The sequence below is a fragment of the Pseudomonas sp. FP2338 genome (genome assembly GCF_030687515.1).
GTDB classification, from domain to species: Bacteria; Pseudomonadota; Gammaproteobacteria; order Pseudomonadales; family Pseudomonadaceae; genus Aquipseudomonas; species Aquipseudomonas salomonii.
In genome coordinates this window covers 527,805-989,177 of record NZ_CP117436.1, presented here as the reverse complement: position 1 = coordinate 989,177, position 461,373 = coordinate 527,805, and the positions used below count along the sequence as shown (strand labels likewise).

The window sequence follows — 461,373 nt, the reverse complement described above, 5'->3', positions numbered from 1 at the left end:
AAAACATGGACTTCGCCATCGCCGACAGCACGCGCAAGGCCAGCGAAGACGCATTGCTTAAAGACGCCGTTGCCGCCTTCAAGGCGCGCGCGCAACTGGCCACCGATGCACTGGGCGGCAAGGGCTACAAGATCGTCAACCTGAACTTCAACACCAATGGCTACCCGATGCCTTACGCCCGCAATGGCGGGATGATGATGAAAGCGGCCATGGCGGATTCGGCGCCAACGCCAGAAGTAGAAGCCGGCACCAGCCAGGTCAACATGAGCGCTGATGGGGTGATTGAAGTACAGATGCAGTGACCCCTACCTGACAACCCTGAACGGCGGTAACCTCGGTGACCGCCGTTTTCGTTTGGGCAGCCTTTATATGCCTGCCACTTCAGGGGTCTCCATGGAAAGAATCACCTTAAAACCGTTGCTCCTTGCCGCCGGCCTCCTGGCCTTGATGCCGACCGCTCAGGCGGCGACTACCCTGGTCTACTGCTCCGAAGCCAGCCCCGCCGGTTTCGACCCCAGCCAGTACACCAGCGGCACCGACTTCGATGCCTCCGCCGAAACCGTGTTCAACCGCCTGACCCAGTTCAAGCGTGGCGGCACCGAGGTTGAGCCGGGCCTGGCGACGAGCTGGGATGTGTCCAAGGACGGCCTGACCTACACCTTCCACTTGCGTGATGGCGTCAAATTCCACACCACCGATTACTTCACGCCTACCCGCGACTTCAACGCGGATGACGTCCTATTCACGTTCAATCGCCTACTGGATGCCGACAGTCCGTTTCGCAAGGCTTACCCGTCCGAGTCGCCCTACTTCACCGACATGGGTTTGAACACCACGATCAAAAGTGTCGAAAAACTCGACGAGCACACCGTGCAGTTCAACCTGAACAACGTCGACGCCTCGTTCGTGCAGAACCTGGCCATGAGCTTCGCCTCGGTGCAATCGGCCGAATACGCCGCCCAGCTTTTAAAAGAAGGCAAGGCCGAGCAGATCAACCAGAAACCCGTGGGCACCGGGCCGTTTGTGTTCAAGCGCTACCAGAAAGACTCGCAGATTCGCTACGCGGCCAATAAGCAGTATTGGAAACCGGAGGATGTGAAGCTCGACAACCTGGTGTTCGCCATCACCCCGGACGCCGCCGCGCGCCTGCAGAAACTCAAGGCCGGTGAATGCCAGGTCAGCGGTTACCCGCGCCCGTCCGACATTGAAATAATGAAACAAGACCCCAACCTGCGCGTGCTGCAACAGGCCGGTTTCAATTTGGGTTTCCTGGCCTACAACGTGACGCATCCACCGCTGGACCAGCTCAAGGTGCGCCAGGCGCTGGACATGGCCATCGATAAGCCGGCAATTATCAAGGCTGTTTACCAAAGCGCCGGACAATTGGCGCAGAACGCCCTGCCTCCGGCGCAGTGGTCTTATGACCCCACCATCAAGGATGCGCCCTACGATCCGACCAAGGCCCGGGCGCTACTAAAAGAAGCAGGGGTTGCACCAGGTACCACCATCAACTTGTGGGCGATGACCGTGCAGCGCGCTTCCAATCCCAACGCGCGAATGTCGGCGCAAATGATTCAACAGGATTGGGAAAAAATCGGTATTAAAGCCAACATCGTCAGCTATGAGTGGGGCGAATACATCAAGCGCGCCAAAAATGGCGAGCATGACGCGATGATTTATGGCTGGACCGGCGACAATGGCGACCCGGATAACTGGCTCGGCGTGCTCTACAGTTGTGCCGCAGTCAAAGGCAGCAACTACGCCAAATGGTGTAACCCGGCCTACGACAAACTGGTGCAGCAGGCCAAGGTCAGCAACGACCGCGAGCAACGCATCAAGTGGTATCAACAGGCACAGAAAATCCTTAAGGAACAAGTGCCTATAACGCCTATTGCAAACTCGACGGTTTTCCAGCCACTTCGAAAGGAAGTAAAGGACTTCAAGATCAGTCCTTTTGGTCTGACGCCGTTTTATGGTGTCAGTCTAGATAAGTAACAGCTACGCCCCAACCGAGTGCGCTAGACCGCTCGGTTGGGCATTTTTGGTGCGCGCCATGCACCGAAAAAACCCTCTATATATATGCATTTATGTACAAACTTTCATAAATGCGACATTCCTGTACGTTCGTACCACAGTTTGCCTCTTGCAACGGTTCAGCATCTTGCAATGGGTATGGCCCCTGCATAAGTATCCGCAGGCCGACTCACGAGGTCGCCCTCACCACCAAAAATGACAACAAATCATGAGGCCAACATGCTTAAACACGCAGTCCTTCCGCTTTTAGTGAGTGCTGGCCTTATGGCCGCTGCTCCTTTCGCCCATGCGGCGAGTAACCTGGTGTTCTGCTCCGAAGGGAGCCCGGCCGGTTTCGACCCAGGCCAGTACACCGCCGGAACAGACTTCGATGCCTCGGCCGAAACCATGTTCAACCGTCTGACCCAGTTCGAACGCGGCGGCACCGCTGTGATTCCTGGGCTGGCCACCAGCTGGGACGTGGCCCCGGATGGCCTGACGTACACCTTCCACCTGCGTGATGGCGTGAAATTCCACACCACTTCGTACTTCAAGCCGACCCGTACCTTCAATGCCGATGACGTTCTGTTCACGTTCAACCGCATGATCAACAAGGACGATCCGTTCCGTAAAGCCTACCCCACCGAGTTCCCGTACTTCACGGACATGGGGATGGACACCAACATCAAGAACATCGAGAAAGTCGATGACCACACCGTCAAGTTCACCCTTGGCACTGTGGACGCCGCTTTCATCCAGAACCTGGCGATGAGTTTCGCCTCCATCCAGTCGGCCGAATACGCCGCTCAACTGTTGAAGGAAGGCAAGCCCGCGGACATCAACCAGAAGCCAATCGGCACTGGCCCGTTCGTGTTCAAGAGTTATCAGAAAGATTCGAACATTCGTTACACCGGCAACAAGGACTACTGGAAACCTGAGGATGTGAAGATCGATAACCTGATCTTCGCCATCACCACCGACCCGTCGGTGCGCATCCAGAAGCTCAAGAAAAACGAATGCCAGATCACCTTGTTCCCACGTCCGGCCGACCTCAAGGCGCTGGGCGAAGACAAGGACCTGAAACTGCCGCACCAGGCCGGTTTCAACCTGGGCTACATCGCTTACAACGTCATGCCGGTGATCAAGGGGCAGACCGCCGCCAACCCACTGGCCGACCTGCGTGTACGTGAAGCGTTGGACATGTCGGTGAACAAGCAGCAGATCATCGACTCCGTGTATCAGGGCGCAGGCCAACTGGCCGTCAACGCCATGCCGCCGACCCAGTGGTCCTACGACACCACCATCAAGGATACGAAGTTCGACCCAGCCAAGGCCAAGGAACTGCTCAAGGAAGCCGGCATTAAAGAAGGCACCGAGATCACCCTGTGGGCCATGCCGGTTCAACGGCCGTATAACCCGAACGCCAAGCTGATGGCCGAGATGCTGCAGAACGACTGGAAACAGATCGGCCTGAAGGTCAACATCGTCAGCTACGAGTGGGGCGAGTACCTCAAGCGCTCCAAAGGCGGCGAGAACCAGGCCATGATCATTGGCTGGAGCGGCGACAATGGTGACCCGGACAACTGGCTGAACGTGCTGTTCGGCTGCGACTCGCTGGCCGGTAACAACTTCTCCAAATGGTGCGACAAGAAATTCGACGGCATCGTCAAAGAAGCCAAAGCCACATCGGATGTCGCCAAACGCACCGAGCTGTACAAGCAGGCGCAACATATCCTCAAAGATGCAGTCCCGATGACACCTATCGCGCACTCGACGGTGTATCAACCCATGCGCAACACCGTGCAGGACTTCAAGATCAGCCCGTTTGGCTTGAACTCCTTCTACGGCGTTAGTGTAAGCGGCAAGTAAGACTCAGTAGCGGCGACGTTTCATAACGTCGCCGTTATTGCATCCGCCTAGACCATAGGAAACAGACCACAACCGCAACATTGCCGTCCTACAGCAATGAACTGCGACTTGTGCATCCGTTACCTACAAGGTCAATCCGTTTTGGCGCATTTACTGCAAGCTCCGCGACCCATAACGTCGTAGGACAGCAGAAGCTCCAATCCAGGAAAGGCACTTGCTGCGTGTGGGATCAGTGATGTCCACCAAGCCTGACGCTTGGGTGATTGCTCGCTGATGACAACAACAAACAAGGATCGGGATCGTCATGCGCCATACCACTGTTCTATCCGCAATTTTTGGCACCAGCCTGCTGGCTGTGGCCACGATGGGCCAAGCCGCCGAAAAGAAGAGCCTGGTGTTCTGCTCTGAAGGCAGCCCGGCCGGGTTCGACACCGCGCAGTACACCACCGCCACCGACAACGACGCGGCGGAACCTTTGTACAACCGCCTGGTTGAATTCGAAAAAGGTGCGACTGACGTGGTGCCTGGGCTGGCAACCAAGTGGGATATTTCCGAAGACGGCCTGACTTACACCTTTCACCTGCGTGAAGGGGTGAAGTTCCACAGCAACAAGGAATTCAAGCCGACGCGCGACTTCAATGCCGACGATGTGCTGTTCACCTTCAACCGCATGCTTGACCCTGAGTACCCGTTTCGCAAGGCCTACCCCACCGAGTTTCCGTACTTCAACGGGATGAGCCTGAACAAGAACATCGCCAAGGTCGAGAAGACCGGCCCTTACACCGTGGTGATGACCCTGAACACGGTCGACGCCGCGTTTGTACAGAACATCGCGATGAGCTTTGCCTCGATCCTGTCGGCCGAGTACGCCGAACAGTTGCTGAAAGAGGGCAAACCCAGCGACATCAACCAGAAGCCGATCGGCACTGGGCCCTTTGTATTCCAGCGCTACCAGAAAGACTCGCAGATCCGTTATGTGGGCAACAAACAGTACTGGGACCCAAGTCGCGTCAAGCTGGACCAACTGATTTTTGCCATCAACACCGACGCCTCGGTGCGGGTGCAGAAGCTCAAGGCCGGCGAGTGCCAGATCACCCTGCATCCGCGCCCCGCTGACGTCGACGCGCTCAAGGCCGACCCGAACCTGCAACTGCTGACCAAGCCGGGGTTCAACCTCGGCTACATCGCCTACAACGTGCGCCACAAACCCTTCGACCAGCTCGAAGTGCGCCAGGCACTGGATATGGCGGTGAACAAGCAGAGCATTCTGAATGCCGTGTACCAGGGCGCGGGCCAGCTGGCGGTCAACGCCATGCCGCCGACCCAGTGGTCCTACGACGACAGCATCAAGGACGCCGCCTACAACCCGGAAAAAGCCAAGCAACTGCTCAAGGCCGCCGGCGTTAAAGAAGGCACCGAGATCACTCTGTGGGCCATGCCGGTGCAGCGCCCGTACAACCCCAACGCCAAGCTGATGGCCGAGATGCTGCAAAGTGATTGGGCCAAGATCGGCCTCAAGGTCAAGATCGTCAGCTATGAATGGGGCGAATACATCAAGCGCACCAAAAACGGTGAGCACGATATCAGCCTGATCGGCTGGACCGGCGACAACGGTGACCCGGACAACTGGCTGGGCACCCTCTACAGCTGCGACGCCATCGGCGGGAACAACTACTCCATGTGGTGTGACCCGGCGTACGACAAGCTGATCAAGCAAGCCAAGGTCGTGACCGACCGCGAACAAAGGACTGTTCTGTACAAACAGGCGCAGCAATTGCTTAAACAGCAAGTGCCGATCACGCCCGTCGCCCACTCGACGGTCAACCAGCCGTTAAGCGCCAAAGTCGAAGGTTTCAAAGTCAGTCCCTTCGGCCGCAACGTGTTTTCGGGCGTCAGTCTCAACCCATAAGAAAATAACCGGATGGTGCGGAGCCAAATCGGCTCCGTAGCAAACGTGCAGCCTTTTGTTGGGATTTATCCTACGGCAAACGTTTGCACTAGCTTGAACGAGTTACACACCCAATAGCCGGTTCACCTAAAAAGACCGGCATTAAAAAGAGAACCAAAGGAGCTTCACCCATGAAACTGAGCAGCAAAGCGCTTCTGGCCCTGGCCATCAGCAGCATCACGGCAACCGCATTTGCGGAAACCCAGAGCCAGGACTTCGTCCCCACCACATTGGCCGGCACCAGCGCCCAAAGCGAGGCCAAGGGCTTTGTCGACGGCGCAAGCCTGGGCGGTACCACCCGTAACTGGTTCTCCAACGAACAGAAGTTCCGTGGCGGCAAGTTCACCTACCAGAAGCACGGCGAAGCGCGCACTGACGCTTACCGTACCAACTGGGTACAGGGCACCATCCTCAACCTGAGCTCGGGCTTTACCCAAGGCACCGTGGGCGTCGCTACCGAAGTCGCGGCCTACAACGCTATCGTGCTGGACCGCAGCAAGCGCGACATCAAGGGTGGTTCCAACCGTACCCTGGCCGACTCCGACGGCGATGCAGTCGATCAGTGGAGCAAACTGGGCCTGGCCAACGTGAAGTTCCGTGTGTCGAACACCACCTTGACCGCCGGTCGCCAGAACTTCAGCAGCGGCATCGTCGACACCATCGGCAACCGTGCACTGCCATCGAGCTTCGAAGGTTTCGCCCTGAACAGCGAAGAATTCAGCAACCTGTCGTTCCAGGGCGCTTACTTCGACCGCGTATCGCCACGTACCGAACAGAGCCTGTCGAAATTCCGCAGTGAATACGGTAATGGCCAGGAAGCGGATCACGTCTACACCGCCGGTGTGAACTACCAGCCGTTCAAGAGCCTGAAAACCAGCTTCTTCGGCGCTCAAGTCAAAGACTTCTGGAACCAGTACTACTTCGGCGCTACCCACGAACTGGGTGATGCTCAGACCCTGGCTCTGACCACCGGCCTGAACTACTACAAGACCGTGGACGAAGGCAAAAAGTTGATGGGCAAGATCGACAACGACACTTACTCGCTGTCGCTGGGCCTGACTCACCAGGCTCACAGCCTGACCTTCTCGTACCAGGAAGTGAACGGTAACGAGTACTTCGACTACCTGCACGAAACCAACGGCATCTACCTGGCCAACTCCCTGACGTCCGACTTTAACGGCCCGAACGAGAAATCGTTCCAGATCGCTTACGGCATCAACATGGCCGAATACGGCGTGCCGGGCCTGAAGTTCAACATCTACTCGGCTCGCGGCTGGGGCATCGACGGCACTCACTACACCGGCGACGGCGGCGTGAAAGGCTTCGCTTACAACGGCATCCAGACCCAGGACGGCGAGAAACACCAGGAATACGGTGTCGGCACCTCGTACGCCATTCAGAGCGGCGCACTCAAGGCCACCACCATCCGTGGTACCTACGTGACTCACCGTGCCAGCGCCAACCAGGCTGACGGCAACATCCGTGAGTTCCGCCTGGTCACCACCATCCCGTTCAACATTCTTTAATTAGCGCCAGGTAGACGGCGGGCTCATCACGAGCCCGCCGTCTACGCTTGTCTGGTTTAATCGATTGCAGAGGGCTCTGAATGAAAATGCTCCCGCTACAAGCTGCCATTGCCGCTGCGCTGTTGAGCGTTGCGATCGGCGTTTCGGCCAAACCGCTGGTGGTCTGCACCGAAGCCAGCCCGGAAGGTTTTGACCCGGTGCTGTACACCACCGCGGTAACCGCTGACGCCGCCGCTGAAACCATGTTCAACCGCCTGGTGGACTTCAAGCCCGGCACCACCGAAGTTGTACCGGCACTGGCCAAGGCCCTGCCGGAAATCAGCGCCGACGGCCTGACCTACACCTTCCACCTGCGTGACGATGTAAAGTTCCACACCACCGACTACTTCAAACCCACGCGCAACATGAACGCCGACGACGTGCTTTGGAGCTTTCAGCGCCAGCTGGACCCGAATCACCCTTGGCACAAAAAGTCCCTTGTGGGTTACCCGTATTTCGAAAGCATGGGCTTCAAGGAACTGCTCAAGAGCGTAGAGAAGACCGACGATCACACCGTCGTCTTTACCCTGACCCGTCCTGAAGCACCGTTTTTGGCCGACCTGGCCATGGCGTTTTCCTCGATTCACTCCGCCGAATACGCCGACCAGTTGCTCAAGTCCGGCAAGACCGATGACCTGAACGCCAAGCCCATCGGCACCGGCCCGTTCGTCTTCACCCGTTACGCCAAAGACGCCCAGGTGCGTTTCAAGGCCAACCCGGACTACTTCCGTGGCAAACCGCCATCTGACCCGTTGATCCTGGCGATCACCACCGACAACAATGTGCGCCTGCAGAAGCTCAAGGCCAACGAGTGCCAGATCGCGCTGTATCCGAAACCGGATGACGTGCCGAGCGTGAAGGCTGACCCGAACCTGAAGGTTGCGGAGTTGGCGGCGATGACCACCGCCTACACTGCGCTGAACACCACCCACAAGTACATGAGCGACGCCCGCGTACGCCACGCGATCAACATCGCGTTCGACAAAAAAGGCTACAACGAGTCCCTGTACGGCAAAGGCAACGCCATCGACGCCACCGGCCCGTACCCGCCAACCCTGCTGGGTTTCAGCGACAAGCTGAAAAACCCAACCCGTGACCTCGACAAGGCCCGCGCCCTGCTCAAGGAAGCCGGCGTACCGGAAGGCACCGAGTTCACCCTGTTCACCCGTAACGGCGGCGGCCCGACCAACCCGAACCCGATGCTCGGCGCCCAGCGCATGCAGGCGGATCTGGCGCAGATCGGCCTGAAGGTGAACATCAAAGTGATGGAATGGGGCGAGATGCTCAAGCGCGCCAAAAACGGCGAGCACGACATGGTTTCCGCCGGTTGGGCAGGGGATAACGGGGACCCGGATAACTTCCTCACACCAAACCTGAGTTGCGATGCGGCGAAAAACGGCGAAAACTACGCCCGCTGGTGTAACAAAGAGTTTCAAGACTTGATCGACAAGGCGCGCGCCATCGCTGAACCCGGCCAGCGCGCTGCACTCTATGAACAAGCCATGGATGTCTTCGAAAAAGACCAACCGTGGATTCCCATGGCTTACCCGAAAATGTTCACCGCCATGCGCAAAAACGTCGAAGGCTTTACCCAAAGCCCTCTGACCACAAATAACTTCGCCACCACCCAGGTGAAGTAAATAAGAGAAGACGCTCGGCACCGTCGACATTGACGGTGCCGAACCTGCCTAACCGGCTGATTGAGGTACACAACAAGATGTTTAGTTTTATTGCCCGCCGATTGGGGTTACTGATCCCCACGTTTTTCGGCATCACGTTGCTGACGTTTGCGTTGATTCGCATGATTCCCGGCGACCCCGTAGAAGTCATGATGGGCGAACGCCGTGTCGACCCCGAGATGCACGCACAGGCAATGGAACGCCTTGGCCTGAACAAGCCGCTCTATGCGCAATACTTTGACTATGTAGGCAAGCTCGCCCACGGCGACCTCGGCGAATCACTGCGCACACGCACCAGCGTGTGGACCGAATTCACCGCCCTCTTCCCTGCGACCCTGGAACTGTCCATGGCCGCCCTGTTGTTCGCCGGTATCCTGGGCCTGTTGGCCGGGGTGATCGCGGCCCTTAAACGAGGATCCCTGTTCGACCATGGGGTGATGGGCATCTCCCTCGCGGGATATTCGATGCCGATCTTCTGGTGGGGCCTGATCCTGATCATGTTCTTCTCGGTGAGCCTGGGCTGGACCCCGGTTTCCGGGCGTATCGACCTGCTCTACGACATCGAGCCGCGCACCGGCTTCATGCTGATCGACACCCTGCTGGCTGACGAGCCGGACGCATTCTGGGATGCCCTGCACCACCTGATCCTGCCCGCTATCGTGCTCGGCACCATCCCGCTGGCGGTGATTGCGCGGATGACCCGTTCGTCGATGCTCGAAGTGCTGCGCGAAGACTACATCCGTACCGCCAAGGCCAAAGGCCTGTCGCCGGCGCGCGTGGTATTCGTGCACGGCCTGCGTAACGCGTTGATTCCGGTGCTTACCGTCGTCGGCTTGCAAGTCGGCACCCTGCTGGCCGGTGCGGTACTGACCGAAACCATCTTCTCGTGGCCCGGCATCGGCAAATGGCTGATCGAAGCCATTGGCGCGCGGGACTACCCGGTGGTGCAAAACGGCATCCTGTTGATCGCCTGCCTGGTGATCCTGGTGAACTTCGTGGTGGATATCCTCTACGGCTTCGCCAACCCACGCATCCGTCACCAGCGCTGAGATCATGACCATGACCACACCTACTCAAGTGTCAGCAGTCGATCAAAGCCTGCTGTACCCGTCCCCGTACAAAGAATTCTGGCAAGCCTTCTCCAAGAACAAAGGCGCGGTTGCCGGCCTGCTGTTCATGTTGCTGGTGGTGTTTTGCGCGCTGTTTGCCCCGTGGGTGGCGCCGCATAACCCGAGCGAGCAATACCGCGACTTCCTGCTCACCCCGCCAGCCTGGCTGGAAGGTGGGCAGATGCAGTTCCTGCTGGGCACCGATGAGCTGGGCCGTGACCTGCTCTCGCGCCTGATCCAGGGTTCGCGCCTGTCGTTGCTGATCGGTTTGTCGTCGGTGGTGATGTCGCTGATCCCGGGCATCCTGCTGGGTCTGTTCGCCGGGTTCTTCCCGCGCCTGCTTGGCCCAACCATCATGCGCTTGATGGACATCATGCTGGCCCTGCCGTCGCTGCTGCTGGCTGTAGCCATTGTCGCGATCCTCGGCCCTGGCCTGATCAACACCGTGATCGCCATCGCTATCGTGTCGCTGCCGTCTTATGTGCGCTTGACCCGCGCGGCGGTGATGGGCGAACTGAACCGTGACTACGTGACCGCCGCCCGCCTCGCCGGCGCCGGCCTGCCACGCCTGATGTTCATCACTGTGCTGCCCAACTGCATGGCGCCGCTGATCGTACAGGCCACCTTGAGCTTCTCTTCGGCGATCCTCGATGCCGCGGCCCTGGGCTTCCTGGGCCTTGGCGTACAACCGCCAACCCCTGAGTGGGGCACCATGCTGGCTTCGGCCCGTGACTACATCGAACGCGCCTGGTGGGTCGTGAGCCTGCCTGGTTTGACCATTTTGCTCAGCGTGCTGGCAATCAACTTGATGGGTGACGGCCTGCGCGATGCGCTGGACCCGAAACTCAAGAACGCCGCCTGAGGAGATTCCCATGTCACTGTTAGAAATCAAGAATCTCAACGTGCGCTTCGGCGACAAGACCGCCGTACCGGTGGTCGATGGCCTCGACATCTCGGTCGACAAAGGCGAAGTACTGGCGATCGTTGGCGAGTCGGGCTCGGGTAAATCCGTGACCATGATGGCGTTGATGGGCCTGATTGAGCACCCCGGTATCGTTACTGCCGACGCGCTGAACTTTGACGGCAAGGACATGCTCAAGCTGAGCAACCGCCAGCGCCGCCAGATCGTCGGCAAAGACCTGGCGATGGTGTTCCAGGACCCGATGACCGCGCTGAACCCCAGCTACACCGTGGGTTTCCAGATCGAAGAAGTGCTGCGCCTGCACCTGAAAATGTCCGGCAAGCAAGCGCGCAAGCGCGCCATCGAACTGCTCGAAAAAGTAGAAATCCCAGGCGCTGCCAGCCGTATGGATGCCTACCCGCATCAACTGTCCGGTGGTATGAGCCAGCGTGTGGCAATCGCCATGGCAATTGCCGGCGAGCCGAAACTGCTGATCGCCGATGAGCCGACCACGGCACTGGACGTGACCATCCAGGCGCAAATCATGGAGCTGCTGCTGGCCCTGCAAAAAGAGCAGAACATGGGCCTGGTGCTGATCACTCACGACCTCGCGGTCGTGGCTGAAACCGCCCAGCGCGTGTGCGTGATGTACGCAGGCCAAGCCGTGGAAGTCGGCCAGGTGCCGCAACTGTTCGACATTCCGGCACACCCGTACAGCGAAGCACTGCTCAAGGCAATTCCCGAGCACAGCCTGGGCGCCACGCGCCTGGCCACGCTGCCGGGTATCGTGCCCGGTCGTTATGACCGCCCGCAGGGTTGCCTGCTGTCGCCGCGCTGCCCGTACGTGCAGGAATCCTGCCGCGCCCAGCGCCCCGGCCTTGACCCGAAAAGCAACAGCCTCGCGCGCTGCTTCTACCCCTTGAACCAGGAGGTGGCGTAATGGCCGTCGTTCTTACCGCCCGCGACCTCACCCGTCACTACGAAGTGTCCCGTGGCCTGTTCAAGGGCCATGCACTGGTACGCGCGCTCAATGGTGTGTCGTTTGAACTGGAAGCCGGCAAGACCCTCGCCGTGGTAGGCGAATCGGGTTGCGGCAAATCCACCCTGGCCCGCGCGCTGACGCTGATTGAAGAGCCGTCTTCGGGCTCCTTGAAAATCGCCGGCCAGGAAGTGGCCGGCGCCGACAAGGCCCAGCGCAAGCAATTGCGCAAAGACGTGCAGATGGTGTTCCAGAGCCCGTACGCCTCGCTGAACCCGCGCCAGAAGGTCGGTGATCAACTCGGCGAGCCGCTGCTGATCAACACCAACCTGTCCGCCGCCGAACGCCGCGAGAAAGTGCAGGCAATGATGAAGCAAGTGGGCCTGCGCCCTGAGCATTATCAGCGCTACCCGCACATGTTCTCCGGCGGTCAGCGCCAGCGCATCGCCCTGGCGCGCGCCATGATGCTGCAACCCAAAGTGCTGGTGGCGGATGAGCCGACCTCGGCGCTGGACGTGTCGATCCAGGCCCAGGTACTCAACCTGTTCATGGATTTGCAGCAGGAATTCAACACCGCCTACGTGTTCATCTCCCACAACCTGGCGGTGGTGCAACATGTCGCCGACGACGTGATGGTGATGTACCTCGGCCGCCCGGTGGAAGTCGGCCCCAAGGAAGACATCTACGCCCGTCCGCTGCACCCGTACACCCAGGCGCTGCTGTCGGCCACCCCGACCATCCACCCGGACCCGAACAAGCCGAAGATCAAAATCGTCGGCGAACTGCCCAACCCGCTGAACCCGCCGCCTGGCTGCGCGTTCCACAAGCGCTGCCCCTACGCGACCGCGCGGTGCAGCAGCGAAGAGCCGCAGTTGCGTGCGTTGGATAACCGTCAGGTGGCTTGCCACTACGCGGAGCAGTTTGTGGCTTGAACCAGCAATAAAAATGCCCCGGTTGTTCACTCCGGGGCATTACATGCGTTCTACAGCCCTTCCCATCAGGTTGCGCATCAGCCTGGCGGGAGGGGCTTTCTTTTTCCGGGCTCCCAACAACGGGTTTTGTTAATAACTCCCGTTGAGTATTCGAAAGCAATCTAACGACCTGTGAGTTCTCACAGTAGTCAGCCACGCCTATTTACACTTTCATGGGCTTACACACTTTATCCAATGGACGGGTTAGCGCTCATGACAACCTTTACTGTGTTTTTCTGTGGCACCGGCTCAACCAAATTCGATGACAGCAACGCCAACTACTGGAACGGCGAACTCATTTCCACCCTCGCGCAAAACACTTCAAGCCTCAGTAAAGAGTTTGCCGAATGGATCGTTATCGACGGGCCCGGCAGCGGCAACCTGCAAGCCGATGAAATGTTCACGGCGTCGGCGAACCATTTACAGCTAACGGGAACGGCCTTGGGTTCCGGCTGGGAGGAAAATGTGACTCACGCCCTCAACATCATGAAGGGCACCTTCACATGGCAGCGGATAAAACTGACCGAAGAGAACTACAACCAACTACAGAAAGCGGGCGTGCCCATTGAAGAAGTCAAAGCCACGGGCAGCTGGTATTGGCGCACGTATGATTACGGCACGCGCAAAGTGACCCAACAGCAGTTGCAAGAGCAGATCATCAAGACCTTTCGAAAAGACGGCATCATTCCTACCCAAGTCAATCTGGTCGGTTGGAGCCGTGGCGGGATCAGTTGCCATATGCTGGCCAATGCCATGCGCAATGACAGCGCATTAAAAAATGTGCCCGTCAACATCTTTGCAGTTGACCCAGTTCCGGGGTTGTTGAACTTCCAGGACAGCCGGGTAAAGCTCGGCAGCAACGTCAAAGAGTATGTAGCCTTTTACGCAAGGGATGAGCGATCACTGGGCTTCGCGTGTGTTGTTCCTGAGTTTGATACAGCGACCAAGGTGCATATTTACCCATTGCCAGGCCGTCACGCGACCTTAGTGGGCAATGCTGCTGCGGATGGAAACCAAGGCGCGAAGGTCTATGCAGAACCCGGTCAGATCGTTCGTCACTTTGCAGAAACATGCCTGACACGCTGGGGTGTTCGTTTGGAAAAGAAACTCAACCTGACCGCAGACCCGATAAATGACCTTCTCACAAAGATGAAAAATGACCAGAGCGCTTATGTAACGATGCGTCGGACGGTTTACACCACACCGACTCAAATAGCAGGTGAGCGCAGCATTACCAAGGGCAGTAAAGAAATCAACTTCACGGCAGCAAGCAGTGCCAGCTATGCCCCAGAACCTGGGCTTGCAACAGAACACATTCCCAACAACGACTATTTCAAAGACATCGGCTGAACTGCAGCCCTCCCCGCCAAATGACGCGCCGTTCAGCGGGAAGGGCTTTTTCAGAATGCCTTACGTATCGCTATCGCCTTCGGTGTCATCATCATCTGGCGGCGCTTGTTGGTCATCATCATCCTTGGAACCGCCCTGGTCTTCATCACCAGGCTCTGCCTCGCTCTTGGCCAACTGCAAACCACCCACCTGCGCCGTCTTCGCCGCCACATAGCCTGGGGCCTGGCTCTGCACGGCCGTACTGGCCCACGCCGATGAAGCGCCCAGCGATAACATCACCAACACTTTCAGCAACAGCACCAAACGTTGAAAGATAGTCATGGTCGATTTCCGTCCAGTCAGTGAAACACGTGCGCCAGTGTTCGACCGGCGCTGTGAATGAAGCTAGTTCCGTTCTCGGGTTTATGCCAATAAGGCCTCAGGTATCGCCGTCATCGTAGGTTTCGCTGTCCTCACCTTCGTTGTAGGGGTTTTCTTGATCTTCCTTGGGGGCCGGCTGAGCCTGGGGCTGCCAGCTGCCGGAGTTAACTTCCTTCTGCTTTTTCTTGGTGACCGGGCCAGTGTCTTTCCACTGTGGCGTGCCGGTATCCGCCAGCGCCGCGGTGCCGGCCAGGCCCAAAGCCGCCAGCAGCATCAGCTGGACGGCACGCTGAGTTATACGCAAGGTCGTCTCCTGATCCGTCGGTGAATGGGTGAAGTATTTGAATACGCTAGTCCGGATGCGGGCTTCGCGCCAATGCCACTGACAGATGAAGATCAACGGTGGGAGCTGGCTTGCCTGCGATCGCGGTGGGTCCGCTATTGATAGGCTTACTGATAGACCGCCATCGCAGGCAAGCCAGCTCCCACATCAGGTCGGCAGCGCGCCCACAAAAAAGGGCGAAGCCATGACAGCTTCGCCCTTTGGTGTACCGCGCGGACCTTAGTGGTGCTCGCGCGTCGCCCGGAATTTCACATCCGGCCAACGCTCTTCCATCAGCGCCAGGTTGACCCGAGTCGGCGCCAGGTAGGTCAGGTGACCACCACCGTCGATCGCCAGGTTTTCCACGGCTTTGTTGGAGAACTCTTCCAACTTCTTCTTATCGCTGCAATCGATCCAGCGCGCGGAGTACACGGTGATTGGCTCGTAGGAGCATTCGACCTTGTATTCCTCTTTCAAGCGGCTGGCGACCACATCGAACTGCAGCACACCGACGGCGCCGAGGATGATGTCGTTGCTGCGCTCGGGGAAGAACACCTGGGTGGCGCCCTCTTCCGCCAGCTGCTGCAAGCCTTGGCGCAGTTGCTTGGACTTGAGCGGGTCACGCAGGCGTACGCGGCGGAACAGTTCCGGGGCGAAGTGCGGAATACCGGTGAAGCCCAGGGCTTCGCCTTCGGTGAAGGTGTCGCCAATCTGGATGGTGCCGTGGTTGTGCAAACCGATGATGTCGCCGGCAAACGCCTCTTCCAGCTGCTCACGCTCGGAAGAGAAGAACGTCAGGGCGTCGCCGATGCGCACGTCCTTGCCGGTGCGCACGTGGCGCATCTTCATGCCTTTTTCGTATTTGCCCGAGCAGATACGCATAAAGGCGATACGGTCGCGGTGTTTGGGGTCCATGTTCGCCTGGATCTTGAACACGAAGCCGGTGAATTTCTCTTCAACCGGCTCCACGGTGCGCTCGTTGGCAACCCGGGCCAGAGGCTTGGGCGCCCAATCCACCACGGCATCGAGCACGTGGTCGACACCGAAGTTGCCCAGGGCGGTACCGAAGAACACTGGCGTCAGCTGGCCGTCGAGGAATTCCTGCTGGTTGAATTCGTGGCAGGCGCCCTGCACCAATTCCAGCTGGTCGACGAAGCGGTCGTACTCGTCCCCCAGGTGGGCGCGGGCTTCGTCCGAGTCGAGTTTCTCGATGATCTTGGTTTCGGTGCGTTCGTGACCGTGGCCGGCGGTATAGACAATGATGTAGTCATCAGCCAGGTGGTACACGCCCTTGAAGTCGCGGTAGCAACCAATCGGCCAGGTGATCGGCGCGGCCTTGATCTTCAGGACTGCTTCAACTTCATCCAGCAACTCGATCGGGTCGCGGATGTCGCGGTCGAGTTTGTTGATGAAGCTGACGATGGGCGTGTCACGCAGGCGGCACACGTCCATCAGCGCGATGGTACGTGGCTCAACGCCTTTACCGCCGTCGAGGACCATCAAGGCCGAGTCCACCGCGGTCAGGGTGCGGTAGGTGTCTTCGGAGAAGTCTTCGTGGCCGGGGGTGTCGAGCAGGTTGACCATGTGGTCGCGATATGGGAACTGCATGACCGACGTGGTAATGGAAATACCCCGTTGCTTCTCCATCTCCATCCAGTCGGATGTCGCATGGCGGTCGGATTTGCGGGATTTCACCGTGCCGGCCACAGCGATTGCCTTGCCCATCAGCAACAGCTTCTCGGTGATGGTGGTTTTACCGGCATCGGGGTGGGAAATAATGGCGAAAGTGCGGCGTTTCGCGACTTCGGCGGCCTGGTGGGTCATGGGAAATCGCCTGGCAGGTGAGTCAAAAAAGGGCGGCGAGTATAGCGCAAACCCAGGGAGCCAGACCACCGTTCACCCGATTGGGGGTGGCTAAATGGTGCCAAGTGTGGAACCTTTTAAAAGGTAGAGACGTCCACTCCCCTGCTACCGCACTCGGAACAGGGGCTGAAAAATCAGCAAGTTAGCCTGACGAGGCTGCGCTCATGGCTCGATCGCATACCGCGTTGCCGGTATCGGCGAGCTGCATTTCGCGACCATATTTGCCGACAGCCAGGAATGGCATTGCCGCTCGGAAATGTGTTCGCCGACAAAAGAAAAAAAGGAGTCCGCCTGTGGCTATTCGCTATGGCAAAGGGCTGATAGGAGGTGCGGTTGTCGTCGCACTCCTGGCCCTGCTGGTCCACTGGATCGGCATCAACACGATCGAACTGTACCGCGACGATTTGTTGTTTTACCTGCAAGCACACCTGATCCTCGTTCTAGTCTCCATGCTGGCCGCCCTTGTTGTGGGCATCCCCGCCGGTATCCTGCTCAGCCGACCGAACATGGTCGGGCGCGCAGAACGTTTCATGCAGATCTTCAACATCGGCAACACCGTCCCTCCCCTGGCCGTACTGGCCATCGCCCTCGGCGTCCTCGGCATCGGCAGTGGCCCGGCCATCTTCGCGTTGTTCCTCGCCTCGTTGCTGCCCATCGTGCGCAACACCTACGAAGGCCTCAAAAACGTTCAAGGCTCGCTCAAAGAAGCCGCCACCGGCATCGGCATGACACCGCGCCAGGTGCTGTTTCGCGTGGAGTTGCCCAACGCAGTGCCGATCATCATCGGCGGCGTGCGCGTAGCCCTGGCGATCAACGTCGGCACCGCACCGCTGGCGTTCCTGATTGGCGCCAACAGCCTGGGCAGCCTGATTTTCCCCGGCATCGCCCTGAACAATCAGCCGCAATTGCTGCTCGGCGCCGCGTGCACCGCGTTGCTGGCATTGCTGCTCGACGGTCTGGTGACCATGGCCAGCCGCCTCTGGCTGGAACGCGGAGTGCGTGCGTCTTAAGGCTTGGCAAAGGAAATCACATGAAAAAACTGACCTTGATATTGAGCTGCGTCCTGCTGTTTGCAGGGTTTGCGCAAGCCGCCGAAAAACCGGTAATTCGCATCGGCGCCCGGGTGTTCACCGAACAGACCCTGCTCGCCGAAATCACTTCCCAATACCTGCGCACCAAGGGTTACGACACCCGCGTGACCGGCGGCCTGGGCAGTAACCTGGCGCGCAGTGCCCAGGAAAGCGGGCAGCTGGATTTGATCTGGGAGTACACCGGCGTGTCGCTGGTGGCCTACAACCATGTGGACGAGAAGCTCGACAGCGAACAGTCCTACGCTCGGGTGAAAGAACTCGACGCGAAAAAAGGCCTGGTCTGGCTCTCTCCGTCGCACTTCAGCAATACCTACGCCCTGGCACTGCCTGAAAAGGTGGCCAAGGAACATCCTGAGATCAACAGCATCAGCGACCTTACCCAAGCCATGGCGCAACACACCAAGGAAAACCGCCTGGTGGCCCTGGACACCGAGTTCGCCAACCGCTCCGACGGCCTGGCCGGCATGGTCAAGCTGTACGACATGAACCTCACGCGCAAAAACACTCGGCAGATGGACGCCGGCCTGGTCTACACCGCGCTGCGTAATGGCCAGGTGTTTGCGGGCTTGGTCTACACCACCGACGGTCGCCTGAATGCCTTCAAATTGAAGCTGCTGGAAGACGACAAGCACTACTTCCCGGACTACACCGCCGCGCCGGTGGTGCGTCAGGTTTATCTCGACGCCCACCCGCAATTGGCCGCCGACCTGAAACCACTGGCCGCGTTGTTCGACGACGAAACCATGCGCCAGCTGAACGCGCGGGTCGACGTCGACCATGAAAGCCCATCCGCCGTGGCCGCAGATTTTCTGCGCCAGCATCCCATCAGCCAATAAGAGGAGAAGACATGGAATTTTTAAACGCCTTTTCCCATCTTGATTGGGCCCAGGTACTGCACCTGACCTGGCAGCACATCACCCTGGTCGGCATTGCCGTCATCCTGGCAATCGTCGTGGGTGTGCCCCTCGGCGTGCTGATGACGCGCTTCCCGACCCTGGCCGGCCCACTGCAAGCCAGCGCCACGGTGCTGCTGACCGTGCCGTCCATCGCACTGTTCGGCCTGCTGCTGCCGTTCTACTCCAAGTTCGGCCAGGGCCTGGGGCCGATGCCGGCGATTACCGCGGTGTTCCTCTACTCCCTGCTGCCGATCATGCGTAACACCTACCTGGCACTGACCGGCGTTGAGCCGGGCATTCGCGAAGCCGCCAAAGGCATCGGCATGACCTTCGGCCAGCGCCTGCGCATGGTCGAACTGCCGATCGCCGTGCCGGTGATCCTCGCCGGTGTGCGCACCGCTGTGGTGATGAACATTGGCGTCATGACCATCGCCGCCACCATCGGCGCCGGTGGCCTGGGTGTACTTATTCTGGCTTCCATCAGCCGCAGCGACATGTCGATGCTGATCGTTGGCGCCGTACTGGTCAGTCTCCTGGCCATCTTCGCCGACCTGCTTCTGCAATGGCTGCAACGCTCGCTGACTCCAAAAGGACTGCTCAAATGATCGAACTTCAAAACCTGACCAAGACTTTTCAAAGCAACGGCAAAACCGTATCCGCCGTGAACGACGTAAGCCTGACCGTCAACGAAGGCGAGATTTGCGTATTCCTCGGCCCGTCGGGCTGCGGCAAGAGCACCACGTTGAAAATGATCAACCGCTTGATCAAGCCCACTTCGGGCAAGATTTTGATCAATGGCGAAGACACCACCGACCTCGACGAAGTGACCCTGCGCCGCAACATCGGCTATGTGATCCAGCAGATCGGCCTGTTCCCGAACATGACCATCGAAGAAAATATCGTGGTGGTGCCCAAGCTGCTGGGCTGGGACAAGCAGAAGTGCCATGACCGCGCCCGCGAATTGATGAGCATGATCAAGCTCGAACCCAAGCAGTACCTGCATCGCTACCCACGCGAATTGTCGGGCGGCCAGCAGCAGCGCATCGGTGTGATCCGCGCCCTGGCGGCGGATGCGCCGTTGCTGCTGATGGACGAACCGTTCGGCGCGGTCGACCCGATCAACCGCGAAATGATCCAGAACGAGTTCTTCGAGATGCAACGGGCGCTGAACAAGACCGTGATCATGGTCAGCCACGACATCGACGAAGCCATCAAGCTGGGCGACAAGATTGCGATCTTCCGCGCCGGCAAGTTGCTGCAGATCGACCACCCGGACACGCTGCTGGCACACCCGGCTGACGAGTTCGTGAGCAACTTTGTCGGCCAGGACAGCACCCTCAAGCGCCTGCTCCTGGTGAAAGCCGAAGACGCGGCGGACAACGCCCCGTCGGTAAGCCCGGAAACCCCGGTGGCCGAAGCGCTGGAGTTGATGGACGAGACGGACCGCCGTTATGTGGTGGTCACCTGCGCCGAGAACAAGGCACTGGGGTATGTACGACGCCGCGACCTGCACCGTCAGACCGGTACGTGCGGCCAGTACCTGCGCGAGTTCAACGCCACGGCGGCGTATGACGAGCATTTGCGCATCCTGCTGTCGCGTATGTACGAGTTCAACCGTTCGTGGTTGCCGGTGATGGATGCTGAGCGGGTGTTCCTCGGTGAAGTGACCCAGGAGTCGATCGCCGAGTACCTGAGTTCCGGTAAGTCGCGTGGGGGCAAGACCAGCATCGTTTCGCCGGCTGAGACTGCGCTGGCCTGATAGACCGCTATCGCAGGCAAGCCAGCTCCCACAGGGGAGTGCATTCCAACAGGTGAATGCAATTCAACTGTGGGAGCTGGCTTGCCTGCGATGAAGGCACCACAAATCCTCCTGATTTGCCCCATCCGGGGAACATCAATCCGTCACACCGGTCGGTTACATAAGTAGCTGCACGCGGCCGCGCGACGAACGCGTGCAAAAACGCGACATTTTTAGTTGATCCCACGCCCGTCAAGCCCTAAAGTTCGCGCCGAACGTCCATGCTGGAAACGATCCATCCGGCTCAAGTACTGACGACGAGACAGCAAGGCCAAGGGAAGCGGTTGATCCCATGGCCTTTTTGCTTTCGGCGACATGCCTTGGGAAGTAGGCGAACCAAAGTGGGGATACGGAGGACGTTCATTTGCACCCATTGATCAATTTAGTTTGCCCTTAGGAGTCTCCCAGCATGTCGATCAACGTCGAAGATTATTTCGCGCGCGCCACGTTTGACAAAATGAAGGCGTTCGCCGACAAGCAAGAAACCCCGTTCGTGGTGATCGACACCGCGATGATCAGCCAGGCCTACGATGACCTGCGCGCCGGTTTCGAATTCGCCAAAGTCTATTACGCGGTCAAGGCCAACCCGGCCGTCGAGATCATCGACCTGTTGAAAGACAAGGGTTCGAGCTTCGACATCGCGTCTATCTACGAGCTGGATAAAGTGATGGACCGTGGCGTCAGCCCGGACCGTATCAGCTACGGCAACACCATCAAGAAATCCAAGGACATCCGCTACTTCTTTGATAAAGGCGTGCGTCTGTTCTCCACCGACTCCGAAGCCGACCTGCGCAACATCGCCAAGGCCGCGCCGGGTTCGAAAGTGTATGTGCGTATCCTCACCGAAGGCTCGACCACGGCCGACTGGCCGTTGTCGCGCAAATTCGGCTGCCAGACCGACATGGCCATGGACCTGCTGATCCTCGCCCGTGACCTGGGCCTGGTGCCTTACGGCATCTCCTTCCACGTCGGCTCGCAACAGCGCGACATCAGCGTGTGGGACGCGGCCATCGCCAAGGTCAAAGTGATCTTCGAACGCCTGAAGGAAGAAGACGGCATTCATCTCAAGCTGATCAATATGGGCGGTGGCTTCCCGGCCAACTACATCACCCGCACCAACAGCCTGGAAACCTACGCCGAAGAAATCATCCGCTTCCTCAAGGAAGATTTCGGCGACGACCTGCCGGAAATCATCCTGGAGCCAGGCCGTTCGTTGATCGCCAACGCCGGTATCCTGGTCAGTGAAGTGGTACTGGTTGCACGTAAATCGCGCACCGCCGTCGAGCGTTGGGTGTACACGGATGTGGGCAAGTTCTCCGGCCTGATCGAAACCATGGACGAAGCCATCAAGTTCCCGATCTGGACCGAGAAGAAAGGCGAGATGGAAGAAGTGGTCATCGCCGGCCCGACCTGCGACAGCGCCGATATCATGTACGAAAACTACAAGTACGGCCTGCCGCTGAACCTGGCGATTGGTGATCGTTTGTACTGGTTGTCGACCGGTGCGTACACCACCAGCTACAGCGCGGTGGAATTCAACGGCTTTCCGCCGCTGAAGTCTTACTACGTGTAAGAACGCTGCACACAAAAAAACCCATGACATGTCATGGGTTTTTTTATGGGTGTCTACATTTCAACGATCTTCGCACACGTGCCATAAGCGCAAAATATAGAGTGTTGATTCTTGAATTTCGTAGCGCATTTCGTAATGACCCACCAACAGTCGTCTTACGTCCCGCGGTTCAAATTCTTCAACTCGTTCGCCTATGCGCGGGTTACTCAACAAGCTCAAAGGTGCTTGGGAAAGTGACTGCACTGTGCGCGCCGCCGCCATGCGGTTTACAACGGCCAGGAAGTCGAAAAGTCGAGCCAGATCTGTAAGGCCTTACTGGTCCACTTCAACTCCATCAGCGAGGTACCGGCAGCGGCGTATCAGTGCTTAAACTATCCGCCCAGGCTTGAACCGCTTGCTGGTCAATTACCCGACCGGCATCGACATCGGCCATGGCCTCTCGTGTCAGCCGACTGCGTTCTTCCTCCATATCGACCCAATCAGCGAGCGCTTGCTTAACGATCCAACCACGCGAACGATCCATCCGTGCCGCCATCTGATCGACTTTTTGCGCCAAGGCCGTGGGGACGTGAGCGGTCAGTACTTTAGTGTCGGCGCCCATAAATCCTCTCTTCGCAGCAGTGCGAAACATATGATTAAATCTGAATCAGCTTCATTCATAGTGATTTAGAGTGGGGCAGCAACTGCTAACCCATGCCGCTCATCGTTTAATTGAGCCACTCGCAGCGCGAAATCCTTAGCCAAAGACTTGATTTGCGGCTGCGCTGCATTTAACAGCGCCTTGTGCGCCGTGCGCAAAAACTTGAGATTCCCTCCAGCCAGCGCCTTGCGCAACCAACCCAACGCCTCATCGACCTGTCCTCTGTCGGCCAACACCGCCGCATAACTGAACTGCCCACGAAAATCCCCGCCTTCGGCTGAACGGCGATACCACGCCACGGCCGCGTCCAGATCCTGAGGGCAATACTGCCCGTCTTCCAGATACCGCCCCAGCAGGTTCATCGACTTGGCATGGCCCTGTTCTGCCGCCAGCCGGTAAAACGCCAGCGCTTGCGGCCGGTCTTCAACAACACCTCGGCCGGTGGCCAGCAGATTCGCGTAGTTGTACTGGCCCCAATCCAGCCCAGCGTCTGCCGCCAGACAATAATTGCGCGCCGCCGCTGCTTCATCGACGGCGCAACCCCAGCCATGCTCCAGGCAACGCCCGACCATATTGCGCGCCATCGTATGCCCGGCATGGGCCGCGATCTGGAACCAGCGCAGTGCCAACGCTTCATCGCGTGCAATGCCGCGCCCTTCCAGCAGGATTTGCCCGAGCAACGCTTGAGCGTCGACCACGCCTTCCTTGGCCGCCATCAAAATCGCCTGGGCGGCGCGCACCGGGGAGTCGTCGAGCATGCTTTGCAGTTGCTCGACGTTGAGCACTTCTTCGCGGCGCAATAAAAAACCCATGCCTACACCTCAACCCAGCGGCGCAGCAGGTTGTGGTAGGTGCCGGTGAGCTGGATCAGCGCCGGGTGGTCGGGGACGTCACGGGTCAATTGCTGGATAGCGCCGTCCATTTCGAACAGCAACGTGCGCTGGCTGTCTTCGCGCACCAGGCTTTGGGTCCAGAAGAACGAGGCGTAGCGCGCGCCACGGGTCACGGCGTTGACTTTGTGCAGGCTGGAACCGGGGTACAAGACCATATCGCCCGCCGGCAGTTTTACCCGTTGCAGGCCGAAGGTGTCCTGAATCTCCAGCTCGCCGCCGTCGTATTCCTGCGGGTCGCTGAAGAACAGCGTGGACGACAAATCCGTGCGCACCCGCTCATGACTGCCGCGCGCCTGGCGCACGGCGTTGTCGATATGGAAGTCAAAACTGCCACCGGCCGTGTAGCAGTTGAGCAACGGCGGGAAGACTTTGTGCGGTAATGCCGCCGACATAAACAACGGGTTGTTCCACAAACGCTCGAGCATCGCCGCGCCGATTTCCTTGGCCAGCGGGTGGCCTTCGGGCAACTGCAGGTTGTGCTTGGCCTTGGCGGATTGGTGCCCGGCGGTGATTTTACCGTCGGCCCACTCAGTGTTTTCCAGGGCTTGGCGAATGCGCAGCACCTCCTCGCGAGAGAACAGGCCGGGAATATGCAGCAACATGAGGCAATACCTGAAAACAGAGAGGCGCTAATGGTATTGATTCTTATCTGCTCTGTAAAACGCGGTGGACGAATGAGTGGGTAAAAACCGTAAGGCAAAAGTGTAAAGAATGTAAATTCAGTGCGAATAGTAATGTATCGCAATTGATAGAAAGTCTTGTTGACCCTATATTCCGCGGCCTCACCTCCTTGGGGAAAGGACTTGTTATGTCGCGCACTACGCTAAAAACACCTGCCAGTTCACCGCGCATGCTGGCTTCGGCCATCGGCGTTGCACTCAGTGCCAGCTCTGCCGCCCATCTGGCGCAAGCGGCCGAAAGCACCGAACCAAAAGGCGAGCGCAACAGCATCTCCCTCGGCGCCACCAGCATTACCGGCCAGGAACAGGACAACACCTCCTATCAGGTCGAAAAAGCCTCGTCGCAAAAGTACACCGCGCCGCTGGTGGACACCCCGCGCTCGGTCACCGTGGTGCCGCAGCAAGTGCTCAAAGACACCGCCGCCACCTCGCTGCAGGATGCCTTGCGCACCGTACCGGGCATCACCTTTGGTGCTGGTGAAGGCGGCAACCCCCAGGGCGATCGCCCGTTCATCCGTGGTTTTGACGCCCAGGGCGACACCTATCTGGATGGCGTGCGCGACACCGGTGGCCAGAGCCGCGAGATCTTCGACATCGAATCGATCGAAGTCAGCAAAGGCCCCAACTCCTCGTTCGGCGGTCGTGGCTCGGCCGGTGGCAGCATCAACCTGGTGAGCAAGACGCCACAAGCGCGTGACTTCACCAACGGCGGCTTTACCTACGGCTCCGACCAGACCCGCCGCTACGTGCTTGACGTGAACCGTCAGTTCCTCGACAACGCCGCGTTCCGTTTGAACCTGATGAGCCACGAACAGAATGTGGCCGGCCGCGACACCATCAACTACGACCGCTGGGGCGTGGCACCGTCGCTGACCTTCGGCCTGGGCACACCGACCCGCGTCAACTTCAGCTACTACCACATGGAAAGCAACGACCTCCCGGACTCGGGCATTCCGTATGGCTACAGCTCGCCGACCGCCACTGCCCACGGGCATGACAAACCCACCGACGGCGGCGACAGCAACAACTTCTACGGTTTGAAAGACCGCGATTTCCGTAAGACCCGCGCCGACATCAGCACGTTCTCCATCGAGCACGACCTGAACGACAACATGACGCTGAAAAACACCCTGCGCCATGGCAGCACCGGCCAGGATTACGTACTCACTCAGCCGGATGACAGCCAGCGCAACGTCAGCCGTTTCGGCACCGTGTGGCGCCGCGCCAACTCCCGCGTGTCGACCACCGACACCACCACCAACCAGACCGATCTGTTCGGCAACTTCCAACTGGCGGGCATGAAGCACTCGTACTCCACCGGCCTGGAATTCACCGGTGAAGAAACCCGCGTCAGCGGCTACACCGTCAGCCCGAACAGCAACCCGACCTGCACCGTGGCCAAAGGCAGCCTGGGCGGCCAGTGCACCTCGTTGAGCAACCCGACACCGGATGACGCCTGGACCGGCAGCGTAGCCCGCAACTACATGGGCACCAACACCAAGGCCACCAGCCGCGCCGCCTATGTGTTCGACACCATCGAGCTGGACCCCAAATGGCTGCTGAACGTCGGCGTGCGTTACGACACGTTTGATACAGAAGCCAACACCAACGCCGCTGCTGGCCGCAGCAAGCTCAAGGACGACAGCCAATTCTTCAACTGGCAGGCGGGTCTGGTCTGGAAGCCGCTGGAAAACGGCAGCATCTACACCTCCTACGCCACCTCGGCGCAGCCGGTCGGCGGCCTGGTGGGTGAAGGGCAAGAAACCAATGGTTTCGTCACCGGCATCAACACCAGCGACCTGAAACCCGAAGAAACCGTTAACTATGAGCTGGGCACCAAGTGGGACCTGTTCCACAACCGCCTGTCGTTGACGGCAGCAGTGTTCCGTACCGAGAAGAAAAACACGCGAATCCTGGTGGACTCCAACACCTTCGAAAACGGCGGCGAATCCCGCGTCGATGGCCTGGAACTGTCGGCCAGCGGCAAGCTCACCGACCAATGGCAGGTGTTTGCCGGCTACAGCTACCTGAAAAGCGAACTGGTCGACCCAGGCAAAATCGGCAACCGTCAAAACGTAGTGTCTGCCGGCTCCAACAAAGGCAACCAAATGCCTAACACGCCGAAAAACACCTTCAGCCTGTGGACCACTTACGACATCACGCCAAAACTGACCATCGGCGGCGGCGCGTTCTACGTCGATCAGGTGTACGGCGACCCGGCCAACACCGTCTACGTACCGGCGTACACCCGCTACGACGCGATGGCCAGCTACAAGCTGACCAAGAACGTCGACCTGCAATTGAACGTGCAGAACCTGACCGACAAGACCTACTACGACAAGGCCTATGCGGCGCACTTCGCCAACCAGGCCGCCGGGCGTACGGCGCTGTTGACCACCAGTTTCCACTTCTAAACCCGGTCAACGTTCAGCCAGAAGCCCCACGCATCGGATGCGTGGGGCTTTTGCGTGTAAAACAGAATATTTCTCGTTAGCCCACGGCATAATGCGCGCCGTGGCAACGACATCCAGATGAGCGAGGCGGTCCGACGTGTTGAAAAAAACCCTGTTCCAATTGCACTGGTTCTTCGGCATCACTGCCGGGCTGGTGCTGGCGTTGATGGGGATGACCGGGGCTGCCGTCTCGTTTCAGGATGAAATCCTGCGGGCGCTGAACCCCACAGTCTTGAAGGTCGAAAAACGCGAAGCCGGTGTGCTGCCGCCTGCCGAACTGGTGCGCAAACTTGAGGCCACCGAAGGCAAGACCGTGTCGATGCTGTGGGTGGAAAGCGACAGCGGCAACGCTGCGCGCGTGTTCTTCACCGCCCCGCCGGGCGAACGGCGTGGCCAGATGCGCTACTTCGACCCCTACACCGGCGACTACATGGGCGACGCCTTCGGCCAGGATGTGCTCGGCTTTATCTTGCAGCTGCACCGCTTCCTGGCCATGGGCGAAACCGGGCGTAACATCACCGGCGCCTGCACCCTGCTCCTGGTGTTCTTCTGCCTCTCGGGCCTGTACCTGCGCTGGCCGCGCCAGGTGGCAAACTGGCGCGCCTGGCTGACGCTGGACTGGCGCAAAAAAGGCCGCAGTTTCAATTGGGACCTGCACTCGGTATTCGGCACCTGGTGCCTGCTGTTCTACCTGTTCTCGGCGCTCACCGGCCTGTACTGGTCCTACGACTGGTACAGCCAGGGCCTGAACAAACTGCTGTCCGACGCGCCGCAAAACGAGCGCCTGCGCAAACGTGGCCCGCCGCCCGAAGGCCCGGCACTGGTGGCCAACTATGACGCCCTATGGAGCAGCATCTACGCCAACGCCGGCCCCGGCTTGAGTGCCTACAACATTCGCATGCCGGCCGTCGCCGGGCAGCCGGCCATCGTGTATTACCTGCTCAACTCATCGCCCCACGACCGCGCGCTGAACCAGATCAACCTGGACCCGGCCACCGGCGAGGTCAAATCCCACGACCAATACGCCAGCAAGACGCTCAAGTCCCAATTGCTCACCAGCATCTACGCACTGCACACCGGCAGCTATTTCGGTTGGACCGGGCGGATTATCCTCACCCTCAGCTCGCTGATGATGCCGTTGTTCTTTATTACCGGCTGGTTGCTGTACCTGGATCGTCGCCGCAAAAAACGCCAGGTGCGCGACGCCCGTAAAGGCCTCGGCGCCAACCACAGCGACGCGCCGGCCTGGCTGATCGGCTTTGCCAGCCAGAGCGGTTTCGCCGAACAGTTGGCCTGGCAAACCGCCGGGCAATTGCAGGCCGCCGGTTTGCCGGTGAAGGTGCAGCCGCTGGGCAGCGTCAGTCAGGACGACTTGAGCCAATCGCAGCACGCGCTGTTCGTGGTCAGCACCTTCGGCGATGGCGAAGCGCCCGACAGCGCCCGGGGGTTTGAGCGCAACGTACTGGGCCAGGACTTGTCGCTCAAAGGCCTGAACTACTCGGTGCTGGCCCTGGGTGATCGCCAATATGAACACTTCTGCGGCTTTGCCCGGCGCCTGCATTTCTGGCTGACCCACCAAGGTGGCACGCCGTTGTTCGCGCCGGTGGAAGTCGACAGCGGCGACAGCGAAGCACTGCTGATATGGCAACAGCAACTGGGCCAACTCACCGGCCACGCACCGGCAGCGGCCTGGCAGGCGCCTCAGTTTGAAAACTGGAGCCTTAGCCATCGCACCCTGCTCAACCGTGACAGCGTAGGCTCAGACATCTACCTGCTGGGCCTCACACCGCCTGCGCCGCAAAGCTGGCTGGCCGGTGACCTGGTGGAAGTGCTGCCGCGCAATTGCCCGTGGGCCATCGAGCATTTCCTCGCCGGCCTGGGCCTGGTCGGCAGCGATGGTGTGTTGATCGACGGCCTGGCGCAAACCCTCAACCAGGCTTTGGCCACCCGCCAACTGCCGGACAACCGCGCGCACCTGGTCGGCCTGCACGCACAAGCGCTGGTCAACGCACTGGTGCCCTTGGGCATGCGCGAATACTCCATCGCCTCGATCGCCAGCGATGGCGTGCTGGAGCTGATCGTACGCCAGGAACGCCACCCCGACGGCAGCCTGGGCCTGGGCTCTGGCTGGCTGACCGAATACGCCGCCATCGGCTCCGGCATCAGCCTGCGCCTGCGCCGCAACAGTGGCTTCCACTTGCCCGAAGCGCCGGTGCCGCTGATCCTGCTGGGCAACGGCACCGGCCTGGCCGGCCTGCGCAGCTTGCTTAAAGCGCGTATTGCCGGTGGCCAACAGCGCAACTGGCTGCTGTTCGGCGAACGCAATATTGCCCACGACTACCTGTGCCAGGACGAGCTGCAAGGCTGGCTGGCCAGCGGTGACCTGGCCCTGCTGGACCTGGCGTTTTCCCGCGACCAGGCAGAGAAAATCTACGTACAGCACCGCCTTCGCGAATCGGCAGACGTATTGCGTAGATGGCTGGCCGAAGGCGCCGCGATTTATGTATGCGGCAGCTTGCAGGGCATGGCCACGGGTGTGGATCAGGTGCTGCACGAGGTGCTGGGCAGCGAAGCGGTGGAGCGCTTGATTGAGCAAGGCCGCTATCGTCGGGATGTGTACTAAGCCCTCATAAACACCGAGGAGCAAATGTGGGAGCTGGCTTGCCTGCGATGCAGGCACCTCGGTGTATCAGTGACACCAGGGTGATGCCATCGCAGGCAAGCCAGCTCCCACCGTTTTAAGTGTATTGCAGGTCAGACTGGCTGCAGCTTTTGCTCGAACACCGAGACCCCATCCAAGTCGCGCAGGATCACGGTCAACTCCGCCGTCTGCCCATCAATCTGCACCTCACCAAAAAACTGAAAACCGGCAAACGGCGAGGTGTTCTGCGCAGGCGGTGCCTTCTGGAACACCACCTGCGGCCCGAAGGTTTTGTCCAACTGATTAGGCCCGAAGCTCCCCGCATTCAGCGGCCCCGCCACAAACTCCCAGAACGGCTCGAAATCCTGAAACGCCGCACGGTCCGGGTGGTAATGATGCGCCGCGCAGTAATGCACATCCGCCGTCAGCCACACATGGTTGCGCACCTGCTGCGCGCGCAAGAAGCCTAACAGTTCGGCAATCTCCAACTCACGACCCTGGGCCGGGCCTGGGTCGCCGTTGGCGATGGCTTCCCAACGTGGCACGCCGGGGCTGACTTCACCGTCAGGCACGCCGAGGCCGATAGGCATGTCGGCGGCGATGACTTTCCACTGCGCCTGGGAAGCCTTGAGTTCGCGCTTGAGCCAGTCCAGTTGCTCACGGCCCATAAAAGGTTTTTCGCCGCCCAGGTTGTCGTCGTTAGGCCCGCGATAGCTGCGCATGTCCAGCACAAACACATCCAGCAACGGCCCGTAGCTGAGCTTGCGATAGATGCGCCCACCACCATCGGCGCTCTGGCGGCGCATCGGCGAATATTCCAGCCAGGCCTGGCGTGCGCGGCCGACCAAGGTGTTGATGTCCCTGGTCTGGTAACGCTCATCGAGCACCTTGCTCGGCGACCAGTTGTTGATCACTTCGTGGTCGTCCCACTGCCAGATCTGCGGCACTTCAGCATTGAAGCGGCGCACGTTTTCATCCAGCAGGTTGTAGCGGTAATTGCCGCGATATTCGTCGAGGGTTTCGGCGACTTTGCTTTTGGCTTCGGTGGTGATGTTGCGCCAGATGCGCCCGTCTTCAACGGTCAGCTGCGCCGGCACCGGACCGTCGGCGTAGATGGTGTCGCCGCTGTGGATAAAAAAGTCCGGCAGGCGCAGGCGCATGGCTTCATAAATGCGCATGCCGCCGATGTCCGGGTTGATACCAAAACCTTGGCCGACAGTGTCGCCGCTCCACACAAAACGGATATCTCGACGCTGCTGCGGCACGCTGCGCAAGTGGCCGAACCACGGCTCGCTGGCGACGCCGGTCTGGGCATCTTCAAAGTGCACACGGTAGAAAATCGCCTGATCGACCGGCAGCCCGGTGAGTTCGACGCGGGCGGTAAAGTCGGTGCGGCTGTCGGCCAGCGGCGAAATGAATTTGCGCGGGTTGCTGAACACGCTGCGGGTGTCCCACTCCACCACCATCTTCGCCGGGCGGTCGCTGCGGCTCCAGATCATCGCGCGGTCGCCCAGCAAGTCGCCGGACTGCACGCCATCGGTGAGTTGCGGGCGGTCTTTGACCGAGGCGATCACCGCCGGCGCCAGCCCCGGCAGCAACAGCCCGGCGCCAACGGCTTGCATCACACGGCGACGGCCGAGATCGAAGTGGCTCATGCAGGTGCCCTCTTGAGTATCAAAAGGGCAACTTAAACACGGGAGCATGAAGCGGATGTGACACCGACCGTAAGAACACAGGAGATCAAAGGTGGGAGCTGGCTTGCCTGCGATGGCTTACTGTCAGTCACCCTTTCAGTGACTGATGTACCGCTATCGCAGGCAAGCCAGCTCCCACATTTTGAACAGCGTCAGGCCTTGGCTGAGCTGACCGCCATCTCCGCCGCCTCCGGGCGTTTGATCAGCGCATACACCAGCCCGGTCACCAAGCTGCCCGCCACAATCGCCAGCAAATACAGGAGCGCATGGTTCATCGCATTCGGAATCACCAACACAAACAAACCGCCATGGGGCGCGGCGAGTTTGCAGCCGAAATACATCGACAGCGCGCCGGTCAAGGCGCCACCGGCGATGCTGGCCGGGATCACCCGCAGCGGGTCTTTGGCGGCAAATGGAATCGCGCCTTCAGAGATAAAGCACAGGCCCAGGATCATCGCGGCCTTGCCCGCCTCGCGTTCGGTCTGGGCGAACTTGCGCCGCGCCAGGAAGGTGGCGATGCCCATGCCAATCGGCGGCACCATGCCAGCGGCCATGGTCGCCGCCATCGGCGCACCGCTGGACGCAGCCAGCAGGCCGACCGAAAACGCATACGCTGCCTTGTTGATCGGCCCGCCCAAATCCACACACATCATGCCGCCCAACAAAATGCCCAGCAACACCGCATTGGTGGTGCCCATGGTGCTGAGAAAATCCGTCAGCCCCGTGAGCAACCGCGCCACCGGCGGGCCGACCAGGTAAATCATCGCCAGGCCCGTGAACAGGCTCGCCAGCAGCGGGATAATCAGGATCGGCTTGAGCGCCTCCAGGCTTTGCGGCAACTGCACCGCGCGGGTGATCAGTTTGACGCAGTAACCCGCAAGAAAACCGGCAAGGATGCCGCCGATAAACCCGGCGCCCAAGGTGCCCGCCAGTAAACCGCCGATCATGCCCGGCGCGAGGCCCGGACGGTCGGCAATCGAATAAGCGATATAGCCCGCCAGCAACGGCACCATCAGCATAAAGGCCTGGTCGCCGACGGTTTTGAGGGCGGCGGCCAAGGTGCCTTTTTCTTCAAAAGCATGGATGCCGAACACAAACGACAAAGCGATCAACAGGCCGCCCGCCACCACCATCGGCAACATGAACGACACGCCGGTGAGCAGGTGTTTGTACACGCCGGTTTTTTCTTTTTTGGCGACCGCACCGCTGCCGGCGTTTTCTACCGCGCCTTCGGCCAGCGCCTTGTTGAGCGTGGCCTCGGACTGCTTGAGGGCGATGCCGGTGCCGCAGCGGTAAATTTTCTTGCCGGCGAAACGCTCGGTGGCGACTTCGATATCCGCCGCCAGCAACACCACATCGGCATCGGCGATGGCCTGCGCGCTCAACGGCGTGCGTGCGCCCACCGAACCCTGGGTCTCGACCTGCAAGTCATAACCCAACCGCTTGGCCGTTTGCTGCAAGGCTTCGGCGGCCATGAAGGTGTGGGCCACGCCGGTCGGGCAGGCGGTGATCGCGACGATACGCGGGGCATTCTTCGCTGCCACCGGGGCTTGGCTGGCGACGTACTCCTGGGCCTCTTCGGCGCCACGGCGCAGCACCGCGTCGACATCCGCCAGTGCCTGGGCCGGGGTGCTCTGGAATACACGCTTGCCGACAAACCGCTGCATATCCACCGGTGTGCTGCTGACCAGCAACACCCACTCGGCCGCATCGATTGTGGCTTGGGACAACTGGCGCTCAGGGCGCTGCACATCCACGACTTCGGTGCTGGTGCTCCAGCCCTGGCGCTGCGCGGCGGCGTCCAACAAGCGGGCGCACAGCACACTGGTGACCATGCCGTTCGGGCAGGCGGTAACAATGGCTAACTTCATCACAAACCCTCTTATTGTTCTGTCAGCGTGCGCACACGGACGCCGCTTTCGAGGCGCGCCAACTGCGCGTCATCGCTGATGCCAAAACCGATCTGGGTGACCGCCATGGCGGCAATCGCCGTGGCCCGGCGCAAGGTGACTTCCGGCAGATCACAGCTGAGCAAACCGTGCAGCATCCCGGCCAGCAACGAATCGCCTGCACCCACGGTGCTGGCGACGCTGACCTTGGGCGGCGTGGCCTGCAGCGCGGTGCCTGGGCTGAACCAGTTCACACCGTCGGCGCCGTGGGAGACCACCACATGCTCCACGCCTTGAGCATGCAAACGCTCGGCGGCCTGGGCCTGTTGTGCGATGGCGTCGGTGGCGCAATCGAGGGCTTCGGCGAGTTCTTCGGTGTTGGGTTTGATCAACCACGGGCCGGCCTTGATGCCTGCGCGCAAGGCTTCGCCGCTGGTATCGAGGGCGACTTTCAAACCAAGGTCTTTCAACGCGTGTATCAGTTCCTGAAACCACTGTGCGCTGACGCCACGCGGCAAACTGCCGGCGACCACCACCGCATCGAATTCAGGGCCGATGATCGCGACCATTTTGAGCAGTTGTTTTTGCGCCTGCTCACTCACCAACGGCCCCGGCGCATTGATGTCGGTGACCCGACCATCCTGCTCGGCAATCTTGATGTTGCTACGGGTTTCGCCCGGCACGCGGATGAACGCGTCGCCGAACCCGCGGCTGGCGATCAGTGCCTCGAAAGCCTCAGGGTTCGAAGAGCCGAGAAAACCGCCCACGCTCACGTCATGCCCGAGGTCCGCCAGCACTTGGGCGACATTCACGCCCTTGCCGGCAGCATGGGTCAGCAGGGTTTCGCTGCGGTTGACGGCACCCGGTTCCAGGTGTGCCAGACGTACGGTAAGGTCCAACGCCGGGTTCAGCGTCAGGGTCAGAATCTTCGCCATTTACACGGCCTCCACTAGGGCTCGTACTTCGGCGGGCGAGCCCACCACAAGCGCTTTTTGCGCCAGGCCCTGGGCCTCGCTCAGACTGAATTCACGCACCCGCGCCTTCACTTCGGGAATGCTGCGGGCCGACACACTCAACTCATCCACACCCAGGCCGACCAGCACCGGCACCGCCAGCGGGTCCGCCGCCAGTTCGCCGCACACCCCCACCCATTTGCCATGGGCATGGGCGGCGCGCACGGTGATGTCGATCAGTTGCAACACGGCCGGGTGCAGGCCATCGGCCTGGGCCGACAGGGTTGGGTGGCCACGGTCGATGGCCAGGGTGTACTGGGTGAGGTCGTTGGTGCCGACGCTGAAAAAGTCGACTTCCTTGGCGAGTACCGGCGCGAGCAAGGCGGCGGACGGTACTTCGATCATGATGCCCAGTTGCAGGTCGGCCACCGGGATTTCCAGGCGCAGGCGCTCGGTCATATCGCGGGCGGCACGCCATTCATCGACGCTGCCGACCATGGGAAACATGATGCGCAGCGGGCGGTTGTCCGCCGAGCGCAACAGCGCACGCAATTGCGCCTCCATAATCTGCGGGCGCTGCAAGGTCAGGCGAATGCCGCGCACACCGAGGAAGGGGTTTTCTTCCTCGGCAATCGGCCAATACGGCAGCGGTTTGTCGCCGCCCACATCCAGGGTGCGCACCACCAGCGGGCGACCGCCAAGGCCGTCGAGCACACGGCGGTATTCGGCTTCCTGGGTGGCTTCATCCGGTGCTTGCGGGTGGGCCATAAAAATCAGTTCGGTGCGCAACAGCCCGATGCCTTCGGCGCCCTGCTCCACCGCCGCCGCAACGCCGGCGCTTTCACCGATATTGGCGAACACTTCCACGGCATGGCCGTCGCGGGTCATGGCCGGTTCGTGACGCTGGGCCGAGGCCGCTTGCAGGCGCTGTTCGCGGGTATCGCGTTCGACCGTGGCGCGTTGCAGCGTGGCCGCGTCGGGGTCGACATGCAATCGACCGCGCTGGCCGTCGAGCAATAGCTGTGTGCCAGCGGCCAGCAACAACACCGCCGCGCCGGCGCCTACCAACGCGGGGATGCCCAAGGCACGCGCAACAATCGCACTGTGGGCCGTGGCGCCGCCACGGGCGGTGAGGATGCCGGCGACGCGGGTTGGGTCCAGGCGCGCAACGTCAGAGGGGCCGACTTCATCCATCACCAGGATGTAAGGTTCACTCGGCTCCTGGGCGGTTTCAAGGCCGCACAATTGCGCCAGCACCCGGCGGCCAATATCACGCAGGTCGGCGGCGCGCTCGGCGAGCAAGGCATCCTGCAACGACTCTTGCTGCTTGGCGGCGGCTTCGATCACGCTCATCCAGGCCGCTTGCGCGCTCTCGCCTTGCTTGAGGCGCGTGTCGACTTCGTCGGTCAGCTCCGGGTCGTCGAGCATCTCCTGGTGGGTGATGAAAATCTCGCGGATCGCCTTGGATTGGCTGCGCTCGATCAAGCCTTGGATATCAGCGCGCACATCGGTGAGCGCGGCGTGCAGGCGCTGGCGCTCAATGGCTGCAGACTCGCCACGCAGCGGGTAATCGAAAACCTGTTGGGTCTGGATATGCGCCGGGCCAATGGCAATGCCAGGCGCGGCGGCGATAGCCTGGACCTGGCTGCCGGACACGGGCGCGCTGATCGCGGGTTCAATATCAAGAGGCGCTGGCTGTGCACTGACGGTCGGCAGCGGCTCGACTTCTTCGCCAAGCCCTTGCTCCACCGCTGCCAACAGCGCGGGCAATGCATCACCGGCAATCGCAGGTTCGGCGACAAACTCCAGCACCTGGCCGCGACGGGCGCCGAGGCTCAGCAACTTGCTCAGGCTTTTTACCGACACCGCGCCCACCGGGCCGTCGACGATGCGCACGCGGATATCGCCGTCAAAACTTTTCGCCAACTGCGCGAGGATCTTCGCCGGCCGTGCATGCAAACCATGGGCATTGGCCAGGGTGATGCGCGCACTCGGCCAGTCCGGTGGCAACTCGCCGCCAAGCACTTCAAGCACTGCACGGCTGCTGGTAGCACGGCCTAATTCCTGGCCGCGCCCTTCAATCAACAAGGCACACAGGCGTTCGAGCAATGTCTGATGGGCTTCCCCAAGGCTGGCCAGGCAGAACAGGCCATTGAGGGGTTGGCCGAGGTAACGCATCGGTTTGTCCGGCGTCACGAACGCAAGGCCAGGGCGTTTCACCGTCTGCTCACTGTGCAGCCACCACAGGCCATCGCCCAACGGCAGCGCATCGACTTGCTGCAAGACGGCGGCGAAACCATTACTCACACAGTCGGCCTGACGCAACAGGCGTGCGCCGCGCCAGACCAGCTCTTCAAAATCGTCGGCCGACACGCCCAGGCTGATCATCTGCGCGTCCAGCGCCAGTTCCTGCGGTGCGCCTTGCAGCAGTTTCAGCAAGGCTTCGGCCGAGCCGGCACGCCGCAGCGCCTGGCCCAGGTCGGTTTCACCGAGGGCGCGGGTGAGCAGTTGCAGCAGGCGCAGGTGTTCATCGGATTTGGCCGCGATGCCAATCGCCAGGTAGACGATCTGGCCGTCGCCCCAATCCACCCCTTCGGGGAATTGCAGAAGGCGCACGCCCGTGGAAAACACTTGGTCGCGGGTTTGCGGCGTACCGTGGGGGATGGCGATACCCTGGCCGAGAAAGGTCGAGCCTTGGGCTTCACGGGCTTGCAAGCCGCTCAGATAACCCTCGGCGACCAGGCCGTCGGCCACCAGTTTGTCCGCGAGCAGGTGCAAGACAGCAGATTTATCCACAGCCACCTGGCCCATGGAAATCTGCTCTACAGTGAGCTCAAGCATGCCGTTCTCCTAGTTAGTGCAATGTGGGCACTAGGTATTGTTTTGAATAAATCAGCGCAGGCGCGTTCAAAAATAGCTGACTGAGTGGTCAATTGGCAGTAGCCACTCAGCGGCGAACATCGTAAAAATACGCTTGCTGAAACGTTTAATCTAGAATTTATGGCAGATTATGCGCTAATTATGCAAGCTTGAAGGACCACTCGGCACTTGAGCTCAGACAATAGTCGTGTGCAGGAATCGGTTACGATTGGACAAAATGTCGGGGCAAGCTCTAAAAAACAAGGAAATCCCGGTTTGAAACTCAGTGATATTGCACGTCTGGCCGGTGTGTCCGTTACCACCGCCAGCTATGTCATCAACGGCAAAGCCGAACAGCAACGCATCAGCAACGCCACCGTCGAGCGGGTGCGTGCCGTGGTCGAAGCCCATGGCTTTACGCCCAACCCTCAGGCCGCCGGGCTGCGCAGTCGGCACACGCGCACCTTGGGCTTTATCTTGCCCGACCTGGAAAACCCCAGCTACGCGCGCATTGCCAAACTGCTGGAACAAGGCGCGCGGGCGCGCGGCTACCAACTGCTGATCGCCAGCTCCGATGATGAAGCCGACAGCGAACGCCAACTGCTGCAACTGTTCCGCGCGCGGCGCTGCGATGCGCTGTTCGTGGCCAGTTGCTTGCCGGCCAGCGATGACAGCTACCGGGAGCTGCAAGCCAAGGGCCTGCCGGTGATCGCCATTGACCGGGTGATGGAACCCGGGCACTTCTGCTCGGTGGTCAGCGACGACCGCCAGGCCTGCCAGCAACTCACCAGCAGCCTGTTGCAGCCGCTGCCCAAGCAGATCGCGCTGATTGGTGCGCACCCGGAACTGAGCATCAGCCAGGAACGCGCCGCGGGTTTCCATGAAGCCTTGCGCGATTTCAAGGGCGAGGTGCTGATCGAACAAGGTGAAGCCTTCAGCCGTGACTGTGGCCGCCAGTTGATGGAAGAACTCCTGCAACGCCTGGGGCATTTGCCTGACGCGCTGGTGACTACGTCCTACGTGCTGCTGCAAGGTGTGTTCGATGCGCTGCATGACTTCCCGCTCAAATCCCGGCCGTTGCGCCTGGGCACGTTCGGCGACACCCAACTGCTCGACTTCCTGCCCTTGCCGGTCAACGCCATGGCCCAGCAACATCAACTGATCGCCGACACCGCCCTGCGCCTGGCCCTGGCGGCCATCGAAGAAGAACAGTACGAGCCCGGCGTGCATGCCATCGGCCGAACCTTCAAGCAGCGCATTCACGAGGCTTGAGCGTGGAGCTGATCGACACTCACACCCACCTGGACTTCCCGGATTTCGACATGGATCGCCGGGAAGTCCTCGCCCACAGCCGTCAACTCGGCGTGCAGCGCATGGTGGTGTTGGGTGTGTATCAGCAGAACTGGCAACGGCTGTGGGATCTGGTCCAGGACGATGAAGGCTTGTTCGCCGCCTTCGGCCTGCACCCGGTGTATCTGGATGAGCATCGCCCCGCCGACCTGATCGAGTTGGGTGATTGGCTGACCCGCCTGCACGGCCATCGGCAACTGTGCGCCGTCGGTGAGATCGGCCTGGATTACTTCCTCCAAGAACTGGACCGCGAACGCCAGCAAAGCCTGTTTGAAGCGCAGTTGAAACTGGCCGTGGATTTCCAGCTCCCGGCGCTGCTGCACGTACGCCGCAGCCACGCGGCGGTGATTGCCACCCTCAAACGCATCCGCCTGCCACGGGGCGGCATTATTCATGCGTTTGCCGGCAGCGTTGAAGAAGCCCGCGAGTACATCAAACTCGGTTTCAAACTGGGCCTGGGCGGCGCGGCCACCTGGCCCCAGGCGCTGCGCATGCACAAGGTGCTGACCCAGCTGCCGCTTGAGGCGCTGGTGCTGGAAACTGATGCGCCGGACATGGCGCCGGCCATGTACCCCGGCCGGCGCAACAGCCCGCAACACTTGCCGGACATCTGCAACGCCTTGGCCGAACGCATGGGCATTAGCCCTTCAGTGCTGGCCGAAACGAGCACACGCAACGCGTACGAGCTCTTCAACTGGTAGCCCATTGACCGCCTGCAGTTCCAAGGTCAGCCGCTGCCGGTGGCGCACGTAACGCAGCATCAGAAAGTGGATCAGCACCACCAGCAATGAAACGTTGATCTGCCCGACCATGCTGATCAGGCCTAGCCACTCGGCCACCATCGCCACGATCAGCACCACGCTGGTCAATACCATCAAGCTTGGGTGCACCATGGCCCAGTGGTCCAGGGATTTGAACTGGCGCAGTTGCCTGGGGCAGTTCAATTCCAGGACCCACTGACAATACGGGCAATCAAACGGCTCACGGATGGCAATGGCGTTCAATTGCCAGGGCTTGAGTTCGAAGGTGATGTCGCAATGGGCGCAGTGCCCTTTGATGCCGATAACCGCCGTCATCGCGTAGCCTCCCGAGACCCCTGAGTGGGTGAAACAAATTCTCACCCAATCACGGCCTCAAAACAGGCACAGCGCAAAATCAGGACAGGCACCACAAACTAGCGAGCCTATTCCTACGCGCAGGTCTTACACACGAAACGCCCCGATCAAGTGCTTCAGCTCAATGACCTGCAATGACAGCTGCCGGCTGGCGGCCTCGGTCTGCTGCGTGCCCTGGGCCGCATGTTCGCCGGCTCGATTGATTTCGACGATGTTCTGATCGATATCGTGCGCGACGGCGGTTTGCTGCTCGACGGCGGCGGCGATCTGCTGGTTCTGGTCGACGATCATGCCCACGGCGCCAAGGATATTTTCCAGGGCCTGCTGGACCTTTTCCGACTGAGCCACGGTGCCGTTTGCCATGGTATGGCTGGTGCCCATGGCCTTCACCGCCGCGCCTACACCGCTGTGCAAACGGCTGATCATCTGTTCGATTTCTTCAGTGGAGTGCTGGGTACGTCGGGCCAGGGTGCGCACCTCATCGGCCACCACCGCAAAACCACGCCCTTGCTCACCGGCACGCGCCGCCTCGATCGCCGCATTGAGCGCCAGCAGGTTGGTTTGTTCGGCGATGCTTTTGATCACTTCCAATACGCTGCTGATGGACTGGCTGTCAGTGGCCAACTGGTTGATCACCCGCACCGATTCATCAATCTCCGAGGCCAGGCGCGCAATGCTGCCTTGCTGGGATTGCACCAGGCCACGGCCGGTGACGGTTTCGTCGTTGACGCTTTGGGCGCTGTTGACCGCCGCCGCCGCGCTGCGTGCCACTTCCTGGGCGGTGGAAGACATCTGGTTCATCGCCGTCGCCACCTGTTCAATCTGGCTGCGCTGGCCGGACACCGCCTGATTGCTTTGCGAAGACACGGTCTGCACCTGGCCGGCTTGCAGCTCGACCTGGCTGACGGTGTGCCCCACGCGTTCGATCAAGTCGTGGATCTTGGCCACAGTGCCGTTGAACACTTGGCCCAGGTCGCCCAGTTCATCGCGACTGTGGGCCTCAAACGTGACGGTCATGTCACCGGCCGCCACCTTGTCCATCATCGTGCCCAGGCGGCGCAAGGTGGTGCGCGTGGAGGCGTAGAAGCCTGCATACAAATAGAAGATCAGCAGGAACACCGCCACCAGGGCACACACCAGCACAACCATGTGTGTGCGGTTTTGCGCCAGGCGCTGCTGCAGTTGCTGCTCAAGAAACGTCAGGGTGGCGTCATTGAGCTGGTAGGTCTGGGCCATCAGTCGGCTGACATCGTCGTAGAAACCTTGCCACGGCGCGTCGAGGGTTTGCGCCATGACAACCTGCTCTTCAAACAACTCGCTGCCTTGCTTGAGGCTGGCACTGCTGGCCTGGGCCAAGCTGTCGAGCGCCGTGTGCGCGGCGGTACTGGCGCCCAGGGCATCCTGCAGCTTCAGGGCGTATTCAGCCTGAAGTTTTTCCAACTGTTGCAACAGTTCGTCAAAGCGCGTGCTGGAGGATGAATTGAGAAAGCCCTGGCCCAAGGAGTACGCGCCCATGGCCCGCCCCTCGCCGAGGGTCTGGGAGACTTGCGCGGTGACGCTGGTGAGCAGCTCACTGAGCTGGCGCAAATCACTCTGGGGGTCGCGGCTCAACCCGGATTGGCTGGCAATGATCTGGCTGAGCATCTGAGCCTTGTTGAGTAATTTGCCGATCAGCGCGCTTTTGCTCAGCAGCGAGGTTTCCTGTTGCTGGGCCTTGAAGGCGGCGATTAACTCGTCGCGTTTGCCCTCGAAGGCGCTGGCTTGCTCGGGGTCGGCGGTCATGGCGTTGAGGCTTTGCAGACGGCTCAGCACGCCCTGCTCCAGGGCACTGATCTTGCCTTCAAGATCGCCAGCCTTACCTGATTGCCCCAGCACCGCGTTGATCTGCACCTGATTGTTCAGGGTCTCCAGGTCGCGTCGCAGGGTCAGGCTGCTGCCGAGCAAATCGAGGCTTTGCAGTTCGATACGGGTGCCCTGGAATTGCGACCAGGAGTCGCGCACCAGAAAATAGTTGGTCGCCAGCATCGGCAGCAGGAACAGCACGCTGATCAGGCTGAACTTCATGCCAAAACTCAGGCGGTTCATCAGGGCGACAGCGGGATAGAGCAAGCGCTTCACGGGTGAGCTCCCTTTCTTATTTTTATTGAGGCGCAGGGCGGCGGCAGATAGCCACTATTTGGCGCTCTGACTGTATAGCTCAATTTGAAAGGGAGTTTTGTAACGTAAGGTTAACGGCTTGGAAAATCACCACAGACTTGTGTGGGAGCTGGCTTGTGTGGGAGCCGGGCTTGCCCGCGATACAGGCACCGCGGCTTTTCAGTCATGCCGAGGTGATGCTATCGCTGGCAAGCCAGCTCCCACATTTGACCGAGTAGAGTCTGAACGATGCGGTCTGCTGTTGCTGTTGCCCTGGCCCTTACATCCTTTTCGATGACGAAGTCAGCGGTCTTTTGATCTACGCTTTTGATCTTGATCTGAAATCGCCCCGTCAAACACGATGGCCGGAATCTGACAGTGATTTGGGGGGTAAACCGGCAGGGATGCCGGTTTAGCCGCGCTGGGCCAAGGATGGCCCATCGCGGCGGCCCCCCAAATCACTGGCGGATTGCGGGCATGCCGAGCCATAGCGAGGCACCGAGTGTTGGGGCGAAGACCTTTTGCTTACTTTTGGGTCTTTCCAAAAGTGAGCCGCCGTAAGGGCGGAACCCTAAGCCGCCGTTACCGCAGCAACGGATATGTACACCACCAACAACCCGCCATCGCAGGCAAGCCAGCTCCCACATTTGACCGTACAAAGCTAAGGCAACACCGTCCAGATCGCGAACCAGGCATACCACAGCACGGCGGCCCGCAGCAGCAGCTCCCACAGCCGATCCAAACTGTTGATGCCATCGGCCCCCACCACCGGTGGTGGAATTTCAGCCGCCACCAGGCCGACTTTTTCCATCAGTTGCGCGGCGCTGATGTCCCAGCTCAACAGCTCATGCAGCATCACCCGGCTGACCGCGACAAAATTACCCACCAGGGCAAAGCTCGCCGCCAGCAGACGCACCGGCAGCCAATCAAATGCGTGACGCAATTGCCCGGCGCGCTCGGCGACCAACGGGTTCTGGCTGTTCTCGCTGGCCAATGCCAACAAGCGATAAGCCAGGGCCGCGACCGGGCCGAGCAGGAAATACCAGAAAATCACCGCAAAAAAGCTTTGGTAGGCCTGCCATAGCAAATGGCCTTGAACCCGCTCCAGCAGTTGCTCGCCACTGTCGGCGGCCACCTTCAGGTCGCGCTCGGCCACGTGCTCGGCAGCCTGCAGGTCACCGCGCCGCCAGGCGTCGCGAAACGGCCCAAGCTCGCCCAGCAGATCGCCGCGCCCCAGACTGTAGATGACCACCAGCAAATGCACCGGCAACGCCAACAGACCATAAGCCACGGGCTCCAGCACCAACAGCAACAACCCCAGCAAGGCCACCGGCAACAACACCAGCAGTACCAGGATCAGCCAAGGCTGCTTGCCCATGCGCGGGCTCGTTTCCAGCTTGGCCAGTTCGCGCAGCCATCCGCCATCACGTTGCAACCGCCGACGCAGGGCCGAGAACTTCTCGATCCACACTGCCAGCACCAATACCAGGAAACTCATCGTGCGTGTCCTCCATCCTGCAGGGCGCTGCGAAAGCGCGTCCAATCAAAAGCCGGGCCCGGATCGGTCTTGCGTCCCGGTGCGATATCACTGTGACCACACATACGCTGCGGGGTAATACCTGGGTAGGCCGCCAACAGCTGTCGTGTCAGGTCGAGCAGCGACGCATATTGCGCATCGGTAAACGGCAGCTCGTCCGTGCCTTCCAGTTCGATCCCGAGGGAGAAGTCATTGCACACTTCACGCCCCTCGAAGCTGGAAATACCAGCATGCCAGGCACGGTCCAGGCACGACACAAATTGTGTCACCGCACCGTCACGTTCAATCAGAAAATGCGCAGACACACGTAGGTCGACAATACCTTCAAAGTAAGGATGTTCCGTGGCATCCAGGCGATTCTGGAAAAACTCATGCACCTTGCCAGTGGCAAACTGCCCAGGTGGCAGGCTGATGTTATGCACCACCAACAGTGAGATCTCGCCGGCGGGGCGCTCGTTGAAGTTAGGCGACGGGCAATGACGGATGCCCTTACACCAACCGCTGGTGGGGTCCAACTGCATACGGGTTCCTTGAATAAGTCGAGGTGTTACCAGTATGCCGCGTTCAGCCCTGCGGTTGCGATCACTTGCCGCGATTGAGTTGGCGCAGCGTGCCAATCACCGAAGCCAGCGCGCGGTCGAACAGCAGCCCCTCGTCAAGGTTGCGCAGCGTGCCCTGCTTGAGGGCCATGGCCAATTGGCCGGCACTTTTATCGAAGACTTTGAGCCCCGTGCGGCTGACAAAAATATAGCGATTGGTCGGTGCCATGATGGCCTTCAGCTTGCAACGCAGCCGGTTGCCATCGTCTTGCTGGAACTCGAACCAGTTGCCAATGCGCAACTGCTGGGCCTTGAGCAACGCCGGATCATCACTGGGCAGGCTCGGGGTGAGGTCAGGCACGTCGCTACTGAGCGAAAACGGTTCACGCACTTCGATCAGTGTGTCCAGGCGCTCGCCTTCGAACGACTGCAGGTGCATGGCCTGCAAACGTACAAAAAATTCGCGGGTGCTGAAGGGGTCGAACGCTGCACTGGTCAACCCATCACGCAAGGCTTTGAGCAGGCCGGGCAGTTGCTCGAGCAAGTGCCGCCCGGCCTCGGTGTCTTTTTGCAGGCTGACGCTCCAGATCAATTCATCCAGGGTGCGCACGGCCGCCTGCCATTGCACTGACTGCTCGCCCTGCTTGAGGCTGGCCAGCAACAACACCTGGCTCCAGGCCTGCTGAACAAATTGCACCACGGCCTGGGGCAACACGCGGCCCACCAGTCGTCGATTGAGCACCTCGGCCACCCGCTGGCGTGCAGCGTCTGTGCGCACCCGGCCTTCTTCGGCCTCACAGGTATGCTGTTCGAGCAATTCGCTGCGCTGGCGCTCGTCTGCGGTAAAGGCGCTGAACTGCGCCAGCACCTGAGGAAAAATCCCCAGGTCTTCGACGAACTCATTCAACAGCCGCTGCACCACCTGCTCGGTGCGCAGGTACAGGTTGTCACGCTGATAGTCATCGCGCGGGCTCCATGTCATGGCCGCGCTGGCGATTTCATTGAGCAAGCGGCGCGCCGGGTGGCTGGGGCGACTGAAAAAACTCTTGTCCAGCACCGCCACTTTCAACAGCGGAATCTGCAAACGTGCGATCAAGGCCTTGAATACGTCAGGCACGCTGTGATCCGTGAGGATGAACTCGAACAACAGCGCGACCAGGTTGATCACATCCTCATCGGCGTCTTCCACCACACGGGATTTGCCGCTCTTGACGCTCACGCGGGTCAATAGCTGCTCAAGCTGGTTACGCAGGTCGAAGTCGTCTTCGGCCTCGGGCTCCGGCACATATTGCTGCAGATGGGAGAGCAGGCGCAGCAAATCGCGGGTGGCGATGGGCTGGGGTTCGGCGCTGGCTTCCAGGGTGGGCGCGACGCTGCCACGCACGGCAGCGAGCAACTTCTGCAACGCGGCGAAGGCTTGCTGGCCGTTTTCATCCATGGGCTGGTCGACAATCGGGAGGTTGCCTTCAGGCTGCTGTTCACGCGCCGCACACCCACCGGGGCGGCGCGACGGCACGGCCTTGAGCTGCGGCAAAACGCCAGTGGCGACCAACAGTTGGTTGGCCTCGGCGTACAGCTGATCGGCGTCACTGAGCACATACTTTTCGAACAGCTTGAGCATGATCAGCTTGACGCGAATCTCCACCCCCAGGCTGCGCCCCGCACGCAGGAAGAACTCGCACAGCAGTGCCGGGCCCAGCGGGTTATCGCGCTCATCCAGGGGGTTGCCGAGCAACGCACCCAGGCGCGCGGTCAATTGCCCCAGCGCCAGGCCATCGCGATGGCGCACCCGGCCGAGCATGGCCTCCAGCGCGACGGCTTTTTCCAGCTCATCACTGGACGTACCCGGCGCCGCCTCATAGGACACCACCGGTACCAGGTGAAACTCACCGCGCTCGGCCTGGCCCAGGTCGATAAATGCGGCGAACAATTGCTCCATGAACACGCGCTCGAAATTCTTGCGCTTGAGGCGCAGGTCACGCATGGCTTCAAAGAAAATATGGTGGTCAACGTTGCTGCGAGCCTTGTCGGCCATTTCAAACAAGGTGTCGTCAGCGTTATCGAACAGCTCCTGCAAACCTTGCTGCAACTGCTGTGCAGCCTTGTCGCGAACCTGCAGCAACACCACCGGCAGGCGCGCGAGCGGCGATGGCGTGGCCTGTGCCCGATTGATGGGCACCACCTTTCCGTCAATGTGCATCCTGGCCTCCTGAAACGGCGGTGTTGAGTTGGGGAAAAATCGGCTACAGGCCCCATCGGGCGGTAAACACCGGTTATCTCCAGGACGTCAAAGCTATGACGCCAATCGCAAGGCGCGAGATTATCTTGCAAATGGGGGCTGTTGCGCCAGTGAACTCTGCCAATGCGCTGTAAATGAGTGGCGAGTATGGGTTCGGCGGCGCGCTGCCCCTATAATCGAGGCACTTTGTTTGTGGAGCCTGTTATGCCGAATCTCCGTCTTGCCGACCTCACCGCCGAAATCGAAGCCAACGTGCGCCGCGCACTGCTGGAAGACATCGGCAGCGGCGACATCACTGCGCAACTGATCCCGGCCGAACGCCTGGCCAAGGCCACCATCATTACCCGCGATGCGGCCGTTATCGCCGGCACTGCCTGGGTGGACGCGGTGTTCCGCCAGCTCGACCCACGGGTTGCAGTGCACTGGCAGGTGGCCGACGGTGAGCGTGTGAGCCCCAATCAAGTGCTGTTCCACCTCGAAGGCCCGGCACGCTCACTGCTGAGCGGCGAAAGGTGTGCGCTGAATTTTCTGCAGATGTTGTCAGGCGTCGCCACGCGCGCGCAGTACTTGGCGGACTTTGTCGCCAGCACTCAGGTCAAGTTGCTGGACACCCGCAAAACCCTGCCGGGCCTGCGCCTGGCGCAGAAGTACGCCGTGACGTGCGGCGGTTGCCACAACCATCGCATCGGGTTGTATGACGCGTTCCTGATCAAGGAAAACCATATCGCCGCCTGTGGTGGGATTGCCGAGGCGATTACCGCCGCCCACAAGATCGCGCCGGGCAAGCCGGTGGAAATCGAAGTGGAAAGCCTGGAGGAGCTGCGTGAAGCACTGGCGGCGGGCGCCGATATCATCATGCTCGACGAATTGAGCCTGGATGACATGCGTGAGGCCGTGCGCCTGAATGCCGGCAAGGCCAAGCTGGAAGCCAGCGGCGGGATCAATGAAACCACCTTGCTGCCTATCGCGCAGACCGGGGTGGATTACATTTCCATCGGTGCAATGACCAAGGATTTGAAGGCGGTGGATTTGTCGATGCGCCTGAGCATCTGAGCAAGCAACATCCGAAGAAAAGGAGCGAGGTTGCTCGCTCCTTCAATTTCGCGCTCAGATCGCGAGATTATTCATCCCGCAATACTCGTTCCAGTCAACGCCCAGTACCTCGGCGGCCTCCTTGTGCAAGGCCAGGCGCGCCGCTTCGAACTCTTGCGGCGTCGAGGTGTACTTGAGGCTCAGTTCCCATGGCTGCAGGCCCTGTGCCTCGGCCTCATCCTCGAATGCCCACTGGATCTGGTCCTTTTGATCATCGGCGCTCAGGTCCTTGATCTCGTCGAGCAGTTCCGGGGATTCCGCGACGTATTTTTTGAGGGCTGCTTCGTGTCGCTGTTCCTGGGTCATTTCTTGTGTGGTCATGTTGTTCTCTTAGATCATGGAATGGGGATGCATCTGGGTCATCAAGGTTGCGCAGATACAAAAGAGTGGGCACGAATGCCGCCTCGTCTGGCCTTCAGAACCATTCTGGGATCATCTGAAAACGTTGCCTTTGAAACAGTGTCGCCGTTGAAACAGTGTTGCCTTGTGCCCGAGACAGGAGTCGAACCTGCGACCTTCGCGTTACGAGTGCGCTGCTCTACCAACTGAGCTACACGGGCGGTGGGCTAAAGCTAGCACCGCATTGGGCAGGCGGCAACAAACTCGCTGACCGCCCGGCAGGCATTACGCCCCGTCGGCGCCGCAACCCTTGGCGGCGTACTGCGCCTCGACTGTGGTGGCACAGGCCCAACCCTGAGTGGCGCTGCGCGTCAAGGTGATGGTCTTGCCCAGTACCGGCGCCGGCGCGTCGAGGATTTCGCAGGTGATGGAACCGGCGCCCGTGGCCACATCACCGGCTACGGTGATCGTGCAATTGGCGGTCGGGCTGGTGCCACCGACCAGCGCCAGGGTCGGCACGGTGCCCTGGTTAAGGGTGTCTTCAAAACCCGCCTTCAACGCCGCAATTTCAGCCAGCCCCGCCGTGAACTTGGCCTTGGCCTGGTGCTTGGTGTACATGGGCAGACCGATGGTGGCCAAAATGCCGATGATTGCCACGACGATCAACAACTCGATCAAGGTAAAGCCTTTCTGACGCATCACATTCACTCTCCAGAATAAAAACCTTATCAAGGCGCGTCCTGCGCCCCGCAGTGTGCAGCGGCGCCAGTGTACTCATCCGTGAGCGCCCAATTGTGGGTAAGACGCACATTCTGACATTTTATCGTGCGCCAACGAGCGGTCCGAATCCGTCACCTGACTAAGCTATAAATCTACGACGACCTGTGTGCGGACCTGTGCCATGAATGACGCTTCAACGATGTACGCCTGGGAAGGCACCAACCGCAAAGGCCGCCGGGTGGCCGGGCAAACCACCGGGCATAACCTGGCACTGATCAAGGCGCAACTGCGCCAGCAGGGAATTTGCCCAGGCCGCGTGCGCAAAAAGTCTTCGCACCTGGCACCTTTTGCAGCACCGATAAAACCCGCCGATATCGCGCTGTTCACGCGCCAATTGGCGACCCTGTTAAAGGCCGGCATTGCGCTGCTGCAGGCGTTCGACATCATCTGCGAAGGCTTCGAAAACCGGCAGATGCGCACCCTGATAAAAGCCTTGAAACAGGAGATTTCCGCCGGTAATAGCCTGGCGGCAGCGCTGCGCAAACAGCCGCGTCACTTTGATGATTTGTATTGCAATCTGGTTGCCGCAGGCGAACAGGCAGGCGCCCTGGAAACATTGCTCGAACGGGTGGCGATTCACCTGGAGAAAAGCCAGCAGCTCAAGGCGCGAATCAAAAAAGCCATGACCTACCCTATCGCCGTGATCGTCGTCGCCTGCCTGGTCAGTGCAGTTTTGCTTATCCACGTGGTGCCGCAGTTCCAGAACCTCTTCGCCGGGGTAAACGGCCAACTGCCAGGCTTTACCTTACTGGTGATTGCGCTGTCCAACTTCCTGCAGCACGCCTGGTGGATGCTTGCCTTGGGGCTGGGAATGGCAATAGCCGCGCTGCGCCATGCCTACCGGGCTTACCCGGGGTTTCGTGACGGGCTGGATGCCGCTTTATTGAGCGCGCCCCTGGCGGGCACACTGCTGAGGCGCTCAGCCATCGCCCGCTACGCCCGTACACTGTCAACCACCTTTGCCGCGGGCGTGCCATTGGTGCAGGCTCTGGACTCCGTGGCAGGCGCGGCAGGCAATGGATTGTTCAGAAAGGCGATCGAACATATGCGACACGATGTATCCACAGGTGTGCCGTTGAACCAGTCCATGGCCCACAGCGGGCTGTTCCCCGGTATGGCCATCCAGATGACGGCCATCGGTGAAGAGTCGGGCACCCTGGACCTCATGCTGGAAAAAGTCGCCAATCACTATGAAGCCGATGTGGAGAACCTGGTCGATAACCTCACCAGCCTGATGGAGCCGCTGATCATGGTGGTGCTGGGGGGCATTGTCGGCGCATTGGTGATTGCCATGTACCTGCCGGTGTTCCAGTTGGGGTCGGCGTTTTGAGCCTGCTGCTGAGTGAACACCCCTGGGTCTTTGTCGGGATGGCGTGGGTGCTCGGCCTGATCGTCGGCAGCTTTCTCAACGTGCTGGTGTGGCGCCTGCCGAAGATGCTCGTGCGCGAATGGCGCGCCCAGGCCCAGGAAATACTCGGTCTGCCAGCCGATCCTGTCGGCCCGGCCTACAACCTGATGCATCCCAACTCGTGCTGTGCGCATTGCAGCCAGCCGATTCGCCCCTGGGAAAATATCCCGGTACTCAGTTACCTGATGCTCAAAGGCCGCTGCGCCCGCTGCAGCGAATCGATCAGCGCCCGCTACCCCTTCACCGAACTGGCCTGTGCGCTGCTCTCGGCCATAGTCGCCTGGCATTTTGGCTTCGGCTGGCAAGCAGGCGCAGTGATGCTGCTGAGTTGGGGGTTGCTGGCCATGAGCCTGATCGACGTCGATCATCAACTGCTGCCGGATGTGCTGGTGTTGCCACTGCTGTGGCTGGGGCTGATCCTCAACAGCGGCGGCTTGTTAGCGACGTTGCCCGATGCGCTATGGGGTGCAGTCATAGGCTACATAAGTCTGTGGATGGTGTTCTGGGTGTTCAAAGTGATCACCGGCAAGGACGGCATGGGTTATGGCGACTTCAAGCTACTGGCCCTGCTCGGTGCCTGGGGTGGCTGGCAGATCCTGCCGATGACGCTGCTGATAGCGTCGTTGCTGGGCGTGTTCGCGGGCCTTATCCTGATGCGTTTGCGTAAGTCCCAGGCATCGGTGCAGATGCCATTTGGCCCGTGCCTGGCAATTGCCGGCTGGATTGCATTGCTCTGGGGTGGTCAAATAACCGACTTCTATTTGCAGTCTGTCGGTTTCAGATGACCACTTGTGTCGCAACACCCTGGATTCTAGGCCTCACCGGCGGCATCGGCAGCGGTAAAAGCGCGGCCGCCCAACACTTTATCGACCTGGGCATTGACCTGGTCGATGCCGACCATGCCGCACGTTGGGTGGTCGAACCCGGCCGGCCGGCACTCGCACGCATTGCCGAGCATTTTGGTGCGGGCGTGTTGCAGCCGGACGGCCAGTTGGACCGCGCCGCCCTGCGCAAGCTGATCTTTGAAGTCCCCGAAGAACGGCGCTGGCTGGAAGCCCTGCTGCACCCGTTGATCGGCGAAGAAATTCGCAGCCATCTGGCGCGTGCGCAATTGCCTTACGCGATCCTGGTCTCGCCGCTGCTGATCGAGTCCGGCCAGTACAGCATGACCCAGCGCATCCTGGTGATCGATGTGCCGCAATCACTGCAGATTCAGCGTACCCTGCAGCGCGACGGCATCAGCGAACAGCAGGTGCAGGCGATCCTCAAGGCCCAGTCCAGCCGTGAAGACCGCCTGAACCATGCCGATGACGTGCTGGTCAACGACAAGGACCTCGCCTGGCTGCACAGCGAGGTCGAGCGACTGCACCACTTTTACCTTACTTTGCGTGGAGGCCGATCATGAGCCAACCCTTGACCGTCGACTGCCCAACCTGCGGCGCACCCGTGGAATGGAAAACAGACAACCTCAACCGGCCGTTCTGCTCGGACCGTTGCAAACTCATCGACCTCGGCGCCTGGGCCGCGGAAGAACACAAGATTCCGGTGAGCCCGGATGCCGAGGACGAGCTGTTCTCTGAAGACTTGCCGCCGCGTCACTAAGGCCGCATAAAGGCGTACTCCTGCTGGTCGTCGAGGTTCTCTGCAAGGTATTGCAACTCGTCGGCCAGGTCTTCAAAGCTGCGCACACCCTTGCTCTGCTGCACCACCGCACTGAGCATCGCGCGCAGCGTGAGGCCTGGGTCAAAACCGATTTCCTGTGCCGCGTCCTGGCTTCTGCGCAACTCTTGCCGCGCCCATTCGTACACACTCATAGTCCATGCCCTGCTCAGTAAAATTTCGCAGAGCATGGGCCTGCGCGGCCGCCTGGGATTTGATCTGGATCAACGCCGCGAATCGTCGTCCTTCCACGGCGCCGACAGGTAGCGCGTGCGGTTGAAGGTCTCCAGCCATTCCGGGCAGAACACCACCAGGGCGCTAATGACCATGCCGTTGATAAACGCCTCGGGGAAGATGATCAGCCACAGGTAACCGACGAAGTCCTCCAGCCACTCCGGCATGGCAAAACGGCCGTCAAACCACAACAGCCCCAACGCCGCCAGCAGGCACAGCAGTGCCGATAGCGCTGCAGCGAAAAAACCGGAGCAGAAGATATACACAAAGGGGTTTCGCGGTTGCGCCCGCTCAACCAGCAGCGCGCAGGTCTCGGTGACCAGCACCGGCAAGCCGATCAGCAGCAGGCCATTGACCCCGACCGCCGCCAGGTCCTGGCGCCCCAGCAGCACCAAGCCCAATTGCGCGGCCAACCCGCCGACGATTGCCAGGGGCCAATCCAGCAGCAGGGTCACGGCAGTCATGCCGATAAAGTGGTAAGACACGCCCGTGTCGAAATCCCGCCGTACCAGCCAGAGCATAAACAGCGCAAACACAGTGCCGAAGAGCAGATGCTGGCGCCGCCGGTCGGCAAACAACTCGACCCACGGTGCGCGCAGGGTCGCCCACATGACCAATGGCGCGTACAACAGCCAGCCGATGACGAGCGTTTCCGGCGCCAACACTGCAGTGCTGATCACGAGCGTAATGCCTTTGCAAAAAACCTCACCACACACCTCGTCCATGGAGTTGCTGTTGAGTGGCCAGTCTACACCGGCGTTTCAAAGCAAGACTTCCTGTGGTCATCAATTGGACGCTAAGCTGCAAATATGGATGACTCAGATTATTTGCGCCTGCTCACCGTAGCGGCCGAACAAGCCAACGCGTTCTTGTCCAATGCCCGCAAATGGGAGCGTGAGCGTTGGGTCTGCCAGCGTCTGCTGCAAGGTCTCAACGTGCCCTACCGTGCCGAAGAATTTCACCCCGCCGGGCAAGAGCCGCCGGACGTGTTGTTTCGCGACGCCAGTTTCGAAGTGTTTTTCGTGCTGGATGAAGGTCGGCGCCTGAACGACGAATGGCGCGATGAGTTGCAGCGCCGGCGCAGTGCGTTTTCCTTGAGCCAGTTGGTGCGGCGCGAAGCCAAGCCACGGCGTATCCCCGCGCACGAGTTCCTGTTGCGCCTGGCGCCGACGTTGCGCAAAAAAGCACATAACTACAAAGAACGCGGCATGGACCTGGGCGAGCTGGACCTGATTGCCTTCACCAGCCTCAAACGCGAAGTGCTGGACCTCAACAGCCATTTCCCACCGCCTACCGAATACCTGCGCCAGGGCTGGCGCTCGCTGTCGCTGGTAGGCCCGACCTTTGCGCGCGTGCTGTTTGCCCACCCGGACGCACCCGACTTCTTGCGCAACAACCTGGGGCGCAGCATAGTATTCGACGTGGGCATCAGCTTGTGACGCGGGCACCGGCTACGCTTGTGGCAAGCCCGCCAACCTCCTGACTGTAACGTGGCGCCCTTTTGCAACGTCTACCTGACGAGGCCTTTATGACCAGCCGCCTGAACCCCGATGACCAACAGCATGTCGAAGAGTACCTGCAACTCTCCCAAAACCGAGTCGAGCGCAAGCCTTTCCGGCCGTGGCTGCTCCTGGGTGTGGTGCTGCTGGTGGTGATCGGGCTCGGTCTGCTGAGCCGCCTTTTGAGTTACCTGACGCTATGAGCTGCGTGGCGCTCGCGAGGGTAACTGCTCCGATTTCTTTTAGCCTTGCGAGATATCCCCATGACCCATCGTATTATTATCGTCGGCGGCGGCGCCGGCGGTCTGGAGTTGGCTACCCGCCTGGGTAAGACTCTGGGCAAGCGCGGCACCGCCAACGTCACGCTGGTGGACGCCAACCTCACCCATATCTGGAAACCGCTGCTGCACGAAGTGGCCGCCGGTTCGCTGAATTCTTCGGAAGACGAGCTCAATTATGTCGCCCAGGCCAAATGGAACCACTTCGAGTTCCAACTGGGGCGCATGAGCGGGCTTGACCGCGAACAGAAAAAAATCCAACTGGCCGCCACCCTCGATGAAGAAGGCCGTGAGCTGGTGCCCGCACGCGTACTGAGTTATGACAGCCTGGTGATCGCGGTCGGCAGCACCACCAACGATTTCGGCACCGAGGGCGCGGCGCAGCACTGCCTGTTCCTCGACACCCGCAAACAGGCCGAGCGCTTCCATCAACAATTACTCAACCACTATCTGCGCGCCCACGCAGGCCAGACCGATGTGGAAGAGAACATCAGCGTCGCCATCGTCGGCGCTGGCGCGACCGGCGTCGAGTTGGCCGCCGAGCTGCATAACGCCGCCCATGAACTGGCCGCCTATGGCCTGGACCGCATCAAACCGGAAAACATGCACATCACCCTGATCGAAGCCGGCCCACGGGTACTGCCCGCGCTGCCGGAACGGATCGGCGGGCCTGTGCACAAAACCCTGGAAAAGCTTGGGGTGACGGTACTCACCAACTCGGCGGTCAGCGAAGTGACGGCGGACGCCCTGATCACCAGCAGTGGCCAGGTCATTCCAGCGAGCCTGAAGGTGTGGGCTGCGGGTATCCGCGCACCGGCCTTCCTCAAGGACATTGACGGGCTGGAAACCAACCGCATCAATCAATTGCGGGTGCTGCCGACCCTGCAAACCACTCGCGACGAAAATATCTTCGCCTTTGGCGACTGCGCCGCCTGCCCACAACCGGGCACCGACCGCAATGTGCCGCCACGCGCCCAGGCCGCTCACCAGCAGGCTTCACTGTTGGCCAAGTCGCTGAAACTGCGGATCGAAGGCAAGGACCTGCCATCCTACAAGTACACCGACTACGGTTCGCTGATTTCGCTGTCGCGTTTTTCGGCAGTGGGTAACTTGATGGGCAACCTGACGGGCAGCGTGATGCTCGAAGGCTGGCTGGCGCGGATGTTCTATGTGTCGCTGTACCGCATGCACCAGATGGCGCTGTACGGGTTCTTTCGCACGGCGATGCTGATGCTGGGCAGCAAGATTGGGCGTGGGACTGAGCCGCGGCTCAAACTCCATTAACAGCACAAACTAATGTGGGAGCGGGCTTGCCCGCGATGGCGATCGATCAGCACAAGATGCACAGGCTGATACACCGCTATCGCAGGCAAGCCAGCTCCCACATTTTTTTGCGTAATATTTAAGATTTTCGCGCACAAAAAAAATCCCCGTATCTTTCGATACGAGGATTTTTAATATGGTCGGGGTAAGGGGATTCGAACTCCTGACATCCTGCTCCCAAAGCAGGCGCGCTACCGGACTGCGCTATACCCCGGTAAAAAAAAGGCGACCTTTCAGTCGCCTTCTTCGATCAGTGCTTTTGGCCTCTGATCTTAAGATTCGATTCCAGCGTTAACTGGTCTCAAAAATGGTGGGTCGTGTGGGATTCGAACCTACGACCAATTGGTTAAAAGCCAACTGCTCTACCAACTGAGCTAACGACCCAAAAATGGTCGGGGTAAGGGGATTCGAACTCCTGACATCCTGCTCCCAAAGCAGGCGCGCTACCGGACTGCGCTATACCCCGGTTTTGAAATTGGCTCCGTGACCAGGACTCGAACCTGGGACCCAATGATTAACAGTCATTTGCTCTACCGACTGAGCTATCACGGAACTACATATTTCAAATGTACAACTTCTACTGCTTTACAACCTTCTCTTCGGCCTGTCCGTATCGCTACGTTCACGTCTCTGAGGCGCGCTATTCTACAATCTTAAAAACCCCTGTCAACCCTTTAAATTGCTTTTAAGACAATGATTTGCGCTTGTTTCTGATTTCTTCTTGGGGAGAAGAAACCCGTGGGCTGACGTTGCTGCGGGGCGCACTTTACAAGCCTTTGCCTTACAGTTCAACGCCCTATCGAAAAAAAAGGCCCCGCAATGCGGGGCCTCCTCTTATCGCCCTGCCGGCCGGGCTTAGTGGAAGACGATTTCGTCGTTTTCCACAGTGGCCGCCACGCTGGTCCCCGGCATGAAGCTGCCCGACAGGATCAACTGCGCCAACGGGTTCTCGATCCAGCGCTGAATCGCACGTTTCAGAGGCCGTGCGCCATACACCGGGTCGTAGCCCACCGCGATCAGCTTGTCCAACGCCTCGCTGCTCAGCTCCAGGTCAAGCTCGCGCTCGGCCAGACGGCTACGCAGGCGGCCCAACTGGATCTCGGTAATACCCGCGATCTGATCCCGCGCCAGAGGCTCAAAGATCACCACTTCATCGACCCGGTTGATGAATTCCGGGCGGAAGTGCGAGGTCAGCGCGTCCATCACCGCCGCGCGCTGGGCCTCGCGATCACCGACCAGCTCCTGGATCTGCGCCGAGCCCAGGTTGGAGGTCATCACGATCACCGTATTGCGGAAGTCCACCGTACGCCCGTGGCTGTCCGTCAACCGGCCATCTTCCAGCACCTGCAGCAAGATGTTGAACACATCCGGGTGGGCCTTCTCGACCTCATCCAGCAGGATCACCGAGTAAGGCTTGCGCCGCACGGCTTCGGTCAGGTAACCGCCTTCTTCATAGCCCACATAGCCTGGTGGAGCACCGATCAAGCGCGCCACCGAATGTTTCTCCATGAATTCGGACATATCGATGCGCACCATGGCCTCTTCAGTATCAAAGAGGAATTCGGCCAATGCCTTGCACAGCTCGGTCTTACCCACGCCGGTTGGGCCGAGGAACATGAACGAGCCGCTCGGACGGTTCGGGTCGGACAAACCCGCCCGCGAACGCCGTACCGCGTTGGAGACCGCCACCACGGCCTCTTCCTGGCCAATCACACGCTGGTGCAGCAGGCTTTCCATCTTCAGCAGCTTGTCGCGCTCGCCTTCAAGCATTTTCGACACAGGAATGCCGGTCCACTTGGAAACCACCTCAGCAATTTCTTCCTCGGTCACCTTGCTGCGCAGCAGCTGGTTCTCGGGCTTGCCGTGCTGGTCGACCATTTGCAGGCTGCGCTCCAGGTCCGGGATCACCCCGTACTGCAACTCGGCCATGCGGTTCAGGTCGCCTTTACGACGTGCCGCTTCCAGCTCCTGGCGGGACTGCTCGATCTTTTGCTGGATCTGCGCAGAACCCTGCACTTCGGCTTTTTCCGAGGTCCAGATTTCTTCGAGGTCCGCATACTCGCGCTCCAGGCGCAGGATTTCTTCCTGAAGTTTTTCCAGGCGTTTCTTGGCTGCGTCGTCCTCTTCTTTCTTAAGCGCCTGGGATTCAACTTTCAGTTGAATCAGACGCCGATCCAGACGATCGAGCACTTCCGGCTTGGAGTCGATCTCCATGCGAATGCGGCTGGCCGCTTCGTCGATCAGGTCGATGGCCTTGTCCGGCAACTGACGATCGGTGATATAGCGATGGCTCAGTTTGGCCGCCGCAATGATCGCGCCGTCAGTGATCGCCACCTTGTGGTGCACCTCATACCGCTCTTTGAGGCCACGCAGGATGGCGATGGTGTCTTCTTCGCTGGGTTCTTCCACCAGTACTTTCTGGAAGCGCCGCTCAAGGGCCGCATCCTTTTCAATGTACTGGCGGTATTCATTGAGCGTGGTCGCACCCACGCAATGCAGCTCACCGCGCGCCAACGCCGGCTTGAGCATGTTGCCGGCATCCATCGAGCCTTCGCCTTTGCCGGCGCCGACCATGGTGTGCAGCTCGTCGATAAACAGAATGATCTGCCCTTCCTGCTTCGACAGTTCATTAAGCAGGGACTTCAGGCGCTCTTCGAACTCGCCACGGAACTTGGCACCGGCGATCAGCGACCCCATGTCCAGGGACAGCAGGCGCTTGCCTTTAAGGCCGTCAGGCACTTCACCATTGATGATGCGCTGGGCCAGGCCTTCGGCAATCGCGGTCTTACCCACGCCAGGCTCACCGATCAATACCGGGTTGTTCTTGGTGCGACGTTGCAGGACCTGGATGGTGCGCCGAATTTCGTCGTCACGGCCAATCACCGGGTCCAGCTTGCCTTCTTCGGCGCGCTTGGTCAGGTCGACGGTATATTTGTCCAGGGCCTGGCGCGACTCCTCATGGTTGGGGTCATTCACCGCCTCGCCGCCACGCAGGTTATTAATGGCGTTTTCCAGGGCTTTTTTGCTCACGCCCTGGCCCAGCAACAATTTGCCAAGCTTGCTGTTGTCGTCCATCGCGGCGAGCAGCACCAGTTCGCTGGAGATGAACTGGTCACCTTTCTGCTGGGCCAGACGATCGGCCTGGTTAAGCAGGCGCGCCAGATCCTGCGACATATTCACGTCGCCGGTAGGGTTTTGGATTTTCGGCAGTTGGTCGAGCTCTTTGCTCAACTCTTTGCGCAGGCTGTTGACGTCAAAGCCCACCTGCATCAACAAGGGTTTGATAGAACCACCCTGCTGTTCGAGAAGCGCCTGCATCAAGTGCGCAGGCTCAATCGCCGGGTGGTCGAGGCCGACCGCCAGGGATTGGGAGTCCGAGAGTGCCAACTGTAATTTGCTGGTTAAACGATCAATACGCATTAGTCACCTTCCTTTTGAGCAGGCCGGAGCTAGAAATACACATCCTGAATGAAGAAACCTGCCAGATACCCTTATAGATGGGGTGGATTCTGCAAGATTCAAGCAGCTGATCGCTGATGTGGATCAGCATTGATCCAAGTCAGGAGAGTCTAGCGTTCAAGCCAGATAAGGGAGGCGAACCGACCGGTGCGCGGGCTGCGCCGGTAGGAAAAGAAGCGTGGGTCGGTGACGGTGCATAAACCGCCACCATATACAGCAGTGACACCACGCGCAGCCAGGCGCAGGCGCGCCAGCTGGTAGATATCGGCCATGTACTTGCCGGGGTTATGGCTGGGTACAAAGGCCTCGGCCGTGGCTGGCAGTTGCTGCATGAAGGCTTCACGCACTTCGGGGCCGACTTCAAAGGCTTGCGGGCCAATGGCTGGGCCCAGCCAGACGAGTACTTCGTCGGGTTCGGCATTCAAGCTTTCGAAGGCAGTTTCCAATACACCGGCCGCCAGCCCGCGCCAACCGGCATGGGCAGCCGCCACGCGGGTACCGGCGCGGTTGCAGAACAACGCGGGCAGGCAATCGGCGGTCATTGAGGTGCAGGCGACGCCGGGCGTGCTGGTCCAACTGGCATCGGCTTCAGCGATACGCGAAGGTTCAGCCTCCACCACGGTTATCCCATGAACCTGGCGTAACCAGGCAGGCTGGATAGAGAAAGCATCGGTGAGGCGGCGGCGATTCTCAAGGACAGCCTCGAGACTGTCCTCAACATGATCACCCAGGTTAAGGCTGTCGAACGGCGCCAGACTGACGCCGCCCGCACGGGTGGTGACGCAAGCTTTGACTCCCGACGGCGCGGGCCAGTCAGGAATCAGCCAGCCATTCACCCGACAAACGCCTCGCGATCCTGCTTGAGCAACGACAACAACCAGACCAGATCGTCCGGCAGAGGCGATTCCCAGCTCATCCGCTTACCGCTCGTCGGATGATCCAGTTCCAGGAAACGTGCATGCAGTGCCTGGCGCGGGAAGGTTTTCAGCGATTCAACCATGGTCTGGCTGGCCGCTGGAGGAATACGGAAGCGACCACCGTAGGCCGGATCTCCGACCAACGGGAAGTTGATGTGCGCCATATGCACGCGAATCTGGTGCGTGCGGCCGGTTTCCAGCTTCACCCGCACATGCGTGTGGGAGCGGAAACGTTCGAGCACACGGTAGTGGCTGACGGCCGGCTTGCCGCCTTCCATCACCGCCATACGCTGGCGCTGCTGGCCGTGCCGGCCGATCGGGGCGTTGATCTTGCCACCCGCCACCACCACGCCGATCACGATGCATTCGTAGATCCGGCTGACACTGCGGGCCTGCAATTGTGTGACCAACTGCGTCTGCGCCTGAATGGTCTTGGCCACCACCATCAAGCCGGTGGTGTCCTTGTCCAGGCGGTGCACGATGCCGCAGCGCGGCACGTTGACGATGTCCGGCACGTGGTGCAACAAGGCATTAAGCAAAGTGCCATCAGCGTGCCCGACCGCCGGGTGAACCACCAGGCCTGCAGGTTTGTTGATGACCAGGATGTCATCGTCTTCATAGACGATATCCAGCTCGATGTCTTGGGCGACCCATTCTCCCTGGGCTTCCTGCTCGGCAGTCAGCTCAAGAATCGCACCGCCATGGACTATGTCTCGCGGGCGGATAACCGCTCCATCCACAGTCAGGCGGCCGTCTTTGATCCAGGCGGAAAGGCGCGAGCGCGAGTGCTCAGCGAATAATTGTGCGGCGACTTGATCGAGGCGTTGGCCGCCCAATTCGGACGGCACCTCTGCGCGAAGTTCAATTTTATCGGACATGCTCAGACTAGGCGTGGCACAGCCTTTGGTTTCGGCTGCGCGCTTGTGGTTAAATACGGCGTCTTTTGCCCCGAGGCTTTCAACGGGGCGCTCATCATAACAGGACGGCCCCGCCCAAGACAGCGGCCGTCATAGGGACGCAAGCCGCCATGCAAGTGAAACACCTGCTGCTGATCGCCATCCTCGCCATGACTGCTGCTTGCTCGTCAACAAAGGAAGTCGTCGACGAAAACCTGAGCGAAGTCGAGCTGTATCAATTAGCTCAAAAAGACTTGGACAATAATAGCTACACCAGTGCCACAGCCAAGCTGAAGGCCCTGGAGTCGCGCTATCCGTTCGGGCGCTACGCCGACCAGGCACAGCTTGAGCTGATCTACGCCAACTACAAGAACGCGGAGCCGGAAGCTGCCAAGTCCGCCGCCGAGCGTTTTATCCGGCTTCACCCGCAGCACCCGAACGTGGACTACGCCTACTACATGAAGGGCCTGACCTCGTTCGACCAGGACGTTGGCCTGCTGGCGCGCTTCCTGCCGCTGGATATGACCAAGCGTGACCCTGGCGCTGCCCGCGACTCCTTCAACGAGTTCGCCCAGCTCACCAGCCGCTACCCCAACAGCCGCTACTCGCCGGACGCCAAGCAGCGCATGATTTACCTGCGCAACCTGCTGGCGTCCTACGAGATTCACGTGGCCGACTACTACCTGACCCGTCAGGCGTATGTAGCTGCCGCCAACCGTGGCCGTTATGTAGTTGAGAACTTCCAGGAAACCCCATCCGTGGGTGATGGCCTGGCGGTCATGACCCAGGCTTACCAGGCATTGCACCTGGATGCATTGGCAACCACCAGTCTGGAAACCCTGAAGCTCAACTACCCGGATTCCCCCAATCTGCAAGACGGCCAGTTCGTGCCTCGTGTTGCGCAAGCGGACAACCGTTCGTGGCTGAGCAAATACACCCTGGGCCTGATCAGTTCCCGTCCACCGCTGCCGCCGGGCGAAACCCGCGCCAACCAGGACGTGATGAAGCAGTTCCAGGACGCCAAGGAAGCCATTCCTTCGGAGCTCAAGCCGCATGACGCCAATGGCGACGTGATCGAAGAAGAAGCACCGCAGGCCCTGGGCAACAATGAAGACCGTTCGTGGTTCAGCTACATGACCTTCGGCGTGTTCGACTGATTGCACACAGCGTCATCAAGAAGGAGCCTCTCGAGGCTCCTTTTTTGTGGGCGCCTTGTTATTGCACTGTGCGCTTGCCACGCGCTTGGCTAAACTGGCGCATTCCCTGTCGAGAAACTGCCCATCATGCTTCGTCTACTGTTCTGGATTGCCGTCATTGCTGCCGCGGTATGGTTCTGGCGCAAATTCAAAAGCCCGGCGGCTAAACAGCAACGCTCCGCCGAGCCGGGCGCGGCCTTGATGGTGCGCTGCGCCCACTGCGGCGTGCACCTGCCACAGGACCGCGCACTCAGTTCAGGGCAGGCGTGGTACTGCACCCAGACGCACCTGGAACAAGGGCCGAAGTCTATCCAGCGTTGATCCGACCGACGGGCGCATACGGCGCCGGGTCGATGATCGGGGTATGGCCCAGCAGCAAGTCAGCAAACAGTTGGCAGGATGCCGGCGCGAGCACCAGCCCATTGCGATAATGCCCGCAGTTGAGCCAAAGCCCTTTGAAACCGGGTACTTCACCGATGTACGGGATACCTTCCGGTGAACCAGGGCGCAAACCGGCCCAGTGGCCTACGACCTCGGCGTCTGCCAGCGCGGGAATCAATTCCACCGCCGACGCCTTCAGGCTTTCCAGGGCCGAGTCGGTCGGGGTCTTGTCGAACCCTTCGTGCTCCAGCGTGCTGCCGATCAGAATGTGCCCGTCACGCCGTGGGATCGCATAACGCCCCTTGGCCAGCACCATGCACGACAAAAAATCCGACGCGCATTTATACAAAATCATTTGGCCTTTGACCGGCTCCACCGGCAGCGACAGGCCCAGCTTGCCGAGTATTTCGCCGCTCCAGGCACCCGCCGCCAGCACCACTTGGTCGCCCAGGATCGGCCCCGCCGGGGTGTTCACACCCACAACGTCGCCACCTTCAATAACGAACCCCTCCACTTCGCACTGCTCATGAAGGGTCACGCCCGGTAACGCCAACAGCGCGGCCTTGAGGGATTTGACCAGACGCGGGTTACGTACGTTGGCCACGTCGGCCATGTAGATCGCCTGGGAATACCCACCACCCAGCACCGGCACGGCATCGTGGGCGGCCGACACATCTACCTTGCTCAACGGCCGGCCTTCGCGGGCAGCCCAGGCCAACGCCTGGGCTTCATCTTCCAGGTCCAGCCAGTAAAGGCCTGTGGTGTGAACCTCTGGATCAACCCCGGTGGCCGCAAACAGTCGCTGTGCCAACTGCGGGTAAAAATCCTGCGACCAATGGGCCAGTGCGGTGACCGCCGGGCTGTAGCGCCATGGGTACAGCGGCGAAACGATACCGCCACCCGCCCAGGAGGACTCCTGCCCCAGCCTGGAGCGCTCCAGCAGCACCACGGACTGCCCCTCGGAGGCGAGGTTGAACGCGGTCAACAAGCCGATAACACCGCCACCGACAATCACCACTTGCTGTTGCTTAGCCATCATTTGATCCAGCCGATAAAAAGGAAAAAGCGCACCCGGCGCCCATTCATCCAGCACTCTCATCATTGTCCCCAGCACGCATGGCGCGACATTTCAGGTATCGCGCCCGGGTTGCTGCGCACGCCGGTGCTGGACAAGCTGAACTCACCGCAAGGGTCATTCGCCATGATGGCGCCCACTGCAGGCGAGGCGACCAGGGTAAATGCCTCGGGGCTCAACGCAGTGCTGATTCTATAGTGATCATTGCCGGCACTGGCGCCGCCTGCATCAATAAAAGTGCCGTGGCGCGTGTAAAAACGCTCGAGGTGCTGCGCCTGCTCAGTCAGCAGTGCAACGATCTGCGCGCGGTAGGCTTTTTTCACCTGCCCGGTATACGCGGGGTAAGCAATCCCGGCCAAAAACGCGATGATGGCGACCGTGCCCAGTAACTCGATCAGGGTAAAACCTTGGCAATCCTTGCCCATTGATATGCTCCTTACTATTGAAGTTGTCGCCATAGAACTCTATGAACGTTCAGGCCTCCCTCTGCCTGTGCATAGACCGCCTCCAGCACCGTGCGCACCTGGCCACTGCTCCCAACTGCGGTCACGCGGTACAACGCGGCCGGTGTTCCGGCAGGCAAACCCGCCAGCTCCACGCCCATCCCCAGGGATTGCACGCCATACAGGCCGCCTTTCAGGGCAACCCAAGTGACAGCCGAAACAGGGTGTGTGCCAGCCGCTACGACCCACGCCGACTCCACCGGCGGCGCACAGGTGCTGATTGCCCGACACACCGGCAGTGTCGCGCCAGCCCGTCGGATCACCGACTCACCCAACCGCAGGCCACTTTCGGCGCTTTGGAATGACTGGTTTCGATGCCAAACGCTGCCGGTAATCTTTTGTTGGGACACCGCCCCTTGCATCGATGCCAGGCCGATCAGTGACAGCACCAGCAGAAACACCAGGCTGATCAGCAACACCATGCCGGTTTGCCGCGCAAAAACACCGTGATGATTGAACATGCGCCCTACCCCAGCCGGTTTCGCAAGGCTGCTACCACGCTGTAGGCCTGATCTTTCACACGCCCGGTCGGGTCTTGCAGCGTCATGCGCAGGCGTACGCTGCGGATCAGCGATTCATCCGTCGGGCGGGCGTCATAGCGCGCTACCTGAGGTGAACCTGGTTTGCCTGCCACGCCGAAACTGATGTCGAAGGCCTGCACGTTGTCCAACAGCACCGCCTTGGCCGGCGCCGCAGGGGTACTGACCTTCAGTTGCCCAGTTTCGAAGGTGTAGGTGAGTTGGCGCAGCGCAAAGCGGAGCTGCCCCGGCATCGGTGGCGGTGAATTCCCCGCGTAGGCCTGGGCCGTGCCGAGGCAATCAGAGAGCACCGTCCAGTCTGGCGTGCCGCCCTCGCCTGCAACCTGGGCGGTGACCAGCGTCAGCGACCAGGCGCTGCCTGCAGAATCCCAGCCGAGAGGTCGATCAAAGGCTGGCGGTGCGTTGTCGATAGAGGCTGTCGCCAGGCAGCCGAACATGCCTGTCTGGCGGATATCCTGGATCATCCTGCCCAGCACAAACCGCGCATCATCCTGCAGCACCATGGCGGCCTGTTGGCTGGCGTGAGTCGCGCGAGCGCTGATCGCCACCTGGCTGACACCCAGTACCAGCAGCAACCCGACCGCCAGTGCGAGCAACAACTCCACCAGGCTGAAACCACGCACAGAGCGTCTCATTGAAGCGCCTGCGGTTCGCCGGCAATGCGGCTTGTTAGGGTGAAGGTTTCCCGCGCCCCACGAGTATTTGCCCCACGGGAGTCATCCCAACTGATGCTCACGGTTACCTCGCCACCGCTGATCACCACCGAGCCTTTGGCGTCGCCGCCGCCGAAGCCGATGATATTGGCTTCGAAGTCATGCAGGTCCAGGTCCCGCACGCTGGCCGTCGAGGTACTGGCGGGAGCGCTTTGCATGAGTGCCCATGCGTAGTCGGCGCCGGCGTTGGCGCGGATTCGATCGAGCATATCGTAGGCAATGAAACTGGCCTGGCTGGTCATCCTTGCACTGTCGGTGTACTTGAGTGCATTGAGCTGGGTCACTGCGGCGCCCAGCAACCCGACGGCGAGAATCAACACCGCCACCAGCACTTCGATCAAGGTCATGCCGGTTTGCTGTCGAGGCAGTGCGCAGGGGAAAAGTTTGTTCGGGCAGGCAAGCATTACCGTCGTCATCCGTGTCGAAGGCCAAAAAAAAGCAGCGCAGCACTGCTGTACGAGCCAAGACTAGCGCCGGTTTTTACCCCGCGCCGCAATCGGAACAAAGGGAAATACTTTGGACATAAAGGCCATCATCCAACCCCGCCGCCGGGCGCTATACCTAGGTCTCCAACCCCATTTTCACCCTTGCCCATGGAGGGACAGACTATGCAACAACGCGGTTTCACCCTGATCGAACTTCTGTTCGGCCTGTTACTGGGTGGCATCCTGGTGACCGTGGCAGTGCCCGCCTTCAAGGATTTGCTTGCGTCGCAGCAGCAACGCAGCGCGGCACACTCGCTTGCCGAAGGCCTGCGGTTGGCGCGCACTGAGGCAATCACCCGCAATCGCGCAGTGATCATTCAGGCGCTGGAGAACGATTGGAGCCGAGGATGGCAAGTCATCGTGGATACAAGCGGGCGCGGTGAGCCGGGTACCGACAACCCGATACTGCTGGAACGGCAGGGCAATGGGCGCGTGATGGTGGCGGGCAATGGGCCAGTCAAGAACCAGGTACGCTTCAGCGGGCTGGGTGAGCCGGTGTTTGCGGGGGGTGGCTTCCGTGCCGGTACGGTGCACATCTGCGGCACCGACCCGGTACAGAGCCGCTATCAAGTGGTGCTGGCGCCCAGCGGGCGCATCAGCCTGCGCAGTGAGGCCACCGAGCAGGCGCTGTGCGGCCCCGGCACCGTGGCACTCAGAGCAGCGAGCGAACCCGCAGCTCTTTGGGCATCGAGAACGTGATGTTCTCTTCGCGACCGGCCAATTCATCCGCGCCGGTAGCACCCCAGGCCTGCAATTGCTGGATCACGCCACGCACCAAAACTTCTGGAGCCGAAGCACCCGCGGTGATGCCGATGCGCTCAACGCCATCGAACCAGCTGCGCTGCATGTCTTCGGCGCCGTCGATCAGGTAGGCCGGCGTGGCCATGCGTTCCGCCAGTTCGCGCAAGCGGTTGGAGTTGGAACTGTTGGGGCTGCCCACCACCAGGACCACATCGCACTCGTCGGCCAATTGCTTGACCGCGTCCTGGCGGTTTTGCGTGGCGTAGCAGATGTCGTCCTTGCGTGGGCCGCCAATCGCCGGGAAGCGTGTGCGCAGGGCATCGATCACACGGCTGGTGTCGTCCATCGACAGCGTGGTTTGGGTCACGAAGGCCAGGCGATCCGGGTTTTGAACCTGCAACTCGGCGACGTCTTTTTCGTCTTCCACCAGGTAGATAGCACCGCCATTGCTGGCGTCGTACTGGCCCATAGTGCCTTCGACTTCCGGGTGACCGGCGTGGCCGATCAGGATGCATTCACGGCCGTCGCGGCTGTAGCGCGCGACTTCGATATGGACTTTGGTCACCAGCGGGCAAGTGGCGTCGAACACCTTGAGGCCACGGCCGGCCGCTTCGGTGCGCACTGCCTGGGACACGCCGTGGGCACTGAAGATGACGATAACGTCGTCCGGCACCTGGTCGAGTTCTTCGACAAAGATAGCCCCGCGTGCGCGCAGGTCTTCAACCACGAATTTGTTGTGGACGACTTCATGGCGCACGTAAATCGGCGGCCCGAACACTTCCAAGGCGCGATTGACGATTTCGATCGCCCGGTCCACACCGGCGCAGAAGCCACGGGGGTTGGCGAGTTTGATTTGCATGCTGTGCCTCGTGTCTTGCAGGGCAAGAAATTGGATCAACTCAACTCTACAGGAGTGAGCCCCTGTGGGAGCCGGGCTTGCCCGCGATGCAGACGACCGGGTGTATCAGGTACACCGAGGTGATGCTATCGCAGGCAAGCCAGCTCCCACACAAGCCGGCCCCATAAGCGCCGGTTTCGTCAGTCAGAGCGCTTTAACGTCGATGATTTCAACGTCAAACGTCAAGGTTTTACCGGCCAACGGGTGGTTGAAGTCGATGGTCACTTGCGCGTCATCGAAGGTTTTAACCACGCCGGGCAGCTCGGTGTTCGCCGCATCGTTGAAGATCACCAACAGGCCTTCCGACAGGTCCATGTCCTGGAACTGCGAGCGCGGAATGATCTGCACGTTTTGCGGGTTGGGCTGGCCAAAGGCGTTTTCCGGCAGGATCTGCAGGGTGCGCTTGTCGCCGGCCTTGAAACCGAACAGTGCCGCTTCAAAACCCGGCAGCAGGTTGCCGTCACCGACCTTGAAAGTCGCCGGGGCTTTGTCGAACGTACTGTCGACCGTGTCGCCATTCTCCAGGCGCAATGCGAAATGCAAAGTGACTTCCGTGTTCTGGCCGATGCGTTGCTCAGCCAATACCTGATCAGTCATTGACGGTCTCTCCGGTTTTCTTGCTTTTGAACATATCCAACGCCAGCATGATTGCACCGACGGTGATGGCGCTGTCGGCAAAGTTGAACGCCGGGAAATACCAGCGGTTCTGCCAATGCACCAGAATAAAGTCGATCACATGGCCCAGGGCAATGCGGTCGTACAGGTTGCCCAGCGCGCCGCCCAGCACCAGGGCCAGGGCGATTGCCAGCCAGGTGTCATCGCGGCCCAGGCGCTTGAGCCAGACCACGAGCACCGCACTGACCACCACGGCGATCAGGGCAAACAGCCAGCGCTGCCAGCCGCCGCTGTCAGCCAGGAAGCTGAAGGCGGCGCCGGTGTTGTAGGCCAGGGTCCAGCTGAAGTAGTCAGGAATGACCACGATTTGCTGGAACATCTGCAGGGTGCCTTCGAAATGAGCCTTGCTGACCTGGTCAATGACCAGAACCAGCACGCTCAGCACGAGCCAACCCAGACGTCCGAAACGGCTGGATTCAGGCATGCTTTCACTAGGCATAGTGGCGAACCTCGCCAGCACCGCTGATGTTGTCCACGCAACGACCGCAGATTTCCGGATGCTCCGGGTTCACGCCGACGTCTTCACGGCAGTGCCAGCAACGGGCGCACTTGGGGAAGGCCGACTTGACCACTTTGAGCTTGAGGCCCGGTACTTCGGTGGCCACTGCGTCCGCAGGGGCCTGGGCAAACGGTGCCAGGCTTGCAGTCGAGGTGATCAGCACGAAGCGCAGTTCGTTGCTCAGCTTGGCCAGGTCGGCGGTCAGGCCTTCCTCGGCAAACAGGGTGACTTCGGCTTGCAGGTTGCCGCCGACGGCCTTGGCCGCGCGCTGAACTTCCAACTCCTTGTTCACCGCAACCTTGACGGCCATTACGCCTTCCCAGTACTCGCGGCCCAGTTCGAAGTTGGCCGGCAATTCGGTCAGGCCTTCGTACCAGGTGTTGAGCATCACCGACTCGTTACGCTCGCCCGGCAGGTATTCCCACAGTTCGTCGGCGGTGAAGGCCAGGATCGGTGCGATCCAGCGCACCAGCGCTTCAGAGATGTGGTACAGCGCGGTCTGCGCCGAGCGGCGCGCCTTGCTGTTGGCGCCGGTGGTGTACTGGCGGTCCTTGATGATATCGAGGTAGAAACCACCCAGCTCCTGCACGCAGAAGTTGTGGATCTTGGAGTACACGTTCCAGAAGCGGTATTCGCCGTAGTGTTCCTGCAACTCGCGCTGCAGCAACAGGGTACGGTCCACGGCCCAACGGTCCAGGGCGAGCATGTCCTCGGCCGGCAGGATGTCGGTGGCCGGGTTGAAACCGGTCAGGTTCGACAGCAGGAAGCGTGCGGTATTACGGATGCGGCGGTAGGCATCGGCGCTGCGGGCCAGGATCTGGTCCGACACGGCAATTTCGCCTGAGTAATCGGTCGACGCGACCCACAGACGCATGATGTCGGCGCCCAGGGTATCGTTGATCTTTTTCGGCTCGATCACGTTTTTCAGCGACTTGGACATCTTGCGGCCCGTCTCGTCGACGGTGAAGCCGTGGGTCAGCAGTTCGCGGTAGGGCGCATGGTTGTCGATGGCGCAGCCGGTCAACAGCGAGGAGTGGAACCAGCCACGGTGTTGGTCCGAGCCTTCCAGGTACAGGTCGGCACGCGGGCCGGTGGCGTGGCCCATCGGGTGCGAACCGCGCAGCACGTGCCAGTGGGTGGTACCCGAGTCGAACCACACGTCGAGGGTGTCGCTGATCTTGTCGTACAGCGGCGCCTCGTCGCCCAACAGCTCGGCAGCGTCCAGCTTGAACCAGGCTTCGATGCCTTCCTGTTCAACGCGCAGCGCCACTGCTTCCATCAGCTCGACGGTGCGTGGGTGCAGCTCGCCGCTTTCCTTGTTCAGGAAGAACGGGATCGGCACGCCCCAGTTACGCTGGCGGGAGATGCACCAGTCCGGGCGGTTGGCGATCATCGAGTGCAGGCGCGCCTGGCCCCAGGCCGGGACGAACTTGGTGTCTTCGATGGCTTTGAGCGAGCGCACACGCAGGGTGTCGCCGCTGGTCGGCTCTTTGTCCATGCCGATAAACCACTGCGCGGTGGCGCGGTAGATCAGCGGGGTCTTGTGACGCCAGCAGTGCATGTAGCTGTGCTTGATCGTTTCGGTGTGCAACAGCGAACCGACTTCGCGCAGCTTGTCGATGATTGGCTCGTTGGCCTTGAAGATGAACTGGCCGCCGAAGAACTCCAGCGACGGCGCGTACACGCCATTGCTCTGCACCGGGTTGAGGATGTCGTCGTTGACCATGCCGTAGGCTTTGCAGGTCACGAAGTCGTCCACGCCGTAGGCTGGCGCGGAGTGAACCACACCAGTGCCCGAACCCAGTTCCACGTAGTCAGCCAGGTAAACCGGCGACAGGCGGTCGTAGAACGGGTGACGGAAGTTGATCAGCTCCAGCGCGGTGCCGGTGGTGGTGGCGATGACCGAACCTTGCAGCTCGTAGCGCGCCAGGCAGGCCTCGACCATTTCTTCAGCCAGCACCAGCAGGCGATCACCGACGTCCACCAGGGCGTAGGTGAATTCCGGGTGCACGTTAAGCGCCTGGTTGGCCGGGATGGTCCACGGGGTAGTGGTCCAGATCACGATCGCTGCAGGCTTTGGCAGGCTCGACAGGCCAAAGGCTTGGGCCAGCTTGGCGTCGTCGGCGATCGGGAAGGCCACGTCGATGGTCGAGGACTTCTTGTCTTCGTACTCGACTTCCGCTTCTGCCAGGGCAGAACCGCAGTCGAAGCACCAGTTCACGGGCTTGAGGCCCTTGAACACGAAACCGCCTTTGACGATCTCGGCCAAGGCACGGATTTCACCGGCCTCGTTCTTGAAGTTCATGGTCTTGTACGGGTTGTCCCACTCGCCCAGCACGCCCAGGCGGATGAATTCGGACTTTTGCCCTTCGATCTGCTCGGTGGCGTAGGCACGGCACAGTTCGCGGGTTTTATCCGCGCCCAGGTTCTTGCCGTAGGTCACTTCGACTTTGTGCTCGATCGGCAGGCCGTGGCAGTCCCAGCCCGGAACATAAGGCGCGTCGAAACCCGAAAGAGTTTTCGAACGCAGGATCATGTCCTTGAGAATTTTGTTCAGCGCATGACCGATGTGAATCGTGCCGTTGGCATAAGGAGGGCCGTCGTGCAGGACGAACTTCGGACGATCCTTGCCAATTTCGCGCAACTTTCCGTACAGGCCAATACTGTCCCAGCGCTGCAGGATCTGCGGTTCGCGCTGTGGCAGGCCGGCCTTCATTGGGAAGGCGGTGTCCGGAAGGTTTAGCGTGGCTTTATAGTCGGTCATTTAAGGCTCTTCGGTTAGCGATGGGCGCTAGGTGCGGCTAGTGCACGGGCGGCGGCGACATCCGCATTGATCGCCGTTTTCAACGCCTCAAGGGAGGCGAAACGCTGCTCTTCACGCAGCTTCTGGTGGAAAACCACCGTTAAACGCCGGTCATACAAATCACCGGCAAAATCCAAAAGGTGAACTTCCAGGTGGGCCTTGCCATCACCTGCAACCGTGGGCCTGACGCCTATGTTGGCGACTCCCGGCCACGATTGGCCGTCGATGTCGACACTCACCAGGTAAACCCCGGTGAGTGGCACACGACGACGCTTGAGTTGCACGTTGGCGGTTGGCGTGCCCAGTTGGCGCGCCAGCTTCTGGCCGTGCAATACCCGCCCGGCAATGCGGAACGGGCGACCGAGCAAACGCTCGGCCAAGGCGAAGTCGGCAGCCGCCAGGGCGTTACGCACCTGGGTGCTGCTCACGCGCAGGCCGTCCAGTTCGACGGTTTGCGCGGCTTCGACGGTAAAACCTTGATTCACACCGGCGTGTTGCAGGAAGTCGAAATCGCCGACGCGGTCGCAGCCGAAACGGAAGTCGTCGCCGACCTCCAGGTGCTGCACGCCCAGGCCATCCACCAGGATGCGGTCGACGAACTCGGCGGCGCTGAGGCTTTGCAAGCGCTGGTTGAAAGCCAGGCACAGCACACGGTCAACGCCCTCTTCAGCCAGCAGTTGCAGCTTGTCGCGCAGGCGGGCCAAGCGGGCCGGCGCCGTCTCGGGGGTAAAGTATTCCCGCGGCTGTGGCTCAAAAATCACCACGCAGCTGGGCACGCCCAACTCGACCGCACGTTCACGCAGCCGGCCCAGGATAGCCTGGTGGCCACGGTGAACACCGTCAAAGTTGCCAATAGTGGCGACGCAGCCCCGATGCTCGGGGCGCAGGTTGTGGAGACCTCGAACCAGCTGCATAACGCGCTTCTTGCTCATAAAGTGGTCGATTATAACCACACCCGGCCCCGGACGACAGGCAACAGCGCAGGCCAAATGGATCGAATCGATAAAACAACCGTTTTATCACGGCAAAGTCTCTAGCCGAGCGACTTTCGATTGAAATCACGCAGGCGGAAACCTTGCAGCAGCAACATCCCGAAGTACACCACTACCCCCGCCACCACCAGAACACCCAGGCGCATGAAGCGTTCGAGCATATGGCCTTGATCCCAGGCGGGCATGACGTGCATCAGGCCCAGCAACACCGCCGACATCATCGCCACCGCCACCAGCAGCTTGAGGGCAAACAGGCCCCAGCCCGGCTGCGGCTGATACATCTGCTGCTTGCGCAGTTGATAAAACAGCAGGCCCGCGTTGATGCAGGCACCCGCGCTGATGGCCAGGGCGAGGCCGGCATGGGCCAATGGGCCGATAAACACCACGTTGAGCAGTTGCGTGACGACCAGGGTGAAGATTGCGATCTTGACCGGCGTGCGGATGTTTTGCTGGGCGTAGAAGCCCGGCGCCAGCACTTTGATCACGATGATGCCGAGCAGGCCGACGGAGTAGGCGACCAACGCGCGCTGGGTCATCGACGCATCAAACGCGCTGAACTGGCCGTATTGGAACAGCGACACGGTCAACGGCTCAGCCAGAATGCCCAGGGCCAGGGAACATGGCAACACCAGCATAAAGCACAGGCGCAGGCCCCAGTCGAGGATGCGCGAGTACTCCTGGCGGTCCTTGCTGGCATAGGTGCGCGACAGCGTCGGCAGCAAGATTGTGCCCAAGGCCACACCCAGTACGCCGGACGGCAACTCCATCAAGCGATCGGCGTAGTACATCCAGGAGACCGAACCGGACACCAGCAAGGATGCGAACGCGGTGTTGATGATCAGGGAAATCTGGCTCACCGACACGCCCAGGATTGCCGGCAGCATATTGCGCATCACACGCCATACGCCAGTGTCCTTGAGGTTCAGGCGCGGCAGCACCAGCATGCCGATTTTTTTCAGGTGCGGCAGTTGGTACAGCAGCTGCGCCAGGCCGCCGGCCAGTACCGCCCAGCCCAGGGCCATAACAGGCGGGTCGAAGTACGGCGTCAGGAACAGCGCAAAAATAATCATGCTGACGTTCAGCAATGTCGGCACGAAGGCCGGTACCGAGAAACGGTTCCAAGTATTGAGGATCGCTCCGGCCAGGGATGACAGCGAGATCAGCAATATATAAGGAAAGGTCACGCGCAGCAGGTCAGTGGTCAGCGCGAATTTTTCCGGGGTATTGGCAAAACCGGGGGCCGTGGCCCAGATCACCCAGGGCGCGGCGAGCATGCCGACGAGGGTTACCAGCATCAGTACCAGGGTCAGCAGGCCCGAGACATAGGCAATAAAGGTACGGGTCGCTTCTTCGCCCTGCTGGGTTTTGTATTCGGCCAGGATCGGCACGAACGCCTGGGAGAATGCGCCCTCGGCGAAGATCCGCCGCAGCAGGTTGGGCAGTTTAAAGGCAATAAAGAACGCATCCGTGGCCATGCTGGCGCCGAAAATGCGCGCCAGCAGGGTGTCACGCACAAACCCCAAAACCCGGGAGATCATCGTGATAGAGCTGACGGCAGCCAACGATTTGAGCAGATTCATTGAAAGAGTTTGCGCCTTTAGATAAAGAGCAGGCGAACAAAGCGCCCACTTATGCGATACTGCGCGCCTGCAACAGCACAGAGCCAAAGCTCGCGAGTTTACAGGTCAAGCGCCGGAAATAAATCACCCGCCTCTTCAGATCGACCACTCAGCAGTTCGCATCAGCCGCCCTTGACAACCCATCAAGTCATCGGCATGATTCGCGGCCTATTTTGTTTGCTATTTCCTAAAAAGTCTTTCGAGGAGCTCGACGGTGGCCAACACACCTTCCGCCAAAAAACGTGCAAAACAGGCTGAGAAGCGTCGCAGCCACAACGCCAGCCTGCGTTCCATGGTTCGTACCTACATCAAGAATGTAGTTAAAGCCATCGACACCAAAGACGCTGAAAAAGCTCAAGCTGCTTACGTTCTGGCTGTGCCTGTTATCGACCGTATGGCCGATAAAGGCATCATCCACAAGAACAAAGCCGCTCGTCATAAGAGCCGCCTGAATGGCCACATCAAGGCTCTGAACGTCGCTGCAGCAGCCTAAGTGGTAACAACTGCCACGTAACTCAGGTTGCGTAACAGTTAAGAAATGCCCCGTACCGAAAGGTCCGGGGCATTTTTGTTTGTGCTCCAATCACAATGGAAGCCTTATGTGGCGAGGGAGCTTGCTCCCGCTGGGTCGCGTAGCGGCCCCTGCTCTTTGCTTTAAAAGCATGGGACTGCTACGCAGTCCAACGGGAGCAAGCTCCCTCGCCACAGGAAACCCGGCAATTCGACGGGACACATTTTCAGGCGCAAAAAAACGCCCCGAACCAGTCGGGGCGTTTTTGCTACCTATTGATCAAACCACAATCAATGGTGATGACCGCCTTCACCGTGGACGTGGCCGTGGGCCACTTCTTCCTGGGAAGCGTCGCGGATGGCAACGATCTTCACTTGGAAGTTCAGGCGCTGGCCAGCCAGAGGGTGGTTGCCGTCGACAGTCACGTCGTCGCCGTCCAGATCACGGATGGTGACGATCTGCATCTGGCCGTCCGGGGCGGAAGCGTGGAACTGCATGCCCACTTCCAGCTCATCAACACCTTCGAACATGCTGCGGCTCAGGGTGCTGACCAGTTCGGCGGAGTATTCGCCGTAGGCATCTTCAGGTTCTACGGCGACAGTCAGTTCGTCACCGACGTTCTTGCCTTCCAGAGCCTTCTCCAGGCCCGGGATGATGTTACCTGCGCCTTGCAGGTAGACCAGCGGCGCGCCGCCGGCGGAGCTGTCGATGACCTCACCAGCGTCGTTGGTCAGGGTATAGTCGATGGAGACAGCCTTGTTAGCGGCGATCGTCATGGGGCGAGACCTTTTGCATAAGAATGAAGAACGGACAAGTCTAAACAAGGATTTGCCCGAAAGCGAACAGAACCCGGACAGACGGAGCCGATCAACGGCATCCTTCATCATCGGCTTCCATCAGGACGGCGACGGCCACTGGGTGGCCGAGCTGTCCTGCGGCCACACCCAGCACCTGCGCCACCAGCCGCCATGGCAGTCGCGCGCCTGGGTACTGGATGCTGCGCAACGCCTTGAAAAAATAGGCCAACCCTTTACGTGCGGCTGGTGTGCGCAAGCGCCTGAATAACGATAACCTTGGTGCCTGATTCCCGGTAGGCGCTCAGCCATAGAGCGCCACCGAAGCCATGCACCTCCAGAGAATTCGCATGCAGACTTTTTTTATCGCGCCCACCGATTTTGGTGTGGGTCTGACCTCCATCAGCCTTGGGCTGGTGCGTACCCTTGAGCGGGCCGGGCTGAAAGTCGGCTTCTTCAAACCGATTGCCCAGCCACATCCCGGCGACACCGGCCCCGAGCGCTCCACCGAACTGGTGGCGCGCACCCACGGCCTGAAGCCACCACAACCCTTGGGCCTGGCCCATGTGGAGCGCATGCTCGGCGACGGCCAACTCGACGAGTTGCTCGAAGAAATCATCACCCTGTACCAGCAGGCCGCCGTGGGCAAGGACGTGCTGATCGTCGAAGGCATGGTGCCGACCCGCAGCGCCAGCTATGCGGCGCGGGTCAACCTGCACCTGGCCAAGAGCCTGGACGCCGAGGTGATCCTGGTGTCGGCGCCGGAGAACGAAGTGCTCACCGAGCTCTCGGGCCGTGTGGAATTGCAGGCCCAACTGTTCGGCGGCCCCAAAGACCCGAAAGTGCTGGGCGTGATCCTCAACAAGGTGCGCACCGACGAAAGCATGGAAGCCTTCTCGGCGCGCCTCAAGGAGCACTCGCCCCTGTTGCGCAGCGGCGATTTCCGCCTGCTCGGCTGCATCCCTTACCAGCCCGAACTCAACGCCCCGCGCACCCGCGACGTGGCCGACCTGATGGGCGCACAGATCCTCAACGCCGGCGACTACGAAACCCGGCGCATGACCAAGATCATCATTTGCGCGCGTACCATGCGTAATACCGTGGAGCTGCTCAAGCCGGGCGTGCTGGTGGTAACGCCGGGCGACCGTGACGACATCATCCTCGCCGTCAGCCTGGCCGCAATCAACGGCGTGCCCCTGGCCGGTTTGTTGCTGACCAGCGACACCCTGCCCGACCCGCGCATCATGGATTTGTGCCGTGGCGCCTTCCAGGCCGGGCTGCCGGTGTTGTCGGTAAGCACCGGCTCATACGACACGGCCAACCAGCTCAATAGCCTGAACAAGGAAATCCCGATCGATGACCGCGAGCGCGCCGAGATCATCACCGATTTCGTCGCCAGCCACCTCGATGCGCGCTGGCTGCACCAACGCTGCGGCACGCCACGGGAAATGCGCCTGTCGCCGGCGGTGTTCCGCTATCAATTGATCCAGCGCGCCCAGGCCGCCAACAAACGCATCGTGTTGCCCGAGGGCAGCGAGCCGTTGACCGTGCAGGCCGCCGCCATCTGCCAGGCCCGCGGCATTGCGCGTTGCGTGCTGCTGGCCAAACCTGCCGATGTGGAAGCCGTCGCCCGCGCCCACGGCATCGAACTGCCTGAAGGCCTGGAGATTCTCGACCCGGACCTGATTCGCCAACGCTACGTCGAGCCAATGGTCGCACTGCGCAAGAGCAAGAGCCTCAACGCGCCGATGGCCGAGCAACAATTGGAAGACACGGTGGTGATCGCCACCATGATGCTCGCACTGGACGAAGTGGACGGCCTGGTCTCCGGGGTGATTCACTCCACCGCCAACACCATCCGCCCTGCCCTGCAGCTGATCAAAACGGCGCCGGGCTGCACCTTGGTGTCGTCGGTGTTCTTCATGCTGTTCCCCGAGCAGGTGCTGGTGTACGGCGACTGCGTGATGAACCCGCACCCCAGCGCCGTGGAGCTGGCGGAAATCGCCCTGCAAAGCGCCGACTCCGCCGCCGCCTTCGGCATCACGCCACGGGTGGCGATGATCAGCTATTCCAGCGGTGATTCGGCCAGCGGCGAAGAAGTCGAAAAAGTCCGCGAAGCCACCCTGCTCGCCCACGAACAGCAAAGCTCGCTGCTGATCGACGGCCCATTGCAGTACGATGCCGCCGCCAATGAAACCGTGGCAAGGCAGTTGGCGCCCAACAGCCAGGTCGCCGGCAAGGCCACGGTGTTTGTGTTCCCGGACCTGAACACCGGCAACACCACGCACAAGGCCGTGCAACGCAGCGCCGATTGCGTGAGCCTGGGGCCGATGTTGCAAGGCCTGCGCAAACCGGTGAACGACTTGCCACGCGGTGCACAAGTGGACGACATCGTGTACACCATCGCCCTGACGGCGATCCAAGCCGCCAACCGACCTATGGATATCTAAATGCTGGATTTTCTACCTGCCGCCGTGCGCGGGGTAATTGCTTCGCTGTTGCTGGCGCTGAACACGATCCTGCTGTGTTCGTTCCTGTTTATCGTCGCGCTGTTCAAGGCGCTGCCATTCGCCAAACGCTTCAGCGAATGGCTGATGAACCATACGCACGAAGCCTGGGTGACGAATAACAAGGGTTGGATGAACCTGGTACGCCGCACCCGCTGGCACCTGACCGGCCTTGAAGGCCTGGACTACCAGCACTCGTATCTGGTGACCAGCAACCACCAGAGCTGGGTCGACATCATGGTGTTGCAATACGTACTCAATCGGCGCATTCGCCCGCTGAAGTTCTTCCTCAAACAAGAACTGATCTGGGTGCCGGTGATCGGTCTGGCCTGGTGGGCGCTGGGCTTCCCGTTCATGAAGCGCTACACCAAGGCGTACCTGGAGAAGCACCCGGAGAAGAAAGGCAAAGACCTGGAAACCACGCGTAAGACCTGTGCGAAGTTTCGCGACAACCCGGTGGGTATTTTCAACTTTGCCGAGGGCACGCGGTTTACGCCGGGCAAGCATGCACAACAGAAATCGCCGTTCCGTTACCTGCTCAAGCCCAAGGCCGGTGGCATTGCGTTTGTGCTGGATGCCATGGGCGAGCAGCTTAAGTCATTGGTGAACGTGACCATCCACTACCCGGCCGAACGCCCAGGGTATTGGGATTTGTTGTGCGGGAATGTGAAGGACGTGGTGGTGCACTTTGAAGAAGTGCAGATTCCGGCCGGATTTATCGGCAAAAATTATGAGCAGGATGGGGAGTACCGGCTGGCGTTCCAGGGGTGGATCAACCAGTTGTGGGAAGACAAGGATGCGCTGCTGGATAAGCTGCACACGGAATACCCAGGCCGCCACTGACCGACCTGTGAATGCAATCTAATGTGGGAGCTGGCTTGCCAGCTCCCACAGTGACCGCGCCAGACCTTGAGAAAGTAAAAAGCCCGCCACCGAATCATCGGTGGCGGGCTTTTTTGTGGCGGCGAGGTTTAGATTGCGCCGCGCTGACGCAACAGCTCGAGCACTTGCTTGACGCTGTCTTCCAGCGACGTGGCCTGGGTGTCGATCACCAAGTCGGCATTCAACGGCACGTCGTACGGGAAGGACTCGCCAGGGATGTTATCCCCACCCGCTGCGTACAGGCCCTGCGGATCACGCTCGGCGCACACCAGCGGCGAGGCTTGCACGTAAACGGTGAGCAAGCGGTCGCTGCCGATCAACGCCTTGGCCTGTTCACGGCCTTCGGCATCCGGGGCAACAAACGCGGCCAGGGTCAGCAGGCCGGCTTCGTTGAACTGGCGCGCCACGTGAGCGGCACGGCGCCAGTTTTCAGTACGCCCGGCGCGGTCCTGCGGCAAGCCCTTGTTCAGGTCGTGGCGCAGGTTCTGGCCATCCAGTACGAACACCGCACGGCCCATGTCGAACAGCTTGCGCTCAACCGCATAGGCCAAAGTGCTTTTGCCGGCGCCGGACAAGCCGCTGAACAACACGGTGGCCGGTTGCTGGCCGAAGCGCAGGGCGCGTTCTTCGGTGGCTACATGGGCGAGGTTGCCGTGTTGCGCAGTGCCACCATGGCCCACCGGCGGCGCGATGATCATGCCCGCAGCCACGGTGCCGTTGGTCAAACGGTCGATGACGATAAACGCACCGGTAGTGCGGTTGCTGTCATAGCCGTCCAACGCAATGGCGGCGTCGAGGCTGACCTTGACCCGGCCAATCTCGTTCAATTGCAGCGAACTTGCCGGGCCTTCGGCCAGGGTGTTCACGTCCACGCGGTGCACGATGCTGGTGATCGAACCCGGCACGTAGCTGGTGGCGCGCTTGATGTCGTATTTCTTGCCCGGCAGCATCGGCTCTTCGGCCATCCACACCAGCATGGCGTCGAAAGCGTCGGTGACTTGCGGCACGTTGTCGGCATGCACCAGCAGGTCGCCACGGGAGATATCGATCTCGTCTTCCATGGTCAGGGTCACGGCCTGGCCTGGGCCTGCGTGTTCCAGCTCACCTTCGAAGGTGACGATGGATTTGACGCGGCTGCTCTTGCCCGACGGCAGCACCACGACTTCATCGCCCTTGTGCACGATGCCGCTGGCCAGGGTGCCGGCGAAACCACGGAAGTTCAGGTTCGGACGGTTGACGTACTGCACCGGGAAACGCAGGTCGGTGTAGTTGCGGTCGTTGGCGATCTCGACGGTTTCGAGAATCTCCATCAGCGACTGGCCGGTGTACCAGGGCGAACGCTCGCTCTTGTTCACCACGTTGTCGCCTTTGAGCGCCGACATCGGCACAAAGGCCATGGTGCTCGGCTTGAACGCAATGCCTTCGGCGAACTTCAGGTAATCGGCCTTGATCGACTCGAACACGCTTTGGTCGAAGCCATTGATGTCCATCTTGTTGACGGCAATCACGATGTGCTTGATGCCCAGCAACGAGGCGATATAGCTGTGGCGGCGGGTCTGGGTCTGCACGCCGTAGCGGGCGTCGATCAGAATGATCGCCAGGTCACAGGTGGACGCACCGGTGGCCATGTTGCGGGTGTACTGCTCATGGCCGGGGGTGTCGGCGATGATGAATTTGCGCTTGGCGGTGGAGAAGTAGCGGTAGGCAACATCAATGGTGATGCCCTGCTCACGCTCGGCCTGCAGGCCGTCGACCAGCAAGGCCAGGTCGATATCATCGCCGGTGGTGCCGGATTTTTTCGAATCACGGGTGATGGCTTCCAGGTGATCTTCGTAGATCATCTTGGAGTCGTGCAGCAGGCGCCCGATCAGGGTGCTCTTGCCGTCGTCGACGTTGCCGCAGGTCAGGAAGCGCAACATCTCTTTGCGCTCGTGCTGGCCCAGGTAGGCGAGGATGTCCTCGCTGATCAAATCAGATGCGTGCGACATGACAGCCCCTTAGAAATAGCCTTGACGTTTTTTATCTTCCATGGAGCCTGCGCCATCGTGGTCGATGACCCGGCCCTGGCGCTCGGAAGTTCGCGTCAGGAGCATTTCCTGAATGATGTCCGTCAGCGTCTCGGCTTCGGACTCCACCGCGCCCGTCAACGGGTAGCAGCCAAGGGTACGGAAACGTACTTTCTTTTTGACGATTCGGGCTTTGTCTTCGTCGGACAAGTGCTCGAGGATGCGGTCGTCGTCGATCATGATCAACGTGCCGTTCTTCTCGATCACATCGCGTTCGGCGGCGAAGTACAGCGGCACAATCGGGATGCCTTCGAGGTAGATGTACTGCCAGATGTCCAGCTCGGTCCAGTTGGACAGCGGGAACACACGGATCGACTCACCCTTGTTGACGTTGCCGTTGTAGACGTTCCACAGCTCCGGGCGCTGGTTCTTCGGGTCCCAGCGGTGTTTGCTGTCGCGGAACGAGTACACGCGCTCTTTGGCGCGGGACTTCTCTTCATCGCGGCGGGCACCGCCGAAGGCTGCGTCGAAACCATGCTTGTCCAAGGCCTGCTTGAGGCCTTCGGTCTTCATGATGTCGGTGTGCTTGGCGCTGCCGTGGGTGAACGGGTTGATGTTCTGCGCCACGCCATCCGGGTTGATGTGGGTGATCAGGTCCAGGCCCAGCTCTTCGACCATTTTGTCGCGGAACTTGTACATCTCCTGGAATTTCCAGCGGGTGTCGACGTGCATCACCGGGAACGGCAATTTGCCCGGGAAGAAGGCCTTGCGCGCCAGATGCAGCATCACGGCGGAGTCTTTACCGATCGAGTAGAGCATCACCGGGTTGTCGAACTCGGCGGCGACCTCGCGGATGATGTGGATGCTTTCCGCCTCCAGCTGTTTCAGATGCGTCAGTTTGTCGACCATGGCTACTCACGGAAAAACGATCTTATGGACGGCCAGCGGGCCGTGTTCGAGCGGGGCATGCTAGCACAGCACCTTCTTCTATTCAGGGAGCCAGCTAGATCGAAACGGTATATGAATATGCCCCCCAGTTTGGCTGTAGGAGCAGGCTTGTGGGAGCTGGCTCCCACATTTGATCATTGGTGTTCTTTAGATTGGGTTCGGGCAATCGATGAATAAATGTTCCAGAGCGAAACGCCGCGCCAGGTAATCACCCAACGCCTGCACACCATAACGCTCGGTGGCGTGATGGCCCGCAGCAATAAAGCTGATGTCGTTTTCCCGCGCACTGTGGAAGGTTTGCTCGGACGCTTCGCCACTCAAGTACAGGTCGACGCCGGCGGCAATCGCATCGTCGATGTAACCTTGCCCGCCGCCGGTGCACCAACCCACCCGGCGGATCATCTCGCTGCCTTCGATCAGCAGCGGCTCGCGCCCCATCACGTCCTGCACGCGGCGGGCGAAATCACGCGGCGACAAGGGTTCGGCGAGGGAGCCGACCAGGCCGACGATTTTCGGGTTGTTCGGGTCCAGCGGGCCTTCGACGGTGATGTCCAACTGACGGGCGAGTTGCACGTTGTTGCCCACTTCCGGGTGCAGGTCCAGCGGCAGGTGGTAGGCCAGCAGGCTGATGTCGTGATTGAGCAGGGTTTTCAGGCGCCGCTGCTTCATGCCGGTGATGCAGGGGTTTTCGCCCTTCCAGAAATAACCGTGGTGCACCAGCACCAGGTCGGCCTGGGCTTCGACGGCGGCGTCCAGTAACGCCTGGCTGGCCGTGACGCCGCTGACGATGCGCATCACCTGCGGGCGCCCCTCTACCTGCAGGCCATTGGGGCAATAATCGGCAATTTTTGCGCTGCCAAGGTAGCGGTCAGCTTCCTCGACCAGGGTGCTAAGGGGGACAGCCATAAAAGACTCCTAAATATCCCGTTCCGAGGCGCTCGCAGCCTCGTATAATGCGCGACATTATGGGCGCTCTCCCGCCCCCTGCAACCTGTCAGGACTTACTTGATGCTCAAGGCACTGCGTTTTTTTGGATGGCCATTGTTGGCTGGCGTGCTGATCGCGATGCTGATTATTCAGCGTTATCCCCAATGGGTGGGCTTACCCAGCCTTGATGTGAACCTGCAACAGGCCCCGCAAACCAGCTCCGTGGTGCAAGGCCCGGTCACCTACGCAGATGCCGTGGTCATCGCCGCGCCCGCCGTGGTCAACCTGTACACCACCAAAGTCATCAACAAACCGGCGCACCCGCTGTTTGAAGACCCGCAATTTCGCCGCTATTTCGGCGACAACGGCCCCAAGCAACGCCGCATGGAATCGAGCCTGGGTTCGGGTGTGATCATGAGCCCGGAAGGCTACATCCTCACCAACAACCACGTGACCACGGGCGCTGACCAGATTGTCGTGGCCCTGCGCGACGGCCGTGAAACCCTGGCCCGTGTGGTCGGCAGCGACCCGGAAACCGACCTCGCCGTACTGAAAATCGATTTGAAAAGCCTGCCCTCCATCACTATCGGCCGCTCCGAAGGGCTGCGCGTGGGCGACGTGGCATTGGCCATCGGCAACCCGTTCGGGGTTGGCCAGACCGTGACCATGGGCATTATCAGCGCCACCGGGCGCAACCAGTTGGGGCTTAACAGCTACGAAGACTTTATCCAGACCGACGCGGCCATCAACCCCGGCAACTCAGGCGGCGCGCTGGTGGATGCCAATGGCAACCTGACCGGCATCAACACCGCGATCTTCTCCAAGTCCGGCGGCTCGCAGGGCATCGGCTTTGCGATCCCGGTGAAGCTGGCGATGGAGGTGATGAAGGCGATCATTGAACACGGCCAGGTGATTCGCGGCTGGATGGGCATTGAAGTACAGCCCTTGACCAAGGAACTGGCCGAGTCGTTCGGCCTGACCGGTCGCCCAGGCATCGTGGTCGCCGGGATTTTCCGCGATGGCCCGGCGCAAAAAGCCGGCCTGCAGTTGGGCGATGTGATTTTGAGCATCGACGGCGAACCCGCCGGTGATGGCCGCAAATCGATGAACCAGGTGGCGCGGATCAAGCCGACCGACAAGGTGGTCATCCAGGTGATGCGCAACGGCAAAGAGCTCAAGCTGGTGGCGGAAATCGGCCTGCGGCCACCGCCGGCGCCGGTCAAAGAAGAGGAATAACGGCTGTGGGAGCCCGTGTGCGGGCTCCTGTAACCTAATGTTTCTAAAGAAATCCATTCTCATTAGTCATGTTATATTGTTTCAATATCGCTATTGGAACGCTCTATCATGCCGTCTCGAAGATTTGCCCCCCTGGCTGGCCTGGCCATGGGCTTGTTGCTCGACCCCGCCTACGCCGAAAACAACAGCGTCGAACTGGACACCATCAGCGTCACCAGCGATGCCTATGAATCCGCCACAGGCCCGGTGACAGGCTACCGCGCCACCCGCTCCGCCAGCGCGACTAAAACGGACACGGCCCTGCGCGATATCCCACAATCAATCAGCGTAATTCCTGCCTCGGTGCTCAAAGACCTGGGCAGTACCAACGTGGAGCGCGCCCTGGAATTTGCCGGCGGCGTGTCCAAACAGAACAACTTCGGCGGCCTTACGCTTTACGAATACAGCGTGCGCGGCTTCACCACGTCGGAGTTTTACCAGGACGGTTTCAGCGCCAACCGTGGCTACCCGAGCACACCGGACGCGGCCAATATCGAGCGCATCGAAGTACTCAAAGGCCCCGCCGCCAGCTTATATGGGCGTGGCGATCCAGGCGGCACCGTGAACATTGTCACCAAGAAGCCGCAGCCCGAAGCCTTTACCACCGTGCAAACCAGCGCCGGCAGTTGGGACCGCTACCGCACTGCGCTGGATGTGAACACCCCGCTGGATGACGAAGGCCGCGTGCTGTCGCGGGTCAACCTGGCAGTGGAAGACAACCACAGCTTCCGCGACCACGTCGACGCCCAGCGCGTGTTCGTCGCACCGTCTTTCAGCTGGCAATTGGACCCGGACACCCGCCTGCTGGTGGAAAGCGAATTTGTGCGCCACAGCTCCACCTTCGACCGTGGCATCGTCGCGCCGCATGGCATGTCGCGCTCGACCTTCCTGGGCGAACCCAACGATGGCAACATCCGCAACCACAACAACCGCCTGCAAGCTGCCCTGGAACATCACCTCAACGACGCCTGGCAACTGCGCCTGGCCAGCCACTATAAACAAGGCAGCCTGTGGGGCGATGCTTCGGAAAGTCGCGCACTGAATGCCGACGGCCACACCGTCAATCGCCGTTACCGCGAACGCTCCACGGGTTGGCACGACAGCATCACCCAGCTTGAACTGCGCGGCCTGTTCGATATCGGCAGTTGGCAGCATGAGTTGCTGATCGGCACCGAATACGAGGACTACCGCAAGAAGGAGCGCGTCACCGCGATCGGCGGCAGCCTCTACCCCATCGACATCTACACCCCCGTCTACGGCCAGCCCAAACCCAACGGCGAACGCTCCGGCACTGACTTCTACGAGCAGGTCAAAAGCCAGGCGTTGAACCTGCAAGACCAGATCATCTTCACCGACCGCCTGCGTGGCATGGTCGGCGCACGTTTTGAGCATTTCGAGCAAAGCACCGACGACTTCACCCGCAACCACGCCAAGAGCCGTCAGACCCACGACGCCCTCACCAAGCGCGCCGGCTTGCTCTACCAACTGACGCCGCAAATCGGCGTGTTTGCCAACGCCTCCACCTCGTTCAAGCCTAACAATGGCCTGGACGCCGGCGGCAAATCCTTCAAGCCGGAAGAAGGCGTGGGCTATGAAGTGGGCATCAAGAGCGAGCTGTTCGACGACCGCCTGAGCACCACCCTCGCCGCCTTCCATATCGACAAAGAAAACGTGCTGGCGCTGGACCCGGCCACTGACACCAACCGCGCCGTGGGCAAGGCGCGCAGCCAGGGTTTTGACCTGCAACTGACCGGGCAACTGACGGACGCGGTACGCGTGATCGGCGCCTTTGCCTACATCGATGCGCAGGTGACCAAAGGCGACAAGGCCATCCCCACCGGCAGCCGGATTCTCGGCGTGGCCAAACGCAGCGGCAGCCTGCTGGGCGTGTATGAGTTTCAGGACGGCGCACTGCGCGGCTCAGACCTGGGCGCGGCGTTTACCTACGTCGGCGATCGCTCCGGCGAGGCCGGCGGTAGCTTCGAGCTGCCGGCGTATCACACCGTCGACCTGCTGGCCCATTACAAGGCCAGTGACAAGGTCACCGTGGGCCTGAACCTCAATAACTTATTTGACGAAAAATACTACGAGCGCTCCTACAGCAATTACTGGGTAATGCCCGGTGAGCCGCGCAACTTCACCGTCAGCCTGACCCTCAACCTGTAACAGGACGTCAACATGCAAGCCTTCAAATCCCTGGCCGTCATCGGCCTGCTGTTTGCCAGCCAAGTCTCAGCCCACGGCCTGTGGACCGAACAGCGGCGCGGCAATATCGAAGTGATCTACGGCCACGGTGCCGAGGACAACGCGTTCAAGGCACAGAAAATCAGCGGTGCCTGGGCGTATGACGCGGGCGGCAAGATGATCCCGGTGACCGTAGAGCGCCTGCCCGACCACGCACGCCTCAAGCCGCTCAAATCACCGGCCGTGATGGCCGTGGCCCTGGACAACGGCATGTGGTCGCAGACGCCAGACAAAAAGTGGGTCAACCAGGGCCGCAGCCAAGTGCCGGGGGCGATTCAATCGACCCAGACCTTCAAATACAGCCTGGCGATTTACCAGCCGGGGGCGAAGCTGCCCAAGCTGGATCAGATCAAGCTGCTGATCCTGCCGGAAGTCGACCCGCTGACCGTAGGGCCAGGCAAATCGCTGCCGGTGCGGGTGCTGCTGGACGGCAAGCCTGCGGCGGGTATCAAACTGGTAGGTGATTATCGCAATGCGCCGAACACCTTGAGCACCGAGACCGATAAGGATGGCCGCGCCCAGGTACTGGTGCGTAATGAAGGGTTGAATGTGATTGCTGCGCAGGTTGAAGTGCCGCTGAAGGACAATGCGGATGTGGCGACACGTGGGCTGTTTACGTCGCTGACCTTCCTCGGTGAACCGCACCACGAGTAAACACCGAAAACTCGAAGTGGGCACCATCAATGTGGGAGCGGGCTTGCTCGCGAAGGCGGAGTGTCAGTCACCGGATGTATTGACTGATCCACCACATTCGCGAGCAAGCCCGCTCCCACATTTAGTCTGTTTGGCTTGATTAGAGTGACACTGGCGCCCGCTCGCACAGCGTATTGAGCGCCACCGCCCACTGCGGGTCATCGTTCAAGCACGGCACCAACACCAACTCCTCGCCCCCTGCCTCGCGGAACTGCTCCAGCCCGCGATCGCCAATCTCCTCCAGGGTCTCGATGCAGTCGGCGACAAACGCCGGGCACATCACCAGCAGCTTTTTCACGCCTTGCCGGGCCAAGGCTTCCAGGCGGGCCTCGGTGTAGGGTTCGATCCACTTGGCGCGGCCCAGCCGTGACTGGAACGCCACCGACCATTTGCCCTCCGGCAATCCCATGCGCGCGGCAAAGTCGCGCGCCACGCTGAAGCACTGGGCGCGGTAGCAGGTGGCAAGCACCTCGGGCGAAGCGTTCTTGCAGCAGTCAGCATCCTTGAAGCAATGCTGGCCTGTGGGGTCGAGTTTTTTCAGATGGCGCTCAGGCAACCCATGGAAGCTCAGCAACAAATGATCGAATTCCTGCGCCACGTACGGCCGGGCGCTGGCGACCAAGGCGTCGAGGTATTCCGGCTGATCGTAGAACGGCTGCAAGATAGAAAACTGCACGTTGAGCTTCTTGTCGCGGACCACACGCTTGGCTTCTTCGATCACCGTGGTCACGGTGCTGTCAGCGAACTGCGGATACAACGGCGCCAGGGTGACTTTTTGAATGCCTTGAGCCGCGAGCCGCGTGAGGGTGGTTTCAAGCGACGGCTCGCCGTAGCGCATCGCCAACTCCACCGGGCCGTGGGTCCACTGCTGGGTCATTTGCGCTTGCAAGCGACGGCTCAAGACCACAAGCGGCGAACCCTCTTCCCACCAGATCGAGGCGTAGGCATGCGCCGATTGCTCAGGGCGCTTGATCAGGATCAGCGACACCAGCAAGCGCCGCACCGGCCACGGCAGGTCGATCACGTAAGGGTCCATCAGGAACTGATTGAGGTAGCTGCGCACATCGGCCACCGAAGTGGATGCCGGTGAACCCAGATTGACCAGTAACAACGCGTGATCCGTCATGCAACATCCTATGGCTAGAGGCGGCTGGATAAATCTTCCAGGGCCGCGTGCAACTCAGTGAACTGAAAAGTGAAACCGGCGGCCAGCAACCGTTCGGGGACGGCCTTCTGTCCGCCCAGCAGCAACCCGGACAACTCGCCCAGGCCGACCTTCAAGGCAAACGCCGGCATCGGCATGAACGCCGGGCGGTGCAGCACCTGGCCCAGGGTTTTGGCGAACTCGCGATTACGTACCGGGTGTGGCGCGCAGGCATTATAAGGACCGCTGGCATCGCCGTTGTGCAGAAGAAAATCAATCAGGGCGATTTGATCTTTGATATGGACCCACGGCATCCACTGCCGACCATTGCCGATCGGCCCGCCCAGCCCCAGTTTGAATGGCAGCAGCAGCCGCGACAAAAAGCCGCCCTTGGCCGACAACACCAGGCCCGTGCGCACCAGCACTACGCGGGTGCCGAAGGCTTCGGCGCGCAACGCGGTTTCTTCCCAGGCGATGCACAGCTGGCTGGGGAAATCGTCTTGCACCGGGCCGCTGGCTTCGGTCAGTTCGCGCTCGCCGCCGTCGCCGTACCAGCCCACTGCAGAGCCGGAAATCAACACCGCCGGCTTTTGCGCCAGGCCTTGCATCCAAGCCAGCAAGGTTTCGGTGTGGCTGATGCGGCTGCTCCACAGCAATGCCTTGCGCTTTTTGGTCCACGGGCGATCGGCAATCGGCGCGCCGGCCAAGTTGACCACCGCATCCACCGTGCCGATCACGTCCTGCAAGCGGCCAACACCGAGCACCTCGGCACCGCACCATTTGGCCACGGTATCCGGCTCGCGGCTCCACACCGTCAGGCGATGCCCCTGGGCCAGCCAGTGCAGGCAGAGTTGACGACCGATCAAGCCCGTACCGCCGGTCAGCAAAATATGCATGGGTTTCTCCTCATGTAACGTTTGCCGCCCATCGCTAGTCTATTTTAAAAGCAGGGATCTTTTGTAAGTGGGCGTTACGTTGGTGTCAGAGGCCAATTCAAGCCTCACCCTTAACCCCTCACCCTTAACAATAGGTCACGCCGTTAGAACAGGTACGCCAAAACTTATACCAAAAAACAATATTGTACAGCTATGGGTGTCGGCGTAGTCTGTACCCAAAGGTAAAACGAGGCCCCCCATGACTGTTCCCATCGCGATCATCGGCACCGGCATCGCCGGTCTCTCCGCCGCCCGAGCGTTACGAGACGCGGGGCACGTTGTACAACTCTTCGATAAAAGCCGTGGCAGTGGCGGCCGCATGTCCAGCAAGCGCAGCGATGCCGGTGCCTTGGACATGGGCGCGCAATACTTCACGGCCCGCGACCGGCGCTTCGTCAACGAAGTGCAGCGCTGGCAAAGCAACGGCTGGGCCGAACAGTGGAAACCGCAGCTGTACAACTTCAAGTCCGGCCAGCTTACGCCCTCCCCCGACGAGCAGATCCGCTGGGTCGGCACGCCGCGCATGAGCGCCATTACCCGCGCGCTGCTTGATGACTTGCCGGTGGAGTTCGGCTGCCGCATCACCGAAGTGTTCCAAGGCAAACAGCACTGGAACCTGCTGGACGCAGACGGTGGCAATCATGGCCCGTTCAGCCACGTGGTGATTGCCACGCCGGCGCCCCAGGCCACCACCTTGCTGGCTGCCGCGCCCAAACTTGCAAGTGCCGCTGCCGGGGTGAAAATGGACCCGACCTGGGCCGTCGCCCTCGCCTTCGACACGCCGCTGGATACGCCAATGCAAGGCTGCTTTGTGCAAGACAGCCCGCTCGACTGGCTGGCGCGCAACCGTAGCAAGCCCGGGCGCGACGCCACCCTCGACACCTGGGTGCTGCACGCCACCAGCGCCTGGAGCAAGGCCAACCTCGACCTGCCCAAAGAGGCGGTGATCGAACACCTGCACGGCGCCTTCGCCGAACTGCTGCACAGCGCCATGCCCGCGCCGTCCTTCAGCCTGGCCCATCGCTGGCTCTACGCCAGGCCGTCGGAACGGCATGAATTCGGTGTGTTGGCTGACGCCGACCTGGGCTTGTACGTGTGTGGTGACTGGTGCCTGTCGGGGCGGGTCGAAGGCGCGTGGCTCAGCGGCCAGGAAGCCGCACGCCGCCTGATCGAACACCTGCAATGAACCGTCTCAACCCGACGAAATTGCTGTTGTCGAAGTGGACAGCAGCACGCCCGCGCAACAAGGAAAAACACTTTCTGGTCACCGAGCTGTTTCGTGATGACGAAGGCACCGTGCTCGAAATCGAACTGCAAGCGGTCATGACCCGCCGCGCCGAACGCCTCCCGTGGCAAACCCTGCAAAATGCCGAAGACTGGCGCATGGGCTGGAAATAGCGGGCGCCGAAAAAAACCTATACAAATAATTTGACTTGTACAGCATCAAACCTATGATGAGATTTAGTTGTACAGAATTACAAATCTGTACAGGAATTTCGCAGAGGGTTGAGCATGTCCAACAGCGCAAAACCGAAGATCGCTATCAGTGCCTGCCTGCTCGGCGAGAACGTGCGCTTCAACGGCGGACACAAACAATCCCTGCTGTGCAGCCAAACCCTCGCCGACTATTTCGACTTCGTGCCGTTGTGCCCCGAAGTGGCGATTGGCCTGGGCATCCCCCGCGAACCGATTCGCCTGGTGGGCGACCCCGCCCACCCGCAGGCCGTCGGCACCGTGCACCGTGAACTCAATGTGACGCAGCCACTGGACGATTACGGCCAGCAGATGGCGGTGGAACACACTGACCTGTGCGGCTACATCTTCATGCAGAAGTCGCCGTCGTGCGGGCTGGAGCGGGTCAAGGTCTACCGCGACAATGGCACGCCCGTCGATGGCGGCGGACGCGGCATTTATGCCCAGGCGTTTTGCGCACGCCACCCCAACCTGCCGGTGGAAGAAGACGGCAGGCTGAATGACCCGGTGCTGCGCGAGAACTTCCTCACCCGCGTGTTCGTGTACGCCAGCTGGCAACACTTGCTGGCCGAGGGCCTCACCCGCCACCGCCTGCTGGCGTTCCACGCGCGCTACAAATACCTGCTGATGGCCCACAGCCCCGCGCATTACAAAAGCCTTGGCCACCTGCTGGGCAGCATGGGCAAGGGCATCAACCTGGATGAACTGGCCGCCTGCTATTTCAGCGAGTTGATGACCGGCCTGAAAAAATGCGCCACCCGCGGCACCCACACCAATGTGCTGCAACACATCAGCGGCTACCTCAAGCAGGCCATCAGCGCCGATGACAAGCAGGAAATGCAAACCGTCATCGGCCAATACCGCACCGGCATCGTGCCGCTGGTAGTGCCGCTGACCTTGCTCAAACATCACTTTCGCCAACACCCGGACCGCTACATCGCGCAGCAGGCTTACCTGCAGCCGCACCCGGAAAACCTCAGCCTGCGTAATGCGATCTAGACCATGACACCTGCCCTGCAAGACGACCCTGTGGAAGACATCGCCCAAGCCATCGAAGACGGCTGGTTGCCGATTCGCGAAGTGGCGCGCCAGACCGGCGTCAACGCCGTCACCCTGCGCGCCTGGGAGCGCCGCTATGGCTTGATCGTGCCCCAGCGCACACCCAAGGGCCATCGGCTGTTCAGCGCCGAACATGTGCAACGCATCCACACCATTCTGACCTGGCTCAACCGTGGCGTGCCGGTCAGCCAGGTCAAAGGTTTGATCGATTCCGCCCAGGCCAGCCCCGACAGCGTCGAAAATGAATGGCATGTGCTGCGTCATAAACTGCTCAGCGCAATCAGCGAATTGGCCGAACGCCGGGTCGACGACCTGTTCAACCAGGCCATGGCGCTGTACCCGCCGCGCACCTTGTGTGAGCAATTGATGCTGCCGCTGCTTACCGCGCTGGAGCAACGCTGGCAGGGCCAGTTCGGCGCACAAATGGAGCGGGTGTTTTTTCTGTCCTGGCTGCGCAGCAAGTTCGGCGCGCGCATTTACCACAACAACCGCCAGCTCCAGGGCGCGCCGCTGTTGCTGGTCAACCAGTCCGACGTGCCGCTGGAGCCGCACCTATGGCTCAGCGCCTGGCTGGCCAGCAGTGCCGACTGCCCCGTGGAGGTTTTTGATTGGCCTCTGCCAACCGGCGAACTGGCCTTGGCGGTGGAACACCTGCAACCGCGTGCGGTGCTGCTGTATTCAAGCAAGGCCCTCCACCTGTCGGCACTCGGCAAACTTTTAGGCGGCATCAATTGCCCAATATTGATTGCCGGACCAACGGTATGCATCCACCAGGACGAGTTAGCCGTATTAACCCGTGAGACTTCTGAATTGTTCGTGGCCGAAGACCCACTGTCGGCCCACCAGTTATTGATCCAGCGTGGAATTGTCTAAATGCATTTGATCTGGCTGCGCACCGACTTGCGCCTGCACGACAACACCGCCCTCGCCGCCGCCTGCCAGCGCGGCCCGGTTGTCGCCGTGTACCTGATCACGCCGCAGCAATGGCTGGCCCATGATGATGCGCCGTGCAAAGTCGATTTCTGGCTGCGCAACCTCAAGCACTTGAGCCGGGCCCTTGGCGAACTGAACATTCCCTTGCTGATTCGCACCGCCGCCACCTGGGACCAGGCGCCCGCCGTACTGGGCAAACTGTGCCGGGAACTGTCGGTGGACTCGGTGCACGTCAACGAGGAATACGGCATTCATGAGAGCCGTCGTGATGTGGCCGTGGCCAAGGCGCTGGAGGCTGACGGTGTAACGTTCCACAGTTACCTCGACCAGTTGTTTTTTCAACCTGGCAGCGTGCTGACCAAAACCGGCACTTACTTCCAGGTGTTCAGTCAGTTCCGCAAGGTCTGCTACAGCCGCCTGCACAGCGCCTTGCCGCGCCTGGTGGCCACGCCGCAACAACAGACACCACTGGATGTGCACAGCGACGTTATCCCGGATCAGGTCGAAGGTTTCGCAATACCCAGCGACACCTTGCGCGCCCTCTGGCCGGCGGGTGAAGAGGAAGCCCGGCGTCGCCTTGACGCCTTCGCCGACCAACAGATCAGCTACTACAAAGACGAACGCGACTTCCCGGCCAAACCCGGCACCAGCCAGCTCTCGGCCTACCTCGCCGCCGGTGTGGTTTCGCCACGCCAGTGCCTGCACGCCGCCCTGCAAACCAACCAGGGCGAGTTCGAAAGCGGCGATATCGGCGCCATCACCTGGATCAACGAGCTGCTGTGGCGCGAGTTCTACAAACACATTCTGGTCGGTTACCCACGGGTCTCGCGCCACCGTGCGTTCCGCCCCGAAACCGAGGCTCTGGCCTGGCGCGATGCGCCCAAGGACTTGGCCGCCTGGCAGCAAGGGCGCACCGGCCTGCCGATTATTGACGCGGCCATGCGTCAACTGCTGGAAACCGGTTGGATGCACAACCGCCTGCGCATGGTGGTGGCGATGTTTTTGACCAAGAACCTGCTGATCGACTGGCGCGAAGGTGAGCGCTTCTTTATGCGCCACTTGATCGACGGCGACCTGGCCGCCAATAACGGCGGCTGGCAGTGGAGTTCGTCCACCGGCACCGACTCGGCGCCGTATTTCCGGATTTTCAGCCCGTTGAGCCAGTCGGAAAAGTTCGACAGCGAAGGGGTGTTCATCAAGCACTGGCTGCCGGAGCTGGCGGCGCTGAACAAGAAAGAAGTGCACAACCCCGAAGCCGCCGGTGGCCTGTTCGGCGTGGCAGATTACCCACGCTCGATTGTCGACCTGAAAAAATCCCGCGAGCGTGCCCTCGCCGCCTTCCGCAACCTGCCTTCACGCCAGGAGGTCGCCGAACATGAGTGACTTCCTGCAGCGGTTCGCCCAAGCGTTTACCACGCTGGACAAGCACAACCTGCACCTGCTCGACAGCTTGTACAGCCAGGACATCGCCTTCACCGATCCGTTGCATGAAGTGCATGGGCTGCCCGCTTTGCGCGGTTACTTCGCCCAGATGTACAGCAATATCAGCCAGTTGCGTTTTGACTTCCACGGCTTCGACCAGGTCGCCGAAGGCGAAGGCTACCTGCGCTGGAAAATGAGTTTTTGCCACCCACGCTTGGCCAATGGCACGGTAATCCGGGTGGAAGGTTGCTCGCACCTGATGTGGCGCGACAAGGTCTACCGCCATCGCGATTATTTCGATGCGGGCGCGTTGCTTTATGAACACTTACCGGTTGTCGGCCGTGTGGTCAGTTGGCTAAAAAGGAGAATGGGATGAGCCTTGCACTTCCCCGTCGTTACTGGCTGACCGGCGCCAGCAGTGGCATCGGTGCCGCACTGGCCGTAGAACTGCTCAACAGTGGCGCGCATGTGGCGCTCAGCTCGCGCAGCAAAGGCCCGCTGGAAGCGTTCGCCCTGCGTTATCCAGGCCAAGTGCTGGTGGTGGCCGGCGACCTGACCAACAGCCAGACCGTGCGCGAGATCGGCGAACACATCGGTGAGGTCTGGGGTTCATTGGATACGGTGATCCTCAACGCCGGCACCTGTGAGTATGTCGACGCCCGGCAATTCGACTCCTCCATCGTCGAGCACGTCGTGCGCACCAACCTGCTTGCCAGCAGCTATTGCATCGAAGCTGCACTGCCGCTGTTGCGCAAAGGGCTCACCCCACATCTGGTCGGCGTCGCCAGCGCCGTGACCTACCTGCCAATGCCGCGCGCCGAAGCCTATGGCGCGTCCAAGGCCGGGCTGCGTTACCTGTTCGAATCGCTGCGCATCAGCTTATCGCCGGAGAACATCGACGTCACGGTGATCAGCCCGGGTTTTGTCGACACCCCGCTGACCGAACGCAATGATTTCCCGATGCCGCTGAGCTGGTCCGCCGAGAAGGCTGCCAGGCATATCTTCGCCAAATTGGAAAAGCGCCCGCTGGAAATTGCCTTCCCGGCGATGTTTATCGCCACCTTGTGGCCACTGTCGAAGCTGCCCAACCGCGCGCAACTGATTATCGGCAAACGCATGCTGCGCAGCCCGCCACCGAAGAAGGACGACCTGTGAAGATCGCCATCATCGGCAGCGGTATCGCCGGGCTGACCAGCGCTTACCTGCTCAGCCGGCGCCACGACATCACGCTGTTTGAGGCGGGCGAGCGCATTGGCGGGCACACCCACACGGTCAACGTCACGGTCGATGGTAAACGCTATGCCGTGGACACCGGTTTTATCGTGTTCAACGACTGGACCTACCCTAATTTCATCCGTCTGCTCGGGCAGATTGGCGTGACGTTCAAACCCACCGAGATGAGCTTTTCGGTGTGCGACCAGAACGCAAGTTTCGAGTACAACGGTAATAACCTCAACAGCCTGTTTGCCCAGCGCCGCAATATTCTCTCGCCGGGATTCTGGGGCATGTTGCGCGACATTCTGCGCTTTAACCGCCAGGCACCGCTGGACCTGCAAGAGCAACGCATCAGTGCCGACATGACCCTGGGCGACTACCTCGAAGCCGGGGGTTATGGCCCACGCTTTATCCGCCATTACATCGTGCCGATGGGCGCGGCGATCTGGTCGATGTCGCTGGCGGACATGCTCGGTTTTCCGTTGCAATTCTTTGTGCGGTTCTTCAAGAACCACGGCTTGTTGTCGGTGAACAATCGGCCGCAATGGTGCGTGATCGAAGGCGGTTCCAGCCGTTACATCGAACCGCTGACCCGCAGTTTTCGCGAGCAGATCCGCCTCAATTGCCCTGTGGATAAAGTCGTACGCACGGCCGATGGCGTGGTTATCCACAGCCCCGTCGGCAGCGAGAGCTTTGACCGCGTGGTGTTCGCCTGTCACAGCGACCAGGCCTTGGCGTTACTGGCCGACCCGAGCCAGGCCGAGCAGGAGATTCTCGGTGCCCTGCCCTACGCCGACAATGACGTGGTGCTGCACACCGACACGCGCCTGCTGCCCGATCGCAAACTGGCCTGGGCCAGCTGGAATTATCGCCTGAGCGGCACCGCGCAAACCCAGGCGGCCGTCACTTACGACATGAACATCCTGCAAGGCATCCACAGCGACACCACTTTTTGCGTCAGCCTCAACCAGACGCCGATGATCAACCCGCTGAAGATCCTTGCGCGCTACACCTATGCGCATCCGCAATACAGCCTGGCAGCGGTGGCGGCACAAAACCGCTGGGAAGAATTACACGGCGCGCGCCACACCTTTTACTGTGGCGCCTACTGGGCCAACGGTTTTCATGAAGACGGCGTGACCAGCGCATTGCGCGTGGCCCAGGCCTTTGGCGAAACCCTATGAACAGCGCCCTGTACAGCGGCTGGATTGCCCATCGCCGGTTTACGCCCAAGGCCCACGCCTTTCGCTACCGCATCGGCCTGCTGTACCTGGACTTGAGCGAACAAGACGAAGTGCTCGGGCTTTCGCCCCTGGCCGGCAACAGCCGGCTGGCGCCCTTCGGCTTTCGCCAGCAGGACTACCTGCGTGAATTTACGCGTCACGGCATCAGCTTGAGCGATGCCGTGCGCCAGGAAGTCGGCAAGGCACTGGGGCGCGAGCCCCGGGGCGTTATCTGCCTACTGACCCAGGCCCGCAGTTGGGGCCTGGCTTTTAACCCGGTGAGTTTCTTCTACTGCTTCGAGGCCGATGGGCAACTGGCCGCGATCCTGTGTGAAGTGACCAACACCCCGTGGCGCGAGCGCTACCACTATGTGCTGCCGGCCCAGGCGCTCGACGCCGAGGAACACCAGCACTTCGCCGTGGCCAAGGCGTTCCATGTGTCGCCGTTTTTACCCCGCGACCTGGAATACCGCATGAGCTTCAGCCCGCCGGCCGACAGGCTGGGCGTGCACATGGCTGATTGGCAGGGCACGCAAAAAGTCTTCGACGCCACCTTGAGCCTGCAAAAAGAAGCGCTGACCCGCGCCAGCCTGCATCGCTACCTGTGGCGCTTTCCGTGGATGACCGCCAAGACCTGCCTGGCGATTTACTGGCAAGCCATGCGCCTGCTGCTCAAACGCACACCGATTTTTTCCCATCAGGCCGCCGATGGCGCCTCTCGCACCGCAGTCGGGTATACCAAGGATCGCCGCCATGAAATCCCCTAGCTTATCGGTCAAGACCAACCGCCTGAACGTCAACGGCATGACCAGTGCGCTGTTGCGCAAAGGTGTACTGCGCCAGCTCAGCCAACTGCGCCACGGCCAACTGGTGGTGATCGAAGACGGTGAACGCCAGGTGTTCGGCGCACGCGAAGCGCATCTGTTGGGCGAAATCCAGGTCCACGATTCAGCGGTCTGGGGCTTGGTGGCGGCCAACGGTTCGATCGGTGCCGGCGAGGCGTTTATCCACGGTTACTGGAGCAGCCCGGACCTCACCGCCGTGGTGCGCGTGATGGTCAGCAACCTGGATGTGCTCGATGCAATGGAAGGCGGCCTGGCGCGCTTGGCGCGGCCGTTCACCCAAGGCCTGCATTGGCTTAACCGCAACACCCGCAAGGGCTCGCAGAAAAACATCGCCGCCCACTATGACCTGGGCAACGACTTGTTCGAGGAATTCCTCGACCCGACCATGATGTATTCGGCGGCGCAGTTTCTAACCCCCGACGACAGCCTGGAACAGGCGCAACTGAACAAACTGGAACGCATCTGCCAGAAGCTCGCGCTCAAACCCACCGACCATTTGCTCGAAATCGGCACCGGCTGGGGCAGCATGGCGCTGTATGCGGCGCAGCACTATGGCTGCAAGGTCACCACCACGACCTTGTCCAAAGAGCAGTTCGCCTACACCGAAAAGCGCATCGAGGCCTTGGGGCTCAAAGAGCAGGTGACGCTGCTGCTGCAGGACTACCGCGACCTGACTGGCCAGTACGACAAACTGGTGTCCATCGAGATGATCGAAGCGGTGGGCCATCGCTTTTTGCCGACCTACTTCAAGCAATGCGCGCACCTGCTCAAAAGCGACGGGCTGATGCTGCTGCAAGCCATCACTATTCGTGAACAGCGTTTTGAGCAGGCCAAAAACAGCGTCGACTTTATTCAGCGCTATATTTTCCCCGGCGGCGCCCTGCCCTCTGTGCAGAACATGCTGCAGATCGTCAGCCGCGACACCGACATGAACCTGCTGCACATGGAAGACTTCGGCTTGCACTACGCACGCACCCTGCGCCTGTGGCATGAGAACTTCCGTCGCGCCCACGGCCGTCTTGCCGAATTGGGCTACGATGAGTACTTCCTACGCCTGTGGGAATTCTACCTGTGCTACTGCGAAGGCGGGTTTATGGAGCGAACGATCGGTACCGCGCAGTTGCTGCTGGCCAAGCCTGCGGCGATCAACCCACCGTTGCTCGGGCGTTTCAATGCTTAAAACGCTGGCCAATGCCGCGCTGTTCCAGTGCGGCTGGTTTGCCTGTGTGCTGGGCGGTGACAGCCGCTGGTTAGGGGTGGGCGCTGGCGTGCTGGTCATCCACCTGCTGTGGACAAGCTCATGGTCTGAAGAAGGCCACGTGATCCTGGCCGTGACCCTGTTGGGCACCGTGGTTGATACCTTGTTGCGCACCTTTGGCGTGTTTCACTTCGGTTTTCCAGGGCCGCTGATTCCCTTCTGGCTGATCATGCTCTGGGCACTGCTCGCCACCACGCTGCGCCATTGCCTGGCCTGGAGTGCACAACCCTGGTGGCGCGCCAGCCTGTTGGGGGCGGTGGGTGGGCCACTGTCTTATTACGCCGGCAGCCAGTTGGCCGGTGTGCGTTTCGGCTACGACACAACGCTGACGCTGATCGGCCTGGCGTTGCTCTGGGCGCTGGTGTTCCCGGTATTGCACTGGGTGGCGCGGCAGCTTGGGCACTGACGTCCGTCAGAGCATTCATACGCAAGCAACGCGCTTGCCTTACACTGCGCGCCTATGACCAACATCCCCCACACTCAAATCACCGAACCCGCCGTCACCTGCTCGACGTGCGCAGCCTGCTGCTGCCAGCTGGAAGTCATGCTGATCACCGACACCGGCGTGCCAGAGCGTTATATCGATACCGACGATTGGGGCGGTGAAGTGATGCTGCGCCTGGATGACGGCTGGTGCGCGGCGCTGGATCGGGACACGATGATGTGCACGATTTACGAGCGGCGGCCGTTGATCTGTCGGGAATTCGAGATGGGTGCGCCGGAGTGCCTGGAAGAGCGCCAAGGCATTGCGACGGCGTATCGCTGAGCCAACATGGGGTGGATATAAAATGTGGGAGCTGGCTTGCCTGCGATAGCATCACTTCGGTGTAACTGATAAACCGAGGTGTCTGCATCGCAGGCAAGCCAGCTCCCACATGGTTTGGCGCAGGCTTGAGAGTTACAACGGGTAGGTATAGTGCAACGAGTAGCTCTCTACCCCGTCGTTATTGCTGCTGATGCCTGCATTGGAATAGTGCGTGGCACGAATGCCCACTTCATGCCCGCCGGCAAAGCGCAAACCAAAGCCCAGGCGGTCTTCGAACTGGAAAGCCTGGCCGATGTTGTTGTCTTCAACCCGCGTGCGTGAAAACACCGCCACACCGATACCCGCTTCGATGTAAGGCTTGACCTTCTCCCCGGCAAACTCATACACAAACACCGGCGAGAACGACAGGCTGCTGACACTCGCGCGTTTGTCGCCGTCCCAGTAAGTGTAAGCGCCACTCCAATAGCCGGTCAGTCGGCCCGTATCACTCTGCCACCAGCTTTTATCCCAATCCGACGTCAGCCCCAACCGATAGGTCATGGTCGAATCGCTGGTACCCCCCACCCCAAATTCCAGGCCGGCGGCCTGGGCCGAAACTGAGTGTCCCACCACCGCGGCCGCAATCGCAGCCAAACAGAACAAGCGCTTCATAAGAGCACATCCTTTGAGATCGAAGTTGTATGGTTTGTACAGGCTAACGCTATAGAAGCTTGCGCGATGCCAGAAGTTCAGCTTCTAACCGCGATGTTTCACGAATTTTTCACAAGCCAAAATTACGCACAACGCCAGGAGACTTCCAGAGTGTCGGTAGGATATTTCTTAGGTGATCGACGTCGCCGCTGGTCCAGAACTGCGCCGGCTCAGGATTGCCAGGCGACAGCAGGTCACGCTCGCCCAACAGACGCTTGAGCTGGCGGGCCACGGCAGCGCCGGTGTCGATCAGGACGATGCTGGGGGGAAGCATCTGTGCCAGAAGCGGCTTGAGGAAGGGATAGTGGGTGCAGCCGAGGATGATGGTGTCGCAACCTGCGCTGAGCAGCGGGGTGACATAGCCCTGCAACAGCTGGCGAAGTGCGGCACTGTTGAGGTCACCGGTTTCGATCAGTTCAACCAACCCCGGACACGGCTGGGTAATCACCCGCACATCGGTGGCGAAGCGATCGAGCAGCGCGGCGAACTTGGCGCTTTGCAAGGTGCCGGTGGTGGCCAGCACGCCGACCACGCCGCTGCGGGTGGCGGCCGCCGCCGGTTTGACCGCAGGTTCCATGCCCACCAGGGGCCAGTCGGGATAGTCCTGGCGCAAATCAGCCACGGCGGCGACGGTTGCGGTATTACAGGCAATCACAAAGGCCTTGGCGCCTTTTTCGCGGAAAAACTCGGCGACCAAACGGCTACGTTCAAGAATGAACGCCGGGGATTTTTCACCGTAGGGGATATGCCCGCCGTCAGCCACGTATAACAACGACTCATGGGGCAACAATTGCTGAATTTCATCCAGCACCGACAGGCCGCCGACGCCGGAATCGAACACACCAATGGGCGCGTCCTTAACCATGGGCCGTCCCGCAAACGCTGCAGCCGGGATCGCGCTTGACGCGCAGCTCGCGAAAACGCGTGGTCAAGGCATCGATCAGTAGCAAACGCCCCACCAACGGCTCACCAAAACCTGCCAGCAACTTCAAGGCTTCCAGTGCTTGCAGGCTACCGACCAGCCCGACCAACGGGCCGATCACGCCGGCTTCGCTGCAGGTCAGTTCGGTGTCGCTGCCATGCCCATATAAACAGTGGTAGCACGGGCTTTCGGCGCGCCGTGGGTCGAACACCGACAATTGGCCTTCCAGGCGAACGGCTGCGCCGCTGACCAAAGGCTTGCCCGCTGCAACGCAAGCGGCGTTTACGGCCTCACGGGTAGAGAAGTTATCGCTGCAATCGAGCACCACATCGACCGCAGCCACTGCGGCGGCGAGTGAGTCGGCATCCAGCGCAGTGCGATGGGCGACCAACGCGATTTCCGGGTTGATGGCGGCCAGGCGGCGCATGGCCGAATCGACCTTGGCCTGCCCGACGCTGTCGGTGTCGTGGATGATCTGGCGTTGCAGGTTGGTCAAGTCGACGGTATCGAAGTCTGCCAGGTGCAACTCACCCACACCGGCGGCGGCCAGGTACAGCGCGACCGGCGCGCCGAGCCCACCGAGGCCGACGATCAGCGCGCGGGCGTTTTTCAGGCGCAATTGGCCGTCGATGTCGACGTGCTGCAACAGAATCTGTCGGCTATAGCGCAACAGCTCCTGGTCGGTCAGCACGGGCGGCGCCCCAACGTGATGCGTTCGTGGCCGCCGAGGTCGATGCGGCTGTGGACCTCATCAAAGCCCTCACCCGACAACAAATCACGTACCGCTGCAGCTTGGTCGTAACCGTGTTCGAGCAGCAACCAGCCACCGGCATTCAAGTGGGCCGGGGCCTGGGCGATGATCAACCGCAAATCGTCCAGCCCATCATGGCCTGCCACCAAGGCACTGGCGGGCTCAAAGCGCACATCGCCAGCCACCAGATGGGGATCGTTATCGGCAATGTAAGGTGGGTTGCTGATGATCAAGTCGAAGTGCTGGCCTTGCAACGCGCTGAACCAATGGCTGTTCAACACCGTGGCGTTCTTCAGGTGCAGGCGCTGGCGGTTGCGTTCGGCCAGGGCCACGGCTTCGAGCACACGATCGACCGCAGTGACCTGCCAGGCCGGGCGCTCGCTGGCCAGGGCCAGGGCGATCGCGCCGCTGCCAGTGCCAAGATCAAGCACCTTGGCAGGCGTGGCCGGCAACAATTCAAGGGCGGCTTCCACCAGCAGCTCGGTTTCCGGGCGCGGAATCAGCGTGTGCGGCGCGACCTCCAGGTCGAGCTTCCAGAAACCCTGTTGGCCGAGGATATAGGCCACCGGCTCACCCGCGCGACGACGCTGCAGGTAATCGGCGAAGGTCAGCGCGTTTTCGCTGCTGACGATTTTTTCCGGCCAGGTGTGCAGGTAGCTGCGCGATTTGCCCAAGGCAGCGGCCAGTAGCAATTCCACATCCAAACGCGCGGTGGGCGAGTCAGGCAGGTCAGCAGCGCGCAGGAGGCTGGCAATAATGGTCATTTATTCACCTATCGCAGCCAATTGATCAGCCTGGTATTCGGCCAGCAAAGGCTCAATCACTGCATCTACGCCGCCGGCGAGAATTTCGTCGAGGGAGTAAAGGGTGAGGTTGACCCGGTGGTCGGTGACCCGGCCCTGAGCAAAGTTGTAGGTGCGGATGCGTTCGGAGCGGTCGCCCGAGCCCACCAGCAACTTGCGCTCGCTGGCAATTGCGTTGGCGGCGGCGCTGGTCTGCTGGTCGTTGAGCTTGGCCGACAGCCAGGACATGGCCCGGGCACGGTTTTTGTGCTGGGAACGTTCTTCCTGGCACTCGACCACGATGCCCGACGGCAAGTGGGTAATGCGGATCGCCGAGTCGGTCTTGTTCACGTGCTGACCACCGGCGCCCGACGAGCGGTAGGTGTCGACACGCAAGTCTGCCGGGTTGATCTCAATGGCTTCCTGCTCGTCCGGCTCGGGCAACACGGCCACGGTGCACGCCGAGGTGTGGATACGGCCCTGGGATTCAGTCGCCGGAACCCGCTGCACGCGGTGCGCGCCGGATTCGAATTTGAGCTTGCCGTAAACGTTGTCACCTTCGACTCGCGCGATGACTTCTTTATAACCGCCGTGCTCACCGATGTTCTCGGACAAAATCTCGACCCGCCAGCCACGTCGCTCGGCGTAGCGCGAATACATACGGAACAGGTCGCCGGAGAAGATCGCCGCCTCATCGCCACCGGTGCCGGCACGGATTTCGAGGAACACGTTACGTCCGTCGTTCGGGTCTTTGGGCAGCAGCATGCGTTGCAGGTCGCCTTCGAGCTCGACCAGCTTGTCTTTGGCTTCGCGGACTTCTTCCACGGCCATTTCACGCATGTCCGGGTCGCTGTCCTTGAGCAGCGCCTGGGCGCCCTCGAGGTCGGCCTGCACTTTCATCAGGCTTTTATAGGTGGCCACAATCGGCTCAACTTCGGCGTATTCCTTGGAATAGGCGCGGAACTTGGTCTGATCGGAGATGACCTCGCCATCGCCGAGCAAGGCGGTCAGTTCTTCGAAACGGTCCTGGAGCACGTCCAGTTTATTGAGCAGTGACGCTTTCATTGCGGTTTTTTATCCGAAGAGCTATCTGACGCGCCCTCACCGAGGGCAAAGAGTTCCTGGGCCATGGCCAGCGCATCGAGGCGGCCTTCGGCGGTAAGCTTTTTCAACTGAACGCTGGGGGCGTGGAGCAATTTGTTGGTCAGGCCACGCGCCAGTTGCATCAGCACGTCTTCTGCGCTGCCGCCGTTGGCCAGCAAACGCTGGGCCTTGATCAATTCCTCATCACGCAGGCGTTCGCCCTGCTGACGATACGCCTTGAGCACATCGACCGCCGCCAGCTCCCGCAGGCGCACCATAAAGTCTTCGGCGCCGGTGCTGACCATTTCCTCGGCGGCCTGGGCAGCGCCCTGGCGACTCTTGAGGTTTTCGGCGACCACTTCGTGCAGATCGTCGACGCTGTAGAGGTAAACGTCGTCCAACTCGCCGACTTCAGGCTCGATATCGCGGGGAACGGCGATATCCACCATGAAGATCGGTTTGTGCTTGCGCAGCTTCAATGCACTCTCGACCGCGCCTTTGCCCAGGATTGGCAACTGACTAGCGGTGGAGCTGATGACGATATCGCTGCGCACCAGCTCGGCCGGGATGTCCGACAGCAACACAGCATGGGCGCCAAACTGCTCGGCCAGGATGCTTGCGCGCTCCAGGGTGCGGTTGGCGACCACAATACGCTTGACGCCCAGGTCATGCAGGTGGCGGGCGACCAATGTGATGGTTTCACCGGCGCCGATCAACAGCGCCTGGCTGCGCTGCAAGTCACTGAAAATCTGTTTGGCCAGGCTGACAGCGGCGAACGCCACGGACACCGGGTTTTCACCGATGGCGGTGTCGGTACGCACCTGCTTGGCCGAATTGAACGTGGCCTGGAACAAACGGCCAAGCAACGGGCCGACGGTGCCGGCCTCGCGGGCCACGGCGTAGGCGGATTTCATCTGCCCGAGGATCTGTGGCTCGCCCAACACCAGCGAGTCGAGCCCTGCGGCGACGCGCATCATGTGACGAACTGCCGCATCCTCTTCATGCACATAAGCACTGGCGCGCAGGTCGTCGAGGTCCAAATGGTGATAATCGGCCAGCCAGCGCAGCACCACATCCGCTGAAAGATGTTCCTGCTCTATATAAAGCTCGCTGCGATTGCAGGTCGAAAGGATCGCAGCTTCGCGGCTGTCGGTGAGCCGGCAGAGCTGCTGCAAGGCCTCAACCAACTGCTCTGGCGTAAACGCCACGCGCTCGCGCACGTCTACGGTTGCAGTCTTGTGGTTAATACCGAGTGCGAGGAAGGCCATTCAATATCGCTGATGATGTCGGGAAGCCGACAATTGTCCTACTTCGAAAGATCCAGAACAACCACCGTCGTCTATTGTCCTAGTAGCTTGTGCCTATAAAGGCGCCCACTGAGACTCGGTTATGTTTGGCCGAAGGCTTGTGTCATGATGATCCGACCGCAGGTTAGTCGTCCTCTTCCTATATGAATAGATCTTCCGCGTTGCTCCTTGCTTTTGTCTTCCTCAGCGGCTGCCAGGCCTTGGCACCCGTGTCGCCGGACGGTACGCCGCCGGTCGAAGACAGCACCCCAGCCCCTGAAAAGCCCAAGGTTTACTCCTCGTTCAATGAAGAAACGATCTATAGCCTGCTGACCGCCGAACTCGCCGGCCAGCGCAATCGTTTCGATATTGCCCTGGATAACTACGTGACCCAGGCCATCAATACCCAGGACCCGGGCATTTCGGAGCGTGCGTTTCGCATCGCCGAATACCTGGGGGCTGACCAGGCCGCGCTGGACACCTCGCTGATCTGGGCGAAAAACGCCCCGGACGACCTGGAAGCGCAACGCGCGGCGGCTGTGCAACTGGCCCGCGCCGGGCGTTATGACGACTCCATGGTCTATATGGAGAAAGTCTTGCAGGGCAAGGGCGACACGCATTTCGACTTCCTCGCGCTGTCGGCGGCCGACACCGACCAGGACACGCGCAATGGCCTGATGAAGAGTTTTGACCGCCTGCTGCAAAAACACCCGAAGAACAGCCAGCTGATTTTCGGCAAGGCTTTGCTGCTGCAACAGGATGACGAAGCCGATGCTGCGCTCAAGTTGCTGGAGCAGAACCCGCCGGAAGACGGCGAGATCGCCCCTATTCTGCTGCGCGCGCGCCTGCTGCAGAACCTTAATCGCGGCAAGGAAGCGATTCCACTGCTGGAAAAAAGCATCAAGAAGTATCCGGGCGACAAGCGTTTGCTGCTGACCTATGCGCGCATGCTGGTTGAGCAAGACCGCATGGAAGACGCCAAAGTGCAGTTCGCCAACCTGGTCCAGCAATACCCTGACGACGACGAATTGCGTTATTCGCTGGCATTGGTGTGCCTGGAAGCCAAGGCCTGGGACGAGGCCAAGGGTTACCTGGAGGAGCTGATCGAGCGCGAAAGCCATGTGGATTCGGCGCACCTGAACCTCGGCCGCATCGCTGAAGAACGCAACGACCCGCAGGCTGCACTGCTTGAATACGCCCAGGTCGGCCCCGGCAATGACTACCTGCCTGCCCAGTTGCGTCAGGCCGATATCCTGATGAGCAACGGCCGCACCGACGAAGCCGAAAAACGCTTGGCGGCGGCACGCGCTGCCGAGCCGGACTATGCGATCCAGCTGTACCTGATCCAGGCCGAGACGCTGTCGGCCAACAAGCAGGGCGAACGCGCCTGGAAATTGCTGCAACAAGCCTTGCTGCAATACCCCGACGATTTGAACCTGCTGTATACCCGCGCCATGCAGGCGGAAAAACGCAATGACCTGGCGCAAATGGAAAAAGACCTGCGCCTGATCATCAAGCGCGACCCGGACAACGCGATGGCGCTCAACGCCCTGGGCTACACCTTGTCGGACCGCACCACGCGTTACGCCGAAGCCAAGGTGCTGATCGAACAAGCCCACAAGCTCAACCCGGAAGACCCGGCCGTGCTCGACAGCCTGGGGTGGGTGAATTACCGCCTGGGCAACCTCGACGAGGCCGAACGCTTGCTGCGCCAGGCACTCGAACGCTTCCCGGACCAGGAAGTCGCCGCTCACCTGGGTGAAGTGCTGTGGGCCAACGGCAAACAGCGCGAAGCGCGACAAATCTGGGAAAAATTCCTCAAGGAACAACCCGAAAGCCCCATCCTGCGCGGCACCATCAAGCGCCTGACCGGATCCGAGACCCTTTAAGCTTATGTTCTTGCGCCACGTTATTGTTTTTAGTTTCATCGCCCTGCTCGCCGGTTGCGCGGGCATCGGCAGTCGCGAATCCGTTGAAGGCCAGGGCAACCCGGCGCAATGGCAGCAGCACAAGGATCAGCTCAGCAGCATTGACGGCTGGCAGATCGACGGCAAAGTCGGGGTGCGCGCACCAAAAGATTCCGGCAGCGGTACTTTGTTCTGGCTGCAACGCCAGGACTATTACGATATTCGTCTGTCCGGGCCGCTGGGCCGTGGCGCAGCACGCCTGACCGGCCGACCAGGGCAAGTGAGCCTGGAAGTGGCCAACCAGGGCCGCTATGAGGCAACCACGCCGGAAGAATTGCTGGAACAGCAGATCGGCTGGAAGCTCCCCGTTTCGCACCTGGTGTGGTGGGTACGCGGCTTGCCCGCGCCGGACAGCAAAAGCCGGCTGAGCCTTAACGGCGACAGCCGCCTGGCCACACTTGAGCAGGATGGCTGGCAGGTCGAGTACCTGAGCTATGTGGAACAGAGTGGCTACTGGCTGCCTGAGCGCATCAAACTGCATGGCACCGACCTTGACGTCACGCTGGTGATCAAGGAATGGCAACCACGCAAGCTGGGGCAATAACGTGACCTCAGAACGCTTGACGCTGCCCTCTCCCGCCAAACTCAACCTGATGCTGCACATTCTTGGGCGCCGTGAAGACGGCTACCACGAACTGCAGACGCTGTTTCAATTTCTCGATTACGGCGATGAACTGACCTTCGCCGTACGCGACGACGGCGTGATCCAGCTGCACACCGAATTCGAAGGCGTGCCCCACGACAGCAATCTGATTGTCAGGGCCGCAAAAAAACTTCAGGCGCAATCTGGTTGCTCGCTCGGTATCGACATCTGGATCGATAAAATTTTGCCCATGGGCGGCGGCATCGGCGGCGGCAGCTCAAATGCCGCGACCACCCTGCTCGGTTTGAATCACTTGTGGCAACTGGGCTGGGACCACGATCGCCTGGCCACGCTGGGCCTGACACTGGGCGCCGACGTACCGGTTTTCGTGCGTGGGCACGCGGCTTTTGCCGAAGGCGTCGGGGAAAAACTCACCCCGGAATACCCCGAAGAGCCGTGGTATGTCGTGCTTGTTCCGCAAGTATCTGTAAGTACAGCAGAAATTTTTTCAGATCCACTGTTGACACGTAACTCTCCTCCCATTAAAGTGCGCCCCGTTCCCAAGGGAAACAGTCGAAATGACTGCTTACCGGTTGTAGCAAGGCGTTATCCAGAGGTACGTAACGCTTTGAATTTGTTAGGTAAATTTACCGAAGCAAAATTAACCGGAACTGGAAGTTGTGTGTTTGGGGGCTTCCCAAGCAAAGCTGAAGCTGATAAAGTCTCGGCCCTTCTTACAGAGACCCTTACAGGGTTTGTAGCAAAGGGAAGCAACGTTTCGATGTTGCATCGCAAGCTGCAAAGTCTGCTCTAAAAGGAACCGAGTACTGGGTACTCGTTGCAACAGATACAGGGGCGTCGCCAAGCGGTAAGGCAGCAGGTTTTGATCCTGCCATGCGTTGGTTCGAATCCAGCCGCCCCTGCCATTTTCTAATACTCATCCAGGTTACCCTCAGCCTCTAGGTACTGCGCGTGTCCAAGATGATGGTCTTTACGGGGAACGCCAACCCCGATCTGGCTCGACGTGTCGTACGTCAGCTGCATATCCCTCTCGGTGACATCTCTGTCGGTAAATTCTCCGACGGCGAAATTACAGCCGAGATCAATGAAAACGTCCGCGGTAAAGATGTTTTCATTATTCAGCCGACCTGCGCTCCGACCAACGATAACCTGATGGAACTCGTCGTGATGGCTGATGCCTTCCGCCGCTCCTCAGCGACTCGAATCACAGCTGTAATCCCTTACTTTGGTTATGCCCGTCAGGATCGCCGTCCGCGTTCCGCACGTGTGGCTATCAGCGCGAAAGTCGTGGCTGACATGCTGACCGTGGTAGGCATCGACCGTGTTCTCACGGTTGACCTGCACGCTGACCAAATCCAGGGGTTCTTCGATATTCCGGTAGATAACATCTACGGCTCCCCAGTACTGGTGGATGACATTGAAGACCAGCGCTTTGAAAACCTGATGATCGTGTCCCCGGACATTGGTGGCGTCGTGCGTGCACGGGCTGTTGCCAAATCCCTGGGCGTGGACCTTGGGATCATCGACAAACGCCGTGAAAAAGCCAATCACTCTGAAGTGATGCATATCATCGGTGATGTCGAAGGGCGTACCTGTATTCTGGTTGATGACATGGTCGACACCGCCGGCACCCTGTGCCACGCGGCGAAAGCCTTGAAAGAGCACGGTGCAGCAAAAGTCTTCGCCTACTGCACACACCCTGTGCTGTCGGGCCGAGCGATCGAGAACATCGAGAACTCCATGCTGGACGAACTGGTGGTGACTAACACCATCCCGTTGTCCGCAGCAGCTCAAGCCTGTTCGCGTATCCGTCAACTGGATATCGCACCGGTAGTTGCCGAAGCGGTTCGCCGCATCAGCAACGAAGAATCGATCAGCGCGATGTTCCGATAAGGGTCAAACCTTACGAAACATCCCACTGACGAAAAGCGCCCCGCCCCAGCATTCTGTTGGGGCGGGGCTTTTTTGCCCATATCGCCTTTAGCGCTGGTCGCAAACGCTGGGGCGAATGTGGTTATTTTGGAGATACAACATGAACGATTTTACTCTGAATGCTGAAGCGCGTTCCGACCTGGGGAAAGGTGCGAGCCGCCGCCTGCGTCGTCTCGCAAGCCTGGTTCCAGCTGTAGTTTACGGTGGCGACAAAGCCCCTGAATCCATCAGCATGCTGGCCAAAGAAATCGCCAAACTGCTCGAAAACGATGCTGCTTACAGCCACGTTATCGAACTGAACGTTGGCGGCAAAAAGCAAAACGTGATCATCAAGGCTCTGCAACGTCACCCGGCCAAAGGCCACGTGCTGCACGCTGACTTTGTACGCGTAATTGCCGGTCAGAAACTGACCGCTATCGTTCCAGTTCACTTCGTTGGCGAAGAAGCTCCGGTCAAGAAAGGCGGCGAAATCTCGCACGTCCTGAACGAAATCGAAGTGACTTGCCTGCCGAAAGACCTGCCTGAGTTCATCGAAGTCGACCTGTCGGCTCTGGAAATCGGCGCCATCATCCACCTGTCCGACCTCAAAGCCCCTAAAGGCGTTGAGTTTGTTGCACTGGCTCACGGTGATGACAAAGCTGTTGCAAACGTTCACGCTCCACGCGTTGCACCAGAAGCTGAAGAAGGCGCTGCAGAGTAATTCACTCTGTAATGTCGGAGCTTGAGGAAACATCGCGGACCGGAACGTAGCGAGAAAGCGGGCGATAACGCGGCGTTTACTCTTGAGTAAATGATCTTTTGTTGTCCACTTTCGCCGCACGCAGGTGTCGGCGATGTTACCCACAACTCCAAAGGAAGGGCCCCTGTCGTGACTGCCATTAAACTGATCGTTGGCCTGGGAAATCCAGGCGCCGAATACGAACAGACCCGGCATAACGCGGGGGCCCTTTTTGTTGAGCGTATCGCCCACGCGCAAGGTGTAAACCTTGTGGCCGATCGCAAGTATTTTGGCCTGACCGGGCGCTTCTCGCACCAGGGTCAGGATGTTCGTCTGCTGATTCCCACCACCTACATGAACCGCAGCGGCCAGGCTGTCGCGGCGCTTGCGGGCTTCTTCCGGATCAAACCCGAAGAAATCCTGGTGGCCCATGACGAACTGGACCTGCCACCCGGTGTTGCCAAGCTCAAGCTCGGCGGCGGGCATGGCGGGCACAACGGCCTGCGCGACATCATCGCGCAGTTGGGTAATCAGAATAATTTTTACCGTCTGCGGCTCGGCATTGGCCACCCAGGCGTTGCCAGTATGGTTTCAAATTTCGTCCTGGGTCGTGCGCCACGCGCCGAACAGGAAAAACTCGATGCCAGCATCGACTTTGCCCTCGGCGTGCTGCCGGATATCTTCGCCGGTGAATGGAACCGCGCGATGAAAAACCTGCACAGCCAGAAGGCCTGACTCTTACCGAGGGGAAACACCATGGGATTCAATTGCGGCATCGTCGGCCTGCCCAACGTCGGCAAATCCACCCTGTTCAACGCCCTGACCAAGTCCGGTATTGCGGCGGAGAACTTCCCCTTCTGCACCATCGAACCCAACAGCGGTATCGTGCCGATGCCGGATCCGCGTCTGGACGCGTTGGCGGCGATCGTCAATCCCAAGCGCATCCTGCCGACCACCATGGAGTTCGTCGACATCGCAGGCCTGGTGGCCGGTGCGTCGAAAGGTGAAGGCCTGGGTAACAAGTTCTTGGCCAACATCCGCGAAACCGATGCCATCGCCCACGTGGTCCGCTGCTTTGAAGACGAGAACGTGATTCACGTCTCCAACAGCGTCGACCCGAAACGCGACATCGAGATCATCGACCTGGAACTGATCTTCGCCGACCTCGACAGCTGCGAGAAGCAACTGCAAAAAGTTGCGCGTAACGCCAAAGGCGGCGACAAGGACGCAGTGGTCCAGAAAGGCCTGCTGGAGCAGTTGATCGCGCACTTCACCGAAGGCAAGCCGGCACGCAGCCTGATGAAGAGCATGGGCGTCGACGAGAAAGCCGTGATCAAAGGCTTCCACCTGCTGACCACCAAGCCGGTGATGTACATCGCCAACGTCGCTGAAGACGGCTTCGAGAACAACCCGCTGCTCGACGTGGTCAAGGCCATCGCCGAGGAAGAAGGTGCGATCGTGGTGCCGGTGTGCAACAAGATCGAAGCGGAAATCGCCGAACTGGATGACGGCGAAGAAAAAGACATGTTCCTCGAGGCCCTGGGCCTGGAAGAGCCTGGCCTGAACCGCGTGATCCGCGCCGGTTACGAAATGCTCAACCTGCAGACCTACTTCACCGCCGGTGTCGAAGAAGTCCGCGCCTGGACCGTCAAGGTCGGCGCCACCGCGCCACAGGCCGCCGGCGTGATCCACACCGACTTCGAAAAAGGCTTTATCCGCGCCGAAGTCATCGCCTACAACGACTTCATCCAGTACAAGGGTGAAGCCGGTACCAAGGAAGCCGGTAAATGGCGTCTGGAAGGCAAAGAGTACATCGTCAAGGATGGCGACGTGATGCACTTCCGCTTTAACGTATAAGCGCCACCTGCGGTTTTGCCGCAAACAAAAAGCCGATGCACTGCATCGGCTTTTTTGTGGCCGGTTGTTTGTCAGTCGGCAATCGCCATCTTGTTGGTTATTTGAAAACTTAAGATATTTCCTATTGATTGCGCAAACAACAGCTCAACCGTTTTGAATGATGTTAAGCGACAAGTTAATGACTTTTCCTACGCATGCCTAGCTTACTCTTACCTGCATACTCGACGAGAAATATTATACTTTACGCTCTGCCCAGCACGTTTTGAATAACTGCCTTTTAATCGTAAATAATCACGAGAGTGGAGCCCCCATCCGATGTCGGCCGCCGATCACGAAGAACGCGAAACCGATACGCCATTCATTGATGGCTCGGATATTGAGAATACGATCAATAGCACAGCGACACTTAATGTTGACATCTTGTTGCTCGGGGAAACCGGCACCGGCAAAGATACCCTGGCACAACGCGTGCATCGCCTGTCGGGCCGTCGAGGCAACTTTGTTGCTGTCAATTGCGCCGCTATCCCGGAAAGCCTCGCCGAAAGCCAATTGTTCGGCGTTAACAGTGGTGCTTATACCGGGGCTGTGCAGTCACGCGCAGGGTTTATCGAAGCAGCTCACCTGGGTACGTTGTATTTGGATGAAATCGACAGCATGCCGCTTTCGCTTCAAGCCAAGCTATTGCGAATGCTGGAATCACGCGGCGTTGAACGGCTCGGCTCAACACGCTTCATCCCGGTCGACATGCGCGTCATCGCGTCCGCTCAACAATCGCTGCATGACATGGTCGAGCAAGGCAACTTCAGGCGGGACCTGTATTTTCGCCTGAACGTGATTAACATCAAGCTGCCACCGCTGCGTGACAGACGTGAGCGCATCGTACCGTTGTTTCTGGAGATGATTAAACAAGAGGCGGAGCACTTTAACTGCGCAGCCCCGCCCCCCACCAGCGAACTGCTTCAGCAGTTGCTGTGCCATCCGTGGCGGGGCAATGTCCGCGAACTACGCTCCGCGGCCAAGCGTTTTGTGCTTGGGCTGCCACCTTTATCGGCATCAACGACTGAACCTTCGGAGCTGGGCCTGAAAGACCGTCTGCAGCGCATTGAGAAAACACTCATTGAAGAGTCTTTACAGCGTCACACTTACAGCGTGGATTGTGTCGCGTTGGAACTCGGTGTCGCCAAGCGCACCCTCTATTATAGAATGAAGCAGCTGGGTGTTGCACTTAACGCCTGCGCACCGTTTCCGGGAACGCAATAAGCTATGAAACACATGGAAACAAGTAACCACCAACCGATGGAACTGTTTCCAGAGGCGTCGCCACTCAATGTACGAGCGTCGATTATCGAATAACGATGTAGCACAGTTAATCGAAAGGCTTATTGCAAAAACCTACTAACTTGTGAAACCAAAGGTGAAAGTATGAGTTCTCCAATCGGCGGCGGTGGCGGCATGAGCAGTAAAGAACTTTTCAGCCAAATGAAAACTCTGACTGAGGAAAAAAACAAAGAAACGCTCGAGATGGCAAAGCTGGACAAAGATGCTTCGATTGCCAGCAAGTGGGGCCAAATAATTAACAAAGTACAATAAGTAACACAGGCTTTCTCTAGTTTAATTTATAGAGAAAGCCTCACTTGTTCCCTGAGGGTAATTAATATGCGCATAACGCTTGATAAAGAACGGGAAACCTATTCAGGTGCCCCTGGGTTTTCCGTCGAAAAAAGCAGCGATAGCACCCACGACACGCATTTTTTCAGTGCGGCACTGGAGCAGAACAAAAATTACTCGCAGGCTTCCTCCGCCTCAGGAAACAGCCTGTCGCTGATGGACCAATCAGAGCGGTTGAAATCCAACAACGAAAAAATCCCCAAGCTGCTGCGTGAATATTCCAAGACCCATAACGAGCTAAAAATGGCGGACGCCACAAAGACCATTATTGAATCAAAAGAAATCCTCAACATCGGCGTCAAGGTCATAAAACACGGTGCTTCGCTCGTTGAGAAAACCATTAACCTGCAATAGGTGAACCATGCGCCGCTGCCGCTCTATTCTCTTATGGCTGACCCTTTTATCGGTGCTCAGCGGATGCGGTGAAAGCGTCGAACTGCACCGAAAGTTATCCGAGCAGGAAGCCAATGAGGTGATCGCTGAATTGGCAGACAAGCAGATTCGGGCACAAAAACAGCTGGAAAAAGACGGCGTGGCCGTTCGCGTGCGTACAGACGATATTGCTGCCGCCGTCCACACGCTTGCCGCCGCCGGGTTGCCAAAGACTGCGCGGTCCACGCTGGGCGACGTCTTTCGCAAGGAAGGAGTGATTTCTACACCGCTTGAGGAACGTGCCCGCTATATCTATGCGTTATCTCAGGAGCTGGAAGCGACCTTGTCCAATATCGATGGGGTTCTTGTCGCCAGGGTGCATGTGGTACTGCCCGAGCGAGTCGCACCGGGAGAACCGGTACAACCGGCCTCGGCATCGGTCTTCATCAAGCATGATCCACGGCTGGAACCTGACAGCCTGCTGCCGCGCATTCGGCGGATGGTCGCCAGTAGCATACCGGGCATGACAACGGCCGTTGCAAACCCGCAAAAACTGACCGTGATCTTCGTGCCGGCTACCGCCTACAAACAAAAGCAGCAACTCGCCTACTTCGGGCCGTTTCTGATTAAGCCGGGTGACCTCGCTTTTTGGCAGACCATGCTTACATTGTTCTTTATCGTCCTGGTAGCCGGGTGCGCAGCAGCGGGGTTCTGGCTGAAAAAGGCGCGCGCCGCCCAACAAGCCGAGCCGAACGCGAATGACGCATGACAACCTCACCTGGGCCAAGTGGTGGGCCTGCCCCTGGCTCGATTCGCCCCACGACTGGCCGCCTTTCGACCCTTCATTGCCCTATTCGAAAACACTCTGCCAGAGCCAGCATGCGGCAATGGCAACGGCGTTGGGAATTGACCCATGCCTGCCTGTCGAGCCGTCTCCAGCCCTGCTGCAGTTGGTCCTTGAACCTACGCAACGCAGAGACCTCATCCTCGCGCTGGTCGGCGGTGTTTACCAGATCAAAACTCACACGCCGTTGAGCCAAGACCTGCAACTCTGGTGCGTACGCCTTTCCAAGGCACTGATGCCCAACACCCTGAAAATCGGCACTGAAGACCCCCTGCACTATTTACGCGCCTGGGTAGAACCCTCTGTGTGGCAGCGGCTGCGGTTGAGCTTTGACCGCCACCGGGTGCTTGCACTTGAGCAAGCCCCTCGACTGAGTGAAACCCACGACAAGCTCGAAACAATTTGGAAGGCCGCTATATGGCGCACCGGTGCGTCAAACAACGAGCCGGTGTTTTCCTTCGCCGAGGAGTCCCAGGACGATGCTGTGCAAACGCACGATTGAGCTAAGCAAGCCGCTTCCTTCACGCACGGGCTCGTTGATTCCTTTGGAAACGTTGGCGGACTGCGCCCGCGACACCGAATTGTTAAACAGTGCCCAGGATCAGGCCGATGAAATCCTGCGCCAGACCCATGTGCAACGCGACCAATTGCTGCTGCTGGCACAGCATGAGTTCTGGCAACGCGCCAATCGCCAATTGCACCTGTGGCACACGCAACAGCAGGCGATCCTCGACAACATCGAACGCATCGCCACATCGGTCACCCACAGCGCCATTCGCAGCTTGCTCGAGGACACAACGACGACTCAGCGGGTGTCGGCCATGCTCAAGCAAATGCTCGTAGCCCAGGCTCCGGCGATCCGCGCAAAGTTGGTCTGCAACCCACAGGATCAAGCGGATGTAGAGCACTGGTTGAATCAACATACCGAGGCGCCCTGGCGCCTGCAGTGTGACGAGTCCGTTGAGCCACAAGTGCTGATCCTGGAGGCGGAGGAAGGCAGCTTTCGTATCGACTGGGCCTCTTCGATCGATGCGCTGTTGGTGCCTCACTCAGACTTTGGTTCAGAGGAATAACCTCTCAACCGACCTGCTGCATTTTTTACCAGATATTTAAAAAATCGTGGAACGGATCCCAAACGCAAACCACATAAAAAATACACGTTCAACGGAGATCAGCATATGAAACTCGACGCACGCGAGGGCGGGCAAATCTTCAGGGATTTAATCAAAAACAACCGGCAGTTCGGACAGCTCGGCCAGGACGTGCCTGACGAAATATCTTCGAGAGAGTTTTCATCACTGATGGGTGAACACTTCAGGCTCAAACAAGACTTGATACTACAGACGACTGCCGCCGGGGCAGTTCTCAGCCATCGGGCCGAGATGGGAAAAATCATTTTCAATGGGACCTGAGAGTTTCAGCGAGCGGCTCACTCATTGGCGGGTGGGGACAGAGCAAGAAATCACGCTGCACGAGGGCAGCGACGCCATAAACCTGCGTCGCTACCCGCAGTGTTTTTTGCTCAGCGCCCAACTTACCCATCAGCCACCGCCCACACAAACAGCCATGGAAACATGGCTACGACTGGGTGGGGCAAGCCTGGCGTATTTTCGGGGAGCGCTCACGGTCGAGCCCTCCACCGGGCAGCTCTGGCTACTTCAATGCGTCTCGCAAGAAGCCAATCCGGCCGCTCTTTTTACCCAACTTGAATCCCTTCTCAATCAGCGCGACACCTGGCGCTCCACGGTCAAGCGGTTGGCCAGAACGCCCAAAAACCTTGGGCCCACTCCGCTGCGTGCGCAGTTTTATTAACTAGAGAACCCTATATGAATAACCCCATTTACAAGCGTTTACGCTTGTCTATCAGCTCGCCCTGTGCGCGATTGAAACACGCCGGCTGGCGCATTCCAGTGGTTCTGACGTGCCTGCTGATGCCTCTGCAAAGCGCCGTTGCCGCGATTCCCTCGGCATGGAAAAACACGGCATATGCCTATGAAACCCAGTACAAGCCTGTACGCGAAGTGCTCGAGGACTTCGCCCAGACCTTCGGCACCCAACTGCAAATCGAAGGCCTGCTGGAGGGCGTCGTCAATGGCAAAATACGCGCTAACACGCCCCAGTCCATGCTCGACAGGCTCGGGGTCGAACACCGCTTCCAGTGGTACCTGTACAACAACACCCTGTACATCAGCACGCTGGATCAGCAAGAGTCTGCGCGGCTGGAGGTTTCGTCGGAAACGATCGCAGACCTAAAAAAGGCCCTGACCGATATCGGCCTGCTCGACAGCCGATTTGGCTGGGGTGAATTACCGGACGATGGCGTTGTGCTCGTCTCCGGCCCTAAACGCTATATCGAGCAAATCAAACAGTTCAGCAGCCAGCGCAGATCCCCGGATGAAAAACAGAGCATACTGACTTACCCGCTCAAGTACGCCAACGCGGCCGATCGCACCATTGATTATCGCGGAGAAAAGCTGACCATCGCAGGCGTGGCCAGCGTGCTGCGTGGGTTGCTGGAGCCGCGCTCCAACTCCGCCGTCGCCAACGCCACCCAATCTTCCGGCACTTCTTCACCGCCGGGCTTGATTACACCTAACGTGCCGCGGCTGAACAACCCGCTGCTCGAGCAGATGCTCGCCAACCCCGGGAACGCAGAGGGGCTGTCGACGGGCGCCTCACTCGGCCCTCGCGCCCCACGCGCTACCAGCCGCATCCGGGTTGAAGCCGACGTGCGCAATAACGCGATTCTGATCTACGACCTGCCTGAGCGCCAAACGATGTACCGCGAGCTGATCACCCAACTCGACGTTGCGCGCAAGCTGGTGGAGATCGACGCCATCATCCTCGACATCGAACGCACCAAGTTGCAAGAGTTCGGGGTTGAATGGGGCTTTCAAAACAGCCGCTGGCGTGGCGGCGTCAATGTGGCACCGGGCACGACCTCGCAGTTGTCGATCGGCAACCCCGGGCGCTTCTACGCCCACATACGTGCCCTGGAAGCCCAAGGGCTGGCAACCCTGGTCTCCAACCCTTCCGTGCTCACCCTGGAAAACCAGCCGGCGGTCATCGACTTCAACCGCACGCGATACCTGAAGGCCGGCAGTCGCTACGCAACCATTTTACCCGTGACCGTCGGGACCAGCTTTCAGGTGGTGCCACGGGTGATCACCAGCCGTGGTGGCCACCAGATCCATTTGGTGGTGGATATTGAAGACGGCAATTTCGACGAGTTCAACCTACAGCCCGATGACCTCGATGTTCGCCGTGGCAAGGTGAGCACCCAGGCAGTGATGGCGGAAAAACGCTCATTGGTGGTCGGTGGTTTCCATGTCACAGACAACAAGGACAAACACAGCAAGGTGCCACTGCTGGGCGATATTCCTTTGCTGGGCAAAGCATTGTTCTCCTCCACTGAACGACAGAACAGTCGACGCGAGCGCTTGTTCATCCTCACCCCACGGGTCATCGGTGACCAGGCTGACCCTTCGCGTTACTTGCCCCAGGAGGACCAGGCCCAGTTGCAGGCCGCCCTCAAGCCCCTGGCGCGCCGGCAAGCCGCCCATCAACCGCCTATAAACCGCAGCGATATCACCAGCACCCTGGCGCACCTGGTCAGCGGCGAAGTGCCCGACGGCTTCAAGGCAGGGCCAATGCCCCTGCAGTTGGACACCCTGTGCGCCACGCGCGATCTGTTGGCGCTCAACAGCGAGCGCAGCCAGTGGTACACCGGCCCACAGTTCAATGTGGCGGTGGTGGTCCTGCGCAACCAGATCAAACGCAATGTGCGCATCGATGAAAAAGAATGCAGCAACTCACAAACACTGGCAGTCAGTGTCTGGCCACGCGCCTGGCTTAAGCCGGGTGAAGAAGCTGAAGTCTTTATCGCCATGCGGCCCATCGTGAAAGATGAACACATCGGCACACCCCGCCCTTCCCTCCTCACCGCCCCCTTGAAGACCACGCCATGAAACACGGACTCTTGAGCATTATCATGATCGGCGCAGCAATGATCGCCGCGGGTTGTACGCCAACCTGCAAAGGCGACTCCTGCACGCGTCCGCAATCGAGCAGTGACAAAATGGTGGTCTGGTGGCCGCCAGAGATGCGCGTAGACTCCGGCCCCTCTGGGGAACGGGCAGACTACCAGACCATTTCCCTGGAACGATGAGCCTCACGACACAGCCTGACGATGCGCTGCATCGTCAGGTTTTTTTAGCCGACGTGCGCAGCGGCGTTGCCGCTCACCTGCAGCTCCTCCCCGGTATCCACCTGTGTACGCTGCAGGCCGGCACCCGCCAGGGGTTGGCCTTGCAGGTTGCGCGCGAAGCGTTGCAAGCCGGGCAGGTTCAACGGGCGCTGGAGCAACGTTTTGAACAAGCCGTGAGGTATGACGGTTGCTTTGTCTATCTCGACGCGCAAGGCAATTTGGTCATCTGGCGCTCGCTACCTGCTCAACACGACGCGCTTGAGAGTGCCATCAGCCGCCTGCTGTCACTGGCCAACCTTGATGCATTGGATGCTTACACCACGCGTTGATCAACGCTGTTCCAGCTCTGGCAATTCCAGGGTTTCACGCTTGGCGTCATCATCCAACTCACGCAAGGTGCGGTAGATCAGCGCGACGGCCTGCAGGGTTTCACGCGGGATACTGGCGCCAAGCTTATTGGTATAGAGCGTACGAGCCAGCCATACACACTGAATGACCGGCACGTCAGCCGCTTTAGCCCTTTTGATCAGGTCACGCGCGTCGGCATCCGTGCCTTTGTCCACCAGCAATGGCAGCGGTGTCGTGCCGGGGCGGTAATACAATGCGACGGCGAAGTGCGTTGGGTTGACCACCAACATGTCGGACTCTTCGAGCTTGGGCAACTTGACCTTTGGCTCTTCCTGAGCCAATTGCTGCGCCAGCGAACGTCGCTGGCCCTTCACATGGGGGTCGCCCTCCATGTCCTTGTACTCCTTGACGACTTCGACCTGGGTCATGCGCATGCGCTTGGCAAAGAAGTGCTTCTGCAGCGTCAGGTCGATAAGTGCCAGCACCAGCAACAGGCCCAGGCACACATGCAGCAGATAACGAAACAGCTCGATCAGCGCCAGGATATAGGAGGGCAGGTCGCTGTTGGCCAAATTGATCAAGGCGCCAAGGGAGGGACCGATCACCGCATACAACACCACACCTAACAGCACGGCCTTGGCGACCCCCATCAGCAGGTTCATCAGCGACTGCGCGGAGAACATCTGTTTGAGCTGATTAAGGGGGTTGAGACGCTTGAAATCCAACTTGAGGATTTCTGGCGCGAACAGCAAGCCGAACTGCATCCAGCTACTGAGCAGCTTGACGGCGATCGCCACTGAGGCCATCAGCAATGCAAAGGAAAAAAACACCACCATGGCGTCGAGCAACACCTCTTCCAGGGCTGACACAAAGGGTCGGCTGAGGCGCGATATCGGCAGCAGCAGCATTTCCTGAAACCGCTGCAGGCTGCGGTCAGCGGTCCATAGCGCGAGCTCGCTGATGGCGGTCAGCACCAGAAGCTTGCCGACATCCTGGCTTTGGGCAACCTGGCCTTTCTTGCGTTGATCACGCAGTTTCTTGGCACTGGCCGGGTGTTTTTTCTCACCGGAATCACTCATGGCATCCCCACCTTGAACATCAGCCCAAGGGCGTGCCTGAGTTCAGTCAGCAGGCTTAAACGGCCGACGATCAGGTCCTGCAACAGCTCAAAATACAACAGTAAAATACCAATACCCGCCAGGCATTTGACCGGTGGCGCCAGCGTACTCACCTGCAACTGAGGGCTATAAAGCCCCAGCAGTGCAATGCCAAACTCCAACAACAGCAGCACCGCGATAAACGGTGCGGCGTAGAGCATCATGTGGGTGAACGTGTCGCCGAGCAGGTTGAGAAATACGCCAAACCCCTGGGCGTGCGGAAGTGGAAACCATACGGTTGGCGGCCAGATCGAGTAACTGTCCCAGATCACTTGCGTGAGCGCCCCAAGCCCCAGGGTGGCCATCAACAAAAAAATCGTCAGCTCCTTGAACAGATGCCCGATGGGTGTTACATCCGGGCCAAGCGAAGGGTTGAGCTGGCCACCGGCCAAGGCTCCCCGCTGGTTATCCAGCAGCGCCCCCACCGCCTCGAACATCCAGAACGGCATAGCCAGTAATATGCCCAGCAATGTCCCCAGGGCCGCCTCTTTAAGCACCAACGCGCTGAGCATCAGCGTAGAGAATTCCTGGTCGGCGAAGGTTGCATAGATGCCTGGTGCAGGCAGCAGTGCCAGCGCCGCCACAATGGTGTGGCGTGGCATGCCACGGATATGTTGAAAACAAAACGCCGCGACCAGAAAGGCGCAAGGGTAGATGCGCGCCATGCCGACCAACAGGCTGGGCAGGTAATCAAGATAGTGCAGCACAGGTGAAACCTCAGTTCAGCGCGGAGCGAGAGATCATGTCGAATGTCAGATTGATCAGTTGAATCAACTCCACACCGATCCAGCGCCCCGTCATGACCAGCGTGATTCCCACTGCCACCAGCTTGATGCCAAACGGCAAGGTCTGGTCCTGTACCTGCATCAGCGCCTGTACAAGAGAGGTCAGTACGCCGACCACCACCGCCACAATCAACGGCGGTGCCGACAACACCACGACCAGCAGCATGCCCTGCTTGAACAGCACGATCGGTTCCATACGCCACTCAGAGATAAGAAAAGAAGAGGCTGTCGAGCAGCCGTGACCACCCGGAAACCATCACGAACAACAACAGTTTGAGCGGCAGGGAAATGGTCATCGGCGAGACCATTTGCATGCCCAATGCCAGGAGCAAATTGGAGACAATCAGGTCGATCACAATGAACGGAATGTAGATGAGGAAGCCGATCTCGAACCCCGCCTGCAATTGCGACAGCACAAAGGCAGGCACCAACAGAATCAAGTCTTCTCGCTGAACTTCCTGGGCCATGGCTGCCGGCCATAGGCGCCCGGTGTTCTCCAGCAAGTGCGTCAACACATCCGGATCAATATTGCGCAGCATGAATGCGCGCAAGGGTTTGATCGCCTCCCCGCCGGTGTGCAGGGCCATTTGCACACTGCTCAAATCCAGCGGCGATACCTTGACGGTTTCGGCGATCTCGTAACCCACCGGCGCCATGATAAACAGCGTCGCCGCCAGCGCGATGCCATTGATGGCCATGCTCGGTGGTACTTGCTGCACGCCTATCGCGTTACGGGTGATCATCAGCACAATGACAATCTTCAAGAAGGCCGTACACACAATCAACAGCATGGGCATCAACGACAATGCCGCGAGGAACAGTGCAAGTACAAACGGGTCTATGCCCTGAATACTCATCGCGAAAAAACCACTCGCGTCACCTGCAGGCCCAAGCGCCCATCCACTTCCACCAACTGCCCCTGGCCGATCGGCCGATCACCGTAGTACAGGCCGGCCATTCCCGGTGCATAACCGGTAATGCCCAATACTGAACCCTCAACCAGGTTGCGCAGCTCGCCCAGCGTCAAGTTGAGCATTCCACAACGCACGCTTAACGCCATGCTCAAGTCATCGAACGGTTCGCGCCCGAATACTTCGGCCACGGGTTCATCTTCCGGCTCAGCGTAATAGGCTGCTGAAAAGTCCTCGTTCACACTCGTGTCCTCTATAGAAGTCAGGGTCAGGCACAGCGGCCCGGTGTCGTCGTCAATGCAGCCGTGCAGGCGCTGCCTGCCGACCTGCACATAGCCATTGCCCTGGGATTGAAAATAAGCTTGCTCGAGCACCAGCACATCCCCCATCCGCAGGCTGCGCACTTGTGCGATGGGTAGCTGCAAGGTCCCAAGGGGCACGGCAATTGCCAGCTGGAACTGCGCCGGCATCGGCGCGGCGATAGAGCGCCAAGGTGCGGCCTCGCACAACGCCAGAAAGCTCTGGTGGGCCAGCCACACGTAGCCCACGACCCGAGAGGCCCCCAACGTCACGCTGATTCGGCAGCCAAAACCCACCGGACGCGCAGTCACCAGCAATCGCATATAGCCAAACAGCGCTTTCACTTGGGGACTGAGGTGGTGCTCAAACAGCGCCCAGAACCATGAATGTGGGTCATTTCCAGCCTTGGCCAATGGCACGGGGCATTCACCCAGCAGGCTCAACAACGGCCCCGCCTCGGCGAACGCCAACACGCCGAGGGCGGTTTCAAAACACAACGCCTCGCCGCCAACAGGGGCACGCCCGGGCTCGATCAGCAGCTCACCCGCTTGCCCTGCAACTTGAAACGGTAAACGCAGCCCACGCCCCAGCCTGCGGCGTGCAGCCACCGTGCTCTGCTTGACCACAGGTAACGCTAAAAAAGGCACCTTCATCATGCACGGTCACCTGGCAGGTAGAACCTGACCGGTTGCCCCAAGGCTTGCGTGCACCGATCCTGGCACTGCTGCCGCACGCCGCGCAGCCAACGGTTGGTGGCATCGTCCTCTGCGTCCAGTTCAACGGCCCAACTGCTCTGCTCACGATGCACAAGGGCGTTGATCCGCCCCAGGCGCGGCAAGCTCAGCACGAATTGCAGCGGCCACTGTGTACCGGCCTGAATAGGCGCCACGAGTTGCTCGACCAATACATCAGCCCTGGCTGCCTCGACTGAGGCTTTGATATCCAGGCGCGAATGCCCAAAACGTTTCTCTGCAACACCGCCTGCAAGCAGATGCGCAAACAGTCGCCCTTGTTCCAAGGGAACATAGGCGCCAACGCCAGGCTCGCGTTCCTCCCGTAGCTCACGCGTGCGTCGATGCTCAGGCGCGGTATTTGAAACCTGTGTCATAGCGAATCCTGAGCGAGCAAATTGGACAGCTCCTGAAGTTTTTCCACCTGGCGCAAACACTCCGAGGCGTGCTTCTGGGCACTGCCCACCTGGATGTCCTTGTCCTTGTGCTGCGCTTGCAGTGCCTGCACCTGGCCTTCGTCGCGCAAAGTGCTGGCCGACAACGAACGCTCTTGTGACCCCCAGGCGTTCAGCGCTTTGAGCGTCAGCACCTGGCCCTGATGCTGGCTGAGCAACTGCGCACTTTGCCGAGCCTCCTCCTGGCGGGTTTGCTCAAGGGCTTGCTGGGCTTGTTGAATATGGGTCTGCAGGGTTTGCCGCGCTCGCTTGGCCTCACGCAAGGCCCGTTCAGCGCGGTCGGCCCGATGGCGGCGCAGGCGCCGCAGGGTCTCGATTTCAGCCATCGACACGTCAGAATGGGACATAGGCCGTCAGCTCCTTGAGTTGCTCCAGTGTGGCCGCCATCGGCGAGGGTTCACGCAAGTCCTGGCGCAGAAAACTGTCCACTGCGCTGCGACTGTCTACCGCTAAGTCGGTCAATGCATCGCTACCCGGCTGGTACTCGCCCAGCTTGAGCATCAGCTCGATCTGCTGGTACGCCGATAACAGCCGACGTAGCGCCGTGCCGGCCTGGATATCCCCGGGCTCGGCCACGTTGCTCAAGATCCTCGAAAGGCTGGCTAATACGTCCACTGCCGGATAGTGCCCACGCTCGGCGAGCTTGCGAGACAGCACGATATGGCCGTCGAGCAGCGAGCGAACTTCATCGGCCACCGGATCGCTCATGGAGTCCTGCTCAATCAGCACCGTGTAGATCGCCGTGATCACACCTTCGCGCGTCAACCCGGCACGCTCGACCAACCGCGGCAACAGGCTGTACACCGAAGGTGGCAAGCCACCACGGCCCAGGGGCTCGCCGGCGGCGAGGCCAATTTCTCGCTGGGCCCTGGCGAACCGTGTGAGGGAATCGATCAAAAGCAACACGCGCTTGCCCTTGCGTCGGAAGCCTTCGGCCAAGGCGGTCGCCGTGAAGGCTGCGCGTGCCCGCTCCATGCTCGAACGATCAGAGGTGGCACACACCAGTACGGCTTTGGCGCGCAGCTGATCATCGAGCTCATGATCAAGAAACTCGCGCAGCTCCCGGCCTCGCTCGCCGATCAGGCCGAACACAATCACGTCACACTCAACGTTGCGGGCTATCTCTGCCAGCAACGTGGTCTTGCCGCAGCCGGCCCCGGCAAACAGGCCGACACGCTGCCCTTCGCCCAGCGTCAACAGGCCATCGATCGAACGCACGCCCGTGGCCAACGCGCGGTTGATTCGCGGCCTATCGGTGGGCAAAGGCGCTTCGCACAAAACGGGGCTGGTGTCCGGCGAGTCGACCAGCGCAAAAGCGCTGGCGCCTTCACCGGTAATCGGCCGCCCAAATCCATCCAGCACCTGGCCCAACAACTTCTCGCTGACCTGTACCTGATGGGATATGCCCAAACGCTCTACGCTGGCCCCCACACGCACGCCTTCCAGGTTACCCAGCGCACTGAGTACCGCGTCCTGCTGGTCGAATCCGATAATTTCGGCGAGCATGTGCTCGCCTTGCTTTTCCACTTGGCACAAGTCGCCTATGCGTGCCTGAGGCAGTCGACATTGCAATAGCATGCCGTTCACACGCTGCACGCGCCCGCGTATCGTCACCGGCGCAAAACCTGCCAGCGTCTGGGTCTGTTGCCGCTGCCATGTGTCGAGGCGCGCCTGCAAGTCCTTAATCACCAGCGCACCTCATAGCGCTGCGCGCCCTCGAAAACCACCTTGCTGTTGTCAATCATCACGAGGCGCAAGTCGTCCACTTGGTCGCCCACAAACAGTCGGGTGCCATCCTCCAGTACGACGTGACCGTTCCCCCCTCCAATGATCTGAACGATCTTGAATGGCAGCTCATTGTCGTGCGCACGCACACGGCTGAGCACTGGCACCACGCTGTCGAACTGCTCACCAAATCGGTCGAGCATGCGCGTCACCAACGCCAGGTCCTCCTCGGAAACATCGCCGTTGAGCGCAACCTGGCCATTGATCACCTGCAAACTGACCCGCTGGCTCAAATCACGCTCACTGAGCATATTCAGCAACTGCTGGCGCACCTCGAACGGCGAGGCCAGTTCGGTTTTCTGGGGCCCTGTTGGCATCAGTGAGGCCTGCGGATCACGCTCCCCGGTGGAGGCAATGCCCACCACCATGATGATGACTGCGACCACCAGCACCACGCTGATCAAGCGCTTTTGCTGCGAGGGTCCGAGGGCCGACAACTTCAACGTATGGGGAGCTTCTTTGGCCATAACCTTGGCTGGCGTTGCCGGCGTGGGTGCTTCGGGCCAAGGCTGATCCGCTACGGCGACATACAGCCGAATGGCGCCCACACCAAATTGTTCGCCCAGCGCCAGATGCGTGATCTGCGCCACTACCTGCCCTTTTGCGCCCTGCAACAATCCCGCCTGGGCCTGCACCGACCATGTGGAGCCGACCAACCGCAACACCGCATGCTGCTCGGCGATCCCTGGATCGCTCAGCACCAAGTCAGCCTCTGCATGAGCACCGATGCTCCACTGCTCACCGAACAGCGGCAGCGCAGCCCCTTGGTGCAGGCCATCGAGAACACGCAGCTCGAACATCATTGGACGCTCCGCTGTGCTGAAACTGGCGCAGTCTTCATGCCGCCGTACCACGCATCAGCTCGGTCTGGCCAAGGTCAAAACGCCCCAACACTTTCACCTTTGAGGTGCTTCCCAATTCGGCAAATGACATCACAGGTACATGGTTGAACTCTTCGAGCAAAAGAGTGCGCAAGGGGCTGCGCAAATCCTGCGCAACCAGCATCACGCTCTTGGTTTTGGGGCGAGTCACAAAGGCTTGGTTGAGCAGGTTGATCAGTGACGCGCTGCTGTCATTATCAAGGGCGAAGAACACCCCGGTCTGGGTCTGGCGCAGCGATTCGCGCAGCACGTTTTCGGTCTGTGGAGACAGCAGCCACGCATGCAGGCCGTCGGCCTCACTGTACTGGTGGAAAATCTGCGATTTAAGCGCAATACGCGCGTAGTCCGCCAAAGCGTCCGGCTCTCGTTCATGCTGGCCGTATTCAATCAGCGACTCGACAATCAACCTCACGGCACGCAACGGTACGCCTTCGCCAGCTAGGCGTTGCAGGACTGCCGAGAAACGCGACAGCGGCATGATTCGCTGTAGTTCCTGCACCAGTTCCGGCTGGTTGTGTTCAAGCCAGCTGAGAATTGACTTACTCTCCTGGATCCCCAGGAACTGGGGGCCGGAGAGCATCATCGCCTGCTTCATGCGCTCGACGATCAGGTTCGTCGAAGTGAAACGCTCAATCGCGGGATCATCAAGCAAAGGATCATCTGGCGCCAACCACACCCAATCCTGCTCATCGCGTTCGGCCAGGCCCGGTATCGCGTGCTCCGGTACCTGCGCCAAGGCTGTACGCTCCACGGCCACTTGCGTAACAACCGAAGCCTTGATCATCGGCACTTCGTGTACGCAGAAGCGCATTTCGTCGTCCGCCAACGAGTCGTCGAGTTCGACTTCGAACGGCGGCAGCGTCAACCCGATATTCGCAACCAGCGCATTTCGGGTTTGACGAAGGCCATGAACCAGATCAACCACCTCGGGCGTTCCACGCAAGACGGAAGAAAACTGCAGGAGATAGGGGCGTGACGGGTCAAACCCGCGCAAATCCTCTTCACCGTTTTCTTCCGGGCGCACGGCCTGCGTGGCCTCCGCCGCGGGAGCCTCTTGCCGTTGACGTTGACGCGCGAGGTAATAGCCCAGGGAGCCCGTCATCAGTGAGATAAGAATGAATACCAGGGTCGGCATGCCGGGCAACGCCGCAAACGCGAGCATGCCCACCGATGCAATCATCCAGCTCTTGGGTTCGCTGGTCATCTGACGGGCAATTTCTGCGCCCATGTTAGTGACGCCCCGGCGCCCATCCGGCGCGGCGCGGGTGATGATCATGCCGGCCGTCAGCGAGATCAGCAGCGCAGGGATTTGCGCAATCAAACCGTCACCGATGGTCAATACCGAATACAGCGCAATGGATTCGCCGGCGGTCATGCCATGCTGGAACATGCCTGTGGAAAAGCCGCCCAACAGGTTGATCAGCACGATCACCAGACCTGCAACGGCATCGCCCTTGACGAACTTCATGGCGCCGTCCATGGCCCCGAACAGCTGGCTCTCGCGAGACAACTGGTCGCGCTTGTCCCGCGCCTGATTACCGTCGATCAGTCCTGCACGCAAGTCGCTGTCGATAGACATTTGCTTGCCGGGCATCGCGTCCAGGCTGAAGCGTGCGGCCACTTCAGCAACCCGCTCGGAACCCTTGGTGATCACCAGAAAGTTGACCAGGGTGAGGATCATGAAGATCACCAACCCTACGGCCAGGTTGCCGCCCACCACAAAGTTGCCGAACGCCTCGACGATGTCACCGGCGTCCTGCTCCAGCAGGATCAACCGCGTGGTCGCAATCGACAGTGCCAGGCGAAACATGGTGGTCAGCAACAGAATCGAGGGGAACGACGAAAACGCCAAAGGCCCCGGCAGGTAAAGCGCCAGTACGATCAGCAAGCAGGCAATACAGATGTTGAGCGCGATGAGGATATCCACCAGCCAGGTCGGCAGCGGCACGATGAAGATAAAGACAATGGCCAGTACCACGACAGCACCCAGGACTTCAGCACGTTGTGCGACCTTGAGCAGCCAGTGGTTGATAAACGCCAGCACCGTCACATCAACGCCCTCGGCTCAGCCTGGCCCTTCTCCAGGCGCGTGAACTCATCCATCACGAGCAGGAAGTTATGCAAAGCCTCCTCGCGCCCACGCGAGTCGCGCCATAAGGCCGCAGGCAAACCTTTGATCAAGGGATAGAGCGCATTGAGAGAGGCCAACTGGCGGGCCGCCGCATCCCCAGCCAAGTCATCCGCCAGCAGTTGAACCTCGGAGGGGGCAATGCCATTGCCGGCATAACCCAATAGACGCTGCAACAGGTCAACGGCGTCGTGTTCAACGTTCAGACGCTGAACCAGGTCTTGGCAATTGGACAGCACCCCGCCCAATTGACCACAACTCTGTAGCCCCAACAAAAGCGTGCGCAATTTGGCGGTAGGAATCGACGAAACGTACGCCGCAATATCATCCGCCAGCGCCCGGCGCATGAGATTGAGCCCGACCTCAAACTGCTCGCCACCGTACTCTTTCAAAAGCGCCTGCATCATGCTGGCCAGGGATTGGCGCACTACCACATTGGCGTAGTAGAGCGTACGTATTGCCTGGCATTGCGCAGGATCATCACTGCCTGACTGCAGGGCCAGGGCAATATTGAGGCCCGCCTGGATCTCCCTCTTGTATTGAATCTCCAGCTTGGCCAGCGCAGCACGTGCCAGCGCTGCCTCGCTTTTGACTTGAGCGTCACGCGTCGACGCTGCCTGGGTCTGGCGCACGAGTGCTTCGGCTTGCGCCGTCAGCTGACGAAGCACGACATAGGTACGTGCAGGGTCCCCACCCGTAAGTTCGACTAACTTTTCGAGACTCTGCTGGCGCTCCAGATACTGCCTGGCCACGATGACCATCTTTGCCAGGCTTTTCTGGGCGGGATGGCCGAGTCGATCATAGAGCTGCGCGAGTTGCTCGACAGGTGTGACAGGCCCACTAATGGCGCGTCGGGTCAACGCGGTGCTGTGAGCGGCGGCTTCCTGGCTGAAAATGCCGGCGAGCGCATCCAAACCTGGCGCAGCATCCTGCGATCGGGCCGGAGCGACCTTCTCGGAAACGGACGGCTCCAAGCGCTGGGCACTGTGCAGATTGGGGTTGAATTCGACTTTCATGGGCATGCCAGGACAGGGAGTTTGTGTCTCTATGTGGCAACCCCGTGCCATACAGTTCCATCAAAACCACAAACACTCTTTGCTTTGAAAATACCCGCACAAAACCACCTGCCGTTTTGCAAGTACCTGCGCAAAAATCACACTATTTCAATATATTTATATATATAAATCAGCAAGTTAAGCGATTTTTCCACTTGGCACAGCCAGTGCAAAAGGGGTTCCCGTCGAACTTATTTCGATAGCGTCTACCCTGAGGAAAAAATCGTGAATATCCCTATTGAAGCTTTAGCGCAGCTCGTTGGCGACTCGCCTCAATTCATGCTCCAACTGACGGACGACCAGCAGAAAAAACTCCGGCGTTTTATTCATAAACGCGTACTCAACCCCGAGGACGCCGACGACATCCTGCAATTGACCTACCTGGAGGCTTGGCGCAACCGAGAGCGGTTCAGTGGCCAGGCCACCCTCAGTACCTGGATGTGCGGCATTGCGCAGAACCTGGTCCGCAACCATTTCCGGCGCCTGTATGCCAAACCGGTGCATTGCGAATTCGATGAATCGCTGTGGCATGGCCAAGAGGAAAACAAGAATCTGGATTGGGAATTCGAGATCAACCGCCGACTGGAAAATACCTTGAGCGCCATCGATCACTTACCGGCGGAAATGCGCAAGACGCTCTACGCTTCGTTGGAAACCGATGGTAGTTACCAAGACACCGCCGACGTGCTGGACATCCCTATCGGCACCGTTCGCTCACGCCTTTCACGGGCGCGCGAACACTTGAAACGCGTCACGCACAACCTGTCGCAACCGTAAGCCGGCCCTGGGGGCAAGCGTTGGGCGGCAGGGATATCTGCCCAACCGAATTACGCTTTACCGTGCGCAGTAACAGGATCACAAGCCTCGCCAAAGGGCACCTTGGAGATCATCGTCAAATGGCCTGCAGCGCCACACCCTTGCGATCATGCATTCAACACAGTCGGCAGAACACCGCAAAGCCCATGTGGGAGCGGGCTTGAACGCGAAAGCGGTGCGCCAGTCAACACATGCATCAACTGACAATCTGCTTTCGCGAGCAAACCCCACCTTGGATCTTCGTGGCTGAAATACCCGTATTCGCCACACCACTCGTCGCCGTTTGGCCTTATTCTGTTTAAACAGTTGAAAGCGTAGATAAAATTTTGAAATAAACGCTTGACGCATATGCGTTCTACGCGAATAATGCGCGCCACTTGGCTACGTAGCTCAGTTGGTTAGAGCATAGCATTCATAATGCTGGGGTCCGGGGTTCAAGTCCCTGCGTAGCCACCAAGTACTAAAAACGGCTTACCGAAAGGTAGGCCGTTTTTTTATGCCTGCAGAAAAGTCCCTCAGGCATACTCGCCCCCAACCACAAGGAGGCGATACGTGCCCCCCCTCTTCCCCATCCATGGCATCACCACCGAACGGCTGACGCTGCACGCCGCCCACCCGCGTCACGCCCAGGCCTTGCAAGCGCACCTGGTGCAAAACCGCGCCTACCTTCAACCCTGGGAGCCGACTCGCGAGGATGACTTCTTCGAGCTCAGCGCCATTACCCAGCGCCTCGAAGCCATGGCCGAGAAAACCGCCAACGGTGAAGCCTTGCATCTGTTGATACTGCGCGACCGCCGGATAATCGGCAGCTGCAACTTCAACAACATCGTGCGCGGCGCATTCGAGGCCTGCCATTTGGGCTACGCACTGGATGAAACGGCCCAAGGCCAAGGGTTGATGCACCAGGCGCTGAGCGCTGCGATTGACTATGTATTCGCTGAGATGAAACTGCACCGTATCATGGCCAACTACAGGCCAGAAAACCAACGCAGTGCACGCCTGCTTGAGCGGTTGGGCTTTGAGCGAGAGGGGTACGCGCGGGCCTACTTGAAGATCAATGGCGTGTGGGCGGACCATGTATTGACGTCGCTGATCAACCCCGTGAACGGTGACGCATGAGCCTCAGCGTATTCGCCATCATCATGCTGGGCGCCGCCCTTCACGCCACCTGGAATGCGGTGGTCAAAGGCGGCGTCGACAAGCTGCTGACCACCTGCATGATCGCCTCCACCGCCTCTTTGATTGCGCTGGCGGCCGTCCCGTTTCTGGCGCTGCCGGCCAGAGAAAGCTGGCCCTTCATCGGCGCATCGGTGGTTTTGCAGGTGCTGTATTTCGTGCTGGTGGCCTCGACCTACCGCATTGCCGACATGAGCCAGACCTATCCGATCATGCGTGGCACCGCGCCGCTGCTGGTGGCGCTGGTCAGTGTGCTGGTGTTGCACGAGCCACTCTCGGCGTTTGCCTGGCTTGGGATTGGCGTGATCTGCCTGGGTATCTTGAGTATGGCCGCAGCGCCCTCGGCCGGGCATAACAAAGGGCTGATGCTGGCGCTGATAAACGCCCTGGTGATAGCTGGCTATACGCTGGTCGATGGCCTTGGCGTGCGCAAGTCCGGCGCACCCGCGGCTTACACGCTGTGGATATTCTTGCTGACGGGCATCCCGCTTGCCGCGTGGGCTTTAGCCGCCCGGCGTGCAGCGTTCTGTCACTACGTCGCCCATCACTGGCGGCTTGGCGCCGTCGGGGGCGCAGGCACTGTGGCGTCATACGGCCTGGCGCTATGGGCGATGACACACGCACCTATCGCCACCGTCTCGGCCCTGCGCGAAACCTCGATCCTGTTTGGCGTGGTGATCTCGGCCTGGGTGCTCAAAGAACAGCTGACACGCGTGCGCATGATTGCTGCCTGCATCATTGCCGCCGGCGCGATGGTGTTGCGCCTGGGCTGACCAGGACACATGCGCACAAAAAAACTGAGGATCTGTACTTTGACGCTCCACGTAACCCACTGCTAGTGTCCTGCCTCCCAATATGGAGTGCCTGCGATGAAACTGGACATCTATCAAGTCGACGCGTTCAGCCAACAGGTGTTCGGTGGTAACCCCGCGGCCGTGTGCCCGCTGACCGAGTGGTTGCCCACCGAGCAACTGCACCACATCGCCGCCGAAAACAACCTTTCGGAAACGGCCTTTTTCGTGCCCCGTGGCGAGGTCTATGAGTTGCGCTGGCTCACCCCCGAAGTCGAAGTGGACCTGTGTGGCCATGCGACGTTGGCTGCCGCCTGGGTGTTGATTCACAAGCTGCCGAATGCGCCTGAAGTTTTGCGTTTTGCTACCCGCAGCGGTGAGCTTCGCGTGACGCGCAATGGCGACGAACTGGCAATGGACTTCCCGGCCAAACAGCCCGAGCGTTGCGAGCCGCCAGCCGGCATGTTGAGCGCGCTGGGGCTCGAACACGCCGAGGTGTATGCCACTGATGACTATATCGTTCTCGTTGATGACGAAGCCCAGGTCGCGGCACTCGCGCCAGATTTTGCACGCCTCAAGGGCCTGCCCAAACGCGGGATAGCAGTGACAGCCAAAAGCACACGCTTTGATTTTATTTCCCGTTGGTTTGGCCCGAACGTGGGCGTCAATGAAGACCCGGTCACCGGCTCGGCCCACACCTCGCTGGCACCGTTCTGGGCCGAGCGCCTGGGCAAGTCGCAGTTGAACGCCGAACAGGGCGGCAAGCGCCGTGGGCAACTGCGGTGTGAACTCAATGGCGACCGCGTGATCATTTCAGGCCATGCAGCACTCTACCTGCAAGGCACGATTTACCTGTAAAAAGGACCACCCAAGGACAACAGATCATTCTCAAAATGAACGGAGTTCAGCGCGTGTTTTCGATTTCCCGCCGTCAACTGTCGATGATTGCCGCAGCGCTCGCGCTGGCCGGCTGTCACACCCCCGTCAACGAACAGCCTCCGGCACCGGAATTGGGCTCGGGTTACCGCACCGACCTCACCACCCGCCACGCCGAACGCCATATGGCCGCCGCCGCCAACCCGCTGGCGGCTGAAGCCGGGCGCGAGATGTTGCGCCAGGGCGGTTCGGCAATTGATGCGGCGATTGCGATGCAGGCAGTGCTGACCCTGGTGGAGCCGCAGTCTTCCGGCATCGGCGGTGGTGCGTTCATCATGCTGTGGGATGGCAAAAATGTGCACGCCTATGACGGCCGTGAAACAGCACCCGCCGGCGCGACTGAGCGGTTGTTCCTGAAGGCCGACGGCACACCGATGGCGTTTCCCGACGCGCAGATTGGCGGGCGCTCGGTCGGCACGCCGGGGGTTTTACGCGCACTGCAGATGGCGCACCAGAAGACCGGGCACCTGCAATGGGCCAAGCTGTTTGAACCGGCGATTCGGCTGTCGGAGCAAGGCTTTGCGATTTCCCCACGTTTGCACGCGCTGATTGCTGCCGACCGCTACATTCCCCAGTCGCCGGAAATGGCGGCCTACTTTCTGAACGCCGATGGCTCGCCTAAAGCCACCGGTACACTGCTGAAAAACCCGGCGCTGGCTGCTGTGTTCAAGCGCATCGCCAAGGAAGGGCCAGACGCGCTGTACCAAGGGCCGATTGCCGATGAAATCGCGCGTAAGGTCCAGGGCAATCGCAATGCGGGCAGTCTCTCGCAGGCCGACCTTCGAGGCTACACCGCCAAGGAACGCACGCTGCTGTGCACCGATTACAAGCAATACCGGGTGTGCGGCATGCCGCCGCCGTCGTCGGGCGGGATAGCCGTGGCGCAAATCCTCGGCACCTTGCAGGCGGTGGAGGCCCGTGACCCGAGCCTGGCCATCGCGCCGATGAAACCGGTGAAGAGTGCATCGCCTGCGGGCCTTGAGCCTACGCCCGAAGCCGTGCACCTGATCGCCGAAGCGGGCCGCCTGGCTTTTGCCGACCGCGCGCTGTATGTGGCCGACTCGGACTTCACCCCGGTACCGGTCGCGGGCCTTGTCGCACCCAACTACCTGGCACAGCGCGCCGCCCTGATCGGCGAACGCAGCATGGGCATTGCCAAGCCGGGCACGCCGGCGGGCATCCAGGTGGCCTACGCGCCGGACCGCTCGCCGCTGCGCATCTCCACCTCGCAAGTGGTGGCGGTGGATGACCAGGGCGGCGCTGTGTCGATGACCACCACGGTGGAAGCGGCGTTCGGCTCCCACGTGATGGTGCAGGGCTTTTTGCTCAACAACCAGATGACCGACTTTTCGTTTATCCCGCAAGAAAACGGCCAGCCGGTGGCCAATCGCGTCGAGCCCGGCAAACGCCCGCGCTCGGCCATGACCCCGACCCTGGTGTTCGACCGCCAGAGCGGCGAGCTGCTGGCGACGGTGGGCTCTCCGGGCGGTTCGCAAATCATCGAATACGTGAGCAAATCCCTGGTGGCGATGCTCGACTGGAACCTCGACCCGCAAGCCGCCATCAGCCTGCCCAACTTCGGCAGCCGCAACGGCGCGACCGAGTTGGAGGCCGGCCTGTTCAGCCCGGCGTTGAAACAGGCGCTGCGCGCCAAGGGCCACGCGTTGAGCGAAATCGATATGACCAGCGGCATCCAGGCCATTGTTCGCACGCGCGATGCTCAAGGCAAGGTTACCCTGAGCGGCGGCGCCGACCCTCGGCGCGAAGGCGAAGCGGTCGGCGACTGAATGTTCTACGAACGGAGAGAGTGCCGTGCAACAGGCTGATAATCTCGGCGCCCTCCCCGGCGTCGACCATGGTTTTTGTTCAATCAATGACCCAGCGCGCCCGGACGCAGTGTTCATCTGCAAGCAGGTGCACAGTGCCACGGTGATTGAATGGCAGGCGGCCCTGGAGGCCAACAGCGTCGCGGCAGATGGCGTGTTCACGCGCGAGCATCAGCCGATTGCAGTGATCACGGCCGATTGCCTGCCCATTCTCATCGCGGCTGAAGACGGTGCGAGGGTCGCCGCGGTGCATGGCGGTTGGAAGGGGTTGCAGGGTGGGATCATCGCCAATGCCGTGCAGCAATTTGCCGACGAAGGCATCGCCGTGGAGCAGTTGCAGGTGGCTATCGGACCGTCGATCAAACCGTGCTGCTATGAAGTGAGCGAGGACTTTATTGCGCAGTTTCAGGCGGACCAAGGCCACCTTTGGCGTGACGGTCAGGCGCCGTGGAACTTCGTACAACCGGCGCCATTGCTGCCCCCCGAAATTGCCCCGCCCTATGCCAGGCAAACCGCAAGTGCCTGGTTCGATTTGAGCGGCTACGGAGTGATGTTGCTGCAAGCGGCAGGATTTAAGCGTGAGCAGATCGAAGTCAGTGAAGTGTGTACGTATTGCACTTGCGCCAGCTTCGCCAGCTATCGCAGGCGCACGCATAACCCTGAAGAAGCGAAGACGTTGATCTATTCGTGGATTGCTCGCAAACCCTGATCAGTGCCAAGGGCGCATTTGTGGCGAGCGGGCTTGCCCCGCGTTGGGCTGCGCAGCAGCCCCAATTTAGCTACTGCGTTATTTCAGGGTGGAACCGTGCTGGCTGGTTTTGGGGCCGCTTCGCGTCCCAACGCGGGGCAAGCTCCCTCGCCACAGGTGCCGCATTCCCTCGATTCATTTTATCGGCTGATCTTTAACCCCTTACGCCCGGCATGCCGCTCCAGCGCCAGCTCGATCAACCGGCTCACCAGCTCGCTGTAACTCATCCCTGCCGCCTGCCACAGCTTTGGGTACATGCTGATACGTGTGAAGCCCGGCAATGAGTTGATCTCGTTGATCAGCACTTCGCCGTCATCGGTGAGGAACACATCAACCCGCGCCAAACCCGCGCAGCCCAAAACCTCAAACGCTTCGATAGCCAGGCGGCGAATGCGCTCGCTGGCTTCGACGCTGATATCGGCCGGCACCACCACTTGGGCGGCCTGGTCGTCGATGTATTTGCTGTCGTAGGAATAGAAGCCGTTGCTCACCACAATTTCGCCACAGCCACTGGCGATGGGGTTGTCGTTGCCCAACACGGCACATTCGATTTCACGGCCTTGGACGGCAGATTCCACCAGCACTTTTTCATCAAAGCCCAAGGCCAGTTCTACGGCGGCGTGGTACTCGGCCTCGTTGCCAACCTTACTCACGCCCACCGAAGAACCCTGGTTGGCGGGTTTGACGAACATCGGCAAACCGAGCTTGTTCATAGCCGCTTCAAACGAAGTACGCGCCGCATTGCGGCGGGTCAGGGTGATAAACGGTGTGACGGCAATACCGGCATCGCGCAGCAGACGCTTGCTGATGTCTTTGTCCATGCAGACCGCCGAACCCAGCACGTCGGAGCCGACGAAAGGCAGGTCGGCCATGCGCAGCAAGCCTTGCAGGCAGCCGTCTTCGCCGAGGGTGCCGTGGACAATAGGGAAGATCACGTCGATGTGTTCCAGCAGGCCTTGCCCGGAGGTTTCCACCACTTGCTGATTGGCTTTGCCCGGTACTACTGCCAGCTCACGGTTGGATTGGTTGAGCGCGATAAGCGCCGGGTTTTCCTGGTTGATCAGAAAGTTCGACGTGTCGTTGAGGTGCCAGTGGCCGGCCTTGTCGATGCCGATCAAGATGGGTTCAAAGCGCGAACGGTCCAGCGCATCGACGATATTGCGCGCCGACTGCAACGAGACTTCATGCTCGGCCGAACGGCCACCAAAAATAATACCTACCCGCACCTTGCTCATGACCCGGCCTCACTATTGAAAGTAAGGCTTCTTACCATGAGCGGTCAGCGATTCGCTACCAGATGTGCGCCGAACAGCAGGTAGCAACCACCGGCAAAGCGGTCGAGCCATTTGCGTGAGCGCGCGTAAAGGTTGGCCATGCGCTCGCTGGAAAACACCAGGGCAACGCTGGAATACCAACTGAACGACAAGGTGGCCATGGTGATGACTGCCAGGGTGAGCAGTGCTGGCGAAGGTGATGGCGGCATGGTCGAGGCAAAGGCCGTGGCGACGAACAGCGCAGCCTTGGGGTTGGACAAGTTACCCAGTAACCCGAACCGCCAGGCAGAGAACAATGAGCGGCGTGGTGCATCGGGCAGAACCGTCTGGCCCGCAGCCGGAGCCGAGCGTTTGAACAGTTTGAGCCCGAGGTAGATCAGGTAACAACCGCCGATGATCTTGAACGCCAGGTAGAGCATCGGCGCAGCAGTAAACAGCGACTTGATGCCCAGGCCGCCCGCCAAGCCCCAAATGATCGTGCCGCTGGCCACGCCCGCCGAGGCCACAACGCCATGGCGCCTGGAGCAGCTGGCAGCCAACTGCGCGGTGTTGAAAAAGTTTGGCCCAGGCGTCACCACAGCAACCGTCCACAGCAGTGCCAGCGAGACCAACGGGGCCACATAGGCGGGGTTGAAAAAATCCATGAGCCAGCTCCGTCAGCGCAGTACACGAACCTGGATCATAGGCCTCGGCCCACGCTTGCACAATCGTACAAGACCCCGGCAGACAACCGCTGCAGACTCGGTTAACGTGTTTCCACCTCTACATGTGACAAGTCATCATGGGCCAACCCACTTCCACCCTCGACTGGCTGCACCGCGCCCCGCACGCCAGCGGCCTGGACCGTATCGAGGCGTACTTTGCCGGTTTTGCGTTCGACCCGCATCGCCACGACACCTACGCCATCGGGCGCACCTTGTTTGGCGTGCAGAGCTATCACTACCGCGGTTGCATGACCCACAGCCTGCCGGGCCGGACCATGGTGATTCACCCCGATGAATCCCATGATGGCCGCGCCAGCAGTGTGGAGGGTTTCAAGTACCGCATGATTTATGTGGAGCCGGCGCTGATCCAACAGATTCTCGGTGGTCGGCCATTGCCGTTTATACACAACGGTTTGTCGACTGATCCGCGCCTGTTTCGCGCCAGCGAAGTGTTGCTGCAAAGCCTGGACTGCCCGATCGACCCGATGCAGGAACAGGACGCCCTGTTCGACCTGGCACACGCGCTGAACGCGGCATCCGGCGCAATCATCAGCCGCAAATCCTTCGATTATGTGGCCGCCGAGCGCGCCCGTGAGTTTATCCACAGCGCCCTGGGCCGCAGCATTACCCTGGATGAAATGGCCGACCACTGCGGTCGCGATCGCTGGGCGCTGTCGCGAGACTTTCGTTTGTTGTTCGGCACCAGCCCCTACCGCTACCTGACCATGCGGCGGCTGGATTTGGTGCGCAGCTTGCTGGCCCAAGGCCAATCGCTGGTGGACGCGGCCCTGACGGCGGGGTTCACCGACCAGAGCCATATGACCCGGCAATTTCGCAGCACCTACGGCATGCCGCCGTCGCGGTGGGTGAAGATGCTTGGGCGCTGATTGGCTCACCTGTAATGCGATTAAAGCAGTGGGAGCCGGCCATCCTTGGCCCAGCGCGGCTAACGGGGCGCCTCAGATCAAAAGCAGATCAAGATCAAAAGCAAAGCACGGCGGCCTGAAAGCCGACCTGAGTGGTTGAAGCAAGAGCCAGATCAAGTGCAAAGCAAAAGCCTATCTACCTGATGCAACGCAGTCTAAATGTGGGAGCGGGCTTGCTCCCACAGTTGACCGCATGCAGTTTTATATGAGGTCGGCTGCGGATTTGCGTGCACTGAAGATGTGCTTTTCTGTGGGAGCTGGCTTGTCGAATCGTCGCACCGCTGCGATGCAGACACCTCGGTGTATCAGGCACACCCAGTTGATGCCATCGCAGGCAAGCCAGCTCCCACAGTTGCCCTATGTGGTTTTTAAAATCGCGCTCGGCGCGGGCGCTTTAAGGCGCAGCGCCAACACGCCGCCCACCAAGGCAATCGCCGCACTCCACCACAACGCCAGCTCGATCCCACCACTATTGGCCACGGACACCAACACCGCCAGCCCCAACGCCCCACCAATCTGCTGGCTGGTCGAGGCCATGCCCGCCGCGACGCCCTGCTCGCCTGGCCGGATGCCCAAGCCCGCCGCGACCCACATCGCCGTCCAGGTCATGCCTTGGCCGATGCTCAAGATAAAAATCCCCGGCAACAACGACCAGAACCCCACCCCCGTTGGCAGCGCCCAGCACACCAGCGCAATGCCCACCGCACCCGCCAGTTGCCCGGTGACCAAGGTGTTGCGCAACCCCAGCCTTGCCAGCGAGCGCTCCGCCAGCCAGATGCCGAACGTACACACCAGGGTCGCCGGCAAAAACGCCAACCCGGCTTGCAACACGCTGTAGCCGTAGACCTGCTGGTAATACAGCGCCAGGAAGTAGTACTGCACGCCGAAGCTGCTCATGAATATTGCCGTCAGCACCATGGCCATGCGCAGTTCCCGATAGGCAAACAGCCGCAGCGGCATCAACGGGTCGCGGCCGCGCTGTTCGATCCAGGCGAACAACCCGAGCAGCACCACGGCCAGGGCGATGCAACCCAACGTCGAGGGGGCGGCCCAGCCCCATTCCGGGCCTTGCACCAGCGAGAACACCAGCAAGGTGCCGCCAACGGTCACGGTCAGCGCGCCACCGATATCAAACTTGCGCCCACGCACACGCTCGCCATCGGCCGGGATCCAGTAGCGCGCCGCCCACGCGCAGCCGCCGGCCAGCGGCACGTTCACCAGAAACACCGCTTCCCAGCCCCACGCCTGGGTCAGTACGCCCCCCAGCAACGCGCCGAGCGCCAACCCAGCTGCCGACGCCGCGCTCCACACCGCAAACGCGCGGTTGCGCGCCGGGCCTTCGGCATAGTGCGTATTGATCAGCGCCAATGTGGCCGGGAACAACAACGCCCCGCCCACGCCTTGCACCGCACGCGCCAGCACCAGCAAAACCGCGCTGCCACCCAGCACCGCCGCCAGCGACGCCAACGCATACAGGGACTGCCCAACTCGATACAAGCGGCGCTTGCCAAGCAGATCCGTAGCCCGGCCACCCAGCAGCAAGAACCCGCCAAATGCCACGCTGTAGGCGCTGACGACCCACTGCAATTGCTGGGCAGAAAAATCCAGGTGGGCGCCGATCTGTGGCAAGGCCACGAACACGATGGTGGCATCCAGGGCGATGATCAGTTGCGCAGTGGCCAGCAACACCAGCATCCAGCCAGAGGGTCGAGAGGGAGACATCACAGCGTCCTGTCCAAAATGAGAGGCTGCCAGTGTCTTTTATGCGCAGCAGATGATAAATATCGCTATCAACCTTTCAGTAATGACTTTAATCATGGATTTGAACGCTGTTCGCCTGCTGGCCCGTGTGGCCGAAACTCGCAGCTTCACGCGTGCTGCGGGTGACTTGGGGCTCACCCAGTCCGGGCTGTCGCGCGCTATCTCGCGGCTGGAAAGCGAGCTGGGCGTGCGCCTGCTGCAGCGCAATACCCGCAGCGTCAGCCTCACACCCGACGGGCAAATGTTGTACGAACGCTGCGCGCCGTTACTGGCGGAATTGGCCGAAACCGAAAAGTTGATGCTCGACCGGCGCAGCAGCCCATCCGGCCTGTTGAAGATCAGCACGCCGTCGCTGTTCGGGCGCAAAGTGGTGATGCCGTTGATCGGCGAGCTGACCATGCGTTACCCGCAGTTGCGCATTGAAGCGGTGATGACCGACCGCCTGGTGGATATTGTCGACGAAGGTTTTGATGCGTTGTTGCGTACCGGCGAGATCCAGGACCAGCGCCTGATCGCTCGCACTCTGCCGCCGTTGCGTTGGGTAACCGTCGCCGCGCCCAGTTACCTTGCGCGTTTCGGCACCCCGCAAAACGTCGAGGATCTTAAGGCTCACAACTGCATTGCCGTACGCAATCTGCGCAACGGCCGCCTGGTCGATTGGCAGTTCATGCGCGACGGCAAGGTGCAGGACGTAGCCGTCGAAGGTCGGTTGATCTTTGATATCGGTGACGCGATGGTGGACGCCGCGCTGGGCGGCTTCGGCATCGCCCAAGTGATGGATTTTGCCGTTCGCGATGACCTCGCTGCCGGGCGGCTGGTGCCCATACTGCAAGCGTTTGCCGGGCGCAGTCGGGCGATCTCGTTGGTCTACCCACCGTCGCGGCAATACTCGCCGAAGCTCATGGCGTTTGCCGACGCCTTGGCAAACGCGCGCTGGTAAGGCTTACAGCTGGCGCCCGACAACCGGCGCGCCGATGCTGAGGAAATTCCCGCCGGCGATATGGTGCAAGGTGCGCAATTCGTCATGCCCTTCGAAGTGCCAATGCCCGTCGCTGAACACGCGCTCGTCGGCATAGGCGGCGACCACTTCGCCGAGGAACAGGTCGTAGGTCTGCTGGTTATGTGGCTCGGGCAACAAGCGGCATTCCAGCCAGGCTACGCAGCCTTCCAGCAGCGGCGCCTGGGTGTGCTCGCCACTGAAGGTGTGCAGGCCGTAGGCGGCGAACTTGTCGGTCTCGGAACCGCTGGTATTACCGACCGTCTGCACCAGATCGGCCTGCGCCACACAGGGCACTTGCAACACGAAGGTGCCGGCGCCTTCCAGCAGTTGGCGAGTCCAGGTGGACTTGTCCAACACCACGGCGACTTTGGGCGGTTCAAAATCCAGCGGCATGGCCCAGGCGGCAGCCATGATATTGCGTTTGCCGTCGTGGGCGGCACTCACCAGCACGGTCGGCCCATGGTTGAGCAAGCGGTAGGCCTTGGACAGCGGGACGGGGCGACGGTGGGTCGGGCTCATGGAGGTTCGGCTCTTCAAGCAAGAAAAAACCTACGATACCTCAAGCACAAACCCTGCGGGTCAGCTCGACAGCTGATTGGCGAACTGCCCCACCGCGCTGACGACTTTTTGCGCGCCGTCCTGGATCTCCACAATCACCGTGCCCGCCTCGGCCGCCAGGGCCAGGCCTTGCTCGGCCTGCAGGCGGCCGTCGTTCATCAAGGTCACCGCATCGCGGGCCATGTCCTGGTTCTGGCGGACTACGCCGACAATCTCTTCGGTGGCTTTGCTGGTACGCGAGGCCAACTGACGCACCTCATCGGCCACCACCGCAAAACCACGGCCCTGCTCACCGGCACGCGCCGCTTCAATGGCTGCGTTGAGCGCCAGCAGGTTGGTCTGTTCGGCGATGCCGCTGATGGTCTTGACGATGGTGCCGATCACTTGGGATTGCGCATTCAACGCCTCGATGCCATCACCGGCCTGTTGCATGTGCTTGGCCAGATCACGCATCACATCCACCGCCTGGGTCACTACAGTGGTGCCGCGCTGGGCGCTGTTGTCGGTTTGCAGCGAGGTGCTGTAGGCGATGTTGGCAGCTTCGGCCACGGCTTGTTCCCGATTGACCTGATCGGTAATCACTGTGGCGAACTTGACCACTTTGTACAGCCGGTCATTGGCGTCCAGCACCGGGTTGTACGTGGCTTCCAGCCAAACCGTGCGGCCGTGGCTATCGATCCGCTTGAAGCGTGCGGCAACAAACTCACCGGCGTTCAGGCGCTTCCAGAACTGTTGGTATTCGGCGCTGTTGTACTCCTGCGGTTCACAGAACATTCGGTGATGCTTGCCCTGGATCTGCGCCAGGCTGTAGCCCATGCCACCGAGAAAGCGATCATTGGCCGTGAGTACATGCCCGTCGAGGTCGAATTCGATCACCGCCGTGGAACGCACCAGCGCAGTGATCAGGTTTTCGTGCTCGCGCGACGCCTCGATGGTGCGGGTGAGGTCGCTTGAGTAAATCGAAAAATGCTTGATGCGCCCCGCCGAGTTGCGCACCGGCTGCACGATCGAGCGCAGCCACGCTTCCTTGCCGTTGCCACGTATCAGGCGCACGGCGCCGGCGAAGTGTTCGCCGCGCACCAAGGCATTTTTAAAGCGCAGCTGGAATTCGTCCTGGCGCACATGCGGCGGCACCAGCTCATCAATGTGACGCCCCACAATGTTGCTGGCCTGGTAAACCAGTTCTTGCAGGAAGTTGGCATTGGCCCACTCCACCCGGCCGTCGGCGTCCAGCGTCAGGCACAGCATTTCACTTTCCAGGCTCTCCTTGACCTGCTGCAAGCTCGACAATTCTTCGCGAAGAGCAGACAGCTCTTGCTTCAGGCGGGTATTGAACATGGGGCACCGATGGGCTTTTGGGGAGGTGGGTCTGACCTGCATCGGCGCTGCCGGCGTTTTCTGAAGCGCTTTTTTTCGCCGCACCCAACTGTTTTTTGGATCCATTAACCGCCGTTGTTTCGACACACGCCCATCACTTGATACTCCAGGGTATTGAGCTTACCGGTGGAGTCTTCATAGGTCATGCGCGACGGCACCGCCTCGCAGGCGCGGATCGGCGGCGTCACGTTGACCACCTTCTCAATGTCCAGCTCCATGCCATAGCGATAGGCCTGCACCTCGGGCGCGGGTTTGCCCTTCTTTTCGGCGTAAGCGGCCATGGCTTTTTCATTGCGCTCCATCATCAGGGCAAAAGTGCGGTCCCCACCACCTTCGGCCAACGCGCCAAAAGACAGGGCAGCGACCAAGACACCCAGGGCAACTTTATAAGCGTTCATCATTAGTTCCTCGTCTGAAAAGTTCAGTGACGAGATTAATCAACCAACCCTGACGCAATGTTCACCAAAACATTACTTATTTGTTAGGTGGCCGTAAGTTTCCAGAATTGTAATGTTCACGCAATGAGTTCGTTATCCGCGGTTTGCAACTATCGGCCCGGGCCAGATCAATAAGAACGCCCGACTCTATAAGAAGCTGAAAACTGCCACTACCAAGGAGCGAAACATGCACATCACTTACTACATCCTTCCCTTTTCCTTACTGGCCGCGCTGCCCCTGGCCGCCGCGGCCGTAGAGGACAAGCCCGAAGGTTTTATCGAAGGCAGCCGCGTGAACGTGCTGGCGCGCACGTTTTACTTCAACCGCGATGACCGCAAGGGCCAGTCCAGCCCTACCGGCAACGGCTACTCCGAAGCCCTGGCGCAAGGCTTGATCGGCAAATTCGAATCGGGGTTTACCCAAGGCACCGTAGGCTTCGGCCTGGATGCGTTTGTCATGTACGGCCTCAAGCTCGACTCGGGCACCGGTCGCAGCGGCGGCAAGGGTTCGTTCGGGGTGTTGCCGGTAGACAGCGACAACCACCCCGAAAGCAGCTACAGCAAATTCGGCGGCGCGGCGAAACTGCGGGTACTGGACACGGTGATAAAGGCTGGCGATGTGTTCCCCGCCACCCCGGTGGTGGCCTCTGGCGATTCGCGCCTGTTGCCGGAAAGCTTTCGCGGCGTCACCGCGCAGAACACCAGCTTTGAGGGCTTGAGCCTGCAAGGCGGACGCCTGAGCGGCATGAGCCAGCCGAGTGACAGCGGCATGAACAAAGGCTTTGCGACCTTCTACGCAGGCAAGGTCGACTCACCCTGGATCGGCTATTTCGGCGGCGACTACGCGGTGAACAAACACCTCAGTGTCAGTGCGTACAGCAGCCGCCTGAAGGATGCCTGGGACCAGTACTACGTCGGCACCAACGCCAGTTACCCGCTGAGCGACGACGTGTCCTTGTTCGGCGACGTCAACTATTACAAGGCCGTGGACGAAGGCAAAAAGCTGCTGGGCGAATTCAACAACAACATCTGGAGCGCCAGGCTCGGGATCAAGGTTGGCGCCCACAGCCTGGCCCTCTCGCACCAGCGCAACAATGGCAATGACGACTTCGACTACCTGCGCCAGTCGGACTCGATCTTCCTCAACAACTCGATCCAGTACAGCGACTTCAACTCGCCCAAGGAGCGCTCGTGGATGGCGCGCTACGACCTCGACATGCAGGCCTTCGGTATTCCCGGCCTGTCATTCATGACCCGCTACGCCAAAGGCACCGGCGCCGACTACAGCAACGCCAACGCGGTGTACATGCGCCGCGACGCAGCCGGTAACCCGCTGACCGATCAACGCCGATGGGAACGGGATATCGAGGCCAAATACGTGGTGCAAAGTGGCAGCCTCAAGGATTTGTCCTTGCGTTTACGCCAGGCCACGGTGCGCTCCAGTGCGTTCGAGTCAGACCTGGAGGAAGTTCGCTTGATTGCCGAGTACCCACTGGTTGCACTGTGAGCCCTTACATTCGCTTGCCGTTAACTAACATCTGTTCACAAATAGCCAGTTATCAAAACTGTAATATTGAGCTCAGCTTCCCGTTAAGTTGACGTCCCTATACTCGCATCAACTTATTTGCACCGAGCAACATTCGTCTCTAGAAGCTTTTTTGTAGCTCCTTTGGAAAGAGATGAATTTTTAACGCCCTTCGGGGCGTTTTTTTTTGCGGGCAGGTTTAGCAGCGACCAATGGTCGCAGTTGACCCTGAAGCTACTTCACAGTTCAGACTTTTCCTACTCACAAAACACCTGATTCCATAAGGAAATGGAGCCCTTCCCCCTCAGTAAAAGGTAAATCCCCATGCGTATCCTTGTGGTTGAGGACGAGCAAAAAACCGCCGACTACCTGCAACAGGGCCTCAATGAAAGCGGCTATGTGGTGGACTGCGCGTCCAATGGCATCGACGGCCTGCACCTGGCCGGGCAGCACGCCTATGAGCTGGTTATCCTCGACGTCAACCTGCCGGGCAAGGATGGCTGGGAGGTGCTGGAGCAGCTTCGCCGCAATGGCACGCAACGGGTGATGATGCTGACTGCCCGTGGCCGCCTGGCCGACAAGATCAAGGGCCTGGACATGGGCGCCGATGATTACCTGGTCAAACCCTTCGAGTTTCCCGAGCTGCTGGCGCGGGTGCGTACGTTGTTACGGCGCAGTGAGCATATCCCGCAGCCGGACGTGTTCCGCGTATTGGACCTGGAACTGGACCCGCGCCGCCATCGCGCCTATCGCGGCACCCGGCGTATCGACCTGACCACCAAGGAGTTTGCGCTGCTGCAGGTGCTGATGCGCCAGACCGGCGAAGTACTGACCCGCACGCAGATTATTTCGCTGGTGTGGGACATGAATTTCGACTGCGACACCAATGTGGTGGAAGTCTCCATCAGCCGCTTGCGGGCCAAGGTCGATGACCAGAGCGAAGTGAAGCTGATCCACACCATTCGCGGCGTGGGCTATGTGCTGGAGGCGCGCGGATGAGAGCCGGCAGTTTGTCGATGCGCCTCGGCTTGACCGTCAGCCTGATGGGCGCCGGCCTGGTGCTGTTGCTGGCGACCCTGGCGTACGTGGCGCTGACCCACGAGCTGGAAAAGCTGGCGCGCAAGAACCTGGAAAGCAAGATGGAGCAGATCCAGCACAGCCTGGCCCAAGGCCTGGACGCCAACCGCATCCGCGCCCGCCCGCACTCATTGATGGACCTGGTGATCGGCCACGACAATTTCTACCTGACCATCGTCGGCACCGCGCCGGATGAAAGCGTACTGCTGAGCATTGGCGCCAAGCCCCAGGAGCCTTTGCTGACGGACTTCGCCCCCAGGGAAACCCTCGGCTACCTCAATTGGGCCGACAGCAATGACAACCGAGTGCTCAGCGCCTCCAGCCTGATGCGCCTGGCCAATGGCGAACGGGTGCGCGTGCTGCTGTCGCTGGACCGCATGGACGATCAGGCGTTGCTCAGTGCCTACCTGCGCGCCACCTTGATTGCCTTGCCGATGCTGCTGATCCTGATCGGCATGGGCGCCTGGTGGCTGGTGCAACGCGGGCTCGCGCCGCTGAAGCAGTTCAGCCATGTGGCGGCCAAGGTCACCACCCAGGACCTGACCCACCGTTTATCCATCGATAACCTGCCCCAGGAATTGGGCGAGTTGGCCCATGGCTTTAACGTGATGCTCGACCGTCTGGACGCGGGGGTGCAACAGCTGTCGCAATTCTCCGATGACCTTGCCCACGAAATGCGTGCGCCATTGACCAACCTGATGGGCAAGGCCCAGGTGACGCTGTCCCGCCAGCGGCCACCTGAGGAGTACAAGGCGGTGCTGGAATCCAACACCGAAGAGCTCGAACGCCTGGCGCGCATCGTCTCCGACATGCTGTTTCTGGCCCAGGTCAGCCATCCGGCCGCGCGGGGCTCATTTACCCACGTGTCGCTGGCGGACGAAGCCCACCGGGTGATGGATTTGTTTGCCTTAAGTGCCGAAGACAAACAACTGACCCTGACCCTCAGCGGCAATGCCCAGGTGCAGGGCGACCGCCTGATGATTCAACGTGCGCTGTCCAACCTGCTGTCCAATGCCATTCGCCACAGCCCGGCGGCCTCGCATATTTCACTGCTGGTGGAGGCCTATGGCAATCAGGTTGCGCTGTCGGTCAGCAACCCCGGCCCCGGGATCGAGGCGCAGCACCTGCCGCACCTGTTCGAACGTTTCTACCGTGTCGACAGCAGCCGCGCCCGCACCGAAGGCGGCACCGGGTTGGGCCTGGCCATCGTGCAATCAATCATGGCCCTGCACCAGGGGCAGGCTGACGTACGCAGCCTGCCCGGCGGCTTTACCTTGTTTCGCCTGGTGTTTCCTCGGGTACTGCCTGAATAGGGAATGGGCAATTCAACGATGTGGGAGCTGTCGAGCATTGGCGAGGCTGCGAAAGCGGTGGGTCAGGCAGCTTATGTATCGCCAGTGCCGCCGCCTTCGCAGCCTCGCCGGGGCTCGACAGCTCCCACAGTTGAACTGCTGCGCTGGTGGGATTTGCGCATGTCGCGATGGCCCTGCGAACTGAGATCTAACCAACACAGCCGATCCCCTGTGGGAGCTGTCGAGCTTTAGCGAGGCTGCGAAAGCGGTGGGTCAGGCAGCTTATATGTCGCCTGTGCCGCCGCCTTCGCAGCCTCGCCGGGGCTCGACAGCTCCCACAGTTGAACTGCTGCGCTGGTGGGATTTGCGCATGGCGCGATGGCCCTGCGAACTGAGATCTAACCAACATAGCCGGTCCCCTGTGGGAGCTGTCGAGCTTTAGCGAGGCTGCGAAAGCGGTGGGTCAGGCAACTTATGTATCGCCAGTGCCGCCGCCTTCGCAGCCTCGCCGGGGCTCGACAGCTCCCACATTGGATCTTTGTTGCTGGGGGGATTTGTGTATGGCGCGATGGCCCTGCGAACTGAGATCTAGCCAACACAGCCATCCCCTGTGGGAGCTGTCGAGCCCCAGCGAGGCTGCGAAAGCGGTGGGTCAGGCAACTTGTGTATCGCCAGTGCCGCCGCCTTCGCAGCCTCGCTGGGGCTCGACAGCTCCCACAGTTGAACTGCTGCGCTGGTGGGATTTGCGCATGGCGCGATGGCCCTGCGAACTGAGATCTAACCAACACAGCCAATCCCCTGTGGGCGCTTTGGAGATTTCATTACCAAGTCCGCTCAGCTCATACGCATCATTCCTCCTGGCGATGCGCCCACTGGTACAGCGCCGGCAGTACCAGCAAGGTCAGCAACGTAGAGGAAATAATCCCGCCGATCACCACCGTTGCCAGCGGCCGCTGCACTTCGGCGCCGGTGCCGGTGGCGAGTGCCATGGGGATAAACCCTAGTGACGCTACCAGCGCCGTCATCAACACCGGGCGCAAGCGCGTCAGCGCGCCTTCGTTGACCGCCAACGCTAAAGGGCGCCCTTCTTCACGCAGGTTGCGGATAAAGGCAATCATCACCAAGCCGTTCAGCACCGCCACACCCGACAACGCGATAAAGCCCACGCCCGCCGAGATCGACAGCGGTATATCGCGCAGCCACAGCGCCATGATTCCACCCGTCAAGGCGAACGGAATCCCGGTAAACACCAGCAAGCCGTCCTTGAGGTTGTTGAACATCATGAACAGCAACCCGAACACCAACAGCAACGCCACCGGCACCACGATGCGCAAACGCTCGGAGGCTTCCTTCAACTGTTCGAACTGGCCACCCCAGGTGGTCCAATAACCGGCAGGCACCTTCACCTGGGTGCTGATGGCCGTCTCGGCCTCTTCAACAAACGAGCCGATATCACGCCCGCGCACGTTGGCGCTGACGATCACCAGACGCTTGCCATTCTCGCGGCTGATCTGGTTCGGGCCGAGCACCAGGTCCAGGCTCGCCACCTGGGACAAGGCAATAAACCCCAACTGCCCCGCCGCACTGCCAGCCTGCGCAGGCACCGGAATCAACAGCCGCGACAGGCCCTCGATATCGGTGCGCAATGCGTCGGATAACCGCACAACCATGTCGAAACGCCGGTCGCCTTCGTACAACGTACCGGCCTGACGCCCACCCACGGCCACGGCAATGGTGTCCTGCACATCGCCCACATTCAGGCCAAAACGTGCGGCCTTGTCACGGTCGATATTGATCGTCAGTACCGGCAGGCCGGAGGTCTGTTCCACCTTCACCTCCGAGGCGCCATCAAGCTTTTGCAAGGTTTCGGCGATTTCCCCAGCGGTCTTGTTGAGCACCGCCATGTCATCGCCAAACACCTTCACCGCCACGTCACTGCGCACCCCGGAAATCAGCTCGTTAAAACGCAACTGGATCGGTTGCGACAATTCATACGCACTGCCCGGCACAATCGCACTGGCGCGCTGGATATCGGCAATCAGCGCCTCGCGGGACTTGTTCGGATCCGGCCATTGATCCTTCGGCTTTAGCATCACGTAGCTGTCGGAAATGTTCGGCGGCATCGGGTCAGAGGCGATTTCCGCCGTGCCGGTGCGCGCAAACACGCGCTCGATTTCCGGCACTTGGGCGATCAGTATTTTTTCCAGCTGCTGCTGCATCTGCACCGATTGCGTCAGGCTGGTACCGGGTACGCGCAAAGCCTGCTGGGCGAAGTCGCCTTCGCTGAGGCTGGGGATAAATTCGCTGCCCATACGACTCGCTACCGCGCCCGAGGCGACGATGGTCAATACCGCCAAACCGAATACCAACGCACGGCGCGCCATGACCCAATCCAGCACCGGCGCATAGACCCGACGTGCAGTGCGCATCACCAGGTTTTCTTCTTCCTTGACCTTGCCGGTCACGAACAGCGCTATTGCGGCGGGGACGAACGTCACCGACAGAATCATCGCGCCCAGCAGCGCAATCACTACGGTGAAGGCCATGGGATGGAACATCTTCCCGGCCACGCCCGTGAGGGCGAAGATCGGCAGGTAAACCACCATGATGATCAACTGCCCAAAGATCAGCGCCCGCCGTGCTTCCTTGGCCGCCGCGAACACTTCATGCAGGCGCTCGCTGCGCGTTAACAACCGCCCATGCCGTTGCTGTGCATGGGCCAGGCGGCGGATCGCGTTTTCGACGATCACCACCGCGCCGTCGACGATGATGCCGAAGTCCAGCGCGCCGAGGCTCATCAGGTTGGCGCTGACCTTGTTGGTGAACATGCCGGTAAAGGTGAACAACATTGCCAGCGGAATCACCATCGCCGTGATCAACGCCGCGCGGATATTGCCCAGGAACAGAAACAACACCGCGACCACCAGCAGCGCGCCTTCGAAGAGGTTTTTCTTCACCGTGGCGATGGCTTTTTCCACCAGATTGGTGCGGTCGTAGACCGTCACGGCGACCACACCGGCGGGCAGTGAGCGGTTGATCTCTTCGAGTTTTTTCGCCACGGCCTGGGACACGGTGCGGCTGTTTTCGCCGATCAACATGAACACCGTGCCCAACACCACTTCCCGGCCGTTTTCGGTGGCCGCGCCGGTGCGCAACTCGCGGCCGATTTCGACTTGCGCCACATTGCGCACGCGGATCGGCGTGCCATCCGAGCTGGTGATGACAATGTTGGCGATATCATCAATCGACGCCACCTGACCGGGCGCACGGATCAGCAATTGCTCGCCACTGCGCTCGATGTAACCGGCGCCGACGTTGGCATTGTTGCGCTCCAGCGCCGTGACCAGATCACCCAACGTCAGGTTGTAGGCCGCCAGGCGCTTGGGGTCCGGGGCTATCTGGTATTCCTTGGCGAAGCCACCGATGGTGTTGATCTCGGCCACGCCCGGCACATTGCGCAGTTGCGGCTTGATGATCCAGTCCTGGATCACGCGCAGGTCGGTCGGCGTGTAGGGCGTGCCGTCGTCCTTGCGCGCGCCGTCTTCGGCCTCGACGGTCCACAGGAAAATTTCGCCAAGGCCGGTGGAGATCGGCCCCATCGCAGTTTCGATACCCAACGGCAATTGCCCGCGTGCCACTTGCAGGCGCTCGTTGACCAATTGGCGGGCGAAAAACAGGTCGGTGCCGTCGTTGAAAATCACCGTCACCTGGGACAACCCCGAGCGCGACAACGACCGCGTCTGCTGCAAACCCGGCAACCCGGCCATGGCGGTTTCAATCGGAAAGGTAATGCGCTGTTCGGTTTCCAGCGGTGAAAAACCGGCCGCCGCCGAGTTGATCTGCACCTGCACGTTGGTGATGTCGGGCACCGCGTCGATGGGCAACTTCTGATAGCTGGCGATGCCGACACCGGCCATCAACAGCACCGCCAGCAGCACGATGATGCGCTGCTCGATGGCAAATTGGATAAGGCGCTCAAACATGGGGAATCACTCGCAGGGTCAATGGGCGTGCTCGGCCGAGCCTTTACCCAGTTCAGACTTGAGGATGAAGCTGCCGACGGTGGCCACCTGCGCCCCGGCGTCAAGGCCCTGGCGCACTTCGACGTAGCCGTTTTCGCTCACGCCGAGTTCGAGGTGGCGGGTGATAAAGCCCTGCGCAGTGCGCACGAATACTGAAGGTTTGTCCTCGACGGTCTGGATCGCGGTTTGCGGCACGGTGACCTTGGCCTGGTAGGTATCGGTGGCCAATTGCACCGTCACAAACAGGCCCGGGCGCCAGGCGTCATCGGGGTTAGGCACGGTCACGCGCACGGTGGCGGTACGTGTCTGTTCGCCAAGCAAATTGCCCACGTAGGCCACGGTGCCCTGCACCTCGGTACCCATTTCCGTGGAGATGACCTTCACCGGTTTGCCGACCCGTACCTTATTCAAATCCTTGGGGAACACGCCGAAGGTGACCCACACCTGGGACAGGTCCGAGAGCGTGAAAGCGTTGCTGGTCTCGCTGACCACCTCGCCAACGCCGAGGTGTTTTTCCACCACCACGCCGGCAAACGGCGCTCGCAGTTCATAACGATTGCCACCGACCAGGACCGCACTGCCGCTGAGGGCGGTCATCTTCTGGCGCGCATTGTTCAGGGCGATTTCGGCCTCTTGCAAGGTCTGCCGCGCCAGCAGGTAATCCTGCTCGGCGGAGATTTCGTCCTTCCACAATTGGCGCTCGCGCTGGAAGGTAGTGCGCGCCAATTCGACCCGACGTTCACTGGCTGCCAGCTCGCTGCGCTGGTCGGAAATTTGCTGGCTGGAGATGACCGCCAACAGCTCGCCTTTCTTCACCGACTGGCCAAGGTTGACCTTGACCGCCTCCACCACACCGGCCGCACGCGGGACGATGTGCGAGGTACGGTCCTCGTCGAAACGCACTTCCCCCGGCAGCGTCAACACCGTGCTGATCGAGCGCGGTTGCGCCTGGGCGAGTTGAATACCGGCGGCCTGGATCTGCTGTTCAGTGAGTTCAAGCGCGCCTTCTTCTTCATCGGCGACGGCAAAGCCAGACAGCATCAGGCCCAGGGCGACGGCAAGCGCCACGCCATGTGTATGTTTCATAAAGGACTCCAGAAAAAATCAAAACCGGGCGAGGTCGCCGTAAATCCGTTCGATACGCACCCAGGCATCCGTGGCCTGGGCGGTCGCCGCGAGGTATTGGGTGCGTGCGGCGATCAAGGTGCGTTGGGCGTCGAGTACGTCGAGGAAGTTGAACTTGCCCATCTCGAAGCCACGGGTGGCGCTGTCCACCGCGCTTTGGGCGGCGGGCAGGATCTGTTGGTTGAAGGCGCGCACTTCGGTATCGGCGGTTTGCCACAGGTCCAGGGCCTGGCGGGTCTCGGTGCGCAGGCGCAGTTCGACGGCGTTGCGCAGGTCGCGGGCCTGGTCGGCGCGACGGCTGGCGGCCAGCACATTGCCCTGGTTACGGTTGAACAATGGAATCGGCATCGACACGCCCACCACGTTCACACGTTCACGCACGCTGGCGTCGTACTGGCTGCCGATCGATACATCGAGGTCTGGAATCCGCTGGGCTTTTTCCAGGCCCACGCTGGCCTCGCTTTGCTGGATGTGCAGTTCGGCCAGGCGCAACTCGGTGGTTTGCTCCAGCCGCGCCAGCAAGGGTGCGGAGGGCGGCAACGGTGGTGCGGATTGGCTTTGCGTGGCGACCGCCTGAAAGTCAGGGTTGGCGCTGCCGGTGCTGGCGGCGAGACGGCGGTAGGCATCCGTGAGGCCGATCTGCGCGCGGTTCAGTTCAAGGCGGATCTCCGACAGTTGCACCTGAGCGCGAGTGGCCTCCACCGGCGACGACTTGCCAGCCTTGACGCGACCATTGGCAACCACCAGGCCGCGCTCGGCCAAGGCCATCGAGCGTTGTGCCAGGTCGAGGCGTTCCTGGGCTCGCAGGGCGCCGTAGTAGCTGTCGATCACATCGGCGCGCAGGCCGTTGCGACGTTGCTCCAACGTCAACGCGGCGGCATCCTGAGCGCGCATTGCCACATCGATACGCGCCCCACGCTTACCACCCAGCTCCAAAGTCTGGCTGAGTTTTATCGTGGTGGTACGCGAGTTGCGGCGGGTGTCTTCGGCATCCCAGGAAGCCACTGGATTGGGGATCAAACCCGCCTGCTGGCGGCCGCCCTCGGCGATGTCGATTTCCCATTGCGCGGCGGCCAGGTCGGGGTTGTTGGCGAAGGCGGTTTGCAGGGCTGAATCGAGAGTGAGGGTTTGAGCCTGGGCGGCGTTCGCCGCTACCCACAACGCGGCTGCCCCCAAAAATGTTCTAAAAGAAAGTGCCATAACGAGAGTTCCACGCCCATGAAGTCGCTGAGGTTTCCCAGCGGGGGCAATGTAGCTTTCGCGACTTATCAGAGCAGTGGAGCGAACATTACAAATCCGACAGGTACGGCCTCAGGCATGCACCTCGTCAGGGTCGTCGTGATGAAAACCTTCGCCTTCAACCTGCAAGGTGACGTGGGAAATATCGAATTGTTCGTGCAGCAATTCCGTCACTCGCGTGAGGATTTGTTGCTCAGTGCCTTGCGATGGATCCGCAACCAAATGCGTGCTCAGCACATTCTTGCCGCTGGTCAGCGCCCAGATATGCAGGTCGTGCACGTCCTTGACCCCAGGCACGCCGCGAATGGCCTGCTCAACCTGATCGATATCGATGCCGTCCGGCACGCCTTGCAGCAGGACGTTCATGCTTTCCTTGAGCAGCGTCCAGGTGCGTGGCAACACCCAGAAACCAATCGCCGCCGCCACCACGGAGTCCACCCAGCCCCAGCCGGTAAACATGATCACCACCGCCGCAATCATCACGCCGATGGAACCGAGCATATCGCTCCAGACCTCCAGATAAGCGCCCTTCACATTCAGGCTTTCACCGCTGGCAGCGCTGAGCAGGCGCATGGAGATCAGGTTGACGATCAGCCCCAGCACCGCAATCACGAGCATGCCGGTGGACTGGATTTCGGCCGGCGCCTGCAACCGTTGATAGGCCTCGTAAAGGATATAAAACGCCACGGCGAACAGCAGCAGCGCATTGAAGGCCGCCGCCAGGATCTCGAAACGCGCATAACCAAAAGTGCGCTTGCGGTCGGCCGCACGCTTGGCGACCTGAATGGCCACCAGGGAAATCGCCAGGGCCAGGGCGTCGGTCATCATGTGCGCGGCGTCGGACAACAGCGCCAGGCTACCGGTGACAAAAGCGCCGATAACCTCGGCAATCATGAAGCTGCCGGTCAGCCCCAGGGCCATCCATAACTTGCGTTCGTGGCCGGCGCGTACTTGGGCGTGGCTGTGTCCTGCGCTCATGGCATGTCCTCATGGTGTGTAGTCCGTTGATCATAGAGCTATAGGCCAAATTACCGCGCATACCTTGCAAACTTGTCACTCCCCCGCCAGCTCATCGTTAGATGGAGCGCACCAAAATCGCCCATGCATGCGCCGCGGCAGTTCTATCAGGTATGCTTTTCGAGCAGGAAACAAAAAGAAACAAATTAGCCAACCTGTTCGATAAGGAGTCCCGTTTTGGAGTTATCGACTGCCGCGTGGATGGTTCACGACACCCGCCTCATGTTCTGCGTTCTGCTGGCCATCGCCAGCATCATTGTGTTGATCAGCGCCACCAAGCTGCCGCCGTTCCTGTCGATCCTGATCGGCACGTTCATCGCCGGTGTGGGCGCCGGATTGCCGCCGGAAGAAGTCGCCAAAGCCTTCAGCAAAGGCGCCGGGGCGATCCTCGGTGAAGCCGGGATCATCATCGCCCTGGGCTCGATGCTCGGCGCGCTGATGGCCGAATCCGGCGCGGCCGACCGCATCGCCACCACCTTGCTTGGTTTGGGCAAAGGCAAGTCACTGCCGTGGGTGATGGCGTTGGTGGCCATGGTGATTGGATTGCCGCTGTTCTTCGAAGTCGGCCTGGTGATGATGGTGCCGATTATCTTCGTGATGGCTAAACGTTCGAACCAGCCACTGCTGAAAATTGCCATCCCGGCGCTGGCGGGCATGACCACCCTGCACGCCCTCATGCCACCGCATCCGGGGCCGTTGATTGCGGTGGGCGCGTTGCACGCCGACCTGGGCCTGACCATGCTGCTGGGCTTCTGCCTGGCGGTGCCGGCCGTGATTCTCGCTGGCCCGCTCTATGGCAACTGGCTGTCCAAGCGCCTGCACGTGGATGAGCCGGCCGACATCGGCGCGCTGTTCAGCGCACCGCCCAAGGCGCCGCGCCAGCCGAGCTTTGGTGTGTCGCTGCTGATCATTTTGTTGCCGGTGATTTTAATGCTCGGCAGCACCTTGGCCAAAGTCGCGTTGCCAGCCGAAAGTACCGTCGGCCTGACCTTGAAGTTCCTCGGTGAACCGCTGATCGCCCTCGGCCTGGCCGTGATCGCTGCCGTCATCTGCCTGGGCTGGGCCGCCGGCATGCCGCGTGCCGAAGTCGGCAACACCCTGCGCAAAGCCCTCGCGCCCATCGCTGTGTTACTGCTGACCATCGGCGCCGGCGGCGGCCTCAAGCAAACCCTGCTGGACGCCGGCGTCAGCCAGACCATCAGCAAGGTCGCCGAAGGCGCGCACATGCCGTATCTGCTGCTGGCCTGGCTGATCGCCGTGGCCCTGCGCCAGGCCACCGGCTCGGCGACGGTCGCTACCACCACCACGGCGGGCATCCTCGCGCCGATGATGGCCGGGCTGGCCGCGACCCAGAGCTCATTGGTGGCGCTGGCGATCGGCGCGGGCTCGGTGTTCTTCTGCCACGTCAACGACGCCGGGTTCTGGATGGTGCGTGAGTACTTTGGTTTGCAGCTGAAACAGACGATTTGGGTATGGTCGGTGTTGCAGACCATTGTTTCGGTGGTTGGGCTGGTCGGTACGCTGCTGCTCTGGCACTTTTTGACCTGACCCTCAGGCGGCCAAGGTGTGGCGCTTGCCAAACAGCGCCACACTCGCCACCCCCACCGCGCCCATCACCACGCAATAACCCACGCAAATCCACGGGCTGGTCGGCATCAAGGCGATCAGCAACAGTGGCGTTGTACTCGCCCACAACGCATAGGCAATGTTGTAGGTGAAGGAGATTCCCGACACCCGCACCTGCGCCGGGAACAGGCCGACCATCACCGACGGCACCGCGCCTACCACGCCGCAACTCAAGCCCGCCACGGCATACGCCGCGCCCAGCCACACGCCGCCGCTGATCAGGCTGGCGTACAGCACCGCAATGCCCACCGGCAGCAACAGGCTGTAGACCAGCACTGCGCGCCAGGCGCCGATGCGGTCGACCAGCAAACCGGCGAGTACGCAGCCGATATTGAGGAAGACGATCCCCAGCGCACTTAGGGCGAAGGTATGGCTGGGGCTCATGCCGAAGGTTTTTTGCATCATGGTGGGCGTGATGACCACCAACACCACGACGGCCGAGGTCAGGACACAGGTGAGGATCATCGCCGGCAGCAACACGGCGCGATGGTCGCGCAGCACGGTGCGCAACGGCATTTCAGCGGCGGCCTGGCGGCGGGCCTGCATTTCGAGGAACACCGGGGTTTCGCTGAGCCAACGGCGCAGCCACACGCCGATCACACCGAACACGCCGCCGAGCAAGAACGGGAAGCGCCAGGCGTAGTCGAGAATTTCAGCCGGGCTGAAGATCTGCGCGAGCAAGGTGGCGGTGAGTGCGCCGAGCAGATAGCCAAAGGTCAGCCCGGCTTGCAGGAAGCCCAGGGCGTAGCCTCGGTGCTGTCGCGGCGCGTGTTCGGCGACGAAGGTCCAGGCGCTGGGCACTTCGCCACCCACGGCGGCGCCTTGCAGCACGCGCAGGGCCAGCAGGATCAGCGGGGCGAAATAACCGATTTGCGCGTAGGTGGGCATGATCCCGATCAGCAGGCACGGCAAGGCCATCATCAGGATGCTCAGGCTGAACACGCGTTTGCGCCCCAAGTGATCGGCGAAGTGCGCCATCAGGATGCCGCCCAGCGGGCGCGCCAGGTAGCCGGTGACGAAGATGCCGAAGCTTTGCAGCAGGCGCAGCCATTCGGGCATTTCCGGCGGGAAGAACAATTGGCTGAGGGTCAGCGCAAAGAACACAAAGATAATGAAGTCGTAGATTTCCAGCGCGCCGCCGAGGGCGGCCAGGCCCAGGGTTTTGTAGTCGGAAGGGGAAAAACGCTGCGCCCATGGGGAAAAGGTGGCAGTCATGTGGAGGCTCGGCAGGCAAACAAAATGGCGTGCAGGTTATGAGCTGCGCCCAGTGATGGCAATCGCGGCAGATATATTTGTTTTCCTCATGGATCGATGAAGATAACTGCATTCCCATATCAATGCCCGTAGCGGAACATGCCGTAAAACTGCCAACACCCATAATAAATACAAGAGGAAAGACCCGTGGCCGATGCTATCGAAGAAAGCCGCTATGCCCGATTTGCCCTGCGCTGCTCCAACTTCGCCGAACGCTGGTTTCCGGACTCCTGGGTGTTTGCCGCCCTGGCGGTGATCATTGTTGCCGTGGCGACCCTGGGCATGGGCGCCGCGCCGACCGAAGCCGCCAAGGCGTTTGGCGACGGGTTCTGGAGCCTGATCCCGTTCACCATGCAGATGGCCTTTGTGGTGATCGGCGGGTATGTGGTGGCCAGTTCGCCGCCCGCCGTGAAGCTGATCGACCGTCTGGCACGCATCCCCAAGAATGGCCGCTCGGCGGTGGCATGGGTCGCGTTGATTTCCATGGTCGCGTCTTTGCTCAACTGGGGCCTGTCCCTGGTGTTCGGTGGCTTGTTGGTGCGCGCCCTGGCCCGTCGCACGGATTTGCGCATGGATTACCGCGCCGCCGGGGCTGCGGCTTATTTGGGTTTGGGCGCAGTGTGGGCACTGGGGCTGTCGTCGTCGGCGGCGCAGTTGCAGGCCAACCCGGCCAGTTTGCCGCCGTCGATCCTGTCGATCACCTGGATGATCCCGTTCACCGAGACCATCTTCCTGTGGCAATCGGGCGTGTTGTTGCTGGCGCTGATCGTGGTGTCGCTGATCATCGCCTATGCCACTGCGCCGGGACCGAACAGTGCGCGTGATGCCAAGGCGTGTGGTGTTGACCCGGCCTTCAATATGCCTAAACCACAACCGCCGACGCGTCCGGGCGAATGGCTGGAACACAGCCCGCTGCTGACCATCCTGCTGGCCTTGCTGGCGGCTGGCTGGTTGTTCCATGAGTTCTCCACTAAACCTGCGATCAGCGCGATTTCGGGGCTTAACACCTATAACTTCCTGTTCATCATGGTCGGCGCGCTGCTGCACTGGCGCCCGCGCAGCTTCCTGGATGCGGTGGCGCGTGCCGTACCGACCACCACGGGCGTGCTGATCCAGTTTCCGTTGTACGGCTCGATCGCCGCGTTGATGACCGTGGTTAAAGGTGGTGACGGCCAGACCCTGGCGCACCATATCTCGTTGTTCTTCACCTCCATCGCCTCCCACGACACTTACGCGCTGTTGATGGGCGTGTACTCGGCGGTGCTGGGCTTCTTTATACCGTCGGGCGGTGGCAAGTGGATTATTGAAGCGCCTTACGTGATGCAAGTGGCCAATGACCTGCAATACCACCTGGGCTGGGCGGTGCAGATCTATAACGCGGCTGAGGCGCTGCCGAACTTGATCAACCCGTTTTATATGCTGCCGCTGCTGGGCGTGCTGGGGCTGAAGGCACGGGATCTGATCGGGTTTTCGTTTGTGCAGTTGCTGGTGCACACGCCGCTGGTGTTGTTCCTGCTGTGGGCGCTGGGGACGACGTTGAAGTATTTGCCTCCAGTGATGCCGTAGGGCATCAAAGAGCGCTTTCCGATGAAATGTGTAGAGGCTTTCCCACTCATTGCAGTGACAGCCTCTGACTTCCCTCCCCCGCGCCTTTGATTAACCTGCCTTGGCTTACCACCCACAAACGCCAAGGAAAATCCGATGACGCCCCTGTCCAAATCACTGGAAGAGTTGATCAATAATATTTACAAGGACGACCACGTGTCGTTCGTCGAGTACAAAGCTCTGCGAGACGATGCCGATCGGCGTATGGCTGCCGTCGTCAACGAGTTTGGCCTGCACAATAACGTGACAGCCTTCCAAAAAGTGATGGACGTGGCGATGCAGCTTTTGCAAACCACGGTCATCGATGCCAAAAAAGCCAAGCTGACCGACACAGGCGAGGCCATCGTCAAGGATGCGCTGACGGCTCAGGTGGAGTACTTGCGCGCGGGCAGCCAACTGGCACTGCACTTGCTGTGACTACCCTTTAGCTTTCTAACCGCTGTCTTCGTTCGGTCACATTGCATTGCTACCGTCCTGCGAAATATCTTGCAACAATCAACCAGCAGGAACGCCCAGCAATGAGTGACGAGCACGAAGACCGCCCTTCTCCCGATTCCGTAACCCAGCCGGCCGTGGACACCAGCCGTCGGCGTTTCCTCGGGGGCGCGGCGGTGCTGGGGGTTGGCGCGACCTTGAGTGCCTGCGGCAGCACCAATGACGCACCTGGCAAGCCAGAGGTGCGACCACTGACGCCGCAAGAGCTGGACAAGGCCTTGCACGAGCAGGTGAAGACAGTCGTGGTGATCTACGCCGAGAACCGCAGCTTCAATAACCTGTTCGCAGACTTCCCTGGCCTGGAAAAACCACTGTCGTCGCTCTCCGCAGCCGACGTGCAGCAACGTGACCGTGATGGCAGCTTGCTGACCAGCCTGCCACCGGTCTGGGGCGGCGTGTTGCAAGTGGGCCCGCAAAGTGTGGACGGGGTGACTTACCCCAGCGAAGTGCAATTCCAGGAAAACCTGCCCAACGCGCCATTCGCCCTAAAAGGCCCGAATGCCGAGGACCTGCCGCTGAGCCTGGTCACCCGGGACTTGTGGCACGTGTTCTATCAGAACCAGATGCAGATCAATGGCGGCAAGAACGACAACTTTGTCGCCTGGGCCGATTCCGGCGGCCTGGTGATGGGTTACTACGCCCAGAGCCGCTATTCCCTGCGTCTGTGGGACGTGGCCAAGGAGTTTGTGCTGTGCGACAACTTCTTCCAGGGCGCTTTCGGTGGCTCGTTCCTCAACCACCAGTACCTGATCAGCGCCACCGCGCCGTTTTATCCGAATGCCGCGCTTTCGGTGGCCAAGGCGCAGATCGCCACGCTGCAAAGCGATGACCCCACCGACCCGCGTCTCAAGCCGCTGGACAAGTCGCCAGCCAGCGCCATGAGCGGCCCGCCGCAGTTCGGCCCCAGTGCCTTGACACCGGACGGCTACGGCGTGAATACCCTGGCGCCGCCGTATTGGCCGACCTGGATCCGCGACCCGCAAAACCCGGACTACTCCAAACCCGATCTGCCCAACGTGCTGGTGCCGCAAACCCACGAACACATTGGCGACAAACTGTCGAAAAAGAACGTCGACTGGGCCTGGTACGCCGGTGCCTGGCAGGCGACCCTGGACCAGTTCAAGGACTCGGGCGGCATCCCGAAGATTCCGAACTTTCAGTACCACCACCAGCCGTTCAACTACTTCAAGCAACAAGGCCCGCAAAACCGTGCAGAGCGTGACAAGCGCTTGCGTGACGGCGGTTTGGGCGATGATTCCGGCACCAACAAGTTCTTCGCCGATGCCCAGGCGGGCAAGCTGCCCGCCGTGACGTTCTACAAGCCCCAGGGCAACCTGAACATGCACGCCGGCTACGCCGATGTGGCCTCGGGCGACCGCCATATCGCGCGCGCCTTGAAAGTGCTGCAAGAGAGCCCGCAGTGGAAAAACATGGTGGTGGTCGTCACCGTCGATGAAAACGGCGGCTGGTGGGACCACGTGGCACCGCCCAAAGGCGATCGCTGGGGCCCGGGCACGCGGGTTCCGGCATTGGTGGTGTCGCCGTTTGCACGCAAAGGCACGGTGGACCATACGGTTTACGACACCGCGTCGATCCTGCGTTTGATCACCCGCGTGTTCCAGCTGGAGACACTGGACGGCCTCAAGCAGCGTGATGACGCGATGATCGCCCGCGGCCAGAAGCCCATGGGTGATTTGAGCAACGCCTTGCAGTTCAACCGGTAGGTTTTCTTATCCAATAGCGACACGCCTGGCGATTTAGCACGCGGTTTTCCTGGTCAACCGCTACTGTGTGCAAGTGGGCTTTCACCCCGCGCAGACGGGCTTTCGCTGACAAGGAACCAACTATGTTTAAACCGACCAGGCTGTCCTTCACCCTGGCCGCACTGCTGGCCAGTGCGGTCGTACAGGCCGACATCGAAGTACCACTGGGCAGCACGCAACGCGTCACCCAACTGTTCGCGTTCCCCAATAATTGCAACGTGATCTGCTTTCGGCCATGGACGCTGGAGCAGACCGCCGAGCACTATTTGAACCAGAGCTTGCAGCGCGACGGGTACAGCCGTGCCAAGGTCCGTGTGAAAACCCATGACGGCCAGGTCTCAGCCACCTTCAGCGGCGTGCCGGAGCATTACGGCCAGCCCCTGACCACGCTGCTCAACACCGCCGACCTGGCCTATCAGGGCGCCAGCAAACTTAACAGCGACGGCAAATGGGCCTACAACTGGTACTTGTTCCTGCCACTGGGCATGGCCCTGGAAAACCGCAAGAGCATCGAACTGCTGCACTTCCCGCCCGACTACTCGCTGACCCAGGCCCAGGACTACCTGGAATCGGCCACCACCGACCGCTGGGCCACCTTGCTCACGGACAATGGCATCCCGGCCACGGAAACACCGGCCTACCAGACCATCATCGACATTGCGCCGATCGCCGCACCTTCCAATGCGGGCAAGGACCTGGAAAACGTCTACGGCTACTTTGCCGACTACCAGACCCGCATGGTCAGGGAACTGAGCCTGCACGCCAACGGCTCATTGCCGATGGTCGCGTTCGGCGCACCGGTGCGTAACTGGATCAAGCAACAGTACGGCCAGACCGTTGCCGTGCTGGGCCTGGCGCAGATCAGCCCGACTGCTGGTAAAACGGTGTCGGTACTGGGCTCCAACCACCCGAGCTACATCTGGTATGCGGCGGATCCGGCCAGCTATGACGGCAATGAACAAAAAGCCGATGAGGCCGGTTTGAAAGTGATGGGCCAAGACCTGAGCGCCGCCTGCTGGCAGGCCGGCATGGGCCAGAAACCCGCCAGTGACCCGAATGTGTTGCTCAAGGCGTGCATGAATACCTGGCAAGTCACGCGCAAGGAGCAGACCTGCGAGCTGTTCTACACCTCGGTACGCAATTTGACCCCGGAACAAGCCAACGCCAAATGCGCCACCCCGCCCATCAAGGCGCAGTTGAAACAGCTGAGAGACGCCGCCCCGATCCCCGCTGTTACCGCCCCGGCGCTGTAAATCGTACAAAATATAACCGATTTCTACTGTCAGATCTGACAGTAGAAATCGGCTACAACTTCGGCGAGTCTTGAACGGCACCCATCCGCTGCAAGACTGGAAGTCAGACCCCATCGCAGGTCGATGCAGCCTAACCCAGGAGAGTTATGAAAACTCAAGCCATGGATAAGGCTAAAACCGCTGTGAGTGACTGCCTTTACCCCTTCAAGACGGTGCTCGCTGAACAAGGCTACCCCTCGACCCGGCACTTCCAGGTCGTACGCGATGCGAATGGAATGGGGGCCGCACTCAAGGCGTGCGTCGCCTTTGACACCCGCGTGCGCATTGCCAGAGTGTCCGGCTACGCCTTGAGCGAGCGACGTGCGCACACCTTGCAACTCTCGTCACGCATTCACCTGTATGACCCGTGGTTCACCCGTCTGATGTTGCACTCGTGCAATCCGAACGTGTTTTTCGATGCCACGTACCTGGAGGTCTGGACCGTACAGCCTATTGCGCCTGACACCTTGCTGACGATGGATTACGCCACCACCGAGGACGCGCTGTTCCGGCAGTTCGCCTGCCAATGCGGCGAGCTGAACTGCCGGGGCTGGATCACCGGCGCCAAAGAGAAGTTGAACGCCGAAGGTGAGGCGTTCATGGCCCAGTGGCGGATGCGCAAACGGCCTTAGGCTTCGCCCAGTGGGCGCAGGCGATATTGCGGCGGCAGTTGCTCAAAGCCACTGATGGTGGTGTTCAAGCTCTTCCAGCGGCCATCCTTGATGCCGTAGATGCAGCCGTGAATCGACAGGCTCTGCCCACGGTGCCAGGCGTTTTGCACAATGCTGGTGTGGCCGACATTGGCGACCTGCTGGATCACATTCAGCTCGCACATGCGGTCCACCCGCTCCTCTTCGGTGGGCAACTGGGCCAGCACCTCGCGGTTTTCGTAGTAAAGGTCGCGAATAGTACGCAGCCAGCCGTCGATCAGGCCGAACTGGCGGTCCTGCATCGACGCACGCACGCCGCCGCAGCCGTAGTGGCCGGTGACGAGGATGTGTTTGACCTTGAGCACGTCCACCGCGTACTGGATCACCGACAGGCAATTGAGGTCGGTGTGCAGCACCACGTTGGCCACGTTGCGGTGCACGAACAGGTCGCCGGGCAGCATGCCGACGATTTCGTTGGCCGGAACCCGGGCGTCGGAGCAGCCGATCCACAGGTATTCCGGGGTTTGCTGGCGGGCGAGCTTGGCGAAGAATTCGGGATCTTCCTGTTTGATCGCATCCGCCCAGCGTTCGTTGTTATCAAGCAGGTCTTGTAGTTCGTTCATCAGGGAAAGCCTCAGGAATGATGCGCAGCTTTGTGACAGACAACCGCTCGTCCGGGTCACGCCCAGGCGCAATTAGCTTGAATCTTTAGGGAGCCGTGCCTGTCCACACACTATAAGCCCCACAGTATGAGGATTGGCCATGACTGAATCACGACGTCCCTACGGCGCTACACAGCCCGAACCGATTGATGACAACGAAGACCGCATGGGCGAGATGCGCGAGCTGGATTTTGACGAGCAAGAGCCGACCGCGCAAATCGGTGATGAGCTGCCGCGCCGCGAGCGCGAACACCTGATGCCCGACGAACGGGTACGTGAAGCCGGCATGACCGGGGCTTCGACCGACGATCATGAGTCCACGGATGATGACATGAGCCCGGAAACGCTGATCCATGAGGATGGCGCCAGGGATGCTCGTGAGGCCGGTGAGGATAATCCGGCGGATTATGACCTGAGCATTGTGGATGAGGACGAGATTGGCGGTGGCAATGGTCTGGACGAGGCGGAATTGGCAGATATTGACCCGATAGACGGTAACCGCTGACACAACACAGTTGAGCCTGTGAATACTTCCCCTGTGGGAGCCGGGCTTGCCCGCGATGCAGGCGCCTCGGTGTTTCAGCCAGACCGAGGTGATGCTATCGCAGGCAAGCCAGCTCCCACAGGGGCCTGCTTGCACATCGGGTTTATGTCTTAGTCGACTAGCGTGCAGGCCATCACGACGGCATCTTCGCGCCCACCCACGGCCGGGTAGTAATCGCGACGACGGCCGATTTCGTTGAACCCATAACGCTCATACAAGCGAAACGCGCCGGTATTGCTGTCGCGCACTTCCAGGAAGCACTCACGCGCACTGGCGGCGTAAGCGCGGGACATCAGGTGCTCCAGCAGCGCCAACCCCAGGCCACGGCCCTGGTTTTCCGGTTTGACGGTGATATTCAACAAGTGCGCTTCATCCAGGATGATCTGCACCACACCGTGGCCCACCTGCTGCTCACCTTCAAACATCAGCCAGATCTGGTACTTGCCCAGCCCATCGAGAAAAATCCCACGGGTCCAGGGATGGCTGAACGCCGCGTATTCAATCTTAAGTACGGCATCGAGGTCCGCCTCGGTCATCGGGCGGAACGATAAAGCTTCACTCATCGGTACTTTTCCAGCGCGCCATCAGCCGGCGCATGGCTTGCCAGACATCAGCCTTACGCTGTGGCTCTTCCATTAATAATTCTAGGCCCGGCAAGGCCCATACCGAGCCCAGGCCTTCGACCTGCAGCTCGCGATACCAGGCTTCGGCATTCGCCTCACCGGCAAAACGCACGGCGGGCAGGCCGATCAGCCACAGGCACACGCAAGGTTCGTCTTCCAGGCGCGCCGAGACAAAACCCTGGACGAAATCCCGTGCGGCATCCGGGCCCTGGTCCATGTTGCCGCGCACCAGCAGCGGCCAGCGCACGGGGTCGCCGACGATTTGCGGGCTGTCGGGCAGGCCGGCGGCGCGCAGCATGTCTTTTAGCAGCATGTAGGCCGGGTCGCGGGTCTGAAAACGTTCGCCGGTGGGCAGTTCCACCAGCAGCAGGCAGCGCCCGGCCCGCAGTAACTGCAGGGCGAAACGTGGCGGCGGCACCACCGCAGCCTTGGCCACCGGCGCTGGCGCTTCGGCCGCCACGGGCTTGGCCACGGGCGACGGGCGCGGCACTTCAACTTTCACGCGCTCGACAGCGGGGCGAGCCTCAGGCGTGGGCTTGACCACCGCCACCGGCGCAGCGGCTTCCTCGCCCGACACATCGAATGCCTCATAGGGCTCAAGCGCCTGCAGCAGCTCGGGCCGCGACGGGGCGGCAAACGGCAGTTCGGTGCGGGGCAGCCAGTTGACCACCTGCATGGCGGTCAAGTAAGCGCGACGTCGGGACTCGATAAGCACAGCTCGGCCACTTGTGGATAACTAAAGAGCGGGGATTCTACCGCTGTTCGGTAACAATCGCCCACTGCGCACTGACCGGCTGTGGATAAATCCCGCGCCTGATGCAGTACAATCGCGACTTTTATTCGCCAACCAGCCGGCCATTCCGATGATCGAACCCAAGCGCGTCTTGCGCGCCCTCGCCGAACACTGGGCCCTGCTTGAGCCACTGTGCGAACACTTCGACCAAGGCACCTTGAGCCTGGGCGAGCTGCGCGCACAACTGGCGGCCCAACAACTGGACAGCACGCCACAGGACATCACCAGCCTGCTGGACGTGTGGATTCGCCTGGATATCCTGGTGCCTGTCGCCAAGAGCCCGAACCGTTTCGAGCTCAACGCACAGATCCACGACTTCCTCGCCTATCTTCGCAAGGAGCACCGGCTTGGCCTGTGCCTGGAAATCGAAGCCTACCTGCGCCACCTCGAGCGCCTGGCCGGTTATATCCAGGACGCCTTTGACATCCGTGATGGCCACGACCTGGCCCGCCAACTGCGCTTGCTGGATATGCGCGTGCGGGACGTGCTGAAAAAACTCGCCAACGACGAACAAGCCCTGGCGGCCGTGGCCGACCGCGCCAAGACCAGCGACCGGCAGATCCCGTTGCGCCAGCGTTACGCTGAGGTATTGGCGACCTGGGACGAATACGTAGAACCGATGATCCAACTGGTGAACGCCGACGGCGCCTTCGAGCAAGGCGTGCGCAAGGTCGAGAATGTGCTGCTGCGCATGCTCACCGAGCAGCAACGCCTCGGCCATCTGGTCGACGACGACATGCTGCTGCGCACCCACGCGCGCATTCTCGAAATGCAAACCAGCGCCCAGCTGACCTTGCGCCATGCCCGCGAACTGCTGCTGCCGCTGCGCGAAGAAGCGCGCCGCCACAACGCCGTCACCCGTGGCGCGGCGCTGGCCTTGTCGGCCATTCGCCGTAAAGGCCTGGACGCGGTGCCGCAAGCGGCGATGCCAATGTTTACCCGTCCGCAAAGTACCTTCCTGGGCAGTGCCAGCCAGGTCGAAGCGTACGTGTATGCCCTGGCCAATTTCGAGCCGAAACCGGCGCGTTTTCCCAAGGCGCACAAATCCCACAAGGGCGAAGCCCAACGCGCGCCGCGCACGGTCAAGGAAATGCTCGAACGCTGCGAAGATGCGCTGCCGATGCCGGACCTGATGACCTGGCTGCTGGAGCAGGAACCGGACGGCGCCACCGACGAATTGCTGTACTGGTTCTCACGGCTCTCGCGCGAAAAACGCTTCAAGCGCGAACGCCTGGAACGCCGCGACTACCACACACACGAGCACCAGGTCAGCCTGCGCTCATTCGCCCTGCTCCCGGCTGGCACCGATGCCACCGAGAATTCTGCGAGCACGCCTTATGCATCTTGATCTATCCGAACTGTCCCAGCTGGCACCGATCTTTCGCGAGCTGTTCAAGGGTTACCACGTCAGCCGCCGCGACCCGGAGCTGTACGCGCAGTTGTCTAATTTCCAGGACCAGTACCGCACGTTGTTCAAGGCCCTGGGTTTTGAGCTGGTGTGTGACACACGCGGTTTCTATTACTTCGTACCAGACACTGCCGTGGCTGCGGCGCAGGTCAACAAGACCGCGCAACGCCTGGCGCTGTTCACCTTCATCATCGTCGAACACCTGGCCGACCAGGGCCGCGACCCGATCGCCGTGCTCGACGGTGGCAGCCTGGGCCGCGATGAATTGCCATCGTTGCTGGAAAAGTACCGCGACCTGTTTATCCAGGCTGAAGTGCAGACCCAGGAAGAGCTCGAAGAAAAAATCATGCGCCGCATGACCCAACTGGGGTTTGCCAGCGAAGACAACGGCATCTATCGCTTCCTGCCGCCGATGCACCGCTTCCTCGATGTGTGCCTGTCGGTGCAGCAGGACCGTGACCTGGCCGCCAGCGTGCACAGCGTGTTGCCACTGCCGGCGCCGGTGATCATCGACGAAGACAGCGATGAAAAACTGCTGAAAACCGATGACCCGCTGGACTTGAGTGACTTTGCCGAAGACAGCGAAGAAGACGCCCTGGCCCGCGCCATTGCCGAAGAACAGGAGACCGACGCATGAGTAAGGAACGCTACGGCATCCGCCGCTTCGCCCTATTGAACACCGCGGGTTACAGCCTGGGCTTGTTCCCGCTGGAAGAACCGTTGTCGGTGTACGGCGCGAATAACCTGGGTAAATCTGCGTCGATCAACGCCTTGCAGTTCCCGATCCTGGCGCGCATGTCGGACATGAGTTTCGGCAAGTACACCCTGGAACAATCGCGGCGCTTCTACTTTGCCACCGACACCAGCTACATCCTCGTGGAAGTCTCGCTGCCCCACGGCCCGCACGTGATCGGCGTGGTCGGGCGCGGCCCGGGCGGTGGTTTCGGTCACCAGTTCTTTGCCTATGCCGGCAAGCTGGACTTAGCGCATTACCAGAAGAACGACACCTGCCTGCGTCAGAAAGAGTTGTTCACCAACCTTGAGCGCGAAGGCCTGAAAGCCTACGAACTCAAGCCGGACGAGCTGCGCCGTTTGCTGGTGGGCGGGCACACGTCAATCCCGCTGGACCTGACCCTGATTCCGCTGCGTTCCACCAGCGAACAGAGCCTGAAGACTTTCCGCGCGCTGTTTATCAACCTGCTGCACATGCGCGAAATCACCGCGGCCAAGCTCAAGCAATTGTTCCTGGATGCGTTCGAACACAGCCTGCGTTCCGGCAGCGTGGACTACATCGCCGCGTGCGAAGAAGCCTTCCGTGATGTAAGGCGTATGGAGCAGGACTACAACTCGCTGGTGGCTGCCGGGCCGTTGGTTGAGGCACTCGCCAATGGCGTGCGCTTGCGCGATGTATTGCGCGGCAAATTGCATCGCCTGTCGCCCTTGCTGGATTCATTGCTGGGCACCTGGTCGGACTACGCCAGTGCGCGCAAGGAAGAGCTGACCATCCAGGCCGAGCACTACCGTAACGAGCAGGACGCACTGCAAAACGATCAGCGTGGCGGCACCCAGGAGCTCATGCGCCTGGAGCGCGAGATCAGTGGCATCCAGCGCTGGCTGGGCGAGTTGTCGGTGCTCAAGCATCGCTTTGCGCTGGTCGATGACGTCAAGGTACTGGAGCAGCAACTGCTGGCGGCCAAGGATGCCCACGATGAATTGGCGGGCGCCCTGGCGCAATCCCGTCAGTTCAGCGCCGAGGACCTGGACGAACGTCTGCGCGACCTGGAAAAACGCTTGAAGTCGGTCAAGCAGCAACTCGACCACGCCGACAACAACAGCTACGCCAAACTGCGTGAAGAATTCTCACAGCAGGACGTCGAGCGTCTGATGCGCCTGTTCAACAGTTCGTTGTTCAGTTTGCCGCTGGGTGAACATGGCATCACCTTGGATGAGGATGGCCAGTGGGTTAAATCCCTGGAGCAGATCCTTGATGGCTTCAAGGGCGAGAAATTTGAAGTGCCGGGGCTGTCCATCGACATCTCCCATATCGAGCCACCGGCCTTGCAGGCACTGGCTGATCGCGCGGCGTTGCGCGATCAGAAAGAGCGCCTGGAAAAAGAACTCAAGCAGCTCAAGACCCAGCAGGCCGTAGCCTCTGACCGTGCGGCGAGCAAGACCCAGACCGAAGCGCTGTACCAGCAAGTGCTGGATGCACAGAAGGCACTGGAAGACTTCCGTCGCGCACAAACCCTGAGCGCGGAAGAAGGCGAGAAGCTGGAAAACCTGGCGCAGATGGAAGCCGCGCAAGACGAGTTGAAACGCTCCAGTGATGCCTTCACCGAGCGTGTCCAGCAGTTGTCGGCCAAGCTGCAACTGGTCGGTCGTCAGATCGGCGATATGGAAGCCAAGCAACGCACGCTGGATGACGCGCTGCGCCGTCGTCAGTTGTTGCCGGCCGACTTGCCGTTCGGCACACCGTTCATTGACCCGGTCGACGACTCCATGGACAACCTGTTGCCGTTGCTCAATGACTACCAGGACAGCTGGCAAGGTTTATTGCGCGCTGATGGCCAGATCGAAGCGCTGTATGCGCAGGTGCGCCTCAAGGGCGTGGCCAAGTTCGACAGCGAGGATGACGTGGAGCGTCGTCTGCAACTGCTGATCAACGCCTATGCCCACCGCACCGATGAAGCCCTGACCCTTGGCAAGGCGCGCCGTGCGGCGGTTACCGATATTGCGCGGACCTTGCGCAATATCCGCAGCGACTACGACAGCCTTGAGCACCAGTTGGCCTTGTTCAACCGCGAGATCAACAAGCGTCAGGTATCGAACCTGCAAAGCTTCCGCATCGTGCTGGCGCCGAACAAGGAAGCCCTCAAGCATATCGACCAGATCATCCACAGTGCCGGCCAGTATGAAGAAGGCGAAACGCTTTCGGTGTTCGACCTCAGCCAGAGCGCCGAGCAGGACAACAAGAACGAAGAAGCCAAGGAATACCTGGCCCGTCTTGTGGCTGCCAACCATAACCAGTTGGGCCTCAAAGACTTGTTCGAGCTGGCATTTGAAATCACCAAGGTGCATGGCCAGCCGGTGATCCACACCGACATCGATGGCGCGGCGTCCAACGGCACTACCATGACCATCAAGGCGCTGACCAACATGTACTTGTTGCTGCACTTGATGGACCGCGACCAGGCCGGGCGCGTGCGTTTGCCGTACTACCTCGACGAGGCGGCGGACATCGACGAGAAGAACCAGGCGGCGTTGCTGGAAACCAGTTTGCAACTGGGCTTTGTGCCGATTTTGGCCAGTGTGAAGCCGCAGGTGTCCGCCCAGGTGGCGATCGACCTGGAAGGCGGCAGCGGGCCGAATGGTATCTACATTGATGAGGCGGACTGGAAGTACATCCGTCGCCACGATGTGGTGAAGGCGACGGTAAATGTGCAGGCGGATGAGCCGGAGTTGGATGAGGTTTAATCGGCTGAACTGAAATGCAAAAGGCCGCGATCTGTATGGATCGCGGCCTTTTTTACTGAGCCTTTGTGGTGTTATCCAGGGCCTCTTCGCGAGCAAGCCCGCTCTCACATTTGACCGAGCGCCACCTTTGGAATGCGGTCGAATGTGGGAGCGGGCTTGCTCGCGAAGGCCGCGCCTCGGTCTACTTGCCCAATGGAATCTTAGGCGCCCAGGTCAGCCACTCATCCTCAAACTTGTCAAACAACGGGAACGTCTGCTGCGGTCGCGCCGCGTTGCCCATCCGCTCGCCATCCGGCGTGGCAAAGGCGATACCACCGGCCACCAACGTCTCCAGTGACTCCGTGCGCACCGTCGCCCCCTTGAACAAGCCGAAGTCCAAACCAAACCCACTGGTATTCCAGAAGCGGCTGCCACTGCGCACCAGTGGTGCATATTTAGGCTCGATCAGGATATGGACCAACACGCGGTCGGCGGTCTGGCCCAGTTCGTAGCCGGTGACTTTGCCGACGGTGACTTCACGGTAAGTGACCGGCACGCCTTCCTTCAGCGAACCACGGCGTGCGGCGCTGAGGACCAGGCTCAGGCCTTCTTGCTGGTGAACAGCCTCTGGTGGTTTGTCCAACGCGACGAAGCTCTTTTGCGGCCCGGCATTTTTCACGGCGGGCTGCACTTCGATGTATTGGCCGGTGACCAGAGTCTCCAGGTTCGCGGTTTTCATCAGGCCCAGCTCAGGCTTGACCACCCAGAACTGGCTGCCGCTGCGTGCGATCCGATCAGCTACTTGGGTGATCCTTGCACTGAGCAGCACCGACTGCATGTCGGCGCTGAGGTCGACGTTCTCGATCTTGCCCACGTCGAGGCCTTTAAAGCGTACTGGCGTGCCGGGCCGCAGGCCGTCGGCGCGATCAACCTTGATGGTCACCAGGGTGCCATGCTGGTTGGCCGCTTCGCGATCGGCAAACAGGCGGAAACGCGGGATACGTTTTTTCAACGGCACATTCTGTTCCGGGGTTTCGAAGGCGATACCGCCAGCCATCAGGCTGGCCAGGGATTCACTCTTCACTTGAATGCCGCCGGTGAGGCCGCCGGTCAAGGTGACGCCGCTGGCGTTCCAGAAACGCGTCGAACCGTTGACGAGGTTTTCGTATTCCTTCTCGATGTGAACGCCGATCACCAGTTGCTTGTTCTTGCGCGAAAACTGGTAGCTCTGCACCGAACCGACCTTGACCTGTTTGTAGAGGATCGGGCTGCCGACATCCAGGGAGCCTAGGTTATCGGTGAACAGCACCATGTGCAGGCCGGGGGAGCGCAAATCCAGAGGTGGCGCCTTGGCGCGGGCGACGTACTCACGTTGCGGTGCGCTGCCTTTGTCGCCTGGGCGGATGGCGATGTAATTCCCCTTTACCAACGCCTCCAGACCGGTAATGCCGGCCAGGGAGATGGACGGCTTGACCACCCAGAACTGGGTGTCTTGCACCAGGTAGTCTTCGGCGAGCGGGTCGAGGGTCAGCTCGGCATGGGCGCTGGACAGGTCCGGGTCAATCTTCAGGGTTTTCAGGCTGCCGACCTGGATGCCTTTGTACATGACCGGGGTGCGCCCGGCCTGCAGGCCTTCGAAGTCGGTGAGTTTGACCTTGACTTTGATGCCGGCGGCGGCGGCGTCGAAATCCTCATAAAGACGGAAAGGCAGGCTCGGATCTGTCGGCGGGCTGTCCTTGCGATTTTCAGGGGTGGCGAACGCGATACCGCCGGCGACGATGCTGGACAGCGACTCGCTACGCACTTTTACGCCGGACAGGTTGGCATCGATGCTGATGCCGCTGGCGTTCCAGAAACGCGTGTGTTTGCGCACCAGGCTGGCGTACGTCGGCTCGATGTAGACCTTGATCTCGACGGTGCTCTGGTCCTCGGACAGCAGATAGCTTTTGACCTGGCCAACCTGGATCTGCTTATAGAACACCGGGCTGCCGCGGTTCAGTGAGCCGAGACGATCGGCTTTAAGGGTCAGGTGCAGGCCGGGCTTGGCGTCAGATAACGGTGGCTCTTCGGAGAGCGCCTTGAATTTGCGCGTGGGCTCGCCGTCGCCAGGGCTGGCGGCAATGTAGTTACCCGAGACCAGGGTTTCCAGGCCGGTAATACCGGCGAGGCTGACGCTGGGCTTTACCAGCCAGAAGCGTGTGTTGGTCTTGAGGTATTGCTCGACGTCCTTGTTCATCTCGATGGTGGCGATCACCCCGCGATTGCTGCCTTCGTCATCCAGGGCCAAGGCTTTGACCTTGCCCACCGTCATGCCTTTGTAGACCACTTCGGTTTTGTTGACCTGGATGCCCTCGCCGCTTTCAAAGCGCACCTGGATCTCGAGGCCCTGTTGGGAATAGGCACGCCATCCCAGCCAGCCGCCGATGATCAATGCAATCAGGGGGAGTACCCAAATGGCCGACCAATTGGAGGCCGGGCGGGTTTTAGCTTTAGGCAAATCACTCATGGTCGTCGTCCGACTCCGTGTTATCCCAAATCAGTCGGGGATCAAAAGTTACTGCGGCAAGCATCGTCAAGATCACCACACTGGCAAACGCGGCAGCACCAAGATTGGCCTCGACGCTGGCAAGTCGCCCAAAGTTAACAACCGCCACTAGGATGGCGATCACGAAGATATCCAGCATGGACCAGCGGCCAATGAATTCGATAAAGCGGTACATGATAATGCGTTGTTGTGCGGACAGCGGTTGATGGCGCTGCACCGAGAACAGCAACAGGCCAATGCCCACCAGCTTGAACGTCGGCACCAGAATGCTGGCGATAAACACCACCGCAGCGATGGGAAACATTCCGTGCTGCACCAGCTGAATCACACCCGCCATGATAGTACTGGGATCACCCTGGCCAAGAGAGTTGATGGTCATGATTGGCAATAGGTTAGCCGGGATATACAGGATTGCTGCAGTGATCAGCAACGCCCAGGTACGCACAAGGCTGTTGGGGCGACGCGCATGGATCAGCGCACCGCAACGAGTGCACAGCTGTTCATCGGTATCAGCCTCTTGCTTGTTCAGCTCGTGGCATTCGGTACAAATCAGAATGCCTGCATCAATCGCCCGCATGATCATCCTCTCCTGAAAGCGCTTGCCAGATCTGGTGGGGCGACATCACCACCTCCAGCAGTACTTGAACCACTAATAGGCTGACGAAGCAGACAAGCCCCAGGCCAATGGTGATGGAGGCCATGTCCGCGAGTTTGACGATCGCGACCAGCACGCCCATCAGGTAAACCTCCAACATCCCCCAATCCTTCAGGTGATGGTAAATGCGGTAGAGCAACAGGCCATAACTGCGGCCGATATTCCAACGGATACTGAGCAACACCGCCAATTGGCAGAGCAGTTTGAGCAGGGGAATGCCCATGCTGCACAGGAACACCACGGCCGCGACGCCTTGCATGCCGGTATCGAACAGACCGACCACGCCGCTCCAAACGGTGTCCTCCGAGGACTGCCCGAGAAGATTGAGCTGCATGATGGGTAAAAAGTTCGCGGGGATGTACAGCAACAGTGCCGCCAGCACCAAAGCGAGGCTTCGCTCAACCACGTTGTGGCGGTGAGCGTAAAGCTCGTAACCGCAACGTGGGCATTGGGCTTTTTCACCGAGGGCAAGTGCGGGTTTGCGCATCAGCAAGTCGCACTCATGGCATGCCACCAGATCCTCCAGTGGTAACTGCGACACCTCGACGGTATCAACCGGATCGGGCATAGATAGGGCTCGAACTCTAAAAAAGGTTAGGTGCCTATTCTAATGGTCTGGTTCAGAAATAACTGTGCAAATTTGTCGGCAGCCTTGGGCAGGTTTGGGTTTTCGACCGCCCAAAACAAAACCCCTGATTGCGTTAGCAATCAGGGGTTTCGGAATTTAATCTTGACGATGACCTACTCTCACATGGGGAAACCCCACACTACCATCGGCGATGCATCGTTTCACTACTGAGTTCGGGATGGGATCAGGTGGTTCCAATGCTCTATGGTCGTCAAGAAATTCGGGTACTGATTCGTAGCCAGCTGGCTTCGCTTCAGCAAATTGGGTATGTGACAGCTTTCGGTGTTTTGTGAGCGTCGAACTTTCGGTTCATCTCGTCTTCACACACCGCAATCTGGACTCTTTCGTCTTTTCAACTAGGAGCATCAAATTGCTTGGGTGTTATATGGTCAAGCCTCACGGGCAATTAGTATTGGTTAGCTCAACGCCTCACAGCGCTTACACACCCAACCTATCAACGTCGTAGTCTTCGACGGCCCTTCAGGGGACTCAAGGTCCCAGTGAGATCTCATCTTGAGGCTAGTTTCCCGCTTAGATGCTTTCAGCGGTTATCTATTCCGAACATAGCTACCCGGCAATGCCACTGGCGTGACAACCGGAACACCAGAGGTTCGTCCACTCCGGTCCTCTCGTACTAGGAGCAGCCCCTCTCAAATCTCAAACGTCCACGGCAGATAGGGACCGAACTGTCTCACGACGTTCTAAACCCAGCTCGCGTACCACTTTAAATGGCGAACAGCCATACCCTTGGGACCGGCTTCAGCCCCAGGATGTGATGAGCCGACATCGAGGTGCCAAACACCGCCGTCGATATGAACTCTTGGGCGGTATCAGCCTGTTATCCCCGGAGTACCTTTTATCCGTTGAGCGATGGCCCTTCCATACAGAACCACCGGATCACTAAGACCTACTTTCGTACCTGCTCGACGTGTCTGTCTCGCAGTCAAGCGCGCTTTTGCCTTTATACTCTACGACCGATTTCCGACCGGTCTGAGCGCACCTTCGTACTCCTCCGTTACTCTTTAGAGGAGACCGCCCCAGTCAAACTACCCACCATACACTGTCCTCGATCCGGATAACGGACCTGAGTTAGAACCTCAAAGTTGCCAGGGTGGTATTTCAAGGTTGGCTCCACGCAGACTGGCGTCCACGCTTCAAAGCCTCCCACCTATCCTACACAAGCAAATTCAAAGTCCAGTGCAAAGCTATAGTAAAGGTTCACGGGGTCTTTCCGTCTAGCCGCGGATACACTGCATCTTCACAGCGATTTCAATTTCACTGAGTCTCGGGTGGAGACAGCGCCGCCATCGTTACGCCATTCGTGCAGGTCGGAACTTACCCGACAAGGAATTTCGCTACCTTAGGACCGTTATAGTTACGGCCGCCGTTTACCGGGGCTTCGATCAAGAGCTTCGCGTTAGCTAACCCCATCAATTAACCTTCCGGCACCGGGCAGGCGTCACACCCTATACGTCCACTTTCGTGTTTGCAGAGTGCTGTGTTTTTAATAAACAGTCGCAGCGGCCTGGTATCTTCGACCGGCATGAGCTTACGGAGCAAGTCCTTCACCCTCACCGGCGCACCTTCTCCCGAAGTTACGGTGCCATTTTGCCTAGTTCCTTCACCCGAGTTCTCTCAAGCGCCTTGGTATTCTCTACCCAACCACCTGTGTCGGTTTGGGGTACGGTTCCTGGTTACCTGAAGCTTAGAAGCTTTTCTTGGAAGCATGGCATCAACCACTTCGTTAACTAAAAGTTAACTCGTCATCAGCTCTCGGCCTTAGAATCCCGGATTTACCTAAGATTCCAGCCTACCACCTTAAACTTGGACAACCAACGCCAAGCTGGCCTAGCCTTCTCCGTCCCTCCATCGCAATAACCAGAAGTACAGGAATATTAACCTGTTTTCCATCGACTACGCTTTTCAGCCTCGCCTTAGGGACCGACTAACCCTGCGTCGATTAACGTTGCGCAGGAAACCTTGGTCTTTCGGCGTGGGTGTTTTTCACACCCATTGTCGTTACTCATGTCAGCATTCGCACTTCTGATACCTCCAGCAAGCTTCTCAACTCACCTTCACAGGCTTACAGAACGCTCCTCTACCGCATCACTTACGTGATACCCGTAGCTTCGGTGTATGGTTTGAGCCCCGTTACATCTTCCGCGCAGGCCGACTCGACTAGTGAGCTATTACGCTTTCTTTAAAGGGTGGCTGCTTCTAAGCCAACCTCCTAGCTGTCTAAGCCTTCCCACATCGTTTCCCACTTAACCATAACTTTGGGACCTTAGCTGACGGTCTGGGTTGTTTCCCTTTTCACGACGGACGTTAGCACCCGCCGTGTGTCTCCCATGCTCGGCACTTGTAGGTATTCGGAGTTTGCATCGGTTTGGTAAGTCGGGATGACCCCCTAGCCGAAACAGTGCTCTACCCCCTACAGTGATACATGAGGCGCTACCTAAATAGCTTTCGAGGAGAACCAGCTATCTCCGAGCTTGATTAGCCTTTCACTCCGATCCACAGGTCATCCGCTAACTTTTCAACGGTAGTCGGTTCGGTCCTCCAGTTAGTGTTACCCAACCTTCAACCTGCCCATGGATAGATCGCCCGGTTTCGGGTCTATTCCCAGCGACTAGACGCCCTATTAAGACTCGCTTTCGCTACGCCTCCCCTATTCGGTTAAGCTCGCCACTGAAAATAAGTCGCTGACCCATTATACAAAAGGTACGCAGTCACAGAACAAAGTCTGCTCCCACTGCTTGTACGCATACGGTTTCAGGATCTATTTCACTCCCCTCTCCGGGGTTCTTTTCGCCTTTCCCTCACGGTACTAGTTCACTATCGGTCAGTCAGTAGTATTTAGCCTTGGAGGATGGTCCCCCCATATTCAGACAAAGTTTCTCGTGCTCCGTCCTACTCGATTTCATGACTAAGAGATTTTCGCGTACAGGGCTATCACCCACTATGGCCGCACTTTCCAGAGCGTTCCGCTAATCTCAAAGCCACTTAAGGGCTAGTCCCCGTTCGCTCGCCACTACTAAGGGAATCTCGGTTGATTTCTTTTCCTCAGGGTACTTAGATGTTTCAGTTCCCCTGGTTCGCCTCTTACGCCTATGTATTCAGCGTAAGATAACCATCTTATGATGGCTGGGTTCCCCCATTCAGACATCTCCGGATCAAAGTCTGTTTGCCGACTCCCCGAAGCTTTTCGCAGGCTACCACGTCTTTCATCGCCTCTGACTGCCAAGGCATCCACCGTATGCGCTTCTTCACTTGACCATATAACCCCAAGCAATCTGGTTATACTGTGAAGACAACATTCGCCGAAAATTCGAATTTCTCAATTAAGAGAACTCACAAATTTTACCTTAGCCTGATCCGTTACCAGTGAAAGTAACGTTCAGTCTATCTTTCTATCACATACCCAAATTTTTAAAGAACGATCTAATCAAAGACTAGAAATCAACATTCATCATCAACCTGATGGAATGCTCATTTCTAAGCTTTCATAACGTAGAAGCAGTAGTGGTGGAGCCAAACGGGATCGAACCGTTGACCTCCTGCGTGCAAGGCAGGCGCTCTCCCAGCTGAGCTATGGCCCCGTATTTCTACAGGCGTTTCCCACACAAAATTGGTGGGTCTGGGCAGATTCGAACTGCCGACCTCACCCTTATCAGGGGTGCGCTCTAACCAACTGAGCTACAGACCCAATTTCGAGCTGCTAAGGCCGACCTCACCCTGCTCTTTACCACAGAGCATGGGGTGCGCTCTAACCAACTAAGCTACAACCCTTTAGGCTGCTTCTTATCGTCTTCTTCAATGAATCAAGCAATTCGTGTGGGAACTTATGGAGCAGCTGATGTCGTCGATTAAGGAGGTGATCCAGCCGCAGGTTCCCCTACGGCTACCTTGTTACGACTTCACCCCAGTCATGAATCACACCGTGGTAACCGTCCTCCCGAAGGTTAGACTAGCTACTTCTGGTGCAACCCACTCCCATGGTGTGACGGGCGGTGTGTACAAGGCCCGGGAACGTATTCACCGCGACATTCTGATTCGCGATTACTAGCGATTCCGACTTCACGCAGTCGAGTTGCAGACTGCGATCCGGACTACGATCGGTTTTGTGGGATTAGCTCCACCTCGCGGCTTGGCAACCCTCTGTACCGACCATTGTAGCACGTGTGTAGCCCAGGCCGTAAGGGCCATGATGACTTGACGTCATCCCCACCTTCCTCCGGTTTGTCACCGGCAGTCTCCTTAGAGTGCCCACCATTACGTGCTGGTAACTAAGGACAAGGGTTGCGCTCGTTACGGGACTTAACCCAACATCTCACGACACGAGCTGACGACAGCCATGCAGCACCTGTCTCAATGTTCCCGAAGGCACCAATCTATCTCTAGAAAGTTCATTGGATGTCAAGGCCTGGTAAGGTTCTTCGCGTTGCTTCGAATTAAACCACATGCTCCACCGCTTGTGCGGGCCCCCGTCAATTCATTTGAGTTTTAACCTTGCGGCCGTACTCCCCAGGCGGTCAACTTAATGCGTTAGCTGCGCCACTAAAAGCTCAAGGCTTCCAACGGCTAGTTGACATCGTTTACGGCGTGGACTACCAGGGTATCTAATCCTGTTTGCTCCCCACGCTTTCGCACCTCAGTGTCAGTATTAGTCCAGGTGGTCGCCTTCGCCACTGGTGTTCCTTCCTATATCTACGCATTTCACCGCTACACAGGAAATTCCACCACCCTCTACCATACTCTAGTCAGTCAGTTTTGAATGCAGTTCCCAGGTTGAGCCCGGGGATTTCACATCCAACTTAACAAACCACCTACGCGCGCTTTACGCCCAGTAATTCCGATTAACGCTTGCACCCTCTGTATTACCGCGGCTGCTGGCACAGAGTTAGCCGGTGCTTATTCTGTCGGTAACGTCAAAACACTAACGTATTAGGTTAATGCCCTTCCTCCCAACTTAAAGTGCTTTACAATCCGAAGACCTTCTTCACACACGCGGCATGGCTGGATCAGGCTTTCGCCCATTGTCCAATATTCCCCACTGCTGCCTCCCGTAGGAGTCTGGACCGTGTCTCAGTTCCAGTGTGACTGATCATCCTCTCAGACCAGTTACGGATCGTCGCCTTGGTGAGCCATTACCTCACCAACTAGCTAATCCGACCTAGGCTCATCTGATAGCGCAAGGCCCGAAGGTCCCCTGCTTTCTCCCGTAGGACGTATGCGGTATTAGCGTCCGTTTCCGAACGTTATCCCCCACTACCAGGCAGATTCCTAGGCTTTACTCACCCGTCCGCCGCTCTCAAGAGAAGCAAGCTTCTCTCTACCGCTCGACTTGCATGTGTTAGGCCTGCCGCCAGCGTTCAATCTGAGCCATGATCAAACTCTTCAGTTCAAACATCTTTGGGTTTTTAAGAAACCCTAAACTTGGCTCAGCAATCGTTGGTTACATCTTTGATTTCTCGCGGAGTAACTTGTGATGCTGATAATCTTGTTGACTATCAGTCTGACTCCACAAGCACCCACACGAATTGCTTGATTCAGTTGTTAAAGAGCGGTTGGTTAAGATCTTTCGTCTCAACCGAGGCGCGCATTCTACAGCAGCCTCATTTGCTGTCAAGTGGTTATTTTCAGAAGTTTTCGAAGAATTCCTCAACAACTTCAACCACTTGCGCTTACGATCTCTCGTTAGCGGGAGGCGAATTCTACAGCGTTACACGCTGCTGTCAACACCTCTTTTTCAACTTCCTTTTGGCTTCGATGAACTGAAGTAACCTGCTGCCGAAAACTTCATAACTCTTTGTTTATCAAGGAGTTTTCCGTTTCGACTGCGCCGGAAGTGGGGCGAATTATAGACAGATATAAAACGCCGTCAATCCCTTTCGTTCACATTTCTGTCATATCGGTCAAAAAGGCCGCGAAAGCACAAAAGCCGGCCCCATGGGGCCGGCTTTCACCTGCAGCGCCTTACAGACTCGGGAAGGCGAACTGCGACGCTTCATGGCTGGCCCGTTGCGGCCAACGCTGGGTAATCGCCTTGCGACGGGTATAAAAACGCACCCCATCCGGCCCATAGGCGTGCAAGTCGCCAAACAGCGAACGCTTCCAGCCGCCAAAGCTGTGGTAGGCCACCGGCACCGGCAATGGCACGTTCACACCGACCATACCCACTTCGATCTCATCACAGAACAGCCGCGCCGCCTCACCGTCACGGGTAAAGATGCAGGTGCCGTTGCCATACTCGTGATCGTTGATCAGCTGCATCGCCGCTTCCAGGCTATCCACCCGCACCACGCACAGCACCGGCCCGAAGATCTCCTCCTTATAGATGCGCATCTCAGGCGTCACGCGATCAAACAGGCTGCCACCCAGGAAGAAGCCCTCTTCATGCCCGGCAACACTCAAGCCGCGGCCGTCGACCACCAGCTTGGCACCCGCCGACACACCGTCTTCTATATAGCCGCTGACCTTGTCCCGCGCCTGCCCCGTCACCAACGGCCCCATATCCAGGCCGCAAGTGGTGCCCGCACCAATCTTCAGTGCCTTGACCTGCGGTACCAACTTGGCGATCAACGCGTCCGCTACCTGGTCGCCCACGCACACGGCCACCGAAATCGCCATGCAACGCTCACCGCAGGAACCATACGCCGCGCCCATCAAAGCGCTAACCGCGTTATCCAAGTCCGCATCCGGCATCAGCACCGCATGGTTCTTTGCCCCGCCCAGCGCCTGCACGCGCTTGCCACGCTTGGTCGCTTCGGAATAGATGTACTCGGCAATAGGCGTCGAACCCACAAAACTCAGGGCTTTGACTTCCGGTGCTTCAATCAGCGCATCCACTGCGCCCTTGTCCCCGTGCACCACGCTCAGCACGCCTTTGGGCAGACCGGCTTCCTGTAGCAGCTGCGCAATCAGCAGCGTGGAGCTTGGATCACGCTCCGATGGTTTCAGGATGAAACAGTTACCGCACACGATCGCCAGCGGGTACATCCACAGCGGCACCATCGCCGGGAAGTTGAACGGAGTAATACCCGCCACCACACCCAGCGGCTGGAAGTCGGACCACGCATCAATGTTGGGCCCCACGTTACGGCTGTACTCGCCCTTGAGAATCTCCGGCGCCGAGCATGCGTATTCGACGTTCTCAATGCCGCGCTTCAGTTCACCGGCGGCGTCTTCAAGCGTTTTACCATGCTCCTCGCTGATCAACTGCGAGATACGCGCTTCGTTCTGCTCCAGCAATTGCTTGAAACGAAACATCACCTGGGCACGCTTGGCTGGCGGCGTATTGCGCCAGGCCGGGAACGCTGCCTTGGCCGAGTCGATCGCCTGTTGAATGGTTTCACGGCTGGCCAATGGCACCTGGTGAATCACCTGGCCGGTGGATGGGTTGTACACGTCGGCACTACGGCCGCTGTCATTGACCAACTCACCGTTGATCAAATGCTGGATAGGGCTCATGCAGGGCTCCTGAAAAGTTGTTCTATATAGAAGGAGAAATCAGTCGATCTTGTTCAGCACTTCGCCGACCGCGTCGAACAGGCGATCCAGGTCCTGCGGCTTACTGTTGAAGGTTGGCCCGAACTGTAGGGTGTCACCGCCAAAGCGCACGTAGAAACCGGCTTTCCACAAGGCCATGCCGGCCTCGAATGGACGCACGATGGCATCACCGTCGCGCGGGGCAATCTGGATCGCGCCGGCCAGGCCGTAGTTACGGATGTCGATCACATTCTTGCTGCCCTTCAACCCGTGCAGCGCATTCTCAAAGTGCGGGGCGACTTCGGCTACGCTCTGCACCAGGTTTTCCTTCTGCAACAGGTCCAATGCCGCCAAGCCAGCCGCGCAAGCCACCGGGTGCGCCGAGTAGGTGTAACCGTGGGGGAACTCCACCGCGTATTCCGGCGTCGCCTGGTTCATGAAAGTCTGATAGATCTCGCTGCTGGCAATCACCGCGCCCATCGGGATCGCGCCGTTGGTAACTTGCTTGGCGATGCACATCAGGTCCGGGGTCACACCAAAGCTGTCGGCGCCGAACATCGAGCCGGTACGGCCGAAACCGGTGATCACTTCATCGAACACCAACAGAATGTTGTGTTGGTCGCAGATCTCACGCAGACGCTTGAGATAACCCTGTGGCGGCACCAGCACACCCGCGGAACCGGCCATCGGTTCAACAAACACCGCCGCGATGTTCGACGCGTCGTGCAACTCGATCAGCTTGAGCAGCTCATCGGCCAAGGCGATACCGCCCTGCTCCGGCATGCCACGGGAGAACGCATTGCTCGCCAGCAACGTGTGCGGCAGATGGTCAACGTCCATCAGGCCCTGACCAAAGAGCTTACGGTTGCCGTTCACACCACCCAGGCTGGTCCCGGCAATGTTCACACCGTGATAGCCACGAGCGCGGCCGATCATCTTGGTCTTGGTGGCCTGGCCTTTCAGGCGCCAGTAGGCACGCACCATCTTCACGGCGGTATCGGCGCACTCAGAACCCGAGTCGGTGAAGAACACGTGGTTCAGGTTGCCTGGGGTCAGGTCGGCGATCTTTTCCGCCAGTTGGAAAGACAACGGATGACCGTATTGGAAGCCCGGGGAGTAGTCCAGGGTGCCCAATTGCTTGGAGACGGCTTCTTGAATCTCCTTACGGGTGTGCCCGGCGCCACAGGTCCACAGGCCCGACAACGAGTCGTACACCCGACGGCCCTTGTCATCAATCAACCAGCTGCCTTCAGCGCCGACGATCAGGCGCGGGTCGCGCTGGAAGTTGCGGTTGGCCGTGTAAGGCATCCAGTGCGCATCCAACTTCAATTGGCTGGCCAGGGACGATGGGGCGTTTTCGGGCATGTTCATCAGCAAAACCTCGCAGGGCAAAAGGCAGCGTCGGGATTGAAAAGCGTTGTTGCAGCTAAATTGCCACGGCGATAAAGTCGGTGAAATCCAACTCTTCTAACCTTCAGTCAGGCCTTCACTAAACTATGAGCAGCCGTCGACCCGACCCCCTGGCCCAAGTCAGCGACTTCGATATCCGCCTTCTGCGTATCTTTCGCAGCGTGGTGGAATGCGGTGGTTTCTCGGCGGCAGAAACCGTGCTCGGCATTGGCCGCTCGGCCATCAGCCAGCAAATGAGCGACCTGGAGCAACGCCTTGGATTGCGCCTGTGCCAGCGCGGGCGTGCCGGTTTCTCGCTGACTGAAGAAGGCCGCGAGGTCTACCAATCGGCCTTGCAGCTATTAAGTGCGCTGGAAAGCTTTCGCACCGAGGTCAACGGCCTGCACCAGCACTTGCGCGGCGAACTGATCATCGGCCTCACCGACAACCTGGTCACCCTGCCCCACATGCGCATCACCCACGCCCTGGCGCAGTTGAAGGAGCGCGGCCCGGACGTGCAGATCCAGATCCGCATGATCGCCCCGAATGAAGTGGAACAAGGTGTACTCGATGGCCGCCTGCATGTCGGCGTAGTGCCCCAGGCGAGTGCCTTGTCGGGCCTGGAATACCAACCCCTGTACAGCGAACGTTCGTTGCTCTACTGCGCGGTCGGCCACCCGTTGTTTTACGCGGAAGACAAGCAACTGGACGACCCACGTATCGACAGCCAGGACGCCATCGCCCCGACCTTCCGCTTGCCCGCCGAAATCCAGGCCCATTACCAGGCACTCAATTGCACCGCCAGCGCCTCGGACCGCGAAGGCATGGCGTTCCTGATCCTCACCGGCCGCTATATCGGCTACCTGCCCGACCACTACGCCAGCCTGTGGGTACAACAAGGCCGACTGCGCGCGCTGAAACCGGCTACGCGTTTTTACGATTTGAGCCTCGCATCGGTCACGCGCAAGGGTCGCCGCCCTCATTTGGTGCTGGAAAGCTTTCTCGAGAGCCTGGCGGCAACGCGCTAACACGGGCCTCTCGCTAAAAGCTGAGCAACTGGACAGCTTTTTGCAAGGGAGCCAGGACCTTGAACCGTCCGCCCTGAGTTTGCCCGCCATGCCACCAGAAACCTTGAGCCCCAACGACCTGATCTACGGCCTGAACGACCGCCCGAAGCCACTGCCCGCAATACTGGCTGCCTTGCAACATGTGCTGGCAGCCTTCGTCGGCATCATCACCCCGCCACTGATCATCGGTTCTACGTTGGGGCTTACCGCCCACCTGCCCTACCTGATCAGCATGGCGTTGATGGTGTCCGGCGTGGGCACGTTCATTCAGGCACGCAGGCCATTTGGTATCGGCGCCGGGATGATCTGCCTGCAAGGCACCAGCTTTGCGTTTCTCGGTGCGGTGTTGTCAGCAGGCTTTCTGGTGAAGCAACGCGGCGGCAGCCCGGAAGACATCATGGCGATGGTCTTCGGCGTGTGCTTTTTCGGCGCGGCGGTACAGATCGTGTTGAGCCGTTTCATCGGGCAATTGCGCCGTGTGATCACGCCCCTGGTCACCGGCATCGTCATTACCTTGATCGGCATCAGCCTGATCAAAGTCGGGATCACCGACCTGGGCGGCGGGTTCAACGCGCCCGACTTCGGCGCGCCGACCAACCTGGCCTTGGGGCTGTTTGTCGTATTGACGATCATCTTGCTCAACCGCTCGAACACGCCGTGGGTGCGCCTCTCGGCAATCATCATCGGCCTGGCCCTCGGCAGCCTGGCCGCGTGGTTCAGCGGCAAGCTGGTGCCCCAAGCCTTGCCCGACTTGCCATTGATCAGCGTACCGATGCCATTTCGCTTTGGTTTCAACTTCGACTGGAGCGCCTTCCTGCCCATCGCGCTGATTTATCTGATCAGCAGTATCGAAACCGTTGGCGACCTCACCGCCAACTGCATGATCGCCCGCCAGCCCATCAGCGGCCCTTCTTATATAAGCCGGCTCAAAGGCGGCGTGCTGGGTGATGGCGTCAGTTGCCTGATCGCCGCCACCTTCAGCGCATTCCCCAATACCACGTTTGCGCAGAACAACGGCGTGATCCAACTCACCGGCGTGGCCAGCCGTTACGTCGGCTTATACATTGGCGTGCTGCTGTTCTGTCTCGGCTTGTTTCCATTGATCGGCGCGGTGCTGCAGCAAATCCCCAAACCGGTATTGGGCGGCGCCACCCTGGTGATGTTCGGCAGCGTGGCCGCCGCCGGCGTGCGCATTCTGGCCCAGGCGCCGCTGGACCGACGCAGCATGCTGATCATCGCCACCTCGTTCGGCGTCGGCCTGGGCATCGCCGCCCAACCTGAGTTGCTGCACTTGATGCCGCCTCTGGTGCAAAACCTGTTCGACTCGGCCATCACCAGCGGCGGCCTGACGGCCATCCTGTTGTGCCTGTTATTGCCCGAGGCCAAAGCGGCTGCGATTGGCGCAAACCACGCGCCGGAAAGCGACACACTGGAACCGCTTTGACGGTTTTATTGCATCGGGACTTGTCTGAGGCTTGAGGGTGGGTTATCTGTGCACACGTCGTCTCTATCGATCAGCACGGAAACCTCCATGAGCCTCGAAGTTCCTGCCCACAGCAACCACGCCGGTAAACCTGCCAGCCGTATTCGGCAAAAGAATGAACAAGCGATTCTCCAGGCGGCTGAAGACGAATTCGCGCGCCATGGCTACAAAGGCACCAGCATGAACACCATTGCCTCGAGTGCCGGGCTGCCCAAGGCCAACCTGCATTATTACTTCACCAACAAGCTCGGCCTGTACATTGCGGTACTGAGCAATATCCTCGAACTGTGGGACAGCACCTTCAACGCGCTGACCGCCGAGGACGACCCCGCCGTCGCGCTGACACGCTACATCCGCACCAAGATGGAATTCTCCCGACGCCACCCGCAAGCCTCGCGGATCTTCGCCATGGAGATCATCAGCGGCGGCGAATGCCTGACCGAATATTTCAGCCAGGACTACCGCGCCTGGTTCAGTGGCCGCGCAGCGGTGTTCCAGGCGTGGATCGAAGCCGGCAAGATGGACCCCATCGACCCCGTGCACCTGATCTTCCTGTTGTGGGGCAGTACCCAACATTACGCCGACTTCGCCACCCAGATCTGTCGCGTCACTGGTCGCACCAAGCTGACCAAGCAGGACATGGAAGACGCCGGCACCAACCTGATCCATATCATCCTCAAAGGCTGCGGCATCAAGCCGGCCCTATAAACGAAGCGACTTATGCCTTTCACGCTGACCGGCCTTTGCGAATTTCGTGAAGAAATACGCAAAAGCCGCTTTATCACCTTGGCCGCGCCGATCACCAGCGCGCAAGACGCCCAGGCGTTTTTCGAGCAGCACAGCGACCTTAACGCCACGCACAACTGCTGGGCCTGGAAGCTCGCCGACCAGTACCGCAGCAACGACGATGGCGAGCCCGGCGGCACGGCCGGGCGGCCGATCCTGGCCGCCATTGAAGCCCAAGGCTTTGATCAGGTCGCCGTGCTGGTGATTCGCTGGTACGGCGGCATCCAGCTGGGCACCGGCGGGCTGGCCCGCGCCTACGGCGGCGGCGCCAACAAATGCCTGCAGAATGCCGAACGCATCGAGCTGATCAGCCGCGTGCCGCTCAGTTGTGCCTGCAGTTTCTCGGAATTGAACCTGGTGAAACTGCGCGTGGCCGAACTGGGCGGGCTGGTGGTGGAAGAAACCTTCACCGCCAACGGCGTCGAGCTACAGCTCGCACTCGGCGAGGCGCACATCGACACGCTGCAAACCCAGCTCGCCGACCTCAGCCGTGGGCGCATCCTGCTCGAACGCTGAAACTGCCCACATCTACTGTGCACCTGCCTGTGGATAACCTGAGCACACCCGCCTGTAACCCTTCTGTCACAAGGGCTTACGGGCGCCGATCATTTTTTGATCAGTATTCACCGGCACTATTTGCGCAACGCCCCACAGCACTTCCAGCAACAGAATTATCCACAGCACGGACGTGGCGCCCTGCATCAGCGCGTACAGCTGCCAGGTCGCAAACAGCCCACGGCCGGCCGCGTCATACAGCCCGAATTGGCGTTGAGGGTCGCGAATACGCAGCACTGCCCACACGCACACAATCGAACCGAGCAGGTTGGCCATCAGCACATGCGCAGGCAGAAACGGCGGTAGCTCGCCCCCCAAGTTCAAGCCCTGCAGCAGGCCGTGCACTAATGCAAAACTCCACGGCGTGACAAACGCCGCGGTGATGATCAAGTCATACCAGGCGCTGGCCCGCACCAGTGTTCGGTAGTGTTTTTGTGTCCACATAGCAGCAAGCTCCTTCAATTCAAGAAGCCAGCAGGCTAAAGCCTGGAGTATGCTCCAGGGTCAAGCCCTCTCGAGCCCGTCTCATGCGTATCGGCGAATTAGCCCAGGCCAGCCAGGTCAGCCGCGACACCTTGCGCTTCTATGAGCAGCGCGGGTTGATCGCCGCGCAACGCAGCGCCAACGGTTACCGCGACTACCCGCCGGACATGGTGCAACTGGTGCTCTATATCAAGACTGCGCAGCGCCTGGGCTTCAGCCTCGGCGAGATCGGCACCAGCGTCGCCGCCTTATGGCAGGCACCCGATCCCGACGCTGCCGTCACACAATTGCTGCAAGACAAGCTCAACCTGATCGAAACCCGCATCACTGAACTCGGCCATCTGCGCCAGGAGTTGCAGCAAAGGCTCGGGCAACGTTGTCCATTAAATCCGTGAACCTCCACTCCCAAGGAAGCCTTTCATGTCTACGCCAAAAACCGCACTGATCATCGGCGCCTCGCGCGGGCTGGGCCTTGGCCTGGTCAAGCAATTGCTGCAGGACGGCTGGGAGGTGACCGCCACCGTGCGTGACCCGAACAAGGCCGATGCGCTCAAAGCCGTGGGCCAGGTGCAGATCGAGAAGCTGGACATGGACGATCAACAAGCCGTGATCGCCTTGGCCCAACGCCTGAAAGCGCGCACCTTCGACCTGCTGTTCGTCAACGCCGGCGTCAAAGGCCCTGCCAACCAGGAGCCGGGCCACGCCACCCTGGCGGAAGTCGGCCAGCTGTTTTTCACCAACGCCGTGGCGCCAATCAACCTGGCCCAGCGCTTTGTCGGGCAGATCCGCAAAGACACCGGCGTGCTGGCGTTCATGAGTTCGGTACTGGGCAGCGTGACTATTCCCGATGGCTCCGACCTGGCGCTGTACAAGGCCAGCAAGGCTGCACTCAACTCCATGACCAACAGCTTTATCACGCAACTGAGTGACCCTAAACTCACGGTGCTGTCGCTGCATCCAGGCTGGGTGAAGACCGACATGGGCGGCGAAAACGCGCACATCGATGTCGACACCAGCGTGCGCGGCCTGGTGGATCAGGTGAATGCCTACACCGGCAAAGGCGGCCATCACTTCGTGGACTACAAAGGCGACACCATCGCCTGGTAAGCCACGGTCGAAATGTGGGAGGGGGCTTGCTCCCGAAAGCGGTGTATCAGTCAGCCCATGTATTGACTGAACCACAGCATTCGGGAGCAAGCCCCCTCCCACATTGACTCAGTAGACCCAACCGCCAACAACACGTAATCTACCCCCCTCGCCCTCACCGGCGACCCTGGATCAGCAGACAGGGCAACACTGAGCTGGCAAACCTGAACCCATCATTCAGAGGAGCCGGCCAATGCCTGCGACCCGTATCTGGTTAAAAAACCCCCTCGCGATTTTCACCGCCAATGGCCTCGACGCCCGTGGTGGCCTGGTGCTGCAAGACGGTGTGATCACCGAAGTGCTGGGCTGGGGAAAAGAACCCACCGTGCCCTGTGCACAAGTGTTCGATGCACGCGAGCATGTGGTGCTTCCCGGCCTGATCAACACCCACCATCACTTCTACCAAACCCTGACCCGCGCCTGGGCGCCGGTTGTGAATCAGCCGCTCTTCCCGTGGCTGAAAACCCTGTACCCGGTCTGGGCACGCCTGACCCCGGAAAAACTCGCGCTGGCGTCCAAAGTCGCCCTCGCAGAGTTGCTGCTGTCTGGCTGTACCACGGCGGCAGACCACCATTACCTGTTCCCTGACGGCCTGGAAAACGCCATCGATGTGCAGGTGCAAAGCGTGCGTGAACTGGGCATGCGCGCCATGCTCACTCGCGGCTCCATGAGCCTGGGCGAAGCCGATGGTGGCCTGCCGCCGCAGCAAACCGTGCAACAAGGCCAGGTTATCCTCGAAGACAGTCAGCGCCTGATCCGCGAATACCACCAGCGCGGCGATGGCGCGCAAATCCAGATCGCCCTGGCGCCCTGCTCGCCGTTTTCGGTCACCCCGGAAATCATGCAAGCCAGCGCCGAACTGGCCAACAGCCTCGACGTGCGCCTGCACACGCACCTGGCCGAAACCCTAGACGAAGAAGACTTCTGCCTGCAGCGTTTTGGCCTGCGCACGGTGGACTACCTCGACAGCGTCGGCTGGCTTGGCCCGCGCACCTGGCTGGCCCACGGCATTCACTTCAACCCGGACGAGATCGCCCGCCTCGGCGCGGCCGGCACCGGTATCTGCCATTGCCCAAGCTCGAATATGCGCCTGGCTTCCGGCATCTGCCCGACCCTGGACCTGCTCGCCGCCGGCGCGCCGATTGGCCTGGGCGTCGACGGTTCGGCCTCCAACGATGCCTCGAACATGATCCTCGAAGCGCGCCAGGCCCTGTACATCCAACGCTTGCGTTACGGCGCGCAAAAGATCACCCCGGAAGGCGTGCTGGGCTGGGCCACCAAAGGTTCGGCGCAGTTGCTGGGGCGCACGGATATCGGTGAGTTGGCCGTGGGCAAACAGGCTGACCTGGCGCTGTTCAAGCTCGATGAGCTGCGTTTTTCCGGCAGCCATGACCCGATTTCGGCGCTGCTGCTGTGCGGCGCCGACCGCGCGGATCGGGTGATGATCGGCGGCAAATGGCGGGTGATCGATGGACAGGTTGAAGGGCTGGACCTTAAAGGCTTGATTGCCGATCACAGCCAGGCGGCGAAACAGCTGATCGCCGGCACCTGAGCCCTGCACAAAGCCAACTGTGGGAGCTGGCTTGCCTGCGATGCAGACACCTCGGTCTATCAGCCATACCGAGTTGATGCCATCGCGGGCAAGCCCGGCTCCCACATGGGTTTCAGGCTGTGCTTGAGGGCCGGTTACACCCCAAGCAACGACAACATGATAAAGGTCGCAAACAACACAAAGTGCGTCATCCCTTCAATGGCATTGGTTTCGCCATCGTTGAGGTTGATCGCACTGACCACCAGCGTGATCAACACCATCACGGTCTGCACCGGCGTCATCGCCATCTGGAACGGCTGGCCGGTGTAGAGCGCCATGGCTTCCATCACCGGCACCGTCAGGATCACCGTCGACAACGATGCACCCAGTGCAATGTTGACCACCGACTGCATGCGGTTAGCCAAGGCGGCACGCAACGCTGTGAGAATTTCCGGCGCGGCCGAAATCGCCGCCACCACAATCGCGGTAATCACCGGCGGTGCGCCCGTGCCTTCCAGGCCCAGGTCCAAGGTCTTGGACATCACCTCGGCCAATGCGCCAATCACAATCACGCCAAACACCAACGTACCGATGGAAAACGCCAGGTTGATCGGCGGCTCCTGCTGTTCTTCCGGCTGCTTTTTGCGACGCTTCTCCGGGTAGCTGTAGCTGAAGAAATAACTGTGCGGCCCCACCTGCATGCGCAGGAACAAGGTGTAGAGCAACACCATCGCGCCGATAGTGAAGGCGGAGTAAATTTTCCAGTCGGCTTCGGGGATAAATTCCGGTACCACCATCGACACGCCCATGGCGGTGAGGATCATCACGCTGTAACTGCGTGCCGAATCATCGTTGTAGGACTGTTCGCCATGCTTGATGCCGCCCATCAGCGCGGCCAGGCCAAGGATGCCGTTGATATCGAGCATCACCGCCGAATAAATCGTGTCGCGCACCAACGTCGGCGACGGCTCGTTGCTCATCATGATCGCCAGGATCACCACTTCCACCAGCACGGCAGCGAGGGTGAGGATCATGGTGCCGTAAGGGTCACCGACTTTTTCCGCCAGTTGCTCGGCGTGATGGGCGACGCGCATCGACGCCATGACAATAAAAGCGATGAGTGCCATGCCGCCGAGCAGGGCGATCATCTGCCCGCTGTGCAGCATCCAGTGCTCCAACGGGTAGGCGGCGATGGCAGCGATCAACGCCAGCCACATGAATTTTTCTTGCTTGAGGGATGTGAGCATTCCGGGCCTTTTTGTGCAGCAAATCAGTCATTGATGGGGTACAGACTGCGCCACTTCGCTAACGTTTCGTTACATCTTAGTTCAGAGGGCCCTTGCGCGAATAAAACCAATACTCTCCTGCTGGTCAGGTTTTGCCGATTATTTCCGCCATGGCCTGTAGAATGTCGGCATTGCACCTGATGAGAATTTAGAACATGTACGATTGGCTCAACGCCCTGCCCAAGGCTGAATTGCACCTGCACCTGGAAGGCTCGCTGGAGCCTGAGTTGCTGTTCGCCCTGGCCGAACGCAACAAGATTGCACTGCCGTGGAATGACGTCGAAACCCTGCGCAAGGCCTACGCCTTCAACAACCTGCAAGAGTTTCTCGACCTGTATTACAAGGGCGCCGATGTGCTGCGCACTTCCCAGGATTTCTATGACCTGACCTGGGCCTACCTGCTGCGCTGCAAAGAACAGAACGTGATCCACACCGAACCGTTCTTCGACCCGCAGACCCACACCGACCGTGGCGTGCCATTCGAGGTGGTGCTCAACGGCATCGCCGCTGCGCTTAAAGATGGCGAGCAGCAACTGGGTATCACCAGCGGTTTGATCCTGAGCTTTCTGCGCCACTTGAGCGAAGCCGAAGCCGAGAAAACCCTCGACCAGGCGCTGCCGTTCCGTGACGCGTTTGTGGCCGTCGGCCTGGACAGCTCGGAAATGGGCCACCCACCGAGCAAGTTCCAGCGCGTGTTCGACCGTGCCCGCCATGAAGGCTTCCTTACCGTGGCCCACGCCGGTGAAGAAGGCCCGCCCGAGTACATCTGGGAGGCCATCGACCTGCTGAAAATTCAGCGTATCGACCATGGCGTGCGCGCCATCGAAGACGAACGTCTGATGCAGCGCATCATCGACGAGCAGATCCCGTTGACCGTGTGCCCGCTGTCCAACACCAAGCTCTGTGTGTTCGACGACATGGCCCAGCACAACATCCTCGACATGCTTGAGCGTGGCGTGAAGGTGACGGTGAACTCGGATGACCCGGCGTACTTCGGCGGCTATGTCACCGAGAACTTCCACGCGCTGTACACCTCCCTGGGCATGACCCAGGACCAGGCCAAACGCCTGGCGCAGAACAGCCTGGATGCGCGGCTTGTGAAGCCATAACTGCATACACGCAGTTCAATAAATGTGGGAGCTGGCTTGCCTGCGATAGCGGTGTATCAGCCAGCCATTAGCTGCCTGAGCCACCGCTATCGCGGGCAAGCCCGGCTCCCACATTGACCTCATCAGCCTTGAGAGTGGGTCAGTTCTTCCAGGGTCTTGCCCTTGGTTTCCATCCCAAACACCCACACCACCAGCGCCGCCACCGCAAAACACAGCGCGCCCAAAGCAAACACTCCGCCCTGCCCGGTTATCGGAAACACCAGCCCGGTCACCAACGGCCCCAGCAATGACCCGACCCGGCCAATCGCCGAGGCAAACCCGGAACCGGTGGCCCGCGCAGAAGTGGGATACAGCTCCGGCGTGTAGGTGTACAGCACCGCCCACATGCCAAACAGAAAGAACTGCATCAACAGCCCCGAGGTAATCAGCAGCCCCACGTTGCCGCCAAACACCGCGCTTTGCCCATACAGAAACGCCATCACCCCGCCGCCCAGCAGCGTCACTACACACACCGGTTTACGGCCCCAACGCTCCACCAGCCAGGCCGCCATCAAGAAACCCGGTATCCCGCCAAGTGAAATGATCACCGTGTAATACACCGACTGCGTCACGGCAAAACCCGACTGCTGCAACAGCGCACTCAGCCAGGACGTCAGCCCGTAGAAACCCAGCAGCGCGAAGAACCACACGCTCCAGATCATCATCGTGCGCTGGCGATACTGCGCCGACCACAGTTGCTGGAACGCCGAGAAAAACGTGCCTGGCACGCTCTCAACTCGTGGCAAGGCGATCGGCTCCGGCAAGTCCGTACGCCCCAACGAGTCGCGTACTTTCTGCTCAATGCCGAGCAACACCTTGTCCGCCGCCTCATGCCGCCCGGCCTGTTCCAGCCAGCGTGGCGACTCCGGGATAAAAAAACGAATCGCCAGCACAAACACCGCCGGCACCGCCAACACCAGGAAGATGTCGCGCCAGCCAATCACCGGCAGCAAAAAGTAGGACAGCACACCCGCCGCCACAAACCCCAACGGCCAGAAGCCATCCATCAAGGCGATGTAACGCCCACGGCCCTTGGCGGGAATCAGCTCCGAGAGCATCGACTGCGCAATCGGGAATTCCATGCCCATGCCGATTCCCAGCAAGATGCGGAACAGCGTCAGCGTTTCCACCGTCTGCGCCGTGGAGCACAGGTAACTGGCGACGCCCCACAACACGATGCTCCACTGAAACACCGGCTTGCGCCCGAAGCGGTCGGCCAGCATGCCGGACAACGACGCACCGACCACCATGCCGAAAAAACTCGAACTGGCGAGTAAACCGGCCTGGGCCGTACTCAGGCCGAACTCGGTTTTTATCGAGCCCAACAGGAAGGTCATCATCGCCAGGTCCATGGAGTCGAAAAAAAACGCCAGGGCGATGATGATGAAGATGATTCGGTGGTAACCGCTGATGGGCAACCGTTCCAGCCGCTCTGCCGCGCTATAGCCTTGCATACCCATGCCGCACCCCTGTGTGAAAAATCCCCAAGGCGAGTGTGCGGTATCGTTTTACCCGGTTATTGCTGGATACGACCTGACTGCAACTCTGAACGACGCACGCACCTACGCCGTGGCCAGACGGTTGATTTCCGTAAGCCCCAGGTCCGTCACCAGCAAGGCGCGCGACTCGTTGACCGCGTTGATCCAGCCGCACTGCAAAAACAACTGCAACAACCCGGCGCCCAATGCGCCCCCCAGGTGCGGCTGCTGCTGGCTCCAGTCAAAACAGTCACAGGCCAACGGCGCAGACAGCGCCTGGGTAAAAATGCCCAGGGTCGCGAAGTGCTGCGCGCCGGTGACGGTCACGTCGGTACGCTGTTCGTAGCGGTCGATCCAGCCGGCTTCCAGCATGCGCTGATAAAGCCCCGCCGCCAGCTCACCGCCCAGATGCCCCTGGCATAAACGCGCGCGCCGCAACGGTGGCGGTGCCAGGGATACACGCGGGCAAACCTGCGGCGTACTGCGTGCGGCACAGGCCAGGGTGGTACAGGCCAATGCGTCGACGGCAGCACTGACATCAGCGGCGGCCACGCGAAACCAGCGCTTGCCACGCTTGGCCTCGCTGCGCAGCAGACCGCTGCCGATAAGGCGCGCCAGATGCGCATTGGCCGAGGCGGCGGACAGGCCGGCGAGCATAGCCAGTTCGTCTGCGGTTTTCGCCGAACCGTCCATCAGTGACCAGAGCATGGCGGTGCGCTTGGGCTCAGCGAGCAAGCTGGCGATCTGACTGATGCAAGGTGCTTCTTCCATGTATTCACTCCTTGTAAATCATTTGTCTGCTGCGGTTGGAACCAAAGTATAGGGGCGCAAACCGCCTATTCCGCGGCGTCCGACAGCGCGAATGGGGACAGGCTCTGAGTGAAATTTCCGGCTTTGGTGGAGGCTATTGCCTAACGCTCTATCGCCCTGACCTTTGGGCGGTCAATGCCGCACAACGGGACACGAGCATTTCCCGCAGCAGATTGATCGGTTTGCTCAACTGCGCACGGTGGGCGCACAGCAGGTTGAGCGGCGTGCGCTCACCGCGCAGCTCCGGCAAGACCAGGCGCAGGCGCCCTGCGAGCACGTCGGTACTTACATCCAGCCAGGACTTGTAGGCAATGCCGACACCCGCCACCGCCCAGCGGCGCACCACATCGGCGTCGTCACTGAAGCGGTCACCGCTGACCGTCAGGCCGACCTCGCGCTTGCCGTCGTAAAAGCCCCAATGGTCGTGGACGCGGCTGCCCAGCATGTACAGCAGGCAATTGTGTTGCGCCAGCTGCTCAAGATGCCGGGGCTCGCCATGCCGTGCCAGGTAACTGGGCGCGGCGCACAGCACGCGAATATTGTCCGGGGCGATGGGCAGCGCGACCAGGCTGGAATCTTCAGGCTCGCCGTAGCGCAGGGCGATATCCACCGGCTGACGGAACAGGTCGGCGATGCGGTCGCCGAGCAGCAGGCGGATGTTCAATTGCGGGTACTCCAGCTGAAACTCATCGAGCCACGGCAACAGTTGGTTGCGCCCGAAATCCGACGGCGCCGACAGTTGCAGCACCCCGCTGACATGGTCCTGGCCGCTGGCCAACAGGCGTCGCCCCTCGTCCAGCGAACTCAGCGCGGCACGGGCATATTCCAAAAAACCCTCGCCTTCGGCGGTCAAGCGCAAACTGCGAGTGGAACGCGCCAGCAAGCGCGTGCCCAGTTGCTGTTCGATACGCTTGAGCGCCGCGCTGGCCACGGCAGGCGAGAGGTCCATGATGCGCGCGGCGGCCGACAAACTGCCGAGGTCTGCCGCCCGCACAAACAACTGCAAATCATCAAAACGCAGCATGTACCCTCGCCTATTATCAAAATTTCATTGAAACAGACTGCTGTTTTAGCCGCTTTTATCGGCGCTGGAAATAGCTAATCATCTGCCCATCCCGTTCATCACGTGTCTGGAGTTGAATATGTCCGCTGCCTTTAACGTCATCGCCACGCTGATCGCCAAACCCGGCCAGCAGGCCAGTTTGGAAACCCTGCTGCGCGGCCTGTTGGAACCGACTCGCCTGGAAGCCGGTTGCGAGCAGTACGACCTGCACCAGGACCTGCAACACCCGGAAACCTTCTACATGCTCGAGCGCTGGAGCGACGACGCGGCGCTGGCCGACCACGACCAGAGCGCGCATATCCAAAATTTCCGCGCCAAGGCTGCGGATGTGCTCGAGCACTTCGAACTCAAGCGCCTGAAATTTCTTGCCTGATCAACTCATCAGCGAGTTTTTGTGGCGAGCAAGCTTACTTGCGCTGGAGTGCGAAGCGCTCCCCGACAGGTTTTGGGGCCGCTTCGCAGCCCAGCGGGAGCAAGCTCCCTCGCCACATTTAGTCTGACGCTCGACCACCTTTTTCCCGGAACTATTATGAAAGCCATTGCCTACTACGCCTCACTGCCGATCAGCGACGAAAAATCCCTGCAAGACATCCAACTGCCGGAGCCGGTCGCCGGCCCGCGTGACCTGCTGGTGGAAGTCAAAGCCATCTCGGTCAACCCGGTGGACACCAAAGTGCGCCAGAACGTCGCCCCTGAAAACAGCGCCGCCAAGGTGCTGGGCTGGGACGTGGCTGGCGTAGTCAAGGCGGTCGGCAGCGAAGTGACGCTGTTCAAGGCCGGCGACAAGGTGTTCTACGCCGGCTCCCTGGTGCGCCCAGGCGGCAACAGCGAACTGCACACCGTGGATGAGCGCATCGTCGGCCATATGCCCAAGAGCCTGGGTTTTGCCGAAGCCGCCGCACTGCCACTCACCGCCATCACCGCCTGGGAGCTGCTGTTCGAGCGCCTGCAAGTGCGTGAAGGTAAAGAAGATGAGGGCCAGAGCCTGCTGATCGTCGGCGCCGCCGGTGGTGTGGGTTCGATCCTGACCCAGCTGGCCAAACAGCTCACCGCGTTGAACGTCATCGGCACCGCCTCACGCCCGGAAACCCAGGAGTGGGCCAAGGCGCTCGGCGCCGATGTGGTGATCGATCACAGCCAGCCGCTGAGCATCGCCCTGAAAAACGCCGGCCAGCCCCAAGTGACCCACGTCGCCAGCCTGACCCAGACCGACCATCACCTGGACGAACTGGTCGAAGCCCTGCAGCCGCAAGGCAAGCTGGCGTTGATCGACGACCCCAAGGTGCTGGATGTGAGCAAACTCAAGCGCAAGAGCCTGTCGTTGCACTGGGAGTTTATGTACACGCGCTCGATGTTCGAGACGCCGGACATGATCGAACAGCACAACCTGCTCAACCGCGTGGCCGAACTGATTGACGCCGGCACCTTGAAAACCACGGTGGGCGAGCACTTCGGTGTGATCAACGCGGCAAATCTGCGCCGCGCCCATGCGTTGCTGGAAAGCGGCAAGGCCAAGGGCAAGATCGTATTGGAAGGGTTCTAAAAAACGCCTGTCAGCATCGTCCATTATTCATGTGAGTAATGGACGACACCGCTAGTCAGAGAGTTGATCTTTGTCATATTTGCGAACGCATTCGGGTTTATATTGGCCGCCTTTGCCACGATTCTTTTACGTGAGGAAGTCAGCAATGAAGATCCTGATAAGAGCGTTAGCAAAATCCCCAGGCAACAAATGGCAGGTCAGCCTCGACGGCGACGCCTTCACCTTCCGCAGTGAGGCCGAGGCCCGCGCCTTTGCCGACACCCTGCAAGCGCGCATCCAGGCGCCCCACCGCATTCCCCTCAGCCAGCAACGTTCCGCCGCCGGCTGATCCGCACCTCAGACCTGCGCCTGTACGGCCCTCGCCCGTTGCAGGCGCTGGGTCGACACCGCAATCGTCACCGCCAATACACCGCACAAGCTGATGACCATCGCCATCGGCATCGCCGTGCCGTCGTGCAACACGCCGACCAACGACGCCGCACCTGCCGCCACACCAAACTGAATGCAACCAAGCAACGCCGAGGCGCTGCCGGCCCGTGCGCCCTGCCCGGCCATGGCACACGCCGAGGTGTTGGGCAAAATGCAGCCAAGGCTGGCGATGCAGATAAACAGCGGCACCAGTAACGGCCACAACGCCTCGGTGCGCAGGGCGGCAATGCCCAACAGCGTCAACGCCGCTGCCACGTAGACCCACACGGTGCGCGACAGCAAAAATGCCGGGCCACGCTTGGCCAGCAACCGCGCATTGAGCTGCGCAACCAAAATGAAGCCGGCGGCGTTGGAGCCAAATACCCAGCCGTAATGCTCGGCGGGCACGCCATAGAGTTTGATAAAGACGAACGGTGAACCGGCAATGTAGGCGAACATCCCGGCAATCGAGATACCGCCGGTGAGGGCGTAACCCAGATAAACCCGGTCCGACAACAGGCTGACATAGCGGCTCAGCGAGCCGGACAGCGGTTGACGCGGCTTGTCGGCCGGCAAGGTTTCCGGCAACCCGACCGCAACAGCGATGGCGGCCATCACGCTGAAGATCGACAGCGCGAGGAAAATCGACTGCCAGCCCCACAGGCCGACCATCACCCCACCCGCCAACGGCGCAAGGATCGGCGCCAGGCCGGTCACCAGCATCAACTGCGAATAGACCTTGGCCGAACCCACGGCATCACATTTGTCGCTGACCACCGCCCGCGAAATCACCATGCCCGCGCAGCCGCCAAGGGCTTGCACAAAACGCGCGCCGATCAACCAGTCCAGGGACGGCGCGTAGGCACAGGCGAAAGACGCCAGGGTAAACAGGGTCACGCCGCTGAGCAGCGGCACACGCCGACCAAAACGATCCGCCAGCGGCCCGTAGATCAACTGGCCGATGGCCAGCCCGCCGAAGTACACGGCGAGGGTCAGTTGGATGTGTTTTTCGTCGGTGGCAAAGGCGGTGGCCATGGCCGGAAAGCCCGGCAGGTAAAAATCGATCGCCAACGGCGCGAAGGCGCTCAAGGCGCCCAGAATCAGGATTATGCGGAGGTTCATCAGACACCCAAGTGAGTCGGCAGCCCGACAGTCTAGCCGCGCTTGGGTGTGATGAACATTACGATAGCTCGCTAACTATCGGAAAATTTACGCGAGCTTGGCGCTGTAGCCTTCTTCGGTGATCAGCGCGATAACTTGCTCGGCGGACAGTCGGCTTTCAACCCCGACTTCCTTGGCGGCCAGGTTGACGTTGACGCTCGCCGCCGGGTCCTGGCTCTGTACTGCTTGAGTGACCGCTCTAACACAATGGCCGCAGGTCATTCCTTCAACGCTGAATACTTGCATGACATGACTCCTTTGATGAGGTTGGGACCAGTCTCGACCTTGCCACGATGGTAAGGTCAAGCGCTCAAAATAGCGGCCGTGCTGGTATTCCGGCGTAGCCTCGGCCAAGCTTCACGCATCTTGGATTTGAACCACGGAGCATTCGCCATGCGCTGGTCGTTTTTTAGCCTTATCGGCCTGTTGAGCTTGTCCGCCGCTGCGCCCATGGCGTACGCGGACCAGGACTATGCGGTGTTGATCATTTCCCGCGAGCGCCTGGAAGTGCCGACCAATTGCGAAATCGGCCTGTATATCCAGGACCAACTGGCCGGGCGTCTGTTCCAGGAACAGGCCACGTCGTTCAACTTGCCGGCGGGCAATGTATCGCTGCGCCTCAAGTTGCTGCCCGGCCAATCGCCAGGTTGCCTGCCGGGCATGCTCGCACCGCCTGCGCAGAACATCACGCTTAAAGCCGGCGATGTGCGCAAAGTACGCATCGCGCAAGGCCCGGATGGCATGTACTTGAAGAATGCCGCACTGGATTACTGAACACGCTTGACCTTCCCCACAGGTCAAGGTTGATGCTAGGGGCAACTTCTCTGGAGGACTGCCCCATGAATGGATCCACCACCTTTGACCTGCCCATCAGCGGCATGACCTGCGCCAGTTGCGCCGGGCGTGTCGAGCGCGCGCTGGGCAAGGTGCCGGGGGTGCAAAGCGTCAGCGTCAACCTGGCCAACGAACGTGCCCACGTCGAAGTGCTGGGCCAGATGGACCCCGGCGTGTTGATCGCCGCCGTCGACAAGGCCGGCTACACCGCCACCCTGCCGCAGAGCGAAACCGTCACCGACGCTAAACAGGCCCAGCGTCTGCACCACGAGCGCTGGTCGTTGTTGTTGGCCATCGCGTTGGCGCTGCCATTGGTGCTGCCGATGCTGGTGGAGCCGTTCGGCCTGCACTGGATGCTCCCGGCCTGGGTGCAATTCGCGTTGGCCACTCCGGTGCAATTCATCTTTGGCGCGCGCTTCTATAGAGCGGCCTGGAAAGCCGTGCGCGCCGGTGCTGGCAATATGGACCTGCTGGTGGCCATCGGCACCAGCGCCGGTTATGGCCTGAGCATTTATGAATGGCTCACCGCGCCCGTGGGCACTATGCCGCACCTGTATTTCGAAGCCTCAGCCGTGGTGATCGCCCTGGTGTTGCTGGGCAAATACCTCGAAAGCCGCGCCAAGCGCCAGACCGCCAGCGCCATCCGTGCCCTCGAAGCCCTGCGCCCGGAACGCGCGATTCGCGTGTTTGAAGGCCGTGAAGAAGACGTCGCCATCACGGCGCTGAAGCTCGACGACCTGGTGCTGGTCAAACCCGGCGAGCGCTTTCCGGTGGACGGTGAAGTGGTGGAAGGCCAAAGCCATGCCGATGAGGCCTTGATCAGCGGCGAGAGCCTGCCCGTGCCGAAACAGCCGGGCGACAAGGTCACCGGCGGCGCCATCAATGGCGAAGGCCGTTTGCTGGTCCGCACTCAGGCGCTGGGCGCAGAGAGCGTGCTGGCGCGGATCATCCGCCTGGTCGAAGACGCCCAGGCCGCCAAAGCGCCGATTCAGAAACTGGTGGATAAGGTCAGCCAGGTCTTTGTGCCCGCCGTGTTGGTGCTGGCCCTGGTTACGCTGGTGGGCTGGTGGTTGTACGGCGCCTCGCTGGAAACGGCGATCATCAATGCCGTCGCGGTCCTGGTGATCGCTTGCCCATGCGCTCTGGGCCTGGCCACGCCGACCGCAATCATGGCCGGCACCGGCGTCGCCGCACGCTACGGCATCCTGATCAAGGACGCCGAAGCACTGGAGCGCGCCCATGCCGTCAGCGCCGTGGTGTTCGACAAGACCGGCACGCTGACCTCCGGCGCGCCAAAAATTGCGCACTTGGCGGCGGTGGACGGCAATGAAGATCTCTTGCTGCAACAGGCCGGCGCCTTGCAACGCGGCAGCGAGCACCCGTTGGCCAAGGCCGTGCTGGATGCGTGCAGCGAAAAAGGGCTGAATGTGGCGGACGTGAGTGCCAGTCAGTCCCTGACCGGCCGTGGCATTGCCGGTACGCTCGATGGCCGGCAACTGGCCTTGGGCAACCGCCGCATGCTCGAAGAGAACGGCTTGAGCGCAGGTGATCTGGCCGAGTCTGCCAACGCCTGGGAAGCCGAAGGCCGCACCTTGTCGTGGTTGATTGAACAAGGCGCATACCCACGCGTGCTGGGGCTGTTTGCGTTTGGCGACACCCTCAAGGCCGGCGCATTGGACGCCGTGGAACAACTCAAGGCTCAACACATCAGCAGCCATTTGCTCACTGGCGACAATCGCGGCAGTGCCCGCGTGGTAGCCGAGGCGCTGGGCATCGATGATGTACACGCCGAAGTGCTGCCGGCCGACAAGGCCGCCACCGTGGCCGAGTTGAAAAAGACCGGCGTCGTCGCCATGGTCGGCGATGGCATCAACGACGCTCCGGCCCTGGCCGCCGCCGATATCGGCATCGCCATGGGCGGCGGCACCGATGTGGCCATGCACGCCGCCGGTATCACGTTGATGCGCGGCGACCCGCGCCTGGTGCCGGCCGCGCTGGAGATCAGCCGCAAGACCTACGCAAAAATCCGCCAGAACCTGTTCTGGGCCTTTGTGTATAACTTGATCGGCATTCCCCTGGCAGCCTTCGGCCTGCTCAACCCGGTATTGGCGGGTGCGGCCATGGCCCTGTCCAGCGTCAGTGTGGTGAGTAATGCGTTACTGTTAAAAACCTGGAAACCGAGCACTTGGAAACCAGAGCATTTGGAGGATCAACGCCCATGAACATCGGCCAGGCCGCCCGCCAGAGCGGGCTGAGCGCCAAGATGATTCGCTACTACGAATCCATCGGTCTGCTCAAAGCCGCGCATCGTACCGACAGCGGCTACCGCGTGTATGGCAGCGATGACCTGCACACGTTGGCGTTTATCAAACGCTCGCGGGATCTGGGGTTTTCGTTGGAAGAAGTCGGCAAGCTGCTGACCTTGTGGCAAGACCGCCAGCGGGCCAGCGCCGATGTAAAAGCCTTGGCGCGCCAGCATATCGAGGAACTGAACCAGAAGATTCTGGAGCTGGGGCAATTGCGCGATACCTTGCAGGACCTGGTGAAACACTGCCAGGGTGACCATCGACCGGATTGCCCGATTCTCAAGGAGTTGGCGTCGGGCAGCTGTTGCGCCTGATCTGATCTGCACAAAACAAATGTGGGAGCCGGGTCATGTGGGGGCCAGCTCCCACACAAGCCAGCTCCCACAATTTCTAGATCTCCAGTTGCCGGGAGATCACTGCATCCAAGGCGGCGGCGGTTCTTCCGCGGTCTTGCTCGGTGGCGCGTCATCCGCCGCCCGAACCGCTTGCTTGCGCTCTTCATCCAGCCGCGCCGCTTCGATTTCGCGGATCACACCGCCCACGTCCGCCAGCTCTTCCGGCTCGTCAAACTCGCCGGTCAACACGCTGGCCGGGTGCAAGGTGCCGGCTTCGTATAGCGCCCACATTTCCTTGGCGTACTTGGTCTTCTTCAACTCCGGGGCAAAACGCCCGAAGTAGGAAGCCATGTTGCCCACATCCCGCTCCAGCATGCTGAACGCGTGGTTGTTGCCCGCCGCATCCACTGCCTGGGGCAGGTCGATGATCACCGGGCCGGTTGGCGTGAGCAGTACGTTGAACTCGGACAGGTCACCGTGCACCAGGCCGGTACACAGCATCAGCACAATCTGGGAAATCAGGAAGGCGTGGTATTCGCGCGCCTGGTCCGGCTCCAGCGTGACGTCGTTAAGACGCGGCGCTGCATCGCCGTACTCGTCGGCCACCAACTCCATCAACAGCACGCCTTCCAGGAAGTCGAACGGCTTGGGCACGCGAACGCCCGCACCGGCGAGGCGAAACAACGCCGCTACTTCAGCGTTCTGCCAAGCGTCTTCGGTTTCTTTCTTGCCGAACTTGGAGCCTTTGGCCATGGCCCGGGCCTGACGGCTGTTACGGACCTTGCGGCCTTCCTGGTATTCGGATGCCTGACGAAAACTTCGTTTATTCGCCTCCTTGTAAACCTTGGCGCAACGCAATTCATTGCCGCAGCGCACCACATAAACAGCTGCTTCTTTACCGCTCATGAGAGGGCGCAGCACTTCGTCGACCAGACCGTCTTCGATCAGGGGTTCAATGCGTTTAGGAGTCTTCATCAGCTTTTATTGTGGGTCCTTTATTACCAAATACGCGTATGGCACTCGTTATACGGCAATCGGCGCGCCGGTGGGAGGGGCTACCGACCTCTGACCACTGAAGAATGCACTCAATATGCCAATTTCGTAGGCAATCAGCGTTCAATGATCGCCGTCACACCCTGACCACCGGCGGCGCAGATCGAAATCAGCCCTCGGCCCTTGCCCGCCGCGTCCAACAGTTTGGCCAGGTTGGCGACGATGCGCCCGCCTGTGGCGGCAAACGGGTGCCCGGCCGCCAATGAACTGCCTTTGACGTTGAGCCGGCTGCGGTCAATGGCGCCCAGCGGCGCATCCAGCCCCAGGCGGCTCTTGCAATACTCAGGGTCTTCCCAGGCCTTGAGTGTGCACAAAACTTGGGCAGCAAAAGCCTCGTGAATCTCGTAGTAGTCAAAATCCTGCAGTGTCAGGCCATTTCTCGCCAGCAAGCGTGGCACCGCGTAGACCGGCGCCATGAGCAGGCCTTCGGCGCCGTTGACGAAATCTACCGCCGCCGCTTCGCCATCGCGCAAGTAAGCAAGAATCGGCAAGCCGCGCTCCTTGGCCCAGGCTTCACTGCCCAGCAGCACCAACGAGGCGCCGTCGGTGAGTGGCGTGGAGTTACCGGCAGTGAGCGTGCCCTTTTCACTGCGCTCGAACGCCGGTTTAAGGCTGGCGAGTTTTTCCAGGGTCAGGTCGGGTCGCAGGTTGTTGTCACGGGTGAGGCCCAGAAACGGCGTGAGCAAATCGTTATGCCAGCCTTCGGCGTAGGACGCAGCCATTTTCTGATGGCTTTCCAATGCCAACTGATCTTGCTCAGCGCGCGGGATCTGCCAGGTCTGCGCCATCAGCTCGCAATGCTGGCCCATGGACAGGCCGGTGCGCGGCTCGCCATTGCGCGGCAGCTGCGGCTTAAGGTGATGGGGACGAAGTTGTAACAGGACTTTTAATTTATCCGCCATGGACTTGCTGCGGTTGGCTTGCAGCAAAATTTTGCGCAACCCCTCATTCACACCGATCGGCGCATCGGACGTGGTGTCGACGCCGCCGGCAATCCCACACTCGATCTGGCCCAGGGCAATCTTGTTGGCCACCAGCAACGCCGCCTCCAGCCCCGTGCCGCACGCCTGCTGAATGTCATAGGCCGAGGTTTGCGGCGACAGACGCGAGCCCAGCACGCATTCGCGGGTGAGGTTGAAGTCGCGCGAATGCTTGAGCACCGCCCCGGCAGCCACCTCGCCGATGCGCAGGCCGTGCAGGTTGTAGCGCTCGATCAGGCCTTCGAGGGCAGCAGTGAGCATCGCCTGGTTACTCGCCGTGGCATAGGGGCCATTGGAACGGGCGAAGGGGATGCGGTTACCGCCAATGATCGCTACACGGCGCAATTGAGTCATGGAAAGCTCCCTGAAGGTTGTGGGTCGAGTCTTTGAGACTAGCCTAGGCTCAATCGAACGACTTTCACCTATTGATGGTCCACCGTTTGAACCCCAGCACTCGGAGAGCGTTCCATGTCTGACCGTTATATCGACTTCGCCAACTCAAGCCTCGGCCATCGCCTGGTCGCCGCCATTGGCCTGCCGTCACCGGTACGCCTGGAACGCTGGCAGGCCGGACGCCTGCGCCCGGTAGAGGGTGCACTGCTGCTGGGCGGCGGCGCGCTGGCCGCCAAAGTGCAGGTGTTTGCGCACAAATTGACCGACGCGATTTACACCTACGGCGCCGAGTCGTCGACCTGGATCCCGGGCCACGGCCCCAAGCTCAAGGCCGTGGTGTTCGACGCCAGCGACTTGCAGCACACCGACCAGCTCAAGCAACTGCGCGAATTCTTTCAGCCTTTGCTGAAAAATCTCGATTACAGCGCGCATCTGGTGATTCTGGGACGCGCGCCAGAAAGCCTCAGCGACCCGTTTGCCGCCAGTGCTCAGCGCGCCCTCGAAGGGTTCAGCCGCTCATTGGCCAAGGAGCTGCGCAGCGGCGGCGTGTTGCAACTGTTGTATGTGGGCGACGGTGCCGAGGACCAGCTGGAAGGTGCGCTGCGTTTCTTCCTGTCGCCGAAAAGTGCGTACATCTCCGGCCAGGTTATTCGCTTGCACGCCTGTGCCACCCCGGTTGAAGACTGGACGCGCCCGCTGGCCGGCCGCAAGGCGTTGGTCACGGGTGCTGCGCGTGGTATCGGCGCGTCTATTGCCGAAACCCTCGCGCGCGACGGCGCCGAGGTGATCGTGCTGGATGTGCCCCAGGCCAAGGCCGACCTCGAAGCCCTCGCCGCTCGCCTCGGCGCGCGCACCGTGGTGCTGGATATCTGCGCCGAAGACGCCGCTACACAGTTGATCGAACACCTGCCGGACGGCATCGATATCGTGGTGCATAACGCCGGCATCACCCGCGATAAAACCCTGGCCAACATGACCCCGGAATATTGGGACGCCGTACTCGCGGTCAATCTCAATGCGCCGCAAGTGTTGACCAAGGCTCTGCTCGACAGCGGCACCCTGCACGACAACGGCCGCGTGGTGCTGCTGGCGTCTATCAGCGGGATTGCCGGTAATCGCGGGCAAACCAACTACGCCGCGAGCAAGGCCGGGCTGATTGGCCTGGCCCAGGCCTGGGCGCCGCTGCTGGGCGAGCGCGGCATCAGCATCAACGCGGTCGCGCCGGGTTTTATCGAAACCCAGATGACCGCGCACATTCCCTTCGCCCTGCGTGAAGCCGGGCGGCGCATGAGTTCTTTGGGCCAGGGTGGTTTGCCGCAAGACGTGGCAGAAGCCGTCGCCTGGCTCGGGCAGCCGGGCTCCGGGGCCGTCAGCGGCCAGGCGCTGCGGGTGTGTGGGCAAAGCCTGCTGGGAGCGTGACTATGCAGTGGCAGACATTGGACAGCACCCCGTTTCTGTTGCCGCTGTATTGGCGGGCGGCGCTCAAGCGCAAGATCAGCGGCAGCACCTTGCCTGATGGCGGATTGCGCTGCCATGTACGCGTGAACCCTGAGCACGTCGCGGCCTATCGCAAGGTCTGCGGGTTTGCCGACAGCCCGGTGCTGCCGGGTACTTATCCGCATATCCTGGCGTTCGGTTTGCAGATGCAATTGCTCACCGACAAACATTTCCCCTTTCCGCTGCTGGGGCTGATTCACCTGAGCAATCGTATCCGCATCCACCGGCCGTTGGGCGGCGTGAATAACCTGATAGTTGGCGTATACGCGCACAATCTGCAGCCCCATGCCAAGGGGGCGACCTTTGACATTGTGACCACGGTGGAGGACGCGCTGGGGCTGTTGTGGGAAGCAGACAGCCGCATGCTGTGTCGAGGTGTGAAGCTGGACGGCGAAGCGCAAGAGGCGCCTTTATCCGTGTGCGGCACTGTCAGCGAAGTCGCGCGGTGGAAGGCGCCCGCCGATATCGGTCGCCAATATGCGCGGGTATCCGGCGACTACAACCCAATCCACCTGAGCGCGCTGACGGCCAAGCTGTTCGGCTTTCCCCAGGCTATAGCCCATGGGCTGTGGAATACCGCGCGAACATTAGCCGCGCTGAATGAACATTTGCCTGCCGCCAATGTAGAAATAGAAGTCGAATTCAAAAAACCGGTACGCCTGCCCAGTGAAGTGGTATTACTCAGCAGTGCCGCAGGTTCGAGCGGGGAGTTACAGTTGAAAGGCCCCGGCGATATTCAACATATGCTCGGCAAGTGGCGGCCCATCGCCTGAAAAGTGCACATTAATTGTATATATACACCCTAAGTTATAGCGGACGCCTCGGCGTCCGTTTTTTATTCAAACCCATGAATTATAAGATATAAACATCTTGATACATCTCTCGATTACACCCTTCGTATTAGTCATTAAGCCGACCACGGCCTGGTGTATATAAATCGTTAATACCAAGTTGAGCGTTGCGCGAAAGAGTACCCGGGTCTGTGATGACAACACGGACAAACGTATCGCTATCCCAAGAAATAGCGAGCGTTTGAAAACAACCAAGGTTGTACAGGTGCAAGGGAACTCAATCATGAAAACTCAAACTCAAGTAGTGCTTTGGAAAGCAAGTACCGCGCTGGCCCTGGTCATGGCGATGAGCCTCGGTGGCTGCAGCAGCGGTGGTGGCGGGCATCACAGCAGTGTGGCGGCCTCTTCGCCTGATGCAGGTGCAGGTGCAGGTGGTGGAACCGGCGGTGGTACTGGCGGCGGCACAGATGGCGGAACCGGCGGTGGGACTGGCGGCGGTACAGATGGCGGAACCGGTGGTGGCACTGGCGGCGGAACAGATGGTGGAACCGGTGGTGGCACTGGCGGCGGTACCGGTGGTGGTACTGGCGGTGGCACAGGTGGCGGAACCGGTGGTGGTACTGGCGGCGGCACTGGCGGTGGAACCGGTGGCGGCACTGGCGGCGGCACAGGTGGCGGAACCGGCGGTGGCACTGGCGGTGGCACTGGCGGCGGCACAGGTGGCGGAACCGGCGGCGGCACAGGTGGCGGAACTGGTGGTGGCACTGGCGGCGGTACAGGTGGCGGAACCGGCGGTGGCACAGGTTCGACCACTACACCTCTGGTTACCGGCCAGATTGCCCGCACCCTGGGCGGCACTGTCGGTAACGTAGGCGCAGCAGTCGGTGATCTGGGTTCGACCTTGAACAATGTGCCTGTTGTCGGCACAACGGCAGGCGGCCTGGTCACGGCGACCGGCACTGCGGTCACCAGCATCGGCACTGGCGTCACCAGCGGCCTTGGTTCGCTGGGCACTAACAGCAACTCCCTGGGCATCACTGTCGCAGGTGTAGGTAATGGCGTGGCCGACCTGGGCACTGGTCTGTCGACCACTGGGAAATCGCTGTCGACCACCCTCGGCGGCGTGCCCGTGGTGGGCGGCGTGACCGGTGGCGTAGGCGGTACGGTAGGTGGTGTTGTGGATAAAGTCGGCGAGGCCGTCACCATGCTCGGCAATACCGTCAGCACTGCCAGCACCACTGGCCCATTGGGTTCGCTAACCAACACAGTGGGCGGCAAAGTACTGGTGCCTGTGGTGTCGCTGGTGGAAAACACCACCGGCAATCTCGGCAAGGCCACCGGCCTGGGCACTCCTGTGAATGGGCTGCTGGATAAAGTCGGCTCCACCGTCACCGGCCTGGGCACTCAAGTTGCCGGTGCTGGCGGTACTGGCAACCCTGTTACCACCATTGTCGGCAGCGCTCTGACGGGCGTAGGCGGCACACTCGATAAATCCGGCGGCTATGTGGCTCCAGCCAGCGGCGCCGCAGCGCCCGGTATACCGGAGTTGGTCGGCGGCCTGGTGGCCAACGTGGGTAACGGCCTGAATGCCGGCAACACCAACGGCACTGTGAGTGCTGCCGGTGTCACCGGGGGCGCAGTGGGCAACACTGTCGCCTCGCTCGGCACTGTTATCGGTGGCACTGGCGTCGCCAACACCGCCGCCACGGCGCCGGTCGCAGGCTTGGCCACTAACGTCGGCGCGGCGCTCAATCCGGTAACGTCCGGTGTGGCCACCCTGACCCAAAACGTCGGCACCACCACAGGCGTCGGCGTGCCAGTCAACGGCCTGGTAACCCAAGTCGGTGGTGCGGTGAGCAGTCTCGGCACTAACCTGACCGCCGCCAATGCCAACCCAGTCACCAACGCGGTAGGCACCACCGTCACCACAGTCGGCAACACCGTAGGCTCGGTAGGTGGTTTGGTCACCGGTGGCACCAGTGGCAGTAGCGGTGGTTTGCTCGGCGGCCTCACCGGCGGCACCGGCGCCAGCACATCGGGCAGTGGCACCACAACCACGGGCACAAGCGGTGGTCTGGGCGGTTTGCTGAATGGCCTGACCGGCAAAAAATAAATTGCACCTGGCCGATTAGACGGCCTCCCCTACAGCGCCTACGCTTGGTTGAGACGAGAGACCCTTATAAGTCTCTCGTCTTTTTTATGGGCCGGTCCGATCAAAAAAACCTCGCCCTCCCGAACCGCGTCCCAGAACCCGGCGGGCCCGAAGCGCTGCTGCAGTTTGACCATGGAGTGTCCTATGCGCGTGTTGACGCCGTTGTTATTGCTCACCCTCAGTGCCTACGTTCAGGCCGAGACCCTTCCCAGCTTCCTCAACAGCAACGACACCATCCGCAACCTGCCGGTGCCCAACCTCCCCGCCGACGCTTATCGGCCGAGCACACCCCAGACCCAGTTGCCGCAAGCGCCCGCCACCCAGAAACAGCCGTTGCTGATGGACACCAAAGTCACCATCCGCAAGCTGCAGATCGAGGGCGGTACGATCTACCCGCTGGACGAAACGGCCAAGGCCTACGCGCCGTTGATTGGCCGTGAGACCAACCTTGCGCAACTGATCGAAGCCACCCGCACGATCACGCGGCGCTACCAGCAGGACGGCTACCTGTTGTCCTACGCGTTCCTGCCGCAACAGACCTTCGAAAACGGCCTGGTGCGCGTGGTATTGGTGGAGGGTTACATCAAGGATTACGAGCAAAGCGGCGACATCGGTTCAGTCTCGGCCTACGTCGACAAGCTGGCTAACAAACTGCTGGCCGAGCGCCCGCTCACACGCAAGACGTTCGAGCGCTATACCACGCTGATGGGGCGTATCCCCGGCGTGACCCTGCAGGCGCAAGTGCCGCCGCCGGGCACCACCGATGGCGCCACGCACATGAAGATCGAGGCCTCGCGCAAGCCGTTTACCACCAGCATGAGCCTGGTCGACAACAACCGTAATGGCACCCAAGCGTTGCTCACCGCCACCAGCAATTCACAGACGTCCATGGGCGAGCAACTCTACGTCAGCGGCCTGTTCCCGCCGGGTGACGACAAAGAACATTACTACCGCGTGGGCTACAGCCAGTTCATCAATGCCGAGGGCAGCCAGTTGATACTGGCTGCCGAGCGTTATCGCGCCGACCCCAGCAGCAATATCCAGCTGGACGGTGGCTTCGAACTCAAGCCGCACCAGTCGATCGACCGCTACACCATCGGCCTCAGCCACCCGCTGATTGCCTCACCCAATGAATCGCTGACCCTGGCCACACGCCTGTATGCCGTGGACCAGACCACACGCTATCAACTGTTGGGCTACCCCAACCGTTTCGACATCGAAAGCGACCTGCGCGCCCTTGCGTTCGAGGGTGACTGGCGCAAGTCCGACACCCGTCAATTGCGCATCCTCAGCGCCGGCCTGTACCAAGGCATCAACGGCCTGGGCGCCAGAGCTCACAGCGACCTGGGCACGGCAAAACCTGATCTGGACTTCTTCCGCCTGCGCCTCTCCGGCGTGCAGAGCGACAAGTTCTTCGACAACTGGCAAGGCGTGCTTTCGGGTGCGTTCTACTGGAGCGACGCCACATTGCCCGACAGCGAACGCGCCACCTTCGGCGGGCAGAACTTCGGCCGCGGCTACCCCGATGATCAAGCTTCGGGCGACAAGGGCTGGGGCGTGGCGTATGAGGTCAACTACAGCTTCAACCGCGCGGGCGACTGGGTGAAGATCCTGCAACCCTATGTGGTGCTTGACCGCGCCAAGACCTGGTTCAACGAGCTGCCGGTCAAAGGCAACGACATGTCCTCGGCGGCCGTGGGCCTGCGCTTTGGCGATAACAAGTACTACAACATCGCCCTGGAGGCGGCCAAGCCGATGTCGGACATCGCCCTGGACAGCTTTAACCGGCGGCCGCGGTATACCTTGAGTTTCAGTTATCAGTTGTGAGGGGCTGCGGAGTACATATCCGTTGCTGCGGTAACGGCCGCCTATGGTTTCGCTCTTACAGCGACTCACTTTTCGAAGGACCGAAAAGTAAGCAAAAGGTCCTCGCCCCAACACTCGGTGCCTCGCTGTGGCTCGGCATGCCCGCAATCCGACAGTGATTTGGGGGGCCGCCGCGATGGGCCATCCTTGGCCCAGCGCGGCTAAACCGGCATCCCTGCCGGTTTACCCCCCAAATCACTGTCGAATTCCGGCCATCGTGTTTGACGGGGCGATTTCAGATCAAGATCAAGATCAAAAGCGCAGATCAAAAGACCGCTGACTTCGCCAGCGAAAAGGATGTAAGGGCCAGAGCAACAGCAACAGCAACAGCAACAGCAACAGCAACAGCAACAGCAACAGCAGAGCCATACTCGGTCAAAGGTGGGAGCTGGCTTGCCTGCGATGGCCTCAACTCGGTGTACCTGATGTACCGAGGTGTCTGCATCGCAGGCAAGCCAGCTCCCACAGAAAACCAGCTTCCAGGTGTATGCGAATCCGCTTTTCGCTTTTGCTTCAACCACTCAGGTCGGCTTTCAGGCCGCCGTGCTCTGCTTTTGATCTTGCTTTTGATCTGAGGCGCCCCGTCAACCACGATGGCCGAACGCAGGCTTGAATCCGTGGGTAACCCGGCAGGACGCCGGGTTAGCCGCGCTGGGCCAAGGATGGCCCATCGCGGCGGCCCACGGATTCAAGCCGGAGTGCGGGCACACCGAGCATTAGCGAGGTGCCGAGTGGTGGGGCACAGACCTTTTGGTTACTTTTGGGGCGTTTGCCAAAAGTGACCCGCTGTAAGAGCGGAACCATAATCAGCCATTACCGCAGCAACGGATATGTACTCAACAACCCCCGCTACAACCGAGACTTACGCTGAGGAAAAAGACTGTTAAGCGTATCAATCAACCGCACCAGATAAATGGGCTTGCGAAACAGATCCAGCACCTGCAAGCGCAGCATGTCGCTCACATCATCCATCTCGGCATGGCCGGACATCACGATCACTGGCAGGTGTTGGCGATCGGTGTGTTCGCGCAGGCGCTTGATCAGGGAGATGCCACTTTCCTCTGGCATGCGCAGGTCAGTGATGACCAGGGCAATGTCAGGGTGCAGGGTCAGCTCCTGCAAAGCGAAAGTCACGGAGTTCGCGGTAAAACAAACGAAGCCCTCGTTCTCCAGCGACTCCGCCAGTTCTACGAGGGCATCTTCTTCGTCGTCCACCAACAGGATCTGCTGGCGATGAGGTTTAGCGGCAGCGTTCATGGGTACGACCTGGCGTTGCCAATCAGTGACGTCTGTACTCACAGAATACTGCCTGAAACTCAACCGCCTGTAGCAGCCGGGGAAATCGCGGCCCCAATCCTGGTAAAGAAGGCGGTGATCTGCGGCCCGAGAGTAGTCCCGGCTGCCAATATCACCAACGCAACAATCGCCACGAGAATGAGGTACTCAATCGCGGTCGCACCGTCCTTGCGGTGAAAAAGCGACTGAAGTTGAGCGTGAACTTTCATCAACAGATCAAGGATCATAATACGTCTCCTATGGCGGCTGGGCGCCCTAGCTCGGTGCTGCACAGTAATTGCCATGTGCCACCTGAGCATTGTCAACAAACCTCACCCTCACAACTGTAAGAACTGATTAATCACAAAGTAGTGGTCATTTTGCTGGCGCCTGAATCCCTTGTTTTCAAGGCTATCGAGGCTCGCTGCGAAGAAATCTTTCTGTCAGTAATGGCATTTTGTCCTAGCTGAACTACCTTCAAATAGCGAAATAGTTAGTCACTGTTCATAGCAGCCAGGTTGCGGAATTAGCCTGTTCGGATCGACGGGTTTTAGTCCAACAGGAAAAGGAGAGCCGTCATGAACACGCGTCTGAGCATGGTACTGGCCGGTGTGCTTTTGGTCGGTGCGCTGTTTGCCGGTTACTGGGGGTTGGTGCTCAGTCGCGAACCTGCCCCGGCGCCGCCACCGCCGCCAACCGCACCTGTAGAAAAAGCCGTCGCCGTGGTCGAGGACCAGACCCGCCAATCGGTGGTGGTACTGGCCCACGATGTCCCGCCCTTTATTGCCCTGACCGCCGCCGACCTGAGCATCGAAAAACTGCGCACGGCGCCAGTTGGCAGTATGACCAGCGTGGACCAAGCCATCGGCCGCACACCGTGGCGCGCCCTGCAGGCCGGCACCTGGCTCAACGACGAAAGTTTCAGCCCCGGCGGCCCACTGGCGCGGATGATCCGCCCCAACGAACGCGCGCTGGCGGTTGCCGTCGATGAAGTGATTGGCGCTGCCGGCCAGTTGAGCCCTGGCGACTATGTGGACGTGCTGCTGTACCTGCGCCAGGACGTCGCCAACGTCGAACAATCCGCCCAAGTGGTGATCCCCGCCATGCGCCTGCTCAGCGTCGGCGATCAAATGGGCCTGACCAACGACGGCGTTCCCGCTTCACCGCCGGCAATGACCGCCGAAGAAAAAGCCCAACGGCATGCGCCCTCTCGCACCGTGGTGCTGGCGGTGCCCGAACAACTGCTGAGCCAACTGATGCTGGCGACCCAGGCCGGCACCTTGCGCCTGGCCGTGCGCAGCGCCGATGAGCGCTTGCTGAGCCACTACTGGGCCGGTGAGAGCGATGCACCGGGCAAGCTGCAAAGCGCTAACCGCGACCTCTACCAATTCACCCAACTGGCCTTCGTCCAGGCGCCCAAAAAAGTCGCCCAGGGTGGCCCCGCGCGCCGCACCGGTGTTGAGGTGATACGCGGTAATCAAGCAACCCAACAAACACCCGACTGAACAAGGATGCTGTGCATGAACCGACGTTTCGCACCGGTGTTCACGCTGAAAATCGCCTGTGCCCTGATGCTGTCGAACTTGTCTGTGGGGCTCGTTGCAGCCGCCCCGGGCAACTGCGGCAGCCTGGGCCAATTACCCGCAGCACTCTCGGTGGGCGAGGGCCTGCAACAGGAGCTGCAATCCCCTGTCGCCATCACACGCCTGGCCATTGGCGACCCGAAAATTGCCGACGTACACCTCAATGGCGATCGCGGCTTCCTGCTCACCGGCATCGCCTCCGGCACCACCAGCCTGATGGTCTGGACCGCCTGTTCGAACACGCCGCGCCAGAGCATGGTGTTCGTCAAAGGCAAGGCCACCTCGGCATTGACCAGCCTGTCGTTGTCGCCGTCGGACGACCCGACGCTGCCCAGCCAGGTGCAGACCGACATCCGCTTCGTCGAAGTCAGCCGCTCCAAACTCAAGGAAGCCAGCACCAAGATCCTCGGCATCGGCAGCAATTTTTTCCTGGGAAGCCCCAAATTGCTAACCCCGTCAGCCAGCACTTTTCAACTGCCGGTGAGCGCCAGCAACTTCAATATCGGCTTCGGTGGCGGGCGTGTCTCCGCCATGATCAACGCTCTGGAAAGCAGTGGTTTTGCCTACACCCTGGCCCGCCCAAGCCTGGTGGCCTTGAGCGGGCAAAGCGCGACGTTCCTGGCCGGTGGCGAAGTACCAATCCCGGTGCCCAGCAGCGCCAGCAACAACATCTCGATCGAGTACAAGGAATTCGGTATTCGCCTGACACTCACGCCGACGGTGATCGACCGTAACCGTATTTCTCTCAAGGTGGCGCCGGAAGTCAGCGAACTGGACTACACCAACGCCGTGACCATCCAAGGCATCCAGGTACCGGCGCTGACCATCCGCCGCACCGACACCAGCGTGTCACTGGCTGACGGTGAAAGTTTCGTGATCAGCGGCCTGATCAGCAGCACCAACACCACCACTATCAGCAAGTTTCCAGGCCTGGGCGATATCCCGATTCTCGGCGCGTTCTTTCGCGATTCCTCGGTCAACCGCCAGGACAAAGAGCTGCTGATGATCGTCACCCCGCACCTGGTGCAGCCGCTGGCCGCCAACGCCCAACTGCCATCGTTGCCCGGCGAGAAGCTGCGCAACTACGACCCGAACTGGTACCGCTTGTACTTCCTGGAAAATGGCAATTTCGACCGACTCAATGGGTTGTCTCAATGAGCGATAGTCTGAGCCAGACGTTTCTGGCAATCACCCGCAACACCACCGACCTGGAATGGCTGCAGGGCGCGCTGGCACCGCTTGGCCAAGTGGTCAGTGCCGGCAGCGGCACCCTCGACGAGTTGCTCGCGCTGGTGGACGTGACCTTCGCCAACCTGGTGTTTATCGGCCTCGACCGCGAACACGTGGTGGCCCAAAGCGCGCTGATCGAAGGCGCGCTGGAGGCCAAACCGATGCTCGCCATCGTCGCCCTCGGCGATGGCATGGACAACCAGTTGGTGCTCAACGCCATGCGCGCCGGCGCCCGCGATTTTGTCGCCTATGGCTCACGCTCCAGCGAAGTCGCCGGGCTGGTGCGCCGCTTGAGCAAACGCCTGCCGCCGGTGGCCACCAACACTCAACTGGGTGGCCTCACCGTGCTCTACGGCACCCAAAGCAACGCCGACGGCGCGCTGCTGACCAGCCACTTGGCGCTGGTGGTGCAAAAGAGCGGCCAGCAAACGTTGTTGCTTGACCTGGGCCTGCCGCGCGGTGACAGCCTGGCGTTGCTGGGGCTGGAAAGCTCGTTCAATTTCGGCGACGCCTTGCGCCACCTCAGGCGCCTGGACACCACCTTGATCAACAGCGCGTTTACATCCGCTGAAGACGGCCTGCGCATTCTCGCCTACGCCCCCAACGACGAGCCTCTGGAACAGACCAGCGCGGCCGAGCTGTACATGCTGCTCAGTGCCTTGCGCCAGCATTTCCAGCACATCGTGGTGAACCTCGCCGGCCAGCCCGACAGCGAAGCGCTGCGCACCTTTGTCAGCCATTGCGACAAGCTGCTGTGGTGCACCGACCAGAGCGTGCTGGACTGCCGTCGCAACCTCGGCGTGCTGAACCAGTGGCGCGAAAAAGGCATGAAGCTGGAACACGCCAAGCTGCTGGTCGACCGCTACATCAAAGGCTGCGCGCCCGACGCCGAAGCCCTGAGCAAAAGCTATGGCCTTGAGGTGATCGCGGTGCTGCCGCTGAGCCCGGAGGTGCGCCTGAATGCCAAGAACCAAGGGCAAACCCTGTTCGCCCTGGCCCCACGCGAAACCCTGACCCAAAACCTCAAAACCTTGGGCGAGCGCCTGGCAAAGCGCTCCGAAGGCATGAAGCAACCCTCGCACACCTGGTTTGAACGCCTGCTGAGGGCTGGAAAATGAACGGTGAAAAACTCTTCGGCGCCCCCGCCCGCGGCCTGGGTGGCAACACTGACCACGACGGGCTCAAGCTGGTGCTGCATCGCTACATCATCGATGCCATCGAGGAGTCGGGCAAAAATTTGCTGGAGGGTTCACGCCCGCTGTTGGCGCAGTTTGTCATCGACAAAGTGGCCGAATACATCAACCGCATGCACCTGGCGATTTCCCGGTATGAGATGGAACGCCTGGCCGAAGAGATCGTCGATGAGCTGACCGGTTTTGGCCCGCTGGAAGTGTTGCTGCGCGACCCGTCCGTAACCGAAATCCTGGTCAACGGCCCGCATCGGGTGTTTATCGAACGTGACGGCTTGCTGCATCAAAGCGACCTGCGCTTTATCGATTCTCACCACGTTGAACGCGTGATGCAACGCATCCTCGCACCGCTGGGGCGGCGCCTGGATGAGTCGTCGCCGATGGTCGACGCACGCCTGCCGGATGGCAGCCGGGTCAATGCGATCATCCCGCCGATCGCCCTGGACGGGCCGTGCCTGTCGATTCGTAAGTTTCGCAAGGACATGCTCAAAAGCAGCGACCTGGTGGCAATGCAGACCATCGACCAGAACATTTTCGACTTCTTCCAGGAAGCCGTGGGCAAGCGCTGCAATATCTTGATCAGCGGTGGTACCGGCACCGGTAAAACCACGCTGCTGAACATTCTCAGCCAACTGATCAACCCCCATGAACGCCTGGTCACCATCGAAGACGTGGCCGAGCTGCAACTGGGCCACCCCCACGTGGTGCGCCTGGAAACCCGTCCGCCGAATGCCGAGGGCCACGGCGAGGTCAAGGCCAGCGACCTGATCCGCAACGCCCTGCGGATGCGCCCCGACCGCATCATCCTTGGCGAGATCCGTGGCGTGGAAGTGCTCGATGTACTCACCGCCATGAACACCGGCCACGACGGTTCCATGAGTACCGTGCACGCCAACAACGCCGCCGACGCGCTGCTGCGTCTGGAAACCCTGGTGGGTTTGACCGGCCGCGTGGTGGCGGAGAAAACCCTGCGGCAAATGATCTGCGCGGCGCTCGATGTGGTGATCCAGTTGACCCGCTTGCCGGACGGGCGTCGTTGCGTCAGCGAAGTGGTTGAGGTGGTGGGTATCCGCGAAGACGTGTACGTGACCAATACCCTGTTCCGTCATGACCGGCGCACCGGCTTCGGCTTCTTGCGCGAAGCGGTCAACCCCGCCGGCGATAAACTGCGCCGCGAACCGGCTTAGCCTTGAAAGGGACATGACCATGACCGGGGCCATTCTGCTACTCATCTGCCTGATCCTGATCGGCCTGTCGGTCCGCTCCTTTCAGAACGGCCTGCGCCGTGCCCAGACCGAACGGGTACTGAGCCGGCTCGCCGAGGGCCAGCCGCAGCTCGGCGAAGAAGCCAACCAGTGGAGTGGCGTGGAACGGATGTTCCTGCGCGCAGGCCTGGGCAAACCCACGGACAGCCTGGGCCTGTGGCTGGCGATCTGGGCCTTGGGCGCGGCGTTGGGGCTGCTGGTGGCCGGTTGGCTCGGGCTGCTGGTGATGCTGGTGCTGCCGCCGTTGCTGCTGCGCCTGTACATTGCCTGGCGCTACCAACGGCGCATCAAGCGCATGATCGAACAACTGCCGCAATTGCTCGACCACACCGTGCGCAGCCTCAAGGCCGGGCGCACTCTGGCCGACTCGGTGCTCGGCGGTATCGAGATCACCGAAGACCCACTGCAACAGGCCATGGGCCGCATCCAGCGCAACGTGCAGTTGGGCGTAAGCCTGCCGGAGTCGACCCACGACTTTGCCGAATTCTACGAGCGTGATGAGTTTCGCCTGTTCGCACTGGGCTTGAAGATCAACCATCGCTATGGCGGCAACGCCAGCGAACTGCTGGAAAACCTGATCAAGATGATCCGCGAGCGCGAGCAGGCCGCCCGCCAGTTACGCGCCCTGACCGGCGAAACCCGCGTGACCGCCTACGTGCTCGGCGCCATGCCGATTTCGATGATCGGCTACTTCCTGGCGGTGAACCCGGCTTACCTGATGACCATGTGGAACGACGGTACCGGGCGCATGCTGTTGTTCGTGGCACTCGGCATGCAACTGCTGGGCTGCTTCACCTTGTGGCGCATGCTGCGGAGCGTATGAGATGGCTATCCCACTGCTGATCAGCGCCGTAATGCTCCTGGCCGCCCTGGCGCTGGTGCTGGCCAACCTGCTCAAACACCGGCGCGGCCAGCGCCTGGTCGCCCAGCGCTTGCAGGGCCAGATGGGCCGTGAACGCACGCTCAATACGTTGATGCGTCAATTGGGCAACAGCCCTATCGCGCAACGCTCAGTCAGCCTGGACAACGAAACCCAGCTGCTGCTCAGTCGCGTCGGTTGGCGCCAGGCCAGCCAACGCTCCATGTTCGCCGCCCTGCAGGTCGGCACGCCGTTGTTGGCGCTGGGCGTGGTGCTGGTGGGCCAGCAGTTGCTGTTTCCCCACACGGCCTCGCCGTGGCTGGCGCCCGCAATCGGTTTGGGCATCGGCTACCTTTTGCCCAAACGCATCCTGGCCTGGGCCGCCAAGGCCCGTCAGCAGCGCATTTCCCGTGAGGTCTCGACCTTCATTCCGCTGCTGCGCATCCTCTTCGAGTCCGGCATGGCGGTGGAACAAGCGCTGCGCGTGCTGAGCATTGAAGCGCAGCGCCTGCTGCCGGACCTGACTTATGAACTGCGCCTGATCCTGACGCGTGTCGACTCCGGCCTGGAGCTGAGCGAAGAGCTGGGCAAGACCGCGCGAATGCTGGCCGTGGATGAATTCACCGACACCTGCACCATCCTCCAGCAACTGGTGCAGCAAGGCGGCGGCGCGATGAAATCGCTGCTGGCGCTCAAGCAATTGCTCGACGACCGCCGCCTCACACGCATTCAGGAATTCGTGTCGAAGATGTCGGCAAAGATGTCGGTGGTGATGATGGTGTTTCTGTTTCCCGCCCTGCTGATCGTGCTCGGGGGGCCGGCGTTCATCGGCATCTCCCGGGCCTTGAGTAACTTATGAGGACCGCCCGATGAAAGCCTTGATAGCCGGTTTGAGCCTGCTGCTGCTCGGGGGTTGCGCCAGCAATGGCCAAACGCCGTGGGCGGCCCTGACGGCGGGCGGCAGTTGCCCCAAACCTGGGTCTGACCAGGAACTGACGCTTAACCTGGCCGATGAAATGGCCGGCGACGGCAAGCTGCACGCCAGCCTGGCCAACCTGCAAAACCTGCCGGCCAACTTGCCCCAGGTACGCTTGCGCCAGGCCAAGGCGTATCGCCTGCTCGGACGCGCCGAGGCGCCGGGGCTTTATCAAAGCCTGATCGGCACCTGCATGGCGGCCGAAGGCGAGCACGGCCTGGGCCAATTGGCGTCGGCCAAGGGCGACAACAGCCAAGCCATGGCGCACCTGCAACGCGCGGCGCGGCTGGCGCCGACCGATGAAAAAATCCGTAATGACCTGGGCGTGGTCTACCTCAACCAACTGCGCCTGGAAGACGCGCGCTTCGAATTCATGACCGCCATGGAGCTCAAGCAGAGCGACCCGCTGGCGGCGATCAACCTGGTCACCCTGCTGATCTATCAGGACAACTGGAAGCAGGCCGCACAAGTGGCCAGCCAAATGAACCTGAGCCCCGAACAAGTCACCGACGCCCAGGCCCGCGCCGAGAAACTCAAGGGCGCCAGCCTTCCCGTCGCCAAGGCCAAAGACCAAGTGGCGACCGTGAGTGATGCCGCCAGCCCCCCGAGGAATTGATCATGAAAATGCCGTATCTCGCCAGCCTCGCCGTGCTGGCATTGCCCCTCACCGTCATGGCCATTGAGCCCGGCCCGTCATCGCCGCAGCAGGCGGTGACCGAAAGCTGGTTGACCTTGCAGTCCAGCGGGAAAGCAGCATCAAGCACCCGGCAAAAAGCCTCCGCCGCAGAACGTGACCTGGCGGCGCAGCGCTTGCTGGAAAGCTACAAGCACCCGATTCCGGAGTATTTCGATCAGAAGGCAGGCGGGACAGTACAGAGCGGTAATTGACAACAGGACGCGGAGCGTCCTGGGCGGCATTCCCACGCGAGCGTGGGAACGATCATCACTCGGTCAAATGTGGGAGCGGGCTTTCTGTGGCGAGCACGCTTGCTTGCGCTGGGGTGCGAAGCGCGCCCAAAAAAGCCGGAGACTGCTGCGCAGTCAACGGGAGCAAGCTCCCTCGCCACAGCAAGCTCCCTCGCCACAGCAAGCTCCCTCGCCACAGCAAGCTCCCTCGCCACAGCAAGCCCGCTCCCACAAGTGATCAGTGGGCAGTGACTCGCTGGCGCATCGCCGAGTTACTGGGCGACAACGCCAGCGCCAACTGCGTGCGGTTATGCATGTGCGTCAGGCGCAGCACCTGGGACACATACAGCTTCACGGTGTTCTCGGTAATCCCCAACTCGCAGGCGATCTGGTAGTTGGTCTGCCCCTTGCCCACCAGCCGCGCAACATCCAGCTGACGCGGCGACAGCTGGTTGAAGATCGCCGGAATCTCCAGCGGCCCGGCCTCCTCGGCCGACACCTCGTCACCCTCATGCCCTGGCGGGCTGCGGCGTGCTTTGTCGAGGTCCTGGTACAGGTCGTTGATGGACTCGGAAAGAAATTGCAGCTTCTGGTTCAAGTGCCCCAGTTGCAGCTCTTTCTTACGCTCCTCCAACGCCGCTTCCTGGCGCTGCAAACCTTCGAGCAGTTCATCGAGATTGATCGGCTTCTGGTAGTAATCCGCGATCCCAGCGCGCAGCGCCTTGATCACATCCTGCTTGTCCGCGCGGCCGGTCAACATGATCGCCTCAAAGGCGCGCTGCTTGCCCGCAACCTTCTGCAGGGCCTGGACCAACTCGATGCCGTCCATGTCCGGCATATGCAGATCGCACAACACCAGGCCAATATCGGCGTCTTCGGTAAAACGCTTCAAGGCCTGCTGGCTGGATTCACACGGGACACAGCGGAAACCGCTGCTTTCAAGAAATTCACAGAGCTCTTCCACGATCAGCGGTTGATCGTCGACCACGAGCACTTTTACTGCAGAGATAAGCTTGTTCACGCGCTACTCCATGCATTGCAAGCCAAAAGTTTGACTAATCCTTCACCACGAATTTTCCTGTACAACCACGTATTAAACGTAGACGTACTTTCCAACTATGTACATAGCGTTAATACCCTCAGACGATTAATGGATCCAAAACCAGGTGGCGGCAAAACCCACCAGTAAAAACGGCGCAAACGGCAGTTTTCTTGACGGATCCGGCGCCAGATAACCCAGATGGTTTTTAACCCCTTGACCCATAAGCGGCCAAAGCCTTGGCGCGGCCAAAATCCATAGCACATTGGCGACGGCGGCCCCCACAAATGAACCCAGCAGGTAATCGGCATTGGAGGCCAGCGCCAGGGCCGCGAGCAGCTTTACATCACCGGCGCCCAGGCGGCCCAGGGCGTAACCGGGCAAGGTCATCAGCAGCGCCAGAAAAAACGCCCACAGCCCCTGCCCGATGGAAGCGCCCAGCCAGGTGTGGCCCGTCCACACGAGGTAGATCAGCGCCAGCAACGCCGCGCCCAGCGTCAGGCGATTGGCGAGCAAGCGCTGGCGAACGTCCTGCACGGCACACAGCCCCAACCACAACAGCACCACTGCGCTATGGATCACGTAAAAAACATCCCTTTTCACCGATTGATTCTATGCTGATATCAAGTAGTAGCCGTCAGGGTAGACGCGGTGATGAAAACAAGCCTCCCCGAGAAGCAAAAAGGCGCGGCAGCCATCGAGTTCATTGCCGTGTTCGTGGTTTTTTTTGCCGTGTTCTACGGCACGGTCAGCTATAGCCTGCCGCTGCTACTGTTGCAGTCGTTCAACCAGGCCACCGCCGAAGCCGTGCGCCTGAGCGTAGGGCTGGACCCGAATATGCAAGGCTACCCCGCCGCCGTACAGGCCACTGCCAAATCAGCGGTGGCTACCCGCCTTGGGTGGATTCCTCCCGCCTACAAATTCAACGCAGCCACACACGTCACCACCACTTTTACCGGTGGACTGTTGTTGGTGCAGATCAACTATCCCTCGGCCAATCTGCAGGCGGTGCTGCCTTTTATTGTCCTGCCGGGCATTGGCACCGTGCCGCAACTGCCGACGATATTGCAGGCCCAGTCGAGCCTGCAGTTTTGACCTCGGGGGACACGTTGTTCGGGCGCCTGCTTGGTCGCAATGGCGCGCTGGAAATCGACCCGCCCGCGCCGCCGTCTGCCGGGTTGCACGTGCAGCTGGATGGCCAAGGCCGGGTGCTCGACCTCAGCGGCACGTTGCGCCCACAGTTGCCGCCACTGGTTAACTCGCCGCACTTGCAAGCGCTGCTGAGTGCCCACAGCGCCGTGACGGTTGAAGGCGTGCCCGCCGATTGGCAGCGCCACAGCCTCGACCTGGATTTCCACGGGATCGCCGGGCAAATCCTGCACACCCGCGGCACGCTTCAACCCCTCGACAATGGCTGGCTGCTGCACGCCGTAGACATTGGCGACTTGCTCGGCAGCCGGCAATTGGCCGAGCAGCGCGAACAGAACCACCAATTGACCAGCCGCGTCAGTGAGCAACTGCGCGTGTGCAGCCTCAGCCGCCTGCCCGAGGTGTTCAACGAACAGTTGTGCAGTGTGGCGCAGCGCTGGCGTATTCCCTGTGTGGCCCTGGCCCTGCTCGATCAAGAAGACCAGGGCTGGGTGATTTACAGCCAGTACGCCAACCATGACGCGCCGCTGTTCTGGCACACCGGCCAGCGCCTGGGCACCTGCCTGGACAGCCTCAACGGCACCACGCCGCTGAGCCTGCAAGCCCCCTATGGGCGCGGCGAGCACCCGCGTTTGCACAGCATTTTCGGCAATGCCGATGGCTTCCTCGTGCCCTATCGCGACGGTCAAGGTATCGCCGCTTGGCTGCTGTGCGGCGCCTACAGCGGCCAGCCACACAGCAACGACCGCGACTGGCTGAACCTCGCCGCCGCCCTCGCCGCGCCCTTGCTCAGCCGCTTGCGCGAACACCGCCACCATCAACAACTCGAACGCCAGGAAGCGTTGCAAGGCCTGTTGGGCACGGGCTGGTTTGAGTTGTTGCCCGCCAGTGACGAAATCCAGCTTGCCGCCCAATTGATGCGCAACCTCGACCCGGAAGACGGCCCGACCCGGCACCCCCTCGAGGCGTGGCTGAACCACATCCACCCGGCCGACCGCCAGGAGCTGCACAGCCGCCTGCGCGACCTGCAAAGCCTCGGCAAACCCTTGCTCGCCAGCGTGCGCCTGAACCGTGGCGACGGCGCCACGCCGACCTGGTATCGCGTGCAGGGCCAGGTGCTGGGCGCCGGTGAACAGCGGCGCTGGGTCGGCTTTATGCTCGACATCAGCGACATCCAGAACCAGCAGCTGCAAGCCGACGCCGCCCGCGCCCGCCTGGACAACCTGATCGCCAGCTCACCGGCGGTGATCTATGTGCAGCGCTATATGAATGGCGCGCTGCAGCCGGTGTTTTTCAGTCACAGCCTGCTGCCCTTGCTCGGTCGCACCCTCGCCGAATGCACCCATGACAGCCTGGTGCAATGGGTCCACCCGGACGACCGCGACCTGTACTTCCAGCGCACCCGCCAACTGCTGCGCGAAGGCAGCGTGCGCAGCCGTTACCGCGTGCAAGACACACACGGGGATTACCACTGGCTGCTCGACGAAGCCAAGCTGCTGCGCGATGACCTGGGTGTACCGGTCGAAGCGGTCGGCCTGTGGCTGGATGTGACCGAAGCGACCCTGGCCGCCCAGCAGGTCAAGGACAGCGAGGAGCGCTACCGCATCCTCGTCGAAGACTCCCCGGCGATGATCTGCCGCTATCGCCCGGACCTGACCCTGACCTTCGGCAACACGCCGCTGGCCAATTATCTGGAGTGCCAGCCTGCGCAGTTGCGCGGGGTGAACCTGGGTGAATGGCTGTCGACCGAACAGCGCGAAGCATTTGTGCAGCGCATCCAGCAGTTGACGCCGGAGTTCCCGGTGAGCACGGCCGAAATCAGCCTGCAATTGCCCGGCCGCGAACATGCCTGGTGGGTGTGGTCGGACCGAGGCGTCTTCGATGAGCACGGCGCCCTGGTCGAAGTGCAGGCCGTGGGCCGCGACAACACCGAAGTGCGGCGCTCCCAGCAGCAACTCACGCAAAGCGCAAAAATGGCCACCCTCGGCGAAATGGCCACCGGCCTGGCCCATGAGATCAACCAGCCACTGAACGTGATGCGCATGGCCATCGTCAATGTGCTCAAGCGCCTGAGCAATGGCGATGTGCAGATCGACTACCTGACCGAAAAACTCCAGCGCATCGACGCCCAGGTGCAGCGTGCGGCGCGAGTGGTCGACCATATGCGCGTGTTCGGCCGCCGCTCGGAGGTCGAGCAGCAACCTTTCGACCCGGCGCAGGCGTTGGAGGGCACCTTGTCGTTGCTCAGTGAAGGCCTGCGTGGCAAAGGCGTTGAAGTGCGCCTGACCCAGGTGGATATCCCGGTGCAGGTCAAGGGCTACGTCGACCAGCTGGAGCAAGTGCTGATCAACCTGATGGTCAACGCCCGCGATGCGCTATTGAGCCAACGCGAGAAGACCCCCGAACTACGCCCCTGGATCGCCCTGCACACCGAACACGACAGCCGCCACGTGCGCATCTGGGTCGAAGACAACGGCGGCGGCATCGACCCACGCTTGCTGGAGCGCATCTTCGAGCCGTTTTTTACCACCAAGCCGATTGGCGTGGGCACCGGGTTGGGCCTGTCGGTGAGTTACGGCATCGTCGAGAACATGGGCGGGCGCCTGAGCGTCAGCAACGGCGAACACGGCGCACGGTTCTGCGTGGAACTGCCCAGGGCCACCGACGTTTAAATCACCAGATAGGCCTCGCCGGTCTGGCCACAGGTGAGGTTGGCGCCGACGTTCACATTCACCAGGCTGATGCCGAGCATGCTCAGCAGGTTGTTGAGGATCGGGTTGAGCAGCGGGCCGAGCAGGCCATCCACGACGGGAGTGACGATAGCGCTGACACCACCGAGCAACGCCGTGACCGTAGGCGCCAGAATGCCCAACGGGCTTGCTCCGGACGGTTGGTACGCGGTGATGCCCACGCCATTGAGCGTGGTTGAAAGGCTGCTCACCACATTGGTGGCCGGCGTCGCGGCCTTGTAGGTCGGTGTAAGCCCCACATTCGGTGGTGTGGCAAATGGCGTGATACTGGAGAACACCAGGGTTTGATTGCTCTGCGCAATCGGACTCACCACCTTGATCGCGATGCCCCCACCGGCAAACGGCACGCGCGGGTCACAGCTGCCGATGCCGAGAATCTTGTGGCAGGTCTTGGTACCAATATCGATCAGCGGCAACGGCGCGACCGTCATCGGTAAGGTGGTGGAAAACGCATTGGTGATACTGCCCACGTTCAACGACGCCAACGAGGTGGTGGTGTACGCCGTCAGGCTCTTGGTGCCGGCGTTGCCCGTCGGGCAGCTGTAGGCGGTGACGTAACTGCTCGCGGCGCCGGCATCCAGCACGACGTTAATCGGCAGGTTGCCGGGCAGCACCAGCAAATCCGCCTGCTGGCAACCGGCGCCCAGCAAACACAAGGCCGAGTTGATGGTGCTCACCAGGTTCAGGCTCAGCAGGCTGCCGAGCACCGGCGTCAGTGGCCCCAACAAGTCGTTGACCGCCGTGTTCAGCCCCGACAACGCACTCAATACCGGCAAACTCACGGTCACTTGCGTGCGCACTTGGGCGGTGCGTACGTAAATTTTATTTGGCCCTGTAGGGTTGGCCGCTGCCAGCGCCGGGTTGCCGATGGCCGACAACTGCGGCGGTTCGATCACTTTGACCTGGGTGGTGATATTGGCCAGCCCCAGCAGGCTCACGGGCAACGTCGCCGCCGCCGCGCTTTTGCTGTTGGACAGTTGCACCACGCCCTGGATCAGTTGAAACACCTGCAGGTTGGCATTCAGCGCTGCAGCAGTGGTGCCGGTCTGCAATTGCAGGATCTGCCCGACGGTCAACGGCGTCTGGTTGATCGCGGCGACTTGCAAGCTGCCCAGGGCGGTGATCACGTCCGCCGTTGCACCGTTGGCGGTCAGCACGGTGACCGCGGCCTGGATCAACTGCGCGGCGGTGACGTTGGTGTTGAGCAACTGGGTGTAGTTACCGGCGGCCACGTTGAGGTTGACCGCCAGTTGGTTGAGGTAACTGAGCAGGCTGATATTGGTAGTGAGCAAACCATTCCACCCGGCAACCGTCAGGTTGACGTTACCGCCGAGCAAGCCACTGAACAGCGGGTTCAACAAGCTCGCACTCGCCGAGTTGACGCTGGCCAGGTTGCTGTCGAGGGTCAGTTGGGCCGAAGGCGGCGTGGGCACCGCCGCCACGGCGGTCGCGGTCAATACGGTATTGAGGCTTACCGGGTTGCCGGAGAACAACGCCCACACCCCGGCGGCCACGCTGGTGGTCACGGTTTTGCTCACCACCACTTGAATCGCCGATGACACCGCAGGGTTGGCACTGAACATGCGCCGGCCCGACGCGGCGGTGGTCACGGTGCCACATTGGGTCACCAGGGTATTGCCGCTACCCACCACAAAATGATTGCGCGCCACGCTCTGCCCGGCAAACGCCGCCGCGCTCAGACCGCTCAGGCACGTGCCGCTGCGGCTCACGGCTTCCAGCGCCGCCGTGTCCGCCACGCCTTGCAGCTTGCGCTTCTCCAGGTACAGGCGGCCGCTGTCGATCATCAGCAATGTAAAGGCCAGCGCCACCGCCAACACGCCGGCGGCCATCAGGCCGATTGCGCCACGTTGCCTGGAACCAAGTCGGGGAGACATCGAGCACTCCTGTGCCGGCGAGTTGCCGAGCGCTTACTCTCCTGGGATGCAATTGAGTGTAGACAAGGGCTGGAGGTGGTGAAGATCAAAAATGTGGGAGCGGGCTTGCCCGCGATGGCCATCGATATCTACACAACGTTAACGGGCTGACCAGGAGGGTGGGGGGTTGGGGGGTTGGGGGGCATATCCGTTGCTGCGGTAACGGCGGCTTATGGTTCCGCTCTTACAGCGGCTCACTTTTTGAAGGACCAAAAAGTAAGCAAAAAGTCCTCGCCCCAACACTCGGTGCCTCGCTGTGGCTCGGCATGCCCGCAATCCGACAATGATTTGGGGGGCCGCCGCGATGGGCCATCCTTGGCCCAGCGCGGCTAAACCGGCATCCCTGCCGGTTTACCCCCCAAATCACTGTCGAATTCCGGCCATCGTGTTTGACGGGGCGATTTCAGATCAAGATCAAAAGCGCACATCAAAAGACCGCTGACTTCGTCATCGAAAAGGATGTAAGGGCCAGAGCAACAGCAACAGCAACAGCAACAGCAACAGCAACAGCAACAGCAACAGCAACAGCAACAGCAGAGCCATACTCGGTCAAAGGTGGGAGCTGGCTTGCCTGCGATGGCATCAACTCGGTGTACCTGATACACCAAGGTGTCTGCATCGCAGGCAAGCCAGCTCCCACAGAAAAGCAGATCCCAGGTGTATGCAAATCCGCGTTTGCTTTTGATTCAACCACTCAGGTCGGCTTTCAGGCCGCCGTGCTGTAGATCTTGATCTTGCTTTTGATCTGAGGCGCCCCGTTAACCACGATGGCCGAACGCAGGCTTGAATCCGTGGGTAACCCGGCAGGACGCCGGGTTAGCCGCGCTGGGCCAAGGATGGCCCATCGCGGCGGCCCACGGATTCAAACCGGAGTGCGGGCATGCCGAGCCTAGGCGAGGCACCGAGTGGTGGGGCGAAGACCTTTTGGTTACTTTTGGGGCGTTTGCCAAAAGTGACCCGCTGTAAGAGCGGAACCATAGGCCGCCGTAACCTAAATAACGGATATGCCCCCAAGATAAAACAGCCCAACACCACAGACGCCAATATTTGTGTAAATACCTATGCCGCGATGGCGACAGATCAGTCAATACATCGGTGACTGACAGACCGCTATCGCGGGCAAGCCCGCTCCCACAGGGGTTTGTGCTGGCCTTTAGCGCGGTGGGTAGTTGGAGAGGATCTTGCTCACGGTACTGCGAACGGCGTCACTGCGATCCTGCGGGTTCGGCGTGCTGGCCATCATCTGCTCGTCGCTGCCACGCCACACCAGTTTGCCGTCCTTGCCGTCGAGCAGGTCGATCTGGATGGTCGCCACTTTATAAGTGATGTTGCGCGTTTCGTTGTACATCGGCCCGCCCCAGTAACCATTCCACGGGCCGCCCCAGGCTCCGCCGTAGTTGGTGGTGACTTGTTGCTGGCGGTCTTCGACGATCAGGTAGGCCTGCACATTCAGGTCGGCCTTGGCACCTGCGGCTGCGGGGCGCAGGCCGCGTTGGTCGAGTTGCTCACCCACGGCCTGGCGGATGCGTTGCTCGGTGAGGTCGCTCTTGATCCGTGGATCATCCGGGCGGTATTGCAGCGCCGGGTCTTTCCAGGCCCAGTTGCGGTAGGCGCCAAAATCACGGCTGGCATCAAAGTCGTGGTTGACTTGGCTGGTCTGGCAGCCACTCAACAAGACCACCACAGCAAGAGCAGCAAGGCGACGAAACATGGGTGTTCTCCAAAAGACGGAATAAGCCTGAGATGAGAATAGCGGCTAACTGGGTGGATAAGCGCTCATTGCCTTCTGCATCGCTTCGCGCAATGCATCAGCGCGTTCGCTCAGGCTGCCCTGGCTGCTGGTTTCGGCGCTGGTGCTCCATACCGGCTGACGCGTGCGGGCATCGAACAGGCTCACGCGTGCCACCGCCACCGTCACCTCATACGTGCGTACCACCGGCACCGTGTTGTACATGCCGTAGCCATTGCCATAGCGGTTATAGCCGCCGTAGCCGTAGCCGTAATCGTCCTGCACCTGGCGCAGGCGTTTTTCCAGGCGCACATCGGCGGTCACCAGCAGGTCGGGAGCGCGGTTGTCATGCAAGGGGCGCAAGCCGCGCTGGTCGAGGGCGCCGCTGACCGCTTCGGCGATTTGCGCCGAATCGGCCCAGGCCGTGCCCGCCGGCAGTTGGCCGTTGAGCCAGCCCCAACTGCGGTAGGCACCATAGTCGCGCACCGGCGCCGGGTAGGCACTGGCATCAAAGGTATTCGCCGCCTGGGCCGGAGCCGGCGGCATCGGGGCCGAGGCGGCCACGTAGGGGTTGGGCGTGGAGCAAGCACTCAAGCCCAGCGATAACAGAACCAAACAGAGACGACGCATTTCGACCTCCGCAGACTGGGCCGCTTAAACCGGACGGCAGACCCAGTGCAAATAACGCCCAAGCCCGGCAAAGCTTGGGTGACGACGGTGAGCGAGTTCCATCTCCAACAAATCCTGCAGATCGGCGCGGGCCTGGAATTCCACCGGCATGTAGTCGTGGAACACCCGCACGCCACTTTGGCTTTCGACCTGCCAAAGCCCTTCGAGTTGCGCCGCCAGTTCCCGTGGGTCGAGCGGTTGTTGCGGGGTAAGGCTTTGCTTCTCGCCGGCCATGTCGTTCTTGCGCATTTTGCGGAAATGGCCTTTGAGCAGGTTGCGGTAAATCAGCGCATCACGGTTGTAGAACGCCAGCGACAGCCAGCCGCCGGGCACCGTGAGCTGGTGCAGCACCGGCAGGATCGCGTGAGGTTCGGCCAGCCATTCGAGCACGGCGTGGCACAGCACCAGGTCGTAAGGCTCGGTGAGCTGGCCGAGCAATTGCTGCCAGGGCGCGTGGATAAAGGTCGCGGTCTGCCCCGCCTCGGCAAAGCGTTGACGGGCGCCTTCAAGCATCGGCTCGGCGGGTTCGGCCAGGGTCACGTGATGACCACGCTCGGCCAGCCACAGCGACATATGCCCCAGGCCCGCGCCGATATCCAGCACGCGCAGCGGGCGCTCGGGCAAGGCTTCAGTCAGGTCGGCCTGCAACACCGCCAGGCGAATCGCACCTTTGGCGCCGCCGTAGATCTTCTCGGCAAAGCGCGTGGCCAACTGGTCAAAGTGACGGTCACTCATGGGCGAACCGCCGTTCGCTGTCGGCCAGTTTGGCGCGTACCACTTCGTTCATGTCCAGCCCCAGCTCACTGCACAGCAACAGCAGGTACAGCACGATATCGCCGACTTCCTGCCCGGCGTGGGCGAGTGCGTCCGCCGGCAGCTGGCGCGACTGGTCTTCGGTCAGCCACTGGAAGATTTCCACCAGCTCGGACATTTCCACACTGGCGGCCATGGCCAGGTTTTTAGGGCTGTGGAAGCGCTTCCAGTCGTTGGTATCACGAATACGGTGCAAGCGTTCGGTGAGGTGTTCGAGGTTCATGCGGGGGCTCCTGAAGGTGTATAGCTTCGGGCGGATGCCGGGCGAAGGCAAGTGAATCCCTGTAACGCATCAACCTCTATGCTAAAAGGGAACTCGCTTGGTGTAATAACGACCAAAGGCTCAGCGACGCCCACCTCTTCATCAGGACACACACATGCAGGTAGAAAGCTTTTTCGAATGGTTGGGCCAGGCACTGGGTTCCGTCATCCGCTTTATCGTCGACGGGCTCAGCGGGTTGTTCGGCGCCTTGACCCATGCAGGCGGCAATTTTATTGAAGGCCTGTCGCGCACATTGGGCATGGACACCTCGATCATCAGCATCGCCGCCCTGATCATCGGGTTGATGTTGCTGTACTCGGCGGTGCGTGCGTTTATGCGGGCATCGATCATTATGGGCATTATCTGGTTGATGCTGGGGCTGTGGTTGCTCAGTTGGGTTGTGCATTAATACTTGAAAACGCTCACCCTGCTGACTGATTGGCGCGACCGCCCCACCCATCGCCGCGTCTGGGCATTGGCGGCGCCGATGATCTTGTCGAACATCTCGGTGCCGCTGGTGGCCCTGGTGGACAGCATGGTCATCGGCCACCTGCCCCACGCCCATCAACTCGGCGCTGTGGCCGTGGGCGCCAGCCTGTATACCTTCCTGGCCTGGGCCATGGGCTTTCTGCGCATGGGTTCTACCGGGTTTGCCGCACAAGCCGCCGGGCGCGGGGATGGCGCGGCGCTCAGGCAAATCCTGCTGCAAGGTTTGCTGCTGGCGCTGGGGCTGGCGATGCTGCTGGGCACGGTAGGCATTCCGCTGAGCCATCTGGCACTTGAGTGGATGCAGCCCTCGCCCGAGCTGAACCAGCTGACTCGCGATTTTTTCCACACGCGGTTGTTCGGCCTGCCCGCCGCGCTGGCCAGCTACGCCTTGGTCGGCTGGTTCCTCGGCACGCAAAACGCCCGCGCACCACTGGCTATCCTGTTGACCACCAACCTGGTCAACATCGCCTTGAACCTGTGGTTTGTACTCGGCCTGGATTGGGGTGTGGTCGGCTCCGCACGCGCCTCCGTTATCGCCGAATGGACCGGCGCCCTGCTCGGCCTGGCTCTCACGCAAAAAGCCTTGCGTGCGTATCCCGGGCAGATCGCCTGGGCGGCATTAAAGCGGTGGCAAAGCTGGCGCCCACTGCTGGCGGTGAACCGCGATATCTTCATCCGCAGCCTGGCGCTGCAATCAGTGTTTTTCATGATCACGGTGCAAGGCGCCCGTCTGGGCGATGCCACCGTGGCGGCCAATGCGCTGTTGCTCAACGGCCTGCTGTTGACCGCCCACGCCCTCGACGGTTTAGCCCACGCAGTGGAAGCCCTGTGCGGGCACGCCATCGGTGCGCATGATCGCCAGGCGTTGCGCCGCTCGCTGGTGGTTGCCTGTGGCTGGTCATTGATTGCCAGTGTGGGGTTCGCGCTGCTGTTCACCTTCGCCGGGCACCTGTTTATCGCCATGCAAACCGACATCCCGAGCGTGCGTGAAACCGCCGATACTTACCTGCCCTACCTGGCGGTGCTGCCGTTGATTGCGGTGTGGAGCTACCTGCTGGACGGCCTGTTCATCGGCGCCACTCGTGCGCGGGAGATGCGCAATGGCATGCTGCTGACCGTGGTGATACTGCTGCCCTTCGCGTGGTTGTTACAGGGCTACGGCAACCACGGGCTGTGGATAAGTTTCCTGGTGTTCATGGCCCTGCGCAGCCTCACGCTGTGTGCAATCGCCTGGCGGCTGAACAAACGTAATCAATGGTTGGGGTAATTCGCCCTGTCAGTTCTCACAGGTTACAACGCTGACGTTCCGGCGTTGAATGGAGATCGCGCCTGAAGAGTCTTTAGCTTCAGGCTGCGATCACCTTTCAACTCAAGGAAGACCCCATATGAGCAACAACACCTACTGGATTATCGGCGCGTTGATAGTGGTCGTATTGATAGCTGTCGCCGTCCTTCGTAAGTCCAAGAAGAAAAAAGCCAAGCCCCTAACCGAAACCGTCGCCGAACCGCCTGTCCAGGTTCCGCCAGTCACTCCAAACACGGGCGAATGGACGCTCAAACTGGATGACGATCCGTCCGCACTCCCCACGCAGCCCGTCATCCCGGCAGGCGTGGAGATTGTGAATCAAACGAACTTTCACATCGTCGTGACACAACTGGGCATCAGAGCGACGGTCCCCCCACAGGGTCGAACACTGACGGAGAATGACGATGGCTGGACAGTCAGCCCTTCAGCGCAAAACACGCTGCTGTCTGTCGCGATGGAGAAAAGCAGCCCCGAAAGCTCGGCCAAGTACACCCTGATAATCCGGTAAATACAGCCTCACTGGCCTGGAGGGGAGCGGATAAATGCCGTGACCTGATCCAGCACCGGCGCCAGCCAGCGCAATGGCTTGGCAATGGACGCTACTAATGTCGCGTGGCTGGTTCTGGTGAAGTAAAACGTCTCGACCGGCACACCCGCTTCGAGCAGTTTCTTCGCCAGCCCGCCCGTGTTGCGCGTGGGGTTGACCAGCGTGTCGCTCACCGAGGCGATCAACAGGCTCGGCGGTGCGTCATGGCTGATGTGGTTGATGGGCTGGGAGTCGGGCGGTGAGTCCGGGAAGAAAAATACCGGGCGCACATCGCGGTTTTCAATCGGCAGGAAGTCATAGGGCCCGGCCAGGCCGATCCAGCCCTTGAGCATCGAGGGTGACAGCTTGACCTCATTCAGCCAACGCGCATCCAGTGCCAACATCGAGGCGTTATAGGCGCCGGAGCTATGGCCCATCAGGTAGAGCTGCTTGGGGTCGGCGCCGTACTCGGCGATGTGTTGGTGAGTCCAGGCCACCGCTTGGGCGCCGTCCTGGAGAAAAGCGGGGTAACGCACTTGCGGGTAGAGCCGGTAGTCCGCGATCACTACCACAATGCCACGTGAGGCCAGGGCTTCGCCGACAAAACCGTAATCATCTTTGGAGCCGCTGTTCCAGCTGCCACCGTAGAAAAACACCACGACCGGGGCGTTGGGCAAGGCGATGACGGGGCGATAGATATCGAGCTGCTGACGCGGGTCAGGGCCGTAGGCGATGGATGAGGTTTTAGTGAACGTGCTGGAAGGGGTGAGTACGTTGAGCACTTTGATCGGGGAGCAGGCCGACAGGCATGCGGCGACTGCCAGGGTGAGCGCTTGCAGCCATTTGCTCGACATCGTTCAGACCTCGCACAGAAGGTACGACCAAACGAAAATCCAATTGTGGGAGCTGGCTTGCCTGCGATGGCGGTGTGTCAGCCCTGAATGTGCTGACTGATACACCGCCATCGCGGGCAAGCCCGCTCCCACATTGTTATGAGGACAGGTAGGACGAACGCGTCAGGCCAAGACGCAACGCATCCAGGAACTGCGTACGCTCGCTGGCACTGATCTTCGCGCTGGCGCACTTGTCACGGTAGTGCGTCATCAACTCCTCCGGCGACAAGTGCACATAGCGCAGCATGTCTTCGATGGTGTCGTGGGTTTCGATCCCGGCGCTGTACACCGAACCGTCTTCACGCTGGTAGATGTTCACCGAGTCGGTGTCACCGAACAGGTTGTGCATGTCACCAAGGATTTCTTGATACGCACCGACCAGGAAGATGCCCAGCAAGTAGTCTTCGCCTTCGTTCAAACCGTGCACCGGCAGGCTGGTCTCGATGCTCTGCTCGTCGACGTATTGCTTGATCTTGCCGTCGGAGTCGCAGGTCAGGTCTTGCAGCACGGCGCGGCGCAGCGGCTCTTCGTCGAGACGGTGCAGCGGCAGAATCGGCAACACCTGGCCGATCGCCCAGGTGTCCGGCAGGCTCTGGAACACCGAGAAGTTGCAGATGTATTTGTCGGCCAGCTTGTCGTTGAGCTCATCCAGCACTTGGCGGTGCGAGCGCTGGCGGGCTTTGAGCGAGTTGTGCAGGCGACGGCACACGGCGAAGTAGCACTGTTCGGCCAGGGCTTTTTCCGCCAGGGTCAGCTTGCCGTCGGCGTACTGGGTAGCCACATCGCTCATATAGTGAGTGGCGCGCCAGTAAGTCTCGGTGACCATTTCGATGTCGGTCGGGCCCAGCAGGTCGACCAGCCACTGCACGGTTTCCGGCAGGCTTTCCTTGTTCTCGATCTGCGGGATTTCGTCGTTGTGTTTTTCAACGTCGGTGACTTGCACCACCAGCATGGCGTGGTGGGCGGTCAGGGAACGGCCGCTTTCGGAGAAGATGTGCGGGTGCGGCAGGCTCTGCGCGTCGCAGAATTCCTTGAGCATGCCCACGACCACACCGGCGTAATCGTCCATGTCGTAGTTGATCGAACTGGCGTTACGCGAGTGCGTGCCGTCGTAGTCCACGCCCAGGCCACCGCCCACGTCGATGTGATCGACCGGCAGGCCGAGGTTGCGCAGTTCGCCGTAGTAACGAATGGCTTCCTTGAAACCGTGCTGGTAGTCGGCCAGGTTGGCGATCTGCGAACCCATATGAAAGTGCAGCAGGCGGATGCCCTGGTCCAGGCCGGCAGCGCGGAAGCGCTCGACCACCGACAGCAATTGCGCCGCCGACAAACCGAACTTGGACTTCTCGCCACCGGTGTCCGCCCATTTGCTCGACGCCAGCGACGACAAACGCACCCGCAGGCCAACCTGCGGCTTGACCTTGAGGCTTGCAGCCTCTTCGATCACCAGGCCGACTTCGGATTCTTTCTCAATCACGATAAACACATTGTGACCAAGCTTCTGGCCCATCAGCGCCAGGCGGATGAACTCACGGTCTTTGTAACCGTTGCAGACGATGGTGCCGCCCTTCGGCGCCAGGGCCAGCACGGCCAGCAGCTCAGGCTTGGAGCCGGCTTCCAGGCCGATCGACACGTTCTGGGTGGCGATGATGTTCTCGATCACCGCTTCCTGCTGGTTCACCTTGATCGGGTACAGCGCGGTGTACTTGCTCTGGTATTCCAGGCGCTCGATGTTGGAATCGAACGCGCCGGTCAGTTGGCGTACACGGTCTTGCAGGATGTCGGGAAAACGCACCAGCAGCGGCAAGGACAGGCCGCTTTTGCGCAGCTCGTCGACTTGCTCGTACAGATCAACCGGCGTGCTGTTCGGGCCGTTCGGACGGACTTCAACGCGACCGGCATCATTGATCGCGAAATACCCGGCCCCCCAATGGCGAATCCCATAAACACTGCGGCTGTCCGCAACTGTCCATTGGCTGCCATCGTCTTTGCGTGTGCGTCGTACGGACATCGAAGTCCCCTATATAAAGTCGAAGATCACCACACCCTTCTTGCAAGGCTGGCGAAGTCTAAAGAATGAAAATGACGATTTGCCTGTAAGGAAGGTAGACCCCACTCGCAGGGCAGAGTTTAGACACCGGTCAGGAACAGGCTCTGTGAAAACCATGGAGACGAGCGTTCGCGTTCAGCAAAGCGGTCATCGGGGTGGGTTTCACAGAGGCGGCTAGCCGCCGGATTTCTTCGCCTTGTAACCCAGCTTGATCAGCTCGGCCAACAGCAACTCGACGTGATCGCCCTGGATCTCGATGACGCCGTCTTTCAACGCGCCACCGGTGCCACAGCGCTTTTTCAGCGTGGTAGCGAGTTCCTTCAGGGCCTCTTCGGCCAGGGGCACGCCGGTGATGGTGGTCACCGTCTTGCCGCCACGGCCCTTGCTCTCGCGTCGTACGCGGGCAATACCGTCGCCTTCAGGAATCAGGGTCTGTTTGCAGGTACACGAATCCACGGGCTGACGACAGTCCGGGCAGTGTCGACCTGCGTCGGTGGAAAATACCAGGCCACCAAGGGCGGCGAAGGATGCGGCTTTTTTGGCCACCGGCAATCCTCTTGGGAGGACAAAGACTGATCGGTATTCGCTAAGGCGACTTACCGACCGCGAAGCCCCACTCAGGCAGGGGCAGCGCTACCGAAACGCCAAGGCGGTTCGGGTGAAAAGGCGCGCAGTGTAACGGCAAAAAGCCGGCTTGCTAAGGGCCAAATAGCGCCAATTTATGCAACTTTAGCGACGTGAGGCCAGATAGCGCCGCAAGCCCTCTTGAGCATCCGGGCAGTAAGGCTTTTGTTCGGCTTCCTGCAGGACCGTTTCAAGGGGCAGAAACCGCGCTTCCATGACCTCCTCGGGCTGCAAGCGCAACGGGCCGTCCCACACTGCCGAGTAAGATTTGCACCAGAGCCGGCTGCCTTCCTCCTCGAAGTAGAAGTGGTCATGCTCGACCAATTCCACACCGCCAACCCCGAGTTCTTCTTCCAGCTCACGGGCCGCCGAAACCGCGTAGGTCTCGCCCGCAGCCACCATGCCGCCCGCCGCTGTGTCCCAAAAGCCTGGGTACAGGGCTTTGCTCAGGGTGCGTCGGTGCACACACAGCTCACCGGCGGTGTTGAACAGAAAAATAAAGGTGCACCGGCCGATCAGGCCGCGCTGGCGCAGGTCGGACCTGACGAGGTGACCGAGCAGGTTGTCCTGCTCGTCGACCCAGCAGATCAGTTCAGCATCAGAGGCCGCACGGTGTGCGGCCTCCTTTTGAGTAGCGTCCATCATCACCCCTGGTTGAGGAGCTGACGCAAATCTATAACTGCAGCGTTTGCCCGGGAAATATAGTTGGCCATGACCAACGAGTGGTTGGCGAGGATGCCAAAGCCACTGCCGTTAAGAATCATAGGACTCCAAACCGGTTCCTGCGAGGCTTCCAGCTCGCGAATGATCTGACGCACGCTGACGGTGGCGTTTTTCTTGGCCAGCACGTCGGCGAAGTCGACTTCAATCGCGCGCAGCAAGTGCGACAAGGCCCACGCCTGGCCACGGGCTTCGTAGAACACGTTGTCGATCTGCATCCATGGGGTTTCCACCACTTCTTCATCGACCTGCGGCACTTCACCCGGCGCCAGCGCTTCGGTTTTCAGTGCGGTGTTCAATTTTACCCGGCCTACGCTGGCCGACAGGCGTTGCGACAACGAACCCAGGCGCGTGGCGACATCACCCAGCCAGTTGTTCAGGTTGTCGGCGCGGGCATAGAACAGCGCGCCCCTCTGGTTCGGGTCGGACAGGCGCGCTTCGTAGCGGCTCAGGGAGTTGATGCCTTCCTGGTATTCCGACTCGCTGGACGGCAGCACCCAGCTCTTGTTGTCGAAGTTGAAGCGCGGTTCAGCCTTGGCCAAATCTGCGTCTTCAGCCGACTGCGACTGCGAACGGGCAAAGTCTTTACGCAGGGCGCGCGTCAGGTCGCGCACTTGCACCAGCACGCCGTATTCCCAGCTCGGCATGTTGTCCATCCACAGGCCTGGCGGGAAACGGTCGTTGGAAATGTAGCCACCGGGCTTGTTCAGCAAGGTGCCGACCACGGTCTTGAGGGTTTCGACGGTGGTGTAGCCAATCACCATCTGCTTGCCTTCCTTCTCGGCGGCAAGCTGGGCGTTTTGCTGGACCGGGAACAGCGCCGGCTCTTCGCTCCAGTACCAACCCAGGCCGCCGGTGACCAACAGGTACAAGACCAGCACGCTGAGCAGCGCTTTGCTCATCAGCAGGTTGCGAAAGTAGCCGCGTTGGGTCGACTTTGGCTCAGGGGCGGGGCCTTTGGCACTGCCTGCACGGTTTTTCCAGTCCAGCATGGCGATATCCTTTCAATCACTTGAGTTCATGCACGTCAATTGTCCGGGTGCGGTCAAACACTCCGACCACAACCCTACCCCATCGTGCCCATCGGCGCGGGGCTTTTAACCGAAAGTGGCAGGTGGCAGGCGTTCGACTATAAAGGATGCACGCTTTTTACGCAGCGCGACCATTGAGTCGATAAATGAATACCCAAGACTTGTACTTAATTGACGTATGACACTCATGCAACAGAAAAGAGGTGCTAGCATAGAGCCATCAGTCGACCTCAGCATGCACCCTCACTAGTAGTCAGGATATGACCGAGCCAGAAGACCCCAGCCGTGAGCGTCTCAAGCACCATTTTGCCCAGCGGGTAATTCATCAGGCACGTCAAATTCTTGAGATCTGGCAACGCCTGCAACGCAGCGAATGGTCGAACACCGATTTGTCCGAACTCAGCGAAGCCAACCTGCGCCTGCTGCGCTTTGCCGAGCGCTTCGAACAGCCGGAACACGGCCAACTGGCGCGGCACATCGGCGAATCGCTCAAGGCCGTAGACGACAATCGCGGCCGCCTGAGCAGCCAGGTCATCACCGAACTCAACCGCCTGATGCAACGCTTGTCCCGCACCGGCCTGCGCCAGGGCGATCAGTTGGAACAAACCTTCCTGCCGCCGATGCGCAAGCCCATCTACGTGATGCTGGCCGATCACGACCGCGCCGAACGCCTGGCCAAACAGCTGGAATTCTTTGGCATGAGCGCCCAGTCCCTGGACAGTGTGGCGGCGTTTCGCGCCTCCCTGGCCGAGCGCCTGCCGTCAGCGATTGTGATGGATGTGGACTTCTGCGGCGCGGGCCTGGGCCTCAAGCTGGCCGCCGAAGCCCAGGAAGGCCTCGAGCAAAAGCTGCCGCTGCTGTTTTTCAGCCTGCACGAAACCGACACGCCAACGCGCCTGGCCGCCGTGCGCGCCGGTGGCCAGGAGTTCCTCACCGGCACCCTGGAAGCGTCGAGCCTCTTGGAAAAGATCGAAGTGCTGACCTGCGTCGCGCAGTACGAACCCTATAAAGTGCTGATCATTGATGACTCGCGGGCCCAGGCGCTGCACACCGAGCGCCTGCTCAACAGCGCCGGTATCGTCACGCGCACCTTGATCGAACCGATCCAGGCCATGGCCGAACTGGCGGATTTCCAGCCGGACCTGATCATCCTCGACATGTATATGCCTGCCTGCACCGGCACCGAACTGGCCAAGGTGATCCGCCACAACGACCGCTACGTCAGTGTGCCGATCATCTACCTGTCGGCCGAAGACGACCTGGATAAGCAGCTGGACGCCATGAGCGAAGGCGGCGACGACTTCCTCACCAAGCCGATCAAACCACGCCACCTGATCACCACCGTGCGCAACCGCGCCGCACGCGCCCGCAACCTCAAGGCGCGAATGGTGCGCGACAGCCTTACCGGGTTGTACAACCACACTCACATCCTGCAATTGCTCGAAGACTGCAGCTTCCGCGCCCGCCGCGAGAACAAGCCGCTGAGTTTTGCGATGCTCGACATCGACCACTTCAAGCGCGTCAATGACAGCCACGGCCACCCCATGGGCGACCGTGTGATCAAGAGCCTGGCGCTGTTTCTCAAACAGCGCCTGCGCAAGACCGACTACATCGGCCGCTACGGCGGCGAAGAGTTCGCCATTGTGATGCCCGACACCGACCTGGAATCGGCCTGCAAGGTGCTGGACGAAATCCGTGGGCGCTTTGCCGAAATTCACTACCCGGCCCAGCCGCAGGATTTGTGGTGCACCTTCAGCGCCGGGCTGGTGGAGCTGTGCGACGATTCCGACAGCCTGATGATGGCCGCCCAGGCCGACGAGGCGCTGTACCGCGCCAAGAACGCAGGACGCAACCGCGTGCAAGCCGCTCGCACATCAAAGCAAAGTGCCATCTTTTCACCGGAATCCACCGAATCCGTCATAACTTTGTAATGGAAACGCAATAACTTCAGGCACTTATCTTTTGCTGTCGGTTGAAACCACGCATGCGCCTGAAGCTGCTGACCAATCTCAATACCCTTCTGCTGGTGGCCGTGTGCCTGGCCCTTGGGGCCACGCTTTGGTGGTCGCAACGCGCACTGGAACGGCCTTATCTGCTGATGGAACGCTATCTGGGCCTGTCGCAGACCTTTCAGAACCAGGCCGCGCGCAACATTGACGACTACCTGTCCAGCGGCGATGCCCTGCGTTTGAGCAGCGCCAGTCAAAGCCTGGAAAACCTGTTGCAGCATCTGGACGAGTTGCCGCAAGACCTTGCGCAGAACCTGCGCCCCAGCCTGGTGGATCTGGACACCTTCAGCAAAACCGAGCTGCTCGCCGCCGGCAAACTGGCGGGCGACCCGCAAGCCCTGTTGCTGCAAGCCGAACGTGAGCTGGGCGCGAACCTGGAGCAACTGAGCCAATACGCCACGGGCGCCCACTCACCGGACGCCGCTCGCTACCTGCCGCCCTTGCTGGCCGCGTCCCAGCACCTGGGCAAACTGTCCCTGGCCCGCGACAAGCTGGTCAGCAGCGGGCGCGCGGAGTTGGCCGATGACGTGGAGCGCGAAGTCGCCAGTATCCGTACCCAGGCCGACGTGTTGGCGGCGTTGCCATTGCTGGGCGTCAAGGCCAGCAGCGAATCCGGCGCCGATGATTTTTCCGCCATGATGGGCCTGGAAAACACCACAAAAACCGAAGCCCAGGACACTGGCGTCGACCTCAAGCGCGAGCTCAACAGCCTGTTGACCCGCTACCCCGCCGAACTCCAGCGTACCCGCGAGCAAATCCAGCAGCGCACCGCACTGGCCGCCGCGACCCATTTGAAAATCGCCGCCGTGCAGCAGGCCATCTCCGGCCTGGAGCCGGTGGTGCGTGCCCAACACGCCAAAATCCAGGGCGAAGTTCGCCTGCTGCAAGGCGTGATGATCGGCCTGATCCTGCTGATTGCCCTGCTGATCGACACCCTGCAACGGCGCCTGGCGCGGGTGCTGACCAACCTGGCGCCAGCCCTGTCGACCTGGGCCGAAGGTGATTTCAGCCAGCCGATTGCGTTGGGCAAGACCAACCGCGAACTGCACGATATTGAAGCCTCGCTGAACCGCTTGCGCGCGTATCTGGTGGACCTGGTGGGCACCATTCGCGGGAATGCCGAAGAAGTCGCCGGTAGCAGTCGCGCTCTGGCCGAGCTGAGCAGTGGCTTGCATGATGGTGCGCAGCGCCAAGCGGGTGATACCGCACAGATCCGCGACTCTTTGGGCGAGCTGGAAGCCACCATCCAGCAAGTGGCCGGCGACGCCAGCCAAGCTGCGGGTGCCAGCCGTAGTGCGGGCCTGGCCGTGGAACAAGGCCAACGGGTGATCGGCCTGAGCCTCACCGGCTTGCATGCGCTGGTGGGTGAAGTGCAACAAAACGCGCAGATGATCGAAAAACTCGCGGAAGAATCCGCCACCATCGGCGGTGTGCTCACCGTGATTCGCTCGATTGCCGACCAGACCAACCTGCTGGCCCTCAACGCCGCCATCGAGGCTGCCCGCGCCGGGGAAGCCGGGCGTGGATTTGCCGTGGTGGCTGACGAAGTGCGCACCCTGGCCCAACGCACGGCGGGCGCCACCGCTGAAATCCAGGGGTTGATTACCGGCCTGCAAAGCGCCGCCCATCAGTCGGTGCAGGGCATGCGCGCCCAGGTCGAACACGCCGAGGCCACCGCCCAGCAGGCCCAGGCGGCCGACGGCGCGCTGGATGAAATCGTCGGGGCGATCCAGACCATCTCCGACACTGCCGTGCGCATCGCCGATGTGACCGCGCAGCAGAGTGGCGCCGTCAGTGAGATTCGTGACAACAGCGAGCGGATTCACCAGCTGGGCGAGGATAATTTGCTGCGCATCGGCCAAGGACGTAGCCAGGGTGAGCATTTGCTGGAACTGGGTGGGCAACTGAACACTGCCGTGCAGGCGTTTCGCGTCTGACAGCCCTATGAAGATCAACTGTGGGAGCTGGCTTGCCTGCGATAGCGGTGTGTCAGTTAACACATTCGGTTCTGATCCGCCGCTATCGCAGGCAAGCCAGCTCCCACACTGACCAAATCCAGCCTCACAGTCACAAATTTTGCGCAATCATCGCTAATCGTGCCGCCTACTGCATAGAACTGGACAGTCACAAAGGCTTTGCGGCATAGTCGCCGAGTTCTGACGCACCCACATCAATAACAAGGAACAGCCGATGGCGACCTTTCTGGTTCTTCACGGACCCAACCTGAACCTGCTTGGCACCCGCGAACCGGGCGTCTACGGGGCGGTGACCCTGGAACAGATCAACCTTGATCTGGAACGCCGGGCGCGTGAAGCCGGCCACCATTTGCTGTACCTGCAAAGCAATGCCGAGTACGAATTGATTGATCGCATCCATGCCGCGCGTGGCGAAGGCGTGGACTTTATCCTGATCAATCCCGCCGCTTTTACGCATACAAGTGTTGCATTACGTGACGCGCTGCTGGCGGTGAGCATCCCATTTATCGAAGTGCATTTGTCGAACGTGCACAAACGCGAAGCTTTCCGCCATCACTCCTACTTCTCCGACGTAGCGGTAGGTGTGATCTGCGGCCTTGGCGCCAGCGGTTACCGACTGGCCCTGGAGGCCGCCCTGGAACAACTTGAACAACCGGCCAAGCGCCCCTGACCGACCCTTGGGAGTTGATGATTCATGGATATCCGTAAAGTTAAGAAACTGATCGAACTGCTGGAAGAATCCGGTATCGACGAGCTGGAAATCAAGGAAGGCGAAGAATCCGTACGGATCAGCCGCCACAGCAAGACCCCGGCTCAACAGTTCTACGCGCCACAGATGCAAGCACCTGCTCCGGCTGCCGCACCTGCCGCCGCCCCCGCTGCTGCCGCTGCACCGGCCGCCCCAGCCGCGCCTGCGCTGAACGGCTTCGTGGTCAAGTCGCCAATGGTCGGTACCTTCTACCGCACCCCGGCACCGACCTCGCCAGCCTTCGTTGAAGTCGGCGCAACCGTGAAAGTGGGCGACACCATCTGCATCGTTGAAGCGATGAAAATGATGAACCACATCACTGCTGAAAAAGCCGGCGTCATCGAATCCATCCTGGTAGAAAACGGTCAGCCGGTTGAGTACGACCAGCCGCTGTTCACCATCGTTTGAACCGCGGAGCGCCTTCGATGTTGAAACCTGCGAAGAAACTGCAAAAAGTCCTGATCGCCAACCGCGGCGAGATCGCGCTGCGTATCCTGCGCGCCTGTAAGGAAGAGGGCATCAAGACCGTCGCTGTTTACTCGACGGCCGATACCGAATTGATGCACGTGAAACTGGCGGACGAAAGCATTTGCATCGGCCCGCCACTGGCCACGAACTCGTACCTGAAAGTCTCGAACATCATCGCGGCCGCTGAAGTGACCGGCGCTGATGGCATCCACCCAGGCTACGGCTTCCTCGCGGAAAACGCCGATTTCGCCGAACAGGTGGAAAAATCCGGCTTCGCCTTCATCGGCCCTAAAGCCGAAACCATCCGCTTGATGGGCGACAAGGTGTCGGCCAAGGACGCCATGATCGCAGCCGGCGTGCCAACCGTTCCAGGCTCCGACGGCCCACTGCCGGAAGACGAGGCAACCGCCCTGCGCATTGGTCGCGAAGTCGGTTACCCGGTGATCATCAAGGCCGCCGGTGGCGGTGGTGGTCGCGGCATGCGTGTGGTGCACAAGGAAGAAGACCTGATCGAAGCCGCCAAGCAAACCCGCTCCGAAGCGGCTGCCTGGTTCGGCAACCCGATGGTCTACCTGGAGAAGTACCTGACCAACCCACGTCACGTGGAAGTGCAGGTACTGTCCGACGGCCAGGGCCACGCCATCCACTTGGGCGACCGCGATTGCTCGTTGCAACGTCGTCACCAGAAGGTGTTGGAAGAAGCTCCGGCACCGGGCCTGGACGAAACCGCGCGCCAGGAAGTACTGGCTCGCTGCGTCAAGGCGTGCATCGACATCAATTACCGTGGCGCCGGTACCTTTGAGTTCCTCTACGAGAACGGCCGCTTCTACTTCATCGAGATGAACACTCGTGTGCAGGTAGAGCATCCGGTTTCGGAGATGGTCACCGGTATCGACATCGTCAAGGAGATGCTGAGCATCGCCGCCGGCAACGTGCTGTCCTTCACCCAGGACGACGTGAAGATCCACGGCCACTCCCTGGAGTGCCGGATCAACGCCGAAGACCCGAAAACCTTTATCCCAAGCCCTGGCCTGGTCAAGCATTTCCACGCGCCGGGCGGCAACGGCGTGCGTGTGGATTCGCACCTGTACAGCGGCTACAAGGTTCCGTCCAACTACGACTCGCTGATCGGCAAGCTGATCACCTGGGGCGCCACCCGCGACGAGGCCATGGCCCGTATGCGCAATGCCCTGGACGAAATCGTGGTTGACGGCATCAAGACCAACATCCCGCTGCATCGGGATCTGGTCCGCGATGAAGGCTTCTGCGAAGGTGGTGTGAACATTCACTACCTGGAACACAAGCTGGCCAACCAGTAAGTGCTCCACCCAACAAAGCCGCCTTAGGGCGGCTTTGTTGTTTGTGGGCCCGCAAGAACACCGCTGAACCCATGTGTGCGGGCGAGTGTGGGAGCCGGGCTTGTGTGGGAGCTGGCTTGCCTGCGATAGCATCACCGCTGTCTGACAGACAGAACGCAGCGCCTGCATCGCAGGCAAGCCAGCTCCCACATAAGCCCGCTCGCCACACACTCGCCGCTCGCGTAAACTTGCGCGCTTTCGCGACCCTGCCGTCGCACACTCATTTTTTCAAAGGTGCCCGCCATGCCTTGGCTGCAAGTCCGTCTCGCCATCAGCCCAGAACAAGCCGAAACCTACGAAGACGCTTTCCTCGAAGTCGGCGCCGTGTCGGTGACCTTCATGGATGCCGAAGACCAGCCGATCTTCGAACCGGAACTCAATACCACGCCGCTGTGGTCCCACACCCACCTGCTGGCCCTGTTCGAAGACGGCACCGATGCCGCCGCCGTGCTGGCCCATATGCAATTGCTCACTGGCAGCCCGCTGCCCGAGCATCACAGCGAAGTGATCGAAGACCAGGACTGGGAACGCAGCTGGATGGACAACTTCCAGCCGATGCGTTTCGGCCAGCGCCTGTGGATCGTGCCAAGCTGGCACGCCGCGCCTGAGCCGAATGCCGTCAACTTGCTGCTGGACCCGGGCCTGGCGTTCGGCACCGGTACTCACCCTACCACCGCGCTGTGCCTGGAATGGCTGGACGGCCAGGACCTGAGCGACTGCAACGTACTGGACTTTGGCTGCGGCTCGGGGATTCTGGCGATTGCCGCGCTGCTGCTGGGCGCCAAGGAAGCCGTCGGCACCGACATCGACGTGCAAGCCCTGGAAGCTTCCCGCGATAACGCCGGGCGCAATAACATTGCTGAAGGCAAATTCCCACTCTACCTGCCACAAGATTTGCCCCAGGTGCAGGCCGATGTGCTGGTGGCCAATATCCTCGCCGGCCCGCTGGTGTCGTTGGCGCCGCAGCTGTCGAGCCTGGTCAAGCCGGGCGGCCGCCTGGCGCTGTCGGGCATCCTCGCCGAGCAAGGCGAAGACGTGGCCGCTGCCTACGCCAAGGATTTCGAGCTGGACCCGATCGCCAACCGTGATGGCTGGGTACGCATCAGTGGTCGTCGGCGCTAGAATGAGCGCTTGCCTGAATCGGATGGCCGCATGACCGACAGTTTCGTCACCCAGTGCCCACACTGCCAAGCCCGTTTTCGCGTCAGCCACGCACAACTGAGTGTGGCCCGTGGCGTGGTGCGCTGTGGCTCGTGCCTGCAAGTGTTCAACGCCGCTCGCCAGTTGCTGGAGCAGCGCGGCCAGGTGCCTGCGCCTGAGCAGCCGGCCGCCGCCGAGAAAGCCGCCGAGCCGAGCGCCGAGGCCCCACGGGCCATCAGCCAGAAGCAGTGGAACGCCGAAGAACTGGACCTGGACAACCTGGACCTGGATGAAGAACTGGCCAAGCTGGAACGTCGCCAGGCCAGCGCCGACCGTCGCCAACCGGAAGATGCCCTGAGCGCCACCCGCGGCACCGCCAGGGCCGAAGAAGAACAGTGGGCCGCCAGCCTGTTCAGTGAACCGCCCGAGGAACGCACCCCAGCGCCCGAGGACGAGCCGGAACCGGCCACTGCGACACGTCAGCGCACCGAACCCTCCATGTCGTTTCGCCTTGACGACATCGACGATGAACCGCCACTGCGCTCAGCACCCCACGTTGAAGACGACGATATCGACCCGCCGTTCACGCCACTGACCCGGGCCCTGGACGAACCGGAATCCGAAGATCGCCCGCAAGCGCGTCGCAAACGCCCGCGCCCCGAGGTGAGTGTTCACGATGACGTGCTCCAGGACCTGGAAGACGACCCGCTGCACCTTTATGCGCAAAAGCGTCCAACCGGCTGGGGCCGTCGCCTGATCTGGATCCTGCTGGTGCTGATCGCCGCCGCCGGCCTGGCAGGCCAGTACATCGCGTACCAATTCGACGACCTGGCCCGCCAGGATGCCTATCGCCCATGGTTCCAGCAGCTGTGCCCGTCACTGGGTTGCACGGTGCCATCGCGGGTCGATATTGCCCATATCAAGAGCAGCAACCTGGTGGTGCGCAGCAACCCGGAGTTTGCCGGGGCGCTGGTGGTGGATGCGATCATCTACAACCGGGCGACGTTCTCCCAGCCCTTCCCGTTGCTGGAACTGCGTTTTGCCGACATGAACGGCGGTCTGATCGCCAGCCGCCGCTTCAAGCCCGGTGAATACCTGAGCGGTGAATTGGCCGGCGTGAGCGAAATGCCATCGCAGACGCCGATCCACATCTCCCTGGACATCCTTGACCCAGGCAATAAAGCCGTGAATTACAGCCTGAGTTTTCACTCGCCCGAGTGAGCCGGCGCAGGTTCTGAGGTTTGACGGCAAATTATTGACTTTGCGTTGCGCAACCAAACCGGCGGCGATAAAGAAGTAACTGTTCAGATTTTATCCAATTCAGCCTTTATCCAGTCATCGAGAGCGGGTATCATGCCAACCCTTTTTCGAACTCTAATGATCCGGCCCCACAACAGGGAAGTCCTATGTCGGCGGTACGCATCGGCCCATACACATTGCCAAACGGCTTGATCCTCGCCCCGATGGCGGGCGTCACCGACCAGCCCTTTCGTCAGCTGTGCAAGCGTTTGGGCGCGGGTCTAGTAGTCTCTGAAATGGTCACCAGCGACATGAGCTTGTGGAACACCCGCAAATCGCGGATGCGCATGATCCACGAAGGTGATCCCGAGCCCCGCTCGGTGCAGATCGCCGGTGGTGATGCGCAAATGCTGGCGGATGCGGCCCGAGCCAACGTGGAGTTGGGCGCACAGATTATCGACATCAACATGGGCTGCCCGGCCAAGAAGGTCTGCAACAAGGCCGCCGGTTCCGCATTGTTGAAAGATGAGCAGTTGGTAGCCGAGATCCTGCAGGCCGTTGTCGCCGCAGTGGATGTGCCGGTCACCCTGAAGATTCGTACCGGCTGGGACCGGGACAACAAAAATGGCCTGACCGTGGCGAAGATCGCTGAACAGGCCGGGATTACAGCCCTGGCGGTGCATGGCCGCACCCGCGCCGACCTTTACACCGGTGAAGCCGAGTACGACACCATTGCCGCGATCAAGCAGGCGGTGTCGATGCCGGTCTTTGCCAATGGCGATATCGACTCAGCCGAAAAAGCCCGGCGCGTGCTGCACGCCACCGGTGCCGATGGCTTGTTGATTGGCCGGGCCGCCCAGGGGCGACCATGGATTTTTCGTGAGATCGAACATTTTCTGCGTACCGGCGACGTCTTGCCGGCACCGGAGTTGATCGAGGTGGAACGTATTCTGCTAGAGCATCTGGCCGCCCTGCACGCCTTCTATGGAGACGTGATGGGAGTACGCATTGCTCGCAAGCATGTCGGCTGGTATCTCGCCACCTTGCCGGGCGCCAAGGAAATGCGCGCTCAGTTCAATCGTTTGGATGAAACGCAGGCACAGGTCGCCACCGTTCGTGAGTTCTTCGCCGAACGTGACAAGAGCCTGGGAACAGGGGATGGAGAGGGGGTGGCCGCATGACGATGATGACCGAGACTTTAGTGAGTGGAACTGCACCCGTGAGCGACAACGTCAATTTGAAACAGCACCTCAACACGCCGAGCGAAGAAGGTCAGACCCTTCGTGGGAGTGTCGAGAAGGCGCTGCACAATTATTTCGCCCACCTTGAGGGCGCTTCCGTCACGGATGTGTACAACCTGGTGCTCTCCGAAGTCGAGGCGCCGTTGCTCGAAAGCGTGATGAACTACGTCAAGGGCAACCAGACCAAAGCCAGTGAGCTGCTGGGCCTCAACCGTGGCACCTTGCGCAAAAAGCTCAAGCAGTACGATTTGCTGTAAGCATTCAATCAAACCAGAAAGGCGCCCGCGTAAAAACGGTCGCCTTTTTTGCTGACTCCTTTGCTTTTGATGGAAATTGAAATGACCGACCAGACCACCCGCCTGCCGATCCGCCGCGCCTTGATCAGTGTCTCCGACAAGACCGGGATCCTCGAATTTGCCCAGGAGCTGGAAGCTCTGGGCGTGGAAATCCTCTCCACAGGCGGGACCTTCAAACTGCTGCAGGACAACGGCGTGGCCGCAGTAGAAGTCGCGGACTACACCGGTTTCGCGGAAATGATGGACGGTCGGGTCAAGACCCTGCACCCGAAAATTCACGGCGGGATCCTCGGTCGTCGCGGTATCGACGACGCCATCATGAGCGAACACGGCATCAAGCCGATCGACCTGGTGGCCGTTAACCTTTACCCGTTCGAAGCCACCATCAACAAGCCAGGCTGCGACCTGCCGACCGCCATCGAGAACATCGATATCGGCGGCCCGACCATGGTTCGCTCGGCAGCCAAGAACCACAAAGACGTGGCCATCGTGGTTAACGCCAGCGACTACGCCGACGTACTGGAAAGCCTGAAAGCCGGCGGCCTGACCTACGCCCAGCGTTTCGACCTGATGCTCAAGGCGTTCGAACACACTGCTGCCTACGACGGCATGATCGCCAACTACATGGGCACCGTGAACCAGGCCGCCGAGACCCTCTCGACCGAAGACCGCAGCCAGTTCCCGCGCACCTTCAACAGCCAGTTCATCAAGGCCCAGGAAATGCGCTACGGCGAGAACCCGCACCAAAGCGCGGCGTTCTACGTTGAGGCCAAGCCTGCCGAAGTCGGCATCGCCACCGCGACCCAGCTACAAGGTAAAGAACTGTCCTACAACAACGTGGCCGACACCGACGCCGCGCTGGAATGTGTGAAGAGCTTCGTCAAGCCGGCCTGCGTGATCGTCAAGCACGCCAACCCGTGCGGCGTGGCCGTGAGCCCGGACGCAGAAGGCGGGATTCGTCAGGCCTACGAACTGGCCTACGCCACCGACACTGAATCCGCGTTTGGCGGCATCATTGCCTTCAACCGTGAGCTGGACGCCGAGACCGCCAAGGCGATCGTCGAGCGCCAGTTCGTCGAAGTGATCATCGCCCCTTCCGTAAGTGAAGAGGCCCGCGCCATCGTCGCCGCCAAAGCCAACGTACGCCTGCTGGCCTGTGGCGAGTGGTCGGCGGACCGCGCCGCTGCCTGGGACTACAAGCGCGTCAATGGCGGCTTGCTGGTGCAGAGCCGCGACATCGGCATGATCGGCAGCGAAGACCTGAAGGTCGTGACCAAACGCGCCCCGACCGAGCAAGAGATCAACGACCTGATCTTCGCCTGGAAAGTGGCCAAGTACGTTAAGTCCAACGCCATTGTCTACGCCAAGAACCGCCAGACCATCGGTGTCGGCGCCGGCCAGATGAGCCGCGTGAACTCGGCGCGTATCGCCGCGATCAAGGCCGAGCACGCAGGCTTGCAGGTTGTGGGTTCGGTGATGGCTTCCGACGCGTTCTTCCCGTTCCGTGATGGCCTGGACAACGCCGCGAAAGCCGGTGTGACCGCCGTGATCCAACCGGGTGGCTCGATGCGTGATGCTGAAGTGATCGCGGCCGCTGATGAAGCGGGCATCGCGATGGTCTTCACCGGCATGCGCCACTTCCGCCACTGATTCAACATTGCCTGGTGGGCACTGGCTTCTGTGGGAGCTGGCTTGCCTGCGATGTGTACAACTCGGTGTTTCAGTGCGACCGAGGTGATGCTATCGCAGGCAAGCCAGCTCCCACAGAAAAGCAGCCCACAGTGCTCCCAAGAATTGAGCGTCATCCGAGGTTTTTGAAATGAATGTTTTGATCATTGGCAGCGGTGGCCGTGAACACGCCCTGGCCTGGAAAGTTGCCCAGGACCCACGCGTCCAGAAGGTTTTCGTCGCCCCCGGCAACGCCGGCACCGCCATTGAAGCCAAGTGCGAAAACGTCGCTATCGACGTGCTGGCGCTTGAGCAGCTTGCTGATTTTGCCGAAAAAAATGTTTCCCTGACCATCGTCGGCCCGGAAGTACCGCTGGTTGCCGGCGTTGTGGACCTGTTCCGCAGCCGTGGCCTGGACTGCTTCGGCCCTACCGCCGGTGCCGCCCAGTTGGAAGGTTCGAAAGCCTTTACCAAGGACTTCCTGGCTCGCCACAAGATCCCGACAGCCGACTACCAGAACTTCACCGAGATCGAGCCGGCCCTGGCTTACCTGCGTGAAAAAGGCGCACCGATCGTGATCAAGGCCGATGGCCTGGCCGCCGGTAAAGGCGTGATCGTCGCCATGACCTTGCAGGAAGCCGAAGACGCCGTACGCGACATGCTCGCCGGTAACGCGTTTGGCGATGCAGGCTCGCGTGTGGTGATCGAGGAATTCCTCGACGGCGAAGAAGCTAGCTTCATCGTGATGGTCGATGGCAAGAACGTATTGCCGATGGCCACCAGCCAGGACCACAAACGTGTTGGCGATGGCGACAGCGGCCCGAACACCGGCGGCATGGGTGCTTACTCCCCTGCCCCGGTCGTCACCGCCGACGTGCACAAGCGCGTGATGGACCTGGTGATCTGGCCAACCGTGCGCGGCATGGCCGACGAAGGCAATGTGTACACCGGTTTCCTCTACGCAGGCCTGATGATCGACAAAGCCGGCAACCCGAAAGTGATCGAGTTCAACTGCCGCTTCGGCGATCCGGAAACCCAACCGGTGATGCTGCGCCTGCAATCGAGCCTGGTGCTGCTGGTGGAAGCCGCCCTGGCCCAGGCACTGGACAAGGTTGAAGCACAGTGGGATCCGCGCCCAAGCGTCGGCATCGTACTGGCGGCCGGTGGTTACCCTGCCGACTACGCCAAGGGCGATATCATTGAAGGCCTGGACGCGGCTGCTACGCTGGAAGGCAAGGTGTTCCATGCGGGCACCGCGCTCAAGGACGGCAAAGTTGTAACCGCAGGTGGCCGTGTATTGTGTGCCACCGCAATGGGTGCCAATGTCGACGCCGCGCAACAGCAAGCGTACAAACTGGCGGCAAAAATCGACTGGAAAGGTTGCTTCTACCGCACGGACATCGGCTATCGCGCCATTGCCCGTGAACGCGGCGAGAACAACTGAACAGCTACGCTAGTGTAGCTATCCGTTCGGCTAGGTAAGGGCCCCTGGCCCTTGCCGTACCCATGTCGCCCCGCGCATAGTTAACCCGTGCATCAACCTACGAAGGGATTTCGCCGTGCGCTGGCTCAGGATCGCCATAGGTTTTACAGTCAGCTTGCTGACCCTGCTCTGCTTGTTCCCGGCCCAGGCCGCCGCACAAGGCAGTGGCTGGGCAGTATTGCTTGATGAACAGGCCGACCTGCAACTGAGCGACATCCGCTCCGCCCGCTACACCAATCAATTCAGCCCCATCGAACTCGACCGGATTACCGCCGCGGAGCCGGACGGTGCGTTGTGGGTACGTTTCAAGCTGCAACCCGGCAAGCACGAACAAGTGCTGCGCGTATTCGCCCCGGACCTCTCGCACCTGAACCTGTATGTGCTGGACGGCGACATGCTGGTGGAGCAGCAAAGCACCGGTACGCGCCAGCCCCAGGCGGAACGCCCGCTGCCCAGCAGCGATTTCATGCTGCCGATGCCCCAGAGCCAGAAGCCCCTTGAGGTGTATCTGCGCCTGGTCTCGGAACACGAACTGCGCCCTTATATCACCCTGGAACCGGCCGTGCTCGCCGCCGCCGACCAGACCCAGACGCTGATCTACGGCCTGCTGTTCGGCTGCCTGTTGATGCTGATCCTGCACAACCTTACACGCTTCGCCTATCACCGTTCGCGCAGCAGCCTGTGGCTGGCGGCGTGCGAAGTGCTGTTGGTGCTGAGCCTGGCGCTGTTGCTCAACCTGGTGGGGCCGTGGCTGCCGAACTGGCACGCCGTACAAACCCCGGGCGCCTACCTCGCGCTGCTGCTGACTGCACCGTGCGGGCTGATGTTTGCCTACCGCTTCTTCATGCCCTTGGGCCCGCACCCGCTGAACAAGCTGCTGATGGCCGACATTCTGCTGATCGTGCTGTGTGGCCTGCTGCTGTTGTTCGTCAACACATTGCCGCTGAACATCATCACCTATGCGCTGGTCGCCCTGGCGGGCTTGAGCATGTTGTTTGTCTCGGCCTACCACTGGCAGAAAGGCTACCGGCCGGCGCGCTTGTTTGTGGTGGCGATGGTAGTGTTCAACATCGGCACCCTGATCATCCTGCCCGCCCTGCTGGGCCTGACGCTGGTGGCGCCGCAAGGCCTGATCGTGACCCTGCTGAGCTTTATCTGCCTGAGCGGCCTGCTGATGAGCCTGGCCCTGGGCGAACGCCAGCGCGCCATTGTCGAAGCACGCTTCAGCCTCAGCCGCGACCTGGCAGCCAGCAACGCCGAGATCGCCGCCAAGGCCGAATTCCTGGCCAAGATCAGCCACGAAATCCGCACCCCTATGAACGGCGTGCTGGGCATGACCGAGTTGTTGCTGGGCACGCCGCTGTCGGTGAAGCAGCGCGACTATGTGCAGACCATCCACAGCGCCGGCAATGAGCTGCTGACGCTGATCAACGAGATCCTCGATATCTCCAAGCTCGAGTCCGGGCAGATCGAACTGGACGATGTGCAATTTGACCTCAACGCGCTGATTGATGATTGCCTGAGTATCTTCCGCGCCAAGGCCGAGCAGCAGAACGTCGAGCTGATCAGCTTTATCCAGCCGCAGGTGCCCCGCGTGATCAGCGGCGACCCCACACGCCTGCGCCAGGCGCTGTTGAGCCTGCTGGAAAACGCCCTGCAAAAAACCGATGAAGGCGAAGTGCTGATCGTGGTCGCCCTCGACGAACGCAGCACCAAGCCACGCCTGCGCATCGCTGTACAAGACAGCGGCCTGCCGATGGACGCCGCCGAACGCGACGCGCTGCTGCACAGCGAACTGCACAGCAAGAACTTCCTCTCGGCCACGCGCCTGAGCGGCCACCTGGGCCTGGTCATCGCCCGCCAGTTGATCCTGTTGATGAACGGCGAGTTCGGCATCAAGAGCGGCAGCCACCAGGGCAGCACCCTGTGGCTGACCCTGCCACTGGACCCGGAACGCCTGGAACACCCGACCTCCGACCTCGACGGGCCGCTCAAAGGCGCGCGGGTGTTGGTGGTCGATGACAATGACACTTGCCGCAAGGTGCTGGTGCAGCAATGCACCGCCTGGGGCTTGAACGTCAGCGCCGTGCCGTCCGGCAAAGAAGCCCTGGCGCTGCTGCGCACCAAAGCGCACCTGCGCGACTACTTCGACGTGGTGCTGCTGGACCAGAACATGCCCGGCATGACCGGCATGCAACTGGCGGCGAAGATCAAGGAAGACCCGAGCCTGAACCACGACATTCTGCTGATCATGCTCACCGGCATCAGCAATGCGCCGAGCAAGATCATCGCGCGCAACTGCGGGATCAAACGCATCCTCGCCAAGCCGGTGGCCGGCTACACACTCAAGACCACCCTGGCCGACGAACTGACCCAGCGCAGCAAAGGCGCAATTGCCCCGCGCCCTATGCTCAGCGCGCCGGCAGCGGTGACCGTGCCGAGTGATTTCAAGATCCTGGTGGCTGAAGACAACAGCATCTCCACCAAAGTGATTCGCGGCATGCTCGGCAAGCTCAACCTCAACCCGGACACCGCCAGCAACGGCGAAGAAGCGTTGGAGGCGATGAAGGCCCAGCGTTATGACCTGGTGTTGATGGACTGCGAAATGCCGATCCTCGATGGTTTCTCTGCCACCCAACAATTGCGCGCCTGGGAAGTCAGCCACCAACGCATTCGCACGCCCGTGGTGGCGCTCACGGCGCATATCCTGACGGAACATAAAGAACGCGCACGCCAGGCCGGCATGGATGGGCATATGGCCAAGCCGGTGGAATTGTCGCAGTTGCGTGAGCTGGTGGAGTTTTGGGTGGCGCAGCGTCAGCAGCGGCCGGAACACGCCCCCTCCTGACCTGAAATACCATCCCAATGTGGGAGCGGGCTTGCTCGCGAATGCAGTGTGTCAGTCAATGCATCTTTAACTGATCCACCGCATTCGCGAGCAAGCCCGCTCCCACATTTGATCTGCGTCGCCTGATAGACTCTCCCCTCCTCCCCCGCCCGCGAGCCGCGCCCATGCTCCACGTGTTATTCAGCGTCTACCTGAAAATGCTGGTGCTCTACAGCCCGTTCTTTGTGCTGTCCTGCTTTATCAGCCTGACCCGTGGCTACTCCAGCAAAGAGCGGCGGCGCCTGGCCTGGAAGGTCGCGTTGGCCACGCTGGTGTCGAGCGTGTTGCTCTACCTGTTTGGTCGGGTGATTTTCAGTGTGTTCGGCATCACCGTGGATGCCTTTCGCATCGGCGCCGGCAGCGTGCTGTTTATCTCGGCCCTGGGCATGGCCCAGGGCAAGTCGGCGGTGCAGACCGACAATGTGCAGCAGGACGTGACCATCGTACCGCTGACCATCCCGCTCACGGTCGGCCCAGGCACCATCGGTGCGCTGTTGGTGATGGGCGTGAGCCAGCCCCACTGGGATGACAAGTTCATGGCGATCGTCAGCATTGCCCTGGCCAGCTTCACGGTTGGTGTGGTGCTGTATTTGTCCAACCGTATCGAACGCATACTGGGTGACCAGGGCTTGCAGATTGTCAGTCGGTTGATGGGGTTGTTCGTGTGTGCGTTGGCCGCGCAGATCATCTTTACCGGTGTGCGCGGTTACCTGGTGCCTTAAATCCGGTACTTCGCGATCGCCAGCCGTACCTTGTCGCCAGCACTCTCGCGCATCAGCTGGATGGTTTTTTCGTTGACCACTGAGGTATTGAGCACCAGGCAAGTCTGGCCGCTGAAAGCCTCGACCGAAGCGCTGTCCCACTCCAGAAACGGCAGGCCCATCTGTTTGCTCACACCGTGGGTGCTGTAAGTCGCCAGCACCATCATCAGTTCCCCCTCCGTTTCAGCACAGGACGCCAGGCCGAAATCGCCGCCCTGGTGCACCGTGCTATTGCGCTTGAACAGCTCAAACGACGCAGGTTGTTGCTTCAAGGCCTGCAACGCATCCGCCGCCAGTTTCGGCAGCGCCGCCAGCAATGGCCCTCCCAGTGAGGCCGCCGCCAGCGCGGCGATAATATTCAGCGCCGTCACTTGCACCGTCAGGCCTTTACCGGAGCTTGAGACCCGCTTAAAAGCGCTGCGCACCGGCAACCAGCCCAGGCTGACCATCACCTTGATAAATTCGTCATACCACGCCTCGCTGCCGCGTTGAACCTTCAATACATCACTCACATAACTGCTGGCCAGCAGGTAGCTTTTACGGATGTATTCACGGTTCAGCGCCGACATGCCCTCGATAAACGAGATCACGCCGTTGTTCACCACGGCGGCATTGCTGTCATCTTCCGCGTCCAGCGGCGCCGGGCGCTTGGCTCCCGGCGCCCCTGGCAGCTTGTAGGCAGCAATCAACTTGCGCCTTTTAGCACTGATGATCCTTTTGTGATGTCGCTCCATTTTTCAGTTCTCCACAAGCACCCCACATGGGGCTTGTCTTCACACTAGTCCAGCCGCTGGCGCACTTTCCAGACCACAAACATCGCTTGGCGCACGCGTCGAAAAAACGTCACCCAGCAATAACGCGGCATACCGGTAGACCTTCCTTTTTTCATCGACAAAAAAAGAAAAAGCCCCGAACAACAGCAGGTTTTCACCCAGCGTTACTCGGAGCTTGCTTACCTGTCGCGGGCTGTTTTCAGGACGCGGGCTTCTCGCCATACCAGCGCGGCGTGTACACCCATTCGCCGCCTCCGGCGCGGGGGAATACGCAGGTGGTGGACGAGCCGATCAGCACCATGGTGCGCATGTCCACTTGCTCAGGCGTCAATTGTCCCAGCGTAGTGACACGCAGGGTCTGGCCTGGGCGGCCGATGTCGCGACCCAGCACCACCGGTGTTTCGGGCGTGCGGTGCAACGCGACGATTTCCAGGGCGCGCCCCAACTGCCACGGCCGCGAACGCGAAATCGGGTTGTAGAACGCCAGCGCCAGGTCGGCCTGGGACGCAAGGTCCAGGCGTTTTTCGATGATCGACCAGGGCTTGAGGTTGTCCGACAGCGACATCACACAGAAGTCATGCCCCAATGGCGCACCCGCCTGCGCGGCCGTGGCCAGCGAGGCTGAGACGCCGGGCAGGATCTCCAGTTCGACCTGATGCCAGGCCGGCTCGCCGGATTCGTGCAACGCCTCGAGCACCGCCGCCGCCATGGCAAATACGCCAGGGTCGCCGGACGACACCACCACCACCGAACGGCCTTGAGCAGCCAACTCGAAGGCATGGCGAGCGCGTTGCATTTCTTCGCGGTTATCGGTGCAGTGTTGCACCTGATCGTCGCGGAACGGCCCGGCCATGCGCACATAGGTTTCGTAACCCAGCACATCGGTGCAACGCGCCAGCTCGGCCTTCACCGCCGGCACCATCAACTCGGCCGCGCCAGGGCCCAGGCCGATCACGGCAAGGCGGCCACGGGCACGGCCGACGTGCGACAGGTCCAGCGGTTGCTCTGCCACGGTGATCACGATGTCCGCGTCTTGCGCCACCTGTGCAAAACGCAACGGCACACCCAGCGCCAATGCGGCTTGCTGCAACGAGGCGTCGGCCATCTGCGTGTCGCTGGCCAACAGGCAGGCCAGGGATTGCACGGCGATGCCTGCGTCATGCAAAGCCGCTCGCACCCGCTCAGCCAAATCCACCCCAGGCTTACAGGTGACACACACCGTCTTCGGATAAATCAGCAATTCATTGGCAGCCAGCACACGCTCGGCACTGCCCACGTGAATCGCCAGACGTGCATGCTGATCCTGCGGCAAATTCGCCTGGTCCAGCCACGGCGCCACGCCTTCGATGCGCACACTTTCGCCGGCCAGCAGGTCCGAGACAAACCGCTTGCCCAGTTCCAGGTCCGCCAACGCATAACCCGCAGGCGGGTTGAGCAGGCAAGTACCAAAACGCAGCTCGCCGCTGGTGGTGATCGCCGCAGCAACGCCGAGTGCCGCGCCAATCTCTCGCGCCATCAGGTTCACACCGCCTAGGCCGCCGAGCAACGGCACCACGGCGCTGCCATCTTCCGCCACGGCCAGCACGGCAGGCTCTTCGCCTTTTTCCAGCATCAGCGGCGCCAGCGTGCGGATCACGATACCGGCAGCACACAGGGCAATCAGGGGCGTGCCTTGTTGGTAAAGCTGACGCAGGGTCGCGCCGAACTCACTGTAGGTCTGGTCCGCACCTTCAACCCGCCCGGCCAAGCCGTGGATCAGCGCGCCGGGATACACCTGCGCGATCCTGCGCGCCGTCGCCAGGCTGCCCTGGCCGAGAATCACAATCGCCGGGCGCATCAACCTTGCCACCTTTCACCCGGCACGATGATCAGCGAGAAGTACGGCGAAGACGCCGGGTCGACCTGATCCAGCGGCACGATCTTCTGGTTAGCCATGGTCGCGCGCTCTACATACAGCGCACGCTCGGCCAGACCGAGTTCTTGCAGCACCTGGCGCACCTTGGGGAAGTTGCGGCCCAGCTTCATGATCACGGCGGCATCGGCGTCCGCCAGCCGGCGCTTGAGGTCTTCGTGGGGCAACACACCGGAGAGCACCGACAGGCTCTGGTTGCGATACACCAACGGCGCGCCAAGCACCGAAGCGCCGCCGAGCATTGAGCAGACGCCGGGGATCACCTGGGCTTCATAGCGCTCGGCCAAACGGTCGTGCAGGTACATATAGGAACCGTAGAAGAACGGATCGCCTTCGCAGATCACCGCCACATCACGGCCAGCGTCCAGGTGCGCGGCTACGTCGAGGCTGGCGTTGTCGTAGAAGTCGCTGATGATCTGCTCGTAAGACATCGGCGCCGGCAGCACTTCGGTGGTCACCGGGTACACCAGCGGCATCAGCGTTTGCTGCGCGACCAAATGGTCTTCGATGATGCCAAAAGCGTTGCCCTTTTTGCCTTTGGCCACGAAATACGCCACCACCGGCGACTCGCGCAGCAGGCGCAGCGCCTTGAGGGTGATCAGCTCGGGGTCGCCGGGGCCAACACCCAGGCCAATCAAACGTCCGCGTGCCGGCATTATTCGACCTCCGTGGCCAAGGCGTTGACCGCTGCGGCGGCCATCGCGCTGCCGCCCAGGCGGCCTTGCATGATCACAAACGGTACGCCACGGCTATCGGCCGCCAGCATCGCCTTGGATTCGGCAGCGCCGACAAAACCCACCGGGAAGCCGAGGATCAACGCCGGTTTCGGCGCGCCGGCATCGAGCATTTCCAGCAGGTAAAACAGCGCCGTCGGGGCGTTGCCGATCACCACCACGCTGCCTTCCAGGTGCGGACGCCACAGTTCCAGCGCGGCAGCTGAACGGGTGTTGCCCAGCTCCCGCGCCAGCTCCGGCACGCTGTCGTCGCGCAAGGTGCAGATCACCTGGTTATTGGCCGGCAGGCGCGCGCGGGTCACGCCTTCGGAGACCATGCGCGCATCACACAAAATCGGCGCGCCGGCCGCCAGCGCATCGCGCCCGGCCTTGCCTGCGCCTTCGGAGAACTGCAGGCCGTCGATGGCGTCGACCATGCCGCAGGCATGAATCACCCGCACCGCGAGTTTTTCCAGGTCGGCAGGAATGCGCTCCAACTTGGCTTCCGCGCGAATAATGGCGAAGGAGTTGCGATAGATCTCCTGACCGTCGCGGATGTAATCAATCATCGGTGTTGCTCCGTGTGCGGCCGCGTAACAGGGCGCCCGCCGCTTCAATGGAAAGAGTGCGTGCGTGCAGCCGGCCGAAACCGGGGTGGGCTGCCTCGCGAAAATAGACGTCGTAGTGGCCGGGGCTTACCGCCAGCAAGGTGACCGGCGCAGTGTGCGCGGCGGCGCAGGAGCGTGGGCAGCCGGACAGGTGTACGTCGTGGCCGGGTTGCAGCGCAGCCAGTTGCAGCGCATCGGCCTTGGTGTCGGCCAGGCCTTTGCCACAGCCACTTGAGCCGGTGCAGGCGATCATGCGCGCCAGCGGTTGGTCGACTGAACAGAGAAAGCCCAATTGCTCCAAACCTTCAGTCACGGCGCCGTGGTTTTCAAGGTTGGGCAGCAGTACGCCCTGCCACGGTGTGAAACGCAACGTACCGTCGCCAAACTCTCGGGCCAGCTGCGCGGCACCTTTGAGCATGCTCGAATCCAGACGCCCCAGCGGCGCAACGGCGGCGACGTAGAACAGTTTTTTTTGCCGCTGTGGATAAGTGCCCAGGTGCAACAAAGCCCCACCGGCCGGGCGCTTGAACCCATCCACCGGCAGTAACGGCAGGCTCAGATGGGCCAGCAAGTTATCCACAGCCAGATGACGCATGCGGGTTTGCGTCGGGGTTGCCAGGTCGAGAAACGCTTCCAGCACGGCCACGACCAGGGCATGGCCTTGCTCCAGCGGCACAGCGGCCAAGGGTGCATCCAAGCCTGGGCAACCGGCCAGGCCGAAAGCCAAAAGTGTCTCGCCCGCCTGCTCAAACGCCGACAGCCACAGGTCATGGTGATGCTCGAGCATCGCCAAGGCTTCACCGCCATCCAGCTGCACGGCGAATTTGGCCGACAGTTCATGGAACCGTGGATGATTTTGCAGGGTAGTGAGGAGCTGATCCGCCAGCGGCCGGGTGTCGAACAGCATCTGCGGGTCGATGCCGGCGCTGGGGCTGAGCATCAGGTTGCGCACGTCGTCGCCGGCCGCGTTGCTGGGGCCAAGCCCGGCGGCCAGCAGCAGGGCGATCAATGCATCCTGCTCGGCGCCAATCCCGCGAATCTGCAGGTTGGCGCGGTTGGTGGCTTCGATCACCCCGCCCGCATAGGCCTGCGCCGCGTCGGCCACGGCAATCGCCTGGGCGGCTGTGATAGAACCGCCGGCCAGTTTGATCCGGCAAATCCCGCCATCCAGGGCCTGGACGATACGCAGCAACCCCGGACAAGCCGAGGGGCGCAAGGTATTCAGAGCAGGCGTTGGGTTCACGGGGCTACCGGTTGACGGGTAAAGGCGCGGTATTATGCCTGCTTTGTCCGGCGGCATGAAAAGCCTGCCCGTCGGATGTCGTTCAAGGAATTCTTATGTCGCCCTGGCTGACGGTTGTAGGCATCGGTGAAGACGGCTTCAAAGGCTTGGGCAGAAACGCCCGGCACGCCCTGTTGCGCGCCACCCGGATTATAGGCGGCCAGCGCCAGTTGGACCTGCTGCCCGTGTGTATTGGAGGCGAGCGCCAGCTCTGGCCAAGCCCGTTTTCCCTGGAGCCGGTGCTGGCAAGTCGCGGCGAGCCGGTGTGCGTGCTGGCCAGCGGCGACCCGATGTTCTATGGCGTAGGTGCCAGTCTGGCGCGCCAGGTGGCGGCTGAAGAACTGCTGATTTTACCGGCGCCGTCCTCCGTGTCATTGGCGGCGGCGCGCTTGGGCTGGCCATTGCAGGAGGTGGTGACGTTATCCGTGGTGGCGCGGCCGTTGGCGGCGATTAATGTGCACCTGGGCAGTGGCGTGCGGTTGCTGGTGCTGAGTAATGATGGGCGCAGCCCTGCGGCGATCGCCGCGCTGTTAGCCGAGTCCGGATTTGGGCTCAGCCGGTTGAGCGTGTTTGAACACTTGGGCGGCGCAACCGAACAGCGCATCGACGGGCTGGCTGCTGATTGGCAACACGCCTCGGTTGCGGATTTGAATCTGGTGGCCATCGACTGCGTGGCCGACGCCAACACCCCGCGCTTGTCACGCCTCGCCGGGCTGCCGGATTCGGCCTTCAAACACGACGGTCAACTGACCAAGCGCGATGTACGCGCCATGACCCTCGCCCGCCTTGCGCCGATGCCCGGTGAATTGCTCTGGGACGTGGGCGCGGGCAGCGGCTCCATCGGCATCGAGTGGATGCGCGCGCATCCGAGTTGTCGCGCACTGGCGATTGAAGCCGATACGGGGCGCCAAAGCCTGATCGAACATAACCGCGATGCCCTCGGCGTGCCCGGCCTGCAACTGGTTCGCGGCAAGGCGCCTGAGGCGTTACTTGGCCTGCAAGCACCGGACGCGATCTTTATCGGCGGCGGCGTCACCCGCGACGGCGTGCTCGACACCTGTTGGCAACACCTGCGTCCCGGTGGGCGTTTGGTCGCCAATGCGGTGACCCTGCAAAGCGAAATGACCTTGATGGCGTGGCGCGCTCAACATGGCGGCGAGCTTACGCGCATCCATGTGGCCCAGGCCCAGCCGTTGGGTGAGTTCGACACCTGGCGCCAGGCGCTGCCGATCACCTTGCTGGACGTGGTCAAGCCGCTATGAAACGCATCCTGTTGTTGGGCGGCGTCACCGAAGCGCTGGCCATCGCCCGCACGCTGGGGCCGGAGCATATCTATAGCCTGGCTGGGGTTGGGCGCGTGCCGACCGACCTCACCTGCCAAGTGCGGGTTGGCGGCTACGGCGGGCATGCAGGCTTGGCGCAATTTGTTCGCGATGAGCAGATCAGCCTGATCCTTGATGCCACCCACCCTTACGCGGCGCAGATCAGCCAAAACGCTGCCACGGCGGCAACAGAGTGCGGCATTCCCTGCTGGGCGTTGCGACGTCCGGCGTGGCAGCCGCAGGCGGGTGATGACTGGCGCGAGGTGGGGGATTGGGCTGAACTGATCGAAGCCTTGAAGCGCTTCAAACGTCCGTTGTTCACCTTGGGACGCGAGCCCTTGCAGCACCTCGACGAAATCCCCGCCGACCAGTTCTGGACGCTGCGCGCGCTGGATGTGTATCCGGGAAATGAGCGCTGTGAAGTCATCGGCGCGCGTGGGCCGTTTCTGATTGAGGACGAGCGCGCGTTGTTTGAACGGCGTGGAATTGATGTGTTGATCAGTAAGAACAGCGGCAGCGCGGCGACCGAGCCGAAGCTGGAAGTGGCACGCAAGCGTGGCGTGCCGGTGCTGGTGTTGAAGCGGCCGGTGTTGGCTGGGGTGGATCGAGAGCTTTTGTCGCCCGCAGAAACAATCGATTCATTGGCAGATTTTCTTCGATAGATCAGGATCGTTAGCAGCCTCTGGCAATTCTAATTGTTACCTCAAGGGACGGCGATGAACCAACAACACGAAGTGCTACACTCCAAGAATAATTCAAGCCAGACTCAATTATACTCAGGAGCTGACATGATAGAAGTTAAAGAGGCCGTACAAGTTGCCAAGGCAGCCGCCAATGATTTTCTTGGACAGGACACCGTACTACAGGACCTCATGCTTGAAGAGGTGGAGCTCAATACAGAAAATAAAACATGGGCAATTACACTTGGCTACAACACGCCGGACGCAAATAAATTTGAAAGGCTAGGCGCTGCTTTAGCCGGAAAAATGCAAACCAGAAAATACAAAACGTTCATTATTGATTCGGAAACCGGTGAGTTCCGCGCCATGAAGATTCGTGAAGTATGATAGATGCCTATTTAAAACAATACCGGAGAAAAGGAATCATAGTCGACACCAACCTACTGCTCCTGGCCTTGATAGGCGGCACACCGAGCATTTTTGAGTTCAAAAGAACAAGTGGCTACACCGAGAAAGATTACCAGCTCCTGCTCAACGTCATTGATCAGTTCGAAAAGCTTATTACAACGCCGCATATTCTGGCAGAAGTCAGCAACCTGACCAATGGGCTTTATGGCAGAAAGTTGCAGGACTTCTATAGCACCTTGAAAGAATCATGATCAACCATCATTGAACTTCATAGCCCGGCACTGGATATCAGTCGCGACTACGAGCTGTCGCCCTACGGCCTTACTGACGTTGGCATTATCGCTCTGGCGAAGGATAATTATCTGGTTTTGACGGATGACTTGAGAGTCGCAGGCTTCGCTCACCAGCACTGTGTCGATGTGGTGAACTTCAATCATATCCGGGAAGCCAGTTGGGCTTTCTAAACCAATAACACAGCAAAGTCTGTATCAGCCAATACATCCCGCACCTGCCATACCCCGCTGCCTCAACATTCAGGTTGTGCAGAGGCTCAACAAGAAGCGGCCTACATAAGCACCGGAAGCAGCTGACTACCGGGAAACGTATTCCCCTGGCGATGATCCTCAACATTTCGTCCAACGAGGTTAAGCATGAGGCTGATCACATGGCTAAAAATTCCCGCGCCCGACGCTCGACTCGACCTGTTGAACTCACGATTATCGAGCACGTCAGCACCAACCCAGAGTTGGCGCACGCACTAGGCCTGGAAGCCAACGCCATGGACTCAGTCGCGCCTGAAGTGGCTGACCGGCTCAACCAAAGGCTGAAAAAAGCCCAGCCCCCCTGCGACCGTACGGCAACGCTCAGTCCTTTCAACATCGTCGACCATCTTCATACACAAGAGGATATGGAGGTTTATCTGCAAGCCTGTATTGAAGAGGACCCTGGCGATGGCTCTTTGATACGCAGGGCGCAGCAGGACATTGCTCGTGCAACTCGCATGCTCAACACCAAGCCATAGCCAAACACACACCAAACGGTGGGAGCTGGCTTGCCTGCGATAGCATCACTTCGGTACTGCTGGAAAACCGAGTTGCCCGCATCGCAGGCAAGCCAGCTCCCACAGGGTTCAGCGTCACGCTGGAGATCGCGACCCGTCGGTAAAATTGGCAATCTGCGGTTCCCGGCTATCATGAAGGCAACCACTGCGACACCAAACCACACCGGCGCTTTTTACTTATGCCCCCCGATCAGGCTAAATACCCACCTGATCGCTTAACCCTACGGATTGTCCGCCATGGCCCGTCAACGCTTTGCAATTGTGTGGATCGCCTGCTTTGCAGTGCTGTTCAACGCCTTTGCCATGCCGATGGCCAGCGCGATGCAACAGTCCCAGGACCCCGCACAGCAATTGCTGTGGGGCAGTTTCTGTTCGTCCAATGGCGCCAGTCTCAAGACCATAGCCTTGGGCACGTTGGACATTCCAACGCCGCCCCAGGAAGATCATTCCGCCATGCAGCATTGCTGGTGCTGCTCGGGCTCACCGCCGCTAGTGGCGTTGCCGGGGCATGTGCCACAGCTGTATGTCACGCGTTTTGATGCGGTGCCGGGCCTGCCGCCGCCCGCACTGCAAGCCCCGACTCCGCGCCAGCAATGGCCGAGCCTTAACCCCCGCGCCTCTCCAACGGTCTGATTTCTTCGCAAGTGAACTGCGTTTAGAACCGTTCTGGAGAACTGCCATGCTTAAATCTTCCCTGCTGCTGGCCGCCTTGTTGCTACCGGTGTTCAGTGCTGCCAATGCCGACGACTACAAGGCCGGCGACCTGCTGGTCAGCGATCCCTGGTCCCAGGAATTGCCACCGAATGCGCCGACTGTCGCTGCCTATTTTGTGATTCATAACCAGGGCGACAGCGCTGATCGCTTGCTTAGCGTCGACACGCCTGTGGCGGCCAAAGCCGAGCTGCATGAGCATGTGATGCAGGGCGACTTGATGAAGATGCAACAAGTGCCCAGCGTTGCCGTACCGGCCAAGGGTGATCTGACCTTCGCACCGATGGCCTACCACGTGATGCTGCTGGGCCTGAAAGACCGCAGCCAACTGCGCGACGGCCAGCACTTCCCACTCACCCTGAACTTCGAAAAAGCCGGCCCGGTGCAGGTTGAAGTCTCGGTACAAAAAGCGCCGCCGATGGCCGGCCACGAGCCTATGCACGCCCAATAGGCCAACGTAAATGGGCGCCCCTCGCGCCAGGTTGTCGCCACACCGCCGCAGGCCCATGAGCCTGGCGCGCGGCAGTTGGATCAGCCTGTTCGCCATGCTGATGATCTTTATCGGTCCGCTGATTTCCCAAGCGATGCCGATGGACCATCACGCCGGTATGTCGATGGAAATGTCCATGGACATGCCGTCGAGCAGCCATGGCGAACACAAGCAAGCCCCCAGCGAACACCACGCCCTCTGGGCAAAGTGCGGGTATTGCGACCTGCTGTTCAGTTGCCCGGCTCTGCCCGGCAGCGTCTCCCATGTCAGCCTCGGCACCCCGCCACCGGCGAATGCCCTGACGCCCGCCACCCGCCTGGGCCACGCCCGGCAAAGCATCTTCCCCGGCGCCCGCAGCCGCGCCCCGCCCATCGCTTCGTAAGCACTTCACAGCATCACTTCACACCGGCCGACTTCAGACAGACAGCCGCAGGCTGCTGGCCGTGTTGTTTACGATTGATTGATGGAATTTGTCATGTCCAGGTTTTCTGCTGACTCCCGTTTGGGATGTACCCCCGTTCTCGCCGTTCTGTGTGCCGCGTTGTTGGCATCACACGCGCAGGCTGAGGATCACGAACTGAGCCCCACGGTAATCACCGCGATCGCCCCCAGCTCGCCGCTGACCGTGATCACCAACCCCAAAGACCCACGCCAACCGGTGCCCGCCAGCGACGGCGGCGACTACCTCAAGACCATCCCCGGCTTCGCGCTGGTGCGCAACGGCGGCACCAATGGCGACCCGGTGCTGCGCGGCATGTTCGGTTCGCGCCTGAATATCCTCACCAATGGCGGCATGATGCTCGGCGCCTGCCCGGGGCGGATGGATGCGCCCACCTCGTATATCTCACCGGAAACCTACGACAAGCTCACCGTGATCAAAGGCCCGCAAACCGTGCTCTGGGGCCCCGGCGCGTCCGCCGGCACCATCCTGTTCGAGCGTGAGCCCGAGCAATTCGGCGAGCTGGGCACGCGGGTCAACGCCAGTGTGCTGGCTGGCTCCAACGGGCGCTTCGACAAGGTGGTCGATGCCGCCGCCGGAGGGCCTTTGGGCTATGTGCGGGTGATCGGCAATCAGGCCCACGCCGATGACTACAAGGACGGCAACAACGACACCGTCGCTTCGCGCTACGACAAGTGGAATGGCGATGTCGCCGTCGGTTTCACCCCCGACGCCGACACCCTGCTTGAGCTCACCGCCGGCCGTGGCGATGGCGAAGCGCGCTACGCCGGGCGCGGCATGGATGGCTCGCAGTTTCTGCGCGAAAGCCTGGGGCTGCGCTTTGAAAAATCCAATATCGGTGAGGTACTGGATAAGGTCGAAGCGCAGGTCTACTACAACTACGCCGACCATGTGATGGACAACTACAGCCTGCGTACGCCGTCGGGCACCGGCATGATGGCCGGGCCGATGGCTTCCAACGTCGACCGCCGCACCCTCGGCGCACGCATCAAGGCGATCTGGCGCTGGGCCGATGTGCAACTGATCAGCGGCCTGGATGCGCAGACCAATGAGCATCGCCAGCGCAGCAGCATGGGCATCGATACCTACAAGGATCTGCCACGGGTCAAGGATGCCAATTTCCACAACTACGGCGTGTTCAGCGAGCTGACCTGGTACGCCGCCGACCGCGATCGGTTGATCACCGGCGCGCGCCTGGACCGCGCCTCGGCCAAGGATTTCCGCCAGCGCACGGGCTCAGGAATGATGTCGCGCCCCAACCCGACCGCCGACAACACTCGCGCTGAAACCTTGCCATCGGGCTTTGTGCGTTATGAGCACGACCTGGCTGACACACCCACCACCGTCTACGCAGGGCTCGGCCATTCGGAGCGTTTCCCGGATTACTGGGAGCTGTTTTCGCCCAACACCGGCGCGGTGGGTTCGGTGAATGCCTTTGACGGCGTGAAGCCGGAGAAAACCACCCAACTCGACTTCGGCGCGCAGTACAAAACCGCCGACCTGGAAGCCTGGGCCTCGGGTTATATCGGCCGGGTGCAGGACTTTATTCTGTTCGACTACAAGCCCGGCATGATGGGCACCACCTCCCAGGCGCGCAACGTTGACGCGCGCATCATGGGCGGTGAATTGGGCGCGGCGTACAAGCTGACCCAGCAATGGAAGGCCGATGCCAGCCTCGCCTACGCCTGGGGCAAGAACACCAGCGACGGCAAGGCGCTGCCGCAAATGCCGCCACTGGACGCGCGTTTGGGCCTCACCTACAGCCAGGACGACTGGAGCGCCGGCGCCTTGTGGCGTGTGGTCGCGGCGCAAAATCGCATCGACCAGAACAAGGGCAACGTGGTCGGCAAGGACTTCGACAAAAGCAGCGGTTTTGGCGTGTTCTCGTTGAACGCGGCGTACCGCATCAATAAAAACTTCAAGGTCAGCACCGGCGTCGACAACCTGTTCGGCAAAGCCTATGCCGAGCATTTGAACCTGGCCGGTAACGCAGGCTTCGGCTACCCGGCCAACGACCCGCAAGCCATCAAGGAGCCTGGGCGTACGCTCTGGACCAAAGTCGACATGAGCTTCTAAGGGCATCGCAGGCAAGCCAGCTCCCACAGGGGAATGCATTCCAAGTGTGGGAGCTGGCTTGCCTGCGATAGCGGCCTGACAGACAAAAAAATATCTAAAGCCTTGCGGAGCCTAATGATGACCACCCCAAAAATTTCCTTCTACAACCTGGCCTGGCGCTGGCACTTCTACGCCGGCCTCTTCGTCGCCCCTTTCATGGTGTTGCTGGCCCTCACCGGCATCATCTACCTGTTCAAACCCCAGCTCGACCCGCTGATGTACGGCAACCTGCTCAACGTGCAAAGCGCCGAGCACGCCCTGAGCGCCGATGAACAACTGCAACGCGCCCAGGCAGCCTTTCCCCAAGGTAAAATCAGCAAATACCTGCCACCCGCCGACGCCACCAGCAGCGCGCAATTGGTGATGCACAACGATGGCCGCGAAGTGACGGTATTCGTCGACCCGTATCGCGGCACCGTCCTCGGTGAACAGGATGCCAAATACAACCTGCAAGCCATCGCCCGCGCGCTGCATGGCGAACTGATGATCGGCACCGTGGGTGATCGCCTGGTGGAACTCGCCGCCGGTTGGGGGGTGATGCTGGTGGTGTCCGGCGTGTACCTGTGGTGGCCACGCGGCAAGTCTTCGGCGGGCGTGTTGTGGCCACGGCTCAACAGCCGTGGCCGAGTGTTCTGGCGCGATATGCACGCGGTCGCCGGTTTCTGGGGCGCGGCATTCTTGCTGGTGATGCTGCTTAGCGGCATGACCTGGACCGGTTTCTGGGGCAAACAATATGCCGAGCTGTGGAATAAGTTCCCGGCGGCAATGTGGAACAACGTGCCGCAGTCCGACCAGCAAGCGCGCAGCCTCAATACGGCCAGCCAGCAGACCGTGCCGTGGGCCATGGAAAACACGCCAATGCCGATGTCCGGCGACCACGCCGAACATATGAACCATGGCGCCATGCATTCAGGCCCTGCCGCGCCGACTGTGCGCCTGCAACAAGTGGTCGACCTGGCCAACGCACGCAAGGTCGAACCCGGCTACAGCATCACGTTCCCCACCACCGCCGAAGGCGTGTTTACTGTCGCGGTGTTCGCCAACGACCCACGCAATGACGCGACCCTGCATGTGGACCAGTACACCGGCAAAGTGCTGGCCGATGTACGTTGGGAACACTACAACCTCGTCGCACGCGCCACCGAAACCGGCGTGATGCTGCATGAAGGCAAGATGTTCGGCTGGGTCAATCAGCTGATCGTGCTGGTGATCTGCTTGATGATTCTGCTCAGTGCGGTGAGTGGCGTGGTGATTTGGTGGAAGCGTCGGCCACACGGCGGGCTGGGCGTTCCGCCGTTGCGCCATGACCTGCCCAAGTGGAAAACCGCGATGGTGATCATGCTCGCGCTGGCGATTATTTTTCCGCTGGTGGGCGCTTCGTTGATCGTGGTGTGGGCATTGGATCGCCTGGTGCTGGCGCGCCTTTTCAACCAACGTGAATCTGCCTCAGGTTCTGCATGAGGCAGGCGAGATGCCCACGCCAGAGGCTTTCTATAGGCTTGCGCGACTTTTGTCGCGCAGTCAATAAGTGTTAACTTATAACACTTTCTGCGTTATCGTTGCTCGCCGCGCCCTGCGGCGAGCACACCCTTTCAAGAAGCGATTGATCGACCGATGAACAAGTACCTTGCGTGCGGCGTATGCCTGCTCGCCCTGCACAACAATGCCCAGGCGCTGACCCTGCCCGCCAGCCCAGTGACCGCGCCCGCCGTGGATGACGAACGCGTCGACCTGAACACGCCGACCACTGCCGGTTCGCGCCTGAACCTCACCGCCTTGCAAACCCCGGGCAGCGTCGAGAGCCAGACCGGCGAGAAGATCCGCGAACGCGGCGACGCCAGTGTGCAGGAGGCCATCTCCCGCGCCACCGGCATCAGCCGCACCGGCTCACCGGGCGACGGCGGCACTTCATTGCAGGCCCGTGGTTTTAGCGGGCAAAGTTCGGTGCTGCAGCTGTACGACGGGCAGCGCATGTTCGATGGTGCAGGCACGTCCACCTTCCCGGTGGACACCTGGTCGGTTGAGCGCGTGGATGTGCTGCGCGGCCCGGCCTCGGTGATGTACGGCCAGGGCGCGACCGGTGCGGTGATCAATACCATTGCGAAGAAGCCGTTCAGCGGCGAGATCGAAAACCATGTGCGCCTGGGCTACGGCTCCGATGACCGCCAGCAGCAAGCCCTGGACAGCGGCGGCTCGCTGACCGACACCCTGAGCTACCGCCTGAACGTCAACCGCCTGCGCAGCAACGGCTTCATCGCACGCGGCGACTCCGCCAGCGACTTCGTCAGCGGCGCGCTGCGCTGGCAGCCGGCCGACAACCTGAGTTTTACCCTGGCCCACGACTACGGCGACCAGAGCCCGCAGAACTATTACGGCACGCCGTTGATCAACGGCCAGTTGCACAAAGGCCTGCGCGACAAGAACTACAACATCAGCAACGACAAACAGCACTACAACGACCAGTGGACGCGCCTGACCAGCGAGTGGCAGATCAACGATAACGTCACCGCCACCAACGAGCTGTCGTACCTGAAAAACCAGCGCCGCTGGCAGAACGCCGAAAGCTACAACTACGTGAATGGCGGCCTGGTGCGCCAGGACTACCTGGGCATCAAGCACAACCAGGAACAGGTCGGTGACCGTCAGACGTTCACGTTTAAACACACGCTGTTGGGCCTCGACAGCCAAACGGTGACGGGCGTCGAATACAACCGTATTCGCTTCCGCTTGGCCAGCAACGCGCCGTTTAACGACGTGCCGGGCGGCGGCCAACCCGTGGACATTCAGCACCCGGTGCCGCAGCCGTTTGAAAGCAGCAGCCCATTCATCCCCCAAGCGGTCACCACCACCAAACAGCTCGCGGCCTTCGCCGAAAACCGCCTGCAATTGACCGACAAACTCTCGCTGATCACTGGCGCGCGCCGCGACTACCTGCACATCGATAGCCATGACCTGACGGCCGCGAACCAAGACTCCGACAAGACCCTGACCGGCAACAACTGGAAGGCCGGCCTGGTCTACGCAATCACCCCGAACACCTCGGTTTACGGCCAGTACGCCACCAGCACCGACGGTGTCGGCAGCCTGATCAGCCTGAGCCCGAGCCAGCAGCAGTTTGGTTTGTCCACCGCCAAACAGGCCGAAATCGGCTTCAAGCAGGCGTTCTGGGACGCGCGTGGCGAATGGACCCTGGCGGCCTATCACATCGTCAAAAAGAAACTGTTGGTGAGCATTCCCGGCACCACACTCAAGGAGCAAGTCGGCCAGCAATCGTCCAACGGCCTGGAAGCCAGCCTCGACCTGCAACTGCCCCACGCCTGGCAGTTGCAAGCCAACGCGGCCATTGTGCGGGCGCAGTACGATGACTTTTCCGAAGTGGTCAACGGCCAGGCGGTTTCCCGTGACGGCAATCGCCCGGTTGACGTGCCCAACCGCACCGCCAACCTGTGGTTGAGCAAGGCGGTGAGCGATGACATTCGCGCCGGTGCCGGTGTACGTTACGTCAGCGCCCGTTATGCCGATACCGCCAACAGCAGCGAAGTGCCGAGCTACACCGTGGCCGACGCCACCGTATCGTGGAAGGCCATGCGCAATACCACCCTGGGCCTTGAGCTGAACAACCTGTTCAACCGCACCTACGCCGTCAGCCAGTACAACAATGGCCAACAGTGGATACTGGGTGAGCCGCGTTCGTTCTTCGTCACGGCGGACTACACCTTCTAACCGATACACAACACCGCTCCCCTGTGGGAGCTGGCTTGCCTGCGATGCGGTCTGCCTGACACACCGCTATCGCAGGCAAGCCAGCTCCCACCGTTAACTGTGTTGAACTTGAGAATATTGATGGCCTCACTCACCCTCACCGACCTTGGCTGGACCCCACCGGGTCACGACCACTGCAACCACCGCTTTCAGCTGCGGGATGCCGGCCTGCAGGTCGGCGCGGGCGAGTTTGTCGGGCTGATCGGCCCCAACGGCAGCGGCAAGACCAGCCTGTTGCGCTGCGCTTATCGCTTCAGCAAACCCGAACGCGGTGACGTGCTGCTCGAACACCAGAATGTGTGGAAGCAAAGCGCAAAATGGTGCGCACAACGCATCGCCGTGGTGTTGCAGGAGTTTCCCGACACCTTCGGCCTGCGCGTGGACGAAGTGGTCGCCATGGGCCGCACGCCCCACAAAGGTTTGTTCGACGGCGACACACTGCACGACCAGCATCTCATCCGGCAGGCGCTGGAATCGGTCGGCATGCACGGCTTCGAAGACCACGCGTTCGCCACGCTCTCGGGCGGTGAAAAGCAGCGCGTGATCCTCGCCCGCGCCTTGGCGCAGCAGCCGCAATTGTTGATCCTCGATGAGCCGACCAACCACCTCGACCCGCGCTATCAGCTGGAGTTGCTGCGGCTGGTCAAACGCTTGAACATCGGTACTCTGGCCAGCATTCACGACCTGAACCTGGCCGCGGCCTACTGTGATCGTTTGTACGTGATCAACCACGGGCGCATTGTCGCCAGCGGCACGCCCCATGAAGTGCTGACCGTCGGGTTGCTGCGTGATGTCTTCGGCGTCGAAGCCTTGATCGACACTCACCCTTTGGCCGGCTACCCCCGAATCACCTGGATAACCCAACCATGATCCTGCGCTCCCTGATGTCTCTCGCGTTGTTGTTCGGCACGGCCCAAGCGTTTGCCGCTGCGACCCATTACCCGGTGACCGTCAAAAGCTGCAACCGCGACGTGACCTTCCAGGAAGCGCCGAAACACGCGGTCAGCCACGACATCAACATGACCCAGATGATGCTCGCCCTGGGCCTCAAGGATCACATGGCCGGTTACAGCGGCGTCACCGGCTGGAAGTCGGTGACGCCGCAAATGGCCGAGATGCTCGACGGCCTGCCGGAACTGGCGAGCAAGTACCCGTCGGTGGAAACCCTGCTCAACGCCAATGTGGATTTCTTCTTCGCCGGATGGGATTACGGCATGCGCGTGGGTGGCGATCTCACGCCGCAAACCTTGCAGCCACTGGGCATCAACGTCTACGAGTTGACCGAGTCCTGCGCGTTTGTGATGAAGCGCCCGGCGGCGACCCTGGACGACACCTATAACGACCTGCGCAACCTGGGCAAGATCTTCGATGTGCAGGACCGCGCCACGGCCTTGATCGCGCAGATGCAGGCGCAAGTGGCCGAGGTGCAACAGCACCTGCCCGCCGACACACCTCGGGTGTTCCTCTACGACAGCGGTGAAGACCGTGCCATGACCTCCGGCCGCCTGGGCATGCCGCAAGCACTGATCACCGCTGCCGGCGGGCGCAATATCCTCGATGACATCGACGCCAGCTGGACCCGCGTCAATTGGGAAACCGTGGTGGAGCGCAACCCTCAGGTGATCGTGATCGTCGATTACAGCGAAATCACCGCCGCGCAGAAAGAACAATTCCTGTTGGATAACCCGGCGTTGCAGTCGGTGGACGCCATCAAGAATCAGCGCTTTATCGTGATCCCGTATGTGCAGGCCACGCCGGGCATCGACAACGTGCTGGCGGTGGAAACCCTGGCCAAAGGGTTCCACGGCGAATGATCAGCCGCCGCTATGCCCTGCTGTTGAGTGCGCTTGGCGCGTTACTGCTGGTCTCTTGCGTGATCTCGCTGGGGTTTGGCTCGGCGCGGGTGCCGGTAGACGTGGTATGGCGGATTTTGCTCAACAAGGCCTTCGGCCTCGGCGAGGTCAACTGGAGCACTGGCCATGAACATATCGTGTGGCTGATCCGCGTGCCGCGCATGTTGCTCGGTGCGCTGGTCGGCGCCGGGTTGGCATTGATCGGCGCCGTGTTGCAGGCGGTGACGCGCAACCCGCTGGCCGACCCGCACCTGCTCGGCGTGACCTCCGGCGCCACCCTGGGCGCGGTGATCGTGGTGCTGCACGTGGGGGAAGTCGTCGGCTTGCTGACCCTGCCGATCGCTGCCTTTATTGGTGCGCTGCTGAGCATGCTGGTGGTGCTGGCCGTGGCCAGCCGTAACGGTCGCCTGGAGAGTGATCGCCTGCTGCTGTGCGGCGTGGCCGTGTCATTCGTGATGATGGCGGTGGCCAACCTGCTGCTGTTCATGGGCGACCATCGCGCCGCCTCGGCGGTGATGTTCTGGATGCTCGGCGGCCTGGGCCTGGCGCGCTGGGAACTGCTGGCAATCCCGACTGCGACCGTGCTGCTGGGGCTGTTGATACTGGTGGGCATGGCGCGGCCGCTGAACGCATTGATGGCCGGCGAACAGACCGCCGTGACCCTGGGCATGAACGCACGTTCTGTGCGCTTGAAGGTGTTTCTGGTGGCGTCGTTGATGACCGGTGTGCTGGTGTCCATCAGCGGTTCCATCGGCTTTGTCGGGCTGATGGTGCCGCATATTGCGCGGCGCCTTGTGGGCGCCGAACACCGGCGTTTATTGCCGGTGTGCGCGCTGCTGGGCAGCCTGTTCCTGGTGTGGGTGGACGTCGCGGCGCGCACCCTGATCGCCCCCGAAGACTTGCCCATTGGCGTGGCCACGGCAGCGATTGGCGGGCTGTTTTTTATCGGGTTGATGCGCAAGCGCTAGAGTCAGAGTTCATCCCTTTCACCCTCATACCAAAACTTGCCGACTTGCGGCTCGGACAGCGCTTCGCCCCCGCTCCACTCTGCACCCAATGCGCCCACGCGCATCCAGAAAGCATCGGCGACCAACACTGACAGGCTGCCTTGAGAGCACAATTGACTGACCAGCACACTAGGGGCTGGTGCATCACCAGGACTGAGCAAGGTGGTTTCAGCCTGCGTGAACGCCGGTACATATTTGAGCAGGGCGCCGCCCCGGCTGGACAGGTAGCAACTCTTGGCATAGGGCGCATTACTCTTGATCACCGCCAGATAGTCGCGCAGATCATCCTTGGAGACAAAGTGGGCCAGCAATTTTTGATCTTTCGGCTCACCGCTGGCAGTCGACGGTATCGCTTTGTAGAACGCCTGAACCGCCGCGATCTTGTAGGTGCTCAGGTCGTTGCGAGCGGGCACATCGAACCCAGCATGATCGATCCAGAACAACAGCTCCAGGGTACTCGCACCTCCCGTGCCCTGGTCCTCCATCGGGTCAATCGCGACATAGCCCTGGTTTTGATCCGGCATCAATACCGCGCCCAAATATTGCTTGTCCTGGAAAGGGGCCACCAAGCCTTGGGCATAACGCGCCGCATCGTCGGGATAAAGAAACAACGGCCCACAGAACGAATGAAAATGCGGGTCATCGGCAAACGCATGGGGGGCTTTTTCCGGTATCCAATGCGCCGTCACCCGCTCTTTCCTGCCCCAGACTACACTGGTCACGCGTATTTCCAGTTCGCCCATGACAGCCAAGCGGCGCACATATTCGCGCACCTTGAGGGTACCGTTTAACAATTGGGAGCGTTCCGAGACCCCATTCGTCGTCCCGTCGTATAACACCGCCGTCTTTGGAACCAGGTATTTAAGTAATGCCCCGTCGCCACACATCAGGTACAACGGCAGAGCCTTGCCGTTGCTTGCGTAGAGGAGAAAGTTCAACGCTTTGTCAATGTATTGAGGGGGGAAAAAGCTATGCGCCATTTCATCGCTGGCCGGGGCAATCGCCACCGTCGAAGCACAGAGGTACATGCCCTCTAGCACATAACCCTGGGGCAACTGGCCGTTGATAAAAACTCGCCTGAAATCGTCAAATTTGTCCCTGACAAGTGGCAGGGTCGTCATGTACAGCGACTTTTTCACGGTTTTGAGTACGTAACCGAACGATACGTCGGTTTGCGGCTTCGCCATACGCTGGGCGTAGCGGACGGCATCGAACGCCCGGGTAAAGATCGGACTACAGGGTGAGTCGAGCAATACCTGGCGAATATCCCCGGGGTTGGGCACAAAGTTAGGCGCCACAAACTCTCCCGTTATCTGTCTGGCCTGCCCCCATAAAGGATCATTTTTCACCACACTCAGCGTACCCGCCTTCGCCACCAACGTGACGAACTCCAGCGGCGTGAGAGCCCCACTGCGGATTTGCTGTTCGACGAGGTTGTCAACGTAGTCGTCTTTGGCCAGGTTCTGCACCGCCAGACGGCTTTTAAGCGAGTTCTCCGCAATGGAGTTCGAGAGTTGATAACTCAGGATCGAACCATTAGAGCCGAACACATACTCACCCATGATGTCGGCATCCCGGTTCAACAAACTCGCCAGTACCGTGCTCGGAATCATGCTTTTGTAGATGGCTTTCTGAGTGCTGGACAGCAGCAGCGGCACCTCTTGATCCAGCAGAGTCCGATAGCGCGCCACAATCGTGCTGCCTCCCGGATAAAGTCCTGTTGAAACCGCGTGGTCAGGGTAGATCCAATTCAAAGTAAGCCCCTGGGGCGGTATGGCCAAGGGCTCCGTTGCGGCATATAACCCGCTGACCAGCTTGAGAATTACCCCGCCATAAGTGCGGCGATCTCCGTTGCCCGTCAATGCTGCTATGTGGCGGGCCGCGTCATCGGGGCTGGCGAAGGCGGGGCTTAAATGTCGCGGCATCAAGGTTGCGTAACTGGTCCAGGTATTACTGACCAACCCTGCTTTATCCCAGAACTGGCTGATACGGACCACGTGAAGCAGCCCCCTCAGCGACCACTCCCTGACGAATTCAACGGGCCTCTTAATCCCGGAATCCAACGCTCGTTGTGCGTCACCCAACAACGTATCCGCCGTACCGCCGGACGTTACGTCAATCGCTGAGGGCTTATAGCGCAGCAGCGCACCGTCATGCGTTGAAAAATAAATCGGCAGGCTATCGGCACTCCCACGATTGGCTTCATAGATAGCGGCGTACAGAACATCAGGCCGGACAAAAAACCGAGCCAGCCATTCGTTCGAAGGTGTCAGCCTTTTACGCAGCCATTGCTGCGAGCGAAACAACCCATGCAGTTCAAAACCATCAGGGAGCTGGTACTCGTCTTTAGTAGTGCTTTTAAACACAAGGAAGCGATTGAACAGCTCATCCGTACGGCTGGTACCGACCACCTCGCTCGCAATGTACTGGTCCTTGTCCTTGTGTTTGAGGATAAATGCATAGCACGCCTCCTCGGGAAAATTACGCCCATGCACCCGCCCATGAAGGTCACGGGCCGCATCATCGGCACTGGTAAACACCGCGCCATAGGTGACGTAGTCAAGCGGGCCGGATCTTGGGGCGTAGTCGTAATTGGTCGACCAGTCGCTGTCGACCACCAAGCGCGGCCCCCAAAGCCGGTTGCCCTGAATGATCTTCAAATCCCCCGCCTCGGCCACTCGCAACACCCAATCGGCGGGCTTGATGTCCCCTCTGTCAAGTCGCGCCTGAAAGCTGTTATCCCCGGCTTGAGGGCTGAGATTAGCCAGGAGCGTTGTTTCTGCAGAAGACTTGATTGGGGTGTATTCCAATAAACAATTCGGTGCCGCCGAGAGATAGGCCACTCGCCCGGCCGGGATGATGGCGTACATTTCATTGCAGGAGAACACCTGCTGATTGATCAGCGCCTCGTCCCGTGTCCAGCCGCGCCGCAGGATCGGAACAGGGTCGGCCATGGACAATTCGAGATGAGAGCCGTATCGCCCGTGCAACACATAAGGTTCCGGCGGGATCAGCGGGCCTTGGTTACTGGAAGGGAAAAACAGCGTGTACAAAAATGGATTTTCGCGGCTTTCCATAGGCTCGGTAATCACAAAGCGACCGTCTTCGCCCTTGAGCACGTAACCCCCATAGTAACGATCGCGTCGACTACCGACTTGCTCATGGGCATACACCGCCGCATCGCGTGCAGAGAGAAACGAACGGCTCAGTGTCGCCGTGTAGAACGGCACCAGCAGACGGTTATCCACCAGTCCCACCTGGCGCCACAAGCCGCCCGCCTGAACCACCGACAGTTCGGTCGCGCTAATAACCCGACGTACGTAAGTCCGCGGGCTTAGCGTGCCATCGAGCAGGCCGGCTTGCGCACCGTTATCGTGCAGCTCTCCGGCACTGGATTCCTGCACCAGCTCGGAGGTGGCCGTGGCCTCTGGCACTTTGAATGCCAGCAACGCTGAATCCGAGGCCTGCATGTACAGGGTCAAGCCACGGGCCGGGTTCTGGATCGCCAGGGTCGCCCGGGCCTGGCGGGTAGCGGCCACCACCTGCGACGGAGTAAAGAAGGCGCTGGCCAGCCAGATTTCCCGGGCCGCAATTTCGTGGGTCTCATACCAACTGCTGAAGTAGATAGCCTCCAACCGGTATTGGGAAGGCAGTCGCAACCCGCCATCATGGCGTTCGGGGAATATATCAATAGGCGAAAACAGCGGTTCACTCTTGGGTACCGCCAGCGTCGCGGCGTAGATATCTTCACGCGTATGCTTGAGTACAAATCCAAATTTTGCGCCAGTATCGCCGGGGCCTGCGAGTGAAAGCGCACGCATCACGGCATGCTCGGGTTTTGAGTAGGCCCCGGTGAAAAAGGGTTGCTGCGGCTGCGCCGTCGCGGGGGTCCTGATGCGCCAGCCTTTGAGGATACGTCCGCGAACACCGCCCCAAACCGGGTGTGGCACCACGACCGAAAGCTCGCCGGCCTCGGCCAGCTTCCAGATGACCTTGGACTCAAAACCACTGGAGGTCTTGTCCTCCACGCCACGCAGCTCTTGGTCATACGCTCTTTCAAGCGCCGAGCCATTGCTGACATATTTGAGCAGCACATCATCCGGCCCTGAAAGATAGTGAACCTTGGCGAAAACTCGGTTACGGAAGCTGAAGCGCAGGTCCGGCCTTGAATAGAAGTTGGCACGTAGCAGCAACTGATCATCGCTGTTGTCGGGGTAGTTGATTTTGGCTTGCGCGATATTAGTCGTGGGGTGGGAGTGATAAAACGCCTCGGCGCTGTAATCATCAGGGGCGATGAAGTTACCGTCGCTGTCCCTGGCCAAGAGGAGACCATGTTCGAACACCGCTCGGCGGTCCGGTATGGGATGAGTGGCATAGTAGCGATGACCCCGCTTGAGAATCACACCGCCATATTCGACGTTGCGTCGTTCGCCGATCATCTCATGTGCCCAACAGGCAGCGTCATCGGCAGTGATGAAGGCCGGGCTCAATTGCGGCTCGGGAATCTTGGAAAAAGGCCGCCACATTTTGTCCACGGCACCTTTCTTGTCCCAAATATCGCTGGTGCGCTCCACACTCAATTGGCCCGCCTCGGCCACCTGTTTTACGAATGCCTGGGGTAGCAGGGTTCCCGCCTGCAGCAGCGCCTGCGTGCCGTTGTCCGTCACGCTACCGTCCGCTGCCTGAGCGAAAAGTTGAGACTCGGCGTCGGAGCCAGAAAAGGCATAGCGTAAAACGGCTGCGTCACTTGTGCGGATGTACAGCGAACCGTCAGAGGCAACAGGTAGCGCCTTGGCAAACCTGCGGTAGGCGACAATGTGCGTTGCCAAATCCAACGGGCTAATAAAACGCTGGTACAGCCAGGCCTGGATAAGCGGGTAAGGCTCGGGTACAGGACTTGAGTCAACGTACATGCCGTGCAGCGCCCATCCGGACGGCAGTGGCGGCAACGTATCCCCGGCCAGCCACCCCCGCATCTGCGCAGGCTCCGGCTGAGAAACCGCATACTCAGCCCGGCCTTCGCCTTGCGCCTTGATCACGATGCCGATTTGGCGTGCGGGCGCGGCAAGGGGTTCACAAACGTTAATCGCAGCCTGAACTTCGGTGAATACGCCGGTAAACAAAGGCTGAGGGGTTGGCGCACCGCTGCTGAAGGGTTGGAACACCACCCAATCTGCCGGCACGTCGCCTGTCGAGCCGCCCCACAGCGCCGTGGGCACAATCAGGCTCAAGGTACCCAGCGTCGAGAGCTTTTTGACGAATGTGCTGAACGGACCGAACAGGGCAACTTTGTTATTGCGGGGCCTTCCTGCTCTTATCCAGAGCGCAAAGCTGCGCTCTTCGCCGGAGCCACTCGAAGCGTATCGGATCAGCGAGCCGTCGGGGCCGGACAAATACGCGGCCGGAAAAAAGTCCCGGTTATTAACTCCATGCCAAAAGTCGCCATCGGAAAAAAAACTCAAAAAAGCTTTGACCGTCTTACTATCAAAGTTCGGATTGGCCCTCTGAGTCAGCTTATGGTCCGCAGGATGCGAATGGTAGGAGGCCACACAGGTGTAACCCTTGGGTTGCTCAAATTGGCCATCGGCGCTGACCGCCAGTACCTCGCGTAAATCGAACAGCATCTCCTTGCCGGGCACAGGCTCGGTAGCATGATACCTGCCCGTATATTTCCTCAAAATAACCCCGCCGTACTCCTTGTCTCTGCGCGCACCTATTTTTTTGTGCGCCCAATAGGCGGCATCGGCTTCGTTAATGAACCCTGGGCTGACGGCGGGTAAGCTGGCAGCGCCCCGGTTTGAACTGGCTGCGCGCTCCTCGCGCGACAAATTGATGGTCATGGCAACGTCCTTGAATAGTGAGAACCGCCTCAGTGCCCAAGCACTCTTGGGCGCAGGGTTCTGAGGTCATTCTCAACAGGTCACCCACCACCCAAGTGGTGAATAGTTAGCCATGGACCTGAGCGGAACAGGCCGTGCCTGCGGAACGATTGGTTTTGCGTAACTCACGCAACACACATTGGTTGAGCGTTCATCCTGGAACATCCCTGCACAGCGTTTGCGCTGCCTATCTATCTCTGCGCCCTGTTTTAGCGCCACACCTGCACCTGACGGCACTTGCAGCGCCAAGCTGGTGCACCCCCGTGCCAATGTCCGCAACAACCACTCACAGGCACCGGTGTTTGCCGCCGCAGGCACAGCCTTTGCAAAGCCCTGTGTATCTGCCCCACAACACTATCGGTTTACGGAGATCGCACCATGAAGCGTCGTAGCTTGATCAAGGCTTTCACTTTGTCGGCATCCATTGCCGCCATGGGTTTGACCTGGACCGTCCAGGCCGCCGAGACCATCAAGGTCGGCATCCTGCACTCCCTGTCCGGGACCATGGCTATCTCCGAAACCTCGCTTAAAGACATGGCGCTGATGACCATCGACGAGATCAACGCCAAGGGCGGTGTGAACGGCAAGATGCTGGAGCCGGTGGTCGTGGACCCGGCGTCGAACTGGCCGCTGTTCGCTGAAAAAGGCCGCCAGTTGCTGACCCAGGACAAGGTTGCCGTGGTGTTCGGCTGCTGGACGTCGGTGTCGCGCAAATCGGTATTGCCGGTGTTCGAAGAACTCAACGGCCTGTTGTTCTACCCGGTGCAGTACGAAGGTGAAGAGATGTCGCCGAACGTGTTCTATACCGGTGCGGCGCCGAACCAGCAGGCGATCCCGGCCGTGGAATACCTGATGAGCGAAGAAGGTGGCGGCGCCAAGCGCTTCTTCCTGCTCGGCACCGACTATGTGTACCCACGCACCACCAACAAGATTCTGCGCGCGTTCCTGCACTCCAAAGGCGTAGCCGATAAAGATATCGAAGAGGTCTACACCCCGTTCGGCCACAGCGACTACCAGACCATCGTCGCCAACATCAAGAAGTTCTCGGCCGGTGGTAAAACCGCAGTGATCTCCACCGTGAATGGCGACTCCAACGTGCCGTTCTACAAGGAGCTGGCCAACCAGGGCTTGAAGGCCACCGACGTGCCGGTAGTGGCGTTCTCCGTGGGTGAAGAAGAACTGCGCGGCATCGACACCAAGCCGCTGGTGGGCAACCTCGCGGCCTGGAACTACTTCCAGTCCGTGGAGAACCCGGTGAACAAGAAATTCGTCGCCGACTGGAAGGCCTACGCCAAGGCGCACAACCTGCCAGGCGCGGACAAAGCCGTGACCAACGACCCGATGGAAGCCACTTACGTGGGCATCCATATGTGGGCGCAAGCGGTTGAGAAAGCCAAGTCCACCGACGTCGATAAAGTGCGCGAAGCCATGGCCGGCCAGACCTTCGCCGCGCCGTCGGGCTTCACCCTGACCATGGACGCGACCAACCACCACCTGCACAAGCCGGTGATGATCGGCGAGATCCAGGCCGACGGGCAGTTCTCGGTGGTGTGGCAGACCGAGAAGCCGATCCGCGCCCAGCCGTGGAGCCCGTTCATTCCGGGTAACGACAAGAAGCCGGACTATGCCGTGAAGAGCAACTGATCCGAGGGGTGTCGGCCCTTAAGGCCGACACACACCCTGTGGGCGCTGGCTTGCCTGCGATGCAGACAACTGGGTGTATCTGATACACCGCCATCGCAGGCAAGCCAGCGCCCACATTTGTTCGAGCAAGGCCCAAGACTATGCCCACTGCCCTTTACCGCTTCATCCTCGCCGCCCTGCTGTTGCTGCCCTTCGCCGCACACGCCAGCGACGCCGAAGACTTCATCAATGCCAACCCGATGCAACAAGCCAAGCTGCTCCAGGACTGGGCTGCCCAGCCCGACCCGGCGCGCATCGAGCTGGTGGACGCGCTGCAACAAGGCCAACTGAACGTCAACGGTGAAACCAAAACCGTACGCCTGAACAACCGTCTGCGCGGCTTGATCGACAACGTGCAAGCCAGCCAGCAACTGCTCGCCGCCGACCCCAAGGTGCGCCTCGCTGCTGCGCAAACCCTGCAAAAAAGCGCACAACCTGCGCAGCTCAAATTCCTCGACCAGCAAGTCGCCGCCGAGACCAACGAGGCCGTGCACACCGCGTTGAGCCTGGCCCTGGCCAACCTGCAACTGGTCGACCCCGACCCGGTCATTCGCCTCGCCGCCGTGCGCCTGTTGGGCAGCACCGGCGACCCGCTGGCGCGCACACGCCTTGAGGCGCTGCTGGCGCCCGGTGTCGAAACCGACGCCGCCGTGCACACGGCCGCCGAGACCAGCCTGGCTCAGGTCAAACGCAAATTGATGTTCGGCGAGATCCTCGGCCAGGCCTTCAGCGGCATGTCTTTGGGTTCGATCCTGCTGCTCGCGGCCCTGGGCCTGGCGATCACCTTCGGCCTGCTGGGCGTGATCAACATGGCCCACGGCGAGATGCTGATGCTCGGCGCCTATTCCACCTACGTCGTGCAACTGATGATGCAGCGTTATGTGCCGGCGGCCATCGAGTTCTACCCGTTGGTTGCGCTGCCGGTGGCGTTTTTTGTCACGGCGGCCATCGGCATGGCACTGGAGCGCACGGTGATTCGCCACCTCTACGGGCGACCACTGGAAACCCTGCTGGCCACCTGGGGCATCAGCCTGATGCTGATCCAGCTGGTGCGCCTGGTGTTCGGTGCGCAGAACGTCGAAGTGTCCAACCCGCAATGGCTGTCCGGCGGCATTCAAGTGCTGCCCAACCTGGTGCTGCCGTACAACCGCATCGTGATCATCGCCTTCGCGTTGTGCGTGGTGGTGCTGACCTGGCTGCTGCTGAACAAGACGCGCCTGGGCCTCAACGTGCGCGCCGTCACCCAGAACCGCAACATGGCCGCGTGCTGCGGCGTGCCCACCGGGCGTGTGGACATGCTCGCCTTTGGCCTTGGCTCCGGCATCGCCGGGTTGGGCGGCGTAGCGCTGAGCCAGATCGGCAACGTCGGCCCGGACCTGGGCCAGAGCTACATCATCGACTCGTTCCTGGTGGTGGTGCTCGGCGGCGTCGGCCAGTTGGCCGGTAGCGTGATGGCCGCCTTCGGGCTGGGCATCGCCAACAAGATTCTGGAACCTGCGATCGGCGCCGTGCTCGGCAAGATCCTGATCCTCGCGCTGATCATTCTGTTTATCCAGAAACGCCCGCAAGGACTCTTTGCACTGAAAGGACGGGTGATCGACTGATGAACCAGCCATTGATGCTTACCGCCGCGCAAAAGGCCGGCCCCAAGGTCACGATAGCGGTGGGCGCGGTCATTTTGATCCTGCTGCTGGCGCTGCCGTTGTGCTCGCTGCTGGCGCCGGAAAATCCGTTTCACGTCTCGGCCTATACCTTGACGCTGGTGGGCAAGATCCTCTGCTACGCCATCGTCGCCCTCGCGCTGGACTTGGTGTGGGGTTACGCAGGGATGTTGTCCTTAGGCCATGGTTTGTTCTTTGCCCTCGGCGGTTATGCGATGGGCATGTACCTGATGCGCCAGGCCTCCGGCGATGAGCTGCCGGCGTTCATGACCTTTCTGTCGTGGACTGAATTGCCGTGGTACTGGGTCGGCACCGAGCACTTCCTGTGGGCCATGTGCCTGGTGGTGTTGGCGCCCGGTTTGCTGGCCTTGGTGTTCGGGTTCTTCGCCTTTCGTTCGCGGATCAAGGGCGTGTACTTTTCGATCATGACCCAGGCGCTGACCTTTGCCGGGATGCTGCTGTTTTTTCGCAATGAAACCGGGTTTGGCGGCAATAACGGCTTCACAAACTTTCGCAGCATTCTGGGTTTTGGCATCACCGAGCCGGGCACCCGGGCGGTGCTGTTTGTGGCCACCGTACTGCTGCTGGTCGCCAGCTTGTACACCGGCTGGCGCCTGGCGCAGAGCAAGTTCGGCCGCGTGCTCACCGCGTTGCGTGACGCCGAAAACCGCCTGATGTTCTGCGGCTACGACCCGCGCGGTTTCAAGCTGTTCGTGTGGGTGTTGAGTGCAGTGCTGTGTGGGTTGGCAGGCGCGTTGTATGTGCCGCAAGTGGGCATCATCAACCCCAGCGAAATGTCGCCGACCAACTCCATCGAAGCCGCCGTGTGGGTGGCCCTGGGCGGGCGCGGCACCTTGATCGGCCCATTGCTCGGCGCCGGCGTGGTCAATGGCATGAAGAGCTGGTTCACCGTGGCCTTCCCGGAATACTGGCTGTTCTTCCTTGGGGCGCTGTTCATCATCGTCACCCTGTACCTGCCCAAGGGCATCATCGGCCTGCTGAAGAAATGAGGAACGTCATGCTGGAACCTATTTTCGACGCAGGCAGCGGCCGCGATGCCATCGGCATTGGCCAGGCCGCCGGCAAGGGTCTGAACACACGCCACGGCACCATCCTGACCCTGGAAGACATCAGCGTCAGCTTCGATGGTTTCAAGGCACTCAATGACTTGAACCTGTACATCGGCGTCGGCGAATTGCGCTGCATCATCGGCCCCAACGGCGCGGGCAAGACCACACTGATGGACGTGATCACCGGCAAAACCCGCCCCAGCCATGGCAAGGCCTGGTTTGGTGAAACCCTGGACTTGATCAGCATGAGTGAAGTGCAGATCGCCCAGGCCGGCATCGGCCGCAAGTTCCAGAAGCCCACGGTATTCGAAGCCCTGAGCGTGTTTGAAAACCTCGAGCTGGCGCAGAAGACCGACAAGTCCGTGTGGGCCAGCCTGCGCGCGCGTCTGAGCGGTGAGCAGAAAGACCGCATTGAGGAAGTGCTCGATACCATCCGCCTGACCACCTCGGCACAACGCGCGGCGGGGCTGTTGTCCCACGGGCAGAAGCAGTTCCTGGAAATCGGCATGTTGCTGATGCAAGACCCGCAATTGTTGCTGCTGGACGAACCGGTGGCGGGCATGACCGACGCCGAAACCGAGTTCACCGCCGAGCTGTTCAAGCGCCTGGCGGGCAAGCATTCGCTGATGGTGGTGGAGCACGACATGGGCTTCGTCGGTTCGATTGCCGACCACGTGACCGTGTTGCACCAGGGCAGCGTGCTGGCCGAAGGGTCACTTGCACAGGTGCAGGAAAACGAGCGCGTCATCGAGGTTTACCTCGGTCGCTGACGCGCACTGCTTTATGTGGGAGCTGGCTTGCCTGCGATAGCGGTGTGCCTGATACACCGCCATCGCAGGCAAGCCAGCTCCCACATTTGATCCAGTTCCCTCAGTGGGGAATTGAGGAGGTTTTGAACATGCTGCAAGTCGACAAGCTGCATCAGTATTACGGCGGTAGCCACATCCTGCGCGGGCTCTCATTCGACGTGAAGATTGGCGAAGTCACCTGCCTGCTCGGCCGTAACGGCGTGGGCAAGACCACCTTGCTCAAATGCCTGATGGGTTTGCTGCCGGCCAAAGACGGCGCGGTGAATTGGGAAGGCGAAGCCATTACCGGGTTCAAACCGCACCAGCGCGTGCACGCGGGCATCGCCTACGTGCCTCAAGGCCGGGAGATTTTCGGACGGCTGACGGTGGAAGAAAACCTGTTGATGGGACTCTCGCGCTTCCCAGGCTCCGAAGCCAAGGAAGTCCCGGCGTTTATCTATGAACTGTTCCCCGTATTGCTGCAGATGAAACATCGGCGCGGCGGCGACCTGTCCGGTGGTCAACAGCAGCAGTTGGCAATTGGCCGCGCACTGGCCAGCCGCCCGCGCCTGTTGATTCTCGACGAGCCTACCGAGGGCATCCAGCCGTCCGTCATCAAGGAGATCGGTGCGGTGATCAAAAAGCTCGCGGCACGCGGTGATATGGCGATCCTTCTGGTGGAGCAGTTCTACGACTTCGCCGCCGAACTGGCCGACCAATACCTGGTGATGTCACGCGGTGAAATCGTGCAGCAGGGCCGAGGTGAAAATATGGAAAGCGAGGGTGTACGCGGGCTGGTTACGATTTAATCTGTAGCGTCCTGACGATAAGCCCGAACATATGAACCTGCCCGTTACTCCTGCCCTGTTCACCCCCAGCTGGCATGCCGAGCTGGAACTCGGCTATGCGCGTTTCGGCGACACCACGCGCCCGGTGATGCGCCGCCACCTTGGCCCGCTGCGGGTGCAAAAGCACCTGTACGCCGAAGGCCCCGAGGTGTGCCAGCACATCATCGTGCACCCGCCCGGCGGGATTGCCGGTGGCGACCGCCTGGACATCAGCGCCCATGTGGCCAATGGCGCCTGGGCGCAACTGACCAGCCCCGGTGCAGCCAAGTGGTATCGCGCCAGCGGCCCTGCGTTTCAACAGCTCGAATTGACCGTAGAGGCCGGCGCGACCCTGGAATGGCTGCCCCAGGAAACCATCGTGTTCAGCGCCGCCCAGGCCGAACTCAGCACGCGCATTGATCTACACGGCGATGCCCGGCTGTTTTACTGGGACGTGGTGGCCCTCGGCCGCCCGGCCAGTGGCGAACGTTTTGACCTGGGCCACTTTCAATCGCAGCTGGATATTCGCCGCGACGGCCAGTTGCTCTGGCATGAGCGCCAGCGCATTGTAGGCGCCGACGGTTTGCTCGATTCGCCCATCGGGCTGGATGGGCAGCCGGTGTTTGCGACGTTGCTGCTGACCGGCGATATAGACCCGCAATTATTGGAAACCTGCCGCGCCCTGCCCCATGCCGTGCGCGGCGACCTGACCCAACTGCCCGGCTTGCTGGTCGCCCGCTGCCTGGCCAGTGAAGCGCTGCTGGCGCGGGGCTGGTTGATTGATTTATGGCGGCTGTTGCGCCCGGCAGTGCTGGGGCGAGAAGCGGTATCACCGAGAATCTGGAGCACATGAAGATCAACAAGTGAAACTGAGTTTATGTGGGAGCTGGCTTGCCTGCGATGGCGGTGTGCCTGATACACCGCTATCGCAGGCAAGCCAGCTCCCACACCAGCCTGTTTCCACAGGGGATCTGCGGTGTTTTTATGAATGCTGTTTGAAGGACCTTGAACCATGGATTTGACCCCACGGGAAAAAGACAAACTGTTGATCTTCACCGCCGGCCTGGTCGCCGAGCGCCGCTTGGCGCGCGGCGTGAAGCTCAACTACCCGGAAACCATCGCCTATATCTCGGCCGCGCTGATGGAAGGCGCCCGCGATGGCCGAACCGTGGCCGATCTGATGCATTACGGCACCACCTTGCTCAGCCGCGAGCAAGTGATGGAAGGCATCCCGGAAATGATCCCGGATATCCAGGTGGAAGCCACCTTCCCCGATGGCACCAAACTGGTGACCGTCCACCAGCCAATCGCGTGAGGCCCGGCCATGATTCGTGATGCTACCGAGCAAGACCTGCCGGCGATCCGCGACATCTACAACGACGCGGTGCTGAACACCACGGCGATCTGGAACGAGCAACCGGTAGACCTGGCCAACCGCCAGGCCTGGTTCGCGGCACGCCAGGCACAGCAGTATCCGATTCTGGTGGCGGTGGAAAACGATGAAGTCACCGGCTACGCCTCATTCGGCGACTGGCGCCCTTTCGAGGGTTTTCGCTACAGCGTTGAGCACTCGGTGTACGTGCGCAATGACCAACGCGGCAAAGGCCTCGGCCCGCGCCTGATGCACGCCCTGATCGAACGCGCCGCAACCTGCGGCAAGCACGTGATGGTCGCGGCTATTGAAAGCGGCAACCAGGCGTCTATTCGCCTGCACGAGCGCCTGGGTTTCATCAGCACCGGGCACATGCCGCAAGTGGGCATCAAGTTCGGCCGCTGGCTGGACCTGACCTTTATGCAACTGACATTGAATCCGGGCGCCGAACCGCCCAAGGAGTGAGATCGATGAGCGCTACGCAACTGCGTCGAGTCAATGCTGAAAGTTTTGCCCACTACCGCCTGGGTTTGATTGAGCTGTTGCTGGACGCGGTGAAGCACGGCGCTTCTGTCGGTTTTATGGCTGACTTCGATGAAGCCCAGGCCCGCACCTATTTGAGCGGCGTGCAGGCGAGTATCGAAGAGGGCAGCCTGCTGCTGTGGGTGGTGGTGCGCGACGAGCAAGTGATCGCCAGCGTGCAACTGGCGCTGTGCCTGAAAGCCAACGGCCTGAACCGCGCCGAAGTGCAAAAGCTGCTGGTACACAGCAGCGCCCGCCGCCATGGGCTGGGCCAACAGTTGATGAACACCCTGGAACTCGCCGCACGCCAGCACAAGCGCGGCCTGCTGTACCTGGACACCGAGGCCGGCTCCGGCGCCGAAGCCTTTTACCAGTCGCTGCGCTACACCAAAATCGGTGAACTGCCCGACTATTGCCAAAGCCCGGACGGGCGCTACACACCGACCGCCATCTACTTCAAGACCCTGGGGCAACCTGCATGATTCCTGGTGAATATCAGATCCAGCCTGGCGACATCGAACTCAACGTCGGCCGGCGTACCCTCACCCTCAGCGTGGCCAACAGCGGCGACCGGCCGATCCAGGTGGGCTCGCATTACCATTTTTTCGAGACCAACGACGCGCTGACCTTTGACCGCGCAGCGAGCCGTGGCATGCGCCTGAATATTCCGGCAGGCACGGCGGTGCGGTTTGAGCCGGGGCAGAGTCGCGAGATCGAGTTGGTGGATTTGAGCGGCGGGCGGCGGGTGTTCGGGTTTGCCGGACGGATCATGGGCGAGCTTTAGGGCCTCATCGCAGGCAAGCCAGCTCCCACAGGGGAACGCATTCCACCTGTGGGAGCTGGCTTGCCTGCGATAGCGATATCACATTCAACACCTATTTTTCAGGGCATACACACATGAAGATCAGCCGCCAAGCCTACGCCGACATGTACGGCCCCACCGTCGGTGACAAGGTCCGCCTGGCCGACACCGACCTGTTCGTCGAAGTCGAACAGGACTTCACCGTCTACGGCGAAGAGGTCAAGTTCGGCGGCGGCAAAGTCATCCGCGACGGCCAGGGCCAAAGCCAGTTGCTCGCCCATGAAGTGGTCGACACCTTGATCACCAACGCGCTGATCATCGACCATTGGGGCATCGTCAAGGCCGATGTCGGCTTGAAGAACGGCCGCATTCATGCGATCGGCAAAGCCGGCAACCCGGATATCCAGCCTGGCGTGACCATGGCCATCGGCGCCAGCACCGAAGTGATCGCCGGTGAGGGCATGATCCTCACCGCCGGCGGCATCGACAGCCATGTGCATTTCATTTGCCCACAGCAGATCGAGGAGGCGCTGACCAGCGGCGTCACCACCATGATCGGCGGCGGCACCGGCCCGGCCACCGGCACCAACGCCACCACCTGCACCTCCGGCCCGTGGCATTTGGCGCGCATGCTGCAAGCCAGCGATTCGTTCCCGATGAACATCGGTTTCACCGGCAAGGGCAACGCCAGTTTGCCCGAGCCCCTGATCGAGCAGGTCAAGGCCGGCGCCATCGGTTTGAAGCTGCATGAAGACTGGGGCACCACCCCCGCCAGCATCGACAACTGCCTGAACGTGGCCGACCAGTACGACGTGCAGGTGGCGATCCACAGTGACACGCTCAACGAGTCGGGCTTCGTCGAAACCACCCTCGCCGCCCTCAAGGGCCGCACCATCCACACCTACCACACCGAAGGCGCCGGTGGCGGCCATGCGCCGGACATCATCAAGGCCTGCGGCTTCCCGAATGTGCTGCCCAGCTCCACCAACCCGACCCGGCCGTTCACCCGCAACACCATCGACGAACACCTGGACATGCTGATGGTCTGCCATCACCTGGACCCGAGCATTGCCGAAGACGTGGCCTTCGCCGAAAGCCGCATCCGCCGCGAGACCATCGCCGCCGAAGACATCCTGCACGACCTCGGCGCCTTCTCGATGATCAGCTCCGACAGCCAGGCCATGGGCCGTGTCGGCGAGGTAATTACGCGTACCTGGCAGACCGCCGACAAGATGAAAAAGCAGCGCGGCGCCCTGCCCGGCGACGGTCCCGGCAACGATAACTTCCGCGCCAAGCGCTATATCGCCAAGTACACCATCAACCCGGCGATCACCCACGGCGTCAGCCATATCGTCGGCTCGATTGAAGTGGGCAAGTGGGCTGATCTGGTGCTGTGGCGTCCGGCGTTCTTCGGCATCAAACCGACCTTGATCCTCAAGGGCGGCGCGATTGCTTCAAGCCTGATGGGTGACGCCAACGCCTCGATCCCCACGCCGCAACCGGTGCATTACCGCCCGATGTTTGCCAGCTTCGGCAGCTCGCTGCACGCCACCAGCCTGACCTTTATCAGCCAGGCCGCCCAGGACGCAGGCGTGCCCGAGGCGCTGGGGTTGAAGAAGCAGATTGCGGTGGTGAAAGGCTGTCGCGATGTGCAGAAAACCGACCTGATCCACAACGACTACCTGCCGGAAATCGAAGTGGACCCGCAGACCTATCAGGTCAAGGCCGACGGTCAGTTGCTGTGGTGCGAGCCGGCAGATGTATTGCCCATGGCCCAGCGCTACTTTTTGTTTTAACCCAGGCACGCGTGCCGACGCCCCGGGTTATCTTGCGTTCCGGGGCGTGCGGTGCATTACCTGCCTTACGCAGGCTGCCCGCTCAGAAGTGCTCGCGGGGGTCGAACGCGGCTTTTTCCGCAAGGGCTTGCCACAACGCCTTGACCTCATCGTCTGCAGCCTTGGGCATCACGGCCTTGAGCTGGATAAACAGATAACCGCGTTGCCCGGCCTTGTTCAGCAGGCCATGGCCCTTGGCGCGCATGCGTTGGCCGTTCTGGCTGCCGGCGGGCACCTTGAGGTTGATCTTGCCGGTAAGGGTCGGCACTGCGACTTCCGCGCCTAACGCCAGCTCCCACGGGGCCAGCGGCAGGTTAATGATCAGGTTTTCGCCATCCACCTCGAACTTGGGGTGCGGCGCAAACTTGATGATCAGGTACAGGTCGCCATTCGCACCGCCGCCCACACCCGGCGCGCCCTGGCCCTTGAGGCGGATGCGTTCGCCATCGGCCACACCGGCCGGAATCTTCACATTCAGGCTTTTGACGGTGTTGCTGACATGCCGGCCGGAGGCGTCGTACTGCGGCACCTGGAAGCTGATCTGCTTGGATTCGGTGGACAGCGTTTCTTCAAGCGACACCGACAGCTGCATCTCCACGTCCTGGCCCTTGCGCCCGGTTGAACGGCGCTGGCCGCCACCAAAAGCATCGCCGCGCGCGCCGAAGATCGAGCTGAAGAAGTCCGAGAAATCGCCCGCGTCCTGGCCACCGCCAAAACCGCCACGGCTCTGCCAGCCCGGCGGGCCCTGGAACGGTTGGCCATGCTGGCCGTATTTACGCAGCTCATCGTACTCGGCGCGTTTGTCGGCACTTTTGAGCGCTTCGTAGGCTTCGGACGCGTCTTTGAATTTCTCTTCGGCGTCCTTTTCCTTGCTCACGTCCGGGTGATACTTGCGTGCGAGCTTGCGATAGGCGGCCTTGATTTCCTTGTCATCGGCGCTCGGCTCGACACCCAGAATCTTGTAATAGTCTTTGAAATCCATCGGCGGTTCACCATCCTTAATCGAGATCGCACAGCCCGGGGCACAACGTGCGCTGCTTTGCACCTGTTGAGTGGTGTGGCCTGGGGGTGCGTCAAAGTGTTATCGGCGCTAGCCGTATGCAACAGATGTGGGGGCAAATACCCAACTTTCAAGCACGATTTAGCGGATAGTCGGCCTACGCATCCGCCCTCGACTGGCATACACTGCGCGGCCGTTTTTTAACCGGAACCTGGAAGACATGAAAAACACATCCCCAGCCCGTGCCTGCGGCATCGACTTCGGCACGTCCAACTCCACCGTCGGCTGGATCCGCCCCGGCGAGGAGACGCTTATCGCGCTGGAGGACGACAAGATCACCCTGCCGTCGGTGGTGTTCTTCAACTTCGAGGAGCGCCGCCCGGTGTACGGTCGCCTGGCGCTGCACGAATACCTGGAAAACTACGAAGGCCGGCTGATGCGCTCGCTCAAGAGCCTGCTGGGTTCCAAGCTGATCAAGCACGACACCAGCGTGCTCGGCACGGCCATGCCGTTCACCGACCTGCTGGCGCTGTTTATCGGCCAGCTCAAGAGCCGCGCCGAAGCCAACGCCGGTCGCGAGTTCGAAGAAGTGGTGCTGGGCCGCCCGGTGTTCTTCGTCGATGACGACCCGATGGCCGACCAGGAAGCCGAAAACACCCTGGTGGATGTGGCGCGCAAGATCGGTTTCAAGGACATCTCGTTCCAGTACGAGCCTATCGCGGCCGCGTTTGACTACGAGTCCACCATCGAGAAAGAAGAGCTGGTGCTGATCGTCGACATCGGCGGTGGTACGTCTGACTTCTCGCTGGTGCGCCTGTCGCCGGACCGTCGTCACAACGACAACCGCCAGAGCGACATTCTCGCCACCGGCGGCGTACACATCGGCGGCACCGACTTCGACAAACAACTTAGCCTGCAAGGCATGATGCCGCTGTTCGGCTACGGCAGCCGCATGAAAAGCGGCGCCTACATGCCCACCAGCCACCACATGAACCTGGCCACCTGGCACACCATCAACTCGGTGTACTCGCAAAAATCCCAGCTGGCCCTGGGCAGCATGCGCTACGACATCGAAGACACCGGCGGCATCGACCGCCTGTTCAAGCTGATCGAACAGCGCGCCGGGCACTGGCTGGCCATGGAAGTGGAAGAAACCAAGATCCAGCTGACCCACGAAGACAACCGCCACGTGGCCCTGGACCGCATCGAAAAAGGCCTGAGCGTTGACCTGAGCCGGGCATTGTTCGAGTCGTCCATCGACGCGCTGCTGGAGCGCGTGCGCAACAGCGTCACCCAACTGCTTAACGATGCCTCGGTGAGCGTGGCCCAGGTGGACACGGTGTTCTTCACCGGCGGCTCCAGCGGCATTCCGGCACTGCGCCACAGCATCTCGGCGATGCTGCCGAATGCACGGCATGTGGAAGGCAACATCTTCGGCAGTATCGGCAGTGGTCTGGCGATTGAGGCGAGCAAGCGTTACGGCAGCTGAGCTGCCCCGATCTCACCAACACTGAAAATTTGAATGTGGGAGGGGCGGTGCGACGGTTCGACTTGCCCCCGATAGCGGTGGACTAGCTTGAAGGACGTTCTCACTCGCCTGCCGACGCCGCGGGCGAGTGAAGTCGGGGAGTTGTTGCAGCATCGTTGGCAACCGGCATAGATACGCAAGACGGGATGCCCGACCGCTTACACTTAACGGACAGTCACTTGCCATCGCCGTATTTTTTACATCGACGCATATTCCTTTACAGCCCCCACAACAACACGAAGGGATTCCCTGTAGCGGACCGATCACCGGTCCGCTGACCCGGCAGCCAAAAACACCGGGGTTAAACAGGTAAAAGGATTTCGTCATGCCCGCCCCGAGCACTTCCACGCGCCCCATGGACCTGAACCAACTGCCGGCCCGCGCCGTCCATGAGCGTTTCGCCACACGCCCGACGCTCTATTCCGTGGTGCTCAATGCACTGCGTGACCGCATCCAGGAGCACTACCCATCGTTGAAGTTGGACATGCTCACGGTCAAACTGGCCAGCCCACACGCCTCTGGCGGTTACACCTTCCGACCGTTGATGAGCGTTGCTATCGACCATGTACTGAACCCACAACTGCTCGATCTGCACTCAAAACGTGAGCTGCCCTACTTCCTCACTCAACACCCCCCCTCTATCCTGAAACCCGAGACCCTTCCGCTGATAGACATGCAGGTCATCGCACGCATCATCGACGAAGTGCGCGTATCGCTCGGCCTGTATTTCCAACGAGACCTGGCGGACTACTGGAGCGAAATCGACAGTCACGGTACCAGCCGCTGGCAATGGCTGGCCGAGTTTCTCAACGGCCAAATGACCGCTACTGCCGCGGTTCAGTCCACCCTCAGCGAAACCCAGCTGGATATGCTCACAGTCGTCAGCACCTGGCCCGCAGTACTCGAACGCTTGCCCCACTCCTCGCCACCCACCTATACCTATTTCATTGAAAACACCTTCACCACCGCCGGCAAAGAAGTGCGCTTGCTGACCCCGGATCTGCTGATCGTGCGCGAAAAACAGGTGTTGCTGTACAGCGTCGCCGGGGCTATCCAGATGTTTGACTCCATCGACGACTTTTGCCAGGCCTGGGGGATCAGGATGCAGCGACAGTTCCAGTTCGACAGCATGACCTGGAGACGCAACGAACCCGACGGCAATGTGTTCGAGCAGCAGGCCGGCCTGATCCTCAATCAGCAACTTGAAGGCCTGGCGACCTTGTCGTATCAAGCGCAAGACGAAAAAACCCTTGAACAGCGCCTGGAAAAACTCACGGATCCGGCGGTTTTTTTCACCAAAATCCCAATGCCCCCCGCCTCGCTCCTGCAAAAGGTCAGCAACCAACTGCCCGACTGGCTCAAGCAGGCCACCCCCACCGACCGCTTTGCTTATCACCGTCATCTACAGGATATGGCGCGCGTACTGCGCCAAAACCAGGGTCGCTCGTTCAACGAAGGCATAGAGAATATCCACGACTTCAGCCGCGACGCGTTGCGCAAGCAGATGCAGGCCGATCATGGGGATTTCGATCCCGACGCGGTGGTGTTGGACTTCGCCGTGTCTGCGGGCTATCCGGGCGGCTTCGGGATTACCGAGCATGTGTACATGTCATTGACGGAACTGGCCCTTAAAAATCTGGCGGGTAAACCAAAAGGTACCCTGACGCTCACCTCCAAAAACGCCCTGCCACTTCCCAACTGGCTGAACGAAAACTACCTACTGGGCAGCAAAGGCCTGATCCAGCGCGTCGATATTGGCACCACCTACCCACAAAAAATCAAGGACGTGTTGCTGTCCGACACCGCCGACGCTCGCCGACGGGAGGCGCTGTTTACCCGCGAACTCAAGGTTCACCTACCGATGCAGGCGCTGGAATACAAGATCAGGCAACTGAACGGCGTTACCGTTGTAGGCTATCGATATGTGAAAGCACTGATGAGCGAAAGCCCCTTGGACCGAGTCGTCGACGGCCAGGAAATCGTCCTGCGTCCGCTGGCCCTGTGTCGTAAAACAGGGGCCGCGCCTGATGAAGTCAACAACGTTTTTATTATCGAACCCCGTGATGCGAGCCTCGGCCCGCACCTGTTGTATCAGCCGCTGTATGCCCAAGCCCTGCATGAATACCCGACGCGCCTGGCCTTGCTGGAGGCCATTGCCAATCCCGGCGCGCTGCAGGACAACGTACTGACTTGGCTGAGCGACAAAGCCCGGCCGATCTATGATCACGGCGGGTTAAAAGAGCCGCACATCATTCGTTTCCTGCCTGGGGATGAGTTCGTCACCCGTGAAACACCTGCACCCGCGACGCTGGCAGTCGATGAAGGTGCCGGGGAATGGCTCCAGTCACAAGTCAACGGCCAATTGCTCAGCCACCTGTTCGGCAGCACCGCGCGGGCGCTGGTGGACCTGGCTGATCGCGAGTCGGTGTCCAACAGCGAAAGCCGCTGGGCCGTGGTGATGGAAGGTGCCTGGCTGCTGTTCAATACCCTGCTGTTGCCGTTGGTGCAGGGACCCGCCATGTTGGCGGGCTGGTTCCTGGTGCTGGTCAGCAGCCTGGAGCAAGACCTGGCGGGCCTGGACAGCACTGATCCGACCACCCGTGAGTTGGCGCTGATTGATCTATTGCTCAATACCGCGATGGTACTGCTACACGCCGCCACACCCTCCCCCCGGACCCAGCGGCCACTGTCGGAGCTGACCGTAGAGGACAACGCCATACACCTTGACTCCTGGCGCCGCCCTGCCGGCCTACCACCTGAGCAAACCGCCCCGCTTGTCCGCAATGGCACAGTGGCGCTGCGCGGCGAACCACCGGCCACTGGGCACACTGCATTGGACTTCAGCCATTCGATTGCCAGCCCTCAGGCCAGCGCAAAGTTGTTGAAGGCGTTGCTTGATGTCCACGTGCCTTGGCCCGAATCGTTGCCCCCCCCAGAGTCCAGCGGCCGTCTCAAAGGGCTGTACCGCATTGGTGATGCCTGGCACGCCAGCGTCGGCGGGCTGTTGTTTCAGGTCAGTGTGGTGCCCGGCTTCGGCGAGGTTTTTCTGGTTGACCCGCAGCACCCGCTGCGCCCCGGCTTCAAGCTCGCAAGCGACGGCCTGGGACATTGGCGGCTGGAACGAAAGGCTCGGCTGGAGGGTGGGATGCCCAGGGAAAAGCTGGATAAGTGGCAGCGCAAACACCGAGATCGGATAGCCGTGCTAAACACAGAGCTGAACAGTCTCGAAAAACAAATGGTTCCAGTGGCACTCACCTTTATACCGTTCGAAACAGCGCTGAAAATGACCCGTGCCCAACTGGTTGAACACAACAAAGCCGTGAGAGAGGATTGGATAAGGCTAGGCACCTCGACCGCGCTTCCAGAGCTACACGCCAGAATCGCCGAGCGCCATGCGCAAAGGCAACGCATGGCCGCACAGGCCCGCGCGAACTGGGATATCGCGTTCGAAAACTACCGGCAAAAAGCGCAGGAGCTTAACCCTGCGATGGAGAAGATCGAAGCCAAGGCTGACGAAGTGATGGAAGCCGACAGAACTAACCCGAAACCCAAGAGATCACGCGATTCCGCAACCAAAGCGCTCTATAGCTATTGGGCGTCCGTCTATGAGACCGTGGTGCAAAGATTTACAGACACCCTTGAGACCGAACGCGGCGAAAGTACTAAAGAGCTCACTGAGCGTGTCAATGCAGAGTTGCGAGACGGTGTCACAGACGCCTACGAGATGTACATCAGTACCAAGAAGCGACAGATTGAGGCGCTCAAACAGATGATTGAGCCCGCAGAAAAAGTCGAAACATTCCTCAAACAAGCGGAGCCTGAACTGCGCAGCTATCTGTTGAAAGATAGGCCCACCGACCAACAGATTTCCTCGGTCGGCATAAAGCAGCAGGTACTGCTATTTCTCAGCGAACTGGTACTGGATCGCGCCCATGGCTCCCAAGAGCCTGCGGAGTTTCCTTTCGTCAAGGACCTCGCCGACTCAAAAACCGCAACCAGCCTACTGGCTCATGCAGAACTGCGCACGACCAGCGGTTACTCGACAGCTGAGCAAATTGACGTACTCAAGGGCGTCCTCCAGAGCTATGAGCAACTGGAGAACGCCGTCAATTCATTAACTGACATGGGCTCCGGCTTCATACGAGAGGACTATCGAACACCGTTTCTGGAGCACCTCGTTGATGCCCGCACCAGCCTGGAAGCACAACTGGCCGACTTGATCCTCGCAGACGAAGGGTTCGCCTATCAGCCAAGCTTCGTTCCTCCCTCTCGCGCAAAGCCCGCCGCCAGAAGAGTATTCAAGACGCGCCAAAAAGGCACGCTGGTGGGTGATCTACGCACGCCTCAACCGCAGGACCCCGGCCAGTTTGTCGACATCAAAGACCCGATCAGCGGGCAGATTGTCGCCACCTACCTCGAACACGCGTCTGAAGGCGTGTGGGTGGAGGTTGAGCCGGCAACGCCTACAAAATCGGTGCCGGCGCCAGCGACTCGCTCGCTGGCTACGATTAAACGCAATGCAGAAACCGTGATAACCGAAAGGGCGGGAGTCGTGCGCAGGATACGCGACCAGCAGCGAAAACTGCAGACCCCCACGCGACGCGAAGCACTGAGTCCCCTGGACTGGGAGGACATGCTGATCCAGCAAGCAGACAAATTGAAAGCCCTGGCCGATGAACTCCAACGCGACCACAGCGCAACCCCAGGGGCTGACACATTGATGAAGGCTTACCTTGACGAAGCGCAGGATCTGACAAAGCTGGCGCGCGAGGTGTGCAGTGAGGGCTACCTGCAGCAGCGCCCTCAGGCCTCCAAAATTGCCTATCTGTGGAAACACGGATTTATCGATATCAACCTGGCCAAACGTCGCGAGCCACTGAAGGCCGGCGACTTCATCGACGAATACACGGTACGGGATAAAAGCAAAATAAAAGAAGGCAAACCGTATAAGGACACTATCTTGTGGTACGCACACTTCCACTACCCGGCCGTCGATACGCCCATATTAGAAAGCAGCTTCGCCCACCTGAAGACGAAAGATGAACAGTTCCTGACACGTAAAGAATTGCTCGAGCGGGCAGCCGCGAACAACCGCGCCGTGATCAATCTGGATAAAGTCGTGATCAAGCCACCGCTGGATTACGACCTGTTCCTTAAGCTGGAAGTTGAGCGGGAAAAACAACAGAAAGCACTTCCTGAATAAGCGCTACACCGCGAGCAAATCGAAGAATCCGATGCCATTTCTGGTATCGGATTTTTTATGGCTAACACTCGGTAAGCGAACGGCAAACACGCCTTCCGACCGCCTATTTAATGTTAGGCAGGCGCTACAGTTTCGGAGATTGGCGCACGTCAAACCATCCCGCCAAGCTTCAGCTCGCTCTTGAGATAGGCATAGTAAATCGGCCCCGCCACCACCCCTGGCAAACCAAACGCCGCCTCAAACACCAGCATCGCCAACAACAATTCCCAGGATTTGGCACTGATCTGCCCGCCGACGATGCGCGCGTTGAGGAAGTACTCGACCTTGTGGATCACGATCAAATACCCCAACGCCGCCACCGCCACCCAGATCGACAGCGACAGCGCGACGATGGTGATCAGGGTGTTGGAGATCAGGTTGCCGATCACCGGCAGCAGGCCGACCAGAAAGGTCAGCACGATCAGGGTTTTGGTCAGAGGCAGGTGGATACCGCACAGCGGCAACACGACGGCGAGAAAAATCGCAGTGAAGGCCGTATTGAGCGCGGCAATCTTGATCTGGGCGAAGACGATATTGCGAAACGCCTGGACCAACAGGTGCAGGCGGTCGAACAGCGCGGCGGCCAGGGGTTTGCGTTTGGTCAGGTCGGGCACACGTTGCAGGGCAATGATGGCGCCGAGCACCATGCCGATCAGCAGGGTGACGAACATGTGGGCAGCGTCTTTGCCGACCAGTTGCAGCTCGCTCAGGTGTTTGCTCAGCCAATCGCCGATGGCCACGCGGAACTCGGCGGCACTGGCGGGCAGGTAGGCGTCGACGAACGGCGGCAGTTGCCCGCGCGCGCGGTCGACCACGCCCATGAATTTGTCCAGGGACGCCCCGGGGTTTTCCGCTTCGTGCAGCAGGAAACTGATGGCGCCGGCGAAGATCAGGGTCAGCACGCTGACGATCAAGGTGCCCAGTAAGGCCACCGCCAGCCAACGCGCACGCCGGCCTTCGATCAACCGCTGCAACTGCGGGGTGAGCATGTTGACCAGTTCATAAACCAACAGGCCGGCCAGCAAGCTGGGCAGCAGCTTGAGTGGCAGCACCAGCAGGAGCCCGCCGAAAATGATGATGCAACTGACCAGCAACAACACGTGACGCTGAGAAAACGTTGGCATACAGCCTCAAAACGAACGGCGTTAAAGGATGGGCAGTCTGCCAGCCTTGAGGGAATCAAGCGAGAGGTCTGAATTGTGAACACGATCAAGTGTGGGAGCTGGCTTGCAGTGCCGAGGGCGCTTGTCGAGTCGTCGAACCGTCCCGTTCGACAGCGCAGAGCCCGCTTTTTTGGGGGCGCTTCGCACCCCAGCGCAAACAAGCTTGCTCGCCACAGCAAGCCCGACTCCCACATGGGATCTATGTTGTTAGCTGCCTTTGAGGCACGTGCTCATAAAGGTTTTACGCGCATCGCCAGCCAACGCCTTGGTTTTCGCCGTGGCATTGCAGTCTTTCATTTTCTGCTGCTGCGGGGTCAGGGTCTTGGCATCGTTGGCGGCTGGCGCCGACAGGCAGGTCTTCATAAAGGCCTTGCGGTCATCACCTTTGAGCGTCTTGGTGGAGGCTTCGGCATTGCAAGTGGTCATTTTATTTTGCTGGGCAGTGGCAGCGAAGCCTTGGGAACACAGCAGCAGGCCCATCATCAACAACGGAATACGCAGCATCTTCATGGAGTTTTCTCCCTGTTGCCGTACCAAAGGGGCACGGCCTACGCAGCAGTGTAGTCAAAACCTGTTACATCTTCAGCGCCCGCGAATATTCGACCGGCGGTACTGCTCCGGGGTGCAACCGGCGTGACGCTGGAACATGGCGATAAACGCCGAGGCGGTGCTGTAGCCCAAGTCAAAGGCTACGTGTTGCACACTGCGGTCGCTGTCCAGAGCTTCGATGGCGGCGAGGTAACGCAGGCGCTGGCGCCATTCACCGAAGCTCATGCCCAGCTCGCGCACAAATTGGCGCGCCAACGTCCGCTCACTCACATGCACTTGCTCGGCCCACTGCGCCAGCGGGCGATTGTCGCCAGGCTCGGCCTGCATGCCTTCAAGTACGCCGAGCAAGCCGGGGTGGCGCGCGTAAGGCAGGAAGCAATCATGCATCGGCGCTTGTTTGAGCTGGTCCACCAGCACCTGGGCCAGGCGTATATCCGCCTCGGTCTGCGCGATATTGACGTCACGCTGGGCGAAGTCGCTGAGGATGGCCTTGAGAATGTCACTGATCGCCAAGGTGCACGGCGCCTGCGGCAGCTCTGCGCAGAGTTCCGGGGCCAGGCCCACTGAGCGATACACAATCGCCTGGGCATTGTAGGAACTGTGCTCGGTATTGGGTGGGATCCATACCGCGTACTGCGGCGGCGACATAAAGCGGTTGCCGGCCACTTCCATGCGCATCACGCCATTGGCCGAATAGTCCAGCGAGCCCCAGCCATGCCGATGCGGCGTGCATTCGGTGTCGGGGGCAAATTCGGAGTAGCGGAAGTAGACGGGGCTCGGCAGGCTGCGAAAGTCCGCGAGGCGTACGGTGTGTCTGGCCATATTGTCTGGATACAAAGGTCGGTTGTCTGGATCGCAGTATAGGCTTCTATCCAGACAGGGGATAATCCCGGCTCATCAACACACCTGGTTTCTTTCGATGCAATACGCGTATCCCCTGCTGGCCATCTTTATCTGGGCCGGCAACACCGTGGTCAACAAACTGGCGGTGGGCTCGATCTTCCCCGCAGAAATCGGCTTTTACCGCTGGTTGCTGGCGGTGTTGCTGTTTACCCCGTTCATGCTCAAGCCGGTGCTGGCCAACTGGGCGCTGATCCGCCCGAACCTGGGCAAGATTTTCATCCTCGGCGTACTGGGCATGGCGGTGTATCAAAGCCTGGCCTATTACGCTGCGACGCTGACCAGCGCCACTAACATGGGCATCATCCTGTCGCTGATGCCGTTGATGTCGCTGACGGCCGCCATCATCAGCCTCGGCCAACGCCTCACCTTCGGCGCGCTGACCGGCGCGGTGCTGTCGTTCGCAGGCGTGGTCGTGGTGGTGTCGGCCGGCAACCTCGGCGCGTTGCTGCAACACGGGCTCAACCTGGGTGACGCGATGATGCTGTTCGCCACCCTGGCCTACGCGGTCTACAGCACCTTGCTGAAAAAATGGCAACTGCGTCTGCCGCCGCTGGTGTTGCTGTATTTGCAGATACTGGTGGCGGTGGTGGTGCTGTTTCCGCTGTTCCTGTTCTCGGCCAAGGCCGGCTTGGGCTGGGCGAATATCCCGCTGGTGCTGTACGCGTGCCTGCTGGCGTCGATGCTGGCGCCACTGGCGTGGATGCACTCGGTGAAACACCTGGGGCCAAGCCGCACCACACTGTTTTTCAACTTGCTGCCGTTGATTACCGCCTTGATCGCGGCGGTGGTACTGAAGGAAGAGTTGGCGCTGTATCACTTGGTCGGTGGCTTGCTGACCTTGGGTGGGGTGATTTTGTCGGAGCGTTGGATTACGCCGGTGCGCCGTGAGGTTGGCGTCGCCTGACAGATCGCTATCGCAGGCAAGCCAGCTCCCACAGTTGACCGGGTTCCAGCGTTGGAATGGGGTCAACTGTGGGAGCTGGCTTGCCTGCGATGAACGATAACCCGGTCTCCCGGCTAAACCCCGGCCGCCTTCAGCCGCCGCGCATGCTCGACAAACAACCGGATCGGCTCCGCACCTTTGCCCACCAACCCCATGGACTGGTTGACGATATCGAAGTGGTCCAGGGCGTAGTCATCGCCGATGACCGTGCCCAAGTGTGAGCTGTAGCGCCCAACCATGCCGTCACACTGGCCCTTCTCACGCACAAAGCTGCGCGCAAACAGCCGGCAACTGCGATTGGTGCCATCCAGCAGGTTGCGCCCACGGTCGGTCTTGCCTGGCTGCAAGGTGCCGGACCACGAGTAATAACGCACGCCGTTGACCACCTCGGCGCCCTGCCCGCCCCAGGTTTCGGGCAGCCCTTGGGGATACTGGCGGTTAAACAAGGCCACACCGTTACGGGTCAGGGATTGGTGCGAGGCCTGCAAGTCGGCCTTGAAGCGCGGGCCGCGATAGCCGGTTTCCAGCAGGCCCATCACCCAGGCAACCAGATGAAACATCGCGCTCATCAGTCTGCCTTTCACGCTGGCCGGCGGGTAATGGGCGTGGATATGGTCCGCCAGTTCCGAGCCATGGTTGGGCCCGGCCACCGACGTCACGGACGCCACCCACTGCGGGCGCATGGCGGCGGCATAACGCGCGGTGAGCGCGCCCTGGCTGTGGCCGATCAAGTTGACCTTGTCGGCGCCGGTCTCGCGGCGGATCTGTTCGATGTGCGCCAGCAACTGCTCGCCGCGCACCTCGTTGGAATCCAGCGGCGCCACCTGAATCGCAAATACCTGCGCCCCACCCGCTCGCAGCGCCGGGACAATGCCGTACCAGTAAGGGAAAAAGCCTACGCGCACAAAGCCCAGCATGCCGGGCACCAGCACCAAGGGGTAACGCGTGGCGAGGGAATCGGGCATGGGGCAGCATCCAGGTCGGAAAGCGATAATGCCATCCTAGACCAACCGACATGACTGCCCCATGACTAAGCCGTTTGGAAGTGCCCGGCCAGACGGTGTGAAATCCGATAAAACTTTTTGCCTCAGCCAGGACTCACAACTTGGAGTGATCACGCCGACAGAGCGTGGCGCAAAACCGGATTAGCACCAGGAGATTGAGATGACCCAAGCAAACTTGACCGACGTTGCAACCCTGCGCAGCCGCGCCCGCCAGCACGTCGAAAACGGCGCCGTGACCGAAGGCTACGATGCCGACCGTGAGGAAATTATCCGCCTGCTCAACGAGTCGCTGGCCACTGAACTGGTCTGCGTGTTGCGCTACAAACGTCACTACTTCATGGCCAGCGGCCTGAAAGCCAGTGTCGCCGCCGATGAGTTCCTGGAGCACGCCACTCAGGAAGCCGAACACGCCGACAAACTGGCCGAGCGCATCGTGCAGCTGGGTGGTGAGCCGGAGTTCAACCCCGACCTGCTGTCGAAGAACTCCCACGCTCAATACGTGGCCGGCAATACCCTGAAGGAAATGGTCTACGAAGACTTGGTGGCCGAACGGATCGCGGTGGACAGCTATCGCGAAATCATCCAGTACATCGGTGATAAAGACCCGACTACACGTCGAATCTTCGAAGACATCCTGGCCCAGGAAGAAGAACACGCCGATGACATGGCGGATATTCTGCAGGACCTGTAACACGTATCACCGCTGAACCCCATGTGGGAGCGGGCTTGCCCGCGATAGCAATCTAACAGTCAGTGTCTGTATCGACTGTTACACCGCTATCGCAGGCAAGCCAGTTCCCACATTTTTCGCCTCGGTTTCGTCAGTTATTTCACGGTTTTCGGCGCCTTGCCTTCTTTCATCTGTTGCAGCAACGGTCCGCACTGATTGGGCTCATCGCCGCTCGGCGCGACCAAGGCCAACAGACCAGCAGCCGGGCCGGCGATCACACCGAGCGCGACCATGCCGGCACCCCGCAACATCAACGGCACCGCTTTCACACCAGCATTGGGCTTGATAAATGGGCCGTTGACGTACAGTGGCGAGCGCAGGGAAAAGAGGCGGAAGCCTTTTGATTCGGGCGTGATGGTCAAGTCCAACTGCTCAGTCGCCATGTTCGCGGTGCCATCGATATAAATGATCGCGTTCTCGGTATCGAACACAAACAGCCGCGTCGTCGCCAGACCCGTCTTGATGCCAAAGTCCGCCGCCGCGCAGTTGATCTTCACTTCCTTGTCACCGAACAGACGGCCTACCACGTAGTTGCCCACGTTGAGCCCGGCAATTTCCATCAGGCCGCGGCTGATGGCGCCGTCGTTGATCAACATTTTCAGGTCACCGTTGGAGCTGCCCAACAGGGCCGCCACGGAGTTGCCGCGCCCGGAAATATCGGCATCGCCGTTGAGCTCACCAAAGCTGGTTTTCATCGGCTCGAACGTCGGGAACAGCTGCTTGAGCTTGAAGTTGCGCGCGGTCAGCCTGGCGCGCCCTTCCATCGGCGTGATACGCCCGTTCAAGCGAATCTGCGCATCCAGCTTGCCACCCGCCACGCCAAAGCGCAGGGGTTGCAGGCTCAGCTCGCCATCGTTGAGAACCAAGTGGGTGTAGAGGTCGGTAAACGGCAAGTCGGCGCTGTGTACGATGCGTTTGCCGGTGAATTCCACATCGGCATCCATGTCGCGCCAGCGCTCGGTGCGGAACTCTTCCACCGGCAGCACTTTGGTTGCCGGTTGCTTGCTCTCGCCACCACGGGCCTTTTGCTTGGCGTTGGAGTCGGCACCGATCAACGGCGCAAGGTCGGTCATCAGCAGTTGGTTGGACACCAGCGTACCGCTGAGCTTGGGGCGTGGCTGGCTGGCAACGTAGCTGAGGTTGCCGTGGATATCACTGGTGCCGATCTTGCCGTTGAAGTTTTCATAGGTGAATGACGCGCCGCTGGCCTCATGCAGTTTGGCGATCAGATGGCCGTCGGTGGAATAGGCTGGAGAATCGGGCAGCGTTACGCCGGTCAGCGGGTAAAGGTTGCCCAGGCTGCTGCCGGAGAGTTTCAGCCGCAGGTCCAGGGCGCCCAGGTTCAGCGGGTCAGTCAGGGTGCCGGCCAGTGCGATGCTGGTGTCGGCGATTTTCACTTGCGCTTGCAACGGGAACGGCTTGGCCGCGTCCTGCAAAGCCAGCAGCCCGCCGATCTTGCCGGTGCCGTCGAGTTTCTGGCCGTGGTACTGGCCTTTGACCTTGAGGCCGAATGCGTAATCCTGCGGCGCCGAGCCTTTTTCCAGGGCCTTCTTGGCGTCCGCGTCGCCGACAATTTCACCGAAGGGAATCGGCTTGCCGAGCAGGTCGATGATCACGTCCAGTTGGGTCTTGAGGGTTTGGTCGTCGAGGGTGACGTGGCCCTTGTCGAAGCCGATGGAACCGATGTCCACCACCCAGCTGGATGGCTCGGCGTTGGGGTCTTTGGGGTCGAACTTGAAGGTCCAGTTGGCGCGGCCGTCGGCCAGGCGCTGCAAGTCGGCACTCGGCTCGGTGAGGTCGATACGCGGGATCACCACGCGCTGGGCCAGCAAAGCCAGGGGCGAAATGCGCAATTCCACGCGCTTGAGCGCGACCATCTGCGGTTTTTTTGACCAGTCCGGATTGCCCAGGGTCAGGTCTTCGGCAATCACATGCGGCCATGGCACCCAAGCCCGCCAACCGCCTTCATCGGGCTCGCGCGCCCACACCACGGCGAGGTTGCCATTAATGGCAAACGGGCGATGCAACTCTTCGGAGACCTTGGCATTGAGCGGCGGCTTGATGCGGTTCCAATCAAAAAACACCAGCACCAAGACCAGAATGGCGATTAACACCGCGAAGCTGGCGCAGCTCCAAACCACGATTTTACGAGTGCGCGTCATTGCACAGGACTCCTCAACACAGATAGCAAAACTACAGCTTATAAGGCTACGACTGGCAAACCGCCTAGGGGTTTAACCCGAACAACGATTTAGTCGCAATAAGCCACTTTTCTGATCGATCAGACAGTTTTCATCATCGACGGCGCACCATTGTTACCCACGTTCGTGTCGAAAATACCCACCACGGTGCAAAAGCGCGGGCTTGAGAGGCGCGTTCTAGAGCCTCTGCGGGGAACAATCAATTCTGTTGATTATTACCATTGTGTTTATGAACTTTTATATCGACTTCTCGAGAGTAACATTAGCCCTGTACCCACTTTATCGCCCTCCCAAGGAGCAACCCATCATGAAACGCCAAATACTCGCTACTGTTCTGCTGTCGGTCCTGGCTTCGAGCGCATTTGCCCTGCCAGCCGCTGAACAAGCCACCCCACAGAACAAAGCTCAAGCCGTTCAGTCGAGCCAGACCCTGGCCCGCAGCGGTTCGCAAGAAGATGAAAACCGTGACTACGCCAAAGGCGCTGTTGCTGAAAACGGTCGCAACCGCCTGGAAGAGAAAGGTCTGGTAGAAGGCGGCGCTGAACAAGCCAACAAACGCGCCTACACCGAAGGCGTTGCTGAAGGTGGCCGTGATCGTCTGGAACAGAAAGGCCTGGTAGAAGGTGGCGCTGAACAAGCCAACAAACGTGCTTACACCGAAGGCGTTGCTGAAGGCGGTGCTGACCGTCTGCAAGAACTGCATCAAGCACAGAGCTAACCCCGTGGTGGCCGAGAAAAAAGCCCGATTAGAAGATCGGGCTTTGGCTTTTATCTAGACTGCATCACACCCTGAACACCCCGCCAAGTTCGACGTAGATGAAGCTGTTTTGCTAGAGTGCAACGCTGTACTTGCCGACAAAGCCCGCCCGCCGATGCTGCCCCGCGCCGAACAAAAGCAACAGACCCGCCTCGCCTTGATGGACGCAGCCCGCCATCTGATGGAGTGTGGCCGTGGGTTCGGCAGCCTGAGCCTGCGCGAAGTGGCCAAGACCGCCGGGATCGTGCCAACCGGGTTCTATCGTCATTTTGAGGATATGGACCAGCTGGGGCTCGTGCTGGTGAGTGAAGTCGGCCAGACCTTTCGCGCCACCATTCGCCTGGTCCGTCACAACGAGTTCGTGATGGGCGGCATCATCGATGCCTCTGTGCGGATCTTTCTCGACGTGGTTTCGGCCAACCGCTCGCAATTCCTGTTCCTGGCCCGCGAGCAATACGGTGGCTGCCTGGCCGTGCGCCAAGCCATCGGCGCCCTGCGCGAAGACATCACCCGCGACCTGGCCGCCGACCTCACATTGATGCCCAAGCTCCAGCACCTGGATGCCGACGGCCTGCACGTCATGGCCGACCTGATCGTCAAGAGCGTGTTCGCCACCCTGCCCGACATCATCGACCCTCCGGCCCAGGCCCTGCCTGCGCACCTTACGCCCCAGGCGAAAATCACCCAGCAACTGCGCTTTATCTTCATCGGCCTCAAGCACTGGCAAGGGCTGGGCAGCACCGAATAAACCCGGTCAGCCCGCGGTGTGGAAGCGCTTGGCGGTGGTGTAGTGCTTTTTCCAGTAGCTGTTGCTCAATGAATCGATACGCACGTGTTTGCCGCTGCTGGGCGAATGAATGAATTTGCCCTGGCCGATATAAAGGCCGACATGGCTGACCTGTCCGCGCCCATTGCCTTTGAAAAATACCGCGTCGCCGGGTTTGAGCGCCTCGCGCTTAACGGTCGCGGCGCTTGATCGATGCATTTCTGTGGTGGTGCGCGGCAGGCGGATATTGGCTTCGGTCTTGAACAGGTAGACCAGGAAGCTGCTGCAATCAAACCCCTGGTTAACCTTGGTACCGCCGCTTTTATACGGCGTGCCGAGCAACTCATGGGCACGATCGATCACGTTGTCGATGGTGGCGGAGGGTTCAAAGGCCACAGGCGCTTTTAAATTGGCCGAGGCCGGTATGACCGCGCAGGACAAGCTGACAATAAGTGAAACCAAAAATACTTTGAACATGATCGGCGTCGCAGTGGATTAGACACGGCGCACATCGTAATGAAACAGCGCGTAACTTTTTGAACGGCAAATCCTTCAATCGCGTAGGACAAATCCGAGAAAAATCCAGTACGAAACAGATGAAGGAAATTTCATCCTTCACGCAACGTTTCTCAACGAAAAGCGCCCCCATCCAGTGCTATAAATCCAATAGCGCACCAATTTGAAGCGCGACAGCCATTGGCTGACGCCCTATTCGGTGGCATGTCCGTGCTTGCCTACAGGGATTTCCCGCCCTTACACACGGTTGGCAAGCCCCTTGCTCTAGCTCCTTTATCGCTCATAGCTGGAAGCCTCCTGATGCTGGTGATCCACCGCCGAATCGCCCCCCAAGCCCTCTGGGCCGCCGAACTGCTGCTGAACTTCGAAGCCCGCAGCAAAAGCCGCCTGCGCTGTTTCAGTGCCGACGGCGAAGACGTCGGCCTGTTTCTGGAGCGTGGCCAGCCGCCGCTGCACGATGGCGAATGCCTGCAAGCGGAAGACGGGCGCGTGGTACGCGTGGTCGCCCGCCCTGAACAGCTGCTGCACGTCACCTGCAGCAACGCCTTCGAACTGACCCGCGCGGCCTATCACCTCGGCAACCGCCATGTGGCCTTGCAAGTCGGCGACGGCTGGCTGCGCCTGCTCGATGACTACGTGCTCAAGGCCATGCTCGAACAACTCGGCGCCACCACGCAAACCCTCGAGGCTCCGTTCCAGCCGGAACACGGCGCCTATGGCGGCGGCCATCACCATTCGCGCCATGGCGACGAAGACTTCAACTACCCGCCCAAGCTCCACCAGTTCGGCGTGCGTCTATGAACCCAGCCTGGGCGCTGTTGCGTCTGGCCAGTCCGCAATTGCCGATTGGTGGCTACAGCTATTCCCAAGGCCTGGAAATGGCAGTGGATAACGGCCGGGTCAATGATGCAGCCAGTGCCCGGCGCTGGATCAGCGACCAGTTGCTGCTCAATCTCGCCCGTTTCGAAGCGCCGCTGTTGCTCGCCCATTGCCGCGCCGCCGCCGAACAGGATTGGCCGCGTTTGGCCCAGCTGTGCGAAGAGCACCGCGCCAGCCGCGAGACCCGCGAGCTGTATCAGGAGAGCCGGCAGATGGGCTATTCCCTGCAACAGTTGCTCAACGGTTTACCGGAGCTGGACGATGCCGCACGCCACTTTCTGGCCCAACGTGATGAGCCGCACCTGGCCCTGGGCTGGGCCTTGGCCGCCCGCGCCTGGCACATCCGCCCCGACGACGCCCTCGCCGCATGGCTGTGGAGCTGGCTGGAAAACCAGTTGGCGGTGCTGATGAAAACCCTGCCGCTGGGCCAGCAAGCCGCCCAACGCCTGACCAGCGAATTGCTGCCCCTGCTGCAACAAGCCCAGCAGGACGCCGCACACATCGACCCTATTCATTTCGGCAGCGCCGCGTTCGGCCTGTCCCTGGCGTGTATGGCCCATGAGCGCCAATACAGCCGCCTGTTTCGTTCCTAGGAGACCTATATGAACACACAACCTTTGCGTGTCGGCATCGGCGGCCCGGTGGGCTCCGGCAAGACCGCACTGACTCTGGCGCTGTGCCTGGCGCTGCGCGACCGCTACAACCTGGCGGTGGTCACCAACGATATCTACACCCGCGAAGACGCGGATTTCCTGGTGCGCAACCAGGCCTTGGCGCCCGAGCGCATCATCGGCGTGGAAACCGGCGGCTGCCCGCACACGGCCATCCGTGAAGACGCCTCGATCAACCTCGAAGCGGTGGACCAACTCAACCGCCGCTTCCCCGGCCTGGACCTGATCCTGGTGGAGTCCGGCGGCGACAATTTGTCGGCCACGTTCAGCCCGGAACTGTCAGACCTGACCATCTACGTGATCGATGTGTCTGCCGGTGACAAGCTGCCGCGCAAGGGCGGGCCCGGTATTTGCAAATCCGACTTGCTGGTGATCAACAAGATCGACCTGGCGCCCCTGGTCGGCGCCTCGCTGGAACTGATGAACAGTGACACTACACGCATGCGCAACGGTAAGCCCTTTGTGTTCAGCAACCAGAAAACCGGCGTCGGGCTGGATGAAATCGTCGCCTTTATCGAACGTCAGGGCTTGCTGACTGCGGCCTGATCCCACCCCCAAAAAGGAGCCTGTATGGGTCTTAACAAACTTCTCGCTACCGCTGCCCTGCTGCTGGCACCGGCCCTTGCCTTCGCCCACCCAGGGCATGGCGATAATGGGCTGGTGGCCGGTATCAGCCACCCATTGGGCGGTATTGATCATTTACTGGCCATGGTCGCCGTCGGCCTGTGGGCCGCGCAGCAACAAGGCAAGGCGCGCTGGGCACTGCCTTGCGCCTTTGTCGGCACCATGCTGATCGGCGGCCTGCTCGGCTTTGAAGGCCTGGAACTGCCGGCGCTGGAAAGCGGGATTGCCGCCTCGGTACTGGCGCTGGGCTTGGCGGTGGCGCTGGCAGTGCGGCCGCCGTTGTTTGTGGCGGTGGGCGCGACGGCGTTGTTTGCGCTGTTCCACGGTGTGGCGCACGGCCTGGAGCTGCCGGACATGTCCAGCCCGTGGGCGTATGCCGCCGGGTTTGTCGGCGCGACGGCGGCTCTGCATGCGGCTGGGTATGCCGTGGTGCGTTTCCTGCCGGCTGCTGCTGCACCGTTGGTACGGGTTGCCGGGGCAGCTTCGGCGGCGACTGGGGTTTGGTTGCTGGCGGGCTGATTTGCGCCGCTGCTGAGGGCCCCATCGCAGGCAAGCCAGCTCCCACCTTTGACTGTGTACACAGATCCAAAGGTGGGAGCTGGCTTGCCTGCGATGGCGGTGGCACAAACACCACAGAACTCAAGCCTGCTACCATGCGCGCCTACACCTCTGCCGTGACGACGCCAGCCGATGCCCATCGCTTCCCAACCTTCCTTGAATGCCGTGCTCACGCACTTCCACACCCTGATCGTGCCGCTGTGGCAAGGCCCGGGCTGGAACGCCGACTTGGCGCTTCCCTACGAGGCGCTGGGCGCCGATCACCAGCCATTGCCCCCGCAACGCTACCGCGCCATGGCCTGCGCCCGGCAGCTGTACCTGTTCGCCAGCCTGATCGGCGAGCCCGGTGCAGCGTTTGCCGAAGAGCGTGCAGCGGCACTGTTCCGCTCACTGCAACGGCACTTCCATGATGCCGAGCATGGCGGCTGGTTCTACAGCATCGACGCCCACGGCAAACCGCTGGACAAGCGCAAAGACCTCTACACCCACGCCTTCATCATCTTCGCCTGCGCCCACTATTGGGCCAAGGTACGCGAGCCGTTGGTGGAGTCGGTACTCGATGCGGCCCTGGCCGTGGTCGCCGAACGTTTCGCCACGGGCGACGGCCTGTACGAAGCGGTGCTGGAACGCAACTGGTCATCCCTCAAGTCCGGCCCCCTGCAAAACCCGCTGATGCACCTGGCAGAAGGCTTTCTCGCCACGCTGGCCGTGCGTGAAGGTGCCATCACCCAAGACGCGCTGCTGGACCTCACCACGGCCCTGCAAAAGCGCTTCATCGACCGCCAGCACGGCGTGATGATGGAAAAACCGCTGGGCGCTGTGGATAACTGGTTTGAGCCGGGGCACCAGTTCGAGTGGTTCTTTTTGCTCGATTCTTCAGACGTGCTGCGCGGCACACCCTTGCATGCCTCGCTGACGCGGGCATTTGCCTATGCAGAGCTCAAGGGTGTGGATAAGTTAAGTGGCGCAGTCAGCGGCATGCTCGCGCTGGATGGCAGCGTGCGCGACGGCACTCAAAGGATCTGGGCTCAGGCTGAATACCTGCGGGCGCTGACCCTGCGGCCGGGCAGTGAGGCGGTCTTGCAGCGCCAATTGCTGGCGCTGCAACGGCATTTTTTGCATGAGCAAGGCTGGCATGAATGCCTGGATGCCAAGGGCGCGGTGAGCCGGCGGGATATGCCGTCGACTACGCCGTATCACTTGGCGACCTGCTATCAGGGCCTGATCCAGCATCTGGGTTGACCTTTAGTGCCTCATCGCAGGCAAGCCTGCTCCCACACTTGACTGTATTCACACATCAAAATGTGGGAGCTGGCTTGCCTGCGATAGCCTCACCTCGGTCTAACTGACCTCACGCAATCCACTTGCGATCCCCGGTAAAACTGATCGTCAACCAGCGCGCAGCATCCGGCGTACCCAACCCTGTGGATATCTCCTCGCGCAACTCATCAAGCGTCGCCACGTTAGCCACCGGGTAATTGGCCGGCAACACCACATGAATCTCGATAAACCGCGCCCGCCCGTGCTTTTGCACGTACGACACGTAGTCATCGAAACCATGCCTGGCCTGGGCCGCGTCCATCACTTCACGCACCTTGTCGTCCAGGTGGTCCGGGGCAATGCCCAGTACCTCACGCAACGCCGGGCGCAGGATCTTGAACGCCGGCGCCAGCATGCTCAGTGCCAGCAGAATCAGGATCAATGGGTCGACATACACCGCCCACTCGCCATAGCCCTGGGACTTGAGCAACAGCGCGGCAAGGAAGCTGATCAGCAGGCCCACCGACAGCATCGCGTCCACCAGCCAACTGATGTTGTCGAACTGGATCAGTGAAGATTTCAGCGTGCGATTGCGATAGCGCACGTAGAAGAAGTAGGCGAACTCGACCACGGTAAACACCGCCGCGTAAACGATCACCAGCCCCAATTCGATTTCACGCCCGCCATTGATAATGCCGAACACGCCGTTGAGAAACGCGTAGATCGCGATCAGCAACAGGAAGCTGCCTTCGATCAGCAGCACCATCGGCTCCAGGTGCCAGTAGCCGAACTGGAAGCGCTCGTTGCTTTTCTTGGCGATCAGCTTGGCCGTGATCAGCATCAACACCTTGATGGCGGTGGCGATCAGCGAGAAAAAGCCGTCGAACAGAATGGATTGGGCGCCAGATATCACACCCGTGACAATCCCGGCGATCGCGACTGCGAACATCAGAATCGTCGATTGTTTGAGCAGTGCCTGCTCACCTCGGTTACTCACATTTCCTCCCGTCAAAACCTTTAAACCGCACAGTGCGGAGGGGTTTTCAGGAGTGGAGTGTACCTTATGTCCTGTTTTGGCCGATTTGACGCCTGTTAAAGCCCAGTGAAACCTATTGTGGCGAGGGAGCTTGCTCCCGCTGAGGCGCGAAGCGGCCCTCAGATTTTGGGGCCGCTGCGCAGCCCAGCGGGAGCAAGCTCCCTCGCCACAACAACAACAACAACAACAACAACAACAACAACAACAACAACAACAACAACAACAACAACAACAACAATCAGTTTCAGCCCTTGGCCCCACGCTCAATCGCAAACCCAGCCCAGGTCTGGCTCACCGGCATTAGCTCCAACCGGTTGATGTTCACGTGCGCCGGGGTATTCATCACCCAGAAGATCGTGTCGGCAATATCCTGCGGCTGGATCGGCTCGGCACCGGCATAGGTCGCGTCATAACGCGCCTGGTCACCGCCAAAACGCACCAGCGAGAACTCGCTCTCACACAGGCCCGGCTCGATGTTGGTCACACGCACGCCGGTGCCTTGCAGGTCGCAACGCAGGTTCAGCGAGAACTGCTTCACGAACGCCTTGGAGCCGCCATACACGTGGCTGCCCGGGTACGGGTAGTTACCGGCGATGGAACCCAGGTTGATGATGCCGGCGCCACGGCCATGGGCGATCAGGCGCGGCAACAGCAGGTTGGTGGTGGTCAGCAGGCCTTTGATGTTGGTATCGACCATGGTTTCCCAATCATCGAGGCTGCACTTGGGCGCAGGGTCGGTGCCCACGGCCAGGCCGGCGTTGTTGATCAGCCCGCGCAGCTTGGCGAACGACGGCGGCAGGTTGGCGATGGCCTCTTCCATACCCTTGCGGTCACGCACGTCCACCACCAGGCCATGCACTTCGGTCTGCTTGGAAAGCTCTTCGACCAAGGCATTCAAACGCTCAGCACGACGGCCGGTAAGCACCAGTTTCCAGCCGGCGTCGGCAAAACGACGGGCGCAAGCTTCGCCGAAACCTGAGGTGGCGCCAGTAATAAACAGCGTGTCGGACATGGTGTTCTCCTTGCGGGCATCGGGAAAAAAACAGCCAGCAGAATGCCCTTACGCCGCGATTGCGGCAACCGCTAAGCGCATAACTTCATGCACGGCTGGCTGTTTTTTGATCACCCCAAGCAAAGCCTTATAGAACGTGGCTTGCAGCCATATGCACGCAGGTTATCCACAACTGCGCCCACAGTCTTTGGGGGCAAGTGTAAAAAGCCCCAGGCCGCTCTATACAAGGCTTACAGACAGTTTCAGAAAGTTTTTTGCTTGACCTTGGCCGGGGCGTATGTAGCCCAATGGCAAGAGGGAAAATCCGAACGATGGCTCCAGGCCAGTCATTCCGGCCTCTGCGGCGGTCTTTCCAGAGTTTAGTCACAGACTTATCCACAGGCTGATCCGACATAAATCAGTCATATACCTGTGTCTTTAAACAGGTTGACAAAGCCCTCGGCAGGCCAGCAAAAACCGGCTGATCAATAAACAACCACCACGCTGCAAGCCACGGTTTTAAAGGCTTGCAGCCAGCTACTCCCACGTTACCCACAGCCGGTTCCACAGCGGATGGGGACAAGTCAAAACTGTGACAAAACAGGGATTTGCGGCGGCTATATGTCGCGCTTTGGAGGTGGGCTGGATTTGTTTTCCACAATTTGGCCGGAGCACTGAAAACGCCCCAAAAACGAATGTGGAAACCGTTTCATGTGGGAGCTGGCTTGCCTGCGATGGCATCTCCTCGGTCTACCTGAAAGACCGAGGTGCTTGCATCGCAGGCAAGCCAGCTCCCACAGAGAGCCGGTTCCCTCATGGGGTTATTGCGTCAGGCCTTCAGATCAATGCCCGCCGAGGTAGGCGTTGCGCACTTCCTCATTCACCAGCAATTCCTTGCCGGTGCCCGTCAGGCGAATCTCGCCGTTGACCATCACATACGCCCGGTCCGACAGGCGCAGCGCGTGGTTGGCGTTCTGTTCCACCAGGAAGATAGTCATGCCGGTGGCGGCCAGCTCGCGCAGTGTGGAAAAGATCTGCTTCACCACAATGGGCGCCAGGCCCAGGCTCGGTTCGTCCAGCAACAGCAACTTGGGCCGGCTCATCAGCGCTCGGGCGATGGCGAGCATTTGCTGTTCACCACCGGACATGGTCATTGCGCGCTGGGTGCGCCGCTCCTTGAGCCGTGGGAACAGCTCGAACATGCGCTGCATGTCTTCCTGCGCATACTTGTCACCAATCGGGATGGTGCCCATCAGCAGGTTTTCCTCGACGGTCATGTCGGGGAACACCCGCCGCCCTTCCGGCGACTGCGCAATGCCGTTGGAGGCGATGTAGTGGGACGACTTGTGGGTAATGTCGACGCCGTTGTACAGAATCTGCCCGGACTCGGCGCGCGGCTGGCCGAAAATCGACATCAGCAGCGTGGATTTACCCGCGCCGTTGGAGCCGATCAGGCTCACGGTTTCGCCTTCGTTGATGTGCAGCGAGACTTTTTTCAGGGCCTGGATCGGGCCGTAAAACACGTCCAGGTCCTTCATTTCGAGGATAGGCGCACTCATACCAGCTCCTCTTCGTCTGCGCCCAGGTAGGCGGCGATCACTTTCGGGTCGTTGCGGATTGCATCCGGGCCGCCTTCGGCGATCACGTTGCCGTGGTCGAGCACCACGATGTGGTCGGAAATACTCATCACCATGCCCATGTCGTGTTCGATCAGCACCACTGTCAGGTCGTGTTCGTCGCGCAGCAGGCGAATCATCGCGCTGAGGGCTTCGGTTTCCTGCGGGTTGAGGCCCGCTGCCGGTTCGTCCAGGCAGATGATCTGCGGCCGCGTGCACATGGCGCGGGCGATTTCCAGGCGGCGTTGCTGCCCGTAGGAAAGCTCACCGGCCAGGCGATTGGCGCAATCCACCAGGTCCACCACTTCGAGCCAGTAAAACGCGTGGTCGAGGGCATCGCTTTCGGCCTTGCGGTAACCCTTGGTGTTGAGGATGCCCGCCAGCATGCTGCGGTTGACCCACATGTGCTGGGCCACCAGCAGGTTTTCCAGCACCGACATTTCCTTGAACAGGCGAATGTTCTGGAAGGTCCGCGCCAACCCGGCGCGGTTTACCAAGTGGGTGCCGCCAAACATCTTGTAGTACACGCGGCTGAAGAAGCTTTTTGGCGAAACGAAGTCGACGGCCTTGAAGCGTTCGCCAAGCAACTGGATCACGTTGGTCTGCTTGCCGCGAATGTTCAGTTCGATCTTGCCGCCGCTGGCTTTGTAGAAGCCGGTGAGGCAGTTGAACACCGTGGTCTTGCCGGCGCCGTTGGGGCCGATCAGGGCGAAGATCGAGTTGCGTTTGACCTTGAGGCTCACGTCGCTCAAGGCCTTGATGCCACCGAAGTGCATCATCAGGTGTTCCACAGAGAGCACGACTTCCTTGCTCATGGCGCTACCCCCTTGCGTGGTGTCACACCGGTACGGCTGATGCGGATCAAGCCGCGCGGTCGCCAGATCATCATCACCACCATCAACACGCCAAACAGCAGCACACGGTACTCGGAGAAGCTGCGCAGCAACTCCGGCGCAACCGTCAATACGAACGCCGCAATCACCACGCCGACCGTCGAGCCCATGCCGCCCAACACCACGATGGCAAGGATCAGCGCCGACTCGAAGAAGGTAAACGACGACGGGTTGACGAAGCCCTGGTAGCTGGCGAAGAACACACCCGCCAGGCCGGCAGTCGAGGCCCCGATAGTGAACGCCGAGAGCTTGACCAGCACATGGTTCAGGCCCATGGAACGGCAGGCGATTTCATCTTCGCGCAAGGCTTCCCAGGCGCGACCCACTGGCATGCGGGTCAGGCGGTGCTTGATGTACAGCACGGCCAGCACCACCAGGAACAGCACGATGTAGATGAACATGAACTTGATGTTGGGGTTGTAATCAATGCCGAAGAACTCGTGGAACGGAATCCCGCCATCCTTGGCCTTGCGCCCGAATTCCAGGCCGAGGAAGGTCGGCGAAGGCACTGGCATACCGTTGGGGCCACCGGTAAACGACAACCAGTTGTTGAGCACCAGGCGGATGATTTCACCGAAGCCCAGGGTCACGATGGCGAGATAATCGCCGTGCATTCGCAGCACCGGGAACCCGAGTATGCAGCCCGCCAGCGCGGCAGCGATGGCCGCCAGAGGCAACACACTCCAGAAACCCAGGCCCAGGTATTGATAACCGAGCGCCAGGCCGTAGGCGCCGATGGCGTAGAACGCCACGTAACCCAGGTCGAGCAAACCGGCCAGGCCCACCACGATATTCAGGCCAAGGCCGAGCAACACGTAGATCAGCCCGAGGATCACCACGGTCAGCAGGTACTTGTTGGCGAAGATCGGGAACACGATGGCGATCACGATCAGTGCCGGGATGATCCAACGCAGCCGCGATTTGTAGTCCGGCGGCAACACGTGCACGCCGGAGCCACTGCTCTCGAAACCCTGCAGGATCTTGATGCCCTTGGGGGTTTGCAGGAACAGGCTCAAGGCAAAGCGCCCGACCATCACAATGGCGACCAACGTGGCCACCCGCGCGGGTTCCAGGTTGAAGCTGTAGCCGTCGAGGACCACGCCGACAATCGGGCCGAACACGATCAACGAAATCAGCCCGGCAAGGACCGTATCGACCACACTTTTCTTGATATCGATAGATTTGGCAGCAGACATGTTTACACCTTAGCCACGAGTGGGCGACCAAGCAGGCCCTGAGGACGGAAGATCAGAATCACCACCAGCAGGGAGAAGCTGAACACGTCTTTGTAGTCAGAGTTGATCAACCCCGAGAACAACGACTCGGAGATACCCAGGATGATCCCGCCCAACATCGCCCCAGGCAGGGAGCCGATGCCGCCGAGTACCGCTGCGGTAAATGCCTTGATGCCGATGATGAAGCCGGCATAGAAGTCGAAGGTGCCGTAGTTGAGGGTGATCAGCACACCGGCCAGGGCGGCCATGGCGGCACCGATGACGAACACGTAGGAGATCACGCGGTCGGTGTTGATGCCCAGGATCGAGGCCATCTTGCGGTCTTGCTGGGTGGCGCGGCACATGCGGCCGAGCTTGGTGTATTTGATGATGTAGGTCAGCAGGCCCATGCCGAGAAACGCGGCCACCAGGATAAACACCTTGGTGTAGGTCAACTGCACAAAACCCGTGCCGATATCAACGCGCCAGGCGCCGGCCAGCAGGGTTGGAATGCCTTGTTGTTTCGCGCCCTGAGCGATCTGCGCATAGTTTTGCAGGATCAGGGAGATACCGATGGCGCTGATCAGCGGTGCCAGTCGGGTGGAGTTGCGCAGCGGTTTGTAGGCGACACGCTCGATGACCCAACCATAAACGCCGGTGACGACCACGGTGAAGATCAAGGTGCCGAGAATGAGCAGCGGGAAGGATTCGATGCCGAAGTAAGCCAGCAGTGCCAGACTGATCGCCGCGAGGTAAGCGGAAATCATATAAACCTCGCCGTGGGCGAAGTTGATCATGCCAATGATGCCATAGACCATTGTGTAGCCGATGGCGATCAGGCCGTAGACCGACCCGAGGGTCAGGCCGTTGACCAGTTGCTGCAGGAAAATACCATCCATAACGCAATCTCACGCGGTGAGCACCTGCACACAGGAGGGTGCGCGGTGCTTCTGGAGGAAAAGACAGATCGTGATCACGACACAGTCCCGCTGTGGGAGCGGGCTTTCGTGGCGAGGGAGCTTGCTCCCGCTGGGCTGCGAAGCAGCCCCAAACTGGGCGATCGAGATACATCAGGTGTAACTCGGTGAACGGTTTGGGAGTGCTACGCACTCCAGCGGGAGCAAGCTCCCTCGCCACAACAAGCCTGCTCCCACATTGGTTCCGTGGTGCTTGTTCTTACTTCTGCTTTTCCAACTGGTGGTATTTGCCGTCTTTATCCCACTGGTAAACCACGTAGTCGGAGATTTTCAGGTCGCCCTTGGTATCCCAGGCCTTTTCACCCATGACGGTTTTTACCGGGTGAGCCTTGAGCCACTTGGCGGCGTCTTCGCCCTTGTTGGACTTGGCGCCATTGAAGCCGGCGGCCAGAGCCTGGATCGAGGCGTAGGCGTACAGGGTGTAGCCTTCCGGCTCGGTGCCGTTTTTACGGAACTCTTCCACCACGGTTTTGCTGTCTGGCAGCAGGCGCGGGTCGGCGCCGAAAGTCATGTACACGCCGTCTACGTATTGTGCGCCGCCAGCGGTGGCAACCAGTTCGTCGGTCACGACACCATCATCGGACATGAACTTGACGTCCTTGAGGCCCGCTTCACGGATCTGGCGAACCAGTGGACCGGCTTCCGGGTGCAGGCCGCCGAAGTACACGACGTCTGCGCCGGTAGAACGGATCTTGGTGACCAGGGCGCTGAAGTCTTTCTCGCCACGGGTCAGGCCTTCTTCCAGCACCGGCTTGACGCCGCGCTTGGTCAACTGGGCAGCGGTGGCGTCAGCCAAGCCTTTGCCGTAGGTGTCCTTGTCGTTGATGACTGCTACTTTTTTGCCTTTGAGCACGTCGACGATGTAGTCGCCGGCCACGATGCCTTGCTGGTCGTCACGCCCGCACATGCGGAACACGGCACTCAAGCCACGCTCGGTCACCTGTGGGTTGGTGGAACCCGGCGTGATCATGATGATGCCCGCTTCGTCGTACACCTCAGACGCCGGGATGGTGTTGGAGGAGCAGAAGTGCCCGACCACGCCGATCACTTTGTCCTGGTCGGCCAAGCGGTTGGCCACGGCCACGGCTTGCTTGGGCTCACAGGCGTCGTCACCTGCCACCAGTTTGATCTGCTCACCGTTGATGCCACCGGCCTTGTTGATCACATCGGCTGCCGCCTGGGCACCCTTCATGTACTGCTCACCGAAAGCTGCGTTGGCGCCCGTCATCGGGCCTGCCACGCCAATCTTCACATCAGCTTGAACAAACGCAGAAACACCCAACGCCGCTGCAACGGCGAGGGCCAGAAAACCTTTCTTGTAAAACGTCTGGGACATGAGTGGTGCTCCGAGGTTTTTGTTTATTGGCACTACGAATTCGCGTCAAACTTTCACAGGAAAGCCCAGAGCAAGGCGCGTGCCATTACTTTTTTATTCTTCAAAAAGACACGGTGTCATTGTTATTACAGGCGTTTCGACTCCCTTTGCCAGTACGTGCAACCGTCTAGCATCGAAAGGTGCAACCAATGGATCCAAAAAGTACAACCCTGGCAGGTCGCACCTGCAACCGGATGCCTAAACGACAGTTCCTACAGCTGTAACAATGTGCGTAACGGAACTGCACATTTACAGTGCGTGATTGCTACGACTTGCACCAATACAGATTAGTAGCCTGCTAAGAAAATGCAGGCTTCTGACAGCTATTTCGCTGATCAGACCACGATCCGCAGGCATTGCCCGGCGTGATACAGCGAAAATCCGGCTTCATACAGGCAACTGCGCAGGCCCACCCCGGCCAGCGGTTGCATCGGCGCAAACGGAATCGGCAGCGCCTGTGGGTTCTGGTGACACAAGTAGTCGGCAAAGGCCTTGCCCACCACACTGCCAGTGGTCACGCCGCGCCCGTTATAACCGGTGACCGCGACCAGACCGGGGGCCGGCTCGAACAGGCGCATCAGGTGGTCCGGGGTGAAGGCGATGCAGCCGGTCCAGGTGCACTCCCACTGCACCGATTTGAGGTACGGGAAGTAATGCTGCTGCACCCGATCGGCCCACGCCTTGAGGAACCACGTCGGTTTCTGGTTGCCATTGCCCAGGCTGCCGAGTAACAAGCGGCCATCAGCGTCGCGGCGGATACTGCTTAAAACCTGGCGCGTGTCCCACGAGCCCTGCCCGCCGGGGAGGATTTGTTGCGCGGCTTCGTCCGTCAGCGGGGCCGAGGCGACCTGGTAGTAGTAACCGGGAAAGAAGTTGCGCCGCAGCTCAGTCCATTCACCTTCGGTATAGGCGTTGGAGGCGATCACCACTTGCGCCGCCTGCACTGAACCTTGGGCTGTCTGCACCGACCAGACGGCCCCTTGGCGTTCAAGCTGAGTGACCGGCGAATGATCGAACAACTGCCCGCCAAGCCCCATGGCAGCATTCGCCAGGCCAGTGGTGTAGGCCATTGGGTTCAAGGTGCCGGCACGCCGGTCCAGCAAGGCGGCGGCGATCTTTTGGGTGCCGGTGGCTTGTTCGCACGCCTGGCCCGTCAGCAGCTCGACGGGGGCGCCACGGCGCTTCCACTGTTCTTCGCGACTGCGCAAGTCCGCCTCGCCACGGGCGTTATGCGCCATGTGCAAAGTGCCCTCACGGCGCAGTTGGCAATCAATCTTGTACTTGTCGATCAGGCTGAACACCAGCGACGGCGCCGCGCCCAGCATGCGGTTGAGCTGACTGCCCACCGCTTCGCCGAAACCGGCTTCGATCTCGTCCGGCGGGATCCACATTCCGGCGTTGACCAGCCCGACGTTACGCCCCGAACCACCATGGCCGGTGCGATGAGCCTCCAGCACGGCGACGCTTTTGCCTTGCTCCAGCAAGTGAACCGCGGCGGACAAACCGGTGATCCCGGCGCCGATCACGCACACATCAACCTTGACCTCGCCCTTGAGCGCGGCGCGGTCCGGCCGGCCTGGGGTGAGTTGTTCCCATAAACATGTTTCGCGCAGTGCCATTGCCAGACTCCGATGAGACCCAACAAACAACTATTTCCGAACTGCAAACCCAATCAACTGTGGGAGCTGGCTTGCCTGCGATAGCGGTGTACAAGGCACCACCGCTATCGCAGGCAAGCCAGCTCCCACACTGACCGCCCTTCGACTTGGGGGATCAGTCGAAGGTAATGCCCTGCGCCAGCGGCAACTCCAGCGAGTAGTTCACGGTATTGGTCTGGCGGCGCATATACCCGCGCCACGCATCCGAACCCGACTCACGGCCGCCGCCGGTCTCTTTCTCGCCACCAAACGCGCCACCAATCTCCGCGCCGCTCGGGCCGATATTGACGTTGGCGATGCCGCAGTCACTGCCCACCGCCGACATGAACTGCTCGGCTTCACGCACGTCGGTGGTGAAGATGCACGACGACAGGCCTTGCGGCACGGCATTGTTCAGGCGCAGCGCTTCGGTGAACTCGCTGTAGCCGACCACATACAGAATCGGCGCGAAGGTTTCGGTGCATACCACGTCGCTTTGCTCGGGCATTTCCACGATCGCCGGCGACACGTAGTAGGCATTCGGGAACTTGTCTTCCAACTGGCGCTTGCCGCCAAACACCTTGCCGCCCTCGCTCAAGGCTTGCTCCAGGGCGTCCTGCATATTCTCGAAGCCGTGCTTGTCGATCAGCGGGCCGATCAGGTTGCCTTCCAGCGGGTGGCCGATGCGCACTTTGGAATACGCGGCTTTGAGGCGGGTGACGATTTCTTCCTTGACCGACTCATGGGCGATCAAACGGCGCAGGGTGGTACAACGCTGGCCGGCAGTGCCGACAGCACTGAACAGGATGGCGCGCACGGCCATGTCCAGGTCGGCGCTTGGGCCGAGGATCATCGCGTTGTTGCCGCCCAGTTCAAGGATGCTGCGGGCGAAACGGGCGGCGACTTTCGGCGCCACTTCGCGGCCCATGCGGGTGCTGCCGGTGGCGCTGATCAGCGCAACGCGCGGGTCATCCACCAGCGCCGCACCGGCGTCACGGCCGCCGATGATCACTTGGCTGAGGTAGTCGGGGGCGCCGTCGAACTTCTTCAGTACGCGCTCGAACAATGCCTGGCAGGCCAAGGCGGTCAGCGGGGTCTTTTCCGAGGGTTTCCAGATCACCGCGTTGCCGCACACCAGCGCCAGCGTGGTATTCCACGCCCACACCGCGACCGGGAAGTTGAAGGCGCTGATCACGCCGACCACGCCCAGCGGGTGCCAGGTTTCACGCATGTGGTGGCCAGGGCGCTCGGAGGCGATGGTCAAGCCGTACAACTGGCGGGACAGGCCCACGGCGAAGTCGCAGATGTCGATCATCTCCTGCACTTCACCCAAACCTTCCTGGGTGATCTTGCCGGCTTCCCACGACACCAGCTCGCCCAGGTCGGCTTTATATTCGCGCAACACATCGCCAAATTGGCGCACCAGCTCGCCGCGACGCGGTGCCGGCACCTTGCGCCAGGCCTCGAATGCATGCTCGGCGCGACTGACCTGCTGCTCCACCTGCGCGGCACCTTCCCAGTGCACATTGCCGATACGGCTGCCATCAATCGGCGAATGCACGGGCTGTTTGCCCGACTGGTACAGCGCCGGGTTTACCCCGAGACGATCAAGCAATGCGGCAACCATGGGTCACTCCTTCAAACTCAAACAGAAAATTCGCGCCGCCACAGACACGGCGATCCAGACCTTATTTGTAGCTGGCTCAAGACTTGCCAACAAACGACGATTAGGCGAGATATCATTCCGTTTACTCATGCAAAGAATAAAAAGAGGCGTGCCGTGCTCAACAAAAGACATTTGCCCTCGATCACCGCCCTGCAGTGTTTCGAAGCCGCCACCCGTCACCTGAGCTTCACCCGCGCGGCCGAGGAACTGAACCTCACGCAAAGCGCGGTGAGCAAGCAGGTGGCGCAGCTGGAAGAGTTGCTGCAACACCTGCTGTTTCGCCGGGTACGCCGCCGCTTGCAGATGACCCCGGCGGGGGATCTGTACCTGGTGGAGGTGCGCAAGATCCTCACGCAAGTGGAGATGTCCACCCACTACCTGCGCTCCTACGGCGGCGAAACCGAAGTGCTGCGCGTGTCCACGCCCTACACGTTCGGCGCGCGCTGGCTGGTGCCGCGCCTGAAAGGTTGGCGCCTGCGCCACCCGCAGATCCACCTGGACCTGTGCAACGAGCAGGCGCCGGACGAACTGCTGCAAGGCAAGGCCGACATGGCCTTCTACTTCGGCCAGGGCTCACGGCCGGGCACCGAGAGCCTGAAACTGTTCAGCGAAGAGCTTGTACCTGTGTGTGCGCCGGAAAGCCTGCCTGCGCAGCCGTTTACCGACCCCACGCAACCGAGCAACCTAGTGCTGCTGCAAAACGCCTCGCGACCGCAGGGCTGGCATGACTGGTTCGCCAGCCAGGGCTACCAGACCGAGCACAGTTACCACGGGCCGCGTTTTGATACCTTTTATATGTGCATTCGGGCAGCGCAGGTCGGCTGTGGCGTGGCTTTGTTGCCGCGCTTTCTGGTGGAAGAAGAGTTGGCCGAGGGCAAGCTGGTAATTCCCTGGCCGCATGCGATGCCCAGCCAGGATGCGTATTACCTGGCGTATCCGGAGCATTCGGCGGAGGTGCCCAAGGTGCGTGAGTTTGTGAAATGGATGATGGAGCAGGTTTAGATCTTTTTGGGCTGCACCACCGCTATCGCAGGCAAGCCAGCTCCCACATTTGGAATGCATTTCAAGTGTGGGAGCTGGCTCGCCTGCGATGAGGCCAGTGGCCGCACTGAAAAAATCACTGGCAAAACCCCACAGGTCTATGCGCCACTAGCACCCTTCCTTAATTGTGCGTAAAGGCCGGCGCCCATCGCCGACCCGTCTGGAGATTCCCGTTATGAGCGAGAGTGTGTTTGCCGATCGCATCGTGCAGAACTTGCTCGACACCGACTTCTACAAGCTGACCATGATGCAGGCGGTGCTGCACAACTACCCGAACGTGGAAGTTGAATGGGAGTTTCGTTGCCGCAACAGTGAAGACCTGCGCCCGTACCTGGCGGAAATCCGCTACCAGATCGAACGCCTCGCGGAGCTGAGCCTGAGCCCGGACCAGCTGGGTTTCCTGGAACGCATCAGCTTTATGAAGCCGGACTTCCTGCGTTTCCTGGGGCTGTTTCGCTTCAACCTGCGCTACGTGCAAACCGGCATCGAAAACGGCGAGCTGTTTATCCGTCTGCGCGGGCCGTGGCTGCATGTGATCCTGTTCGAAGTGCCGATGCTGGCCATCGTCAGCGAAGTGCGTAACCGCTATCGCTACCAGACCGTCATCCTCGAACAGGCCCGCGAGCAGCTGTATCGCAAATTCGACTGGCTGACGGCGAATGCCAGCGTCGAAGAACTCTCCGAATTGCAGGTGGCGGATTTCGGCACGCGCCGACGCTTCTCGTACCGCGTGCAGGAAGAAGTGGTCAGCGTGCTAAAGCACGATTTCCCTGGGCGTTTCGTCGGCACCAGCAACGTGCACCTGGCCCGCGAGTTCGACATGAAACCGTTGGGCACCATGGCCCACGAATGGATCATGGCCCACCAACAACTCGGCCCGCGCCTGATCGACAGCCAGATCGCCGCCCTCGATTGCTGGGTACGCGAATACCGTGGCCTGCTGGGCATTGCGCTCACCGACTGCATCACCACCGACGCGTTCCTGGGCGATTTCGACCTGTACTTCGCCAAGCTCTTCGACGGCTTGCGCCACGACTCCGGTGACCCGATTCAATGGGCCGAGAAAGCCATCGCCCACTACCACAAGCTCGGTATCGAGCCGATGAGCAAGACCCTGGTGTTCTCCGACAGCCTGACGCTGCCCAAGGCCCTGGAGATTTTCCGCGCATTGCGCGGTCGCATTAATGTCAGCTTCGGTATCGGCACCAACCTGACCTGTGACATTCCGGGTGTTGAACCGATGAGCATCGTGCTTAAAATGACTGCCTGTAATGGCCAGCCCGTTGCGAAAATTTCCGATGAAGCGGGCAAGACCCACTGCACCGATCCGAATTTTGTCGCCTATTTGCGCCACGTTTTCAAAGTACCTGCCCTTTCCAGCAAGGAGTGAATCATGCAAGCCGTACAGCGTGAGATTGCGCAGCAGCTCAAGGTCCAAGCACCGTTCAACGACCAGGCCGCCCTTGAGGCCGAAGTGGCGCGCCGCGTAGGGTTTATCCAAGGCTGCCTGCGCAATTCCGGGCTCAAGAGCTTGGTGTTGGGCATCAGCGGCGGTGTCGACTCCCTGACCGCCGGCCTGCTGGCCCAGCGTGCAATGAAAGAACTGCGCGCCAGCACAGGTGATGAGGCTTACCGTTTTATCGCGGTGCGCCTGCCCTACGAAACCCAGTTCGACGAACACGACGCCCAGGCGTCGGTGGACTTTATCGAACCGGACGAACGCCACACCGTGAACATCGGCCCGGCGGTGAAATCCCTGGCCAATGAAGTGGCGGCGTTTGAAGGCAAGGCGGCGGTTTCCCGTGATTTCGTGCTGGGCAACACCAAGGCGCGTATGCGCATGGTGGCGCAATACACCATCGCCGGCGCGGCCGGTGGCCTGGTGATCGGTACCGACCATGCAGCGGAAGCGGTGATGGGCTTTTTCACCAAGTTCGGTGACGGTGCCTGCGACCTGGCGCCGCTGAGTGGATTGGTGAAGAACCAGGTGCGTGCGATTGCGCGGCACTTTGGCGCGCCGGAGTCGCTGGTCGAGAAGATCCCGACTGCCGACCTTGAAGACCTGTCGCCGGGCAAACCGGACGAAGCGTCACACGGGGTGACCTACGCCGAGATTGATGCGTTCCTGCACGGCGAGCCGGTGCGTGAGGAAGCGTTCAAGATTATCTGCGACACCTATCGCAAGACTGAGCACAAGCGGGTCATGCCCTTCGCGCCGTGAGGTAAGCCTGTTAGTCCTGCGGTGTTTGTTAGATTGCAATCGCAGGCAAGCCAGCTCCCACACTTGACCGAGTTCCAACAGGGGAACGCGGTCAAATGTGGGAGCTGGCTTGCCTGCGAAGAACGCTAACGCGGTGTTACTTGACGACCACAGTACCTTTCATCATCGAGATGTGGCCCGGGAACGAGCAGAAGAACGCGTAATCCGTACCCGCCGCCAGTTTCGACACATCGAAGGTCACCGAATCTTTCTCGCCAGCACCGATGATCTTGGTGTGGGCAATAATGCGGGTGTCGCCGTCTTTGAGGTAGTTCTTGTCGATACCGGCGGCCATGCCGTCGCTGGCAACGCCAGGCATGTCGGCGGCGGAACTCAGTACCCAGTTATGGCCCATGACGTTTTTCGGCAAGCTGCCGGAGTGCTCAAGGTTCACGGTGAACTTCTTGCAGCTCTTGTCGATGGTGATTTCTTTGGTGTTGAAGGACATCTGGTCGGTGGAATCAACAGTGACCGCGCACTCTGCAGCAAGCAACTGGCCGCTCGCCAGTGTCAGCAGGGAAACAGCAACGATTTTGGCAAACATGTGAATCTCCAAGGCAGGGTTTAAAAAACGCGTATTGCGACTAGGGTGCCCCAAGCAGGCTGAAATTCTTATGATCTGAATCAACAGATTGTATACAACTTTAGGCTATCAGACTGATCAACACAATCTACCAGCCAAACAACAGCCACCCGCCTATGATCGCTCCATCACCCACCGGAGCGTCTGCCATGCACTTCAATCAATTCTTAAACGGCCTGTTGGCCGCGTATGCCTGCGGTAAGTGAAGGCCAATCGCGCTGCTAAGCTGCTACCATAGCGACCCAAGGCAGCTGCGCGCCGCCCACCCTCACCTTCGACCCTAGAGGATCGCCCATGGCCAAACCTAATTACTCCTTCGCCAAACGTCAGAGAGACTTGGCCAAGGAGCAGAAGAAAGAGGAAAAGCTGCAACGCAAGAAAGCCGCTGCAGATGAAGAAGCAGGCGCACTGAACCCGGATGCTGAAGGTGAAGTGGCTGCTGATGACACCGAGACACCGAAAGACCCGGCTGAATAAATTTTGTTGTGGTGAGCAGGCCCTCCCTGCTCACCACAACCCACTGTTACTCCAGCGGCATTACCGTCACCCGCACCTCCGGGTCATGGCTCCCTCCTCCCAGAATCACCCCACGCAACGGCGACACATCAGAGAAATCACGGCCCCAAGCCAACGTGATGTGCTCGAGTGCCGGCTGCACGTTATTCGTCGGATCAAAATCCACCCAGCCCGCCACCGGGCAAAACACCGAGACCCATGCGTGGGATGCATCGGCGCCGATCAGCCGTGGCTGGCCGGGCGGTGGCTGGGTCAGCAGGTAGCCGCTGATGTAACGCGCGGCCAGGCCCCGCGAGCGCAGGCACGCGAGCATCAGGTGAGCAAAGTCCTGGCACACGCCGCGTCGGCGCTCCAGCACTTCCACCAAGGGCGTGGCGACCTGGGTGGCTTCGGCATCGAAGGTGAATTCGCTGAAGATTTTCTGCATCAGGGCCTGCACGCCCAGCAGCAAGGGCACGCCTGGCGGGAAGCAGCTTTCGGAGAACTCGACGAAGGTGTTCTTCAGGTGCACGTAGGGCGACTCGAAGCGATAACGGCAGGCTTCAAGCATCTCAGACGACAGCACCTGGCTGCTGTAGGTCAGGCTGTCGCGGGTCTGGTCCCAGGCCGGCGACTGCTGAAAATCCAGCGTTGGCCGCGCCAACACTTCCACGGTGAGCCCGGCATTGACCAGCAATTCATCATGGGGCCGTTCGAACGCCAGCCGCGTGATCGGGTTGCCAAACACGTCCAGCTCATCACGGCGCGACGACGGCTGCGGGCTGATATCCAATTGCTGGGAACTGCAGCGCTGCCACGCGCATGGCCGCGGCCACAGGTGCGCCAACTGCTGGGCCAGGGACACCGGGCTGTCGTAGTGGTAATGGGTATCGTGAAAAATCTGGTAGCGCGTACTCATCACACCGACACCGTTTGCTGGCTGACATCATCCACATGGGCAAAATGACGCAACGCCAGGCGATCCGACACTTGCCCGCTTTCATCGGCGACCGCTTGCAGCAGGTCGGCCAGGCCGTCCAACGCGGCGCGCACACTGGATTCGCCGAACAACGGGTTCTCCAGGCAGCCCAGGTCGAAACGCGACAGGCGCTCCACCAACGGCGCCAGGCCGGTTTCCCGTGGCACCCCAAAGTCATCATTGAGACGCCGCAGGGTGCGGCTGACCAGCTTCAACTGGAACAGCACCGCATGCGGGTTCTGCTCATCGAGCAGCAACAAGTCGAGCACCGGGATCAGTTGCGGCACTGCCAGGTAGCGCGAGCGATAGGTGATGCTGCTGTTGCCCAGCTCCAGCAGCCATTCCAGCCCGGCCTGATCAAACACCGCCACGCCCCGCAGGAACGCGGCGAGGCTGCTGCTGAGAAATTGCAGGCGCTCGATACGCCGACCCATCATCAAAAAGCGCCAGCCTTCGTCACGGGTCATGTCATCCAGGGCGAACCCGGATAGCGCCGCCAGGGACATCACCAGACGGTTGAGGAAGTCCAGCAACTCGCCAAAATCCGGGGTCTCGCTTTCCAGCTCCAGGGCTTCGCGCTGCAACTCCACCAGCGCTTGCCAGTTCTCGCGGGACAACTTGCCGCGCACCTGGGACGCCGCCCACTGCAAGCGCTGCAGGTTGGCGCGCAGGCTCGACGGCCAGTCATCGCCAAGCAAAGCGGCAAGCAGGCGCTCGGGCAACTCGCCCTCCTCCGGCAACAAGCGCAAGGTCTCGCCCAGCTCGACAGCGGCCTGCAAGGCTTGCGGGTCGTCGCCATCGACATAGCGTGCCAGCACAATGCGCAGCCAGCGCGCACTGTCATCACAGCGCTCGCAGTAACGGCCAAACCAGAACAGGTTTTCCACCACGCGCGACGGCAGGTAAGGGTCGCGCCGCACTAGGTCATGTACACCAATCGCCCGTTGCGCACGCCAAAGCTCGCCGCCGACAGCGCGGTCGCCCAGTACCCAAGTGTCTTTGCTCGCGCCACCGCGCTGCATCGACACCACTTCGGCATCCGCCTCGGCCGCCACACGGGTCAAGCCGCCGGGCAGTACACGGTAACCGTCAGCGCTGGCCACCGCGTACACGCGCATGCCGATGGCGCGGTGTTGCAGGTGGTCGTCCACGGTGTGCCACACCGGCGCCTGGGACAGCTGCGCCAGCTCCTGGGCCACATAGGCGTAAGGCCGCGCACGCATGCGTTCGGCCAGGGCCAGGCGTTGTTCTTCGTTCAAATCGCGGCCGAATACCGGCGCGAAACTTTGCGAGGGGAACGCCGGTTTGATCAGCAATTCCGACAGCTTGTCCAAGGCTTCGGCCAGCACCGGCGCCTCGCCGCACCACCAGGTGGCGATGGACGGCAGGATCAGTGCTTCACCAAACAAGAACTCGTTGATCTTCGGCAGAAAGCCGAGCAAACCGGGCGATTCCAGCACGCCGCTGCCCAAGGCATTGGCCACCAGCACATTGCCCTGGCGCACCGCGTCCAGCAGGCCGGGCACGCCCAGGGCCGAGTCGGTGCGCAGCTCCAGCGGGTCGCAGAAATCGTCGTCCAGGCGCCGCATGATCGCGTGCACCCGGCGCAGGCCGCTGAGGGTTTTGAGGAACACCGTGCTGTCGCGCACCGTGAGGTCGCCGCCCTCAACCAGCGGGTAGCCGAGCTGGCGTGCGAGGTAGAGGTGTTCGAAATAGCTTTCGTTGAAACGCCCCGGCGTGAGCAGCACGATCAGCGGTGGCTGGTCATCACTTGGGGCCTGACGGGCCAGGGTTTCCTGAAGCGTGCGGAAAAAACCGGTGAGGTGCTGCACCTGCAAATCACGGTACAGATCCGGGAATGCACGGGACACGATGGTGCGGTTTTCCAGCGCGTAACCTGCGCCCGATGGCGCCTGGGTACGGTCGGCGGTGACCCACCAGCGGCCATCCGGGGTGCGCGCCAGGTCCACGGCATACAGGTGCAGAAACGCGCCGTCCGGCGGTTGAATACCCTGGCACGGCCACAGGAAGTTGTTGTGGCCGAACACCAGTTCGGCCGGCAACAGGCCTTCTTTGATCAATCGCTGCGGGCCGTACAGGTCGGCGAGCACGGCATTGAGCAAGCGCGCACGCTGGGCGATACCGGCCGACAGGTGCTGCCACTCATCGGCGGCCAGCACATGGGGCAGTAAATCCAGCTCCCACGGGCGATCGGCGCCCTTGGGGTCGGCGTAGACGTTGTAGGTCACGCCGTTTTCCTGGATCTGCCGGGTCAGCAACGCCTGGCGCTGGGCCAGTTGCACGGGCGTACTGCGTTGCAGGTGATCGAGCAGGCGCTGCCAATGGGCACGCACCGCGCCACTGTCATCGAGCAGTTCGTGATAGGTGCCCGCAGTGAGCGGGTAACGGTCGAGCAAGTCGGGCATGGAACGCTCGGCAGAGGCAAGGGGGCTCAGATTAACTCAAATTCAACGCGATCTTATGTGGGAGCTGGCGTGTTGTGGCGAGGGAGCTTGCTCCCGTTCGACTGCGTAGCAGTCGCCTGCTTTGGGGGCGCTTCGCACCCCAGCGGGAGCAAGCTCCCTCGCCACACAAGCCATCCCACATTTGGATTGGTCATTTTTTATTGGGGAAACGCCGCAAATCCAAGGTCATCGGTAGTTCATCGTTAATCACCAAAGGCGGCACCGGCAGCTTGCCAGGGCTATGTCCCAAGCGGAAAAACCGCGCCATGCGCCGGCTCTCGGCCTCATTGGCATTCACCGGCAAGCTGTCGTAATTGCGCCCACCCGGATGCGCGACGTGGTACTGGCAACCGCCCAGGGAGCGTTGCATCCAGGTGTCGAGCAAGTCGAACACCAACGGCGCATGCACCGCGATGGTCGGTTGCAAACAGTTGGCCGGTTGCCAGGCGCGATAACGCACGCCGGCGACGAACTCGCCGATACGCCCGGTCGGCTGCAACGGCACCGGGATGCCGTTGCAGGTCAGCAGGTAGCGTTGCGGCGCCAGGCCGCTCAACTTCACCTGCAAACGCTCCAGGGATGAATCCACGTAACGCACCGTGCCGCCGACGGCGCCCTCTTCACCCAGCACGTGCCAAGGCTCCAGGGCCTGGCGCAACTCCAGTTCGATGCCGCTGACGGCGTAGTCGCCGACCTTGGGGAAGCGGAACTCCAGGTGCGCGGCAAACCATTCGGCCCGCAGCGGGTAACCGGCGGCGTGGAGCTCGACGATCACATCGGCAAAATCCTGCTCGATAAAGTGCGGCAGCAGGAAGCGGTCGTGCAACTCAGTGCCCCAGCGCGCCAGTTTTGCTGGCGCATAGGGCTCACGCCAGAAGCGCGCGACCAAAGCGCGCAACAATAATTGCTGGGTGAGGCTCATGCGCGCATGGGGCGGCATTTCAAACGCACGCAGCTCCAGCAGGCCCAGGCGGCCGGTGGCGCCATCGGGCGAATAGAGTTTGTCGATGCAGAATTCGGCGCGGTGGGTGTTGCCGGTCACGTCGATCAGCAGGTTGCGCAACAGCCGGTCGACCAGCCACGGCGGGCATTCCTCGCCAGGCTCGGGCATTTGCGCGAAGGCGATTTCCAGCTCGTACAGCGCATCGTTACGCGCTTCATCCACCCGTGGCGCTTGGGAGGTCGGGCCGATAAACAGCCCGGAAAACAGGTACGACAAGGACGGATGGTTATGCCAGTAGCTGATCAGGCTGCGCAGCAAATCCGGGCGGCGCAGAAACGGTGAGTCTTTCGGCGTCGCGCCGCCCAGCACAAAGTGGTTACCACCGCCGGTGCCGGTGTGGCGCCCGTCGATCATGAACTTTTCGGTGGTCAGGCGGGTTTGCCGCGCCTCTTCGTAGAGGAACTCGGTGCGTTCCACCAGCTCATCCCAGGTGGCGGACGGCTGCACATTGACCTCAATCACACCGGGATCCGGCGTGACCCGGAAGTTGCTCAAGCGTGTATCGAACGGCGGTTCGTAACCTTCCAGCAATACCGGGCAATGCAGCTCTTCGGCGGTGGCTTCGATGGCGGCCACCAACTCCAGGTAATCCTCGACGCGTTCCAGCGGCGGCATAAACAGATACAAACGCCCTTCCCGCGCTTCGGCACACAAGGCGGTGCGGGTCAGCCAGTCGGCGGATTCGTCGACCTTGGGCACGCGCTCGTCGCTCGGCGCAGGTGTGTCGTGGCTTTGCAGTTGCGCGGTGGTCGGCAGTTCCGGCTGATCCTGATTCGGGTCGGTGGGATGCACAAACGGATACTCCGCCGCCGTCACCCACGGTTGCGAGGCCAACGGCAGGCGGTAACCCAGCGGCGAGTCGCCCGGCACCAGACGGCAGTGGTTGTCACGCAGGTACCAGCGCCCGCTCTGCCAGCGGTCATTGGCCGCCGTGCGCGCCAGCGGCAGCACTTGGCCGATGACTTTATCCAGGCCCTGGCTGAACACTTTGCGCAGGCGCTCGCGCTCCAGGTCATCACTCAGGCGCGGGTCCTGGGCGGTGACGTTTTGCGGCAGCGCACCTTCGCGCCACAGGTAGTAGAAGTTGTCTTCGAAAGCCGGGAACACAAAGCGTGCCGGCAGTTTCAGGCGTTCGGCGACACTGGCGAGGAAACGCCCGGCCATCACCCCATCGGCGCCGTAGTCCTGTTGTTCATCGGCGATCAGCGCGCTGTTGTGCCAGATCGGCACGCCGTCGCGGCGCCAGTAGCAATTGAGCGACCAGCGCGGCAGCTGCTCGCCGGGGTACCACTTGCCCTGACCGAAATGCACCAGGCCTTTGGGCGCGTAGTGTGCGCGCATGCGCTGGAACAGCTCGGCGGACAGGCGGCGCTTGTCCGGCCCCAGCGCCGCGGTATTCCACTCGGCGCCGTCGGGGTTGTCGATGGAGACAAAGGTCGGTTCGCCGCCCATGGTCAGGCGTACGTCATCCTTGAGCAGGTCGGCGTCGATCTGCCGGCCCAACGCCTGGATCGCCAGCCATTGCTCTTCGGTGTAGGGCTTGGTGACGCGCGGCGCTTCCCAAATGCGCTCCACCGACATCTCGTGGGTAAATTCGCACTCGCAAGGTTCCACCAGCCCGCTGATTGGCGCAGCGGACGAAGGATCAGGGCTACAGGCCAATGGGATATGCCCTTCACCGGCGAACAGCCCGGAGGTGGCGTCCAGGCCGATCCAGCCCGCGCCGGGCAAATACACCTCGCACCAGGCGTGCAGGTCGGTGAAGTCGACTTCGGTGCCGGACGGGCCATCAAGGGCTTTGACGTCGGCGGTGAGCTGTATCAAGTAGCCGGACACAAACCGCGCCGCCAGCCCCAGGTTGCGCAGCAGTTGCACCAGCAGCCACGCTGAATCGCGGCAGGAGCCGGATGCGGCGCCCAAGGTGAATTCCGGGGTTTGTACGCCCGGCTCCATACGGATCAAATAGCCGATGTCGGCCGCCAGGCGTTGATTGAGCCCGACCAGAAAATCCACAGCCGGCAGCGGCGTGCGGTCGATGCCGGCCAGATAGGCGGCAAACTTTGGCGTCAGCGGCAAGGTTTCCAGGTACGGCGCCAGCTCGCGCTGCTCATCGGCGGCGTAGCTGAAGGGGATTTTTTCGGCGTAGGGTTCGAGGAAAAAATCGAACGGGTTGAATACCGCCATCTCGGCGACGAGGTCGACCTCAATGCGCAACTCATCGGTTTTTTCCGGGAACACCAGGCGCGCCAGGTAATTGCCCTGCGGGTCTTGCTGCCAATTGATGAAGTGCTGCTCGGGCAGCACTTTGAGTGCATAGGACAAGATCCGCGTGCGGCTATGGGCAGCCGGGCGCAAGCGCACGATCTGTGGGCCGAGTTCGACAGCGCGGTCGTAGCGGTAATGCGTAACGTGGTGCAACGCGACATGAATCGACACGGCGGCCTCCTGCGAGCCAGGGCATGAGCACAAAGCGCGCAAGACTTATGCCAGAGCGGCCGTCATTGCGCTTTATCGTAAGACCCGGTGCAGTACAGCACCAAAACGGCGCCAACGGGGGTGCCGTGGTGCAAGGCTTGCACATATTTGTGGCGTGCGTGTGAGGCCGGGTGGTGAATCTACCCAGTCAGCGGGTTTTGTGGCGGGCGATCATGGCTTCGCGCAGGTGGCGAACGTCGAGCAGCTTTTGCCGCATTTCGCGGTGGCGCTTGCTATTGAGCAGCAACAAACCCAGGAGCGGGAAGAGCACCGCCGAGCCGTAGACCAGTTTGGGAATGGGGTACTGAATCATCGGCAGCACGAACAGCAGGCAGCAGCCCAGATAGCCCGCCACCAGGCCGGTTGCCCAAGGGCGCCCGCGCGCGATCATTACATTGCCAAACACCAGGATCGCCACCAGTAGCAAAATCGCCAGGCCGGAGTAATCGGATTTAAGCGACGGATCGACACCACGCAAATACGTCACGCCGGCGAGGGACACGGCAGACGCGCCGGAAAAGATCGCCATGAAGATCGTGCCCATGAACACCGGGAAATAGCGGGCGAGGAAACTGCCCATGTCGGGGAAGCCTTTCATTCGGTGAGGTCCTCATACAAGCCGATTGCAAGGGTGGTGGCGGTGCCGACACTGCCGGTGCGGTAGCTGCCCACGATGCCGAGAATACCGCCCAACGCGTCTTTCATTTGGGTCAGGGTGGCATGCCGGATTTCCGTGGAGCTGAAGCTCTTGGTCAGCTTGCCTGCACGCTGCTGCAACTTGAGCAGCTTGGGCGTCAGGCTGGGGTCGCGCAGGCTTAGCAGCTCCTTGGTCAGCTTCTTGCGTTCCTGGCGGTTCAGGCCCTTGAGCAATTCATACCAACTTTTGCCTAACGCCGCGGCCTTATTGGCCTTGAGCAGTTTCACCGTGGTCAGCGCGCCGGTGCCGATCCCCACCAGGGAGGCCGTATCGAGGATGGTTGAAACAGCGCCGTACCACTCGGCGTCATCCATGCGGTCGTTGGCGTCGGGGTCCAGGACTTCGTTGTAAGTACGCGCCACGCCGAACCCGCATTGCGCACTGCTGGCCAGCGCCGCCGTCACGCCAATGCCCACCACGAACGCGCTGGCGCCCGCCGTAAATGGCACGGCGACGCTGCCGCTGAACACCACAACCCAACCGATAATCGCGGCGGTACACGACAAGCCCATATCAAACGCCTCTTTCCTGAGGCGGCCTTCACGGGGATCCGTCTTCACCTGTTCTACAAATTGCGCGGGGGAAATGTACTTCTGCGCCTCGCGCAAAATGATGCGCTTGGGCTTGATGCTGCAGAGGGGCTTGAATTCGCGCAGGGTGATCACATTGAAGTCGGCGTCGATGTACACCACACCGGCGCCGACAATGCCGGGGTCGGCATCGATGGCGGCGAACAACCGCGGCAGGTTGATCTGGCTTTCGATGCGCTGGCGCGCCATGAATTGGGAGCGGTTGGAGTCCATGCCGATGGTGAGCAGGGGGTTGCTCATGGGTGTTCTTCCTTGAATATGAGGGTGGCCGGGCTGGCCCCATCGCGGGCAAGCCCGGCTCCCACAGGGTAATGCAGTGCAATTGTGGGAGCTGGCTTGCCTGCGATGGCGATCTAATGGGCGCCACCTTAACAAACAGGCACGCCAGCGAATAGAAAGCAAAACGCCAGCACGAGGCTGGCGTTTTGCATATTCAGGTTGCGATCAACGCGGAACGACCGGCTTGCGCGCAGGCTTGCCGCCTTTGCCCTTCGCCGCATCACTGCGTTCTTTAGCGGCCTGCTTGTTACGCGCCTGGGCTGCCGCCTTGGCTTGCTCACGCTTGTCCCACGGGTTGCTGCCATCACTGCCGCGCGGTGGCAAGCCGGTGTGCTGGGTGAGGATCCTGGTGGTGGTTTCCTTGGCAACCTTGTGGCTGCCAGCCGGCGTCGAGTTCTTGCGACGGGCGCTCTGGTAGCTGTCGGTGGACGGCTGATGCAGCGGAATCAACTGATCCTTGCCCGGCCCGATCAGGTCGGCGCGGCCCATGCGCGTGAGTGCTTCACGCAGCATCGGCCAGCCTTTCGGGTCGTGGTAGCGCAGGAACGCCTTGTGCAGACGGCGCTGCTCCTCGCTCTTGACGATGGTCACCGCGTCGCTCTTGTAGGTGACCTTGCGCAGCGGGTTCTTGCCCGAGTGATACATCGCGGTGGCAGTGGCCATCGGCGACGGGTAGAACGCCTGCACCTGGTCGGCGCGGAAGCCATTGCCCTTGAGCCACAGGGCCAGGTTCATCATGTCTTCATCGGTGGTGCCCGGGTGGGCGGCGATGAAGTACGGGATCAGGTACTGCTCCTTGCCCGCTTCCTTGGTGTACTTCTCGAACATGCGCTTGAACTTGTCATAGCTGCCAATGCCCGGTTTCATCATCTGGTTGAGCGGACCTTCCTCGGTGTGTTCCGGGGCGATCTTCAGGTAGCCACCCACGTGATGGGTCACCAGCTCCTTGACGTACTCCGGCGACTCGACCGCGAGGTCGTAGCGCAGGCCGGAGGCAATCAGAATCTTCTTCACACCCGGCAACGCACGGGCGCTGCGATACAGCTGGATCAACGACGAGTGGTCGGTGTTCAGGTTCGGGCAGATGCCCGGGAACACGCACGATGGCTTGCGGCACGCGGATTCGATTTCCGGGCTCTTGCAGGCAATGCGGTACATGTTCGCGGTCGGGCCGCCGAGGTCGGAGATCACGCCGGTAAAGCCTGGCACCTTGTCGCGAATCTCTTCGATCTCGCGAATGATCGACTCTTCGGAACGGTTCTGGATGATGCGGCCTTCGTGCTCGGTGATCGAGCAGAAAGTACAGCCACCGAAGCAGCCACGCATGATGTTTACCGAGAAACGGATCATGTCGTAGGCCGGGATCTTTTCCTTGCCGTACACCGGGTGCGGGACGCGGGCGTACGGCATGCCGAACACGTAGTCCATTTCTTCGGTAGTCATCGGAATGGGCGGCGGGTTGAACCACACGTCCACTTCGCCGTGCTTCTGCACCAGGGCGCGGGCGTTGCCTGGGTTGGTTTCCAGGTGCAGCACGCGGTTGGCGTGGGCGTACAGGACCGAGTCGCCACGGACTTTTTCCATGGACGGCAGACGAATGACCGTCTTGTCACGGGTCATGCGCGGGCTGGCAAGAATTTGTACGACCTTGGCTTCTTCCGGGTCTTCAACCGGGCCTTTTTCCTGCTCAATGGCGCAGGCCTGGGTGTCCTGGGTATTCACATACGGGTTGATGATCTTGTCGATCTTGCCCGGACGGTCGATACGCGTGGAGTCCACCTCGTACCAGCCTTCAGGCGTGTCACGGCGAATGAACGCGGTGCCGCGCACGTCGGTGATGTCTTCGATCTTGTGGCCCCACGACAGGCGCTGGGCAACTTCGACGATGGCCCGCTCGGCGTTGCCGTACAGCAGGATGTCGGCGCAGGCATCGATCAGGATCGAGTTGCGCACACGGTCCTGCCAGTAATCGTAGTGGGCGATGCGGCGCAGGGACGCTTCAATGCCGCCGAGTACGATCGGCACATTCTTGTAGGCTTCCTTGCAACGCTGGCTGTACACCAGGCTGGCGCGGTCCGGGCGTTTGCCGGCCATGCCGCCTGGGGTGTAGGCGTCGTCGGAACGGATTTTCTTGTCGGCGGTGTAGCGGTTGATCATCGAGTCCATGTTGCCGGCCGCGACGCCGAAGAACAGGTTCGGCTCGCCGAGCTTCATGAAGTCGTCTTTGGACTGCCAGTTCGGCTGCGCAATGATCCCGACGCGAAAGCCCTGGGACTCCAGCAGCCGGCCGATGATCGCCATGCCAAACGATGGGTGATCCACATACGCATCACCGGTGACGATGATGATGTCGCAGGAATCCCAGCCAAGCTGATCCATCTCCTCCCTGCTCATGGGCAGGAATGGCGCAGGACCGAAACATTCGGCCCAGTACTTGGGATAGTCAAATAACGGCTTGGCTGTTTGCATGACGGTGACCGGTGTTGAGATGAAAAATCGCGGGCGCGGAATATAGCACAAATTTTGACCAATTCCGACGACAGCGGTCGGCTTTTAGCCTCGGCGCTTGCCAAGTCGATCGGCCCTGCAGATTACTACCCCCTTCAGGGGCTATTGCGTTAGGCCATCGTCAAAAAAACCATGGGTAGGCTGGGGATGATCAACCCCACCCCAAGGCTCGATCAATGCCCACACAGCTTACTCAACCGCTTGACCTCCCACTCCAAATATCAGCATCTCCCCTGACGCCCCATCAAGGTTTTATAAAAGACCAACTGCCCGCCTGGTTGAGCCAGGCCCCCGCGTCAGTGCGCGCAGATTTTCGCAGCAGCCTGATCAGCGCCAATCACTCCCGGCACGATCTCAAGGCATTGCTGGATAAAGTACAAAGCCCTGAAACCTTTGCACGCCCACGACTGCACGAGCACCTTCAATCCTGGTTTTTTGGCTTTATAGAAGACGAGAACGCCATTCTGTCCCGAGAATGGAACAATCATCACCTGCTGGGTCTGATCAAGAATCACGCCAAAACCACCCGCCAAACGCTGCTGGAAGCCGCCCTGCAAAATTTCGAAGCCTCAGAAGCGGAGGCGGGTGGAATGGAAGCTGGCACCGCCATTTTCAATGTCACAAAGTTCGGCGAGGTGCCAAGTACCATTTGCGCGGCATCGTTCGCCCGCTTCTGCCGTAAATTGGACCTGGGCGGCCAATACCTGAAACACATCAGCAACGTGCTTGAACCCACGACGGGCACTCCCAGGGGGAGTGCTGCCGACCAGGTCCTCAGAGTTTTCAGGGCTCAGGCGCAGCACGCCTTCGGTGTCGCGCTGCACATTGCCTATATGCGTAAACAGGTAACGCCCCGGCAGCATTTGCAATTGCACAGCCTCCAGCGCTCGGGAAACCACATGGCGATAACCTACAGCCATCTGACCCTGAATAACGTGGTACTCCCCAATGTGCTGGTGATCAAGGCGTCGAGCATCGGTATCCCGTTCATGCTCTACACACCCGAGGACCCGAGCGAACCCTTTCGTCAGCACACGTCCATGGATGACCTTCAGCAGCGCCTGGCAGAGCGCCTGCTGAACCCCGCTTACCAAGCCTTCTTCAAGCCCCTTGTGCCGCTGCAACATCAAGGCAACCTGTTGAATGCGATCCCGGCTCACATGGGCGAGCCCAGCGTAATAATGAATCCAATAACCTATCCCGCCAGCCTGGAGGCAACGGTCAGCCTGACCACGATTAGGAGAGACCTGTTTAAGGCCATTGCCCGCCAACGCATCACCCAGATCAAGAACGATGCACGCACTGTTGCCGTCCCCACCGCCGACGCGGACCTGATGAGCCGACAGAAACGCCTGCAGGGCTACCTCGATCTGGGCAAGTCCGTACTGTTTTTCGCCGCGTCCTTTATTCCAATCGTGGGACAAGTCATGTTGGTAGTCACCGCAGTCCAGGTGCTCAACACAGTATATGAAGGGTTTGCGGCCTGGAGCCGCGGCGACAGCGATGAAGCACTGAATGACTTGCTCGATCTGGTGGACACCGCCGCGATGGCAGTCGCCACCGCGGGGGTCACCCGCACTGTCGGCTTCGGGGCCAGACTGGTGAAGGTCCGGGTACGTAACAAGGGCTGGCGACTGTGGAGCGCCGACCTCAAACCCTACCGTCACCCCGATCCATTGCCTGACCATCTAGTGGCCGACAGCCAGGGCTTGTACAAGCACGGCCAACAACACTATCTGAAACTGGATGATCATCCCCATGCCGTCCGACGCTCCCCCGATGGCCAACAATGGGAACTTTCACATCCCAACGTACAAGACGCTTACTCCCCCGCCCTGCTGAGTAATGGCGTAGGCGGCTGGCGTCAGGCCCATGAAGCCCCCGGAGACTGGGACGACCTTAAACTGATCAAGCGCTTGGGGCCTGACGCGGCCAATATCACCCAACCCAAGGTAGAACCGATCCTATTGCTCAGCGGCGCGGACAAGGCCGGCCTGCGCGAAGTCCACCAGGACATGCTGCGCCCTCCTCCCTTGTTGCGTGACACGGTCAAGCATTTCAACCTGGATCAGGAAATCAATGATTTCAACCTTGAGCGCGCCGAAGGCACATCGGTGACGGCACACTCGCCGAACATCCAGTTTCACCTGCTCACGTCACTCCCCGAATGGCCCACCCACTCCGTATTGAAGATTGTCGGCGAGCAACAACAGACAGTGATGAGCCACGGTACGGGCCCTGTTGAAATCAACATCAATGAAGCGCGATTCAGAAAGGGTGAGCTGCTGCATGCCGTGGAGGAGCAGATGCCGCAGACTGAATTCAACAAACTGCTGCTCGACTGGTATCCCGAGTACTTCACCAAGGTCGAGAACGTGGCTATGCGTTTGGAACAACAAGCGAAGGAGCAAAAACAACGGCTGCTGTCCTCGTTGACCGCACCCGGCGAAGCCGCCGTCACCCCCACCGAAACCGACATTCGAGCGCTGATGCCGCAGCTCTCAAAAAGCCATCTGGAGGAAATGGAATTCACCCTATCCCCAGCAGAACAGCGAAGCCTCCAACAACATAAAAGCCTTACGCCCTTGTCGCGCTGGGAAGCCGAACAATACGATGCGGCCGCCCAGACATCCCGCGCTCAGTCAGGGGTTTTTCTCGATTCGATGAGTGGCCGTGACAACGTGCCTCTGACGCTGTGCAGCCTGGAGCGGCTGCCCGGCTGGCCGAGTTCGCGCAGGATCGAGGTGTACGACGGCAGTCGGGAAGGCACGCTACTGGGTAGCATAGGCCCCGCAGATGCCAGGGTTACCCATACCTTGGTCCGCCAGGGCGAGTTGTACACGCGCCTGGATGCCAAAGGCCAACCTTCGAGTTCACTCAACGGCCTTCCTGAGACGCTTGAGCAAACGCTGTCAGAACCCGAGCGCACAGCACTCTTGGAGCGTTCGGGAGCCGACTCCCTTAAACAAGCCATCCAACAATCCAGCGTCTCCCATACAGCCACCCCACCTGCCATTCGAGCCATGGAACCCCTGGGTGCAGGATCAAACGCCGCCGGCCAGCCACTGGACCCGTTGTTCGCCGAAATGGGCACTCCGGCCGGGCTAACCTTACGCGAGGACGGCATCTATCAAGCACCACCGCTGTCCGATGGCAGCTATCGGTACTACGTCCAGGACAATGGCAACTACTTCCGAATCAAAAACGGTGCCCTTGGCTGGCAATTGATCGATGCACGCAGCCCCTTCAGACCCTACCGACCCTATCTGAGCAGAGCGCAGGGAGGTCGATGGGAAATCGATCCAACCAAAGGCCCCCTGCCGGGAGGCATGGAGGCCTCTCAGGTACCTCTGCTGATCAACATGGAGTCAACGGATGAGTTCGAATCGGCACAATCTTCCAGTGACTATGAGTCGGCCGAAGAGGGCGCAGTGCTCGAGAACTTCACATCTGCGGAAGCCGAGCGCATGCGCACTGAGCGAGGCTACCAAAGTAGCGATCGCAACTCTCGACGCATCTATGATCGTGCCAACAATGGCCGATATCCGTTGCGCGACTTTAAGGGGCATCCCATGCGCATCAGGAGCCTGCAAACCCGCGCCAAATCGCTCACCACAAATGCAACATTCAGCAGCGACCTAGTGAAACCCTACATTCAGTGGGAAGGTTACGAACGTGTGGCGCGGCTCTACGAGGACAAACTCGAAATAACCCAATTCACCTCTGCCCATCAAAAATCTCCAGAGGAATCGGTACTGATCGGCCAAAACACCGTCATCGCTAGAAAGCCCATTAAAAAAGGCGAAGCCCTCGGTGTTTATGGCGGAGAGTTGGCTACCAGCTCATTGGCCGGTTATCGAAGGGATCCTTACTTGTTGGATATCCGCTCAGCTCGCTCCGACCCCTCCTGGCCACCCCTCTCCGGAGATAACATCCTTTCCAGGATAAACACGATTTTCGAATACGAAGCAGGGCAACCGGTCAAACAGGCCGCAACGGGATATAACGTAGATGTTGCAAAGTTCAGGGTTGAGGTCCAGGTCGGTAACGAGCCTCGGACGCCAGTAGGATTACGGGCATTTTTTGCCAGTGAAGACATTCCCGCCGGCACCGAACTGCGTTGGAACTACCAATACAATGATGCCACGATCAACGCGCTATTTGGCCCGCTACCTTGAGCAAAAACTTGAGGCCGATCACTCATCGTCGTCGAAGTTGTAACTGCCCGGCGCCAGGTTCTCGAAGCGCGTGTATTTGCCGATAAACGCCAGGCGGATAAAGCCGATTGGCCCGTTCCGCTGCTTGCCGATGATGATTTCGGCAATGCCTTTGTGTTCCGTCTCGGGGTGATACACCTCGTCGCGGTACACGAACATGATCACGTCGGCATCCTGCTCGATCGCTCCGGATTCCCGCAAGTCGGAGTTCACCGGGCGTTTGTTCGGGCGTTGCTCGAGGGAACGGTTGAGCTGGGACAGCGCCACCACCGGGCAGTTGAATTCCTTGGCCAGGGCTTTGAGCGACCGGGAGATTTCGGAAATCTCGTTGGTACGGTTGTCGCCGCTGGAGCCTGGGATCTGCATCAGCTGCAGGTAGTCGATCATGATCAGGGCGATGTCGCCGTGCTCACGCACCAGCCTGCGGGTACGTGCACGCATCTCCGATGGGCTGATACCGGCGGTGTCATCGATAAACAGCTTGCGGTCGTTGAGCAGGTTGACCGCCGACGTCAGGCGCGGCCAATCGTCGTCTTCCAGGCGGCCGGCGCGCACCTTGGTCTGGTCGATACGGCCGAGCGACGACAGCATACGCATGATCAGCGATTCGCCTGGCATCTCCAGCGAGTAAACCAGTACGGCTTTGTCGCTGCGCAACACGGCGTTTTCCACCAGGTTCATCGCAAAGGTGGTTTTACCCATGGACGGACGGCCGGCGACGATGATCAAGTCGGACGGCTGCAGGCCGCTGGTCTTCTCGTCGAGGTCGGTATAGCCGGTGGAAATACCGGTGATGGCGTTGTCGGTGTTGAACAAGGTATCGATACGGTCGATGGCCTTGGTCAACAGGTCGTTGACGCTGACCGGGCCGCCGGTCTTCGGGCGGGCCTCGGCGATCTGGAAGATCTGGCGTTCAGCCTCGTCGAGAATCTCGGCGGCAGTACGGCCTTCAGGATTGAAGGCGCTGTCGGCGATTTCGGTGCTGATACCGATCAATTGGCGCAGGGTGGCGCGCTCGCGAACGATCTGCGCATAGGCCTTGATGTTGGCGACGGATGGCGTGTTTTTCGCCAGCTCACCCAGGTAGCCCAGGCCGCCAACTTGGGAGGTCTGGCCTTCCTTGTCCAGTTGTTCGGCCAGGGTCACCACGTCGATCGGCGAGTTCTGGTCGGCCAGTTTGGCGATGGCGCGGAAGATCAGGCGGTGGTCATGGCGATAGAAATCACCGTCCGAGACTTGATCCAGCACGCGTTCCCAGGCGTTGTTGTCCAGCATCAAGCCACCGAGCACGGCCTGTTCGGCCTCGATGGAATGCGGCGGCACCTTCAGGGCAGCGGTTTGCAGATCGTATTGCTCAGGAGCTGAAATATCGTTCATGGCCACTTGGAATTAGGGGTGTGTAAAAAAACAAAAGGCACGACCTGTAAACAGGATCGTGCCCGATGTTAACCGCCTGGCACGCGAGGTGCCAGTCAGTTAGGTGTTGCTTAAGCTGCTACCACTACAACGCGTACGGTGGCTTCAACTTCGGCGTGCAGGTGCACGGCTACGTCGAATTCGCCTACGTTGCGGATGGTGCCGTTCGGCAGACGAACTTCGCTCTTCTGCACTTCAACGCCGGAGGCGGTCAGTGCATCAGCGATGTCGTGGGTGCCGATCGAACCGAACAGCTTGCCTTCGTCACCGGCGGTGGCAGTGATAGTCACTTCCAGCTCAGCCAGTTGGGCAGCGCGAGTTTCGGCCGAAGCTTTTTTGTCTGCTGCGGCTTTTTCCAGCTCAGCACGACGCTCTTCAAACGCAGCCAGGTTGGCAGCGGTTGCAGCGGTGGCTTTGCCGTATGGCAGCAGGTAGTTACGACCGTAACCGGCCTTAACGTTCACTTTGTCGCCCAGGTTGCCCAGGTTGGCGACTTTTTCCAGAAGGATCAGTTGCATGTGAAAATCCTCTAACTTTTAACCTTCACCGTTCGCGTTATCGGCGTCTTTCGACGCCAGACGACCGCGAAAATCAATCAGGCCGTCGACAATGGCAAAAACCACGAGTAACGGATAGATCAGCTGCATAAACAGCAACATCGTGACGTACAACCCCACCAGCCAGAACTTGGCCAGGCGCTTTCGCGCTACCAGCCCATGCATCAGGGCCAGCCCGGCAAACACCAGCGGTACGCTGCAAATCGGCGCCAGCAAGGCCATCTGTGGGCCGAAGTTCGGCCCGACAACCATGCACGCCAGCAGCAACATCGCCGGCCCCGCTGGGATTCTGATACTGCGAAATTCGCGACCAAAACCACCCGGGTTGTACAACAACGCTTGCCAATAACGCCCAACAATCAGGCTCAGCACGCTGACGACCTGCAACAATGCCGCAATCAGGCCGGTCAGGACCGGGGCAATCAGTGACGCAAACCGCGCTCGCTCATCTACCGACAATTGCTGGTAGAGATCCCCGAGGGCCATCGGCAGGATCTTGACGATCTCTTGCGACAGCGCTTCGATTTGCGGGCGGAAAGCCGCGCCAAGCATCACTGAATACACCAACCCCAATGCCACGCTGACCAGCAGCGTGCGGACCCAGGACTCACTTGCGCGTAAAACCAACGCAAGGCTCGATGACCCCAGCAGTACCAGAAGTACCCGTGGATCACCGAATTGAAGCCACCAGATCAAGGCCGGCAACAATCCCAGGGCAAGAACGCCAAGGGCGTCCTTCAAACCGCGCCGCAGGAGCACAAGGCAACCTGCAGCAGCACCCAACCAATAAAGCAGCGGCAATGCCGCACATCCGGCCACTACCAGAGTGGCCTGCACGCGACCGCGCATGATGAACTCAGCTAAGGCGCGCATGCATTCAATCCCTTACTACTTGTCGACTGCCCGGTCTCAGCGGCCGTGGCTGTCGGTGTAGGCCAGCAGGGCCAGGAAGCGGGCGCGCTTGATAGCGGTGGCCAGCTGACGCTGATAACGTGCTTTGGTACCGGTGATACGGCTTGGAACGATTTTGCCGGTCTCGGATACGTAGGCTTTCAGAGTGTTGAGATCTTTGTAATCGATCTCTTTCACGTCTTCAGCGGTGAAGCGGCAGAATTTACGACGACGGAAGAAACGTGCCATTTGATAGGCTCCTTAAAAGGTCCGTGGATTACTCGTCAGCGTTATCGCTGTTGTCGCTGTCATCACTATCAGCGCTTTCAGCGCCTTCGTGCTCAGGACGGTCGCGACGCTCACGGCGCTCACTGCGGTTTTCTTCAGCCTTGAGCATCTCGGATTGGCCGGTAACGGCTTCTTCGCGACGGATGACCAGGTTACGGATCACTGCATCGTTGTAGCGGAAGTTGTCTTCCAGCTCGGCCAGGGCCTTGCCAGTGCACTCAACGTTCAGCATCACGTAGTGAGCCTTGTGAACATTGTTGATTGCGTAGGCCAGTTGACGACGGCCCCAATCTTCCAGACGGTGGATTTTGCCGCCGTCTTCTTCGATCAGCTTGGTGTAACGCTCAACCATGCCGCCGACTTGCTCGCTTTGATCCGGGTGGACCAAAAAGATGATTTCGTAATGACGCATGAATGCTCCTTACGGGTTGTAGCCTGCCGCTCAAAAACGGTCAGACAAGGAGTGAATGACACTTATGGATCTTGCCGCAGGGAGGCACATAGGTGCCTGCCAGGAAGGCAAGGGGCGCAATTGTAGAGAAGGGGGAGAAACGGCGCAAGGTGATTGGTGATTATTTGAACAATCTTCCAAACACTTCAAAAAAAGTGGGAGCGGCTTATGTGTGAGCCGGGCTTGCCCGCGATGCAGGCACCTCGGTCTTTCAGCGAGACCGAGGTGATGCTATCGCAGGCAAGCCAGCGCCCACACAAGCCCGCCCCCCCACATTTGACCCGGTTACTTCTTGCTCTTGGCCTTGACGCCACGCTGGCGCTGGGCTTCGAACAGGCACACGCCGGTGGCAACCGACACGTTGAGGCTGCTGACGCTACCGGCCATCGGCAGTTTCACCAGGTAATCGCAGTGCTCGCGGGTCAGGCGGCGCATGCCTTTGCCTTCGGCCCCCATGATCAGGATGGTCGGGCCGGTGAGGTCCTGGTCATAAATGCTGACCTCGGCCTCGCCCGCCGTGCCCACAACCCACAGGCCGCGCTGCTGGAGTTTCTCCAGAGTGCGCGCCAGGTTGGTCACGGCCACCAGCGGAATCACTTCCGCCGCGCCGCACGCAACTTTACGCACGACCGGCGTCAGGGTTGCCGACTTGTCTTTAGGCACGATCACCGCCAGCGCACCGGCAGCATCGGCCGAACGCAGGCAAGCGCCGAGGTTGTGCGGGTCGGTCACGCCGTCCAGCACCAGCAACAGCGGTGCGCCTTCGGTACGGTCGAGCAGCTCGTCGAGCATCGCTTCGCCCCACACCTGGCTCGGGCTTACGTCCGCAACCACGCCCTGGTGAACGCCTTCAACCCACACGTCCATCTCACGGCGCTCGGCCTGGCCGATAGCAACCTTGTTTTGCGTGGCCAGTTCGACCAGCGCTTGCACGCGCGGCTCGCTGCGGCCTTCGGCCAACCACACCTGCTTGACGCGTTTAGGGTGATGACGCAGCAGTGCTTCTACGGCGTGCACGCCGTAGATTTTTTCCAGACTCATGACTTGGCCTTAGGTTTGCGCGACCCGCCGCTCTTCGCGGGGGCCGAGCCCGCTTTAGGCGGGCCTTTACGGTGTTTACTCGGTTTGCTCGACGGCTTTTCCGCCCCGTGGGACTTTCCCCCAGACGCCGCTTTACCACCGCTTTTGGCTTCGCTGAGCAACTGCTGCTTCAACTCACGGCTCTTGCGCACTTCGGCGTTTTTCGCCGCAGCATCGCTCGGGCGGTAGGCCTCGGGGGCCTTTTCCTTGGTGGACGAACGACGACCGGCCTTGGCTGGCGCAGGCTCGGCGGCAGCTGCTTTCGCAGGCGCGCCCTTGCCTTTGCTGGCGGATGCAGCAGGTTCGCTGCCACGCTTTTTACGGCCAGCCGGCGTTTCGGTCGGCTTGTCGGGCATGCCGAAGTCGATCTTGCGCTCGTCGAGGTCGACGCGCATGACCTGCACTTCCACGGTGTCGCCCAAGCGGAAGCTGCGACCGGTGCGCTCGCCCGCCAGGCGGTGATGCACAGGGTCAAAGTGGTAGTAGTCACCCGGCAGCGCGGTGACGTGCACCAGGCCTTCGACGTAGATGTCGGTCAGCTCGACGAACAGGCCGAAACCCGTCACGGCGGTGATCACACCAGGGAACGACTCGCCCACGCGGTCTTTCATGAACTCGCACTTGAGCCAGTTCACTACGTCACGGGTGGCTTCGTCGGCGCGGCGCTCGCTCATCGAGCACTGTTCGCCCAGCTGTTCCAGGGCCGCTTCGTCGTACGGATAGATCCGTGCCTTCGGAATGGTCATGGCACCGGCGCGCTTGACGTGCGGGGTGTTCTGCTTGGAGTGGATCACACTGCGAATCGCCCGGTGCGTGAGCAGGTCCGGGTAACGACGAATCGGCGAAGTGAAGTGGGTGTACGCCTCGTAATTCAGGCCGAAGTGGCCTTGGTTATCAGCGCTGTACACCGCCTGGCTCAGGGAGCGCAGCATCACGGTCTGGATCACGTGGTAATCCGGACGGTCCTTGATGCTTGCCAGCAACGCCTGGTAATCCTTCGGCGTCGGGCCGTCCTTGCCTTTGTGCAGGGACAGGCCGAGCTCGCCGAGGAAGGCGCGCAGTTTTTCCAGGCGCTCCGGTGGCGGGCCGTCATGCACGCGGTACAGGGCAGGAATTTCGTGCTTTTTCAGGAATTCCGCGGTGGCCACGTTGGCCGCCAGCATGCATTCCTCGATCAGCTTGTGCGCATCGTTACGCGTCGTCGGCGTAATGGCCGCGATCTTGCGCTCGGAGCCGAACACAATCCGGGTTTCCTGGGTTTCAAAGTCGATGGCGCCACGTACATGACGTGCGCCCAGCAACACCTTATACAGCGCATAAAGCTGCTTGAGGTGCGGTACGACGTCGGCGTATTCGCCACGCAAAGCCTTGGCTTCGCTGGTCTTCGGTGCTTCCAGGATGGTGCTGACCTTGTTGTAGGTCAGGCGCGCCTGGGAGTGGATCACCGCTTCGTAGAACTGGTAGTCGGTCATTTCGCCGGTTTTGGAGATGGTCATCTCGCACACCATGGCCAACCGGTCGACTTTAGGGTTCAGGGAGCACAGGCCGTTGGACAGCTGCTCAGGCAGCATCGGGATCACGCGCTCAGGGAAGTACACGGAGTTGCCGCGCACCTGGGCTTCGTTGTCCAGGGCCGAACCGATCTTCACGTAGCTGGACACGTCGGCAATCGCGACGAACAACTTCCAGCCGCCGGAGAACAGGCGCAGCTTGCCAGGCTTGGCTTCGCAATAGACCGCATCGTCGAAGTCGCGGGCATCTTCGCCGTCGATAGTGACGAACGGCAGATGGCGCAGGTCGATGCGTTTTTCTTTGTCTTTATCTTCCACTTCCGGCTTGAGCTTGGCGGCTTCCTTGAGCACAGCCTCGGGCCAGACGTGAGGGATATCGTAGGTGCGCAGCGCAACGTCGATTTCCATGCCCGGCGCCATGTAGTTGCCGACCACTTCAACAATATCGCCCTGTGGCTGGAAGCGCGCCGTTGGCCAATGGGTGATTTTCACCTCGACGAACTGGCCAACCTTGGCGGCGCCATTGCGGCCCGGGGTGATCAGCACTTCCTGCTGGACCTTCGGGTTATCCGGCACCACAAAGCCGATGCCGCCTTCTTCGAAGTAACGACCAACGATGGACTCGTGGGCACGGGACACCACTTCGACGATCACGCCTTCACGGCGACCACGACGGTCCAGACCGGAAACGCGCGCCAGGGCACGGTCGCCGTCGAATACCAGGCGCATTTGCGCCGGGCTCATGAACAGGTCGTCACTGCCGTCATCCGGGATCAGGAAGCCGAAGCCATCCCGATGGCCGGCGATGCGGCCCAGGATCAAGTCCAGCTTATCCACAGGCGCATAGGTGCCACGACGGGTGTAGATCAGTTGAGCATCGCGCTCCATGGCACGCAAACGGCGGCGCAGGGCTTCGAGCTGGTCTTCGGTGGTCAGACCGAACTCTTCAACCAGCTGCTCGCGGCTAGCAGGCGAACCACGATCGGCGAGATGCGCCAGGATCAGTTCGCGGCTAGGAATAGGGTTTTCATATTTTTCCGCTTCACGAGCGGCCTCGGGATCGAGGGACTGCCAATCGGCCATTAGAGAGTTTTCACCTTGTCTATATGCGGGTTAGTTTGGCATACGCGTATTGAAACGGGAAATTTCAGGTGTCGACAAGTGTTTAAAAGGCCTTTGCCGCCCTCGGAAAGCACCTTGCATGACCATTGGCGAAATTTTCCAGGCTTTTTTCATGGCAGGGCTTTACAGCTCAAAAGCGTCTCCGTATAGTGCGCGCCATCGACGACGGCAACGTTGTTGATGTTGCCCAGGTGGTGAAATTGGTAGACACGCCAGCTTCAGGTGCTGGTGATCGCAAGGTCGTGGAAGTTCGAGTCTTCTCCTGGGCACCAAATTCAGATCAAACCCGCGAAAGCGGGTTTTTTCGTTTCAGACCTTTGATTTTTAACAAGAATATCGATTTATATTTTTGATATCAGGGGTTTACAGATTTAAAAGCGCTCCGTATAGTTCGCTCCATCAACGGCGCAAGCGTTGTTGATAATGCCCAGGTGGTGAAATTGGTAGACACGCCAGCTTCAGGTGCTGGTGATCGCAAGGTCGTGGAAGTTCGAGTCTTCTCCTGGGCACCAAATTCAGATCAAACCCGCGAAAGCGGGTTTTTTCGTTTCCGGGGTTTGAAAACTTCCCCAAGGATTCTCCCCTCGTCCGCACTTGAGAAGTTTTATCGTTTATCCTTGCAATGATTTGTTGCATACAAGCGAGGAACACTTCGGATGATGATCCGCGATAACCGTCTCAAGACATCCCTTCTACGTGGCCTGACCCTCACCCTGCTCGGCTTGACCCTACTCTCGCCCACCGCCTACTCCGCCGACAAGGTTTCCCTGACCCTGTACAACGGCCAGCACAAAGAAGTCGGCGATGAACTCGCCAAGGCCTTCGAAGCCAAGACCGGCATTCACGTCAACGTGCGCAAAGGCAGCAGCAACCAGCTCGCCAGCCAGGTCGTGGAAGAAGGCGAGCGCTCCCCTGCCGATGTGATCTACACCGAAGAGTCGCCGCCGCTGAACAAACTCGGCGAGCAAGGCCTGCTGGCCAAAATTGATGCGCGCACGCTGGACGTGTTGCCCAAGGATTACGTCGGCAGCAACGGTGACTGGATGGGCGTAACCGCTCGCACCCGCGTCGTGGCCTTCAACCCCAAACTGATCGCCGAAAAAGACCTGCCCAAATCGGTGCTCGATTTCGCCGGCCCCGAGTGGCAAGGCAAAGTCGGCTTTGTGCCCACCAGCGGCGCATTCCAGGAGCAAGCGGTAGCAATCATCAAGCTGCACGGGCGCGAAGCGGCTGAAGAATGGCTGACCGGCCTGCGCGCCTTCGGCAAGGTTTACAGCAACAACATGGTCGCCCTCAAAGCCGTGGAAAACGGCGAAGTCGCCACCGTGCTGGTGAACAACTACTACTGGTTCGCCCTGAAAAAAGAAAAAACCAACCTGGATTCGCAACTGCACTACTTCACTGATGGCGACGCCGGTGGCCTGATCACCGTGTCTTCCGCTGCCGCGCTGAAATCCAGCAAACATCCCAAAGAAGCTCAGCAGTTGCTCGCCTTCATGGCCAGTGAAGAAGGCCAGCGTGTGATCACCAACACCTCGGCTGAATACCCGCTGCGCAAAGGCATGCAATCCAATCGTGGCCTCAAGCCGTTCAGCGAGCTGCAGCCGCCGAAAGTCACCCCGGCCGACCTTGGCAATGCCGAAGAAGCCCTGGACCTGGAACGTGACGTTGGCTTGAACTGATGAACCCATCGCTTTCCGCCGCCGGGTTCATACCCCGGCGCAAACGCCCGTCGATCTGGCTGCTGCTGCCCGTGCTGTTTCTGGTGGGCTTGAGCCTGCTGCCACTGGTGTATGTCGGCACCAAGGCCTGGCAGGCGGGCTGGGCGGAGGCGGTGCACCTGCTGTGGCGGCCGTATGTATTCGGACTGCTGCGCAACACCCTGGCGTTGATGGTTGGGGTGACGGTGGCGTGCGGCGTAATCGGCCTGTCACTGGCGTGGCTACTGGAGCGTAGCAACCTGCCGGGGCGACGCATCTGGGGCGTGATCCTGTGCCTGCCGTTCGCAGTGCCTGCGTTTGTCAGCAGCTTCACCTGGGTCTCGCTGAGCGCCAACTTCGAGGGCCTGGGCGGGGCAATCCTGGTGATGACCCTGTCCAAGTACCCGCTGGTGTTTCTGCCGGTGGCGGCGACATTGCGCAATCTTGATCCATCCCTTGAAGAGTCGGCCCGCACGCTGGGACTGAATCGCTGGGGCGTATTTTTTCGAATCACACTGCCGCTGCTCTGGCCTTCGCTGCTGGCCGGAGCGCTGCTGATCGCGCTGCATATGCTGGTGGAATTCGGCGCACTGTCGATCATCGGCCTGCAAACCTTTACCACCGCGATCTACCAACAGTTCGAACTGGAATTCAGCAACGCCAATGCCGCGATGCTCTCGGCCGTGCTGCTGGTGATGTGCCTGACGCTGCTGTGGCTGGAGTTGCGGGTGCGCGGCAAGGGCCGGCATGTGCGCATCGGCCAGGGCGCGGCGCGGCATGCTGAACAGGTCAAGCTGGGCAAATGGTCGACCGTGGGTCAGCTGTATTGCCTGGCGCTGGCGGTCATCGGTAGCGGCATTCCGTTGGGGATGCTCGCTTATTGGCTGGCGGTGGGTTCATCGGCGGCATTCCCGGTGGCCGAAATTGGCGAGGCATTGATGTCTTCGCTGGCATTGTCCTTGGGCGGCGCTGCGCTTTGTCTGGTATTGGCCGTGCCGGTCGGCCTGCTGGTGGTGCGCTACAAAGGCCAGCTGGCGATCTGGGCTGAGCGCCTGCCTTATCTGCTGCATGCCCTGCCAGGGCTGGTGATAGCGCTGACGCTGGTGTATTTCGCGCTGCACTACGTGCCCGCGCTGTATCAGACCTCGGCGCTGCTGCTGATTGCTTATGCGCTGTTGTTTCTGCCGCTTGCTCAAGCGCCGATTCGAACCGCACTGAACAAAGCTGCGCCGCAACTGGAAGAAGCTGCACGCACGCTGGGCGCCTCGTCATTCAGCGCGTTTTGCCGGGTGACCTTGCCGATTATTTTTCCGGCATTGGGGGCGGCGTTTGCGTTGGTGTTTCTGGATGCAATGAAGGAATTGACGGCGACCTTGCTGCTCAGCCCCACAGGGTTGAATACCCTGGCGACTGCCGTGTGGGCGCATACCTCGAATGTGGAGTTTGCGGCGGCGGCGCCGTATGCGGCGTTGTTGATTCTGGTGTCGGGGTTGCCGGTGTATTTACTGACTACCCGGATGTATTTGAGCCGCTAAGACCGCTATCGCAGGCAAGCCAGCTCCCACATTCGATTGCATTCCAAAGTTGGAACTCGCTCAAATGTGGGAGCTGGCTTGCCTGCGATGAGGCCGGTGCAGACGACGCTAAGCCCTAAACTGCCCCAAACTCGCCTTCAACTGCGCCGCCAACCCATCCAGCACCTTGCCACTGGCCGTGGTTTCCACCACCGCCTGCGCGGCCCGCTCGGCCTGGGCATGGATCACCTCGACCCGCCCACGCACCGCATGCGCGCCCTGGGCTTGATGCTCGGCCGCACGCGTCGCCAGGCCAATCGCCGCATGCACCTGCTCCACGGAAGCCTGCACCGACTGCTGCAAGCGCACACTGTCGCGCAGCACCAACAACCCTTCATTCGCCTGGCGCCCGGCCTTGCTGATGGTTTCCACCGCCTCGCGCGCGCCCTGTTGCAATGCCACGATATGCGCCTGGATGTCGCCGGTGGAGCTTTGGGTTTTACTCGCCAGCGCCCGCACTTCGTCTGCCACCACCGCAAAACCTCGCCCGGTTTCACCGGCACGCGCTGCTTCAATCGCCGCATTCAGGGCCAGCAAGTTGGTCTGCTCGGCAATCCCGTGGATCACCGTCAACACCACTTCGATCTGCTCGCTTTGCTGCGCCAACCGCTCGATCACCTGGGAACCGGCCTGCACTTGCCCCGCGAGCGCCTCGATCAGGCTGCCGACCTCTGCCGAGGTCCGTGAGTTTTCATCCGTGGCCTGGCGAATATCCACCACCTGCTGCAACGCCGCCTGCATCGCATGGCTTTCGGCCTGGGCCTCGTCGGCCATTTGCGAAAGCGCGCGCAGGCTTTCGGCAACTTCGTCGCGCTGCAAACCGGCCGCCTTGTCAGCCCCGGCATTGCGTAAAGTCATGGCGCCGATTTCGACACCGGTGCGCTGCGCTACATCGCCCGCCTCACGCACGATCGGCTGCAACTTATCCACAAAGCGATTGACCGCCGAGGCCATGTCGCCGATTTCGTCCTTGCTGTTGATCTGCACACGCTTAGTGAGGTCGCCCTCGCCCGCCGCCAGGTCGTCCATGGCGGCAATCAACAACTTCAGGCGATTGACCACACGGCGCCCCAGCACGATGGCGATCAACAGCAATACGCCAAACCCGACAATGGCGAGCCCCATACCGATGCGCCAGCGCAGCGCTCCCGCAGCGTCCTGTACGGCACTGCTGGTGTTGGCGGTCATCTGGGTGGCGGTGGCTTGCGCCGATTGCAGGCGCGCGCCCATGGCCGCTGCGCTGTCGGCGGCGGCGCCCTTGAGGCTGTCACCGACCAACTGATCGCTGCTGGCGATCAAGGCAGCAAAGCGCTTGTCCAGCGCTGCCAGGTCGGCCTCTACCGCTTTGGTCGAGACGCCCATGCGGACTTTGCCGATCTCGGTGCCGTTGGGGCTGATGGACGCCTCGACGTAGAACACCGATGGGTCGTTTTTAGCCGCATCCAGAACCTTATCCAAGGCTCGGTCGCCCTTGCCCTTGTCCAGCAGTGCCTGGTTGATCGGGTTTTCACGATTGAGGTAACGGGTCAGGTGCTCGCCAGCCGCGTCGTCATACACCACGAACAACACGTTGGGATTGCGCTGGGCGCGCCGGGCGAACTCCGACAACGTCGGCACGTCGCTGTCCCACATGGCGCGGGGCGCCACCGACGCCAGCAGTTGGGCCATGTCATTGGCCGAATCCTGCAGGTCTTTTTCCAGGGTCGCACGCAGTTGCTTCTGCTCCTCTTGCAGGCGCGTGGAAAGCCCTGCGGTCAGACGCTGGCGCGTGCTCGAAGACAAGCTGTCCAGGCTCGAGGTGACTTCCTTGCCGGCTTGCGCCAATTCGCCTGACAGTTTCTGGCTGTCGGCACCCAGGCGATTGCTTAAATCCGCTTCCAACGCCGTCACGGTGCTTCGCGTCAGGGCAACGGCCACCAGCACTTGCACCAAAAGAGCGATACCTAGGGTAACGAACACCGGCCGCAACAGCCGGCTTTGTAACAATGAGAGAACGGCAGACACGGTAAATCCCTCCACCACGGGTGCCATTAATTTGATAGCACCGCGAAAGAAAGAACCGTAGCAAGGGTCGTGCCGATTGCCAGCCAGCCACAAAAAAGGGCTCCCGAAGGAGCCCTTTGCTTTTTACATCAACAGCTTATTAAGCGAACGGGTGACGCAGAACGATGGTCTCGTTGCGGTCCGGGCCTGTCGAAATAATGTCGATCGGCGCGCCGATCAGCTCTTCAACACGCTTGATGTAAGCACGGGCGTTGGCCGGCAGCTCTTCCAGGGTCTTGGCGCCCACGGTCGATTCGGTCCAGCCCGGCACTTCTTCGTACACAGGCTGCAGGCCGACGTAGCTGTCAGCGTCGGTCGGTGCAACGTCCTTGCCGTCTGCATCTTTGTAGCCGATGCAGATATTGATGGCTTCCAGGCCGTCGAGAACGTCCAGCTTGGTCAGGCAGATGCCCGAGATGCTGTTCACATCGATAGCGCGGCGCAGGATAACGGCGTCGAACCAGCCGCAACGACGGGCACGGCCGGTAGTTGCACCGAACTCGTGACCTTGCTTGGCCAGGTGTGCGCCGACTTCGTCAAACAGCTCAGTCGGGAACGGGCCCGAACCCACGCGCGTGGTGTAAGCCTTGGTGATGCCCAGGATGTAGTCCAGGAACATCGGGCCAACGCCCGAACCGGTCGCAACGCCGCCAGCGGTGGTGTTGGAGCTGGTCACGTACGGGTAGGTGCCGTGGTCGATGTCGAGCAACGAACCCTGGGCGCCTTCGAACATGATGTCTTTGCCGGCGCGACGCAGGTCGTGCAGCTCGGCCGTCACATCCAGCATCAGCGGCTTGAGCAGCTCAGCGTATTCCTTGCACTCGGCCAAGGTCTTTTCGAACTCGATGGCCGGCTCTTTGTAGTAACCCACCAGCATGAAGTTGTGGTAATCCACCAGTTCACGCAGCTTGTCTTCAAAGCGCGGCATGTTGAGCAGGTCGCCCACACGCAGGCCACGACGTGCAACCTTGTCTTCGTACGCCGGGCCGATGCCGCGACCGGTTGTACCGATCTTCAGCTCGCCACGCGCCTTTTCACGGGCCTGGTCCAGCGCAACGTGGAAGGACAGGATCAGCGGGCAGGACGGGCTGATACGCAAGCGCTCGCGCACCGGTACGCCTTTCTCTTCCAGCTTGGTGATCTCACGCAGCAGGGCGTCAGGTGCAACCACAACACCGTTGCCGATCAGGCACTGCACGCCTTCGCGCAGCACGCCCGACGGGATCAGGTGCAAGACGGTTTTTTCGCCATCGATGACCAGGGTGTGGCCAGCGTTGTGGCCACCTTGGTAGCGCACTACGGCGGCAGCATGTTCGGTCAGCAGATCAACGATCTTGCCTTTGCCCTCATCACCCCATTGGGTGCCCAGGACTACGACATTCTTACCCATAACACTTGTCCTCATTCGCGCAAACTTGGTGCCGGCGATGGCCGGCAGGAAAACTCAAGAAGCCAGTGGCGATACTTGCCAAAGCCCGTTCTGCAGAATCAATTGCCGGTCGCAGTCCGCTTCACGGGCGGCGGCCAATGGCTGCCCAGGCAAAGCCTGGACGACACGCTGACCCTCACTGCGCAACTGGCAAACCTGCTGCCAGAGTGCTGCGTCCGTACTGTCGGGCATCCAGATGCCACCAGACGGCAGCTCGACCTCAGCACGCCCCAGGGTCACCAGGGTTTTCAAATCGGTAGAAAAGCCAGTCGCCGGACGGGCACGACCGAAGTCGGCGCCGATATCGTCATAACGACCGCCTTGGGCGATGGCCTGGCCAACACCCGGTACAAAGACGGCGAACACCACACCGGTGTGGTAGTGGTAACCGCGCAACTCACCCAGGTCGAAATACAGCGGCAACTCAGGGAAGCGCGCCGACAATTGCTCGGCAATCGCGAACACATCATCCAGCGCAGCCAGGACCGGCGCCGGCGCATTGGCCAGGCGCTCACGGGCAGCCACCAGCACTTCACGACCGCCGCACAGGTTCACCAGTGCACGCAGCATGTCGGCCAGGTCCGCAGGCACGCCTGCGGTCAGGGCGATCACTTCATCGATCGCCTTGCGCTGCAAGGCATCGAACAACTGTTGCTCCACTTCACCGGACAAACCGGCCGCACGGGCCAGGCCACGATAGATACCCACGTGACCCAGGTCCATGTGTACATCCGGCACATCGGCCAGTTGCAGCATAGCCAGCATCAGGCTGATCACTTCAACGTCGCTGCTCGGGCTGGCATCACCGTACAACTCGGCGCCCAACTGGATCGGGCTGCGCGACGACGACAACGCACGCGGCTGAGCATGCAGCACGCTGCCGGCGTAGCACAGGCGGCTCGGGCCTTCGCGGCGCAGGGTGTGCGCATCAATGCGCGCCACTTGCGGCGTGATGTCGGCACGGAAACCCATTTGCCGGCCCGATTGCGGGTCAATGACCTTGAAGGTGCGCAGATCCAGGTCCTGGCCCGCGCCGGTCAGCAGGGATTCCAGGTACTCGATATGGGGGGTCACGACAAACTCGTAACCCCAGCTCTGGAACAGATCCAACACCTGGCGACGCGCTACTTCAATGCGCGCAGCCTCTGGTGGCAGTACTTCTTCGATGCCATCTGGCAGCAGCCAGCGGTCTACCGTTGCCATTACGCCATTCCCCTATGATCCGGGCGGCCAGCCCTCGGCCGAGCCTTGAGTGAAGCAGAAAATACCCACGCTTTGCATAATCCACGCGCAAGAGCGACGTGACGAACGGCCTGCCAGCGGCCTCGTCGGGCACTTTCCTCGAAAAACCTGTGGCGCCTGCCGAATCAAACGTGCAGACGCAAAAAAGCCGGGAATTTCCCGGCTGCCGCATCATACACCCGTTTTCTGAAAGGATCACCCCGCCAGGCATTTTAGCCGCCCGACGGAGTGCGCCCTAAAGTCACAGGCTTGGTTACTTGGACTTTTCCAGGTAGCGGAAGAAGTCGCTGCTTGGGTCCAGCACCATGACGTCGGTTTTGTTCGCGAAGCTTTCACGGTAGGCACGCAGGCTACGGTAGAACGCGTAGAACTCCTGGTCCTGGCCGTAAGCCTTGGCGTAGATCGCCGCAGCTTGGGCGTCGCCATCACCACGAGCCTCTTCAGACTCGCGATAAGCCTCTGCCAGCAGTACACGGCGCTGACGGTCGGCATCCGCACGGATACCTTCAGCCAACTCGTTACCTTTGGCGCGATGCTCACGGGCTTCACGCTCACGCTCGGTGCTCATACGCTCGAACACGCTGCGGTTCACTTCCTTCGGCAGGTCGATGGCCTTGACCCGAACATCGACGACTTCGATGCCCAGCTCTTTCTCTGCCATCGTGTTCAGCGAACGGGTGATGTCAGCCATCAGCGCATCACGTTCACCGGATACCACCTCGTGCAGGGTGCGTTTACCAAACTGGTCACGCAGGCCCGATTCCAGACGGCGCGACAAACGCTCGTCGGCAATCTGCTTGAGGCCGGAGGTCGCGGTGTAGAAGCGCTCGGCATCCTTGACGCGCCACTTGGCGTAGGCGTCAACCATCACGGCTTTCTTTTCCAGGGTCAGGAAGCGTTGTGTCGGTGCATCCAGGGTCATCAGGCGGCCGTCGAACTTGCGCACCTGGTTCACGTAGGGGACTTTCACATGCAGGCCCGGCTGGACATCCGCCTGCACCACACGACCGAATTGCAGCAACACCGCGCGCTCGGTCTGAGACACGATGTAGAAGCAGTTCCAGGCAGCGATGACCACGACGACGCCCACAATCAGGGCGGTCAGCGATTTATTGCTCATCAACGACTCTCCCTGGTACGTGTTTGCTGTTGCAGCAAGTCAGCGGCCGCACGGGCGCTCGCTTCGTTGGCAGCGGCATTCGAGCTGCTGGACGGTGCGCTGGTGCCGCTACGACCACCTTCGATCATCTTGTCCAGCGGCAGGTACAGCAGGTTGTTCTGCCCACCTTTGCTGCCGGTCACGAGAACCTTGCTGGTGTTGCTGAAGACTTCCTGCATGGTGTCCAGGTACAGACGCTCACGCGTGACTTCCGGAGCCTTGCGGTACTCGGCAACCAGTTTGGTAAAGCGGTCCGCCTCACCCTTGGCGCGGGAGACCACTTCGTCGCGGTAACCGTTGGCATCTTCAAGGATGCGCTGGGCCTGACCACGGGCTTCCGGCACGACGCCGTTGGCGTAGGTTTCAGCCTGGTTGCGCGAACGCTGCTCGTCTTCACGGGCGCGGATCACGTCATCAAAGGCTTCCTGCACTTCGCGCGGTGCAGCTGCGCTTTGTACGTTCACCTGAGTCACCGTGATGCCGGTGCGGTAGGTATCGAGGAACCGTTGCAGGCGCTCCTTGATTTCGCTGGCCATCAATTCACGCCCTTCGGTCAGCACCTGGTCCATGGCGGTGGAACCCACCACGTGGCGCAGGGCGCTTTCGGTAGCGTGTTGCAGGCTGATTTCCGGCTGATCAACGTTCAGCACGAAATCCTGCAGGTTGCTGATCTTGTACTGCACGGTCAGCGGCACTTCGACGATGTTCTCGTCTTCGGTCAGCATCTGGCCCTGCTTGGTGTAGGCACGCTCACGCGTGACGTTCTCCATGTACTTCTTGTCGATCGGCGGGAAATAGATGTTCAGGCCTGGCCCGACAGTCTCGTAGTACTTGCCGAAGCGCAGCACCACGGCTTGCTCCTGCTCGTCGACTACGTACACAGCGCTGTACAGCCACACGGCTGCGAGCACGACAAGCCCGAGGCCCAGCAGGCCATAGCCGCCGCCCTTGCTTGTGCGACCGCCGTCGTCACCGCCACCACGTTTTTTTCCACCACCGAACAACCCATTCAGGCTTTCCTGCAGCTTTCGGAAGGCCTCGTCGAGATCTGGTGGCCCCTTGCGGTCGCCATTATTGCGGCGTTTACCACCCCAAGGATCCTGATTATTCGAGTTGCCACCCGGCTCATTCCAAGCCATAGCGCTCTCCATCTGATAAAGCAAAGACGCACCCACGGCGCGCCGACCAATGCTACAGAATGCCTGCTACTGCGGCACAACCGCTTTCGGAGGCTTTTATTGCAAAGTGTGTTGTTCGATGAACTCTGTCGGTACCACACCTTCACGGCTGACCAGCCGATTCAGCTCCGAGCGCGGCAATCGAACGGCCAGCAAGCTGACACCTTCTTCGTCGTATTCTTCTTTCTGTACGGCGCCCAGTTCGAAAAACTGTGCACGCAGTCGAGCAAAACGTTGCGGCAAGCGCAAGGTGCCGACAAACAAATCGCTGCCCAGCAACTCGGCAATCGCCTGTTCAAGCAACTCCAGGCCACTGCCATCGCGTGCCGACAGCCAAACCCGCTGGGGCTTGCCGTCTTCATCGCGCTGGATTTGCGGCTCGACACCCTCAAGCAAATCGAGTTTGTTATAGACCTCGAGGATCGGCAAGTCTTGTGCACCAATCTCGCCCAGCACCACCATCACCTGCTCGATCTGCAACATGCGATCCGGTTCGGCCGCATCGATCACATGCAACAGCAAGTCGGAATTGCTCGACTCTTCGAGCGTAGACCGAAATGCTTCGACCAGCTTGTGGGGCAGATGACGAATGAAACCTACGGTGTCGGCCAGGACAATCGGCCCCAGGTCGTCGATGTCCAGACGGCGCAGGGTCGGGTCGAGGGTGGCGAACAGTTGGTCGGCCGCGTACACGTCCGATTTCGTCACGTTGTTGAACAGCGTGGATTTGCCGGCGTTGGTATAGCCCACCAGGGACACGGTAGGGATATCCGCACGCGAGCGACCACGGCGTGATTGTTCGCGCTGGCTGCGTACTTTTTCCAGGCGGCCCTTGATCTGGCGCAGGCGCACCCGCAGCAGACGACGGTCGGTTTCCAGCTGGGTTTCACCCGGGCCGCGCATGCCGATGCCACCACCCTGACGCTCAAGGTGAGTCCAGCCACGCACCAGCCGGGTGCTCATGTGGTCAAGCTGGGCCAGTTCTACCTGGAGCTTGCCTTCATGGGTACGGGCGCGCTGGGCGAAAATATCGAGAATCAGACCGGTGCGGTCAATCACGCGACACTCGAAAACACGTTCGAGGTTACGTTCCTGACTGGGCGTGAGGGTGTGATTGAAGATCACCAGATCGGCTTCTTCGGCGTGAACCAGGTCGCGCAGTTCCTCGACCTTTCCGCTGCCAATCAGGTATTTGGCGGTTGGCCGATGACGCGGTACGTTAAAAAACGCAACGGTCTCGGCGCCGGCCGAATTTGCCAACTCCTGAAACTCCTGCGGATCTTCGCGCGCCTCAGGGTCCTGTCCATCCAAGTGAACGAGGATTACTCGCTCACCACCACCGTGGCGCTCAAAGAACAAAGGAGACTCCTATCAGGCGTTACCTGGCTCAGCGTCACCCTGTTCATCACCTGCTGCGCTAGGCAGACGGATTGGACGAACTGGAACGACTGTCGAGATAGCGTGCTTGTAAACCATCTGGCTGACGGTGTTTTTCAGCAGGATCACGAACTGGTCGAACGACTCGATCGTGCCTTGCAGCTTGATACCGTTGACCAGGTAGATGGAAACCCCAACTTTCTCTTTACGTAAAGTATTCAAGTAAGGGTCTTGTAGCGAATGCCCTTTTGACATGTGCCGCACTCCTTTAAGGATCAATAATAAAATTCGGAAAATAGATAGCTCATGGCCGTCACACCCCCAAGGATAGACGGCAATTGCAAGGACTCAGCTCAATATGGAGACCGATCCCAAGTATTTCAAGGTGCGTGACAGATTGTCGCTGTCCAGGCTGTCCAACCAGTGCAAATCGCTCCAGCTGCGCAGCCAGGTGAACTGGCGCTTCGCCAATTGGCGCGTGGCAATGATGCCGCGTTCCTGCATTTCGGCTGACGTCAGCTTGCCATCCAGGTGTTCCCAGACTTGGCGGTAGCCAACAGCACGTATCGAAGGCAACCCGGCATGCAGGTCACCTCTGGAACGCAGTGCTACGACCTCGTCCACAAACCCCTGTTCCAACATAATTGTGAATCTTTGTGCAATTCGTTCATGCAACACCTGGCGATTTGCCGGAGCAATGGCCAGGTTCGCCACAGTATAGGGCAATTGTGACTGTCCAGATGCGCCTGCATCAGCACTTTGCGCAGTTTGTTTCAGCCTGTGTTCAGTCATGGTCTGGCCACTCACCCGCCAAACTTCCAGGGCGCGACTGAGGCGCTGGGGGTCATTGGGGTGAATGCGCGCAGCGGAAACCGGGTCGACTGCCGCCAACTGGTCGTGCAAGGCCTGCCATCCAAGGCGCGCAGCCTCTTCTTCGATTTCGCCGCGCACCTGGGCGTCGGCCGCTGGCATATCCGCCAAGCCTTCCTGCAAAGCCTTGTAATAGAGCATCGTACCGCCCACCAGCAGCGGAATATTGCCCCGCGCGGTGATTTCGGCCATGGCGGCCAGGGCATCGGTACGGAAATCGGCGGCGGAATAGCTCTCGGCCGGGTCGATGATGTCAATCAATCGGTGCGGATACTGTGCCAACAGTTCTTTTGAAGGCTTGGCCGTGCCGATGTCCATGTCCCGGTAAACCAGGGCAGAGTCGACGCTGATCAGCTCGCAGGGCAGCACTTTGGTCAGCTCGATGGCCAGGTCGGTCTTGCCGGCGGCCGTAGGGCCCATCAGGAAGATGGCGGGGGGCAAGGCGCTCATCAACGGCCGCGCAAAAACAGTTTGTCCAAGTCGTCCAGGCCCATTTGGGTCCAGGTCGGTCGGCCATGGTTGCATTGCCCGCTGCGCTCGGTGTTCTCCATGTCGCGCAGCAAACCGTTCATTTCCGGCAACGCCAGGCGGCGGTTTGCGCGGATTGCACCGTGGCAGGCCATGGTACCGAGCAGTTCGTTGATATGTGCCTGGATGCGGTCGCTGGTGCCGTATTCCATCAGGTCGGCCAGTACGTCGGCGACCAGGCGGTTGGCTTCGGCTTGTTTGAGCAGCGCAGGAATCTGGCGAATAGCCAGGGTTTCCGGGCCCAGGCGTTGCAGTTCGAAGCCCAGCTTCTGGAACACGCTGTGGTGTTCCTCGGCGCAATCGGCTTCACGCTGGCTCACCGCCAGGGACTCCGGCACCAACAACGGCTGGCCGCTCAGACCTTCACTGGCCATGGCGATCTTCAAGCGCTCGTACATGATCCGCTCGTGGGCGGCGTGCATGTCCACCAGCACCAGGCCGTGGGCGTTTTCGGACAGGATATAAATGCCCTTGAGCTGCGCCAGCGCATAACCCAGCGGCGGAATATCACCGCCACCTTCGGGCAACGCCACCGCGCCGGGCTCGGCACCCGGCAGCGGGGCAAAAAACTCGCGATAAGCGGCCTGAGCCTCAGCCACCGGCACTGTCGATTGCGGGCGTGGCGTGTATTGGTACTGGTACCCCGCGCCCGAACCGGAACCCGGCGCCGTAAATGAAGGCTGCGGCTGCGGCGATTGCAGCAGGTTGGCCGCCAGGCTCATTTCGCCCTGAGGCCCGAACTCGCCAGCCTCCGGACCGCTCGGCCTTACCACCGCCGTCACAATCGGCGCAGACAGTTGATCATCCGGGCGCACATCGCCCAAGGCGCGGTGCAGCGTGCCATAGAGGAAGTCATGCACCATGCGCCCGTCGCGGAAACGCACTTCGTGCTTGGTCGGGTGCACGTTGACGTCGACCACCGACGGGTCGACTTCAAAGAACAGCACAAACGTCGGGTGCCGCCCATTGAACAGCACATCGCGATACGCCTGGCGCACCGCGTGGGCCACCAGTTTGTCGCGTACCGCGCGGCCATTCACGAAGAAGTACTGCAAGTCCGCCTGGCTGCGGGAGAAGGTCGGCAAACCCACCCAGCCCCACAGGCGCAAGCCATTGCGCTCGATTTCTATCGGCAGCGCCTGCTCCAGGAAGCCCGCTCCGCAAATCGCAGATACACGCCGAGCGCGCGCGGCGTCGTCGTGGGCTTCGTGCAGGCTGAGGATGGTCTTGCCGTTGTGGCGTAAATGGAACGCCACATCAAAGCGCGCCAAGGCCAGGCGTTTGATGACTTCTTGCAGGTGATCGAATTCGGTTTTTTCGGCCTTGAGGAATTTGCGTCGTGCTGGCGTGTTGAAAAACAGGTCGCGAACTTCAACCGAAGTGCCCACCGGGTGCGCGGCCGGCTGCACACGAGGCGCCATATCACGGCCTTCGGTTTCCACCTGCCAGGCCTGCTCGGCGCTGCGGGTGCGCGAAGTCAGGGTCAGGCGCGCCACGGAGCTGATGGACGCCAATGCCTCACCGCGAAAACCCAGGCTCATCACCCGCTCGAGGTCTTCGAGGTCTCGAATCTTGCTGGTGGCGTGACGAGCCAGCGCCAACGGCAGGTCATCCGAAGAGATGCCGCTGCCGTCGTCACGCACCCGCAGCAGCTTGACCCCACCTTGCTCCACGTCGACATCAATGCGCTTGGCGCCGGAGTCGATGCTGTTTTCCAGCAACTCCTTGATCACCGACGCCGGGCGCTCAACTACCTCACCTGCCGCAATCTGGTTGGCGAGGCGCGGGCTGAGCAGCTCGATACGCGAGCCGCTGTTCAATAGGGATTCGCTCATTACTGCGCCGCCAATTCAGTGCCAGGGATGGTCAACACCTGGCCAACTTTCAACTCATCGGTCTTCAGGTTATTGGCGCTGCGCAAGGTCGCGGCCGATACCTGGAAACGCACGGCCAGCATGGCCAGGGTGTCGCCGGGCTGCACGCGATGGTCACGCGGGCCCTGGGCGATTTTGCCGGAATCACGCAGCCAGGCAATGTAGGTGCCCGGCGGCGGGTTCTGCTGGAAGAACTGGCGAATACCGGCGCTGATCGAACGCGCCAATGCCTGCTGGTGGCTGGCGCTGGCCAGTTTCGAGGCTTCGTTGGAGTTGGAAATAAACCCGGTTTCCACCAGGATCGACGGGATATCCGGCGACTTCAACACCATGAACCCGGCCTGCTCCACGCGCTGCTTGTGCAGGGACGTCACGCGGCCAATGTTGCTGAGGACTTTTTGGCCGACGTTCAAGCTGGACGTCAGCGAAGCGGTCATCGACAGGTCGAGCAGTACACCGGCGAGCATTTTGTCCTTGTCGTCGAGGGACACGTTGCCGGCCCCGCCGATCAAGTCGGAACGGTTTTCACTGTCCGCCAGCCAGCGTGCGGTTTCGGACGTAGCGCCACGATCGGACAAGGCAAACACCGAGGCACCGAAGGCCGCTGTCGACGGTGCGGCGTCGGCGTGGATCGACACAAACAGGTCGGCGCCCTTCTTGCGGGCGATTTCGGTACGGCCACGCAGCGGGATGAAGTAGTCACCGGTACGGGTCAGCTCGGCGCGATAGCCTTTCATGCCGTTAACCTGGCGCTGCAGTTCACGGGCGATAGCCAGTACCACGTCTTTTTCATGCTGGCCGCGCGAGCCGGAAGCGCCCGGGTCTTCACCGCCGTGACCGGCGTCGATCACCACGATAATGTCGCGCTTGCCCGCAGGCGCCGGTGGTAGCGGCGGCAACTTGACCTGCGGCTGCGACGGGTTGACCGGCACGGCCGGCACCGTCGCAACACTCGGCGGCGGCGCTGGCGGCGGGTTGGCATCGGCGGCGTTGTCGAACAGGTCGACCACCAATCGATTGCCGTATTGGGCGTTAGGTGCCAGGACAAAGCTTTTCGGGGTCACGGCCTTTTTCAGGTCGATGACCACACGCAGGTCCGTCGGCGTGCGCTGGGCCGAGCGCATCGAGGTGATCGGGGTATTAGCGGTGGATACTTTCAGCGGCGCGCCCAGGGTGGCGCCGTTGATGTCGATCACCAGGCGATCGGGCGCCGTCAGGGTAAAGACGCTGTGCTGGACCGGGCCAGACAGGTCGAACACCAGTCGCGTGTTATCCGGCGCTCGCCACAGGCGAACACTTTTCACCTGTGAAGCAGCCAGAGCATTGAAAGTCATTGCCGCAAGCAACACCCCTACGACAGCAACCATCGCGCGAAAGCGCATACCTAACCCCACCAATTTTATTTGAATTCCAATGCCAGGGCCGCGCACCAAGACTGGCCGCGCGCACTCTGGGGCAACAACTTCAGCTGACGTCCGTGCTCATGCGGCGTAATGGTAATGGTCAGGTCCGGCTTTGGCAAAAAGCCTGTGCCTTTATCTGGCCACTCGATCAGGCACAGTGCATCTTCATCGAAGTAATCACGGATGCCCATGTACTCCAGTTCTTCGGGGTCGACCAGCCGATACAGGTCGAAGTGGAAGGCGCGAACCGTGCCGATCTCATAGGGTTCGACCAAGGTGAACGTCGGGCTTTTTACTGCGCCCGTGTGGCCCAGCCCACGAATAATCCCCCGCGACAGCGTGGTTTTGCCCGCGCCCAGGTCGCCCTCAAGGAAAATCAGTCCCGCGCCGGCCGTAACCTGTGCAATACGCTGACCCAACGCGACCATGGCGCCTTCATCAGCCAGAAAAAGGCTTACTTCAGACACGGCGACTGCTCCTCCAGCAATTGACGAATGGCAGGTATCAGGTCGCTGGCGGCCAGGCCGCGACCATAAGTGCCTTGGCGATCCCCTGCCGTAGCGTGTAACCACACGGCCAGGCAACTTGCCTCATAGGCAGGCATGCCTTGGGCCAGCAAGGCGCCCACCAAGCCGCTCAGCACATCCCCCAAACCGGCCGTCGCCATTGCTGGATGGCCTTGGTCACAGCGCGAAACACGACCGTCCGGGCTGGCAATCAAACTGCCAGCACCCTTGAGGATAGCCACTGCATTGAATGTCTGGCTTAAAGCGCGCGCCACGTTAAGGCGATCGGCCTGAACCTCGGCTGTCGTGATGCCCATCAACCGCGCCGCCTCACCGGGATGCGGCGTGATTACGCTGTTGGCCGGCAGGTTTACACCGCCTGCGGCCAGCTGGTTCAAGGCATCGGCATCCCAGACCTGCGGCTGCCGGGCGTTGGCGGCAACAGACAGCAGGCTTTTGCCCCAGGACGCTGCGCCCAGGCCGGGGCCGATAACGATCACCGAAATTTTTTCCAGCAACCCCATCAACTGGTTGGCCGAACTGACGCCGACGGTCATGACTTCCGGCAAGCGTGCGAGTGCGGCTGGCACGTGTTCCGGGCGAGTCGCCAACGAAACCATGCCCGCGCCGCTGCGCAGAGCGCTTTCGGCACTCAACAGCGCAGCACCGCCAAAGCCATGGTCGCCGCCGATGACCAGCAGGTGGCCGAACTGCCCTTTATGGGCGTCCGGGGAACGTGCAGCCAGTTGCGGCAAATGGCCGTGCAACAGCGGCTGTACGTCGGTAATTGTGTGTTTTGTCTGCGGCATGCGTCTTCAAGCTCCGATGTCTGGCAGAATTATACGCATCTAACCTGTGGTTTCCCGTGTCTCATGCCCGCAATTACCTCCGATCTGCCCGCCCTCGCCCAATCGATCAAAGACTGGGGCCGCGAGCTGGGCTTTCAACAAGTCGGCATCAGCGGCCTGGACCTGGCCGAGCATGAGCAGCACCTGCAACGCTGGCTCGACGCGGGCTACCACGGCGAGATGGACTACATGGGCGCCCATGGCAGCAAACGCTCGCACCCCGATGAACTGGTGCCGGGCACGCTGCGCGTGGTGTCGCTGCGCATGGATTATCTGCCAGGCGACACACAAATGGCGCAGTTGCTGGCCGAGCCAGAAAAAGCCTACATCTCCCGTTACGCCCTGGGCCGCGATTACCACAAGCTGATCCGCAAGCGCGTGCAACAACTGGCCGACCGCATCCAGGCACAGATCGGCCCGTTTGGCTTTCGCGCCTTTGTCGACAGCGCGCCCGTTTTGGAAAAAGCCATTGCCGAACAAGCCGGCCTGGGCTGGATCGGCAAAAACACCCTGGTGCTCAATCGCAAGGCCGGCAGCTATTTCTTTTTGAGCGAACTGTTTGTCGATTTGCCCTTGCCGGTGGACGCGCCCCACGCCACCGAGCATTGCGGCCGCTGCACCGCCTGCCTGGATATCTGCCCCACCAATGCCTTCGTCGGCCCTTATGTGCTCGACGCGCGGCGCTGCATTTCCTACCTGACCATCGAACTCAAGAGCGCGATCCCCGAGGACCTGCGCCCACTGATCGGCAATCGAGTATTCGGCTGCGATGACTGTCAGATCGTTTGCCCGTGGAATCGTTTCGCCCGACCCACTGCCGAAAGCGATTTCAAGCCACGGCACAATCTGGATAACGCCGAACTGGCCGAATTGTTTATGTGGGACGAGGATAAATTCCTCAGCAGCACCGAAGGCTCGCCCCTGCGTCGCGCCGGTTATGAGCGCTGGCTGCGCAACCTGGCGGTGGGCCTGGGCAATGCGCCATCAAGCATTCCGGTGCTCGAAGCCTTGAAAGCACGTCGCGATTATCCGTCCGAACTGGTGCGCGAACATGTGGAATGGGCGCTGAACCAGCACGCTACGCGCTAGTGCACGTCGTCGTTGTAGACGAACTTGGGCATTTCCCAGTGAAAACGGATCGCCAGCAGGCGTAGCAGAAAACCGCTGAATAGCGTCAGCAGAATCGCCTGCTCGCTGGGCAGTTGCAGATACAGGCACAGCATGTAGAACCAGGCAGCGAGAAACGACACGCTGGCGTACAGCTCGCGGCGAAAGATCAGCGGGATGTCGTTACAGAAGATATCGCGCAGGATGCCGCCGAATACGCCCGTGATCACGCCGCTGACCGAAGCCACCAACATGCCGTGGCCCATCTCCAACGCAGTCATGCAGCCGATCAGGGTAAACGCCACCAAGCCCAAAGCGTCCAGCGCCAGAAACAGCGAGCGCAGGCGGCGCATCAGCGGCGCGATAAAGATCGTCACCAGTGCTGCGATAGAGGTCAACACCAGGTATTCCGGGTGTTTGACCCACGTCAGCGGGTAATGCCCCAGCAGCACATCGCGCACCGAACCACCGCCCAGTGCGGTGACGCAGGCGATCAGCACCACGCCAAACCAGTCCATGCCACGGCGCCCGGCAGACAGCGCGCCGGTCATGGCTTCGGCGGTGATGGCGACGAGGTAGAGCATCAACAGCATGATGGCGATCCTTGCGAATAGGCGCGCATTCTAATCATTGGGTGATGGCACCAAAAGGGGGCGCATGGCGAAAGACCATGTCGACAGCATCGTAGGCAAGCCAGCTCCCACATTTGAATGTGTTCACAAGTCAAAGTGTGGGAGCTGGCTTGCCTGCGATAGGGCCAGAGCAGGCGCCACAGATTCAAGCCTTGATGAAATGCTTGCGATAATGCTGCAACTCGGCGATCGACTCGCGAATGTCATCCAGCGCCAAATGCGTGCTGCCCTTATGGAAGCTGTCCTTCACCTCCGGCGCCCAACGCGCCGCCAGCTCTTTGAGCGTGGACACGTCCAGGTTGCGATAGTGGAAGTAGCTTTCCAGCCCCTTCATGTGCGTATAAAGGAAGCGACGATCCTGGCAGATGCTGTTGCCGCAGATCGGCGACTTGCCCTTGGGCACCCACTTTTCCAGGAAAGCGATGGTTTCAGCTTCGGCGTCGCGCATGCTGATGCGGCTGTCGCGCACGCGCTGGGTCAGGCCGGAGTTGCCGTGGGTGCGGGTGTTCCACTCGTCCATGGTGGCCAGTACGGCGTCGCTGTGGTGGATGGCGATCACCGGACCTTCGGCCAAAGTATTGAGGTTGCTGTCGGTGACAATGGTCGCCATCTCGATGATGACGTCGGTGTCGGGGTTCAGACCGGTCATTTCCAGATCGATCCAAATCAGGTTCTGTGGGTTTTGCATGGCTTGATTCTCTTGGCCCTTGGCTTAGCTGCGCAGTTTAGCAGGCGGGGGCGTGCTAGACTCGCGACCGTTTTACCCAACCTTTGCATTATCGACACGGAACACCAATGGCCAAACGCCAGCTCAATCGCCGCCAAAACTGGCGCATCGAAAAGATTCAAGGCGAACGCGCCGCTCGCGCCGCCAAACGTGAATCCTCCGCCGTGGAAGCGCTCGAGGGCGGCGACCTGGGCCCTGAACAAACGGGCCTGGTGATCGCGCACTTCGGCGTGCAGGTCGAAGTCGAGGCGCTCGAAGGCGAACTCGCAGGTTCGGTGTCGCGCTGCCACCTGCGCGCCAACCTGCCTGCGCTGGTCACCGGCGACAAGGTCGTGTGGCGTGCCGGCAACCAGGGCATCGGCGTGATCGTCGCCCAGTTGCCGCGCACCACCGAACTGCGCCGCCCTGACAGCCGTGGCCAGCTCAAGCCGGTGGCGGCCAACGTCGACATGATCGTGATCGTGTTCGCGCCGCTGCCCGAGCCGCACGCCAACCTGATCGACCGCTACCTGGTCGCAGCCGAGCACGCCGGTATTCGCCCGCTGCTGCTGCTGAACAAATTCGACCTGATCGACGAACAGAACGCCCCGGCGCTCAATGCGTTGCTGGCGGTCTACCGCACCCTGGGTTACCCGGTACTGGAAGTGTCTGCGCATCACGGCAATGGCATGGAACAGCTGCAACAGCAGTTGGACGGACGCATCAGCGTGTTCGTCGGCCAGTCGGGCGTGGGCAAGTCATCGCTGGTCAACAGCCTGCTGCCGGAAGTCGACACCCGTGTCGGGCCGCTGTCGGAACTGTCCGGCCAGGGTACCCACACCACCACCACCGCGCGGTTGTTCCACTTCCCCGGCGGCGGTGAGTTGATCGACTCCCCAGGCATCCGTGAATTCGGCCTCGGCCACGTCAGCCGCAGCGATGTGGAAGCGGGCTTCATCGAGTTCAACGACCTGATCGGCACCTGCCGCTTCCGCGACTGCAAACATGACCGTGAGCCGGGTTGTGCGTTGCTCAAGGCCCTGGAAGATGGGCGTGTGCAGCAGCAGCGGATGAACAGCTATCGGTCGATTATTGCGAGCTTGCCGGAGAGCAGCTATTAACGATCCATTTCTTGATACACATAAACCAGTGTACTGAAGGCCCTAGTCCATTGATTTAATAGGAGCAGGCATCAAGAATCCGGACCAACTGGGTGGCTCATACGCACAAGCCAGCTTGTATTCGGATTTCTCGATGCGCATAATTGCTCCGTCACCAGCGAAAGCTGGCAGGAGTCTGGGTCCTTTTCGGGGTTGATCCAGCGGCGCAGAAGGGGCGAAGCAAGCTCCACTGCGCGTCGAATGAAGCCGCCTTCGGGCGGCTTTGCTTTTTGTGGGGCATTAACATTTGGCTCTCTACTATCACCCCAAACAAGGCGATGTGCTGCTCTGCGACTTCACCCGAGGCTTTGTGGCTCCGGAAATGCTGAAGATCCGCAAGGTCGTAGTGATATCGCCCACTGCTACTCACAATCGTAAGCTGTGTACCGTAGTGCCAATATCCTCTACCGCGCCCCAAATCCAGCACGACTGGCACCACTTGCTGCGCACCAACCCACTTCAATCCGACGGCTATAAAGAGCTATGGGTGAAGTGCGACATGATTTACACCGTCAGCTTCGAGCGTCTCGACAAACTGCACAGAAAGACTCGCGCCAAGGGCCGGGAGTACTTCGTGCCGCGCCTGTGCGTGGAGGACATGCGAGGTGTCATCAGCGGCGTCAAAGCCTACCTTCCTCTCTAAACTCTAATGAAAACGCCCCGACATAGTCGGGGCGTTTTCATTTACAGCCAACAAAGACCGCTTACGAACCCGGCGCCGGCGCAGGCGCCGTCGGGTCTTTCACCCCGCCGTCATCAAACAGGTTCAGCTTCTGCCGCAGCTCATGGGCCGGCAGCGGCTCCTGACCTGGCGGAATGGCATTCGGATCGGCCGGCACTTCACCCGGTGCGCCTTCGCCCTGGGTCGGTGCCGCAGGGGGTGGCTGGTCACCTTCAATCGCACGCTGGGCTTTTTTAGTCAGCACGACGATATCAATACGGCGGTTGATCGGGTTGAACGGGTCTTTAGGGTCAAACAACTGCGAGGAAGCAAAACCCACTACGCGTGCCACTTGCGGGTCGGGATAGCTGCCCGCCACCAACGCACGGCGGGCGGCATTCGCGCGGTTGGCCGAAAGCTCCCAGTTGCCGAAGTCGCCCTGGCCCGCATAGGGCTTGGCGTCGGTGTGACCGCTGATGCTGATCTTGTTCGGCACCGCCTTGATGGTGTCGGCCATGGCCAGCAGGATGTCTTCAAAGTACGGTTTCAAGCGCGCACTGCCGGAATCGAACATCGGCCGATTGGCCGCATCGGTGATTTGGATACGCAAGCCTTCGGGGGTGATCTCGAAGGAAATCTGATCCTTGAATTTCAGCAGTTGCGGGTTTTCTTCGACCTTGGTCTGCAGCTCTTGCAGCAGCAATTCGAGGCGCTCTTTCTCGACCTGTTCGGCCATGCTCTCGACGGTGTCGCGCTCGATCGGGATGTTTTCCTGCGGCGACTCGGTCTTGACCTCGGGATTGATGGTGCGCTCAGGCGCCAGCTGCGGCGAGCCGCCCAGGTCGATCACGAAGGGCGTGCCGCTTTCCGAAAAGCCAATCGGGTCTTTGAAGTAACCGGCGATGGCAATCTTCTGTTCCGGCGTGGCGGTCGACATCAGCCACAGCACCAGGAAGAACGCCATCATCGCCGTGGCAAAGTCGGCGAAGGCGATTTTCCAGGCGCCGCCATGGTGCCCCGCAGCGAAGCGCTTGACGCGCTTGATGATTATCGGCTGGTTGTTTTCCATGACTTAGCGACCGCGAACCGCTTGTTCCAGCTCGGCAAAACTTGGGCGATGTTTCGGGTACAGCACCTTGCGCCCGAACTCCACCGCCAGCGAGGGCGGCATGCCGGAAGCAGAGGCTACCAGGCTGGCCTTGATCGATTCGTACAGGTTGATTTCTTCCTTGGCATCATGGGCCAGGGACGTGGCCAGCGGGCCGAAGAAGCCGTAGGCCGCGAGGATACCGAAGAAGGTACCTACCAGCGCCGCACCCACGTGCATGCCGATGGCGGCCTGGTCGCCTTCGCCCAGGGAGGCCATGGTCACCACAATACCGAGTACCGCCGCGACGATACCAAAACCCGGCATGCCGTCGGCGATGCCGGTCACGGCGTGGGACGGGTGCTCCAGCTCTTCTTTGAGGCTGAACAGTTCCATGTCGAACAGGCCTTCCAGCTCATGGGGGGCCATGTTGCCGGAGGACATGATGCGCAGGTAATCACAGATGTAGGCGGTCATGCGCTCATCTTTGAGCACGGCCGGGTACTTGGCGAAAATCGGGCTGGCGGAAGCGTCTTCGATATCGCCTTCGATGGCCATCATGCCTTCGCGGCGGCTCTTGTTGAGGATCTCGTAGACCAGCCCCAGCACCTCGAGATAAAAGGTGTGGGAGAAGCGCGAGCTGAACATGCCCAGCGACTTCTTGATCACGTGCATGGTCATGTAGCCGGGGTTGGCCTGCAGGAACGCACCAAACGCGGCACCGCCGATGATCAGCACTTCGAAGGGCTGGATCAGCGCGGCAATTTTACCGTGGGACAGGACGTACCCACCGAGCACACTTGCGATGACGACGATGATGCCGATAATTTTAGCCATAGGAGATTGGTACTTGCGCCGTCGGGTTCATGGACATAGTGGGTGCTGCAGAAAACTCTTGTTCTACTTATCGGCAAAACTGCGCCAGACTATAGCCCGTTAAGGCGAAAAACCAATTCGGCCCGTTCCGGGTGTGTTGAACGCAAGTGATGATCGCGCCCCAATCATGGCAAACGAAACGACAGTTCCAAATACAAAACCCACCACCCTCGCCGCTTGGATCAAGCGCCTGGACGATGTGCTGCTGCCTGTTCCTCAGGCTAGTCACGAACGCGTGTGCAAGGCCATCCGCGACAGCCGTAGTTCATTGCGAGATATTGCCGAACTGATGCAAAACAGCCCGGCGCTGGTGCTCAGTGTGATGCGCGAGGCCAACAGCCAGGCGCACGGCAGCCTGTCGGGGCCGGCAGAAAACCTCGAAGTGGCGCTGAACCGCCTGGGCCTCAAACGCGCCGAAGAATTGCTCGCGCGTCTGCCCTCGGTGCCGGAAAAAGACATTCCGGTGGCCTTGCGCCAACTGCTGCTGGTGAGCCAGCACGCCTCACAGCAAGCCAACGGTTTGTTCGCCAGCCGCCTGGCGCGGCTATGGCAAGACATCCATTGGGGCAGCCTGCTGTTTCTGTCGCCGCTGTGGCCGCTGGCCGTGGCCTACCCCAAGCTTTTGGAAGAATGGGAACTGCGGGTCATCCACAAAGGCCAGTCGGCGCGCAAGGTCGAGCAGGCACTGTTCGGTGTACGCTTGCTCGACCTGTGCCTGGGCTTGACCGAAGCCTGGCACCTGCCGATCTGGGTGTCCCAGGGCTACAACCTGCTGCTGACCGAGCAGCGCCTGCTGGTCAAGACGCTGCACATCGCCCGCGAAGACGACGCACTGCGCCAACAGCAATTGCTCGATGCCGAACCCAACCTGCGGCGCTGGTTGAACCAACCCGCCAACACCGTGCTGCTGGCCAACGGCCTGGCAATGTCGGCCCAGGAATCCTGGACCTGCCCGCATACCGAGCGCTGGCAGTACCTCACCGCGCTGTACCTGCAAGCGCCGCTGTGTGACGTGCAGCAGCAGGCTCACCAACAAGCGGTGACCAGCGCGCGCACCACCTTGATGCCGGACCTGTGGCACCCGGCGCTGTCACTGATCTGGCCGTGGCATGTGCAGAAGGTCCATCGCGGCCTGCTGCCCGCACCGCCGCCTACTGCCGAATCCTTGGCCGTATGGCGCAGGCGCTGCACCGAGTTGCTGGTCGAGCCGAGCCGCTTTGCCAACGCCATGCACTTGACCACCTGCGCCAGGGAAGCCTTGGTCGCCAGTGGCATGCAGCGGGTTTTACTGTTTATGGCCGACCGCGCCCTGAGTACCTTGCGTGTGCATCAGGCCGATGGCTTGCCCAAGGACGCTGCCAACCTGAGCCTGGACGTCGTCAACAGCACGCTGCTGCAGCGCCTGCTGGAAAAGTCCGCCCAGGTGCGCCTGACGCCAGACAATCACGCGCAATTTTCCGCGTTGCTGCCGCCGATCCTGCGCCGCTGGTTTACCGGTGAACACCTGTTGCTACGCTCTCTGAGCTGCAATGGCCGCGTGGTGATGCTGATGGTCGCCGACCAGGGCGGCGGGCCGTTCTCGGAAACCACCGTGCAGGCTTTCGGCAAAACCGCTCAATGCATCGAGAAAGCGCTGCACAGCTTTACCAACCGCAGCGCCTGATGCTTGCGCTACAATCGCGCTCTTTTATCGCCAACATTTGTGCCCAGGAGACCTCACATGCCTGACTTCTCTGGCTTGCCGCTGGTGATCGAGTCCAGCGACCTGCTTGGTCGCCTGGATGCCGATCACTTGATTCTGGTGGACCTCACCAGTGCCGCCCGCTACGCCGAAGGGCATATCCCCGGCGCGCATTTCGTTGACCCCAAGCGCACCCAACTGGGCCAGCCGCCTGCACCCGGCTTGCTGCCGCACAAGGCCGACCTGGAAAAGCTGTTCGGCGAATTGGGCCACACCCCGGACGCCACTTACGTCGTCTACGACGACGAAGGCGGCGGCTGGGCCGGGCGATTTATCTGGCTGCTCGACGTGATCGGCCACCAGAAGTACCACTACCTGGATGGTGGCCTGCTGGCCTGGCTGGACGAAAAACACCCAGTGTCCACCGAAGTGCCCGCCCCGGTTGGCGGCCCGGTCAGCCTCACCCTGCACGACGGCCCCACCGCCACCCGCGAATACCTGCAAAGCCGTCTTGGCGCCGCCGACCTGGGCATCTGGGACGCGCGCGGCCCGCTGGAGTATTCCGGCGAGAAAGTGCTCGCCGCCAAGGGCGGGCACATCCCCGGCGCCGTCAACTTCGAATGGACTGCCGGCATGGACAAGGCGCGCAACTTGCGCATCCGCCGCGACATGCCGCAGATCCTCGAAGACCTCGGGCTGACCCGCGACAAAGAAATCATCACCCACTGCCAGACTCACCACCGCTCTGGCTTCACCTACCTGGTGGCCAAGGCGCTCGGTTATCCGCGAGTCAAAGGTTATGCCGGTTCCTGGGGCGAATGGGGCAACCACCCCGACACCCCCGTCGAGATTTAAGGTTTAAGGACAGTTATGAAAAAGCAGTTGTTTATCCTCAGCCAGTACTTGCTGCCGCACCACTTGCTGTCGCGCCTGGCCGGCTGCATTGCCGAGTGCCGCGTGCGCTGGTTCAAGAATGCCTTCACGGCGTGGTTCGCCAAGCGCTATCAAGTGGACATGTCCCTGGCGCTGGTCGAAGACCTCACCGCCTACGAGCACTTCAATGCCTTCTTTACCCGCGCCCTGAAAGACGGCGCCCGCCCGCTGGATGAAACTCCAGGCGCGGTGCTGAGCCCAGCCGACGGCGCGGTCAGCCAGCTTGGCCCGATTGAACACGGTCGTGTGTTCCAGGCCAAAGGCCATAGCTTTAGCGTGCTGGAATTGCTCGGTGGTGATGCGGCGTTGGCTGCACCGTTCATGGGCGGTGATTTCGCCACTATTTACCTGTCGCCGAAAGACTACCACCGCGTGCACATGCCGCTGGCCGGCACGCTGCGCGAGATGGTCTACGTGCCGGGCCGGATTTTCTCGGTCAACCAGACTACTGCCGAAAATGTGCCGGAACTGTTTGCGCGCAACGAGCGTGTTGTCTGCCTGTTCGACACCGAACGCGGCCCGATGGCTGTAGTGTTGGTGGGCGCGATGATTGTGGCGTCGATTGAAACCGTGTGGGCCGGGCTGGTGACGCCGCCGAAACGTGAGCTGAAAACCTTCCGTTACGACGAAGCTGCACGCGCGCCGATCCACCTGGAAAAAGGTGCTGAGCTGGGCCGTTTCAAACTGGGGTCGACGGCGATTGTGCTGTTTGGGCCGGATCAGGTGAAGTGGGCAGAAGAATTGGCGGCGGGTACACCGGTGCAGATGGGCCAGGGTATCGCACTGCCGAAAGCCTGATTTGAAGCTGATGCAAATCAAATGTGGGAGCCGGGCTTGCCCGCGATAGCGGCGCATCAGTCAATACTTCAATGACTGAACTACCGCTATCGCGGGCAAGCCCGGCTCCCACAGTTACTGCAATCTTGCAGTTAGATCGGGTTACAGCTGCCCGTCGCGATCGCGAAAGCCCAACAGATACAGCACACCATCCAGCCCCAGCGTCGAAATCGCCTGCTTGGCCGATTGCTTCACCAACGGCTTGGCGCGGAACGCCACACCCAACCCGGCAATCGCCAGCATCGGCAAGTCATTGGCGCCATCGCCGACCGCAATGGTCTGCTCCAGGCGCAAACCCTCCTTGTGGGCCAATTCCTTCAGCAGGTCCGCCTTGCGCTGTGCGTCGACAATCGGCTCGACCGCCACGCCGGTCACCTTGCCATCCACCACTTCCAGCTCGTTGGCAAACACGTAGTCGATGCCCAGCTTGGCCTGCAATTGCTTGGCGAAGTAGGTGAAGCCACCGGACAGGATTGCGGTTTTGTAGCCCAGGCGCTTGAGTTCGGCAAACAAGGTTTCGGCACCTTCGGTCAGGCGCAGTGAAGCACCGATCGAATCCAGCACGCTTACGTCCAAGCCCTTGAGCAGCGCCAGGCGCTCCTTGAAGCTGGCGCGAAAGTCCAGCTCACCGGCCATGGCGCGCTCGGTGATTGCGGACACTTGCTCACCCACGCCTGCGGCCTTGGCCAACTCGTCGATGACTTCGGCTTCGATCAGTGTGGAGTCCATGTCGAACACCGCCAGGCGGCGGTTACGGCGGAACAGCGAATCTTCCTGGAAGGCGATGTCGACATTCAGTTCCTGGGCCACGCTGAGAAATTCGGCGCGCAGGGCTTGCGGGTCGGCCGGTTCGCCGCGCACGGAGAACTCGATGCAGCCCTTGCCTTTGTCAGCCGGTGTGTCCAATGGCATACGACCCGACAGACGGTCGATGTGGTCGATATTCAAACCATATTGAGCGGTGATCGAGCTGACCCGCTGCAATTGTTCGGCGGTTACTTTGCGAGTCAGCAGCGTCACGATATGGCGCTTTTTGCCCTGGCCTTCGACCCAATGCTGGTAATCGGCTTCGGAAACCGGAGTGAAACGCACCTGCTGATCAAGCTTATAGGCCGTAAACAGGATGTCTTTGAGCACCGACGAGGCCTGCTCGGTGCTGGGGATTTCCACCAGGATGCCGAACGACAACGTGTCGTGGATCACCGCTTGGCCGATGTCGAGAATGTTCACACCACCCTGGGCCAGAACACCGGTAATGGCTGCGGTGAGACCCGGGCGGTCTTCGCCGGTGATGTTTATCAGGACAATTTCGCGCAAAGCGCACCCCCAGGCTGGAAAAAAACCGCATTCTACCCACTTTCAGTGACCATCGGGCACAGCGAGCGCTTTGCCGGTTCTAGGCCTGTCGCTATACTGCGCGTCAACTTCACGGACCAAGAGCCGAGCGCAAGTGAACCGGCCCACGCCAGTAAAAACCGATAACTTCTTCCTGCTGATCTTCCGGGCACTGCGCCACCGCCGTGTACCGATCGCATTACGCATCGCCAGCCATAACGTGATCCTGGTCGCTCTGGCCTTGGTGATCTACGCCTGCGTGATGGGTTTGCAGTTCAAGCAGGCCATGCACGAGCAAGCCGACGCCTTGGGCGAGAGCCTGACGACCCAGACCGCCACCTCGGCGACTGAGTTGCTGGTGTCCAACGACATCCTCAGCCTCAACGTGCTGCTCAATAACCTGACCAAGAACCCGCTGGTGGCCCACGCCGCCATCTACAGCGTGGACAACCGGATCATGGCCGAAGCCGGGCAGCGCCCGAAAAACGGCCTGTTGGGTGAAGCCGAAGGTCTGTATTCGAGCAATATTACGTTTCAGGATGTGAAGGCCGGGCAACTGCGCATCAGCCTCGACATGCAGCAATTTCAGCAGCCGATGACCATCAGCCTGCAAAGCATGGGCATCCTCAGCGCGATCCTGCTGGCCTTGGCCCTGGCCCTGAGCTTGCGCCTGGGTCGGCATATCTCCACGCCGCTGATGCAACTGCGCATCTGGCTGCGCGATATCGACGAACACACCCCGGCCACCGACCGCCAGGATGAAATCGGCGACCTCGCCCGCCAGCTTCACGCCAGCTTCGCTCCCGAGCCGGTGGTACCTGAGGTTGAACCCGAGCCTGAGTACGACGACACCGACTACGACGACGAGCCCGAGTTTGAAGTGCGCAACCTGCGTGACCCAGGCTTTGACGAAAGCGCGCCGGTGGCCGCCCTCAAGCCTGCGCCACGCCAGGTGATCAAGGCCGAAGAAGACGAACTGGACGACGAAGACCCGTTCGCCGACCTGCGCGATACCTCGGCCGCCGCACCCGTTGTGGCTCCGCAACCTGCGCCGGTGAAAAATACCGAGCCGCAGCACAGCGCCGTACTGGCTGTGCAACTGGGCTCGCAGGACCAACTGCGTCGCCTGCCCCGCGCCCGCCTCACCGAATTGCTGGAGCGCTACCGCGACTGCCTCGACCAGGCTGCGTCGCTCTACCAGAGCGAGCTGCACACCCTGAACGATGGCAGCACGTTGATGCTGTTCCACAGTGAAGACAGCGGCGAAGACTACCTGACCAACGCGATTTGCTGCGGCGAGCTGCTGCGCGCCCTCGGCCATGCCTTGCAGATTGAAGTGGCCGACAGCGGCATTACCTTGCAGCTGCAACTTGGCCTGACCGTCGGTGACGATCTGTTCGGCATGAGCCAGATCGACCTGTTGCTTACCGAGATTGCCCAGGATGCGCTGGCCTTGTCCCAACACAGCCGCAACCTGCTGCTGGTGGAGCGCAAGATCAGTGAAGATGCGTTGATCCGCCAGCGCGCACGTATCCGCCCGATTGCCAGTCCTGAAGGCGCGAGCTGTGTAGAGCGGCTGATGGAGCCGTACCCGTCGATGCTCGAACGGCAGTTGGCGCGGATGCATGAGACCCGTAACAAGCCCTGATGGCTACATAGGGCCCCTGTGGGAGCGGGCTTGTGTGGCGAGCAAGCTTGCTTGCGCTGGGGTGCGAAGCGCCCCCAAAAAGCCGGAGACTGCTGCGCAGTCAACGGGAGCAAGCTCCCTCGCCACAGCAAGCCCACACATTGGATCTTCAAAAGGGCTCAAATCGTAGACAACAAAAAGGCCCGCTGAGTCAGCGGGCCTTTTGTTTGGGCGCGATTCAGATCAGAACCTGAACACTTCCATATCCGTGCGAATCGGCGTGGCCATCGGCATCTTCGGCTTCTGCGGAGCGGCCGGTTTGGCCTGGGCCGGCGCTTGCTTGCGCGGTGCCTCGGCCACTGGCGGCTGGTTGGCCAATGGCTTGAGCGCCACCGACAACTGTTGCGCCAGATGCTGCAACAACACGCCTTGGGCCTGGACCTGGGACGCGGTGGTGCCGGTATGTTCTTCCTGCAGGTGCACGATGCGGTTATCGCGCACCTGGCCACGGCGGTCGATCAGGCGCCATTGAGCGTCAAGAATTGCCGGTTGCGAAGTACCCGAATCGAGCCGCGTGATAGTCAGCAATACCTGCACATCCGGGGTAAAACCGGCTGGCCCAGGTGCAAGCACCACACGCTGGCTGTCGAGATGGCCAGCCACCTGACGCAACATCAACTGGTTGATATCGGACGACAAACTACCCGCCCAACGACCATCGGTGGAACCTTGCAGGCTGCCGTCGTTCTGACGTTGAAGCAGAGTTTCGCGTTGCAGGTAATCAGCAACGACGACCGGGCCAAGCAAAACGGCCATGCCTGCGGTTTGCGCAGGCTGAGCCGGACTTCCGCTGTCCAGCTGGTACAGCGACACCGGCTGGTGTGTGCTGCAACCCGCCAGCCCCAAAAGGCCAGCGAGCATCAAAAATAAAGGAAGGCGTGGAGCAGTCATCATCCCATCCAGGTGGCTGCCACAAGGCGAACCACAATGTAATACTAAAAATAACCTAAACACGCTCGGCCACGCCGGCGCTGGAAAGGCCATATCATCCGTGAATATGCGCCCTGACTCCAGCGCGAAAGCGGCGATCTACGCGTTAAATCGTAGATCGAGCCCTCTAATCCGCCTTAAACAGGCGTTTCCACCAGCAAAGCATCCACGCGCTGGAAGCCACGCGGCAGTTTATTACCCCGTCGGCCACGCTCACCCTTGTAGTGTTCAAGGTCGTCAGGGCGCAGAGACAACGTGCGTTTGCCGGCCTGGAGCACCAGGGTAGAGCCTTCCGGGATCACCGCGATGTCGGTCACGTACTCTTCGCGACTGGCCACGCGCTCCCCGGGAATCCCGATAATCTTGTTGCCCTTGCCTTTACCCAACTGCGGCAAATCGCTGATCTTGAACACCAGCAAACGCCCTTCAGTGGTCACCGATGCCAGCCAATTGCTCTCGCGGTCTTCCACGGTGCGCGGCAGGATCACCTTGGCGTTGTTCGGCAAGCTCAACAACGCTTTGCCCGCCTTGTTCTTGGCCTGCAGGTCTTCACCCTTGACCACAAAACCGTAACCCGCGTCGGAGGCGATCACATACAGCGAATCGTCGTCCGGCAGCAGCACGCACTCGAAATTCGCCCCCGGTGGCGGCGTAAGGCGCCCGGTCAGCGGCTCGCCCTGCCCGCGTGCCGATGGCAAGGTGTGCGCGGGCACCGAGTAGCTGCGCCCGGTGGAGTCGATAAACACCGCAAACTGGTTGGAACGCCCGGCCGCAGCGGTCTTGAAACCATCGCCAGCCTTGTACGAGAGGCCGGTGGCGTCAATATCATGCCCTTTGGCGGAACGAACCCAACCCTTTTCCGACAGAACGACGGTAATTTTCTCGTTAGGCAGCAGCTCGGTTTCTGTCAGAGCTTTCGCTTCTGCGCGCTCGACAATCGGCGAACGACGGTCATCGCCATAGGTTTCGGCGTCTTTGATCAGTTCGCTGCGCACCAGCTTCTTGAGCTTGGATTCGCTGCCCAACAGGGCTTGCAGCTTGGCTTGCTCCTTGAGCAGCGCGTCTTGCTCATCACGCAACTTCATCTCTTCGAGCCGCGCCAACTGACGCAAGCGGGTGTCGAGGATGTAGTCGGCCTGGATCTCGCTCAGCTCGAAACGCGCGATCAGCTCGGCTTTCGGGTGCTCAGCGGTGCGGATGATGTGGATCACTTCATCCAGGTTGAGGTAGGCGATCAGCAAACCGTCCAACAGGTGCAGGCGGCGCTCAACCTTGTCGAGACGAAATTGCAGGCGGCGGCGCACGGTCTGTACGCGGAACTCCAGCCATTCCAGCAGCAGGTTGCGCAGGTTTTTCAGCTGCGGCTTGCCGTCCAGGCCGATGATGTTGACGTTGACCCGATAGCTGGACTCAAGGTCGGTGCTGGCGAACAGATGCTGCATCAGCACTTCGTGGTCGACCCGGCTGTTGGTCGGGATGATCACGATGCGGCAGGGGTTTTCGTGGTCGGACTCATCACGCAAGTCAGCCACTTGCGGCAATTTCGACGGCTTGGCCTGCATCAGCGCGGCGATCTGCTCCAGCACCTTGGCACCGGACACCTGGTGCGGCAGTGCGGTGACGATAATGTCGCCGTCTTCAATGTGGTAAACCGCGCGCATGCGCACCGAGCCCTTGCCGGTCTCGTACATCTTCAGCAGGTCGGCACGCGGCGTGATGATTTCCGCTTCGGTCGGGTAATCCGGGCCTTGAATATGCTCGCAGAGCTGCTCGACCGTAGCTTTTGGCTCATCAAGCAAACGCACACAGGCAGTCGCGACTTCGCGCAGGTTGTGCGGCGGCACATCAGTGGCCATGCCGACCGCGATGCCAGTGGTGCCATTGAGCAGGATATTCGGCAAACGCGCCGGCAACACCAGCGGTTCGTCCAAAGTGCCGTCGAAGTTCGGCCCCCAGTTCGCTGTGCCCTGGCCCAACTCGCTGAGCAGCACCTCCGAGTAACGCGACAGGCGCGCCTCGGTGTAACGCATGGCAGCGAAGGACTTGGGATCATCCGGCGCACCCCAGTTACCCTGGCCGTCCACCAAGGTGTAGCGGTAGCTGAACGGCTGGGCCATCAGTACCATGGCTTCGTAGCAGGCCGAGTCGCCGTGGGGGTGGAACTTACCGAGCACGTCACCGACGGTACGCGCCGATTTCTTGTGCTTGGAATCTGCGTCCAGGCCCAACTCACTCATGGCGTAGATAATGCGCCGCTGCACGGGCTTCAGGCCGTCGCCGATATGCGGCAAGGCACGGTCCATGATCACGTACATGGAGTAGTTGAGGTAGGCATTTTCGGTGAAGTCAGCCAGCGATCGGCGTTCTACGCCATCTAAGCTGTCTGCGAGGATGTCACTCATGCGGGCCTCATCATTGTTTGGTCTGGCGCAGCAGCATGGTGCCGCTGCGCTGGGTAAATTCAAGTTGTTTCAATGCACTCATGCCCAACAGCACCTGCTCGCCGCCCAGGCCCGGCGCCACCAGCGCGCGCACGTCCTGCAGGACGATATCGCCCAACTTCAGGCGATCAAGGCGGGTGCGGTAGCCCTGGCTACGCCCATTGGCGGTGCTCAAGGTTACGGGCGGGCCACGTTGGAGCCCGAGGCGGTCGGCCAATTCGGCCGGCACCGCCACATCGGTCGCGCCGGTGTCGAGCATAAACTCCACCGGCGATCCGTTGATCTGGCCGCTGGCGACAAAATGCCCTTGGCCGTTGCCCAGCAATTTCACTTCGATGTAACCCTCGTGCTGCTCCGAGGTCACCACGGCATTGGGGTTTTCCTGACGCGCTTCCCACTGCCCAAAAAAACGCGTGGCCAAAAACAGCCCGGCGCCCCATGCCACGAACATCAGTACACGTCCGGCACGTTTGCCGGGCGGCGCTGCCGTCATGGTTGCGCGCCCCAGCCACCGGCCGGCGCGGCAAAACGATAGACCACCGGGCGCTTTTCACCGTCGGCGCGCGGGCCAAAATTATTGTCGATGCCCAACCACGCCCCTTCTGCATCCATGACCAGGGCCTCGGCCAGGCCATAGGGCTGGGCATAACGCCGGTTCGGTGCCAGGGTTTCGTCGGCAAACGACCAGCACAGCTCGACTTTGGCCGTGACCGCATCGCGCCGGCAAATCTGGAACGCATTGCGTTCCAGGGTAAACAGCTTGCCGTTGAACAGCGCCAGGTCGGCAAAGTCCTTGGACACCGCCTTGGCGTTGGTGAACTGTGCCGGCTGCACTTCCTGGCCGGCCTCGCTCAGCAACACACAGGGCCCGTCGCAATCCCACACGCTCTGGCCACGCTTGATCGAGATCAACCCTCGTCGCTCACGCTCGGCGGCCAGCCAGATCTGATTGCCTTCGGGGTTGATCGCCAAACCTTCGAACAAGGCATTGAAGTGCAGCAACATCCCACTGGCCCGCGCTTCGCGGACCATGCCCGGAGCAATCTTCAACCATTGCGGCGCACCGTTCACCGGCACTTGCAGCACCGCCGCATGGGCTTCACTGACAATGTAACGGTTGCCGGCGGCGTCACAGGTGATGCCTTCAAAATCCAGGTCGCCGCCACGAATGAACGACGCAGCCTTGGTGCGCGAGCGCAAGCCCCAAGGCAGACCGGACTCCGGCACCGGCGGCACCTCGATCTTCACGGTTTCGGCCTTCCAGGTCGGCGCGCTGATATCGAGACGGTAGATCTGGTCGTCATCGCGGTCGGAAACCGTCCATAGGTCCTGGCCACACAGCGCCAGGCCCGACAGGTTGCCACCGCGCATGCCGTCCACCGGGTGTTCGGAGACTAATTTAAGCTCAGCCACGGGCGCGGCCACGCCTTGGGTGGCCACCAACCCGCTCAACATCAGGATCGCCAGGGCGAAGCCTGTGCGCATCAGCCCAGTACCTCGGCCAGGTTACCCTTGGACTCCAGCCAGGCTTTGCGGTCCGGCGCACGCTTCTTCGCCAGCAGCATGTCCATCATTTCCGACGTGCCGGCGAAGTCTTCCAGGGTCAACTGCACCAGGCGCCGAGTGTTCGGGTCCATGGTGGTTTCGCGCAGCTGCGGCGGGTTCATCTCACCCAGGCCTTTAAATCGCGTGACCTGCGGCTTGCCGCGTTTCTTCTCGGCCACCAGGCGGTCGAGGATGCCATCGCGCTCGGCTTCGTCGAGGGCGTAGTAAATCTCTTTGCCCAGGTCGATACGGTACAACGGCGGCATGGCGACGTAGACGTGGCCGGCATCCACCAACGGGCGGAAGTGCTGCACAAACAGCGCGCAGAGCAAGGTGGCGATGTGCAGGCCGTCGGAGTCGGCGTCGGCGAGGATGCAGATCTTGCCGTAGCGCAGCTGGCTCATGTCCGCCGCGCCCGGGTCTACACCAATCGCCACGGCGATGTTGTGCACTTCCTGGCTGGCCAGGACTTCGCTGCCGTCGACTTCCCAGGTGTTGAGGATCTTGCCGCGCAACGGCAGGATCGCCTGGAACTCTTTGTCCCGCGCTTGCTTGGCGGAACCGCCGGCGGAGTCACCTTCGACCAGGAACAGCTCGGAGCGCATCGGGTCTTGCCCGGCGCAATCGGCCAGCTTGCCTGGGAGTGCCGGGCCCTGGGTGATGCGCTTGCGCTCGACTTTCTTGCTGGCCTTCAAACGACGGCCGGCGTTATTGATCGCCAGCTCAGCCAGGGCCAGGCCCAGTTCCGGGTGCTCGTTGAGCCACAGGCTGAACGCGTCCTTGACCACACCGGAGACAAACGCCGCCGCCTCACGGGACGACAAACGTTCTTTGGTCTGGCCGGAGAACTGCGGCTCCTGCATTTTCATCGACAGCACGAACGCGATGCGCTCCCACACGTCTTCCGGCGCCAGCTTCACGCCGCGTGGCAACAGGCTGCGGTATTCGCAGAACTCGCGCATAGCGTCCAGCAAACCCTGACGCAAACCGTTGACGTGGGTGCCGCCCTGGGCGGTGGGGATCAGGTTGACGTAGCTTTCCTGCACGCTGTCGCCACCTTCGGGCAACCACAGCAGCGCCCAGTCGACGGCTTCTTTATTCCCCGCCAGGCTGCCGCAGAACGGCTCGTTGGGCAGGCGTTCAAAGTCGCTGACCGAGTCTTCCAGGTAGGAGCGCAGGCCATCTTCGTAGTGCCACTCGACCTTTTCGCCGGTGCCTTTGTCTTCAAAGCTGACCAGCAGGCCCGGGCACAACACCGCCTTGGCCTTGAGTACATGCTTGAGGCGGCTGATGGAGAATTTTGGCGAATCGAAGTATTTCGGGTCCGGCGCGAAGTACACGCTGGTGCCGGTGTTGCGCTTGCCGACGGTGCCGATGACTTCCAGGTCGGTGGCCTTGTAGCCATCGGCGAAGGTCATCTGGTACTCGTTGCCGTCGCGCTTGACCTTGACCCGCACCAGCGTGGACAGGGCGTTGACCACGGAAATACCCACACCGTGCAAGCCACCGGAGAACTGGTAGTTCTTGTTGGAGAACTTGCCACCGGCATGGAGCTTGGTAAGGATCAGCTCGACGCCCGACACACCCTCTTCCGGGTGAATGTCCACCGGCATGCCGCGACCATCGTCGGACACTTCCAGGGAATGGTCGGCGTGGAGGATGACCTGTACCGACTTGGCGTGCCCGGCCAAGGCTTCGTCGACGCTGTTGTCGATGACTTCCTGGGCAAGGTGGTTCGGCCGACTGGTGTCGGTGTACATGCCGGGGCGTTTGCGCACCGGGTCGAGGCCCGAGAGGACTTCGATGGCGTCGGCGTTATAAGAGCTAGCGCTGGGAGTGGCCATGGGGTCTCGTCGTGAGTCGTTCGATTAAAAAGTAACCTTGGACTTTACAGTGCTGCAAAGTCGAAGGATTGATACTGATCTGCGCCAATGCCGGCAAAACTCAACATGGCCGGCAATTGCTGGGCGAACCCCTGGTAACCATGGTCGCCACCGGCCTGGATGCGCAAGGCACAGGCCCGGTAATACTGCTGGGCGAGGCGATAATCCAGGGTTTCGTCCCCGGTCTGCAACCACACCTGATAACGCGCGGCGTCCTGGGGCGCCGGCACTTCCAGTTCGGCCAGGGCCGTGACGTGGTCGTGGGTCAGCTCCCAGGTTTCATCGGTGTAGAGGTTCTTCTGGGTGCCCAGGTAACCATCAAACATCCGATGCGGGCTGACCGCCGGGTTCACCAGCAGCGCCTTGAGGCCATGGCGTTCGGCAAGATGGGTTGCATAGTAGCCGCCGAGTGAGCTTCCCACCAGCAGCGGCCGCCCCAGTTCTGCAATGGCCTCTTCCAATTGAGGAATCGCCTGACGCGGATGGTGATGCAGGGCCGGCACACGCAGTTGGTCGCTCAAACCGAGGCTGTCCATCACGGTGGTCAACTGGGTGGCCTTGTTGGACGCAGGCGCGCTGTTGAAACCGTGGATATATAGAATCGAAGCGGACATGCGGGGCTCTCCGTGCATCAGCCAAAGAGGCGCAGTTTACAGGGAATACAGACAGATGCGGATCGAATGTGGGAGCTGGCTTGCCTGCGATGGCGGTGTATCAGCCACCTAGTGATTGACTGGCACACCGCTATCGCAGGCAAGCCAGCTCCCACATGTTGATCCGTGTTTGCAACGTTTTAGTAGCCGTTACTGCCGTAGTCGACGGTGAAGGCGAAGTCCTTGACCCGCTCCACACCCGTCTCCAACCGTCCGTCGGCATGCAATCGCAGCCAGCGATACCCTGGCGCCTGTTCGCTGACCTTGAAGTCCTCGCTGCCCGGCGTGAACTGGATACAGGTAGACGGCGACGCCAGCAGGCGCACGCCGTTGCGCTCGCGGTCGATTTCCTGGTGCACATGGCCCCACAGCACCGCCTTTACCTGCGGGAAGCGGTCGAGTACGGCAAACAGGGCTTCAGGGTTGCGCAGGCCGATCGGCTCCATCCACGCACAACCGATGGAGACCGGATGATGGTGAAAACACACCAGATGATGACGGCTTGGCGCTTCGCTCAGGGCCTGGGCGAGCAATTGCAGTTGCTGGTCCTGCAAGTAACCGGGCACCGAGCCCGGTACCGCCGAATCCAGCAAAGTGACGCGCCAATGGCCAATGTCGACCACCGGCTCAAGCAAATCACTGTGCACGGCGGCATGGGCCATGACCTGCGGCTCGTCGTGGTTGCCGGGAATCCAGCGCGCCGGCGCGTCGATCTGCCCGGTCAGGTCGCGAAACTGCTGGTAAGACGCCAGCGAGCCGTCCTGGGACAAGTCCCCCGTGGCCAGCACCAGATCGATCTGCGGCTGCTGCTCGCGCACCAACTCGATCACGCGCTGCAGGCTATCGTGGGTGTTCATGCCCAGCAGCGAACCGTCGGCCTCGGCAAACAGGTGGCTGTCGGACAACTGCACCAGCAGCGCCGGCGCATCAGGGTTCACGGTGGATACGCTCGGCAAGGCGCTCTCCCAGGGCAATCACAGGAATGGTCAGTTAGAGCGATTATGCTGGGGCAGGACACAAAGAGGAAAGACGCAGTTCACATCTAGCGCACGACTTCGAATTCATGGCCCAGGGCCAGGCAGTGACTCAACCATTCGCCGAGGAACACATTGAGTTGTGCTTTCTCATCGGGCTGGTGCATGAACACATTCGGGTAAGGATAGATGCTGCGAAAGCGTCGCGCATGTTCGGCGCTGATGACTTCGGCCATGCGTGCATCGTGATACACCTGAACCTCCAGTTGCGGCACCGGCAGCCAGGGCAGGCTGTGCTCCTGGCGCACCCGCAGGGTGGTGGTGTACGGGCAGTTGACGATGACCTCAAGGGTCAGCACGCCCAGCATCTGGTCGCCATGGGTCACGGCAATACGCCGCGCCTCAGGCGCGTGACGCATGTCGGGGAGCAGGCGCATCAGCCGCGCGTAGTTGGCCTCGCAGGCCGCTTGCAGCCCGATCAGGTCAACTCGGTATCGTTCCCGTGCCTTTACTGCCATAACCCCCTCACTTCCGCGCGATTAAGCGCAAGCCATTGCAGGGCGATAATGCTGGCTGCGTTGGAAATTTTGCCGTCACGCACCGCTTGCAGGGCATCTTCAAATGCCCAGGGGGTGACACGGATATCTTCTGCTTCTTCTTCCAGTCCATGGACGCCACCTGCACCTGAGCTGTCGCAACGGCCCAGATACAAGTGCACGAATTCGGTACTGCCACCGGGCGACGGGAAATATTTGGTGATCGGCCACAGCGCAGAGAACGTAAGGCCAGCTTCCTCCTCGGCCTCACGGCGTGCAACCTCCTCCGGTTGTTCGTCCTTATCAATCAGCCCCGCGACCATTTCCACCAGCCATGGGTTGCCGGTACGGCCCATGGCGCCGATACGGAACTGCTCGATCAACACCACCTCATCGCGCTGCGGGTCGTAGGGCAACACGCACACCGCGTCATGGCGAACGAAGACTTCACGATTGATCACCCGGCTCATGCCGCCATCGAACTTCTCGTGGCGCAGTTGCACGCGGTCAAGCTGGTAGAAGCCCTTGTAGGCATTGTCGCGCTGAACGATCTCGATGGTGTTCGGCGTCGATTTGGCAATGTCCGTCATATCCTTCCTCGTTACGCAGGTGCAATTGGCGCCATCCTAACGCGCCCATGGCCCTTGATGCAGCCCCTTTCCGGTTGCCGGGATAGACGGCGAGCGTCAAACTCACTCTAATCAGCTTAGTGGCGAACTGACGGCTTTGTTCGCAGTCGAAGCGCTACTCTTTTTCGCTTTCCATCGATTTCCGAAGGACGCACATGTCGCTTTTAAAAATCGCCTCCGTGGCCTGTATTGCCTTGACTCTGGGCGCTTGCCAGAGCCTGTTCCAGCCCAGCTACCTCAAGCCCCTGGACACCAAGCCGGACACTTCCGAACAGATCAAACCCGGCTGCAACAGCCCGGAATGCCCGCTGGTGAACATCGACACCGTGCACTTCCCCAGCGAGCCGCAGCTGGACAGCATTGTTGAGCAACGCCTGCTGCAAATGACCCGCACCACGCCCGGCGCCAGCGTGCCGCCGACCCTGAATGCCTACCGTGACAAGTTCCTGCGTGAGTCGCCGAACCGCAACAGCATGTACTTGCAAGCCAAGGTACGTGAGCAGCATGACGGACTGGTGATCGTTGAAGTGTCCAGTTATCTGGATACCGGCACCGCCCACGGCGAGCCCGGCCGCGGTTTCATCAACTATTCACGCCTGCTGCACAAAGAGCTGAGCCTGGCCGACATGCTGCTGCCGGGCCAGGAACAGGCGTTCTGGAACACCGCGAAAGTCGCCCACAACACCTGGCTGATCAATTCGCAGATGGACCGCGATCCGGAGTTTGTGAAGAGCTGGCCGTTCCAGAAAACCCCGAACGTGGCCCTGACCAGCGCCGGTGTGGTACTCAAGTACAACGTGAGCACCATCGCCCCTTACGCACTGGGGCTGATCGAAATGACCATCCCCTATGCGCGCCTCACCGGCGTGCTCAAGCCTGAGCTGATGCCTGCGCGCCACTGACCGCACGCCCTAACACCAGCTGTAACAACCCTGCCAGTACCAGTGCCGGCAGGGTTGCGCCGATATCCGGATACAGGTTGGCCAGCACGTGATAGGTGGCGATGCCACCCAGCCAGGCCACCAGCGCTGGCCAATGCAGGTTGGCAACCGTGCCCTGGCCACGCCGGCGCAGGATAAAGTGATCCACCAGCACCACGCCGAACAGCGGCGCAAACACCGAGCCGATCAGCAGCAGGAAGTTCTGATACTGCGCCAACGGCGCCAGGCAGGCGATCAAGGTGCAGATCACACCGATGGCCAAAGCCAGGTGCTCGACTTTCAAGCGCAGCAACATACCGCTGGACACCGCCGCCGAGTGAATATCGGCAAAGGCGTTTTCCGACTCGTCCAACAGAATCAGCAGCAGCGGAATGCCCAAGCCAGCACCGGCCAGCGCCAGCAACAGCGCATTTACTTCACCACTGGGCGCAAACGCCAGGGTGTAGGCCACGCCCAGGCTCATCAGCCAGAAATTACCGATAAAGAAGCCCAACGCCGTCCCGCCGAACACGCTTTTGGCGCGCTGGCCGAAGCGTGAGTAATCGGCGATCAGTGGCAACCACGACAGCGGCATGGCGATGGCGATATCAAACCCCACCGCAAACGGCATCGAGCCATCCCCGGACCTGGCCCACAACGCCGCGAGGTCGGCCTTGGCGAACAGGTTCCAGGTCAGCCACAGGCAGGCGGCGAGCAGCAGCCAGATGCCCCATTTACGCAAGATTTGCCGCACAAACGTCAAAGGACCGCTGACTGCCAGCAAAGTCGCCAAGCCACCGAAAAACAGGGTCCACAGTAATGGGCTAGCGAGCAGGCTGCCCTCGTTGAACGCGCGCGTACCGAGCAAACTGGCGGCGTCGCGCATCACGATGATCTCGAACGAGCCCCAGCCAATCAATTGCAGCAGGTTCAGCAGTGCCGGCAGGCTCGCGCCCTTGCTGCCAAGGCTGAGTTTGAGCGCGGCCATGGCGGACAGGCCGGTATCGCTGCCGATCACACCGACGGCGGCCAGCAGCAATACGCCGACCAGCGTGCCGAGGAAAATCGCCAGCAACGAGCCGGACAAGCCCAGGCCCGGCGCGAGCAAGGCACCGGTTTGCAGGACCATCAGGCCGATGCCGAGGGAGAACCACAGGGAGAACAGGTCGCGGGCGCCGAACACGCGTTTGTCAGCCGGCACCGCGATTTCAGGGGAGTAAGTACTCGGTTGAATGCTCAAGGGTGTTATCTCTGAGGGACAGGTGTTGTTTGTCAGATCGCTATCGCGGGCAAGCCCGGCTCCCACACTTGAACGCATTTCAAATGTGGGAGCCGGGCTTGCCCGCGATGAGGCCCGTACAGGCACCTCCAATTGCGTGTCAGACCTTCTTGTACAGCTGACTGCCTTCCTGCTTGAACCGCTGCGCCTGCTCGGCCAAGCCTTTGGCCACGTCCACATCCACCGCTTCAATGCGCTGGTTGGCGGCGTACTCGCGTACTTCCTGGGTGATTTTCATCGAGCAGAATTTGGGCCCGCACATCGAACAGAAATGCGCGACCTTGGCCGAATCTTTCGGCAAGGTTTCGTCGTGATAAGAGCGCGCCGTGTCCGGGTCCAGGCCGAGGTTGAACTGGTCTTCCCAACGGAACTCGAAGCGCGCCTTGCTCAAGGCATTGTCGCGAATCTGCGCGCCCGGATGCCCTTTGGCCAAATCCGCAGCATGCGCGGCGATCTTGTAGGTGATGATCCCGGTCTTCACGTCATCCTTGTTCGGCAAACCCAAGTGCTCCTTGGGCGTGACGTAGCAGAGCATGGCGCAACCGAACCAGCCGATCATCGCCGCACCAATACCCGAGGTGATGTGGTCATAGCCCGGCGCAATGTCGGTGGTCAGCGGGCCGAGGGTGTAGAACGGCGCCTCGTCGCAGCATTCGAGCTGCTTGTCCATGTTCTCCTTGATCAACTGCATCGGCACGTGGCCGGGGCCTTCGATCATGGTTTGCACGTCGTGTTTCCAGGCGATTTTGGTCAATTCGCCAAGGGTTTCCAGCTCGCCGAATTGCGCTGCATCGTTAGCGTCCGCAATAGAGCCTGGGCGCAGGCCGTCGCCGAGAGAGAAGCTGACGTCATAGGCCTTCATGATTTCGCAAATTTCGTCGAAATGCGTGTAGGTGAAGTTCTCTTTGTGGTGCGCCAGGCACCACTTGGCCATGATCGAACCGCCACGGGACACGATGCCGGTCACGCGCTTGGCAGTCAGCGGCACATAGCGCAGCAGTACGCCGGCATGGATGGTGAAGTAGTCGACGCCCTGCTCGGCCTGTTCGATGAGGGTGTCGCGAAACAGCTCCCACGTCAGGTCTTCGGCGGCGCCGCCGACTTTTTCCAGGGCTTGATAGATCGGAACGGTGCCGATCGGCACCGGCGAGTTGCGGATGATCCACTCGCGGGTTTCGTGGATATGCTTGCCAGTGGACAGGTCCATCACCGTGTCCGAACCCCAGCGGATGCCCCAGGTCAGTTTCGCCACTTCTTCTTCAATGGACGAACCCAACGCACTGTTGCCGATATTGCCGTTGATCTTCACCAGGAAGTTACGGCCGATGATCATCGGTTCCAGTTCGGTGTGGTTGATGTTGGCCGGGATAATCGCGCGGCCACGGGCGATTTCTTCGCGCACAAACTCAGGCGTGATGATTTTCGGCACGCTGGCGCCGAAGCTGTGACCGGCGTGCTGCTGGTCGAGCAGGCCACTGGCACGGGCCTCTTCAAGCTTCATGTTTTCGCGGATGGCGACGTATTCCATCTCGGCGGTGATGATGCCTTTGCGCGCGTAGTGCATTTGCGTAACGTTGGCGCCGGCCTTGGCGCGACGCGGGTTCTTCACGTGGGCGAAGCGCAGCGCGGTGAGTTCGGCATCGCTGAGGCGCTGTTGGCCGAAGTGCGAACTCAGGCCGGGCAGGCGCTCGGTGTCGCCACGCACTTCGATCCATGGCGAACGCACATCGCCCAGACCTTTACGCACGTCGATGATGACAGTGGGGTCGGTGTACGGGCCGGAGGTATCGTAAACCACTACCGGCGCGTTGATTTCACCGCCGAAATCGGTGGGGGTCACGTCCAGGCTGATTTCGCGCATCGGCACACGGATGTCCGGGCGGGTGCCTTGTACGTAGATTTTCTGCGAGCGGGTAAACGGCTGCACGGAACCTGCGTCGACCTTGGCCGATTCACTCAGGTGCACGGTATTTTTTAGTTTTGTAGTCATCACGGGCTCTCCAACTTATCCAGGCGGTGGATTTTTGTCGGAGCGAACCTGTGACGGATGGACGCACTGAAACCAGTGCTGTGCAAGGCACGAGGGCTGTTCGATTGTCGAACAACATCCCGGACGAAGCACAAGAGGACTCGCCGGGTGACGAGAAATCTTGTTCCCTACGCAGGCGTTAACCTGATCAGGTTCAACGGGATCCGGTATTTACCGATCTCAGCCTTCCAACAAGGCACCCCGACAAGAACGCGGCCAGTCTAGACCATGGCGTGGGCAAATTGCCAATAGCCGTGTATTCAGCGTGATGAATGGCGTGATTGCGGGATTGTTGCGCGGGGTCAGCGCCACTACACTCGGGCGTCGTCACAATGCTTGACGCCAGGAATGGCCAGCCTTAGCCTTGGGCGCTTAATTACAGCCGTAATATTCACACTAGGGATCGCCTCATGCTGCGCAAACTCTCACTGGCTCTTGCCGTGTCTTGTGCGACCAATGGAATGGTCTGGGCAGCTGAAGCGCCCTTGTCCGCCAAAACCGACTTGGTCAGCGTCTACCAGGAAGCGGTGAACAACAACGCCGACCTGGCCGCCGCCCGTGCGCAATACGGCGCACAAAAAGAAGTGGTGCCCCAGGCCCGCGCCGGCTTGCTGCCCAACTTGTCGGCCGGTGCCGACAGCAACAACGTGCGCACCCAGATCCACCAACCGGCAGCCACCGCCAACCGTGACGCGCATTCCTGGCGTGCGACCTTGAGCCAGCCGCTGTTCCGCGCTGACCGCTGGTTCCAGTTGCAAGCCGCCGAAGCCGTCAACGAACAAGCTGCGCTGCAACTCTCGGCGACCGAACAGAACCTGATCCTGCAAAGCGCCGAAAGCTACTTCGCCGTGCTGCGCGCCCAGGACAACCTGGCCTCGACCAAGGCCGAAGAAAACGCCTTCAAACGCCAGCTCGACCAGTCCAACGAACGCTTTGATGTGGGCCTGTCGGACAAGACCGACGTGCTGCAATCCCAGGCCAGCTACGACACCGCCCGCGCCAACCGCATCGTCGCCCAACGCCAGGTGGACGACGCCTTTGAAGCGCTGATCACTCTGACCAACCGCCAGTACAACGCGATCCAGGGCATCGTGCACACGCTGCCGGTGCTGCCGCCGGCGCCGAACGACGCCAAGTCCTGGGTTGAAACCGCCGGCCGCCAGAACCTGAACTTGCTGGCCAGCAACTACGCCGTGACCGCAGCCGAAGAAACCCTGCGCCAGCGCAAGGCCGGCCACCTGCCGACCCTCGACGCCGTGGCGCAATACGAGAAAGGCGACAACGACGCGCTGGGTTTCAGCAACCCGAACCAGTTGCCCGTGCCGTACGGCGGTGATGTGTCCCAGCGCACCATCGGCCTGCGCCTGAATATCCCGATCTACAGCGGCGGCTTGACCAACTCGCAGGTGCGCGAATCCTATTCACGCCTCGATCAGACCGAACAGCAACGCGAAGGCCTGCGCCGCCAGGTAGTAGAAAACACCCGCAATCTGCACCGTGCGGTGAACACCGATGTGGAGCAGGTGCAGGCGCGCCGCCAGTCGATCATCTCCAACCAGAGCGCGGTGGAAGCCACGGAAATCGGTTATCAGGTGGGTACGCGCAATATCGTCGATGTGCTGGATTCACAGCGCCAGCTGTACTCGTCGGTGCGCAACTACAACAACAGCCGCTACGACTACATTCTCGACAACCTGCGCTTGAAGCAGGCGGCGGGCACGCTCAGCCCAGGAGATTTGCAGGACCTGACGCGTTACCTCAAGGCTGACTACAACCCGGACAAGGATTTTCTGCCGCCGGATCTGGCCAAGGCCGCCGCCGAGCAGCTCAAGGCTCGCCCCGGGTATTAACAACACAGCAAAACCCATGTGGGAGCTGGCTTGCCTGCGATGCAGGCAACTCGGTACATCAGACATACCCAGTTGATGCTATCGCAGGCAAGCCAGCTCCCACATGTTGGTCCGTGTTGGTTCAGTGATTGAGCAGTTTGTCCAAACCCTCCAGTAAGCGCTTGAGGGCGCCCTGGTTGGCCTGCATCACCTTCAATCCCGCCTCTGCCATCTTGCGCGCATCCTGCGGCAGTTCGAACAACTGCCGCACAGCTTCGGCCAATCCTTGCGCATCCTCCACCTCACGCAACGCCCCGGCTTCACGCATCATCGCGCTGATTTCGAGGAAGTTGAACAGGTGCGGCCCCATGATCACAGGCTTGGCCAGCGCCGCCGGCTCCAGTGGGTTGTGGCCGCCGGTGGGCACCAGGCTGCCGCCTACGAAGGCGCTGTCGGCCAGCGCATAAAGAAACAGCAGCTCGCCCATGGTGTCGCCGAGCAGCACGGAGGTCTGCGCTGTCACCGGCTCAGCGCTGGAGCGGCGCACCGTGGCAAAGCCTTGTTGCCCGCACAACTCGAACATCGGGCCGAAGCGCTCCTGATGACGCGGCACCAGAATCAGCAGCGCATTGGGGTAGCTTTCGAGCAGTTGGCGATGGGCGGCGAGCACCACTTCATCCTCGCCTTCGTGGGTGCTGGCGGCGATCCACACCGGGCGCTCGGTGGCGCCCCATTGCTCGCGCAAGGCGGCGGCGCGTACCGGTAACTGAGGGTCGATGGTCAGGTCGAACTTGATCGAGCCGGTGACTTCAACGGTTTCCGGTCGCGCGCCCAGGCTTAGAAAGCGCTGGGCTTCGGTGTGTGTCTGCACCGCAAACAGGCTCATCTCGGCCAGCATCGGCGCGGTCAGCTTGGCGAAGCGCGCATAACCTTTGGCCGAACGTGCCGACAGCCGCGCATTGGCCAGCGCTACCGGAATACCGCGTTGAGCGCAGGCATGGATGTGGTTGGGCCACAGCTCGGTTTCCATGATCACGGCGAGCCTGGGCTGTACACGATCAAGAAAACGCTTGGCGGCGCAAGGCAAGTCATAGGGCAAGTAGCAGTGCTGAATGCGCGGTTCATTGGCGAACAGCGCCTGGATACGCTCAGAGCCGGTGGGCGTCATGCAGGTGACGGTGATCGGCAGCGTCGGGTGGCGCTCCATCAGCCCGCGAATCATCGGCGCGGCGGCAATGCTTTCGCCCACCGACACCGCATGCACCCAGATACCGCCCGGCTGCATCAACGGCAGGCCATAGGAAAACCGCTCGCCTATCCGTTTTGCATACGCCGGCGCCTTGCGCGCACGCAGCCACAGACGTAAAGCCACCAACGGCAGCGCCAGGTAAAACAGACAGCTGTAGAGAGTTCTATTCATGGCGGCGGAGTTTATCGGCTTTTTCAGTCGATCGCCTGCAAGCACTCGGCAAATTGCTCGGTCAAAAAGCGTGCGGCCGGGCCGAGATGCTCATCGCGGCGCCAGACCAGCTCCACCACCAGCGCCGGCGGCGTCCATTCGCTGTCCAGCTCGACCATCTGCTGTTGATAGGCCGGGTACTGCACGATGTGCCGAGGCAGCCAGGCCCAGCCCAGGCCACTCATCAGCCATTCGGCCAATACGTAGAAGCTGTCGGCACGCCACACCAAGGGGCTCGCGGCTTCGCTGCCGGGGTACACGCTGGTCTGGGTCGACATCAGCAATTGGCGAAACTGTGCCAGGCGCTGGCAGGTCACGTAGTTGTCCTGGGCCAGCGGATGATTCACACCGCACACCGTGACCATTTCCACACTGCCCACCACACGCCGCTCAAGTGCTTCGGGGATCTGGTCGTGATAGAACAGCAAGCCCAGGTCGGCTTTGCGCTCCACCAGCTTGCGCGCCACATCGCCCTGCGCGGCGCTGGACAGTTGCACCTCCAGCAGCGGGTATTGCCGGGCCAGCGCCTCGAGGCTGTCGAGCACCGGCTGGAACAGCATGGCTTCATCCTGGGCCAGGCGCAGGCAGGCTTCTTCACCACGGGTCAGTGACAACGCCCTTCCATTGAGCCGTTCACATTGGCGCAGCACCTCGCGCGCCTCTTCCAGCAACACACTGCCGGCTTCAGTCAGGCGGGGCTGACGGCCGCTGCTGCGCTCGAACAGGCTCAAACCCAAGTCCGCTTCCAGCAGGGCGATCCCATTGCTCACTGCCGATTGCGCCTTGCGCTGCCCACGCGCCACCGCCGAAAACGAGCGCTGCTCGGCGACGCTGACAAACAGGCGCATCTGTTCCAGGTTCCATTGCACGCTCATGACTCAACCCATCTTTAAATCGGATAGGTAATGACTTTATCTCATCTCGCAAAGGGTTAAAATGCGGACCTAATCAAGCACGTATCACACCGAGGATTCCCCCATGAATGTTGCCTACGTTTACCTGGCCATTGCCATCTGCTCGGAAGTGATCGCCACCGTTTCCATGAAAGCCGTCAAGGGCTTGAGCACGCCGATTCCGCTGTTGCTGATGATTGTGGGGTATGGCGTGGCCTTCTGGATGCTCACGCTGGTGGTGCGCACGGTGCCGGTAGGCATCGCCTACGCGGTCTGGGCCGGGATGGGCATTGTGATGGTCAGTATCGCCGCGCTGTTTATCTACGGGCAGAAGCTGGATGTACCGGCCATGCTGGGCATGGGCCTGATTGTGCTGGGTGTGGTGGTGATTCAGCTGTTCTCGAAAACCGCCGGGCACTGACCGCCACGCTACAGCCTGTATACTGCGGCTCTTGTCTTGAACACTGAGGTCGCCGATGCCATCCGTTATTTCCACCGACGTTCTGATTGTCGGCGCCGGGGTTGCCGGCCTCTGGCTTAACGCACGCCTGCGCCGCCAGGGGTTTTCCACGGTGGTGGTGGAAAGCGCTACCTTGGGCGGCGGGCAAAGCGTGAAATCCCAGGGGATCATCCACGGCGGCGCGAAATACGCCCTGCACGGCGCCCTCACCGGTGCGTCCGAAGCCATTGCCGACATGCCGCGCCGCTGGCGTGAAGCCCTGGCGGGTAACGGCGAGCTGGACCTGACCGGCGTGCGTTTGCTCTCCGAAGCCCATTACCTGTGGTCACCCGGCACGATCGCCGGCAACCTCACCAGCTTCTTCGCCAGTAAAGCCGTGCGTGGCCGCGTCGATCAGGTCAAGGGCGACGAATTGCCGCCTGCCCTGCAAGACCGGCGCTTCAAGGGCAAGGTTTATCGCCTGGCCGAACTGGTCATCGATGTACCCAGCCTGATCGAACGCCTGGCGCAACTGGCCGGCGACGGCCTGCTCGCCGGGCAACATATCGAACCGCTGCTGGAAGGCGACACGCTGGTGGGCCTGAAGGTCGATGGCCGCGAGATCCGCGCCCAGCGCATCGTGCTGAGTGCCGGTGGCGGCACGGCTGACCTGCTCAGCGCTCTGGGCCTGAGCCAGCCGGCCATGCAAACCCGCCCACTGCATATGATCATCGCCAAAGGCCCGGGCCTCAAGCCGCTGTATGCGCACTGCCTGGGCGGCGGCACCAAGCCGCGCCTCACCATCACCACTCACCCGGCTGCCGACGGCAACTGGGTGTGGTACATGGGCGGCGATATCGCCGAGGCGGATGGCGTGGCCCGCACACCACAAGAACAGATCGCCACTGCGCAAAAAGAGCTCGGGCAGTTGCTGCCGTGGATCGACATGAGCCAGACCCAATGGGCCACCCTGCGCGTCGACCGTGCCGAGCCGCTGCAATCGGGCCTGAGCCGCCCCGACAATGCCTTCCTCGCCGAGCAAGGCCGCTTGCTGGTGGGCTGGCCGACCAAACTGGCGCTGGCACCGGACTTCGCCGATCGCGTACTCAACGCCCTCGAACGCGACGGCATCCGCCCAAGCGCCAGCGACGCGCTGCCTGAATTTCCAAAACCGGCCCTCGGCCAACCTGCCTGGGAGCAACTGTTGCCATGAGCCTGCCAACCCTGCACGACCTGCATCGCCCGCTGGGCAGCACCGGCCTGCTGGTTTCGCCACTGGGCCTGGGCACCGTCAAGCTGGGCCGTGATCAAGGGGTGAAATACCCCAACGGTTTTCAGATCCCCAATGACGACGAAGCGCGGATGTTGCTGCGCCAGGCCCAGCAGTTGGGCATCAACCTGATCGACACCGCGCCGGCTTACGGCCGCAGCGAGGAACGCCTGGGGCCGCTGTTGCGCGGTCAGCGCAACGATTGGGTGATTGTCAGCAAGGTCGGCGAAGAGTTTGCCGACGGCGTGTCCCATCATGATTTCAGCGCCGCACATACGCGGATGTCCATCGAGCGCAGCTTGAAACGACTTGAAACGGATTTCATCGATCTGGTGCTGGTGCACTCTGATGGCAATGACCTGCATATCCTCAACGATTGCGAGGTGTATGAGACCCTGGCGCAGCTGAAAAAAGAGGGCAAGATCCGTGGTTTCGGCTTCTCCGGCAAAACCGTCGAAGGCGGCGTGAAGGCTCTGGAACAAGGTGATTGCGCGATGGTCACCTACAATCTGAATGAACAGGCCGAGAAAGCCGTGATCGATTACGCCGCCGCCCACGGCAAAGGCATCCTGGTGAAAAAGGCCCTGGCCAGCGGCCACGTGTGCCTTGAGCCAGGAATGGATCCAATTCGCGCCAGTTTCATGTTGTTGTTTGCGCAAACGGGTGTCGCCAGTGCTATTGTCGGGACCATTAACCCGCTGCACCTGGCCCACAACGTGGCGACCGCTGCCCAAGTCATCCGTCAACTCTGATGCCGCCCACGCGGCCGACCCCGTCGCAAGAAGGAGCCGACATGCCGCGAACGCTGATTAGAAAAAACCCCAGCAACTTCAAGACACTGCCGCTGCACGTCGAAGCCACCCCCGAAGGCCTGAGTTACCAGAGCGTGGGCATGCCGCTCAACTTCGCCCAGACCCTGCAACGGCGCAAACCGGTGGAGGTGGCAGACCCTGAACGTTTCGCCCTGGAATTGGCCAACCTCGGCGTGTCGGTGCGCCTGACCCTGCATTGGCAGAACAAGGATTACTGGGTACTGGTGCGCCAACGCCGCCAGGACCGTGGCGACGTGGTGCTCAAGCTGATCTCCGGCTACGTCCCCGCCCACGAACTGAACCTGCCGCTGCACACCGCCATCCAGGAAATTGCCGAAGAATGCCTGCTGGAGACACCCGAAGGCTGGCTGGGCGGGCGCTTCAATGACACCTGGCTGCCCGCGCCCTACTCCGCCGCCCTGCATTACCGTGAAGCCCTGCCGTTTCGCTTGAGCCCGCTGTCCGGCGCCGCTCGCCCGGTGCGCTGCGCCACCATGCAATTGATCGAGCGCCCACGGGCTTACGTGCATTTGCCGACCGCGTCGCTGCAATTGATTTATGACTTGCGCCTGGAAGTCCCCAAGGAAGCCAAGTCCTTGAGCCTGTTCCATGTGGATGAACGCCTCGAAGGCGACCAACTTGTGGCACGCCTGGACCGTCAGCGGCCCGACCTGTACCTGATGCCGTTGAAGGATGGCCAGCCGCTGGCCGAGCTGTACACCGTCAAGAAAGACCAGCTGTATCCGGCCAGCACACGCGGCTTATACCTGGCGGAAAGCTTCGCCCAGCAGGAAGGCTGGCTGGTGCGCGATGAGCGCATTCGCTGGAAGGACTGGCTGCGTCAGCAAGGCTTGGCGGAGCCTGAGAAGGAGTCGAAGTTGAAGCGATTGGCGCAGCGTGTGCTGCGCAAGATCGTGCCGAAGAAAAAGGCCAGGGGCTGACGCAAATCCAATGTGGGCGCCAGCTTGTGTGGGCGCTGGCTTGTGTGGGAGCTGGCTTGCCTGCGATGGCATCAACTGGGTTTGCCTGATGTACCGAGTTGCCTGCATCGCAGGCAAGCCAGCTCCCACACAAGCCAGCTCCCACAGGTGACCGAGGTCAGCTGTTAAGCAAGCGCTCCAGGCCGACCTTCAGCGGCGTCGGCTCCGGCAGCGTAAAGCTCGCCAACAGCCGCTGGTTATTCGCCCGTGAATGGCGGATATCCCCCGAGCGCGCCGGCCCGTAAGTGATCACCGGCAACTGCCCCACCACCTCTTCCAGCGCCTGCAACACCTGCTTGAGCGTGGTCGTGCGGTTCCATCCCACGTTGATCGCGCCCAGTGGCGCTTCGGGTGCTTCGATGGCCTGGACCAGCACATCCACCAGGTCTTCCACGTACATGAAATCCCGGGTTTGCTCGCCGTCGCCAAACACGCTGATCGGCACACCCTGCTGCACGCGCTCGCTGAAGATACTGATCACGCCGGAATACGGCGATGACGGATCCTGGCGTGGCCCGAAGATGTTGAAGAAACGGAAAATCACCGGCTCCAGGCCATGCTGGCGGCGATAGAAATCGAAGTAGTGCTCACCCGCCAACTTGTCCGACGCATAAGGCGTCAGCGGCGCCTTGGTGGTCTCTTCGTCAATCGAAGCGCCCTCGCCGTTGTTGCCATATACCGCCGCGCTGGAGGCAAACACCACACGCTTCACGCCGGCCTTGCGCATGGCTTCGCAGACATTCAGGGTGCCGACGAAATTGCTCTGGTGCGTGCTCACCGGATCATCCACCGAGGCCTGCACTGAGGCCACTGCGGCCAGGTGCACCACGGCGGTGGCGCCGATGGCAGCTTGCGCCACCAGCTCGGCATTAGCGACATTGCCTTCAATCAGCTCTACGCGGGGGTTATCCAGCGGCAGATTGCTGCGCTTGCCGGTGGACAGGTCATCCAGCACCCGCACGGCATAGCCCTTGGCGAGTAGCGCATCGACCAAGTGCGAGCCGATAAAGCCGGCACCTCCGGTGATCAACACCCACTTTTCAGCATTACTCATTGTTGCGGATCTTCTCGACAATGGCCGTGGTCGAGCTGTTTTCAACCAACCCCAGCACTTTGACCGTACCGCCGTAGGCGCTGACGATGTCGGCCCCCACAACCTGGTCGACAGAATAGTCGCCACCCTTGACCAGCACGTCCGGCTTGACTTGGGCCAGCAGGTTTTCCGGGGTGCCTTCAGAGAAGCTGATCACCCAGTCCACCGCACCAAGACCGGCCAATACCGCCATGCGGCGATCGACACTGTTGATCGGACGTCCCGGGCCTTTCAAGCGGCTCACCGAAGCGTCATCGTTGACCGCCACGATCAGGCGGTCGCCTTGGGCGCGCGCCTGTTCCAGATAAGTAACGTGGCCAGCATGCAGGATATCGAAGCAGCCGTTGGTGAACACGATGCTTTCTTTGTGGGCACGGGCGTCGTCAATGGCCAGCAGCAATTGCTCGATACCCAGCACGCCGCGCTCCGAGCCTTCGGAACGCTGGATCGCCCGGCGCAGCTCAGGCGCGCTGATAGCTGCGGTACCCAGTTTGCCGACCACAATGCCCGCCGCCAGATTGGCCAGGGCCACGGCGTGGGGCAGTTCTTCACCGGCCGCAATCGAGGCGGCCAGGGTGGAGATGACCGTGTCACCGGCTCCGGTGACGTCGAACACTTCACGGGCACGCGCCGGCAAGTGCATCGCCGGGTGGTCCGGGCGCAGCAGGGTCATGCCGTGCTCGCCACGGGTGACCAGCAAGGCGCCCAGGTCGAGGTCGGCCATCAGCGCCGCGCCTTTGGTCACCAGCTCATGCTCATCGGCGCAACCGCCGACAATGGCTTCGAACTCGCTGAGGTTTGGCGTGATCAGGCTGGCACCCCGATAAATCGAGAAGTCCTTGCCCTTGGGATCGGCCAGAACCGGAATGCCACGGGCCTTGGCGGCCTGGATCAGCATCTGGTGGTTTTTCAAGGCGCCTTTGCCGTAGTCGGACAACACCAGCACCTTGATACCTTCGAGCAACGCGTCAACCTGACCACTGAGGGCCAGGGCGTCGGTGGCGAAGGGTTCTTCGAAATCGATACGCAGCAATTGCTGGTGACGGCTCATGACCCGCAGCTTGACGATGGTCGGCTGATGGGCAATGCGCTGGAACAGCGCACGCACGCCGGCACCGCGCAGGCTGTTGGCCAGGCTGTCGGCGGCTTCGTCGTCGCCGGTCACACCCACCAGGGAGGCCGGGGCGCCGAGGGCGGCAATATTGAGGGCAACGTTGGCAGCGCCACCTGGACGGTCTTCGATTTGCTCGACCTTGACTACCGGTACCGGTGCCTCAGGGGAAATCCGTGAGGTACCGCCATGCCAGTAACGGTCGAGCATGACATCGCCGACCACCAAGACAGGGGCTTGATCGAATCGCGGCATGGACAACTTCATGGAGCAACCCACATACAAAATGAACAGGGGCGCGATATTAGCACAGGGTTATGGGAGGCTTGTGGAGGGTGTGACAGAAGATCCCGGGGAACCTTTGTGGCGAGGGAGCTTGCTCCCGCTGGAGTGCGAAGCACTCCTGAAGGCGGCACCGCGTTTTAACAGAGAAACACAGTGTTGTTTTGGGGCGACTACGTCGCCCAGCGGGAGCAAGCTCCCTCGCCACAAGAGCCCGCTCCCACAAGGTTCAGGTGATGTCGGCCGGCACCGGGGCATCCAGGCCCATGGCATGCAGGCGGGCGTAGTAGCCGTTCTGGGCCAGCAGCTCGGCGTGGCTGCCGCGCTCGACAATCCGGCCGTCGTCCATCACCAGGATCAGGTCGGCCTTCTCGATGGTGGACAGGCGGTGGGCAATCACCAGGGTCGTGCGGCCTTGCATGACCTTGTCCAGGGCCGCCTGAATGTGCCGCTCGGATTCGGTGTCGAGGGCCGAGGTGGCCTCGTCCAGAATCAGCAGTGGCGCGTTCTTCAGCAAGGCCCGGGCGATTGCCAGGCGCTGACGTTGGCCGCCGGACAGCAGCACGCCGTTTTCACCGACCTGGGTATCGAAGCCTTTCGGCAGTTGGTCGATGAAGTCCTTGGCGTAAGCATCCGCCGCCGCCGCTTCAACGTCGGCCCGTGGCGCGCCGGCCAGGTCGCCGTAGGCGATGTTGTTGGTCACAGTGTCGCTGAACAGCGTGACATGCTGGGTCACTTGGGCAATGTGCTTGCGCAGGTTGAGCAGCTTGTAGTCTTCGATCTCTACGCCGTCGAGCAGGATTTCGCCGCTTTCGTGATGGTAGAAACGCGGGATCAGGCTGGCCAGTGTGGACTTGCCGCTGCCGGAACGGCCCACCAGGGCGATCATCTGCCCAGGCTCTGCGGTAAAGGTGATGTCCTTGAGCACATGGCGCTCGGTGCCTGGGTAAGTGAAGTTCAGGTTACGCACTTCCAGGCGGCCGCTGACCTTGTCGCGCTCGACGCTGCCGCGATCCACTTCCTGCTCTTCGTCCAGCTGTTCGAAAATGCTTTCAGCACCGGCCACGCCTTTCTGGATGGTCGAGCTGACTTCCGACAGTTGACGGATCGGCTTGGGCAACAGCCCGGCCAAGGTGATGTAAGCCACCATGTCACCGGCCGATGCGTCACCACGCAGGTAGAGCACCAGGAACATCAGCACCGCCATGGCGGTGTAGATCACCAGTTGCAGCAACGGGGTGTAAATAGCTCCGGTGCGGGTCATGCGCAGTTGCTTGTCGGTGTTGCCCTGGCTGGCCTTGAAGAAGCGTTTCTCTTCGTAGACTTCACCGCCGAAGCTGCGCACCACGCGATAGCCCTGGATGGTTTCCGAAGCCACGTGGGTCACATCACCCATGGCCACCTGGATTTTCTTGCTCTGCTTGCGGAATTTCTTGCTGGCCGTGCTGACCATCACCGCAATCAACGGCAGGATGGCGATCATCACCAGCGTCAGGCGCCAGTTCATGAACAGCAGCGAGGCAAACAGGAAGATCACCGTCATGCCTTCACGGATCACCACCTTGATGGCATCGGTGGCCGCGCCCGTAACCATGGTCACGTTGAAGGTGATGCGCGAAATCAGGTGCCCGGAGTTGTGGTTGTCAAAGTAGCGGTTGGGCAGCGTCAGCAGGTTGTTGAACAACTGCACGCGCAGGTCATGGACCAGGCCCAGGGATACCTTGGCCAGCAAATAGTTGCCCAGGAACGAACCCAAACCCTGCCAGGCAGCGATCAAAATGATCAGCAACGGCACGGCTTGCAACAATTTCATGTCACGCAGGAAGGGTACGCTGGGGAACAGCACGGCGTCAGGGTTGGATAGGCCGTCGACAAAGTACTTGAGGATGTACCCCAGCATAGGCTGGGTCGACGCGAAAATCAGAAATCCGACAATACTCAACGCGAACAAGCCGGCGTAGGGCTTAACGTACATGAGCAGGCGGAAGTATATTTTCAAGCTCGAAGGGCTTGCGCTCGGACTGGAGTCGGTCATATCACGCGGCGTTTTGAAAAAGGAGGCTGACTTTAGCACAGCTTCTCTGTTGTACTTGCACCCGACGTAACCCGCGGCCCGGCTGGATCCAAAGGGCGACATTATATAGCCACTGTCTTAACATGGTCGGCTTTCTCTATTCTGGAACGGCTTTACTGTATGCACTCCAAGCGCCTTACCTACGGCACAAATCGCGTTTTCGACTTCCTGGTCCTCTGGATTTTGCCCATTGGCTTGTTGTTGCTTTTGAGTTCGCTGTTCTTCGTCAACAATCGCAATGTCATGCACCGCGGCTTCTACATTTTCTTCGCCCTGCCGGCCTTGCTCTTGCTGTGCCTGCGCCCACGGGAACTCAAAGCGTTACTGCGCGAGCCGCTGGTGCTTGCCTTCACGGCGTTTTGCGCATGGGCCATGATCACGGTGCTCTGGAGCCCGGAGCCCACTGGCGACTCGAACCTGTTCAAGATCCCGCTGCAGACGTTCATGCTGTTTGCCGGCTGCGGGCTGCTGCTGCACTACCGCAATGACCTGTTCAAGCCGATCTTCTTCAGCGCCGCCGTGATTGCGCTGGTGGTGACGCTGTTAAACCTGGTGGCATTCGTCAAAGGCTTTGCGCCGAGCATGCGCATGATTGGCGGCCTGGGCGCCCTGGACAACCCGCTGCTCAGTTCCCACCTGTTCGGCTTTTTCTGCGTGTATTGGCTTTACCTCTGCGTCACCACCAAACGCTTGCGCGTACTGTGGCTCAGCGCACCTGCCCTGGCGGTCATGGCCCTGGCAATTCTGGCCACCGGTTCCAGGACGCCATTGGTTGCACTGGTGATGGCAGTCCTTTGGATGGGCCTGCTCAGCCGCAACCGGCGCTCGGCGCTGATGATTGGCGCCCTGGTGCTGGCGGCCGCCGGCCTGCTGCTGTTTTACCCGCAACATATCACCGAGCGCGGCAGCTCATTTCGCTTCGAAATCTGGCAAATCATCCTCGAACGCATCTCCGACCATCCATGGCTCGGCCACAGCTACGACTCCGAACTGTATGTGAAACCTGCCAACTACGATTTTGAACCGCTGCGCGAACCCCACAGCTTTGCCTTGGGCGTGCTTTATTACGTCGGCATCATCGGCTTTATCCCGTGGATCTTCATGCTGGGCCGCGGGCTGTACGCAGGGCTTAAGGAACGCGCGCAGCCGCTGTTTATCCTGACCTCCTCGCTGCTGGCCTATGGCATTGGCGCGGGGCTCACCGAAGGCGGTGGCATCCTGTCGCGGCCCAAGGAGCACTGGTTCCTGCTGTGGATCCCCCTCGCTCTGATCGCCGGCCTGAGCATCGCCAAACGGCGCCATAGCCTGCTGCGCATTGTGGTGAGCACGCCCAAGCCACAGGCATTCAAAGCCCTGTGCGAAGGCGCTCATATCGTCGAGGAAGATGGCCTGGGGCCTAAAGTCCTGCGCCTGGGCGATGGCAGCTACCTCAAGCTGTTCAGGGCTCGACGCTGGTACACCTCGGGCACATTCAATCCGTATTCGGAACGGTTTGCCTGCAACAGCGAACAGCTCCAGGCACTGGGCATTGTGTCACCGCCGATCCTTGACCTGTACAGCCTGCACGACGGCAGCACCGCCGTGCGTTACCAGCCACTGCCGGGCCTGACGTTGCGCCAGGCCTTGCAAAGCCTGGACAGCAGCCTGCGCGAATCGCTGATCGAACGGTTCGGCCGGTTTATGGCCCAGTTGCATGAGCGCGGTGTCTACTTCCGCTCCCTACACCTGGGCAATGTATTGCTGCTGGAAGACGGAGAGTTCGGCCTGATCGACGTGGCGGATATGCGCGTCTATCCGTCAGCGCTGCGCAACACGCTGCGCCAGCGCAACCTCAAGCATATGCAACGCTATGCGCAGGATCGCAATTGGTTGTTCGAAGCGCACTTTGAGCAATTGGCCAAGGGCTATGCCTCGGTGGCTTCGCCGCACGCCACGCAGAAAATCCGCGAGCAGGTGCTGACACTCGCACGCCCGGCGGCCTGAGGTCGTATTCGGCACAAACAGATGTGGGAGGGAGCTTGCTCGCGAATGCGGTGTGTCAGTGACAGATAAATTGACTAACCCACCGCATTCGCGAGCAAGCCCGCTCCCACAGTTGACCGCATGCGGTTTTAGAGCTGCTTTGCTGTGGGAGCTGGCTTGCCTGCGATGCAGACACCTCGGTACATCAGGTACACCGAGTTGATGCCATCGCAGGCAAGCCAGCTCCCACATTTAGATTGCGGCACACACGGTGAAGGTGTGCTGCCCTGATCTTGGAATCAGTCTTTTTCCAGCGGGGAAAAATACAGGCGACCCAAGCCGCGCCACGTCTTCTTGTTCCAGGCCCGAAACGGGATCTGCGCCAACAGCTCCCTCGCCAATGCACGGTTGCGGTTGGAGGTCTTGAGGAACATGGAGCTGAGGAATTTGTAACGCACCTCGTCGTACAGCGGGTGATCACTGAACAACGCGTAGGTGCGCAGGATGTTATCGATCATGAATCGATGATTCTTGTACGAATTGGTGGCGTGCTTGCGGTAGCGCGCCATCACCACGTTCAAACCATCGATGAAGTACCCGGCGTGGGTGATCTTCAACTCGATCAGCAAGTCTTCCAGGCGAATCTGCGGGTCAAACCCACCGACCTTTTCCAGCGCCTCGCGCCGGATCATCAGCGTAGGCGCCGGCGGGTAAGGTTTGCGCTCCAGAAACATGTCGTCGAAATCCAGGCGTCGAAACGGCACATCACGGCGCTGGCGCTTCTCCGGGAACAGCTCACCCTGGGAGTCGATCAGCTCGATATTGCCCGCGCAGATGCCCACCTCAGGCTTGCCATCCATATAGGCCACCTGGGTCGCGATGCGCTCGGGCATCATGATGTCGTCCGAACCGAACGGCACGATCAGCGGCCCCTGGGACCGCGCAATCGCGCCGTTGAGGGTGTTGGTCAGCCCCTGGTTCTGCTGCACACGAAAATCGAACGTATGATGTTCCTGCAGGCGACGGATGCGCTCGACACTGTCGTCTGTCGAGCCATCGTCGACCACCAGCAGTTCGATGTTGGGATAGGTCTGGTTCAACACACTGAGGATACTTTCCTCAATGTAGGGCGCATGGTTATACGACGCAATGATCACCGTGACCAAGGGCTGACTCTGGTTCATACATTCTTCCCGCGTGCTTGAGCCAACCCTGAATCGATCAGCTCCAGGTACTCCTGACGGAATACCTCAATGTCGTGTTGCGCCTGAAGGTACTGGTAGGCCTGCTCGCCTTTTTGTGCGAGCGCCTCGTCGGACAGCGCCAGGTAGGTGTCCAGCGCCTCGGTCAGTTGGGGCACGTTGGCCGGCTCCACCGCCAGGCCACCGGCGCCTTCGATCAACGGCAACATGGCCGGCACGCTGGAGGCAATCACCGGCAGGCGGCCGCTCATGCCTTCCAGCAGCGCCAGGCCCAGGCCTTCTGCGAGCGAAGGCATTGCCCAAATGTCAAAGGCACGCACGTATTGCAGCGCGTTTTCCTTGAAGCCCAACAGGTGCACGCGCCCATCCAGGCCAAGGTTCTTGATTTGCGTGGCCAGGTTGGCCTCTTCGCGCCCGGCGCCAATGATCGCCAGTTGCGCGCTTGGGTATTTTTCTTTGAGCGCCGCGAACGCTTGCAGCAAATAGGTGTGGCCTTTGACCGGCACCAGCCGGCCCAAGGCGCCGATCAGGCGCACCGAAGGGTCGATGCCCAGCAACTCGCGCGCACGCGTGCGTGAATGCTGCAAGCCTTCGGCCTGCTCGATGTCGATGGCATTGGTAATCGCGTAGGTATTCTGGTCGGTAAACCCGCACTGGCAATCCAGCAGGTATTGCTTGACCGCCGGTGACACCCCGACAAAGCGCCAGTGCGCGTCGATCCAGCGCTGCGCCTGCTTGCGCCGGTACAGGCGGTCATACTCGCCAAAGCCGTGGGAGATGCCGATGCACAGCGGGATCTTCAACCAACGGTTGAGCTGCAACATCATGTTGACCGGCTTGAAGCGGTTGCACACCACCACGTCGAACTGTTCGCGGCGGCAGAACTTATACAGTTGCCACATGGCGCGCAGCCGCAAGCCCTTGAGCGACTTGTCGGAAAACTCGAAGTAGACCGACTTGGCCGCCCGGCTGACCGGTTCGCCAGGCGCCGGCTTGCCACGCAGGAACGCGGCGGTGACCTCGTAGCGCTCGGCAGGCAATGCCTTGACGATCTGCTCGGCCAGGTCGGCAAAGTCATGGGATTTAACATTGTAGTCAGGCTGCAGTTGCAGGACCTTGAAACGCCGACTCATAACTCTCCTCGATGGAACCCTGTGGCATCAACCACCCAGGCTGTTTCAGCCGCCAGCGTCTGGACGTACTCGGCGTCAGGCTCCGTTAGCAACGGCCACTGATTACGCTTCCAGCAGACAAAATGGAAATACGGAAATTCCCGTTCACCATCCCTGTCGTTGGTCAGGCGGCCCTTGTTCCAGAACCATTGATGCGGGAAGCGATCACTGCCGTCGTGCCATTTGATCACACCACCGGGCGTGCTGAACGCCTCGGTGAACTCACTGCGCCGACGCCATGGGTTGAACTTGCCGACCAACTCGAACAGCGGCTTGGGGAAATTCTTGCGCCACAGGAAAATCCGACTGAAGGCGCCTTCATCCAGCGCATGATGCGCCTGATCGGTAAAACGCGCCTCCCAATCCTTGATGTGCATGAACGCATGCCGCTTCCGGGGCGTGTTACGCATCAGGCACAAATGCCCGGCGACCCGCCGCTCGTGGGTTGAAAACAAGTCATAGCTGGCCAAGCGCTCGGCGGTGAAATACTCGCGCAGGTTGCCGTAGATCAGGTCCAGATCGCCAAACGCCCAAAAATCGTAACCGTTGAGGCGGTCAGCGTGGATATGCCCCAGCGCCGGCTTGATGTCGCACAACTTGTACGGCGCCTGGGGCGCAAAATTGATGTACAGCCGCTGGGAAACCAGCGCGCAGTAATCGGCAAAGGTGATGCTTTCGATGCGGACATTGTCCGGCACATTGGCCGGCATCGGGCAGTCGCTGAACAGCAACCAGTCAATGTCAGCGTTGTGGCGGCAGCTTTCGAGAAAAAACGGCATCCAGAATGGCCAGCGGCCAAAGTAAGGAATAATGAAAAGGATGCGGGGGCATGGATTGCTCAAGGGGGACTCACTGTCATTTGGTACTGGAGCGCGCTACGCGCCACCACGTTGCTTAACGTTACTTGTGCTTGATGAACCAAAAGAGTTCATGACGCCGAATGGCCTTGCGGAAAAACTCGTTCTCACCCCACGGCGAGACGGCCCTTCCAGCCAGCAGACGCTGTATGACTCGCCGCACCCGCCGTTTGAACGGCATCTGCGGTTGCAAGTCATGCATCATGCCCAGCGACATGGCCTTTTCACACTGCCGCTCCTCCGATACTGGCAGGCAATATGGTTGCAAAATGTAAGAGGAATCGAAGCATGGCGGCAAAGCGACACTATTGCCCGAATCCCCCATCGGCCAGCGGTCGTTGTCATGCAGGTGGTTGGCGTAGCCGAGCAAGGTAGTCGGCTGCCATTCCAGGCCCTGCAAGGCTTCCAGGACGGCTTGCTGCGCGCAGATATGGTCGGGGTGCGGATCGATCACCGGATGCGGCAACACGATGACCTCAGGACGCGCCCTCAACAGCACGGCACGCAGGTCCGCCAGCAGGTTGTTCCAGGTCGGCTGGCCGTCGGCATCAGCGGGCAGCGGGAACGGGTTGAATTGGCGAAACAGGCGAATATCGCTCAACTCGGCTTCCCGCGACGCAATGGCACGTGCAGGCTCAGCTTTCATCGCCGCCAACTGCAGGCAAAAGTACCCGAGCTGAACGCAGTGTTCCTGCGGCACGCCAGCCCAGCGCGGCACGGCAATACTGTCCCAGGCTCGCAGCCGGCCCTTGAGGCGTGCCGCTTCAGGCTTGCCCAGGCCCATGTGCTGATAATGCTCGGCTTCGATCTCTCCGGCGGTCAGCGTCACAATCCAGGGCTGTGCTGCCTGGCTGTACAGGCCAAAGGCAGCCAGTTCGGCGTCGTCGGCATGCGGTGCAATCACCATCACCCGCTGCTGACGCACATCTGGCTGGCGGAATACCGACAGCACAGGCTCACCCTGTACTCGGCAAAACCGGCCACGCAATAGCAACTGCCCAGCGAGCAAGGCTTGCGCCTGGCCGGTGAGGTTGAGGTAGCGCAGGCCGTTGACGCCGCGCTCGAACACTTGGCGGTCGCCGCCCGGCAACGCGACATACGGGTCGATAAAACGCCCCAGCAGGTTGCTCTTGAGCCGCAGTGCGAGGATCAAGGTCTCATCACCCGCCAGCTCCAGCGCCTGGCCCAGCACCAACCGGCCCTTGTCCAGGGTCACCTTGGGCTGTTCGGTATCGGTGGCAAATTGATACTGATAGTCGTCTTTGGGCGAGTAAAACAGATGGTCGGCGAACCAGGCTTCATGGGCCACCCAGGCCAGCACCGCCAACAGCAGCGGCAACCACCAGGCCACCAGCACACCCACCGCAATCAGCACCAGCAAGCTGACCAGCAGCCCGATGCGCTTATTGCGGCGATGGCGCTTGAGCAGCGCCTGCTTGCGGCTTGTCGAGGCACTCATACGGTGAACACCGGCACGGGGTTGCACCAGCGGTCCTTGTACTCACGGTCCGCGCGGCCGAACGAAAAGCGCAGGGGCTTGCCGACTTCACGCGCCTGTTCCCAGGCACTTTGCGTATTGAGGAAGCTCAGCACGCTGCCGGGGCTGAAGGCACGGGTTTCGGGGTCTACGCCGCCATTGATGTATTCGACGCTGACCCACTGCCGCGCTTCAACGCGATACACCAGCTGCACGGCAATCGGCGCATCGTTGAGGAAAATCACCGATCCGATCAGCCACTCACGCAGCAGCTCGATCACCTGCGCCATGTGCGCGGCACCGGTGGCCGCGAAGCCCCAGCGGCGCTGGAACAGGTCGCAGTAGATCGCCGCCAGCTCGGCGCTGGAGAAGTCCTGCACCGGCCGCACCACACCGCCCGCTTCTTCCAGCAGGCGCAATTCACGGCGCTGGTTATAGCGAAACTTTTTCGACAGTTCTTCAGGCGTACGCGCCATGGCCAACTGTTCGGCCTGAAGCTTGATGCCGATAAAACGGCCTTCATTCAGGGCCGACAGGTAACGCGCGCGATGGCGCAGCGGCGCCTGGGCATCGACGGCGGCGGGCAGGATCAACTCGGCGTTGCCGAGGTCGAACAAGCCTTTTTTGCCATTGCGCTTGAGCACGTCCTTGGACAACGCCAGGTCGCGCCCCCAGGTCGCAATGCAGGCTTTAAGTTCGCCGCCCTGCTCCCAGGCCAAATAGCGCACCGGAATTTCGGCCAGCCCGGCCAGACGCTCGACCACCTGCGGATGGGTGGCGACACTGCCGCCAAAACGCTGCCAGGCATCGCTGTAGGTCGGCGCGTCAACGACCGACCAACCGCGCTCGCGAAAGCCTTGGAATCGATTGAGCATCAAGCCCTCGCGGTCAGTTCGGTGACAGCAGGCAACTGCCAGAAGGTATCGCGCACGGCCTGATCCGAAAACCGCTGGTGCAGGCGTTCAAGCATCATCTCGGCGCACTGCTGGTGCTGCTGACGATCCATCGCGGCCAAATGCCGAAGGCCCTGCCCCAAGTGGTCGGCATCGCCAAACGGAAACAGGATGCCCACGCCTTCAACCACTTCCCGCGCGCCGCCACACGACGTGGCGAGCAGCGGCACGCCAGCGGCCATGGCCTCCAGCAGCACCATGCCGAACGGCTCGTGGTCGGAGCTGAGGGCAAAGACGTCGAATGCACGGAAATACCGGCGCGCATCCGGCACCTGGCCGAGGAACAGTACCTGTTCGGCAATGCCCAGCTCGCGGGCCAGCGACTTGAGGTCTTGCTCCAGGCGGCCGGTGCCGAGGATCGCCAACCGGCTCTGCGCCGGCAAATGCGGCAAGGCCAAGGCAAAGCCTTTGAGCAAGGTGGCTTGGTCCTTGTCCGGGTGCAGGCGGCCGACATTGCCGACCACCCACTCATCCGGCGACAGCCCCAAGGCATCACGCGCCTCATCGGCCGACACCTGCAACGCTTGCATGGCCTGCACATCGATGCGGTTATACAAGGTCTGGATACGTGCCGCCGGCCAGGCCGGGAGGCAGCGGCGCATATCGTCGCGCACCGCATCGGACACACCGAGCAGGCTCAAGCGCTTGCTGAAAATCGAAGCAAACAGCTTGCGGCTGCGGCGTTGATAATCACCAAAGGCGTGATGCACGCCGATCACTGGCAGGCGTGTACCGAGCAAGGCGATGTAGATCGGCTTGAAGCGGTGGGCGATGCAGAAACTGAAGTTGCGCGATGCGGCGATCTTGCGCAATTCACGGATGGCGCCCAGCTTGAGGCCACGAATGGCCTTGGAGCTGAACTCCATGAACAGCACTTCATCAGAGGCGCAACCGGCGGCGACATCGGGGTCGGCGACCCCGGTGAGAAACACCGTGGTCACCTTGTAGCCGGTGCCTGCGAACAGGCTGGCGTACTGCCGCGCGCAGTCCAGGAACGGCCCGTCATAGCCGTGGCAGAACTGCAGGACGTGGCGTTCAGCCGACCGAGTCATAAGGGTCCACGCCGTCTTTGACGACCAGGATGTCTTCCATGATCAGGTACTGCAGGTCGGAGCCGAAGAACATGTTCAGCGCGTCGGTCGGCGAGCAGATCATCGCCTCGCCACGGCGGTTGAGCGAGGTGTTCAACGACACGCCGTTGCCGGTCAATACTTCCAGCTCTTTCATCATGTCGTAGTAACGCGGGTTGTATTCGCGCTTGAGCACCTGGGCGCGGGAGGTGCCATCTTCATGGACCACTTCCGGTACGCGGGTTTTCCACTCTTCAGACACTTCAAAGGTGAAGGTCATGAACGGCGCCGGGTGATCGACCTTGATCATCTGTGGAGCCACGGTGTCGAGCATCGACGGGCAGAAAGGCCTCCAGCGCTCGCGGAACTTGATCTGGTGGTTGATGCGGTCAGCCACGCCGGTGGCGCTCGGGCAACCGATGATCGAACGACCGCCGAGGGCACGCGGGCCAAACTCCATGCGGCCCTGGAACCAGGCCACCGGGTTGCCGTCGACCATGATTTTGGCGATGCGCTTGGGCATGTTTTCGATCTGGCGCCATACCGGCTTGCTTTCGTGCTTGGCGCACGCGGCAATCACGTCTTCGTTGCTGTAGGACGGGCCGAGGTAGACGTGTTCCATCTTCTCCACCGGCACACCACGGGCGTGGGACACATAGGCCGCCGCGCCCACCGCAGTACCAGCATCACCGGACGCAGGCTGCACGAACAGCTCTTTAACGTCATCGCGGGCAATGATCTTCTGGTTCAGCTTGACGTTCAGCGCGCAACCACCGGCGAACGCCAGCTTGCCGGTGTCCTTGAGGATGTCGCCCAGGTAGTGGTCGATCATCTGCAAGGCCAGTTTCTCGAACAGCGCCTGCATGCTGGCCGCGTAGTGGATGTACGGCTCGTCGGCGATGTCGCCTTCGCGCTTGGGGCCCAGCCACTCGATCAGTTTTGGCGAGAAGTAGAACCCTTTGCCCTTCTCTTTATAACGGCGCAGGCCGATGACGTTGGCGTAGTCGGTGTTGATCACCAACTCGCCGTTTTCAAACGAGGCCAGGCGCGAGAAATCGTATTTGCTGGCGTCACCATAGGGCGCCATGCCCATGACCTTGAACTCGCCGTCGAGCATCTCGAAACCGAGGAACTCGGTGATCGCGCCGTACAGGCCGCCCAGGGAGTCCGGGTCGTAGAATTCCTTGATCTTGTGGATCTTGCCGTTTTCGCCGTAGCCGAAGAACGTGGTGGCGTACTCACCTTTGCCATCGATGCCCAGGATCGCGGTTTTTTCCTGGAAACCCGAGCAGTGGTAAGCGCTGGAGGCGTGAGCCAGGTGGTGTTCAACCGGTTCGATCTTGATTTTCTTCGGATCGAAGCCCAGTTGCTCCAGGCACCAGACGATCTTGTTGCGGTAGCGCTTGTAGCGACGGTTGCCCATCAGGATCGCGTCAAGGGCGCGGTCCGGGGCGTACCAGTAACGCTTGGCGTAGTGCCAGCGCGCCTCACCGAACAGGCTGATCGGGGCGAACGGGATAGCCACCACGTCAACGTCGGAAGGCTTGATGCCGGCTTGTTCCAGGCAGAACTTCGCCGATTCGTAGGGCATGCGGTTCTTTGCATGTTTGTCGCGTACGAAGCGCTCTTCTTCGGCGGCCGCGATCAGCTTGCCGTCGATATACAGGGCTGCGGAAGGATCATGGCTAAGGGCGCCGGACAGGCCAAGAATCGTCAATGCCACTGGGGTCTAGCCTCTTTTAGTCTGCATGCAGGCGGGTTGCGCCTGAAAAAAGTGTGCCTCCCGCCTGAGCGAGAAACAGCTAAAGGGCGGGATTATAGCGTAAAAGAGGTAGGAAGCTGTTAGCTGCGAGGGACTAGCGCAGCTCAATGCTGCCATCGACATTTTGCTGGTAGATCGTGTAGGGCAAGATGAGCGTATCCAGAACAGCGGAGAGAGGCACATCGATAAACGCCCATGGCACGTCGTTCAACGCGATCCCGCTTGCGGAATTCGGCGGCCCATGCAGCACGCAGAGGTCATAGGCCACCCCGCTGTAGATACGCGGAACAGACTGACAATAGGTTTTTTTCGCCTTGAGCGTTCGAACCGTTGCGCCATCCTCACGGAACGCCGTGGTCACGGTGCCGCAGCCGCCCAGAACCAGAAACCCGCCTATCAAGACCCACAGGCCTGCTTTTTTGCCTTTCATGGTTGCCTCTAATCCTTGCAAAGGCGAGAACCTACCATCATCGCCGACGACTGACAGATAACTCGAAGCTCAAAACGGTGTAGGAATCTTCTTCTTCGGCAAAAGCAGGAGGGAGCCGTTAAACTCGCGCTTTTCTTGCGCCGACGTCTATCCCTTGCGTCGCGCCACTGATCCGGCTTCCCGATGAATACACCCCCACCCGTTCCCCTTGCCCTGCTGCTGCTCGGCTTGAGCAGCACCGTCCTGGCCGACGATGCCCCTGTGATACTCGACCCCAGCGTCGTTACCGGTTCACGCAGCGCCAGCCCGACCTTCGACCTGCCGTACTCGGTGGACAGCATCAGCCACGCGCAGATCAGCGACGGCCAGCTCGGCATCAACGCCTCCGAAGCCTTGTCCCGCGTACCGGGCCTGGTGGTGCAAAACCGCCAGAACTATGCCCAGGACCTGCAGATATCCTCGCGCGGCTTCGGCGCGCGCTCGGCGTTTGGCGTACGCGGCCTCAAGTTGATCGCCGACGGCATCCCGGCCAGCACCCCGGACGGCCAGGGCCAGGCGGCCACCTTCAACCTCGACACCGCCGAGCGCATTGAAGTGCTGCGCGGCCCGGCCGCCACCTTGTATGGCAGCAATGCCGGCGGCGTGATCCAGATGTTTTCCCGCGACGGCGAAGGCCCGCCGCGCATCGGCGCCGAAACCCTGGTGGGCAGCGACGGCATGAGCAAGAACCACCTCACCGCTGAAGGCGCGGCGAACGGCGCAGGTTTTGTGCTCGACGCCTCGCGCATGGACACCGATGGCTATCGCGACCACAGCAGCGCGCGTCGTGACCAGACCTTTGCCAAGCTCAACGTGCAGCCCGATGACGACAGCAAGTTGGCGCTGATCTATAGCAGCCTGGAGCAGAACGGCACGCAGGATCCTTTGGGGCAAACCTGGGAAGCCTACAAAGCCGACCCGCGTTCGGTCGCGCCGGCTGCGTTGCAGTACAACACGCGAAAAAGCATCGATCATCAGCAATTGGGCATGAATTACGAGCGCTATATCGGTGATGCGACGTTACAGGTGAACGCGTATACCGGGCGCAGGAGTGTGATTCAGTACCTGTCGATTCCGGACAAGTTCGCCAGTGGCGCGCCCAACCCGGCAAACGCTCGCGGCGGCGTGGTCGCGTTCGACCGCAAGTTCTACGGCGGCTCCGTCCACTGGCTGCAACCCATCACCAGCGCCCCCGGCGAGTTGACCCTGATCACCGGCCTCGATTACGACCGCAGCCAGGATGACCGCCAAGGCTATTCCAACACCCTGGACGGCGTGCACGGCGTCAAAGGCGCCCTTGGCCGCGATGAGATCGACACCGCCACCAGCCTCGACCCGTTCGTGCAGGCCAACTGGCTGCTGGGCGACTGGACCCTGCAGGCCGGCCTGCGCCACAGCAGCATGAAGATGGACGTGGACGACCACTTCACCAGCGACGGCAATGACAGCGGCAGCAAGACCTACCAGAAGAACACGCCTTCGGTCAGCGTGATGTACGCCTTTACGCCGGACCTGCATGGCTATGTGAGCGCGGGCAAAGGCTTCGAAACCCCGACCCAGGCGGAGTCGGCGTATTCGAGTAGCGCCAACGGTTTTAACTTTGCGCTCAAGCCGTCGGTCAGCAAGCAGTATGAAGTCGGCCTGAAAGCAAAGCTTGGCCAGGACACGCGCCTCAACGCTGCGCTATTCCAGATCACGACTGACGACGAGTTGGTCGTGCAGCAATCCAGCGGCGGTCGCACCACCTACCAGAACGCCGGTAAAACCCTGCGCCGAGGCTTCGAGCTGGGCCTGGAAAGCCAACTCAGCGAACAGTGGAGCACCACCCTCGCCTACACCCGCCTGCAAGCGACCTACGACAGCGACTTTACCAACAGCGGCAAGGCTATCGACAAGGGCAACTACCTGCCCGGCGTGCCGCAAACCACCCTCTTCGCCGAGCTGAACTGGAAACCCCGCGACTGGGTCAGCACTGCCCTCGAAGGCCTGTACCGCAGCAAGGTCTACGTCGAAGACACCAACCAGCAACGCGCCGCGCCGGGCTACAGCGTATTCAACTGGCGGGCGCGCTTTGAGCAGAAGGTGGAGCACTGGACCTTTCACCAGACGGTGCGCCTGGATAACTTGCTGGATCGCCAGTATGTGGGTTCGGTGATAGTGGGGGACGGCAACTTCCGCTACTACGAAGCGGCGCCGGGGAGGTCGTGGTATGCGGGGGCTGGGGCTGAATATCAGTTCTGAGTATCGCCACCCTACTTTTGAAGGTGCTCACATCCCCTGTGGCGAGCAGGCTTGCCCTGCTCGCCACACAAGCCTGCTCGCCACAACAGCCAACCGGCCACAGACTTTGGGTTAAACCTGCTTGGGCAAACGTGCATCGATCAGCTGGTACAGCGCACTGCTCTCAGGCCAGTTACGCATAAACCGCGCGCGATCCTTGGCGAACGCCGGCGCGAAGCTGGCGACCGAGCTGTGCTGACACATGGCGTCCAGGTCGATCAGCGCCCAGCGATCCTCGGCCCAGAACAGGTTATGGCCCTTGAAATCACCATGGCTGATGCGCTCGCGGATCAGCTCGGCGAACAAATGGTCCAGGGCCAGCAGTTCATTTTCAGGCGCATCGCCTTTCTCAACATAGGGCGCGAAGCGCTCGATGATGTCCGGCCCCGGCAAGTATTCCGTCACCAGGTAAGCTCGGCTGCGCAGCCACAAAAAGCGTTTTTCCAACACCGCCAGCGGCTTGGGCGTGGCGATGCCCAGGAACGCCAGGCGATTGCCTTCGCGCCACGAATGCCAGGCCCGGCTGGGGCGCCAGAAGCGCTTGAGCCAATGGGCAAAACCCTTGATGTTATAGCGCTTGATCACCAGCGGCCGACCGCCCGCTTCGACCTTGGCAACCGTGGCCGCGCCACCGGTTTTGTACAAGTGGCCTTGGTCGAGCAACGCGTCGGCCTGTTCCAGCACCGGCAGCATCGCCGCCTCTTCCTCGCGACGAATCGCACGCAAGGCAAAGGCGCCACGCACCACGCTGAACAGCGTGCATTCACGGCCAACCTTGTTCAGAAAGTCTTTCAAGCGCCAGGCGCTGACCTTGCGCACCTGTTTTTCCAGGGCTTGCAGCGGCAAGGCGTGTTCGCCGTTGCTCAGCAGGTAGTACACCAGCAATTCTTCGGTGAACGGCTCGAGGTTTTTCGGCAACTGGGCGAAGAACACGCCAAGGTTCTCCAGCACCCGGTTGCGCGACAGCGGCTTGCCCGCCTCCTCAACACGAATTCCGGCGCCGTCAATCAGGTACAGCTTGCCGTCCTGGCGCAGCAGGTTGTCCAGGTGCAGGTCTTCCTGCCACAGGCCTTTGGCGTGCATCTGCGCAATCGCGCCCAACGCCTCGGCGAGTACAGCGGTTTGCTCGTCCGCCAGTGGCGGCAACCCTTCGACCGCCTGCCAGGCATCGGCGAGGCTTTCGGCACCTTCGATAAATTCAAACAGCAGCCAGCCGCCCTCGCCTTCCTGCAAGCCATCGGCCAGCAATTGTGGCGTGGTCAGGCCTTGCTCGGCCAGCAGGCGCACGCCGCTGAGTTCACGCTGAAAATGCCGCGCGGCCTTGCTGCCTACCAGCAACTTGGCCAACACCGGGCGGCCGCGCCAGACGGCGGCGCCCACGTAGCGTTCGCCCGGCAACACGCGCAACAGGTTAAGCAGTTGCAGTTGGCCTATGCCGGCAGCGTCCGCCAGCTCGAGGGTCAGCGGCAGCTCGGGCGTGCGGCCGGCTTTTTTTAGTTCGGACAAGCGCATCAGCGCTTCTCCTTGTGGCTGCGCCGGGCCGTCAGGCGCTCGAACCAGGCGCCCACCAGCGCACTGTCTTCAGGCTGGTCCAGATACGCCGCCAGCAGTTGCCGCACTTGCGCATCCGACCACTGCGGCGCGCGGCGCAGCAACGGCTCCAGGTCCTTGACCCGATCACGCCGGCCGAACAACAGCGGGCGGGTTTTCTCCAGGTCGATCAACTGCGCGGCATAACCGTCTCCGAGCGGTTGCAGGAAAATATGCTTGGGGTAAAAACAGCCATGCACCTGACCCACGCTGTGCAGGTGGCGCGCCAGCTGCCCACAGGCCAGCAGGATCGCACGGTGCTGGGCGTCGCTCAGTTGCGGCCATTGCTCAAGCAATGAGTCCAGGTCATTCCAGCCGTCCAGGGCGCGGGTCAGCAGCATCGCGCGGCGCTCGCCTCCAACCTTGCGCTCACCGAAAAACGCTGCCTGCAACGCCGGAATACCCAACTGCCGGTAGCGGCTGATATTACGAAACTCGCGGGCAAAGGTCGGCTCGCCAAACGGCTTGCTAAGCGTGCGCGTCAGGTAGTTGCTCTGGCGCTTGAGGTAGTAACCCTGGCCTTCAAGCTCCAGGCGAAACACGCTGCTCCAGCCGCCGTCGCTGGTATTGGGTTCATCCACCGCGTCCAGTTGCCTGGCCCACAGCGCATCGAAGTCAGCCAGGCCGTGGCGCGCAAGCAATGCGCGATCATCGGCCGCCAGAAAATCAGTCATTCGCGCCCCTCGAAAAACTTCACCACGTGTCGGATTCGCTGTTTGTCCGAAGCCGTCAGGTGTGTGCGTTGGCGGTATTGCATGTAGAAGCGCAGGCGCTGGGTGGCCGACAAGTGATACTTGGCGACTTTATCCAGGCAGGCCAGGTCCTTGGTAATACGGTACTTGAGCCAGAAACCGCGCCAGAAATCGCCGTTGGGGCAATCGATCAGGTACAGCGTGCGGTTATCGTCAACCAGCAGGTTGCGCCACTTCAAGTCGTTATGGGTAAAACGGTGCTCGTGCATCGTGCGCGTGTATTCGGCGAGCTGACGGCTGATTACGTTGACCCACTGGGGGTCTTTCAAGCACGGATCGTTACGATCGGCCAGCACCGACAGGTCTTCGGTCTTGGGCAACTCGCGGGTAATCATCGCCCCGCGCGCATAAGCCAAACCCTTGCGCTCAAGGCCCCAGGCCACCACGTCGGCGGTGGGAATCCCCCACTTGGCGAAGCGCTTGAGGTTCTGCCATTCGGACTTCACCCGAGGTTTGCCCAGGTAACGGCGCAGGCCCTTGCCGGCACCGACGTAGCGTTTGACGTAGTAATTGACCCCGCCACGCTCCACCCGAATCACTTCCGACAAGGGGTCGCGCGTCAGTCGCTCACCCTGCAAGGCAAACACGGCCTCCAGGCTGCCAAAGTCATCCGCCAGTGCGGCGTAAGCAGGTTCCAGGTTCCAACCCGCCATCAGATCGCATCCCCCAGGCGTTGCTTGCGCGCATACAGCTTGTCGGCCTTGCGCTGCAACAAGCTCAAGGACGCCGACTGCTCGGCCAGGATCTGGCGCAGCGGCTGGCGGAAGTAGCCTTTGAGGAAGCGCAACTTGTCGCGCTGAGTCAGGCCGATGTCCAGCGCCGAGTAGTACAGCGCGGACAAGTCCTTGTCGCGCCAGCGCAGCGGCAGATGGGCGCGCAATTGGGCACGGTGCAGGTCGATCACCGACAGCTTGATAGTGCGCGCATCGATCGGCCGGGACGTATCCAGCAGGAAGTGGCACAGGTAGCAGTCGCGGTGATTGACGCCGCCACGGTGCATGTCGCCGACCATGCGCGCCAGTTCGGCAGTGAGCGCATGGCGCAATGCCGGTGCCGGCGGCTCGGCCACCCAGTTGACGGTCAGGTCTTCCAGGCTGATGGTCGGGGCCAGTTCTTCAGTGATGATGAACGAGTGCTGGTCCGCCGGGTTGCTGCCTTTTTCACCGAAAGCCACGCCGGTCATGGTCGGCACGCCGAGTTCCTGCAGGCGGTGGATGGCCGACCATTCCAGGCCGGCACCCAGCACCGGCAACTTGGCGGTGATCAGGTTCTTGAAGATCTCGCCCCAACCGATGCCCCGGTGGATTTTCACGAAATACGGGCGGCCCTCCACCTCGGTACGCAAGGTGCGACGCGCCGCCAGTTCACGAAATACCTGGCCTTGCAGTTTCTCGACTTCGGCAAAGGCATCACGCCCGGCCCATAACGTCTTGAACGGTTCGGCAAGAATCAACTTCATCGTTTCGGCTCCGCCAGAATCACATCTGCCGCGTGCTGCGGCATGCTGTAGAGGTCGGCCGTCTCGGCGAAGGCCAACCCATTGCGGCCCCAGGCCGCGCGCTGTGCAGTGTCGGTGAGCATATGCATGAGGTACTGGTTGAGCTGCGCTTGTTCAAACGGCTCATCCAGCACCAGCCCGCTGTCGGCTTCGCCAATGTAGTGGGCATAACCACACACCGCCGAGACCAGCACCGGCAACCCGGCCACCAGGGCTTCGAGCAACACGGTACCGGTATTTTCGTTGTACGCCGGGTGAATCAACAGGTCGGCGCCCAGCAGGAAACGCGGGATATCGCTGCGGCCCTTGAGGAACTGCACGTTATCGCCCAGCCCCAACGTGGCGCTCTGCAACTGGAATACTTTGGGGTCGTCCTGGCCGATTACAAACAGGCGCGTGCGTTTTTTAAGTTCGGCAGGCAAAGCGGCCACGGCCTTGAGGCTGCGGTCGACGCCCTTGGTCTTGAAGCCGGAACCGATTTGCACCAGCAGCAACTCGTCGTCACGCAGGTTGAATTCCTTGCGGAAACCTTCGCGGATTTCGGCCGCATTCGGCGGCGCGCGGCGGTCCTGGGCAATGCCCGGCGGCAGCAGGTGGAAGCGCTCCAGCGGCGTGTCGTAATGCTTGATGAACAGCGGTTGCTGCACTTCGGAAATCATCAACACTTCGGTCTTGGCGTCCTTGGCGAACACCGCACGCTCGTACTCGGCAAAGTGCTTGTAACGGCCAAAGCTTTTGTACAGCGAGTGGCGCAGGTTTTGCGCCTTGTCTTCAAAGCAGCCGTCGGCGGCGTAGTACACGTCCAGGCCGGGCATTTTGTTGAAGCCGATCAAACGGTCCACCGGGCGCTTGGCCAGGTCGGCTTGCATCCAGGCCAACAGTTTCTCGTTGCGCCGGTGGTTGAAGAACGCCTTGACCGGCGCCACCAGCACTTCGAAACCGGGGGGAATGTCGCCTTCCCAGATCAGCGTGTAGACCCGAATCGTATGGCCGCGCTGCTGGCACTCCAGGGCGATGCGCATGAAGTCGCGCTGCAGGCCACCGAAGGGAAAATATTTGTACAAAACAAAAGCCAGTTGCATCAGTGCAGCTCCTCAGCCAATAACAACGTGCTTAGTCGGCTTGCCACACGCTCAGGGTTCAAGCGCGTGAAGCACAGGGGCGACTCGCGCTTGATGTCGAACCGACGCAAGTCGTCGGCCGTGGGTTGATAGGTACAGGTTTTTTGCAGGCACGGCGCGCATGGGAAGTCGCTGGCCAGGTGAATCTGGCCCTTGCCGTAGGCGCCGGTCAGGCCCGGGTTGGTGGGGCCGAACAGGGAGATGGTCGGCACGTCCAACGCGGCGGCCAAATGCCCCAGGCCGGTGTCCACCGCCACACAGGCGCGGGCACCGGCGAGCACACGGGCGACGCCGGCCAGGTTGAGTTTGGGCAGCACTTCGGCGTTTTGCAGGCCTTGGACCAAACGCTCGGCGCGGGCTTTTTCGGCGGCATTGCCCCATGGCAATTTCACGTCCACGCCCAGGCGGCCCATGCGTTCGGCCAGCTCACGCCAGTAGGCTTCGGGCCAGTGCTTGGTGTCCCAGGTGGTGCCGTGCAGCAGCAACACAAAGGGTTTTTTCGGCGGCAGGCCGAGCAGCTTGTCGACACTCAGGCCGTAATCGCCCAAGCCTTTGGGCAAGTCATAACCCAGCGCCACGGCGAACAGCTGGCGCAAGCGTTCTACCGCATGCTGCCCACGGGCCACGGCCAGCCGGCGCGAGTAGAAACGCGCAGCCATCGGCTCACGGGCAGAGTTTTTATCAAAGCCGGCCACCGGCGCGCGCACATAGCGCGTCAGCCAGGCGCTTTTGAGCAGCCCTTGGGCATCGATCACCAAATCGTATTTGGTCGACTGCACGCTCTGTTTGAAGCGCCGCCATTCACCGCTCTTGATGGTTTGCCAGATGTTCTTGCGCCAGCGGCGAATCGCCACCGGGATCACTTTGTCCACGGCCGGGTGCCAGGTGGGAATCTCGGCAAAGCCTTCTTCCACCACCCAGTCAAAGCGGATGCCAGGGATCGCCCGCGCCGCGTCGGTCAGTGCCGGCAAGGCGTGGATCACATCGCCCAGGGATGAGGTCTTGACTACCAATACGCGCAAACTAGCGAACCTCGACCGCAGAACCCTGCAACCGCTGCAAGGCTTCATTCACCGGCTGCGGCAGCAACTGACGCATGCAGTTGTAATGGCCAAACCGGCAGGTACGCTCAAAGCACGGGCTGCACTCCAGGCCCAGACGCACCACTTCAACCTTATCGGCCAAAGGCGGGGTAAAACCGGGCGACGTCGAGCCATATACCGCCACCAAGGGGCGGTTCAGCGCGGCGGCTACGTGCATCAGGCCGGAGTCGTTGGACACCACCGAATCGGCGCAGGAGAGTAAATCGATAGCCTCGGCCAGCGACGTGTCACCGCTGAGGTTCACCGCTTCTTCACGCAGGCCGGGGATCAGGCGCTGGCGAATGTCTTCGCCCACCGGGTGATCCTTCTTCGAACCAAACAGCCACACCTGCCAGCCTTCGCGAATCTTCATCTCGGCGACTTTGGCGTAGTGCTCCGACGGCCAGCGCTTGGACTCGCCAAACTCGGCGCCGGGGCACAGCGCCAGCACGGGACGGTCAAGCGCCAGGCCGAACTTGGCCAGCGCCGCGTCACGGCTCACCGGATCGATCTGCAGGCTCGGGCGCGGGTAAGGCGTGGGCAACTCGGCACCGGGCTCGTAGGCCAGCGCCATGAAGCGTTCGATCATCAGCGGGTAGCGCGCCTTGTCGAGGGTGCGCACGTCATTGAGCAACACGTAGCGAAACTCGCCACGCCAGCCGGTACGTTCAGGGATGCCGGCAAAGTACGGCACCAACGCCGACTTGAGCGAGTTGGGCAGCAAAATCGCCTGGTCGTACTGGCCGACCATGGATTTGCCGATGCGCCGGCGCGTCGCCAATTCGAGGGCGCCATGGCCGAGCGGGAAGCTCAAGGCCGCACGCACCTCGGGCATGCGCTCGAGGATCGGCCGGCTCCACTCAGGGGCGAGCACGTCGATTTGGCAGTCGGGATGGCGTTGCTTGAGGCACTGAAACAGTGTCTGCGCCATCACCATGTCACCGACCCAACTAGGCCCAACGATCAGAATATTCATGTAGTTTCCACAAACGATGCGGGGAGGCTTATGCCTCCCCGCATCGACAATGATTGTAGATCGCGCTTTTTGTGGGAGCTGGCTAGCCTGCGATGGCATCGCTTCGGTATGGCTGAAGTACCGAGGCGCCTGCATCGCGGGCAAGCCCGGCTCCCACATAAAGCCGATTTCCACATTAAATTGGAGCCACTTAATTAATCAGCTTAACCCCAGTTCATTCCAGATTCGCATCACCTGGCGCCGTTCGTCGGCGAACTGATCCCCGGCTACCGTGCCGGCCTCGTTTTGCAAGGCCTGGCGGTGCGCGGCGGAACGGTAGGCCTTGTACACCTCACGCAACAGATGGGCATCGGCGGCGGGCATCAGCCCGACCTGCTCCAAGCCTTCCAGAATGCGGATATTGTCGGTATAGCGCAGCAACGATGGATGTTGCGCAGACCATGCCAAAGCCGCGTATTGCACCATAAATTCAATATCGACGATACCTCCGGCGTCTTGCTTGAGGTCGAACACGGTCGTCGGCTCGAAGGCATTCGCACCCGTCCCGGCAGCCGTAGCCTTGGTGCCCAGGTTGTCGCGCATCTTGGCGCGCATCTCGCTGACCTCCTGGCGCAGCTTCGCCAAGTCACGTTCACGCCCCAGTACGTTAGCGCGTACCTGCTCAAACGCGTGGCCCACATCCTGGCTGCCCACCAGCACCCGCGCGCGGATCAGGGCCTGATGCTCCCAGGTCCAGGCTTCATTTTCCTGGTAGCGCTCAAACGCCCCCAACGAGCTGACCAGCAAACCGGAGGCGCCGGAAGGTCGCAGGCGCATATCCACTTCATACAGCTGCCCGGAGTTGGTCTGGGTGGTCAGCAGGTGAATGATCCGCTGGCCCAGGCGCGTAAAGAACTGCGCGCCGTCGATGGGCTTGGCGCCGTCGGTCTCGGCCTGCGGGTCGCCGTCGTGGATGAACACCAGATCCAGGTCCGAGCCATGCCCCAGCTCGATGCCGCCGACCTTGCCATAACCAACAATGATGAACCCCGGGTTGCACAGGGTGCCGTCTACCCGCTGCGGCGCACCATGGCGGGCGACCGTTTGGCGCCAGGCCAGGGCCAGCACTTGCTCGAGGATGGCTTCGGCGAGCCAGGTCAAATAGTCGCTGACCTTCATCAACGGCAGGCTACCGGCAATTTCCGAGGCGGCTACACGCAGGCGATGGGCCAGTTTGAAGTGACGCAAGGCCTCCATCTGTTGCTCAAGGTCATCTTCGGGGATGCGTGTGAGGCGCTCACGCAGCTCAGCGGCGAGTTCCGGCGCCAACGGTGGCTTGAACAGGCGACCTTCGTTGAGCAATTCGTCGAGCAGCAGCGGGAAGCGCGTGATTTGCTCGGCAATCCACGGGCTGGCGGCGCACAGCGTCAACAAGCGGCGCAGGGCGTCGGGGTTTTCGGTCAGCAGCACCAGATAAGCAGAGCGTCGCGCCACGGCCTCCACCAGTGGCAGCACGCGTTCGAGCACCAGATCCGGGTTGGCGTGTTCGACGGCCTGGGCCAGCAGGCGCGGGATAAAGGCGTCGAGCCGCTCGCGACCGAGGCGCTGCATGGCACGCAACTGCGGGCTGCCACGCAGGCCAGCCAGGGCTTTGAGGGCTTTGGGCGCGTCGGTAAAACCGCCTTCGGCCAGTTGGCGACAAGCGGCGTCTTCGTCCTGGGACTCTTCCCACAACGGTAACCACTCCCCACCCACCACCAGCTCGCTTTCTGCGCCTTCTTCTTCGTCCGGATCAGCGATCACCTGACGGAAGTGCCAGTCCACACGGCCACGCCAGTACATCAGTCGCTCATGGAACGCGGCCCAATCGGCAAAGCCCAGCATAAAGGCGATGCGCGCCTGATCTTCCGGGCTGTCCGGCAACATTTGCGTCTGACGGTCGGCGATCGCCTGGATCGCGTGCTCGGTATAGCGCAGAAATTCATAGCCATTGCGCAGTTCGGCGATCACTGCAGGCGGCAAGTAGCCCTGGCCTTCAAGCGTGCCGAGCACCATCAGCAGCGGCCGCTGTTGCAGGCTCAGGTCGCGGCCGCCGTGGATCAACTGGAACGCCTGGGCGATAAATTCCACCTCGCGGATGCCACCCGAGCCCAGCTTGATGTTCTCGGCCATGCCCTTGCGCCGCACTTCCTGCTGGATCAACTGCTTCATGGTGCGCAGCGCTTCAATCGCGGAAAAATCCAGGTAACGGCGGTAGACGAACGGGCGCAGCATATCCAGCAATTGCGCACCGGCCACCTGATAGCCGGCCACCACGCGCGCCTTGATCATGGCGTAGCGTTCCCAGTCGCGGCCTTGATCCTGGTAGTACTGCTCCAGCGCATTGAAGCTGAGCACCAGCGCACCGGCCGAACCGTAGGGGCGCAGGCGCATGTCGACACGGAAGACAAAACCATCGACGGTCATCGGGTCGAGGGCCTTGATCAATTTTTGACCAAGCCGAATGAAAAACTCCTGGTTGTCCAAGGCGCGCTTCACGCCGACCGTTTCGCCGCCTTCGGGGTAGGCGAAGATCAGGTCGATGTCCGACGACAGGTTCAACTCCACCGCGCCGAGCTTGCCCATGCCAAGGATGACCATGTGCTGGGCTTCGCCGCTGCGCCGGCCGGTGGGTGTGCCGAACTGCACGCAGTGGCGCTGGTACAGCCACTGGTAAGCCTGGTCGATGCTGGCATCGGCCATGTCGGAGAGGTCGCGACAGGTTTGCACCAGGTCCGCCTGTCGGGTCAGGTCGCGCCAGATAATGCGCACTTGCTGGCGCGTGCGCTGGCGGCGCAGCACGCGGCCCAACTCATCTTCTGTTTCGGCCTGCTGCACGGCACCGGCGATCTGGCTGCACAGCTCACCGGGCGCAAAGCCGCGGTCCAGCTCGCCCCAGGCCACCAGTTCAAGCAACATCAAAGGGTCACGAACACTCTGTTCAATGACGAAATCACTGGCGGCGCACACCCGGGCAAAGTCGGCCCACCGTTGCGGCGTCCACGCAGAAAGTCCATGATCGGCGTCCAGCGCGGCCACTGCGTCACGAAATGACTGCTCGGCCCGCTGGGCAAAAGGCAAGAGAATGGCCGGTAGTTCGGCCAGCGTTGGAAGGCTCATGGTCTATCCTTGATCGGCGCGCAAAAGGCGTGTGGTTGTGAAGGCAAGAACCACGCTTGGTGAAGGACTGTCGAACAAAGGTTAGAAATAGCTGAAATTAATTTCATCTTGGCAGCCAACATCAAACTTTCACCTTTTCTTGTTCGCAAATGATCAACAATAACGATTATGCTCACCAGCCAGACCGAGCCATACGCTCAGTCTTGTGTAGTTTTACTACTCGTATATACATTCGAAAGGCTGAAATGGCCGACGATTTGTAGTAAAACTACAGGACGCCGAAGCAACCTTCGGCCATCCAAGAATTTATGTCGTCTGCCCACAAGGCCAGTCGCAAACTTCAGGCAACCGATTCTGGTAGCCTTTCCGCCCTGGAGCAAGCCATGCAAGACCTCGATCCCGTCGAAACCCAGGAATGGCTGGACGCCCTGGAATCGGTTCTCGACAAAGAAGGCGAAGACCGTGCTCATTATTTGATGACCCGTATGGGCGAACTCGCGACCCGCAGCGGCTCGCAATTGCCTTACGCCATCACCACGCCATACCGCAACACCATCCCCGTTACCCACGAAGCACGCATGCCTGGCGACCTGTTCATGGAACGCCGCATTCGCTCGCTGGTACGCTGGAACGCCATGGCGATGGTAATGCGCACGAACTTGAAAGATTCTGACCTGGGCGGTCACATCTCCAGCTTCGCTTCCAGCGCAACCCTGTATGACATCGGCTTCAACTACTTCTTCCAGGCCCCGACCGACGAACACGGCGGCGACCTGATCTACTTCCAGGGCCATACCTCGCCAGGCGTTTACGCCCGTGCGTTCATGGAAGGCCGCATCACCGAAGAACACATGAACAACTTCCGCCAGGAAGTGGACGGTAACGGCCTGTCGTCGTACCCGCACCCTTGGCTGATGCCTGATTTCTGGCAGTTCCCGACGGTATCCATGGGCCTTGGCCCGATCCAGGCGATCTACCAGGCACGCTTCATGAAGTACCTGGAAGCGCGTGGCTTCATCCCTGAAGGCAAGCAGAAAGTCTGGTGCTTCCTGGGCGACGGCGAGTGTGACGAGCCGGAATCCCTGGGCGCCATCTCCCTGGCCGGCCGCGAGAAGCTCGACAACCTGATCTTCGTCATCAACTGCAACCTGCAGCGCCTCGACGGCCCGGTTCGCGGCAACGGCAAGATCATCCAGGAACTCGAAGGCGTGTTCCGCGGTGCTCAGTGGAACGTGACCAAAGTCATCTGGGGCCGTTTCTGGGACCCACTGCTGGCCAAAGACGTCGACGGCATCCTGCAACGTCGCATGGACGAAGTCATCGACGGCGAGTACCAGAACTACAAAGCCAAAGACGGCGCGTTCGTACGTGAACACTTCTTCAACACGCCTGAACTCAAGGCGATGGTTGCAGACCTGTCCGACGACGAGATCTGGAAACTCAACCGTGGCGGCCACGACCCGTACAAGGTCTACGCGGCGTACCACGAAGCGGTCAACCACAAAGAACAACCGACCGTCATCCTGGCCAAGACCATCAAGGGTTATGGCACCGGTGCCGGCGAAGCGAAGAACACGGCGCACAACACCAAGAAAGTTGATGTTGAAAGCCTGAAGCTGTTCCGCGATCGTTTCGACATCCCGGTCAAGGACGAAGAGCTGGAGAACCTGCCGTTCTTCAAGCCGGAGCCAAACAGCGCCGAAGCCCGCTACCTCAGCGAGCGTCGCACTGCACTGGGCGGTTTCGTGCCACAGCGCCGCGCCAAGTCCTTCGACATTCCTACACCGCCACTCGATACCCTCAAGGCTATCCTGGACGGCTCGGGCGACCGTGAAATCTCCACCACCATGGCGTTCGTGCGCATCCTGGCGCAGTTGGTCAAGGACAAGGAAATCGGTTCGCGTATCGTCCCGATCATCCCGGACGAAGCCCGTACCTTCGGTATGGAAGGCATGTTCCGTCAGTTGGGCATCTACTCTTCCGTCGGCCAGCTCTACGATCCAGTCGATAAAGACCAGGTGATGTTCTACAAGGAAGACAAGAAGGGCCAGATCCTCGAAGAAGGCATCAACGAAGCGGGCGCCATGAGCTCCTTCATCGCTGCCGGTACTTCGTACTCCAGCCACAACCAGCCGATGCTGCCGTTCTACATCTTCTACTCGATGTTCGGCTTCCAGCGTATCGGCGACCTGGCGTGGGCAGCAGGCGACAGCCGTACCCGTGGCTTCCTGATCGGCGGCACCGCCGGCCGCACTACGCTGAACGGCGAAGGCCTGCAACACGAAGACGGTCACAGCCACATCCTGGCTGCCACCATCCCGAACTGCCGCACCTTTGATCCAACCTACGGCTATGAGCTGGCGGTGATCATCCAGGACGGCATGAAGAAGATGACCGAACAGCAGCAGGACGTTTTCTACTACATCACCGTGATGAACGAGTCCTACCAGCAACCTGCCATGCCGGCCGGTGTTGAGGAAGGCATCATCAAGGGCATGTACCTGCTCGAAGAAGACACCAAGGAAGCAGCGCACCACGTGCAACTGATGGGCTCCGGCACCATCCTGCGTGAAGTGCGTGAAGCGGCGAAGATCCTGCGTGAAGAGTTCAACGTCGGCGCTGACGTGTGGAGCGTTACCAGCTTCAACGAACTGCGTCGCGACGGCCTGGCGGTGGAGCGCAACAACCGCCTGCACCCAGGTCAGAAGCCTGCGCTGAGCTACGTCGAAGAGTGCCTGGCCGGCCGTAAAGGTCCAGTCATCGCCTCTACCGACTACATGAAGCTGTTTGCTGAACAGATTCGCCAGTGGGTCCCGTCCAAGGAATTCAAAGTCCTGGGCACCGACGGTTTCGGCCGCAGTGACAGCCGCAAGAAGCTGCGTCACTTCTTCGAAGTTGACCGTCACTTCGTGGTGTTGGCAGCCCTGGAAGCCTTGGCTGACCGTGGTGAGATCGAACCCAAGGTGGTGGCTGACGCTATCGTCAAGTTCGGGATCAACCCGGAAAAACGCAACCCACTGGACTGCTGAGGAGATTTTTTGTGAGCGAACTCATTCGCGTACCTGACATCGGCAGCGGTGAAGGTGAAGTAATCGAGCTGTTTGTGAAGGTCGGCGACACCGTCGAAGCCGACCAGAGCATCCTGACCCTGGAGTCGGACAAGGCGAGCATGGAAATCCCTGCTCCCAAGGCCGGCGTGGTCAAGAGCCTGAAAGTGAAGCTGGGCGACCGCCTGAAAGAAGGCGACGAACTGCTGGAACTGGAAATCGAAGGCGCCGCTGATGCGGCCGCTGCGCCAGCCCCGGCTGCCGCTGCCGCACCCGCACCTGCTGCTGAAAAACCTGCTGCCGCTGCCGAGGCCCCTGCGGCCCCGGCCCCGGCTCCGGCTGCTGCTCCGGCTGCTGCCACCGTTCAGGACATTCATGTTCCGGACATCGGTTCGTCGGGCAAGGCCAAGATCATCGAGCTGCTGGTCAAGGTCGGCGACACCGTCGAAGCCGACCAGTCGCTGATCACCCTGGAGTCCGACAAGGCCTCCATGGAAATCCCATCGCCGGCCGCCGGCGTGGTGGAAAGCATTGCGGTCAAGCTGGAAGACGAAGTCGGCACTGGCGACTTCATCCTCAAGCTCAAAGTACAAGGCGCTGCACCTGCTGCTGCGCCAGCACCGGCTGCTGCTCCGGCTGCCAAGGCTGACGCTGCTCCGGCCGCTGCTGCACCTGCCGCACCGGCTGCAAAAGCCGAGGCCGCACCGGCCCCTGCGGCTGCCGCACCTGCGCCAAGCGGTGCCAAGGTTCACGCCGGCCCTGCCGTGCGTCAGCTGGCCCGTGAGTTCGGCGTTGAGCTCAACGCTGTGTCGGCCACCGGCCCACACGGTCGTGTGCTCAAAGAAGACGTGCAGGTGTACGTCAAAGGCATGATGCAGAAAGCCAAGGAAGCTCCGGCTGCCGGCGCTGCTACGGGCGGCTCGGGCATTCCACCGATCCCGGTCGTGGACTTCAGCCGCTTCGGCGAAACCGAAGAAGTGCCGATGACCCGCCTGATGCAAATCGGCGCGTCGAGCCTGCACCGCAGCTGGCTGAACATCCCGCACGTGACTCAGTTCGACCAGGCCGATATCACCGACCTGGAAGCTTTCCGCGTTGCGCAGAAAGCCGTGGCCGAAAAAGCCGGCGTGAAACTGACCGTGCTGCCACTGCTGCTCAAGGCATGCGCGCACCTGCTCAAGGAGCTGCCGGACTTCAACAGTTCGCTGGCACCAAGCGGCAAGGCGATCATCCGCAAGAAGTACGTGAACGTAGGTTTCGCGGTGGATACCCCGGACGGCCTGCTGGTTCCTGTGATCAAGAACGTTGATCAGAAGAGCCTGCTGCAACTCGCCGCTGAAGCTGCTGCGCTGGCTGCCAAGGCCCGCGACAAGAAGCTCACCGCCGACGACATGCAAGGCGCGTGCTTCACCATCTCCAGCCTCGGTCACATTGGCGGCACCGGCTTCACGCCAATCGTCAACGCGCCGGAAGTGGCGATCCTGGGTGTGTCCAAGGCCACTATCCAGCCTGTGTGGGACGGTAAAGCGTTCCAGCCGAAGCTGATGCTGCCGCTGTCGTTGTCCTACGATCACCGTGTGATCAACGGCGCTGCTGCTGCCCGCTTCACGCAGCGCCTGAGCCAACTGCTCAACGACATCCGCACCATCCTGCTGTAAGCCTTCAACGGGCCTCCCTGTCACCGGGGAGGCCTGGCATTACCGATTTCCGAGCGCCACGCTCGTACCTCAACCCCGCCACTTGGCGGGGCTTTTTTTGGGTGCCTGTTGAACACGCAAAACAGGTTTGTACACCTTCCATCACCCCGATTGCAGAAATCCCCCGCGCGGCCGATAACAGGGTTATAGCACTTAGCCTTCATCCTCTCTTGTCAGTGCGTGCTGCATGATGCAACCTTGCCGCAAATGACAGTAAAGAGGGCGTGAGCCCGGCGCCGTGCGCATCTTCCCAAGCGAGTTTCCCCCATGAAAAGCCAACCCGATGTCGCCCGTATGGCGGCCGAGGTAGTGACGCAATTACCGGTGCCTTCGCGCCTCGGTATGCTGCGTTTCGAGCGGCTTAATGAGGCAAGCTGGGCGCTGTTGTACCTGGACCCTAATTGCGAGCGCCAATTCGGCCTGCCGGCGGTGGAACTGTGCGCCTTGATCGGCACCCCTTACGCCAGCCTGATGGAACCCCAGGCGCGCTATCAATTGCACGACACCATCCAGCAGCAACTGGCCCATAGCCCGCATTACCTGGTGCGCTACACCCTGCACACCAACGATGGGCCCTTGAGCCTGCTGGAGATGGGTGAGGCGTATAAGCAGCACAATCGCCACCTGTTGCGCGGCTACCTGATGGTGGTCGACGGTCTGTTCAGCGAAATCCCGATGCCAGCCCCGACCGCCGACCTGGAAAACCAGAACAGCCGCCTGCAGATCGCCCTGGAACTCAACCAGCGTGCCCAGCAGGAACAACTGCAACACCTTGAACGGGTACGCGCCCAACAGGAGCTGATCCTGCTGCTGGCGCGCCAGCGCTACACCACACCGAACTCGCTGCAAGAAGCCGCCGAGCTGATTACCCGCAGTGCCTGCGATATCTACCAGATCGACTGCGCCAGCATCTGGAACCTCGAAGGCCAGCGCCTGGTGCCGATCTCGGCCTACCACCGCGACGACCAGCAGTACCACTTGCCCGAAGCGATCGACGCCAGCGGCTTCCCGGACTACCTGGAAGCCCTGCATTCGAGCCGCGCCATCGACGCCACCCACGCGATGCGCGACCCGCGCACCCGGGAAATGGCCGAGAGCCTGCGCGCCAAGGACGTCCACGCCATGCTGGACGCCAGCATCCGCGTGGATGGCCAGGTCGTTGGCGTGTTGTGCCTGGAGCAATGTGGCAGCTCGCGTGCCTGGCAGTCGGATGAGATCGCCTTTGCCGGCGAGTTGGCGGACCAGTTCGCGCAAGTGATCAACAACCACAACCGCCGCACCGCCACCAGCGCTTTGCACCTGTTCCAACGCGCAGTTGAGCAAAGCGCCAACGCCTTTCTGCTGGTCAATTGCGACGGCGTGGTGGAGTACGTCAACCCAAGCTTTACCGCGATCACCCAGTACAGTGCCGAAGAAGTCCACGGCCACCGCCTGGCGCAGTTGCCGGCCCTGGAAAACCTCAGCGAACTGCTGTTCGATGCACCGTCGAGCCTGGCCAAAAGCAACAGCTGGCAAGGCGAATTCAAGAGCCGGCGCAAAAACCTGGAACCCTATTGGGGCCAGCTGTCGATCTCCAAGGTGTATGGCGACAACCGTGAGTTGACCCACTACATCGGCATCTACGAAGACATCACCCAGACCAAGCTCGCGCAGCAGCGTATCGAGCGCCTGGCCTACACCGACAACCTGACCAACCTGGGCAACCGCCCGGCGTTTATCCGCAACCTTGATGAACGCTTCGCCCGCGACAGCGACACCCCTATCAGCCTGCTGCTGGTGGACATCGACAACTTCAAGCGCATCAACGACAGCCTCGGCCACCAGACCGGCGACAAGCTGCTGATCAGCCTGGCCCGGCGCCTGCGCAACAGTTTGAGTGCCGGCGGCAGCCTGGCGCGTTTTGCCAGTAACGAGTTTGCGGTATTGCTGGACGACACTGACCTTGAGACCGGCCAACAGGTGGCCAGCCAATTGCTGACCACCCTCGACAAGCCGATGTTTGTCGACAACCAGCTGATCAGCGTTACCGGCTCCGTGGGCCTGGCCTGCGCGCCGCTGCACGGCCGCGACCCGCAAACCCTGATGCGTAACGCCGGCTTGGCGCTGCACAAGGCCAAGGCCAACGGAAAGCATCAGGTGCAAGTCTTCACCGAGGCGTTGAACGCCGAAGCCAGCTACAAGCTGTTCGTGGAAAACAACCTGCGCCGCGCCCTGACCCAAAACGAGCTGGACGTGTTCTACCAGCCCAAGCTGTGCCTGCGCAGCGGCCGCTTGCTGGGCATGGAAGCGCTGCTGCGCTGGAACCACCCGGAAAAGGGCATGATCCGCCCTGACCAGTTCATCAGCGTGGCCGAAGAAACCGGGTTGATCATCCCCATCGGCAAATGGATTGCGCGCCAGGCCTGCCGCATGAGCAAACAATTGAGCGCAGGCGGCATGGGTAATCTGCAGGTGGCGATCAACCTGTCGCCCAAGCAGTTCTCCGACCCGGACCTGGTGGCGTCGATTGCCACCATCCTCAAGGAAGAACAACTGCCGGCCAACCTGCTGGAGCTGGAGCTGACCGAGGGCTTGCTGCTGGAAGCCACCGAAGACACGCGCCTTCAACTGGACCAGCTCAAGAGCTTCGGCCTGACCCTGGCCATGGACGACTTCGGCACCGGCTACTCGTCGCTGAGCTACCTGAAAAAATTCCCCATCGACATCATCAAGATCGATCGCAGCTTCATCCATGAAATCCCGGACAACCAGGACGACATGGAAATCACCTCGGCGGTTATCGCCATGGCCCACAACCTCAAGCTCAAGGTGGTGGCCGAGGGCATCGAGACGGCCGAACAGCTGGCGTTCCTGCGCCGCCACCGCTGCGATGTCGGCCAGGGCTACCTGTTCGACCGGCCGATCCCCGGCGCAGAGCTGTTGGAAAAGCTTAAACGCTACCCGCGCGGGCCAATCGCCTGACAGCGCTGTAACACTCGGGCACACTGGCTGTCTGTCTTAATACATAACTCAATCTGACTGAGAGGACTGATCATGGTCTTGCGCTCGGAAATTCTGGTGAACAAAAACGTGCTGCCGACTCAAGAACAAGCTTTGCCTGGCCGTGAAACGCCGATGAACCTGCCGGAAACTCACTTCGTCAACGGCAACCCGCTGCTCGGCCCCTTTGTCGACAACGTAGAGTTTGCGATCTTCGGCCTCGGTTGCTTCTGGGGTGCCGAACGACGGTTCTGGCAGCGCGACGGCGTGGTCAGCACCGTGGTCGGTTACGCCGGCGGTTACACGCCGAACCCGACGTACGAAGAAGTCTGCTCGGGCCTGACCGGCCACAGCGAAGTGGTACTGGTTGTGTTTGACCAGGACAAGATCAGCTATGAAGAACTGCTGAAAATGTTCTGGGAATTGCACAACCCGACCCAGGGCATGCGCCAGGGCAACGACATCGGCACCCAGTACCGCTCGGTGATCTACGCGGTGAAACCTGAGCATCTGGAGGCGGCCAAGGCCAGCGCCGATGCCTATCAGGCTGAATTGACCAAGGCGGGCCTGGGTGTGATCACCACGGAAATTGAAGAAGCCCCGACGGTGTATTTCGCCGAGGCGTACCACCAGCAGTACCTGGCGAAGAACCCGCAAGGCTATTGCGGGATCGGCGGTACCGGCGTGACCTGCCCTATCTAAAGGCAACACCGATAAAAATGTGGGAGCGGGCTTGCTCGCGAATGCGCAGTGTCAGTTAACAGAGATGTCGACTGATACACCGCATTCGCGAGCAAGCCCGCTCCCACAGTTGGTTTTGTGTTTGGCTTGAGAGCTAATTACTCAGCAATGAGCCAATCCATCTGCCACCCACCCTGGGTCTGGCCAAGTTTTTTGGACAGCCACGGCAGCAGCTCACGCAACTCCTCCTCCAGGCCCCACGGCGGGTTGGCAATCGCCAGGCCCGAGCCGGTCAGGGTGTTGGGCGTGTCCAGCGGATGCACCAGCAATTCCACACGCAGCAGCTTCGGCGCGCCGGTGCCGGCCAGGTCCTGGTAGAAGCGCCGCAGCATGCGCTGGTCTTTCACCGGGTACCAGATCGCCGCGACCGTCTGGCGCATACGGCTGACCGCTTCCTTGAGGGACGCCGCGCAGCGCTGCATTTCATCGAGCTGTTCAAACGGCGGATCAATCAGCATCAACGCGCGTTTTTCCGGCACCGGCAGCAAGGCACGCGGCACGTGCCAGCCTTCGCCCAAGTGCACTTTGACCCGACGATCGCCCTTCATGTTGTCCTTGAGCAGCACGCCGTCTTCCGGGTGCTTCTCATTGAGCAACACACGGTCCTGGGGCCGCGTGAGGCGGCGCGCCAGCTCCGGGGAGCCTGGGTAGTAGCGCAACTGGCCGTCCGGGTTCATCTCGTGCAGCACACGCATGTAGTCGGCGGTGAGTGGCGGCAGGTCGCTCTCGCCCCATAGGCGCGCAATGCCTTCCAGGTATTCGCCGGTGCGGTTGGCCTGGTCGCCCTGCAAGTCGTACAGGCCAATCCCGGCGTGGGTGTCGAGGTAGGCGAACGGCTGTTCCTTGCGCGACATCAGGGCGATGAGGCGGGTCAAGGTCAGGTGTTTGAAGACATCGGCGTGGTTGCCGGCGTGAAAGGCGTGACGATAATTCATGGTTGCTCCTGCGCAGGGGGCGAAGTTTACCTTCTACGCAAGCAAAGGTGCAGGGCTGCGTGTCGGGCGGCGCTTATGTCGCAAAGGCAGGCGCACTGCCGAAAACAATCTATGGCTGCTGTGGGAGCTGGCTTGCCTGCGATGGCATCACCGCGGTATTACCCGTACACCAGCGGTGCTGGCATCGCAGGCAAGCCAGCTCCCACATTGCCTGGGGGCAACTCTGGAATCCAAGGAGGTCAACCCGCATCATGAAAGACGCCACCATTGCATTGCACCACGGCTTCAAGTCGGACCCGACCACCAAGGCCGTCGCCGTGCCGATCTACCAGAACGTCGCCTTCGAGTTCGATAATGCCCAGCATGGCGCCGACCTGTTCAACCTGGACGTGCCCGGCAACATCTACACACGCATCATGAACCCCACCAACGACGTGCTGGAGCAGCGCATTGCCGCCCTTGAAGGCGGTATCGCCGCCCTGGCCGTATCGGCCGGTAGCGCGGCAATCCACTATGCAATCCAGACCCTGACCCGCGCGGGCGACAATATCGTCACCACGCCCCAGCTTTACGGCGGCACCTACACCTTGTTCGCTCATCTGCTGCCAAGCTTTGGCGTCGACGTGCGCTTCGCCCGCGACGACTCTGCCCAGGCCATCGCCGAACTGATCGACGACAACACCAAACTGGTCTACTGCGAAAGCATCGGCAACCCGGCGGGCAATATCATCGACATTTAAGCCTTGGCTGATGTCGCCCATGCGCGCGGCGTACCACTGATGGTGGATAACACCGTGGCCACGCCGATCCTGTGCAAGCCGATTCAGTTCGGCGCCGACATCGTGGTGCACTCGGTCACCAAATACGTGGGCGGCCATGGCAACTCCCTGGGCGGTGTCATCGTCGACAGCGGCACCTTCCCCTGGACCCGATACCCGGAAAAATTCCCCGGCCTCAACCAACCGGAGCCGGCCTACCACGGCGTGGTCTACACGGAAAAGTTCGGCCCCGCCGCCTTCATTGCCCGCGCCCGCACCGTGCCATTGCGCAACACCGGGGCTGCGCTGGCGCCGATGAATGCATTTCTGTTGCTGCAAGGCCTGGAAACCCTGGCCTTGCGCATGGAGCGCCATACCGAAAACGCGCTGAAGGTTGCGCAATTCCTGCAAGGCCACGCCGAGGTGGAATGGGTCAGCTACGCCGGGTTGCCGGACCACCCGCACCACGCCCTGGCGCAGAAATACATGCAGGGCAAACCCTCGGCGATCCTGTCATTCGGCTTGAAGGGCGGCTATGACGCGGGCGTGCGTTTCTACGATGCGCTGCAAATCTTCAAGCGGTTGGTGAATATTGGCGATGCCAAATCCCTGGCCTGCCACCCCGCATCCACCACTCACCGGCAGATGAACGAGCAGGAACAGGCCAAGGCCGGCGTGAAGCCGGAGATGATTCGCCTGTCGGTCGGCATTGAGGCGATTGAAGACCTGATCGAGGACCTGCAACAGGCCCTGGCTTCAACTCAACTCTGAAGCCAAATAACCCGCCAGCGCTTGAGGGCTGACGTCGGGCCTGCGCGAAAAGTAGGCGACCTTGTGCTGCAAGGTCGCAGGCGTAAACGCGGTGTAGAGGTCCGGACGTTGTTCTTCGAGCCATTGCAGCAGGTTGCCGTTCAGCACCTGCGGCGAGCGCACGGCCAAGTGCTCAAGCAGCGACGCCGGCACTTGCCACCATGGGCTGGCCTTGGCAGCCGTGGCCTGGCCGGTGCTGACGGCCAGCGGCTGGCCATTGATCAGGTAACGCTGAAACACCGGCAACATGCGTGCGGCCTCGTCGCCCAGCTTCTGCAAAATGGGCAGCCAGTGAACGCCATCCCAAAAACGCAAAAACACCGCCTGCTCATCCGGCAACAACACTTTGGTCAACCCTTGCAGGTGCGCAGCCACCTTCTCCGGCGGGCTGGACGAGACCGCGAGCCAACCCCAATCCGTTGCCTGGGTACTGGCGACCCAATCAAGGAAGGCACTGCCCGGCTCAACAATGCTCACATAAGGCATGACTTCGACCCAATCGGCGTAAGCCGTACCGGCCCATATCGAATGCGGCAAGTTCCCCGGCGCCAGGGTTTGCCATGCATTCAGCGGCCTGGCTTCGCTGGCGCTGCCCAACACCGCGTAGAGCTGCTCTTCGGGTTGTAGCGGCCACTGTGCAAGCCAGGCGCCGGGAACCATGGGCTGAGACATCGGGATAAATTCCATTTAAGGGTGAGAGTGTTCGGGGATATCACACTGGCCGTTCTTGCAGCGCTCACACTCTTCGCAAAACGGCGCACTGCGCTTGAGGCTGGCAACCTGTACGCCACTGAGAGGTGCAGCAACTGCCGCTGACAACTTTTCGGTGACACCCGGCATCAACGGCATCGGCACGGCAGCGGGCGCACCGCCAACCTGGATCGGCACACTGCTGAAAATCCCGGCGGCCGACAGTGTGATCGATTGCCCCCCGGCCTGGATTGTCACGCTGGCGCCCGCATCGATGACCACGCTTTGCCCGGCGCCAATCTGGATGGTCCGCCCGGCCCGCACCTGCTGCGAGCCACCGACGACCAGATGATCATCCTGCTTGAGTTCAGTCAGGCGATTGCCAAAAGTGATGCGCTGCTCTTCACCCAGCAGCTCATGGTGGGATTCGCCGCCCACCTTCACCTGCCGCTGGTTATCGACCTGTACCTGCTGGTCATGCAACACATGTTCGGTCCAGTCCCGCTGGGCGCGCAGATAGATTTCCTCGGCGCCCTTGCGGTCTTCGATACGTAGCTCGTTGTAGCCGCCGCCACCTGGGCTGCTTTGGCTGCGAAAGATGCTGCGGGTTTTGTCTGCCGGCAGGTCGAGCGGCACAGGATTTGCCGCATTGGGCAAGCAGCCCATCACCAGCGGCATATCTATGTCGCCATTCACGAAACCTACCAACACCTCCATGCCGACCCTGGGGATCAGCACCGCACCATAACGGTCGTGGGCCCACCCGCTGGCTACCCGCAGCCAGCAACTGGAATGCTCGTTATGCTCCCCATCGCGATCCCAGGCCATCTGCACTTTGACGCGACCGTATTCGTCGCAGTGGATCTCAGAGTCGGCAGGCCCGGTGACCACTGCGTTCTGGTAACCCGATATTTGCGGGCGGGACAGAATCAGCGGCGTTCGAAACGGCACGTCCCAAGGTGTTGCATGAAAATCGTTGTTGTAGCCCTGATGCGATTCATCGCCAGGGGCTGACTCCTCCAATACTTGAGGCTGCTGCCCCACATGGTACACATAGGTGACCAGCCACAAATCATTCCATTCCTGACGAGGGTGCCCGGTCATCTTCAAGAACTGCCCGGTGACCAAGGCCGGTTGGTCGCTGAAACCGCTGGCTTTTCGGTAACCGCTGCGATGACGTTCCAACCGGCGCTGCGCCTGGTACTTGCCATGCTCGCGATCCGTGAAGTATCCGGGGTAGAGTTGCTCACACAGGGCGGGGCCTTGCTCGCCGGATGCTGCGCTTTCCAATAGAAGTCTCGGCTTCTTGAAATCGTAGTCGCGCAGATCTACACCGGTCGTGCTGGTTTCCAATGCCAGGGTAAAGCGCTTGATCGCAGGCGTATCGGCAACCATCCCGGTACCGGGCGAGTAAGGGGTGGTTTGATCCTGCCGGATAAAAACGCTCTGGTCGTCGCCGAACACCAGCAGGTGACGCTCGGGGCTGTGCTGGAAGTGGTAGTGAATGCCCGACTCGTCACACAAGCGTTGAATGAACTCAAGGTCGGTTTCACCGAACTGAACACAGTACTCACGTTCGGGGTACTTGCCGCTCAGTTGGAACGCGAAGGTGTCAGCCTGGATCGCCTGGGCCTCCAACACCTGCGCAATGATCTGGGGCACAGTCTGTTTCTGGAAAATCCGCTGGTGCGTACTGTGATGCAGATAAGCCAACTGCGGCACCAAGGTGATCTGGTAACGGGTAAGGCGCCTGCCTGTATCGCCCTGGCCCACCTTATGCACCAGGCCGTGAATACCGTGGCCTTCGGCGTCAAACCCCAGGAAAGCCTGACGGTGCATCAGACTTTCAAGGTCAAGATCGGCTTGTTCGCTGACCAGTTCAAGATCAAAGCTAAAGGGCAGGCTAAGAAATTCACTCCCGGAGAACCCATAGACTTTTAGATCACTGGGCTTCCCATCGAGGGCCAGGGTAAACGCGCTTTCGTTGGCAGGAGCGAACATCCGGTGTTTCTCTGCGAGGAGTGGGTGAGCGATTCTGCACCAGCTTTTCACCCACCAGAGCGCGCCACAGGCAAATCAGTAAGCTCCTACAACCTGGGTGCCGGATTCTTCATACAGCTGGCTTCGAAAGCCCGCCAAAGCCGTGCTAGCGTAAAGTGCCTACTCACCGGATCACTGGAAAAAGCATGGCCACCCGCTACGCAAAAATCATCCTGACCCTGGCCCTCGCCGCCTTCGCCACCTTGGTTGCGTTCAACAACATCACGGATTACGGCTCCAACTTCGCCTTCGTCCAACATGTGTTGAGCATGGACACCACCTTCCCGAACAACGCCGCCATGTACCGGGCGATCACGACGCCGTGGATGTGGCACGCGGCCTATGTGCTGATCATCCTCGGCGAAGCGCTCACCGCAGTGCTGCTGGCGCGTGGCGCGCTGTCGCTGTGGCGCGCGCGGCACGCAGTCGGCGCCGATTTCAACCGCGCCAAGGCAGGCACAACCGCCGGCCTGACCCTCGGTTTTGTGGTGTGGTTCTTTGGTTTTATGGTGGTGGGCGGTGAGTGGTTTCTGATGTGGCAGTCCCACCAGTGGAATGGCCAGGAAGCGGCATTCAAGTTCTACATGGCGATTCTGGGTGTGCTGATTTTTCTCAATCAGCCGGAGGCTGACTGAACTGACAGCGGGGCGCGGAGCGTGCGGGGTGGCGTTCCCACGCGGAGCGTGGGAACGATCAAAAAAAGGCCCGCCATCCTTGGGATGCGGGCCTTTTTTCTAACTCAATTGGCGCTTAACGCCCCAGAGTTACTTGTTGAGGTTGTAGTCTTTTTCCGCTGCATCAAAGCGCTCGACCATACCGGCAGTCGGTGCGCCCATCTTGCTCACGAAATAGATCGCCAGGCTGGCGAAGATAAAGCCCGGGATGATTTCGTACAGGCCCAGCAGATTGAAGTGCTTCCACACGATCACGGTGATCGCGCCGACCAGGATACCGGCCAGTGCGCCGTTACGCGTCATGCCTTTCCAGATCACCGAGATCAGCACCACAGGGCCGAACGCAGCGCCGAAGCCTGCCCAGGCGTAGCTCACCAGGCCCAGTACGCGGTTGTCCGGGTTGGCGGCCATGGCGATGGCGATCAGGGCCACCAACAGCACCATCGCGCGACCCACCCACACCAGTTCAACCTGGGAGGCGTTTTTGCGCAGGAAGGTTTTGTAGAAGTCTTCGGTCAGCGCGCTGGAGCACACCAGCAGTTGGCAGCTCAGGGTGCTCATCACCGCCGCCAGGATGGCCGACAGCAGCACGCCAGCGATCCATGGGTTGAACAGCAGCTTGGCCAGTTCGATGAACACACGCTCGTGGTTCTCGTTAACCGGGCCGGCCACTTCCGGGTGCGCCGAGAAGTAAGCAATACCGAAGAAGCCCACCGCCACGGTGCCGGCGAGGCACAGGATCATCCAGGTCATGGAGATACGACGCGCCTTGGCGATCGACTTTACCGAATCCGCCGCCATGAAACGCGCGAGGATGTGCGGCTGGCCGAAGTAACCCAGGCCCCAGCCCATCAGCGAGATGATGCCGATGAAACTGGTGTTTTTGAGCATGTTGAAGTTGTCGGGGTTCTTGGCTTCGATCGCCAGGAACGTGGTGTCGACGCCACCGGTGGCCAGCAACACGATGATTGGCGTGAGGATCAGCGCAAAGATCATCAGCGTGGCTTGTACGGTGTCGGTCCAGCTGACCGCCAGGAAGCCACCCACGAAGGTGTAGGCGATGGTCGCCGCAGCACCGGCCCACAGCGCTGTCTCGTAGGACATGCCGAAGGTGCTTTCAAACAGACGGGCGCCCGCCACGATGCCGGACGCGCAGTAGATGGTGAAGAACACCAGGATCACCACCGCCGAGATAATCCGCAGCAGGCCGCTTTTATCTTCGAAACGGCTGGAGAAGTAATCCGGCAGCGTCAGGGCGTCCCCGTTGTGCTCGGTCTGCACCCGCAGGCGACCGGCCACGAACAGCCAGTTGAGGTAGGCACCGACGATCAGGCCGATGGCAATCCAGCTTTCCGACAGGCCGGACATGTAAATCGCGCCCGGCAAGCCCATCAGCAACCAGCCGCTCATGTCCGAGGCACCGGCCGACAAGGCCGTGACCACGCTACCGAGGCTGCGACCGCCGAGGATGTAATCAGAAAGGTTATTGGTGGAGCGATAGGCCATGAAGCCGATCAGCACCATTGCTGCGATGTAGATCACGAACGTGATCAGGGTTGGATTGCTAACGCTCATAGGAGTGACGCCCTGGCTTTGTTTTTATGTAGCAGCGGTCTGGCAGACGGCCACCCATTGGTTACGGGTAGACGAAACGGCGAGCCGCGCATTTATGACTGGCGTTTCCCCAGGAAAGCCGCCAGCCGATGAACCGACCCTTGCGAGTGGTTGCACCTTGGGCGCGAATGCTATTCAACAAAGTAAATAAGGTGCAACCAGTTTCTTGAGAATAAGTTGCACCTTGGTGTGTTTTCGCGGAAATACCGGTTTTTTGCTCCTTTTCGGAGCAAGAACAGCCGATCTCAGAAGCAAATGCACCAAGACGCAGCGGATTCCGTCGAGGGCCGGAATTTTTCCCGATCACGATCGAAAAATTCCTGAACAATTTGGGTTGCACCCGGTTGCACCTCTGCATGCGCAAAGCTAATCTTGCCGCCAGCAGATGCCACTCGGTAGTGGCACCCATGAGGATAAAAAGATGGCAACGACCACCCTTGGGGTCAAACTCGACGACCCGACCCGCGAACGCCTGAAGGCGGCCGCGACCTCCATTGATCGCACGCCGCACTGGCTGATCAAGCAGGCGATTTTCAATTACCTGGAGAAACTCGAGGGTGGTGCAACCCTGACCGAGCTCAATGGCTCGGGCAGCAAGGACGCTGAAGACGCCGGCGAAGTGCAACCGGACCACGCCCACCAGTGCTTCCTGGAGTTTGCCGAAAGCATCCTGCCGCAATCGGTACTGCGCGCCTCGATCACCTCCGCTTACCGCCGCCCGGAGCCGGAAGTGGTGCCGATGCTGATCGAGCAGGCGCGCCTGCCGCAGCCGATGGCCGACGCCACCAACAAGCTGGCCGCCTCGATTGCCGAAAAACTGCGCAACCAGAAGAGCGCCGGCGGCCGTGCCGGTATCGTTCAAGGCCTGCTGCAAGAATTCTCCCTGTCGTCCCAGGAAGGCGTAGCGCTGATGTGCCTGGCCGAAGCGCTGCTGCGCATCCCGGACAAAGGCACCCGCGACGCGCTGATCCGCGACAAGATCAGCACCGGCAACTGGCATCCGCACCTGGGCAACAGCCCGTCGCTGTTCGTCAACGCGGCCACCTGGGGCTTGCTGCTGACCGGCAAACTGGTCGCCACCCATAACGAAGCGGGCCTGACCTCGTCCCTGAGCCGCATTATCGGCAAGAGCGGCGAGCCGATGATCCGCAAGGGCGTCGACATGGCCATGCGCCTGATGGGCGAGCAATTCGTCACCGGCGAAACCATTGCCGAAGCCCTGGCCAACGCGAGCAAGTTCGAAGCCAAGGGTTTTCGCTATTCCTACGACATGCTCGGTGAAGCCGCGCTGACCGAACACGACGCCCAGAAGTACCTGGCCTCGTACGAACAAGCCATTCACTCCATCGGCAAAGCCTCCCACGGCCGTGGGATTTATGAAGGCCCGGGCATCTCCATCAAACTCTCGGCACTGCACCCGCGTTACAGCCGTGCGCAGTACGAGCGCGTGATGGACGAGTTGTACCCGCGTCTGCTGTCGCTGACCCTGCTGGCCAAGCAATACGACATCGGCCTGAACATCGACGCCGAAGAAGCCGACCGCCTCGAGCTGTCGCTGGATCTGCTCGAGCGCCTGTGCTTCGAGCCGCAACTGACCGGCTGGAACGGCATCGGTTTCGTGATCCAGGCGTACCAGAAGCGTTGCCCGTATGTGATCGACTACGTGATCGACCTGGCGCGCCGCAGCCGCCATCGCCTGATGATCCGCCTGGTAAAAGGCGCGTACTGGGACAGCGAAATCAAGCGCGCCCAGGTCGAAGGCCTGGAAGGCTACCCGGTGTACACCCGCAAGGTGTACACCGACGTTTCCTACATTGCCTGCGCACGCAAACTGCTGTCGGTACCGGAAGTCATCTACCCGCAGTTCGCTACGCACAACGCCCACACCCTGTCCGCCATTTACCATATCGCCGGTCAGAACTATTACCCTGGCCAGTACGAATTCCAGTGCCTGCACGGCATGGGCGAACCGCTGTACGAGCAGGTTGTAGGCAAGGTTTCCGAGGGCAAGCTGAACCGTCCGTGCCGCGTGTACGCACCGGTCGGCACCCACGAAACATTGCTGGCGTACCTGGTACGTCGCCTGCTGGAAAACGGCGCCAACACCTCGTTCGTCAACCGCATTGCCGACCACACCATCTCGATTCAGGAGCTGGTGGCCGACCCGGTGGCCAACATCGAGCAGATGGCCACGCTGGAAGGCGGCTTCGGCCTGCCGCACCCGCGTATCCCGCTGCCGCGTGACCTGTATGGCAGCGACCGCGCCAACTCGGCCGGTATCGACCTGGCCAACGAGCATCGCTTGGCGTCGCTGTCTTGCGCGCTGCTGGCCACCGCGCATAACAACTGGAAAGCCACGCCGATGCTGGGCTGCGCTTCCAGCACTGAAGCCGCTGCGCCGGTGCTGAACCCGTCCGATCTGCGTGATGTGGTGGGCCATGTACAGGAAGCCACCGTCGAAGACGTCGATAATGCGATCCAGTGTGCCATCAACGCCGGGCCGATCTGGCAGGCCACCCCGCCTGCCGAACGTGCCGCGATCCTGGAACGTGCCGCCGACCTGATGGAAGGCGAGATCCAGCCGCTGATGGGCCTGCTGGCCCGTGAAGCCGGCAAGACCTTCGCCAACGCCATCGCCGAAGTGCGTGAAGCCGTGGACTTCCTGCGTTACTACGCAGTGCAGGCGCGCAACGATTTCACCAACGATGCCCACCGCCCATTGGGCCCAGTGGTCTGCATCAGCCCGTGGAACTTCCCGCTGGCAATCTTCAGCGGCCAAGTTGCCGCCGCACTGGCCGCCGGTAACCCGGTGCTGGCCAAGCCTGCCGAACAAACCCCACTGGTAGCGGCACAAGCCGTGCGCATCCTGCTCGAAGCCGGTATCCCGGAAGGCGTACTGCAGTTGCTGCCGGGCCAGGGTGAAAGCGTCGGTGCCCGCCTGGTCGGTGATGATCGCGTCAAAGGCGTGATGTTCACCGGTTCCACCGAAGTGGCGCGCCTGCTGCAACGCAATGTCGCCGGGCGCCTGGATGCCCAGGGCCGTCCGATCCCGCTGATCGCCGAAACCGGTGGCCAGAACGCGATGATCGTCGACTCTTCGGCACTCACCGAACAAGTCGTGATCGACGTCGTTTCCTCGGCCTTCGACAGCGCCGGCCAGCGTTGCTCGGCCCTGCGCGTACTGTGCTTGCAGGAAGATTCGGCCGACCGCGTGATCGAAATGCTCAAGGGCGCCATGGCTGAATGCCGCCTGGGCAACCCGGAGCGCTTGTCGGTGGATATCGGCCCGGTGATCGACGCCGAAGCCAAGGCCGGCATCGAGAAACACATCCAGGCCATGCGCGACAAAGGCCGCAATGTGTACCAGGTGGCGATCGCCGACGGCGAAGAGATCAAGCGCGGCACCTTCGTGATGCCCACCCTGATCGAACTGGAAAGCTTCGACGAACTGCAACGCGAAATCTTCGGCCCGGTACTGCACGTGGTGCGCTACAAGCGCAAAGAGATCGACCAGCTCATCGGTCAGATCAATGCCTCCGGCTACGGCCTGACCCTGGGCGTGCACACCCGTATCGACGAGACCATCGCCAAGGTGATCGACAACGTCAATGCCGGTAACGTCTATGTGAACCGCAACATCGTTGGTGCCGTGGTCGGTGTGCAACCGTTCGGCGGCGAAGGCCTGTCGGGCACGGGTCCGAAAGCGGGCGGCCCGCTGTACCTGTACCGCCTGCTGTCGACGCGCCCTACGGATGCCATCGAGCAATCCTTCGTGCGCGGCGACAAGCTGGCCGCACCGGACGTGCGCCTGCGCGACGCCATGAGCCAACCGCTGACCGCCCTGAAAACCTGGGCCGACAGCAACACGTTCAGCGACCTGAGCGCCCTGTGCAGCCAGTTCGCCGCGCAATCGCAAAGCGGTATCACCCGCCAACTGGCCGGCCCGACCGGCGAGCGCAACAGCTACGCCATCCTGCCCCGCGAGCACGTGTTGTGCCTGGCGGAAGTGGAAGGCGACCTGCTGACGCAACTGGCGGCGGTATTGGCGGTGGGCGGTTCGGCGGTATGGCCGGAAACTGACCTGACCAAAGCCTTGTTCCCACGCTTGCCGCGGGAAGTTCAGGCGAAGATCAAGCGTGTGGCTGACTGGACCAAGGATGAGGTGGTGTTCGACGCGGTCGTGCACCACGGCGATTCCGACCAACTGCGCGCTGTGTGCCAGCAAGTGGCGCAGCGCGGTGGCGCGATTGTTGGGGTGCATGGTTTGTCGCAAGGTGAGACGGCGATTGCGCTGGAGCGCCTGGTGATCGAGCGGGCATTGAGCGTTAACACGGCTGCGGCAGGTGGGAATGCGAGCCTGATGACTATCGGTTAACTCATGTGGGAGCTGGCTTGCCTGCGATAGCGGTGGGCCAGTGACTTAGATGTCAGCTGGCACTGCCTCATCGCAGGCAAGCCAGCTCCCACATTGACCGCATCCAACCTTCCGCCCGCGTTCTGCCCCTCCATCACGCAAATCAATCTTGCTATCCAGCCTCTATTCGCGCACTTAGACTCAGGCGATTCCCTTCAAAGGTAAGCCGCCATGTCCGAGATGCTGCTCAGTTCCCGCAATCTGGCTTTCGAGCTGTATGAAGTCCTCGATGCCGAGGGCCTGACCCAGCGCGAGCGGTTTGCCGAACACAATCGCGAAACCTTCGATGCCGCCATCAGCACGGCGCGCAGCATTGCCGAGAAGTACTTCGCGCCACACAACCGCAAAAACGACGAAAACGAACCGCGCTACGAAGAGGGCCAGGCGATCCTGATCCCGGAAGTCAAACCCGCCGTGGACGCTTTTCTGGAAGCGGGCTTTCTGAACGCTGCCCGCAGTTTCGAAGCCGGTGGCATGCAGTTGCCGACCCTGCTCTCCCAAGCCTGTTTCGCGCACTTTCAGTCGGCAAACGCCGCTTCAACGTCCTACCCGTTCCTGACCATGGGCGCCGCCAACCTCATCGAAAGCTTCGGCACCGAGGAACAAAAACAGCGTTTCTTGCAGCCGATGATCGAAGGCCGTTTTTTCGGCACCATGGCCCTCACCGAACCACATGCCGGCTCGTCGCTGTCGGATATTCGTACCCGCGCCGAACCTGCGGCTGACGGCACGTATCGGCTCAAGGGCAACAAGATCTTCATCTCCGGCGGCGACCACCCGCTGTCGGAAAACATCGTGCACATGGTGCTGGCCAAGCTGCCGGACGCACCGCCTGGGGTGAAGGGCATTTCGCTGTTTATCGTGCCCAAATTCCTGGTCAACGAGGACGGCAGCCTCGGCGCACGCAATGACGTGCTGCTGGCCGGGCTGTTCCACAAGATGGGCTGGCGCGGCACCACGTCCACGGCGCTCAACTTCGGCGATAACGGCAACTGCGTCGGCTACCTGGTGGGTAAACCCCATCAGGGCTTGAGCTGCATGTTCCAGATGATGAACGAGGCGCGCATCGGCGTGGGCATGGGCGCGGTGATGCTGGGTTACGCCGGCTATCTCTATTCCCTGGAATACGCCCGCGAACGCCCGCAAGGTCGCCTGCCCGACAGCAAAGACCCGAGCACCGCACCGGTTTCGATCATCCAGCACGCCGATATCAAGCGCATGCTGCTGACCCAGAAAGCCTATGTGGAAGGCGCCTTCGACCTGGGCCTGTACGCGGCTCGGTTGTTTGACGACACCACCACGCTGGAAACCGAAGCCGAGCGCAAGCACGCCCACGAACTGCTCGACCTGCTCACGCCCATCGTCAAATCCTGGCCATCGGAGTTCTGCCTCAAGGCCAACGAACTGGCAATCCAGATCCTCGGCGGCCACGGCTACACCCGCGAATACCCGGTGGAGCAGTACTACCGCGACAACCGCCTGAACCCGATACACGAAGGCACCCACGGTATTCAGTCCCTGGATTTGCTCGGGCGCAAGCTCGCGCAAAACGGCGGCGCGGGCTTGAAGCAGCTGATCCGCCTGATCGCCGAAACCGGCGCTCGGGCTCAGGAATACCCGTCACTGACGCCACTGCGAGAACCGCTGGAACAACTGGTCAACCGCCTGCAAAGCGTGACCATTGGCCTGCTGACGGATCTCGCCCACGGCAAGGTCAACAGCAGCCTGGCGAACTCGGCCCTGTACTTGAAGGTGTTCGGGCACACGGTGATTGGCTGGCGCTGGCTGGAACAGGCGATTCGCGCCGAGGAAGGTTTGGCCAAGGGCAATGCGGCCGATGTGGCCTTTTACAAAGGCAAGCTCCAGGCCGCCCGGTACTTCCTGACCTGGGAAGTACCGAGCTGCCATCATGAACTGGCGATTCTGGAGGCACGCGATGACACGTGCCTGGGCATGCAGGACGCGTGGTTCTAAGGCGTTCCGATCGCCTTGGAAATCACTTCGACCGTGGCGCTGACTTGCTCTTGGTAACGGTCGAGTTCCTGCTGGTGATGCTTTTGCATGTCGATCTGCTCGGCGCACAGGTTCAGCGCGGCCAGTACCAATAATTTGTCACCGATCAGGGTCGGGTACTTTTTCTTGGTGGTGGCCAGGGAGGCCTTGAGCATGGTCACGGCGTGCATCAGGGTTTGATCCTCCCCTTGCGGCGCCTTGATCGAGTAATCCTCTCCGAGAATCGAAACGACCTTTATCCCTTCATTCATGCGCCGACAGGCCCTGCGCTCACACGCTCAACCAGCGCCTGGATACGCGCGGCGGTGGCGCCGTGCTTTTCTTCCTGTTCCATCAGGTTCAGTTGCAGGCTGTCATTTTCGTCCTTGGCGCGGGCCAGTTCCGCTTTCAGGGCTTCATTGCTGCCGAGCAGGTCTTGGTTCTGTTGTACGAGGTCAGTGACCAGCTGTTCAAGCTGGCTGAGGGATGCTTCTAACATTTTGATTTCTCGGGCTTTTTCAAAGGGCGGTGACGATAAAGAAAATTCACCTCGGATGCCAGGGTTATCCCCGGCGCGCAGCCCGATTTTTAAGGGCCGGGCCGCACTTTCGAGCCTTAGTGACTGCATTTACCCGATCTGGTTCCTGAATCCGTCCAACCCCTCGTCAGATGCGACAAAAGCGCGCGCCCCCCTTAAGACTTTAGTCGCATGGCCGATAAGCAATGCACACCTCGTCTCATGGCCGCACGGATCGCGCTTCTCCCCAGGATTCCCGCATGTCTCTTCGTAATATGAATATCGCTCCGAGGGCCTTCCTTGGCTTTGCGTTTATTGGCGCGCTAATGTTGTTTCTCGGTGTGTTCGCCTTGAACCAGATGAGCAAAATTCGCGCAGCCACCGAAGACATCACCCAGGCCAGCGTGCCGAGCATTCGCGCCCTCGACGAATTCACCCAGCTGACCCTGCGCCTGCGGGTGCTGTCGTACCGCTTGCTGACCAACCGCGAGCCGGACGTGCAGCAAAAGACCCTGGAAGCCTTCGAACTGCGTAACCAGCAGATTCGCGCTGCCCAAGGCATTTACGAAAAACTCATCGACAGCCGCGAAGAGCGCAGCGCCTACGATGAATACGTGCGTTTGCTCGGCCAGTACCATCAGATCGAGGAGCGCATGAAGAGCCTGTCGCGCGCCAACCAGATCGATGATCTGCGCACCTTGCTCAACACCGAATTGCTGAGCAATTCCGAGCAAGTCAATGCGGTGCTGACGCGCCTGCTGGACATCAACAACCAGATGGCCAACACCACCAACCAAGAAGCCAAAGACCAATACGACATGGCCTTTGACCTGGTAGTGGGCCTGCTGATCATTGCCACGGCGCTGACCCTGCTGTTCGCCTGGCTGCTGACCCGCAGCATCACGCTGCCCATCGCCCAGGCCCTGGAAGCCGCCGAAGAAGTCGCCGAAGGCAACCTCACGCGCCCGATCAAGGTTGACGGCAACGACGAAGCCGGCCGCCTGCTCGCTGCCATGGCCAAGATGCAGGACAAGCTGCGCGACACCCTGCAACGCATCGCCGGCTCCGCGACCCAGCTTGCGTCTGCGGCAGAAGAACTGAATGCCGTCACCGACGAAAGTGCTCGTGGCCTGACCCAGCAAAACAACGAAATCGAACAAGCCGCCACCGCCGTCAATGAGATGACCAGCGCCGTTGAAGAAGTCGCACGCAACGCGGTGAGCACCTCCGAAGCTTCGCGCAACGCCACCACGTCTGCCGGTGACGGCCGTGACCTGGTGCAGGAAACCGTCAGCGCCATCGAGCGCATGAGTGGCGACGTGCAAGCCACCGCCACCTTGATTGGCGACCTGGCCAATGAGTCCCGCGACATCGGCAAAGTGCTCGACGTGATTCGCGGCCTGGCCGACCAGACCAACCTGCTGGCCCTGAACGCCGCAATTGAAGCGGCGCGTGCCGGTGAAGCCGGTCGTGGGTTTGCCGTGGTGGCCGATGAAGTGCGCGCGCTGGCCCATCGCACCCAGCAATCGACCAGCGAGATCGAGCGGATGATCGGCAGCATTCAGGCCGGCACCGAGCATGCGGTGGATTCGATGCGCAACAGCACCGAACGTGCGGAGTCGACGTTGAACATCGCCAAAGGCGCGGGCATGTCGCTGGACACCATCAACACTGCGATTGTGGAGATCAACGAACGCAACCTGGTGATCGCCAGCGCGGCCGAAGAGCAGGCGCAAGTGGCACGGGAAGTGGACCGTAATCTGGTGAATATTCGTGATTTGTCGGTGCAGTCGGCCACGGGCGCCAGCCAGACCAGTGCGGCGAGCAGTGAGTTGTCGCGCCTGGCAGTGGACCTGAATGGGATGGTGGGGCGCTTCAGGCTTTAACTGGCACTGGTGATCCCTTGTGGGAGCTGGCTTGCCTGCGATAGCCATCTAACAGTCAATATCCTTGATGACTGATACACCGCTATCGCAGGCAAGCCAGCTCCCACATTTGATCAGCGGTACCCACAAAAGCTTTTTGACAGCACAGCAATTCAACAGGTTAGAATCGCTGGCACGCAGACTGCATGGTCAGTTTGCGCCCTGTCTTCCCTGTTCTGGAGTACTGCCTTTGAATGCGACGACCATCAACAGCCTGTTCTTGATCGGCGCGTTGCTGGTGGGTGCGAGCATTCTGGTGAGTTCTCTTTCCTCGCGCTTAGGGATTCCGATTCTGGTGATCATCCTGGCCGTGGGCATGGTCGCCGGCGTCGATGGCGGCGGCATCATCTTCGATAACTACCCAACCGCGTACCTGGTGGGCAACCTCGCATTGGCCGTGATCCTGCTCGACGGCGGTTTGCGCACACGGGTGGCGAGTTTTCGCGTGGCACTCTGGCCGGCGTTGTCGCTGGCCACAGTGGGGGTGTTGATTACCACCGGCCTCACCGGCATGGCGGCGGCCTGGCTGTTCGACCTCAACATCATCCAAGGCTTGTTGATCGGCGCGATTGTCGGCTCCACAGACGCCGCTGCCGTGTTCTCGCTGCTGGGTGGCAAGGGCCTGAACGAACGGGTGACCGCCAGCCTGGAAATCGAATCCGGCAGCAACGACCCGATGGCGGTGTTCCTCACCGTCACCCTGATCGACATGCTTGCCAGCGGCCAGACCGGCCTGCACTGGAGCCTGCTGACTCACCTGATCCGCGAATTCGGCATCGGCGGCATCGTTGGCCTGGGCGGCGGCTGGCTGATGCTGCAAATGGTCAACCGCATCAACCTGGCCACCGGCCTGTACCCGATCCTGGTGATTGCCGGCGGCCTGGTAGTGTTCGCCCTGACCAACGCCCTGCACGGCAGCGGCTTCCTCGCCGTGTACCTGTGCGGCCTGGTGATCGGCAATCGCCCGGTGCGCAGCCGCCATGGCATTTTGCATATGCTCGACGGCATGGCGTGGCTGGCACAGATTGGCATGTTCCTTGTGCTGGGCCTGCTGGTCACACCCCATGACTTGTTGCCCATCGCCCTGCCGGCGCTGGGCCTGGCGTTGTGGATGATCCTGTTTGCGCGGCCACTGTCGGTGATGGTCGGCCTGCTGCCGTTCAAGGCATTCCACGGTCGCGAAAAAGCCTTTATCGCCTGGGTCGGTTTGCGCGGCGCGGTGCCGATCATTCTGGCGGTGTTCCCGTTGATGGCCGGCCTGCCGCACGCGCAGCTGTACTTCAACCTGGCGTTCTTCATCGTGCTGGTGTCGCTGCTGGTGCAGGGCACCAGCCTGCCGTGGGTGGCCAAGTTGCTGAAGGTCACCGTGCCGCCGGAACCGGCGCCCATCTCCCGCGCAGCCCTGGAAGTGCACGTCACCAGCGAGTGGGAGCTGTTTGTCTACCGCCTGGGCGCGGAAAAATGGTGCATCGGCGCCGCCCTGCGCGAGCTGAAAATGCCCGAAGGCACGCGCATCGCCGCGCTGTTCCGTGGTCAGCAACTGCTCCATCCGTCGGGTAGTACGGTGCTGGAAGTCGACGATTTACTCTGCGTGATCGGCCACGAACACAACCTGCCGGCCCTCGGCAAACTGTTCAGCCAGGCGCCGCAGCGCGGCCTCGACCTGCGCTTCTTCGGCGATTTCGTGCTCGAAGGCGACGCCCAGCTGGGCGCGGTCTCTGCCTTGTACGGGCTCAAGCTCGACGGTATCGACCCGGACATGCCGCTCAGCAGCTTCATCACCCAGAAGGTCGGCGGCGCGCCCATCGTCGGCGACCAGGTGGAATGGAACAACACAATCTGGACCGTCGCGGTCATGGACGGGAACAAGATCGGAAAAGTCGGCGTCAAATTCCCCGAAGGAAGTCGTCCAGGCCCTGGACTCTTCCTCTAAACTGCGGGGCTATGGCGCCACGCCACCAGCCTCTTTATCTTGCTCGACCGGTATCCATGACCCTACTGCGCACCTTTTTAGCCACTGCCCTGCTGGGCCTGACCCTCTGCGTGGGCAACGTCTACGCCGCTGACCCGCCCAGCACCGATGCCATCCAGCAAAGCCTGGACAAGCTGCCCGACCGCAAGCTGCCCGACGCCGACATGAAGGCGTTGCAGAGCATCCTGCAACAGACGTTGACGTACCTGGGCAACAAGCAGGATTACGAGCAGCGCCTGGTCGACCTCAAGCGCCAGCTGGCAGACGCCCCGCGCCAGACCACCGACAACCAGCGTGAACTGGTGCGGCTCAAGGCGACTAAAACCGTCCCCGTGGCCCAACGCTATGCCTCGCTGCCCGTGCCGCAACTTGAGCAATTGCTGGTGCAGCGCAGCACCCAGCAAGGCGACCTGCAAAAAGAGTTGGCCGAAGCCAACAGCTTGACCATCGCCGCGCAAACCCGTCCAGAGCGCGCCCAGACCGAAATCAGCAGCAGCCAGACACGCATCCAGCAGATCAATTCGATCCTCAAGGCCGGTAAAGACAACGGCAAAACCCTCAGCGGCGACCAGCGCAACCAACTGAATGCCGAACTTGCGGCCCTTAATGCCCTGATCCCGCTGCGCCGCCAGGAACTGGCCGGCAACAGCCAACTGCAAGATTTGGGCAACAGCCAGCATGACCTGGTGGTGGAAAAGACCGCGCGCCTGGAGCAAGAGATTCAGGACCTGCAAACCCTGATCAACCAGAAACGCCTGGCCCAGTCCCAGCAGACCGTGACCCAGCAGTCCATCGAAGCGCAAAAGGCCGGCGGCAGCAGCCTGCTCGCGACCGAAAGCGCGGCCAACCTCAAGCTCTCCGACTACCTGCTCAAAAGCACTGACCGCCTCAATGACCTGACCCAGAAAAACCTGCAGACCAAGCAGCAACTGGACACCGTCACCCAAAGCGACTCGGCCCTGGACGAACAGATCAACGTGCTCAAGGGCAGCCTGCTGCTCTCCAAGATCCTCTACAAACAAAAACAGGCACTGCCGCGCCTGACCGTCGACCGCAACCTGGCGGACGACATCGCCAACATTCGCCTGTACCAGTTCGAGGTCAACCAGCAACGCGAACTGATCAGCACGCCCAGCACCTACGTGGATAACCTGCTGGCCAACCAGTCGCCGGATGACGTGACGCCACAATTGCGCCGCACCCTGCTGGAACTGGCGATCACTCGCAGCGACCTGCTCGAACGCCTGAGCCGTGAGCTGAGCGCGTTGCTGAACGAATCCATCACCCTGCAACTGAACCAGAAACAACTGCTCAGCACCGCCACCAACCTGCGCGCCACCCTCGACGAGCAAATGTTCTGGATCCCCAGCAACAAGCCGCTGGACACCGAGTGGCTGGAAACCGTGCCGGACCACCTGACCAAGCAAGTCACCACCCTGCCGTGGGCTTCGAGCGTCAGCGAACTGTATGACGGCCTGACCCAGCGCCCGCTGCTGTTCTTGCCGTTGCTGCTGTTGATTGGTGCACTGCTGTGGCGGCGTAAAGCCCTGTACGCGCGCCTGAAAAAGATCCACCTCGATATTGGCCACTTCAAGCGCGACAGCCAATGGCACACGCCGGTGGCCATCCTGGTGAATATCCTGCTGGCGCTGCCGGTGGCCCTGGCGCTGGCATTGTGCGGCTACGCGCTGCAAATCGACGCCCGTGGGCAAAACGCCAACTTGGGGGCGGCCTTGCTGCTGATCGCCCAAGCGTGGCTGGTGTTCTACACCGCCTACCGGATTCTCGCGCCGGGTGGCGTGGCCGAACTGCATTTCCGCTGGGAAAAGCCCCAGGTCGAATTCCTCCAGGGCTGGATCCGCAAGCTCGGGCTGGTGGTGCTGGCCCTGGTAGCCGTAGTGGCCATCGCCGAACATCAGCCGGCCGCGCTGGCCGACGACGTGCTAGGCATCGCCGTGGTGCTGACCTGCTACGCGCTGATGGCCTGGCTGCTGAGCCGCCTGCTGCTGCACAGCCCGACCCACGAAAAAGCCTCCTTGTTCCGCAAGGCCGTGGGCCTGGTGTTTACCGCCCTGCCCGTCGCGCTGTTTATCGCCGTGTGCTTTGGCTACTACTACACGGCGCTCAAACTCAGTGACCGGCTGATCAACACCCTGTACCTGCTGATGTTCTGGCTGGTCATCGAGGCCACCTTTGTACGCGGCCTAGGCGTAGCTGCGCGGCGCCTGGCCTATGCCCGCGCCCTGGCCAAACGCCAGGCCGCCAAGGAAGCCGGCGACGGCGAAGCGGTGATCGAAGAACCGACCCTGGACATCGAACAGGTCAACGAACAGTCCATGCGCCTGATCCGCCTGGCCTTGCTCGGCGGCTTTATCGCCGCGCTGTACTGGGTGTGGAAAGACCTGATTACCGTGTTCTCCTACCTGGACAACGTGACCCTCTACGAATACACCAGCGGCACCGGCGCCAATATCAGCATGGTGCCGATCAGCATCGGCGACTTGCTCGGCGCCTCGATCATCGTCGGCATCACCTTCGCCCTGGCGCGCAACCTGCCCGGTTTGCTCGAAGTACTGGTGCTGTCCAAGCTGGACCTGGCCCAGGGCAGCGCCTATGCCACCACCACCTTGCTGTCCTATGTGATCGCCGGTGTCGGTTTCGTCTCCACTTTGTCCACCCTCGGCGTGAGCTGGGACAAGTTGCAATGGCTGGTGGCGGCGCTGTCGGTGGGGTTGGGCTTTGGTATGCAGGAGATCTTCGCCAACTTTATCTCCGGCATCATGATCCTGTTCGAACGCCCGGTGCGCATCGGCGACACCATCACCATCGGCAACCTGTCGGGCACGGTGAGCAAGATCCGCATCCGCGCCACCACGATCACCGACTTTGACCGCAAGGACATCATTGTCCCGAACAAGACGTTTATCACTGGGCAATTGATCAACTGGTCGCTGACCGACACCATCACCCGCGTCACGCTGAAACTCGGTGTGGACTACGGCTCTGATCTGGATCTGGTGAAGGAGCTTTTGCTCAAAGCCGCGCGTGAAAACCCACGGGTGCTGAAAGAACCCGAACCCCATGTGTACTTCCTCAACTTCGGCGAAAGCACCCTCGACCACGAACTGCGCATGCACGTGCGTGACCTGGGTGACCGCAACCCGGTGATCGACGAGGTGAACCGCTTTATCAACCGCGAGTTCAAGAACCACCACATCAACATCTCGTTCCGCCAGATGGAGGTCTACCTCAAGAACCTTCACGGCCAGGAATACAAACTGGTGGAAGTCGACACGCCGGCCAAACCCGCCAACGACGGCGGCGTGCAAGAGCCGCCGCCGAGCAAACTCGACTAAACGCCCTATCCCCAGCAGAATGCTCGGACATTCTGCTGGAGATGGCCGGTGAAAGCCCTCGACGAACTGACCTTCGACAACCGCTTCGCACGCCTGGGCGATGCGTTCTCAACTCACGTTCTGCCGGAGCCTCTCGACGCGCCGCGTCTTGTGGTGGCGAGCAATGCCGCCATGGCCTTGCTCGACCTCGACCCGGCCGTGGCCGAAACGCCGGTATTTGCCGAGCTGTTTGGCGGGCACAAACTGTGGGCCGAAGCAGAACCGCGGGCGATGGTCTATTCCGGGCACCAGTTCGGCGGCTATACCCCACAACTGGGCGATGGCCGTGGGTTGTTGCTGGGTGAGGTGTACAACCAGGCTGGCGAGCATTGGGACCTGCATCTCAAAGGCGCCGGGATGACGCCGTACTCACGCATGGGCGATGGGCGTGCAGTGTTGCGCTCTTCGATTCGTGAGTTTCTCGCTTCCGAAGCCCTGCATGCCTTGGGCATTCCCAGCAGCCGCGCCTTGTGCGTGATCGGCTCCGACACGCCGGTATGGCGCGAGAAACAAGAGCGTGGCGCCATGGTGCTGCGCCTGGCTCACAGCCATATCCGCTTTGGGCATTTCGAGTATTTCTACTACACCAAAAAGCCCGAGCAACAGGCCGAGCTGGCCGAACACGTGCTTAACCTGCACTACCCCGAATGCCGCGAGCAGCCCGAACCGTACCTGGCAATGTTCCGCGAAATCGTCGAGCGCAATGCCGAAATGATCGCCAAATGGCAGGCC

General features: G+C 60.6%; 390 protein-coding genes, 11 tRNA genes, 3 rRNA genes, 6 pseudogenes and 1 riboswitch (2 of these 411 running past the window's edge). Of the genes and pseudogenes, 208 read left to right on the top strand and 202 right to left on the bottom strand.

The genetic code is table 11. From position 1 onward, the window contains the following. From PSH96_RS04310 to PSH96_RS04260, 11 genes are all read left to right on the top strand, one after another. Positions 1-302, top strand: the end of a protein-coding gene (locus PSH96_RS04310) for an SIMPL domain-containing protein (protein ID WP_305457734.1). Its footprint begins 415 nt before the window's first position; 302 of the gene's 717 nt are visible here — the last part of the coding sequence; its start codon lies beyond the left edge, outside the window; it ends in the stop codon at positions 300-302. Between the two features lie 91 nt (positions 303-393). Then, the gene (locus tag PSH96_RS04305; RefSeq protein WP_305457732.1) at positions 394-1,995 is read left to right on the top strand and encodes an ABC transporter substrate-binding protein; all 1,602 of its coding nucleotides are present in this window, start codon (positions 394-396) and stop codon (positions 1,993-1,995) included. Between the two features lie 258 nt (positions 1,996-2,253). Next, complete coding sequence (locus tag PSH96_RS04300) at positions 2,254-3,882, top strand: ABC transporter substrate-binding protein (RefSeq protein ID WP_065911597.1); 1,629 nt, start codon at positions 2,254-2,256, stop codon at positions 3,880-3,882. A 364-nt stretch (positions 3,883-4,246) separates the two neighbouring features. After that, entirely contained in the window at positions 4,247-5,791 is a 1,545-nt protein-coding gene (locus tag PSH96_RS04295) for an ABC transporter substrate-binding protein (protein ID WP_370694350.1), read from the top strand. Between the two features lie 170 nt (positions 5,792-5,961). Beyond that, on the top strand, positions 5,962-7,356 hold the full coding sequence (locus PSH96_RS04290) for an OprD family porin (RefSeq protein WP_305457729.1): 1,395 nt from the start codon (positions 5,962-5,964) through the stop codon (positions 7,354-7,356). 80 nt (positions 7,357-7,436) lie between these two features. Then, a complete protein-coding gene (locus tag PSH96_RS04285; RefSeq protein WP_305457728.1) occupies positions 7,437-9,035 on the top strand; it encodes an ABC transporter substrate-binding protein in 1,599 nt (532 codons plus the stop codon). Between the two features lie 77 nt (positions 9,036-9,112). Beyond that, the gene (locus PSH96_RS04280) at positions 9,113-10,123 is read left to right on the top strand and encodes an ABC transporter permease subunit (RefSeq protein WP_056859204.1); all 1,011 of its coding nucleotides are present in this window, start codon (positions 9,113-9,115) and stop codon (positions 10,121-10,123) included. 10 nt (positions 10,124-10,133) lie between these two features. Beyond that, positions 10,134-11,045 carry an ABC transporter permease subunit gene (locus PSH96_RS04275; RefSeq protein WP_065911602.1) on the top strand — a complete coding sequence of 304 codons (912 nt, stop codon included), beginning with the start codon at positions 10,134-10,136 and terminating at the stop codon, positions 11,043-11,045. Positions 11,046-11,055: 10 nt separating this feature from the next. Further along, the gene (locus PSH96_RS04270) at positions 11,056-12,024 is read left to right on the top strand and encodes an ABC transporter ATP-binding protein (protein WP_017138287.1); all 969 of its coding nucleotides are present in this window, start codon (positions 11,056-11,058) and stop codon (positions 12,022-12,024) included. Beyond that, positions 12,024-12,995: a peptide ABC transporter ATP-binding protein gene (locus PSH96_RS04265; RefSeq protein ID WP_017138288.1), complete on the top strand. Its 972-nt coding sequence runs from the start codon at positions 12,024-12,026 to the stop codon at positions 12,993-12,995. Before PSH96_RS04270 ends, PSH96_RS04265 begins: the two co-directional genes overlap by 1 nt. Positions 12,996-13,247: 252 nt before the next feature. After that, positions 13,248-14,384: a hypothetical protein gene (locus PSH96_RS04260; protein WP_305457726.1), complete on the top strand. Its 1,137-nt coding sequence runs from the start codon at positions 13,248-13,250 to the stop codon at positions 14,382-14,384. Between the two features lie 60 nt (positions 14,385-14,444). Here the strand turns inward: PSH96_RS04260 and PSH96_RS04255 are convergent, their stop codons facing one another. From PSH96_RS04255 to PSH96_RS04245, 3 genes are all read right to left on the bottom strand, one after another. Continuing rightward, complete coding sequence (locus tag PSH96_RS04255) at positions 14,445-14,705, bottom strand: hypothetical protein (protein ID WP_138816864.1); 261 nt, start codon at positions 14,703-14,705, stop codon at positions 14,445-14,447. Between the two features lie 97 nt (positions 14,706-14,802). Further along, positions 14,803-15,048 (bottom strand): hypothetical protein, encoded by a 246-nt coding sequence (locus PSH96_RS04250; protein WP_065911606.1) that lies wholly within the window; start codon positions 15,046-15,048, stop codon positions 14,803-14,805. A 258-nt stretch (positions 15,049-15,306) separates the two neighbouring features. Next, complete coding sequence (locus tag PSH96_RS04245) at positions 15,307-16,890, bottom strand: peptide chain release factor 3 (protein ID WP_305457723.1); 1,584 nt, start codon at positions 16,888-16,890, stop codon at positions 15,307-15,309. A 332-nt stretch (positions 16,891-17,222) separates the two neighbouring features. On the opposite strand from PSH96_RS04245, the gene PSH96_RS04240 reads away from it, so the two are divergent. The 5 genes from PSH96_RS04240 to PSH96_RS04220 all read left to right on the top strand — a co-directional run bounded on the left by PSH96_RS04240 (position 17,223) and on the right by PSH96_RS04220 (position 22,287). Continuing rightward, entirely contained in the window at positions 17,223-17,939 is a 717-nt protein-coding gene (locus PSH96_RS04240; protein ID WP_017138291.1) for an ABC transporter permease, read from the top strand. A 20-nt stretch (positions 17,940-17,959) separates the two neighbouring features. After that, entirely contained in the window at positions 17,960-18,856 is an 897-nt protein-coding gene (locus PSH96_RS04235; protein ID WP_305457722.1) for a glycine betaine ABC transporter substrate-binding protein, read from the top strand. An 11-nt stretch (positions 18,857-18,867) separates the two neighbouring features. Continuing rightward, positions 18,868-19,521, top strand: a complete 654-nt coding sequence (locus PSH96_RS04230) for an ABC transporter permease (RefSeq protein ID WP_027604864.1) — start codon at positions 18,868-18,870, stop codon at positions 19,519-19,521. Then, on the top strand, positions 19,518-20,675 hold the full coding sequence (locus PSH96_RS04225) for a betaine/proline/choline family ABC transporter ATP-binding protein (RefSeq protein ID WP_053131666.1): 1,158 nt from the start codon (positions 19,518-19,520) through the stop codon (positions 20,673-20,675). The genes PSH96_RS04230 and PSH96_RS04225 overlap by 4 nt, the downstream gene beginning before the upstream one ends. A gap of 448 nt (positions 20,676-21,123) precedes the next feature. Continuing rightward, positions 21,124-22,287, top strand: coding sequence for a type III PLP-dependent enzyme (locus PSH96_RS04220; protein ID WP_017138295.1), 1,164 nt, complete (start codon positions 21,124-21,126; stop codon positions 22,285-22,287). A gap of 60 nt (positions 22,288-22,347) precedes the next feature. Here the strand turns inward: PSH96_RS04220 and PSH96_RS04215 are convergent. The 4 genes and pseudogenes from PSH96_RS04215 to PSH96_RS04200 all read right to left on the bottom strand — a co-directional run bounded on the left by PSH96_RS04215 (position 22,348) and on the right by PSH96_RS04200 (position 24,422). Continuing rightward, a pseudogene (locus PSH96_RS04215) lies at positions 22,348-22,622 on the bottom strand (type II toxin-antitoxin system RelE/ParE family toxin). Then, on the bottom strand, positions 22,622-22,888 hold the full coding sequence (locus PSH96_RS04210; RefSeq protein ID WP_219266822.1) for a CopG family ribbon-helix-helix protein: 267 nt from the start codon (positions 22,886-22,888) through the stop codon (positions 22,622-22,624). Before PSH96_RS04210 ends, PSH96_RS04215 begins: the two are co-directional and overlap by 1 nt. Before the next feature lie 65 nt (positions 22,889-22,953). Next, entirely contained in the window at positions 22,954-23,739 is a 786-nt protein-coding gene (locus PSH96_RS04205; RefSeq protein WP_305457720.1) for a tetratricopeptide repeat protein, read from the bottom strand. Positions 23,740-23,741: 2 nt separating this feature from the next. Beyond that, positions 23,742-24,422, bottom strand: coding sequence for a Fe2+-dependent dioxygenase (locus PSH96_RS04200; RefSeq protein ID WP_305457718.1), 681 nt, complete (start codon positions 24,420-24,422; stop codon positions 23,742-23,744). A gap of 206 nt (positions 24,423-24,628) precedes the next feature. On the opposite strand from PSH96_RS04200, the gene PSH96_RS04195 reads away from it, so the two are divergent. Continuing rightward, positions 24,629-26,914, top strand: coding sequence for a TonB-dependent siderophore receptor (locus tag PSH96_RS04195; RefSeq protein ID WP_305457716.1), 2,286 nt, complete (start codon positions 24,629-24,631; stop codon positions 26,912-26,914). Positions 26,915-27,050: 136 nt separating this feature from the next. Next, entirely contained in the window at positions 27,051-29,576 is a 2,526-nt protein-coding gene (locus tag PSH96_RS04190; RefSeq protein ID WP_305457714.1) for a sulfite reductase flavoprotein subunit alpha, read from the top strand. A gap of 131 nt (positions 29,577-29,707) precedes the next feature. Here the strand turns inward: PSH96_RS04190 and PSH96_RS04185 are convergent, their stop codons facing one another. From PSH96_RS04185 to ptsP, 4 genes are all read right to left on the bottom strand, one after another. Next, positions 29,708-31,249, bottom strand: coding sequence for an alkaline phosphatase (locus tag PSH96_RS04185; protein WP_305457712.1), 1,542 nt, complete (start codon positions 31,247-31,249; stop codon positions 29,708-29,710). A gap of 191 nt (positions 31,250-31,440) precedes the next feature. Beyond that, on the bottom strand, positions 31,441-33,159 hold the full coding sequence (locus PSH96_RS04180) for a PTS fructose-like transporter subunit IIB (RefSeq protein WP_305457710.1): 1,719 nt from the start codon (positions 33,157-33,159) through the stop codon (positions 31,441-31,443). 11 nt (positions 33,160-33,170) lie between these two features. After that, complete coding sequence (gene pfkB, locus PSH96_RS04175; protein WP_305457708.1) at positions 33,171-34,112, bottom strand: 1-phosphofructokinase; 942 nt, start codon at positions 34,110-34,112, stop codon at positions 33,171-33,173. Beyond that, positions 34,113-36,971: a phosphoenolpyruvate--protein phosphotransferase gene (gene ptsP / locus PSH96_RS04170; protein ID WP_305457706.1), complete on the bottom strand. Its 2,859-nt coding sequence runs from the start codon at positions 36,969-36,971 to the stop codon at positions 34,113-34,115. It lies immediately after the preceding gene. Between the two features lie 294 nt (positions 36,972-37,265). Here ptsP and cra point away from each other — a divergent pair, with 294 nt between their 5' ends. After that, positions 37,266-38,261 carry a catabolite repressor/activator gene (gene cra / locus PSH96_RS04165; protein WP_305457704.1) on the top strand — a complete coding sequence of 332 codons (996 nt, stop codon included), beginning with the start codon at positions 37,266-37,268 and terminating at the stop codon, positions 38,259-38,261. A gap of 2 nt (positions 38,262-38,263) precedes the next feature. Next, positions 38,264-39,040, top strand: coding sequence for a TatD family hydrolase (locus tag PSH96_RS04160; protein ID WP_305457702.1), 777 nt, complete (start codon positions 38,264-38,266; stop codon positions 39,038-39,040). On the opposite strand, the gene PSH96_RS04155 is transcribed toward PSH96_RS04160, so the two are convergent. From PSH96_RS04155 to PSH96_RS04135, 5 genes are all read right to left on the bottom strand, one after another. Next, entirely contained in the window at positions 38,987-39,415 is a 429-nt protein-coding gene (locus PSH96_RS04155) for a hypothetical protein (protein ID WP_305457700.1), read from the bottom strand. The genes PSH96_RS04160 and PSH96_RS04155 overlap by 54 nt on opposite strands. Positions 39,416-39,541: 126 nt before the next feature. Further along, entirely contained in the window at positions 39,542-40,246 is a 705-nt protein-coding gene (locus PSH96_RS29500; RefSeq protein ID WP_370694349.1) for a methyl-accepting chemotaxis protein, read from the bottom strand. A 2,005-nt stretch (positions 40,247-42,251) separates the two neighbouring features. After that, complete coding sequence (gene ampE / locus PSH96_RS04145) at positions 42,252-43,088, bottom strand: regulatory signaling modulator protein AmpE (RefSeq protein ID WP_305457696.1); 837 nt, start codon at positions 43,086-43,088, stop codon at positions 42,252-42,254. Continuing rightward, complete coding sequence (gene ampD / locus PSH96_RS04140; protein ID WP_305457694.1) at positions 43,085-43,648, bottom strand: 1,6-anhydro-N-acetylmuramyl-L-alanine amidase AmpD; 564 nt, start codon at positions 43,646-43,648, stop codon at positions 43,085-43,087. The genes ampE and ampD overlap by 4 nt, the downstream gene beginning before the upstream one ends. A 61-nt stretch (positions 43,649-43,709) precedes the next feature. Then, a complete protein-coding gene (locus tag PSH96_RS04135; RefSeq protein ID WP_305457692.1) occupies positions 43,710-45,866 on the bottom strand; it encodes a DUF1631 domain-containing protein in 2,157 nt (718 codons plus the stop codon). Between the two features lie 243 nt (positions 45,867-46,109). Between PSH96_RS04135 and nadC the strand changes: the two genes are divergently transcribed. Further along, positions 46,110-46,958 (top strand): carboxylating nicotinate-nucleotide diphosphorylase, encoded by an 849-nt coding sequence (nadC, locus tag PSH96_RS04130; RefSeq protein ID WP_305457690.1) that lies wholly within the window; start codon positions 46,110-46,112, stop codon positions 46,956-46,958. Between the two features lie 54 nt (positions 46,959-47,012). On the opposite strand, the gene PSH96_RS04125 is transcribed toward nadC, so the two are convergent. The 3 genes from PSH96_RS04125 to PSH96_RS04115 all read right to left on the bottom strand — a co-directional run bounded on the left by PSH96_RS04125 (position 47,013) and on the right by PSH96_RS04115 (position 48,035). Continuing rightward, positions 47,013-47,318, bottom strand: coding sequence for a DUF6388 family protein (locus tag PSH96_RS04125; protein WP_068931343.1), 306 nt, complete (start codon positions 47,316-47,318; stop codon positions 47,013-47,015). A 166-nt stretch (positions 47,319-47,484) separates the two neighbouring features. Further along, positions 47,485-47,557: transfer RNA gene (locus tag PSH96_RS04120), tRNA-Thr, on the bottom strand. A gap of 64 nt (positions 47,558-47,621) precedes the next feature. Beyond that, positions 47,622-48,035, bottom strand: a complete 414-nt coding sequence (locus tag PSH96_RS04115; RefSeq protein ID WP_069786045.1) for a pilin — start codon at positions 48,033-48,035, stop codon at positions 47,622-47,624. A gap of 202 nt (positions 48,036-48,237) precedes the next feature. Between PSH96_RS04115 and PSH96_RS04110 the strand changes: the two genes are divergently transcribed. Genes PSH96_RS04110 through yacG form a run of 4 tightly spaced genes read left to right on the top strand, consistent with a single transcriptional unit; the run spans position 48,238 to position 51,126 of the window. Further along, complete coding sequence (locus PSH96_RS04110) at positions 48,238-49,446, top strand: type II secretion system F family protein (RefSeq protein WP_305457687.1); 1,209 nt, start codon at positions 48,238-48,240, stop codon at positions 49,444-49,446. Continuing rightward, entirely contained in the window at positions 49,443-50,309 is an 867-nt protein-coding gene (locus tag PSH96_RS04105; RefSeq protein ID WP_305457685.1) for an A24 family peptidase, read from the top strand. The genes PSH96_RS04110 and PSH96_RS04105 overlap by 4 nt, the downstream gene beginning before the upstream one ends. Continuing rightward, positions 50,306-50,929: a dephospho-CoA kinase gene (coaE, locus tag PSH96_RS04100; protein WP_305457683.1), complete on the top strand. Its 624-nt coding sequence runs from the start codon at positions 50,306-50,308 to the stop codon at positions 50,927-50,929. Before PSH96_RS04105 ends, coaE begins: the two co-directional genes overlap by 4 nt. Then, entirely contained in the window at positions 50,926-51,126 is a 201-nt protein-coding gene (gene yacG, locus PSH96_RS04095) for a DNA gyrase inhibitor YacG (RefSeq protein ID WP_138816887.1), read from the top strand. The genes coaE and yacG overlap by 4 nt, the downstream gene beginning before the upstream one ends. On the opposite strand, the gene PSH96_RS04090 is transcribed toward yacG, so the two are convergent. Together PSH96_RS04090 and PSH96_RS04085 are read right to left on the bottom strand one after the other, a co-directional pair. Then, the gene (locus tag PSH96_RS04090) at positions 51,123-51,338 is read right to left on the bottom strand and encodes a hypothetical protein (RefSeq protein ID WP_003171680.1); all 216 of its coding nucleotides are present in this window, start codon (positions 51,336-51,338) and stop codon (positions 51,123-51,125) included. The genes yacG and PSH96_RS04090 overlap by 4 nt on opposite strands. A gap of 69 nt (positions 51,339-51,407) precedes the next feature. Then, positions 51,408-52,097: an energy-coupling factor ABC transporter permease gene (locus PSH96_RS04085; RefSeq protein WP_305457681.1), complete on the bottom strand. Its 690-nt coding sequence runs from the start codon at positions 52,095-52,097 to the stop codon at positions 51,408-51,410. 129 nt (positions 52,098-52,226) lie between these two features. Between PSH96_RS04085 and PSH96_RS04080 the strand changes: the two genes are divergently transcribed. The 3 genes from PSH96_RS04080 (at position 52,227) to PSH96_RS04070 (ending at position 54,478) form a co-directional block, all read left to right on the top strand. Then, entirely contained in the window at positions 52,227-52,856 is a 630-nt protein-coding gene (locus PSH96_RS04080) for a DUF1780 domain-containing protein (protein ID WP_305457679.1), read from the top strand. Positions 52,857-52,945: 89 nt separating this feature from the next. Continuing rightward, positions 52,946-53,119 carry a DUF3094 family protein gene (locus PSH96_RS04075; protein ID WP_017134503.1) on the top strand — a complete coding sequence of 58 codons (174 nt, stop codon included), beginning with the start codon at positions 52,946-52,948 and terminating at the stop codon, positions 53,117-53,119. Between the two features lie 60 nt (positions 53,120-53,179). Further along, positions 53,180-54,478 carry an NAD(P)/FAD-dependent oxidoreductase gene (locus tag PSH96_RS04070; protein WP_305457677.1) on the top strand — a complete coding sequence of 433 codons (1,299 nt, stop codon included), beginning with the start codon at positions 53,180-53,182 and terminating at the stop codon, positions 54,476-54,478. Between the two features lie 176 nt (positions 54,479-54,654). Here PSH96_RS04070 and PSH96_RS04065 read toward each other — a convergent pair. The 7 genes from PSH96_RS04065 to rluD all read right to left on the bottom strand — a co-directional run bounded on the left by PSH96_RS04065 (position 54,655) and on the right by rluD (position 59,771). Beyond that, positions 54,655-54,731 (bottom strand) — tRNA-Pro (locus PSH96_RS04065). Between the two features lie 94 nt (positions 54,732-54,825). Then, positions 54,826-54,901, bottom strand: a tRNA-Lys gene (locus PSH96_RS04060). Positions 54,902-54,906: 5 nt separating this feature from the next. Continuing rightward, a tRNA-Pro gene (locus tag PSH96_RS04055) sits at positions 54,907-54,983 on the bottom strand. A 10-nt stretch (positions 54,984-54,993) separates the two neighbouring features. Next, a tRNA-Asn gene (locus PSH96_RS04050) sits at positions 54,994-55,069 on the bottom strand. A 303-nt stretch (positions 55,070-55,372) separates the two neighbouring features. Beyond that, on the bottom strand, positions 55,373-57,937 hold the full coding sequence (clpB, locus tag PSH96_RS04045) for an ATP-dependent chaperone ClpB (RefSeq protein ID WP_099489733.1): 2,565 nt from the start codon (positions 57,935-57,937) through the stop codon (positions 55,373-55,375). A gap of 149 nt (positions 57,938-58,086) precedes the next feature. Beyond that, a complete protein-coding gene (gene pgeF, locus PSH96_RS04040; RefSeq protein ID WP_305457674.1) occupies positions 58,087-58,812 on the bottom strand; it encodes a peptidoglycan editing factor PgeF in 726 nt (241 codons plus the stop codon). Then, a complete protein-coding gene (rluD, locus tag PSH96_RS04035) occupies positions 58,809-59,771 on the bottom strand; it encodes a 23S rRNA pseudouridine(1911/1915/1917) synthase RluD (RefSeq protein WP_017137596.1) in 963 nt (320 codons plus the stop codon). The genes pgeF and rluD overlap by 4 nt, the downstream gene beginning before the upstream one ends. A gap of 149 nt (positions 59,772-59,920) precedes the next feature. Between rluD and PSH96_RS04030 the strand changes: the two genes are divergently transcribed. Both PSH96_RS04030 and PSH96_RS04025 read left to right on the top strand, forming a co-directional pair. Then, complete coding sequence (locus PSH96_RS04030) at positions 59,921-60,946, top strand: outer membrane protein assembly factor BamD (protein WP_305457672.1); 1,026 nt, start codon at positions 59,921-59,923, stop codon at positions 60,944-60,946. A 126-nt stretch (positions 60,947-61,072) separates the two neighbouring features. Continuing rightward, complete coding sequence (locus PSH96_RS04025) at positions 61,073-61,306, top strand: PP0621 family protein (protein WP_305457670.1); 234 nt, start codon at positions 61,073-61,075, stop codon at positions 61,304-61,306. Here PSH96_RS04025 and thiO read toward each other — a convergent pair. From thiO to pilV, 5 genes are all read right to left on the bottom strand, one after another. Then, on the bottom strand, positions 61,293-62,402 hold the full coding sequence (gene thiO / locus PSH96_RS04020) for a glycine oxidase ThiO (RefSeq protein ID WP_305457668.1): 1,110 nt from the start codon (positions 62,400-62,402) through the stop codon (positions 61,293-61,295). The genes PSH96_RS04025 and thiO overlap by 14 nt on opposite strands. A 62-nt stretch (positions 62,403-62,464) precedes the next feature. Then, complete coding sequence (locus PSH96_RS04015; RefSeq protein WP_056859098.1) at positions 62,465-62,866, bottom strand: type IV pilin protein; 402 nt, start codon at positions 62,864-62,866, stop codon at positions 62,465-62,467. 14 nt (positions 62,867-62,880) lie between these two features. After that, a complete protein-coding gene (locus PSH96_RS04010; protein WP_305457665.1) occupies positions 62,881-63,405 on the bottom strand; it encodes a PilX N-terminal domain-containing pilus assembly protein in 525 nt (174 codons plus the stop codon). Positions 63,406-63,410: 5 nt separating this feature from the next. Continuing rightward, positions 63,411-64,118: a prepilin-type N-terminal cleavage/methylation domain-containing protein gene (locus PSH96_RS04005; RefSeq protein WP_305457663.1), complete on the bottom strand. Its 708-nt coding sequence runs from the start codon at positions 64,116-64,118 to the stop codon at positions 63,411-63,413. Continuing rightward, positions 64,115-64,600 carry a type IV pilus modification protein PilV gene (pilV, locus tag PSH96_RS04000; protein ID WP_305457661.1) on the bottom strand — a complete coding sequence of 162 codons (486 nt, stop codon included), beginning with the start codon at positions 64,598-64,600 and terminating at the stop codon, positions 64,115-64,117. Before pilV ends, PSH96_RS04005 begins: the two co-directional genes overlap by 4 nt. Before the next feature lie 204 nt (positions 64,601-64,804). Between pilV and PSH96_RS03995 the strand changes: the two genes are divergently transcribed. Next, the gene (locus PSH96_RS03995; RefSeq protein WP_305457659.1) at positions 64,805-65,380 is read left to right on the top strand and encodes a GspH/FimT family protein; all 576 of its coding nucleotides are present in this window, start codon (positions 64,805-64,807) and stop codon (positions 65,378-65,380) included. On the opposite strand, the gene ispH is transcribed toward PSH96_RS03995, so the two are convergent. The 6 genes from ispH to murJ all read right to left on the bottom strand — a co-directional run bounded on the left by ispH (position 65,334) and on the right by murJ (position 72,869). Further along, on the bottom strand, positions 65,334-66,281 hold the full coding sequence (gene ispH, locus PSH96_RS03990; protein ID WP_017137605.1) for a 4-hydroxy-3-methylbut-2-enyl diphosphate reductase: 948 nt from the start codon (positions 66,279-66,281) through the stop codon (positions 65,334-65,336). The two genes, PSH96_RS03995 and ispH, sit on opposite strands and share 47 nt — an antisense overlap. Positions 66,282-66,464: 183 nt before the next feature. Then, positions 66,465-66,902 (bottom strand): FKBP-type peptidyl-prolyl cis-trans isomerase, encoded by a 438-nt coding sequence (fkpB, locus tag PSH96_RS03985; RefSeq protein WP_010213263.1) that lies wholly within the window; start codon positions 66,900-66,902, stop codon positions 66,465-66,467. Positions 66,903-66,909: 7 nt separating this feature from the next. After that, complete coding sequence (gene lspA / locus PSH96_RS03980) at positions 66,910-67,419, bottom strand: signal peptidase II (protein WP_305457656.1); 510 nt, start codon at positions 67,417-67,419, stop codon at positions 66,910-66,912. A gap of 7 nt (positions 67,420-67,426) precedes the next feature. Then, positions 67,427-70,258 carry an isoleucine--tRNA ligase gene (ileS, locus tag PSH96_RS03975; protein WP_305457655.1) on the bottom strand — a complete coding sequence of 944 codons (2,832 nt, stop codon included), beginning with the start codon at positions 70,256-70,258 and terminating at the stop codon, positions 67,427-67,429. 14 nt (positions 70,259-70,272) lie between these two features. After that, positions 70,273-71,211 (bottom strand): bifunctional riboflavin kinase/FAD synthetase, encoded by a 939-nt coding sequence (gene ribF / locus PSH96_RS03970; protein ID WP_016971190.1) that lies wholly within the window; start codon positions 71,209-71,211, stop codon positions 70,273-70,275. Positions 71,212-71,330: 119 nt separating this feature from the next. Beyond that, positions 71,331-72,869, bottom strand: coding sequence for a murein biosynthesis integral membrane protein MurJ (gene murJ, locus PSH96_RS03965; RefSeq protein WP_305457653.1), 1,539 nt, complete (start codon positions 72,867-72,869; stop codon positions 71,331-71,333). 253 nt (positions 72,870-73,122) lie between these two features. Between murJ and rpsT the strand changes: the two genes are divergently transcribed. Then, positions 73,123-73,401: a 30S ribosomal protein S20 gene (gene rpsT / locus PSH96_RS03960; RefSeq protein ID WP_003171647.1), complete on the top strand. Its 279-nt coding sequence runs from the start codon at positions 73,123-73,125 to the stop codon at positions 73,399-73,401. Between the two features lie 308 nt (positions 73,402-73,709). Here rpsT and PSH96_RS03955 read toward each other — a convergent pair whose 3' ends face one another. After that, positions 73,710-74,195: a peptidylprolyl isomerase gene (locus PSH96_RS03955; protein WP_003188398.1), complete on the bottom strand. Its 486-nt coding sequence runs from the start codon at positions 74,193-74,195 to the stop codon at positions 73,710-73,712. On the opposite strand from PSH96_RS03955, the gene PSH96_RS03950 reads away from it, so the two are divergent. The 3 genes from PSH96_RS03950 (at position 74,194) to PSH96_RS03940 (ending at position 77,563) form a co-directional block, all read left to right on the top strand. After that, positions 74,194-74,484 carry a DUF3565 domain-containing protein gene (locus PSH96_RS03950; protein ID WP_370694348.1) on the top strand — a complete coding sequence of 97 codons (291 nt, stop codon included), beginning with the start codon at positions 74,194-74,196 and terminating at the stop codon, positions 74,482-74,484. The genes PSH96_RS03955 and PSH96_RS03950 overlap by 2 nt on opposite strands. A gap of 79 nt (positions 74,485-74,563) precedes the next feature. Continuing rightward, positions 74,564-76,663 carry a phosphate acetyltransferase gene (gene pta, locus PSH96_RS03945; RefSeq protein ID WP_056859109.1) on the top strand — a complete coding sequence of 700 codons (2,100 nt, stop codon included), beginning with the start codon at positions 74,564-74,566 and terminating at the stop codon, positions 76,661-76,663. After that, complete coding sequence (locus PSH96_RS03940) at positions 76,664-77,563, top strand: acyltransferase (RefSeq protein ID WP_305457649.1); 900 nt, start codon at positions 76,664-76,666, stop codon at positions 77,561-77,563. A 128-nt stretch (positions 77,564-77,691) separates the two neighbouring features. Here PSH96_RS03940 and cysN read toward each other — a convergent pair whose 3' ends face one another. From cysN to PSH96_RS03925, 3 genes are all read right to left on the bottom strand, one after another. Continuing rightward, on the bottom strand, positions 77,692-79,590 hold the full coding sequence (gene cysN, locus PSH96_RS03935; protein ID WP_305457647.1) for a sulfate adenylyltransferase subunit CysN: 1,899 nt from the start codon (positions 79,588-79,590) through the stop codon (positions 77,692-77,694). Between the two features lie 9 nt (positions 79,591-79,599). Continuing rightward, a complete protein-coding gene (gene cysD, locus PSH96_RS03930; protein WP_003171640.1) occupies positions 79,600-80,517 on the bottom strand; it encodes a sulfate adenylyltransferase subunit CysD in 918 nt (305 codons plus the stop codon). 186 nt (positions 80,518-80,703) lie between these two features. After that, complete coding sequence (locus PSH96_RS03925) at positions 80,704-81,462, bottom strand: Nif3-like dinuclear metal center hexameric protein (RefSeq protein ID WP_056859112.1); 759 nt, start codon at positions 81,460-81,462, stop codon at positions 80,704-80,706. 102 nt (positions 81,463-81,564) lie between these two features. Here PSH96_RS03925 and algW point away from each other — a divergent pair, with 102 nt between their 5' ends. The 3 genes from algW (at position 81,565) to PSH96_RS03910 (ending at position 85,656) form a co-directional block, all read left to right on the top strand. Beyond that, on the top strand, positions 81,565-82,719 hold the full coding sequence (gene algW / locus PSH96_RS03920) for a Do family serine endopeptidase AlgW (protein ID WP_056859113.1): 1,155 nt from the start codon (positions 81,565-81,567) through the stop codon (positions 82,717-82,719). 108 nt (positions 82,720-82,827) lie between these two features. Then, on the top strand, positions 82,828-84,924 hold the full coding sequence (locus PSH96_RS03915) for a TonB-dependent siderophore receptor (protein ID WP_305457645.1): 2,097 nt from the start codon (positions 82,828-82,830) through the stop codon (positions 84,922-84,924). Between the two features lie 12 nt (positions 84,925-84,936). Then, entirely contained in the window at positions 84,937-85,656 is a 720-nt protein-coding gene (locus tag PSH96_RS03910; protein WP_305457643.1) for a DUF4198 domain-containing protein, read from the top strand. Positions 85,657-85,795: 139 nt separating this feature from the next. Here PSH96_RS03910 and hemH read toward each other — a convergent pair whose 3' ends face one another. Then, complete coding sequence (hemH, locus tag PSH96_RS03905; RefSeq protein ID WP_305457641.1) at positions 85,796-86,821, bottom strand: ferrochelatase; 1,026 nt, start codon at positions 86,819-86,821, stop codon at positions 85,796-85,798. 14 nt (positions 86,822-86,835) lie between these two features. Then, positions 86,836-87,735, bottom strand: coding sequence for a TIGR01777 family oxidoreductase (locus PSH96_RS03900; RefSeq protein ID WP_065929639.1), 900 nt, complete (start codon positions 87,733-87,735; stop codon positions 86,836-86,838). Between the two features lie 238 nt (positions 87,736-87,973). On the opposite strand from PSH96_RS03900, the gene PSH96_RS03895 reads away from it, so the two are divergent. The 12 genes from PSH96_RS03895 (at position 87,974) to PSH96_RS03840 (ending at position 97,968) form a co-directional block, all read left to right on the top strand. After that, on the top strand, positions 87,974-88,960 hold the full coding sequence (locus PSH96_RS03895) for an NAD(P)/FAD-dependent oxidoreductase (protein WP_305457639.1): 987 nt from the start codon (positions 87,974-87,976) through the stop codon (positions 88,958-88,960). Further along, on the top strand, positions 88,957-89,172 hold the full coding sequence (locus tag PSH96_RS03890; RefSeq protein ID WP_017137622.1) for a TIGR02450 family Trp-rich protein: 216 nt from the start codon (positions 88,957-88,959) through the stop codon (positions 89,170-89,172). The genes PSH96_RS03895 and PSH96_RS03890 overlap by 4 nt, the downstream gene beginning before the upstream one ends. A gap of 114 nt (positions 89,173-89,286) precedes the next feature. Continuing rightward, positions 89,287-90,246, top strand: coding sequence for a DUF523 and DUF1722 domain-containing protein (locus tag PSH96_RS03885; RefSeq protein WP_305457637.1), 960 nt, complete (start codon positions 89,287-89,289; stop codon positions 90,244-90,246). A gap of 3 nt (positions 90,247-90,249) precedes the next feature. After that, on the top strand, positions 90,250-91,179 hold the full coding sequence (locus tag PSH96_RS03880; protein ID WP_305457635.1) for a MerR family transcriptional regulator: 930 nt from the start codon (positions 90,250-90,252) through the stop codon (positions 91,177-91,179). Then, positions 91,180-92,622 (top strand): deoxyribodipyrimidine photo-lyase, encoded by a 1,443-nt coding sequence (gene phrB / locus PSH96_RS03875; protein WP_305457633.1) that lies wholly within the window; start codon positions 91,180-91,182, stop codon positions 92,620-92,622. Continuing rightward, entirely contained in the window at positions 92,615-93,037 is a 423-nt protein-coding gene (locus tag PSH96_RS03870) for a nuclear transport factor 2 family protein (RefSeq protein WP_305457631.1), read from the top strand. Before phrB ends, PSH96_RS03870 begins: the two co-directional genes overlap by 8 nt. Next, a complete protein-coding gene (locus PSH96_RS03865; protein ID WP_305457629.1) occupies positions 93,034-93,816 on the top strand; it encodes an SDR family oxidoreductase in 783 nt (260 codons plus the stop codon). The genes PSH96_RS03870 and PSH96_RS03865 overlap by 4 nt, the downstream gene beginning before the upstream one ends. After that, a complete protein-coding gene (locus PSH96_RS03860) occupies positions 93,813-95,060 on the top strand; it encodes an NAD(P)/FAD-dependent oxidoreductase (protein WP_305457627.1) in 1,248 nt (415 codons plus the stop codon). The genes PSH96_RS03865 and PSH96_RS03860 overlap by 4 nt, the downstream gene beginning before the upstream one ends. Next, positions 95,057-95,866 carry a DUF1365 domain-containing protein gene (locus tag PSH96_RS03855; protein WP_305457625.1) on the top strand — a complete coding sequence of 270 codons (810 nt, stop codon included), beginning with the start codon at positions 95,057-95,059 and terminating at the stop codon, positions 95,864-95,866. Before PSH96_RS03860 ends, PSH96_RS03855 begins: the two co-directional genes overlap by 4 nt. Next, positions 95,853-97,124, top strand: coding sequence for a cyclopropane-fatty-acyl-phospholipid synthase family protein (locus PSH96_RS03850; protein ID WP_305457623.1), 1,272 nt, complete (start codon positions 95,853-95,855; stop codon positions 97,122-97,124). Before PSH96_RS03855 ends, PSH96_RS03850 begins: the two co-directional genes overlap by 14 nt. Beyond that, on the top strand, positions 97,117-97,608 hold the full coding sequence (locus tag PSH96_RS03845) for a DUF2878 domain-containing protein (protein ID WP_305457621.1): 492 nt from the start codon (positions 97,117-97,119) through the stop codon (positions 97,606-97,608). The genes PSH96_RS03850 and PSH96_RS03845 overlap by 8 nt, the downstream gene beginning before the upstream one ends. Before the next feature lie 54 nt (positions 97,609-97,662). Beyond that, positions 97,663-97,968: a YkgJ family cysteine cluster protein gene (locus PSH96_RS03840; protein WP_056859129.1), complete on the top strand. Its 306-nt coding sequence runs from the start codon at positions 97,663-97,665 to the stop codon at positions 97,966-97,968. Between the two features lie 132 nt (positions 97,969-98,100). On the opposite strand, the gene PSH96_RS03835 is transcribed toward PSH96_RS03840, so the two are convergent. From PSH96_RS03835 to hemA, 6 genes are all read right to left on the bottom strand, one after another. Continuing rightward, on the bottom strand, positions 98,101-98,619 hold the full coding sequence (locus PSH96_RS03835) for an acyloxyacyl hydrolase (protein ID WP_017137633.1): 519 nt from the start codon (positions 98,617-98,619) through the stop codon (positions 98,101-98,103). A gap of 109 nt (positions 98,620-98,728) precedes the next feature. Next, positions 98,729-99,523, bottom strand: coding sequence for a glutamate racemase (murI, locus tag PSH96_RS03830; RefSeq protein WP_305457619.1), 795 nt, complete (start codon positions 99,521-99,523; stop codon positions 98,729-98,731). Continuing rightward, positions 99,516-100,271: a molybdopterin-synthase adenylyltransferase MoeB gene (locus PSH96_RS03825; protein WP_305457618.1), complete on the bottom strand. Its 756-nt coding sequence runs from the start codon at positions 100,269-100,271 to the stop codon at positions 99,516-99,518. Before PSH96_RS03825 ends, murI begins: the two co-directional genes overlap by 8 nt. Further along, positions 100,265-101,095: a peptide chain release factor N(5)-glutamine methyltransferase gene (prmC, locus tag PSH96_RS03820; protein WP_305457616.1), complete on the bottom strand. Its 831-nt coding sequence runs from the start codon at positions 101,093-101,095 to the stop codon at positions 100,265-100,267. Before prmC ends, PSH96_RS03825 begins: the two co-directional genes overlap by 7 nt. Then, the gene (gene prfA, locus PSH96_RS03815; RefSeq protein WP_200432598.1) at positions 101,096-102,178 is read right to left on the bottom strand and encodes a peptide chain release factor 1; all 1,083 of its coding nucleotides are present in this window, start codon (positions 102,176-102,178) and stop codon (positions 101,096-101,098) included. It lies immediately after the preceding gene. Further along, positions 102,175-103,464: a glutamyl-tRNA reductase gene (gene hemA, locus PSH96_RS03810; protein ID WP_305457613.1), complete on the bottom strand. Its 1,290-nt coding sequence runs from the start codon at positions 103,462-103,464 to the stop codon at positions 102,175-102,177. The genes prfA and hemA overlap by 4 nt, the downstream gene beginning before the upstream one ends. Positions 103,465-103,646: 182 nt before the next feature. Here hemA and PSH96_RS03805 point away from each other — a divergent pair, with 182 nt between their 5' ends. From PSH96_RS03805 to PSH96_RS03720, 18 genes are all read left to right on the top strand, one after another. Further along, entirely contained in the window at positions 103,647-105,371 is a 1,725-nt protein-coding gene (locus PSH96_RS03805; RefSeq protein ID WP_056859136.1) for a tetratricopeptide repeat protein, read from the top strand. Between the two features lie 4 nt (positions 105,372-105,375). Further along, a complete protein-coding gene (gene lolB, locus PSH96_RS03800) occupies positions 105,376-105,993 on the top strand; it encodes a lipoprotein insertase outer membrane protein LolB (protein ID WP_305457611.1) in 618 nt (205 codons plus the stop codon). Between the two features lie 49 nt (positions 105,994-106,042). Beyond that, positions 106,043-106,846 (top strand): 4-(cytidine 5'-diphospho)-2-C-methyl-D-erythritol kinase, encoded by an 804-nt coding sequence (ispE, locus tag PSH96_RS03795; RefSeq protein WP_178110933.1) that lies wholly within the window; start codon positions 106,043-106,045, stop codon positions 106,844-106,846. Positions 106,847-106,883: 37 nt separating this feature from the next. Continuing rightward, a tRNA-Gln gene (locus PSH96_RS03790) sits at positions 106,884-106,958 on the top strand. Between the two features lie 46 nt (positions 106,959-107,004). Then, the gene (locus PSH96_RS03785) at positions 107,005-107,946 is read left to right on the top strand and encodes a ribose-phosphate pyrophosphokinase (protein ID WP_003208392.1); all 942 of its coding nucleotides are present in this window, start codon (positions 107,005-107,007) and stop codon (positions 107,944-107,946) included. A gap of 139 nt (positions 107,947-108,085) precedes the next feature. Beyond that, positions 108,086-108,685 carry a 50S ribosomal protein L25/general stress protein Ctc gene (locus PSH96_RS03780; RefSeq protein ID WP_058419246.1) on the top strand — a complete coding sequence of 200 codons (600 nt, stop codon included), beginning with the start codon at positions 108,086-108,088 and terminating at the stop codon, positions 108,683-108,685. 168 nt (positions 108,686-108,853) lie between these two features. Then, complete coding sequence (gene pth, locus PSH96_RS03775; RefSeq protein WP_010213318.1) at positions 108,854-109,438, top strand: aminoacyl-tRNA hydrolase; 585 nt, start codon at positions 108,854-108,856, stop codon at positions 109,436-109,438. A gap of 21 nt (positions 109,439-109,459) precedes the next feature. Then, positions 109,460-110,560 carry a redox-regulated ATPase YchF gene (ychF, locus tag PSH96_RS03770; RefSeq protein ID WP_305457608.1) on the top strand — a complete coding sequence of 367 codons (1,101 nt, stop codon included), beginning with the start codon at positions 109,460-109,462 and terminating at the stop codon, positions 110,558-110,560. A gap of 315 nt (positions 110,561-110,875) precedes the next feature. Then, complete coding sequence (locus PSH96_RS03765) at positions 110,876-111,820, top strand: sigma 54-interacting transcriptional regulator (RefSeq protein WP_305457606.1); 945 nt, start codon at positions 110,876-110,878, stop codon at positions 111,818-111,820. 162 nt (positions 111,821-111,982) lie between these two features. Continuing rightward, on the top strand, positions 111,983-112,150 hold the full coding sequence (locus PSH96_RS03760) for a hypothetical protein (protein ID WP_305457604.1): 168 nt from the start codon (positions 111,983-111,985) through the stop codon (positions 112,148-112,150). Between the two features lie 66 nt (positions 112,151-112,216). Then, on the top strand, positions 112,217-112,582 hold the full coding sequence (locus PSH96_RS03755; protein WP_305457602.1) for a hypothetical protein: 366 nt from the start codon (positions 112,217-112,219) through the stop codon (positions 112,580-112,582). Between the two features lie 7 nt (positions 112,583-112,589). Next, the gene (sctJ, locus tag PSH96_RS03750) at positions 112,590-113,369 is read left to right on the top strand and encodes a type III secretion system inner membrane ring lipoprotein SctJ (protein ID WP_305457601.1); all 780 of its coding nucleotides are present in this window, start codon (positions 112,590-112,592) and stop codon (positions 113,367-113,369) included. Then, positions 113,359-113,946, top strand: a complete 588-nt coding sequence (locus PSH96_RS03745; protein WP_305457599.1) for a type III secretion protein — start codon at positions 113,359-113,361, stop codon at positions 113,944-113,946. Before sctJ ends, PSH96_RS03745 begins: the two co-directional genes overlap by 11 nt. Next, on the top strand, positions 113,924-114,517 hold the full coding sequence (gene sctL, locus PSH96_RS03740) for a type III secretion system stator protein SctL (protein WP_305457597.1): 594 nt from the start codon (positions 113,924-113,926) through the stop codon (positions 114,515-114,517). Before PSH96_RS03745 ends, sctL begins: the two co-directional genes overlap by 23 nt. Before the next feature lie 105 nt (positions 114,518-114,622). Further along, positions 114,623-114,856, top strand: a complete 234-nt coding sequence (locus PSH96_RS03735; RefSeq protein ID WP_305457595.1) for a hypothetical protein — start codon at positions 114,623-114,625, stop codon at positions 114,854-114,856. 414 nt (positions 114,857-115,270) lie between these two features. Next, positions 115,271-117,412, top strand: a complete 2,142-nt coding sequence (gene sctC / locus PSH96_RS03730) for a type III secretion system outer membrane ring subunit SctC (protein WP_305457593.1) — start codon at positions 115,271-115,273, stop codon at positions 117,410-117,412. Next, entirely contained in the window at positions 117,409-117,612 is a 204-nt protein-coding gene (hrpT, locus tag PSH96_RS03725) for an HrpT family type III secretion system protein (RefSeq protein ID WP_305457591.1), read from the top strand. Before sctC ends, hrpT begins: the two co-directional genes overlap by 4 nt. Beyond that, entirely contained in the window at positions 117,609-117,980 is a 372-nt protein-coding gene (locus PSH96_RS03720; protein ID WP_305457590.1) for a transcriptional regulator, read from the top strand. Before hrpT ends, PSH96_RS03720 begins: the two co-directional genes overlap by 4 nt. On the opposite strand, the gene sctU is transcribed toward PSH96_RS03720, so the two are convergent. The 11 genes from sctU to PSH96_RS03665 are packed head-to-tail and all read right to left on the bottom strand — an operon-like array spanning position 117,981 to position 128,148. Next, positions 117,981-119,078 carry a type III secretion system export apparatus subunit SctU gene (sctU, locus tag PSH96_RS03715; RefSeq protein ID WP_305457588.1) on the bottom strand — a complete coding sequence of 366 codons (1,098 nt, stop codon included), beginning with the start codon at positions 119,076-119,078 and terminating at the stop codon, positions 117,981-117,983. It lies immediately after the preceding gene. After that, complete coding sequence (sctT, locus tag PSH96_RS03710; RefSeq protein WP_305457586.1) at positions 119,075-119,863, bottom strand: type III secretion system export apparatus subunit SctT; 789 nt, start codon at positions 119,861-119,863, stop codon at positions 119,075-119,077. Before sctT ends, sctU begins: the two co-directional genes overlap by 4 nt. Before the next feature lie 10 nt (positions 119,864-119,873). Next, positions 119,874-120,137 (bottom strand): type III secretion system export apparatus subunit SctS, encoded by a 264-nt coding sequence (gene sctS, locus PSH96_RS03705; protein ID WP_138816950.1) that lies wholly within the window; start codon positions 120,135-120,137, stop codon positions 119,874-119,876. A 7-nt stretch (positions 120,138-120,144) separates the two neighbouring features. Beyond that, a complete protein-coding gene (gene sctR / locus PSH96_RS03700) occupies positions 120,145-120,798 on the bottom strand; it encodes a type III secretion system export apparatus subunit SctR (protein WP_305457583.1) in 654 nt (217 codons plus the stop codon). Beyond that, positions 120,795-121,805 carry a FliM/FliN family flagellar motor switch protein gene (locus tag PSH96_RS03695; RefSeq protein WP_305459978.1) on the bottom strand — a complete coding sequence of 337 codons (1,011 nt, stop codon included), beginning with the start codon at positions 121,803-121,805 and terminating at the stop codon, positions 120,795-120,797. Before PSH96_RS03695 ends, sctR begins: the two co-directional genes overlap by 4 nt. After that, entirely contained in the window at positions 121,805-122,260 is a 456-nt protein-coding gene (locus PSH96_RS03690) for a type III secretion system HrpP C-terminal domain-containing protein (RefSeq protein ID WP_305457581.1), read from the bottom strand. Before PSH96_RS03690 ends, PSH96_RS03695 begins: the two co-directional genes overlap by 1 nt. Further along, positions 122,257-122,685: a YscO family type III secretion system apparatus protein gene (locus PSH96_RS03685; protein WP_305457580.1), complete on the bottom strand. Its 429-nt coding sequence runs from the start codon at positions 122,683-122,685 to the stop codon at positions 122,257-122,259. The genes PSH96_RS03690 and PSH96_RS03685 overlap by 4 nt, the downstream gene beginning before the upstream one ends. Next, positions 122,672-124,027 (bottom strand): FliI/YscN family ATPase, encoded by a 1,356-nt coding sequence (locus PSH96_RS03680; protein WP_305457578.1) that lies wholly within the window; start codon positions 124,025-124,027, stop codon positions 122,672-122,674. Before PSH96_RS03680 ends, PSH96_RS03685 begins: the two co-directional genes overlap by 14 nt. Further along, positions 124,024-124,923, bottom strand: coding sequence for an FHA domain-containing protein (locus PSH96_RS03675; RefSeq protein WP_305457576.1), 900 nt, complete (start codon positions 124,921-124,923; stop codon positions 124,024-124,026). The genes PSH96_RS03680 and PSH96_RS03675 overlap by 4 nt, the downstream gene beginning before the upstream one ends. A 37-nt stretch (positions 124,924-124,960) precedes the next feature. Next, entirely contained in the window at positions 124,961-127,054 is a 2,094-nt protein-coding gene (gene sctV / locus PSH96_RS03670; RefSeq protein ID WP_305457574.1) for a type III secretion system export apparatus subunit SctV, read from the bottom strand. After that, positions 127,051-128,148: a TyeA family type III secretion system gatekeeper subunit gene (locus PSH96_RS03665; protein ID WP_305457572.1), complete on the bottom strand. Its 1,098-nt coding sequence runs from the start codon at positions 128,146-128,148 to the stop codon at positions 127,051-127,053. Before PSH96_RS03665 ends, sctV begins: the two co-directional genes overlap by 4 nt. A 264-nt stretch (positions 128,149-128,412) precedes the next feature. Here PSH96_RS03665 and PSH96_RS03660 point away from each other — a divergent pair, with 264 nt between their 5' ends. The 7 genes from PSH96_RS03660 to PSH96_RS03630 all read left to right on the top strand — a co-directional run bounded on the left by PSH96_RS03660 (position 128,413) and on the right by PSH96_RS03630 (position 134,441). Further along, positions 128,413-128,964 carry an RNA polymerase sigma factor gene (locus tag PSH96_RS03660; protein ID WP_305457571.1) on the top strand — a complete coding sequence of 184 codons (552 nt, stop codon included), beginning with the start codon at positions 128,413-128,415 and terminating at the stop codon, positions 128,962-128,964. Between the two features lie 418 nt (positions 128,965-129,382). Further along, positions 129,383-129,459: transfer RNA gene (locus PSH96_RS03655), tRNA-Met, on the top strand. 96 nt (positions 129,460-129,555) lie between these two features. Then, on the top strand, positions 129,556-130,122 hold the full coding sequence (rimJ, locus tag PSH96_RS03650) for a ribosomal protein S5-alanine N-acetyltransferase (RefSeq protein WP_305457569.1): 567 nt from the start codon (positions 129,556-129,558) through the stop codon (positions 130,120-130,122). Further along, positions 130,119-130,952: an EamA family transporter gene (locus PSH96_RS03645; protein WP_305457567.1), complete on the top strand. Its 834-nt coding sequence runs from the start codon at positions 130,119-130,121 to the stop codon at positions 130,950-130,952. The genes rimJ and PSH96_RS03645 overlap by 4 nt, the downstream gene beginning before the upstream one ends. A gap of 96 nt (positions 130,953-131,048) precedes the next feature. Next, on the top strand, positions 131,049-131,828 hold the full coding sequence (locus PSH96_RS03640; protein WP_305457565.1) for a PhzF family phenazine biosynthesis protein: 780 nt from the start codon (positions 131,049-131,051) through the stop codon (positions 131,826-131,828). 35 nt (positions 131,829-131,863) lie between these two features. Further along, positions 131,864-133,693, top strand: a complete 1,830-nt coding sequence (gene ggt, locus PSH96_RS03635; RefSeq protein ID WP_305457563.1) for a gamma-glutamyltransferase — start codon at positions 131,864-131,866, stop codon at positions 133,691-133,693. Positions 133,694-133,718: 25 nt separating this feature from the next. After that, on the top strand, positions 133,719-134,441 hold the full coding sequence (locus PSH96_RS03630; protein WP_305457562.1) for a polyphenol oxidase family protein: 723 nt from the start codon (positions 133,719-133,721) through the stop codon (positions 134,439-134,441). 179 nt (positions 134,442-134,620) lie between these two features. Here the strand turns inward: PSH96_RS03630 and ddlA are convergent, their stop codons facing one another. Both ddlA and PSH96_RS03620 read right to left on the bottom strand, forming a co-directional pair. After that, positions 134,621-135,715, bottom strand: coding sequence for a D-alanine--D-alanine ligase (gene ddlA, locus PSH96_RS03625; RefSeq protein ID WP_305457561.1), 1,095 nt, complete (start codon positions 135,713-135,715; stop codon positions 134,621-134,623). Between the two features lie 44 nt (positions 135,716-135,759). Next, entirely contained in the window at positions 135,760-136,398 is a 639-nt protein-coding gene (locus PSH96_RS03620) for a LysE family translocator (protein ID WP_236369211.1), read from the bottom strand. A 137-nt stretch (positions 136,399-136,535) separates the two neighbouring features. Here PSH96_RS03620 and PSH96_RS03615 point away from each other — a divergent pair, with 137 nt between their 5' ends. After that, a complete protein-coding gene (locus PSH96_RS03615) occupies positions 136,536-137,345 on the top strand; it encodes an AraC family transcriptional regulator (protein WP_065929696.1) in 810 nt (269 codons plus the stop codon). Between the two features lie 396 nt (positions 137,346-137,741). Here the strand turns inward: PSH96_RS03615 and PSH96_RS03610 are convergent, their stop codons facing one another. After that, positions 137,742-139,079, bottom strand: coding sequence for an MFS transporter (locus PSH96_RS03610; RefSeq protein WP_305459977.1), 1,338 nt, complete (start codon positions 139,077-139,079; stop codon positions 137,742-137,744). A 121-nt stretch (positions 139,080-139,200) separates the two neighbouring features. On the opposite strand from PSH96_RS03610, the gene PSH96_RS03605 reads away from it, so the two are divergent. Next, a complete protein-coding gene (locus PSH96_RS03605) occupies positions 139,201-140,085 on the top strand; it encodes a LysR family transcriptional regulator (RefSeq protein WP_305457559.1) in 885 nt (294 codons plus the stop codon). A gap of 3 nt (positions 140,086-140,088) precedes the next feature. Here PSH96_RS03605 and PSH96_RS03600 read toward each other — a convergent pair whose 3' ends face one another. From PSH96_RS03600 to PSH96_RS03590, 4 genes and pseudogenes are all read right to left on the bottom strand, one after another. Further along, the gene (locus PSH96_RS03600) at positions 140,089-140,664 is read right to left on the bottom strand and encodes a flavin reductase family protein (RefSeq protein ID WP_069787925.1); all 576 of its coding nucleotides are present in this window, start codon (positions 140,662-140,664) and stop codon (positions 140,089-140,091) included. A 60-nt stretch (positions 140,665-140,724) separates the two neighbouring features. Continuing rightward, a pseudogene (locus PSH96_RS29495) lies at positions 140,725-141,156 on the bottom strand (methyl-accepting chemotaxis protein); the annotation flags it as partial. A 156-nt stretch (positions 141,157-141,312) separates the two neighbouring features. Next, a pseudogene (locus PSH96_RS29490) lies at positions 141,313-141,951 on the bottom strand (PAS domain-containing protein); the annotation flags it as partial. A gap of 194 nt (positions 141,952-142,145) precedes the next feature. Next, a complete protein-coding gene (locus PSH96_RS03590; RefSeq protein ID WP_305457557.1) occupies positions 142,146-142,478 on the bottom strand; it encodes a DUF2790 domain-containing protein in 333 nt (110 codons plus the stop codon). Positions 142,479-142,704: 226 nt separating this feature from the next. On the opposite strand from PSH96_RS03590, the gene PSH96_RS03585 reads away from it, so the two are divergent. From PSH96_RS03585 to PSH96_RS03575, 3 genes are all read left to right on the top strand, one after another. Then, entirely contained in the window at positions 142,705-144,024 is a 1,320-nt protein-coding gene (locus PSH96_RS03585) for an OprD family porin (protein ID WP_305457556.1), read from the top strand. 342 nt (positions 144,025-144,366) lie between these two features. Then, positions 144,367-145,041 carry a heavy metal response regulator transcription factor gene (locus PSH96_RS03580; protein ID WP_017137677.1) on the top strand — a complete coding sequence of 225 codons (675 nt, stop codon included), beginning with the start codon at positions 144,367-144,369 and terminating at the stop codon, positions 145,039-145,041. After that, complete coding sequence (locus tag PSH96_RS03575) at positions 145,038-146,432, top strand: heavy metal sensor histidine kinase (protein ID WP_305457554.1); 1,395 nt, start codon at positions 145,038-145,040, stop codon at positions 146,430-146,432. Before PSH96_RS03580 ends, PSH96_RS03575 begins: the two co-directional genes overlap by 4 nt. An 827-nt stretch (positions 146,433-147,259) precedes the next feature. Here the strand turns inward: PSH96_RS03575 and PSH96_RS03570 are convergent. From PSH96_RS03570 to PSH96_RS03555, 4 genes are all read right to left on the bottom strand, one after another. Next, positions 147,260-150,394: a CusA/CzcA family heavy metal efflux RND transporter gene (locus PSH96_RS03570; protein ID WP_305457552.1), complete on the bottom strand. Its 3,135-nt coding sequence runs from the start codon at positions 150,392-150,394 to the stop codon at positions 147,260-147,262. 18 nt (positions 150,395-150,412) lie between these two features. Then, positions 150,413-151,519 (bottom strand): efflux RND transporter periplasmic adaptor subunit, encoded by a 1,107-nt coding sequence (locus PSH96_RS03565; RefSeq protein WP_305457551.1) that lies wholly within the window; start codon positions 151,517-151,519, stop codon positions 150,413-150,415. An 18-nt stretch (positions 151,520-151,537) separates the two neighbouring features. After that, positions 151,538-152,758: a TolC family protein gene (locus PSH96_RS03560; RefSeq protein ID WP_305457549.1), complete on the bottom strand. Its 1,221-nt coding sequence runs from the start codon at positions 152,756-152,758 to the stop codon at positions 151,538-151,540. 111 nt (positions 152,759-152,869) lie between these two features. Beyond that, a complete protein-coding gene (locus tag PSH96_RS03555) occupies positions 152,870-153,775 on the bottom strand; it encodes a cation diffusion facilitator family transporter (RefSeq protein WP_305457547.1) in 906 nt (301 codons plus the stop codon). A gap of 216 nt (positions 153,776-153,991) precedes the next feature. On the opposite strand from PSH96_RS03555, the gene PSH96_RS03550 reads away from it, so the two are divergent. After that, positions 153,992-155,362: a gluconate:H+ symporter gene (locus PSH96_RS03550; RefSeq protein ID WP_056859179.1), complete on the top strand. Its 1,371-nt coding sequence runs from the start codon at positions 153,992-153,994 to the stop codon at positions 155,360-155,362. 3 nt (positions 155,363-155,365) lie between these two features. On the opposite strand, the gene PSH96_RS03545 is transcribed toward PSH96_RS03550, so the two are convergent. Beyond that, on the bottom strand, positions 155,366-156,655 hold the full coding sequence (locus tag PSH96_RS03545; RefSeq protein WP_305457545.1) for an MFS transporter: 1,290 nt from the start codon (positions 156,653-156,655) through the stop codon (positions 155,366-155,368). A 186-nt stretch (positions 156,656-156,841) separates the two neighbouring features. On the opposite strand from PSH96_RS03545, the gene PSH96_RS03540 reads away from it, so the two are divergent. The 5 genes from PSH96_RS03540 (at position 156,842) to PSH96_RS03520 (ending at position 162,481) form a co-directional block, all read left to right on the top strand. Next, positions 156,842-158,260 carry a short-chain fatty acid transporter gene (locus tag PSH96_RS03540; protein ID WP_305457543.1) on the top strand — a complete coding sequence of 473 codons (1,419 nt, stop codon included), beginning with the start codon at positions 156,842-156,844 and terminating at the stop codon, positions 158,258-158,260. A gap of 135 nt (positions 158,261-158,395) precedes the next feature. Next, the gene (locus PSH96_RS03535; protein ID WP_305457541.1) at positions 158,396-158,716 is read left to right on the top strand and encodes a hypothetical protein; all 321 of its coding nucleotides are present in this window, start codon (positions 158,396-158,398) and stop codon (positions 158,714-158,716) included. A gap of 101 nt (positions 158,717-158,817) precedes the next feature. After that, a complete protein-coding gene (gene acpA / locus PSH96_RS03530) occupies positions 158,818-160,518 on the top strand; it encodes an acid phosphatase (RefSeq protein WP_305457539.1) in 1,701 nt (566 codons plus the stop codon). 122 nt (positions 160,519-160,640) lie between these two features. After that, entirely contained in the window at positions 160,641-161,810 is a 1,170-nt protein-coding gene (locus PSH96_RS03525) for a hypothetical protein (protein ID WP_305457537.1), read from the top strand. 146 nt (positions 161,811-161,956) lie between these two features. After that, the gene (locus PSH96_RS03520; protein ID WP_305457535.1) at positions 161,957-162,481 is read left to right on the top strand and encodes an SET domain-containing protein-lysine N-methyltransferase; all 525 of its coding nucleotides are present in this window, start codon (positions 161,957-161,959) and stop codon (positions 162,479-162,481) included. Here the strand turns inward: PSH96_RS03520 and can are convergent. Further along, positions 162,478-163,122, bottom strand: coding sequence for a carbonate dehydratase (gene can, locus PSH96_RS03515; RefSeq protein WP_017134532.1), 645 nt, complete (start codon positions 163,120-163,122; stop codon positions 162,478-162,480). The genes PSH96_RS03520 and can overlap by 4 nt on opposite strands. A 139-nt stretch (positions 163,123-163,261) precedes the next feature. Here can and PSH96_RS03510 point away from each other — a divergent pair, with 139 nt between their 5' ends. Beyond that, a complete protein-coding gene (locus tag PSH96_RS03510) occupies positions 163,262-163,666 on the top strand; it encodes a serine kinase/phosphatase (protein ID WP_305457533.1) in 405 nt (134 codons plus the stop codon). A gap of 149 nt (positions 163,667-163,815) precedes the next feature. On the opposite strand, the gene rimI is transcribed toward PSH96_RS03510, so the two are convergent. Beyond that, complete coding sequence (gene rimI / locus PSH96_RS03505) at positions 163,816-164,268, bottom strand: ribosomal protein S18-alanine N-acetyltransferase (RefSeq protein ID WP_005784514.1); 453 nt, start codon at positions 164,266-164,268, stop codon at positions 163,816-163,818. After that, the gene (locus PSH96_RS03500) at positions 164,261-165,004 is read right to left on the bottom strand and encodes an energy transducer TonB (protein ID WP_305459975.1); all 744 of its coding nucleotides are present in this window, start codon (positions 165,002-165,004) and stop codon (positions 164,261-164,263) included. Before PSH96_RS03500 ends, rimI begins: the two co-directional genes overlap by 8 nt. Before the next feature lie 187 nt (positions 165,005-165,191). Here PSH96_RS03500 and mksB point away from each other — a divergent pair, with 187 nt between their 5' ends. From mksB to mksF, 3 genes are read left to right on the top strand one after another with little or no spacing between them, the layout of a single operon-like run. After that, a complete protein-coding gene (gene mksB / locus PSH96_RS03495) occupies positions 165,192-166,469 on the top strand; it encodes an Mks condensin complex protein MksB (protein ID WP_017134535.1) in 1,278 nt (425 codons plus the stop codon). Beyond that, complete coding sequence (gene mksE, locus PSH96_RS03490; RefSeq protein WP_065929713.1) at positions 166,459-167,166, top strand: Mks condensin complex protein MksE; 708 nt, start codon at positions 166,459-166,461, stop codon at positions 167,164-167,166. Before mksB ends, mksE begins: the two co-directional genes overlap by 11 nt. Beyond that, entirely contained in the window at positions 167,163-170,003 is a 2,841-nt protein-coding gene (gene mksF / locus PSH96_RS03485) for an Mks condensin complex protein MksF (protein ID WP_305457530.1), read from the top strand. The genes mksE and mksF overlap by 4 nt, the downstream gene beginning before the upstream one ends. A 181-nt stretch (positions 170,004-170,184) precedes the next feature. On the opposite strand, the gene PSH96_RS03480 is transcribed toward mksF, so the two are convergent. The 10 genes from PSH96_RS03480 to PSH96_RS03435 all read right to left on the bottom strand — a co-directional run bounded on the left by PSH96_RS03480 (position 170,185) and on the right by PSH96_RS03435 (position 182,669). After that, the gene (locus tag PSH96_RS03480) at positions 170,185-172,488 is read right to left on the bottom strand and encodes a PqiB family protein (protein WP_305457528.1); all 2,304 of its coding nucleotides are present in this window, start codon (positions 172,486-172,488) and stop codon (positions 170,185-170,187) included. Further along, positions 172,481-173,104, bottom strand: coding sequence for a paraquat-inducible protein A (locus PSH96_RS03475; RefSeq protein WP_017134539.1), 624 nt, complete (start codon positions 173,102-173,104; stop codon positions 172,481-172,483). The genes PSH96_RS03480 and PSH96_RS03475 overlap by 8 nt, the downstream gene beginning before the upstream one ends. After that, complete coding sequence (locus PSH96_RS03470; protein WP_065929716.1) at positions 173,091-173,750, bottom strand: paraquat-inducible protein A; 660 nt, start codon at positions 173,748-173,750, stop codon at positions 173,091-173,093. Before PSH96_RS03470 ends, PSH96_RS03475 begins: the two co-directional genes overlap by 14 nt. Positions 173,751-173,910: 160 nt before the next feature. Next, positions 173,911-174,026: ribosomal RNA gene (gene rrf, locus PSH96_RS03465) — 5S ribosomal RNA — on the bottom strand. Positions 174,027-174,195: 169 nt separating this feature from the next. Beyond that, positions 174,196-177,086 (bottom strand): 23S ribosomal RNA (locus tag PSH96_RS03460). Positions 177,087-177,333: 247 nt separating this feature from the next. Beyond that, positions 177,334-177,409 (bottom strand) — tRNA-Ala (locus PSH96_RS03455). Positions 177,410-177,439: 30 nt separating this feature from the next. After that, positions 177,440-177,516: transfer RNA gene (locus tag PSH96_RS03450), tRNA-Ile, on the bottom strand. Positions 177,517-177,677: 161 nt separating this feature from the next. Then, positions 177,678-179,214: ribosomal RNA gene (locus PSH96_RS03445) — 16S ribosomal RNA — on the bottom strand. Together the 16S, 23S and 5S rRNA genes with 2 tRNA genes alongside form the textbook arrangement of a ribosomal RNA operon. Before the next feature lie 572 nt (positions 179,215-179,786). Next, a complete protein-coding gene (locus tag PSH96_RS03440) occupies positions 179,787-181,280 on the bottom strand; it encodes a CoA-acylating methylmalonate-semialdehyde dehydrogenase (RefSeq protein ID WP_305457525.1) in 1,494 nt (497 codons plus the stop codon). Positions 181,281-181,319: 39 nt separating this feature from the next. Continuing rightward, positions 181,320-182,669, bottom strand: a complete 1,350-nt coding sequence (locus tag PSH96_RS03435) for an aspartate aminotransferase family protein (protein ID WP_305457523.1) — start codon at positions 182,667-182,669, stop codon at positions 181,320-181,322. 125 nt (positions 182,670-182,794) lie between these two features. Between PSH96_RS03435 and PSH96_RS03430 the strand changes: the two genes are divergently transcribed. The 4 genes from PSH96_RS03430 to PSH96_RS03415 all read left to right on the top strand — a co-directional run bounded on the left by PSH96_RS03430 (position 182,795) and on the right by PSH96_RS03415 (position 186,539). Continuing rightward, positions 182,795-183,715, top strand: coding sequence for a LysR family transcriptional regulator (locus PSH96_RS03430; protein ID WP_056860412.1), 921 nt, complete (start codon positions 182,795-182,797; stop codon positions 183,713-183,715). Between the two features lie 88 nt (positions 183,716-183,803). Next, complete coding sequence (locus PSH96_RS03425) at positions 183,804-185,198, top strand: uracil-xanthine permease family protein (protein WP_305457521.1); 1,395 nt, start codon at positions 183,804-183,806, stop codon at positions 185,196-185,198. A gap of 87 nt (positions 185,199-185,285) precedes the next feature. Beyond that, entirely contained in the window at positions 185,286-185,945 is a 660-nt protein-coding gene (locus PSH96_RS03420) for a TetR/AcrR family transcriptional regulator (RefSeq protein ID WP_017134724.1), read from the top strand. A gap of 12 nt (positions 185,946-185,957) precedes the next feature. Beyond that, positions 185,958-186,539: a YigZ family protein gene (locus PSH96_RS03415; RefSeq protein WP_065930576.1), complete on the top strand. Its 582-nt coding sequence runs from the start codon at positions 185,958-185,960 to the stop codon at positions 186,537-186,539. A gap of 66 nt (positions 186,540-186,605) precedes the next feature. Here PSH96_RS03415 and PSH96_RS03410 read toward each other — a convergent pair whose 3' ends face one another. Beyond that, positions 186,606-187,022 carry a hypothetical protein gene (locus PSH96_RS03410; RefSeq protein WP_305457518.1) on the bottom strand — a complete coding sequence of 139 codons (417 nt, stop codon included), beginning with the start codon at positions 187,020-187,022 and terminating at the stop codon, positions 186,606-186,608. An 83-nt stretch (positions 187,023-187,105) separates the two neighbouring features. On the opposite strand from PSH96_RS03410, the gene PSH96_RS03405 reads away from it, so the two are divergent. From PSH96_RS03405 to PSH96_RS03395, 3 genes are all read left to right on the top strand, one after another. Next, on the top strand, positions 187,106-187,456 hold the full coding sequence (locus PSH96_RS03405; RefSeq protein ID WP_305457517.1) for a MerR family transcriptional regulator: 351 nt from the start codon (positions 187,106-187,108) through the stop codon (positions 187,454-187,456). A gap of 25 nt (positions 187,457-187,481) precedes the next feature. Next, positions 187,482-188,168 carry an SDR family oxidoreductase gene (locus PSH96_RS03400; RefSeq protein ID WP_069786916.1) on the top strand — a complete coding sequence of 229 codons (687 nt, stop codon included), beginning with the start codon at positions 187,482-187,484 and terminating at the stop codon, positions 188,166-188,168. A gap of 232 nt (positions 188,169-188,400) precedes the next feature. Then, entirely contained in the window at positions 188,401-189,759 is a 1,359-nt protein-coding gene (locus PSH96_RS03395) for an 8-oxoguanine deaminase (protein ID WP_305457515.1), read from the top strand. Positions 189,760-189,893: 134 nt separating this feature from the next. Here PSH96_RS03395 and PSH96_RS03390 read toward each other — a convergent pair whose 3' ends face one another. Continuing rightward, positions 189,894-190,985 carry a calcium:proton antiporter gene (locus tag PSH96_RS03390; RefSeq protein ID WP_305457513.1) on the bottom strand — a complete coding sequence of 364 codons (1,092 nt, stop codon included), beginning with the start codon at positions 190,983-190,985 and terminating at the stop codon, positions 189,894-189,896. Between the two features lie 194 nt (positions 190,986-191,179). Between PSH96_RS03390 and PSH96_RS03385 the strand changes: the two genes are divergently transcribed. Then, complete coding sequence (locus tag PSH96_RS03385) at positions 191,180-192,133, top strand: adenosine deaminase (RefSeq protein ID WP_017134717.1); 954 nt, start codon at positions 191,180-191,182, stop codon at positions 192,131-192,133. A gap of 122 nt (positions 192,134-192,255) precedes the next feature. On the opposite strand, the gene PSH96_RS03380 is transcribed toward PSH96_RS03385, so the two are convergent. From PSH96_RS03380 to PSH96_RS03370, 3 genes are all read right to left on the bottom strand, one after another. Then, positions 192,256-193,632 carry an MFS transporter gene (locus PSH96_RS03380; protein ID WP_305457512.1) on the bottom strand — a complete coding sequence of 459 codons (1,377 nt, stop codon included), beginning with the start codon at positions 193,630-193,632 and terminating at the stop codon, positions 192,256-192,258. Between the two features lie 102 nt (positions 193,633-193,734). Then, positions 193,735-194,421, bottom strand: a complete 687-nt coding sequence (locus PSH96_RS03375) for a helix-turn-helix transcriptional regulator (protein ID WP_305457511.1) — start codon at positions 194,419-194,421, stop codon at positions 193,735-193,737. A 148-nt stretch (positions 194,422-194,569) separates the two neighbouring features. Further along, entirely contained in the window at positions 194,570-195,484 is a 915-nt protein-coding gene (locus PSH96_RS03370; protein ID WP_305457509.1) for a LysR family transcriptional regulator, read from the bottom strand. A 118-nt stretch (positions 195,485-195,602) separates the two neighbouring features. On the opposite strand from PSH96_RS03370, the gene PSH96_RS03365 reads away from it, so the two are divergent. The 3 genes from PSH96_RS03365 to PSH96_RS03355 all read left to right on the top strand — a co-directional run bounded on the left by PSH96_RS03365 (position 195,603) and on the right by PSH96_RS03355 (position 197,394). Next, the gene (locus PSH96_RS03365; RefSeq protein ID WP_305457508.1) at positions 195,603-195,896 is read left to right on the top strand and encodes a putative quinol monooxygenase; all 294 of its coding nucleotides are present in this window, start codon (positions 195,603-195,605) and stop codon (positions 195,894-195,896) included. 156 nt (positions 195,897-196,052) lie between these two features. After that, positions 196,053-197,066 carry a zinc-binding alcohol dehydrogenase family protein gene (locus PSH96_RS03360; RefSeq protein ID WP_305457506.1) on the top strand — a complete coding sequence of 338 codons (1,014 nt, stop codon included), beginning with the start codon at positions 196,053-196,055 and terminating at the stop codon, positions 197,064-197,066. Positions 197,067-197,211: 145 nt separating this feature from the next. Beyond that, positions 197,212-197,394 carry a hypothetical protein gene (locus PSH96_RS03355; protein WP_017134711.1) on the top strand — a complete coding sequence of 61 codons (183 nt, stop codon included), beginning with the start codon at positions 197,212-197,214 and terminating at the stop codon, positions 197,392-197,394. Between the two features lie 8 nt (positions 197,395-197,402). Here PSH96_RS03355 and PSH96_RS03350 read toward each other — a convergent pair whose 3' ends face one another. Beyond that, entirely contained in the window at positions 197,403-198,596 is a 1,194-nt protein-coding gene (locus PSH96_RS03350) for a multidrug effflux MFS transporter (protein WP_305457504.1), read from the bottom strand. An 87-nt stretch (positions 198,597-198,683) separates the two neighbouring features. Further along, entirely contained in the window at positions 198,684-198,881 is a 198-nt protein-coding gene (locus PSH96_RS03345; RefSeq protein WP_056860425.1) for a heavy-metal-associated domain-containing protein, read from the bottom strand. A 147-nt stretch (positions 198,882-199,028) separates the two neighbouring features. Between PSH96_RS03345 and PSH96_RS03340 the strand changes: the two genes are divergently transcribed. From PSH96_RS03340 to cueR, 3 genes are all read left to right on the top strand, one after another. Next, on the top strand, positions 199,029-199,409 hold the full coding sequence (locus PSH96_RS03340) for a hypothetical protein (RefSeq protein WP_069786911.1): 381 nt from the start codon (positions 199,029-199,031) through the stop codon (positions 199,407-199,409). Positions 199,410-199,474: 65 nt separating this feature from the next. After that, positions 199,475-201,691, top strand: a complete 2,217-nt coding sequence (locus tag PSH96_RS03335) for a cation-translocating P-type ATPase (protein WP_305457501.1) — start codon at positions 199,475-199,477, stop codon at positions 201,689-201,691. Beyond that, positions 201,688-202,089 carry a Cu(I)-responsive transcriptional regulator gene (gene cueR, locus PSH96_RS03330; protein WP_305457499.1) on the top strand — a complete coding sequence of 134 codons (402 nt, stop codon included), beginning with the start codon at positions 201,688-201,690 and terminating at the stop codon, positions 202,087-202,089. Before PSH96_RS03335 ends, cueR begins: the two co-directional genes overlap by 4 nt. 99 nt (positions 202,090-202,188) lie before the next feature. Here cueR and PSH96_RS03325 read toward each other — a convergent pair whose 3' ends face one another. Together PSH96_RS03325 and PSH96_RS03320 are read right to left on the bottom strand one after the other, a co-directional pair. Further along, the gene (locus PSH96_RS03325) at positions 202,189-203,085 is read right to left on the bottom strand and encodes a PA4780 family RIO1-like protein kinase (protein ID WP_058419449.1); all 897 of its coding nucleotides are present in this window, start codon (positions 203,083-203,085) and stop codon (positions 202,189-202,191) included. 134 nt (positions 203,086-203,219) lie between these two features. Then, on the bottom strand, positions 203,220-204,497 hold the full coding sequence (locus tag PSH96_RS03320) for an acetyl-CoA C-acetyltransferase (protein WP_305457497.1): 1,278 nt from the start codon (positions 204,495-204,497) through the stop codon (positions 203,220-203,222). Positions 204,498-204,611: 114 nt separating this feature from the next. Here PSH96_RS03320 and PSH96_RS03315 point away from each other — a divergent pair, with 114 nt between their 5' ends. From PSH96_RS03315 to PSH96_RS03300, 4 genes are all read left to right on the top strand, one after another. Further along, positions 204,612-205,955 (top strand): 3-oxoacyl-ACP reductase, encoded by a 1,344-nt coding sequence (locus PSH96_RS03315; RefSeq protein ID WP_305457495.1) that lies wholly within the window; start codon positions 204,612-204,614, stop codon positions 205,953-205,955. A gap of 2 nt (positions 205,956-205,957) precedes the next feature. After that, positions 205,958-206,806, top strand: coding sequence for a MaoC/PaaZ C-terminal domain-containing protein (locus PSH96_RS03310; RefSeq protein WP_305457493.1), 849 nt, complete (start codon positions 205,958-205,960; stop codon positions 206,804-206,806). A gap of 301 nt (positions 206,807-207,107) precedes the next feature. Then, entirely contained in the window at positions 207,108-208,937 is a 1,830-nt protein-coding gene (locus PSH96_RS03305; RefSeq protein ID WP_305457491.1) for a collagen-like triple helix repeat-containing protein, read from the top strand. Positions 208,938-209,120: 183 nt separating this feature from the next. Next, positions 209,121-210,803 (top strand): ShlB/FhaC/HecB family hemolysin secretion/activation protein, encoded by a 1,683-nt coding sequence (locus tag PSH96_RS03300; protein WP_305457490.1) that lies wholly within the window; start codon positions 209,121-209,123, stop codon positions 210,801-210,803. Between the two features lie 888 nt (positions 210,804-211,691). Here PSH96_RS03300 and PSH96_RS03295 read toward each other — a convergent pair. Together PSH96_RS03295 and PSH96_RS03290 are read right to left on the bottom strand one after the other, a co-directional pair. Next, complete coding sequence (locus PSH96_RS03295) at positions 211,692-212,099, bottom strand: response regulator (protein WP_305457489.1); 408 nt, start codon at positions 212,097-212,099, stop codon at positions 211,692-211,694. Between the two features lie 59 nt (positions 212,100-212,158). After that, positions 212,159-212,365, bottom strand: a complete 207-nt coding sequence (locus tag PSH96_RS03290) for a Flp family type IVb pilin (RefSeq protein ID WP_305457487.1) — start codon at positions 212,363-212,365, stop codon at positions 212,159-212,161. Between the two features lie 330 nt (positions 212,366-212,695). On the opposite strand from PSH96_RS03290, the gene cpaB reads away from it, so the two are divergent. Genes cpaB through PSH96_RS03250 form a run of 8 tightly spaced genes read left to right on the top strand, consistent with a single transcriptional unit; the run spans position 212,696 to position 220,108 of the window. After that, positions 212,696-213,622 (top strand): Flp pilus assembly protein CpaB, encoded by a 927-nt coding sequence (gene cpaB, locus PSH96_RS03285; protein ID WP_305457485.1) that lies wholly within the window; start codon positions 212,696-212,698, stop codon positions 213,620-213,622. Between the two features lie 15 nt (positions 213,623-213,637). Beyond that, entirely contained in the window at positions 213,638-214,858 is a 1,221-nt protein-coding gene (locus PSH96_RS03280) for a type II and III secretion system protein family protein (RefSeq protein WP_305457483.1), read from the top strand. Beyond that, positions 214,855-216,048: a pilus assembly protein gene (locus PSH96_RS03275; protein ID WP_305457481.1), complete on the top strand. Its 1,194-nt coding sequence runs from the start codon at positions 214,855-214,857 to the stop codon at positions 216,046-216,048. The genes PSH96_RS03280 and PSH96_RS03275 overlap by 4 nt, the downstream gene beginning before the upstream one ends. Continuing rightward, the gene (locus PSH96_RS03270) at positions 216,045-217,307 is read left to right on the top strand and encodes a CpaF family protein (protein WP_017136720.1); all 1,263 of its coding nucleotides are present in this window, start codon (positions 216,045-216,047) and stop codon (positions 217,305-217,307) included. Before PSH96_RS03275 ends, PSH96_RS03270 begins: the two co-directional genes overlap by 4 nt. A 19-nt stretch (positions 217,308-217,326) precedes the next feature. After that, positions 217,327-218,208 carry a type II secretion system F family protein gene (locus tag PSH96_RS03265; protein ID WP_305457479.1) on the top strand — a complete coding sequence of 294 codons (882 nt, stop codon included), beginning with the start codon at positions 217,327-217,329 and terminating at the stop codon, positions 218,206-218,208. A 1-nt stretch (position 218,209) separates the two neighbouring features. Further along, entirely contained in the window at positions 218,210-219,103 is an 894-nt protein-coding gene (locus tag PSH96_RS03260) for a type II secretion system F family protein (RefSeq protein ID WP_305457477.1), read from the top strand. Between the two features lie 10 nt (positions 219,104-219,113). Further along, positions 219,114-219,836, top strand: a complete 723-nt coding sequence (locus PSH96_RS03255; protein WP_305457475.1) for a tetratricopeptide repeat protein — start codon at positions 219,114-219,116, stop codon at positions 219,834-219,836. A 2-nt stretch (positions 219,837-219,838) separates the two neighbouring features. Next, a complete protein-coding gene (locus PSH96_RS03250; RefSeq protein WP_305457473.1) occupies positions 219,839-220,108 on the top strand; it encodes a DUF3613 domain-containing protein in 270 nt (89 codons plus the stop codon). A 256-nt stretch (positions 220,109-220,364) separates the two neighbouring features. Here PSH96_RS03250 and PSH96_RS03245 read toward each other — a convergent pair whose 3' ends face one another. Then, positions 220,365-221,147, bottom strand: coding sequence for a response regulator transcription factor (locus PSH96_RS03245; protein WP_305457471.1), 783 nt, complete (start codon positions 221,145-221,147; stop codon positions 220,365-220,367). A gap of 126 nt (positions 221,148-221,273) precedes the next feature. After that, complete coding sequence (locus tag PSH96_RS03240) at positions 221,274-221,747, bottom strand: prepilin peptidase (RefSeq protein ID WP_305457469.1); 474 nt, start codon at positions 221,745-221,747, stop codon at positions 221,274-221,276. Positions 221,748-221,819: 72 nt separating this feature from the next. Between PSH96_RS03240 and PSH96_RS03235 the strand changes: the two genes are divergently transcribed. Next, positions 221,820-222,260, top strand: coding sequence for a TadE/TadG family type IV pilus assembly protein (locus tag PSH96_RS03235; RefSeq protein ID WP_305457467.1), 441 nt, complete (start codon positions 221,820-221,822; stop codon positions 222,258-222,260). Further along, positions 222,257-224,986, top strand: a complete 2,730-nt coding sequence (locus tag PSH96_RS03230) for an ATP-binding protein (RefSeq protein WP_305457465.1) — start codon at positions 222,257-222,259, stop codon at positions 224,984-224,986. Before PSH96_RS03235 ends, PSH96_RS03230 begins: the two co-directional genes overlap by 4 nt. Here the strand turns inward: PSH96_RS03230 and PSH96_RS03225 are convergent. Continuing rightward, positions 224,983-226,959 carry a pilus assembly protein TadG-related protein gene (locus PSH96_RS03225; RefSeq protein ID WP_305457463.1) on the bottom strand — a complete coding sequence of 659 codons (1,977 nt, stop codon included), beginning with the start codon at positions 226,957-226,959 and terminating at the stop codon, positions 224,983-224,985. The two genes, PSH96_RS03230 and PSH96_RS03225, sit on opposite strands and share 4 nt — an antisense overlap. 428 nt (positions 226,960-227,387) lie before the next feature. Here PSH96_RS03225 and PSH96_RS03220 point away from each other — a divergent pair, with 428 nt between their 5' ends. Beyond that, positions 227,388-227,723, top strand: coding sequence for a hypothetical protein (locus PSH96_RS03220; RefSeq protein WP_305457461.1), 336 nt, complete (start codon positions 227,388-227,390; stop codon positions 227,721-227,723). Positions 227,724-228,151: 428 nt separating this feature from the next. On the opposite strand, the gene PSH96_RS03215 is transcribed toward PSH96_RS03220, so the two are convergent. The 4 genes from PSH96_RS03215 to PSH96_RS03200 are packed head-to-tail and all read right to left on the bottom strand — an operon-like array spanning position 228,152 to position 230,432. Further along, on the bottom strand, positions 228,152-228,709 hold the full coding sequence (locus tag PSH96_RS03215; RefSeq protein WP_305457459.1) for a DUF4136 domain-containing protein: 558 nt from the start codon (positions 228,707-228,709) through the stop codon (positions 228,152-228,154). A gap of 45 nt (positions 228,710-228,754) precedes the next feature. Next, on the bottom strand, positions 228,755-229,357 hold the full coding sequence (locus PSH96_RS03210; protein ID WP_305457457.1) for a DUF4136 domain-containing protein: 603 nt from the start codon (positions 229,355-229,357) through the stop codon (positions 228,755-228,757). A 24-nt stretch (positions 229,358-229,381) separates the two neighbouring features. Continuing rightward, positions 229,382-230,131: a methyltransferase gene (locus PSH96_RS03205; RefSeq protein ID WP_305457456.1), complete on the bottom strand. Its 750-nt coding sequence runs from the start codon at positions 230,129-230,131 to the stop codon at positions 229,382-229,384. Further along, complete coding sequence (locus PSH96_RS03200; RefSeq protein ID WP_305457454.1) at positions 230,124-230,432, bottom strand: MazG-like family protein; 309 nt, start codon at positions 230,430-230,432, stop codon at positions 230,124-230,126. Before PSH96_RS03200 ends, PSH96_RS03205 begins: the two co-directional genes overlap by 8 nt. 154 nt (positions 230,433-230,586) lie before the next feature. Between PSH96_RS03200 and PSH96_RS03195 the strand changes: the two genes are divergently transcribed. From PSH96_RS03195 to PSH96_RS03185, 3 genes are all read left to right on the top strand, one after another. Continuing rightward, positions 230,587-230,880 carry a hypothetical protein gene (locus PSH96_RS03195; RefSeq protein WP_017136733.1) on the top strand — a complete coding sequence of 98 codons (294 nt, stop codon included), beginning with the start codon at positions 230,587-230,589 and terminating at the stop codon, positions 230,878-230,880. 3 nt (positions 230,881-230,883) lie between these two features. Next, a complete protein-coding gene (locus PSH96_RS03190) occupies positions 230,884-232,227 on the top strand; it encodes an MATE family efflux transporter (RefSeq protein ID WP_305457451.1) in 1,344 nt (447 codons plus the stop codon). Between the two features lie 118 nt (positions 232,228-232,345). Further along, positions 232,346-232,774 (top strand): hypothetical protein, encoded by a 429-nt coding sequence (locus tag PSH96_RS03185; RefSeq protein ID WP_305457449.1) that lies wholly within the window; start codon positions 232,346-232,348, stop codon positions 232,772-232,774. Between the two features lie 8 nt (positions 232,775-232,782). On the opposite strand, the gene PSH96_RS03180 is transcribed toward PSH96_RS03185, so the two are convergent. The 5 genes from PSH96_RS03180 to PSH96_RS03160 form a co-directional block, all read right to left on the bottom strand. Then, positions 232,783-233,646: an alpha/beta hydrolase gene (locus PSH96_RS03180; RefSeq protein ID WP_305457447.1), complete on the bottom strand. Its 864-nt coding sequence runs from the start codon at positions 233,644-233,646 to the stop codon at positions 232,783-232,785. Between the two features lie 136 nt (positions 233,647-233,782). Next, the gene (speA, locus tag PSH96_RS03175; protein WP_056860452.1) at positions 233,783-235,696 is read right to left on the bottom strand and encodes an arginine decarboxylase; all 1,914 of its coding nucleotides are present in this window, start codon (positions 235,694-235,696) and stop codon (positions 233,783-233,785) included. 213 nt (positions 235,697-235,909) lie between these two features. Beyond that, positions 235,910-236,281, bottom strand: a complete 372-nt coding sequence (locus PSH96_RS03170) for a translation initiation factor Sui1 (protein WP_012722004.1) — start codon at positions 236,279-236,281, stop codon at positions 235,910-235,912. Positions 236,282-236,464: 183 nt separating this feature from the next. Beyond that, positions 236,465-237,001, bottom strand: coding sequence for an NUDIX hydrolase (locus PSH96_RS03165; RefSeq protein WP_305457444.1), 537 nt, complete (start codon positions 236,999-237,001; stop codon positions 236,465-236,467). Positions 237,002-237,003: 2 nt separating this feature from the next. Next, positions 237,004-237,981 carry a DUF2333 family protein gene (locus PSH96_RS03160; protein ID WP_370694347.1) on the bottom strand — a complete coding sequence of 326 codons (978 nt, stop codon included), beginning with the start codon at positions 237,979-237,981 and terminating at the stop codon, positions 237,004-237,006. Between the two features lie 389 nt (positions 237,982-238,370). On the opposite strand from PSH96_RS03160, the gene PSH96_RS03155 reads away from it, so the two are divergent. From PSH96_RS03155 to PSH96_RS03095, 13 genes and pseudogenes are all read left to right on the top strand, one after another. Next, positions 238,371-240,041, top strand: a complete 1,671-nt coding sequence (locus tag PSH96_RS03155; protein WP_305457440.1) for a PleD family two-component system response regulator — start codon at positions 238,371-238,373, stop codon at positions 240,039-240,041. A gap of 1,499 nt (positions 240,042-241,540) precedes the next feature. Then, positions 241,541-242,056, top strand: a pseudogene (locus tag PSH96_RS29485) (methyl-accepting chemotaxis protein); the annotation flags it as partial. 253 nt (positions 242,057-242,309) lie between these two features. After that, positions 242,310-242,765 (top strand): type II 3-dehydroquinate dehydratase, encoded by a 456-nt coding sequence (gene aroQ, locus PSH96_RS03145; RefSeq protein WP_056860456.1) that lies wholly within the window; start codon positions 242,310-242,312, stop codon positions 242,763-242,765. 24 nt (positions 242,766-242,789) lie between these two features. After that, positions 242,790-243,251 carry an acetyl-CoA carboxylase biotin carboxyl carrier protein gene (gene accB / locus PSH96_RS03140; RefSeq protein WP_017136744.1) on the top strand — a complete coding sequence of 154 codons (462 nt, stop codon included), beginning with the start codon at positions 242,790-242,792 and terminating at the stop codon, positions 243,249-243,251. Positions 243,252-243,268: 17 nt separating this feature from the next. Next, entirely contained in the window at positions 243,269-244,630 is a 1,362-nt protein-coding gene (gene accC, locus PSH96_RS03135; protein WP_017136745.1) for an acetyl-CoA carboxylase biotin carboxylase subunit, read from the top strand. A 282-nt stretch (positions 244,631-244,912) separates the two neighbouring features. After that, positions 244,913-245,791: a 50S ribosomal protein L11 methyltransferase gene (prmA, locus tag PSH96_RS03130; protein ID WP_069786891.1), complete on the top strand. Its 879-nt coding sequence runs from the start codon at positions 244,913-244,915 to the stop codon at positions 245,789-245,791. A 30-nt stretch (positions 245,792-245,821) separates the two neighbouring features. Beyond that, entirely contained in the window at positions 245,822-247,030 is a 1,209-nt protein-coding gene (locus PSH96_RS03125; RefSeq protein ID WP_305457436.1) for a DUF3426 domain-containing protein, read from the top strand. A gap of 185 nt (positions 247,031-247,215) precedes the next feature. Further along, positions 247,216-248,229, top strand: a complete 1,014-nt coding sequence (gene dusB, locus PSH96_RS03120; protein ID WP_305457434.1) for a tRNA dihydrouridine synthase DusB — start codon at positions 247,216-247,218, stop codon at positions 248,227-248,229. Beyond that, the gene (gene fis, locus PSH96_RS03115; RefSeq protein ID WP_003221275.1) at positions 248,226-248,546 is read left to right on the top strand and encodes a DNA-binding transcriptional regulator Fis; all 321 of its coding nucleotides are present in this window, start codon (positions 248,226-248,228) and stop codon (positions 248,544-248,546) included. The genes dusB and fis overlap by 4 nt, the downstream gene beginning before the upstream one ends. Positions 248,547-248,627: 81 nt before the next feature. Continuing rightward, positions 248,628-250,235 (top strand): bifunctional phosphoribosylaminoimidazolecarboxamide formyltransferase/IMP cyclohydrolase, encoded by a 1,608-nt coding sequence (gene purH, locus PSH96_RS03110; protein ID WP_305457432.1) that lies wholly within the window; start codon positions 248,628-248,630, stop codon positions 250,233-250,235. A 169-nt stretch (positions 250,236-250,404) separates the two neighbouring features. After that, positions 250,405-251,697, top strand: a complete 1,293-nt coding sequence (gene purD / locus PSH96_RS03105; protein WP_305457430.1) for a phosphoribosylamine--glycine ligase — start codon at positions 250,405-250,407, stop codon at positions 251,695-251,697. 115 nt (positions 251,698-251,812) lie between these two features. Further along, entirely contained in the window at positions 251,813-254,584 is a 2,772-nt protein-coding gene (locus PSH96_RS03100) for a hybrid sensor histidine kinase/response regulator (protein WP_305457427.1), read from the top strand. A 164-nt stretch (positions 254,585-254,748) separates the two neighbouring features. Further along, positions 254,749-255,345, top strand: a complete 597-nt coding sequence (locus PSH96_RS03095) for a MarC family protein (RefSeq protein WP_017136752.1) — start codon at positions 254,749-254,751, stop codon at positions 255,343-255,345. On the opposite strand, the gene PSH96_RS03090 is transcribed toward PSH96_RS03095, so the two are convergent. The 5 genes from PSH96_RS03090 to cobG all read right to left on the bottom strand — a co-directional run bounded on the left by PSH96_RS03090 (position 255,342) and on the right by cobG (position 260,690). Then, positions 255,342-256,118: a hypothetical protein gene (locus PSH96_RS03090; RefSeq protein ID WP_305457425.1), complete on the bottom strand. Its 777-nt coding sequence runs from the start codon at positions 256,116-256,118 to the stop codon at positions 255,342-255,344. The genes PSH96_RS03095 and PSH96_RS03090 overlap by 4 nt on opposite strands. A gap of 238 nt (positions 256,119-256,356) precedes the next feature. Beyond that, complete coding sequence (gene cobJ / locus PSH96_RS03085) at positions 256,357-257,994, bottom strand: precorrin-3B C(17)-methyltransferase (RefSeq protein WP_305457423.1); 1,638 nt, start codon at positions 257,992-257,994, stop codon at positions 256,357-256,359. Beyond that, positions 257,994-258,725 (bottom strand): precorrin-2 C(20)-methyltransferase, encoded by a 732-nt coding sequence (locus tag PSH96_RS03080; protein ID WP_305457421.1) that lies wholly within the window; start codon positions 258,723-258,725, stop codon positions 257,994-257,996. The genes cobJ and PSH96_RS03080 overlap by 1 nt, the downstream gene beginning before the upstream one ends. Further along, positions 258,725-259,351 carry a precorrin-8X methylmutase gene (locus PSH96_RS03075; RefSeq protein ID WP_017136756.1) on the bottom strand — a complete coding sequence of 209 codons (627 nt, stop codon included), beginning with the start codon at positions 259,349-259,351 and terminating at the stop codon, positions 258,725-258,727. The genes PSH96_RS03080 and PSH96_RS03075 overlap by 1 nt, the downstream gene beginning before the upstream one ends. After that, a complete protein-coding gene (gene cobG / locus PSH96_RS03070) occupies positions 259,344-260,690 on the bottom strand; it encodes a precorrin-3B synthase (protein ID WP_305457418.1) in 1,347 nt (448 codons plus the stop codon). The genes PSH96_RS03075 and cobG overlap by 8 nt, the downstream gene beginning before the upstream one ends. Before the next feature lie 38 nt (positions 260,691-260,728). On the opposite strand from cobG, the gene cbiE reads away from it, so the two are divergent. From cbiE to PSH96_RS03000, 14 genes are all read left to right on the top strand, one after another. After that, the gene (cbiE, locus tag PSH96_RS03065; protein WP_305457416.1) at positions 260,729-261,934 is read left to right on the top strand and encodes a precorrin-6y C5,15-methyltransferase (decarboxylating) subunit CbiE; all 1,206 of its coding nucleotides are present in this window, start codon (positions 260,729-260,731) and stop codon (positions 261,932-261,934) included. Continuing rightward, positions 261,931-262,656: a cobalt-precorrin-6A reductase gene (locus PSH96_RS03060; RefSeq protein ID WP_305457414.1), complete on the top strand. Its 726-nt coding sequence runs from the start codon at positions 261,931-261,933 to the stop codon at positions 262,654-262,656. The genes cbiE and PSH96_RS03060 overlap by 4 nt, the downstream gene beginning before the upstream one ends. 126 nt (positions 262,657-262,782) lie before the next feature. Further along, positions 262,783-263,061, top strand: coding sequence for a hypothetical protein (locus PSH96_RS03055; protein ID WP_305457412.1), 279 nt, complete (start codon positions 262,783-262,785; stop codon positions 263,059-263,061). Continuing rightward, a complete protein-coding gene (locus tag PSH96_RS03050) occupies positions 263,058-263,333 on the top strand; it encodes a hypothetical protein (RefSeq protein ID WP_305457411.1) in 276 nt (91 codons plus the stop codon). The genes PSH96_RS03055 and PSH96_RS03050 overlap by 4 nt, the downstream gene beginning before the upstream one ends. A 413-nt stretch (positions 263,334-263,746) precedes the next feature. Then, positions 263,747-264,103, top strand: a complete 357-nt coding sequence (locus PSH96_RS03045) for a DNA-binding protein (protein WP_305457409.1) — start codon at positions 263,747-263,749, stop codon at positions 264,101-264,103. 276 nt (positions 264,104-264,379) lie between these two features. Further along, a complete protein-coding gene (locus PSH96_RS03040; protein WP_305457407.1) occupies positions 264,380-264,775 on the top strand; it encodes a DUF2946 domain-containing protein in 396 nt (131 codons plus the stop codon). A gap of 46 nt (positions 264,776-264,821) precedes the next feature. Then, positions 264,822-265,304, top strand: coding sequence for a copper chaperone PCu(A)C (locus PSH96_RS03035; RefSeq protein ID WP_305457406.1), 483 nt, complete (start codon positions 264,822-264,824; stop codon positions 265,302-265,304). 10 nt (positions 265,305-265,314) lie between these two features. Beyond that, positions 265,315-265,725 (top strand): DUF2946 domain-containing protein, encoded by a 411-nt coding sequence (locus tag PSH96_RS03030; protein ID WP_305457404.1) that lies wholly within the window; start codon positions 265,315-265,317, stop codon positions 265,723-265,725. Positions 265,726-265,818: 93 nt separating this feature from the next. Next, positions 265,819-267,879, top strand: coding sequence for a TonB-dependent copper receptor (locus PSH96_RS03025; protein WP_305457402.1), 2,061 nt, complete (start codon positions 265,819-265,821; stop codon positions 267,877-267,879). Between the two features lie 117 nt (positions 267,880-267,996). Beyond that, positions 267,997-269,379 carry a PepSY domain-containing protein gene (locus PSH96_RS03020; RefSeq protein WP_305457401.1) on the top strand — a complete coding sequence of 461 codons (1,383 nt, stop codon included), beginning with the start codon at positions 267,997-267,999 and terminating at the stop codon, positions 269,377-269,379. Between the two features lie 153 nt (positions 269,380-269,532). Then, positions 269,533-271,641, top strand: coding sequence for a TonB-dependent siderophore receptor (locus PSH96_RS03015; RefSeq protein ID WP_305457400.1), 2,109 nt, complete (start codon positions 269,533-269,535; stop codon positions 271,639-271,641). Between the two features lie 120 nt (positions 271,642-271,761). Continuing rightward, positions 271,762-272,550 (top strand): ABC transporter ATP-binding protein, encoded by a 789-nt coding sequence (locus PSH96_RS03010; RefSeq protein WP_305457398.1) that lies wholly within the window; start codon positions 271,762-271,764, stop codon positions 272,548-272,550. Next, entirely contained in the window at positions 272,547-273,494 is a 948-nt protein-coding gene (locus PSH96_RS03005) for an ABC transporter substrate-binding protein (RefSeq protein ID WP_305457396.1), read from the top strand. Before PSH96_RS03010 ends, PSH96_RS03005 begins: the two co-directional genes overlap by 4 nt. Next, on the top strand, positions 273,491-274,501 hold the full coding sequence (locus PSH96_RS03000) for an iron ABC transporter permease (protein WP_305457394.1): 1,011 nt from the start codon (positions 273,491-273,493) through the stop codon (positions 274,499-274,501). The genes PSH96_RS03005 and PSH96_RS03000 overlap by 4 nt, the downstream gene beginning before the upstream one ends. A gap of 2 nt (positions 274,502-274,503) precedes the next feature. On the opposite strand, the gene PSH96_RS02995 is transcribed toward PSH96_RS03000, so the two are convergent. Further along, entirely contained in the window at positions 274,504-280,380 is a 5,877-nt protein-coding gene (locus PSH96_RS02995) for a DUF4329 domain-containing protein (protein WP_305457392.1), read from the bottom strand. Positions 280,381-280,797: 417 nt separating this feature from the next. On the opposite strand from PSH96_RS02995, the gene urtA reads away from it, so the two are divergent. The 11 genes from urtA to ureC all read left to right on the top strand — a co-directional run bounded on the left by urtA (position 280,798) and on the right by ureC (position 290,940). Then, the gene (gene urtA / locus PSH96_RS02990; RefSeq protein WP_305457390.1) at positions 280,798-282,063 is read left to right on the top strand and encodes an urea ABC transporter substrate-binding protein; all 1,266 of its coding nucleotides are present in this window, start codon (positions 280,798-280,800) and stop codon (positions 282,061-282,063) included. Between the two features lie 140 nt (positions 282,064-282,203). Continuing rightward, positions 282,204-283,706 carry an urea ABC transporter permease subunit UrtB gene (gene urtB / locus PSH96_RS02985; RefSeq protein ID WP_305457388.1) on the top strand — a complete coding sequence of 501 codons (1,503 nt, stop codon included), beginning with the start codon at positions 282,204-282,206 and terminating at the stop codon, positions 283,704-283,706. Then, the gene (gene urtC, locus PSH96_RS02980; protein ID WP_056860481.1) at positions 283,706-284,773 is read left to right on the top strand and encodes an urea ABC transporter permease subunit UrtC; all 1,068 of its coding nucleotides are present in this window, start codon (positions 283,706-283,708) and stop codon (positions 284,771-284,773) included. The genes urtB and urtC overlap by 1 nt, the downstream gene beginning before the upstream one ends. Then, the gene (urtD, locus tag PSH96_RS02975; RefSeq protein ID WP_305457386.1) at positions 284,770-285,603 is read left to right on the top strand and encodes an urea ABC transporter ATP-binding protein UrtD; all 834 of its coding nucleotides are present in this window, start codon (positions 284,770-284,772) and stop codon (positions 285,601-285,603) included. Before urtC ends, urtD begins: the two co-directional genes overlap by 4 nt. A gap of 128 nt (positions 285,604-285,731) precedes the next feature. Further along, positions 285,732-286,430 (top strand): urea ABC transporter ATP-binding subunit UrtE, encoded by a 699-nt coding sequence (gene urtE / locus PSH96_RS02970; RefSeq protein ID WP_305457384.1) that lies wholly within the window; start codon positions 285,732-285,734, stop codon positions 286,428-286,430. A 31-nt stretch (positions 286,431-286,461) separates the two neighbouring features. Then, positions 286,462-287,301, top strand: coding sequence for an urease accessory protein UreD (locus PSH96_RS02965; RefSeq protein WP_305457382.1), 840 nt, complete (start codon positions 286,462-286,464; stop codon positions 287,299-287,301). Between the two features lie 159 nt (positions 287,302-287,460). Then, positions 287,461-287,763, top strand: a complete 303-nt coding sequence (ureA, locus tag PSH96_RS02960) for an urease subunit gamma (protein WP_003171437.1) — start codon at positions 287,461-287,463, stop codon at positions 287,761-287,763. Positions 287,764-287,772: 9 nt separating this feature from the next. Next, entirely contained in the window at positions 287,773-288,285 is a 513-nt protein-coding gene (locus PSH96_RS02955) for a GNAT family N-acetyltransferase (protein WP_305457380.1), read from the top strand. 5 nt (positions 288,286-288,290) lie between these two features. Then, positions 288,291-288,824: a GNAT family N-acetyltransferase gene (locus tag PSH96_RS02950; RefSeq protein WP_305457378.1), complete on the top strand. Its 534-nt coding sequence runs from the start codon at positions 288,291-288,293 to the stop codon at positions 288,822-288,824. Then, positions 288,821-289,126, top strand: a complete 306-nt coding sequence (locus tag PSH96_RS02945) for an urease subunit beta (protein ID WP_305457376.1) — start codon at positions 288,821-288,823, stop codon at positions 289,124-289,126. The genes PSH96_RS02950 and PSH96_RS02945 overlap by 4 nt, the downstream gene beginning before the upstream one ends. Positions 289,127-289,239: 113 nt before the next feature. Next, the gene (ureC, locus tag PSH96_RS02940) at positions 289,240-290,940 is read left to right on the top strand and encodes an urease subunit alpha (protein ID WP_305457375.1); all 1,701 of its coding nucleotides are present in this window, start codon (positions 289,240-289,242) and stop codon (positions 290,938-290,940) included. A gap of 82 nt (positions 290,941-291,022) precedes the next feature. Here ureC and PSH96_RS02935 read toward each other — a convergent pair whose 3' ends face one another. Continuing rightward, a complete protein-coding gene (locus PSH96_RS02935; protein WP_305457373.1) occupies positions 291,023-291,961 on the bottom strand; it encodes a DnaJ C-terminal domain-containing protein in 939 nt (312 codons plus the stop codon). 238 nt (positions 291,962-292,199) lie between these two features. Between PSH96_RS02935 and PSH96_RS02930 the strand changes: the two genes are divergently transcribed. Further along, positions 292,200-293,468: an Hsp70 family protein gene (locus tag PSH96_RS02930; RefSeq protein WP_305457371.1), complete on the top strand. Its 1,269-nt coding sequence runs from the start codon at positions 292,200-292,202 to the stop codon at positions 293,466-293,468. A 364-nt stretch (positions 293,469-293,832) separates the two neighbouring features. Further along, entirely contained in the window at positions 293,833-298,710 is a 4,878-nt protein-coding gene (locus tag PSH96_RS02925) for a dermonecrotic toxin domain-containing protein (RefSeq protein WP_305457369.1), read from the top strand. A gap of 149 nt (positions 298,711-298,859) precedes the next feature. Here PSH96_RS02925 and PSH96_RS02920 read toward each other — a convergent pair whose 3' ends face one another. The 3 genes from PSH96_RS02920 to PSH96_RS02910 all read right to left on the bottom strand — a co-directional run bounded on the left by PSH96_RS02920 (position 298,860) and on the right by PSH96_RS02910 (position 301,283). Further along, positions 298,860-299,873, bottom strand: a complete 1,014-nt coding sequence (locus tag PSH96_RS02920; RefSeq protein WP_305457367.1) for an AI-2E family transporter — start codon at positions 299,871-299,873, stop codon at positions 298,860-298,862. A 246-nt stretch (positions 299,874-300,119) separates the two neighbouring features. Continuing rightward, entirely contained in the window at positions 300,120-300,422 is a 303-nt protein-coding gene (locus PSH96_RS02915) for a PsiF family protein (protein ID WP_056860494.1), read from the bottom strand. A gap of 72 nt (positions 300,423-300,494) precedes the next feature. Continuing rightward, a complete protein-coding gene (locus PSH96_RS02910) occupies positions 300,495-301,283 on the bottom strand; it encodes a helix-turn-helix transcriptional regulator (RefSeq protein ID WP_305457364.1) in 789 nt (262 codons plus the stop codon). 97 nt (positions 301,284-301,380) lie between these two features. Here PSH96_RS02910 and PSH96_RS02905 point away from each other — a divergent pair, with 97 nt between their 5' ends. Continuing rightward, entirely contained in the window at positions 301,381-302,268 is an 888-nt protein-coding gene (locus tag PSH96_RS02905; protein ID WP_305457362.1) for a DMT family transporter, read from the top strand. A gap of 113 nt (positions 302,269-302,381) precedes the next feature. On the opposite strand, the gene PSH96_RS02900 is transcribed toward PSH96_RS02905, so the two are convergent. Next, complete coding sequence (locus tag PSH96_RS02900) at positions 302,382-303,272, bottom strand: triacylglycerol lipase (RefSeq protein ID WP_305457360.1); 891 nt, start codon at positions 303,270-303,272, stop codon at positions 302,382-302,384. A 199-nt stretch (positions 303,273-303,471) separates the two neighbouring features. On the opposite strand from PSH96_RS02900, the gene PSH96_RS02895 reads away from it, so the two are divergent. Then, entirely contained in the window at positions 303,472-304,002 is a 531-nt protein-coding gene (locus PSH96_RS02895) for a bacterioferritin (RefSeq protein WP_017136789.1), read from the top strand. Between the two features lie 134 nt (positions 304,003-304,136). Here the strand turns inward: PSH96_RS02895 and PSH96_RS02890 are convergent, their stop codons facing one another. Beyond that, positions 304,137-306,203: an AsmA family protein gene (locus PSH96_RS02890; RefSeq protein WP_305457358.1), complete on the bottom strand. Its 2,067-nt coding sequence runs from the start codon at positions 306,201-306,203 to the stop codon at positions 304,137-304,139. 346 nt (positions 306,204-306,549) lie between these two features. On the opposite strand from PSH96_RS02890, the gene PSH96_RS02885 reads away from it, so the two are divergent. Then, entirely contained in the window at positions 306,550-306,960 is a 411-nt protein-coding gene (locus PSH96_RS02885; RefSeq protein WP_056860500.1) for a hypothetical protein, read from the top strand. Positions 306,961-307,114: 154 nt separating this feature from the next. After that, positions 307,115-307,747 (top strand): TetR family transcriptional regulator, encoded by a 633-nt coding sequence (locus PSH96_RS02880; RefSeq protein ID WP_056860501.1) that lies wholly within the window; start codon positions 307,115-307,117, stop codon positions 307,745-307,747. Positions 307,748-307,753: 6 nt separating this feature from the next. Here the strand turns inward: PSH96_RS02880 and PSH96_RS02875 are convergent, their stop codons facing one another. After that, on the bottom strand, positions 307,754-308,242 hold the full coding sequence (locus tag PSH96_RS02875) for a C40 family peptidase (protein ID WP_305457356.1): 489 nt from the start codon (positions 308,240-308,242) through the stop codon (positions 307,754-307,756). A gap of 339 nt (positions 308,243-308,581) precedes the next feature. Here PSH96_RS02875 and ureE point away from each other — a divergent pair, with 339 nt between their 5' ends. The 5 genes from ureE (at position 308,582) to PSH96_RS02850 (ending at position 312,255) form a co-directional block, all read left to right on the top strand. Next, positions 308,582-309,082, top strand: coding sequence for an urease accessory protein UreE (ureE, locus tag PSH96_RS02870; protein WP_017136794.1), 501 nt, complete (start codon positions 308,582-308,584; stop codon positions 309,080-309,082). Beyond that, a complete protein-coding gene (locus PSH96_RS02865; RefSeq protein WP_305457354.1) occupies positions 309,079-309,753 on the top strand; it encodes an urease accessory protein UreF in 675 nt (224 codons plus the stop codon). Before ureE ends, PSH96_RS02865 begins: the two co-directional genes overlap by 4 nt. A gap of 9 nt (positions 309,754-309,762) precedes the next feature. Beyond that, a complete protein-coding gene (gene ureG, locus PSH96_RS02860) occupies positions 309,763-310,377 on the top strand; it encodes an urease accessory protein UreG (protein ID WP_028615537.1) in 615 nt (204 codons plus the stop codon). Between the two features lie 24 nt (positions 310,378-310,401). Then, positions 310,402-310,974 carry a HupE/UreJ family protein gene (locus PSH96_RS02855; RefSeq protein ID WP_305457352.1) on the top strand — a complete coding sequence of 191 codons (573 nt, stop codon included), beginning with the start codon at positions 310,402-310,404 and terminating at the stop codon, positions 310,972-310,974. A gap of 171 nt (positions 310,975-311,145) precedes the next feature. After that, entirely contained in the window at positions 311,146-312,255 is a 1,110-nt protein-coding gene (locus PSH96_RS02850) for an AGE family epimerase/isomerase (protein ID WP_305457350.1), read from the top strand. A gap of 109 nt (positions 312,256-312,364) precedes the next feature. Here the strand turns inward: PSH96_RS02850 and PSH96_RS02845 are convergent, their stop codons facing one another. The 9 genes from PSH96_RS02845 to PSH96_RS02805 all read right to left on the bottom strand — a co-directional run bounded on the left by PSH96_RS02845 (position 312,365) and on the right by PSH96_RS02805 (position 323,639). Further along, positions 312,365-313,270: a cation diffusion facilitator family transporter gene (locus tag PSH96_RS02845; protein ID WP_056860506.1), complete on the bottom strand. Its 906-nt coding sequence runs from the start codon at positions 313,268-313,270 to the stop codon at positions 312,365-312,367. A 283-nt stretch (positions 313,271-313,553) separates the two neighbouring features. After that, positions 313,554-314,321: an SDR family oxidoreductase gene (locus tag PSH96_RS02840; RefSeq protein WP_138817089.1), complete on the bottom strand. Its 768-nt coding sequence runs from the start codon at positions 314,319-314,321 to the stop codon at positions 313,554-313,556. A gap of 821 nt (positions 314,322-315,142) precedes the next feature. Next, entirely contained in the window at positions 315,143-315,859 is a 717-nt protein-coding gene (locus tag PSH96_RS02835) for an ABC transporter ATP-binding protein (RefSeq protein WP_017136079.1), read from the bottom strand. After that, a complete protein-coding gene (locus PSH96_RS02830) occupies positions 315,856-316,731 on the bottom strand; it encodes an ABC transporter ATP-binding protein (RefSeq protein WP_305457347.1) in 876 nt (291 codons plus the stop codon). The genes PSH96_RS02835 and PSH96_RS02830 overlap by 4 nt, the downstream gene beginning before the upstream one ends. Next, positions 316,728-318,005, bottom strand: coding sequence for a high-affinity branched-chain amino acid ABC transporter permease LivM (gene livM, locus PSH96_RS02825; protein WP_056860508.1), 1,278 nt, complete (start codon positions 318,003-318,005; stop codon positions 316,728-316,730). Before livM ends, PSH96_RS02830 begins: the two co-directional genes overlap by 4 nt. 2 nt (positions 318,006-318,007) lie before the next feature. Then, positions 318,008-318,922 carry a branched-chain amino acid ABC transporter permease gene (locus PSH96_RS02820; RefSeq protein ID WP_017136076.1) on the bottom strand — a complete coding sequence of 305 codons (915 nt, stop codon included), beginning with the start codon at positions 318,920-318,922 and terminating at the stop codon, positions 318,008-318,010. Between the two features lie 277 nt (positions 318,923-319,199). Further along, positions 319,200-320,336 (bottom strand): branched-chain amino acid ABC transporter substrate-binding protein, encoded by a 1,137-nt coding sequence (locus PSH96_RS02815; protein WP_219266564.1) that lies wholly within the window; start codon positions 320,334-320,336, stop codon positions 319,200-319,202. Positions 320,337-320,710: 374 nt separating this feature from the next. Next, entirely contained in the window at positions 320,711-321,994 is a 1,284-nt protein-coding gene (locus PSH96_RS02810; RefSeq protein ID WP_305457343.1) for an FAD-binding oxidoreductase, read from the bottom strand. Positions 321,995-322,148: 154 nt separating this feature from the next. Beyond that, positions 322,149-323,639: an aldehyde dehydrogenase family protein gene (locus tag PSH96_RS02805; protein WP_305457341.1), complete on the bottom strand. Its 1,491-nt coding sequence runs from the start codon at positions 323,637-323,639 to the stop codon at positions 322,149-322,151. Positions 323,640-323,792: 153 nt separating this feature from the next. Between PSH96_RS02805 and PSH96_RS02800 the strand changes: the two genes are divergently transcribed. The 3 genes from PSH96_RS02800 (at position 323,793) to nadE (ending at position 326,940) form a co-directional block, all read left to right on the top strand. Then, positions 323,793-324,680 carry a LysR family transcriptional regulator gene (locus tag PSH96_RS02800; RefSeq protein ID WP_305457339.1) on the top strand — a complete coding sequence of 296 codons (888 nt, stop codon included), beginning with the start codon at positions 323,793-323,795 and terminating at the stop codon, positions 324,678-324,680. 214 nt (positions 324,681-324,894) lie between these two features. Further along, entirely contained in the window at positions 324,895-326,109 is a 1,215-nt protein-coding gene (gene pncB / locus PSH96_RS02795) for a nicotinate phosphoribosyltransferase (RefSeq protein WP_305457337.1), read from the top strand. A gap of 3 nt (positions 326,110-326,112) precedes the next feature. Continuing rightward, positions 326,113-326,940 (top strand): ammonia-dependent NAD(+) synthetase, encoded by an 828-nt coding sequence (nadE, locus tag PSH96_RS02790; RefSeq protein WP_305457335.1) that lies wholly within the window; start codon positions 326,113-326,115, stop codon positions 326,938-326,940. Between the two features lie 136 nt (positions 326,941-327,076). Here nadE and azu read toward each other — a convergent pair whose 3' ends face one another. Further along, entirely contained in the window at positions 327,077-327,523 is a 447-nt protein-coding gene (azu, locus tag PSH96_RS02785) for an azurin (protein ID WP_017138443.1), read from the bottom strand. A 333-nt stretch (positions 327,524-327,856) separates the two neighbouring features. Here azu and PSH96_RS02780 point away from each other — a divergent pair, with 333 nt between their 5' ends. Then, a complete protein-coding gene (locus PSH96_RS02780; RefSeq protein WP_017138444.1) occupies positions 327,857-328,039 on the top strand; it encodes a hypothetical protein in 183 nt (60 codons plus the stop codon). Positions 328,040-328,085: 46 nt separating this feature from the next. Here PSH96_RS02780 and PSH96_RS02775 read toward each other — a convergent pair whose 3' ends face one another. The 6 genes from PSH96_RS02775 to PSH96_RS02750 all read right to left on the bottom strand — a co-directional run bounded on the left by PSH96_RS02775 (position 328,086) and on the right by PSH96_RS02750 (position 339,014). Then, on the bottom strand, positions 328,086-328,976 hold the full coding sequence (locus PSH96_RS02775) for a transglutaminase family protein (protein ID WP_305457332.1): 891 nt from the start codon (positions 328,974-328,976) through the stop codon (positions 328,086-328,088). After that, entirely contained in the window at positions 328,976-331,462 is a 2,487-nt protein-coding gene (locus tag PSH96_RS02770; RefSeq protein ID WP_305457330.1) for a circularly permuted type 2 ATP-grasp protein, read from the bottom strand. Before PSH96_RS02770 ends, PSH96_RS02775 begins: the two co-directional genes overlap by 1 nt. 190 nt (positions 331,463-331,652) lie before the next feature. After that, positions 331,653-334,940, bottom strand: a complete 3,288-nt coding sequence (locus tag PSH96_RS02765) for a DUF2126 domain-containing protein (protein WP_305457328.1) — start codon at positions 334,938-334,940, stop codon at positions 331,653-331,655. 187 nt (positions 334,941-335,127) lie between these two features. After that, a complete protein-coding gene (locus tag PSH96_RS02760) occupies positions 335,128-335,577 on the bottom strand; it encodes a hypothetical protein (RefSeq protein WP_305457326.1) in 450 nt (149 codons plus the stop codon). Beyond that, on the bottom strand, positions 335,574-336,506 hold the full coding sequence (locus PSH96_RS02755) for an NAD synthetase (protein ID WP_305457323.1): 933 nt from the start codon (positions 336,504-336,506) through the stop codon (positions 335,574-335,576). Before PSH96_RS02755 ends, PSH96_RS02760 begins: the two co-directional genes overlap by 4 nt. A gap of 204 nt (positions 336,507-336,710) precedes the next feature. Then, positions 336,711-339,014: a YgiQ family radical SAM protein gene (locus PSH96_RS02750; protein WP_017138450.1), complete on the bottom strand. Its 2,304-nt coding sequence runs from the start codon at positions 339,012-339,014 to the stop codon at positions 336,711-336,713. 338 nt (positions 339,015-339,352) lie between these two features. On the opposite strand from PSH96_RS02750, the gene PSH96_RS02745 reads away from it, so the two are divergent. Further along, positions 339,353-343,231, top strand: a complete 3,879-nt coding sequence (locus tag PSH96_RS02745; protein WP_305457321.1) for a dermonecrotic toxin domain-containing protein — start codon at positions 339,353-339,355, stop codon at positions 343,229-343,231. 18 nt (positions 343,232-343,249) lie between these two features. Here the strand turns inward: PSH96_RS02745 and dnaB are convergent, their stop codons facing one another. The 7 genes from dnaB to rnr all read right to left on the bottom strand — a co-directional run bounded on the left by dnaB (position 343,250) and on the right by rnr (position 350,547). Next, positions 343,250-344,647 (bottom strand): replicative DNA helicase, encoded by a 1,398-nt coding sequence (gene dnaB, locus PSH96_RS02740; RefSeq protein ID WP_017138451.1) that lies wholly within the window; start codon positions 344,645-344,647, stop codon positions 343,250-343,252. A gap of 110 nt (positions 344,648-344,757) precedes the next feature. After that, positions 344,758-345,204, bottom strand: a complete 447-nt coding sequence (gene rplI, locus PSH96_RS02735; RefSeq protein WP_003171376.1) for a 50S ribosomal protein L9 — start codon at positions 345,202-345,204, stop codon at positions 344,758-344,760. An 18-nt stretch (positions 345,205-345,222) separates the two neighbouring features. Further along, the gene (locus tag PSH96_RS02730; protein WP_056860520.1) at positions 345,223-346,116 is read right to left on the bottom strand and encodes a hypothetical protein; all 894 of its coding nucleotides are present in this window, start codon (positions 346,114-346,116) and stop codon (positions 345,223-345,225) included. 36 nt (positions 346,117-346,152) lie between these two features. Further along, positions 346,153-346,383, bottom strand: a complete 231-nt coding sequence (gene rpsR, locus PSH96_RS02725) for a 30S ribosomal protein S18 (RefSeq protein WP_002551829.1) — start codon at positions 346,381-346,383, stop codon at positions 346,153-346,155. 28 nt (positions 346,384-346,411) lie between these two features. Continuing rightward, complete coding sequence (rpsF, locus tag PSH96_RS02720; RefSeq protein ID WP_003217491.1) at positions 346,412-346,834, bottom strand: 30S ribosomal protein S6; 423 nt, start codon at positions 346,832-346,834, stop codon at positions 346,412-346,414. A gap of 324 nt (positions 346,835-347,158) precedes the next feature. After that, positions 347,159-347,914 carry a 23S rRNA (guanosine(2251)-2'-O)-methyltransferase RlmB gene (rlmB, locus tag PSH96_RS02715; protein WP_058422435.1) on the bottom strand — a complete coding sequence of 252 codons (756 nt, stop codon included), beginning with the start codon at positions 347,912-347,914 and terminating at the stop codon, positions 347,159-347,161. After that, positions 347,911-350,547 carry a ribonuclease R gene (gene rnr, locus PSH96_RS02710; protein WP_305457317.1) on the bottom strand — a complete coding sequence of 879 codons (2,637 nt, stop codon included), beginning with the start codon at positions 350,545-350,547 and terminating at the stop codon, positions 347,911-347,913. The genes rlmB and rnr overlap by 4 nt, the downstream gene beginning before the upstream one ends. 224 nt (positions 350,548-350,771) lie before the next feature. Here rnr and PSH96_RS02705 point away from each other — a divergent pair. From PSH96_RS02705 to PSH96_RS02690, 4 genes are all read left to right on the top strand, one after another. After that, positions 350,772-350,858 (top strand) — tRNA-Leu (locus PSH96_RS02705). A gap of 153 nt (positions 350,859-351,011) precedes the next feature. Further along, a tRNA-Leu gene (locus PSH96_RS02700) sits at positions 351,012-351,098 on the top strand. A 144-nt stretch (positions 351,099-351,242) separates the two neighbouring features. Beyond that, positions 351,243-352,268, top strand: a complete 1,026-nt coding sequence (locus tag PSH96_RS02695) for an extracellular solute-binding protein (protein ID WP_305457315.1) — start codon at positions 351,243-351,245, stop codon at positions 352,266-352,268. Next, complete coding sequence (locus PSH96_RS02690) at positions 352,268-353,821, top strand: iron ABC transporter permease (protein WP_305457313.1); 1,554 nt, start codon at positions 352,268-352,270, stop codon at positions 353,819-353,821. Before PSH96_RS02695 ends, PSH96_RS02690 begins: the two co-directional genes overlap by 1 nt. Before the next feature lie 108 nt (positions 353,822-353,929). Here the strand turns inward: PSH96_RS02690 and PSH96_RS02685 are convergent, their stop codons facing one another. The 12 genes from PSH96_RS02685 to PSH96_RS02630 all read right to left on the bottom strand — a co-directional run bounded on the left by PSH96_RS02685 (position 353,930) and on the right by PSH96_RS02630 (position 368,278). After that, positions 353,930-355,864: a methyl-accepting chemotaxis protein gene (locus tag PSH96_RS02685; RefSeq protein WP_305457311.1), complete on the bottom strand. Its 1,935-nt coding sequence runs from the start codon at positions 355,862-355,864 to the stop codon at positions 353,930-353,932. A gap of 139 nt (positions 355,865-356,003) precedes the next feature. Next, positions 356,004-357,293 carry an adenylosuccinate synthase gene (locus PSH96_RS02680; protein ID WP_065930676.1) on the bottom strand — a complete coding sequence of 430 codons (1,290 nt, stop codon included), beginning with the start codon at positions 357,291-357,293 and terminating at the stop codon, positions 356,004-356,006. A gap of 54 nt (positions 357,294-357,347) precedes the next feature. Beyond that, positions 357,348-358,535, bottom strand: coding sequence for an ATP phosphoribosyltransferase regulatory subunit (locus PSH96_RS02675; RefSeq protein WP_017138459.1), 1,188 nt, complete (start codon positions 358,533-358,535; stop codon positions 357,348-357,350). 292 nt (positions 358,536-358,827) lie between these two features. After that, the gene (gene hflC / locus PSH96_RS02670) at positions 358,828-359,694 is read right to left on the bottom strand and encodes a protease modulator HflC (RefSeq protein WP_017138460.1); all 867 of its coding nucleotides are present in this window, start codon (positions 359,692-359,694) and stop codon (positions 358,828-358,830) included. After that, complete coding sequence (hflK, locus tag PSH96_RS02665; RefSeq protein WP_017138461.1) at positions 359,694-360,872, bottom strand: FtsH protease activity modulator HflK; 1,179 nt, start codon at positions 360,870-360,872, stop codon at positions 359,694-359,696. Before hflK ends, hflC begins: the two co-directional genes overlap by 1 nt. 96 nt (positions 360,873-360,968) lie before the next feature. Beyond that, positions 360,969-362,270: a ribosome rescue GTPase HflX gene (hflX, locus tag PSH96_RS02660; protein ID WP_017138462.1), complete on the bottom strand. Its 1,302-nt coding sequence runs from the start codon at positions 362,268-362,270 to the stop codon at positions 360,969-360,971. Positions 362,271-362,282: 12 nt separating this feature from the next. After that, positions 362,283-362,543: an RNA chaperone Hfq gene (gene hfq, locus PSH96_RS02655; RefSeq protein ID WP_003188059.1), complete on the bottom strand. Its 261-nt coding sequence runs from the start codon at positions 362,541-362,543 to the stop codon at positions 362,283-362,285. A gap of 93 nt (positions 362,544-362,636) precedes the next feature. Next, complete coding sequence (miaA, locus tag PSH96_RS02650) at positions 362,637-363,608, bottom strand: tRNA (adenosine(37)-N6)-dimethylallyltransferase MiaA (RefSeq protein WP_305457306.1); 972 nt, start codon at positions 363,606-363,608, stop codon at positions 362,637-362,639. Beyond that, a complete protein-coding gene (mutL, locus tag PSH96_RS02645; RefSeq protein WP_370694323.1) occupies positions 363,608-365,521 on the bottom strand; it encodes a DNA mismatch repair endonuclease MutL in 1,914 nt (637 codons plus the stop codon). Before mutL ends, miaA begins: the two co-directional genes overlap by 1 nt. Next, entirely contained in the window at positions 365,521-366,942 is a 1,422-nt protein-coding gene (locus PSH96_RS02640; RefSeq protein WP_305457304.1) for an N-acetylmuramoyl-L-alanine amidase, read from the bottom strand. The genes mutL and PSH96_RS02640 overlap by 1 nt, the downstream gene beginning before the upstream one ends. 17 nt (positions 366,943-366,959) lie before the next feature. Beyond that, positions 366,960-367,430 (bottom strand): tRNA (adenosine(37)-N6)-threonylcarbamoyltransferase complex ATPase subunit type 1 TsaE, encoded by a 471-nt coding sequence (tsaE, locus tag PSH96_RS02635; protein ID WP_305457302.1) that lies wholly within the window; start codon positions 367,428-367,430, stop codon positions 366,960-366,962. Next, positions 367,418-368,278, bottom strand: coding sequence for an NAD(P)H-hydrate dehydratase (locus PSH96_RS02630; RefSeq protein ID WP_305457300.1), 861 nt, complete (start codon positions 368,276-368,278; stop codon positions 367,418-367,420). Before PSH96_RS02630 ends, tsaE begins: the two co-directional genes overlap by 13 nt. Positions 368,279-368,341: 63 nt before the next feature. Between PSH96_RS02630 and queG the strand changes: the two genes are divergently transcribed. After that, a complete protein-coding gene (gene queG / locus PSH96_RS02625) occupies positions 368,342-369,406 on the top strand; it encodes a tRNA epoxyqueuosine(34) reductase QueG (protein ID WP_305457298.1) in 1,065 nt (354 codons plus the stop codon). Here the strand turns inward: queG and PSH96_RS02620 are convergent. Together PSH96_RS02620 and orn are read right to left on the bottom strand one after the other, a co-directional pair. Beyond that, entirely contained in the window at positions 369,403-370,020 is a 618-nt protein-coding gene (locus tag PSH96_RS02620) for a trimeric intracellular cation channel family protein (protein WP_170039141.1), read from the bottom strand. The two genes, queG and PSH96_RS02620, sit on opposite strands and share 4 nt — an antisense overlap. A gap of 181 nt (positions 370,021-370,201) precedes the next feature. Then, positions 370,202-370,744 (bottom strand): oligoribonuclease, encoded by a 543-nt coding sequence (gene orn / locus PSH96_RS02615; protein ID WP_056860533.1) that lies wholly within the window; start codon positions 370,742-370,744, stop codon positions 370,202-370,204. Positions 370,745-370,851: 107 nt separating this feature from the next. Between orn and rsgA the strand changes: the two genes are divergently transcribed. Both rsgA and PSH96_RS02605 read left to right on the top strand, forming a co-directional pair. After that, positions 370,852-371,883, top strand: a complete 1,032-nt coding sequence (gene rsgA / locus PSH96_RS02610) for a small ribosomal subunit biogenesis GTPase RsgA (protein WP_003171340.1) — start codon at positions 370,852-370,854, stop codon at positions 371,881-371,883. 286 nt (positions 371,884-372,169) lie between these two features. After that, positions 372,170-372,565 carry a type II toxin-antitoxin system PemK/MazF family toxin gene (locus tag PSH96_RS02605; protein ID WP_305457295.1) on the top strand — a complete coding sequence of 132 codons (396 nt, stop codon included), beginning with the start codon at positions 372,170-372,172 and terminating at the stop codon, positions 372,563-372,565. 61 nt (positions 372,566-372,626) lie between these two features. Here PSH96_RS02605 and motB read toward each other — a convergent pair whose 3' ends face one another. Both motB and motA read right to left on the bottom strand, forming a co-directional pair. Beyond that, entirely contained in the window at positions 372,627-373,652 is a 1,026-nt protein-coding gene (motB, locus tag PSH96_RS02600; protein WP_200432027.1) for a flagellar motor protein MotB, read from the bottom strand. A 3-nt stretch (positions 373,653-373,655) separates the two neighbouring features. Continuing rightward, positions 373,656-374,507, bottom strand: coding sequence for a flagellar motor stator protein MotA (gene motA, locus PSH96_RS02595; protein ID WP_305457292.1), 852 nt, complete (start codon positions 374,505-374,507; stop codon positions 373,656-373,658). A gap of 166 nt (positions 374,508-374,673) precedes the next feature. Between motA and PSH96_RS02590 the strand changes: the two genes are divergently transcribed. The 3 genes from PSH96_RS02590 to asd are packed head-to-tail and all read left to right on the top strand — an operon-like array spanning position 374,674 to position 377,958. Further along, on the top strand, positions 374,674-376,209 hold the full coding sequence (locus tag PSH96_RS02590; RefSeq protein WP_305457290.1) for an HDOD domain-containing protein: 1,536 nt from the start codon (positions 374,674-374,676) through the stop codon (positions 376,207-376,209). A 57-nt stretch (positions 376,210-376,266) separates the two neighbouring features. After that, positions 376,267-377,082, top strand: a complete 816-nt coding sequence (gene rhdA, locus PSH96_RS02585) for a thiosulfate sulfurtransferase (RefSeq protein ID WP_058422428.1) — start codon at positions 376,267-376,269, stop codon at positions 377,080-377,082. Between the two features lie 15 nt (positions 377,083-377,097). Next, positions 377,098-377,958 (top strand): archaetidylserine decarboxylase, encoded by an 861-nt coding sequence (gene asd, locus PSH96_RS02580; protein WP_305457287.1) that lies wholly within the window; start codon positions 377,098-377,100, stop codon positions 377,956-377,958. Between the two features lie 141 nt (positions 377,959-378,099). Here asd and serB read toward each other — a convergent pair whose 3' ends face one another. Continuing rightward, entirely contained in the window at positions 378,100-379,314 is a 1,215-nt protein-coding gene (serB, locus tag PSH96_RS02575; RefSeq protein ID WP_069786843.1) for a phosphoserine phosphatase SerB, read from the bottom strand. Positions 379,315-379,447: 133 nt separating this feature from the next. On the opposite strand from serB, the gene PSH96_RS02570 reads away from it, so the two are divergent. Then, entirely contained in the window at positions 379,448-380,980 is a 1,533-nt protein-coding gene (locus PSH96_RS02570) for an AhpA/YtjB family protein (RefSeq protein ID WP_065930685.1), read from the top strand. Positions 380,981-381,202: 222 nt separating this feature from the next. Here PSH96_RS02570 and PSH96_RS02565 read toward each other — a convergent pair whose 3' ends face one another. The 9 genes from PSH96_RS02565 to PSH96_RS02525 all read right to left on the bottom strand — a co-directional run bounded on the left by PSH96_RS02565 (position 381,203) and on the right by PSH96_RS02525 (position 390,571). Further along, the gene (locus tag PSH96_RS02565; RefSeq protein ID WP_305457284.1) at positions 381,203-381,910 is read right to left on the bottom strand and encodes a membrane integrity-associated transporter subunit PqiC; all 708 of its coding nucleotides are present in this window, start codon (positions 381,908-381,910) and stop codon (positions 381,203-381,205) included. 176 nt (positions 381,911-382,086) lie between these two features. Then, positions 382,087-384,351, bottom strand: coding sequence for a DNA topoisomerase IV subunit A (gene parC, locus PSH96_RS02560; protein ID WP_305457282.1), 2,265 nt, complete (start codon positions 384,349-384,351; stop codon positions 382,087-382,089). A gap of 10 nt (positions 384,352-384,361) precedes the next feature. Further along, complete coding sequence (locus PSH96_RS02555) at positions 384,362-384,883, bottom strand: TIGR02281 family clan AA aspartic protease (RefSeq protein ID WP_058422427.1); 522 nt, start codon at positions 384,881-384,883, stop codon at positions 384,362-384,364. Continuing rightward, positions 384,880-385,875, bottom strand: a complete 996-nt coding sequence (locus PSH96_RS02550) for an esterase-like activity of phytase family protein (protein ID WP_305457280.1) — start codon at positions 385,873-385,875, stop codon at positions 384,880-384,882. Before PSH96_RS02550 ends, PSH96_RS02555 begins: the two co-directional genes overlap by 4 nt. Further along, a complete protein-coding gene (gene parE / locus PSH96_RS02545) occupies positions 385,875-387,779 on the bottom strand; it encodes a DNA topoisomerase IV subunit B (protein WP_305457278.1) in 1,905 nt (634 codons plus the stop codon). The genes PSH96_RS02550 and parE overlap by 1 nt, the downstream gene beginning before the upstream one ends. 44 nt (positions 387,780-387,823) lie before the next feature. Then, positions 387,824-388,432, bottom strand: coding sequence for a YqiA/YcfP family alpha/beta fold hydrolase (locus PSH96_RS02540; RefSeq protein ID WP_056860542.1), 609 nt, complete (start codon positions 388,430-388,432; stop codon positions 387,824-387,826). A 179-nt stretch (positions 388,433-388,611) separates the two neighbouring features. Continuing rightward, positions 388,612-389,427, bottom strand: a complete 816-nt coding sequence (cpdA, locus tag PSH96_RS02535) for a 3',5'-cyclic-AMP phosphodiesterase (protein ID WP_305457274.1) — start codon at positions 389,425-389,427, stop codon at positions 388,612-388,614. Positions 389,428-389,513: 86 nt separating this feature from the next. Further along, complete coding sequence (locus PSH96_RS02530; protein ID WP_017138485.1) at positions 389,514-389,963, bottom strand: DUF1249 domain-containing protein; 450 nt, start codon at positions 389,961-389,963, stop codon at positions 389,514-389,516. Beyond that, the gene (locus tag PSH96_RS02525; protein ID WP_305457272.1) at positions 389,954-390,571 is read right to left on the bottom strand and encodes an NUDIX domain-containing protein; all 618 of its coding nucleotides are present in this window, start codon (positions 390,569-390,571) and stop codon (positions 389,954-389,956) included. Before PSH96_RS02525 ends, PSH96_RS02530 begins: the two co-directional genes overlap by 10 nt. Positions 390,572-390,765: 194 nt before the next feature. Between PSH96_RS02525 and PSH96_RS02520 the strand changes: the two genes are divergently transcribed. Next, positions 390,766-391,512, top strand: a complete 747-nt coding sequence (locus tag PSH96_RS02520) for an RsiV family protein (RefSeq protein WP_305457270.1) — start codon at positions 390,766-390,768, stop codon at positions 391,510-391,512. Here the strand turns inward: PSH96_RS02520 and cytX are convergent. Next, positions 391,481-392,770, bottom strand: a complete 1,290-nt coding sequence (gene cytX / locus PSH96_RS02515; protein ID WP_305457269.1) for a putative hydroxymethylpyrimidine transporter CytX — start codon at positions 392,768-392,770, stop codon at positions 391,481-391,483. The genes PSH96_RS02520 and cytX overlap by 32 nt on opposite strands. 139 nt (positions 392,771-392,909) lie before the next feature. Further along, a complete protein-coding gene (gene thiC, locus PSH96_RS02510) occupies positions 392,910-394,799 on the bottom strand; it encodes a phosphomethylpyrimidine synthase ThiC (RefSeq protein ID WP_305457267.1) in 1,890 nt (629 codons plus the stop codon). A 147-nt stretch (positions 394,800-394,946) separates the two neighbouring features. Next, a riboswitch (TPP riboswitch) is annotated at positions 394,947-395,052 on the bottom strand. Between the two features lie 196 nt (positions 395,053-395,248). On the opposite strand from thiC, the gene PSH96_RS02505 reads away from it, so the two are divergent. Beyond that, positions 395,249-396,688 carry a TolC family outer membrane protein gene (locus PSH96_RS02505; RefSeq protein ID WP_305457265.1) on the top strand — a complete coding sequence of 480 codons (1,440 nt, stop codon included), beginning with the start codon at positions 395,249-395,251 and terminating at the stop codon, positions 396,686-396,688. Between the two features lie 121 nt (positions 396,689-396,809). Here the strand turns inward: PSH96_RS02505 and waaA are convergent, their stop codons facing one another. Both waaA and PSH96_RS02495 read right to left on the bottom strand, forming a co-directional pair. Further along, positions 396,810-398,087: a lipid IV(A) 3-deoxy-D-manno-octulosonic acid transferase gene (gene waaA, locus PSH96_RS02500; RefSeq protein WP_305457263.1), complete on the bottom strand. Its 1,278-nt coding sequence runs from the start codon at positions 398,085-398,087 to the stop codon at positions 396,810-396,812. 23 nt (positions 398,088-398,110) lie between these two features. Next, positions 398,111-399,001 carry a LysR family transcriptional regulator gene (locus PSH96_RS02495; RefSeq protein WP_305457261.1) on the bottom strand — a complete coding sequence of 297 codons (891 nt, stop codon included), beginning with the start codon at positions 398,999-399,001 and terminating at the stop codon, positions 398,111-398,113. Positions 399,002-399,104: 103 nt separating this feature from the next. On the opposite strand from PSH96_RS02495, the gene PSH96_RS02490 reads away from it, so the two are divergent. Genes PSH96_RS02490 through PSH96_RS02475 form a run of 4 tightly spaced genes read left to right on the top strand, consistent with a single transcriptional unit; the run spans position 399,105 to position 402,481 of the window. After that, positions 399,105-399,440 (top strand): multidrug efflux SMR transporter, encoded by a 336-nt coding sequence (locus PSH96_RS02490; RefSeq protein WP_305457259.1) that lies wholly within the window; start codon positions 399,105-399,107, stop codon positions 399,438-399,440. Between the two features lie 55 nt (positions 399,441-399,495). Further along, the gene (locus PSH96_RS02485; RefSeq protein ID WP_305457257.1) at positions 399,496-400,671 is read left to right on the top strand and encodes an FAD-binding oxidoreductase; all 1,176 of its coding nucleotides are present in this window, start codon (positions 399,496-399,498) and stop codon (positions 400,669-400,671) included. Beyond that, positions 400,668-401,480, top strand: coding sequence for an aldo/keto reductase (locus PSH96_RS02480; protein ID WP_056860551.1), 813 nt, complete (start codon positions 400,668-400,670; stop codon positions 401,478-401,480). The genes PSH96_RS02485 and PSH96_RS02480 overlap by 4 nt, the downstream gene beginning before the upstream one ends. A gap of 41 nt (positions 401,481-401,521) precedes the next feature. Further along, entirely contained in the window at positions 401,522-402,481 is a 960-nt protein-coding gene (locus tag PSH96_RS02475) for a metal ABC transporter ATPase (RefSeq protein ID WP_305457255.1), read from the top strand. Between the two features lie 157 nt (positions 402,482-402,638). Here the strand turns inward: PSH96_RS02475 and PSH96_RS02470 are convergent, their stop codons facing one another. The 3 genes from PSH96_RS02470 to msbA form a co-directional block, all read right to left on the bottom strand. Continuing rightward, a complete protein-coding gene (locus PSH96_RS02470; protein ID WP_305457254.1) occupies positions 402,639-403,574 on the bottom strand; it encodes an NAD-dependent epimerase/dehydratase family protein in 936 nt (311 codons plus the stop codon). Next, complete coding sequence (gene hldE, locus PSH96_RS02465) at positions 403,567-404,991, bottom strand: bifunctional D-glycero-beta-D-manno-heptose-7-phosphate kinase/D-glycero-beta-D-manno-heptose 1-phosphate adenylyltransferase HldE (protein WP_017138498.1); 1,425 nt, start codon at positions 404,989-404,991, stop codon at positions 403,567-403,569. Before hldE ends, PSH96_RS02470 begins: the two co-directional genes overlap by 8 nt. Before the next feature lie 244 nt (positions 404,992-405,235). Beyond that, a complete protein-coding gene (msbA, locus tag PSH96_RS02460) occupies positions 405,236-407,041 on the bottom strand; it encodes a lipid A export permease/ATP-binding protein MsbA (protein WP_056860554.1) in 1,806 nt (601 codons plus the stop codon). 159 nt (positions 407,042-407,200) lie between these two features. Between msbA and PSH96_RS02455 the strand changes: the two genes are divergently transcribed. Then, positions 407,201-409,063: an O-antigen ligase family protein gene (locus tag PSH96_RS02455; protein ID WP_305457252.1), complete on the top strand. Its 1,863-nt coding sequence runs from the start codon at positions 407,201-407,203 to the stop codon at positions 409,061-409,063. 278 nt (positions 409,064-409,341) lie between these two features. Here the strand turns inward: PSH96_RS02455 and PSH96_RS02450 are convergent, their stop codons facing one another. The 8 genes from PSH96_RS02450 to PSH96_RS02415 all read right to left on the bottom strand — a co-directional run bounded on the left by PSH96_RS02450 (position 409,342) and on the right by PSH96_RS02415 (position 417,965). Beyond that, positions 409,342-410,226, bottom strand: a complete 885-nt coding sequence (locus PSH96_RS02450) for a glycosyltransferase (RefSeq protein ID WP_065930703.1) — start codon at positions 410,224-410,226, stop codon at positions 409,342-409,344. Beyond that, positions 410,223-411,377 (bottom strand): glycosyltransferase family 4 protein, encoded by a 1,155-nt coding sequence (locus PSH96_RS02445; protein WP_305457249.1) that lies wholly within the window; start codon positions 411,375-411,377, stop codon positions 410,223-410,225. Before PSH96_RS02445 ends, PSH96_RS02450 begins: the two co-directional genes overlap by 4 nt. After that, the gene (locus tag PSH96_RS02440) at positions 411,374-412,258 is read right to left on the bottom strand and encodes a DUF6625 family protein (protein WP_305457247.1); all 885 of its coding nucleotides are present in this window, start codon (positions 412,256-412,258) and stop codon (positions 411,374-411,376) included. Before PSH96_RS02440 ends, PSH96_RS02445 begins: the two co-directional genes overlap by 4 nt. A gap of 58 nt (positions 412,259-412,316) precedes the next feature. Continuing rightward, positions 412,317-413,732: a PIG-L deacetylase family protein gene (locus tag PSH96_RS02435; protein ID WP_305457245.1), complete on the bottom strand. Its 1,416-nt coding sequence runs from the start codon at positions 413,730-413,732 to the stop codon at positions 412,317-412,319. After that, a complete protein-coding gene (locus PSH96_RS02430) occupies positions 413,729-414,625 on the bottom strand; it encodes an antimicrobial resistance protein Mig-14 (protein WP_305457244.1) in 897 nt (298 codons plus the stop codon). Before PSH96_RS02430 ends, PSH96_RS02435 begins: the two co-directional genes overlap by 4 nt. Beyond that, positions 414,625-415,755 carry a glycosyltransferase gene (locus PSH96_RS02425; protein WP_305457242.1) on the bottom strand — a complete coding sequence of 377 codons (1,131 nt, stop codon included), beginning with the start codon at positions 415,753-415,755 and terminating at the stop codon, positions 414,625-414,627. The genes PSH96_RS02430 and PSH96_RS02425 overlap by 1 nt, the downstream gene beginning before the upstream one ends. Then, positions 415,739-417,496: a carbamoyltransferase gene (locus PSH96_RS02420; protein WP_305457240.1), complete on the bottom strand. Its 1,758-nt coding sequence runs from the start codon at positions 417,494-417,496 to the stop codon at positions 415,739-415,741. Before PSH96_RS02420 ends, PSH96_RS02425 begins: the two co-directional genes overlap by 17 nt. Positions 417,497-417,629: 133 nt before the next feature. Further along, positions 417,630-417,965 (bottom strand): YceK/YidQ family lipoprotein, encoded by a 336-nt coding sequence (locus PSH96_RS02415; RefSeq protein WP_305457238.1) that lies wholly within the window; start codon positions 417,963-417,965, stop codon positions 417,630-417,632. A gap of 183 nt (positions 417,966-418,148) precedes the next feature. On the opposite strand from PSH96_RS02415, the gene PSH96_RS02410 reads away from it, so the two are divergent. After that, the gene (locus PSH96_RS02410) at positions 418,149-420,245 is read left to right on the top strand and encodes a TonB-dependent receptor (RefSeq protein ID WP_305457236.1); all 2,097 of its coding nucleotides are present in this window, start codon (positions 418,149-418,151) and stop codon (positions 420,243-420,245) included. 111 nt (positions 420,246-420,356) lie between these two features. Here the strand turns inward: PSH96_RS02410 and PSH96_RS02405 are convergent, their stop codons facing one another. The 8 genes from PSH96_RS02405 to glnE form a co-directional block, all read right to left on the bottom strand. Then, on the bottom strand, positions 420,357-421,796 hold the full coding sequence (locus PSH96_RS02405) for a lipopolysaccharide kinase InaA family protein (RefSeq protein ID WP_305457234.1): 1,440 nt from the start codon (positions 421,794-421,796) through the stop codon (positions 420,357-420,359). Beyond that, positions 421,796-422,548 carry a lipopolysaccharide kinase InaA family protein gene (locus tag PSH96_RS02400; protein WP_305457232.1) on the bottom strand — a complete coding sequence of 251 codons (753 nt, stop codon included), beginning with the start codon at positions 422,546-422,548 and terminating at the stop codon, positions 421,796-421,798. The genes PSH96_RS02405 and PSH96_RS02400 overlap by 1 nt, the downstream gene beginning before the upstream one ends. Then, positions 422,545-423,279 carry a lipopolysaccharide kinase InaA family protein gene (locus PSH96_RS02395; RefSeq protein WP_138817155.1) on the bottom strand — a complete coding sequence of 245 codons (735 nt, stop codon included), beginning with the start codon at positions 423,277-423,279 and terminating at the stop codon, positions 422,545-422,547. Before PSH96_RS02395 ends, PSH96_RS02400 begins: the two co-directional genes overlap by 4 nt. Next, positions 423,279-424,085 carry a lipopolysaccharide core heptose(I) kinase RfaP gene (rfaP, locus tag PSH96_RS02390; RefSeq protein ID WP_017138513.1) on the bottom strand — a complete coding sequence of 269 codons (807 nt, stop codon included), beginning with the start codon at positions 424,083-424,085 and terminating at the stop codon, positions 423,279-423,281. Before rfaP ends, PSH96_RS02395 begins: the two co-directional genes overlap by 1 nt. Continuing rightward, positions 424,082-425,206, bottom strand: a complete 1,125-nt coding sequence (locus tag PSH96_RS02385; RefSeq protein ID WP_305457229.1) for a glycosyltransferase family 4 protein — start codon at positions 425,204-425,206, stop codon at positions 424,082-424,084. Before PSH96_RS02385 ends, rfaP begins: the two co-directional genes overlap by 4 nt. Continuing rightward, on the bottom strand, positions 425,206-426,267 hold the full coding sequence (waaC, locus tag PSH96_RS02380) for a lipopolysaccharide heptosyltransferase I (RefSeq protein WP_305457227.1): 1,062 nt from the start codon (positions 426,265-426,267) through the stop codon (positions 425,206-425,208). Before waaC ends, PSH96_RS02385 begins: the two co-directional genes overlap by 1 nt. Before the next feature lies 1 nt (position 426,268). Then, entirely contained in the window at positions 426,269-427,303 is a 1,035-nt protein-coding gene (waaF, locus tag PSH96_RS02375) for a lipopolysaccharide heptosyltransferase II (protein ID WP_305457225.1), read from the bottom strand. A 198-nt stretch (positions 427,304-427,501) separates the two neighbouring features. Continuing rightward, on the bottom strand, positions 427,502-430,441 hold the full coding sequence (gene glnE, locus PSH96_RS02370) for a bifunctional [glutamate--ammonia ligase]-adenylyl-L-tyrosine phosphorylase/[glutamate--ammonia-ligase] adenylyltransferase (protein ID WP_305457223.1): 2,940 nt from the start codon (positions 430,439-430,441) through the stop codon (positions 427,502-427,504). Between the two features lie 383 nt (positions 430,442-430,824). On the opposite strand from glnE, the gene aceE reads away from it, so the two are divergent. The 4 genes from aceE to msrA all read left to right on the top strand — a co-directional run bounded on the left by aceE (position 430,825) and on the right by msrA (position 438,866). After that, positions 430,825-433,470 (top strand): pyruvate dehydrogenase (acetyl-transferring), homodimeric type, encoded by a 2,646-nt coding sequence (aceE, locus tag PSH96_RS02365; protein ID WP_305457221.1) that lies wholly within the window; start codon positions 430,825-430,827, stop codon positions 433,468-433,470. Between the two features lie 11 nt (positions 433,471-433,481). Next, the gene (aceF, locus tag PSH96_RS02360; RefSeq protein ID WP_305457219.1) at positions 433,482-435,146 is read left to right on the top strand and encodes a dihydrolipoyllysine-residue acetyltransferase; all 1,665 of its coding nucleotides are present in this window, start codon (positions 433,482-433,484) and stop codon (positions 435,144-435,146) included. Between the two features lie 306 nt (positions 435,147-435,452). Continuing rightward, entirely contained in the window at positions 435,453-438,146 is a 2,694-nt protein-coding gene (locus PSH96_RS02355; RefSeq protein ID WP_305457217.1) for a bifunctional diguanylate cyclase/phosphodiesterase, read from the top strand. 72 nt (positions 438,147-438,218) lie between these two features. Then, on the top strand, positions 438,219-438,866 hold the full coding sequence (msrA, locus tag PSH96_RS02350; RefSeq protein ID WP_177023473.1) for a peptide-methionine (S)-S-oxide reductase MsrA: 648 nt from the start codon (positions 438,219-438,221) through the stop codon (positions 438,864-438,866). A gap of 137 nt (positions 438,867-439,003) precedes the next feature. Here the strand turns inward: msrA and PSH96_RS02345 are convergent, their stop codons facing one another. Further along, positions 439,004-439,840, bottom strand: a complete 837-nt coding sequence (locus PSH96_RS02345) for a 23S rRNA (adenine(2030)-N(6))-methyltransferase RlmJ (protein ID WP_017138523.1) — start codon at positions 439,838-439,840, stop codon at positions 439,004-439,006. Between the two features lie 251 nt (positions 439,841-440,091). On the opposite strand from PSH96_RS02345, the pseudogene PSH96_RS02340 reads away from it, so the two are divergent. Next, positions 440,092-441,369 (top strand): annotated as a pseudogene (locus PSH96_RS02340) (O-acetylhomoserine aminocarboxypropyltransferase/cysteine synthase family protein). Here the strand turns inward: PSH96_RS02340 and PSH96_RS02335 are convergent. Beyond that, on the bottom strand, positions 441,355-442,080 hold the full coding sequence (locus PSH96_RS02335; RefSeq protein WP_305457214.1) for a DUF4123 domain-containing protein: 726 nt from the start codon (positions 442,078-442,080) through the stop codon (positions 441,355-441,357). The pseudogene PSH96_RS02340 and the gene PSH96_RS02335 sit on opposite strands and share 15 nt — an antisense overlap. Before the next feature lie 15 nt (positions 442,081-442,095). Beyond that, positions 442,096-444,099: a type VI secretion system tip protein VgrG gene (locus tag PSH96_RS02330; RefSeq protein WP_305457212.1), complete on the bottom strand. Its 2,004-nt coding sequence runs from the start codon at positions 444,097-444,099 to the stop codon at positions 442,096-442,098. A gap of 185 nt (positions 444,100-444,284) precedes the next feature. On the opposite strand from PSH96_RS02330, the gene PSH96_RS02325 reads away from it, so the two are divergent. After that, positions 444,285-444,773, top strand: a complete 489-nt coding sequence (locus tag PSH96_RS02325) for a DUF2165 family protein (protein ID WP_305457210.1) — start codon at positions 444,285-444,287, stop codon at positions 444,771-444,773. A 129-nt stretch (positions 444,774-444,902) separates the two neighbouring features. On the opposite strand, the gene putP is transcribed toward PSH96_RS02325, so the two are convergent. Together putP and PSH96_RS02315 are read right to left on the bottom strand one after the other, a co-directional pair. Further along, complete coding sequence (gene putP / locus PSH96_RS02320; protein ID WP_056860579.1) at positions 444,903-446,387, bottom strand: sodium/proline symporter PutP; 1,485 nt, start codon at positions 446,385-446,387, stop codon at positions 444,903-444,905. A 61-nt stretch (positions 446,388-446,448) separates the two neighbouring features. Continuing rightward, the gene (locus PSH96_RS02315; protein WP_305457208.1) at positions 446,449-446,766 is read right to left on the bottom strand and encodes a hypothetical protein; all 318 of its coding nucleotides are present in this window, start codon (positions 446,764-446,766) and stop codon (positions 446,449-446,451) included. 81 nt (positions 446,767-446,847) lie between these two features. Here PSH96_RS02315 and putA point away from each other — a divergent pair, with 81 nt between their 5' ends. Beyond that, the gene (gene putA, locus PSH96_RS02310; protein ID WP_305457206.1) at positions 446,848-450,801 is read left to right on the top strand and encodes a trifunctional transcriptional regulator/proline dehydrogenase/L-glutamate gamma-semialdehyde dehydrogenase; all 3,954 of its coding nucleotides are present in this window, start codon (positions 446,848-446,850) and stop codon (positions 450,799-450,801) included. 210 nt (positions 450,802-451,011) lie between these two features. Continuing rightward, positions 451,012-452,814 (top strand): acyl-CoA dehydrogenase, encoded by a 1,803-nt coding sequence (locus PSH96_RS02305; RefSeq protein WP_305457204.1) that lies wholly within the window; start codon positions 451,012-451,014, stop codon positions 452,812-452,814. Here PSH96_RS02305 and PSH96_RS02300 read toward each other — a convergent pair. Further along, positions 452,811-453,104, bottom strand: a complete 294-nt coding sequence (locus tag PSH96_RS02300; RefSeq protein WP_017138531.1) for a cell division protein ZapA — start codon at positions 453,102-453,104, stop codon at positions 452,811-452,813. The two genes, PSH96_RS02305 and PSH96_RS02300, sit on opposite strands and share 4 nt — an antisense overlap. Beyond that, a complete protein-coding gene (locus PSH96_RS02295; RefSeq protein WP_017138532.1) occupies positions 453,101-453,331 on the bottom strand; it encodes a hypothetical protein in 231 nt (76 codons plus the stop codon). The genes PSH96_RS02300 and PSH96_RS02295 overlap by 4 nt, the downstream gene beginning before the upstream one ends. Before the next feature lie 224 nt (positions 453,332-453,555). Here PSH96_RS02295 and PSH96_RS29480 point away from each other — a divergent pair. The 5 genes and pseudogenes from PSH96_RS29480 to selO all read left to right on the top strand — a co-directional run. Then, positions 453,556-454,332, top strand: a pseudogene (locus PSH96_RS29480) (MCP four helix bundle domain-containing protein); the annotation flags it as partial. Positions 454,333-454,362: 30 nt separating this feature from the next. Beyond that, positions 454,363-455,235 carry a methyl-accepting chemotaxis protein gene (locus PSH96_RS29475; RefSeq protein WP_370694346.1) on the top strand — a complete coding sequence of 291 codons (873 nt, stop codon included), beginning with the start codon at positions 454,363-454,365 and terminating at the stop codon, positions 455,233-455,235. A gap of 229 nt (positions 455,236-455,464) precedes the next feature. Next, a complete protein-coding gene (locus tag PSH96_RS02285) occupies positions 455,465-457,207 on the top strand; it encodes a potassium/proton antiporter (RefSeq protein WP_058422393.1) in 1,743 nt (580 codons plus the stop codon). A 56-nt stretch (positions 457,208-457,263) separates the two neighbouring features. Then, positions 457,264-460,602 (top strand): mechanosensitive channel MscK, encoded by a 3,339-nt coding sequence (gene mscK / locus PSH96_RS02280; RefSeq protein ID WP_305457199.1) that lies wholly within the window; start codon positions 457,264-457,266, stop codon positions 460,600-460,602. Between the two features lie 48 nt (positions 460,603-460,650). After that, positions 460,651-461,373: the 5' end (the start) of a protein adenylyltransferase SelO gene (gene selO / locus PSH96_RS02275; protein WP_305457197.1), read on the top strand. Its footprint extends 741 nt past the window's final position; 723 of the gene's 1,464 nt are visible here — the first part of the coding sequence; the start codon lies at positions 460,651-460,653; the stop codon falls past the right edge of the window.

Bases quoted from the DNA above. Each gene is read 5' to 3' on its own strand.
- PSH96_RS04305 (WP_305457732.1), top strand. From the start codon at position 394: ATGGAAAGAATCACCTTAAAACCGTTGCTCCTTGCCGCCGGCCTCCTG.
- PSH96_RS04300 (WP_065911597.1), top strand. From the start codon at position 2,254: ATGCTTAAACACGCAGTCCTTCCGCTTTTAGTGAGTGCTGGCCTTATG.
- PSH96_RS04295 (WP_370694350.1), top strand. From the start codon at position 4,247: ATGGGCCAAGCCGCCGAAAAGAAGAGCCTGGTGTTCTGCTCTGAAGGC.
- PSH96_RS04290 (WP_305457729.1), top strand. From the start codon at position 5,962: ATGAAACTGAGCAGCAAAGCGCTTCTGGCCCTGGCCATCAGCAGCATC.
- PSH96_RS04285 (WP_305457728.1), top strand. From the start codon at position 7,437: ATGAAAATGCTCCCGCTACAAGCTGCCATTGCCGCTGCGCTGTTGAGC.
- PSH96_RS04280 (WP_056859204.1), top strand. From the start codon at position 9,113: ATGTTTAGTTTTATTGCCCGCCGATTGGGGTTACTGATCCCCACGTTT.
- PSH96_RS04275 (WP_065911602.1), top strand. From the start codon at position 10,134: ATGACCACACCTACTCAAGTGTCAGCAGTCGATCAAAGCCTGCTGTAC.
- PSH96_RS04270 (WP_017138287.1), top strand. From the start codon at position 11,056: ATGTCACTGTTAGAAATCAAGAATCTCAACGTGCGCTTCGGCGACAAG.
- PSH96_RS04265 (WP_017138288.1), top strand. From the start codon at position 12,024: ATGGCCGTCGTTCTTACCGCCCGCGACCTCACCCGTCACTACGAAGTG.
- PSH96_RS04260 (WP_305457726.1), top strand. From the start codon at position 13,248: ATGACAACCTTTACTGTGTTTTTCTGTGGCACCGGCTCAACCAAATTC.
- PSH96_RS04255 (WP_138816864.1), bottom strand. From the start codon at position 14,705: ATGACTATCTTTCAACGTTTGGTGCTGTTGCTGAAAGTGTTGGTGATG.
- PSH96_RS04245 (WP_305457723.1), bottom strand. From the start codon at position 16,890: ATGACCCACCAGGCCGCCGAAGTCGCGAAACGCCGCACTTTCGCCATT.
- PSH96_RS04235 (WP_305457722.1), top strand. From the start codon at position 17,960: ATGAAAAAACTGACCTTGATATTGAGCTGCGTCCTGCTGTTTGCAGGG.
- PSH96_RS04230 (WP_027604864.1), top strand. From the start codon at position 18,868: ATGGAATTTTTAAACGCCTTTTCCCATCTTGATTGGGCCCAGGTACTG.
- PSH96_RS04225 (WP_053131666.1), top strand. From the start codon at position 19,518: ATGATCGAACTTCAAAACCTGACCAAGACTTTTCAAAGCAACGGCAAA.
- PSH96_RS04220 (WP_017138295.1), top strand. From the start codon at position 21,124: ATGTCGATCAACGTCGAAGATTATTTCGCGCGCGCCACGTTTGACAAA.
- PSH96_RS04210 (WP_219266822.1), bottom strand. From the start codon at position 22,888: ATGGGCGCCGACACTAAAGTACTGACCGCTCACGTCCCCACGGCCTTG.
- PSH96_RS04205 (WP_305457720.1), bottom strand. From the start codon at position 23,739: ATGGGTTTTTTATTGCGCCGCGAAGAAGTGCTCAACGTCGAGCAACTG.
- PSH96_RS04200 (WP_305457718.1), bottom strand. From the start codon at position 24,422: ATGTTGCTGCATATTCCCGGCCTGTTCTCTCGCGAGGAGGTGCTGCGC.
- PSH96_RS04195 (WP_305457716.1), top strand. From the start codon at position 24,629: ATGTCGCGCACTACGCTAAAAACACCTGCCAGTTCACCGCGCATGCTG.
- PSH96_RS04185 (WP_305457712.1), bottom strand. From the start codon at position 31,249: ATGAGCCACTTCGATCTCGGCCGTCGCCGTGTGATGCAAGCCGTTGGC.
- PSH96_RS04180 (WP_305457710.1), bottom strand. From the start codon at position 33,159: ATGAAGTTAGCCATTGTTACCGCCTGCCCGAACGGCATGGTCACCAGT.
- pfkB (WP_305457708.1), bottom strand. From the start codon at position 34,112: ATGGCGAAGATTCTGACCCTGACGCTGAACCCGGCGTTGGACCTTACC.
- ptsP (WP_305457706.1), bottom strand. From the start codon at position 36,971: ATGCTTGAGCTCACTGTAGAGCAGATTTCCATGGGCCAGGTGGCTGTG.
- PSH96_RS04155 (WP_305457700.1), bottom strand. From the start codon at position 39,415: ATGACGGCGGTTATCGGCATCAAAGGGCACTGCGCCCATTGCGACATC.
- PSH96_RS29500 (WP_370694349.1), bottom strand. From the start codon at position 40,246: ATGTCTTCCACCGCCCAGGAAGTGGCACGCAGCGCGGCGGCGGCGGTC.
- ampE (WP_305457696.1), bottom strand. From the start codon at position 43,088: ATGAGTTTCCTGGTATTGGTGCTGGCAGTGTGGATCGAGAAGTTCTCG.
- ampD (WP_305457694.1), bottom strand. From the start codon at position 43,648: ATGCAGTTGGACCCCACCAGCGGTTGGTGTAAGGGCATCCGTCATTGC.
- PSH96_RS04135 (WP_305457692.1), bottom strand. From the start codon at position 45,866: ATGCACATTGACGGAAAGGTGGTGCCCATCAATCGGGCACAGGCCACG.
- nadC (WP_305457690.1), top strand. From the start codon at position 46,110: ATGCCGAATCTCCGTCTTGCCGACCTCACCGCCGAAATCGAAGCCAAC.
- PSH96_RS04125 (WP_068931343.1), bottom strand. From the start codon at position 47,318: ATGACCACACAAGAAATGACCCAGGAACAGCGACACGAAGCAGCCCTC.
- PSH96_RS04115 (WP_069786045.1), bottom strand. From the start codon at position 48,035: ATGCGTCAGAAAGGCTTTACCTTGATCGAGTTGTTGATCGTCGTGGCA.
- PSH96_RS04110 (WP_305457687.1), top strand. From the start codon at position 48,238: ATGAATGACGCTTCAACGATGTACGCCTGGGAAGGCACCAACCGCAAA.
- coaE (WP_305457683.1), top strand. From the start codon at position 50,306: ATGACCACTTGTGTCGCAACACCCTGGATTCTAGGCCTCACCGGCGGC.
- yacG (WP_138816887.1), top strand. From the start codon at position 50,926: ATGAGCCAACCCTTGACCGTCGACTGCCCAACCTGCGGCGCACCCGTG.
- PSH96_RS04090 (WP_003171680.1), bottom strand. From the start codon at position 51,338: ATGAGTGTGTACGAATGGGCGCGGCAAGAGTTGCGCAGAAGCCAGGAC.
- PSH96_RS04080 (WP_305457679.1), top strand. From the start codon at position 52,227: ATGGATGACTCAGATTATTTGCGCCTGCTCACCGTAGCGGCCGAACAA.
- PSH96_RS04075 (WP_017134503.1), top strand. From the start codon at position 52,946: ATGACCAGCCGCCTGAACCCCGATGACCAACAGCATGTCGAAGAGTAC.
- PSH96_RS04070 (WP_305457677.1), top strand. From the start codon at position 53,180: ATGACCCATCGTATTATTATCGTCGGCGGCGGCGCCGGCGGTCTGGAG.
- clpB (WP_099489733.1), bottom strand. From the start codon at position 57,937: ATGCGTATTGATCGTTTAACCAGCAAATTACAGTTGGCACTCTCGGAC.
- rluD (WP_017137596.1), bottom strand. From the start codon at position 59,771: ATGTCCGATAAAATTGAACTTCGCGCAGAGGTGCCGTCCGAATTGGGC.
- PSH96_RS04030 (WP_305457672.1), top strand. From the start codon at position 59,921: ATGCAAGTGAAACACCTGCTGCTGATCGCCATCCTCGCCATGACTGCT.
- PSH96_RS04025 (WP_305457670.1), top strand. From the start codon at position 61,073: ATGCTTCGTCTACTGTTCTGGATTGCCGTCATTGCTGCCGCGGTATGG.
- thiO (WP_305457668.1), bottom strand. From the start codon at position 62,402: ATGGCTAAGCAACAGCAAGTGGTGATTGTCGGTGGCGGTGTTATCGGC.
- PSH96_RS04015 (WP_056859098.1), bottom strand. From the start codon at position 62,866: ATGGGCAAGGATTGCCAAGGTTTTACCCTGATCGAGTTACTGGGCACG.
- PSH96_RS04010 (WP_305457665.1), bottom strand. From the start codon at position 63,405: ATGTTCAATCATCACGGTGTTTTTGCGCGGCAAACCGGCATGGTGTTG.
- PSH96_RS04005 (WP_305457663.1), bottom strand. From the start codon at position 64,118: ATGAGACGCTCTGTGCGTGGTTTCAGCCTGGTGGAGTTGTTGCTCGCA.
- pilV (WP_305457661.1), bottom strand. From the start codon at position 64,600: ATGCTTGCCTGCCCGAACAAACTTTTCCCCTGCGCACTGCCTCGACAG.
- PSH96_RS03995 (WP_305457659.1), top strand. From the start codon at position 64,805: ATGCAACAACGCGGTTTCACCCTGATCGAACTTCTGTTCGGCCTGTTA.
- ispH (WP_017137605.1), bottom strand. From the start codon at position 66,281: ATGCAAATCAAACTCGCCAACCCCCGTGGCTTCTGCGCCGGTGTGGAC.
- lspA (WP_305457656.1), bottom strand. From the start codon at position 67,419: ATGCCTGAATCCAGCCGTTTCGGACGTCTGGGTTGGCTCGTGCTGAGC.
- ileS (WP_305457655.1), bottom strand. From the start codon at position 70,258: ATGACCGACTATAAAGCCACGCTAAACCTTCCGGACACCGCCTTCCCA.
- ribF (WP_016971190.1), bottom strand. From the start codon at position 71,211: ATGCAGCTGGTTCGAGGTCTCCACAACCTGCGCCCCGAGCATCGGGGC.
- murJ (WP_305457653.1), bottom strand. From the start codon at position 72,869: ATGAATCTGCTCAAATCGTTGGCTGCCGTCAGCTCTATCACGATGATC.
- PSH96_RS03950 (WP_370694348.1), top strand. From the start codon at position 74,194: ATGGGGCGAGACCTTTTGCATAAGAATGAAGAACGGACAAGTCTAAAC.
- PSH96_RS03955 (WP_003188398.1), bottom strand. From the start codon at position 74,195: ATGACGATCGCCGCTAACAAGGCTGTCTCCATCGACTATACCCTGACC.
- pta (WP_056859109.1), top strand. From the start codon at position 74,564: ATGCAGACTTTTTTTATCGCGCCCACCGATTTTGGTGTGGGTCTGACC.
- PSH96_RS03940 (WP_305457649.1), top strand. From the start codon at position 76,664: ATGCTGGATTTTCTACCTGCCGCCGTGCGCGGGGTAATTGCTTCGCTG.
- cysN (WP_305457647.1), bottom strand. From the start codon at position 79,590: ATGTCGCACGCATCTGATTTGATCAGCGAGGACATCCTCGCCTACCTG.
- cysD (WP_003171640.1), bottom strand. From the start codon at position 80,517: ATGGTCGACAAACTGACGCATCTGAAACAGCTGGAGGCGGAAAGCATC.
- PSH96_RS03925 (WP_056859112.1), bottom strand. From the start codon at position 81,462: ATGGCTGTCCCCCTTAGCACCCTGGTCGAGGAAGCTGACCGCTACCTT.
- algW (WP_056859113.1), top strand. From the start codon at position 81,565: ATGCTCAAGGCACTGCGTTTTTTTGGATGGCCATTGTTGGCTGGCGTG.
- PSH96_RS03915 (WP_305457645.1), top strand. From the start codon at position 82,828: ATGCCGTCTCGAAGATTTGCCCCCCTGGCTGGCCTGGCCATGGGCTTG.
- PSH96_RS03910 (WP_305457643.1), top strand. From the start codon at position 84,937: ATGCAAGCCTTCAAATCCCTGGCCGTCATCGGCCTGCTGTTTGCCAGC.
- hemH (WP_305457641.1), bottom strand. From the start codon at position 86,821: ATGACGGATCACGCGTTGTTACTGGTCAATCTGGGTTCACCGGCATCC.
- PSH96_RS03900 (WP_065929639.1), bottom strand. From the start codon at position 87,735: ATGCATATTTTGCTGACCGGCGGTACGGGCTTGATCGGTCGTCAACTC.
- PSH96_RS03895 (WP_305457639.1), top strand. From the start codon at position 87,974: ATGACTGTTCCCATCGCGATCATCGGCACCGGCATCGCCGGTCTCTCC.
- PSH96_RS03890 (WP_017137622.1), top strand. From the start codon at position 88,957: ATGAACCGTCTCAACCCGACGAAATTGCTGTTGTCGAAGTGGACAGCA.
- PSH96_RS03885 (WP_305457637.1), top strand. From the start codon at position 89,287: ATGTCCAACAGCGCAAAACCGAAGATCGCTATCAGTGCCTGCCTGCTC.
- PSH96_RS03880 (WP_305457635.1), top strand. From the start codon at position 90,250: ATGACACCTGCCCTGCAAGACGACCCTGTGGAAGACATCGCCCAAGCC.
- phrB (WP_305457633.1), top strand. From the start codon at position 91,180: ATGCATTTGATCTGGCTGCGCACCGACTTGCGCCTGCACGACAACACC.
- PSH96_RS03870 (WP_305457631.1), top strand. From the start codon at position 92,615: ATGAGTGACTTCCTGCAGCGGTTCGCCCAAGCGTTTACCACGCTGGAC.
- PSH96_RS03865 (WP_305457629.1), top strand. From the start codon at position 93,034: ATGAGCCTTGCACTTCCCCGTCGTTACTGGCTGACCGGCGCCAGCAGT.
- PSH96_RS03855 (WP_305457625.1), top strand. From the start codon at position 95,057: ATGAACAGCGCCCTGTACAGCGGCTGGATTGCCCATCGCCGGTTTACG.
- PSH96_RS03850 (WP_305457623.1), top strand. From the start codon at position 95,853: ATGAAATCCCCTAGCTTATCGGTCAAGACCAACCGCCTGAACGTCAAC.
- PSH96_RS03845 (WP_305457621.1), top strand. From the start codon at position 97,117: ATGCTTAAAACGCTGGCCAATGCCGCGCTGTTCCAGTGCGGCTGGTTT.
- PSH96_RS03840 (WP_056859129.1), top strand. From the start codon at position 97,663: ATGACCAACATCCCCCACACTCAAATCACCGAACCCGCCGTCACCTGC.
- PSH96_RS03835 (WP_017137633.1), bottom strand. From the start codon at position 98,619: ATGAAGCGCTTGTTCTGTTTGGCTGCGATTGCGGCCGCGGTGGTGGGA.
- murI (WP_305457619.1), bottom strand. From the start codon at position 99,523: ATGGTTAAGGACGCGCCCATTGGTGTGTTCGATTCCGGCGTCGGCGGC.
- prmC (WP_305457616.1), bottom strand. From the start codon at position 101,095: ATGACCATTATTGCCAGCCTCCTGCGCGCTGCTGACCTGCCTGACTCG.
- prfA (WP_200432598.1), bottom strand. From the start codon at position 102,178: ATGAAAGCGTCACTGCTCAATAAACTGGACGTGCTCCAGGACCGTTTC.
- hemA (WP_305457613.1), bottom strand. From the start codon at position 103,464: ATGGCCTTCCTCGCACTCGGTATTAACCACAAGACTGCAACCGTAGAC.
- PSH96_RS03805 (WP_056859136.1), top strand. From the start codon at position 103,647: ATGAATAGATCTTCCGCGTTGCTCCTTGCTTTTGTCTTCCTCAGCGGC.
- lolB (WP_305457611.1), top strand. From the start codon at position 105,376: ATGTTCTTGCGCCACGTTATTGTTTTTAGTTTCATCGCCCTGCTCGCC.
- ispE (WP_178110933.1), top strand. From the start codon at position 106,043: ATGCTGCACATTCTTGGGCGCCGTGAAGACGGCTACCACGAACTGCAG.
- PSH96_RS03780 (WP_058419246.1), top strand. From the start codon at position 108,086: ATGAACGATTTTACTCTGAATGCTGAAGCGCGTTCCGACCTGGGGAAA.
- ychF (WP_305457608.1), top strand. From the start codon at position 109,460: ATGGGATTCAATTGCGGCATCGTCGGCCTGCCCAACGTCGGCAAATCC.
- PSH96_RS03765 (WP_305457606.1), top strand. From the start codon at position 110,876: ATGTCGGCCGCCGATCACGAAGAACGCGAAACCGATACGCCATTCATT.
- PSH96_RS03760 (WP_305457604.1), top strand. From the start codon at position 111,983: ATGAGTTCTCCAATCGGCGGCGGTGGCGGCATGAGCAGTAAAGAACTT.
- PSH96_RS03755 (WP_305457602.1), top strand. From the start codon at position 112,217: ATGCGCATAACGCTTGATAAAGAACGGGAAACCTATTCAGGTGCCCCT.
- sctJ (WP_305457601.1), top strand. From the start codon at position 112,590: ATGCGCCGCTGCCGCTCTATTCTCTTATGGCTGACCCTTTTATCGGTG.
- PSH96_RS03745 (WP_305457599.1), top strand. From the start codon at position 113,359: ATGACGCATGACAACCTCACCTGGGCCAAGTGGTGGGCCTGCCCCTGG.
- sctL (WP_305457597.1), top strand. From the start codon at position 113,924: ATGCTGTGCAAACGCACGATTGAGCTAAGCAAGCCGCTTCCTTCACGC.
- PSH96_RS03735 (WP_305457595.1), top strand. From the start codon at position 114,623: ATGAAACTCGACGCACGCGAGGGCGGGCAAATCTTCAGGGATTTAATC.
- sctC (WP_305457593.1), top strand. From the start codon at position 115,271: ATGAATAACCCCATTTACAAGCGTTTACGCTTGTCTATCAGCTCGCCC.
- hrpT (WP_305457591.1), top strand. From the start codon at position 117,409: ATGAAACACGGACTCTTGAGCATTATCATGATCGGCGCAGCAATGATC.
- PSH96_RS03720 (WP_305457590.1), top strand. From the start codon at position 117,609: ATGAGCCTCACGACACAGCCTGACGATGCGCTGCATCGTCAGGTTTTT.
- sctU (WP_305457588.1), bottom strand. From the start codon at position 119,078: ATGAGTGATTCCGGTGAGAAAAAACACCCGGCCAGTGCCAAGAAACTG.
- sctS (WP_138816950.1), bottom strand. From the start codon at position 120,137: ATGGAACCGATCGTGCTGTTCAAGCAGGGCATGCTGCTGGTCGTGGTG.
- sctR (WP_305457583.1), bottom strand. From the start codon at position 120,798: ATGAGTATTCAGGGCATAGACCCGTTTGTACTTGCACTGTTCCTCGCG.
- PSH96_RS03695 (WP_305459978.1), bottom strand. From the start codon at position 121,805: ATGAAGGTGCCTTTTTTAGCGTTACCTGTGGTCAAGCAGAGCACGGTG.
- PSH96_RS03690 (WP_305457581.1), bottom strand. From the start codon at position 122,260: ATGACACAGGTTTCAAATACCGCGCCTGAGCATCGACGCACGCGTGAG.
- PSH96_RS03685 (WP_305457580.1), bottom strand. From the start codon at position 122,685: ATGTCCCATTCTGACGTGTCGATGGCTGAAATCGAGACCCTGCGGCGC.
- PSH96_RS03675 (WP_305457576.1), bottom strand. From the start codon at position 124,923: ATGTTCGAGCTGCGTGTTCTCGATGGCCTGCACCAAGGGGCTGCGCTG.
- PSH96_RS03665 (WP_305457572.1), bottom strand. From the start codon at position 128,148: ATGAAAGTCGAATTCAACCCCAATCTGCACAGTGCCCAGCGCTTGGAG.
- PSH96_RS03645 (WP_305457567.1), top strand. From the start codon at position 130,119: ATGAGCCTCAGCGTATTCGCCATCATCATGCTGGGCGCCGCCCTTCAC.
- PSH96_RS03640 (WP_305457565.1), top strand. From the start codon at position 131,049: ATGAAACTGGACATCTATCAAGTCGACGCGTTCAGCCAACAGGTGTTC.
- ggt (WP_305457563.1), top strand. From the start codon at position 131,864: ATGAACGGAGTTCAGCGCGTGTTTTCGATTTCCCGCCGTCAACTGTCG.
- ddlA (WP_305457561.1), bottom strand. From the start codon at position 135,715: ATGAGCAAGGTGCGGGTAGGTATTATTTTTGGTGGCCGTTCGGCCGAG.
- PSH96_RS03620 (WP_236369211.1), bottom strand. From the start codon at position 136,398: ATGGATTTTTTCAACCCCGCCTATGTGGCCCCGTTGGTCTCGCTGGCA.
- PSH96_RS03615 (WP_065929696.1), top strand. From the start codon at position 136,536: ATGGGCCAACCCACTTCCACCCTCGACTGGCTGCACCGCGCCCCGCAC.
- PSH96_RS03610 (WP_305459977.1), bottom strand. From the start codon at position 139,079: ATGCTGGTGTTGCTGGCCACTGCGCAACTGATCATCGCCCTGGATGCC.
- PSH96_RS03605 (WP_305457559.1), top strand. From the start codon at position 139,201: ATGGATTTGAACGCTGTTCGCCTGCTGGCCCGTGTGGCCGAAACTCGC.
- PSH96_RS03600 (WP_069787925.1), bottom strand. From the start codon at position 140,664: ATGAGCCCGACCCACCGTCGCCCCGTCCCGCTGTCCAAGGCCTACCGC.
- PSH96_RS03590 (WP_305457557.1), bottom strand. From the start codon at position 142,478: ATGAACGCTTATAAAGTTGCCCTGGGTGTCTTGGTCGCTGCCCTGTCT.
- PSH96_RS03585 (WP_305457556.1), top strand. From the start codon at position 142,705: ATGCACATCACTTACTACATCCTTCCCTTTTCCTTACTGGCCGCGCTG.
- PSH96_RS03580 (WP_017137677.1), top strand. From the start codon at position 144,367: ATGCGTATCCTTGTGGTTGAGGACGAGCAAAAAACCGCCGACTACCTG.
- PSH96_RS03575 (WP_305457554.1), top strand. From the start codon at position 145,038: ATGAGAGCCGGCAGTTTGTCGATGCGCCTCGGCTTGACCGTCAGCCTG.
- PSH96_RS03570 (WP_305457552.1), bottom strand. From the start codon at position 150,394: ATGTTTGAGCGCCTTATCCAATTTGCCATCGAGCAGCGCATCATCGTG.
- PSH96_RS03565 (WP_305457551.1), bottom strand. From the start codon at position 151,519: ATGAAACATACACATGGCGTGGCGCTTGCCGTCGCCCTGGGCCTGATG.
- PSH96_RS03560 (WP_305457549.1), bottom strand. From the start codon at position 152,758: ATGGCACTTTCTTTTAGAACATTTTTGGGGGCAGCCGCGTTGTGGGTA.
- PSH96_RS03555 (WP_305457547.1), bottom strand. From the start codon at position 153,775: ATGAGCGCAGGACACAGCCACGCCCAAGTACGCGCCGGCCACGAACGC.
- PSH96_RS03545 (WP_305457545.1), bottom strand. From the start codon at position 156,655: ATGACTGCCACCTTTTCCCCATGGGCGCAGCGTTTTTCCCCTTCCGAC.
- PSH96_RS03535 (WP_305457541.1), top strand. From the start codon at position 158,396: ATGACGCCCCTGTCCAAATCACTGGAAGAGTTGATCAATAATATTTAC.
- acpA (WP_305457539.1), top strand. From the start codon at position 158,818: ATGAGTGACGAGCACGAAGACCGCCCTTCTCCCGATTCCGTAACCCAG.
- PSH96_RS03525 (WP_305457537.1), top strand. From the start codon at position 160,641: ATGTTTAAACCGACCAGGCTGTCCTTCACCCTGGCCGCACTGCTGGCC.
- PSH96_RS03520 (WP_305457535.1), top strand. From the start codon at position 161,957: ATGAAAACTCAAGCCATGGATAAGGCTAAAACCGCTGTGAGTGACTGC.
- can (WP_017134532.1), bottom strand. From the start codon at position 163,122: ATGAACGAACTACAAGACCTGCTTGATAACAACGAACGCTGGGCGGAT.
- PSH96_RS03510 (WP_305457533.1), top strand. From the start codon at position 163,262: ATGACTGAATCACGACGTCCCTACGGCGCTACACAGCCCGAACCGATT.
- rimI (WP_005784514.1), bottom strand. From the start codon at position 164,268: ATGAGTGAAGCTTTATCGTTCCGCCCGATGACCGAGGCGGACCTCGAT.
- PSH96_RS03500 (WP_305459975.1), bottom strand. From the start codon at position 165,004: ATGCAGGTGGTCAACTGGCTGCCCCGCACCGAACTGCCGTTTGCCGCC.
- mksB (WP_017134535.1), top strand. From the start codon at position 165,192: ATGATCGAACCCAAGCGCGTCTTGCGCGCCCTCGCCGAACACTGGGCC.
- mksE (WP_065929713.1), top strand. From the start codon at position 166,459: ATGCATCTTGATCTATCCGAACTGTCCCAGCTGGCACCGATCTTTCGC.
- mksF (WP_305457530.1), top strand. From the start codon at position 167,163: ATGAGTAAGGAACGCTACGGCATCCGCCGCTTCGCCCTATTGAACACC.
- PSH96_RS03480 (WP_305457528.1), bottom strand. From the start codon at position 172,488: ATGAGTGATTTGCCTAAAGCTAAAACCCGCCCGGCCTCCAATTGGTCG.
- PSH96_RS03475 (WP_017134539.1), bottom strand. From the start codon at position 173,104: ATGCGGGCGATTGATGCAGGCATTCTGATTTGTACCGAATGCCACGAG.
- PSH96_RS03470 (WP_065929716.1), bottom strand. From the start codon at position 173,750: ATGCCCGATCCGGTTGATACCGTCGAGGTGTCGCAGTTACCACTGGAG.
- PSH96_RS03440 (WP_305457525.1), bottom strand. From the start codon at position 181,280: ATGAGCCCTATCCAGCATTTGATCAACGGTGAGTTGGTCAATGACAGC.
- PSH96_RS03435 (WP_305457523.1), bottom strand. From the start codon at position 182,669: ATGAACATGCCCGAAAACGCCCCATCGTCCCTGGCCAGCCAATTGAAG.
- PSH96_RS03430 (WP_056860412.1), top strand. From the start codon at position 182,795: ATGAGCAGCCGTCGACCCGACCCCCTGGCCCAAGTCAGCGACTTCGAT.
- PSH96_RS03425 (WP_305457521.1), top strand. From the start codon at position 183,804: ATGCCACCAGAAACCTTGAGCCCCAACGACCTGATCTACGGCCTGAAC.
- PSH96_RS03420 (WP_017134724.1), top strand. From the start codon at position 185,286: ATGAGCCTCGAAGTTCCTGCCCACAGCAACCACGCCGGTAAACCTGCC.
- PSH96_RS03415 (WP_065930576.1), top strand. From the start codon at position 185,958: ATGCCTTTCACGCTGACCGGCCTTTGCGAATTTCGTGAAGAAATACGC.
- PSH96_RS03410 (WP_305457518.1), bottom strand. From the start codon at position 187,022: ATGTGGACACAAAAACACTACCGAACACTGGTGCGGGCCAGCGCCTGG.
- PSH96_RS03405 (WP_305457517.1), top strand. From the start codon at position 187,106: ATGCGTATCGGCGAATTAGCCCAGGCCAGCCAGGTCAGCCGCGACACC.
- PSH96_RS03400 (WP_069786916.1), top strand. From the start codon at position 187,482: ATGTCTACGCCAAAAACCGCACTGATCATCGGCGCCTCGCGCGGGCTG.
- PSH96_RS03395 (WP_305457515.1), top strand. From the start codon at position 188,401: ATGCCTGCGACCCGTATCTGGTTAAAAAACCCCCTCGCGATTTTCACC.
- PSH96_RS03390 (WP_305457513.1), bottom strand. From the start codon at position 190,985: ATGCTCACATCCCTCAAGCAAGAAAAATTCATGTGGCTGGCGTTGATC.
- PSH96_RS03385 (WP_017134717.1), top strand. From the start codon at position 191,180: ATGTACGATTGGCTCAACGCCCTGCCCAAGGCTGAATTGCACCTGCAC.
- PSH96_RS03380 (WP_305457512.1), bottom strand. From the start codon at position 193,632: ATGGGTATGCAAGGCTATAGCGCGGCAGAGCGGCTGGAACGGTTGCCC.
- PSH96_RS03375 (WP_305457511.1), bottom strand. From the start codon at position 194,421: ATGGAAGAAGCACCTTGCATCAGTCAGATCGCCAGCTTGCTCGCTGAG.
- PSH96_RS03370 (WP_305457509.1), bottom strand. From the start codon at position 195,484: ATGCTGCGTTTTGATGATTTGCAGTTGTTTGTGCGGGCGGCAGACCTC.
- PSH96_RS03365 (WP_305457508.1), top strand. From the start codon at position 195,603: ATGTCCGCTGCCTTTAACGTCATCGCCACGCTGATCGCCAAACCCGGC.
- PSH96_RS03360 (WP_305457506.1), top strand. From the start codon at position 196,053: ATGAAAGCCATTGCCTACTACGCCTCACTGCCGATCAGCGACGAAAAA.
- PSH96_RS03355 (WP_017134711.1), top strand. From the start codon at position 197,212: ATGAAGATCCTGATAAGAGCGTTAGCAAAATCCCCAGGCAACAAATGG.
- PSH96_RS03350 (WP_305457504.1), bottom strand. From the start codon at position 198,596: ATGAACCTCCGCATAATCCTGATTCTGGGCGCCTTGAGCGCCTTCGCG.
- PSH96_RS03345 (WP_056860425.1), bottom strand. From the start codon at position 198,881: ATGCAAGTATTCAGCGTTGAAGGAATGACCTGCGGCCATTGTGTTAGA.
- PSH96_RS03340 (WP_069786911.1), top strand. From the start codon at position 199,029: ATGCGCTGGTCGTTTTTTAGCCTTATCGGCCTGTTGAGCTTGTCCGCC.
- PSH96_RS03335 (WP_305457501.1), top strand. From the start codon at position 199,475: ATGAATGGATCCACCACCTTTGACCTGCCCATCAGCGGCATGACCTGC.
- cueR (WP_305457499.1), top strand. From the start codon at position 201,688: ATGAACATCGGCCAGGCCGCCCGCCAGAGCGGGCTGAGCGCCAAGATG.
- PSH96_RS03325 (WP_058419449.1), bottom strand. From the start codon at position 203,085: ATGAAGACTCCTAAACGCATTGAACCCCTGATCGAAGACGGTCTGGTC.
- PSH96_RS03320 (WP_305457497.1), bottom strand. From the start codon at position 204,497: ATGACTCAATTGCGCCGTGTAGCGATCATTGGCGGTAACCGCATCCCC.
- PSH96_RS03315 (WP_305457495.1), top strand. From the start codon at position 204,612: ATGTCTGACCGTTATATCGACTTCGCCAACTCAAGCCTCGGCCATCGC.
- PSH96_RS03310 (WP_305457493.1), top strand. From the start codon at position 205,958: ATGCAGTGGCAGACATTGGACAGCACCCCGTTTCTGTTGCCGCTGTAT.
- PSH96_RS03305 (WP_305457491.1), top strand. From the start codon at position 207,108: ATGAAAACTCAAACTCAAGTAGTGCTTTGGAAAGCAAGTACCGCGCTG.
- PSH96_RS03300 (WP_305457490.1), top strand. From the start codon at position 209,121: ATGCGCGTGTTGACGCCGTTGTTATTGCTCACCCTCAGTGCCTACGTT.
- PSH96_RS03295 (WP_305457489.1), bottom strand. From the start codon at position 212,099: ATGAACGCTGCCGCTAAACCTCATCGCCAGCAGATCCTGTTGGTGGAC.
- PSH96_RS03290 (WP_305457487.1), bottom strand. From the start codon at position 212,365: ATGATCCTTGATCTGTTGATGAAAGTTCACGCTCAACTTCAGTCGCTT.
- cpaB (WP_305457485.1), top strand. From the start codon at position 212,696: ATGAACACGCGTCTGAGCATGGTACTGGCCGGTGTGCTTTTGGTCGGT.
- PSH96_RS03280 (WP_305457483.1), top strand. From the start codon at position 213,638: ATGAACCGACGTTTCGCACCGGTGTTCACGCTGAAAATCGCCTGTGCC.
- PSH96_RS03275 (WP_305457481.1), top strand. From the start codon at position 214,855: ATGAGCGATAGTCTGAGCCAGACGTTTCTGGCAATCACCCGCAACACC.
- PSH96_RS03270 (WP_017136720.1), top strand. From the start codon at position 216,045: ATGAACGGTGAAAAACTCTTCGGCGCCCCCGCCCGCGGCCTGGGTGGC.
- PSH96_RS03265 (WP_305457479.1), top strand. From the start codon at position 217,327: ATGACCGGGGCCATTCTGCTACTCATCTGCCTGATCCTGATCGGCCTG.
- PSH96_RS03260 (WP_305457477.1), top strand. From the start codon at position 218,210: ATGGCTATCCCACTGCTGATCAGCGCCGTAATGCTCCTGGCCGCCCTG.
- PSH96_RS03255 (WP_305457475.1), top strand. From the start codon at position 219,114: ATGAAAGCCTTGATAGCCGGTTTGAGCCTGCTGCTGCTCGGGGGTTGC.
- PSH96_RS03250 (WP_305457473.1), top strand. From the start codon at position 219,839: ATGAAAATGCCGTATCTCGCCAGCCTCGCCGTGCTGGCATTGCCCCTC.
- PSH96_RS03235 (WP_305457467.1), top strand. From the start codon at position 221,820: ATGAAAACAAGCCTCCCCGAGAAGCAAAAAGGCGCGGCAGCCATCGAG.
- PSH96_RS03225 (WP_305457463.1), bottom strand. From the start codon at position 226,959: ATGTCTCCCCGACTTGGTTCCAGGCAACGTGGCGCAATCGGCCTGATG.
- PSH96_RS03215 (WP_305457459.1), bottom strand. From the start codon at position 228,709: ATGTTTCGTCGCCTTGCTGCTCTTGCTGTGGTGGTCTTGTTGAGTGGC.
- PSH96_RS03210 (WP_305457457.1), bottom strand. From the start codon at position 229,357: ATGCGTCGTCTCTGTTTGGTTCTGTTATCGCTGGGCTTGAGTGCTTGC.
- PSH96_RS03205 (WP_305457456.1), bottom strand. From the start codon at position 230,131: ATGAGTGACCGTCACTTTGACCAGTTGGCCACGCGCTTTGCCGAGAAG.
- PSH96_RS03200 (WP_305457454.1), bottom strand. From the start codon at position 230,432: ATGAACCTCGAACACCTCACCGAACGCTTGCACCGTATTCGTGATACC.
- PSH96_RS03195 (WP_017136733.1), top strand. From the start codon at position 230,587: ATGCAGGTAGAAAGCTTTTTCGAATGGTTGGGCCAGGCACTGGGTTCC.
- PSH96_RS03185 (WP_305457449.1), top strand. From the start codon at position 232,346: ATGAGCAACAACACCTACTGGATTATCGGCGCGTTGATAGTGGTCGTA.
- PSH96_RS03180 (WP_305457447.1), bottom strand. From the start codon at position 233,646: ATGTCGAGCAAATGGCTGCAAGCGCTCACCCTGGCAGTCGCCGCATGC.
- speA (WP_056860452.1), bottom strand. From the start codon at position 235,696: ATGTCCGTACGACGCACACGCAAAGACGATGGCAGCCAATGGACAGTT.
- PSH96_RS03165 (WP_305457444.1), bottom strand. From the start codon at position 237,001: ATGGACGCTACTCAAAAGGAGGCCGCACACCGTGCGGCCTCTGATGCT.
- PSH96_RS03160 (WP_370694347.1), bottom strand. From the start codon at position 237,981: ATGAGCAAAGCGCTGCTCAGCGTGCTGGTCTTGTACCTGTTGGTCACC.
- PSH96_RS03155 (WP_305457440.1), top strand. From the start codon at position 238,371: ATGACCGAGCCAGAAGACCCCAGCCGTGAGCGTCTCAAGCACCATTTT.
- aroQ (WP_056860456.1), top strand. From the start codon at position 242,310: ATGGCGACCTTTCTGGTTCTTCACGGACCCAACCTGAACCTGCTTGGC.
- accB (WP_017136744.1), top strand. From the start codon at position 242,790: ATGGATATCCGTAAAGTTAAGAAACTGATCGAACTGCTGGAAGAATCC.
- accC (WP_017136745.1), top strand. From the start codon at position 243,269: ATGTTGAAACCTGCGAAGAAACTGCAAAAAGTCCTGATCGCCAACCGC.
- prmA (WP_069786891.1), top strand. From the start codon at position 244,913: ATGCCTTGGCTGCAAGTCCGTCTCGCCATCAGCCCAGAACAAGCCGAA.
- PSH96_RS03125 (WP_305457436.1), top strand. From the start codon at position 245,822: ATGACCGACAGTTTCGTCACCCAGTGCCCACACTGCCAAGCCCGTTTT.
- dusB (WP_305457434.1), top strand. From the start codon at position 247,216: ATGTCGGCGGTACGCATCGGCCCATACACATTGCCAAACGGCTTGATC.
- fis (WP_003221275.1), top strand. From the start codon at position 248,226: ATGACGATGATGACCGAGACTTTAGTGAGTGGAACTGCACCCGTGAGC.
- purH (WP_305457432.1), top strand. From the start codon at position 248,628: ATGACCGACCAGACCACCCGCCTGCCGATCCGCCGCGCCTTGATCAGT.
- purD (WP_305457430.1), top strand. From the start codon at position 250,405: ATGAATGTTTTGATCATTGGCAGCGGTGGCCGTGAACACGCCCTGGCC.
- PSH96_RS03095 (WP_017136752.1), top strand. From the start codon at position 254,749: ATGCTCCACGTGTTATTCAGCGTCTACCTGAAAATGCTGGTGCTCTAC.
- PSH96_RS03090 (WP_305457425.1), bottom strand. From the start codon at position 256,118: ATGGAGCGACATCACAAAAGGATCATCAGTGCTAAAAGGCGCAAGTTG.
- cobJ (WP_305457423.1), bottom strand. From the start codon at position 257,994: ATGCGCCCGGCGATTGTGATTCTCGGCCAGGGCAGCCTGGCGACGGCG.
- PSH96_RS03080 (WP_305457421.1), bottom strand. From the start codon at position 258,725: ATGCCGGCACGCGGACGTTTGATTGGCCTGGGTGTTGGCCCCGGCGAC.
- PSH96_RS03075 (WP_017136756.1), bottom strand. From the start codon at position 259,351: ATGATTGATTACATCCGCGACGGTCAGGAGATCTATCGCAACTCCTTC.
- cobG (WP_305457418.1), bottom strand. From the start codon at position 260,690: ATGCCGCCGGACAAAGCAGGCATAATACCGCGCCTTTACCCGTCAACC.
- cbiE (WP_305457416.1), top strand. From the start codon at position 260,729: ATGTCGCCCTGGCTGACGGTTGTAGGCATCGGTGAAGACGGCTTCAAA.
- PSH96_RS03060 (WP_305457414.1), top strand. From the start codon at position 261,931: ATGAAACGCATCCTGTTGTTGGGCGGCGTCACCGAAGCGCTGGCCATC.
- PSH96_RS03055 (WP_305457412.1), top strand. From the start codon at position 262,783: ATGATAGAAGTTAAAGAGGCCGTACAAGTTGCCAAGGCAGCCGCCAAT.
- PSH96_RS03050 (WP_305457411.1), top strand. From the start codon at position 263,058: ATGATAGATGCCTATTTAAAACAATACCGGAGAAAAGGAATCATAGTC.
- PSH96_RS03045 (WP_305457409.1), top strand. From the start codon at position 263,747: ATGGCTAAAAATTCCCGCGCCCGACGCTCGACTCGACCTGTTGAACTC.
- PSH96_RS03040 (WP_305457407.1), top strand. From the start codon at position 264,380: ATGGCCCGTCAACGCTTTGCAATTGTGTGGATCGCCTGCTTTGCAGTG.
- PSH96_RS03035 (WP_305457406.1), top strand. From the start codon at position 264,822: ATGCTTAAATCTTCCCTGCTGCTGGCCGCCTTGTTGCTACCGGTGTTC.
- PSH96_RS03030 (WP_305457404.1), top strand. From the start codon at position 265,315: ATGGGCGCCCCTCGCGCCAGGTTGTCGCCACACCGCCGCAGGCCCATG.
- PSH96_RS03025 (WP_305457402.1), top strand. From the start codon at position 265,819: ATGTCCAGGTTTTCTGCTGACTCCCGTTTGGGATGTACCCCCGTTCTC.
- PSH96_RS03020 (WP_305457401.1), top strand. From the start codon at position 267,997: ATGACCACCCCAAAAATTTCCTTCTACAACCTGGCCTGGCGCTGGCAC.
- PSH96_RS03015 (WP_305457400.1), top strand. From the start codon at position 269,533: ATGAACAAGTACCTTGCGTGCGGCGTATGCCTGCTCGCCCTGCACAAC.
- PSH96_RS03010 (WP_305457398.1), top strand. From the start codon at position 271,762: ATGGCCTCACTCACCCTCACCGACCTTGGCTGGACCCCACCGGGTCAC.
- PSH96_RS03005 (WP_305457396.1), top strand. From the start codon at position 272,547: ATGATCCTGCGCTCCCTGATGTCTCTCGCGTTGTTGTTCGGCACGGCC.
- PSH96_RS03000 (WP_305457394.1), top strand. From the start codon at position 273,491: ATGATCAGCCGCCGCTATGCCCTGCTGTTGAGTGCGCTTGGCGCGTTA.
- PSH96_RS02995 (WP_305457392.1), bottom strand. From the start codon at position 280,380: ATGACCATCAATTTGTCGCGCGAGGAGCGCGCAGCCAGTTCAAACCGG.
- urtA (WP_305457390.1), top strand. From the start codon at position 280,798: ATGAAGCGTCGTAGCTTGATCAAGGCTTTCACTTTGTCGGCATCCATT.
- urtB (WP_305457388.1), top strand. From the start codon at position 282,204: ATGCCCACTGCCCTTTACCGCTTCATCCTCGCCGCCCTGCTGTTGCTG.
- urtC (WP_056860481.1), top strand. From the start codon at position 283,706: ATGAACCAGCCATTGATGCTTACCGCCGCGCAAAAGGCCGGCCCCAAG.
- urtD (WP_305457386.1), top strand. From the start codon at position 284,770: ATGAGGAACGTCATGCTGGAACCTATTTTCGACGCAGGCAGCGGCCGC.
- urtE (WP_305457384.1), top strand. From the start codon at position 285,732: ATGCTGCAAGTCGACAAGCTGCATCAGTATTACGGCGGTAGCCACATC.
- PSH96_RS02965 (WP_305457382.1), top strand. From the start codon at position 286,462: ATGAACCTGCCCGTTACTCCTGCCCTGTTCACCCCCAGCTGGCATGCC.
- ureA (WP_003171437.1), top strand. From the start codon at position 287,461: ATGGATTTGACCCCACGGGAAAAAGACAAACTGTTGATCTTCACCGCC.
- PSH96_RS02955 (WP_305457380.1), top strand. From the start codon at position 287,773: ATGATTCGTGATGCTACCGAGCAAGACCTGCCGGCGATCCGCGACATC.
- PSH96_RS02950 (WP_305457378.1), top strand. From the start codon at position 288,291: ATGAGCGCTACGCAACTGCGTCGAGTCAATGCTGAAAGTTTTGCCCAC.
- PSH96_RS02945 (WP_305457376.1), top strand. From the start codon at position 288,821: ATGATTCCTGGTGAATATCAGATCCAGCCTGGCGACATCGAACTCAAC.
- ureC (WP_305457375.1), top strand. From the start codon at position 289,240: ATGAAGATCAGCCGCCAAGCCTACGCCGACATGTACGGCCCCACCGTC.
- PSH96_RS02935 (WP_305457373.1), bottom strand. From the start codon at position 291,961: ATGGATTTCAAAGACTATTACAAGATTCTGGGTGTCGAGCCGAGCGCC.
- PSH96_RS02930 (WP_305457371.1), top strand. From the start codon at position 292,200: ATGAAAAACACATCCCCAGCCCGTGCCTGCGGCATCGACTTCGGCACG.
- PSH96_RS02925 (WP_305457369.1), top strand. From the start codon at position 293,833: ATGCCCGCCCCGAGCACTTCCACGCGCCCCATGGACCTGAACCAACTG.
- PSH96_RS02920 (WP_305457367.1), bottom strand. From the start codon at position 299,873: ATGCCAACGTTTTCTCAGCGTCACGTGTTGTTGCTGGTCAGTTGCATC.
- PSH96_RS02915 (WP_056860494.1), bottom strand. From the start codon at position 300,422: ATGAAGATGCTGCGTATTCCGTTGTTGATGATGGGCCTGCTGCTGTGT.
- PSH96_RS02910 (WP_305457364.1), bottom strand. From the start codon at position 301,283: ATGGCCAGACACACCGTACGCCTCGCGGACTTTCGCAGCCTGCCGAGC.
- PSH96_RS02905 (WP_305457362.1), top strand. From the start codon at position 301,381: ATGCAATACGCGTATCCCCTGCTGGCCATCTTTATCTGGGCCGGCAAC.
- PSH96_RS02900 (WP_305457360.1), bottom strand. From the start codon at position 303,272: ATGCCCGATTCCCTCGCCACGCGTTACCCCTTGGTGCTGGTGCCCGGC.
- PSH96_RS02895 (WP_017136789.1), top strand. From the start codon at position 303,472: ATGACCCAAGCAAACTTGACCGACGTTGCAACCCTGCGCAGCCGCGCC.
- PSH96_RS02890 (WP_305457358.1), bottom strand. From the start codon at position 306,203: ATGACGCGCACTCGTAAAATCGTGGTTTGGAGCTGCGCCAGCTTCGCG.
- PSH96_RS02885 (WP_056860500.1), top strand. From the start codon at position 306,550: ATGAAACGCCAAATACTCGCTACTGTTCTGCTGTCGGTCCTGGCTTCG.
- PSH96_RS02880 (WP_056860501.1), top strand. From the start codon at position 307,115: ATGCTGCCCCGCGCCGAACAAAAGCAACAGACCCGCCTCGCCTTGATG.
- PSH96_RS02875 (WP_305457356.1), bottom strand. From the start codon at position 308,242: ATGTTCAAAGTATTTTTGGTTTCACTTATTGTCAGCTTGTCCTGCGCG.
- ureE (WP_017136794.1), top strand. From the start codon at position 308,582: ATGCTGGTGATCCACCGCCGAATCGCCCCCCAAGCCCTCTGGGCCGCC.
- PSH96_RS02865 (WP_305457354.1), top strand. From the start codon at position 309,079: ATGAACCCAGCCTGGGCGCTGTTGCGTCTGGCCAGTCCGCAATTGCCG.
- ureG (WP_028615537.1), top strand. From the start codon at position 309,763: ATGAACACACAACCTTTGCGTGTCGGCATCGGCGGCCCGGTGGGCTCC.
- PSH96_RS02855 (WP_305457352.1), top strand. From the start codon at position 310,402: ATGGGTCTTAACAAACTTCTCGCTACCGCTGCCCTGCTGCTGGCACCG.
- PSH96_RS02850 (WP_305457350.1), top strand. From the start codon at position 311,146: ATGCCCATCGCTTCCCAACCTTCCTTGAATGCCGTGCTCACGCACTTC.
- PSH96_RS02840 (WP_138817089.1), bottom strand. From the start codon at position 314,321: ATGTCCGACACGCTGTTTATTACTGGCGCCACCTCAGGTTTCGGCGAA.
- PSH96_RS02835 (WP_017136079.1), bottom strand. From the start codon at position 315,859: ATGAGTGCGCCTATCCTCGAAATGAAGGACCTGGACGTGTTTTACGGC.
- PSH96_RS02830 (WP_305457347.1), bottom strand. From the start codon at position 316,731: ATGAGCAAGGAAGTCGTGCTCTCTGTGGAACACCTGATGATGCACTTC.
- livM (WP_056860508.1), bottom strand. From the start codon at position 318,005: ATGTCTGCTGCCAAATCTATCGATATCAAGAAAAGTGTGGTCGATACG.
- PSH96_RS02820 (WP_017136076.1), bottom strand. From the start codon at position 318,922: ATGGATGGTATTTTCCTGCAGCAACTGGTCAACGGCCTGACCCTCGGG.
- PSH96_RS02815 (WP_219266564.1), bottom strand. From the start codon at position 320,336: ATGTCCCAGACGTTTTACAAGAAAGGTTTTCTGGCCCTCGCCGTTGCA.
- PSH96_RS02810 (WP_305457343.1), bottom strand. From the start codon at position 321,994: ATGGCACTGCGCGAAACATGTTTATGGGAACAACTCACCCCAGGCCGG.
- PSH96_RS02805 (WP_305457341.1), bottom strand. From the start codon at position 323,639: ATGGTTGCCGCATTGCTTGATCGTCTCGGGGTAAACCCGGCGCTGTAC.
- pncB (WP_305457337.1), top strand. From the start codon at position 324,895: ATGAGCGAGAGTGTGTTTGCCGATCGCATCGTGCAGAACTTGCTCGAC.
- nadE (WP_305457335.1), top strand. From the start codon at position 326,113: ATGCAAGCCGTACAGCGTGAGATTGCGCAGCAGCTCAAGGTCCAAGCA.
- azu (WP_017138443.1), bottom strand. From the start codon at position 327,523: ATGTTTGCCAAAATCGTTGCTGTTTCCCTGCTGACACTGGCGAGCGGC.
- PSH96_RS02780 (WP_017138444.1), top strand. From the start codon at position 327,857: ATGGCCAAACCTAATTACTCCTTCGCCAAACGTCAGAGAGACTTGGCC.
- PSH96_RS02775 (WP_305457332.1), bottom strand. From the start codon at position 328,976: ATGAGTACGCGCTACCAGATTTTTCACGATACCCATTACCACTACGAC.
- PSH96_RS02770 (WP_305457330.1), bottom strand. From the start codon at position 331,462: ATGCCCGACTTGCTCGACCGTTACCCGCTCACTGCGGGCACCTATCAC.
- PSH96_RS02760 (WP_305457326.1), bottom strand. From the start codon at position 335,577: ATGAAAGGCTTCCCCGACATGGGCAGTTTCCTCGCCCGCTATTTCCCG.
- PSH96_RS02755 (WP_305457323.1), bottom strand. From the start codon at position 336,506: ATGAGCAACCCCCTGCTCACCATCGGCATGGACTCCAACCGCTCCCAA.
- PSH96_RS02750 (WP_017138450.1), bottom strand. From the start codon at position 339,014: ATGCAAACAGCCAAGCCGTTATTTGACTATCCCAAGTACTGGGCCGAA.
- dnaB (WP_017138451.1), bottom strand. From the start codon at position 344,647: ATGAACGATATTTCAGCTCCTGAGCAATACGATCTGCAAACCGCTGCC.
- rplI (WP_003171376.1), bottom strand. From the start codon at position 345,204: ATGCAACTGATCCTTCTGGAAAAAGTCGCCAACCTGGGCAACCTGGGC.
- PSH96_RS02730 (WP_056860520.1), bottom strand. From the start codon at position 346,116: ATGCGCGCCTTAGCTGAGTTCATCATGCGCGGTCGCGTGCAGGCCACT.
- rpsR (WP_002551829.1), bottom strand. From the start codon at position 346,383: ATGGCACGTTTCTTCCGTCGTCGTAAATTCTGCCGCTTCACCGCTGAA.
- rpsF (WP_003217491.1), bottom strand. From the start codon at position 346,834: ATGCGTCATTACGAAATCATCTTTTTGGTCCACCCGGATCAAAGCGAG.
- rlmB (WP_058422435.1), bottom strand. From the start codon at position 347,914: ATGAGTCTGGAAAAAATCTACGGCGTGCACGCCGTAGAAGCACTGCTG.
- rnr (WP_305457317.1), bottom strand. From the start codon at position 350,547: ATGGCCGATTGGCAGTCCCTCGATCCCGAGGCCGCTCGTGAAGCGGAA.
- PSH96_RS02695 (WP_305457315.1), top strand. From the start codon at position 351,243: ATGATGATCCGCGATAACCGTCTCAAGACATCCCTTCTACGTGGCCTG.
- PSH96_RS02690 (WP_305457313.1), top strand. From the start codon at position 352,268: ATGAACCCATCGCTTTCCGCCGCCGGGTTCATACCCCGGCGCAAACGC.
- PSH96_RS02680 (WP_065930676.1), bottom strand. From the start codon at position 357,293: ATGGGTAAGAATGTCGTAGTCCTGGGCACCCAATGGGGTGATGAGGGC.
- PSH96_RS02675 (WP_017138459.1), bottom strand. From the start codon at position 358,535: ATGGCAACGGTAGACCGCTGGCTGCTGCCAGATGGCATCGAAGAAGTA.
- hflC (WP_017138460.1), bottom strand. From the start codon at position 359,694: ATGAGCAATAAATCGCTGACCGCCCTGATTGTGGGCGTCGTCGTGGTC.
- hflK (WP_017138461.1), bottom strand. From the start codon at position 360,872: ATGGCTTGGAATGAGCCGGGTGGCAACTCGAATAATCAGGATCCTTGG.
- hfq (WP_003188059.1), bottom strand. From the start codon at position 362,543: ATGTCAAAAGGGCATTCGCTACAAGACCCTTACTTGAATACTTTACGT.
- miaA (WP_305457306.1), bottom strand. From the start codon at position 363,608: ATGAGCGCCTTGCCCCCCGCCATCTTCCTGATGGGCCCTACGGCCGCC.
- mutL (WP_370694323.1), bottom strand. From the start codon at position 365,521: ATGAGCGAATCCCTATTGAACAGCGGCTCGCGTATCGAGCTGCTCAGC.
- PSH96_RS02640 (WP_305457304.1), bottom strand. From the start codon at position 366,942: ATGCGCTTTCGCGCGATGGTTGCTGTCGTAGGGGTGTTGCTTGCGGCA.
- PSH96_RS02630 (WP_305457300.1), bottom strand. From the start codon at position 368,278: ATGCCGCAGACAAAACACACAATTACCGACGTACAGCCGCTGTTGCAC.
- queG (WP_305457298.1), top strand. From the start codon at position 368,342: ATGCCCGCAATTACCTCCGATCTGCCCGCCCTCGCCCAATCGATCAAA.
- orn (WP_056860533.1), bottom strand. From the start codon at position 370,744: ATGCAAAACCCACAGAACCTGATTTGGATCGATCTGGAAATGACCGGT.
- rsgA (WP_003171340.1), top strand. From the start codon at position 370,852: ATGGCCAAACGCCAGCTCAATCGCCGCCAAAACTGGCGCATCGAAAAG.
- motB (WP_200432027.1), bottom strand. From the start codon at position 373,652: ATGGAAAACAACCAGCCGATAATCATCAAGCGCGTCAAGCGCTTCGCT.
- motA (WP_305457292.1), bottom strand. From the start codon at position 374,507: ATGGCTAAAATTATCGGCATCATCGTCGTCATCGCAAGTGTGCTCGGT.
- PSH96_RS02590 (WP_305457290.1), top strand. From the start codon at position 374,674: ATGGCAAACGAAACGACAGTTCCAAATACAAAACCCACCACCCTCGCC.
- rhdA (WP_058422428.1), top strand. From the start codon at position 376,267: ATGCCTGACTTCTCTGGCTTGCCGCTGGTGATCGAGTCCAGCGACCTG.
- asd (WP_305457287.1), top strand. From the start codon at position 377,098: ATGAAAAAGCAGTTGTTTATCCTCAGCCAGTACTTGCTGCCGCACCAC.
- PSH96_RS02565 (WP_305457284.1), bottom strand. From the start codon at position 381,910: ATGACTGCTCCACGCCTTCCTTTATTTTTGATGCTCGCTGGCCTTTTG.
- parC (WP_305457282.1), bottom strand. From the start codon at position 384,351: ATGAGTGACATCCTCGCAGACAGCTTAGATGGCGTAGAACGCCGATCG.
- PSH96_RS02555 (WP_058422427.1), bottom strand. From the start codon at position 384,883: ATGACGGCAGCGCCGCCCGGCAAACGTGCCGGACGTGTACTGATGTTC.
- PSH96_RS02550 (WP_305457280.1), bottom strand. From the start codon at position 385,875: ATGCGCACAGGCTTCGCCCTGGCGATCCTGATGTTGAGCGGGTTGGTG.
- parE (WP_305457278.1), bottom strand. From the start codon at position 387,779: ATGGCCACTCCCAGCGCTAGCTCTTATAACGCCGACGCCATCGAAGTC.
- PSH96_RS02540 (WP_056860542.1), bottom strand. From the start codon at position 388,432: ATGTCCGCTTCGATTCTATATATCCACGGTTTCAACAGCGCGCCTGCG.
- PSH96_RS02530 (WP_017138485.1), bottom strand. From the start codon at position 389,963: ATGGCAGTAAAGGCACGGGAACGATACCGAGTTGACCTGATCGGGCTG.
- PSH96_RS02525 (WP_305457272.1), bottom strand. From the start codon at position 390,571: ATGACGGACATTGCCAAATCGACGCCGAACACCATCGAGATCGTTCAG.
- PSH96_RS02520 (WP_305457270.1), top strand. From the start codon at position 390,766: ATGTCGCTTTTAAAAATCGCCTCCGTGGCCTGTATTGCCTTGACTCTG.
- thiC (WP_305457267.1), bottom strand. From the start codon at position 394,799: ATGACTACAAAACTAAAAAATACCGTGCACCTGAGTGAATCGGCCAAG.
- PSH96_RS02505 (WP_305457265.1), top strand. From the start codon at position 395,249: ATGCTGCGCAAACTCTCACTGGCTCTTGCCGTGTCTTGTGCGACCAAT.
- waaA (WP_305457263.1), bottom strand. From the start codon at position 398,087: ATGAATAGAACTCTCTACAGCTGTCTGTTTTACCTGGCGCTGCCGTTG.
- PSH96_RS02495 (WP_305457261.1), bottom strand. From the start codon at position 399,001: ATGAGCGTGCAATGGAACCTGGAACAGATGCGCCTGTTTGTCAGCGTC.
- PSH96_RS02490 (WP_305457259.1), top strand. From the start codon at position 399,105: ATGAATGTTGCCTACGTTTACCTGGCCATTGCCATCTGCTCGGAAGTG.
- PSH96_RS02485 (WP_305457257.1), top strand. From the start codon at position 399,496: ATGCCATCCGTTATTTCCACCGACGTTCTGATTGTCGGCGCCGGGGTT.
- PSH96_RS02480 (WP_056860551.1), top strand. From the start codon at position 400,668: ATGAGCCTGCCAACCCTGCACGACCTGCATCGCCCGCTGGGCAGCACC.
- PSH96_RS02475 (WP_305457255.1), top strand. From the start codon at position 401,522: ATGCCGCGAACGCTGATTAGAAAAAACCCCAGCAACTTCAAGACACTG.
- PSH96_RS02470 (WP_305457254.1), bottom strand. From the start codon at position 403,574: ATGAGTAATGCTGAAAAGTGGGTGTTGATCACCGGAGGTGCCGGCTTT.
- hldE (WP_017138498.1), bottom strand. From the start codon at position 404,991: ATGAAGTTGTCCATGCCGCGATTCGATCAAGCCCCTGTCTTGGTGGTC.
- msbA (WP_056860554.1), bottom strand. From the start codon at position 407,041: ATGACCGACTCCAGTCCGAGCGCAAGCCCTTCGAGCTTGAAAATATAC.
- PSH96_RS02455 (WP_305457252.1), top strand. From the start codon at position 407,201: ATGCACTCCAAGCGCCTTACCTACGGCACAAATCGCGTTTTCGACTTC.
- PSH96_RS02450 (WP_065930703.1), bottom strand. From the start codon at position 410,226: ATGAACCAGAGTCAGCCCTTGGTCACGGTGATCATTGCGTCGTATAAC.
- PSH96_RS02445 (WP_305457249.1), bottom strand. From the start codon at position 411,377: ATGAGTCGGCGTTTCAAGGTCCTGCAACTGCAGCCTGACTACAATGTT.
- PSH96_RS02435 (WP_305457245.1), bottom strand. From the start codon at position 413,732: ATGAGTGCCTCGACAAGCCGCAAGCAGGCGCTGCTCAAGCGCCATCGC.
- PSH96_RS02430 (WP_305457244.1), bottom strand. From the start codon at position 414,625: ATGCTCAATCGATTCCAAGGCTTTCGCGAGCGCGGTTGGTCGGTCGTT.
- PSH96_RS02425 (WP_305457242.1), bottom strand. From the start codon at position 415,755: ATGACTCGGTCGGCTGAACGCCACGTCCTGCAGTTCTGCCACGGCTAT.
- PSH96_RS02415 (WP_305457238.1), bottom strand. From the start codon at position 417,965: ATGAAAGGCAAAAAAGCAGGCCTGTGGGTCTTGATAGGCGGGTTTCTG.
- PSH96_RS02410 (WP_305457236.1), top strand. From the start codon at position 418,149: ATGAATACACCCCCACCCGTTCCCCTTGCCCTGCTGCTGCTCGGCTTG.
- PSH96_RS02405 (WP_305457234.1), bottom strand. From the start codon at position 421,796: ATGCGCTTGTCCGAACTAAAAAAAGCCGGCCGCACGCCCGAGCTGCCG.
- PSH96_RS02400 (WP_305457232.1), bottom strand. From the start codon at position 422,548: ATGACTGATTTTCTGGCGGCCGATGATCGCGCATTGCTTGCGCGCCAC.
- PSH96_RS02395 (WP_138817155.1), bottom strand. From the start codon at position 423,279: ATGGCGGGTTGGAACCTGGAACCTGCTTACGCCGCACTGGCGGATGAC.
- rfaP (WP_017138513.1), bottom strand. From the start codon at position 424,085: ATGAAGTTGATTCTTGCCGAACCGTTCAAGACGTTATGGGCCGGGCGT.
- PSH96_RS02385 (WP_305457229.1), bottom strand. From the start codon at position 425,206: ATGCAACTGGCTTTTGTTTTGTACAAATATTTTCCCTTCGGTGGCCTG.
- waaF (WP_305457225.1), bottom strand. From the start codon at position 427,303: ATGAATATTCTGATCGTTGGGCCTAGTTGGGTCGGTGACATGGTGATG.
- glnE (WP_305457223.1), bottom strand. From the start codon at position 430,441: ATGAGCCTTCCAACGCTGGCCGAACTACCGGCCATTCTCTTGCCTTTT.
- aceE (WP_305457221.1), top strand. From the start codon at position 430,825: ATGCAAGACCTCGATCCCGTCGAAACCCAGGAATGGCTGGACGCCCTG.
- PSH96_RS02355 (WP_305457217.1), top strand. From the start codon at position 435,453: ATGAAAAGCCAACCCGATGTCGCCCGTATGGCGGCCGAGGTAGTGACG.
- msrA (WP_177023473.1), top strand. From the start codon at position 438,219: ATGGTCTTGCGCTCGGAAATTCTGGTGAACAAAAACGTGCTGCCGACT.
- PSH96_RS02345 (WP_017138523.1), bottom strand. From the start codon at position 439,840: ATGAATTATCGTCACGCCTTTCACGCCGGCAACCACGCCGATGTCTTC.
- PSH96_RS02335 (WP_305457214.1), bottom strand. From the start codon at position 442,080: ATGTCTCAGCCCATGGTTCCCGGCGCCTGGCTTGCACAGTGGCCGCTA.
- PSH96_RS02330 (WP_305457212.1), bottom strand. From the start codon at position 444,099: ATGTTCGCTCCTGCCAACGAAAGCGCGTTTACCCTGGCCCTCGATGGG.
- PSH96_RS02325 (WP_305457210.1), top strand. From the start codon at position 444,285: ATGGCCACCCGCTACGCAAAAATCATCCTGACCCTGGCCCTCGCCGCC.
- putP (WP_056860579.1), bottom strand. From the start codon at position 446,387: ATGAGCGTTAGCAATCCAACCCTGATCACGTTCGTGATCTACATCGCA.
- putA (WP_305457206.1), top strand. From the start codon at position 446,848: ATGGCAACGACCACCCTTGGGGTCAAACTCGACGACCCGACCCGCGAA.
- PSH96_RS02305 (WP_305457204.1), top strand. From the start codon at position 451,012: ATGTCCGAGATGCTGCTCAGTTCCCGCAATCTGGCTTTCGAGCTGTAT.
- PSH96_RS02300 (WP_017138531.1), bottom strand. From the start codon at position 453,104: ATGAATGAAGGGATAAAGGTCGTTTCGATTCTCGGAGAGGATTACTCG.
- PSH96_RS02295 (WP_017138532.1), bottom strand. From the start codon at position 453,331: ATGTTAGAAGCATCCCTCAGCCAGCTTGAACAGCTGGTCACTGACCTC.
- PSH96_RS29475 (WP_370694346.1), top strand. From the start codon at position 454,363: ATGGCCAAGATGCAGGACAAGCTGCGCGACACCCTGCAACGCATCGCC.
- mscK (WP_305457199.1), top strand. From the start codon at position 457,264: ATGACCCTACTGCGCACCTTTTTAGCCACTGCCCTGCTGGGCCTGACC.